This is a genomic window from Clostridium sp. 1001283B150225_161107_B6, from assembly GCF_015556325.1.
Classification (GTDB): domain Bacteria; phylum Bacillota; class Clostridia; order Lachnospirales; family Lachnospiraceae; genus Enterocloster.
In genome coordinates this window covers 1-339,979 of the sequence record NZ_JADNMD010000005.1, presented here as the reverse complement: position 1 = coordinate 339,979, position 339,979 = coordinate 1, and the positions used below count along the sequence as shown (strand labels likewise).

Below are 339,979 nucleotides of genomic sequence, written 5' to 3'. Positions count from 1 at the left end.
AGCAACTATGCTGACTGTAAATATATGATGTGTTGAATTGCCCCTAAAGAATTATGGTGTTAAAGCCCAAAGACGGGAGGATAGGGGATAAGGGCAGGAGACAGCTAAAAAAATTTAAAAAAGTGTCGAAATAGCTTGATATTTGTCGGTCCCTGTTTTATAATAGATACATACGAAAGATAAAAAAGAGATTGTACTATTCTGTACAATCTCTTTCAATTTATAGAGACATAAATATTTTTCGTTAAATTGGGTCAAGGTATATAATAAGGGCGGGTTTGGAAATGGTTTGTATCTGGTTAAACCTCCGGCGCCGGCAGCGGCGCAAGCAGGCGGTTTACGGACAGCTGGCAGCAGACAATCTGTTGCAGCCATCCGATACAGGGTATTTTCAAACCCGTTCTGGGATACAGTTTTACTATAATTGTTTTGGTGGGAAATCCGTAAAATAATGGAGGAACGAATCTCATGGACAGAGAGATGATTATCGTACTGGACTTTGGCGGCCAGTACAACCAGCTGATTGCACGCCGTGTCCGCGAATGCAGCGTATACTGTGAAGTGCATCCTTATGATATGAGCCTGGAGAAAATCAAGGAGATGAATCCCAAGGGAATCATTTTTACAGGCGGACCGGATGTTGTGTTTGAAGATGGAGCGCCGCGCTGCTCAAAAGAGATATTTGAACTGGGAATCCCGGTCCTGGGAATCTGCTACGGTGCACAGCTTATGAGCTACCTGCTGGATGGTGTTGTAAAGAAGGCTGTAGTAAGCGAATACGGACACACGGAAGTGGATGTGGATACTTCTTCCAAGCTGTTTGAGGGCGTTTCTCCCAAGACCGTATGCTGGATGAGCCATGGTGTGTACATTGCAGAGGTGCCGGAAGGCTTCCGCATCACTGCGCATACAGATTCCTGTCCCGTAGCCGGCATGGAGTGCGCTGAGAAGAACTTTTATGCGGTACAGTTCCATCCTGAGGTGGTTCACACAAAGGAAGGCACCAGGATGCTTTCCAACTTTGTATATAATGTATGCGGATGCTCCGGCGACTGGAAGATGGATTCCTTTGTAGATACCACTATCAAGGCTCTGAGGGAAAAGATTGGAAACGGCAAGGTGCTGTGTGCGCTTTCAGGCGGTGTGGATTCCTCTGTGGCAGCTGTTATGCTGTCCAAGGCCATTGGCAGGCAGCTTACCTGCGTGTTTGTGGACCACGGTCTGCTGCGCAAGAATGAGGGAGACGAGGTAGAAGCTGTATTTGGTCCGGAAGGCGCATATGACCTGAACTTTATCCGTGTCAATGCCCAGGAACGGTTCTACGCCAGGCTGAAGGGTGTGGAGGAACCGGAGGCAAAGCGCAAGATTATAGGTGAGGAATTCATCCGCGTATTTGAGGAAGAGGCAAAGAAGATTGGGGCAGTGGATTACCTGGTACAGGGAACCATTTACCCGGATGTGATTGAATCCGGCCTGGGCAAATCCGCTGTTATTAAGTCCCACCACAATGTTGGCGGACTGCCGGAACATGTGGATTTCAAGGAATTGGTAGAGCCTTTAAGGCTGCTTTTCAAGGACGAGGTGAGAAAGGCAGGACTGGAACTGGGAATTCCCGAATATCTGGTATTCAGACAGCCATTCCCGGGACCCGGACTGGGGGTCAGAATCATCGGTGAGGTGACGGCTGATAAAGTCCGTATTGTACAGGATGCGGATGCGATTTACAGGGAAGAGATTGCAAAGGCCGGAGTGGATAAGAATCTGGGACAGTATTTTGCGGCTCTGACCAATATGCGGTCTGTTGGCTGCATGGGCGATGAGAGAACCTATGATTATGCCATTGCCCTGCGGGCTGTGCTTACATCTGATTTCATGACCGCTGAGTCGGCTCAGATTCCCTGGGAAGTGCTGGGGAAGGTGACCAGCAGGATTGTGAATGAGGTGAAGGGCGTGAATAGGGTGTTGTATGATTGCACGGGGAAACCGCCGGCTACGATTGAGTTTGAGTAACGGACAGAACCCCGGAAATGCTGATAGAATGGGCATTTCCGGGGTCGCTTTTTGCCGTTTGGCTCTAAAATGGCTCTAATTATTTGATGAATACTGGATTTTTTTTGGGGGGGGGGGGGTATCATGATACCTGTCTCTAATATTTTTCAGTTAATTTCTTTTTTGTGAATTACCTTTCTCATGCCGCTACCGCAAAATTCATGGGGTATCTTTTTAAATCCTAAAGTCTCATAAAAGGCTTCTTTCCCTTTTTCGGCAATTAGAGAAACACTGGAGCGTCCGCCGGGCGGCGTATTCTTTTCTACATAATTCAGTAATTTATGGATAACGGCAGAACCAATACCTTGTCCTTGAAAAGCAGGATTTACAATTACATCTACAATAGTGTAATATAATCCGTCCCCGATTAGTCTGCCCATAGCGATAGTTTCCTGTTCGCTTTTCGCAATAATAGAATAAAGGGTATGGTTCAAAGCAAAAACAGTCTGTTGCTCTGAAAAGTTATTCCAGTTTACACTTTGTCGTAAGTGAAAATAATCATCATAGTGTAGTGCATTTTCAAGAAAAGTCATATAAACCCTTTCATTAGGTGTTCTCTGGATAGATACGAACAGAGATACCAGAGGTGCCTTTTTTCACAATTCTATTTGTATCAACTAAATGTTGTTTAATCTGTTCGCAAGTCTCGTTCATTTGCTCCAATTCTTTATTAAATGCTTCCTCACTTGGGAATGCGTCTTTGGAAGCAATCAGATTTTCCTGCAATTTCTTAGCCTTTGCAAATTTGGCAAGCCGGCCGTTGATTTCCGGGTGTTTAAAACGAATACATATCGTGTCGGGGATAAGATTTCCCTCACTGTCTTTTTCGCCGTCGATTTCCATATCTACCTGCTCGTCCATTTTGAAAAGCAGAGTGAGGACATCAGAAGCGGTTTCTATGTCGAAGTCCGTGAATACGTTGATACTCACGCCCAGAGCATTGGCAATCTTCAAAAGTTGGTCGGGCTTTGGCTTCCGGCTTCCTAATTCATATTTGCGAATGGTGGTACCATCTATGCCCGCCAGTTCCCCTAATACATTCTGTGAAATCCCCCGGATAGTTCGGAATGTCTTTATTTTCTCTCCTACTGTCATGTAGTCACTCCTTTAGTATTTAATAATATGAATAATAGGGACATTTGTATTCTAACATATTCATTGAAAATAATCAATTAATTTAAGAATAATATGTTGACAAGGGACAAAAGAGCCTGTATAATAAAAATGCAAATAAGGGACAAAAGTCCCTATATAAAATCAAGGAGGACAATGAATGGAGAAATCAAAAAAGATGTATGTAACGGCAGAGGAAGCGGCAGTAATGCTTGGCGTATCAACGGGCTATGCTTACAAGATTATTCGGGGACTGAATGAGGAATTGAAAGCAAAAGGCTACCGGACAATCAGCGGCAAGGTTCCGACAAAATACTTTGAAGAAAAATTCTACGGTCTGACCGTAGCCATGTGAGAAAGGAGTGCGTATCTATGGCGGCAACAAGAGACGGTAAGATGTGGCGCTGTCAATTCTACTACAAGGACTGGCAGGGAGTGAGCCATAAGAAGAATAAAAGAGGGTTCAAGACGAAAGGTGAAGCTGAACAGTGGGAGCGTGATTTTCTGCAACAACAGCAGAAAAATTTGGACATCAATTTTGAAAACTTTGTCCATATTTATTACGAGGATATGGAACACCGTCTGCGTGAGAATACCATGCGGACAAAGAAATTTATTATTGACTTAAAAATTATTCCTTATTTTAAGAAAAAGTGCATGAATGAAATCAAGGCTTCTGATATTCGAGCGTGGCAAAATGCGCTGATAAAAAAGGGATATTCGGAAACATATCTGAAAACAGTCAATAATCAGTTGTCGGCAATCTTCAATTATGCGGTACAGTATTATGACTTGAAGGATAATCCTTGCCGGAAAGCCGGGAGCATTGGAAAGAGCCACGCCGGGGAAAAGGAGTTCTGGACAAAGCAGGAATTTAAACAATTTCTTGTGACTGTGGAGGACAAGCCGGAAACAAAAATGGCGTTTCTGCTTCTTTACTGGACGGGCATGAGGATAGGAGAATTACTCGCTCTTACCTACAATGATATTGATTTAGAGAAGCGTACCATTTCTGTAAACAAGTCCTATCAGCGGATAGAGGGCAGGGATATTATTACACCGCCTAAAACACCAAAGAGCAAACGTATCATAACAATACCGCTGTTTCTGACGGAAGAATTAAAAGAGTACATTTCACACTTGTATGGAATTATGGCAGATAAAAGAATGTTCCGTTTTACAAAGTCCTATATGGAGCATGAAATTATCAGAGGTATCAAGGCTTCCGGGGTAAAAAGAATACGCTTGCACGATATTCGCCATTCCCACGCCTCTCTGCTTGTGGAAATGGGATTTACGCCATTGGCGATTGCGGAACGGTTAGGGCATGAGAAAATCGAAACAACATTAAACACTTACTCACATTTATATCCCAATAAGCAGGGAGAACTTGCGGATAAATTAGAGATTGAAAACAACAGGGAGGAAGAAGAATGAGCGGAGTACATAAATACCCGACAATTAGCTTTCGTATTTCTCCTAGAGAGAGGGAAGAAATCGAAGCAAAGATTTTAGTAAGCGGACTTTCTAAGAAAGATTATTTTGTCCGTTCCTGCATTTATAACCGGGTGTGCGTGGTTGGTAAAAAAGAGTTGGTTTATCAGTTGGTGGAGGAACTAAAGGTAATGCAGACCAATATCCGAGAAGTAACAGAACAGTTTGAAAAGACTGAAATCGCATTAACGCCGGAGGGGTTGGAAGATATGCGGCACGATTGTCTTGATATGCTGAAAGCAATCCTGTGGGTCTTAGACGGAGCAAAATATCTGTGGCAGGATAGTGATGCTGGAGCAGAAGAAAGCCCCTACAGCGGCAACTGTTAGGGCTGTGATAACTGGAAAACCTCTGTTATCAGTGTTTCACAAAATAAGTATAGCAGAGGTTTTTTCCAGTGACAATGATTTTTCAGAAATGGAGGGCATTATGGAAGAAACAAAAACAGAATTGCAGATGATTAAAATGTCGGAGATACAGTCGCAGGAGGTATCTTGGCTGTGGTTTCCGTTTATCCCATATGGGAAGCTGACAATCGTTCAAGGCGATCCGGGTGACGGAAAGACAACGCTTGTACTTAACATAGCGGCAAAGCTGTCAACGGGCGAGGGACTGGACAGTGAAATGAAGCTGGCAGAACCGCTGAATGTGATTTATCAGACTGCGGAGGACGGGCTTGCCGATACCGTAAAGCCCCGTCTGGAATTGGCGGGAGCAGACTGTGAAAACATTTCCGTCATTGATGAAAGCATAAAATCACTTTCTATGATAGATGAACGATTAGAAGAAGCAATTATAAGGACAAAGGCTAAAATGCTTATTTTAGACCCGATACAAGCCTACTTGGGCGGCGGTATGGATATGAACCGGGCAAATGAAGCAAGGGATATGACAAAGAAACTGGCGGCTCTGGCAGAAAAATATCAATGCGCCATTGTGCTTGTCGGTCACATGAACAAAGCGGCGGGAAATAAGGCGGCGTATCGTGGTATGGGTTCCATTGATTTCTTTGCAGTCGCAAGGAGCGTCCTGTTGGTCGGCAGAGTGGAGAGCGAAGCCAATATAAGAGCGGTTGTCCAGATAAAAAATAATCTGGCGGCGTTCGGACACCCGAAAGCCTTTGAGCTTTCAGAGGGCGGTTTTCAGTGGCTTGGAGATTATGACATTACGGCTGATGAAGTCTTGGGCGGTATCGCTCCAAAAGCAAATAAAATGGAGCAGGCGAAACGCTTACTCCGGGAACTGGCGGAAACGAATAACGCCATGCAAAGCAACGAAATTGTTAATCTGGCGGACGAACAGGGTATATCGAAACGGACATTGGAAAATGCAAAGAAAGAGTTAGGTGTCCGGGCGAAGCGGATAAATAATTCATGGTATTGGGAACTGAATAATATCAGACCGGAGTAGGGAACAGCGCAACAATGCAGAGTATATGAAATTTGTGGACTTTGGACTTGTAAGGTTGCAAAAGATATAGACTTTGTATTGTTGCGGAGTTGAATGAAGCCGGATAAATGGCGGAAGCAAAGCGGCGGAAACAGCCGCTTCCGTCCGAAGGACGATAAGCTGTCCTATGGACAGCTCGCCCCCGCAGGGCGCAAAACCTGCTTGCAGGTCTGCATTTTTGATAGGGAACCTGTCAAAAGTGCTTTTGCGTTACTTTCGACGAAAGTAACAAAGCTATGGCGGCTTAAACGCCGCCCCTGATTTGCTGAAAGGAGGATAAGACTATCGAGAGGACAATCAGCGGTATGGTGGGAAAAGGCTCCCTCACTCACAATAGCAGAGCGTTCAAGGCAAAGAATGTAAAGGAAGATTATACTCAATACAATATAGAATATTGCAACGAAAATATCAAGGCTGTTTATCACGAGTTATTTGATAAAGCCTTAGAACGCTACAATGAAAAGCAGACACGAAATGACAGGAAGATAAATGATTATTATGAAAAGATACGGACATCAAAACAGGAAAAATTATTTCATGAAGTCATTTTTCAGATAGGCAACAAAGACGATATGAATGCCCAAAGCGAAAACGGCGAATTGGCGAAGAAAATTCTGGACGAATTTATGAAAAATTTTCAGCAAAGAAATCCCAATCTTAAAGTATTCTCCGCTCATCTCCATATGGACGAAGAAACGCCCCACCTACATATAGATTTTGTCCCATTTGTATCTGGAAGTAAGAGGGGACTGGACACAAGAGTTTCCATGAAACAGGCGCTTGCTTCTATGGGCTTTAAGGGCGGCACTAAGCAGGAGACAGAATGGAACCAGTGGATAGCTTCTGAAAAACAGGAACTGGCAAAAGTTATGGAGCGTTATGGTGTCATCTGGAAGCAAAAGGGAACCCATAGAAAGCATTTAAGCGTATTGGATTTTGAAAAGCAGGAACGGGAAAAGGAGGTGCAGATACTTACCTCCCAAAAGGAAGAAATTAGCCAGAGCATACAAGAGATACAGAAAAGTGTTTCTAGTGAAACAAAAGACTTGAAACGGTTACAAGGGAAAAAACAGACGATACAGCAGGAAATCATAAAGCTGTCCACTGATAAAAAAGCAACAGAGAAGAATATTCACGTCATTCGTGAAAATCCCGCATGGCAGTTGCCGGAACCGGCGGCTCTGACAACGGCAAAAACTTATCGGGATAAGAAAGCAATGCCCTTGTTAGAGAAAGTCAAGGAATCACTGGTGGCGGTGCTTGTTCGGAATGTCCAGTTGATAGAAGCTGCTGATAAATTAAAACAGCAAGTGGAGCGGCTTCAAAGAAATATCAATTATTTGGATGGACGGGTAAAGCAGGAAGAAGAAAAAAATCTTTCGCTCTCAACAGATTTAAAAGATTTTGAGCGTCTGAAAGCCGGACTTGGAGAACAAGAGGTAAACACTATTATTGAAGGTCAAAAAGCGGCAGAAATGTGCTTGACGGTTCCTAAACAATACAAAAAAACGGAGGTATCGATATGACAGACATGGAGAAAAAAGTCATGCTCCGGCTATGTGCAAAGGTTATACAATATGCAGATTTTGAGACAGACCGGGAAGCGGAGCGGTTGGTAAATTGGGTTATACTGGACAATCAGCGGAAGCAGAACAACAATGAAATCCGTTCTCTGATGGCGGAATATAAAAAGGAGGAGCCGGACCGGAGGAAAAGTATTAGAGAAGCCTTAGAGCGAGGGAAAGAAATTTGTGGCAGGAGGGACGAGTTGTATGAAAAACAGCAGGAAGTAAAGCATAAGCTGTGGAAGTTGGAGCGTGAGATTTGATTTTTCCTTGATTACATATAGAAACATGGCGCTAGCGCCATGTTGGAGAGGGCGAACAACGAGATATTGGTTGTTCCGCCCTCTATGTTTTGACTGTCAAATGGAGGATTTACGAGCAGAAAAAATTATTCTTCATGGTCTGTGTAATTACCTTGATAAACTTCAATCATTATGCGCGCGCCCAGACGGAAGCCTTCAAGGAATGTCCCGGAAAGTTCAAGAGGAACTTCGTCAAGCTGCTCGTCCATGATATCAATGAATTTTTCGTGTAGCGGCGGGTCAAGAGATTTTAACTGTTCAATAAAATCTTCATAGTGTTGGTAGTGTGCTTGACGCATGGAACGATATTCCTCTGTTTTGAGATTGAACTGCTCGGCGGGATAAATCTCACCGTCATACAATCTTAGTAATATGCTTTTCATAAATAGCGTCTCCTTTGCTAAAAAGTATTTTAATGACACTTACTGAATGTCAACTTATTTCATAGTTTAGCATATAATGAAAAAAATGACAATTAGTAAATGTCAAAAATGGGAGAGGACTTTATGTATAAAAATAAGGCAGGGGACGGCGGCAATAATATTTGCGGGCAGAGGATAAAGGAAATCAGAGAGAAGCTACCAGAAAAAACGTCACAAAGAAAGCTGGCGGATATGCTTCAAAGGGCAGGTTTGGACATTGATAAAAATGCTGTGCAGAGGATAGAAAGCGGCAAACGGTTTGTGACGGATATTGAGTTGAAAGTTATTGCGGAAGTTCTGGGAGTGAGTTATCAGGATTTGCTAGATGATTAGAGTGGTGAGTGGAAGTTAAGGAAAAGACAAATATTGTTAATGTTTGTAAAGGTAATACAAAAAGTTCCTAAAATTTTTCGTATGCTGTGTTACGCCTTAGAAGCTCCGTTTTTTTAAGGCATTCAGATGTAGAAAGCGTGTAGATCATAGAAGAAAGGCATACTTTAGAACTTAAAATCAAGTTCTGTTGTGTTACAGAAGAGATTTTAACACTTGAACAGTACCATTGGCACAAATACAAGAACAAAATTTGAAGAATATAGATGATAAATTCAGAAAAATGCAGGGAAGAACAGCCAGTTCAATCTATCTGCCGAGGAGTTATTATGAAACCAGTATTAGATTATAAACCTTTGGAGAAAAAATATGGCATAAAGTTGAACTATCCTAATAAAGCACGTATGACTTATAGGGATAAAATAATGTCTAATATGTGTATATTGTATAGAAATATACGAGAAAAAACAATGTATAGAATTCCTTTAACGAAAAGGGAGGAAAGATATTGGTTATTTAAAGAAAACTATCGCTTAAGAGAAGAAGATAATTCTGCAAAAATAGCTAATGGGGAACCATTTATAAATGTAGATTTTATTCATATGTTTGATTGTTTGCCAAAAGAAAATATACCACAATATTTGAAGCAGTTGGCTGAATTTAGAAAAAAACATGTTAGTTTTGATATGGGTGTTGGAGATGAGGATAAACGAGTTTTAGAAATAAGTGGTTTTGGAACAAATGGGTTCAGAATGCCTGTATATAGTTTTGGAATAAAGGATACATCACCTTTGGCAGAATATATTAAAGCAATATATATAGGATTTCAAGATTTAACAACATCTTTAAATGTGGTACTTTATACAATAGTTTTAAAGCAAGATTTGGTTGATAAGTTAAGCAATATATATGTCGATAAAATTGAAGGATTTTCTTACTTAAATGGACAAAATCTTAAATGTTATGAATTTTATAAAATGGGATGGAATGATTATTCGGGGTATGTGTATAAAAAAGAATTTGTTAATGATTGTATTAACAATATAAAATGGAACATTCTTAGAATAATGAAAAACACAATGACAATATATCTGACTAATGATAATGAACTTTTACCTAGTATAAATGTTTATAGAACGAATATTGACGGAAATGCTAATAGTCATTTTTGGTCTAGCATAAATGTAAGAGCTCCCCAAATATGTGACTTTTTTAAGGATAACTCTGCTTGTATAAGTTGGTCAAATGAGAACGGGGATATAGATTGTATATATAATGGTATGGGTAGTAAAAGAGAGGGGAGTTTTCGAGAATATTCGTTTCCTATGGATATTCGTTATTATTATTCACGGTATTTGGTGGCAAATACTTTTATTAGTCAGACATATGTACGTGTTGGAAAGTATATGGAGTGTATCAACAGATTTAATATACAAAATTTTGGGTTGAGGATTTGGTTGAATTTTAAAAAAGTAATTGAAAAAGAAATTTTATATTACAAAAGATTTTTCAATGAATTTAATGAACATATAAATGCTAATAATGAAATCGTAAATTTTTTATATTCTGGTAAGATAGGAATAGAGCATAGCATTACAGAGCGATTGTTTGGAACCCAATATGTGAAAGTTAAAGAGGCAGCGGAAGTACTTAATCAAATAAATAATTATCTTGATACTAATATAGATTATAGAAATTCAAATGAAAATTTTAGAATACAAAAGAGTGTTCTAATGTTAACTGCTGTTTCGTCGATTATTGCGATTTTAGCATTAGCAGTAAGTTGTATAACTAATCAAGATATTGTTAATTATATATTAAAAAATAAATTATATATTGCATATGCTTTACTGGGATGTATTTTTCTGTTATGTATAGGTAAGCTGGTAAAAATACTAAAGTTCCTTTTTAAACATTAGAGTACCGTGGCGAGCACCATAGTAATAGAGCAAACAAGGGAAGATGCCAGCTTTGACTGGCTCTATTTTGGCTCTAAAAATTTTGACTGATGCAAATATGACAGTTTTTTTAGATAATAAGGATAATAAAATCATAAAAAATCAAAGAAAAACAGCCAGTTCAAGCTATCCGCCGAGGAGTTTGAATAAGCAAAAAGTGGATATGAGGGCCCACAAACCCGCATAAACACTGGGTTTTTGATTTTCAAAATCCCCATTTGATAGCAGATTGATAGCACTCGTCAAATCCCGATTTATTGAGTTTGAAAAGAAAAATCGGGTGGCTTGCGAGTAGCCTAAAAATCCTCATCTTTTTATTCATAAGTAAAAGGTCTAACTGATTTTTGCTGATCAGTTAGACCTTTTTTATTTTGCTCTCATTTATCTGATTTTTCTGATTTTGTGCAACAAACGGCCTCTGCCGTGGCCTACAAGTGAGAGGGGTTAGATCAGACCCTCCGGCGGCATCTTGACGCGGATTTGGCTGCTGTCGTACTCCGGGTAATGGTAACGCCAGCGGTCGTACTCCTCCTGAGAGATCTCTCCGGCCTCCAACTTGGCGGCCTGTTCCCGCCAGGCCCAAAGCATCTCATGCAGCCGGGCAGCATCCTGGTTTTTGCGGAAATCCACCTGTAAGGCAAGCTCACCGTCCTGCTCGGTGACTTTCAGCCCGTACTTGTCCTCCAGGGTGAACAGGGTGTGCATGAGCCCCACATAGGAGTCTATATCCGGAACGGAGAGTGCATGAGGCGAGACATCCAGCACTTCAGCCAGGGCAGCGGCCAGGTCTGCCTTTGGGGTTCTTGATCCTGTTTCGTACTGTGCAAGGCGCACATCAGCAGACTTCTCCGGGAAGCCCAGTGACATGCCAAGATATTTTTGTGTCATCCCCCGCAGGAGACGGAAAAAGTGAATTCGTTCACCAATCGCCATGTGACCAACTCCAATCTATGATTGTTCTTATTTGAAGCATAGCATATTTGTTTAGTTTTGTCAAGATAATCTAAGCAAATTTATTTAATAATATTTCTTTCAATTTCTTTCAAAACACTTGAACTAAGCTTATATGTATAGTATTATAAAAATACTAAGCTAATAAGTTTAGATAATATAGTAAATCAAATGGACCATCAGATTTTTGGTTGCGAAACCGAGAAAAAGTGGCAGTAGCAAGTGAGGAGGTCTTTATGAAAAGCAAAATTAGCAGGCAGAAACGATCAACAAAGAAAGGAAGGTATTTACTATGGCAAATCAGATTTTTATGCGTGTCAACGAAGTGGCGGAGGAGTTGGTGATCTCCATCCCCTTTGCCTATAGGATCATTCGACAGATGAATGAGGAACTGGCTAAAACCGGCTGCATCACCATTGCCGGGCGAATTGACCGAAAGTTTTTCCACGAAAAATTCTACGGTACAAGATCTGAGACAGAAAGGAAGGAGAAATAATTATGGCAGCGTTCAAAAATAAGGACAATGGCACCTGGTATGTTCAATTCCGCTACACCGATTGGAAGGGTGAACGCCAGCAGAAGCTCAAGCGTGGCTTTGCCACCAAGCGAGAAGCGCTGGAATGGGAACGGGAGTTCCTGATGGAAAAACAGGCTGATGTGAACATGACCTTTGAGAGCTTCGTTGCTCTCTATGAAAAGGACATTAAACCCAAGCTGAAACTCAATACCTGGCTCACCAAGGAGAGTATCATTAAGAAAAAGATCCTCCCCTATTTTGCGAATCGAAAACTCTCGGAGATCACGGCAAAGGACATTATCCGTTGGCAAAATGAAATCCGGGAGTTGAGGGACTGCCACGGCAAACCTCTCTCGAAAACTTACCTGAAGACAGTTCACAACCAGCTTAGCGCCATTTTCAACCATGCTGCTCGGTTTTACGGCCTGAACCTCAACCCAGCTCGACAGGCTGGTAACATGGGGGCGGAGGAACGAAAGGAGATGCTGTTCTGGACCCGGGAGGAGTACACTAGATTTTCCGAAGCCATGATGGACAAGCCGTTGTCCTTCTACGCCTTTGAGGTACTGTACTGGTGCGGTGTCCGTGAGGGAGAGCTACTGGCCCTGACCCCAGCAGATTTTGACTTTGAAAAGCGCACTGTCACCATCAATAAGTCTTACCAGCGGCTCAATAAGCAGGATGTGGTCACTACGCCTAAAACACCCAAGAGTAACCGCGTGATCCAGATGCCGCAGTTCCTCTGTGATGAACTCCAGGACTACCTCAAGCAGCTTTATGGAGTGGAGCCGGACAGCCGGATGTTTCCCATCAGCAAAAGCTATCTCCACCGAGAAATGGACCGTGGCTGTAAGCAAACTGGGGTGAAAAGGATTCGCATACACGATTTGAGGCATAGCCACATCAGTTTGTTGATCGACATGGGCTTTACCGCCCTGGCTATTGCAGAGCGTGTGGGGCATGAGAGTATCGACATCACTTACCGATATGCCCATCTGTTCCCCACTCGACAGGTGGAAATGGCTGACAAGTTGGATTCACTGAAAAATGAGAAGGGGGTGTAAGAAGATGTCCAAGAAGAACTATGACAACCACAACCGCTGGAGAAACAAGACGGTGGCTTTTCGAGTATCGGCGGAAGAGGATCTCCAACTGGAAACCCTGGTGAAACTCACCGGCCTGACCAAGCAGGATTACATTATCCGTCGGCTATTGGAACGAGATGTGGTGGTGCAGGGCAACCCAAAGGTTTACAAAGCCCTGCGGGATCAGTTGTCTGCCGTGCTGGACGAGCTGCGCCGAATCGAAGCCGGACAGGGCGTGAGCGACGAGCTGCTGGACACGATCCAAATGATTACAACCATTATGAACGGGATGCAGGAGGAATTCGCCTATGATCGATGAGAAAAAGAAAATGACCGCCCAGGGTTCATCTGTTGGCGCAGATGATGGGCAGTCAATCTCAAAAAACTCTGAAAATAGTATACCCACTTCCGGACAAAAAAGCAACGATGAAATTGTAAACTCCCAGGACAGTCTGGAAGAAATGTACCGCAAGATACAGCGTATGACAGACCCCCGATACCTGCATACACTCACCATGACAGAGCTGTTCCAAACCACCTATAAGAGTAGGCCTCCGGTGGTGGAAGGCCTGCTTTATGCAGGGGCATATATCCTTGCCGGCGCACCCAAAATCGGCAAGTCCTTCCTGGTGGCTCAGATTGCCTACCATGTCAGTACCGGGCAGGATTTGTGGGGATATAAAGTCCATCAGGGGACGGTACTTTACCTTGCGCTGGAAGATGATTTTCAGCGTATCCAGAGCCGGATGTTTATGATGTACGGCGTGAACGATACCCCCAACCTCCACTTCGCCACCGCCGCCGGAAAGATTGGGAATGGGTTGGATGAACAGCTGAAGAATTTCGTGCAGGAGCACCCGGACACCAATCTCATCATCATTGACACTATGCAGAAGATCCGTGAGGTAGGCGGCGAAGCGTACAGCTATGCCAGCGACTATGAGATCATCGGCAGAATCAAGCAGTTTGCCGATCAGCACGGTATCTGTGTTCTGACCGTTCATCACACCCGAAAGCAGCAGGCAGACGATTCCTTTGAGACGATTTCCGGCACCACTGGGCTGCTGGGCTGTGCAGATGGTTCGCTGCTGATGCAGAAGAAAAAACGCACGGAGCTGGACGCTACCATCAAAGTTGTGGGGCGGGATCAGCCGGATCAGATCCTTTACTTAAAAAAGGACCCGCAGACCCAGATCTGGAATCTGGAACGCATGGAAAACGAACTGTATAAAGAACCGCCGGACCCGGTGCTGGATGCGGTTGCAAAGTTGGTTTCCACCGAGTGCCGGGAGTGGATCGGCTCTCCATCCGAACTGGCTGAAGCCATCCAAACGGGAATAGCCTCCAATGCCCTCACTAAGTACCTGAATGTCAAGGCAGGCAGGCTGCTGGAGGAATACCATGTTGGCTATGAAAATAAGGCCAAACACTCCGGTCGGCAAGTGAAATTGACCTTGCTGATAGAGTCAACTGCCTGTGAAGTAACCGAAGAATAAGGGGCGCGACGATAGCGACGGTCGCGACGGTGAAAATGATACCGTCAAAAACACCGTCGCTATCGTCGCAACCGTCGCGGAAAGGAAATGAATATGAAAAGTGTACAAATTCCCTATGACCTTTTTGTAGCTTTGGTGGGGTATCATCTGGCCTATGACGATGATTATGCTGAGGAAATTCATCAGGGGTTGGAGCAAAAGTTGGATGCGATGGTGCGGCATGAACTGTATGCAAAATATAAGACTGCACCCACCGCAGAAGAACGGGAGCAGGCTCGGCAGGAGTATCTGGACAAGCGTGGAGTGTTCCCGGATTTTCGCTGGTAAGATAAGCTTCCGTTTAGACTAATTTCACCGATGAGATTAGCATAAAAGTTTTCTCTATGTTGGTAGGGACAGGAGCGTGACACGCTCCTGTTTTTTCTGCTGCCAGAAGGAATGGCTGACAGCAGTTTGGGCAAAGAAATTCTGCTAAAAAATATCTCGGATGAGGTGGCGTTTTGCCACCCCATTATTCAAGAGGGTACCCCATTTTAGGGTACTCCAAAAGCGCCATAGGATGTCGCGTTTCACGACACACTATGTCCCGAAACAGGATACCGGGTACAGGGCAAAAAGCGTTCGCAGAACGCGCAGCCACAGAATGAAATTCTGTGTTCAAGGGGGCTTGGGGGCGCTGCCCTCAACAAGCAGACGGCAGAAAATGTGAGTGTGTATTAACACTCGCATTGCTTGCCGGATTTGTGTGTGGATAGCCACACGCATTGCTTGCCAGATTCTAAAATTAACGAAACCGACCTTGTGCCTCTGCGGAAAATCAACCGAAATTTAAACATCAGGAGGTAACGACTATGAGAAAGATTTTGTCCTGTGAGTTCAACCTGGACACCGCCTGCGTGGAGCTGCGCCTGGATGATGGGTCACTGATTTCCATCGACTGCACCGCCGTAGAGAACGAAGTGGCGAATAGTATGTATCAGCGGTCAGAGCTAGACTGGCTGATCTACAACGATCCGCTGGCCTATGCTGAGCTGATTTTGAATGGTGAGCCAGAACTGTATCTAAAAACTGTAACAAAGATCGTTCCATTAGATTAAAAATAAAATCCGTTTAGAAGCAATATGCTAAAAGATACGCCTTTGGTGGATTTTTCTTCGAGAGGATAACTAATAGTTGAGTTTTCACGATAATGTGATAAAATAAACTTAAGCATTTATTGTCTTGGAGGAATTAAAATGGCGATTTGTTATGACCGCTTATTCCATTTGATGATCGACAAAAAGATAAGTAACGCACAGCTGAAAGAAAAGGCTGGTTTTAGTGCCAATATTATCACCCGCCTAAAGCGAAACGAGTATGTTTCCATCGAAAGTATAGAACGGATCTGCCATGTTATGGAGTGCGGCGTGGACGATATTCTGGAGTTTGTTCCCGAAGAAAAATAGACAAAGATAATTTGACAACAGGGTTTGATGTTTGACAGTTTCTTTCGATTTATAAGACTATTGCAGACTGAAAAGCCATAAAAGATCGGATAGGAGTGTGGCTGTGATGGCGGCAGCAAACAAAACGGTTTGGGGAATCCATACCATGGATGACCCACTTTTTTTGAATCAAAATTTAATTGCAATCGGATGGGAAGGAATGGGTAACTTGTCGTCCATAATCGCATCCCGTGATGCTTATAAAGAAAAGTATAACGCCGTCTATCCAGACGCTAAAAAGGGTTCAATTGCTACAAGTGCCGGAATGCTGTACCGATTCGTTCATGAGGTACAGGAAGGTGACTATGTTGTATTCCCCTCTAAGATTGACCGTAAGATCAACATTGGAATTGTTGAAAGCTCTTATTTCTATGAGGATACTGCAGCGCTATATCCCAATCGCCGGAAAGTAAAGTGGCTTAAACATTTGCCACGCACAGCCTTTTCCCAGGGGGCTCTGCACGAAGTCGGCTCGGCACTGAGCTTTTTCCAGGTGAAAAACTATGCGGATGAGTATTTGAAAGCTTTGGATAAAAACTTTAAAGGCGATATTGTGGAACCGGATACTGATGAGACGGTTGCACAAACGGCGGATGAAATCATCGAGGCCACTCGCGATTTTATCTTAAAAGAGCTAAGTAAAAATCTCAAAGGGTATGATTTGGAGCCGTTTGTAGCAAATCTTTTGCAAGCTATGGGCTACCGCACGATTCTGTCGCCGCATGGTGGTGACAGCGGTATCGACATTACCGCCTATAAAGACGAACTGCCGCCCCGCATTGTTGTCCAGGTCAAAAGCCAGGATGGAGATATCAAAGAGACTACCATACAGTCCTTAAAAGGTGCTATGCGTGAAGGAGATTATGGCCTGTTTGTGACACTGTCCAACTATACCAAAAATGCGCAGAGATACCTGGATAACACTCCTATTATTCGGGGTATTAACGGCACAGAGCTTGTGGATTTGGTCTTGAAATATTACGACCAGCTCAGTGTCAAATATCGAAAAATGATCCCCCTGAAAATGGTATATATCCCCGTTCCGTTGGAGGAATAAATGGGAACCTGACAGGAAATTAGAAAGGAACGGAGAGATACCGATGGCAATTAAAAAGAGCGAAATTTACAGCCAAATATGGGCTGCGTGCGATAAACTGCGAGGTGGTGTGGAACCCGCCCGTTATAAGGATTACATTCTGACACTGCTGTTTGTAAAGTATGTGTCCGACCGCTTCAAGAGCAGCGATAACTGGGACATTGAAGTGCCGGAAGGCGGTAGTTTTGACGATATTGCTGCGCTGAAATACAAGAAAAACATTGGTGAAGGCATCAATATCATCATTGGCAAGCTGGCAGAAGCCAACGACTTGAAAGGTATTATTGACATTGCCGACTTCAACAGCGAGGAACTGGGCACCGACAAAGAAGCGGTGGATAAGCTCTCTGGTCTCGTGGAAATTTTCCAGAAACCGGAGTTGGACTTCACCAACAACCGCGCTGGCGGTGATGACATTTTGGGCGATGCCTACGAATTTTTGATGCGGAAATTTGCCCAGGATTCCGGTAAGAGCAAGGGTCAGTTCTATACGCCGGGCGAAGTCTCCCGTATCATGGCAAAGGTAATCGGTATTGATAAAGCTACCGACCCCAGCATGACAGTCTACGATCCTGCTTGCGGTTCCGGTTCGCTGCTGATTCGTGCGGCGGATGAGGCCCCCTGCGAGATTTCCATCTATGGACAGGAAAAGGACAACTCCACCGCCGGTCTTGCCCGCATGAATCTGGTCCTACACAACAAGGGCGCTGGCGTCATTGTCGGCAATAAAAGCACCTTGTCTGCACCCCAGTATAAAGATGAGAACAACCCTGAACTGCTCAAAACCTTCAACTACATCGTAGTCAATCCGCCTTTCTCGGATAAATCTTGGATGGACGGTATTACGATCCCTGATTCTTACGGGCGATACAGCGAGGCTGTGTTGGGCGTGCCGCCGGAGAAAAACGGCGACTACGCTTGGCTGCTGCATGTCCTGAAATCCTTGAAATCTACCGGCAAGGCGGCAATCATTCTGCCTCATGGTGTGTTGTTCCGAGGCAATGCCGAGGCTGATATTCGCAAAAAGATCATTGACCGGGGATATATCAAAGGCATTATTGGTCTGCCTGCCAACTTGTTCTATGGCACAGGAATTCCTGCCTGTATTCTGGTGTTGGACAAAGAGGATGCTGCTGATCGTACCGGCATTTTCATGATTGACGCCAGCAAAGGCTATGTAAAGGATGGCAACAAGAACCGCCTGCGGGAACAGGATATTCACAAGATCGTGACCACCTTCCTTACAATGGATGAATCGGACCCCAAGTATGCCCGGTTTGTTCCGAACGAGGAGATCAAAGTCACCAACGAGTACAACCTGAATATCCCGCGCTATATTGATAGCAGCGAGCCGGAAGATTTACAGGACATCAATGCTCACCTAAACGGCGGCATTCCAGAAACCGATGTGGACAGCATGGCGGAATATTGGGCGGTATATCCATCTTTGAAGGAAATCCTGTTTCAGCCGCTGCGTCCGGGATATCTGTGTCCGGCGGTGGACAAGGACGAAGTGGTTTCCACGATTACCTCCCACCCGGAGTTTATCCGCCATGCCGACCAGGTGGACGATGCCTATGCCCAATGGAAGGAGACCGTTACCCACGATTTGATGGAACTCAGCCGGGACATTCAACCCAAAGAGCTGGTTGCCAAAATTTCCGAGCAGCTCCTTGATGATTTTGCCCAGGTACCTCTTCTCAACAAATACGATGTCTATGAAGTGCTGATGGAGTACTGGGCGGAGACCATGCAGGACGATGTGTATGCGGTCTGCTATGACGGCTATGAGGCCGGGCGAGAAATTGCCTATGAGTATGTGACCAAGAAGAAAAAAGAAAACGGCCAGACCATCGAGGTCAAGACCGATAAGATCAAGGGCTTTGAGGGTAAGCTGCTCCCCAAGGCTTTGATTGCCGCACACTTTTTTGAGGAGGATGTTAAGGCGCTTGATACCCTTCGGGGTCAACTGGATGAGGTGTCCGCTAAGTTGGAAGAACTGGCCGAAGAAAATGGCGGTGAGGACGGACTGTTTGCTCAGCTGGATGATCTGAAGAAGGCCACTATCAGCGGCCGGATCAAGGCAATAAAGAAAGATCCCGCCGCCAAGGAAGAATTGGCTGCATTAAAAGAGTATATGTCCTTGTTGGATGCCGAAAGTAATTACAAAAAGGCAATTAAGCAGGCCGAGGCAGACCTGGACACCAAACTGGAGAAAAAATACCCCCAGCTGACGCTGGAGGAGATTCTCCATCTGCTGGTGGAGGAAAAGTGGTTTGCCGCTATTTACAGCGGGATAGACGCCATTCACGAGGCAGTATCCCATCATCTTTCGGCCCGTGTGACCCAACTGGTAGAGCGGTATGAGTATACCCTGAAGGAATGCGAAGATGAAGTGGAACAGTATGAGGCCAAGGTCAAATCTCATCTGGAAAGGATGGGGTTTGTGTGGTGAAAAAGCATTGGATTCCAGGTCATTTAAATGATGTGATTGATTCACTTGTAGCGGGAGTTAGCGTTAATTCTGGCGAGGATGATACTTCAGGCAATTTTTTTATATTAAAAACTTCTGCAATTTCAAAGGGGAAATTAAATCTTTCTGAGAAAAAGCCTGTGCTTCCCCGAGAAGTTGCACGATTGAAGTGCAGCTTGCGGAAAGAAAACATTTTGATTAGCCGTATGAATACCCCTGAATTGGTTGGAGAATGTGCCTATGTGCCATGTGATGATCCTCAAATTTATTTACCAGATCGAATCTGGCAGACCAATTTTAAGAAAGATGTTGATGTCAGTGCCAAGTGGTTGAACTATCTTCTCAGCTCTAAAAAATATCGCTCGTTAATTCAGAACTGTGCTACTGGAACGAGTAATAGTATGAAAAACATCAGCAAAGAGCAACTACTTGGGTTAGAAATTTTGTATCCTTCTTTTCGTGAGCAAACCTCCATCGCTGAAGCCCTTTCCGATATAGATAGCCTGATTTCCTCCCTGCAAAAGCTGATTGAGAAAAAGAAAGCCATCAAGCAGGGGGCCATGCAGGAACTGCTCACCGGCAAAAAACGACTGCCGGGGTTTTCTGGGGAATGGAAAAAATATAAAGTTGGAGAAATCGGTGTTGTTGTAACAGGATCGACCCCACCCCGCAGTAATAGAAATTTATGGGGCGGAAATTTCCCATGGGTGAGTGCGCGCGACTTTATAGGAAAATACATTTCTTCCTCTTATGAACATGTGACAAGCGAAGGAAAGAATTACTGTAGAATCCTGCCTGCTGAATCGGTACTTGTAACTTGTATAGCATCAATAGGATTAAACGGAATTGCTGCTATTCCGTTGGCGACAAACCAACAGATAAATGCTATCGTTTGTAATAATGATTTTTATAATGAAATTGTATACTATAGTTTAGTTTATAACAAAGAGAAATTGAAATTGATGGCTGGACAGACAGCTGTTCCTATTATTAGTAAACAACAGTTTGAAGAGTTTGAGATACTTTTGCCAAGAAACGTTCTAGAACAGAAAGCCATCGCTAAAGTTCTTTCTGATATGGACTGTGAGATTGAACAGTTGGAAAAGAAACTGGCGAAGTACCAACAGATCAAGCAGGGCATGATGCAGGAACTACTTACCGGGCGGATTCGACTGGTAGATGCAGATGGCAAAGATCAGCCGCAGACACAAGCGGTTCAGAAAAAACAGCCTCAGCAGGCACACAATCAGCATTTTGATGATGCAGTTATGATTGCAGGAATTGTAAATGCTTTCTACTCTGAAAAGTATCCTCTTGGGCGTAAAAAAGTTCAGAAACTGCTCTATTTGGTTCGCCGCAAGGAACAAGCGGATATTTCCGCCTTCCATAAAAAAGCGGCTGGTCCCTACGCTGATGAAGTCCGCTATAAAGGCGGTGAGCCGATTGCTCAAAAGAATAAGTATATCTTGGTCAAAAGAAATGAAAAGGGTAGCTGTTTTGAAAAAGGTGCGCAAATGCAGCGGGCACTGGCCTATTTGCAGGACTGGGGGAAACAAACAGATATAGATTGGCTGGTATCCCAGTTCCAGTACACAAATGTTAATGATCTAGAGCTTTTTGCAACGGTAGATATGGCAATCTGTGACTTAAAGCAGGAAGGCAAGGAAATTTCCGTAGCCTCGATTAAGAATTTGATTTCCTCAAATAAAGAATGGATAGCTAAACTGAAAAAGGCCTATTTTTGCGATTCGGAGATTCAGCGAGCAATTAAAAAGTGCCAAGATTTATTTGAAAGCTAATACCTACGGGAGGTGACATATTGAATGCGTCTATTTCTAGATGAAGCGGGAAATACTGGTGACATAATTGATAAGAATGAAAAACTAAATTATGGAACACAGCGCCATTTTTGTTTGGCAGCTGTTGTTGCTCATGATTTGCAAAGTGAGCAGCTGCTTCGTCAGAAATATGCAGCATTTAAGAACCGATTTGCATCTGAGAAAGAACTGAAAGGAAACTCTCTGTTTGCAAAAGAAAATAACGATGCTTTAGAATATTTTCTGAATAATATTATAGACGACATTCATTTTTCTATATGTTTGTACGATAAAAAATTCTATCTGGCATCGCTTTTGTTATTTGCCATTTTGGGAGAACGAGCAAGAGAACAGTTCCCGGTAGAATATTACTCGCTGGTGAGTGACCTTTCTCAAGAAAAAGATGAGTTATTTGCAACATTTTGCAAACTAACAAAACGAGCTACAAAGGCAAGCGTGCATGATCTGTTTGAATACTTAAAAACCTATTCATATCAACATATTCCGCCGGCTGGAAATGGATTGGTTTTTGCTGTTTCAGAGATTCAGAACAAAGGATTCGAAGAAATATTTGCAAATGATTTTCTTAAATTTGGAAGTTATTCGAATCGGAAATTTGCTAATCTTATCAATCTTAATGCCCTATCAGAGTTGCTGGAAGTGATTGAAATTGAACACAACTGTGATACCAGAAAAATTGATATTGTTCATGATAATATTTCAGGCATCGATGAAATGCTAAAGCAAGAACTTAAACATTTCGATGTGGCTGTTAAGTTTGCAGATAGTCAAGCAGAGGAACTGATTCAACTGGCAGACAATGTCGCAAGCATCTTTTGTAAAATAATAAATACCATCGTACGATGCTGGGATACAAAAACGGAGTGGTCACCTGAAAATGAGTGGATATTAACGCAGTCCGCACGATTCTTACAAAAAATAGGAACGAAAAACATAAAGTTTACTGTTCCAATCCAAAGTTGGGCGTTAGCCTTTTGCGTGAAGGATATGTTTGCACCAAAATGCTCAAAGAAAATGCGTAATAATCTGTTTTTTAATTCTGAATACCAGCATTGGTGCCAAGTAATTATTCAAAATATTGCCGAGTCGGATTTTTCGCGGCATGCAGCTTGTTTCGATGAATTATATTCAAGTGGAGGAGGAGAGCCATGAGTATCGGCCAACGGGAAAAAGCCACGCAGAAGCGTGTCATAAATTTATTTGTCCAGGAACTTGGATATACATATCTGGGCGATTTTACCGAGAGGAAAAACTCCAATATTGAAACCGAACTGTTGACGAAATTCCTGACTGGCAAGGGTTATTCGCCGGTACTCATCAGTCGTGCTCTGAAGGAGCTGCAAGATGCTGCCGGAGATCAGTCGGTAAACCTCTACGATCTGAACGAGCAGACTTATAAAAAGCTGCGCTACGGCGTCAAGGTCAGCGAATTCGTCGGCCAGCATAAAATCACCGTCCAGTTTGTGGACTGGGAGCATCCGCTGGAAAATGATTTTTACATTGCCGAGGAAGTCACTATCAAGCACAAGCGTCCTGACTTGGTGCTATACATCAACGGTATCGCTTTTGCTGTCATCGAACTAAAACGCAGCACAGTTTCTATGTCTGAGGGTATCCGTCAAAACTTGACTAACCAGCGCCATGATATGATCATGCAGTTTTTTGCAACCATTGGGCTTGTCCTGGCTGGCAATGATTCGGAGGGGGCTCGTTACGGTACCACTGGCACACCGGAAAAGTATTATCTTTCCTGGAAAGAAGATCCTAATGCCAAAGATGATGTTTCCGTAAAAGTGCGTGATCAAATCGAAAAATATCCCCTGCGTCTGGACAAAAACCTGATTTCTCTGTGCCGAAAAGAACGGTTTATAGAGCTGCTGCACAATTTTATCGTATTTGACAGCGGAGTGAAAAAGACCTGTCGGCCTAATCAGTTCTTTGGCAATATGGCAGCGCGGGATTTTGTGCGGCGTCATGAGGGCGGTATCATCTGGCATACCCAAGGCTCTGGAAAATCCTTGACCATGGTGTGGCTCAGCAAGTGGATCAAAGAGAATATTTCTAATAGCCGTATCCTGATTATCACCGACCGGGACGAGCTGGATGTGCAGATCGAGCAGGTGTTTGCCGGAGTCAATGAGAGCATTGTCCGTATTCGCCGGGGAAGCGAATTGATCCAGAAAATCAATGATACCTCTCCTGTTATGATGTGTTCCCTTATCCATAAATTCGGCAAGAAAAGCAGAGGAAAAAGTGATGAGTCTGATTATGCCGAATTTATTGAGGAACTGAAACGCTCGCTGCCGGAAAACTTCTCTCCCAAAGGCGATTTCTATGTCTTTGTGGATGAATGTCACCGTACCCAATCCGGCAAGCTCCACAAAGCGATGGAAACCATTTTGCCGAATGCTACCTTTATCGGTTTCACCGGTACTCCATTGATGAAAAAGGATAAGGAGACCAGTCTGGAGGTATTTGGCCCTTATATTCATCGCTATAAGTTTGATGAAGCGGTGCGGGATAAGGTAGTTCTGGATTTGCGTTATGAGGCCCGAGAAGTAGAGCAGAATGTTGTCCAGCAGGATCGAATCGACGCCTGGTTTGAGGCAAAAACGCGCGGTCTGACCGGTGTGGCAAAAGCTAAGTTGAAACAGCGTTGGGGCAATCTGCAAAAGATGTTCAGCTCCAAGGCCCGATTAGGACAGATTGTAGCGGATATTGTTTTTGATATGGAGACAAAACCGCGCCTGCACGATGGTCGGGGTAATGCCATGCTGGTGGCTGGTAGTATCTATCAGGCATGCAAATTCTACGAATTGTTTCAGGAAACCGAGCTGAAGGGCAAGTGTGCCATCGTGACTTCATACGAACCGGCGGTGGGCGATATTCGCACTGAAACCGTAGGTGATGATGGCGAGACCGAGGCTGTGGAGCAATACGAGATCTACATGAAGATGCTGGGTGGAAAAGACCCGAAGGCATTTGAAAAAGAGGTCAAGGAAAAATTTATTAAGCAGCCGGAACAGATGAAACTGCTGATCGTAGTGGACAAGCTACTGACAGGATTTGATGCACCACCTGCCACTTATCTGTATATTGATAAGTCTATGCGAGATCATGGCTTGTTCCAAGCAATCTGCCGTGTCAATCGTCTGGATGGTGAAGATAAGGAATTTGGGTATATTATTGACTACAAAGACCTGTTTCGCTCCTTGGAAAATGCGGTTGCAGACTATACTTCCGAAGCATTTGACTGCTACGATAAGGAAGATGTCTCTGGCTTGCTGACAGATCGTTTGGACAAGGCTAAGGAACAGCTGGAGGACTCTCTGGAAGCTCTTCGCGCGTTGTGTGAGCCTGTGGCTCCACCCAAAGATATGGTGGACTACTACCATTATTTCTGTGGTGCCAACACCGAAGCCTTTGACTTGGATGAATTGGAAGAGAATATGCCCAAGCGGGAACAGCTTTACAATCTGTCAGCGACAGCTCTTCGCGCTTTTGGTGAAGTATCGGGCGAATTGCAGGAAAAGTACCACTATACTGTGGAACAGATCAAGGCGCTGGAGAGAGAAGTTACCTACTACATCAAGGTGCGTGACGATGTGCGTCTGGCTAGTGGCGACTATGTGGATTTGAAGAAATATGATCCGGACATGCGCCATTTAATCGATACCTATTTGTCGGCTGATCCCAGTCGTGTATTGACCTCCTTTGGAGGAGCAACACTGGTTGAGCTGTTGGTAGACAACGGGATTTCTGCGCTGAAGGATATGCCTGCCTCTACACCCAAAGAGAAGGAAGCAGTTGCAGAGACTATCGAGAACAATATTGGCAAGGAAATTGTTGAAAAAACCCAAAGTAACCCAAAATACTATGAAAAGATGTCTGCGCTCCTTCGTGAATTGATTGAAAAGCGCAAAAATGATGTGATCAACTACGAGGAGTATCTGCGTCAAGTTGTAGAACTGGCAAGGAAAGTACATAAGCCGGAAAGCGGAACGGAATATCCTCCGGAAATCCGGGAGAGTGCCGCTAAGCGAGCATTTTATGACCATCTTAACGGGAATGCGGTTGTGGCGAATCAGATTTATGATGCTGTCATGTCCAGCAAACAAGATAATTTTCGGGGAAGCAAAATCAAAGAGCGTAAAATCTGGCGTGCTATTCGGGCTATCGTGAAAGATGACCAGGAAGCTGACCGGTTGCTTGTATTGGTAAAGGAGCAGAGTGAGTTTTAGTGGATGAAATACAAATCGGCAACATGAGCATTGCTGTTACAAAAAAGAACATCAAAAATATGTACATTCGCGTTCTGCCTCCTGATGGGAAAGTCCAAATTACTGTGCCGTACTCCGCCGGAGATGATGCTATCCGAATGTTTGCAGTATCCCGAATTTCTTGGATAAAAAAGCAGCGTGCAAACTTTGAAGCACAAGCACGACAAACAAAGCGACAGTATGTGACCGGAGAAACCTATTACGTTTGGGGGCGGCGTTATCGTCTGGATGTACAATACTCAAATGTTAGGAACGGGGTGTCCCTTACAGATGGGCGTTTGATTTTGCAAGTGCGACCTGAAAGCACTACGGAGCAGCGCGAGCGTGTTTTGAATGATTGGTATCGAAATCAACTTAAAAATAAGCTGCCGGAAGTCATACAAAAATGTGAACAAGTTGTAGGTGTTCATGCATCTGAGTGGAAGGTCAAAAACATGCGTACCAAATGGGGAACTTGCAATATAGACCAAAAAAGAATTTGGATCAATCTCCAGCTTGCGAAAAAAACTCCTGAGTGTCTTGTCTATGTCGTAACTCATGAATTGGTACACCTGTTAGAGCGAAATCACAACGAGCAATTCCAGAAGTATATGGATATTTTCTTACCGGAGTGGCGAATAGTAAAGGAAAAATTGAATCAGCAAATGCTTGATTATATGAGTGAGTAATGTCAGATTAGGAAAAGTGAAGTTTCACTAGAAAACTCGACAAAACCATGCTATAATACTTCCAAGCCACCAATTCATCAGTCTCAAGCAAAACCCGTGATAGGATGGCCCAGATAGATTTTTGATAGCAAAAGTCCGAATAGACCTTAGGATAAGGATAATCTGTATCAAATAAAACCACGACGAATTAAATCCTCTATACAAAAAGGTTTAGAAATGGATTTAACTCGGCGAGTTTGAATAGTTATTATTTTTATCCCTCCGGTTCTGTATCTGTTATCCGGCCGAAAATAGAATAAAGTAATACACTCGCAGAGCCGACAGGATTTAAGATCCTGCCGGCTCTGTTTCTGTATCTGTCCCTATTCCATCCAATCGCTCTAAGTATGAAAAAGGGAAGAAAAAAGGACGAAACAAGCTAAAAACAACGTATTTGCAAGGTTTTTCAAGTGGTTCTATGGGATTCTGCATCCATTTCCAAGGATAAATCTGTTGATGAAAACTGGGACGGAACCAGAATCAGAACCAGAATCAGAACCAGAATCAGAACCAGAATCAGACACGTCTAAACATCTAAAAAGCTGAAATAATAAAGTCTATTTTAATCTGGACAAAAGGGCGGTTTTAAATCGCACTTGAACAAGTAGACAGGGAGCCGGGTAACCGCTTGAACAGCGGACTTTCCGGCTCTTTGTGCGTGGCGTAATACCTGTTTGATACCTATTTGCCGGAATTCTATGGAATTACGGACATGATTTAGTCTAACGCTGGATGCAGCACTCTTTAAATCCAGTATATTGTCAATATGTTTGGCAACTGGATGAGCATCAGCAGAAGATTATATTACGCCATTCAAATTTGCAGTTTCTACTTCTGCCTATCCATTTTGTGTAGATTTTTTGGCATTAATACTGCTATGTATAATGTCTGCATTTTGTAATTCTTGTTTAACTAAATCGGTTGAAATATTAAGTGCAGTATTAGAAAATAATCCATAAGTAACATATTTTGTTGAAAGATTAGCTAATCTGAATTTTTATATTATTTTTTCAGGATGAAACCATATTTTATTTAATGAATTTTCATCTGGGTTATATTACCAATTCTATCAAATTATTTTCAGAATCAATTACACAGCAACCATAATATCCGTTGCATGTATCATGTGGGGAGCTGATTAAGTCATATCCATCGGCCTGTAATTGGTCCGAAATATCCCATAACTTTTTTTGGGAGCCGACATTTATCACAAGACGGTTAAAGCCAGTTCTACGAAAAAATTTTTCCGTATCCTTCCTATGGGGATGGGTTATTATTTCAAGCATACAGCCTTCATCGAATGATAAAATATATGCTTTTGCATCAAATGCAGCATTTAAAGTTTTTTCAATACTGGCGCCAAAATATTTGATAAAAAATTCCTTAATGAATTCCAGATTGTTCACATACAGTGTCACATATTCGATTTTCATAGAATCCTCCCGGTTCTATATTGCCCGGTTCTATATTGCCCGGTTCCAAATCGCCCAGTTCCAAATAGCTCATTCCCATATAGCTCATTCCCAAATAGCCCAGTTATTTACGCTCACGCTTCATTAGGTAGAATACGCATATGAGCAGTACAATAGGAAAACAGACTCCGGCTAAAATGCCGGTTTTCAAATTATTACCAGCATTTTGTGAAATCATCCCGATAAAGCCTGGTCCTAATGAACCGCCTAAATCACCGGATAATGCAAGAAGGGCAAACAGGGCTGTGCCTCCAAGAGGCATTGTCTTTGATGAAATGCTGATGGAACCTGGCCACATGATTCCCACGGAAAAACCACAGATAGCACAGCCGGCCAGGCCAAGAGCAGGGGAATTTGATAATCCGGCTAATAAATAGCAGAATAGACACAGTGCTCCTGATATAACCATAAATTTCTTTAATTCTATTTTCTCTCCGTATTTTCCATAGAAAACCCTGCTGGTACCCATTAAAACTGCGAAGCACCCCGGGCCGGCTATGTCGCCCATGCTTTTTGAAACACCCAGTGCGCTTTCTGCGAAGGCTGATGCCCACTGGGCCATGGCAATCTCTGAAGCGCCGGCACAGACCATAAGAAGTGAGAGTATCCAGAAAAGCTTGTTTTGAAACAGTTCTTTCATTGTCATGCTTTTACCCTCTTCTACCAGTGTTTCGATTGGGCAGGTTGCAAAATTGTATATATTGTAAAGCGGTACTAAAGCCCAAATGCAGGCAAGAATTTTCCAGTTGTCCAGTCCAAATACGGCAAAGAAAATGGTTGATACTAAAATCACACATACGGCTCCTCAACAATAGAAGGAGTGCAGTAAACTCATAGTTCCTTCTTTGTTTTCAAAAGGACAAGCTTCAACAATGGGACTGACTAAAACTTCAATGAGACCGCTTCCTATCGCATAAACAATCGTACACAGAATGATGCCAATGAATGGATTTGACAGGACAGAAGGCAGGACCGCAAGGCCTGCGAGGCCCGCTGCAGAAGCTATCTCCGATAAAACGACGCTGGTCCTATATCCTATTTTGTCTACGAACTTGGCGCATGCCAAATCCACCACCAACTGTGTAAAATAAAAGAAAGTAGAGATAAGTGCAATTTTTCCCAGAGGGATATGATAGGTCTTATGAAAGGTAATAAAAAGAAGCGGAGCAAAATTAGCGGCAATGGCCTGAGTAATAAAACCCAGATAACATGCAATAAGTGTTTTTTGATAGCGTTTTTTCACGACAGTTCTCCTTGACAGTATAATATTAATTGCTGTACTATGATTATATAAGCATTTTTACAATCCTGTTAGTTTGTTATAGTCAAATAATATGACAAAATGGCCAATATAGTTAAAAGGTGGAGATTCTATGGCATTATCTGCCTGTAATACAGAGGCGGTATTAGACAAAAATGGAAAAGAAATTATGCAAACAGGCTCTTCTTTATTTCCAATAGCCTGCTTTTTGGATAATGTGAGCAGAATGCCGGTACCATTGCATTGGCATGATGAAATTGAGGCATTTGCTGTTGTTTCTGGCGATATAAAGGTCATGGTTGGTGTTGAGTCAGTAACGTTGTCAGAACATGAAAGTATTATAATCAATTCCGGAATCCTCCATGGCATATCGGCAAACTCAAATAAAGAATGCAGATTAAAATGTATTTGCTGGGAACCCTCTGTCACGGGAGGCAGGGAGAACAGTGTTTTTTGGCAGAACTACACAAGGCCATTTATATCCGATAAACAGAATTTGTGTTATGTAAAAATCGGTATGGAATCGGAAACAGATAGGGAAATGAATGCATTGATATTAAAAGCATGGCAGCAGTGCGCAGATGAACCAAAAGGATATGAGATAGATGTCCGATATGAACTGTCAAAGCTTATTAGTATCATCATCGCGAACAAACCAAAGCATGTAAATGCGCGTGAAAAGAACTCTATAAGGCAGGAAGAACGTTTGAAAATGATGCTGGCATATATACATCTTCATTATGCAGATAAAATCACAATCAGGCAGATAGCTGATTATGCCATGGTCAGCACAAGTGAAGTGCTGCGATGCTTTAGAATGACGCTTGGTATAAGTCCCATAAAGTACACAAAAAACTACAGACTGGAGAAAGCGGCATTAGCATTAGAACATAATTCTTCCGTATCCGAGGTGGCCTACAGCTGTGGATTCAACGATATGAGTTACTTTGCAAAGGAATTTAAAAAGAAATACGGCAAAGCTCCGAATCAGTTTAAGGTACAGTGATTTCCGGAAGTATTTTATTAAATCAGGCCGTCGAGATGCTGCTACATAATGGAACTATGAAACTTTTAATCATAAACGGAGGACGACCCAATGAACATACAAATCTTCGGAACCAGAAAATGTTTTGACACAAAGAAAGCCGAACGCTACTTCAAGGAGCGGAACATAAAATACCAACTAATAGATTTAAAGGAAAAAGGCATGAGCAAAGGAGAGTACACCAGTGTGAAACAGGCCGTGGGCGGCCTGGACGCCATGCTGAATGCTGACTGCAAAGATAAGGATGCGCTGGCACTCATCAGGTACATTGCTGCTGAGGACCGGGATGAAAAGGTTCTGGAAAACCAGAAGGTGCTCAAGACACCTATTGTCAGAAACGGCAAAAAGGCCACAATCGGATATCAGCCGGAGATATGGAGAACATGGGATTAAGACTGGCTGCATCAGCCGCAACCATTGTCCTGCCCCATGGACACAACAATAAGGGGGATTCATCCCATGGATAGACTGCAGGTGGCTGTCTGTGATGATGACCAGATGTATCTGGAGCAGATTGGAGAGGAAATAAAGACGTATACTCCCCAGATGGAAAAACAGGATGCTGTCCTTAAAAACAGGGCGGTAATCCATTACAGCTGCAGGGAAGAACCAGGACGGTTCATTCAGGAAATCGAATTGCGGAACATGGCTGGATAGCCTTCTATAACGGAAAGGCCATCGTTACAATGAATTCATCTGAATCATAGTCAATATTGAGATACCCATTGTAGCGCTTAATGACCCGTTCCATATTTTTAAGGCCCAGACCATGTGCGGAGGTATCTTCTTTGGTTGTCTGTATGGAGTTGTTTTTCACAATGATGTCATTGGATTTTGGATTTTTTATTTCCACCCAGATAAGGACTTTTTCCTTGAAAATCCTGAGGCGGATGCATCTGGAAGACGGTCCGCCCTCTATTCCGCTGCATGCAGTAATGGCATTGTCCAGGGGATTTTCAAAGAGGGTGTACAGGTCGGGAAAAGCGATAAAGGTAAAGTCGTTCGCCTGATTGCCAAGACCGGCGGCTTAAGTGAACAGGAGATACGGGAGTTCGATAAACAGGTTATGGAGCCGGACAGCCTGATTGTGAATCACCTGGGACAGCTGAAATCCTTTGCCGCCGGGATAAGAATAAGGGGAAGCGGGATGGAAAATGATAATATAAACCGGAGAACCGGATTATCATGGAACCAGAGCATGATACCAGAGCGTGAAACCAGAGCATGATACCAGGGCATAAAAGCCCTGTATGAGAGCAAATCATATGAACAGACACCGGGAGGCCCGGATGACGGGGCCGCTATTTCCCGGTGTTTGTTTATTATCTCCCGGTGTTTGCCTTTTGTCCGCCCTGTCAAAACCGCTGGCGCTGGCGCATCATCGGTCCGTATACCTTTTCCGCCCCACTTCAGGCTGAAATGATAAGTGGAGAGAACGTACGTCATTTTTTAATTATACCAAACAAACAGCCAAAATAACATTGATACCAATCAAATAAAGTTATCAAACGCCGAAAAATGTAAATAATGCATAAAAATATATCAATATATTCTAAAATATGTACATATTTACAAAGCCTAAAAAGTATGCTATATTGACATTATGATAGAAACAATAGTAACAATAGAAACAAACAGTCAAACATTATATATGTTGCCCAACAGGAAGAAAGGACAATTGGAATATCTATGATTCAATATGCCGAAGTGTGGAAAATCAACAAGGACTCTAAAATCCCATACACGGACCAGTTGGTGAGGAATATCAGATGGAGCATTTTTACCGGCGAGGTGCGGTGGACGGAAAAGCTTCCTCCCATCCGCGTACTGGCTGATGAGCTGGGAATCAGCATTAATACGGTGCGCAATGCTTATAAGCGTCTGGAGCAGCAGGAGCTGGTGGTTACCAGACCGCATATAGGAACCATTGTGCAGACCGAGTCCATGGATAAGAAAAAGCTGGAGGAGGAGCTGGTCACATCCATTAAGAATGCCATCTACTACCAGCTGTCTGTGGAAGAGGTCCGCAGCATTGTGGACAAGGTCCTGAAGGAGATTGAGGAGAGCAAGAAAAAAAGTGTGATTTTTGTTTATGAGGATAAGAATATCGGCCACCGTTTCGCCATGCAGATTGCCAGGGAGGCGGATGTGCAGGTTGAGGAGGTCCGCCTGGACCAGCTGCGGGATTACCTGGAGGAGCACCGGGACCAGATAGAGCACCTGGATGCAATCATTACCACCTACTTTCAGTATGCCCAGGTGAGAAGCATAGCCAGGAGCTACCAGCCTATTATTTACGGTATGACGGTGGAGGTTGCCCCGGATGTGATGGATGCGCTGCAATCCCTGGAAGCAGGTTCTGTGGCAGCGGTTATCTGTAAAAAGGAGGAGTCCGCGGACGGCTTTGTGAACCTGATTCACAGAATGTGCCCTGACCTGGATGTGGAAGTCTATTACGAGGATAAAAGGAGCGAGTGGAAGAAAATCGCCCAAAAGGCATCGGTTATCTGTGCAAGCCCCCATCTGACGGAGAAGGTCCGGCAGTGTGACTGGAAGATTCCGGTGTATGAGATGTGGGACAGAATCAATGAGCAGTCCATGAACATGTTAAAGGATTATCTTCACTAGTACAGCGTTGTGCTAGGGCTTTAATTAAGATAAAAACAGAATGGAGCTGGATTATGGAAGAAAAGCTGTTGGAAATTAAGGACCTGAGCGTGGAGTACACGACGGACGAGGACATTGTCAAAGCAGTCAATCACGTATCCCTTACCCTGAATAAGGGGGAGACGATTGGCCTGGTGGGGGAGACCGGTGCAGGTAAGACCACCCTGGCGCTGTCCCTTATGCGCCTTCTGCCAAAGGTGTCGGGGAGAATTACCGGCGGGGAAATCATGTTTAACGGGGAGGATTTGGTCAAAGCAGCCGAGGAGGACATGCGGAAGGTCCGGGGGGAAAAGATATCCATGATTTTCCAGGACCCCATGACCAGCCTGAATCCGGTGCTTACAGTGGGAAACCAGATTGGGGAGGCCCTGGAACTCCACATGGATTTGACGCCTGAGGAAAAGCAGGAACGGATTGAGGAAATGCTTAAGCTGGTGGGAATTGTGGAGAGCCGTAAAAAGGATTATCCCCATCAGTTTTCCGGGGGCATGAAGCAGCGCGTGGTCATAGCCATGGCCCTTGCCTGTAAGCCTGAGCTTTTGCTGGCCGATGAGCCTACCACGGCGCTGGATGTGACGATTCAGGCGCAGATACTGGACATGATGCAGGAATTGAAGGAGAAAATCAATACTTCCATCATCCTGATTACCCATGACCTGGGAATCGTGGCTGAGATATGCGACAAGGTGGCAATCATGTATGCCGGGGAAATCATTGAGTACGGCACAGCGGCAGATATATACGAAGGAAAGAACAGACATCCTTATACGGAGGGACTTTTTGGTTCCATACCGGATTTGGAGGTGGAGAGCAGGAGACTCAACCCCATTGAAGGGCTGATGCCTGACCCCACGGATTTGCCCCGGGGCTGCAAGTTTCATCCACGGTGCCCCAAATGCATGGATATATGTAAGAGTGCCCAGCCGCCTGAATGCGTGGAGGGAACCCATATGATTCGGTGCCACCTGTACCAGGATGGCCAGGAACGCGTTTGATAATTCATTCCCGCCGTCTGTCCGCCGTATTCCGGCATCAAATCAGGATGGCAGGACAAGGTATAAGGAGAAATTGGCATGTCTGATAATAAAATTTTACTTGAGACGAAATCTTTGAAAAAGTATTTCCATACGCCTGCCGGTGAACTCCACGCAGTGGATGATGTGAACATGCAGATTCTGCAGGGACAAACCCTGGGAGTGGTGGGGGAGTCAGGGTGCGGCAAGTCTACCCTGGGCAGGACCATTCTGAGGCTGTCGGAGCCGAATTCAGGGCAGATACTCTTTGACGGAAAGGATATATTAAAGTGCGGCAGAAAGGATATGCAGAACCTGCGCACGGATATGCAGATTATTTTCCAGGACCCGTATGCGTCCCTGAATCCGCGTATGACGGTCAGCGAGACCATAGGGCAGCCCATGATGGTAAATAAAATCTGCCGGAAGAAATCCGAAGTGGAAAAGCGGGTGGCGGAGCTGATGGACACGGTGGGACTGGCTTCCCGCCTGTACAATGCATATCCCCATGAGCTGGACGGGGGGAGGCGCCAGCGTATCGGGATTGCCAGGGCTTTGTCCCTGAATCCCAAGTTCATTGTCTGTGACGAGCCGGTATCGGCCCTGGACGTTTCCATCCAGGCGCAGATACTGAATCTGCTGATGGATTTACAGGAGCAGAGGGGGCTTACATATATGTTCATTACCCATAACCTGTCTGTGGTAAAGCATATTTCCAATGAAATCATGGTCATGTACCTGGGCCAGTGCATTGAGAAGGCTTCCAGCAGGGAATTGTTCAAGAACCCGCTTCACCCCTATACCCAGGCGCTTTTGGATTCCATACCGGTACCCAGGCTTCAGGGCAGGAACAGGAAAAGACAGAGCATAAAAGGAGAAATCGTGAGTCCCATTGACCCGGCTCCGGGCTGCCGTTTTGCGCCGAGATGTCCAAGGGCAACGGAAAAATGCATGGGTCATGATATTCCTTTGAAAAATGTTTCAGAGAACCACCAGGTTGCATGTGTATTATTTAATTAAAATAAGGGAGGTAAACAGATGAAGAAGAAACTAATCAGCATGCTTTTAGTGTGCGCAATGGCAGCCGGTACCATAGCCGGATGCGGAGGAGGTTCAGGGAGCAGTTCAGGGGGAGGTGCAGGCGCAGGAACCGAGAAAGCGGCGGATGCAGGTACCCAGGAAAGCGGAAAGGACACCATCAAGATTGCCGTCTATTCCGACTTTGCGGGATTTGACCCCTATAACAGCGGCATGGACCTGGACAAGGTGGTGTACAGCAACATCTTTGACTGCCTGCTGCGCTATTATGACGGCAATTATGAAAATGTATTGTGTAAGGATTACAGCATCAGCGAGGACGGCACAGAGTATACCTTCAATCTGAAGGAAGGCGTAAAATTCCACAATGGGGAAACCCTGACAGCAGGCGACGTGGTTTTCTCCATGATGCGGGCAAAGGATTCCAGCGAGATGTCCAATTTCACAAAGAACATCGTCAAGGCTGAAGCAGTGGATGACCTGACAGTGAAAATCGTTCTGGACCAGCCATATGTGCCGTTCCTGACAGCAGTGGCCTCCACGGTCTGTATCATGAATGAGAAGGCGGTAAATGAGGCCGGCGACAACATCAGGCAGATGCCGGTAGGCACAGGGCCTTATAAATTCAAACAGTGGGATTCAGGCTCCCAGGTTGTCCTGGAGCGTTTTGACGAGTACCACGATGCCCTGCCCCAGATTAAGGAAGCCAACTTTGTAGTGCTGACCAATCCGGAGACAGCCCTTACAGCACTTCAGACAGGCGAGATTGATATGACATACACCATTCCTCCAATCGCTGTGCAGGAACTGCAGAGCAGCCAGGACCTGGTCCTTGACTTGAATCCAACCATGGGAAGCGGGTATATTGTCATGAATCTGGAAGCTCCTTTCTTAAATGACCCCAACTTCCGTATGGCCCTGGCCTATGCCACCAACAGGGAACACATCGTGGAAGTGGGGATGGACGGCGTTGCCAAGGTGTCCAGCCTGTTATGGGATGAGAGGACAGCGGGTTACTCCGGCAAGTACACAACGCCTGAGTTCAATCTGGACAAGGCAAAAGAGTATCTGGCAAAGACAGATTACAATGGAGAGGAAATCCCCTTTGTGGTTGGCTATGAAAACTATAAGAAGATTGGCGTTGTCTACCAGGAAGAGTTGAAACAGATAGGCGTGAATATTTCCGTGGAGCAGCTGGAGGCCAATACATGGGTTTCCGACATGAAGTCCGGTAATTTCGCCATGTCCACCATCGTACAGACCATGGACCCGGATGTGGACTTCTGGAGCACTGTATTTATGTCCAGCGCCATTGGCGGATATAATTTTTCCAGGCTCAATGAGGCGGAGGTTGACAAGGCATTTGAGGACGGTTCCGTATGTCAGGACCCGGAGCAGAGAAAGGATATATACTCTGTTATAGAGAAGAAGCTGTACGAAGATACAATTATTATCCCGATTTATGACCGTGTGGTTACATGTGCATACAATAAGGGAGTCACGGTAGACAGGTCCTATGATTCCGGTTTCTCAACCCTTCGCGATATGCATTGGAATTAAGGCCGGTGGGTTTTAAGCCGGGTGACTGAACTACCGATATCTGAAAGGAAGCATATCTATGATTAAATATGTTTTGAAAAGGTTGCTGCTGATGATTCCGGTATTGCTGGGCGTGTCGTTCATCGTATATGGTATCATGTCCTTTACGCCAGGTGACCCTGCGTCTGCTATCCTGGGAACATCGGCAACAAAAGAACAGATTGATAAGTTAAATGAAGAATTGGGGATGAACGACCCGTTTGTGGTGAGGTATGTACACTATCTGGAGGATGCCCTTCACGGGGACTTTGGTACCTCCTACAGAACCCGTCAGCCTGTATTTGATGAAATCTTTTCCCGTTTTGGCGTGACATTCCGCATAGGTGTGCTTTCTATCTGCCTGGCAGTGATGATAGGTGTTCCCATCGGCGTCATATCGGCGGTGCGGCAATATTCGGGCCTGGATTTTATCAGTACCATATCCGCCATGTTTTTTGCCGCGGTGCCCCAGTTCTGGCTGGCAATGATGTTTGTCATGCTGTTTTCACTGAAGCTGGGCCTTCTGCCCTCTACCTTTACAGGCGTGGTCACCATGAAGCATTTCATCATGCCCGTGGTGACCCTGGCCATGGCCACGGCAGCCAGCATACTGAGGCTGACCCGTTCCAACATGCTGGAGACCATACGCCAGGACTATGTAAGGACTGGGCGGGCAAAGGGTGCATCGGAACACACTGTTATCTACAAGCACGCGCTCAGAAATGCGCTGCTGCCGGTTATCACGGTCATTGGTAATGAATTCGGCTACCTGCTGGGAGGCACCGTGCTGGTGGAATCCATATTCGGAATACCGGGACTGGGCTCCCTTACCATCACGTCCATCCGGTCCAAGGACATACCCCAGACAACGGCCTGCATCCTGTTCCTGGCAGCCCTCAATGTGGTAATCATCCTGATTGTGGATATTTTATATGCATACATTGACCCCAGAATCAAAGCCAAATATGTAGGAGGTGTTAGACGTGCCAAACGACAACCTGCAACCTGATACAGTTAAGAAAGACAGGAAGAAACAGAGCCGTGTGGCTGAAATATGGAAACGCTTCCGCAGAAGCAAGCTGGCCATGGTTGGCTTTGTCATCATCGTAACCGTGGTCCTGCTGGCAGCCTTTGCGTCGGTTATCTGCGACTATGAGGCGGATGCCATTACACAGAATTACGATGCCAGGTTCCTGGGACCTTCCCTGCACCATTTGTTTGGAACAGATGATTACGGCCGCGATATCTTTGCCCGCGTGCTCTTCGGAGCCAGGGTGTCCCTGACCGTGGGCATTGTATCCACAGCAGTGGCCTGCCTGATTGCCTGCCTTCTGGGCTCCATTGTGGCTTATTACGGCGGCAAGGTGGACACGGTGCTGATGCGTATACTGGACGTGTTCATGGGCATTCCCACACTGCTTCTGGCCATTGCCATAGCAGCGTCCCTGGGAGCCGGTATCCGCAACCTGATTCTGGCGCTGATTATTTCCCAGGTGCCGGGGTTTACAAGGGTGGTCCGTTCCGCGGTATTTAATATCGTGGACATGGAGTACATAGAGGCTGCCAAGGCATACGGCTGTTCCCCGGTATTCATTATAGTAAGGCACATATTACCCAACGCAGTGGGAACAATTATAGTACAGGCTACCATGGCTGTGGCGGCGCAGATTCTGAATACGGCGGCCCTCAGCTATCTGGGGCTGGGCCAGCAGCCTCCGGCTCCGGAACTGGGCTCCATGCTTTCGGATGCAAAGGAGTACATGCGCTATTCCGTGTGGGGCGTCCTGTTCCCGGGACTGACCATTGCAACCATTGCCCTGTCCCTGAATCTGGTGGGCGACGGCCTGAGGGACGCTCTGGACCCAAGACTGAAGAACTAGGTCGTGCATTGGCTGGAATGAATGTTCAGACAGGCTCCAGGCCATAATGAATATTCAGGCAGGCTCCAGAACAAAAGGGGGAGTATTCCTTCCCTGCGGCCGGCCGGCACGGGCGGTCCGGGAGGGGGCTCCCCCTGGCCATTTCAGCAGGTGTGAATTGTAAAAAAGGAGGATGAACCAATTGAAATATAATTTTGATGAACCCGTGGACCGCAGCCGTAATTTCTCTGCAAAATACGATGAGTGCGCCAGGAAATTCGGCAGGGACGGCCTGATTCCCATGTGGATTGCGGATATGGACCTGAAGACAGCGCAGCCCATCATGGACGCCATGGAGGAGAGGAACAGGCAGGGCATATTCGGTTATACCACCCGTCCTGCTTCCTATTATGAAGCGGTGTGCCAGTGGCAGGAGGAACGCAACGGCCATGTATTTGACAAGAGCCTGGCAGCCTTTGCGCTGGGCGTTATCCCGGCCATCTGTACCATTGTCCGTGAATTCACGGAGCCGGGCCAGGAGGTGCTGTATTTTACCCCGGTTTACTCTGAGTTCCATGATTCCGTTGTGAACAGCGGCAGAACGCCGCTGACGGTTTCCTTAAAGGAGCAGGACGGGTATTATGAAATTGATTACGAAGCCTTTGAGGAAGCTGCAAAGCGCAGGCCCGGCCTTTTAATCATGTGCAATCCCCACAACCCGGTGGGACGCTCCTGGACAAAGGAGGAGCTGGAGAAGGTGGGGGACATATGCCTCAGATACAAGATTCCGATTATCTCGGATGAGATTCATTCGGACCTGATGCTGTACGGCCACTGCCACACGGTTATGGCGGGGATTTCCAGGGAGATTGCCGGCATCACCATCACCTGCACCTCGGCCACCAAGACCTTTAACCTGGCGGGGCTTCAGGCAGCCACCCTGTTTTTCCCGAACCATGAGATGAAGGACAGGTATGAGAAATTCTGGTTTGGCATGGACGTGCACCGCAACAACTGCTTCAGCCTGGTGGCAGTGGAAACCGCATTCAGGAAAGGCGGGGAATGGCTGGAGCAGCTTCTGGATTACCTGGAGGGAAATATTGATTATACATGGAGCTACCTGAAGGAGAACATACCGGAGATTCATTTCCGGAAACCGGAGAGCACGTATCTGCTGTGGCTGGACTGCCGGGGACTGGGCCTTACAGGGGATGAGCTTCAGGCATTTATGGTGGAGGAAGCAGGACTTGCCTTAAACGACGGACGGGGATTCGGACCGGAGGGAGACGGCTATATGCGCATGAATATCGCGTGTCCGAGGGCGACCATCGAAAGGGCATTGGGACAGTTAAAGGCAGCTGTGGACAGGAAAATGGGCCGGTAGCTTAACCAGCATCCACCTGCAGTTAGGAGCGCAGAAGAATGAAATTTGAGAAGGTAGTCATAAAACCAAAGGAGCGCCGGATTAAGGCAATGCTCCGGGAAAGGGGCCTGGACGGCGCGATTGTGTCATCTCCGGAAAATTTCCACTATGTGACAGGGTTTGCAGGACACCAGCACACGGTTTCCCGGCAGTCCGGCTTTGCACTGGCAGTCATGTCTGCGGATGACGGGGCGGCAACCCAGCTCACTACCATGGATTATGAAGAACTTACATTTGAAAAGCGTGTAAGGGAACAGAAGGAAAGCCTGGGGAAGGACGCCCCGGAGTTTGTGGTGCGCCCCTATGATACCTGGGTGGGAGTAAAGACATGGGATGAAATCACAGGTGCCGGAAAGACTGTTGATAAACCGGTGATGGAATCCTCTTTTGATATGCTGAAGAAGATGGTAAAGGACATGGACCTGGCTGACAAAACGCTGGGCGTGGAGCTTGAGTATCTGAATGTGCCCTATTTCAGGCAGCTTAAAGAGGCATTTCCGGAAGTACGGTTTGTGGATATATCGTCTATGTTCGTGCTGGCCAGAAGCGTGAAGGCGGAGGATGAGATACAGATGTTCCGTACCCTGTGCGGGATTGCGGACCAGGGCTTTTACCAGGTGAGCCGCATGGTGCAGCCGGGGGTAAGGGAGAAGGAAATGTCGGACTGCTTCAGGCAGTCGGTCATCTCCTCCGGTATCTGCGTACCCAGCCCATGGTCCATGTTCTCCACCGGGCCCTCGGGAGCCAGGCTTACGCTTCCGGAGGATGGGGTCATAGAGAGCACCCATGTGGTCAAGTATGACGCCGGGGTCAATGCGGAGTTTGATTTTTATACCACAGATACATCCAGGGCCTGGGTCATGAAGGATGCTGCCCCGGAGCTGTTCCGGCTGAAGGACCGTCTGTATGAGGGGCAGAGAAGGATGATTGCGGCTGCAAAGCCCGGACTTCCCATCTGTGAATTGTTCCGGACTGCCTATGAGTATGTAAAAGAACAGTATCCCTGTTACAGAAGGGGCCACTGCGGCCACAGCATCAGCCTGGGGCCTGCCACGGCAGAGGAACCATATATCAATGCCTCCACAAAGCGGCTTCTGGAGCCGGGCATGGTCCTGGCCATGGAGGTTCCCTGTTATATACGGGGAGTCAACGGATTTAATATTGAGGACATGGTGCTGATAACAGAGGACGGCTGTGAGGTGCTGACGCCAAAGACGCCTCATTATCTGTAGGGAAACAAAAAAGTGGTTTTAGGTCCGGAAAATGGCGGACATCAGCATGGGAATCAAACATAGAATTAAAATTTTGTTAAGATTCAGAGTATAACATTGACAATCCATTGCCTATTTCGTATAATGCTGCATAATGCAGAGGCATCTGCATTCAGACTATTTTTTATACGGCTGTTTTATAAAGCTGTATCAGGGATTGGCAAAAGGAGCTTGGAATAGGGATGGACGACGCTGACAGCGACGGAAACCAGGATTGCAACCATAATAAAATAGGATTATGCACCGGCAGATTTAGGGCATAACCTGCATCTTATACAAGATTGCAGGCTATGTCTTTTTGCGTTGCAGCAATACCCCATCCGGCCCATGGTTTAAAAACAGCAATGACGCAAAGCGGAGGGACACACATGTATTACGGAAAAGATGGATACTGGAAGAAAGTGCAGGAATACCTGCCGGAGGAAAACCGCCTGACAGAGGCCTGTCTGCCGGATGAATATTTTGTGGGTATTGGCAGGTTTGGCATACATATAGACCATTACAGGGTAAAGGAACCAAAGGCGCGAATCATACTGTTTCACGGCGTGGGAGGGAACGGAAGGCTTCTGTCGTTCATAGCGGTGCCTCTCATGAAGCAGGGATACGAGGTAATATGCCCGGACCTTCCCCTCTATGGGATGACGGAGTACTATGGAACGGTGGTGTACCAGGACTGGGTGGACTGCGCGGCCGAGATAGTCATGTATTATCAGACCAGGGAGATAAGCCCCACCTTTTTGTTTGGTCTGAGCGCAGGGGGAATCCTGGCATATCAGACTGCATCCGGTCTGCCCGGGATTCAGGGCGTCATAGCCACCTGTCTTCTGGACCAGAGAAATCCGACGGTCCGTAAAAGCACGGCCGGTTCCAGATGGATGGCAGACCACGGCCTGAGAGCCATAACAAAAGCATCCGCAAGATTGGGCTTTGTAAAAGTGCCTATGAAGTGGGTGGGGAATATGAAGGCAATTGTAAATCATGAGGAACTGGCGGAGGTGCTGATGAAAGACAGGCGGGCTTCCGGAGCAAGAGTGCCGGTAGCATTTCTGCACACGCTTTTGAATCCCGACATCCACCCGGAGCCGGAGCGTTTCCGCAGGTGTCCGGTGCTTCTGGTGCACCCGGAAAATGACAGATGGACGGATGCCGGTCTCAGCAGGCTGTTTTTTGACCGGCTGAATTGCAGTAAGGAGATGAAGCTGTTAAAGGGAGCCGGCCATTTTCCCATAGAAAAGGAAGGGCTGAAGCATCTGGAGCAGTATTGTGTGGAATTTTTGGAGGAATGTCTGGCCCGGCACTGTGTAAGCGGCTTTCGGTAGCGGGCGCTGCAATGCAGGAACGGATAGGGGATGCAGGGGTGTTGTACCAATTGGATTGCCATGTGGTAAATCATATCAAAAGATGGTATGATAATAACCATTGGCATAGGCCACACGATTGTATAGGGGAGTGCGCACATGGAAGAACAGATATTGCAAATCATAAAAGATGAGGACAGTAAGAATCCCCTGACAGACGAGGAAATAGCGTCCCGCCTGCAGGTATTCAGGGAGGATGTGACCACAGTACGCCGGGAACACCATATCCCTGATTCCAGGAAGCGGAGGAAACCGGTCATATTTGAAGATATGAAGCGGATTCTCACGGAACATCCGGACCTGTCGGACCGGGGGCTTACCAGGATGCTGGAGGATGCTGGCTATAAGATAGGAAAATACGCCGCGGGTAAGCTGCGGGAAGAACTTTTGGGGATATGGACTCCTTCCGGTGTCTGCCGGGACAAGGAAAACACAGACCCGTCGCCGGAATATGGGGAACATGCGGAATCCGCATGGGAGGATGACCGGGCAACTGCATTCAGCGCCTTTGTGGGATTTGACGGAAGCATGAAGACACAGATTACCCGCGCCCAGGCAGCAGTGCTGTACCCTCCCAGAGGGCTCCACTGCCTGATATACGGTCCTTCCGGCGTGGGAAAGAGCTTTCTGGCCGAACTCATGCATGAGTATGCCTGCGGCACTGAGAATTTCGGAAAGGATGCCCCGTATTTTGAATTTAACTGTGCGGATTATGCGGATAATCCCCAGCTTCTTCTGGCCCAGCTCTTCGGATACAGCAAGGGAGCCTTCACAGGGGCTGCCGACAATAAAAAGGGAGTGGTGGAGCTGTGCAACGGGGGAATCCTGTTTCTGGACGAGGTGCACAGGCTTCCGCCGGAGGGCCAGGAAATCCTGTTTTACCTGATGGATAAAGGGAGGTTCAGACGTTTGGGGGAAGTGGATACCCAGCGGGAGAGCCATGTGATGGTCATTGCCGCGACCACGGAAAATCCCCAGAGCTCCCTGCTCCTGACCTTCAGGCGCAGGATTCCCATGGTCATAGAGATTCCGCCCCTGAAGGACCGTCCTGCGGGAGAGAAGCTGCAGTTTATCCTGCGTTTTTTCCAGTGGGAATCCAGACGTCTGGGGAAGCAGATAAAAATCAGGCAGCAGGCCCTTTGGTGTCTGCTGTCCGGTGACTGTCCCGGCAATGTGGGACAGCTGAAATCAGATATCCAGGTGTGCTGCGCCAAGGCGTTTCTGGAAGGCCGGGCCAGGAAGGACGGCCGGATTACGGTTTCGTTCGGAAGCCTGACCGAGAACCTGAGAAAAGGGTATGTGCCTGACCGGATTACCAAGGAGATAAGGGAGCTGTGTCCGGACGACTGCTATGTATTTCCCGATGATTCCGGGGAACATGCGGGGGAACCCAGGGCCGAAGCATTTCTGGAGGGCTTTAACATATATGAATCCCTGGAGGAAAAATATGACCAGCTGTTAAGGTCCGGTCTGAGGGACCAGGACATTGAAGTCCAGCTGACCGATGAGATAGAGTCCAGGTTCCAGCGCAATATCCATGAATTCCAGAAGTCAGGTATCCGGGAGGACGAGATAGCCTCCATTGTGGGGGATGACATCCTGCGTATGACAAGGGATATCTGCCAGCTGGCCAGGAAACGGCTTCCGGGGCTGGAGGAACAGGTGGTGTTTCCACTGGCCATTCATCTGAACATGGCCATGGAGCGGATGCGGGGCCATGGACGCATGGTGTATCCCGGCATGGAGAACATACGCCAGCAGTACCATGAGGATTATGAGGCAGCCTGCTATGCTGTGGATGAAATACAGAAAAAGTATTATCTGTCCCTGCCTGAGGAGGAGAAGGGCTTTCTGGCCATGTACTTCAGAAAATTCAGGAAAAAGGACACGGCCCAGGAGGGAAGAATTGCTGTGCTGGTGGTGTCCCATGGGCCGGTTGCCAGCGGAATGGCCCAGGTCGCCAACGCCATCATGGGTACGGAACATGCAGTTGGCGTGGACATGAACCTGTGGGATACGCCGGCCCAGATGGCGGAAAAGACAGTGGATATGGCCAGGCGCATTAACCAGGGAAAAGGCTGCATTGTCCTGGCGGATATGGGGTCCCTCCTGAATGTGGGACAAAAGATTCGGGAGGAGACAGGTATGCAGGTCCGTGTGCTGTCACGCACAGACACCATGATGGTGGTGGAGGCGGTGCGCAAGACCATGTGGACGGATGAATCCCTGAACGAGATAGCGGACGAGCTGGACAGGATTAAGCTCACCGGAAACAGGGAGCAGACAGAGGCCAGGAAAAAGGCGATTCTGTGCCTGTGCATAACGGGCCAGGGAGCTGCGGTGAAACTGAAGGAGCATCTGACGGAACGGCTGAAAAGCAATCTGGCCGGGACTGTTGTAGTGACCAGGGGCTATATTGAGGACTCCAGCATTGAGCGCATCATTGCAAATACGGAAAAGGAATATGAGATATTGGCCATAGTGGGCACCATCAATCCGGATTCAGAGGCATATCCCTTTATATCCGTAAGCCGGATTTACAGCCCCGAGGGCATCCGGCAGCTCCGCAGCATATTGAAGCGGAGCGCCATGTTTGAGGAAAACCAGCTGTCGGAGGTCATTTCCCTGGACCATATCTATATAAGGACAGAGGCGGAGTTTAAGGACCAGATTATAGACCAGGCAGTGGGACACATGGCGGAGGAAGGCTTTGTCAGGCAGGAATTCCTGCTCAGCGTCTACAAGCGGGAGGGAATGATGACCACCCGTCTCAGCCAGGGAATTGCCATCCCCCACGGCGACCCGGGTTTGGTTACAAAACCAGTCATTTCCGTTACAAAATTAGACAAACCCGTTTTGTGGGATGGGGTCAACACGGTGGATGTTATTTTTGTGCTGGCGATTCAGGAGGATTCCAAAAAATATTTTGAACAGCTGTATCAGATTATTTCTGATGAATCCATGGTTTCTGCCATACGCGCCAGCCGGACACGGGAAGAAATCCGGAATCTTTTATGTAAAAATACAAAATCAGTCAATTAGTTGGCATCATTCTTGCTTTATATAATGTCAGAAAGGAGCGAGAATGATGAATATAGAGAAATTTCCGAAAGTGACAGTAATCTTAAGAGGCTATACCTATTCACAGACCCGCACGGTTGTCAAGAACCTGGCCGGGACCTGCTTAGGCTCCGTTGAAATTACCATGAACACTCCGGGAGCCCTGGAATCCATACGGAAAATCAGCCAGGAATTCGGAGGACAAATCATGGTGGGAGCCGGCACGGTCCTTACCTATGAAGAAGCCGTGGAGGCTATTGATGCAGGTGCAGCCTTTTTATTGTCGCCTACGGTATTTGAAAAACGTATATTGGACCTGTGCCGGGAACGGGGCGTGGTGTCTGTGCCGGGTGCTTTTTCACCTTCGGAAATCAGGCAGAGTTTTCTGGATGGGGCTGATATCGTGAAAATATTTCCTGCCGGCAGGCTGGGAAGCAAATACGTGACAGATATCCAGGCGCCCCTGGGTAAAATGCCGCTGATGGTCGTAGGGGGCATCGGAACCGCAAATGTGGCTGAGTACTTTGCAGCAGGGGCGTCATTTGCGGGAATCGGTTCAGGCATCTTCCGGAAGGAGGACATTCTGAATGAGAATGAAGAGGGAATCCGCAGTTCCATAGCAGCCATGGAAGAGAAAATGAAGAGTATGGAGGAAAAAGAATCATGAGCTCTATTGCATTTAATGAATCATTGATTCTGGAATTTGATAAACCTATGACGGACCGGGAAGTTCTGTCCGCCATGACAGATTATCTTTGTGAAAAAGGCATTGTAAAGGATACATACAAACAGGCCATTCTGGAACGGGAGCAGTCCTTCCCCACGGGCCTTAAGACAGGGGGAATCAATGTGGCCATTCCCCATGCGGATATCTGCCATGTGAACGAGGCAGCCATCTGCGTGGCTGTGCTTAAGACACCGGCCCCTTTCCGGGCCATGGATGAACCGGACAATGACGTGCCGGTAAGCCTGGTTATTATGCTGGCCCTGACAGAGGCCCATGGACATATTGAGATGCTTCAGAGAATCGTGAAGCTGATACAGAACCAGGAGGATGTGAAGTTCATCGTGGAGGCAGGACAGCCTGACACCATCCATCAAATAATCAAGCAGTATCTGTTGGAAAATGAAAACTAAAAATCAGATTATCAAAGGAGAATTCAAAATGAAACGTATATTAGTGGCATGTGGAAATGGAATCGCAACATCAACCGTAGTGGCAACCAAAATCAGGGAAAAATGTGAAGATAACGGAATTCCGGTATCCGTAACCCAGTGCAAGCTTCTGGAAGTGGAATCCAAGGCAGAGGATTTTGATTTGCTGGTTACCACCGGAAAGTTTACAGGCGGCAATGTGGATATCCCGGTGGTAGGCGCCATTTCCCTGCTCACAGGAATCAACGAGGACGCAACGCTGGATGAGATTCTGTCCCATCTGAAATAAAAAAGGGTTCAGGAAGACCGTCACTGGCTATGAAAGACAAATGAAATCTTAGGGGAGATTAATCATATGCAGATACTTTATAATATATTCAATACGATTCTGGACGCAGGCGCAGTGGTCATGCTTCCAATCATCATTACCATCATAGGGCTTATTTTCCGTGTAAAATTGTCAAAGGCATTCAGAAGCGGCCTTACCATCGGCATTGGCTTTGCAGGTATCAACCTGGTCATCAACATGATGAAGAGCAATCTGGGACCTGCAGCCCAGGCCATGGTGCAGAATTTCGGTATTAAGCTGGATATTCTGGATGTGGGCTGGGGAGCCATTGCAGCAGTTACCTGGTCATCACCCATTATTGCCATCCTTATTTTCTGTATCCTGGCCACCAACATCGTCATGCTGGTACTGAAGGCCACCGATACCCTGGATGTGGATATCTGGAATTATCATCATATGGCAATTGTAGGAATCATGGTTTATTTTGTGACGAAGAATGTGGCAATGGGAATCGGTGCAACCGTTATCATGGCTATCATCACATTCAAGCTGTCAGACTGGACCGCGCCTCTGGTGGAGGATTACTTCGGCATTCCGGGCGTATCCCTTCCAACCATGTCGGCCCTGTCCTCCATTATCATTGCAGCTCCGCTTAACTGGCTGTTGGATAAGATACCCGGAATCAACAAGATTAATTTTGAAATCAAGGATGCGAAAAAATATCTGGGTTTCTTTGGGGAACCCACCATCATGGGACTGGTGCTTGGATGCGTCATCGGTATTCTGGCCAAGTATTCAGTGGCTGACATCATGGCCCTGGGTGTGAACATGGCGGCTGTCATGGTACTGATTCCCAAGATGACCTCCCTTTTCATGGAGGGACTTATGCCTATCTCAGAGGCGGCCAAGAAGTTCACCCAGGAGAAGTTCAAGGGCAGGAAATTCCTCATTGGCCTGGATGCAGCGGTTGTAGTGGGAAATCCGGATGTTATCACCACGTCCCTGATTGTTATTCCGCTGACCATTCTTATGGCAGCCGTGCTTCCGGGAAATTGCGTGCTTCCCTTTGCAGACCTGGCAGTTGTAACCTTCCGCGTGGCACTGGTGGTTGCAATCACCAGAGGAAATCTGTTTAAGAACATCATCATGGGTCTGGTATGTACAGGAGCTATCCTGCTGGCAGGTACGGCCACGGCACCGGTTCTGACCCAGCTGGCCACGTCCGTGGGACTGGACCTGGGAGAGGGCATGATTACATCCTTTGCAGCTACCAGCCTTACGGTAAGCTTTCTGGTATACGAGGCATTTATCAAGAGGCCGTTTATCTCCGTGCCGGTGCTGATTGCGGTTATGGCTGCCGTATGGGTGTTCATGAACCGGTATAACAAGAAGAAAGCAGTTTTAGCAGGAGGAAATGATGTTGCGAGCAATTGATAAATTGGAGCCGTTCCAGAAGGCTATATCCAAGGCCCATCTGGCATCGGCAGGTGTTTCCATTGATTCCCTGGACCACAAGCCCCTTATTGCCATTGCCAACAGCTGGAATGAGATATGTCCGGGACATGAACCTTTAAAACAGCTGGCGGAGGAAGTTAAAAAGGGAATCCTGGAAGCCGGCGGCGAACCCATTGAATTCAACACGGTGGCCATGTGCGACGGCATTGCCCAGGGGCACTCCGGTATGCGCTACTGTCTGCCCCACAGGGAAATCATCACGGATTCCATTGAGGCCATGGTGGTGGGCGAGGGAGTGTTTGACGGAGTGGTGTATATGGGCTCCTGCGATAAAATCGTACCGGGAATGCTGAATGCAGCGGCAAGGATTGACCTTCCGTCCGTTATCGTCACAGCCGGTCCCTGCTACGCCCAGATAAAACCCAATGAGTCCAAGGAGCTGCGCCAGCAGTTCCTGCGGGGCGAGATAACTGAACGGCAGCTGATTGAGGGAACGCTCAAGTATTATACCGGCCCCGGAATCTGTCCCTTCCTGGGAACCGCCAACACCATGGGCGCCCTCTGCGAATCCCTGGGAATGATGATACCGGGAGGAAGCCTGATTCCTTCCAGCACCAGTATGCGCCGTTTCAGCGCAAGGGAGTCAGGGCGGGCTGTAATGAATATGGTGGAGAAACAGATTCGTCCCAGCCAGATTATGACCCGGGAGGCGCTGGAGAATACCATTACCCTTCTATCCGCCATCGGAGGGTCCCTGAATGCCCTGATTCATCTTCCGGCGCTGGCGGCAGAGCTGGGGATTTCCCTGGACTGGGATGATTTCTCAAAGATTACCACCGCCACACCGGTACTCTGTTCCATTGTACCCAACGGAAACAGGACTGTGGTAGACCTGCACTGTGCGGGCGGAATACCGGCTGTGATGAAGGAGCTGGAGTCTGTGCTGCATAAGGATGTGCTGACCGTGACAGGGGAGACGCTGGGGCAGGTTCTTGCGCGCACGGTTCAGGGAGACAGGGAAGTCATAAAGTCCATGGATGAGCCTGTATCCAGGGCGGACGGAATTCAGGTGCTCTACGGCAATCTGGCGCCCCAGGGCGCGCTGGTAAAGACATCGGCGGTGCCTATGGAAGTGCGGCGCTTTAAGGGCACGGCCAGGGTATTTGAGGGCGAGGATGAGTGCTATGCTGCATTCCGGGCAAAGGAGATAAAGGAAGGCGATGCTGTCATTGTACGCTATGAAGGGCCTAAGGGCGGTCCGGGCATGAAGGAACTGCACCGGATTACGGAAATCATCAAGGGAATTCCCAACACAGCGGTCATCACTGACGGACGTTTCTCAGGGGCCAGCGGCGGTTTAAGCATCGGCTATCTGTGTCCTGAGGCGGCGGAGGGCGGTCCCATTGCCCTGGTAAAGGACGGGGACAGGATAACCGTGGATTTGTATAAGGATTATCTCCATCTGGAGGTCAGCGACGAGGAGCTGGAAGCCAGACGCAGGGAGTGGAAGGCCGTCACACGGCCAAAGGAAAAGGGCCTTCTGGGCCGGTACGCCCGCCTGGTGAATACGGCCCGGTCAGGGGCTACCCTGGGCAGGGAGTAGAAAACAGAGGGATGATAAGGGAAACCATTGTAGAATATATGAAACAATGAGGAAAAGAGTGTAAACCGGTTCCGGAAAGGATCGGTTTATGCTTTTTTGGGATTTAACAGGACCATGGTTTATGGTATACTGGGATGGAGTTATCTTATGGGTATATGACTTGTAAAATGGGTTTAAGATGGCCGGATTAAGAAATTGATTTGTTAATCGGAGGATGTGATAGTGGAAGAATGGGTAACGGAAGAACAGGCAATGGAAGAACAGGCAGCGGAAGAAGGGACAGCAAAAGAGCAGGCGGCGGGGTGTCTGGTATGCGGGGCGCCTTTGGAATATCTTAAAACTCAGATTGAGATGGAATGTACTTACTGCCGCAGGAAGTTTATGAGCAATGCCAGGTGCGTGAACGGACATTTTATCTGTGACAGCTGTCATGAACAGATTGGACTGCGGGTGATTGAAGATATATGCAGGCATACAGCCAGCAGGGACCCGGTGGCAATCATGAAGAAAATCATCCTGTCCCCCCATATCTATATGCACGGTCCGGAACATCATGTGCTGGTTGGCTCCGTGCTGTTGGCTGCCTATAAGAATTCAGGGGGAGAGCTGGATTTGGATGGGGCTTTGGAAGAGATGAGAAACAGGGGAGCACAGGTTCCGGGTGGCATCTGCGGACTGTGGGGGACCTGCGGGGCAGCAGTAAGTACAGGCATTTTCATCAGTCTGATTACCGGAGCATCTCCCTTAAGCGGGGAAGAGTGGGGACTTTGCAATGAAATGACATCCAGAAGTCTTGCAGCCATTGCCAAAACAGGTGGTCCCAGATGCTGTAAACGGGATTCCTACACAGCCATATTGCAGGCAATTGATTTTGTGGAGGAGAAATTCGGGATACGGATGGAGCGTCCCGGAAAGATAGTGTGCGGATTGTATGGACGGAACCAACAGTGCCTGAAGGAAAAATGTCCTTATAACCCGCTGGCGTAGAAAGATGGCTGTATGGAATGGGCTGCCGCATTGTGCATGGGCAGCCCTTTTTGCCGGTCTGTACGCCTTCAGATGGGTTACTGCATTCCTCTTTTAATGGCTGACAGCAGGCTTTTGTCAGAATTGTCCGTGTCCTGGGTCAGTTCCCATATCATGATTCCTCCCAGGTTTTCCCTGGCATACACGGCCTTTTTTTCCATGGTGGAAATGCCGTTGTAAAAAGCATCCGCCCCGTTGACCAGGGCGTGGTCTTTGCTCCAGGCATCCGGGTCTGCCGCCAGAATATCCTCATATCCGGCCCAGCCGGGGCGGCTGTAGAAGGGAACGCCCAGCACCACTTTATCGGCAGGCATCTTTCGTGCGCCGCACCAGTAGGCGGCACAGTTCACTGCAAATTCATAGGAAGAATGGCGCTCACCGTCACCGCCGTCATAGGCCATGACATGAATCCAGTCCACTGCCTCCAGCACGGCATCGCTGTGGGCAGCTGCATCGTAGCAGATATTGCCGTCCGCGCTGACGCCGCTGATGACAGCGCTGGTCAGAAGCTTGTCCTGGGCATGGAGTGTATCAGCCAGATAAAGAATCAGCTCCTGGTATTGGTCCTTGGAGCTGCCGTCCATCCTGGGATGTTCCCAGTCCATGTCCACTCCGTCAAATCCGTATTGGCTGCACATGGCCAGGATTTCATCGCCCAGCTGTCTTGTTTTTTCACTGGTGGATGTGGCGTTTACAAATACAGGCTCCAGTTCGGTCCCGTTATGGCTCCATCCTCCCACGGCCAATAGGACTTTCACCTGGTTTTTGTGGGCGTATTCTATCAGCCGGATTGCTGTTTCCGGGTTTTCCAGAGGAAGCAGTCTGCCGTCGGATGTGGGAATGGCAAATGCATAGGCGATGTGGGTCAGCACATCCATCTGCAGTTTTTTGGGCTGGTAGGATTTCCAGGAAGGGTAATAGCCCACTATTTTTGCGGGGGATGTTGAGGCTTTGCGCACGGCTTCCGGCTGGGCGGGCATTTCCGGTGTGTATTCCCATACATCGGCCTGTCCGGGAATCTCTCCCAGGGTCCACCACCTGGCTTTGTATATTTTACCGCTATAGACAGCCTTGTCCCCGCCTGTATAGGTTGTATGTTTGTCCCATTCGGGATAGGAGCAGCCGGAGGTCACCAGGGCCTGAGGGACAGGGGAACCGGAGACATTATGTGTTTCGGAGGCATTATGTGCTTCAGAGACATTATGTGTTTCGGAGACGTCATGTGCTTCAGAGGCGTCATGCGCTGCAGAAGTATCTGCAATGCCATGTCCTCTGACTGCGCTGGATAGTGTAAAGCCGGATATGAGCCCAAGCAGGAATATGAGAAGAAAAATGCCGGTTTTCCGTTTGTCCATGTCTGTTCCTTTCCAGTGCTTCATCTGAGCTGTTTTCCAGTGCGCTTTGATTTGTTTTATGGTTGATATGAACATATTATATAATAAGTTTGAGGTGAAGGGAACCTGTGCAGGCGGAAAATAAAAATTTGGAAATAGCATGGAGAAGGGCGGGGATATCATGTAAGTGACAGCGGGGAGAGGATGCCGTGTAAATGATAGACGGAACCGGCATGCAGGCCATAGACAGGCGGAAGAGGAGAATGGTATAATAATATGAATACCCGGAGTTTTCCGGGTAAGAATCCAGACAACAGAAATGACACGCAGCCGCCTGCATGGAGGATTATATGCAAAAGGATACTCTTAAACAATTCCTGCCTGCTACTGAAAGCTGGTTTCGGAAAACATTCGGAGAACCTACAAAAATACAGAAAGAAGCATGGCCTGCCATTGCCGATAAAAAGCATGTGCTGGTCAGCGCGCCTACCGGTACAGGCAAGACGCTCTCCGCGTTCCTGGTGTTCATTGACCAGTTGGGCAGACTGGCGGAGAAGGGGGAGCTCAGGGAAGAACTATACGTGATTTATGTCTCTCCCCTTAAGTCTCTGGCAGGTGATATCAGGGAAAACCTCCGTAAACCTTTGGAGGGGATTGAGGCGGAATCCGGTGTGGCAGATGATTCCGGCGCATTGGGAGGCAGTGCCGGCACGCAATCCATAAAGGAGATTCAGGCAGCCATCCGCACTGGGGATACGCCTCAGAAGGAGCGTCAGAGGATGGTAAAGCATCCGCCGCATATATTGATTATCACACCGGAATCCCTGTATCTCATGCTGACATCCAAATCCGGCCGTCAGGTATTAAAGACTGCAAAGGCAATCATATTGGACGAGCTTCACGCCCTTATTGATACCAAGAGGGGAGCGCATCTGATGCTGTCTGTGGCCAGGCTGGATAAGCTCTGCGGACACAGGCTCCAGCGGATTGGACTGTCGGCCACCATTGAACCGTTGGAGCTTGCAGCCTCCTACCTGTCACCGGAACCTGCAGTCATTTGTGCCCCGGCCATGGATAAGCAGGTGGAAATCCAGGTCATTGGCACGGCTCCTGCCGTGGGAAGAAGGAAGGACCCGGTATGGGAAGAACTGGGCATGGCGGTATACCGTCAGTGTCTGAGCTGTAAGAGCGTGATTGCATTTTCTGAGGGAAGGCGTTACGTGGAAAAACTGGCTTATTATGTGAATCTGCTGGGCGGGGAGGGATTTGCCAGGGTTCACCATGGCAGTCTGTCAAAGGAACAGCGGGATGAAGTGGAACGGGATTTAAGAGAGGGAAGACTGAGGCTGTTATGCGCCACGTCGTCCATGGAACTGGGCATTGACGTGGGGGATGTGGAACAGGTATTGCAGGTCGGATGTCCCCGTACCATATCCAGCACCATGCAGCGGCTGGGCCGGGCAGGACATAATCCGGGCAGGGTCAGCGTTATGTACATGTATCCCAGGACCGCGCCTGAGGCCGTATATTGCGGTATGACGGCAGAGGTGGCCCGCCATGGAGGTGTGGAACGGGCAAATCCTCCGCGCCTGTGCCTTGATGTACTGGCCCAGCATCTGGTATCCATGGCTTCCGGAGAAAGTTACAGCATTGATGATGTGATGGAAGTGCTGGAACGGGCTTATCCATTTTACCAGGTAACAAGAAAGGATGTGGAGGATGTCCTTGCCATGCTGGCAGGAGACTATGAGCACAACCGGGAAATACCGGTGCGTCCAAGGATTCTGTATGACCGGATTCATGGCCGGGTGTCAGGGGATGTTTACAGCCGTATGCTGGCCACGGCAGCAGGGGGGACCATACCGGATAAAGGGATGTATGCAGCTAAAACAGAGGATGGGGTGAAGCTGGGAGAGCTGGACGAAGAGTTTGTCTATGAGTCCAGAATCGGGGACCGGTTCATGCTGGGGTCCTTTGGCTGGCGTGTGGTCCGCCAGGATAAGGACTCAGTCATTGTGACCCAGGCTCCGGCAGAGGGAGCCAGACTTCCGTTTTGGAAAGGGGAGACAAAGGGCAGGGACCTCAGGACCAGCCTTGCCTTCGGCCGGATATTCGCAGAGCTGGAAATGGCCAGCCGCGCCGGGGAACTGGAAAAAGCCCTGGGAAAACTGGGACTGGACGAGCCGGCGTCGGCCAATGCGTCCGGCTTTATAAAACGGCAGATTCAGGCCACGGAGGGGCTTCCTGACCACAGGACCATAGTGGTGGAACATTTTAAAGACAGCGCGGGAAACCACCAGGTCATGGTCCATGCTTTGTTTGGCAGACGGGTAAATGGCCCGCTGTCCCTGGTCCTGCGTCATATGATACGCCACACCATGGGGATGGATGTGGGAAGTGTGGATGAGGAGGATGGATTTCTGCTGTATCCTTACGGCAGGGAGCAGCTGCCGGAGGGACTCCTGTATCAAGTTAACCCGGACCAGGTTCGTCCGGTGCTGGAAGCAATCCTGCCTGATACGCCTCTGTTCGGCATGACATTCCGCTACAATGCAGCCCGGGCGTTAATGATGGGCATGAAACGGGGCGGGCGTCAGCCCCTTTGGATGCAGCGCCTTAAGAGTACGGAACTGTTAAGCTCCCTGATGGACCAGCCGGACCATCCCCTGATTCGAGAGACAAAACGGGAATGTCTGGAACACCAGTGGGACATTGGGGGAGTGATGGAAATTCTGGCAAAGATTCGTTCCGGTCTTATTACAGTCAGGGAAATCTGGCTGGATGTGCCCTCTCCCATGTCTCTGCCCTTCCAGTGGCAGGCAGAGGCAGAAGAGATGTACGAGTACTCTCCGGTGACTCCTAAAATCCGCCAGGCCGTGCAGGATGACTTGAAGAAGGCGCTTCTTAAGCCCACGGCTGAGGAATTGTCCAAAGGATGGGCAAGGAGAAAGATGCCGGAAAATGAGGAGGAGCTTCATTCCCTTCTCATGATGGAAGGGGATTTGGAAGCAGGAGAGCTGGATATACCGGCTGATTGGCTGGATACCCTGGCCAGACAGGGCCTGGCCTGCTATGTGGAGCCGGGAATCTGGATAGCGGCAGAGCATGAAGACGAGTATATGAGGGCATTGCAGCAGCAGGACCAGGAGGCTGGAATGCATATCATCCGCCGGATGCTTTACTACCGGGGCGGTCAGACAGCGGAAGATATAAGGGAACGGTATTTTTTGTCTGAAGAAATGGCAGAGAGGCTTTTGGAAAAAATGTGCTGTTCCGGGAGCACAGTGGAAGACAAGGGCGTCTATTATCATGAGAAACTCTATGAACGTGCCAGAGAAGGGCATATCCGCAGCCTGCGCAGCCAGACAGTTACGCAGCCGGCTTCCCATTACGCCGCGCTGATGGCTTCCAGGGCAGTGATACATGCTCCGGCAGAAGAACAGCTAAGGGAAGCAATGGCAAAAGGATGCAGAAAACCATTCCCTGTCCGTTTCTGGGAAAATGTTTATTTTGCCAGGAGGGTGGAGCGCTACGGAGGCAGCCTTCTGGACCGCCTGCTGGCCCAGGGGGATTATTTCTGGAGAATGACACCGGAAGGAAACCTCTTTTTTTGCAGTTATGAGGACATAGATTGGGAGTCTGCCGGAACAGAGGAAGAAGAGGACAAAGGAGATGAGCGAACAGGGGCTGCGCTTAAAGGGGATGAGCTTAAAGGGGATGAGCTCCTCATGTACCAGGAGTTAAAACGCAGAGGAGCCAGTTTTCTTAAATTCCTTACAAAGATACCACAGGAAAGCAGCGCCCAGGAAGTACTGTTAAGCCTGGCTGAAAAGGGCCTGGTATGTGCGGACAGCTTTGTGCCTGTAAGACAATGGCAGAACCAGGATAAGGTGAAGAAAGCTGCTGTCAGGCAGCGGGTAAATACCAGGGTCATGGCTTTGTCGGCCGGGAGGTGGGACATTGTAAGGCCGGTAAGGAAATATGGGCCGGAGGAGTGGCTGCAGTTGTTTTTTGATGAAAACATGATTTTATGCCGTGAAACCTTCCGGAAATCGGTACAGGCAGTATGGGAGTCACCCTATACCTTAAAAACGGATGGAAATAAATGGGAGTGGAGCTGGGCGCAGGCATTGGAGGTTCTGCGTATCTGGGAATACACGGGTCGCATAAGAAGGGGCTATTTTGTGGCAGGGATGTCAGGAGCCCAATTTGTCCGCAGCGAGGATTATGATGCCGTGACAGGTGCATTGAGGGAGCCGGATAACCATACAGTGTGGCTAAACGGAACAGACCCTGACCTGGTGTGGGGAAAAGTCCTGGAGTTTCCGGATGAATGTGGATTTCTGGCAGTGGCCGGAACCGCAGTGGCCCTGAAGGCAGGAAAGCCGGCAGCCGTAATGGAACGCCAGGGCAGGGTGCTCCGCGTTTATAATACTAATGATATGGAGGAAGTGATAACAGAATTTGTCCGCGCATTTAAGCAGGGAGCCATATATCCGGAGCAAAAGAGGATTGTTTTGAAAGAGTATCCGGATGAGGCAGCTGATGTATTGCAGACTGCAGGATATATGCGTGAAATGAAGGATTATGTGCTGTATAAATAGTGTATAGCTTTACGGGATTAAAGTCCTTTTAGGCAGGTGCGAATGCCAGGCGGACATGAAATGTCCGGGAGATTCGCACCGGAAAGTCCGGGGAGATGGATGGATGTGTGGGCTGTGGCAGAAGGAGCGAAGGGCGGAATTAAGGAGGAAAAGTGAAAAATACACAAAATGATGGGGGGAATGCGGAGGGAATGTTAGGCAGATTTGCTGTCGAGGCCCGCGAGGGCCTTGTGGGTTGAAATTTCGCGTATGATGGAAAAGCGATGACTGAGTTGGGTCGAGGCCCGCGAGAGCCTTGTGGGTTGAAATCGCATCGCTATTACAGAGTGTGGCCGGGGACACGGCGTCGAGGCCCGCGAGAGCCTTGTGGGTTGAAATTTCTTCGGTCTGTACCTCCTCCAGCCGTTGGAGCGTCGAGGCCCGCAAGGGCCTCGCAAATCGAAATAAGAAGGGCAGTAGATTTATGATTTTTTGTAATAAGCCAATTCCCATCAGAACCTTACCACCACGCAAAGGAATACAGCTTCCCCAACATTACCCCCATCCCTGCCTGACGCCATCCTCCGCGGTTATTCCTCTGTCATTTATTTAGCCATAGCAGCTTTATCCGCACGCCCCATCCATTCATAATACTTACACCATTCATCTAATGAATGCAGGGGAATTGAGACATTATTTACCATGGCCGACGATGTAATTGTATCAGGGTCCAGAGAACAGTCGTGGTCAATTCCGTCATGAACGATAACAAATCCAGCCATTATGTCAATATCCACGCCATCTATCGTATATTCAAGGAAGTGCCTTGTTTTATACCGCGCATTTGGATTTTTTGGAGACAGGGCGCCGAATTGCTGCATAAGTTCTTTTACACGGGGGACGTCTTTTTCTGATATCAGAAGGTCGATATCATGAAAATCATCTGTTTTTCCATTGAGATACAGCAATAGAGAGGCGCCCACGGCCCAGGTGACCCCTGCGCTGTTAAATTCCTGTCCGATGTCAGATAATACAAGCAGTTTGTCATCTATCGTTTTCATATGAAAGCCCCCTCAAATCCATTCTGAAAAATGGTATTTTAATTTAATATCCTTAAATCAGGTATTCTATGTTACGCATAATATAAAAGTACTAACTTCATACTTAATAATCAGGGCATATTTGGAAGTTCATTGTCTGTCCTAAGGAATCCGCCAGAGGTACCCGCCTTAGGACCACTTTAGGATAAAGTACACCCCGCTTTGCGATATATTTGGCTTAAGTTCAGTCGGAACAGCCCATTACGCCTCCTTCACCGGGACCAAATATCCTGCAAAGTGAGCCTCGCATCTGACGTAAAAGCAATCTTCAAACACGACCTGGTCATTCACTATTTAGATATTATACAAAACTGAAAGTTGTCAATTGAGAAATTTCTTTAAATCTGTTATAAATTGCGTCTGCGCTTTTTTCAAATATGTTTGTTCAAATACGCTTTTACCAATGGGTCTCATTGAAAGTTTTTTCGCTGTTACACACGCTGTAAAGTCGATTTCTGTTTCATTGCCATTGGACGCACTGGTTTTGGACGCAAATACAACAGCCCAGTGACCTTTTGTATGGCTGTTTTCCACATCAAGCTCCCAACGTCTGAACGGTTCAACCACAGTAACCGTAAAGGTTGTTGGGTAGCCATTGGGGGAATATTCTATAAACTGCTTTCCATCTATCAATTCTGTTCTGCTCACATCACTTCTCCATGTGTGATAACGCTCAACTGCTAATACGGTTTCCCATACTTTATGGATATCGCATTGGATAATAACCTTTATATTAGATGTTGTCATATTCAATTCCTCCTTTCAAAACTAAATTCCAGCCTCTTTCTTATAGAATACACTATAAATTGCTGACTATCAATCTTAACCTGCTCTCTATAGGCCGCTCTGGTTTAAGGCCAAAGCTGCCTGCTTTGCCCAGTGGGAGTTTTTTAAAATGGCGCGTCCAATACCTATCATATCTGCTTTTCCTGTTTGCAGCAGCCTTTCCGCTGTCTCTGCTTCTGTAATGCCTCCTGTAAGGATAACAGGAATGCGGACGGCATTTTTTATGGGAGCAGAAAGTTCACTAAAATATCCCTGCTGTTTTACTGTTGGATTTATATATGAGCAGAAACCACCTGAAATATCTAATAAATCAACACCGGCTTTTTCAAATTCCTGGCAGGCAGATACACTGTCCCGGATGGTTATCCCTCCCTCTATATAGTCACAAGCTCCAAGACGTAAAGCGATGGGATAGGAACTGCCTACTTGCTTACGGACAGCCCTGATAATTTCTAAATGAAGTCTGATTCTGCCCTGAAGTGTATTTCCTGTATATTGATCCAGCCTTTTATTTGTTAACGGAGAAAAAAATTGATTCAACAGGTATCCATGCGCCGAGTGTATTTCCACACCGTCGAACCCGGCTTTTTTCACTCTTAATGCTGCCTTTGCAAAATCATTCACCACTTTATCAATATCGCGTTGCGTCATTTCACTGGGCAGCATATCATGTGTTTTAATCCCGGGTATTTGTATGGAACTTGCGCTTAAAAGCCTGCAACCGGTTATTGCTGTTTGGGTCGCTCCGCCGGCATGGCTGATTTGCGCAAAGACGGGTGTATCGTTATTGTGAATAACAGCTGCTATTTTTTTCAATCCCTCTATATCATCATCTTCAGAAACAGACAGCTGGCTGTTGCCGGCTTTTCCCTCCTGATTTACAAAACAATGTTCTGCGATAATCAAACCAATATATCCGCCTCTGGATTTTTCGTCATAATATTGGCAAAGCTTCTCTGTTGCCTGGCCTGTCTGGTCAGCTTTAGCGGTTGCCATGGGCGGCATCACCAGACGATTCTTTAGTTCAATCTTTTTTATTTTTATCGGTGTGTTCATTAAACTCATAAAAATTGCCTCCTGCAAATTTGATATTGTGTAATATTATTATACTGTGTTATAGTAAAAAAGAAAGAACACACATTTTTGATAGATACTATCTAAAAGGAGAGTTAAGGTGGCGGGAGATAAGGATTTTTGTAAAGAGGTAAATGTAAAACCATTTGCATATGCCATTTCATTAATTAACGGAAAATGGAAAATGCATATTCTGTTTTGGCTATGGAAAAAGGAGGTTCTCCGATACAGCGAATTAAAACGCGCATTGGGAAGCGTGACGCATAAAATGCTGAGCAGCCAATTAAAAGAACTGGAAACCAGCGGAATTATCATTCGTACCGAATATCCGCAGGTTCCGCCCAAGGTTGAATATTCACTTTCTGCAATAGGGCAGAGTATGATGCCGATTCTGCAGTCGCTTTGCAAGTGGGGAACGGAGAATATTCCGGATGATTGGGAAATGCAGTAAAATCAGAGTGAAACGTAATCGTATCCAATTTATTTATATTCATTACAATTACAGCACAACCCATTTCTGAAAGGAGGGGTAAAAGGTGATGGAACAGATGTCATTATTCGACGACAGAGAAGTATACAATCCCCTGGCCAGCAGACTGCGCCCGGATGACCTGGACGGATTTGTGGGGCAGGAACATCTTTTGGGAAGGGGGAAGCTGCTGCGCCAGCTCATAGAGCAGGACAAAATTCCGTCTATGATTTTCTGGGGACCTCCCGGTGTGGGCAAGACCACCCTGGCCGGAATCATAGCCAAACGGACCAATGCCCAGTTCATCAATTTCAGCGCTGTTACCAGCGGCATCAAAGAAATTAAGGAGGTCATGGCCCGGGCTGAAAACAGCCGGAGAATGGGAATCAAGACCCTTGTATTTGTGGACGAGATACACCGCTTCAACAAGGCACAGCAGGATGCGTTCCTGCCTTATGTGGAAAAAGGAAGCATTATACTGATAGGGGCCACCACGGAGAATCCCTCTTTTGAGATAAACAGCGCCCTTTTGTCACGGTGCAGGGTGTTTGTGCTCCAGGCATTGACGCAGGACGACCTGGCCCGCCTTATTAAGATGGCGCTGACGAGCACAAAAGGACTGGGCTATCTGAATGTGGAAATCACGGATGATATGGTTGATATGATTGCCGGGTTTGCAGACGGGGATGCCAGGACCGCCCTGAATACGCTGGAGATGGCAGTGACAAACGGGGTAATCAGCCCGGATAAGACCACGGTTACAGAGGATGTGCTGAAGCAGTGTATCGGTAAAAAGAGCCTTTTGTACGATAAGAAGGGGGAAGAACACTATAACCTTATATCCGCACTCCACAAGTCCATGCGCAATTCCGACCCGGATGCAGCTGTTTACTGGCTGGCGCGTATGCTGGAGGCAGGGGAGGACCCGCTGTATGTGGCCCGCAGGCTGGTCCGTTTTGCCAGCGAGGACATAGGTATGGCGGACAGCCAGGCGCTGACGCTGGCGGTGTCTGCTTACCAGGCATGTCATTTCCTGGGAATGCCTGAATGCAATGTACATCTCAGCCACACCGTGATTTACCTGTCCATGGCGCCCAAGTCCAACTCTGCCTATACGGCCTATGAATCCGCCAGGACAGATGCCCAGGACATGCTGTCTGAGCCGGTTCCCCTTACCATACGCAATGCCCCCACCGGGCTGATGAGGGACCTGCATTACGGTGACGGCTACGTATATGCCCACGATACAAAGGAAAAACTGGCGCGGATGCAGTGCCTGCCGGATTCACTGGCCGGAAGGGAATATTACCATCCCACGGACCAGGGGGCGGAGGAACCGATAAAGGAGCGTCTGGAGGAAATCAAGGCGTGGAAAAAAGGGGAATAGCATTCGCGTCACACAATCATCAGCTCCTTTGTCATGGTATTCAGGGATTCGCAGCCCTTATCAGTAATCACAATTAAATCCTCTATACGGATGCCAAAACGTCCCGGCAGATATATGCCCGGCTCGTTGGAAATCACATTTCCGGTTTCCAGTACACCTTCCCCGCCGGCCGAGGCAAAGGGCGGCTCATGGATATCCAGTCCAATGCCGTGTCCCAGACGGTGGGTGAAGAATGCACCGTAGCCGGCCTGGTCAATGACCCTGCGCCCGGCCAGGTCCATATCCCGGCAGGCCGTACCCGGGGCGGCTGTCCTCAGGACAGCCATGTGGGCTTTTAAGACAATGGAATACACTTCTTTAAATTCATCGGATGCATATCCAACTGCGCAGGTTCTGGTCATATCTGCGTGGTATCCCTTATAGGTCCCGCCAAAATCAAACATTACCGTGTCTCCTGCCTGTATCCTATTATCTGACAGCACAGGATGGGGGGAGGCGCTGCCCGGTCCGCTGGCAATCAGGCCGGGCCCCACTGCGTCAAAGCCCTCTTCCAAACGCAGCTTCATGAGCTGCTCTGACAGCTGACGTTCCGTCTTTCCTTCCAGGCCATGCTCCAGAAGCCTGGTAAACGCCCTTTCTGCCATATCCTGTGCTTTCCTAATCATATCAATCTCTTCCGGCGCCTTGACTTTTCTCAGGGGAATCAGGACACGGTCCGCATTGCTCCACAGAATGCCGGGATACAGTTCCATGAGCCGGAGAAGGGAGCTGCTGAGCATCCTGTTTCCAACGGCTGCTTTTATGTAGGATTTTTTGGAAATGCCAACAGCGGACAGGGCGGAAACCATTTTTACAAACGGGTCCCCACTGTCTTCCCAGAGAATGGGTTCAGCCTGGCAGTCCACCTCCTCCAGATAGTTTTTCTCCATGGCGGGACACAGGAAATAGGAGTCATGCTCAGTAAGGAGCAGGGCAGTCAGACGGTCCGTGGCTGGTTTTGAGTAGCCTGTCAGGTACATAAGGTCAGAGGAAGGCGTGATAACCAACAGGGAGAGGCCGGTGTCCTTCATTAAATTTCTTGCTTTTGCAATACGCTGGTTGTAGATATCCATAAAATTCCCTTTCTTACATTCGATAATAATCCCTTTGCTGATAATATTATAAAACATATTAAGTTTAGAATATATGTACAAAATTCATGAATTAATTTATTAATAATGTCCAAATAATACAAAATATACTTGACATATGCCTTAACTGATAATATTATTGATAATATCAACGGAGAGAATAATTGATACATACATGCATCAAAAAGGGAAAGGAAGTAACAAAATGGAAACCATGACAAAGAGGGAACGTATCAGAAATGTATTGGAAGGAAAACCAGTGGACAGGACACCTGTAGGATTCTGGCTTCATTTTCCGGAAGACATGCATCATGGTGAGAAAGCCATTGAGGCCCATCTGGACTTTATGAAGGCAACGGATACGGATATCCTGAAAATCATGAATGAAAATATCCTATATGATGGGAATACAAAAATTGAGCGTCTGGGAGACATCAGCAAGTTCAGGGGATTTTCCAGAAAGGACGCCATTTTCCAGGACCAGATGGAAATTATCAAGAGGATTGCCGACAAGGCGAAGGGAGAGTATCCCATTATGTCCACCATCCACGGCCTTATTGCCTCCACCTTCCATGAAACAGGGTTTGCAGGCAATTATACCAGCATGGGATATCAGCTTACCTTATTTTGCAGGGAACGTCCGGCTGAGATGAAACATGTGTTCAGGACAGTGGCGGAAACCCTTATGGAATTTTCAGACTGTTCCCTGGAAGCTGGCGCGGAGGGAATCTTTTATGCGGCCCTGGGAGGGGAGCGGAATTTCTTTACAGATGAGGAATTTGAGGAATTCGTGGCCCCATACGAGAAAATGGTGTACGACCACATCAAAAAGAGCACGGATTTCAATGTGTTACATATATGCAAGAGCAATATTGACTTTAACCGTTATAAGGATTTGCATCCGGCCATTGTAAACTGGGGGATTTACGGAAATGATTACAGCCTTACCAAGGGCGCCGGGCTTTTCAGTGACAGCATCATCCTGGGCGGGTTCCCGGACAGGCACGGAGTCCTGGTAACCGGAACAGAGGAGGAAATCCTTCAGCATACCAGGGAGGTCCTGGAGGAAATGAAGGGGAGGCCGTTCATCGTTGGCTCTGACTGCACCCTTCCGACAGAAATTGCCTATGACCGCATTAAGTGTGTGGTGGACTCGGTGGAGAAACTGGAGCAGAACTAAGGCCGGCAATTCAGCGGCATACATCCGGCATAAAGCCGGCGTACATCCGGCATCCGTCAGGTCGTGATGCCGGTACCCAGCAGTTCGTCTTCCATGAACAGGATATCCTTTTTCAGGTATTCATGGGCGGAGAACATGTCATGCCGTTCCAGACTGTCCACAAAAAAGTCGTGGTAACTGGCCTTGTTGGCGGCAATCACATCCTTCTTCAGGGTGTACAGCTGCGCATAGGCCCGGCGGTAGGTGGTCATGGCCTGTTCCATGGCATTGTTTACCTGCTCGTTGCCTGCCAGGCGCACCACTGTCATGTGAAACTGGTAATTGTTGCGCCAGGCTATCCACAAATCCTTTTTTTCCGGATTTACCAGGCGCACCTGGTTTTGGCGCTTCAGTTCCCCGATGTCGGCCAGGGTGATGTTCTTCATGACCTTGGGGAGGCTGGACAGTTCCAGGTAGAGACGCAGCTCCGTCACATCCCGGACATTCTTGCTGCTGATGGAAGTCACCTGATAGCCGCATCTGGGAATGCTTTTCAGCACATTTTCATGGCAGAGCTGGATTAAGGCTTCCCGGACAGGGGATTTGCTGACCTTGAAGTAGGATATCATCTGGTTTTCCGTGAACAGGGTATCCGGTTTTATTTGGCCCTGGCAGATTAGTTCAATCAACTGCTGGTATACGGTGTCCTTTAGTGATAATTTCGGTGGCTGGTTGTCCATGTATGGCTCCTTTTGCATTGGAATAAGCGGAGGGAGAGAATCGCTTTTAATATTATAATAGGCCAATATAAAAAATTTGGCAACGGATTTTTCAAAATGCAGCAGTTCAGAAAGGGCATTTTCCTGGACGCCTGCCTGAACTGCCGCATCAAAATTTGAAATGAGGAGGATATGCAGATGGAACGATACAGGTACATTGCGAAACGGCTGTTGACAGCAATCCCTACCTTCTTAGGCATCACCATCCTGGTGTATGTGGTGGCTTCCCTGGCGCCCAGCTCGCCCTTGGAAATCCTGTTTAACGACCCCTATGCCACGGCAGAGGAGATGGCAAGGAAGAGCAGGGAACTGGGGCTGGACCAGCCTGTCATCATCCAGTATATCAGATGGCTGGTGCAGCTGCTCCAGGGAAACATGGGAATGTCCATCCGGACCAACGGACAGGTGCTGGATATGATACTGGAGCGGATAGGCCCCACGCTGATTCTTACGGGAAGCGCCATGGCCCTGACCATCATCATTGCCCTGCCGCTGGGAATCATGTCGGCTTATAAGCCCTACTCAGGCTGGGATTATATTTCGTCGGGACTGTCATTCATCGGGTCCGCCATGCCCAACTTTTTTGCGGGACTGGTGCTGATTTACTTCTTCTGCATCAAGGTAAAGCTGTTTCCCACCTCCGGTATGTACGACACCTCCGGAGTCAGGACCTGGCCCATGTTCTTCCATCACCTGGTGCTTCCGGCCGTGGTTCTGGCCATCCAGCAGATTGGAAGCCTGATACGCCAGTGCAGAGGCTCCATGCTGGAAGTACTCCAGGATGATTATGTGCGCACGGCCAGGGCAAAGGGGCTTCATGAACCGTCGGTGCTGGTGCGCCATGCGCTGCGCAATGCATGGATTCCTCTGGTATCCTGGTTCGGCATGCAGATTCCCTTCCTCATAGGCGGGGCAGTGGTCACAGAGCAGATATTCGGCTGGCCCGGTCTGGGAAGCCTGATGGTCCAGTCCATCAATGCCAGGGACTATCCTGTTATTATGGGCATCACGGTGGTGATTGCCATTGTGGTACTTTTGGGCAACCTGCTGGTGGACCTGGTGTACGGACTGCTGGATCCCAGGATACGTTATGACTAAGAAGAAGGAAGGTGAGAACATGAAACAGGATGAAAGATTAAAGGATATTCCGGCAAATTCTTATTTTCATGACGTACTTCAGAGATTTTGCGCCCATAAACCGGCCATGATAAGCGCCTTTGTACTGACTTTGGAAATCATACTGGTTATTGCCCTGCCCTACATACTTCATCTGGACCCCTATACATCGGATTACGAGGTGATGTTTGGCTCTGCGCCCAGCGCCCTGCATCTGCTGGGGACAGACGACATCGGCAGGGACATCTTTGCCAGGTTTATTTACGGAGGACGGGTATCCCTGAGCGTGGGTATCATATCCGCGGTTATCAGCATGGCGGTGGGCGTGCCTCTGGGACTTTTGGCAGGTTATTACAGGGGAATTGCCGAGACGCTGATTATGCGCTGCGCGGATGTGTTCATGTCATTTCCGGCCATGGTGCTGATTCTGGTGCTGGTATCCGTGCTGGGGCCCTCTGTGGCAACGGTTACCATAGTTATCGGCGTCCTGGGCTGGCCCAAGTTTGCAAGGCTTATTTACGGAAATGTGCTTTCGGCCAGGGAACAGGATTATGTGGAGGCGGCCAGGGCCATCGGCACAAAGGACGGCACCATTCTGACAAAATACATACTGCCCAATACATTTGCACCGGTGCTTATTTCCTTTACATTCCGTGCAGCCCAGGCCATTATTACGGAATCAGCCCTGAGCTTTCTGGGAATGGGAGTCCAGGCGCCGCAGGCATCCTGGGGAAACATCCTCTATGATGCCCAGTCCATCAGCGTGCTTTCCCAGAGACCGTGGCTCTGGTTTCCGCCTGGCCTGGCCCTGCTGATTACCGTGCTCTGCATCAATTTCCTGGGAGACGGGGCCAGGGATGCCCTGGATACCAAGATGGTCATCAAATAAATTTGGAGTAATAAGTTGAAAATCAACGCCGCAAAGGCTTGAATTAAAAAGGAGGATATAGTAATGAGAAAACGTTCAACAAAAATGACAGCTCTTGCCCTGTGCCTTATGATGGCGCTGTCCGGCTGTTCAGCACCTTCAGCGCCCAGCGATACCAAGGCGCCTGCAGCAACCGCAGCAGGAACAGCCGCAGAGGGCGGGGATGCAAAGGCAGAGGGAAATGCCCAGGAGAATACGGCCGGCCAGGAGCAGAAAATTGTGACCATGGCCATGACGGCGCCATGGGATACCCTGATTCCCTTTAATACCACCAACGCCAACACGGACGCTGTGCTGGAACTGATTTTTGACAAGCTGATAGTGGTAAAGGCAGACGGCTCTTTTAAGCCGCGTCTGGCGGACTCCTGGTCCATGGATGATGAGACTCATACCAAGATTACATTTAACCTGAACAAGAACGCCAAGTGGCATGACGGCCAGCCTGTGACAGCAGACGATGTGGTATACACAGCAATGCTCATGTCCGACCCTGACATCAGCGTGGCCCGCCGTTCCAAGGTAGCTCCCTTTGCAGGTACAGAGGACGGAATCCGCGTGGAGGGAGAGGAGTTCGGCGTGAAGGCCATTGACGCCAACACCGTGGAATTTACGCTTAAGGACCCCACCAACCTGGATTATATGCTGGACATTATGTTCCGCGATTTTTACATCCTGCCGAAGCACTGCCTGGAGGATATTCCTGCAGGGGACATGCTGGCAGCTGATTTCTGGAAGGCTCCCATTGGTTCCGGCCCATGTATCTATGAGTCCGAGATATCCGGCGAGCGCGTGGAATTCACAGCCAATAAGGATTACTACATAAATGCCCCTGAATTTGACCGTTTTGTGGTTAAAATTGTACCTGCATCCAATCTGCTGTCCGGCCTGATGAACGGGGAGATTGATATTGTGGCAGGCGCTGGTATCGGAAATATTCCGCTGAATGACTGGGATATGGCGCAGCAGCAGGAGAACCTGACCACAGAGGCAGTGGAATCCCTGGGTTACCAGTATCTTTCCTGCAACACCAAGAATATTCCCCAGGAAGTACGCCAGGCAGTGAACATGGCCATTAACCGCGACGCCCTGGTCAATAACCTGATGAAGGGCGAAGGCGTACCGGCTCCCGGTCCCCTGGCTCCAAGCCACAGATATTTCAATGAAGCGCTTCTTCCCATCCCTTATGACGTGGACAAGGCAAAACAGATGGTGGAGGACGCCGGATTTGATACCAGCAAGACCTACCGTCTCAACGTGTCAAAGGGCAACGAGGTGCGTGAAAAATCAGCTCCCATGATTCAGCAGGACCTTGCCAAGATTGGCATTAACGTGGAAATCATCACCACAGACCACCCAACCCTGCTGTCCACAGCAAGGAAAGGCGAGTATGACTTTGCGCTGATTGGCTCCGGCGGTTCACCGGACCCGGGCGAGAGCGTGATGAACGTGACACCTGGCCATCTGAACAACTTTTCCCAGAATGAGGACCCGTCCCTGGGCGAGGTGGGAAGAAAGGGCCTGAACCAGTTCAGCTTTGAGGAGAGAAAGCCATTCTACGATGAATACCAGATGATGCTCAGGGAGCAGTGCCCCTTTGTATGGCTTTATTTCCAGAAAGACCTGGTTGCCTACAACAAGAAAATCTCCAATGTATGCTTTGAGGATTACAGCCTTTTGAACCGTTCCGTCTGGGAATGGCATGTAGAATAGTCATTACGCAGCACAGGCACCGGGATATTCCCGGTGCCGGCCCTGCAAAGGAGGTAGAATATGGCACAGCCATTATTAGAGGTTAAACATTTAAAGACACAGTTCAGGACCAAAAGGGGGACTGTGACTGCCGTGGACGATGTGAGCTTTTCCGTAAACGAGGGAGACACCCTGGGCATTGTCGGGGAATCCGGCTGCGGCAAGAGCGTCACTTCCCTGTCCATCCTGCAGCTGCTGCCCCATGCAGTGGGTTCTGTGGCAGGCGGTGAAATCCTTTATAAGGGCGAGGATATTGCCAAAAAAGGGAATAAGGAGATGTGCCGGATAAGAGGCAGGGAGATATCCATGATATTCCAGGACTCCATGACATCCCTGAATCCTGTGCTCACCATTGGAAGACAGCTGGAGGAAACCATCTCCGTACACAGTAGCCTTTCTAAGGATGAGATTAAAAGGCAGGCCCTGGATATCCTTACAAAGGTTGGTGTCTCTTCTCCGGAGCAGAGGCTGAAGGAATTCCCCCATCAGCTGTCAGGGGGAATGAGGCAGAGGGTCATGATTGCCATGGCGCTGTCATGCAATCCCTCCCTTCTGATTGCAGACGAGCCCACCACTGCGCTGGACGTTACCATCCAGGCCCAGATTATCGACCTGATGGTGGAGCTTAAGAAGAAAATCAATGCTTCCATCATTCTTATCACCCATGACATGGGCGTGGTGGCTGAGATGGCCGACTACATCATGGTCATGTACGCCGGCAAGGTTATGGAGTACGGCAGTGCCAGACAGATATTCAAGGAGGCCATGCATCCTTATACACAGGGCCTTTTAGCTTCCATACCCCGCCTTGACAAGGATTCGGACCGCCTGTTCTCCATTGACGGTACGGTGCCGTCCCTGGACAGGATGCCAAAGGGGTGCAGGTTCTGCGCCCGCTGTCTCTATTCCATGGACAAATGCAGGGAGCACCAGCCGCCGGTGTATATCACGGATGACGGACACAAGGTGAGCTGCTGGAAGTATGAGAATCTTAAGGAGGAAAAGGCATGAGCAGCAATGAGACAATCCTGGAAGTCAAAGATTTAAAGAAATACTTTTTCTCCGGCAAGAGACGAAGGGGAAAGGAGCCAAGGGCGGTAAAGGCCCTGGACGGCGTCAGCTTTTCCATGGAGTACGGGGAGACACTGGGAGTGGTGGGAGAGTCGGGCTGCGGCAAGTCCACCCTGGGCAGGACCATTCTGCGTCTTCACGAACCAACGGAGGGGCAGGTGGTTTACCGGGGAAACAATCTGGCAGGATACGGCAAGGAAGAGATGCGCCAGATGCGCAGGGAACTCCAAATCATTTTCCAGGACCCCTATTCCTCCCTGAATCCGCGTATGACGGTCAGGGAACTGATTTGTGCCCCATTGGATGTATTTGCCATGGGAACAAAGGAGGAAAAGGAGGCCAGGGTAATCCAAATCATGGATAAGGTGGGACTTCCGCTGGAATTCATGAACCGCTATCCCCATGAGTTTTCAGGCGGACAGCGCCAGAGAATCGTCATTGCCAGGGCGTTGGTGCTGAATCCCAGATTTGTGGTGTGCGACGAGCCGGTATCGGCCCTGGATGTGTCGGTCCGGGCCCAGGTGCTGAACCTGATGATGGACCTTCAGAAGGAGCTGGATTTGACCTATCTGTTCATTTCCCATGACCTGAGCGTGGTGCGGTATATCTGTGACCGCATCATGGTCATGTATCTGGGAAATGTAATGGAAATTGCGGACAAGAAGGCGCTGTATGAGGATGCAAGGCATCCCTACACCCAGGCCCTTCTTTCAGCCATCCCCATTCCTGATATGGATATCCAGTACAATAAAATCCACCTGGAGGGGGATGTACCCAGCCCCTTTAATCCGCCCCAGGGATGCCGGTTCCACACCAGATGCCGTTATGCCACGGAAAAATGCCGCACCCAGGTGCCGGAATTAAAGGATGTGGGGGACAGGCATTTTGTGGCCTGTCATCTGTATGACGAATAAACGCGCCGTCCGAACGGCCACAAATAGAGGGAAGTAAGAATATGGATGTAAAAGAATGGGTATTGGACCAGAGAGACAATATGCTGGATACTGCCATGGAGCTAATGAAAATCCGCAGTGTCAGCGAACCGGGAACAGGGGAACATCCCTACGGGGAGGGCTGCGCCTTGGTATTGGACAGGGCCCTGGAGATTGGACGGAGCATGGGATTTGAGACGGAAAACCATGGCTACCACTGCGGAAGCATCCTTATGCCGGGCAGGACGGGGAAGGAAATCGGCATGTTCGTCCATCTGGATGTGGTGCATGAGGGAAACGGATGGAGTACAGACCCCTACGTACCCGTGGTGAAGGACGGGTGGCTGTACGGCCGGGGAAGTGCGGACAACAAGGGGCCTGCCGCTGCCGCGCTCTACAGCATGAAATATCTGAAGGAGCAGGGAATACGGCTGGAGCACACCATACGGCTGTATCTGGGATGCAGTGAGGAACGGGGGATGGAGGATATTGAGTACTACACCTCCCATTATCCTACTCCGGAGTTCTCTTTTACGCCGGACGCTTCCTTTCCTGTCTGCTACGGGGAAAAGGGAATTCTGGAAGGGGAATTTTCATGCGGGATTCCGGAGGGCCATGGGGCCATGTTTTCCGCCGGGGTGGCATCCAATGCAGTTCCGGCAGAGGCCCGGGTATACCTGGACCAGGTTGCCTGTGAGACGGTCAGGGCCTATGTGGACAGCCTGGAGAACCGGCAGGATTTTACAGTGTCGGACAATGGCGGCATCCTGGTAAAGGCCTCAGGAAAGACTGCCCACGCTGCCTTTCCTGAGGGGTCTGACAGTGCGGCCGTGAAGCTGGCCCATATGCTGGCAGGAGCTCCCTTTCTGACAGAAGAGGAAAGGACCTGCTTCCGGTTTCTGGACCAGGGATTTGCGGATTATTATGGGGAAGGAATGAACCTCCGGTTTGAGGATTCCCTGTCCGGCAGGCTTACCCTGGTGGGAGGCATGGCCCGGACAGAAAGGGGAAGGTTCATCCAGAATTTCAATATCCGCTATCCGGTAACAGCGGATGCGGCATCCCTGGTGGAGCAGATGAGCGCAGCAGCCAGGCAATACGGCTGGATACTGGACTGGAGCCGGGATAACCCGCCCTGTGTCATTGACCCGGAAAGCCCGGTGGTAAAGGAGCTGACCGCCCTGTGCAGCCAGGTGCTGGGGACAGAGGACAAAGCCTACTCCATGGGCGGAGGCACCTATGCCAGGAAGCTGCCTAATGCAGTTGCCTTTGGACCGGGTATCAGGGGACAGAAAAAGCCCTGCCCTCCCGGACACGGCGGAGGCCACCAGCCCGATGAGTGTGTGAGGATTGAGAACCTTACCAATGCCATGGTGATATACATTGAAGCCCTTAAACGGCTGGATGCCTTGATATAGGTATGATGAAGCCCCTATTTTGACCGTAAATATTAAGAAAGCCGTTAGGTCTCTTTCAACTCTTACGTGCTATACTAAGACCATCACATCCTGCGCAGGGCGCGCAGGTTTGTAAGAACATGTCAAAGGAGGTTTGTGAGGGATTGGAAGAGAACAAGGAGAAAAAGGAAAGGGCAGGTTTCCCGGCCCAGGGCAGGTCCGTGCTTATCGCGCTTATTGCCACAATTGGAGCCATTATCTGCGTCAGCATCTTTACCGGCGGACTGGTGAATTATAAGAAGAGCGGCGGAGGAAGCGGAATCACTGCAACCGGTTCAGCCAGCTGTGATTTTGAATCGGACCTGATAGTGTGGAGAGGCAGCTTTTCGGTTCATGGGAACACGCCAAAGGATGCCTATGCCATTATCAAAAAGGATGCGGAACTGGTAAGGCGGTATCTGGAGGAAAACCAGGTGGCGGAGGATGAGATGATATTCAGCTCCGTGAATATTTCCCAGACCTATACGTCCCGATACGACGATGAGGGCAGGTACCTGGGAGATGAGCCGGAGGGATATGACCTGACTCAGAGCCTGACGGTATCATCCTACGATATTGACAAGGTGGAGAATATCTCCAGGGACATCACCAAGCTGATTGAATCAGGAGTGGAGTTTGAGTCCAATCTGCCGGAATATTATTACACCAAGCTGGATGAGGTAAAGCTGGACCTGATTGAAAAGGCCACTGCCAATGCAAAGGAGCGCATCGACATCATGTCCGCCGGCTCAGGAGCAAAGGCAGGCAAGCTGTTAAGCGCCACCTTGGGCGTGTTCCAGATTACGGCCAAGAATTCCGGGTCGGAATCCTACAGCTACGACGGGTACCTGGATACCAGCTCCAGGAACAAGACTGCCAATATTACGGTAAGACTGAATTATGCGGCAGAGTAGGGAATGAAATGTAAGTACAAGATTAAGAAACACAGCAGCATAGCAGAGAGACGGGCCGTCCGGGAACAGTTTACATTCCCGGACAGCCCGTTTTTGTCTGTGAGTTATCTGGATTTAAATCAGCATGCGGACTTAAATCAGCATCCGCAATCATATGGCTCATCCGGCCGCCGTCAGGCGGCAGGCTGTCCCAGGGGCTTTATCTTATCCAGATAAATCTTGCGGAACAGGACGGAACTGAGCACCACGGAGGTGATTTCAGCCAGAGGCAGGGAGAACCACACTGCGTGCAGCCCAAAGGATTGGGCGAAGAACCAGGCCAGGGGGAGGATACATACAAGCTGTCTGGCCACGGATATAATCAGGCTGTATACGCCGTTGCCCAGGGCCTGGAATACAGAGCCTACGATGATGCAGTAACCTGCAAACAGGAAGCTGAGGCTGATGATGCGGAGGGCGGGGACGCCGATGGACAGCATTTCCTCGTCTGCCTGGAAGAGCAGCAGCAGCTGGGGCGTCATGAGATGGAACACCAACAGTCCGGCGAGCATGATGCCGACTGCAATGCCGATGCTCAGGCGGACCGTCTCCATGATGCGCTTTTTGCTGCGCGCCCCGTAGTTATAGGCTACAATGGGTATCATACCGTTGTTCAGTCCGAATATCGGCATGAAGATAAAGCTCTGAAGCTTGAAATACACTCCGAATACAGCGACGGCTGTCTCAGAAAATCCAATCAGAATCTTGTTCATTCCAAAGGTCATGACAGAGCTGATGGACTGCATGATGATGGAGGGCACGCCCACCTGGTAGATAACAGAAATAGTCTTCCGGTTAGGAGTAAATCCCCTGAAACTGATGCGCACATCCTTGTTTTTGGTATGGTTCAGTACAAGGGCCAGGAACATGGCCACAATCTGGCCGAATACAGTGGCTGCTGCAGCACCCTGAATTCCCATCGCAGGCACTCCGAACAGGCCGAAGATAAGAATGGGGTCCAGTATGATATTGATGATGGCGCCGGTGCCCTGTGTAATCATACAGTAAAAGGTCTGGCCTGTGGACTGGAGAATCCTTTCAAACATCATTTCCCCAAAGAGCCCGAAACTGAAGAGGCAGACAATCTGAAGATACTGTACGCCGTATTCAATGATGACCGGATTGGTTGTCTGGCTTTCAAAGAACAGCCTGGCGCCGAACAGGCCGAAGACTGCAAAGGCCAGGAAGCTTAAGAAGGCCAGGAACAGCCCGTTGACAGCAGCCAGGTTGGCAGCCTTGGGATTTTTCTCCCCCAGGGAACGGGACAGCAGGGCGTTGACACCCACACAGGTACCGGCAGACACCGCAATCAGCAGGTTCTGGATGGGAAATGCCATGGATACTGCGGTCAGGGCAGCCTGGTTAATCATGGATACAAACACGCTGTCCACGATATTGTACAGGGCCTGTACCAGCATAGAGATAATCATGGGCAGGGACATGGATATCAGCAGTTTATTAATGGGCATGACGCCCATCTTGTTTTCTTGGGACATTGTATAGCGACTTCCTTTCTCGTTTGTGCATGAAAGATATTGTAACATTATTTATACAGGTAAGTCAATGATATATGAAGGTATAAAACACTGGACATTGCAGTGTGTTTGTGCTATATTTAAAATAGTAATAATTACTATTATTAAAGGTAAACCAAGAGAAGGGGGAAACAGAATGGCAGTATACCGTTGCAGATTTTGTGGTTCTATTTATGACGAGGAAAAGGAGGGGGTGCCGGTATCTGATTTAAAGGTCTGTCCCGTGTGCATGGTCACGGCTGACAAGCTGGTGAAGACTGAGGACGGAGGCAGGAACCCGGAGAATGGGAAGGGGATGGAGGCGCCGGCCAAAAAGGAAGAGGCTCAGGAAAAATGTGAAGGCTGCGGCGCCGGTACGGGCGAGGCAGAGGCCTATGACCCGGAGTATGCCAGGACCCAGACCGATGCCCGCTATATGGACGAGATTCACGAGATGGCGGTGAAGGGACAGTCCATCATTGCTGCCATGGGAACACAGATGCCCATGCCGGGCTGGGACGATATCCTGTTTCTGGGCGCCCAGCTGAATCCCATGCCATTGGATGAACATGCCCCGGTAAAGACCGAAACCATTATAGGAAAACATGCGGCCAAGCCCATGGTCCTGGACCATCCTGTTTATATTTCCCACATGTCCTTTGGAGCTCTTTCCAGGGAGGCAAAGACAGCGCTGTCCAGGGGAAGCGCCATGGTCCGCACCGCCATGTGCTCCGGCGAGGGAGGCATACTGCCGGAGGAAAAAGCAGCAGCCTATAAGTATATATTTGAATACGTGCCCAACCAGTATAGTGTCACTGACCAGAACCTGAGGGATGCGGACGCCATAGAGATAAAAATCGGACAGGGCACAAAGCCCGGTATGGGAGGCCATCTTCCGGGAGGCAAGGTGACTCCGGAGATTGCCGCCATAAGGAATAAACCTCTGGGCCAGGATGTTATCAGCCCGTCGCGTTTTCCAGGCATTGATACCAAAGAGGATTTGAAAGCCCTGGTGGACAGACTGCGTTTTGTGTCCGGGGGACGGCCCATTGGCATTAAGATAGCAGCGGGAAGGATTGAGAAGGATTTGGAATTCTGCGTCTATGGGGGACCGGATTTCATTACCATAGACGGAAGGGGAGGCGCAACCGGTGCCAGTCCCAGGATTATCAGGGACTCCACCAGCGTGCCCACGGTTTATGCCCTTTACAGGGCCAGGAAATATCTGGACCAGGCGGGGTGCGACGCCCAGCTGGTGATAACAGGCGGTCTGCGGGTATCCTCTGATTTTGCAAAGGCGCTGGCCATGGGAGCGGACGCGGTTGCGGTTGCATCCGCTGCATTGATGGCAGCAGCCTGCCAGCAGTACCGCATATGCGGCACAGGTATGTGCCCCGTAGGAGTGGCAACCCAGGACGCAAAGCTGCGCAGCCGCTTAAGGGAGGACGCAGCTGCGCAGAGAGTGGCTAATTTCCTCAGGGTATCCCTGGAAGAGATTAAGACATTTGCCAGGATTACAGGGCATGACGACATTCACCACATGGATGTGGACGACCTGTGCACCATCAGCAGGGAGATATCGGAGTATACGAATATACGCCATGCTTAAGGCCGTTCAGGAACAATACGCTCCGTAGACCTTTTCAAAAATCTCCACGTGCAGCCGTTCATCCAAAATAATGCGCCGTAAATTCTCTGTGATATTTTCATCCCGTATGTAGGAAATCTGGTGCTGATATTTGCTGATGGCTGCCTTTTCACCGTCAATGACATTGCGCATCAGTGCCCCCAGGTCTTCGGGATACTGGTTGTAGCTGGGGGACCAGTATATCTTCTTGCATCCGTGCTGTGTCCACAGCCGCGGTTCCTCCCCCAGCTGCTGCGCCAATGTTCCGAATATTTCCAGGTGATGCATTTCCACGATGCTGACCTTGTGAAATACGGTGCTGATATCGGGATTGTACCCGGTAATCAGCTGGTTGAAGATATAGAGAGATATGGCGGACATCTCTGAATTGCTTCCGCCTATGTTGTCCAACATCACCCTTGCATAGGCCGGATTTCCGGATTCAGCCTTGATGGGCGGATAGGGTACATCGGAGGAATAATGAAAATCATGGATGGATAACATCATGAGCTCCTTTATGTGTATAGTAATTTCCATATAGCATTTTATGAGGGACAGAGCAAAACTATGACACCCATTGACCTATCATGTCCTGTTTTCCGGCCCTGCCATAGGACGGCGGCTGACACTTTCAATTGTTACAATAAATATTCAGACATGTATGGATTTATTGTCAAATTATCTAAAATTCTTCCCGGAGAAATATTTGCCCTTGACTTTGAATCCGCCATGTACTATTTTAGTAAATAAATAATCAACAGCAATGAAAGAGACTCTGGCCTGAGAAATGTGACAGGAAGGGGGCGTCACCGACTGAGAGCGCCGCCAGGCAGGACTGGGCTAAGGGAACACTCTGGAGCTGGTATATCGAAGCGGTCAGGGACTGAACCGGAGGCTGCCGGGCAGGACGCGGCTGATAGTAGGTATATCCGTTGTACACGTTACGTACATAGAGAGGGGAGCTGGAAACGTATGGCAGTGTGATACGGGACCAGGTCTCAATGCGGGTGGTACCGCGGGAAATGTCTGAAGTAAATCCCGTCCCGGAATGCAGTTACTGTGTTCCGGGGCGTTTTTTTGTTTGTGGGCCAGACAGCCGGCTTGTGTCCATGGAGAAGAGAATGAACCGGAACCGAAACACAGATGTCAAGTGCTCATAGCGAATCACTGCACTAGGCAGTCAAAATACGCCTGCCAAGTGCCAGTGATATGCATCGCGCTAGACATCTTAAAACACAGATGTCAAGTGCTCATAGCGAGGAGAGAGTGCCATGGAATTTATCAGCGGAGTTAAGGAGAAGAAGGTCCTGGATATCAGGGAAGTGCTTGCAGGGGATTATGAGGGCAGGGATATACGGATGAACGGAGCGGTTCACACCATACGCCATATGGGGGAGGTGGCTTTCGTCATTCTGCGCAAGTCCCAGGGACTGGTGCAGTGCGTGTACGAGGCAGGGGTTACGGATTTTGATATCAGGGAATTGAAGGAAGAGAGCACCGTGGAGGTGAGGGGGACTATAAGGGCCGAGGAACGGGCGCCCCACGGATTTGAGATACGGCTGAAGGAAATACAGGTGCTGTCCCAGCCGGCAGAGCCCCTTCCCCTGGCTGTCAGCAAATGGAAGTTAAACACGTCCCTGGAGACAAAGCTCTCCCTGCGTCCCATTTCCCTGCGCAATGTGCGGGAACGGGCCAAATTCAAGATTCAGGAGGGAATTGTAAGAGGATTCAGGGATTATCTTGCCGGACAGGGCTTTACGGAGATACGCACCCCCAAAATCGTGGCAAGAGGGGCAGAGGGCGGCTCCAATGTTTTTAAGCTGGAGTATTTTAATAAGAAGGCGGAGCTGGGACAGAGTCCCCAGTTCTATAAGCAGGCCATGGTGGGAGTGTACGACAGGGTATTTGAGGCAGCCCCGGTGTTCCGCGCTGAAAAGCATAATACCACCCGCCATCTCAACGAATATACAAGCCTGGATTTTGAGATGGGATATATTGACAGTTTTCGGGATGTGATGGATATGGAGACAGGAATGCTCCAGCATGTTATGAGGCTGCTGGAGCAGGAGTATAAACAGGAGCTGGATATGCTGGGAGTGACCCTGCCGGAGGTGGGACGGATTCCCGCTGTCCGCTTTGACCAGGCCAAGGAGCTTGTGTCCCGCAGGTATGACAGGAGGATACGCAATCCCTATGATTTGGAGCCGGAGGAGGAACTGCTCATAGGGCGGTATTTCCGGGAAGAGTACGGCAGTGATTTTGTGTTTGTTACCCATTATCCGTCTAAAAAGCGGCCGTTCTACGCAATGGATGACCCGGCAGACCCCAAATTCACACTGAGTTTTGACCTTTTGTTCCGCGGGCTGGAGGTGACCACGGGCGGACAGAGGATTCACGATTATAAGGAAATAACAGCCAAGATGGAGAAGCGTGGCATGAATCCAGAGGATATTGCTTCCTATCTGATGATTTTCAAATACGGAATGCCGCCCCACGGCGGGCTGGGCATTGGCCTGGAACGCCTTACCATGAGGCTTCTGGATGAGCAGAATGTCAGGGAAGCCGCATTGTTCCCAAGGGATGTGAACAGGCTGGAGCCATAGGAACAGGAATATGACTGAGAGGAGCAGAAAATCATGGCAAACAAAATAAGCGACCAGACAATAGAATACGCGGGCATCCTGGCTAAGCTGGAACTTTCTCCGGAGGAAAAGGAGGAAGCAAAGAAGGATATGGGAAGGATGCTGGATTATATAGATAAGCTCAATGAACTGGACACACAGGGAGTGGAGCCCATGTCCCACGTATTTCCGTTAAATAACGTGTTCCGTGAGGATATAGTAACAAATGGGGATGAGAGGGAGCGCATCCTGTCCAACGCACCCCGGCACAAGGACGGAGCATTTAAAGTGCCCAAGACCGTAGAGTAGGAGGAATGGGAGCATGAGCATATTGGATATGACAGCCCTGGAGCTGGGAAGAAGGATTCAGTCAGGGGAAATCACTGCGGTCCAGGCCGCAGAAGCATCCCTGGCACGGATGAAAGCCGTGGAGCCATCCATTCACGCCTACGTGACTGTGGACGAAGAGAGGACCATGGAACGGGCCGGAAAGGTCCAGGCGGAAATTGAGGCAGGAAGGCTGACCGGCCCCCTGGCGGGTGTGCCTGTGGCCATCAAGGATAACATGTGCACGGAAGGAATGCGCACCACCTGCAGCTCCAGGATACTGGAACATTTTGTTCCAACCTATACGGCCCAGGCCGTGGCCAATCTGGAACAGGCAGGAGCCGTCATCCTGGGAAAGACCAACATGGATGAATTCGCCATGGGAAGCACCACGGAGACATCTGCCTTCGGGGTTACCAGGAATCCCTGGAACACGGAGCATGTGCCGGGGGGCTCCTCCGGCGGTTCCTGTGCAGCGGTGGCTGCCGGGGAATGCTTTTATGCCCTGGGGTCCGATACAGGCGGTTCCATACGCCAGCCCAGCGCCTTCTGCGGTGTCACGGGAATCAAGCCCACCTACGGTACCGTGTCCAGGTATGGGCTCATTGCCTATGGTTCTTCTCTGGACCAGATTGGGCCTGTGGCAAAGGACGTGTCGGACTGTGCTGCAATTCTGGAGGTCCTGGCCTCCCACGACCCAAAGGACAGCACGTCCATGGAGCGCGGGGACTGCGGTTTCACCCCGGCCCTGTCATCGGATGTAAAGGGAATGCGCATCGGCATACCGGAATCCTACTTTGGCCAGGGTCTGGACCAGGAGGTAAGGGACGCTGTGCTGGAAGCAGCCGGGGTACTGGGGGAAATGGGGGCTGTGGTGGAAACCTTTGACCTTAAGCTGGTGGAATATGCCATACCTGCTTACTATGTCATTGCCTCCGCAGAAGCCAGTTCCAACCTGTCGCGGTTTGACGGGGTAAAGTACGGGTACCGTGCGCCGGAGTACGAGGACCTTCACAGTATGTACAAGAAAAGCCGTTCCCAGGGATTTGGCCCGGAGGTGAAGCGCCGCATCATGCTGGGCTCCTTTGTGCTGAGCTCCGGCTACTATGACGCATATTATCTGAAGGCCCTCCGCACCAAGGCGCTGATTAAGAAGGAATTTGACCGGGCCTTTGCATCGTACGACGTAATACTGGCGCCTGCAGCGCCAGGGACTGCTCCGCGGCTGGGCCAGTCCCTGGGGGACCCGCTGAAGATGTATCTGGGGGATATCTATACCATTTCCGTGAACCTGGCCGGCCTTCCGGGAATCAGCCTTCCCTGCGGCCTGGATTCAAAAGGGCTTCCCATTGGCCTGCAGCTCATAGGGGACTGTTTTAAGGAAAAGAACATCATACGGGCCGCCTATGCTTACGAGCAGTCCCGGAAGTGGAAACTGCCTTCTGTGACGGCCGGGACAGCAGAGGTACTGTCCGGCGCCATGACCGGGACAGCAGAGAGGAGGATGAGCCATGAGTAAACAGTACGAGACTGTCATAGGCCTGGAAGTCCATGTGGAGCTGGCCACCAAAACCAAGATTTTCTGCGGCTGTTCCACCCGTTTCGGGGGAGAGCCCAACACCCATACCTGTCCTGTGTGCACCGGTATGCCCGGTTCCCTGCCCGTGCTGAATAAGCAGGTGGTGGAGTATGCGCTGGCAGTGGGGCTGGCTGTCAACTGCCGGATTAACCAGTACTGTAAATTTGACCGGAAGAATTATTTTTATCCGGACAACCCGCAGAACTACCAGATATCCCAGCTCTACCTGCCTATCTGCCATGACGGCTGGGTGGACATAGAGACAGAATCCGGCAGCAGGAAACGTGTGGGAATCCACGAAATCCATATGGAGGAGGATGCAGGCAAGCTGATTCACGATGAGTGGGAGGACTGTTCCCTGGTGGATTACAACCGCAGCGGTGTTCCTCTGATTGAGATTGTATCGGAGCCGGATATGCGCAGCTCCGGGGAAGTCATAGCGTATCTGGAGAAGCTGAGGCTGATTATCCAGTACCTGGGGGCCTCTGACTGCAAGCTCCAGGAAGGCTCCATGAGGGTGGATGTGAACCTGTCCGTAAGGGAGGCAGGTGCGCCTTCGTTTGGCACCAGGACAGAGATGAAAAACCTGAACTCCTTTAAGGCCATCGCCAGGGCCATCGAGGGGGAGCGCAGGCGCCAGATTGAGCTGCTGGAAGAGGGGAAGAAGGTAATCCAGGAGACGCGGCGCTGGGATGACAACAAGGAAAGTTCCAAGGCCATGCGCTCCAAGGAGGATGCCCAGGATTACAGGTATTTTCCTGACCCAGACCTGGCGCCGGTGGTCATAAGCGATGAATGGATTGCCCGGGTAAAGGCCCGCCAGCCGGAGCTGCGCACAGAGAAAATCATCCGCTACAGAGAGGAATACGGACTTCCTGAATATGACGCCAGGCTGCTCACCAGCTCTAAGCACATGGCGGATATCTTTGAGGAGACCACGCGGCTGAGCGGACAGCCCAAGGAGGTATCCAACTGGCTTATGGTGGAGGCCATGCGTCTGATGAAGGAGCAGGAAATGGACCCGGAGGACATGAGATTTTCGCCCGCCCATCTGGCTGCCCTTATCGGTATGGTGGAGAAAAACACCATTAACAGAACAGTTGCCAGGACTGTGTTTGAGGAGATATTCAGGCACGACATTGACCCTGGGAAGTATGTGGAGGAAAAAGGCCTTAAGGTGGTAACGGACGAAGGAACCCTGCGCAGCACCGCGGAGGCGGTAATGGCAGCGAATCCGCAGTCCGTGGAGGATTACAGGAACGGCAAGGAAAAGGCCATGGGATTTCTGGTGGGCCGGACTATGAAGGCCATGAAGGGAAAGGCGGACCCGGCCATGGTAAATAAGCTTGTGAAGGAGCTGCTTGCCGGTAAGGATGTTTAGGCAGGGATGTTTAGGCAGGGATGAACAAGCAGAGACGTATAAGCAGGGATAGAGGCAGAAGGAAAAAGACATAAGCATATCTTTTGACAATATAAGAAAATTTTGTATTGACGGAATGCTTCAATTGGTGTATGCTTTAGTACAATGTACAAAAATGTTGACCGGTGGCTGACAGATGTCTGCCTGACGGACACATTTTATAGAAAATATAGTGAGCCAGGAGGATATTATGAAGCCATATGCAGAGATGACAAAAGAAGAACTGCTTTCACTGCGCCAGGACCTGAAAGCACAGTACCGGGAGTTTCAGGCAAAGGACCTGAAGCTGGATATGTCCAGGGGTAAGCCATGTGTGGAACAGCTGGACCTTTCCATGGGTATGATGGACGTACTGAACAGCGCCAGTGACCTGACCTGCGAGGACGGAACGGACTGCCGCAATTACGGCGTGCTGACAGGTATAGACGAGGCCAAGGTACTGCTGGCAGATATGATGGAGGTGAACCCTTCCACCATTATCATTTACGGCAACTCCAGCCTGAACGTTATGTACGATACCGTGTCCAGGGCCATGACCCACGGAATCATGGGATGCACACCCTGGTGCAAGCTGGATAAGGTGAAATTTCTCTGCCCGGTTCCCGGATATGACCGCCATTTCGCTATCACCGAATACTTCGGCATTGAGATGATTAACGTGCCCATGTCTGAGGATGGACCAGATATGGATATGGTGGAGGAACTGGTGGCTTCCGATGATTCCATCAAGGGAATCTGGTGCGTGCCCAAGTACTCCAATCCCCAGGGCTATTCCTATTCAGACGAGACGGTCCGCCGTTTTGCAAGGCTGAAACCGGCTGCCTCGGACTTCCGTATATTCTGGGATAATGCTTACGGCGTACATCACCTGTATGACCACGACCAGGACCATCTGATTGAGATTCTGGCAGAGTGTAAGAGGGCTGGAAATCCGGACCTGGTTTATAAATTTGCTTCCACCTCCAAAATCAGCTTCCCTGGTTCCGGTATTGCGGCCATTGCCACCTCCCACAATAACCTGGAGGACATCAAGGCCCAGTTAAAGAACCAGACCATTGGCCACGACAAGGTAAATCAGCTGCGCCATGCCCGTTTCTTTAAGGATATCCACGGTATGGTAGAGCATATGAGAAAACATGCAGACATTATCCGCCCCAAATTCGAGGCAGTGGAGGAAATATTGGGACGGGAGCTGGAAGGGCTGGGAATCGGACAGTGGACAAAACCAAAGGGCGGATACTTTATCTCCTTTGATTCCATGGAAGGCTGCGCAAAGGATATTGTGGCCAGGTGCAAGAAGGCAGGCGTGGTCATGACATCGGCCGGAGCCACCTATCCATATGGAAAGGACCCGCATGACTGCAACATCCGTATCGCTCCCACCTATCCCACATTAGGGGATTTGATTATGGCTGCCGAACTGTTCACCCTTTGCGTGAAGCTTTCCTCAGTGGAAAAGCTTTTAAAAACAATGGCATAATTGGAGGGCAGATACCTTCCAAGGAAAATGATTCAAGTGTAAAAATCACCACTTTATCAGATAATGATAGGGAGCGGCGCATCGGAAAAAGATGCGTGCGCTCCCTTCCTCATTGTCCCGGATATCCATGTATAAGGAGGTCCGGGACAGATTTAAGGGCAGGGACCATCTGATAAAGGGGGCAGGACCATGTGGGGCCGGAACATACGGTTTAAAGGAAAATACGACCTCTTCACGATTTATCTGATTCCCGGCATAACCATATTCCTGGCATCCTTTGACAGCTGGACCGGTACCAACCTGTCTGTCCTGGGCAACCGGACCGGCAATAAGCTGCTGTTTGCAGTGTGGGGATTTGCCACCGGCATCTATTACTGTGTGTATGTCCGTTATCTTTTTCACATAGGAAGATACAGGAATCCGGGAGGAAGGACGCTCATGTATACCGCGGCAGCCTTTCTTCTTATGGCAGTTATGATTCCCTACATGCCGGAGGAATATCCCTTAAAGGCAGACCTCCATGTGCTGCTGGCATTTTTTTCGCCTGTGCTTCTGGCCTTCAGCATCATTGGTTTCCTCCGCTTTCTCAGCGCCCGTGACCGGATGCGCTTTCGCAGGGCGTGGGGAATTTTGTGGATGATGGCAGCCTGCTCCGTCCTCTTCCTCCTGGAAGCAGGCTTTATCACCAGCTTTCTGGAAATATTCATCATCACAGGACTGTGCGGATATCTGCGCTATATGGAACAGCTTCTGGCAGCGTAAAGGCGGCAAAATGAAAAGGGTGGGAAAGACGAATTCTTTCCCACCCTTTTCGGGCAGTAAAAACAAACCGTTTATATGGAGTGTATTAACACAAAAGGGGGCTTTTTAAAAGTTCACTTCCTCGTCATAGTAGCAGCATTTCAGCAGCTGTTCCATAACCTTGGGGGTGATGGCCCTTGGATTGGACCCGGTGCAGGCATCGCCTACAGCCAGTTCGGCAACCTGTGGAAGCTTATCCATGAATTCCTTCTCATCAATGATTCCGCCCTCGTAATCCTTTATGCAGGCGGGGATGTCCAGAGCCTTGTTCATCTCTAAGAGACGGGCAATAAGGGCATCGGTCAGTTCCTCGTCCGTGGTGCCGGGAAGGCTGATGAATTTGGCAATCTTAGCATATCTGGCGGCGGCCTCAGGTTCTTTGGAGTTATATTTAATAACCTTGGGGAGGTACATTGCATTAGCACAACCGTGAACAATGTGACCGCCGGAATATGCAGCACCTGTCTTATGGGCCATGGAGTGTACGATTCCAAGCAAAGCATTGGAGAACGCCATTCCGGCCAGACACTGTGCATCGTGCATCTTATCACGGGCTTCCATGTCCCCGTTATAAGAAGGTATCAGATACTCGTTAATCATCTCGATGGCATGGAGAGCTAACGGGTCCGTATACTCGCAGTGAAGGGTTGAGACATAAGCCTCAATTGCGTGGGTCATGGCATCCATTCCTGTATGGGCTGTCAGCTTCTTGGGCATGGTTTCAGCCAGGGCAGGGTCCACAATAGCCACATCCGGTGTGATGTTGAAGTCGGCCAGAGGATATTTGATGCCTTTCTTATAATCAGTAATAACGGAAAATGCGGTAACCTCGGTTGCTGTTCCTGATGTGGAGGAAATCGCACAGAATTTAGCTTTGGTACGCAGGGTTGGGAAGTTGAATGGCGTAATCAGGTCCTCAAAGGATGTATCCGGGTATTCGTAGAATGCCCACATTGCCTTTGCTGCATCAATGGGAGAACCGCCGCCTACTGCCACAATCCAGTCAGGCTCAAATTCCTGCATGGCAGCAGCGCCCTTCATGACTGTATCTACAGATGGGTCAGGCTCAACGCCTTCGAATAATTTAACTTCCATGCCGGCTTCCTTCAGGTAATCAACCACCTTGTCCAGAAAACCAAAACGTTTCATGGAGCCGCCGCCCACAACCACAATGGCTTTTCTGCCGGTCAGGGTCTTCAGGGCATCCAGTGCATCTTTTCCATGGTACAAATCTCTTGGCAGTGTAAATCTCATGATAATACCTCCCATTATATGTAAAATATTGTGTCAGTGTGTTATTTCTTTAACGATTATATCTTAACACCATTGACCGGGAATGGGTAGGTATGAAAAAGGAATACCGGTATTCCTTTTCCGGCATCTCCCTAAAGGAATTATAAAATTATTGGAAACTCAGGGTAAATGCTATCCGGTATGTGAAACTTATGGTATACTTCTCTAAAATGACTGAGAAAGGGGAATACCGGATGAATTTTTTCATGGGTAAGAAGTTCGTGGGACCTGGAGGAGGCAGCAATAAACAGGGACCGGAAGTAGTATTTGACAACGGGGAAGAAAGCAATAAGAGGATGAAGAAGATGCTCCGTCCCATAAAGATAGCCATTGTGGTGGCTGTCCTGGCAATAGCGGCCTTTGATTCGTTCTACACCCTGTCTGAAAATGAAATGGCAGTGCTGACCACCTTCGGCCGTCCCAGCAGCGTAACTACCTCAGGACCCAAGTTCAAGGTGCCCTTCATACAGAAGGTACATAAGATGTCCAAGGAAATAAAGGGTATGCCCATTGGATACGACCCGGACTACAATGCGCAGAATCATGCGGACAGCGAGAACAATCCTGTTTCGGTTACGTCCGAGTCAGAGATGATAACCAAGGATTTTAACTTTGTGAATGTGGATTTTTACATTGAATATCAGATTGTGGACCCAATTAAAGCATACATCCACAGCGACACGGCCATTCCTATTTTAAAGAACCTGGCCCAGTCCTATATAAGGGATACCGTCGGCTCCTACAGCGTGGACGAGGTAATAACCACCGGAAAATCCGAGATTCAGGCAAAGGTCAAGGCGCTGCTGTCTGAGCGCCTGGAGCAGGAGGACATTGGCCTGGGCATCAACAATGTGACCATCCAGGACGCGCAGCCTCCAACGGATGCAGTGAACAATGCATTTAAGGCAGTGGAGGATGCCAAGCAGGGTATGGATACCAAAATCAATGAGGCCAGGAAGTACCAGTCCCAGCAGCTTCCGGCAGCCAACGCAAAGGCCGATAAAGCTGCCAGGGATGCGGAAGCCTACCGCCAGCAGAGAATCAGCGAGGCAGAGGGCCAGGTATCCAGGTTCAACGATATGTACCAGGAATATGCAAAGTATCCGCTTATCACAAAGAAGAGAATGTTCTATGAAACCATGGAGGATATCCTGCCGGGTTTAAAGGTTATCATAAACGGCTCAGACGGGACCCAGACCATGCTTCCTCTGGATTCCTTTGTCACCGGACCCCAGACCGGCACCGGTTCACAGGGTTCCTACAGCAGCCAGGATAATCAGACAAACCAGGCAAACCAGGCCAGCCAGGAGGGTTCAGGCAGCCAAAGCAGCCAGTCCGGCGCCTATGACCAGGATGATACGGATGAAAACAATGACCAGAACGGAGGCGGACAGTAATGAAGACATTGACGAAATTTATGAGAAACATGGGAATACTGGTTATCGTGCTCCTGGCTGTCACCATCTTTAATCCGCTGGTGGTTACCAAATCCAATGAGTACTCCCTGATTATCCAGTTCGGAAAAGTAGTCAGGGTGGAGGATTCGGCAGGTCCCTCCCTCAGGGTCCCCTTCCTGCAGTCTGTGCAGAAAATACCCAAATATAAAATGATATCCGACCTGTACCCAAGCGATGTCACCACAAAGGATAAAAAGGTGATGACCGTTGATTCCTTTGTTATATGGGATATCAACGACCCGGTGAAATATCTGGCCTCCCTGAACGCCAGCAAGGAAAAAGCTGAGGTCAGGCTGGGAAATGTGGTATATAACTCTATTAAAAATGTGCTCTCATCCACCAACCAGGCGGATATCATATCCGGCCGGGACGGGAACCTGGCCAGGACCATTACAGAGAACATTGGCAACGCCATGGATTCCTACGGCATCCACATTTATGCGGTGGAGACAAAGAAGCTGGACCTTCCCGACTCCAATAAGGAGTCCGTATACCAGAGAATGATATCCGAGCGAAACAACATTGCTGCCCAGTACACGGCTGACGGCGATTACCAGTCCTCCCTGATTAAGAACGAGACAGACAAGACAGTAAAGGAAACCATTGCAAAGGCCAATGCGGAGGCGGAAAAAATCAAGGCAGAGGGCGAGGCCAGGTACATGCAGATATTAAGCGATGCCTACAATGACGAGGCAAAGGCTGACTTCTATAATTATGTACGCTCCCTGGATGCCCTGAAGGCTTCCCTGAAAGGGGATAATAAGACCGTTATACTGAACGAGGACAGTGAGCTGGCCAGGATTCTTTCCGGGTCATGGTAATATGGGAGACTGCCTTATATAATAGGAAATAAAGGGCGTTTTCCGGGAACAGAGTATTTCCTTAGATAATAAGCCGGATTACACCGGTTATCACATACTATAAGCCCGTCAGCCGCTGCAATGTGAGAGGCTGACGGGCTTATAGAATATATATATGGAAGGAATGAGGCAAATCACTGACAATCAGTCAGAGAGCCGGCTTATCATACGTGAGAGGCACCGGAGGAATTCCTCCTCTTCCTTGGAAAAACGGTAGCCGTTCCGGTAAATCAGCAGGTCCTTGTGGAGGTTGCCGGGATAACTGCAGGTCTTTTGAATCAGGCCCGAGGTGGTGAGGCAGCCGCAGGGGACCGGGGAGGTCCACATGTAGGAACCGGGCAGCTGGCGCAGCAGCTCAAACTGGCTGCCCCTGTCATAGATGGAAACGGTTTTCTTGGAGTTGCCGCCGGTGGCAGAGGCGTCCTGGGCCTCAAAGGTAAAGGACGGGTTCTGGATGTCCCCCTGGACGATTTCAATGTAATCCGTAAAATCCAGATAAGTCAGCCCGTTCCTGGAAGCCAGGGGGTGGCTGGGGGACATAAGAACATTACAGGAAAACTGCCACAGCTCCTTCCACTCCAGGTTCTCATCCTGGAGAAGCTTCATATAATAGGATTCATACAGGGACTGACAGCGTATGATGCCCACATCAAAGGTCTTGCCGGACACGCCCCGGATAGTATCCCTGGAGTTGGTTTCCATGTAATGCACATTGACGGAGGGACAGGTGTCCATATGCTTAAGGAATTCAGAGAAGGCGTAGGAAATATAGGTGGCTCTGGGAACACAGAGATTCACCTCCAGGGCCTTTTCGCCGTTCTTTACGCAGAGAGCCTCTATCTGTTCCTCCTGCACCAGGATTGCCCTTGCATAGCGCAGGAATTCCTCGCCCTTTTTGGTGGGAACCATGCCGCGGCTGGTTCTGTCGAAGATATCGCATCCCAGGTCCCGTTCCAGTTCACGGATGATTTTACTCAGATGGGGCTGATTCATATAAAAATTCTGAGCCGCCTTTGTGATGGACCCAGTTTTTTCCACTTCTACCGCATATTTCAAATAAGAGAGATTCATAGTACAACTCCTGGATGATTTGTGTTATAATGTCCACGCAGGCATTGAGAAGGCTCCTGCCGGAAAGCAAAGCCTGTGCCGCCGATGATTCGGGGACAATGCATTCTATCCACCTACCAGTATATACTACGAAACTATATTTGAAAAGCTAAAATAACAGGGGGACAAGATGGATAAACTTGACTATAAAATACTGAATATCCTAAAAGAGAACGGAAGGGAGACAGCCTCAGACATCAGCAAGGCCATTCACCTGTCCGTATCAGCCGTCCTGGACCGCATCAAGAAGATGGAAGAGTCCGGCATCATCAAGGGCTATACGGTAAGAGTGGATGCCAAGGCCCTGGGCAACGATGTCACGGCCCTGATGGAAATCAGCCTGGAGCATCCCAGGTTCCACGATTCCTTTACCGAGGTCATCATGGACCATCCCAATATCCTGGACTGTTACTATCTGACCGGGGATTATGACTTTGTGCTGAAGATATCATGCGCCTCCTCCGATGAGCTGGAGCGTATCCACCGCACCATCAAGAGCATACCCGGTGTATCAGCCACCAGGACCCATTTCGTGCTGAAGGAAATCAAAAACATGTATTCCGCCATACCGGAAGAAGAGAAAAAGCGGTTTTAGCTTCATGTTTCAATGAGAATTATTATTAAAAAGGAGATTACATATATGAAAACGCTTGGCTATTATAATGGAAAGTACGACGAACTGGAGAACATGAGTGTTCCCATGAATGACAGGGTGTGCTGGTTTGGGGACGGCGTATACGATGCAGGTCCCTGCCGCAATTACAAGATTTTCGCAATCGACGAGCACATTGACCGCTTCTTCAACAGCGCGGGCCTTATCAAGATTCAGGTGCCCTGTACAAAGGCAGAGCTGAAGGCCCTGCTTCAGGACCTGGTCAATAAGATGGATACAGGGGATTTGTTCATTTACTTCCAGGTAACCCGCGGCACTGCTGTCAGGACCCATGAATTCCCGGATAACGTACCGGCCAATCTCTGGGTTATGCTAAAGCCCATGGGAACACCGGACCTGTATAAGAAGATTCGCCTGCTCACCCAGGAGGATACCCGTTTCTTCCACTGCAACATCAAAACCCTGAACCTGCTGCCCAGCGTTATGGCTGCCCAGAAGGCAAAAGAGGCAGGATGCCAGGAAGCAGTATTCCACAGAGGCGACCGTGTAACAGAATGCGCCCACAGCAACTGCCATATCCTAAAGGACGGCATTCTCTACACAGCCCCTGCCGACAACCTGATACTTCCGGGTATTGCAAGGGCCCATCTGATTCGCATTTGCAAGAAACTGGAGATTCCGGTAAGTGAGACTCCCTATACCCTGAAGGAGATGATGGATGCGGACGAGGTTCTGGTGACATCATCCACCAAACTGTGTGTGGCTGCCAATGAGATTGACGGTACTCCGGTGGGAGGCAGGGCGCCTGAGACTATTAAGAAGATTCTGGACGCTGTAATGGATGAGTATATGGAAGAAACCAATGCCTAAAGCCTCCTGCCTTGACTTTTACAGGGACGGGTGCTAGAATGTAAGGCATGAAAAATACAGGATTAAAGACAATAATAACAGCAGGTTTGATTATCGTGTGCACGGCTTGGCTGGCAGGATGCAGCAAGAAAGTTGCGGATCCTGTCACCAGGTCGTCTTTTTTGTTGAACACATTTGTAACTGTAACCTTATATGATTCAGAAGACCAGACCATACTGGACGGCTGCATGGCTCTGTGCTCCGACTATGAGAAACTGCTCAGCAAGACTCTGGAGGGCAGTGAGATTTATAAAATGAACCACCGCAGACCGGGGGAGAGAACCATTACCGTATCGGAGAAAACAGCCCAGGTTCTGGCGGAGGGGCTGGAGTACTGCCGTGTGTCCCGGGGGGCCTTTGACATTACCATAGAGCCCTTAAGTTCCCTTTGGGATTTTACCGGTGAAACGCCCCATGTACCTCCCAGGGAGGAAATTGAGGCGGATTTAAAAAAAGTGGGATATAAGAATGTGATTCTGGATGGGAACCAGGTCACCTTCCTCAACGACGATACCACCATTGACCTGGGAGCCATAGCCAAGGGTTTCATAGCAGACCAGATGAAGGCGTACCTGGAGGAACAGGGAGTGAAAAGCGCGGTCATTAACCTGGGCGGTAATGTGCTCTGCGTGGGAAAACGCCCGGACGGCAGCCCCTTTAAGATAGGGCTTCAAAGACCCTATGCAACCCATACGGAGACAGTGGCAGCGCTGAAGGTAGACGGTATGTCTGTGGTTTCCTCCGGTGTATACGAGCGTCATTTTGTGGAGGATGGCGTCAACTATCATCACATACTGGACCCGGCCACCGGATATCCCTATGAAAACGGTCTGACCCAGGTATCCATCATTTCACCCAGGTCAGTGGACGGGGACGGGCTGAGCACCACCTGCTTTGCCCTGGGGCTGGAGGAGGGAACCAGGCTCATAGAGTCCATGGACCGCATCTACGGCATATTTCTCACGGATGACGGGGAACTCCATTATACCAGGGGGGCGGAGGATTTCCTGTACAGATAATGGTTTGTTCTTTACAATTCCATGATGCTACCATATAATAGAAGGGATTATTGCTCCAGGGCCGGTCTGCGTACACTCTGGAACAAAGCAGGAGCAGAAGATGTTACGTAAAATATGGGAAAAATGTGTTAACTATGAGACGGTAAGCTACATTATATGCGGGTTCCTTACCACGGCAGTGGACTTTGCCGTATATGCCCTGCTGAGGCAGATTGAGATTGGCGTGGGTCTGTCCCAGGCCATGTCATGGCTGGCGGCTGTGCTGTTTGCCTATGTGGTGAACAAGCTGATTGTGTTCCGCAATTACAATCTAAGACCTTCCTACCTTGTGAAGGAGGTGGGAGCATTTGTAGCTGCCAGGGCATTTTCAGGGGCAGTTACCTGGGTGCTTATGGTTGTCATGGTAAAATTAGGCGGTGACAGGGGAATGCTGTATGAGCTGTTCTGCAAGTTCACATCCTCTGTCATCAACATGGTACTGAACTATATTTTCAGCAAACTCTGGATATTCAAGAATAAGCCTGAATAGAGAAAGGTGACTGTGATGGAACGTGAAGAGATAGAACGGGTTGAACGGGAGCTTGACGCAATTCTGAAGCTTGTGCAGCCAGAACCGACCATGCAGGATAAAACCAGGGAGGAAGCGCTCTCAGAGGAGCCGGTTCCCGACGGGGATAAAAAGACATCAGAGGATAAGAAAACATATGGGGCGGATTCCGGCAGGACAGATTCCCGCAGGGAGGACAGGGGAAACCTCAGGTCCCGCGGCGCGGGGGGATGTTTGCCGGAAGAATGTACGCTGGAGGAATATCTATTCGGAGAGGCCGCATCTGAGGCGGCTGCCTCCCGGGGATGTGTTCCGGTGAATGACAGGCCGGCGGAATTTGCCTCAGCGAGATATGCTTCAGGAGAATATAGTCACGGAGAGCATAATCACGGAGAGTATAGTCCCGGAGGATACGCATCGGATAATTACGCATCAGATGATTATGCATCAGACGAATATACATCAGAGGAAGACGAATACGGAATGGAAGAAGAGAATGAGACTGCCGGACAGGACAGGCAGCAGTACGATGAGAGAAAGACAGGGATGTCACGGACAGGAAACAGGCGCGGACTTCGGTTATTAAAGCCTTCGGACGGTCTGGTGGCAGCATTTTTTGTCCCGGTGGTTGCCATGATTATTATATTTGCCCAGAGAGGTATCTTTCCCTTTGGGGAAGAATGTTTTCTCAGGACAGATATGTATCATCAGTATGCGCCGTTTTTTTCAGAGTTCCAGTATAAGCTGACCCACGGCGGAAGCCTGCTTTACAGCTGGGATATCGGCATGGGGGTGAATTTTTCGGCGCTTTATGCCTATTACCTGGCAAGCCCGGTGAACTGGCTCCTTATACTATGCCCCAAAAAGTTCATCATTGAGTTCATGACCATACTGATTGTCCTTAAAACAGGACTGTCCGGACTCAGCTTTTCATGGTATCTGAAAAAGCACTTTGGAGTCAAGAATTTCGGCGTGGGCTTTTTCGGTATTTTTTATGCCCTCAGCGGATATATGGCTGCCTATAGCTGGAACATCATGTGGCTGGACTGCATCATGCTGTTTCCGCTGATTCTTTTGGGACTGGAACAGCTGGTAAAGGAGAAAAGAGGGACACTCTACTGCATTACCCTGGGTCTTTCCATCCTTTCCAATTACTATATATCCATCATGATTTGCATTTTCATGGTCATCTATGTGATTGCGCAGATGATACTCAATCCACCGAAAAGCTTTGGGGAATTCATGGGAACCGGGCTGCGGTTTGCCTTTTATTCCCTGCTGGCAGGCGGTCTTGCCGCGGTGGTGCTTCTGCCGGAGATTTATGCGCTGCAGGTCACTGCATCAGGGGATTTTGACTTTCCCAAGACATTTTCCTCCTATTTTTCCATTTTTGACATGATTGCCCGCCACATAGGAAATGTGGGAACCGAAATAGGGCTGGACCACTGGCCTAATATATACTGCGGTGTGGCAGTGCTCATGTTCTTCCTGCTCTATCTGGGCAGTAAGAAGATTACGTTCAGGGAAAAAGCAGTGTACTGCACCATGCTGATTCTGTTTTACGCCAGCTTTTCCGTTAATGTGCTGAATTTTATCTGGCATGGGTTTCACTATCCCAACAGCCTTCCCTGCCGGCAGTCCTTCATTTATATAGCACTGATGCTGTTTATGTGTTACCATGCCTACATCCATCTGGAGAATACGCCATGGAAGCATATATGCCTGGCGTTCTGGGGAGCTGTTACCTTTGTGCTGCTGGCTGAAAAGCTGGTGAATAATCCGGAACAGTACCATTTTTCCGTATTCTATGTGGCAATTTTATTCATTGCCATGTATGGCGGACTGGTTTATCAGTACCACAAGGGAAAATGGAGTCTGGACGCCATTCTTCTCACGGCCCTGGCCCTGGTTGCCATTGAGGCGGCTGTGAATACTGCGGTGACCAGTATTCCCACCACCAGCAGGACATCCTATGTTAAGGATAACCAGGATGTGGAAGAACTGGTGTGGAATATAAAGGCGGAAAGCTTTTACCGTGTGGAAAAGACAGACAGAAAGACAAAGAATGACGGTGCCTGGATGAATTTCCCATCTGTATCCCTGTTCTCATCCACTGCCAATGCATCCCTGTCGGATTTCTTCCGCAGGATGGGGTGTGAGAGTTCTACCAATGCTTACAGCATCACGGGAAGCACTCCATTGGTGGACAGCCTGTTGTCCGTGCGCTACGGCATATACGGGGACCAGCAGCCTTCCGACGGACTGAGGGAGCTGTCCGCAAGAAAAGGAAGCATGTGGCTGTACGAGAATAAATTCACCCTTCCCGTGGCATTCATGCTGCCCCGGGATGTGGAAGGAAACTGGATTTTGGATTCAGGGAATCCGGCCCATGTCCAGAACGATTTATGCGATGTGCTGGATACAGAGCATGTGCTTCTGCCCAACGAAAGCGTTACAGAGGGAAAGAAACTTACATTTACAGCCGAGGAAACAGGCGATTACTATGTGTATGTGACCAATAAAAAGGTGAAGGAGGTCACGGCTGTAATCGGCGAGCAGACAGAAAGCTTTGACAATGTGGACCGGGGCTATTTCATGGAACTGGGCCGTATCAACAAGGATGCGCAGGTGCATCTGGAGGCAGGGGATGAGGGCAGCCCAACCCTGCAGGCAGAGGTGTGGCGCTTTAATCCACAGGCCCTGGAAGCTGTTTACGGGAAAATGAATCAGAATCCCCTGGTGCTTTCCAGGTGGACGGATACAGAACTGTCAGGCAGCATTACGGCGGACGCAGCAGGCGTTATGTATACCAGTATTCCCTATGATAAGGGATGGAGTATCCTGGTGGACGGAAAGCCGGCAGCGCCCAGGAAAATGTTTGACACATTCCTGGCAGTGGATATCAGCGAAGGAACCCACCGAATCAGTTTTTCCTATGAACCGGAGGGCCTTAAGTACGGGGCCTGGATTACCGGAATCAGCGCAGCTGTCCTGGGAGCCGCGGTGCTGGCCGGAATCAGCCGGAGGAAGAAAAAGAGCGGTGCGTTAAGCGGATACAGCATAAGTAAGAGCCATAAGGAAAATAGAAAGCGGCAGAAAAAAGAAAGCAGCAAACAGGAAAACAGGACAAAAGAAAATCAGAAATAAGGAGATAACAGCCATGAAATTATGGGGCGGACGTTTTACGAAAGAAACCAATCAGCTGGTACACAATTTTAATGAATCCCTTTCCTTTGACCAGAAGTTCTACCGTCAGGATATCAGGGGCAGCATTGCCCATGTAAAGATGCTGGCAAAGCAGGGAATACTGACGGAACAGGACAGAGATGATATTATCCGCGGATTGGAAAGCATTCTGGAAGACCTGGATAATGGGACGTTGACTATATCATCCGATTCCGGATATGAGGATATCCACTCCTTTGTGGAGGGAACCCTGACTGAACGGATTGGCGAAGCGGGAAAGCGCCTCCATACAGGGCGCAGCCGCAACGACCAGGTGGCTCTGGATATGAAGCTCTATACCAGGGATGAAATTGACGCCATTGAAGCGCTGGTAAAAGAACTGCTGGAAGAGCTGCTGACAGTCATGGAAAAGAATACAGATACTTTTATGCCTGGCTTTACCCATCTGCAGAAGGCCCAGCCCATTACCCTGGCCCACCATATGGGGGCATACTTTGAGATGTTCTCCAGGGACCGTTCACGCCTTAAGGATATACGCAGGCGCATGAATTACTGCCCTCTGGGCTCAGGCGCACTGGCAGGCACCACCTATCCTCTGGACCGGGAATACACGGCGCAGCTGCTGGGCTTTGACGGGCCAACCCTTAATTCCATGGATTCAGTGGCTGACAGGGATTACCTCATTGAGCTTCTCAGTGCCCTTTCCACCATTTCCATGCACCTGTCCCGGTTCTGCGAGGAAATCATAATATGGAATACCAATGAGTACCGGTTTGTGGAGATTGATGATTCCTACAGCACGGGAAGTTCCATTATGCCGCAGAAAAAGAATCCGGATATTGCGGAGCTGATTCGCGGCAAGAGCGGGCGTGTATACGGCGCCCTGGTGTCCATGCTGACCACGATGAAGGGGATTCCCCTGGCTTACAATAAGGACATGCAGGAGGATAAGGAACTTACCTTTGATGCTATTGATACGGTAAAGGGATGCCTGGCCCTGTTTACTGGCATGATTTCCTCCATGAGCTTCCGCCGGGAGGTAATGGAGGCCAGTGCTAAAAACGGCTTTACCAATGCCACGGATGCAGCGGATTATCTGGTGAACAAGGGAGTGCCTTTCAGGGATGCACACGGCATTGTGGGACAGCTGGTCCTTACATGCATTGACAAGGGAATTGCCCTGGATAATCTCAGCCTGGAAGAGTACAAGGCCATCAGTCCGGTGTTTGAGGAGGATGTATATGAGGCCATCAGCATGAAAACCTGCGTGGAGAAACGCCTTACCATAGGAGCTCCCGGACAGGAGGCCATGAAGAAAGTCATTGGGATATATAAAAAGCAGCTGGAAATGGATGACAGCCAGCGGTAATGAATGAGATTTAATCTCACATAAAATCCCTCTTGACGGAAAAATCTCTTGAATATATAATATTTACAGCAAATGAGTTGTAAATGCAACGGAAAGAAGGGTGAATATGGAGGAATGGCTGCCTCTTGTGAAAAAATCTCCGCTATTTTACGGTATCAATGATGATGAGCTCTATACCCTGTTAAAATGCTGTGCCTCGGAGCAGGTGCTCTATGAGGATGGAGAGTACATCTTCCGCATGGGGGAATCGGTCAATAAGGTGCTGGTACTGCTGAGGGGAAAGGCATGTGTTGTCCAGGAAAACTTCTGGGGACATCAGGAACACATATACCATATAAAAGAAGGGGAACTCTTTGGCCAGTCCTATTCCTGCGCCAGGACGCCGGTACTGCCGGTGAGCGTGGTGGCGGAAGGCGGATGCGAGGCATTGTTTCTCAATTACCAGCGGATGATTACATTCTGTCCCCTGGCCTGTGATTTTCATACCAGGTTCATTCACAACATGCTGCGTCTGGTGTCGGAGCATAATGTTAAGCTGGAAAACAAGCTGGAGCATGTGTGCCGCAGAACCACCAGGGAAAAGCTCCTGTCCTATCTGTCGGAGCAGGCCATGGCAAAAGGGGGAAGGGATTTCGACATACCCCATAACCGCCAGGAACTGGCTGAATATCTCTGCGTGGACCGGAGCGCCATGTCCAGTGAGCTGGGTAAGATGCGGGCGGAAGGCATACTGGATTTCCAGAAGAACCACTTTGTGCTCCATGACCAGGGGGCAGGGGAGCGCAAGGAAGGGGCATAGATGTATATATTTCAGAGCCGGAATTGAAATAAAATAGATATGATAGCGAAAAGGGAAACAGCAGGCTGAATTGCAGTGCTGTTTCCCTTTCGCAATTTAATGCAACTTTGTATTTGATTCACACTACTATGGATAGACAGCGTTCAGACAACGTTCTGCTTCATCCTTAGATATCAGGTTAACGGCATATGAATCGTCTTTTCTGGTATAATAGCCCTTTCCATCTTCATTGGGGCTTCCAATCATCAATGATACAGTTCCGTTTATGTCTCCGCTTTCATAGGTCCATGAAAGGGTCATCTGCGGCGCAGACAGGCCGAAGCTTCCTAATTCTTCATCACTGGCCTTGTACGATACACAGGATTGGAAGGACAGCCCGCTTATGGCATCCGCAAGATTATTAAGGGCGCCGTTGTCATCCAGACGGCTGGCCTCGTCTTCGCAGGAGTTCCTGTACCAGGCGGTATTGCCTGAATCGTCCGCTGTCTTCTTACAGAACCGGCTGGTCTGCCCATCCCTGGATATTGTTATTTCCCGGATATCCGCGCTTGACACATGGGGAAGGGTTTCTGTTTCCACAAAATCGTAAAGTCCCTTGCCTGCTGTGTCGGCCAGATAGCTGCCTATGATATAAATCCGGCTGTCCCCTTCCACAGCGGCATAGTACCGGGCAGGCGTCCGGGCATTGCCTGCGCTTTCACTGCCGGTCCCCGGGACCTGGCTGCCCAACAGGATGGAACGGGAAGAACCGTCGGAGGATACGGTGTCAAACCTCACGGAAGGATGATCCAGACCATATGACTCCGGGGAATCCGCGCCTTCCAGCTTCCGCTCTGCCTTTAAGTGGGACAGGGTATCTGCCAGGGTGGTCAGGGGATATTGGCGGATAGGGCAGTCATCATCCCCTTTATAGTACCAGGTGCCGTTTTCCTGGGTAAAGGACAGGCTTTTATCATCTGTTTTCCAGGACAGGGCCGAGAGCCCCGGAAGGTCGGTCATATATACCGCAGTGTCTTCCGGTCCGGGTTCTTTTGCCTTTGCACTCCTTCCCTGCTGCCAGGTGATGAAGCCATAGGCGGCGCAGAGAAGGACCAGGGCTCCCAGAGCGGGAACCATTGGCCTTACATGTTTCTTCATGATATAACCTCCTCAGCTTAAAGCTTCCGGCGCTTCATCCAGATTACAAATCCTGCAATCAGGAAAACGACCGGTATGACGATGATGAACAGCGCGCTCCACAGTCCGGCGGATGTTATCATATTATAGGTAATATCCAGGCTTTTGCCGGGAATGGACAGGGGTGTTACGCCGGGCAGTCCGTTGGCAGCTGCATTCATGAACAGGGGAAGGTTGGTGATGCTGGGGAAACGTGACAGGATGGAGTCATCAATCATGCCGGGCGCTGTGATAACGGTAAGCATGGAGGCGGTCCCCTCTTCCTGGTTTACGGTTTCCGTGGCAGTGGCTCCCAGCACATAGGCGCCCTGGGTCTTTTCCTGGGTGACGGGGTCCACCAAAAACGCGGAGTCCGAGGTGGTCAGGAAGGGCTGGACTGTAATGTCCTCCGGGGGATTTTCCTGTATGGTCATGCCCGAGGGCTGAACCAGAAGGGCTGCCGCGGAGGAATCGATTCCCGTAAGGAGGCTGCTGGCAAAATCATAATCCGGAATGACATTAAAGGGATTGTTGTTGTAAAAATGCTGGGGAGCCGGGTCTGCCACGAATCCGTTTTTAAGATCCATTCCGTACTGGGAGCAGAATTCAGTCAGGTTGACCAGGGTATCCTGGGTGCAGCCTGCCAGAAGCATCATGCGGCCTCCGTTTTTCAGGTAATCGGTCAGCATTTCCTTTTCATCCGCGGATATGTCCTTACCGGGGGCGTTCATGATGAGAAGGCTGCAGTCCTGGGGAATAAATCCCTGGGTGAGCAGGTTCAGCTCAGTCACGTTCATGCCGGATTTGTCCATGGCGTCTGTTACGGCTGAGGGGAGCGGGGCTTCTTCGTGCCCGGTCAGTGCATATACGGCGGCAGCCGTATCGCTTGTGACATAGCGGATGGCGCTGGTAATCTGCCCTTCGCCGTCAAAGGCTGTCTCCTTGATTTGCCCGTACTGGTAGTAAACCATGGGGTCAAACTGGATGATATCATCAAACGAAACAGAGGTCTTTTTGCCGGTGGATTCACAGGATACAACCAGGTTTCCCGGCTCCGTGTCCAGGGAGGCAAGCACATCCGGGTGAAGCACCGGGTCGTTGTTCTCCACTGAAATGCGGGGGGAGAGGTCCTTATACAGATTTACAAAGGATGTAATCCGCTCATCCACCGTGTTGGGATCAGCCACAATGTGGATGGTTACATCTCTGTCCAGCTGTGCGGCGATGTCACGGGTGGTATCCCCCAGGGTGAGAATCTTGCCGGAGCTTAAGTCCCGCTTCAGATATTTGGCAGGAAGCTTTCCCACAATCAGGTTCAATACAATGACAGCGGCAATGACCACAAGGGTGAACAATGCCATATAGCTGCCTTTTTTACATTTTCTGGTCATATGATTCAACTCCATCTTCTTTTCTCAATTGACTGAACAGTCAGGAACAGCAATATACCGGCTGCGCTGAGGTAATAGACAAGGCCGCTGACATCCAGCATATGGCTGCTTACAATGCCGTCAAATACGTCTGTCAGGACGATTTTTCCCAGTAGTCCGGTCAGGGCCCGTTCAAACAGGCTCTGCTTTACAAAATAGATTCCCGCAAGAACTGCTGCTCCGGCTGCCTCCAGGCCCAGTGAAAGCGGAATATGGCCGGTAAGCCGGTACAGGATGAAACATACCAGGGACCACAGGATGAGAAAGCCGGCCAGAGAACCGGCTGCACTTACTGGTATGAAGTTCAGGAGCCCTGGCCAGAGAATGCTGAGGAGCAGGATGCCGAAGGTTCCTGCCGCGGCTATGAGCTGGCTTTCCGTAAGGGAGGAGATGAAAAGCCCGATGGCAATATAGACACATCCCAAAAGGAAGAAGACCAGTATGGATGCATAGTCTTCGGTCAGGTAAGCGGTCCCGGCGCTCCGGATGATAAGGGGGCATAGACAGGCAATGGCCATTGGTATGGCAAAAATAGTGACCATGGAAAGGAATTTTCCCATGACAATACCCCACACAGATACCGGGGAGGTCAGCAGCAGCTGGTCTGTCCGGGTCCTGTGTTCGTCCGACATGCTCCGCATGGTCAGAATCGGCACCGCAATCGTCAGTATCATCAGTATGGAATTAAGCGTATAAGAAAAATAGGGGTAACCGTTAATCATATTGTAAACCATGAAATAAATGCCCATGAACGTGGTCATGAAAGCAATGAATACGTAGCCTGTCATGGAGCAAAAATAGGATTTCAGCTCCCGCTTATAGATGGCTCTCATTGGGAATCCTCCTTCTTTCATTGGTCTGGGCAGCTGTTGGTGGCAATGCTGTCCTGGTTTTCGGTATTTTCTGTTAAATCCTCTGTCAGTTCCAGGAATATTTCCTCAAGAGATGCTCTGGAGGGAACCATGGACAGAATAGGAAGCCGGCGGCGGGCCAGGGTATAAAAAATGGTTTCGCGGATATCCGTTTCCGCTGCCCTGTCACCGGTAAACTGCAGATTCACAACACAGGTGCCGTCCTCATTTCCCGTCTCAATTCTCTCTGCCGCCAGTCCCTGAATTTCCTCCAGCACAGGCTGCAGCGCCTCCCTGCTGCCTTTTACAACCAGCTCCAGCCCGGCCGCGCCTTTTAAACGCTGTTCCAGGTTTTCAGGGGTATCGCTGGCAAGCAGCTTTCCATTGGCAATAATCATGATATGGTCGCACACAGCGCTCACCTCGGACAGGATGTGGGAACTCAGGATAACGGTGTGTTTCTTGCCCAGGCTCTTAATCATGTCCCGTATCTCTATGATTTGTTTGGGGTCCAGACCAACGGTGGGCTCATCCAGGATAATGACAGAGGGCTTACCCAAAATAGCCTGGGCCATTCCCACCCGCTGGCGGTAACCCTTGGACAGGTTCCGAATCAGGCGTTTCCGGACGTCCGTGATTTTGACCAGTTCCATTACCTCCTGTATGGCCCCCTTCTGTTCTGCTTTGGGAAGCTTTTTCAGACAGGCCGCAAACTCCAGGTATTCATTCACTGTCATGTCCATATACAGGGGCGGAATCTCCGGCAGATACCCAATGCGTTTTTTTGCGGCTTCTGGTTCCTCCAGTATGTCGTGGCCGTCTATGAAGACCTGTCCCTCAGTGGCGCCCAGATAACCGGTCATGATATTCATGGTAGTGGACTTGCCGGCGCCGTTGGGGCCCAGGAAGCCGTATATCTGGCCGTCTTCCACCCGGAAACTTAAATGGTCCACTGCCAGATGGCCGCCGTAATCTTTCACAAGATTTTTTACTTCAATCACTGATTGTGTCCTCCTGTCAGTTTTTTATAAACATATTCATCAAACAGTTTTAAAATTAAAATGTGATGAAAATGTGTTTAAATTATAATCTTTTTATAACAATTGTTTTTAAATTTGCAAAATAACGCATAGAACCGCAAAATGTTGCACTGATTTTTGCGAGAAAAAGTATTGCCCTGTATGGATGGAATTGGTATAATAAAGGGCAGTTGGTAAAAAAATAACATCTATGATGCGTGGGCCCCCTTGGGGGCACCGGAATGGAGGGAACTATGAATCAGATTGATACAATGTCAGTCAATGCAATCCGCGTTCTGGCAGCAGATGCTGTACAGAAAGCCAAATCAGGCCACCCAGGTCTTCCTTTGGGAGCCGCAGCCATGTCCTTTGAGCTGTGGGCAAAACATATGAACCATAATCCTGAGAATCCAGGATGGGAGAACAGGGACCGTTTTATCCTTTCAGGAGGCCATGGCTCCACATTGCTGTATTCCCTGCTTCATCTTTTCGGCTACGGCCTTACAAAAGAGGATATGATGAATTTCCGTCAGATGGATTCCCTGACACCGGGACATCCGGAGTACGGCCATACAGCAGGCGTTGAGGCCACCACAGGCCCGCTGGGCGCAGGTATGGGCATGGCAGTGGGCATGGCTATGGCCGAGTCCCATCTGGCAGCTGTGTTTAATAAGGACGGATATCCTGTTGTTGACCACTATACCTATGTGCTGGGCGGCGACGGCTGCATGATGGAGGGAATTTCCTCCGAGGCATTCTCCCTGGCAGGCACCCTGGGACTGGGCAAGCTTATTGTATTTTATGATTCCAACCGTATTTCCATTGAGGGAAGCACGGATATCGCGTTTACAGAGAACGTACAGAAGCGCATGGAAGCCTTCGGATTCCAGCTGATTACAGTTGAGGACGGCAATGACCTGGATGCCATCGGCAAGGCCATTGAGGAGGCAAAGGCAGATACCTCCCGTCCGTCCTTTATCACGGTAAAGACCCAGATTGGTTACGGCTGTCCCGCCAAGCAGGGCAAGGCCAGCGCTCACGGCGAGCCCCTGGGTGAAGACAATGTAAAGGCCATGAAGGAATTCCTGAACTGGCCGTCCATGGAGCCGTTCTATGTACCGGATGAGGTATATGCCAATTATAAGGCATACGCTGAGAGAGGCGCCGGGGCAGAGGAAAAATGGAATGCATTATTTGCCGAATACTGCGGAAAATATCCGGAAATGAAGGAATTATGGGATAAATTCTATAATCCGAATCTGGCTGATGATGTTTATGACAGCGAAGACTATTGGGCATTTGAGGACAAGCCGGATGCAACCAGAAGTCTGTCGGGCAAGCAGCTTCAGAAGCTTAAGAACCTGATGCCCAACCTGATTGGAGGCGCAGCGGACCTGGCTCCGTCCACCAAGACCTACATGGCTGACATGGGAGATTTCTCCAAGGACAATTACGCCGGGCGCAACCTGCATTTCGGTGTGCGCGAGCTGGCCATGTCCGCCATCGGAAACGGCCTCATGCTTCACGGCGGCCTGAGGGCGTTCGTGTCAACCTTCTTTGTGTTCAGTGATTATACAAAGCCAATGGCAAGGCTGTCCGCGCTTATGGGCGTGCCCCTTACCTTTGTGTTTACCCATGACAGCATCGGCGTGGGAGAGGACGGACCTACCCATGAGCCTATCGAGCAGCTGGCCATGCTGCGCGCCATGCCTAATTTCCATGTATACCGTCCGGCCGACGCCACGGAGACAGCAGCCGCATGGTACAGCGCCGTGTCTTCCAGGAAGACGCCCACGGCCCTGGTGCTCACAAGGCAGAACCTGCCTCAGCTGGCCGGCTCCAGCAAGGAGGCGTTAAAGGGCGCCTACATCCTGGAGGATTCCGCGAAGGAAGTTCCGGATGCCATCATCATTGCCACTGGTTCCGAGGTGGAACTGGCAGTGGGTGCAAAGGCTGAACTGGCAAAAGAGGGCGTGGATGTACGCGTTGTCAGCATGCCGAGCATGGATGTATTCGAGGAGCAGCCTGAGGACTACAAGGAGAAGGTCCTTCCAAAGGCAGTGAGAAAGAGAGTTGCAGTAGAGGCACTGGGCGATTTCGGCTGGGGCAGATATGTGGGCCTTGACGGAACCACAGTGACCATGAAAGGCTTTGGCGCCAGCGCACCGGCCGGACAGCTCTTTAAGAAATTCGGATTTACGGTTGAGAATGTTGTGGCAGCCGTGAAGTCGCTGTAGAAATATAAGAGCAGCAAAAACAGACCCGTGGAGAACAGGCTTTTTCTTCACAGGTCTGTTTTCCGTTTTATGCAGTATGAAGCAGTATGCGGCCGGCGGGAGGCTCTGTTTTGTGAAATTGACAAATGGGCCGCTCAATAATATAATAATAGTTAAAGCTATTCAAAGTCATGTGGTTTCCGGAAAAGCGAGGTACGGCAGATGAAACAGATACGAAAAAAACATAAGTTTTCTCTGCCTGCGACCATAGCGGTCTGCATCGCTCTCGCGATTGTATTTTACCTGTCATTGTCTTATTTTCTGGAAGGATACCGCAGAGACATCTATGACCGTATCATTAATTCCAATATCTCTGCGCTGAAGGAGACAACCAATACCCTGATTTCCAAAACAACAGAAGGATTCAATCACTGCCAGCATGAGATACGCGTGCTGGGAATCGGCATGTCCGAAGATTTGAAGGAGAACGGCTTTGACTCCATGGACGGACTCAGTGAGGAGGACTGCAGTTATATCCGGGATTTTAACAGGGTGTCCGTATTCGATTACTGTGTGCTGCTGAATGAATCCGGCCGCGGCGTGTACAGCGAGGGAACGGCTGTGAAACCCATCAACCTGTATTCCAGCCAGGCATATGTGGACTGCCTGACCAGTCCGGACGGGGAGGCAATCAGCTTTATATCAGACCCGTTCAGCGCTTCCGGCAAGGATGTGGTTGCATTTTCCTGCCGTACGGGCTCAGTCATACTGATTGGCATCTACAGCCAGGATTCCTTCCGGTCCCTCTATGATTCCACCACCTTTGGGGACAATGCGTCCTATATGATTACCACTGATTCGGGTCTGATTCTCTCCCGCACCCATGTAAACCAGGAGCTGGGGGAATCCCTAAATCTGTTTACATATTTTGAGGAAAATCCTAAAAATGCAGGATTCTTTACTCCGGATGACCAGGGCAGGACGGACTGTGACAGGGTGCTGTGGGATTTCAGGAACGATAAAAGCGGCAGCGCCGAGATTTATTTCGGGGATTCCCGGTATGAGCTTGTGTATGCGCCGGTTCCGGGAACCGGATGGGATTTTATCTCCTGTGTTTCCTATGACCACATTACGGCAGATGCAGTGCAGATTAACCAGGAAACCATCCATCTGACCGTGTTCATCATTGCGCTGATGCTGGGTATGTTCCTGGTGATAGTAATCATGCTGGTATTTGTGGTGCGGGCCAACGCATCCAGGGAAGCTGTGCGCCGCGACCGGATTTTCACCCTTATGACCCATTATGTGCCCAATGTCATTGTCATTGCAGACAGTACAAGCGGGGCCATTGAGTATGCGTCCCGCAATACGGACCAGGTTCTGGGGATTGAGGATGCATTTGAAAATGTCATAGAAGAAAAGTTTTTATGCTGTATCAATGACAGCGACCGCCAGGCGGTTCTGGACCTTATCAGCCGAATCCGTAAGGGGGAGTGTGCCAGCGGCAGCCTGAAGCTGCGCTTTACCCGCCCCGACACCCGCAAGGATATCGTGCTGTCCCTTAATGCCTATCTGATTGCGGAACAGGACAGCAGCCAGCGCTTTATCACCCTGACGCTGGAGGATATCACGGAACGGGTACAGTCCCGCAGGCGTCTGGAGGAGGCGTTGGAGAGCGAGGCGCGGGCCAATGCCGCCAAGAGCACGTTCCTGGCAAGCATGAGCCATGATATCCGTACGCCCCTGAACGCTGTAATCGGCCTGACCAACCTGGCTCTGTATTCACCGGAGGACAGCAAGAAGGTAACGGAATGCCTTCAGAAAATCGCCAATTCCTCCAAGCTGCTGCTGGGGCTGATTAACGATGTGCTGGATATGTCTAAAATTGAATCCGGCAAAATGCAGCTGGCCGAGACTGAGTTTGAGCTGGGCGAATGGCTGTCCGGCGTGGTCACGGTGACCCAGTCCCAGACAAGTGTGCGCAGCCAGCATTTTGACGTCAATGTCTGGAATATCACCCATGAACTGCTGTGCGGCGACACGGTGCGCTTAGGCCAGGTGCTTACCAATGTGCTGGGCAATGCCGTAAAGTTTACGCCGAAGGACGGGGAAATCCGTCTGGATATCACGGAAGTGCAGTCGCCGGAGCCTGCATTTGCCCGCTACGTGTTTCAGGTAAGCGATACGGGCGTGGGTATGAGCCCGGAATATATGAGCCGGATTTTCGATATGTTCTCGCGGGACCAGAATTCCTACAGCCAGGGAATCCAGGGCACGGGCCTGGGCATGGCCATCACCAAGCGCATTGTGGACCTGATGGGAGGCACCATCCGCGTGGAAAGCGAGCCGGGTGAGGGCACCACCTTTACCATTGAGCTTTCCATCCGTCTGGGCAGCCGCCATGTGCCGCTGGCAGCCGGCTGCGCCATGCTGGTTATCGGCGAGCCGGGCAGCGAGGTAAAATGCCGGGATGCAGTGAGAAAGCTGGAGGAAATCGGTGTGGACGGAGCCTGGAAGACAGACTATCAGGCAGCAGTGTCCCTGGCAGCCGGGAAAAGGGCGGTAGGGCATCCGTTTTCCCTGGTATTTCTTCCCTATAAGATGCTGCGTTTTGACCAGGCATTAACCGGAGAAGGACTGAGGCGGGATTTGGGCGGCAGCACCCTTTTGCTGCTGGGACTGAAACCGGATGAGCAGGAACTGTCTGAGGAACTTAGACAGAAGGGATTTAACCATACAATCAGCCTGCCGCTGTTCAGGATGAACCTGTACCGGAAAATCACCGGAATGCTGGGGCAGAGCGAGAACACGTCCGGCGGGCTGGCCGGAGTATTAAAGGGCATGCATCTGCTGGTGGTGGAGGACAATGCAGTCAATCTGGAAATCGCAGTGGAAATGCTCTCAGGACTTATGGGAGCAGAGGTGGATACCGCCAGGGACGGGGAAGAGGGATGCAGCCGTTTTCTGGAAGCTCCTGAGCATACATACGATGTGATTCTCATGGATTTGCAGATGCCTGTTCTGGGAGGGCTGGATGCAGCCCGCAGGATACGGAGAAGCAGCCACCCGCAGGCAGCAGCCATACCCATTATCGCACTGACAGCCAATGCCTTTGAGGAGGACCGCAGGGAGACTCTTGAGGCAGGGATGAACGGCTTTGTTCCAAAGCCAATTGATTTCACAATCCTGGCAAAGGAGATTGCGCGGGTACGGCGCGAGGGACGCTGTCTGCGGCTGCTGCTGGCAGAGGACAATGAACTGAACCGGGAAATTGCAGTGGAGCTGATACGGGCGGACGGCCAGCAGGTGGACGCCGTGGAGAACGGACGCCAGGCCCTGGAGGCATATGTTGATGCTATGGACGGCACATATGACGCCATTCTGCTGGATTTGCATATGCCGGTCATGAACGGTTTTGAGGCAGCGGCAGCTATCCGGGGCAGCCGCAAGAATAGCGCGGGAACCATTCCAATCTTTGCATTTACATCCAGCAGCGAGGATGAGGTGCGGGCGGAGGCAGCCAGGGCAGGATTCGGAGCTGTTCTGACAAAGCCAATCAATATGGAGGAGCTGCGGGGCCTGCTGGGCTAAGGGGCGGCCTGGGGAGCCGGATGGGGGATGGGTCCCTGGGCTGCCATGGCGATGGACAAAATACCCGGGAAAGAGGGAGAAGGATTATGAAGAAACAGGTGGGAATCGGACTGCTTCTGGGACTGCTGCTGATATGGGCTGCAACCGGATGCGGGGCTCCGGGCGATACTGCGGCCACAGAGGATAAGCAGCAGAGCGGGTCTGCGCCGGCTGAGGAGCCGGTGGTGCTTCACGTGTACAATACCATGGGTGAGAACATCAATACGGAGCAGGCTGAGGCATATATCCACCGCACCATGCCGGATGTGAAAATAGAAAGCACCTATGAAATCGGACCTAAGATGGAAAATGCCCAGCTGTCAGCCGTGCGCAGCGGAGGGGGACCGGAAATCCTCTATACACAGGATTATTATACCTATGTCCAGAGCGGTTATCTGAAGGATTTGACATCGGAACCGTTTTTGAAGAATTACATGATTAGCGCCCTGAATGATGCAGAGGTAGGGGGGAAGGTGTATGCGCTGCCTGTGGGCAACGGATACATCTCAGGGCTGATGGTGAATCAGCAGCTGTTGACGGATTTGGGATACAGCATGCCCCGGACCCAGGAGGAGTTCATGGAACTCTGCCGCCAGATTCAGGCGCAGAGGGAGGAGACAGGGGTGCGGGCCTATGCGTTCGGGATGCTTTACAATGACGCTGCGGCAGTGGTGGCCATGCCCTTTCTGCTGGATGCTTACACGGACAGTGAATATGTGCAGTGGCTGAACCGGTACCGGAATAATCCGGCGGAGGTATCCTTTGAAAATCCGGCCTTTGCCCGTGTTCTCAGGGGGATTGAGGAGCTGGAAGGCCTTGGGCTGTACCAGAACGGCGACTTCCTGATGAGCAGCAAACAGAACCTGCGGGAAGTGGTTCGGGGAAACGCAGTCATGTGCTCAGTGAGCTACGTTGATTACGCAATGCATTTTGAGGAAAAAATAAAGGATGTGAACGGTGTCCCAAGCTATAAAATTGAAAAGAACGGCAGGCAGGTATGGGTGCCTGCCCGGGATTTTGTATTCATACCCTATATGGGCCGCACAAAGGAGGACCGCTGGCTGGCCACCAATGGAGACTGGTACCTGGGAATCAATGCGAACATCACAGACGAGGCTGTCCTAAAGGCCTGCCGCCTGTATCTGGAATATGTGGCCTCCACGGAGTTTGCGCCGGAATATTACAGTGCTACGGTTCCGGTGGGCGCAACCACCTATTACCGCCGGGATGACACATTAAAATACGATTATTTTCAGGATACCCATCCTGAGTTTTACCAGTGCCTTACGGAAAATTCCATTGTAAAGAACCCGTACCAGTTTTACGGTTCAGATTTGTTTACCTTTGCCCTGCGCCATTACCTGTGCGGCCAGAAGTATTATGCCGGTCTGGAGGGAGCCAGCTCCTACATGAAAGTCGGCGGCACCGAAGGGATGCTGGATGCACTGGAGGAGTACCGCACCACAGGAAAAAACCGTTACCAGGTGCCGGACCATGTCATAGGAAAAACAGATAAGGCGTACAATTATGTGCGCATATTTTCACGTTCCAATGAATCAGCCCTGGGGAACCTGCTGGCCGATGCCCTGCGCCAGTACACAGGCGCAGACCTGGCAGCCATCAATGCAGGCACCCTGACAGCGGAGCTGGAGGCAGGGGAGATAACAGAGTCTGATTTGGCCACATCCATGCTCTATGGTCTGAACAACCATGTGGTTACCGTGCGCTGCAAGGGCGCCAACCTGATATCCATTCTTTCCACCAACAACCTGACTGACGCAGTGCGGTCGGACCAGTCCGGCGTGTTCGGCGGCATGGTGATACCCTCCGGCTTTACCTATACCATTACCTATGAGCCTGTGGAGGAAAATGCATATGGGGGAAAGGCTGAAATCAGCGATGTGCGCCTGTCAAACGGAGAGCCGGTGGACCCGGAGGCCTGGTATACGGTCACGACCACTGATTATGAGCTGGGGGGCAGCGACAGCTGGGATGCATTCACCATACTTCCGCCGGATAAACCTGCCGCGCTTCCCCAGGGCATTGCCGTCTACCAGACATTTGACCCGGAGAATGAGGCGGCCTGCCGGCTTTTTGACCTGAACACGGACGCCTATGACCAGCAGTACCAGCAGATAACGGACTGGGCCAGGAACCAGCCCAATATTATTGATGCTGTGATTGCCTATATAGAAAGCCACAGTGTAAACGGGGTGCTTGAGCCGGTTACCACCGACGGAAGGATTCGGATTATCAATATGCCGGAAGGGCTGGATGTGGAGAAAAACAGGATACATCTGGATTAATGCGGTTAAATACCTTATAGAAGCAGGAAAGAAAAATGCCCCGGAGCTGGAAATATCCAACCTCTCCGGGGCATTTCTTTTCTGTTTACGCCGTATTTACTGGCCCTTTTTGGCGGATTCCACCTCAGCCATTTTCATGGCCCTGACCTTAAGGGGCAGTCCGAACAGGGTGATGAAGCCGTCTGCGTCATGATGGTCATACAGGTCGCCTGTGGTGAAGGAAGCCAGGGATTCGCTGTATAAGGAGTATGGGGATGTGGTTCCGGCCTTGATGATGTTGCCCTTATACAGTTTGAATTTCACTTCGCCTGTCACATATTCCTGGGTGGACTCCACAAATGCCTGAACAGCCTCGCGCAGAGGCGTGAACCACTTGCCCTCGTAAACAATCTGCGCCATCTTGTCGGCCATGGTTTTCTTAGTCTCCATGGTGGCGCGGTCTAATACAAGTTCTTCCAGCTGCTGGTGGGCTTCCATAAGAATGGTTCCGCCTGGCGTCTCATACACGCCGCGGGACTTCATGCCCACCACGCGGTTTTCCACGATATCCACAATGCCGATGCCGTGTTTTCCGCCCAACTCATTTAGCTTGCGGATGATATCGGAAACCTTCATTTTCTGTCCGTTCACGCTGGTGGGAACGCCTTTCTCAAAGGTCATGGTCACGTACTCGCCTTGGTCCGGCGCCTTTTCAGGCGTTACGCCAAGCACAAGCAGGTGCTCGTAATTGGGCTCCTGTGACGGGTCCTCCAGCTCCAGGCCTTCATGGCTGATATGCCATAAGTTCCTGTCGCGGCTGTAGCTGCTGTCTGCTGAGAAGGGCAGGTCAATGCCGTGCTGCTTGCAGTATTCAATCTCATCCTCCCTGGACTGCATGGTCCATACATCGGTCATACGCCATGGAGCAATGATTTTGATGTCCGGAGCCAGGGCCTTGATGCCCAGCTCAAAGCGGATTTGGTCATTGCCCTTGCCGGTGGCGCCGTGGCAGATGGCTGAGGCGCCTTCCTTGCGTGCAATCTCAACCAGTCTCTTGGCAATGGCAGGACGGGCCATGGAGGTGCCTAAGAGGTATTTGTTTTCATATACTGCATTTGCCTTTACACAGGGCATGATGTAGTTGTCACAGAAATCATCCACTAAATCTTCAATATATAATTTGGAAGCCCCGGATAATTTGGCTCTCTCATCCAGGCCGTCCAATTCACTGCCCTGGCCGCAGTCAATGCAGCAGCAGATGACTTCATAACCAAAATGCTCCTTTAACCACGGAATGATTGCGGTGGTATCCAGTCCGCCGGAATAAGCTAAAACTACTTTTTCTTTCATATTAATATCCTCCTGAGATTGCTGTACTGATTGAACTTTCATAAATATACAACATTATGTGATAAAATGCAAGCACTAAATAAAAATATTTAAAAGATGTTGCATATTATGCATTTATAATGTATAATTATGAAATCCATAAGGGGACCGGAAAATAAGGTTCATGGAAATGCTTCTTTTCATTTAAAGAAAAACTGACTATAATGAAGGCAGCAGCCAATATTTATAAATATAAGGAGATATGGATATGATTAAGGCAGGTATCATTGGTTCCACAGGATATGCGGGAGGAGAGCTGGCAAGGCTCCTGCTCCAGAGGGATGACATAGAGATTAAATGGTATGGTTCCAGAAGCTACATAGACCAGAAATATGCATCCATTTACCAGAACATGTTCCAAATCGTGGACAATGCTTGTATGGATGATAATATGAAGGCGCTGGCAGACCAGGTGGACGTGGTGTTTACCGCAACGCCCCAGGGCCTGTGCGCATCCCTGGTGGACGAAGACATATTATCTAAGGTAAAGGTCATTGATTTAAGTGCTGATTTCCGTATTAAGGATGTGTCGGTTTACGAAAAATGGTATAAGCTGACCCATGCATCCCCCGGGTTCATCGGTGAAGCCGTTTACGGACTGCCTGAAATCAACCGGGAAAAGGTGAAGAAGGCCAGGCTCATTGCCAATCCGGGATGTTTCCCCACCTGTTCCTTCCTGTCAGTATATCCATTGGTAAAGGAAGGGCTCATTGACCCTGATACCATCATCATCGACGCCAAGTCCGGTACATCCGGCGCGGGCAGGGGCAGCAAGGTGGACAGCCTGTACTGTGAGGTCAATGAAAACATTAAGGCTTACGGCGTGGCCTCCCACAGACATACGCCGGAGATTGAGGAACAGCTGTCCTATGCGGCGGGAAAGCCGGTAACTATCAGCTTTACCCCTCACCTGGTGCCCATGAACCGCGGCATCCTGGTGACAGCCTACGCCTCCCTTACAAGGGAAGTGTCCTACGAGGAGGTAAAGGCTGTGTACGACAAATATTATGCAGATGAATATTTTGTCCGTGTCCTGGATAAGGATGTGGTTCCCCAGACCCGCTGGGTGGAGGGAAGTAATTTTGCGGACGTGAATTTTAAGATAGACCCCAGGACCAGCCGGGTGGTGATGATGGGAGCCATTGACAACATGGTTAAGGGAGCAGCGGGCCAGGCCATCCAGAACATGAACCTGATGTTCGGCCTGCCGGAGAATACGGGACTGAAGCAGATTCCCATGTTCCCCTGATGGTCCGGGAGGCTGGTTTAAGGACACCCCTGAGAGAATAACAGAGGGAAAAAGAAAGGAAACATGAAAACATGGCAGGTACGATGGATATCCTTATCCGCGAAATGACCATAGCGGATTATGACCAGGTTTACGACCTGTGGACAGAAATCAAGGGCTTTGGAATCAGAAGCATTGACGATTCCCGGGAGGGGGTGGAGCGCTTCCTCAGAAGGAATCCCACTACCAGCGTGGTGGCTGTCCAGAACGGACATATCATAGGAAACATCCTCTGCGGCCATGACGGCAGGACCGGCTGTTTTTATCACGTGTGCGTGGCGCCGGGATACAGGAAGCACGGCGTTGGATACCGTATGGTGCGCACTGCCATGGAGGCCCTGCAGAAGGAAGGAGTCAGCAAAATCAGCCTGATTGCATTTAAGGATAACGAGGTGGGAAACGCCTTCTGGCAGGGAATCGGGTGGCGGGAACGGGAGGATGTGAATACATACGAATTCATACTGAATGAGGAAAACATCACCCGTTTTGTGCGGTAAGATAACACGGCGGCGCACCGGTACAAAGGCCGGCGCACCGCCATATGACATAAAGGTATGGAGATAAATGGAGGAACCAGAGAGATGGATGAGTCAAGTATGGGAATCAAAATTATAACCGGCGGCGTCACGGCTGCCAAGGGCTTCCAGGCTGCTTCTGCGGCAGCCGGAATCAAATACAGGGACCGTCAGGACATGGCAATGATTTACAGCCAGGAGCCCTGTAAGTCGGCAGGCACCTTCACCACCAATATTGTGAAGGCAGCTCCTGTTAAATGGGATAAAAACCAGGTTACAAGCGGGGCTCCTGCCCAGGCGGTGGTCATTAACGCGGGAATTGCCAATGCCTGCACCGGAGAGGAGGGCATGGGATACTGCGGGCAGACAGCCGATGCGGCGGCCCTTGCCCTGGGAATTCCCGCTGAAAGCGTCCTGGTGGCATCCACGGGAGTCATTGGCATGCAGCTGCCCATGGACAGGATTACGGCGGGAGTCATGGCCATGGCTCCGCTGCTGGACAAGAGCCTGGAGAGCGGAACCAAGGCATCCAGGGCCATCATGACAACGGATACAAAGAACAAGGAGGTGGCTGTCCGGTTTGAACTGGGGGGAGCCACCGTGACCATGGGCGGCATGTGCAAGGGCTCCGGCATGATTCACCCCAACATGTGCACCATGTTAAGCTTTGTGACAACGGATGCGGCCATCAGCAAGGAATTGCTCCAGGAGGCCCTTAGCCAGGACATCCAGGATACATACAACATGATTTCCGTGGACGGGGATACCTCCACCAATGACACGGTCCTTCTTCTGGCAAACGGGCTGGCAGGCAACAGGGAAATCACAACAAAGGATGAGGATTACCAGACTTTCTGCCGGGCATTAAGGATTGTGAACGAGACATTGGCCAAAAAAATGGCGGGCGACGGCGAGGGCTGCACCGCGCTGTTTGAGGTAAAGGTGGTGGGAGCTGAGACAAAGGAACAGGCTAAGGTCCTGGCTAAGTCTGTAATCTGTTCCAGCCTTACCAAGGCAGCTATCTTTGGCCATGACGCCAACTGGGGCAGGATACTCTGCGCCATGGGCTACTCAGGGGCACAGTTTGACCCGGAAAAAGTGGACCTGTATTTTGAGAGCGCGGCAGGGAAGATGCAGATTATAAAGGACGGCGTGGCCGTGGACTACAGCGAGGAACAGGCCACCCGGATTCTGTCAGAGCCGGAGGTGACCGCTGTGGCCGATATCGGGATGGGGGACGCCCATGCCACTGCATGGGGCTGCGACCTGACCTTTGATTATGTCAGGATTAATGCGGATTACCGTTCATAATATGGGCGCTGAGTGCCAGCGTCATGTATCGCATGTAAGCGCTTAAGGGACAGGCGCTAAGTGCTCATAACGGGCCGCTGCACTAAGCTCGTGGAAGACCTCGCTAAGTGCCAGCGTCATGTATCGCACGTAAGCGCCTAAAGGACAGGCGCTAAGTGCTCATAACGAGAGGAGTATGTGAATGAATTTGGAACCTATGCAGAAGGCGGCGGTGCTCATTGAGGCACTGCCCTATATCCAGCGTTTTAACAGGAAAATCGTGGTGGTGAAATACGGCGGAAGCGCCATGGTGGATGAGGAACTTAAGAAAAAGGTGATTCAGGATGTGGTACTGCTTAAGCTGGTTGGCTTTAAGCCCATTATTGTACACGGAGGCGGGAAGGAAATCAGCCGCTGGGTGGGCAAGGTGGGGATGGAGGCCCAGTTTAAAAACGGTCTCAGGGTCACGGATGAACCTACCATGGAGATTGCCGAGATGGTTCTCAATAAGGTGAATAAGAGCCTGGTGCAGCTGGTCAATGAGCTGGGCATCAAGGCGGTGGGAATCAGCGGCAAGGACGGAATGATGCTTAAATGCCATAAGAAATATGCCGGCGGCGAGGACATCGGGTTTGTGGGCGACGTGGAGGAAGTGAATCCCAAAATCATTTATGATTTGCTGGAAAAGGATTTCCTGCCCATTATCTGCCCCATTGGCTTTGATGAGGATTTCCTCAGCTACAACATCAATGCGGACGACGCGGCCTGCGCCATTGCCACGGCCGTGGAGGCGGAAAAGCTGGCCTTCCTCACGGATGTGGAGGGCGTATATAAGGACTACGAGGATAAGTCCTCCCTTATATCCGAGATGACGGTGGAGGAGGCCCAGAGCTTTGTGGACAGCGGAATGCTGGGCGGCGGAATGCTTCCCAAACTTCAAAACTGCATCAATGCCATAAAGAACGGCGTATCCAGGGTGCATATCCTGGACGGCCGTATCCCACACTGTCTGCTGCTGGAAATCTTTACCGACAAGGGTATTGGAACCGCTATCTATAATTCCCAAGAAGACGAGAGGTATTATCATGGCTGAGAAACAGTTGATTGAACGGGCGGAACAGGCCCTTTATAAGGTATATAACCGGTTCCCTGTGGTGTTTGACCACGGGGAGGGAGTGAAGCTCTACGATACAGAGGGCAGGGAGTACCTGGATTTTGGCGCGGGTATTGCTGTCATGGCGCTGGGATATGGGGATGAGGAGTATACAAAGGCAGTGGAGGACCAGCTGCACAGGCTGACCCATATCTCCAACCTGTTCTACAACCAGCCCTCTATTGATGCAGGTGAAAAGCTGCTTCAGGCATCGCAGATGGATAAGGTGTTCTTTACCAACAGCGGCACCGAAGCCATTGAGGGGGCTCTTAAGATTGCAAAGCGCTATCATTACAACAAACTCCATGAAACCATGGGAGACGGCTGCGACGGGTGCGGGGATGCAGAGCCGGACATGACAGGGGAAATCATTGCCATGAATCATTCCTTCCACGGAAGAAGCCTGGGAGCCCTGTCCGTTACAGGCAATGCCCATTACCAGGAGCCTTTTAAGCCCCTTGTTCCGGGAATCCGCTTTGCTGATTTCAATGATTTGGACAGCGTAAAAAAGCTGATTAACAGCAAGACCTGTGCGGTAATTATGGAAACCATCCAGGGAGAGGGAGGCATCTATCCGGCTACGGAGGAATTCATAAAAGGCGTCAGGGCCCTGTGCGATGAACACGACCTGCTGCTGATACTGGATGAAATCCAGTGCGGCATGGGCCGTTCCGGAGAAATGTTTGCCTGGCAGCATTACGGTGTGAAACCGGATGTGATGACAGTGGCCAAGGCCCTGGGAAACGGCCTGCCCATAGGCGCCTTCCTGGCATGGGGCCGGGCAGCCGGGGCCATGGTGCCGGGGGACCACGGCACCACCTATGGCGGCAATCCTCTGGTGACAGCGGGAGCCAGCGCGGTGCTGGATATTTTTGAGAAGCGCCGTATCACGGACCATGTAAAGGAGATTGGCGCCTATCTCTACGAGAAGCTGGAGGAGCTGGCAGAGGAGCTGGATTGCATCAGGGGACACCGGGGAAGGGGATTGATTCAGGGACTGGAGTTCTCGGTACCGGCAGGCCCCATTGTGTCCAAAGCATTGTTGGAGCAGAAGCTGGTATTAATCAGCGCCGGGGCCAACATCATCCGTTTTGTTCCGCCCCTGGTGATTGAAAGGGCGGATGTGGACGAGATGATGAAACGCCTCAGGGCAGCAATTGCAGGGTAAGAATGAGATTGCAGGGGAAGAATAGATTGCATGGCAGGAAACAGATTGCATTGTGAGGAATAGACTGGGGCGGAGGAATATGTCCCACCCGTCAAGGGCGGCAGGAAATACCTGGGATACAGGGTCCGGCCGCCTTTTTTCCATGGCCGGATTCCATCCTTAAGTAAATCTTTCGTTTTCATTTATGAAATGTTATGAAAATACTGGATGAAATATTTATGGGAAACCTCTATAATAGCCTTATTAAATGAACAACAGTGGTATTGGTGTTTATTTTTGTTGTATAAGTATGCCATGTGTGATATAACTGTATTAATATAAATAATACAGTTTGAGCAGGCATTAAGGAGGGAGTCATGGGAACAGAGAAAAAAGCTGGTGATTCTGAGGAAGTCCAGGTTTTGGAGGGCGTGCCGGAGGCAGAGGAGATTGACCGCCGTGTGGAGGAGCTGATGGCTCCGGAGCCGGAAGGAAACGGTAAGAAAAAGAAGAAAAAGCATAAGGCCGGAAACAGGGCATCGGAGGGAGGCTTTCATCCTGTCCGGCGCTTTAAGGGGTTCAGCCGGAAGCGGAAGATAATCACGGTCCTGATACTGGCGGCAGTGGTTTTATTCGGTTTCTCCCGTATGTCCGGGGGAAAGAAGGAGATGGGAATTCCGGTTGCCGTAATGTCCCTTTCAAAGCAGGATATTCAGGAAAAGCTTACGGTCAGCGGTCCTGTATCAGGCACAGACAGCGTGGACGTGGTGTCCAATATCCATGCGGAAATCACGGCCATGAATGTAAAGGAAGGGGATACCGTTACAAAGGGACAGGTACTGGCTGTTGTGGACAGCACGGACCTGGAACGGGAGGTGCAGATTGCCCAGAACGCCTACGACCTTGCGGTGGCTAATAAGCAGGAAAAGGATAAAGAGGCAGCCCTGGGATACGAAAAGGCAGTCCAGGATTTCCAGAAGGCCAGCCTGGACCACAGCAGGAACAGCCAGCTTTTTGCCACAGGCGACATCTCCCAGATGGAGCTGGAAGCCAGCGCCAATGCACTGAATGACGCCAGAAGGCAGATGGAGGGCTACACGGTGGAAAACGGGCGTGGTGTTGCTGACGCGTCCTACGGTATCCAGATACAGAACGCAGCCTTTGACCTGGAGAAGAAAAAAGAAGAACTGGATAATACCCAGATAAAGAGCACCATTGACGGCACCGTGGTCCGTGTCAATTCCAAGGTGGGTCAGTTTGCGGATAAGGTGGAGGATGATAAGCCCATTCTCAGCATCGAGAACCTGGAGCAGCTGGAACTGGAAATCAAGGTAAGCGAGTTTTCCATCGGCAAGGTAAAGGTAGGTCAGATGGCGACCATCACAGCAGATATCCTGGACGGAGAGACAGCGGAAGGCCAGGTTATAAAGATATCACCCACAGGCGAGGAAAAGGGCGGCGGCTCCACGGAGCGGGTTATCCCCACCACCATACGGGTGGACGGCGGAAGCTCGAAGCTCATCGCAGGAATCACGGCAAAGGCGGAACTTTTAATCAGGGAGGCAAAGGATGTGTTCACGGTTCCTTCATCGGCACTTTTCGACGACGGGGAAGTGACATACATAGCCATTGTGCAGGATATGAAGGTCAGACGCATACCTGTGACCACGGGCGTGGACGGCGACGTGGTGGTGGAGGTTATCCCCACGGACGATACGGTGCTGGAAGAAGGGATGCAGGTTATCTCCAATCCGGGCCCGCATCTGGTGGACGGCGCAGCCGTGCTGATTACCCAGTAGCAGGAGGCGCTGTATGAATAAGTGGATAAAGTTTTTGCACAGGGACAGGCAGACGCAGGAAATGGTCTGTGACGGACCTCTGATTAAGCTGGAGAACCTGGTGAAGATATATGATACCGGCGCCATCAAGGTACTGGGACTTAAAAAGATAAACCTTACCATTGAGCGGGGGGAGTTTGTGGCCATTATGGGACACTCCGGGTCCGGAAAGTCCACCCTGATGAATATACTTGGGTGTCTGGACCGTCCTACCCTGGGACACTATTACCTGGACGGCATTGATGTGGCGGACATGACGCCGGATCAGCTCTCCGATATCAGGAACCGGAAAATAGGGTTTGTATTCCAGTCCTTTAATCTGATATCCAGGACATCGGCCCTAAAGAATGTGGAGCTGCCCATGACCTATGCCAGGGTGCCCAAGGCCAAACGGGCGGCCAGGGCCCAGATGCTTTTGGAACGGGTGGGACTGGGGGCAAGGAAGGAACACATGCCCAACGAGCTGTCCGGAGGCCAGAGGCAGAGGGTCGCCATAGCCAGGGCCCTGGCCAATGAACCGCCTCTGATTCTGGCAGACGAGCCCACAGGAAACCTGGACACCGCATCCTCGGTGGAAATCATGGAGCTGTTTTCCAGGCTTCACCAGGAAGGGGCCACCGTGGTGCTGGTCACCCATGAGGAGGATATAGCTGCCTTTGCCCACCGTATCATACGGTTCAGCGACGGACAGATACAGAGCGACAGGCTGAATGCAGCCCGCGGCGCCTCAGAGAAGGGGAAGGGAGGGCAGCAGGATGCTGATTGAAAATATGAAAATGGCATTTTCAGCCATCCGTTCCAATAAGATGCGTTCCGCCCTGACCATGCTGGGAATCATTATCGGCATTGGTTCCGTCATAGCCATTGTATCCATTGGAGATACCATGCGGGGGCTTTTCTCGGATTTGTATAAGGACGTGGGTATTACCCAGGCCTATGTTTCCGTTGGTTACTGGCTGGATGATACGCGGCAGAGCGATTATTTTACCCTGGATGAGATGGAACGGGCCAGGGAGGCCTTTAAGGACCAGATTGCCTATATAGACAGCAACGCCTATACCAGCAGCGATGCGGAGTACAAGCGGACAAAGATTAAATTTGATTATCAGGGAATTGACTACAATTACCAGGACGTCCAGCCGGTGAACGTGGTGTACGGCCGTTACCTCAACCAGGGGGATATCCTGGGCAGAAGAAAGAATGTGGTCATGGACACCAAGAGCGCCCAGATGCTGTTCGGCACTGAGAATGCAGTGGGACGGTCCTTCCGCACCACCTTATATGGCTCCACCGATGACTTTACGGTGGTGGGCGTGTACCGCAAGGAACAAAACGCCCTTCAGGCCCTGATGATGGGCGGCAGCAGTGACAAGGGGTCGGCCTTCATACCCTATACCCTTCTGACCTGGCCCAATGACTATTTTTACCAGCTCCATGTGTATGCAAAGGACGATGTGAACCTGGACCAGTTCTTCAGCCAGTTTAAGGCGTATGCGGCCAAGATGCACGGCAGGGAGCCGGAGGATATGTACATGTACACGGCCATGCAGGAAATGACCTCGGTGGACAGCATGATGGGCAACCTGTCCATGGCAGTGGGCGGCATTGCAGCCATCTCACTGCTGGTAGGCGGCATCGGCATCATGAACATCATGCTGGTGTCCGTGACGGAGCGCACCAGGGAAATCGGTATCCGGAAAGCCCTGGGCGCAAGGACCGGGGATGTGCTGGTCCAGTTTTTGACGGAATCGGCCATCCTGTCAGCCTGCGGCGGCATCATCGGAGTCATACTGGGAGTGGGAACCGTATCCCTGGGCGGTCTGCTGCTGGGATTTGCAGTTGTCATAAAACCAGGTGTTATTGTGGTCGCGGTGTCATTCTCAGCCGTGGTCGGCATTTTCTTTGGGCTGTACCCTGCCTCCAAGGCGGCAAAGGCAGACCCTATAGATGCGCTGCGCTATGAATAGGCGGGAATTTCATCAGCGGAAACCTGGAGCCGAAGCAGGGGAAATCCAAATCCCGCCAGGGAAACCAAGAATCAGACAGGAGGAAAGCAAGTGAGACGGATAAACGGTACATGGAAAAAGGCAGGAGCCGTGGGCCTGGCCCTGATGCTGGCCCCGGTTCCGGGCATACTTGGGCCGGCAACGGCATGGGCCAGCCCGGAGTTTGCCTATTCTGCGGAAAAATGGGCTGCGCTGAGGGACGATGTGCTGGAATACGGGGAACTGGCTGACCTGATACATGAGTACAATGCCACGGTCATTAATAACCGCCTGGAATACGATGAATACAGGGGTAAGGACCATGATGAAATGAAGAATGCCTATCAGGACATTGCCGACAGGCTTTATGATTCCAGCGACAAGATGATGGATAGTGTCAATGAAGACCAGCCGGCATATGCGGGAACAGCGGTGGGAGCCATAAATGCCCGCCTTCAGGCGGAACAGAACCAGGAGCTGGCAGACTCCCAGAACGAGGACGGACGGGTGAAAAAGCTGGAATATGACAGGCAGGAGGCCGTCCTTGTAAAAGATGCCCAGACAAAGATGATATCCTACTGGCAGAAGGCCAAGGCGCGCCCTGCCCTGGAGGAGGATGTGAACCAGACCAGGTCAAAGTATGAAGCCATGGCAGTGAAGGCAGGACAGGGCATGGCCACAGAGGCTGAGCTGCTGGCGGCCCGGGAAAAGATGGAGGCGGCCCAGGCAGCCCTTAAGACCAATGACAGGGAACGGGACGGACTGCGCAGGGAGCTGTGCGTCATGACCGGATGGGACCACGACGCCCAGCCGGATATCAGGGAAGTGCCTGTGCCGGATGCAGATGAAATGGACCGGATAGACCTGGAGCTGGATAAGGAAAGGGCCCTGGAACAGAACTACACCCAGACTGCCAATGAGCGCCGTCTTACGTTTACAGGGAACGGAACCCAGTGGGATGTGATGAATCAGAAGGTGGAGACAGGACGCAGGCAGATTGAGGCGGATGTGGAGGCCAGGTATAAGCTGTTGGAGCAGGCCAGGGCTGACTATGAACAGGCTGCAGGCGAGCTGGAGCTGGCCCGCACCGGCGCTCTTACAGCGGAGCGCAAATACAGTCTGGGTATGATTTCCAAAAATGAATACACACAGCAGCAGGGAACCATGGCCGCCAGCCAGTCCGCATGCGACACAGCAGGGCTTAAGTACAGGCAGGCCCTGGAGGATTACAGGTGGGCGGTCAACGGCCTTGCACAGACAGAGGGGGCATAGGGTATGATGAAAAAATGTGTTCTGCTCTGCATCTGCATTCTCCTTGCAGGCATGTATCCCCTTGAGGTCCGTGCAGAGGAAATGCCGGACGTCATCCGCTATGAGGAACTGGAGACACTGGTAAAAGCCTACAGTCCCCAGATACAGATGGAACAGGCCCGGTATGACAGCCGGCTGGCGCGGTATGAGAACGCCAGGCAGGATATCATGGAAACCAGACGGCTTCTGAGAGAAGAAGCTGAGGATTTGGAGAAGGAGGGGGACATGGACGGCGCCAGCCAGTACCGGTCCCAGGCCAAGACACTGGAGGATGCTGCCAAGGATATGGATAAGCAGATTCGTTCGGCCCAGGGCAGTTCGGCATCCATGTCCCTGCGCAGGATGGAGGACACCGTGCTCTGGACGGCCCAGAACCTGATGGGCACCTACAATACCCTTAAGGCGGACCAGGAGGCTGCCTTGGCGCAGGCTGAGTGGAAACAGAGCCAGTATGAGAAGCTGCAGCGCCAGGTACAGGCAGGAAGCGCTTCTGGGGCCCAGGCGGACCAGGCGGGGAAGGAGGCTGAGGCAGCGGCTGCCAAGGCAAAGGCTGTACGGGATGAGATGGAACGGGTGAAGAAGGAATTGTTTATCCTGACCGGGTATCCGGAAGGCTCCCAGGCAGAAATTGGCCCCATGCCCGCGCCGCAGCCGGACCGGGTCCTGGAAATGGGCGGCAGCACCGACAAATGGCGCGCACTGGGAAACAATTATTCCCTGAGGGAACAGAGGAGCGGGGGAGCCAGCTCCAACAAGGAACTCCACGCCCGTCAGAGGGATATCCATCAGAGTGAGGAGGCAATGTACGGCCAGATGGATACCCTGTACCAGGAAGTCCTGGCCAGCCAGACACTCTGGACCAGCGCTTCTACATCTATGGCGTCCCAGGAAGCCGCATTTCAGGCGGCATCCAACAAGCTGGCCCTGGGAATGCTGTCACGCCAGGAATATCTGGAGGCAAAAGCGGCCTACATGGATGCCGCGGCTGCCAGGGAACGGGCAGACGTGGGCTTCCAGCAGGCCATGGACACATATGACTGGGCTTTAAAAGGCTTTATGACATAAATGATATTGCGGTTCTAAGAATCCCTTACTGCTTCAGCATCCGGTACCCCACTCCCACGTGGGTCTGGATGTACTGGGGCTGTGAGGGATTTTTTTCTATCTTCTTGCGCAGGGAGGCCATAAAGACGCGGAGGGAGGCAACGTCCCCTTCCCAGGCAGCGCCCCATATTTCCCTGGTTATGTAGGAATGGGTCAGGACCTTTCCCGCATTGTGGGCAAGGAGGCAGAGGAGCTTGTACTCATAGGGGGTCAGGTGCAGCTCCTCCCCGTCCAGGCAGGCGCATCCGGCCGCATAGTCAATGGTCAGCCCGCCGTTGGTAAACAGGGATGTCTGCACCTCCTCCAGGGACTGCATGTAGCTTAACCGTCTCTGGGTGGAACGGAGTCTGGCCAGAAGTTCATCCACGGAAAACGGCTTGGTCAGATAGTCGTCGGCTCCGGCATCCAGGGCAGCTATCTTGTCGCTGTCCTCGCTTCTGGCGCTGATGACAATGATGGGGGTATTGGTCCAGGAACGGATTTTGAGAATCACATCCACTCCGTCCATATCCGGAAGCCCCAAATCCAGCAGAATGATGTCCGGTCTCTGGGAGGCAGCGGTCAGTATGCCCTGTTCCCCCTTATCCGCCCATGTATAATGGTAATCGTGCATCTCCAGGGTAGTGGCGATGAGGTTTTTCACTGCTTTGTCATCCTCTATAATCAGGATGGATGGCTTATTCATGTAAGGATACCTCCTTGGCTGGTAAGATAAGCCGGAAAATGCTTCCGGCGGGTTTGTTGTCCAATACTTCTATGGTGCCCTTGTGGGCGCTCAGTATAGCCCTGCAAAGGGGCAGTCCCAGCCCCATGCCGCGCTTTCCGTCCGCGGATTTGTGGCCGGTGGTGTAGAACATCTCAAAAATCTTTTCCTTTGACTCATCGGGGATTCCGGGCCCGTTGTCACTGACATCAATGACAGCAGAGCCGCCCTCCTGGCGGCTGTTCACCGTGATGACGGAACCCTCCGGCGTGTACTTGACGGCATTGTCCACCAGGTTGGTTATGACCTGTATGATTAGCCTGGCGTCCATGTCGGCCAGAATATAGTCCCCTTCCTGCTTTACCTTGATGGTGTGGTGTTCGTGGCGCCGGTTGATATGGCGCATTGCTTCGTCTATGACTTCCTCCAGCAACTCGGTTTCCATGTGCAGGTGGACGCCCTGCCCCTCCATGCGGGTGATGGACAAAAGGTTTTCCACCAGATTGATAAGCCACATGGAATCATCGTATATGTCCCTGTATATCCGGTTCCGGTGTTCGGCTGCAAGGCTTTCGCCGTCGCTCATCAGGACCCCGGCATTGCCGGAAATGCTGGTGAGAGGGGTGCGCAGGTCGTGGGAAATGGAGCGCAGCAGATTGCTTCTGAGCTGTTCAGCCCGGGCCATGGCTGCCTCCTCCTCCCGCTTCCTGGAAATATATTCTTTTTCCAGCGCCATGGAGCACTGGCCTGTGATGGCCACGGCCATGCTGTTTTCAAATTCGCCGGGAGGCGTATCACCCGCCAGGATGCCTATGACGCCGTAAACAGCACCGGAGCTTTGGAGAGGCAGAAAATGGTAGGCTGCAGAGGGGAACAGACCGGTGGAAGCCCCTGTTTCCTTCCCTTCCTGAAAGCATCTCCGGGCAGCGGTCAGTTCCTCTAAGGTGTCCGGGGACGGACCGCGCCCTGTTACCGGGGATGAGTACTCACGGAAACACAGAGGGGACTTAAGTCCGGCGCCATCCTGTTCAAAGCAGGTGATATCCCTCTTAAGCAGCTTGTTCAGCTGCCGGGCGGTGCAGGACAGGATATCTGCCGGGGTGGCTGCTTTCTGGAGCAGCTGGCTGGTGTCCAGAATTACACTGGAGCGGTAGGCATCCTGTTGGGAAAGCCTGGCCTTTTCCTTAATCTGCACCGTGTAGGAGCTGGTGAATACGGCTGCCAGGAACGTAATCAGCAGGGTCAGCTGGGTGCCGGCGTCCTCTGCCTTCAGGACGAACATGGGCTCTGTAAATATGTAATTGAACAGCAGTACGCTGGCCAGGGATGCGCTGATGCTGTACCAGCGGCTGGCTGTGACTGCCGCCACCACCAGGACTCCCAGAATATATACGGTAATGATATTGGCCTGGGACAGGCCCAGGGATTCCAGCAGGAATCCGATGACAGTGGCTGCGGCCAGAACTGCTGCGGTCTTTAGGATGTCAAGAATGCGGGAACGGGTCATGGATTGAAAAACCTCCTTCATTGTCTACCTGGACAGTATACCATATCTTTGAAATAAATGACTGTATCTTTATAGAATCTTTACATAATCTTTATACCGGAGCTGGTTCCGTTATACCTGCTTTATGCCCTTAGTGGTAAGCTGAAGGCACTAGGAGGTGATTACATGAAGTATCTGGAAAGGCAGTCTCCGGCCAGAATCATTGCCATTGGTTTCCTGGCCGTTATCCTTACAGGTTCTTTTTTACTGATGCTGCCGGTGTGCGTAAAGCCGGGAGTAAAGCTTCATTATGTGGATGCCCTGTTTACATCCACCAGCGCTGTGTGCGTCACTGGCCTGATTGCCGTGGATACAGCCGATACCTACACGGCTCTGGGCCAGACCGTGGTAGCCCTGCTGATTCAGATTGGCGGGCTGGGGGTGACCTCTGTGGGCGTGGGTGTGATTCTGGCCCTTGGCAGGAGGGTGAATTTAAAGGAACGGCTTCTGGTAAAGGAAGCACTTAACCTGGATTCGGGCAGGGGAATCGTCTGCCTGGTGAGAAACGTACTGATGACCACTCTTTGCTTTGAGGGGGTGGGGGCAGTCCTCAGCTTCCTGGTATTTTCCAGGGATTATCCGCCTTTTAAGGCCCTGGGAATCAGTCTGTTCCACTCTGTGGCTGCATTTAACAATTCAGGCTTTGACATCCTGGGAGGGCTGAAGAATCTGACGGGATATCAGGACAATGTGCTGCTGAATCTGACCACAGCCGGACTGATTATATTCGGAGGCCTGGGATTTCTGGTAATCATGGACCTGGTGAAGAACCGGTCCTTTAAGAAGCTGTGTCTCCACTCCAAGGCAGTGATTGTGACCACCCTGATTCTTCTGGTATCCGGGACAATCCTGATTTGGCTGACAGAGGACATCACATGGCTGGGCGCATTCTTTACCAGTGTATCTGCCAGGACAGCCGGCTTTTCCACCTTTCCCCTGGGAGAATTTACCTCAGCCGGTCTGCTGACCGTGGCCCTGCTCATGTTCATCGGAGCTTCGCCGGGTTCCACGGGCGGCGGTATCAAGACCAGCACACTGTTTACCCTGTTTCACACTATAAAAGGCGCGGCCTGCAATGAGGAGCCGCATGCCTTCCATTACCGGATTCCCCAGGAGGCATTTTACAAGGCCGCCATTGTGACGGCCCTGTCGGCCCTGGTGGTGTGTCTTGGAACCTTTTTCATGTGTATCCTGGAACCGGCCATTCCCTTTGAGGATATCCTGTTTGAAATCACGTCCGCCTTCGGCACCGTGGGCCTGTCCACCGGCATAACGCCGGGACTCAGCTCCCTCAGCAAGCTTCTGGAGGTACTGGTGATGTATATCGGCAGACTGGGACCATTAACCATCGTAACAATCTGGGTATTCAAGCCCACGAAATCAGTTTCCTATGCAGAGGGAAGCATTTCCATCGGATAAAAGCGGAGCTTTGACAGGTATGGGATGGCATACCTGACAAAGCATTTTAAACATTTATGAAATTAAATAATAAGCACATTTTGAATGGATAGAGGAGGTTTTAGTATGGCACGAAAACAGACAGAGGCAATGTCCTATGGAATCATAGGTCTGGGACGGTTTGGAAGCGCCCTGGCGTCAACCCTGGCAGAGGCGGATAAGGAGCTTATGGTGCTGGACCGCAGCGAGGAAAAGATACGGCAGGCCAGGACTTATACGGAACACGCGTATGTGGTAAAGGATTTGCAGAAGGAGACGCTTCGGGAGACAGGAATACAAAACTGCGATGTGGTGGTGGTCTGCATTGGCGATAAGGTGGATGTGAGTATCCTCACCACTCTCAATGTAATCAATCTGGGCGTGCCTCAGGTGGTGGCCAAGGCCAACAGTCCGGAACAGGGCGAAATTCTGGAGAAAATCGGAGCCCAGGTGGTATATCCGGAAAAGGATATGGCGGTTCGTCTGGCAAGGAGGCTTATCTCTAAGCGCATATTCAATCTCTTTGAGCTGGACCAGAATGTGGATATATCTGAAATAAAGACCACCAGAAAGCTCACAGGCCAGTCTGTGCGGGACGCCCAGCTGAGGAACCGGTATGGCATTAACATCATCGCCATTACCAGAGGCGGATGGCTGACCACCGATGTCAGCCCGGACTATGTGTTCCAGGATGATGACACCGTGATTGTGATTGGGGAACGGGAGAAGATTAAGGGTCTGGCAGATGATTTGGTCCGGTAGAGGGAAATGGTGCGGTATTGTTTGCGTGAAAAAATGCCTTGGAATAGCTGCGGCTTTCAGCGGTTTCCAGGGCATTTTTTCAGCGCTGCCTCTTAGGGGCTGAATTTCCCGGAACAGAATATCCTATATTAGAATCCTGCATCAGACCGCGCCGTTATGTTTTTGAAAGAATATTGGTTTCGCACAAAGAAAAGGGAGGGATTTCATATATCTGCCAAAATATTTAGACAAAATGTAGAAAATGCACAAAAAGCACAAGATATATTGACATTAAGTTGTCTAATGTGATAGACTCAAGATGTCAGAAGATGACACAATTGAATAGACGTATAAGTATTCAAAACTTATATATGCTCAAGATAGGTTGAGCGTTTCTACCAACTACCGTAATAGTTGACTATAAGTTTTCACATCAGGTACTGCCCGGGGCGCCGGAGACAGGCTGATGTGGAGCCTTAGGAACAGCGGTGGTTTTTTTGTGTGCAAAAATGCATATGAAAGCCCGGGCCCGCCGCTGTACGGGTGAATACAAGGATGCGCCGGTTACCGGCGTATCACGGAAAAGGAGGAGCATATGGCAGAGAATTTTGTATTAAAAGGCAATATCTGCTACAGCCAGGATTCCCGCACACTGATATGTGTGGAGCAGGGATATCTGGTATGTACGGATGGCAAGTCAGCCGGCGTGTACAAAGAGCTTCCGCAGATGTATGCAGGATTTCCTCTGACGGATTATGGAGACAGGCTGATTGTGCCGGGTCTTACGGACCTTCATCTCCATGCCCCGCAGTATTCATTCAGGGGACTAGGTATGGACCTTGAACTGTTGGAATGGCTGAACACGCGGACATTTCCTGAAGAGGCCAAGTACAGCGATATGGAGTACGCCAGGAAGGCATATACCATATTTGCGGAAAACATGAAACACAGTGCAACCACAAGGGCTTGTATATTTGCAACCATGCACAGGGAGGCCACGGAGCTTCTCATGGATTTGATGGAGGACACCGGACTTAAGACCATGGTAGGCAAGGTCAACATGGACCGGAACAGCCCGGATATCCTGGTGGAGGAGACAGAGGAATCCCTGAGGGAAACCAGGCAGTGGCTGGAGGACATAAAGGGAAGGTACAGGAACACGGTTCCCATCCTTACGCCAAGGTTCATTCCCACCTGCTCCGACACATTGATGGAAGAGCTCAGGAAGATTCAGATTGAGTATGAACTTCCGGTCCAGTCCCATCTGTCGGAAAACAAGGGAGAGATTGACTGGGTGAAGGAACTGTGCCCGTGGTCTGAGTTTTACGGCGACGCATATGACCATTTCGGCATGTTCGGCAATGGCGTGAAGACCATTATGGCTCACTGCGTATGGCCGCCGGAACAGGAAGTCCGGAGGATGAGGGACAACGGCGTATACGTGGCCCATTGTCCGCAGTCCAACACCAACCTGTCCTCGGGCATTGCGCCTGTCAGGGCATATCTGGAGCAGGGAATCCCCACAGGACTGGGAACCGATGTGGCCGGAGGTGCGGGAGAGTCCGTATTCAGGGCCATGGCCGACGCCATCCAGGTGTCAAAGCTGCGCTGGAGGCTGGTGGATGAAACACTGAAGCCCCTTACGGCGGAGGAGGCATTTTACCTGGGAACAAAAGGCGGAGGCGGGTTCTTCGGAAAGGCCGGAAGTTTTGAGGAAGGCTATGAGATGGATGTACTGGTGCTGAACGACGAAAGCCTTAAGCATCCTCAGCCTCTGAGCCTGAAGGAACGGCTGGAGCGGTTTATCTATCTGTCGGATGAGCGCCACATTGACGCCAAGTATGTGGCCGGAAACAAAATATTTTAATGGAACATATAACGGTACATGTTTTAAATGAAAACTGAATAAGTACAAAAGGAACGGAAAGGGGTACCGTTCTTTTAAATAGAAACAGCGGAAAACTATAGGTAAGAATTCAAGGAGGTATGAAGTATGGAGAACAAATCAAATCAGGGATTCCTGGAAAAAGTATTTCACCTATCGGAAAATCACACAGATGTCAAGACAGAAATCATTGCCGGTATTACTACATTCATGACAATGGCCTATATCCTTGCAGTGAACCCGAACATCCTGAGCGCCACGGGAATGGACAGAGGTGCTGTCTTTACAGCCACCGCCCTTGCATCCCTGGTTGCCACCCTGCTGATGGCCGCATTTGCCAATTATCCCTTTGTGCTGGCGCCCGGCATGGGACTGAATGCTTACTTTGCTTACACCGTAGTACTCCAGATGGGTTATACCTGGCAGATGGCTCTGGCAGCCGTATTCGTGGAAGGTCTTATCTTCATTGCACTGTCCCTTACCAATGTGCGTGAAGCCATTTTCAACGCCATTCCCATGAATCTGAAACATGCAGTATCCGCAGGTATCGGACTTTTCATTGCATTCATCGGTTTGCAGAACGCTAAAATCGTGGTGGAGAGCGCCACTCTTGTATCTGTATTTTCATTCAAAGGCTCTCTGGAAGCAGGAACATTTAACTCGGTTGGAATCACTGTATTGCTGGCCCTGGTTGGTGTCCTTATCACCGGTATCCTGGTTGTTAAGAACGTAAAGGGAAACATCCTCTGGGGTATTCTCATCACATGGATTTTGGGTATTATCTGCGAAGTGACCGGGCTGTACCAGCCAAATGCAGAGCTGGGAATGTTCAGCGTACTGCCTGATTTCTCCAGCGGTTTCGGTATCCAGAGCATGGCTCCCACCTTCTTTAAGATGGATTTCAGCGGCATCCTGTCCTTAAACTTCGTAACCATCATGTTTGCATTCCTGTTTGTGGATATGTTCGATACCCTGGGAACACTGATTGGCGTTGCATCCAAGGCCAATATGCTGGATAAGGACGGAAAGCTTCCTAATATCAGAGGCGCTCTTCTGTCTGATGCCGTCGGTACCTCCCTGGGCGCTGTATTCGGTACCTCTACCACCACCACATTCGTTGAGAGCGCTTCCGGCGTTGCTGAAGGCGGAAGAACAGGCCTTACAGCCGTAGTGGCAGCTATTTTCTTCGGACTGTCCCTGTTCCTGTCACCGATTTTCTTAGCCATTCCGTCCTTTGCAACGGCTCCGGCTCTGATTATCGTAGGTTTCCTGATGATTAGCTCCATCCTGAAGATTGACTTCAACGACTTTACAGAGGCAATCCCAAGCTACATCGCTATCATCGCCATGCCTTTCATGTACAGCATTTCCGAAGGTATCGCAATGGGCGTTATCTCCTACGTGGTTATCAATGTGGCAACAGGCCATGCAAAGGAGAAGAAAATCAGCCTTCTGATGTACATTCTGGCAGTACTGTTTGTTCTTAAATATGTATTAATTTAAAACGTGTCACATATATAATGCAGACGCCTGGTATACAGGCGTTTGCGCATTCAAGATAAGGAGGTAGAGCACACCATGGGAATTGGTAAAAACATGACCCGCGTTGACGCATTTGATAAGGTCACAGGCAGTGCCAGGTATACAGCCGATTTAGAGCCCCAGGGACTTCTGGTGGCAAAGGTTATACGCAGCACCATCGCCAACGGCGTGGTAAAAAGCTTTGATTTGGAAGAAGCACAGAAGGTGCCGGGGGTAGTGAAGATAGTCACCTGCTTCGATGTACCGGATATCCAGTTCCCCACCCCCGGCCATCCATGGTCCGTGGAAACGGCCCATCAGGATATTGCGGACAGGAAACTGCTCAATACAAGGGTGCGGGTTTACGGCGATGATATTGCCGCTGTCATAGCAGAGGATGAAATCGCGGCAGCCAGGGCAGCCAGGCTGGTGAAGGTGGAGTATGAGGAATACGCCCCCCTGCTGACTGTGGAGGATGCCATGGCAGAGGGGGCTGCACAGCTTCACGATGAAAAGCCGGGAAATGTCATTGCCCATTCCTCCTTTGTGGTGGGCCAGGGGACCTATGAGGAAGCAGTGAAGGCGGAGGAGCTGGTGGAGATAGAGAAGGACTACCGGACCCAGAGCGTACAGCACTGCCATATAGAGACGCCCATTTCATTTGCCTATATGGAAAAGGGAAGAATTATTGTCACAACCTCCACCCAGATACCCCATATTGTGCGGCGTGTTATCAGCCAGGCGCTGGGACTTCCCATGGGCCGTATCCGCGTCATTAAGCCCTATATCGGCGGAGGCTTCGGCAACAAGCAGGATGTGCTCTACGAGCCCTTAAATGCATTCCTTACCACCCAGGTGGGAGGACGGGGCGTAAGGATGGAGATATCCAGGGAAGAAACCCTGGGCTGCACCAGAGTGCGCCACGCCATTGAATTCAAGGTAAAGGCAGCTGCCAGGAAGGACGGCACCCTGGTCGCCAGGAAACTGGAGGCATATTCCAACCAGGGCGGGTATGCATCCCATGCCCATGCCATTGTAGCCAACTCATCCAATGAATTCAAGCAGATTTACAAGGATGAAAGGGTGCTGGAATCCGATGCCTGGACCGTGTACACCAACCTGGCCACAGGAGGCGCCATGAGGGGATATGGAATCCCCCAGGCTGCGTTCGCGGCAGAATGCATGGCAGACGACCTGGCTCTGGCCCTCGGCATGGACCCTCTGGAATTCAGAAAGAAGAACTGTATGAGGCCGGGTTACGAAGACCCTCACACCCATGTGAAATGCAATACATACGGACTGGCAGAATGCATGGAAAAGGGACGGGAATTCATCCATTGGGATGAGAAACGGAAGGAATATGAGAACCAGACAGGAACTGTGCGCAAGGGAATCGGAATGGCAATTTTTTGTTATAAGACAGGCGTATATCCCATATCCCTGGAAACAGCGGCCTGCCGCATGATATTGAACCAGGACGGCTCCATGCAGCTGCAGATGGGCGCAACGGAAATCGGCCAGGGCGCTGATACCGTGTTCACCCAGATGGCAGCGGAGGTAACGGGCATTACGGAGGACAAGGTAAATATTCTGTCCACCCAGGATACGGACGTAAGTCCCTTTGACACCGGCGCTTATGCTTCCAGACAGACCTATGTCAGCGGCATGGCAGTGAAAAAAACAGGCGCTATATTTAAGGAAAAGATACTGGATTACGCTGCATATATGCTGAAGATGCCCCAGGATACTCTGGATGTGGAGGATAACCACATTGTGGATAAGGAGACCGGAAAGCAGCTGCTTCCCATGGAGGAGCTGGCCACCACGGCATTTTACAGCCTGGACCGCTCTGTACATATTACGGCAGAGGCCACCAGCCATTGCAAAATCAATACATTTGCCACCGGAGTCTGCTTCGCGGAGGTGGAAGTGGATATGCCTTTGGGCAAGGTGAAGGTGACCAACATAGTCAATGTACACGACAGCGGAAAACTGATTAACCCCAAGCTGGCAGCCGCCCAGGTACACGGCGGCATGAGCATGGGTCTGGGATACGGCCTTAGCGAGGAACTGCTCTTTGATGCAAAGGGAAGACCCTTAAACGATAACCTGCTGGACTATAAGCTTCCGACAGCCATGGATACGCCGGATTTAAACGCGCTTTTTGTAGAGTTAGACGACCCCACAGGTCCCTTTGGAAACAAGGCGCTTGGCGAGCCGCCGGCCATACCGGTTGCGCCGGCTGTGCGCAACGCTGTGCTGAACGCTACAGGCGTGGCAGTGGACAGTCTGCCCATGGACCCGCAGAAGATGGTGAAGCATTTCAAAGAAGCAGGATTAATATAGAAAGGGCGGTGAAACAGCATGTATGATATAGAAAAATTTTATCAGGCAGCAGATGTGGAAGATGCGGTGCGCGCCCTAGTGGAAGACCCTGAGGCAGTGGTCATCTCCGGAGGCAGCGATGTGCTGATAAAAATCAGGGAAGGAAAGCTGGCAGGCTGTTCCCTGGTAAGCATTCACGGAATTAAGGAACTGGAAGGCATAAGAATGGAGGAGGACGGAACCATTGTCATTGGCCCGGCCACCACATTTTCCCATATAACCAATAACAGCATCATACAGAAGCACATTCCCATGCTGGGAGATGCAGTGGATATGGCAGGCGGTCCCCAGCTGCGCAATATCGGGACCATTGGCGGCAATGTGTGCAATGGCGTGACCAGCGCCGACAGTGCCAGCAGCCTGTGCTGTCTGGACGCGGTTTTGGTCCTTAAGGGGCCGGACGGCGTCAGGGAGGTGCCCATCAGCCAGTGGTACACAGGACCGGGAAGGACTGTGAGGAACCATGACGAAGTTCTGACGGCCATCCGGATAAAGAAAGAGAACTACCAGGGCTACGGCGGACATTACATTAAATATGGCAAGAGGAACGCCATGGAGATTGCCACCCTGGGATGCGCTGTCAGCGTGAAGCTGTCAGAGGATAAGAAACACATCCAGGATATCCGTCTGGGATACGGCGTGGCTGCGCCCACCCCAATCCGCTGTCATAAGACAGAGGAGGCTGTAAAGGGAATGGAGACAGGGGAGGCCCTGGCCCAGGCTGTGGGAAAGGGTGCTCTGGAGGAAGTAAATCCTCGTTCCAGCTGGAGGGCTTCCAAGGAGTTCCGGCTTCAGCTGGTGGAAGAGCTGGGCAGACGTGCCGTAAGGCAGGCCGTAATCAATGCAGGAGGTGAGTGGGATGCTTAATATTGTGCATATGACTGTTAATGGAAAAGAAGTGGAGTTGGCAGTGGACCCAAGAGAATCCCTACTGGAAACCCTGCGGAACCGTCTGGGGCTGACCAGCGTGAAAAAGGGCTGTGAAGTAGGAGAGTGCGGCGCCTGCACGGTGCTGGTGGACGGAGAGGCCATAGACAGCTGCATCTACCTGACCATGTGGGCGGAAGGCCGCAGCATCATGACCGTGGAAGGGTTAAAGGGGCCAAACGGCGAACTGAGTCCCATCCAGAAGGCATTTATCGAGGAAGCAGCCGTACAGTGCGGCTTCTGTACGCCGGGATTAATCATGACAGCGGTGGAGATTGTAGGTACCGGAAAGCGGTATAACCGCGATGAACTGCGCAAGCTCATATCCGGACATCTGTGCAGGTGCACGGGATATGAAAACATCCTTAACGCCATGGAACGGATTGTGGAGGAGACGTATAAGGTAGTGGGGAAATAAGGGGGGATGTATCCGGAACGCAAAGAAGGCATTAAAACGCAGGTGTGGTGAAGGCGGCAGCCCTGAGGAAGCTGCGGTCAGCACCTGGATATATAAGGGTTTTAGGATAAGAAACCAAAGACCATAGTGAAAAGAGAGGCTCCGGGGATTGAACGGGGCCTTTCTTTTTACTATGGCGGGTTACAAACCTTGGAAGAACGGATTAAAAAAGTAAATAAAATAAACCAGTTGAAAATTTACGTATTTTAGGTAAAATAGGAGGGGCATTATTTGCATTTTAGTATGTATACAACTGGTCTTGCAATGACATTTATGTTAACATATAGGTAGGCCCTGATGGTTGCGGAGGAGACAAAGAGAAGGTGATTCTCTTTGAATATGGGATGATAGGTGAGCATGAGTCATGTTTGATATAACGTCGGATAAGGTATATGTAAAAACCTTTGGTGGGTTTGATTTGTATTATAAAGGTGAGCTGATATACTTTTCCAGCAGCAAAGCCAAAGAACTTCTCGCAGTACTTGTGGACTGGAGCGGTAAGGAAGTAACATTATCTCACCTGGCTGAAATTTTAAATGAAGGAGAACGGGATGAGACTGCAGCCAAGCAGGCGGTCCATTTAGCGTGGCATAGACTGAAGCAGACCCTGAAGAAATATGGGATTGAGAAAATCGTTGTAAAGGGCAGGGGAACCTATGCCATTAATAAGGAAGCAGTGGTCTGCGACAGCTACGATATGGTCCGGCAGGTCAAGGGGGCGTCTAACTTTTTTGTTGGGGAGTATATGCCGGAGTATAGCTGGGCAGAGGTTACGCTGTCGAATTTGATAAGGGATTATTTTGATGAAGGGGAATCGGGGGATAAATTTAAATAAGAGTGGTTGACCAGTATTCAGAAAGAGGTGTTCCGTAATGGATGCCTCTTTTTTGTTGTATTAAATGAAATCATATGACCAGTTTCATGATATGACGGTATAAATGCATTCTTCCGGGGTTTGTGTCCCCCCTCAGATTGGCAGGAATTGGTAATAATGATATGATGATTCAACACATGAAACTTAGATTTCAGTGTATGGGGTGACTGTGTAAATGGGGAGAGACTGATGTATGGAGATGGCATGGAGATTGATTCTGTCAAGAATGGAACAAATTAAGGAAAAGCATATTGAGGTTTAAACACATCTAAGATAAACCACATAATTTGGATTATGTGGTTTTTTGAATTTTATTCCTGGTTTCCTGTTCATGTTATATATCCTTTGTTATTAAATGATTCATATAATTCTGCTTGCATGTCTGGTAACGTCATGAGACTGGCGTTAGTTTTATGCAATTTATAGATTGCTAAAATATATGAAAATTATACATAAAATGACAAAAATCCCATTTTATTACATATTGAAACGGTTTTGTAACGAATTTGAAAGCAATTGAGTGGTATATCCTTACAAAGAACAGTGGTATGCGGCTTGAAATAACGGGAGAAATAACGCTGATGGCAGAAACGGAGAATGCAACTATATTTATAAAGACCTTTGACGGATTTGATGTTTATGTAAATGGTAAAATGGTTTATTTTCCCAGCAGCAAAGCAAAAGAGATGCTTGCAATCATGGTCGAAAAACGTGGAAGCAGTGTTTCCTTATCCCAGATGACGTATCTGCTGTATGAAAACATTAAAGAGAGCACGGCGAAAAACAATTTAAGGGTTGTATATTATCGTCTTCGAATGAGTCTGATGGAATATGGAATTGAGAAAATACTGATAAAAAAACGAGGCAGCTATGCGGTGGATACAGAGCAGTTTGCCTGTGATTTTTATGAATTCATCAAGGGAAATCCGGAGTATATCACACTGTTTTCCGGAAGCTATATGCCTGAATATATATGGGCTGAGGACATGATGCCCTATCTGAAAAACCTGTACCGGAAATATAATGGGGTGATGATATGACGGGAATCATTGATATGCATGCACATATCCTTCCGGGAATTGATGACGGGTCCAGGGATTGGGATGAGAGCAGGAGGATGCTGGAAGAATCCTACAGGCAGGGAATCCGGTACATATTAGCCACACCTCACTACTCCAGGCGCGGTTTACCTTCCAATCTGTATGAACTGTCGGAACGTATGAAGGAGGAAGCACAGAAAATCGCGCCGGATTTCATGACGGGCCTGGGACAGGAGACCTATTATCACGAAGGATTGGTGGACCATCTCAGGACAGGGAAGGCCCTTACTTTAGAGGAAAGCCAATATGTGCTGGTGGAATTTGACCCCCTGGTGCCCTATGAGAAGATGTACCAGGCAATAAGGAAACTGACCATGGCCAGATATATACCAATTATAGCCCATGTGGAACGTTATGAATGTCTGAGAGAAGGGGCCAACCTGTCGGAACTGGCACAATGCGACTGCAGGCTGCAGATGAATTTTAGCAGTCTGAATGGAAAGGGTATATGGGATAAAGAGGTCCGCTGGTGCAGGAGACAGGTTATGGAGGGCAGAATTTTTTGCCTGGGAACTGATATGCACCGTATGGACTATAGAAAGCCGGATATTGAGGAGAGCTTTCGATGGTTGGTCAGACATCTGGAGGGGCGCAGGCTCCACAGCCTGCTGCGGGGGAATGCGAAGAAAATAATACTGAAAAGATAGTACGAATACTGAAAAGATAGCACGGTAAGATAACATGATTAAGAAGACAGGAGAACAGGAAGACGCATGGAAAAGACGTATGATGACAACGAGATTGAGATAGACCTCTTGGAATTGCTGGGGGAGTTCCGACGCAAGATATGGTTTATATTGGGAACCATTATATTGTTTGGAGGAGTGGCAGGCGCATTCAGCGCATTTGTACTTACCCCGCAGTATAAGTCCACTGCAATGGTTTATATTCTCTCAAAAGAAACCACGCTGACATCACTGGCTGACCTTCAGATAGGAAGCCAGCTGACCAAGGATTATAAAATCATCGTGACAAGCAGAAGGGTTCTGGGCCAGGTCATTGAAGATATGGAACTGGACCTTACATATAAAGATTTAGTAGAAAAAGTCACCATTGACAATCCTCAGGACACACGAATCCTTTCCATCTCTGTGGAGGACCCGGACCCAGCCATGGCAAAGCTAATCGCAGACAAGATTGCAACCACATCCTCTGATTATATTGGGGATATTATGGAGATGGTGCCGCCTAAACTGATTGAAGAGGGTGAGGTTCCCATACTCAAATCAAGTCCCAGCAACGTAAAGAATGCTTTGATTGGCGGTCTGCTGGGAGCCGTACTTGTATGCGGCGTTATCACTGTGAATGTGGTTATGAATGATACAATCCGCACTGAGGAAGATGTTACAAAGTACCTTGGGTTATCTGTCCTGGCATCTGTACCGGAACGGGAGGGGGAAAAGCCTGAGGATAAGGAGGCCATGATTTCCTCTAAATCAAGGAATAAGCCGGCAGTAGGGAAATCCAGAAAGAAGAAAAGGGGAGGCCATGTGTCATGAGACAGTTTGTTGCATTAAACAGGGAGATGAAGGATGACTATCACTATAATGAAGCCATCAAGACATTGAGGACCAATATACAGTTCTGCGGAAACGGCATCAAGACAATTATGCTGACCAGCTCTCTTCCTGATGAAGGAAAAAGTGATATCACATTTGCCCTGGCATCCTCTCTGTCCCAGATTGGAAAGAGAGTAGTGATGATAGATGCTGACATCCGCAAATCCGTTCTGGTTTCCCGTTATCAGCTGGAACGGGAGGTGGCCGGTCTGTCACAGTACTTAAGCGGACAGCGGTCTCTGGAGCATGTTCTTTATGATACAAATATAGAAAATCTCAGCATTATATTTGCAGGACCCTATTCGCCCAATCCGGCGGAGCTTTTGGAAGAAAGCTTATTTGGAGATATGATATGCAAGCTGCGGGAGCTGTATGACTATGTCATCATTGACACGCCTCCTATGGCCAACCTGATAGATGGGGCAATCGTGGCCCGCCAATGTGACGGAGCGGTGATGGTAGTTGAGAGCGGGTCCATAAGCTACCGTCTGGAGCAGAGGGTTAAGGGGCAGCTGGAAAAAAGCGGATGCCGAATTCTTGGGGTTGTGCTTAACAAGGTGAGCATGGAACGCAACGGATATTACAGCAAATACTATGGGCGCTATGGCAAATACGGGAAATATTCCAAATACGGTCATTACGGTAAATATGACAGGTACGAGAAGGCAGAGGTATGAGTTGGTTTCGAAACCATAAGCGGGCACTGTGCAGGGCTGCTGTGGGGGCAGCAGCAATTTCACTGACTTGTTTCATATGGACGGGGATGAATCTGTACCGGAACAGGAAAATCCTTGAAGCGGAGATTGCAGCCAGGAATTATGCAGACCTGGGAAATGGTCAGGGAAGCAGTCAGGAAAATGGTCAGGATAACAGTCAGGACAACAGGCAGGTCAGCGGGCAATGGGACGAATGTCTCTTTGACAGGGACGTGGTTGAATATGACGGAAAACAGTACAGACGCAACAGCTATGTGAAGGCCATCCTGTGTATTGGCGTGGACCGGTCGGGAGAGATGACCGAGAAGACCACCACGGGATTTGGCGGACAGGCGGACGGGTTATTTCTTATAGCCCAGGATACGGCGAGGAATACCATAAAGATATTGATGATACCCCGGGATACAATGACTGATATTATGCTTACTGATTTGAGCGGAAATGAGCTGGGGAAAGATGTGCAGCACCTGACGCTGGCTTATGCTTATGGTGATGGGAGAGAGAAAAGCTGTCAATATATGGTGGACGCAGTATCAGAATTAATGGGAGGATTAGAGATAGAATGGTATATGGCAGCTGATACCAGTGTCATCCCTGTGCTGAATGATGAAATAGGGGGAGTCACCGTAACCATTGAGACAGGTGGAATGGAAACACGGGACCCAGCTCTGGCAAAGGGGGAAACTGTAACACTGAAAGGGAAGCAGGCGGAAGTGTTTGTCCGCTACCGGGATACGAATGTGGAACACTCAGCATTGTATCGTATGGACCAGCAGCAACAGTATATAAAAGGGTTTTTCCAGGCTGTCCAGAAGCATTCGGCTCAGGACAGCGGCCTGGTGGTAAGGCTGTTTGATAGGATTCAGGAATACATGGTCACTAATATGACTAAGGACCAGTATCTGAAAGTTGCCATGGACGCAGTGGCGGGGGGAAAACTGGGGGATGAGGATTTCTACACGGTTCCCGGGGAAGGTGTGGTAACCCTTCGGTTTGATGAATTTTATGCGGACCGGGAAGCACTGATACCCATACTGCTGGAATTATTTTACCGGGAGATTGGGTAAGCGGGGATGAAACGCCGCAGTATCCGGTGTTCGGAAGGAAAATGGGCGGCATCTGGCAGCCAGTGTGTGTAACCATGCAATATCCAGCATGAAACCATGCTGTTTATTGAATATAACTACTCTTAGGAGAGAAAGGAGAGGTGAAGGATATGAAAAAGAAATGCATAGCAGCTTTAGTGCTGGCAGTTGCTTTGGCTTCACAGCCTGTATGGGCGTTCGCGGCAGGCAGTGCGTCCAGCAATGGTTCCATAAGTTCATCCAGCGGAAGCGATGGCAGTGGTTCCATCGGCTCGTCCAGCAGCAACAAGAGCACTACAAGCTCAAAGTCCAACACCACAGTAACTGTGTCAGCTACTGGCGTCAAGACTACAGGTGCAACAACCAGTGCAAGCCCAACCGGCAGCACAATTGGCGTTACAGTAGACACAGTAACAACCACAGGACAGCAGGTAACAACCAATTCCAAGGGAGAGGCTGTTATCGGCGATACTGCTGTTGCATTTGCAGACAGTGAGGCAGCAACCGCAGGTCTTCCTTCAGATGTGGTATCAGCTATTAATGATATCAATGCAGGAAAGCCGTTAAATGAGGTTGTACAGGGCGTGGACCTGACGGGCTTTAATGCCTTGACAGGAACACACGCAATCATTACAAAGGATGCTGCTACAGGCGCTGTTAAGACAGGTCCTGTAGAGGTTTCCCTGTATGTGCCAAATCTGGTTGCAAATATCAGTAACGTACAGTTATTGTTCTATAACAATGCGACAGGGCAGTGGCAGTTGATTCCGGCTGTCAAGGTGGACCCGGTTACTAAGACGGTGGCTGTAAGTGTTCCGGGGTCTGGGACGTTATCGGTGGTGTATAAGTAGCAGCATTAACTAAATGCTGGCCGGGGGTAATAGATGGCGAAGGCCGCGCCCCCGGTCTGTATTGAAAAATGGTATGTGAATGATATTATTCTGGGTTTACACAGGGCTGTATAACGATAAAGAATGCTGTTCTGTGTAAACATAGAAAAACTTAATATAATTTGGAGGAAAAATTAATGGTACACGAAAGAATTAACGTAACACGTTCATCAATGCCGGAATTTGATGAGTATATGGAAAAGTTAAAACCGGTGTGGGATAGTCGATGGTTATCCAATAGGGGGAGCGCTTCTGTTGAATTTGAAGAGAGTTTGAAAAAGTATCTTGAGACAGACAATATATATCTATTTGCTAATGGTCATTTAGCTTTAGAAGTAACTTTAAATGCTTTGCATATGAAAGGAGAAGTGATAACTACCCCATTTACACACTGTTCTACAATCCATGCTATAGTACGTAATGGATTGAAACCTGTATTTGTGGATATTAAGGAATCCGATTGCACGATAAATCCTGAGTTTATAGAGGCTGCCGTTACAGAGAATACGGTGGCAATTGTTGCCACACATGTATATGGTTTTATATGTGATGTAGAAGCAATTGAAAAGATTGGGCATAAATATGGTCTGAAAGTGATATATGATGCAGCTCATGCATTTGGTGTTACATACAAAGGTGTCGGCTCTGCTAATTTTGGTGATGCATCTATGTTTAGTACACATGCAACAAAAGTGTTTCATACGATTGAAGGCGGTATTGTAGCTTATAGGAATCAGGAACTTTTTAAGGAATTAAGACATTTGGTAAATTTTGGATTTACCAGTCAGGATGATATTGAATATGTAGGAACAAATGCAAGAATGAATGAATTTGAGGCTGTAATGGGTATTTGTAATCTTGAACATATTGATGGAGAAATAGCAAAACGAAAGATGGTTTGGAATAGATATATGGAACGTTTGTCGGAAATTAAGGGGTTGAGATTCATAGTTCCAAATTCCAATCTAAAATGGAACTACTCGTATTTTCCTGTTTTTTTTGATGGGTATAAAGAAACACGGGATGAAATTAAAACAAAATTAGAGAAAGAAAATATATTTGCCAGAAAATACTTCTATCCTATTGTAAATAAAGCAGGATGTTATAAAGAAGATTATGGTATTGCGGATGTACCGGTGGCTAATCATGCTTCTGAGTGTGTGTTGACATTACCCATGTATGCAGAATTAACCATGCAGGATGTTGATTATATATGCGACATTATTATAAGATGATGGAGTGTATTAATAATGAAAAAAATTTTACTTTTGGGTGGCTCGGCACAACAGATAGTAGCTATTGAGACAGCAAAGAGATTGGGATATTATACAGTCCTGTGTGATTATTTAGCAGATAATCCCGGTAGAAATTTTGCTGATAAATTCTATTTGAAAAGTACAACAGATAAAGAAATAATATTGAATATTGCTAAAAAAGAAAATATAGATGGTGTAGTGGCCTATGCTTCAGAACCTGCAGCGCTTACGGCTGCATATGTGTCAGAAAATTTGGGTTTACCAGGAAATCCATATAAATCCGTAGAAATTCTTTGTAATAAGGACAAGTTTCGTGAATTCCTTACAATTCATGGTTTTTTTACACCGAAGGCCCAATGCTACGGGACAATAAAAGCTGCATTTGAGGATATTATGGGTAATATTTTCCGAAGGTCTGTTATTGTAAAACCGGTTGATTCATCAGGAAGCAAAGGGGTGAGTCATATTAAGAAGGGGGAAAGTAATAAGACAATTTTAGAAAAATTAGAAAATGCAATGAATAATTCTAGAAGAAAGTATATTATTGTTGAAGAATTTGTTGAAAAGTACGGTTATCAGATAGCAGGAGATGGTTTATCCGTAAATGGGCGTTTAGTATTTCGGTGTTTTGGCAACGACCATTTTGATTTAGATGCACCTAACCCCTTTGTGCCTATAGCAGCCAGCTTTCCTTACAATATGCCAGATAGAGTTCAGGAAAAGATTCACTCAGAGATACAAAGGTTGTTGACATTACTGGGGATGAAGACAGGCACTTATAATTTTGATTTACGCATTGACAAAGATTTCAATGTATATCTTATGGAAGTTGCTCCTAGAAATGGGGGGAACTATATACCACAGGTCATACGATATGCTACAGGAGTGGATTTGGTAGAATGTGCTATTAAGGCAGCAATGGGCGATGATTTGAGTCATATAACCTTAGGTATTCAAAATGGATTTTGGTCATATTATGCAGTCCACAGTAATTATGGAGGAATATTGGATAATATTGTTTTACGGGATAGTGTAAAACAAAATAATATTGTTGATAACTATATAAAAAAGAAAAAAGGAGATAAGATTAATGCGTTTTCAGGAGCAAATGATACATTGGGATGTCTGATTATGAAGTTTGATAGTATGAATCAGATGCTTGAAATGATGGATAACAGCCACAATTGGGTAGAAATAAGGGGAAAATAAAAGGTTAGATAGTGTAGGTGATATGTTTACGATTCCTTGTTTAATACGAGAGGGACAAAGGCATGGAAAAATCAAAGTTAACAAAACAGATGCGATGGGAAATAGCAAATCGACTAGCTAAAGAGAGATTAAACCAAGTCAATATGTTATGTAAAAAGGTAGAGCCACGAAACAGTATTTATACGCGATATGTGAAAAGATTACTGGATATTGTAATATCAATAATTGCATTATTTATTACACTGCCAATTAATTTGTTGATTGGCATAGGTACATATTTAGATGTTGGTTTACCAATTTTTTTTAGACAGGAACGAGTGGGAAAGAATGGAAGGATATTCAGCATAATAAAATTTAGAAACATGCGTGATACAGTAGACGAGCGAGGGGAGTTATTACCCCCCATGTACCGAGTGACGAGGTTTGGTCATCTCATCAGAAAGACATCGTTGGATGAGTTGTTGAATTTTTGGAATATTCTGAAGGGCGATATGAGTTTCATTGGTCCGAGACCTTTAGTTCCTGAATACACGGAACGATATAATGTACGGCATAAGCAACGCCTATCTGTACGGCCTGGTTTGGAGTGTCCGCCTAGAGAATTAACGGACCACGTATGGACGTGGCAAGAACAGTTTGAAAATGACATATGGTATGTAGAACATATAAGCTTTCTTACGGATTGCCGGCAGATAATCAGGTTATTGCAATTTGCATTCAATAAAAAATGTGCAGATGCTCGGGCAAGTGTTTCAATTCGGGGAACCTTTATGGGTTATAGCACGGATGGTAAAGCAATAAATATGGAAGATGTACCACAAGAATATGTAGATGTATATGATAACGTGAATAAAAAAGATAGATTGGTTCATCCGGAGTGGTGTGCTGACAGTGAGGATGCTGAACTGCAGAATGCCGTAATATGAGTTTATGAATCACATAATATCTTAATCGGAGCATTGGACAAATGAAAGAAATTGGCGGCTACATTGAATTCGAGCAATGTTATAAGACAATGTTACACGAAAGTGCAAAAAAATTAAATTGTGGAAGAAACTGCCTGGCATACCTGATTAAGGTGAGAGGTATTACTAGTATTGCACTTCCATTCTTTCTATGTGAATCAATAAAAAATATCTGTAAAAAATATAATGTTAATATACGCTATTATGATTTGAATGACAGTTTAATGCCGAAAGACCTGATTCTCAAGAATGATGAATGGTTATATGTCGTCAATTATTATGGACAGATTGATTCGATACAAGTCAAGAGCCTTTCGTTGCGCTATAAACATATTATTGTTGACTATGCTCATGCATACTTTGATATGCCAATAGAGGGAGTCGATTCCATATATACATGTCGCAAGTTTTTTGGAGTCCCTGACGGAGCTTTTTTGTATACAGATAGTGACTTATTAGAACCGATTGAATGCGATGAATCATTTGAACGCATGCATTTTCTGTTAGGCCGGTATGAGCGTTCTGCCTCTGAATTTTATAATGAATATATTGAGAATAACCGAATCTTTACTACTCAGCCAATCAAGTGTATGTCCAAATTGACACAGAATTTACTTCGGAACATTGATTATGAACGGGTGAAAATGGTTAGGACAGAAAATTATACATATCTTGCTTCACGCCTTCATGACTTCAATCTCTTGGATATTCATAAAGTTGAGGGTGCGTTTGCCTATCCTCTTATGCTGAAAGAAGCACAAAAAGTAAGGAACCATTTAATCCAGAATAAAATATATATCCCTGTATTATGGCCAAATGTAATAAATGATGTGGATGAAGAATCATATGAGTGTCAGCTGGCAAAAAATATATTACCGTTGCCATGTGACCAACGATATGGAATAGAAGAAATGGAGTATATGGTTGAGCTTATCTGCCAGGTAATATGAAATAGGGAGGAACGTTGTGATGGACAATGAGTTTCAAGGAATGAAGCTGCTTATTCTTGGGGGAATGAGAATTTCATGTGAGATTATACGCCAAGCCAAGGCAATGGGGATATACACGATTGTTGCTGATTATAATAAAGTTGAAGATTCGCCGGGTAAGAACATTGCGGATGAACATTTTATGATAAGTACCACAGATGTGGATGGAATAGTAAATCTTATAAAAGAGCAAGAAATTAATGGGGTGATAGTTGGTTTCAATGATTTTATGCTGCCTTATTATGCGGAAATCTGCGAGAAATCGGGATTACCATCCTATGGAACTAAAGAGCAGTTTGAAATTTTTACGAATAAAAACAGATATAAAAAATTATGCCGTAAATACAATGTCCCCACAGTCGAAGAATATGATGTAAATCAAATTCTGAGTGGAGAATTAGCTGATAAGATAAGGTTTCCGGTGTTGGTGAAGCCGACTGACAGCAGCGGGGCGAAAGGAATATCAATATGCCAATCTAAGGAAGCATTGAGTACCGCATTAAAAAAGGCTGAAGTATATTCACATTCAGGTCAAGTTTTGGTAGAGAGATATGTGGAGGGGAAAGAGGTTACGGTTTTTTGGCTATTTGTAGATGGAAAATACTATTTGACAGCAATTGGAAACAGGCATGTTAAACAAAATCAGGAAGGAGTGATTCCGCTTCCTGTAGGCTATACATTCCCTGCCGCTGTGACACCGAAATATTGTTCCGAGATTGAGAAGAATGTTAAGGATATGCTGTGCTCTGTTGGAATTCAAAACGGAATGATGTTTATGCAGTGTAAGGTGGAAAAAGGGGAGTGTGTAGTTTATGATATCGGTTATCGTTTGACGGGCTCTTTGGAGTATAAGCTATTAAAAGAGGTATGCGGATATAATCCTTTGGAGATGATGATTAGGTTTGCATTGACTGGTCATATGGGGGAGGATATTATCGCGGGCAAGATAAATCCGAAGTTCGATAAATACGCATTCAATGTATCTGTTTTAACTAACCCAGGGAGGATTGAGAAAATTTATGGGATTGAAGAGATTCTTAATTTACCACAGGTAATAGATGCAGTTTTGGCCCATTATCCGGGAGAAGAGATTACAGAGACTATGAGAGGGCTATTGGCGCAGATATCGCTCCGTGTACTGGGGGTTTCAGATAATGCGAAAACAATGCAGGAGACTATGTTGAAAATCCAGAGGTTGATACATATTGAATCAGATAAAGGCGAGAACATGATTTTACCTGGGATTGAAGAAACCGATTTTGTTGATGCAGTTATTTAGGTACATTTAAGAGGAAATAAGGTCATGGATGGTAAGAAAACAGTTATGATAACAGGCGCAGGTGGATATTTTGCATGGTCATTAATTCATGAATTAAAAGAAAATACAGATTATCGTGTTATAGCTATGACATCAGACCAGAAAACCACCTTAGATAGATATTCGGGAATTAATCTAATTTGCCTATCTAATAAAGAAGTGTTCAGTAATCCGGAATACTTAAAATCTACAGATATCCTGATTCATACAGCTTTTTGCAGAAAGTCAGATGGAAAGAAGCTGGTGGAGAGCCTGCGGTTTTCAAAAACCCTGTTTTCGGAGGCAATGAAGAATGGGGTAAAAAGAGTAATTAATTTGTCTTCTCAATCTGTCTATGGACAAGATTATGAAAATTTGCCTGATGAAACAATGTCTGTGAGCCCAAGATATCTTTATGCGTTAGCAAAAGCAGCTAACGAAATTTTAATAGGCGGAATTATGGAAGCAGCTAAAGGGATGGTTGATAATAGTTTATATACCAATATACGACTAGCTTCTCTGATTGGAGTTAACGACACAGTACCAGATGATATAATAAATAAATTTGTTGATGATGCTATATATAAAAAGACAATTCGGATAATTGGAGGGAATCAGAAATTTTCTTTCTTGGATATAAAAGATGCTGCAAATGCTGTATGCAGGCTGGTACAAAGCGAGAATACAATATGGAAAAGAGAATATAATCTCGGGAATAGTTATCAGGTAAATATTATGCAAATTGCACAGGAGGTAAACTTCTGTCTGGAGAGACTGGGTATGGAGAGAGCGAAAATTATTTTAAATCCATCAGATATTCAACTTAATTCAGGCATGAATTGCGAGAGAATTTATAGAGAACTAGACTGGTTACCTCAATATTCGTTTCACTCAAGTGTAATGGATTATGTAAGATATAAAATAAAAGTAAAAAGGAAAGATGAGGAAAAGAGCGATGCCGAAGATTAGCATTATTGTTCCCATATATAATGTTGAAAAATATATTGCACAATGTTTAGATAGCCTTATCACGCAGACATTTAGGGATATTGAGATTATTTTGGTTGACGATGGAACACCGGATAATAGTGCAGAAATATATAAAAAGTATGAGGATAAGGATAGCCGGATTAAAGTAATAAAAAAAAGAAATGCAGGAGTAGCTGAGGCTCGGAATACTGGTATTGAACATGCAATCGGTGAATGGTTGATGTTTATCGACTCTGATGACTGGATGGAGAAGGACGGGTGTGAGATATTGTATAAGGCATATGAAACAAGCCGGGCTGATTTAGTGGTTGCAGATGCTTATACAGTAATAAATGGGACCAAACACTTGAAGAGAATTTTTAAAGAAGAATTTGTCACAGAGGATATTGACTTTATAAAACAGTATCAGGCAGCCTGCATAGGATATGGATATAATCCGCTGCCGGCGGATAAAGAGAATGTCACAGGTCTGGGAAGCCCTTGGAATAAACTGTATTGCAGAAAGATTATTGTTGAGAATGGTTTACGATTCGACTCGTATGTGAGAGGTATATATGATGATAATCTTTTCACACTTTATTATTTGAATAAAGTTAGAAAGGTCGCGTATGTTTCTGTACCAGTATATAATTATAGAATTGTATATGGTTCGTTGACACAGTCTTATAAGGCAGATACGTTAGATATTAGTCGTAGGATTTTTGAACGCATTAAAAGTTTTATTGATACACAGGATGACAAAAAGGTCTTTGAAAAACCATTTTATATGTATATAGTCAGAAGATTTAGTGCAGAACTTGGTGTGTATTATTTTTCCAAGAACAATGGGAAAACGTTAAGAGAAAACTTGAGAGAATTGAAAAATATGATTCATCAAGAGCCATATTGCACTGCGATTAAAGAGGTTGAATCTGGTAAATTGATGAAACAACAAAAATTAACCTGCTGGACTGCCAGGTTAAATTCTCCTATTGGTATATGGCTTACTTTTAAGGTCAGGAGAAAGATAAAAGCATGGATGGGATTATAAATAAAAAGGGAGAGTCTATATCAAATGGGATTTACAAGATTAGTGTATATAACTAAAGCAAAAATCAGCCTTGTTGATATATTAGAGTACATTTTAATTACTTTGGTAATTACTACAACAGGGGCAATATGGTTCCGATATGGTTTTTTGTGGTCTGTTTTTACATACATCAAATTAAGCTTATTGGCAGTTGCGATATTAATTATATATCTGGAGTCTATTTTATATGCCCCTAAATTAGGTCGGAGGTTCATTCGTTATAGTGTATTTTATACAATATGCATGTCTGTTTATATGCTTGGTAATTGGAATACCTTTTTTTATGCTTTTACATGGGTTTATGTGCCACTCATGGTTTTTCTTGTTTTAAGTGGTGTTTTAACTTGGAATGCAATTATTGAATTCTGGAATAAATATATAAGGATTATGGTAGTGATTGCATGTTGTTCTTTGTTTTTTTGGCTGTTTGGCAGTGTACTTAAAATTATTTCTTCAGCAGGAAGTGTAACGTTTGAATGGGATTGGATAAGAACAGCCACTTCGTATCACAATTTATATTATGAACCTCAGACTATAAATTTTATCTTTTTTAAAGGTATACGAAATTGCGCCTTTTTTACGGAGGCACCGATGTATGCCTTTTTATTAAGCACAGCATATATTATTCAAAGATGTTATCTCGTTGAAAATAGGATTATTACAATAATTTTATTTATAACAATTATAACAACATTTTCAACAACTGCTATAATAGCTGTACTTTTATTTGAAGGGCTGGATTTCATCATGAAAAAGAACAGCAACAAGCTATTAAATTCAGTTAAGCCACTTTTACTTCCATTTGCTTTTGCAATAGTGGTGGGTACAATTGCATTTATGATTATGGATAAAACAACAACAGGTTCGTACAATGTCAGAACAGACCATCTTTTTGGTTGCTTAGTTTTGTTTATAAAAAGTTTTCCCTGGGGGATAGGATTTGGCAACAGGAATTTGATTATTGAACAATTACGTTATCAGCAGGGCTTATCAGTAGGAATCCCATATTTTATTGCAATGGGAGGCTTAAGTGCGCTGTTGATTTTTTTTATTCCCTGTTTATTCTATTTAATCAGCGCTGTCAAAAGAAAAAGGTGGAAAAATGTAGCATTTGTAATGACCTTTTTTTGGATTTTTATGTGTACAAATGTTGTATTGACTTCAGTTTTACAATGGATAATTATGAGTTTTGTTTTTGTCAAAGATTCAGGCTGTATCGATTTTTAAATAGAAGTACACATCTATACACAGCGCTTATTTGAAGTGGTTTGAAAGGAGTTCTGCATTTTATGTATAAATCAACATGTGTAAAGAATCATATAGTAAAAAACTATATCTATAATTCAGTATATCAGATATTTGCAGTCATTGCTCCTCTTCTAACAATGCCATATGTATCACGCGTTCTTGGAGCGACAGGTATTGGAATCTTTGGCTATACAGAATCAATAGCAAAATATTTTATTCTATTTGGAACACTGGGCAGTAATCTGTATGGGCAGCGAGAAATAGCTTATGTTCAAGACAATATCAAAAAACGTACAATTGTATTCAAAGAAATTATTTCGTTTAGATTCCTGACTGTATTTATTGCAGGAATCATATATCTGGCTATATTTTGCTCCACTGGTGAGTACAAACAAGTGTTTCTTATTTTAGCTTTAGAGGTTTTTGCATCTGCTTTTGATATATCTTGGTTTTTTCAAGGAATACAGGAATTTAAAAAAGTGGTCATGAGAAATATCATTATCAAGTCACTCAGTATTTTTTTTGTATTTTTATTTGTGCAATCAAATCAAGATGTGAGTATATACGCTTTATGTTATGTTCTTCCTGTTTTAATTAGTAATCTTTCTTTATGGGCATATCTTCCCAAATACTTGACACACGTTAAGTGTAATAAATGCGTTACTCTTAAACATATGATACCACTACTAACTTTATTTATACCACAAATCGCTACAGAAGTTTATACTGTACTGGATAAGACAATGTTGGGAATATTTGCATCTGATATTAATCAGGTTGGCTACTATGAACAATCATCTAAGATAATCAAAGTTCTCGTCTATTTCATAACTGCTCTTGGTATCGTGATGTTGCCACAGATGTCAAAACTTTTCGTTGAAGGAAAAACAGCTGAGATACAAAAAAATATTAAACAGTCCTTTCAATTTGTCTTTTTTCTTGGTTTCCCTCTAATGTTTGGAATTATTGGGGTAGCTGGTAACTTTGTCCCATGGTTCTATGGAGAAGGATATACACCAGTTATATTGCTGATGTCGTCTATATCTCCTATCATTGTTATTATTGGAATCAGTAATGTGATTGGAAAACAATACCTGCTGCCAACCAGACATCAGCAGACATACACCATATCTGTAATCTTAGGTGCCATAGTAAATTTTATATTGAATTTATTACTTATACCAACGTACAATGCCTTGGGTGCAAGTATTGCTACAGTAGCAGCGGAACTTAGTGTGACCATAATTCAGATATGGTTTGTTCGTAAAGAAATACCAATATTTCCATATTTAAAGAAGGCAACTTCATATTTGTGTGTTAGTATATTTATGTTCATCGCCATATTTGGCGTTGGAATTGTAACTTCATCAGGAATTATAGGAATAATAATACAGTCGTGTATTGGTATGCTGATTTACTTTAGTACTTTAGCACTTATGAAAGATGATATGATAAAAAAAGGTTTGAATATTATTAATGGCTGGTTGCTTATGCATCGTTAATAGTTTTAATAGCGATTCTAGGATACCTTACCCAATATCCCTTCATGCATCCTCCTAAATGCCGCCGGCGACACATTATACACCTTATGAAACGCCTTAAAAAAGCTGGAATAGTCATTAAATCCACATGTGAAACAAGAATGGAAATCCATGACGCCCGGGAATGAACCTGTAATCTGGCGCTTTACGCCATCGGTGTGGGCGTCATGCCTTTGGTGGTGGCCCTTCACGAAAAGGGAATGCGGCTGGGAACCGCCAAGATATCACTGGATGCAGTGTGTGTGGTTCTGGCGGTTCTCTTGGGAGGGGAGATTGGTATAGGCACCATTGTATGCACCTTTGGCCTGGGTCCGGTTACCGGTCTGTTCCATGGAGGAATCCGCAGGAAAATCCGGGTCTGGCAGGAAAGCGGAAAAGCAGTTTAAAATACAAAGTGAGAAATAAAAAACACGGCAGTATGTACCTTGGGTACAGCATGCCGTGTTTTGCAGTTCCAGATGGTTCCTATGCCGGGGTATCCCTATACGGAAGTGTTTCTATTCCACCCCGAACATGACAGAGGTGGCTTTGATTACAGCCACAGCTTCCTTGCCTGTTTCAAGGCCGAGTTCCCTGACAGCGGCCATGGCATGTCGCTGGCCGTAATGTTCCAGGGCATCACTGCTTCCTTCCTTATCAGGGTGCCGCTGTCCTACCTGTTCAGTCTGAAAGAGGGTGCCAGTCTCTTTTATATTGGTCTTGCTGTGCCGGCGGCATCGGTTTATGGAATCATATTCTTTACCGTGTGCTATGTGCGGCATTTGCGGAAGAATGGCAGATGCCGTGCATAGCAGGGGATTTGCGGCTTTCTTTTTTCCTATTTTCTGGACTCCCTGTATTTGCGGAGAAATTCCAGCTGTGCTTCATCGTCAGCCTCCCTGTCATAGGGTGCTGAGCCTGCCACAAAGCAGCAGACCAGTATGGACAGAACAGTCAGTATGAGGAATATGATAAGTATAATCATGTCAGGTCCTTTCTATCAATGTACATTGATAAAGATACAGCTGTTAACATGGAATAATGGGTCTTTTATCTTACTGTCTCACTTATAGTTTATCCGTTTTTTCGTTCTTATGTTCATGGAAAATAAAAGAAAAATCCCTGAAACACCGGAAATGACTCATATTTCATATCAAACCGGTATTCAGGGATTTTTCATATTATAACCTACTTCTCATCGCAAACCTGAAAAATATAGAATTTCAAATAATAGGACTCATCCGCTGCCCACAAAATGGGATGGTCTGCTGCCTGGGTCCTGTACTCCACCTGTCTGAGCCGCTTGTGTACATTGCCGGCTGCCTCCCGTATGGTTTTGGTAAACAGTTCCGGGTCCATGAAGTGGGAGCAGGAGCAGGTGGCCAGATAGCCGCCGTCCTTAACCAGCTTCATGCCTCTCAGGTTGATTTCGCGGTAGCCCTTGACTGCATTTTTAATGGAATTTCTGGACTTCGTAAATGCAGGCGGGTCCAGGATAACCACGTCGTATTTATTGCCTTCCTGCTCCAGCCTGGGAAGAAGGTCGAAGACATCGGCACACTCAAACTGAACCTGCTCCGTCAGACCGTTGAGGGCCGCATTTTCCCTGGCCTGGTTTACTGCCAGCTCCGAGGCGTCTACACCCAGCACATGAGCGGACCCCGCCAGACCGGCGTTGAGGGCAAAGGAACCTGTGTGGGTGAAACAGTCCAGCACCTGCTCCGGCTTGATGCGGCGGCAGAGATTCTGGACTGCCAGCCTGTTGTACTTCTGGTCCAGGAAGAAGCCGGTTTTCTGGCCATCCTCCACATCCACCATATACCGGACCCCATTTTCCTGGATTTCCACCTTGGTGTCAAATGCTTCTCCGATGAATCCTTTATGGCGCTCCATTCCCTCCTGCAGCCGGACCTTGGCGTCGCTGCGCTCGTATACGCCCCGGATGTTTACTCCGTCCTCTGCCATGACCTTTCTGAGCTTGTCCACAATGACCGGCTTCAAGCGGTCGATTCCCAGGGCCAGGGATTCCACCACCAGCACATCTGAAAATTTGTCTATGACAATACCGGGCAAAAAATCGGCCTCTCCGAATATGACGCGGCAGCTGGAGGTGTCGGTCACCGCCTTCCTGTAATCCCAGGCATTGCGTACCCGCATTTCCAGAAAATCGCTGTCAATGACCGTATCCTTCCTGCGGGACATCATGCGGACCGTCAGCTTGGACCGGGTGTTGATGAAGCCGGTGCCAAGGGGATATCCGTCAAAGTCCTCCACTGTCACCATGTCGCCGTTTTCAAATGCTCCACTGATACTCTCTATCTCATTGTCGTAAATCCATGCGCCTCCGGCCTTCAGGGAACGTCCCTGCCCTTTGCGGATACGGACAATTGCTTTTGGGCTGTATTCAATTCGTGCTTCCATTGTATTCTCCTGTTTTCTGTTGTGATGTATTTCCCATCATATCATAACATGGAGAAAAATTCATCCGGTTTATGGCCATACATGACACTATATATTAAGAAATTATCTATAGGAAATGGTAACTGTTCAGACGGCATTATACGTAGGGGTCGATTTCCAGGACACCAATTCCCTTGGTAATGATGTGTTCTGTCAGCTTTGCCATCTGTTCCGGCGTTTCTTTGAGGCCGGTCTGGAGCCAGTACTGTACCAGGCCGATGCACCCTGATACGATGAAGGAGAAGAAGGCGTCAAAAGCAGCAGCATTGCCGGAGCGGAATACTTCCATCCAGTCCTTCAGGCATTTTTCACGTATAAGCTGTTTCAGACGGTTTAGAAAATTCAAGTCTCCGTTCTCACCCAGAAGAATCTCAATCAGGTCCGCATTATCATATACTAAGGAATATATTTCATTGAATATGACGGATGGACGCTGTTTTAAATCCACAGCTCCGTGCTTACAGACCAATTGATTGAAATCTTCCTGGAGTTCTGCTTCTGTTTTTTCCAGAAGGTCAAACACATCCTTATAATGGAGATAAAAGGTCCCACGGTTTAAGTCGGCCATGTCAGTCAGCTCCCGGACCGTGATATCCTGGACCTTTTTCTCCTTGAGCAATGTTATTAGACATTCGCGAAGCTGTCTGCGGGTCTTGCGTACCCGGCGGTCCACAGGTTCCATGCCCATTATCTGTTCCTCCTTTTGTTTATATAGGTTTGCGCATATTTACAAATATTTAACAATTGTATTCTGGACAAAAATGGTAAATTTGTTGATTAACCGTCAAAATAATGGAAATTAATCATTGTATTTTTGCCATAATTTATTATAATCCATTATAGTCAATAAATAAACAAAAGTCAATTAACAAAATAGAAGTTGTTTAACGGTATAAAAGATGTATAATAGATATATATATAAGAAACGGGGGCAGGGGGCATGAAATATAGAACATATGCAGTGATTCTGGCTATGGCGGGAGTTCTGTGGGCCCTTGATGGGTCCGTGACCGTTACGGCCCTGGCGGAGGAACAGACACAGGAGCAGGCACAGGCAAGGGCTGCTTCGTTTGTTCCGGGCTGGAACCAGGCAGATGGAAAATGGTACTGGCTGGACCAGGACGGAAGTTTACATAAGGGGTGGCTCAGTGCGGACGGAAGGTCCTATTATATGGACGAGAGCGGGGCCATGGCTGCCGGCTGGCGGGAGGTGGACGGAGAGTGGTATTACTTCCATGAAGACGGAGGCATGAACCTGGGAGAGCTGATACTGGATAATGGAAAATATGAGTTTTCAGCACAGGGAGCCCTGGTTTCAGCCGGCTGGGTGGAGAATACAGGCGGAGGGGCCTACGATGCAGGATGCTACGGCCATATGGCCCAGGATTTATTTGACCAGCTCAATGAGGAAAAGAAGGATTTATATTTTGAGGAATACCCTGACCGCGAAGATGAATATGACGGTGACATGCACCGTGTTTATGACCGGTATGCAGGCTTTCAGATGGATATGGCCCTCAACAAGGCGGCGGACCACAGACTGGACGGAGCCATGGAAGGGGGATATGCAGATGACAGGATTCCCGGAGAGGGGACTATTAACGATTACCTTTCCCTTATTAATTACAGAAGGAATGCCTCCTGCCTGGAGCTGTATGTAAGGGACTGCGGGGATGCATCAGAGGCATTTGACAAAATAAAAGAAAAGCTGGATAAGCGCCGCCAGTCCAAGAACGACCGGAAGTATTCCATGGAATATTACCGCCGTCTGGGCATGGCTCACAGGGAGAAGGACGGGAAACAGTATTTTATGGTGATTCTGATGCGGTAGGCGGGGGAATGCGCAGAGCGGCGGGCGTATGGGGCAGGAACGCGGTCAGCGGGAATGCAGAGGGAAGTATAAGGCCGCGGGGCATGGCCGCCATGAGGCGGCGGCATAAGGAGCATGGAATATGGGACAGAAGCTGTTTGGCAGGATAAAGGACAGGATGCACAGGGTAAAAGGGCAGGAGATGCAGGCAGGGGATAAGTTTTCCTTCCGCATGGCCAGATTTATCATACATAAAAAAGGATGGATTGAGAGCGTATTTGTGGCAGGGTGTGTCTTTTCACTGATAGCGATGCTCTTTGTAAATGTAAATTATGACCTGACAGAGTACCTGCCAGCATCAGCCAGGTCCTGTATCGGGCTGGACCTGATGGAGGACGAATTCGGCTATCCGGGCACTGCCAGGCTTATGATTAAGGATGTGAGCCTGTATGAGGCAAAGCAGTATAAGGATAAGCTGGAAGCAGTGGATGGTGTGGACCAGATTCTCTGGTGCGACAGCACGGTGAATATCTATTCAGGCGAGGATTTTATACGCCAGGAGGACATTGAGGACTACTACAAGGACGGCTGCGCTGTCATGGATATCACCTTTGATGAGGGGGATACGGCAAAGAAGACATCCCAGGCCATTGACGAGATGAAGGCCATCACAGGAGATAAGGGATATTATGTGGGAATGGCGGTTCAGAATAAATCCCTGACGGAAAATGTGGAGAGCGAAATGAATCTCATTCTTACCGTTGCCGTCATCATGATATTTGTGGTTCTGTGCATCAGCACCACGGCATGGTCTGAGCCCTTCCTTTTCCTGCTGGTAATGGGAGTGGCCATTCTGTTAAACCGGGGCACGAATATTTTTATTGGGACAGTCTCGTTCCTGACCAACAATGTGGCTATGGTGCTGCAGCTGGCAACCTCCATGGACTACTCTATTTTCCTTCTGGATGCATTTTCAAGGGAAAAACAGAAGGGCTGTTCAGAAGAGCAGGCCATGGTCAATGCCATTGACGCTGCCATCAACTCCATATTTGCCAGCAGCCTGACCACCGTGGTGGGGTTCCTGGCACTGGTATCCATGAAGTTTACCATTGGGTTCGATATGGGTCTGGTGCTGGCAAAGGGAATCGTGTTCAGCCTGATAACCGTGCTGTTCTTTATGCCGGCCATGATTCTCAAGTTTTCCAAGTGGAATGATAAGACACGGCACCGCCCCTTCCTTCCACCTTTCCGGAAATTCAGCGAATGGGTTTACAGGGTGCGCTACGCATCCCTTATCATTATGCTGATTCTGGCGCCGCCTGCTTATGTGGCCCAGGGAATGAATGATTTTCTGTACGGCAACAGTGCTGTGGGGGCCAGCGAGGGAACCCAGGTCTATGCGGACGACCAGGTAATTGTCCGGGAATTTGGGCGAAGCAACATGATGCTGGCCATGTATCCCAATACTTCGGCAGTGACAGAGCGGGAAATGTCCGATGAGATAGAGGACCTTCCCTATGTAAAGACTGTGACCTCCCTGTCCAATACACTGCCGGAGGGCATACCGGAGGATTTCCTGCCCTATTCCATTACCAGTGAGCTTCACACAAAGGATTACTGCAGGATGCTCATTTACATACGGACAAAGACAGAGAGTGAACAGGCATTTAAGGGAGCGGATGAAATCCGGGATATCCTGGAACGGTATTATCCGGAGAATTCCTATCTGGTGGGGGAAACGCCTTCCACCCAGGATATTAAAACCACCATCACAGCGGATAACTCCAGGGTGAACTTGTTATCCATGCTGGGTGTGTTCCTGGTTGTCATGTTCAGCTTCCGGTCCTTTGCCATACCAATGATTGTCATGGTGCCTATTGAGGCGGCAATCTTCCTTAACATGGCCATGCCGTATCTGGCAGGGGATACCATGGTGTTCATGGGTTATATCATAGTGAGCAGCATCCAGCTGGGGGCCACAGTGGATTATTCCATACTGCTGACCAATAACTACGTGTCCTGCAGGAAAACCATGGAGAAGAAGGAAGCGTGTATCCAGGCCCTGATGCTGTCCTGTCCCTCTATTTTTACTTCGGGAACCATCATCATACTGGCGGGATATATTATACATTTCATATCAACCACAGCGGCCATAGGGGACCTGGGACACCTGATTGGACGAGGAGCGCTGTTCAGCGTAATTCTGGTGCTGACCGTGCTGCCGGCTCTCCTGGTGCTCTTTGACCGTATCATTACCAGCAATGAGTGGGACCGCCTGCAGAAACATCTGAAACGGCGCCATGAAAAGCGGAAGGCACTGATAAAGGCGGGATTAGGCGCCGTAGTCAATAAGGCGTCTGCGTTGAGACGGACAGATTTTGAACCAGCGGAGGTGGAAAGCGATGAGAATGAATTATAAGAGAATCATGGCAGCGGGAATGGTCTTTGTCATGCTTTGCACCGGCACCGGCGGCGTACCAGCATACGGAGCAGAAGCCACCGTTGACGTGGATGAAACCATGTATGTGAACCTGGATTATTACGGCAGGGTAGATAAGATTAACGTGGTAAAGGGAGTGGGCCTCAATGGACAGACCGAGTTTACGGATTACGGTACCTATGGGGCTGTGATTAACATGTCCAACAGCATTGAACCGGTGCTGGGGAACGGGACCGTCACATGGAAGCTTCCGGAGGCCCAGAGAGGAAGATTTTACTATAAATGTGCTGTGGATAAAGACAGGATTGTGCTGCCCTGGGATTTTGACGTATCCTACAAGCTTAACGGAGTACCCACAGACGGCGATAAGCTGGCAGGGGCTTCCGGGCTTATTGAAATCAATGTGAAGGCAGAGCCCAATGACAATGCCAGGGAGTATTACCGCAACAATATGATGCTCATGGTGGCTGTGCCTGTGGATATGAGTAAATGCTACAGTGTGGAGGCGGAAGGCTCCCAGACCCAGAACCTGGGGGATACCACGGCTGTGGTATTTACAGCCCTTCCGGGCGAGGATGGGGATTATACGGTGCGCATCGGTACGGACAGCTTTGAGACCATAGGTGTCATTATGGCCATGGTGCCGGGAACGGTTGAGGATTTGGAGCATATCAAGGACCTGAAGGAAGCCAAGGATACCTGGCAGGATGCGGGAGATGAGCTTTACGACAGCCTGGAGCAGATGGCTGAGTCTGTGGAGAACATGCGGCAGGGTGTGAACCAGGTTCGCCAGGGCATGGATTCAGCGGATAACGCCAGACAGAAGTGGAGCAATTCCAAGGACAGCATACTGGCCGGAAATGACCAGACACTGGCAGCGCTTACATCCGTGTCACAGCAGATGGATACCATGATTCCGCACCTGCAGACAGCCAAGGACTGTGCTGAAGTGGTTCACAGCAGCATGAATGATATTGTCAATACATTGGGAGACATGCAGGACCCCTTGAGAAAGCTGCAGACCAGACTTAAGAACATTGAAAACAGCGCAGGGGGTATCAGCAGCGACCTGCCGGAGCTTCAGAAGACCATGGAATCCATTATGGCACTGGACACACAGCTTCAGGCATCCCAGGACACGCTGCTTACGTATCTCAGCCTGTATAAGAGTTCCAGCGCCAAGGCCAGAAGACTTTATGATGAGGAACTGGATGCGGAAGAGCTGGAAGACATGGATGATGCAGATTATGGAACTTCCGGCGGTGGAAGCCATTCATCCTCCGGCGGAGGCGGCAGCCAGGGAAGTGACCAGAATAGCAGCCAGGACAATGGTCAGGGGAATGACCAGGGCAGCGGAAATTCCGGCAGCAGTGAGGATGGGAAGGATAATCCAGATGGAGGTGCCGGCGGAAACGGGACTGAAAGCGGGAGTACCGGCGGAAGCGGAAATATCGAAAACGGAAGTACCGGCGGAGGCGGAAACACCGAAAGCGGAAGTACCGGCGGAGGCGGGAGCACCGAAAGCGGGAGTACCGGCGGAGGCGGGAGCACCGAAAGCGGGAGTACCGGCGGAAGCGGAAATACCGGCGGAGGCGGAAACACCGAAAGCGGAAGTACCGGAGGAAGCGGAAACACCGAAAGCGGAAATACCGGCGGAAGCGGGAACGAAGGTGGGAGTACCGGCGGAGGCACAGCCGAAAGTGGAAATACCAGCGGAAGCGGGAGCACCGAAGGCGGGAGTACCGGCGGAAGCGGGAGCATCGAAGGCGGAAGTACCGGAGGAAGCGGGAGCACCGAAGGCGGAAGTACCGGCGGAAGCGGGAGCACCGAGAGCAGAAGCACCGGCGGAGGTACAGCCGAAGGCAGCAACACCAGCGGAGGTTCATCTGCAGATGGAAATACCGGCAGCAGTACCCCGGATGCAGGTACAGTCATTGGTTCCGCAAAGAATACAGGAAAGTCCGGCTTGTCCGGTTTGATGGCAGGCGCGTCCATAGAGAAAAAGAGCGCCCCGCTGTTAAGCAGTCCCAATCCGGCGGATGCAGCGGCAACCATTGAACAGTCCCTGTATGAAAAGGTAGAGGTCCTCAAGGATTTATCAGCCCAGAGCAAATCATTGACAGTGAAGATGTCAAATCTGATGGACGATACATCTGATTCAGCAAAATACAGTGCAGAGATAGTTGACAACATGGATTATCTGATTGAGGATTTGAAGGCTCTCAACGATTCTCTGGATGTATATTATCCGGACCTCCAGACAGCCCTGGATGATTCCCAGGAACTGGTGCGCCGCACCACCGACGCCCTGAACAGCGGAATCAGCACAATGACCATCATCCAGAACACACTAAAAGACAGCAGTGATGATTTTGACGCAGCTGCCAGAGACAGTCTGCGCGGCAGTATGGAACTTCTGGATAAGAGCCTGAACATCCTGGACAGCACCACAGTGATGCGCCAGGCAGGACGCACCATGAAGGATACCATTGACAATGAGCTGGATAAGTTTGATACAGATAACCGTTTCCTGTTTATGGACCCGTCTGCAGACAAGGTATCCTTTACTTCGGACCGGAATAAACCGCCTAAGACACTTCAGATTGTCATGCGCACCGATGAAATCAGTGTGGATGATGACACGGCCAAGACCGCGGACGCGGAAGTGGCCAAGACCAAGGAAAGCCCCTTAAGGCGGATGTGGAACGTGTTGGTACAGATGTGGAAGGCAATGGTAAGCATTTTCAAAAACAGGTAGAAGACGGACTGAAAATTTGATATACTGTCCATAGAAGCAGCGGGCAGTGCAGCAGGACTATGGCTGCACTGCCTGCTGGCGTGAAGAGATAGTTACAAAAGGACACAGGTACCAGGGCCTCACTATGCAGTACCTGCCTCAGGAGGAATATCATGGCCGTAACAGGAAAGCAGGAGAAAACAAAATACAAGCTGGCGGAATCCGTCAAGGAGTGCATGAAGACAGCGCCCGTGGATAAGATTACGGTCAAGAACATTGTGGAGGGCTGCGGTGTGACCCGGCAGACCTTTTACCGGAACTTTCTGGACAAATACGACCTGATAAACTGGTATTTTGATAAGCTGGTGCTCCAGTCTTTTGAGCAGATTGGCATGGGGCACACGGTGGGAGAGAGCCTGACACAGAAGTTTGAGTTCATTCTCAATGAAAAGGTGTTTTTTACAGAGGCTTTCCGCTCCGATGACAGGAACTCGCTGAAGGAACATGATTTTGAACTGATTCTGCAGTTCTATACGGACCTGATTGCCAGGAAGACCAGCCAGCCCCTGGGCCAGGAGCTTCAGTTCCTTCTGGAGATGTACTGCCAGGGTTCCGTATACATGACTGTGAAGTGGGTTTTGGGAGGAATGAAAGACTCGCCCGTGGAAATGTCCGATAAGCTGGTGGAAGCCATGCCGCCAAAGCTGGCGGAGGTTTTTGAGAAACTGAAGCTTCTTTAATCCATGGACATCTGCTGTTGAAACAGAGACGTAAAATAGTAATTGTGCATAATTCCAGATGGTGAAACTGCACAAACCTTTAAGGAAAGTGACAGACAGGGATGTTTGTCACTTTTATTTTAAATTCCGTGTTGTTATAATATTAACAAAAGCAACCAAGCAAATCCGCCGACACATGAAATGGGGCCGGCGGCGTACCGTCAAAGTAAAGGAGAAGAGAATCATGGCAAACAGAATCGTATTAAACGAGACATCCTATCATGGCGCAGGCGCAATCCAGGAGATTGCAAATGAGGCAAAGGCAAGAGGTTTTAAGAAAGCATTTGTATGTTCCGACCCTGACCTGATTAAGTTCAATGTAACCTGCAAGGTGACAAAGGTGCTGGAGGATGCAGGACTTGCCTACGAGATTTATTCCAATATCAAACCAAATCCAACCATTGAGAACGTGCAGACCGGCGTTGCCGCTTTCAAAGCATCCGGCGCAGACTATATTATCGCCATTGGCGGAGGTTCCTCCATGGATACATCCAAGGCAATCGGCGTCATCATCACCAACCCTGAATTTGAGGATGTAAGAAGCCTGGAAGGCGTTGCTCCCACCAAGAATCCATCCGTGCCGATTATTGCAGTTCCCACTACGGCAGGCACCGCGGCGGAAGTTACTATTAACTACGTAATCACGGATGTGGAGAAAAAGCGCAAATTCGTATGTGTGGATACCCATGACATCCCGGTTGTGGCAGTGGTTGACCCGGAAATGATGTCCTCCATGCCAAAGGGACTGACAGCCGCCACCGGTATGGATGCCCTTACCCATGCAATTGAGGGCTATACCACGAAGGGGGCCTGGGAGATGACTGACATGTTTAACTTAAAAGCCATTGAAGTCATTGCCCGCAGCCTGAGAGATGCGGTGGAGAATAAGCCTGAGGGCAGGGAAGGCATGGCTCTGGGCCAGTATCTGACCGGCATGGGATTCTCCAACTGCGGTCTGGGAATTGTGCACTCCATGGCTCACGGACTGGGCGCTTTATATGATACCCCTCACGGCGTTGCCAATGCCATCATCCTGCCAACGGTTATGGAATACAATGCACCCTGCACCGGCACCAAGTTTAAAGACATTGCCATTGCCATGGGCGTAGAAGGCGTTGAGAACATGACTGAGGATGAATACCGCAAGGCAGCAGTGGACGCAGTGAAGAAGCTGTCCTCTGATGTAGGTATCCCGGCTGACTTAAAGGAAATCGTAAAGCCTGAGGATGTGGATTTCCTGTCACAGTCCGCAATGGATGACGCCTGCCGTCCGGGCAATCCAAAGGACCCGTCCTTTGAAGACATTAAGAACCTGTATCTGTCATTGATGTAAATACATAAGCAGCCTATGGCATAAAAACCATGGCACAAGAAAAGCCGCAGGACACCCCCATATCGGGATATGTCCTGCGGCTTCGATATTGTCTGCCCATAGCTCAGCTACCGCCCGCGGCCCAGCTTTCGCCCGTGGCCCAGCTTTCGCCCGTGGCTCAACTTTCGCCCGCGTCCCAGCTACCGCCCCGCGGCCCGGCTCTGCCTTACAGCCAGGCCTGCCCCGGCGCCAGCTCCTTGCTGAAAATACGTCCCCGGTCTTTTTCGTATTTTGCCTGATGATATTTAAAAAGCATTTTTCCATCCTCCATAAGACCCAGGATTTCGATTTTGCCGGTGACATGGGACATGGCGTAGCGGATGCATTTGCCCTGTCCGTTCTGCATGTTCTTAGCCCCCTCCACAATACGGCAGCCTTCTGCCAGGGGAACCTGGAACTGGCCCTTTACACCGGATACGGGACGGCACTGGAAAATGTAATAGGGAATGACGCCGTATCTTGTCAGGTCCTTTAGAAGGTTTCCAAGTATCCGCACGTTGTCATTGATTCCTTTTAAAAGTACGGTCTGGTTTTTTACTATGACGCCTGCCTCATTCAGGCACCGGACGGCTTTTACTGCCTCGGGAGTCAGCTCATTTGAATGGTTAAACTGGGTCACCACATAGATTTGCTTGATTTTTGCATAGGAGGCCAGAATATCCAGAAGTTCCGGGTCATCGTAAATCCGCATGGGAAGCACCACAGGAGTGCGGGTGCCGAAACGGATTAAGTCCAGATGGCTGATGGAGCTGAACACCTCCAGATACCGGCGTATGGTTTGGTTGCTGTTCAGAAAGGAATCCCCGCCGGAAATGAGCACATTGGTGATTTCCGGGTGAGAACCGATGTAGGCACCCATCTCATCCACGTTTCCGGCTGTCTCGTCATCGGATATTCCCACCAGCCGTTTGCGGAAACAATGCCTGCAATACATGGCGCACCGGTGGGTGGACAGGATAAGCGCTGTCTGCATATATTTGTGCTGCAGGCCGGGAAGCACGGTGTTGTCCGCTTCCCCGCTGGTATCAAAGTCCCCGGACAGGTCGGTTTCACGAATGGAGGGAATGGACATCCTGAACACTGGGTCCTGTTCCGGATTGTTCCAGTCAATGAGGGACAGATAGTATCTTGGGACTGTCATGGGAAAGAGTTCCAGGATTCGGGTCATGTGTTCCTCCTCCTGGCTGCTAAGCCTCATATACGTTCTCAGTTCCTCGGCGCGGGTTACGTTGTTTCTCAGTGTTTCATTCCAATTCATCCAATCATCCCCTTCATTCATTATTTTTTCTATTATAACATCAGAAACAGCTGCCCGGATGAATAAAAAGTAAAAATTTTGTAAATAATAGAATATTCGGCAAAGCTTAAAATTCAGCTTAAAATTTTATATCATTTAAACTTTTTTGTATATGGTATTCCACGGCGCTCCATGGTAGAATGAAAGAATCTGAAAAATCGATATAAAAGGAGTGTGCGATATACATGGGAATGCAGATTACAGTAAAGGATAAAAACGGTGCGGTGAAGGCAGAGGCCGCAGGAAAAGAACAGGCTGTCCTGGCGTGGAAGGGCGAATACGGGGAGGGAGACAGGATTATATTCTCCCTGCCGGAAAAGAACTGTTTCTATATCATGCGTGTGGATGATACCATGGACGAGTCATTCATTTACGCGGCCGGAGATGAGCTGGTCTATGAGGTTCCCTTCGCAGAGGGCAAGACATCCTATAACCCTAAGTCATTTACAGGGGAGCGCCACTATCTGACAGTGCGCTATGCCTTGGACTATGAGATTAGCTCCTACCGCAACCTGGCAAAGAACGTCATGGACCAGCACAAGGGCCAGGGCTTTTATCCCCATGCCCACGCCAATGTTGAGACAAGGGGAGAGGCTGTGTTTGCGGCCCGCAACGCCATTGACGGGGTGACGGCGAACCTGTCCCACGGAAAATGGCCCTATGAGTCATGGGGAATCAATATGCAGGATGATGCCCAAATGACACTGGAGTTCGGCCGTCCCGTTGATTTTGACCGGATTGTCCTCTATACCAGGGCGGACTTCCCTCATGACAACTGGTGGGAAAGGGTGACATTTACCTTTTCAGACGGAACCTCTGAGACAGTGGAGCTTGAAAAGAGCGTGGAACCCCACATCATCAGTCTGGAGCGCAAAGGCATTACATGGCTTACCTTTGGGCAGCTCATCAAGGCGGACGACCCCTCTCCTTTCCCTGCCCTGACACAGATTGAGGTCTATGGCCGGGAACATGAGGCCGCCCGTTAAGGCGTTCCTGCCCGCTTTTGGAAAATCAGCATAAAAATGGAAAAACAATATACTCAATAATCGGATAATACTGCGGTTCCGTTCCGGAGATTAATTGTAAATATATGTATCTCCGGGAGAAATTTTACACATAATTTACATAGACTTTACATTACTGGCGGGAAACGATATTGACGACATATGAAATATCCCGTATAATGAGTATGTGTAAAGAAGTCGTAAAGATATGGTAAATAATCAGGAAAAGAGGCTATAGATATCATGGGAAAGGCCCTGTGTGACGGATGCCGCAAGCGTGTGATAAAGGAGGCATAACCTGCAATTTTTGGTTTGGGATAGCGGGCTATGCCCTATTTTTGCCCATTTTTACCGGAAATTGCCGGGAATACACCGGATTATCCATTAAATGATAATATAGTAAAAGCTTATTTCCTCGGACAAAAGGAGAAAACACATGGGAGTAGAATTGGTTTTAAGCCTGCTGGGCGGCCTGGCCCTGTTCATGTACGGCATGCAGATGATGAGTACCAATCTGGAGGCTGTGGCTGGAAACCGTATGAAGCAGATATTGGAACGCCTTACGGCAAACCGTTTTCTGGGAGTGCTGGTGGGCGCCGGAATCACGGCCCTGATTCAGTCGTCTTCAGCCACAACCGTCATGACCGTTGGATTCGTTAACTCAGGTCTTATGACACTTAAGCAGGCTGTATGGATTATCATGGGTGCCAATGTGGGCACCACTATTACGGGACAGCTCATTGCCCTGGACATAGGGGCGCTGGCTCCGTTAATTGCCTTTGTGGGCGTTATGTCCCTGATATTCGTAAAAAATAAAAAGGTACAGCATGTGGGAGGCATCATTGCCGGTATCGGTGTCCTGTTCATCGGCATGGGCATGATGAGCGATGCCATGGTTCCGCTGAGGGATTCTGAGACCTTTATCCATATGGTGACCAAGTTCTCCAATCCTCTTTTGGGAATCCTGGTAGGCGCGGTGTTCACGGCCATCATCCAGTCCTCCTCCGCGTCTGTGGGTATTCTTCAGGCCCTGGCCATGGGCGGTGTTATCAACCTTCACAGCGCCGTGTTTGTGCTGTTCGGACAGAATATCGGTACCTGCATCACGGCCCTTCTGGCCTCTGTGGGAACCAGCCGCAATGCAAAGCGCACCACGCTGATTCACCTGATGTTCAATGTGATTGGCACAGCCCTGTTCGTGACCCTGTGCATCCTGACTCCGTTTACGGACTTTGTGATTGGCCTTACCCCTGATAATCCGGTGGCCCAGATTGCAAATGTCCATACCATTTTTAATATCAGCACTACCTTGATTCTTCTGCCCTTTGGCGCGCTTCTGGAGAAGATTGCCATTGCAATCCTTCCGGATAAGGCTGTGCCTGTTAAGGATGCCGACCAGTGGTTTGAGGGTCTAATGGCTTCCAAGCACCACCTGGGTATTTCCACCATTGCCATTAACCAGATTCACGATGAGATTCAGGTGATGCTGGCGACAGCGGCAGAAAATGTATCCCAGAGCTTTAAGGCGGTGGAGGACGGGGCCTCAGAGGGAATCCAGGCCATAACGGACCGGGAAGAGGAGATTGATTTGAGCAATATGAGACTTTCCCAGAAAATCTCCAAGATACTCGTATTGGACCAGACGCCCAAGGATATTGACACCCTGAACCGGATGTATACCATTCTGGGAAATATTGAGCGAATCGGCGACCATGCCATGAACCTGGCGGAATATGCTGAAACCATAGAGGAAAAAGGACTTCAGTTTTCAGAATATGCTAGGAAGGAATTCGCCACCATGGAAGGAACCTGCCGGGAAGGCATGGAGCTATTGATGGCAGCCGCTGCCGGGGACGCGGAATCACCGCTGTCCAGGGTGGCTGAGATTGAACAGAGGATTGACGATATAACCCGCAAGTTCCGCCAGAACCAGATTGACCGTATGCGGGAGGGCAACTGCAATGTGGAGTCCTCCATCCTGTATTCGGAAATGCTTACTGATTATGAACGAATCGGTGACCATATGCTGAACATTGCCCAGGCCTATGACGCCATAGAGTGGTCCGGGGACAGGGGACAGACCGCTGCGGCGATTGCGTGAGCCGTGTGACAGGGCAAAAGCCCGGATAAATGGCGGGTCAGCCGGAGTGGACGGCCCGGCAGCAAGCAAAAACGGGAATTTGCCCGTATCAATTAAATCATTGTTTGACCAGGCCCTGGGGGCGCCGTGATTTTAACGGCCCTCCGGGGCCTTTTTATGCTGCCGCTGATTAGCCGCAGCCATATTTTTTTGCATTGTGCAATATGTACATGACAAATGTCATAATGAATATTACCTATGTAATAATTGTACACAAACCATTGGATTTATGTTTGAAAACTGCTATGATTGGGGGCGGAAGGGGGAAGTAAGATGGGAGAAAAAAATAAAAAAATAGCAGTGGCCGGGCATATTTCCCTGGACATTACACCGGTTTTCCAAAACAGCGGAAAACAGAAGCTGTCTGAGCTGTTCCAGCCGGGAAAGCTGCTTAAGGTGGGAAAAGCCATGATGTGCACGGGCGGCGCTGTTTCCAACACTGGCCTGGGGCTTAAGCGCCTGGGAGCGGACGTGGTTCTGATGGCTAAAATCGGGGATGATTATTTTGGAAACGCGCTGCAGGACATGATAAGGGCCCATGGCTGTGAAACCTGCATCACCCAGGTTCCGGGAGAGAACACATCCTATACCATAGTGCTGGCGCCCAGGGGACTGGACCGCTTTTTCCTACATGACCCGGGCTGCAATGATACCTTTGGCTATGAGGACGTGGACCTTCAGAAAGCAGGGGAGGCAGTCCACTTTCATTTTGGTTATCCGCCAATCATGCGCAGGTTTTACCAGGATGACGGGGAGGAACTGGTAAGGCTCTACAAAAAGATAAAATCCATGGGGCTTACCACGTCCCTGGACCTGGTTGCAGTGGACCCGGACTCAGAAGCAGCGGGCAAGGACTGGGAAACCATACTGGAACGGGTTCTGCCCTATGTGGATTTCTTTGTGCCCAGTATTGAGGAACTGGGATACATGCTGGACCGCCCCATGTACTGCAGATGGCAGGAGAGGGCAGGGGGAGAGGATGTCACAGGAATATTGTCGCTGAAGGAGGACGTGGAGCCGCTGGCATCCAGGGCTCTGTCCATGGGGGCCAGATGCGTCCTTCTGAAATGCGGGGCAGCGGGCATGTACCTTAAGACAGCTCCTGGACCGGTGTGGAAGGAGTGTCTGCCGGATTTTGCGGGCTGGGAAGATGTGAGCCATTTTGAGGACAGCTATGTGCCGGACTGCGTTCTGTCCGGCACAGGGGCAGGCGATACCAGCATCGCTGCCTTTATAAAGGCCATGCTGGACGGCTGCGCGCCGCTTGAATGCGTCCGGCTGGCAGCTGCCACAGGCGCATCCTGCGTCACGGCATACGATGCCCTCAGCGGCCTTCTGTCCTTTGATGAGCTGCGGCAGAAGATAAAGGCAGGATGGGAAAAGCAGAAGGCTATCCGGCCATAAGAAAGGAGATTATAAACATGTTAGTTTCAATGAAAGCAATTTTAAATTTGGCAGATGCAAAAAAAATAGCGGTGGGCGCCTTCAACATTACGTCCCTGGAGGGCATCCAGGCTGTATTGGGTGCGGCTGAGGAACTGGGGCAGCCGGTTATCCTGCAGTTTGCTCCGGTTCATGAGTCCATTATCCCCCTTAAGGTCATCGGCCCTGTAATGGTGATGATGGCGGAAAAATCTTCCGTGCCTGTATGTGTCCATCTGGACCACGGCGATAAGCTGGAAATCCTGGAGGAGGCGCTGGAAATGGGATTCACCTCAGTGATGTACGACGGTTCCGTCCTGCCCTTTGAGGAAAATGCGGCAAACACAAAGATTGCCGTGGAAATGGCCGGAAACCGGGGGGCCTCCGTGGAGGCTGAGATTGGCGCCATGGGAAGGCAGGAGTTCTCCAGTGTGGGGGAAGGAGAGCAGGCAGAGGCGGTGGAAGGCTGCTACACGGACCCGGAACAGGCCCGGGCTTTTACCGCCCTCACCGGGATAGATGCCCTGGCCTGCTCCTTCGGCACGGTGCACGGCCTATATCTGACCGCGCCCAGGCTGGATTTTGACAGGATACACAGGATTCGGGAAAGCATCGGCATTCCCATTGTGATGCACGGCGGCTCCGGGGTCAGCGACAGGGACTTTAAGAAATGTATTGCCAACGGCGTCAGGAAAATCAATTACTACACATACCTGGCCAAGGCAGGGGGCATGTATGTAAAGGAGAAATGCAGGACAGCCGGGGAACATGTATTTTTCCACGATGTGACGCGGTGGGGAATCCAGGCCATGAAGGAGGATGTGCTTCACACAATCAGGGTATTTTCCCATCTGGAATGAGACGGAAAAGGAGGAAAAACATGAAACGTTCGGAAATTAACAGGGCCCTTAAGGACATGGAGCAGATGGTTGGCAGATGTTCCTTTAAACTTCCCCCATTCTGCTGTTTTACGCCAGAAGAATGGAAGGAAAAAGGACATGAGTATGATGAAGTCAGGGATAACATGCTGGGATGGGATATCACGGATTTTGGAATGGGGGATTTTGACAAAGTGGGGTTCTCCCTTATCACGCTGAGAAACGGCAATGTGTCCATGGATAAGTATACAAAACCATATGCGGAAAAGCTGCTGTACATGAAGGAAGGACAGTCTGCCGCCATGCACTTTCACTGGAATAAGATGGAGGATATCATCAACCGGGGCGGCGGCAATGTACTCATAGGCGTATACAATGCCGATAAAGAAGAAGGTCTGGCAGATACGGATGTCCTGATACACAGCGACGGACGGGAATATACGGTACCGGCAGGCACGCAGATACGGCTGCGCCCCGGGGAGAGCATTACCATCCAGCCTTTTTTGTATCATGACTTCCGCCTGGAGCCGGGAACAGGACCCGTGCTGCTGGGGGAGGTATCCATGTGCAATGACGATAACCGGGACAACCGTTTCTATTTGCCGGCAGGCCGTTTTCCAGTCATAGAGGAAGATGAGCCGCCTTACCGCCTTCTGTGCAATGAGTACCCCGGGGCGGGCAGTTGTGCAAAACGATGAAAATTTGCGTCAATGGAATCTGAAAAAGTAAAAGTGATGGGAAAATATATGACAAATGTCATGTAAAAATGATTACATTGTGCACATGTGTTAAAAAGAAAAGCGTGATAAGATTTGATTACGGCAAAAACAACAAAACATTTTGCAGAAGGAGGCAACTTATGAAAAAAAGTACTAAGAAGCTGTTGGCAGTGATGATGTGCGCAGCAATGGCAGGTTCTGCACTGGCAGGATGCAGCAGCGGGGACTCCCAGACAACGGCAGCCGCCACAGAGGCGGCCGCACAGGCACAGACCACAGAGGAGGCCAGGGAGGCGGCCGCTGAGCCTGAAAAAGCAGGGGAGAGCAAGGAAGAGACAGAGGCAGCTGCGGCGCCGGCAGTGACGGATATGGCATCTGCCGATGTAAAGAAGAAGGACCCGGACAAGCATTATAAATTCGGCTATACCTGCATGGACGGAACCAACCCGTTCTTTGTCACCATTGAGAAGAGGATGAGGGAGATGGTTGAGGCCAACGGGGACGAGCTGATTGCAGTAGACCCGGCCAATGACGTTACCCTTCAGATTACCCAGGTAGAGGACCTGATTTCCCAGAACATTGACGCCATGTTCATGAATCCGGCAGAGGCAGAGGGAATCCTTCCGGCCCTTGACCAGCTTAAGGAAGCAGGAATCCCCATTGTGGGCTTTGACACAGAGGTAGCGGATATGTCCTACCTGATTTCCTACACCGGCTCCGATAACTATAATGCAGGCAAGGTCTGCGGCGAGGACCTTGTAAAGAAATGCCCGGAGGGCGGGGATATTATTGTACTGGATTCTCCTACCATGAATTCCGTTACGGACAGGACCAACGGATTTTTAGATGCAATTGAAGGAAAAGGCTTTAATATTGTTGCACAGCAGGATGCAAAAGGCAACCTGGAGGTTTCCATGGGCATTGCAGAAGACCTGCTGCAGGCGCACGGCGACGTGGTTGCCATCTTCGGCGGCAACGACCCAACTGCACTGGGAGCGCTGGCAGCAGCCAATGCAGCCGGTCTTACAGACTGCATGATTTACGGCGTGGACGGCTCTCCTGACATCAAGGCAGAGATGGCTTCCGGAGAATCCCTGATTGAGGGAAGCGGCGCCCAGTCTCCTGTTAAGATTGCACAGTCTGCAGTAAATATCATGTATACATACTTAAATGGCGACAAGGTAGAATCAAGATATCCGGTAGAAACCTTCCTTATTACATCAGAAAATGTAGATAAGTATGGCACAGATGGATGGCAGTAAGAGAGTAGTCTGAAAAGTGCTGGGCCCCTTCGGGGGCCAGGCACTTTTTAACTGACAGGCCAAAACAGCAGCGTACGGCAGGAAACTCTGTCACGAACCATATGAATAGAAGAACAGGCAGGTGAGATTATGAGTGAAACAGTTCTGCTTCAAATGAAGAACATCCACAAATCATTTCCGGGCGTCAAGGCGCTTCAGGGGGTGGACCTGGAACTGAGGGCCGGTGAGGTCCACGCATTGCTTGGTGAAAACGGGGCAGGTAAATCCACACTGATTAAGGTCCTGGGCGGTATTTACATTGCGGAACAGGGTGAAATTTTCATTGACGGAAAAAAAGCAGCCATTGATGGGGTAAATGCATCCCATAGCAACGGAATTTCCATTATCCACCAGGAATTGGTACTGGTGCCTCACATGACTGTGGCGGAAAATATTTTTCTTGGCAGGGAGCCGTCAAAAGGGCTTTGGGTCAGCCACGACACCATGGAGAAGGAAGCCCAGGAGCTTCTGGATGCATATCATATGGGCATTGAAGCGGGGACGCTGGTTAAGGACCTTACCATTGCCCAGCAGCAGATGGTGGAAATCGTAAAGGCCATCTCCTATCATTCCAGGATACTGGTAATGGATGAGCCCACCTCATCCATATCGGACAAGGAAGTGGAATTTCTGTTCAGCACCATGCGGGAGCTGACAAAGAAAGGCGTTGGAATCATCTATATATCCCATAAGATGGACGAACTGGAGCAGATATGCGACCGGGTGACCGTGCTGAGGGACGGAACTTACGTGGGCACTGAGGTGGTAAAGGATACCACAAGGGACCATCTTATCGCCATGATGGTGGGCAGGGAGCTGACCAAGTATTACACCAGGGATTACATGGAGCCAGGCAGGGTGGTACTGAAATGTGAGAATATTGCAGACGGAAAGATGGTCAAAGGGGCCAGCTTTGAACTGCATGAGGGGGAAATCATTGGTTTTGCGGGGCTGGTTGGCGCTGGAAGAAGCGAGACAATGAAGTGTATCTTCGGACTGACGCCCGGTTATACGGGGAGTATCAGCGTGGATGGGAGGCCGGCGTCCATCAAATCCCCTATTGACGCCATGAAATACGGTATTGCACTGGTGCCTGAGGACCGGAAGCAGGAGGGACTGTATAAGGTGCAGAGCGTCCGGTTTAACTCCACCATCGAGGTGCTGAAACGCTTTATAAAGGGCATCTGGGTGGATGCGGACAAGGAGGAGGAGATTACCCGGCAGTATATTGAGATGATGGATACCAAGACCCCGTCCCAGGAACAGCTTATCGGGAATCTGTCCGGCGGCAACCAGCAGAAGGTAATGATTGGAAGATGGCTGGCCACCTCCCCTAAGATACTGATTCTGGACGAGCCCACCAGGGGCGTGGACGTGGGCGCGAAATCTGAGATATACGGAATCATGAACGAGCTGGTGAAAAAGGGTATGTCCATCATCATGATATCATCCGAACTGCCTGAAATCCTCAACATGAGCGACCGGGTCTATGTCATGTGCGATGGCCGGATTACCGGATGCTTCAGCCATGAGGAGTGCGTCACCCAGGAACAAATCATGAAGCTGGCGGCAAAGTAAGAAAAGGGGGAAAGTCAAATGACAACCAGATTGCAGAAAAATGTAAAACAATATTTTAAGGATAATATCGGCATTATCGGGGCCCTGCTTATTTTGTGTATTTTCTTATCCGTGTTCCCAAAGACCAGCGGCTCCTTCCTGACCCAGAAAAATATATTCAACGTATTGCGTCAGATATCGTCCAACCTGTTCCTGGCCTGCGGCATGACCATGGTTATCATCCTGGGCGGCATTGATTTGTCCGTGGGTTCCATTATCGCCCTTTCGGGCTGCTTTGCAGCGGGCTGCGTGTCCCGTTACGGCCTTCCCATAGCAGCGGGCGTGCTGTGCGGCGTGCTGGTGGGCATGGCGGTGGGTATGTTTAACGGCGTTGTCATATCAAGGACAACCATACCGCCCTTTATCGTGACCCTGGCCACCATGAATGTGGCAAAGGGGCTGGCCTATGTGTATACGGGCGGCTCTCCGGTGCGGGTGGTCACAAAGGAGTGGCAGTTCTTAGGCGCCGGGTATGTGGGCGGCGTTCCCACGCCGGTCATACTTCTGGCAGCAGTGCTTATTATCACGGCTATCATCATGAATAAAACAAAGCTGGGACGCCATATCTACGCGGTGGGCGGAAACTCCCAGGCAGCCAGGTTCTCAGGCATCAGTACGGCCAGGGTAAAATTCCTGGTACATACCTATTCGGGAATCATGGCAGGACTTGCGGGCGTGGTCCTGGCATCCCGTATGTATTCCGGCCAGCCCACGGCTGGCGACGGAGCCGAGATGGACGCCATTGCAGCTGTTGTGGTGGGCGGAACCTCCATGGCAGGCGGCTCCGGTAAAATCGGAGGAACCATCATCGGCGGCCTGATTATCGGCGTTCTGAACAACGGCCTGAACCTGCTGAATGTGAATTCCTTCTGGCAGTACGTTGTAAAGGGAACCGTTATCCTCCTGGCTGTTTTTGTGGATTACCTGAGAAACAAAAAGGCGGAATAAAGCCTGGTTTGCGGCAAAAGCGTTTCACGGCAGTGGGGCGCTTTTTGTCGAAGTCAAAGTTTTTCAAAAAGTTACCATGAGATATTACAGATACGCATGTTTGCGGTATAATGGGAAAGGACCGGACCGGGAGCGTGACCGGGCAGCCGGGGATATGACCAGGCATCCGGGAAATGAAGTCAGAGACAGGGAGGCGGGAAGCAGATGAAGATAGGAACAGGTTTGTTAATCCTGACAGCGGGCATCATGCTCCTGGTGGAGGGCTGCGGCCGCCCGGACGGAAGCGGGCGCCAGCATGAGGCCAGGCTGTTCGGGGCAACCTATATGACCAGGAATAATCCATATTTTGATGTCCTCAACCAGGGGATAGAAGAAGTGGTGGAAGCCAACGGCGATATCCTTCTTACCAGGGACCCCCTTCAGGACCAGGAAAAGCAGAACCAGCAGATTCAGGAGATGATAGACGAGGGTATCCAGATGCTGTTTTTGAATCCTGTGGATTGGGAAAAGGTGCAGCCTGCCCTGGATGCCTGCAAGGAGGCGGGGGTGGGCATTATCAACGTGGATACGGTGGTGAAGGACAGGGATTCCGTGATTTCCATTATAGAGACGGATAACTACCAGGCAGGCCAGCTCTGCGCCCTGGATATGATGAAGCGCAAGGACAAGGCGAAAATCGTGATACTGGACAATCCCATACAGACCTCCATTACTAACCGGGAACAGGGCTTTTTGGACACCATAGAGGGCAATGACAACTACCAGGTGGTATACAGGGAGGCAGCGGCAGGAGAGATTGAGGTGTCATCCCATGTGATGGCTGACCTTCTGCGCCGGGACATTGATTTTGACGTAATATTGGGAGGCAATGACCCCACGGCCCTGGGAGCCCTGGCAGCCCTGCAGCAGGCCAGGAAGGAGGAGGGGGTCCTGATATATGGAATCGACGGCTCTCCGGATTTTAAGGCAATCCTGGATGTGGGGTATGTGACAGGAACCAGTGCCCAGAGTCCCAGGTCCATAGGCAGGAAGGCGGCTGAGACTGCTTACCGTTATCTGGACGGGGAGACGGTGGAGAAATACATAAGCCTGCCCAGCACCATGATTACCAGGGACAATCTCCATGAATTTGAAATAGACGGGTGGCAGTGAGGATATGGATACGAATATGGATAACAGGCGGGTACGCATCCTGCAGCTGGGAATCCTGGCGCTTAATGTGATATCCGTAATGGGACTCAGCATATTTATATATGCCACAATTGAAAACATACGGCGCAGCTATGTGGCCAGGGAGTTTTTAAGCGGCATCCAGGCCATTGTCTGGTATCCCTGCCGGAACATCTGGCTCTGCGCCCTTCTTCTGGCTCTGCTGGCAGGCAGTATGTTTGTGCGGGACCGGCTGTTCCCGGACAACAGTAAGGTGATTCTGTTCAGCCTTGTGGCTGATTTTGCCATTTGTTTTGCCATTATTATACTTTTGAATTTTAATTATAACGGTATCCTGCTGCTGGTATTTTCCAATGTCATTCTCTATGCCAAAAACGGGAAATCCAGGTATTTCCTGGCGGCGGTGGCTATCGGCAGCTTTATCCTGGCTGATTACGAACTGCTTTCCATTTCCTACCGCCTGTATTCCATACAGGATTACATTGCATTTTACAATGCCTCCGCCCAGCAGTACCTGCTCAGCAGCTACAATATCCTGATATCCCTGAATGTAATCATGTTTGTGGTATACTGTGTGAATATCATCAACCAGCAGCAGGGAAACCTGGACGAGATACATGCCCTTAACGAGCAGCTTCAGGAAGTGAATGAACAGCTTAAAGAGTACTCCGTGATGGCGGAAAAAATGGCGGAGACAAGGGAGAGAAACCGTCTGGCCAGGGAAATCCATGATACCCTGGGCCACACCCTGACCGGCATTGCCGCGGGCATAGACGCCTGCCTGGCCACCATAGGCACGTCGCCCCGGCAGACAAAGGAGCAGCTGGAGCTTATTTCCAAGGTCACAAGGGACGGCATCAAGGAAATACGGCGCTCTGTCAGCCAGCTGCGCCCCGATGCCCTGGAGCGGTTCAGCCTGGAATACGCCATCAGCAAGATGGTATCGGACATGAACGCTGTGTCCGGCGCCAGGGTGTACTTTGACTGCCAGGTGAAGAACCTGAAATTTGACGAGGACGAGGAAAACGCCATTTACCGGGTCATCCAGGAGGGAATCACCAATGCCCTGCGCCACGGCCATGCCAGCCAGATATGGATTACCATAAAGAAGGAGGATACGGACATCCTTCTGCAAATCAAGGACAACGGCATCGGGTGCAGGGAAATAAAGAGCGGATTCGGAACAAAGCACATGAAGGAGAGGATTAAGATGCTGAGCGGTGTTGTGACATTTGACGGCAGCGGCGGTTTTACTGTAAATGCAAGGATACCAATCCGATGGGGGGAGACTTATGATTAAAGTATTGATTGCGGACGACCAGGAGCTGATTCGCCAGAGCCTGCAGATTGTGCTCAACAGCAGGTCCGACATAATGGTTACAGATGTGGCGTCCAACGGCCAGGAGGTTATCCGCTGCGTAAGGAAGAACAAGCCGGATGTCATACTGATGGACATCCGGATGCCCAAGCTGGACGGGGTGCAGTGCACGAAAATCATAAAGGAAAATTATCCTCAGATTAAGATTATTATACTCACCACCTTTGACGATGACGAGTATGTCTACAATGCCCTGAAATACGGGGCCAGCGGGTATCTGTTAAAGGGCGTGTCCATGGATGAACTGGCCAATGCCATTACCACGGTATACAATGGATGGGCCATGATTAACCCGGACATTGCAGCCAAGGTGCTGAGGCTGTTTTCACAGATGGCCCAGGCGGACTATACCATACTTGTGGGTGATAAGAATGTGGACGAGCTTACAAAGACAGAGTGGAAAATCATAGCCCAGGTGGAAAAGGGGGCCAGCAACAGGGAGATAGCGGAAACCCTTAAGCTGTCTGAAGGGACGGTGCGCAATTATCTCAGCACCATACTGAACAAGCTGGATTTGCGGGACCGCACCCAGCTGGCAATCTGGGCTGTCCAGACAAATGTAAGGAAACGCCTGGGCACCTGAAGTCTGGCCGGGACAGCAGGCAGAAGCAGGACAGCAGGCAGAAGCAGGACAGCAGGCAGAAGCAGGACAGCAGGCAGAAGCGGAGCGGCAGGCAGAAGCAGAACAGAGGCAGGAGAGAGGCAGAAGGAAGGGTGAGATTGGGATGAAGGGATGGAAATGGACGCTGGGGCTGGGAACAGCCCTGGTCCTCCTTTTTGGTCTGGCGGGATGTATATACATGTATCATGATAAGGAGATAGTCCTGGAATTCGGCATGTTTACGGGAAGCAACTGGGACGTTGCCAGTGCCAGCAGCTTTGTCATCATGGACAAGGCGATTGCAAGGTTTGAGGAGGAGCATCCCGGGGTGAAGATTCACTATTACAGCGGAATCAGCAAGGAGGACTACTCGGAGTGGTGCGCCAGAAAGCTGTTGGAGGGAAAGATGCCGGATGTGTTTATGGTGCCGGATACGGATTTCAACCTGTATTCATCTTTGGGGGTCATGAAAAACCTGGACGAACTCATTGAGCATGATGACGGGTTTGACCGCAGTGACTTTTTCACCACAGCCCTTGACGCGGGAAAATACGATGGACACCAGTGCGCCCTTCCCTATGAAACGGTTCCGGTCCTTTTATTTGTCAACAAATCCCTTTTGGCCAGGGAACAGATTGAGGTGCCGGGGGAGGACTGGACATGGGATGATATGTATGAAATATGCAGGAAGATAACAAAGGATGTGAATGGGGATGGATTGCTGGACCAGTTCGGCACCTATAATTACAGCTGGAGGAACGCGGTTTACACCAGCGGGGGGAGATTTTACGGCGGGGACCAGCAGCAGTTGTCCTTTACGGACCCCCATGTCCTGGACGCCATCAAATACATGAAGCGCCTTAACGACCTTAACCAGGGACAGAGCGTGACCCAGGAGGACTTCAACAAAGGGAACGTGGCCTTTATGCCCCTGACCTTTGCAGAGTACAGGACCTATAAGACCTACCCCTACCGGATTAAGAAATACACAAAGTTCCAGTGGGACTGCATCACGTTTCCTGCCGGAAAAGAGGGAGAGAACCGTTCCAGGGTGGATTCCCTTCTCATGGGCATCAACAGCAGCACAAAGCATGAAAAGCTGGCGTGGGAATTCCTGAAACAGCTGACTGGAAATGAGGAGATGCAGATGGACATATTCCGGTACTCACAGGGCGTGTCTGTGCTGAAAAGCGTTACCGGCTCCGGCCAGGCAGCGGCCATCATACAGGAGGACATGGATGAGGGGGAGCAGGTCATTAACAGCAGTCTGCTGTACAATGTAATTGAGAACGGGGTCATAGAGCCCAAGTTCCAGCAGTATGAGCAGGTCATGAGCCTGGCGGACGGGGAGGTATCCAAGATACTTATGGAAAACAGGAATGTGGACAGCAGCATGAAGATATTCCAGAGAAGCATTACCAAGTATTTGCAGCAGCAGAGATAGAGAGAGGGGAGAAAAGGCCGGGCCCCGGTCATTTGTACACGGTTTGTACAATGATTGGGGCCCGGGCTTGTTTTTTATTTGTTTTTGGTGTGGTAGGCGGTGGGAAGATTCCAGTCGTACTTTGTGGCCAGAAGGCGGATGAGCACCACCAGGATTGCGCTCAATATCATGGAGGCGTCTCTGGAGAGCCAGCCGTTCAGGCAGACATAGCAGACAGCCCCGGCAATGGAGGCGGAAGCATATACATGCTTGCGCAGGATATACGGGGACTGGCCGGCCAGAATATCCCTGAGGGCGCCGCCTCCCACGCCTGTAAGGACGCCCAGGAACACGGAGAGAAAATGATATTCCCCGTAACCGGCCGTCACAGCTGTGTTGATGCCTGTTACCGTGAAGGCTCCCAGTCCAATGGCGTCAAACAGGTTCATTATCTTCTCATAAGCCGAGATATACCGGCTTTCCAGTATCCTCTGGTTCAGCCAGACCAGGACAAAGAGTACCATGGCCGCCAGAAAGGCCGTGTACACGTAAACCGGGTTCATGAACAGGCTGGGCGGTACGATTCCCAGTATAATGTCCCGGAGCATTCCGCCGCCGACAGCAGTGGTGACGCCCAGGACCACCACTCCCAGCAGGTCCAGGCGCTGTTTGATGGCCACCAGGGCACCGGACGAGGCAAAGGCCACGGTTCCGACTATTTCTATGATAAAAAAGATTGAGATATTGGATTCCATAATACGCTCCCGGCCAATGGCTACAGCAGATATATCTTGTTTTTTCCGCAGATATCGCGCATTTCCCTGGGCCAGATACTGGCCTGGACTTCACCTATATGGGCGCGGTCCAAAAGCAGCATGCACAGACGTGACTGTCCGATACCGCCGCCGATGGTGTAGGGAAGTTCTCCGTTTAAAAGCATTTTATGATAAGGAAGACTGCGGCGGTCTTCGCATCCGGCTTTCCTGAGCTGGTCCTCCAGGGCAGCCTCATCCACACGGATACCCATGCTGGAGATTTCCAGGGCGCACTGTAAATGCTCAAACCAGAACAGGATATCGCCGTTCAGCTTCCAGTCGTCATAGTCAGGCGCGCGTCCGTCATGGGGCTTGCCGCCGGCCAGTTTATCGCCAATCTGCATCAGGAATACGCAGCCATGTTCCCTGGTTATCAGGTTTTCCCGTTCCTTAGGCGTATTGTCCGGATACAGGTCCTCCAGCTCCTGGCTGGTGATGAAGAAGATATCCTTTGGAAGGTGCTTCACTGCCTCCGGGTATTTATACCACACCTCATGCTGCATGTGCTTGATAATTTTAAAAATCTCCCGCACCGTGTCCTTTAAGGTATCCAGATTGCGCTGTTCCCTGGTGATGACCCGTTCCCAGTCCCACTGGTCCACATAACAGGAGTGAAGGTTATCCAGCTCCTCGTCCCTGCGGATGGCGTTCATATTGGTGTAAAGCCCCTCGCCGGGCTGAAAGCCGTATTCCTTTAGGGCCATACGCTTCCATTTTGCCAGTGAGTGCACAACCTCCAGGGTTTCCCCGGGAAGTCCCAGCATGTCAAAGGACACGGGGCGCTCAGTACCGTTTAGGTTATCGTTAAGACCGCTGCTTCTTTCCACGAACAGGGGGGCGGAGATACGCTCTAGATGCATCTCCCTTCCCATTTCCTTCTGGAAGGTGTCGCGTATGTATTTGATTGCGTCCTGCGTCTCACGGATGGAAAGACGGGGGTCGTAATCCTTAGGTATGATTAATTCCATCTTAAAAACCTCCAAACTAGTTGAATTCATTGCATATGTTTCTTATGGTATCATCATTGGGAAAAACGCGCAAGTGCTTACATCATTTTTTTATGAGGGAAATGGCGTAAAAATGCGAAAATACCCTGGAAAGATGTTGAAATATAAGGTTACACACAGATGGAAACATGGTAAAATAGAGTTGAAAATGAAATCGGGAGGTATGAGATGAAACGAACGGTAAAGGTATGGCTGGCAGCGGTTATGAGCGGAGTGATTCTGGCAGGAGGGGCAGGAACAACAGGACAGGCTCCGTGGGAAATGGAGTCCCAGGCCCATTCGGGCCGGACAGATGCCAACGGAGGACACCGGGATAACAAAAATGCCAGCGGGTTGGGAAGCTACCACTACCACTGCGGAGGACATCCGGCCCACCTGCATCCCAACGGCGTGTGTCCCTATGCAGGAGGTGCCCAAACTAAGGCCCAGACCCAGACACAAGCCCAGATTCCAACAAAGGCTGCCAATATGGTTCAGGAAACCCAGGCCGGGGACCTGGATATTCCGGCTGTCCGGGCAGTTTCCCGGGAAAGGGCGGCAGATACAACGGGATGGAACCAAAATGGGACACAGTGGAATTATATCTGTGAGGACGGAACACAGCTGATTGGATGCTGGAAACAGATTGACGGTGTGTGGTACTGTTTTGACAGCGACGGAAACATGCGGACCGGATGGTACAGGGAAAATGGCTGTCTTTATTACCTGGGGACGGATGGGAAGATGGTTACCGGAACCTGTATGGTCGATGGAACAGAGTACCAGTTTGACCAGGACGGGAAGATGATAACAGAGAAGCAAACGGGCCTGCATTGATAATGTCTCAATGCAGGCCCCCGGCTGTCTGTGTGCTATCTGGATTTACCCGAATAAATCCATAAGCTTCTTTTTCATTTCTTTCCGTCTTTTATCTGTTTCTTCGGTATCCAGGGAAAACAAACCATCCTCTGCCTGTAATACGTCGCCTTCCTTAACATTCTCCGGAAGATGGCTGACGGGAACCGTTATGCGCTCTCTTGCTTCTGTTTCACATATGGCCAGACCCTCCTCCAGCCGGTCAATGATATATTTCATATAGAATATCCTTTCTGTGTGTTTTAAACATGCTCCAGCCCAGAGACCGTATTGACAGCATGTAACAGCTGGTGTTTGGGTTACGGTTTACACTGTTTACAGGGCTCGTATCCCTCCTGTATCAGTTCCTCCCTGGAAGAGGTTACATCCTTCCGGTTTTCCGTCTTCATCTGTGGGACCGAGGCACAGCCGGGGCTGTGGAACTTGCCGGTGTTAACATTTATGACATAGGAGGAAAGGGAGGAGGCACTGCCGGAGCTGTGTTCGGCGGTATTGCCAGCCTGATGGGTGGCGGTGCTCCATGTGATTGTACTGCCGTCACTGAAAGCGGCAATGGTCCCTTCCTCATCTGTGCGGAGTACCTGGCAGCCTGCTTTTTTTAGTTTTTCCATTGTCTCCTTATGGGGGTGTCCGTAGGAGTTGCCTTCCCCGCACTGGATTACCACCCAGGAGGGTGATACCTTTTTCAGAAATGCATCGCTGGTAGCGGTGCGGCTGCCGTGATGGCCTGCCTTCAGCACATCTGCCTTTAACACTGCGCCGCTGTTTACAATATCTTCCTCCGCCTGGCTTTCTGCATCGCCGCACATGACAAAGCTGTTATCGCCGTAAGTAAGGCGGATGCCCACGGACCAGTTGTTCAGGTCGGTGCCATAGTCTTTTACCGGAGAGAGTATGGTAAAGGAGGCGCTTCCCAAATCATAGGAGTCCCCCGGCACCGGTTTGGTGATTTTCAGTCCTTTGGAAGCAATGGAGTCCAGTACATCCTCAAAGGTCCTGGTGGTATGCTCCACCGGCGGCAGGAAGACTCTGTCCACGGGAAAGGTATCAATTACCTTGTCCAGGCCGCCGATATGGTCGGAATGGGGATGGGTGCCAATCACATAATCCAGTTTTTCCACTCCCTCTGCCTGCAGATAAGAGATTACGGTATTGGCCTGGTCATTTTCCCCTGCATCAATCAGCATGTAGTGTCCGCCTGATTCGGCCAGTATACTGTCTCCCTGGCCCACATCAATGAAATGTACAGCCAGTCCCGGCCCGGATGGGGCGGCTGCGGAGTAACCTTTGTCCTGGGAAAGGGCTGGGGCGGAATCAGCGCATCCTCCCAGCAAAAGCGAGATACTGCAAAAAATGGATATTATCAATATTCGGATACTATTTCTTCTAGTCATAAACGAGTCAGCCTTCCTGTCTTTTGTTGGTTTTAGTTTTATATCGGAACAATTATTTGGATAATTGCGGTACCCATGTACTGTTTCATTGCAGGGCCGCCTGGGCCAGGACAGCCCTGCTGAATGCGGTATCCCACTGCGGGTAGGAACGTTTCAGGGATACAGGTCTGCCGTCTGTACCCAGGAAACAGTGTTTGCTCTCACCTGTGGTTTTAAGTTCACCTGTGGCGGCATCGCGCATCTCATAAGCAAGCGTCATGCGGATGGCGTTATATTCCTTTACCCATACATGTATTTTTACATGGTCATCAAAATGTACCATGGACCTGTACTGGCAGTGTACCTCCAGAACCGGGCTCATGACGCCTGAGGCTTCCATGGCCTTATATCCGCAGCCCATCTGTTCCATCAGGCTGACCCTTGCCTCCTCCATCCAGCGGATGTAGTTGGAATGATGTACACAGCCCATCTGGTCTGTCTCATAATACTGTGCATGATGTTCGTAGTCTTTAAACATGATGTCCTCCTGGTTTTATTCTGAATCCATCTGGTCCTGATACCAGGCCGTGAATCCTTCATCACTCATATTACTGGTGTTTGTCTGGCAATACCCTTTCAGCTGCTCCTTGAATTGTTCCAGGTCCTCCCGGTAGCTGTTGGAAGGGAGTCAGCGGTTTCATACTCCTTTTGGGCATCGTAAATCCGCGCTATACGGATGTAGGACCAGGTCAGGTCGCTTCCGTTGTGTTCCTGGATTTTAAGGGCCTGCCGGTAATGTTCCATGGCTTTTTCATAATCCTCTGTTTTCTTGTACGTATCTCCTATATCGCATAAAAAGACTGCCGTATAGGCGGAGTCCTTTCCGCAGGCTTTTTGGATGGCTTTCAGACCTTTCTCATAATAGGCCAGGGCCTCATCCATATTGCCTGCATCCCTGTGCACATCGGCTATGGCGCTGTAATCCCCCGCCCTCATTTTGACATACATCCAGACCTTTATCTTTCTTATTCATCACTATTTTCCTTTCAGGCAGTCAGGCGGCATACAAAAATATTATACCATGAATTGTCCCAAAAAACGAGTGCATGGGAATGGATTGGTGTTCCGGCCGGAACCAGAGGCCGCCATAGCCGGCGGACCTAAAACAACAGAGGATTTTAAACAGCTTATGTATATTTTGAAATATGGTTACATATACTGGTAATAAATGGACCTGTCCTATGGGTATATACCCGGAAACAGATTCAGACCAGATATTATCAAGAAGAAAAGGAGCACATGATTATGGCACGGGGAGTAAGAAAGTCACCGGTTGAAAAACTGCAGGGAGAGCTGGCGGATGTACAGGCATCCATAGCACAGTATGAGAGCTGTCTGGAAACCATGAGGGAAAAGGAAAAGGCTCTTATGGAACATATCCAGCTGGAGGAATTTAAGGTCGTGAATGAGATGCTAAAGGAACGGGACATGACCATGGATGATTTAAAAGAAATGCTGGCAGGGGACATGACTCTCAGTGCATGAGCTATGTAATCCTGTATATACAGTAAGTCCATATGGGAATAAGGACGCCTGGATGGAAATCTGCGCGTTCTTATTTTTTTAACTTTATTTTTTGATTTATCTTTCAGCTTCTGTTTTTTGAAGGCTTTGTTTGATTCCTCATGTTGTAGTTGACCGCTGTTTTATGGTAGAATGATAAAAAACAACAGGCCTGAAGGAGGTACATAAGATGGTGGAAGTCACGCTAGGGAAAACAGGTATCACTGTGAATAAGAATGGGTTTGGGGCCCTTCCTATCCAGAGGATACCGGAGGAGGACGCGGTACGCCTTATAAAGAAGGCATATGATGGGGGAATCACGTTCTTTGACACAGCCAGGAATTATACGGACAGCGAGGAAAAGCTAGGAGCTGCACTTGAGGGAATACGTGATAAGGTGTTCATCGCAACCAAGACAGCGGCTAAGACAGCAGAGAAATTCTGGGAGGACCTGGAAACTTCCCTGAAAAACCTGAGAACAGACCATGTGGACCTTTATCAATTCCATAATCCGCCTTTCTGTCCAAAGCCGGGAGACGGAACCGGACTGTATGAGGCTGTTCTGGAGGCCAGGGCCCAGGGAAAGGTACACCATATAGGAATCACCAACCACAGGCTGGCAGTGGCGGCGGAGGCAATTGACTCCGGTCTTTATGAGACATTGCAGTTCCCATTCTGTTATCTGGCTACGGACAAGGACCTGGAACTGGTGGAGCGCTGCAGGAAGGCGGACATGGGTTTCATTGCCATGAAGGCATTATCCGGCGGCCTTATCAATAATTCACGGGCAGCCTACGCATATCTGGCCCAGTTTGACAATGTGCTTCCAATCTGGGGGGTCCAGAGAGAAGGGGAGCTGGATGAGTTCCTGTCCTATGTGGGAAATCCGCCTCAGATGACAGATGAGATACAGGCATTGATTGATAAGGACAGGGACGAGCTTTTAGGTGAATTCTGCAGGGGCTGCGGATACTGTATGCCATGTCCCGTTGGAATCCAAATCAATAATTGCGCCAGGATGTCCCTTATGATACGCAGGGCGCCTTCCGCTGCCTGGCTGACACCAGAGGCCCAGGAGAATATGAAGAAGATTGAACAGTGCCTCCACTGCAACCAGTGCAAGGGAAAATGTCCTTATAATCTGGATACGCCAGCATTGCTGGAGAAGAATCTGAAGGACTATCTGGAGATTCTTGACGGAAAGGAATATTAGGAGAGGGATACGCAGGAAACAGCGCCCGCTGTCATGGTGGCAGAGGAAGCGCTGTTTCTTTCGTATACCATAAATACGTATATTGGCAGGATTTAATCGCGGTAGCGGTTGATGCAGGCGTATATTTCCTGGATTCTCGGCATGGAAAGGCCGCAGGCCGCATAGGAGCTGTCTCCCATGGCGCACAGACCGCCCTTCTGTATCTCCTTAAGCAGCAGGGAGACAGTATCCTTCACCGTATAGCGCTCCAGGAGCTGGTGTTGCGCACAGTAGCGCAGCATCTGCGCCAGGGTATTGGTCTGCTCGGAATCAACGAGCTGTTCCACGAACCGGAGGTCCACAGGGGACCTGCCGATTTGCAGGGAATCCTTGCCGTATACCTTGACCTTGATGCGCTCGTCCCGGCCCCCGTCATGGGAACCCCGGCCCCTGTAACCGCCCCGGTTTGGAACAGCGGAATTCCTGGATGCGGTCTGGGAACCGCCCTTACTGCTCAATAGCCTGCGCCCCTCTGTGGGAAGAAGGAAGCCTGGGGCAGAAGTAATGGGTTCGACGCCGTAGCCGGAACAAAAGGCTTTGGTCTTATCCGTGATGTCAAAGGGCTCATAGCAGTCCATCTGCAGGATGGTATCTGCAATATAGAAGTAAGCGCCTGAACTTCCTGCCACCATGACAGTGGAAATACCGGATTTTTCATACAAATCCCTGGCTCTTTCAATGAAGGGGGTAATGGGCTCCTGGTCACGGCTGATGATTTTCTGCATCAGGTCGTCCCTGACCATGAAGTTGGTGGCAGAGGTATCCTCGTCAATCAGGAATACACTGCTTCCGGCTTCAATCCCCTCAATGACAGCAGCTGCCTGGGAGGTGCTGCCGCTGGCATCCTCAGTGGAGAAGCAATGGGTGTTCTTTTTGTTGGGCAGGTCGTTGATGAACAGGGAAATGTCCACGTTCCGGACACTTCTGCCGTCTTCTGCCCGCAGCTTCATGGCAGTGGAATCCGTGATGACATATTCCCGTCCATCTCCGGCCACATGGTTATAGACACCGGACTCCAGGGCTTTCAACAGGGTGGATTTGCCATGATATCCGCCGCCTACAATCAGGGTAATGCCCCGGCGCAGTCCCATTCCGGTGATTCTGCCATGGTGGGGAAGGTTTAATTCCAGCCGGAGGGAATCCGGTGACTGGAAGGGAACGCTGCCCTTCATGGGGCTGCTGGAAATGCCGCTTTCCCTGGGAAGGACGGCGCCGTCCGCAACAAAGGAAACCAGTCCCAGGCGTTCCAGCTCACAGCGGATGAAATACTGGTCTTCCGCCAGGTCGGCTACGTCCTTTACTTCCCGGGCCGGCCTGCTCTTATAATAAAATACAGTTTTAACGCACCGGGGCAGGAAATCGAACAGAATCTTAACCAGCTCGCCGGAATTGATGGTTCTGCCATTGGCCGGGAAACCGGCTTCAAAGCGGGCTGTGATGCCCCTGGTGCTGCATTCACAGGCTGTCCGGCTCAGAATCTCAGGCCCCGGATGGCTGGTGGCAATCAGGCCGCTTTTGCCGGAACCTTTTGCCTTGAAATTATATTTGGCGATTTCCTGGCAGAACTGTCTGACCAGATAGTCCTCCAGGGCAGTCTGCTTGTGGGGGGCGTCGAAATATTCGCAGGGATAGGATGCCCGCTGCTGCGGAATGAATACGCTTAATTTGGAAGGGGATGCAAAGGGGTCCCCCTGTACATGGTCGATGGAAAGTACATAATCCCCAAAGTCATAGGAACCCCGCGTATCTTTATAGGCCGGATATCCCTTCCGGTCAATGGATTCCAGTAATCTTCTCAGGTCTTGTGCTGATTTCATGCTGCTGCTTCACCTCTTCGCCTGCGCCGCCAGGCCGGAATCCAGGTCCGGTCTGCCTTTTGACAGGCTCCTTTTTCTGTATTTGCTTTCTATATTTTATAGCAGGTCCGGCGAAAATGCAACCAAGAACAGCGGGCGGTATGGGCTTATGGGGTGCATATATATCCGGCCGTCCCGGGGCGGCAGCGTTGAAGGGTCCTGCATTTTATGGTATGATAGCATGAGACGGGCGCCAGGGCCCGGAGTGGTAAAGCAGGCACACTCCGGTCCAGGGCGGCTCTGCCAATGACAGGAGTGAAGAATGAATATGGACCAGCAGAAAAAGGAAATGTTAGAAGCACTGTCCGGTGCAGAAAAGGTACTGATAGGCATCGGAGGGGAATGGAAATTAAAGGACGATGGAAGGGATGTGCGGCTGCGCTGTCTGGCGGACGAAGCTCAGAGGGAGCTGAAAGCTGCCTACGAAGCCTTATGGGACCTGGTCAGGGACAAGGATTATTATGTGGTGACCACTGTGACGGACGGGGCTGTCTATGACACGGATTTTGACAGCAAACGGGTGGTGGCTCCCTGCGGGAATATCCATTGGAGACAGTGCTCTAAAGCCTGTACCAAGGATATATGGGAGGAGGGGGAGGTGCCGGAGGATACCTGCCCCCATTGCAGGGCTCCCCTGACAGGCAATACGGTTGAGGCAGAGAACTATATCGAGGAAGGCTATCTGCCCAGGTGGGAGGCCTACAAGAAATGGCAGACAGGAACCCTGAACCGCAAACTGGTTATTCTGGAACTGGGGGAAGGCTTCAAGACGCCTACCGTCATGCGGTGGCCGTTTGAGAAGATTGCATTTTTTAACCGTAAATCCGCATTTTACCGTGTCAACAGACAATTTTACCAGATGCCCCGGGAGATGGGAGAGCGGGCCGGGGGAATCCAGGCAGATTCAGTTTCCTTTATCCGCGGCCTGGCAGAGAGAAACTAATAATTTCTGAAAATAGTAGTTCCTGAAAGGGATAATTCCTGAAACAATATAAAATGATTACAAAAACAGGTTGCCTTTATCACGTTACAATGCTAAAATATTAAATCATAGGAACGAGGTCGAATATATGATTGCTATCATTGATTATGACGCAGGAAACCTGCGCAGTGTGGAAAAAGCCCTGTTATCACTGGGGGAAACGCCTGTCATAACCAGGGACAGGAAGACAATACTGGAAGCGGACAAGGTTATCCTGCCCGGAGTAGGTTCGTTCGGCGATGCAATGGGAAAGCTGGAGCAGTATGGTCTGTCGGATGTGATTCGTGAGACAGTGGACCAGGGAACCCCGTTTTTAGGAATCTGCCTTGGACTGCAGCTTTTGTTTGCAGGCAGCGATGAGAGTCCCGGGGCCGCGGGGCTGGGGATTCTTCCGGGAACAATATATAAGATACCGGAGCATCCCGGGCTCAAGATTCCCCATATGGGCTGGAACTCACTGGACATAAGGCCGGGGGCAAAACTGTTTAAAGGGATTGATAACGGAGCCTATGTTTACTTTGTACATTCCTATTACCTGAAAGCAGGGGACGAATCCATTGTGGCGGCTTCCGCAGAGTACAGCACCCGGATACACGCTTCAGTGGAGCAGGGAAATGTGTTTGCCTGTCAGTTCCATCCGGAGAAAAGCGGGGAAGTGGGACTTGCCATTCTTAAGAATTTTATGGGACTGTGAAGGTCCTGCGGTGTCCGGGGAAGGAGTGCCGGGACAGCGCCAAGCCAAATAAAACAGGAGACAGGAGAGGCGATATGTTTACCAAAAGAATCATACCATGCCTGGACGTGAACAATGGCCGTGTGGTAAAGGGCGTGAATTTTGTGAACCTGCGGGATGCCGGGGACCCGGTGGAGATAGCTGCGGCTTATGATAAGGCAGGGGCAGACGAACTGGTATTTCTGGATATCACGGCATCCTCAGACAACCGCCGTACCGTGGTGGATATGGTGCGCAAGGTGGCAGAGACTGTTTTTATTCCGTTTACCGTGGGAGGCGGCATACGCACCGTGGAAGATTTCCGCATGCTTCTCAGAGAGGGAGCGGATAAGATATCCATCAATTCCTCAGCCATTGACAATCCCCGCCTTATCAGTGATGCAGCGGATAAATTCGGCCGTCAATGCGTGGTGGTAGCCATAGACGCCAGGCGCAGGGAGGACGGAAAGGGCTGGAATATCTACAAACACGGCGGACGTGTGGATGTGGGGACAGATGCCCTTAAGTGGGCCATGGAGGCAGAGCGCCTGGGAGCGGGAGAGATACTGCTCACCAGCATGGACTGCGACGGAACCAAGAACGGATATGACAATGAACTGACCTCCCTCATTGCTTCCCATGTATCCGTGCCGGTCATTGCTTCGGGAGGCGCCGGGAATAAGGAACATTTCTATGATGCATTGACTAAAGGCAGCGCAGACGCCGCACTGGCGGCATCCCTGTTTCATTATAAGGAACTGGAGATACGGGAACTTAAGGAGTACCTGGCGGGGAGAGGGATTGCAGTCAGGATGTAGCCGGTGCTTTTAATTGGTTTCTTCCCGGTACACGCGGATAAGAACAATGGAAGAAAAAATAGTCACTTCATCCTTAGTGGCTATTTTTTAATTGGTTTATTCATGTTAGCGCTTTTGCGCCCAATAACCCGAATCCTTTTACCCGGCCTTTTCGGTCTGCTGTCCCGGCCTCTTTCTTAAATTATTTTGTCGATATCCGTTGTTTCCTGCGGTTTCCTATGCTAAAATATGAAAATGTGAATTATATGGTGAAAGAAAAGGAGAAGCAGGATATGGCCGCGATTACCAATGACTGGCTGGGGCCTTTGAGCAGTGAATTTAAGAAGCCCTATTATAAAGAATTGTATAAGACAGTAAAGCATGAATATGAGACCAGAAGGGTGTTTCCCGAACCGGATGATATCTTTAATGCATTTGCATTTACACCGCTGGCAGACGTGAAGGTAGTGATACTGGGACAGGACCCTTACCACAATTACGGCCAGGCCCATGGCCTGTGTTTTTCGGTGAAGCCGGATGTGGATATTCCTCCCTCCCTGGTGAACATCTATCAGGAGCTTCACGACGATTTAGGGTGTTATATACCGAATAACGGTTATCTGAAGAAATGGGCTGACCAGGGCGTTATGCTGTTAAATACAGTGCTTACGGTGAGGGCGCACCAGGCCAATTCCCACCGGGATATCGGATGGGAGAAATTTACGGATGCAGCCATAGGCATTCTCAACCAGCAGGACAGGCCCATGGTGTTTATTTTATGGGGGCGTCCTGCCCAGACGAAGAAGGCAATGCTTAATAATCCCAGGCATCTGATTCTGGAGGCGCCCCATCCAAGTCCGCTGTCAGCGTCCAGGGGATTTTTCGGGAGCAGGCCCTTCAGCAAGACCAATGCATTTTTGACAGAGCATGGCCTTATGCCTGTTGACTGGCAGATTGAGAATATATAAAACAGGTATAGGGTTTAGTAAGAATACATAAAATGTACAGCAGGCAGGAGCTTGTGCGGCCGGAGGGCAGCAGGGCAGGGACCCTTAGGGTGCCGGGAAATGGAGCCTGTCTGCGGTAAGGAGAGCTTATGAGTTTAGTTGAAGTGTTAAAAATCATTGTACTGGGCATTGTGGAAGGATTTACGGAGTGGCTTCCCATCAGCAGCACGGGCCACATGATTCTGGTGGATGAAATCATCCGCCTGAACCAGCCGGACGCGTTTAAGGATGTGTTCCTGGTAGTGATTCAGCTGGGTGCCATCCTGGCTGTGGTAGTCATGTTTTTTCATAAGCTGAATCCCTTTAGCCCAAGTAAAAGCAGCCGTCAGAAGGACGCCACATGGGCCCTGTGGATTAAAATTATCATTGCCTGTATTCCGGCAGCCATCCTGGGGCTTTTGCTGGATGACTGGATGGAGGCCCACCTGTTCAATGCCTATGTGGTGGCAGCGGCCCTGATTGTATACGGCGTACTTTTTATCGTGCTTGAGAACAGCAGCGTGTGTTCAAATCCCAGATTCAACAAGGTGGGACAGATTTCAGCCAAGACAGCGTTCCTCATCGGCATGGTGCAGCTGCTGGCTCTGATTCCGGGAACCTCCCGTTCCGGCTCTACCATTCTGGGCGCCATGGTCCTGGGCTGTTCCAGGGCTGCCGCTGCAGAGTTTTCATTTTTCCTGGGAATCCCGGTTATGTTTGGGGCCAGCCTGTTAAAAATCGTGAAGTATTTCCTGGCAGGAAATGTTTTCACAGGCCCGCAGATATTCTACACCATACTGGGAATGCTGATTGCCTTTGTGGTTTCCATTTATTCCATCCAGTTCCTTATGAGCTATGTACGCAAGCATGATTTTAAGTTCTTTGGATACTACAGAATCATTCTGGGTGTGATTGTACTGGCGTATTTCGGTATTACGGCCCTGGCCAGCTAGGAACCAACGATATTCCTCAGCTGAAAGCAGCAGAATCAAATCAGAGTCAAATCAGAAGCAGAATAGGAATCAAATCAGAATAAGGATTTTCAGAATAAAAAGGGCCTGCCATGCAGAGGGAGATTTCTGCATGCAGAGCCCTGTTTATGTGTTTAGAATGTTACGCGGCCCATGACTTTCTTAGTCCAGGTTATCCGCAATTTCATACAACAGCCGTTGTGTATCATCCCATCCAAGACAGGGGTCGGTGATGGATTTGCCATAGCAGTGTTCACCGATTTTCTGGCTGCCGGGTTCGATGTAGCTTTCAATCATAAGGCCCTTTACCAGGTTCTTTATATCCCCGGAATGACGGCGGCTGTGGAGCACTTCCTTGGCAATACGAATCTGTTCCTGATACTGCTTGTTGGAGTTGGCATGGTTTGTGTCCACGATGCAGGCCGGATTCTGCAGCCCGCGCTTGTTATACAGGTCAAATAAAAGCTTTAAATCCTCATAGTGGTAGTTGGGGTTGCACTGGCCCCTCTTGTTCACAGCACCACGCAGGATGGTGTGGGTCAGAGGATTGCCTGGGCACTGTACTTCAAAGCCGCGGAAGATGAAGTCGTGGGGAAGCTGTGCAGCCACCACGGAATTCAGCATAACAGTCAGGTCGCCGCTGGTGGGGTTCTTCATGCCGACCGGCACGTCGCAGCCGCTGGCTACCAGACGGTGGAACTGGTTTTCCACGGAACGGGCGCCTACTGCCACATAGGACATCATGTCGGAGAGATAGTTCATGTTTTCCGGATAGAGCATTTCGTCGGCAGTGGAAAAACCTGTCTCCCGCAGCACCCTCATGTGCATATGGCGGATGGCCAGTATACCCTCGAACATATCGGGCCGCTTCTCCGGGTCCGGCTGATGAATCATTCCCATATATCCCTCGCCGGTGGTCCTGGGCTTGTTGGTGTAGACCCGTGGAATGATGATTAGCTTGTCCTTTGTCTTTTCCTGGATTTTCACAAGGCGTCCGGCGTAATCACATACAGATTCCTCGTTGTCAGCAGAACAGGGACCGATGATGACAACGAACTTGTCGCTCTCACCGGTAAATACCTTTTTTATTTCCTCGTCCCGCGCATGCTTGATTTCTGCCAGCTCAGGAGCCAGCGGGAACTGTTCCCGGATTTCTGCCGGTGTAGGCAGTTTATTGATGAATGTGAATCCCATTTCTTCGTCCTCCCATTATGTAAACACTGGGCTGCGGTGTAAGATGCATTTCAATGCTTCATTATAGTATAGAAAACCGGATTCGTAAATAGTGAATCCCACGAAAATATTGACAATAAGGCATTTTCCAAGTATAAATAGATACATGATTGGTGCAGGAGATTAATGTGTGAGATGAAGAATGACAAGAGACAGACCGCAGGAACCATAATGGCACTGGTGGGAGGAACCTGCTGGGGATTTTCAGGCTGCTGCGGGCAGTATTTATTTGAGCAAAAGGGAATCGAGGCCCCGTGGCTGGTGGCTGTCAGGCTGTTTTTTGCAGGCATCATACTGGTGCTGGCCGGGTTTAAGCTTCACGGCAGGGAAAACCTGAGGGTGTTCCAAAAGAGAAGGGATACCGTCCATTTGCTGGCTTTTGCCATTTTCGGCATTACCTTCTGCCAGTTTACATATTTTATGGCCATCCAGGCGTCCAATGCAGGAACGGCAACCGTGCTGCAGTACCTGTCGCCTATCCTGATTCTGGCCGTGGTGTGCATGCGGGAGCTGCGCCTTCCCAAGGGGCTGGAGCTGGCAGCCATCGCACTGTCCCTGCTGGGCACCTTTGTCATCGGCACCCACGGGGATATACACTCCTTTCACATCACAGGGGAAGCCCTGTTCTGGGGCCTGCTGGCAGCTGTCAGCTCCATGATTTACACCATTATACCGGGCGGACTTATCCTGAAGTATGATATATATCAGGTGCTGGGATTCGGCATGTTCTTTGGCGGGATTGCCATGGGAGCCGTGGTGCGTCCCTGGAATTACGCGGTTGCCTGGGATGCGGGCACCGCAGGAGCCCTGGCGGGCGTGGTGGTGGTCGGCACTGCCGTTGCATTCGGCCTGTATCTTCAGGGGGTCAGCATGATTGGACCTTTAAAGGGCAGCATTATGGGAAGCGTGGAGCCGGTGTCCGCTGTCATTATATCCGTATTCTGGCTGGGAACCCGCTTTACACTGCCTGATTTTCTGGGCTTTGCCCTGATTCTGGGAGCCGTATTCGTACTTACCTTTGCCCACCGTCCGGAGGGGAAAACAGCAGAGGACGGGATTGACTCTTGACAAAACAGGAGAGTCTGTCTATAATGGTCATAATTTCATGAATTGGCTACGACGGGAACAAGTAGTAGCCTGCAGGAACAGACAGAAAGCAGCCGGGGGATGAGAGGCGCATGTGATGCAGGCCATGAATACATCCCTGAGCTTCGCACCCAACGGCGCTGCTGCAGACAACAGGCCCAGTAGGCTGCGACGGGTCCTGCATCCGTTATCGTGCTAGAGTATATGAGAGTGTGGATTCAGCGGGATGCCGGCGCAGGGAAGAGGCAAGGCGGTTCCCATGTGTGATTCCGGCTTTCACCAGTACTCGAAGAGGCAGGCAGCGCGAGCTGTCTGTGAACATCAGGTGGTAACACGGGGCTTGCGGGCTTCGTCCTTTTGGAAAAGGGCGGGGCTTTTTTTAGTTCACAAAGGGAACTCCGGGCCCGCGGCGCCCTGGCGCCCCCCCTGCCTTTCCTGTATAAAAAACGTAAGAATCAAGCCCTTGCATGAAAGCAGAAGTATGGTAAAATAAATAAAGTAAGAAGAGGAGAGAAACACCATGCAGATTTACGAAGAACTGGTTGCCAGAGGCCTCATTGCCCAGGTGACCAACGAAGAAGAAATTAAGAAAATGGTCAACGAGGGAAAGGCCGTGTTCTATATCGGCTTCGACCCCACAGCCGACAGCCTCCATGTAGGACACTTCATGGCCCTTTGTCTGATGAAGCGCCTTCAGATGGCAGGCAACAAGCCCATTGCCCTGATTGGCGGAGGCACAGGCATGATTGGCGACCCGTCCGGACGTTCTGACATGCGTACCATGATGACTCCTGAAATCATCCAGCATAACTGTGACTGCTTTAAGAAGCAGATGAGCCGTTTCATCGATTTTTCAGAGGGAAAGGCCATGATGGTAAACAATGCAGAGTGGCTCATGGGCCTTAACTATATTGAGTTCCTCAGGGAAGTGGGACCGCATTTCTCCGTCAACAACATGCTGAGGGCTGAGTGCTACAAGCAGAGGATGGAGAAGGGCTTAAGTTTCCTTGAGTTCAACTACATGATTATGCAGAGCTATGACTTTTATGAGCTGTTTAAGCGGTACGGCTGCAACATGCAGTTTGGCGGTGATGACCAGTGGAGCAATATGCTGGGCGGAACCGAACTGATACGCCGTAAGCTGGGCAAGGACGCCCATGCCATGACCATCACCCTGCTTCTTAACTCCGAGGGCAAGAAGATGGGCAAGACACAGTCCGGCGCAGTATGGCTGGACCCTGAAAAGACATCACCCTTTGATTTTTACCAGTACTGGAGAAACGTGGGGGACGGGGATGTGCTTAAGTGCCTCCGCATGCTTACCTTCCTTCCTCTGGAGCAGATTGACGAGATGGATAAGTGGGAAGGCAGCCAGCTGAACCAGGCCAAGGAGATACTGGCATTTGAGCTAACAAAGCTGGTGCACGGCGAGGAAGAGGCTGCCAGGGCGCAGGAAGGCGCCAGGGCCTTATTTGCAGCAGGCGCAAGCACTGAGAACATGCCCACCTTCCAGCTTTCCGAAGAGGATTTTACAGAAGGAACCATTGATATCTTAAGCATCCTTAACAAGTCAGGACTGGCGGCATCCCGTTCAGAGGCCAGAAGGAATGTGGAACAGGGCGGTGTTTCCGTGGACGGAACCCCTGTGAAGGATATCAAGGCTTCCTATGCCAGGGACCAGTTTGCCGGTGATGGCGTGGTGGTAAAGCGCGGCAAGAAGAACTTCAAGAAGATTGTTTTAAAATAAGGGTTGACGGATGCACCGGGAATTCACCCTGGATGTCATCATGAGTAGTCCAAAGGTTTGAGAGGAGGGTACCGGATGAGACGGTATGGTTCTGTTAAGCGGTTAGGCGCGCTGGTCCTGGCGGCAGTGCTCAGTGTGTCGGCTGCATTTGTCTCAGAGGCAGCAGCTTCATTTAAGGCTGAGGTGCCTGTTACCCTGCATTTGGATGTTAACAGCAGAAGGACCACGATTTACGATGGATATTCTTCCTACCTGCTGGGGTACAGGGTATCGGAATACGATACGTTCACAGTTACAAAGGACAAAAGTGATGTGGACCTGAATGAAGTGACACTGAATTATTATCTTGTCACCTATAGGGGCGAGACCCAGAAGTATCTGGAGTGTACGGTGTACGGCTTGAAGGAAGGGACCCATTACCCTGTAATCCGGCCGGAGACGGTTGAAAAAGAGCAGTCCGTTGAAGGGGATTACAATTATCTGGACCAATGTTACATGGTAGAGTTCAGTTATCAGGACAAAAAGGAAAGCCGGTATTTCATGCTGCTGCCCGAGGAGGACATGGGCAACTACCGCAACATCCTGCTGGGCAAGTGGAGCAAGGACGTGCGCGGCTGGAGATACCTGTACCAGGATGAGTACCTTACATCCTGGGCCATGATTAACGACAAGTGGTATTTTTTCAGCACGGACGGCTACATGAAGACCGGCTGGCTGGAATACAAAGGCCAGTGGTATTATCTGGACCCTGAAAACGGAGTGATGCAGACAAACCGCACCATTGACGGTTACCAGCTGGACAGCAGCGGTGTCAGAATCTGAGGCGGCTGAAGCTTGGAGACCAGGGACGGATTGCAGGACAGGAAAAGATAAAATAAAAGACGGTGGGGCAGCGTATTCTGAGAGGACGCTGCCCCACCGCCTTTATGGGAAAATGGCGGCGCTGTGCGGGCCGGCAATACAGTATGAGGAGAACGCCCTGGAATGGACGGCCGGGTTCTTATGTACGGCTTACCGGAACAAAATCCCCAGGTGCTCCAACAGAATCTTGAATCCCATGAGGATGAGGATGGAGCCGCCTGCCAGCTCTGCCTTGGATTTATAGCGGCATCCAAAGGCGTTGCCTGCCTTTACGCCTGCCAGGGACAGAAGGAAGGTGACGCTGCCGATAAAGGACACGGCAGGGAGGATATCAACATTCAGGAAGGCAAAGGTTACGCCGACAGCCAGGGCATCAATGCTGGTGGCAATGGCCAGAAGCACCATGTTTTTCACATCCAGGTCCGCATTAGGACATTCCTCCTCCTTGCTGAAGGATTCCTTTACCATGTTGGCGCCGATTACAGCCAGCAGGATGAAGGCTACCCAGTGGTCGTAAGCACGTATGGCCAGGCTGAAGCTGGAGCCCAGGAAATACCCGAAAAGGGGCATGGCGGCCTGGAACCCGCCGAAGTACAGACCCACTAAAAGGGCGCCCTTCCAGTTCATTTTAGGCATGGCCAGGCCCTTACAGACAGATACGGCAAAGGCGTCCATGGACAGACCCACAGCGATAACGAACAGTTCAGTTAATGACATAATGATTCCTCCCTGGTGATGTTTTAATATATGGATTGCGGTATAAAAAAAGACCCACCTACAGCCTGAGAAGGCTGTAGATAAGTCTCATTGTTTCAAATAAAGCCAGATAGAAACTATCAGTATGTTGACCTTATTACATGCCCGGCAGGGCGGGGCATGCCAATTACTCCCTTATCACTTGCTCCATTTTAATGGACGGGCATGGAATTGTCAAGAAAATTCGAAGGTTTTCCCGGCCTTTTAACCCATTGTAAAAAACACGGCCCTGTGATATAACTGATAAGAACGTATGCCATGGATTGGCAGAAAGAATGAATGACACAGGGAGTTAGCAGAAGATGAAAAAGTCCTATGAGATTGATATGACAAGCGGCCCGCTTCTGGGCAAAATCCTTTTATTTTCCATTCCATTGATGCTGTCAGGCATACTGCAGCTGCTGTTCAATGCAGCGGATATCATTGTGGTGGGCCGCTTTGCCGGCAGCGGGGCGCTGGCGGCAGTGGGCTCCACCTCTTCGCTCATCAACCTATTAATTAATGTATTCGTGGGACTCTCAGTTGGTGTCAATGTGCTGGTGGCCCGTTATTACGGGGCGCAGAGTGACAAGGATGTCAGCGAGACTGTCCATACGGCGGTGACCACCAGCATTGTGAGCGGCCTTATCCTGGTGGTGCTGGGAATCCTTCTGGCAAATCCGCTGCTGCGCCTTATGGGGACGCCTGAGGATGTGCTGGCCCAGTCAGTCCTTTACATGAGAATATATTTCCTGGGAATGCCGGTACTTATGGTCTATAATTTCGGCGCAGCCATTCTGAGGGCCATCGGGGATACCAGAAGGCCCCTGTATTTTCTCTTTGCCTCCGGCGTGGTAAATGTGTGCCTGAACCTGTTCTTTGTGATTGTGCTGGGGATGGGCGTGGACGGAGTTGCCTGGGCCACGGTTATATCGGAACATATCTCCGCATTTCTGGTCCTGAAGAGCCTGATGGGCGCTCCGGGTGCCCTGAAGCTGGATTTAAAGCAGCTGCGGATTCATCCCAAAAAACTGAAGCGAATCGTGAAAATCGGACTTCCGGCAGGTATGCAGGGAGCTATATTTTCCATTTCCAATGTTCTGATTCAGTCCTCTGTCAACTCCTTTGGCTCCATTGCCATGGCGGGAAACACGGCCTCATCCAACATTGAGGGCTTTGTCTATACGGCCATGAATGCGGTATACCAGACCAATCTGAGCTTTACCAGCCAGAATCTGGGCGGCAGGAAATACAGCAGGATTAATAAAATCATGTACATATGCCTGGGGGTGGTGACGGCTGTAGGCGTAGTCCTGGGACTGGCCGCAGTGGCCGCCGGAAACGGTCTTCTGCATATTTATTCCTCAGATTCCGAGGTGCTGCACTACGGGATGCTGAGGCTGGAAATTATCTGCAGCACCTATTTCCTGTGCGGCATTATGGACTGTATGGTGGGAAGCCTGAGAGGGCTGGGATATTCCATTATCCCCATGTTTGTATCCCTTACAGGCGCGTGCGGTTTCAGGGTGCTGTGGGTCTTTACTGTGTTTGCCGCCTACCGTTCCCTGGATGTGCTGTACCTGTCCTATCCTGTTTCCTGGGCCATTACAGCCCTTGCCCATATGGTTACATTCCATAAGATACGGCGCAAGATTCCAAGGCAGGACGCTGTTCCTGTGCAGCCTGCGCCTTAGTTATAAATAATTGACAAACTTTGATAGAAAGGGAATTTTCCTCAATATGCTGTTCAGTTCACTTACGTTTGTTTGGTTTTTCCTTCCGGCCCTGGCCCTGATATACTACATCTCGCCGGGGAGAAAATTTAAGAATGGGGTTCTGCTCATAGCCAGCCTTATTTTTTACAGCTGGGGCGAACCACGGTATGTGGTCCTGGTGATTCTGTCCATTCTGCTCAACTATGGGTTGGGCCTTGCCCTGGATGGCTGCGGGGAAAAGAGGGGGCTTAAAAAGGCTGTATTTGTCCTGGGTATTCTGGTTAACCTGGGGCTTCTGGGGTACTTTAAATACTTCAACTTTTTCCTGGAACTGGCCATGACGGTCCTTGGGCGCGAGGGCTTTGCGCCAAGGGATATTGCGCTGCCCATCGGCATTTCCTTTTATACCTTCCAGTCCATTTCCTATCTGGCGGACACCTTCCGGGGGGAGAATCCCGCCCAGAGAAATGTGTTTCGCCTGGCCCTGTACATCTCCCTGTTCCCACAGATTCTGTCCGGTCCCATTGTAAAGTATCATGAGCTGGAGCCCCAGATAAGGGAGCGGCAGGAGAGCCTGTCCATGCATGCCTACGGCATCAAGCGCTTTGTGTACGGCTTGGTGAAGAAAATGGTGTTTGCCAACATGTTCGGCCAGGTGGTGGACCGGATGTTTGACCTGCCCTTGGAACAGCTGGGCACGGCCACGGTATGGCTGGCCGTGATACTGTACAGTTTCCAGATTTACTATGATTTTTCCGGGTATTCAGACATGGCCATCGGCCTGGGAAGGATGTTCGGCTTTACCTACAGGGAGAACTTTAATTATCCGTATCTGTCGGCCTCTGTCAGCGAGTTCTGGAGGCGTTGGCATATCTCCCTTTCCACCTGGTTCAGGCAGTATCTGTACATACCCCTGGGGGGAAACCGAAGAGGACTAAAACGTACCTGCGTGAATCTCTTCCTGGTATTCCTGGCAACGGGACTGTGGCACGGAGCCAGCATGAATTTCATATGCTGGGGCGTATATTACGGCATTCTCATTGTGGCGGAACGGCTGTGGATTGGCAGAATTTTAGAAAAAAATCCCCTGAAATTCCTGAATCATCTGTACACTCTGGGAGCTGTGGCAGTGGGCTGGATGCTGTTTCGGGTGGATACCCTGCACAATGGCAGGATACTGCTAAAAGCAATGCTGATTCCAAGCAAAGGCCTGTGGAATCCGCGGATTTTTGCGGATAACCGCATCCTGTTCCTGCTGGTGCTGGCAGTGGTATTCTGCGGGCCTGTCCAGCAGCTGGCGCCCCGTCTTAAGGAGCGGCTGTTTGACGAGGAGAACATAACAGCGGGGGATGCGGCCGTTATGGCGGTGCTGTTGCTGCTGGGAACCCTTCTCATGGTCAGCAGTACCTATCAGGCGTTTATTTACTTCAGATTTTAGTCCATACGGAAAGTGAGCAGTACCTATGATGAAAAAGATTATGATTGCAGGGTTCTGGGCCCTGCTTCTGATACCTAATCTGCTGTTTCCCTTTGCAAAGGAAAGCGGTCAGACCGGCACCGGGGAAAACAGGAACCTGGCGGAGTTTCCGGTGTTTTCACCTGATACATACGAGGCTTATCCGGCTGCGGTCAACAGCTATATCAATGACCATGCGGCATTTAGAAATCTCTTCCTGAGCATGAACTCCATGATTAACTTAAAGCTGTTCGGCTATGCGGATTCCCAGGATGTGATTGTGGGAAAGGAGGGCTGGTACTTTTTTGCCGGGGGCATGAGTCTTTACGACGCCCTGGGAACCCAGCCCTTTTACCCGGATGACGCTGCCTGGATTGGCGGCCAGGTCATAAAGGCGGCCGGCTATTATGAGAGCCGGGGCATCCCATTCCTCATGATGATTGCTCCCAACAAGGAAGGAATCTACGGGGAATATATGCCGGATGCGTATAAGCGGGTCAGGGAGGGGAACCGGCCTCAGCAGCTGGAGGATTATATCCGGGAACATTCGGATGTGACGGTTCTGGACCCCAGGGAATACTTTAACACAAACCGGGATTTTGTGTGGTATTATAAGACGGACACCCACTGGAACAGCGCCGGGGGTTATGCGGCCGGCCAGATGCTGATAGAGGCATTGGGAGGCACACCTGTGCCTATAGAGGACGTGCAGGTGGATTATATCAAAGGAGCTCCCGGGGACCTGGCCAATCTGTTCCACCTGCCTGAGAAATACTGTGATGACCGGATTGCCCTGGTAAGCGGGTACCATGAAGACCTGGAGGTCCAGGTCCGGGACGTGAACGGGGATAAGAACATCGTCCATACAAGTACACCCGGTGCGCCGGATAAACGCCGGATAGCGGTAATCCGGGATTCCTTCGGCACAGCCCTTATGGACGTTCTGCCCAGGTATTTTGCCAATGTGGACTTTTATCATTGGCAGGCATTTGACCGGTCCCTTCTGGAGGAGAATCCTCCGGATGCAGTGATATATATGATTGTGGAACGGGACCTGACCCGGATTCCCCAGGATGTGGGGAAGATGGTGCCGGAAGAATAAAAAACAGATGAATGGAAAGGAGAAGGAGAATCATGAAGATACTTAATTACGGTTCACTGAACATAGATTATACCTATAGTGTGGACCACTTTGTCAGGGGCGGGGAGACTATGTCCTCGGAGGAAATGCATGTGTTTTCAGGCGGTAAGGGACTGAACCAGTCCATTGCTTTGAGCAAAAGCGGGGCAATGGTATGGCACGCAGGCGCCGTCGGCACCGGGGACGGAGACTTTCTCATCCGCCAGCTAAAGGAAGCCGGGGTACATACGGAGTACATTTCCCAGCTGGAGGGGAAGACAGGCCACGCCATCATCCAGAAAGCAAAGGACGGAGGCAACTGTATCCTTCTCTACGGCGGCGCCAACCAGCGGATTACCAGAAACATGGTGGATGAAGTCATGTCCCACTTTGAGAGGGGGGATTACCTGGTACTGCAGAATGAAATCAGTGAGATTGGCTATATCATGGAGAAGGCCCATGAAAAGGGCATGATGCTGGTACTGAATCCCTCTCCTATGGATGATAAAATCAGCACCTATCCTCTGGAATATGTGGACTATTTCCTGCTCAATGAGATTGAGGCAGGCGATATATGCGGGGAGCAGGGCAGCGGTGAGGAGCTGCTTCAGAAGCTTTCATCCAGGTTCCCCGGGGCCAGAATCGTCCTGACACTGGGCGGGGACGGCTCCCTTTACTGGGACGGCGGACAAATCCTGACACAGGGTATCTACAAGGTTCCTGTGGCGGATACAACGGCAGCCGGGGATACCTTTACCGGTTTCCTCATTGGAGGCCTGGTGCAGGGCCTGGATGCCGGGGAAGCCCTTGACCTGGCGGCAAGGGCGGCTGCGATTGCGGTTTCACGTCCCGGGGCAGCCCCCTCCATTCCGTCCAGAGAAGAAGTGGAAGCGTTTCGTGGCTGATGAAAACAGCTAAAAGTAAGTAATAGGAAAAAAGATGCCTGTATCTGTGAGATATAGGTATCTTTTTTTGGAAAAAATCAGAATATTTAAATAATTACTACAAATAAAACATTAAAATGTGTATTAAAATAGGAACAATTGTAATTAAATGGATTAAAATATTAATAAACTAAAAAAATAATAAAAAGATTAAAAAAGTGTTGACAAATGCGGGGGCATTTACTATAATGAAAACAACAAAAGAACAGAGAACAAAAGATTTCAAGGAACTGTAGACAATCAGTTCACAAGTAATAAAATCTAAGCAAAGGAGGTACGGACCGCCAAAGACTTAAATTTTGTTTCATTTATAATATTAAGAAATTAAATTATAAATGAGACCAGGAAAAACCAATCTACCTAAGTGAAACGCTCAAACAGAAACGTAATTTTAAGAAATTGATTTAAAGAAACAATCATCCAATCGGTTGGTAAACAGTTCAAGAAGTAGCAAGTTTTCATGAGTTAATGAAGTTCATATGTGAATGGGTAAGTTCACAAATAGATGATTTAATAAACGAAATACAAGTTATATAGATTGAATGTTTTAAGAGCAATTGCAGTTATTTAAAGATATGAATTAAAGATACAAACTGTTGAGTGAAGCATTTATAAACAAATGAATGATTGAATTTGTAACACTATCTCAAGTGTATCAAAAAATGTAAAGTCGGTTTAGTGATATGACGAGAAAGTATTATTAGAACGAAAGATGATACCGGATAGTAAAGAAAAAGCAATAAAAGAAATGAATCAGACATAAGTGAAGAAATGCAGAAGTAGGAGCGAAGTAGCGGAACGTAGAATGGTGTAACAACTTAATATAGAAAAAGCCAGAAATAATTAAAAAGATTGTTTCGGAAAAGTGAGGTTTAGTCCAATGGACGAAATAGTTAGAAGACGGATATCGTAATCTGCGAACGTGGTTAGTCAAAGATTCGATATCCGTCTTCATGTGTTTTATGCTAAGTCATGAAGGGGCTTTGGCCGTGAGAGGCTTTGTTGGATGAGTTGGGACGGGATGGCGCAGCCGGATAGGCAGGCGCTTTTTTTGCGGTCAGGGCTGCGGTTTTTCCAGGTTTTTGGGTTAAAGCCCCTCTAAATCAAAGGGAGGCGTATACTCTTCCCTGGCGCTGCTTTTTTCCTGCATGAATCCCTGGGTGAGTCCCAGCCGGATGGCGGCATCCACCACCTTGTCATATTCGTAGGAGGTGATACGGCGGTTCAGCTCCGGGTATTCCTGGTTCCTGACATAGGGCGTGTACTGGCTCATAAGGCTAATCATATACCGGCCTCTGGGCAGATTGGTGCTCATCCATTCCAGCAGGGCAATGGAGTCGCTGCGGTGTCCCGGCAGGACCATGTGACGGATGATGACGCCCTTTGCCAGCAGTCCGGAATGGGAGGACTGGTAAACCGGGGCGCCGGTTTGGTCAATCATCTGCCGGACGGCAGCCGCCGCTGTCTCAAAATAGTCCTTTGCCCGGGAATATCTCTGGGCCAGACGGTTATCATAGTACTTGAAGTCAGGAAGCCATATGTCCACATAATCCTTCAGGGCCTTTACTGTCTCCACACGTTCATATCCGCCGCAGTTATAGACCACAGGGATGGTAAGCCGGGAGCGCACCTGGTCCAGGGCGGAGATGATATGGGGCAGGTACTGGGTGGGTGTCACCAGATTTATGTTATACGCCCCCTGGTCCTGGAGCCGGAGGAATACCTGGGCCAGTTCCTTAGAGGTCAGCTCACGGCCGAAATGTCCGCTGCTGATTCGGTGGTTCTGGCAGAAACAGCATCCCAGGGTACACCCGGAGAAGAATACGGCGCCGCTGCCTCCGGGGGACGGGATACCGCCGCCCGGTACAGGGGCACCTCCGTCCGCTGCCGGGATACCGCCGGAATCCCCACCGCCGCTGATACAGGGCTCTTCCCAGTGGTGGAGGGCGGCCCTTGCAGCTGTAAGGCAATGGCTGCAGCCGCAGAACCCGGTGGTGCGGCTGCGGTCGATTCTGCACATCCTGGGGCAGAGGCAGCAGTTTGTGTATGTGTCAAAGGAAAGGATATCGGGTGTATTCATGTCGGTTAAATCCCCTTATATGGTGTAATCCTGCTGTTCGGGCAGGCGGTGCTGCTCCCTGTACTCCTTGGGAGAAACGCCGTACTCTTTTTTGAATGCCCGGAAGAAGCTGGTGTAGTCCTTGAAGCCGTACTGGAGATACACATGGCTGATGGGCTGGTCGGACAAGATGGCGTTTTTGCTGGCATGCAGCCGCTTTTTCAGGATGTACTGGTGGAGCGGAATGCCCATGTTGTCCTTGAATATGTGGGAAATATGGTATTTGCTCACATAGAAGAAGGATGACAGGCTGTCCAGGCTTAAATCCTCTTCCAGGTGCCGGTTGATATAATCGCAGATATTCAGGTACAGAACATTTTCATAGACAGCTGATTTCTGGTGCAGACTGTCATAGAGAAGGCGGTTCACATATACCAGGAAGGAGACTGCCATAAGCTCTGAGACAAGCCGGTGGAAGGAGCGTCCGCCCACCCGTTCCTCCATCAGGTCGGTAAGCTTTCCCTGAATCTCCTGGGTGGTGATGGTATCTGTGTGGAACCGGTAGGTCTGATGGCTCTGGGCATAGTCAAAGCAGTAGGTCAGCTCTTCATCGGTCTGGCGGAGCCTGTTATGGTAATCCTGGTTCAGCCAGAATACGAATCTGCGGTACGGTTTATCATGGGAATGGAACTGGGGATAATGGGGCGTATCCGGCGGAATCAGCAGGCAGTCCCCGTATTCCAGATGATAGCTTTTATCACCAATGTGGTATTCCACATCGCCTTCCAGGAAAAAATAGAACTCGTAGTAGTCATGCTCATGGGCATCCACGGATTTCAGCGCGGTGTCATTGTAATAGAAGAGTTCAAAGTCTCCGGACTGCATATATTGCCGCGTGTTAAAGTCCATGGACAGCTGTTTTTTCACGGGAGTCCCTCCTCTCGGGAAACATGATTCATCATGATTTTATCCCCATCTTAGCATGAAACAACAACATTTGCAATATGGACGGCAAGTATCACTATGGACGGAAACAGGGTTTCTGTTATAATAAAACCATAGGTTAGGGAACGTAAAACAACACTTTTTAGGAGGAGTTTACACATGAAATTATCATTCAGATGGTACGGGGAAGACGACAAGGTAACACTGGAGAACATCCGCCAGATTCCGGGCATGCAGTCCATCGTTACGGCTGTATACGATGTTCCTGTAGGCGAAGTGTGGAGCAGGGAGAGCATTGCAAAGCTTAAGAAGCAGGTAGAGGATGCGGGCCTGGGCTTTGACGTGATTGAGAGTATTCCGGTCCATGAGGATATAAAGCTGGGTAAGGCATCCAGGGACAAGTACATCGAGAATTACTGTGAGAACATCCGCCGTGTTGCGGAGGCAGGCGTTAAATGTATCTGCTACAATTTCATGCCTGTATTTGACTGGACCAGAACCCAGTTAGACCATGAACTGGCTGACGGCTCCACATCCCTGGTGTACTATCAGGAGCAGGTGGATGCAGTAAATCCTCTTAACAGCGACAGCGACCTGACACTTCCCGGTTGGGATTCCAGCTATACTAAGGACGGCCTTAAGGCTGTGGTGGAGGAATACCACAACCTGACAGAGGAGAATCTGTGGGACAACCTGAAGTATTTCCTGGAGCGCATCATTCCGGTTGCAGCTGAGTGCGACGTGAACATGGCAATCCATGAGGATGACCCATGCTGGAGTATCTTTGGCCTTCCAAGAATCATTACCTGTGAGGAGAACCTGGATAAGTTCTTAAAGCTGGTGGATGACAGGCACAACGGAATCACACTGTGTACCGGCTCCCTGGGCTGCTCCGCCAAGAACGATGTGGTGAGACTGGCCGGTAAGTATGCTGCCATGGGAAGAATCCATTTTGCGCATCTGAGAAATGTGGCTGTGCTGGACAACGGCTTTGAGGAAAGGGCCCATCTGTCCTGCTGCGGTTCCCTGGATATGTTCGGCATTGTAAAGGCGCTGGTGGAGAATGGGTTTGACGGATATGTAAGACCTGACCACGGACGTATGATTTGGGGCGAGACAGGAAGAGCCGGATACGGCCTGTATGACAGAGCCTTGGGCGCCACCTATCTCAACGGCCTGTTCGAGGCTGTGGAGAAGATGGGCCGGTAATGTCCGGACAGCGCAAAATCAGACAGAAAATATAGTATGAGTCAGGAAAGGGCCGGGAAGAGATTTCTCAGGCCCTTTTTCTCCCTTATCCTGCAAGGATAAGCGGAAACAGAGAGAGGAGGAAGGAAAGGTGGTATTGGGGACGGATTTGACAGGAAAGATGGCGGTGGTGACCGGAGCAGGGGGAATCCTCTGCGGCATGTTCGCCAGGACCCTGGCCCGGGCCGGTGCTGCGGTGGCCCTGCTGGATATAAATCTGGAGGCGGCCGAGGAGACTGCCAGGGACATACGGGAGGCCGGCGGTACGGCTGCTGCCTACGGAGTGGATGTCATGGACAAAGAAATGCTGGAAAGCGTACACGCCAGGGTGCTTGCCCAGTTAGGACCCTGCGATATCCTGATTAACGGCGCGGGAGGCAACCAGGCCAGGGCCAATACAACCAAGGAATATTTTGAGATGGGGGATATTGAGGCCGATGTGGCCACCTTTTTTGACATGGAATGCAAGGGCGTACAGGGGGTTCTGGATTTGAACTTTTTAGGCGGATTTCTCACCTGCCAGGTTTTTGCCAAGGATATGGTGGGACGGGAGGGATGCAATATCATCAACATTTCCTCCGCCAGTGCGGCCAGGCCCCTTACCAGGATACCTGTATACAGCGGGGCAGTGGCTGCCCTCAGCAATTTTACCCAATGGCTGGCCGTGCACTTTGCAAAGGCCGGAATCCGGGTCAATGCCATTGCGCCGGGATTCTTTGTGACCAGGCAGAATGAAGGACTTCTCTATGAGGAGGACGGAAGGCCGGCGGCCAGGACCGCCAAGGTTCTGGCCGCCACTCCCATGGGGCGGTTCGGTAAGCCTGAGGAGCTGAACGGGGCCCTCCTGTTCCTGCTCAACAATGAGGCGGCCGGTTTTATCACGGGAATCATACTTCCGGTGGACGGCGGGTTTTCTGCGTACTCCGGGGTGTGACGAATGGACTTCGGAGAGTGCATTGGAGGGGCTAAGGACTGCATTGGAATAAGGAATGTATTTGTATGAACCCTGTGATTATTTCCGGTACAGATATTTTGGCAGTCCGTTCTCCATAATGTGGTCCGGCTGTCCCTGAATCAGGGGAAGGGCATAGTCCAGGAATTCCGGTCCGATGTCACAGCCGTTCTCCGTAATCCACTGCGCCGGAAAGGATTTTTCACGGTTGCACACATTGCCCACCGGGGTGAGTCCATATTCAAGTACATATCCAGGCCCTGACAGGCGGGAACAGGTAACCATTTTGCCGGTTTCTCCCTGCAGGGCCTTTTCTACAGCCTTCCTGCCGGAACACTCTGCTTCCATGACATCGGCGGCAGAGGCCAGAAGACTGCTGCACCGCTGGTTGACATTCAGCTCCACGGAGCGGACCTTGACATGGAAACGGTTGCGGATGTAGCTTTCCAGTATTTTGGCGCAGCCCGTGAGCATCTTGTGGCCAAAGGTGTCAATCTGGGCGTCGTTGGTGTACTCACAGATAAAACGGCCTTTTCCGTCGCGGATGCCTTCGGATACGCAGATTACCACATTGGGCTGCCGTGACAGGGCCTGCTCCACATCCCCAAAGAACTGCTCCATGGAAAAGGGTGTTTCCGGCATATAGATTAGAAGGGGATTGTCACCGGGGTATTTTCTGGCAAGAGCGCTGGCAGCTGTCACCCAGCCGGCATGGCGGCCCATAAGCTCCACAATGGTTACAGCCGGCTGCTGGTACACGGAGGCGTCCAGGGAAATTTCCCGGACCGTGGATGCCACATACTTGGCAGCGCTTCCGTAACCGGGCGTATGGTCTGTCACAGGCAGGTCATTGTCAATGGTCTTGGGCACTCCTATGAAGGAGATGGATTCATGGCGGATTTGGGCGCACCGGGAGAGCTTGTCAACCGTGTCCATGGAATCATTTCCGCCGATATAGAAACAGGCGCCTATGTTCATGGATGCAAATTTTTCAAATAAAAGACGGTAGATTGGTGCATCCAGGTTTTCTGGCAGCTTGAACCGGCATGAGCCAAGATAAGCGGCAGGGGTCTGCTTAAGCAGGACCAGCTCCTCAGTGGTAAGAGAGGACAGGTCTGCCACATGGCCTGAGAGGAAGCCTTCAATGCCGTTTACCATGCCGTATACACGGCCGGTCTCATCAGGCCGGGCCATCCCCTCTGCAATGACTCCATATAAGCTGGCGTTTATGACGGCTGTGGGGCCGCCGGACTGGCCCACCAGGATATTTTTCTTCATATTCATTCTCCTCGCTGTAATGTTTCATGGTCAAACACGGTCAAGTATATAATAAACAGTCACACAACGCAAGTCTTACTGTAGTGAACATGCATAGAAAATCCCTGCAATTTTGTAGAATATGCCCATTGCAAAAGATATACTACTATGATAATCTGTATACAGATTCAAAAAGTTGTATACAAATAAAAGGAAACAAATACAAATCAAAGGAAGTCAAGTTTAAAGGAGGAAACAAGATAATGGATATTCGCTATTCTGCAAATCAGAGGGATGTAAAGCGTTACACCACCCAGGAGCTGAGGGATGAGTTCCTGATTCAGAACCTGTATGTGGCCAATGAGGTAGTGGCAGTGTATTCACATGTGGACCGCATGGTGACATTGGGATGTATGCCTACCACAGAGACTGTTTCCATAGATAAGGGAATTGACTGCTGGAAAAACTTCGGCACCCGCTATTTCCTGGAGCGCCGTGAGATTGGCATTTTCAACATTGGAGGCAGCGGCGTGATTGTGGCTGACGGACAGGAATTTAAGATGGGATATAAGGACTGTCTTTATATCACAAAGGGAACAAAGGAAGTATATTTTTCCAGCGACGACGCCTCTGCACCGGCTAAGTTCTACATGGTAAGCGCACCGGCCCACACTTCTTACACCACCACCTTCATCCCCATTGCAAAGGCAGCCAAGAGGCCCTGCGGAGCATCTGAGACAGCCAATAAGCGTGTTATCAACCAGTTTATCCATCCGGACGTACTTAAGACCTGCCAGCTGTCCATGGGCATGACCGTACTGGAAGAGGGCAGTGTATGGAACACCATGCCGGCCCACACCCATGAGCGCCGCATGGAGGTATATATGTACTTCGAGGTTCCGGGAGATAATGTGGTATTCCACATGATGGGAGAGCCTACCGAGACAAGGCATATCGTGATGAAGAACGAGGAAGCTGTTATCAGTCCTTCCTGGAGCATCCACAGCGGGGCAGGTACATCCAACTATACATTTATCTGGGCCATGGGCGGAGAGAACATGGAGTTTGACGACATGGACACCATGATGCCAAACCAGATGAAATAATTAAAACGAGGAGGAAAAAGAAATGGCAGATTATTTAAATAACTTTTCACTGGAGGGCAAGGTAGCCCTGATTACAGGCGCTTCCTACGGAATCGGCTTTGCCATTGCAAAGGCCATGGCAGGCGCAGGAGCCACCATCGTGTTCAATGATATCAAGCAGGAACTGGTTGACAAGGGACTGGCGGCTTACAAGGAAGAGGGAATTGAAGCGCACGGCTACGTATGCGACGTTACCAGTGAGGATGCTGTCAATGAGATGGTTTCCAAAATTGAGAAGGAAGTGGGCGTGGTGGATATCCTGGTGAATAACGCAGGGATTATCAAGAGGATTCCCATGTGCGATATGACGGCTGCTGAGTTCAGACAGGTCATTGATGTGGATTTGAATGCCCCGTTCATCGTGTCCAAGGCAGTTATCCCCAGCATGATTAAGAAGGGCCACGGAAAAATCATCAACATCTGCTCCATGATGAGCGAGCTTGGCCGCGAGACCGTATCCGCATACGCGGCAGCAAAGGGCGGACTTAAGATGCTGACCAAGAACATTGCCTCCGAGTACGGTGAGTTCAACATCCAGTGCAACGGCATTGGGCCCGGCTATATTGCAACACCCCAGACCGCTCCGCTGCGCGAAATCCAGCCCGACGGCTCCAGGCATCCATTTGACCAGTTCATTGTAAGCAAGACTCCGGCAGGACGCTGGGGCGAGGCAGAGGACCTGGGCGGGCCTGCTGTATTCCTGGCTTCTGATGCATCCAATTTCGTCAACGGCCTGGTGCTGTATGTGGACGGAGGAATCCTGGCTTACATCGGCAAGCAGCCTAAATAATCCGGCTTGAATTTTGCAGGGGAATCATTTATAATATAGACCAGTTGACAGTCCGGCAGCTTTTGATGCGGCCGGACTGTTTGATAAGAAAAAACGTACTTTGTGCTTATGCTGTGTGCAGGTATTGATAAGGGGGTCCAGCCATGGGAGAGATGAACTTCAAGAACCGGGGAGAGCTTGTATACGAGACACTTAAGCAGGAAATCCTGGATTTAAGGCTTAAACCGGGCCAGATGATTAGTGAGAATGATATATGCGAGCGCTTCGGTGTGTCCAGGACGCCGGTGCGGGATGCCCTGCGTCTTTTGCAGGAGCAGGGGTTTGCGGAGACCATTCCCTACCGCGGCACCTATGTGACCCTTCTGAGCCTGGATAACATCAAACAGATGATATATATGCGGGTGGCTGTGGAAACCATGGTGCTGAGGGACTTCCTGGAGGTACAGACCCCCATGGTTATTGAGGATATCCGCCACAGCATTGCCCAGCAGCGGGCCATTATCAGGGAACCGGGGTTTGAGCCGGAGCAGTTTTACCGCATGGATGCACAGATGCACTCCATCTGGTTTGGGGCGGTCAGGCGCCAGAAGCTGTGGGAAATGCTCCAGGCCCAGCAGCTCCACTATACCAGGTTCAGGATGCTGGATTTTATCACGGAGACGGATTTCATGCGCATCATTGGCGAGCATGAGGATTTGTTCCGCCTGATTGCGGATAAAAATGAAAAGGCGCTGGAGGAAGCCCTGAAGGAACATCTCTATTACAGCATGAAACGTATGCGTCATTCCATTGAGGTGGACTATAAGGATTACTTTGAGGAAGAAAATGAAGAAGGGCGGTTTGTCATTTGACAGGCCGCTCTTTTGCGTGAGGAACAGGTTTGACGGACACCTACTTTTTCAGGTAGATTCTTTCATCCGGGTTTTCCTCCAGATATTCTTCCAGCTCCTCCGGTGACAGGCGGGAGCGCACCTCCTCGAAATAGGCCGCTCCATCCATGGCCATGAACTCCGTCAAACGGCGGACTACCTCTTCATCTTCCAGAAGCTTTTCCATGCCTTCCTTTGTGAAATAATCCATTTGTCTTGTCCTGCCTTTCAGATATGTAAATGAGAGTATTTACATTTATATAGTATATTCGTAATTGCGAAGATATTCAAGATGTGAAATCTAACTTATGCTTAATCTATCTAAGAAACCAGCCCTTCGGCGGCTTGAGCGTATACAGGAGATAGAGATGATAGATTATTCACCATTCTGGAAGACACTGGAGCAATCTGAGGAAAATTGGTACACACTTACAAAGAAGCACCGCGTGTCAGACAGTACCCTGCACAGGCTGAAGCACAACATGGATATATCCATGAAGACTGTGAATGACCTTTGCAGGATACTGGACTGCGATATTGAGGATATTGCAATGTATGTGCCTTCCGAAAAGGACCAGCTGCTGTGATGGTTCGCGGCTTATGGCTGGAAAGCCCAGAAATAAGCTGGGGAATGCAGAAAAGAGCAGGAAAAGCAGAAAACGCAGGAAAACGCCCATGCCGGTAAATAGAAGATTATATTACCGGCTGCAGGCGTTTTTTGCTGTGAAAAATTGCAAAGTTCCGTCATGTTTTTGGTTTGTCTCTTCCAAAATGGTAAAATCTATTATAGAATAAGCTATGAGCGATGGAGGTAGACTGCATGAAAGGAAGGCAAGGAAGAAAACTGCATGGTATTTGGTTGTCCTGCTCCCTGGAACGGAAGGTCCGATGGATTACCATTTCCACGGCCGCCGTGGTCATCCTGTCCATAACAGCGGTAATGCTGGTTGCGGGCTATGGAATGAAGGGATTCGGGGATTTGCTCATGGGAAATTCACGGAGTCTGGCTTTTTGGTCGGCCATGGATGCTGAAAGCAGCTCCTTCCGGTATTATGCAGGAGACAGGACGCCTGAGAACAGGGAGAAGTATGAGATGTCCTGTGCCAGGACCCGGACAGCCCTGAAGTCCCTGCCTTTTGACTATGAGGAGATTGGGGCGGAACGGTACGGCGCCACCTGGTCTATTTTAAATATGTATGAGAATTACGCCAAAACCAGGGATGCGTTTCTGGAGCTGGAGGAAGATGCCCCGGATTATCTGGACAGGCTCTACACCGTTTACCGGGTTCAGGGGTATCTGGAAACCCATGCAGGGCGCCTGGAGCAGATGACTGTGGAATCAGGCAATGAACGGTATGAGATGCAGCGTCCCCTGTTCATCATCGTGCCCGTGGTCAGCATCCTGTGGGGTGCGGCAGCCCTTTTGATGGTGAGATGGCTGAACCGCTCCGTACAGAGAAGCATTGTCCGCCCCATGGTGGAGCTGGCAGAGGATTCCAGACGGATTGGGGAAAATGATTTCACAGGCCCTGACACCCATGCGGAGGGGGAGGATGAGATTGCCAGTCTGGTCAGGGCCTTTTGCACCATGAAGGCCAGCACCAGGGGATACATCGAAGCCCTGACGGAAAAGCATAAGATGGAAAAGCAGCTGGACGAGGTAAGGCTTCAGATGCTGAAGAACCAGATTAATCCTCATTTTCTGTTCAACACACTGAATATGATTGCCAGCACGGCACAGATTGAGGATGCGGCCGCCACGGAGAAGATGATAAATGCCCTGAGCCGCCTGTTCCGCTATAATCTAAAATCCACGGATTCCGTGATGCCCCTGGGGCGGGAGCTTAAGGTGGTGCAGGACTACATGTATTTACAGCAGATGCGTTTTGGGCAGAGAATCCGCTATGACACGGACTGCAGCCCGGACACCCTGGAGGTGCTGGTGCCTTCCTTTGCCCTGCAGCCGCTGGTGGAAAATGCCATTATCCACGGCATTTCCCCCAAAGGCCAGGGGGGGAGGATACATGTGCGCTCATGGATGAGGGGAGCGAGGCTATGGATATCGGTGGCGGACACGGGCCGGGGAATGGCCCTGGAACGGCTGGAGGAAATACGCATGGCCCTGGAACAGGGGGATGAGAAGGCCACCGGCGTCGGGGTTGGGAATATATACCGCAGGGTCCATGGCATGTATCAGGACGGCGAGGTTTTCATATACAGCAGTGAGGGACGGGGAACGGTCGTGCAGATGGCCTTTACACCCTGATGTCAGGACGAAAGGATGGGATATATGTATCGTGTATTGCTGGCGGATGATGAACAGATTGAACGGATGGCGCTGGCCAAGCGTCTAAAGCGGCATTTTGGCGACAGCCTGGATATCAGCGAGGCAGTAAACGGGGCAGAGGCCCTGGAGACATATAAAAGGAAAAAAAGCCAGATTGTGGTTATGGATATATCCATGCCGGAGATGAACGGGGTGGAGGCAGCCGAGCACATCCGCAGCCTGGATGAGGACTGCATCATCATTTTCCTGACAGCGTATGACGAGTTTTCCTATGCAAAGAGAGCCATTGTCATCCGGGCACTGGACTATCTGCTGAAGCCCTGCGAGGAGGAGGAACTGGTAGCTGTCATGGAGGAGGCCATGCGGCTGACGGACAAACGGCTGACGGATAAGCGGCTGGCAGAAGCGGGGAAAGACAATGAGCCGCCGGATGGGGATGAGAGCCCGGAAAAAGCCTGGCCCGGCAGTGGACCGGCAGAAGGCCAGCCCAGGGACGACGGGGACGGGCGTCTGGCCCAGGTGGCGGAAACCATACGGGAATATATAAGAAATAATTATATGAAGGAGATATCCATGCAGGATGCGGCCAGGATGATGAATTATTCGGACGCCTATTTCTGCAAGCTGTTTAAACAATGTTTTGACCAGAATTTCACATCCTACCTTACAGGCTTCAGGGTCAATGAGGCCAAGAAGCTGCTGAGGGACAGGCGTATCAGCGTCAAGGACGTGAGCATGCAGGTAGGGTATTACGATTCCAATTATTTTGCAAAAGTGTTCAAGCGCATGACCGGAATGATACCATCCGAGTATAGGGATAGTGAGACTGCACAAAAATAGACGCAGGTTTTTGTGCATTTGTGCGAAGGTGGCTAGAAAAAAATGGGGGAGGACAAAATCTTCTTCCCGTATGACAAACTTTTACGGTACAAATTAAAAGCCCTTGGCTATATAATTAAGAAAGTGTTAAGAAGGCGCCAATAAATCTTAACGTTTTCTGGTTGATAGCCAAGGGGCTTTTGCTGTGGAGGAAATGGACCGGGACTCTTAGGGAGTCCGGCAGCAGGCAGTAAAAGGCCGCTGTTTTGCAGTATGGGAAACAGTATTTCAGACCAGAATAAACAGGAACGCAGGTTTCAAGGATGCATTGAAACAAAAGAATTCGCCGTATGAAGGGAAAGGAATGAAAAAAGTGAGAAAATTCATAAAGAGAGTGGCGGTTGCCGCGCTTGCGGCTGCTGTGGCAGCAGGTCTTACAGGCTGTGGCTCAGTGACTTCCGGAAAGCGGATAATCCGCGTATCCCATGCCCAGTCAGAGACACATCCGGAGCACATAGGACTTCTGGCTTTTAAGGAATATGTGGAGGAACGGCTGGGAGACAAGTACGAGGTTCAGATATTCCCCAATGAAATCCTGGGTTCTGCCCAGAAGGCCATTGAGCTGACACAGACAGGGGCCATTGACTTTGTTGTGGCCGGAACCGCCAATCTTGAGACGTTTGCAGGCGTATACGAAATTTTCAGTATGCCCTATCTTTTTGACTCGGAGGATGTGTACAAGTCTGTTATGCAGGATACGGATTACATGGAAAAGGTTTATGAGTCCACGGACGAAGCCGGATTCAGGGTAGTTACCTGGTACAACGCAGGCGTCAGGAATTTTTATGCCAAGACCCCCATCCATACCCCTGATGACTTAAAGGGAAAGAAGATAAGGGTTCAGCAGAGCCCGGCCAGCGTGGCCATGGTCAATGCCTTTGGAGCAGCAGCAGCCCCTATGGGATTTGGTGAGGTATATACGGCCATCCAGCAGGGCGTCATTGACGGCGCGGAGAACAATGAGCTGGCGCTTACCAACAACAAGCACGGCGAGGTTGCCAAGTATTATGCCTACAACAAGCACCAGATGGTGCCGGATATGCTGGTTGCCAACCTGAAGTTCTTAAATGGCTTAAGTCCTGAGGAGTACCAGGTATTCAAGGACGCGGCTGCCCTGTCCACGGAGGTGGAGCTTAAGGAGTGGGATAAGAGCATTGAGGAAGCCAAGGACATTGCCATGAATGACATGGGCGTGGAATTTATCGACGTGGACGTGGATGCGTTCAAACAGAAGGTCCTGCCTCTGCATGAGACCATGCTAAATGATAATCCTAAGATTGTGGATTTGTACAACCATATCCAGGAAATAAATGAAAAAGCGAAGGGAGGAAAGTAGAATGGAGACAATGCATAAAGTGAGAGCCAGAATCATGCAGGTTCTGGGAATTTTCATCATCTGCCTGTTTATGCTGATGACTGTAATCGGAACCTATCAGATTGTTACCCGCTACTTCTTCAACAAGCCAAGTACTGTTTCCGAGGAACTTCTGACCTACAGCTTCACATGGATGGCGCTGCTGGCCTCCGCCTATGTGTTCGGCAAAAGGGACCATATGAGGATGGGATTTCTGGCAGATAAGATTAGCGGTACCGCAAAGAAATACCTGGAAGTCATCATTGACCTCCTGACCTTTGCCTTTGCCGGTGTTGTCATGGTGTACGGCGGTATTGCCATCACAAAGCTGACCATGATTCAGACCACCGCATCCCTCAGGGTGCCCATGGGATATATCTATGTGATTGTACCTGTGACAGGCATCATCATCATGATGTTCAGCCTGATGAACGCAGCAGACATGCTGCACACGGATTTCAGCAAAAAGGAGGATGCAGGGGTATGAATATAGCAGTAGTCTGCGGACTGATTATTTTAGTGCTTTTGGTTGTGATGCTTTTGGCGGGAGTTCCCATCGCAGTGGCCCTGGCAGTGTCATCTATCTGTGCAATCCTTCCGGTGCTCAATACAGGGGCAGCCGTGCTTACGGGCGCGCAGAGAATTTTTTCAGGCATATCCGTATTCAGCCTTCTTGCCATTCCGTTTTTCATCCTGGCAGGAAATATCATGAATAAGGGCGGTATTGCCATCCGTCTCATTAACTTTGCAAAGCTGTTTACAGGAAGCATACCAGGCGCCCTGGCCCATACCAATGCTGTGGCAAACATGCTGTTCGGCGCCATCTCCGGCTCCGGCACCGCAGCCGCCTCAGCCATGGGCTCCATCATTGGACCGATTGAGGAAGAGGAAGGATATGACAGGGATTTCTCTGCGGCGGCCAACATTGCCACAGCTCCCACCGGCCTTCTGATTCCTCCAAGCAATGTTATGATTACCTACTCCCTGGTCAGCGGCGGCACATCCGTGGCAGCCCTGTTCATGGCAGGATACATTCCAGGCATCCTCTGGGGGCTTGCCTGTATGGCGGTTATCTTCTATTTTGCAAAGAAGAAGGGGTACCGCAGCACCAGGAAATATTCCAACAGTGAAAAGGTGAAGGTATTTTTCCAGGCCATTCCCTGTCTGCTGATGATAGTTATTGTTATCGGCGGTATTATCAGCGGTATTTTTACGGCTACAGAGGGAAGCGTGGTGGCAGTGGTGTACAGCCTGATTCTGTCCCTGTTCTTCTATAAGTCCATCAAGTTTTCTGAGCTGCCTAAGATTTTCCTGGACAGCGCTGAGATGACAGGCATCATCATTTTCCTTATCGGTGTGTCCAGCATCATGAGCTGGGTCATGGCCTTTACGGGAATCCCCACAGCCGTATCCGAGGCAATGCTGGGTATCAGCAACAACCGGTATGTGATTCTTTTCATCATCAACATCCTTCTGCTGATTATCGGTACATTTATGGACATGACGCCTGCCTGTCTTATCTTTACACCCATTTTCCTGCCAATCTGCCAGGCCCTGGGTATGAATACCGTACACTTTGGTATCATGATGATATTCAACCTGTGTATCGGAACCATCACGCCTCCGGTGGGAACCACGCTGTTTGTGGGTGTTAAGGTGGGTAAGACCAAGATTGAAAATGTAATTAAGCCGCTGTTATTGTATTTTGCAGCCATATTCGCTGTGCTGCTGCTTGTATCCTATGTTCCGATTCTGTCTATGTGGCTGCCGGGACTGCTGGGATATGTATAGGCGGTACAGGAGTTCTTAGCATGAAACAGCCTCTGCGGAGGGTCGCGGACCGGGACGCATGTAAGGCTGCGCGCATTATTTCATAAGGGTTTGGAAAGACCGGCGCCAGGTGGGGGCCGGTCTTTCCGGCTTTTAGGCGGGTTCTTGTTTTGTTATTGCAGTTTGCCGCTGTTTTTGATATTATTACTAGGGTGCGCAGATGGCAGAAATGAATTTTCGAACAGGCCCTAATACCTGCGCAGTTGAGTGATGCGGCAGAAGGGGAATGGAAATGGGTAATGCAAACGTGAAATGTAAATATAGAATGCTTATATTGGGGCGGATAGAGTAAACGGATGGGAGAATTGGCAAAATGGCAGAAGTGTTGATGAAGGCCGGGTCCTTTGTGGCCGTAATAATTATGGGAAATCTGCTGAGAAGGGCAGGTTTTTTTAAAGAGGAGGATTTTTATGTCTTATCAAAAATCGTACTTAGGATAACCCTTCCCGCAGCAATCATATCTAATTTTTCCGGAATTGACCTGAAGCCCTCCATGCTGGTGATGACGCTGTTGGGATTTGGCGGAGGAATTCTGTATATCAGTATGGCATTTATAATGAGTATTGGGAAGAAACGGGAAGAATGGGCATTCAATACCTTGAATCTGCCCGGATACAATATAGGCAATTTCACCATGCCCTTTGCCCAGGGTTTTCTGGGACCCATGGGTGTGGTGGCTACCAGTTTATTTGATACCGGAAATGCGTTCATCTGCCTGGGAGGGTCCTACAGCGCTGCAGTGATGATTAAGGAGAAAAATACCAGGTTCAGCATTCTGCCGGTTATGAAGACGCTGCTTAAATCCGTACCCTTTGACGCCTATCTGCTCATGACCGTGCTGTCGCTTCTTCATGTGGCACTGCCTGCGCCCATTACCACATTTACCGGAGTCATTGGAAATGCAAACGCATTTATGGCTATGCTCATGATCGGGGTTGGGTTTAAGCTGAATGGTGATAGCAGCCAGCTGGGGAAAATCGTGAAGATACTTGCGGCCCGGTATTCGGCGGCCATTGCGTTGGCCCTAATCTTTTACTTTCTTCTGCCATTTAGCATGGAATACAGGCAGGCATTGACCATACTTGCCCTTAGCCCCATGTCCTCTGCTGCGCCTGCATTTACAGGGAACCTGAATTCGGATGTGGGACTGGCAAGCGCGGCCAACTCCATATCCGTGGTAATCAGCACACTGCTGATTACCGGAACACTGCTGATGATATTGTAGGGATTCTGGGAGGGGTGACCGGGGAAGATACAGCGGGGAGTCCAGAATAAATTGGGGAGAAAAAATAATTAAAAAAAGTTTTGCAGGTGTGTATAATTCTTTGGAACGGGGCCATAATAGGAGTATACACGAAAGAGAAAATAATTAATACTTATCCTCCCCTTTTTAAATCAGCTCCGGCGCAATGGCGTGTCGGGGCTGATTTTTTGCGGGGTGAGTGCTATTTGTTCTCATGCAGCTACTGCGAGAGCGGAATGTCATGTACGCAATCCCGTGTTGGACCCAATTCCATATATGAATACATGTTTCAGACTGCCATGGTACATACTATCCCAGAGGTGATGATTATGAAGCAGGGAGAACAGAAATCCACAAAAGAACTGGAAGAGCAGGCAAAGAATGTCGAGACATTCAATCCACGTTGGCACGACGGAGCGTTTTTGGGGCCTAATACACTGAGACAAAAGGCAGATAGTGATGTTTATGGGAAAATGGAAGGGGAGCCGTAGGGCTTCTCTTTTTTTGCGGTGAAAGTCCTGTCAAATTCTGTTCTGATTAATATACTAATGGTAAGACAAGTAATAGGAGGGGAACATATATGCAGATAACAGATTATATCAAACCGGAATTGATTGTGGTGGCCCTTGTGCTGTACTTTGCCGGCATGTGGATTAAACAGAGTGAGACGGTAAAGGACAGATTTATCCCTTTAATCAACGGAGGGCTGGGGATTGCCATTTGCGGGATTTATGTCCTTGCCACAAGCACATGCCAGTCAGGGCAGGAAATTTTTATGGCAATATTTACTGCAATCACCCAGGGAATCCTGCTGGCAGGGCTCAGTACGTATGTCAATCAAATCATAAAGCAGATGGGCAGGGATGAGTAAAATGCAATAGATTTGCCCTGAATCTGTTAAGATATAACCTGGATACAAGATACAGCAGGCGCGGCGCTGCAAGGTGATAATTAAGGCATGTGGACCTGCAATGAATGAGGAATGTATGAATAAGATATCGTAAAAGGCTGCGGGTGTTAGTATGATTACAGAGCAGTATATAATCACATTTTTTGGGATTGATACAAAATATTACACAGACGACTTTGTAGGAAGATGCTGGGAGATAGCAGCAGATGAGGAATACGGTGCTACAGGCATCTATGTCACAGGAACAGTGACAACACACAGCCTGATATGCGGTGAGATACGCGGCTGTAAACTGGGAAAAGTAGGTCATTGTATCTCTGCTGTCAGGAACCCGGTGGAGGTAGCTGAAAGCGGGACCTTTAAGAAATCGCTCATAAATGTCATAAACAGGACAAGAAGTATGCTGGACAATCCGAATATGAGTATCATTATCAATGAAATGGAATATTTTTATTTTTGTCAGATATAAATCCGGGGAAGGTGTCAGATGCCGTTTGAGTCTGAAGCCCTCACCCCCCGGTTGGACAAGATGTGGGGCATGGGGCCATAAAGACCTGTAAATAAAGACCAGTAAAAAGGGAGGAGCCGGTCAGGATTTCTCCTGCCGGCTGTATTATGAAAAAAAGTCTGATTAGCAATATCAACTTACAATATATAGTATACGGGCCAAATATGAGCAGCCTGTAGCGAAAATATGAACGATTTGTAAGAAATTTGTGAATATAAAAAACAGAAAACCAAAAAGGAACCTACTCGGTTCCTGTCATGACCTCTTTCATTTGCTGGGTTACGGGACGGTATCCGTCATTGCTGAAAAGACCATTGAATATGCTGTCGCCTAATGCGAATAAAATGATGATAACCGCCAGGATGATGAGTGCTTTTATTAAGAATTTCATTTTGATACCTCCTGTGGCTTAAAAAAACCAGTCTACTGATAATATATCCTAATCATACTACATTATAAATCATGGGGCAATGGTTTGTGGTGGTAAATGAAATGGGGCCAAACAGAGCCTGGGGAGTGGAAGTGGCAACAGCGGTTTTGCTTTACCCGGTTAAAAGTTGATTTATTAGATATTAATTTCAGATATTTAATATCTAATTTGCATATTTGACTTTTACTTTAAGAAAAATTAGAATGATATCAGAATTAGAAAGGAGAAGTCAATATGCGAAGCTTTGAGGAACAGAAACGTATTAACATCGGGTGGGCAATTGATAGTCTTGTTACACTGGATTTTCATTCGCGGGGAACCATTCGGAATATTTATTCATGTATGGCGGAAAAATGCGGAATGCCCCTTACCATGAACGCAGCAGTGCAGCTTTATGACGCGGTTCAGCGGTCTGAACGGAAGATTGTATTTATCGGGACAGGATTTCTGATTAAACCAACCATGAATCCGGAGACAGACGGTCCTATTTCGGCTGCATTGATCGCAAGGGCAATAAGTCTTCTGGGAGGCGTACCGGTCATTATTTCCCAGCGGGAAAGCAGGAAGGCATTGATGGCAACCTGTGCTACAGCAGAACTGAATTATTGTGACAGCATTGATACAGCCCTGGAGACGCCATATCCGGTTACGATTGTGGACATGCCGCGGGTTGGTGAAAAAGAGCGCACCCGCAGGATAATGGATGATTTACTGAAATATGAACCAGCAGGAATGATAAGTATTGAGCATCCGGGAAAAGGTGCTGATGGCAAATATTACAGTGTCATGGGGTATGAATTAGAGGGATGGCCAGGCCCGGTGGATGACCTGCTTGAGATGGTGGAGAAACAAGGCGGTGTCACAATCGGTATCGGTGATGCCGGGAATGAAGCGGGAATGGGTTATGCAAAACCGGAAATTGATGATATGACCCCTTACGGGAAACTGACGTCCTCAAAGGTATCATGCACAGCCCCAATCATAGCATCCGTGTCGGAGTTGGGGGCGTATGGCCTGATTGCAGCCCTTCAGGTGGTAAGCGGTAAAAAGATACTGCAGAAGCCGGATTTACAGGAAAATGTCATCCGGGCAGCCGTGACGGCAGGATGTGTGGATGGCTGCTCGGGCAGACCGAATCCCGCATTGGATATTGTGGATGTGGAGTATGTACGTTCATTCATCCATCTCCTGGACGGGATTCTTGTCTGCACAGAGGACTTTTGTCCTACCAGACCATTTTTCCTCGATTACTGCAGAGGAGCAGATATAGGAAAACCAGGGCAGTATAAAGGCGGACATGGAAAATAGAAGGGGATTTCAGCCTTCCAGCTGGCCTTGGTACATTTCTAAAAAAGAGGACAGACAGGCTTCAAATATTTCAAGACCTTTTATACCGGCGGACCGGGGATGCTTTTGTCTCAGCAGATAACAGGTTTTATTGGGTGGAGGATTGGTCAGTGTAAAAATATCCAGGGGTCTGTTGGCCAGAAGCATTTTAGCGGCAGAGAGAGGGACAATGGCCCAATGCCGTTCATCTTCCAGAAAATATTCAATCATAGGGGTGGCATTCATCTTTACAACAGAGGATTTATTAGGATTCCACCAGTAATCATGCCATTGCTGGTATTCCGGGAACCATATGTGGTAAAGTTCCATATCCGGGTCTAAATCATTGGGATGGATGATGCCGGTTTTCGGCTCCCCGCCGGATTTTCGGATGACACAAAAACGCTCATGTATGATAGGTTCAGCAACAATGTTTGGGTAATCAGCAACATTGTTGACAAATCCAAGGTCCAGCTTTCGGGAGTTCATCATATCATATATCTCCCATGTATGATGGGTGTATAGTGATAATTCCACTGGGGGCTCATTGCTTACAAGGCTTTGATACAAAGGACCCAGAACATGAAAATTAAGACTGTGGACACCTGCAACAGACAGTTCGATTTTGGATTGCCGTTTGTACAGGGTAAGGGCCTCATCGTAGGTATCCAGCCACTTTTGGGCAATCTCAATAAAATCCTTTCCCCGGTCTGTTAATTCGATTCCGTTCTGCCCTTTACAGCGGTTGATAAGCTGTACACCGATTTCTTCCTCCAGAAGTTTCAGCCGGCGGCTGATATTGGACTGGGATAGAAAAAGAAAATCAGCCGCTTTGCTGATACTGTTATATTTAACAATTGCAAGATATATCTGCATGTCGGTCAAGTCCATGAGACTATGTCCCCCTTAAATCCAATGATAATTGAATTATAGCATGGCATGGGGGCAGGCGCAAGAAGGGGGAGGTATCCTGGACTGGACAGGCATGGGAACGTATTTAAATACAAATATTTAATAGAAAAGAGAGGGAACGTTATGCGTTTAGAAAATATTGAAACACCAGCACTGGTTCTGGACATGGATGCAGCAGAACATAATATGGAGTTAATGTCAGATTATATGAAGGATACAGGACTTTCGCTGAGACCCCATTACAAATCCAGTAAATGTACATATATTGCGCACATGCAGATTAAGGCAGGAGCAAAGGGAATCACCTGCGCAAAAGTCAGTGAGGCGGAGGACTTGATTCTTTCGGGAGTGGAGGATGTGCTGATTGCCAACGAGGTTATTGAACCGTCTAAGATTGCGCGGATAGCCTATCTGGCGGGCTGCTGTTATCTGACTGTCTGTGTGGACAGGGAAGAGAATATCCGGCAGCTGCAGGTTGCTGCGCAGGCCCAGGGAACAACGATTCATGTACTGGTTGAGTATGATGTGTTTCTTAGGAGATGCGGCGTAGACACACCGGAAGAGTTCTGCGCGTTGGCAAAAACAGTGGATTCCTGCCCAAATTTGGTTTTTGAGGGAATTCAGGCATATGCAGGACATCTGTCCCATGAAGAAAATTATGAGGTGCGCCGGGAACAGGCTGAGAGAGTGGAAAAGCGGGTTTCTGATTTAAAGGCATATGCAGAGGCACAGGGATTAAAGGTAAAAGAGGTAAGCGGCATCAGTACCGGGACCATTGCCTTTAAGAATAAAGATACGGTATATACGGAGGCCCAGACCGGAAGCTACATATATATGGACACTTCTTACGGTGCGCTTAATCTGGATTTTCGGAGTTCATTGTTTGTGTTGACACAGGTGATGAGCAAAAATGAATATATTATCACGGATTGCGGAATGAAGTCCATTTCAGTTGACCAGCATCCTCCTGTATTTTACGATTATCCGGAGCGCCCTGTAAAGATGAGCGAGGAACATGCCCGCATATCTGCGGAAGGCTTAGATGTGAATATTGGCGACAAACTTCTGGTGGTTCCCAGCCATTGCTGTACTACCATGAATATATATGATTATTTATATGTCATTCGGGATGGCAGGGTTATTGACCGGGTACAGATAACAGGGAGAGGAAAGAGCCTTTAGAAATGAAAGGGCCAGGAGGTAAGTGATGGGGAATAAAGTGGAAGATAAAGACAGTTTGAAAATGGGGTTTCTGGATTATTTGAGGGCGATTGGACCAGCCATTGTCATATCTGCCGTGGTGATTGGACCGGGCTCCGTGACCACAACGTCATCAATGGGAGCAAGTTATGGGTATAGATTGCTCTGGGTAGTGGTACTGGCGTCCATTGCAGCCTTTTTCTACCAGCTGCCTGCAATCCGGATTACATTTTCGACTGGAAACAGTATTTTGGAGTCTATCCGTATACAATATGGAAAAAAGGTGTCGGTTCCATTCTTTTATATGCTGTTATTTGGAACTTGTGTGTTCCAGGCAAGCAACTTTCTCGGCGCAGCCATGGCAATGAATTATTTTGTACCAAATATTTCACTTACAGTGTGGACTGTAATCATGGTTGTATTAGGACTTGTCCTGGTATGGATAGGAAGGTATAAAGTACTAGAGAATTTTACAAAGGTATTGGTATTGCTGATGGTGGTTTCCTTTGTGTTTACAGCCATTGGCTCCAGGCCGGATGTGGGGGAGATAGTTACCACTGGCTTCAGCTTTGTGGTACCGGAAAATAACTGGTTTATAATACTCGCTGTAGTTGCAACTACGATGACGCCTGATATACCCATATCACTGTCCGCTCTTTACAAAAATAAGTATGACATTCCCAAAATACCATCGGATGGCGGAGAAAAGGTGGGCGGATTTAAAAAGCTGGCACGCATGGATTTGATTGTTGGCTGCAGTGTGACAGCAGTTATTTCCTCTGCAATTGTTATCTGTTCCGGTGCCAATCTCCATCCTCTGGGGATTACAGTCAGCGGAGCAGCGGATATGGCGGGACAGCTGACTCCGATTCTCGGTAAGTACGCCGGAATACTTTTTTCACTGGGTTTATGGTCAGCAGCCTTTTCATCAGGAATGTTCAGAATGGAATTAATGCCAATGCTGTACAACCAGGCAAGTGACCAGGAACAGGATATGAGAGCACTGAGAAGCCGGTCATTGATGATTCTGACGGGTGCGGTTCCCATTGTTATTGTAGTTTTATTTGGCTCAGCCCCTACATCACTGATTATTACTGCCCAGGCTATTAATGGTGTTTTACTTCCCTTTATCTGCGGAATGATATGGAAAATATCCAGCGACAGAAAATATCTTGGCGAGAATGCAAATAAAACATGGTTCAATGTTGTGTTTGGCCTGATTTTCATTGTTACGTTGCTGCTCGCCATGAGGACATTCATAAGTCTGCTGGGATTCATTTAGCCGAAAGGAGCATTTAAATCATGAGAGATTCCATACAGAAGTATTTTCAGATAGGCACAATCCAGTGGATGAGCCATCCATCCTATGAGCTGCTTGAATCCATCCGCAGATTTGCCTGTGATGAATACTTTAATGTTTTAGAGATTACCCATATTGAGGACCAGGATACCAGGGACAAGGTGAGAGATATGCTGTCTCAGGCCCATATGGGCGTGTGCTACGGCGCCCAGCCCAGGCTGCTGGGACCAAAGCTGAATCCAAATGACCTGGATGAAGCCGGCAGGAAGACGGCGGAGGATGTACTGAAGGATTCCATTGACGAGGCTGCGTATATGGGAGCAAAAGCTATTGCATTTTTGGCAGGAAAATGGGAACCCGAGACAAGGAATCAGGCTTATGGACAGCTGCTTAAGACGACCAGGGCTGTATGCGGTTACGCATCTTCAAAAGGAATGATGGTGGAGCTGGAGGTGTTTGATTATGACATGGATAAGTCAGCCCTTATGGGACCTGCTCCCTATGCAGCCAGGTTTGCGGCTGACATGCGCACAACACATAATAATTTTGGATTGCTGGTTGATTTGTCACACTTTCCAACTACATATGAAACTTCAAAATTCGTGATTCAAACCCTGCGCCCGTACATTACCCACCTGCATATTGGAAATGCAGTTGTAAAAAAGGGATGTCAGGCATATGGTGACCAGCACCCCAGATTCGGATTTCCGGAGAGTGCAAACGATGTTAATCAATTAATTGAATTTTTCCGTGTGCTGAAAGAGGAAGGATTCTTTAGCAAGGATAATCCTTATGTACTGTCTTTGGAAGTAAAACCATGGATAGGTGAGGATGCTGAAATTATATTGGCTAATACGAAGCGGGTCATTAACCGTGCGTGGGCCATGGTGGAGGATTCAGTTTAGGGACAATATGAACCAGGAGGAGCAAGTTCAGGAGGAGCAAGTTATGGAGGAGATTGTTGTATTAGACGGATATACGGAAAATCCGGGGGATTTGAGCTGGGACGGTATTGCAGAGTTTGGAACGCTCCGGGTCTTTGACCGTACATCTGTGACGGACGAAGCGGAAATCATAGAACATATCGGGAATGCCGGGATTGTGCTCACCAATAAGACCCCAATAAGCAGAAATGTAATTGAAGCCTGCAAAAATATCAAGTTTATTGGTCTGCTGGCCACGGGGTATAATGTGGTGGATTACAAATTTGCTGCTGATAAGGGGATTCCGGTGGCCAATGTACCATCCTATGGAACGGCATCGGTCAGCCAGTATTCGATTGCGTTACTGTTGGAAATCTGTCACCACATAGGACACCATGATGCTTCTGTCCATGCCGGAAACTGGGAGAAGTGCATTGACTGGTGCTATTGGGACTATCCCCTGATTGAATTAGAGGGAAAGACAATGGGCATTATCGGGTTCGGAAGGATTGGACAGGCGGAGGGGAGGATTGCAAAAGCTTTGGGAATGCGTGTTCTGGCCTATGACTGTTATCCAAATGCCGCGGGAGAGGAAATTGCAGACTACGTTGATTTGGAAACTTTGTATAAACAGTCGGATGTCATAACGCTTCACTGTAATTTGACGCCTGAGAATACGGGAATGATTAATCAATCAGCAATAGCAAAGATGAAAGACGGCGTAATCCTTATTAACAATGCAAGGGGCCAGCTGATTGCTGAGCAGGATGTGGCAGATGCATTGAACCGCGGTAAGATAGCCGGAGCTGGATTGGATGTGGTTTACACGGAACCCATTCGTGGTGATAATCCTTTGCTTAAAGCAAAGAACTGCATAATAACGCCGCATATTTCATGGGCTCCAAGGGAGAGCCGACAGCGTATTATGGATTGTACAATTGAAAATATAAAATCATTTATTGCGGGAAAACCGGTTCATGTAGTTAATTAGTGACTTTTTTCAAAACAACATGGGATGCAGACAGGCATAAACCCCAACCTTGCTTACTTGGCGTTAGCGAGGGTGGGGTTTATGCCATTATTGTGTCCAGTTTTGGCGGTTATTGCTTGCTTGGTTCTGATAGAAGAGGGCGAGGGGGAAAATATAATGAAAGAGTACTTGTCATAAAGAAGAAAATGGACTAAATTATAGATATGAGTGCAGGCTGTTTTATTAGACAATGATTGAACATTGCGAAGATTGTTTTAATGATGTATGAAACATCCCTGCGCAGATATATAAAGGTAGAATTGATTTTAAGAATATGTTATGATGAAAAAATGTGAATCAAAAGAGTCTGTTATGTATTGCAGAATTGCGACGATAACGGATGAATCGGATTAATGTTCATAACTGAAAATAATGATGGAGAGGTTGAAAAATATGGGAAGGAAGGATAAAAGCCTCGAGGATAAGGCATACAATTACCTGCATGACTTGATAATTCAGCATAAACTGCAGGCAGGCAAGCGTATAATCGAAAGTGATATAGCAGATTGTCTCGGAATGAGCCGAACGCCGGTACGCGCTGCTTTGCGGCGTCTGGAGGATGAAAAGCTGGTTTATAGTTTGCAAAATCTGGGTACATTTGTGGAGCAGTTAACGGTTAAGGATGTTCTGGAAATGAATGAACTTAGGATTATACTCGAAGTTAAGGCGCTGGAATCATGTATCATGAAGGCCAGTGATGAAGAAATTGATGAATGTATTAAAGTGACGGAGTCTATTTCAATAGCGGATTCTGCTCAGGATATCAAGTCTAAAGATGAATATTTTAATAAGTTTATAATTCGTTACTGTGCAAATTCTCGAATACTTGATATTTTGAATTCTCTGAATGCTGAGCTATCCCACCCGCGCCATTTGGTTGCATTTACTGAAAAAAGGCTGAATCTTATGAAGCAGGATCATCTTAAAATACTAAAATATATCAAAGACAGAAATTATACGCGGGCAGCCAAGGCATTGGAAAAGCATCATAATAACAGATATTATGGTTTTATGGAAGAATATATGAAGATGATAATAAAATAAACGTTGATTTCCATATAAGAGGTACTGTGCAGATTAAAGCGCAGTACCTCTTTATTTTGGTATATTAGTGACAGAAAATAAGAATTGTTAAATATAGCCAAAAAAAATATTAAAAACATAATAAGTACAATATAAATACAATTGATATTGACTTTGTACTTTTTGAGTAGTATACTTTTTATAAAAGACGGGAGGAGATACCGCAAATGATTGTTGATGTACATGCTCATTATATCCCTGCTTGCTTAGCTGAAATTGATAGGTTTAGTGATTTTTTCAAAGTGGAAGAAGACAAAAATGAAAAAAAAATATTTATTAAAAAAAGAGAACTAGGACCATTGAACAGAGGATTGATTAATCTTGATGAACAGCTTATTGATATGGATAAAGCTGGTATAGATATGAGATTTATCTCACTTCCTCCGTTCGTATTGAACTATGAAGACAAGCGATGCACGGATTGGGCACATGAATCAAATAAAGCGTTGTCAAAAGATGTGGCCTTATATAAGGACAGGTTTAGATATCTGGCCACGCTTCCCATGAAGGATATGGATGGCGCCATACGTGAACTGGATAGTGCAATTAATGATTCCTTGTGTTCTGGCGTTGAAATAGCAACTAACATTGCCGGCATGGAGTTGGATGATGAGTATCTGGCACCTTTCTGGAAGATGGCAGACCAAAATGAGGTTTTTGTATTGCTGCATCCCCACTACACAATTAAATCAACCAGGTTAGAGAGATATCACTTGAGGAATTTGATGGGAAATCCTTTGGATACCACTATTGCTGCATTTGCTCTTATGACAGGGGATATAACAAATAAATATCCTGGCGTAAAAATATGCTTCTCTCATTCAGGGGGATATACGCCATATGCGATTGCCAGATTTGAGCATGCAAGAAAGGTTAGGAAGGAGTTCAGAGAGATACACAGAAGCTATGGTGAATGCTGCAAGAGCTTTTACTATGACACTATTTTACATGATGCTGAGACGCTGCAGTTTGTGGAATCGAAAGTAACCTCCTCCCATCTTCTCATGGGAACTGACTATCCTTTTGATATGGGAGATGATGAACCTGTAAATACTGTTTCTTCCATGAGTATAACTAAGGAGGAAATTGCGGACATTTTGGGGGGGAATATTAAACGGCTGATAAAAAAGAATATATAAATTTTTACCAGAAACATGATAAAACGTAACATAAAAAGTATGAGCGGAAACATTTGGAGGTGATTAACATGATAGGTGACGTTTATGAATATGTGAAGACACATCATTCCGGGATATTGGACACGTTTAATACACTTCATTCTATGCCTGAACCAGCATTCAGAGAGCTACATACAGCAGATTATTTAAAGACACAGTTAGCGAAAGCCGGATTTACTGTAAAAGGAGATTTTGCAAAAACAGCTGTGTTAGGTATATGGGATACCGGAAAAAGCGGAGCAGCTATTGGAATAAGGGCAGATATGGATGCGCTTGAACATGAGATTGATGGAAAAGCGGTTTATATTCATTCCTGCGGTCATGATGCTAACTGCACAGCTGTTCTTTGGGCGGCAAAGGCCCTTATGGAAACACAACAGCTAAAGACAGGAAGCCTGAAGGTTTTGTTTCAGCCAGCTGAGGAAACTTTGCAGGGAGCAGAAGCAGTCATTGAATCAGGAGTATTAGATGGTACGGAGTATCTTGTAAGTACACACCTAAGACCTCAGGAGGAGCTGCCGATGGGTAAGGTTTCACCAGCAGTTCTGCACGGGGCATCTGGACATATCAGGGTAAAAGTTTACGGTCATGAAGCCCACGGAGCAAGGCCGCAGCAAGGTGTGAACGCAATTCTGGCTGCTGCAAATATTATAGGGGCAGTTAATGCACTGCAGTTTAATCCCACTATACCGCATTCGATAAAACCAACAAAGATTAGCAGTGGAGCCAATCCGTTTAATGTAATCCCTAATTTTGTTGAAATAATGTTTGATATCAGGGCGCAGACAAACGAGCTGATGGAGATGCAAAAAGAAAATATAATGAGAGCTGCTGTAAAGAGTGCAGAGTCTGCAGGCGCAGAAGCAGAAGCAGAATGGCTTGGCGGTGTGCCGGCGGCAAGCAGATGTGATGAATTGATTACAATCGCGGAAGATGCTATTAAAAAATCATTGGGGGAAGATGCATTAGGCCCTACAATTGTAACACCCGGAGGTGAGGATTTCCATAATTATCCTGTTGCAATTCCAGGGCTAAGGACTACAGTATTAGGAATAGGAGCCGGGTTGACTCCGGGGCTGCATATGTCTGACATGACATTTGACACAAGTGCCATTTTTAATGCTGTTACTGCTATCAGTTCTACAGTTGTTCATATATCAAAGCAAACATTTTAAATCAGGGGGTTAGTCATGAAAGAATATTTAAAGCAGCTGGAAATCATAGAAGACAGCCTTGTGGATAGCGTAGATGGTGAAAAGTTGATGGGGTATACTTCTGACATTGCGAAATGGGTTCGTATTTCCGGAACACAGGAGGAAGTAGACAGTCTATTGTATTGTGAAAAGGTGATGCAGGAAATTGGTTACAATACTAAACTTACATATCATGATGCATTTATCAGCGTTCCTGTTGAGTCACATGTTGAAATGCTGTCACCTAAACAGATGAGTTTTAAATCACTGACGCATTGCTTTACAAAGTCAACGGCGGAAAACGGTATGGAAGGTTTTGCAGTTGAGGCGGATTGTCCTAATATACGTGGATTGATTGTGATGATAGATGGCCTGCCTAATGCTGACCAGGTAAGGGATATGCAGCAAATGGGGGCTGCTGCAGTGATTTATGTACAGGACAATCATTTGCATAATTCACCGGTATCATCTCTTTGGGGGGGCCCCACAGAGAAAACAGAGAAGCTGTTACCGCAAATACCAGTAGTGTCTGTCGTACGCCAGGATGGCGCAGCCATACGGGAGCAAATGAAAAAGGGGACTGTAAAGATATGGATACAGACTGTGGTAGATACAGGCTGGAGAAAAGTTCCTCTTCTTGAGGCAGAAATGAAAGCAGAAGATACGGATGATTTTCTGCTATTCGGAAGTCATATAGATTCTTGGGATTATGGTGCGATGGATAATGGGGCAGCTAATGCTACAATGATTGAATGTGCAAGATTACTTGCCTCAGAACAGAGGTCATGGAAACGGGGCCTCAGACTTGCATTTTGGGCTGGACATTCACAGGGAAAGTTTTTCAGTTCCGCATGGTATGCAGATAATCATTTCGAGGAATTAGAAAAGCACTGTGTGGGCTATGTGTATGTAGACTCGACCGGAGGTAAGGATGCAGTAATTATTGATGAGGCGCCTGTAATGCCACAGACGAAAAAACTTGCAGCATCTGTAATCGAAAAACAGACCGGAGTAACATTTATTGGAAAACGGATAGGACATTTCGCTGACCAATCATTTTACGGTGTGGGGCTTACCTCCATATTTGGGACATTTTCTGAGCAGGATATTGAAAAGACACGGGATATACTTTCATTCCGTACCGGCACACCTAAGCATGCCGGCGGACTTGGCTGGTGGTGGCATACCCGGCACGATACCATGGATATCATTGATAAGGACATTCTTGTAAGGGATACAAAAGTTTATGTTGGAGTAGTGTGGCGGCTCCTTTGTTTTCCTATACTGCCCTATGATTTTAGGGAAGCGGTAAAGGAAATGAAAGAAACGGTTAGGTCCCTTAGCAGTTCCTTGGGGGATAGATTCGATTTAATGCTTCTTGAAGAGCGGATTAACCAGTTGGCAAGCAGGTTGGATAATCTGTATAATCGAATAGAAAATAATGAAGTTTCTATTGAAGATGCAGAAAATATTAATACTATGCTGCTAAAACTTTCGCATAAAATCGTGCGCATAACCTTCCATGGTGAAAACCATTTTGATTTTGACCTTTCAGGAGCAATGTATCCAATTCCATCCCTTAGCGATGGTGTCCGTCTTGCGGATTGCGATAAGGCCTCATACAGGTATTTTGTTCTTCGTACCCAACTGATGAGAGGATACAATCGTGTGATGAGCTACGTGAGTGAAGCGGTAGATTTGCTGAAGGATTATATATAGTATAATAAAATACTCATATGGGGGCAGATGCTTTATACGGTTTTGGGCGGGGTGGCTCATACCGGAGTAAAAATATAAAGGAGGGGTAAAGAATGTCGAAGTACAGACAAAACGAAAGTTGGATAAGTAACAAGTTTGTAGGTCAGCTTGGCATAGAAGCTTTCATGCCTAATGCAAACATGGGGTTAGAAGAAAAGGGCTTCAAGCATGTTGACATACAAAGGGCAAACAGGCGCATGACCTGTTTGCGGGCTATGCCTAAAGCATGGTGCGCTGTGGCTGAGCAGCAAGAAAAGTTAGCTGACGAAGCTGCTGCAAGGGGAAGTGTGGTTACTGCCGGTGCATTTTATCATCGTGCAGCTCTTTATTATGGCAAGGCACAGCTTTATCACCACAAAGATGATGCAATGAAATTGAATCTTCATGCCTCATGCGTACGGTGCTATGAAAAGGCCATAGCTGGTTATGACTACACAATTGAACGTGTTGTGCTGCCTTTTAACGGTAAGAATATTTACGGTATTTTCCATGCGCCGAAAGAAGCTGTGAATCTGCCAACGGTTTTGTTTACTCCAGGAATGGATATGATTAAGGAGGATTATCCAAATCTGAACGATAATTTTTTTGTACGCAGAAACATGTGTGTGCTGGTAATGGACGGTCCTGGTTTTGGTGAAACCCGCGTTCACGGTCTGCCTGTGACGCTTACAAATTTTCCTGAAGCCGCTTCCCTGTTTTTAGATTGGCTTTGTAAACGTCCTGAGGTTAATCCGAATCAAATCGGAGTTTTTGGCGGCAGCATGGGGTCATACTATGGCCCTACAGTTGCGGCGCATGATTCCAGAATTAAGGCCATTGTTGGACTGCTGGGATGCTATCTGGAGAAAGACCTGCAGTTTAATTCCTGTCAGCCAGGTCTTCGCAATAACTTTAAGTATATGTGTGATATATATGATGACGAACAGTTTGATGAGTTTGTAGGAAAAATGACCCTTGAGCGGGTGGTGGATAAATTGAAAGTGCCTTTCCTTATGTCTACAGGCGAGTTTGATGAGATGTGCCCGCCCGAGCTTACGGAACGGTTCTTTAATATGCTGGATTGTCCAAAGGAAATGTGGATTATGGAGGGCGAGTTTCATTCCTGTGCAGGTATGTATCATGAGCTGTTTGCATGGGCGATAGACTGGTTACGTGAGGCGCTGACGAAAGGAAAGCCAGAGAATCTGGCAGTCAAGAAGGTTATTCATGAGCGGTGGTAAGGCAATTGATTTGATAAAAGAGGAGGTAATAGTATGAAGAAGGTCTTATGTATATTGTTGGTAGCAGCGATGATGTCTTCCGTATGCGCTTGTGCGGCTCCTGCTGTGAAGGAGACATCTGCAGAAGTAAAATCCCCCCAGGAGCCAGATGCTACAGAAGGACAGACGACCGAAGCTGTCACAGATTATGAATACCCTGAGATGACAATTATTTTGGCTCATTCAGGTGCAGCCACTGATGCGAGACAGGACGGTGCTCTTGCGATTGAAAAGTATATTGAAGAAACTTCCGGAGGAAAGATTCAAGTAGATGTATATCCGGCTGGTCAGCTGGGGGATTCAAATACTCTTATTGAGTCCGTACAGAATGGTGGAATCCAAATGTGTGTACAGCCTCCTGCAAACGTATGTGCATTTAATCCCCTGCTTTCTATTCTGGATGTTCCATATTTTTTCCCTCCGGACATAGAAAAGGCGCGCGCAGTATTTAAGACAGAAGCAGCAGACACTTTACTGGATACTATGCAGGATTATGATATGGTAGGCTTGGGGTATTGGGTGGATTTATTCAAAGCGTTTACTAGTAATGTACCGTTGCGCACTCCTGATGACTTTAATGGATTAAAATTCCGCGTAATGGCTTCTCCTGTTCTTATGAAGTTTATTGAATCTTTGGGGGGAACAGCGCTTACAATTGATTACCAGGAAACCTTTACAGCATTGCAGACCGGGGCCATTGATGGTCAGGAAGCGGGAATAGGAGCTGGAATTTACAATATGAAGTTTTATGAAGTACAGAAATATATGGAGATTACAAACCATATTCTTGCTTCTCAGCTGGTATTTGCTAACAAAGCCTGGTTTGACGGCCTGGATAATGAGTGTAAGCAATTGGTCATGGACGCTGTAAATGTTGCTGGAAATGATGCTTATCAGGCAGTTAGAAGTGACATAGAGCAGACTGCATTGGATGCCATTGGGGCGCAATGTGAAATTATCAACCTTACCGAGGAAGAATTACAGGCGATGTCTGACGCATGCCGTCAGCCTTGTCTTGATCTTTACATTGAGAGTAACGGCGAAGCAGGTCAAAAGATTCTTGATGCATTCAATGCTGATATTGCAAAGCTTAACTGATAATTTATTGGTAGGCTGTCGCTCAAACAATTTTTCAATTGCAAAAGCGGCAGCCCAATACCTTATATAAGCTTCTGTAAGCGAGGTATCGGCTTGCTAAGATGATGGACAGAAGGGATATGATTTTATGAACAAAACAATTGAAAAGTATAGGGCGTTTGACGTGGTTTTCAAAAAGTTTGAACTTACGTTTTGCGCGTTATCCATATTGTTCGTTACTTCCTTAGTTACTCTGGGAATAATATTAAAGAATTTTTTTGGCTACTCCTTTCCTTGGACAGAAGAACTCTGCCAATATATTATGGTATGGGTAGCATGTATTGGCGGTGTTATCAGTGTTGAAAAACATGAGCACGTTAGTGTTGATATTATATATAATATAATTCCTAAAAAGATACATCCATATTACCAGATGGTGCTTGCTGTGATTTCAACGGTATTTCTGGCTATATTTGCTTATTTTTCCTATCTGGAAGTTATTTCAATTAAGGCGACCGCCCGTACCAGTGTAACGATGCCGTGGTTTCAGATGTGGTGGATGTATCTTGGAACTTTGATTGGATGCGGTCTAATGGCTGTTGAGTATTTTAAGACGATATTTGTTCTCTTCAGGAAAGGGAAGATAAAAGAGAAAGATGACATAGAAATGGAAGACCTGGACAAGCTTGAAACCATGTAATGGGGAAGGGGGAACTAATGACTGCGGGAATGTTTATTATAGCTCTTTTGGGATGTCTATTCCTTGGTATACCAATTTTTATCGCTATGATGATACCCAGTACATATTATTTATTAAATGTGCTTAATATGCAGCCGATAATGGCGGTATCGTCATTTACAGCAGGTCTTAATAAGTTTTCTACACTATGTCTGCCATTCTTTATTTTGGCGGCAAGTGTAATGGGGAAAGGCCAGATAGGCAGCCGGTTATTGAAGTTCTGCCGGAGTATTGTAGGCCATATGTACGGCGGTATTGGTATGACGGCAATTGTGTGCTGTATAATAATAGGTGCGATATCAGGCGCATCTACAGCGGGCATATTGATTATTGGGGCCCTGATTTATCAGGAAATGATTGACAATGGTTATCCCCGGGGATTCAGCGCCGGACTTATTTGTACTGTTAGTTCGGTAGGGATGCTGATTCCGCCTGGTATAGCGTTTGTAGTATATGCAATGAATACCAATACATCTGTACTTAAGCTGTTCATGGGAGGTTTAAGTTCCGGCATAATTATGGCGACTGTGTTTGCAGTATACGTATATATCTATGCACGCAGGCATGGGGTGCCCAGGCTTCCCAGGATTAATTTTAAGGAATTCTGTGTTGCAGTAAAGGACTCTATTTGGGCACTTGGGCTTCCGATTATTATTATTGGTACAATGTATACCGGTATTTGTACGCCAACAGAGGCCGCGGCAATATCTGCTGTGTATGCAATTTTTGTGGAAATGGTTATATACAGGGATGTGGATTTTAAGATGCTGATTGATATCTGCGGTGATTGTGCAAAAACGGTATGTACAATTTATATATTGCTTGCGGCAGGTCAGCTTCTGGGGTATGTAATGACACTTGCACGAATACCTCAGCTTATGGAGGCGATGCTGGGCAGTACATCCAGATTGATGATATTGCTGGTCATAAATATAATGTTCCTTATTGCAGGTATGTTTATGGGAGCAGGATCCTCAATTGTGATAATTATGCCTATGGTGTATCAGCTGGCGTTAAAGGCTGGAATAGACCCTATTTTTCTGGGGAATGTTGTTGTTACTAATTTAGCGATAGGAATGAGTACGCCTCCCTTTGGATTAAATCTGTTTGTAAGCACTAAGGTGATGAAACTGTCTTTCGTAGAGATTGTAAGGTCTTCAATGCCTTTTATAATGTTGACAATAGTAGTACTTGTAATTATCACACTGTTTCCTGGTTTATCCATGTTCCTTCCGAATCTGTTGGTTGAGTAATAGAAATAAAGGAGTTAGCATATGGAAAGTTCAAAGGCTGCACTTATTGTTGTTGATGTGACCCGGGCACATTTTGATTATGATTTTAACTATCTTCCGGTGCCGGAGGATGATTGCGAACGGGTACTTGAGGGTCTTATAAAAGTCATACCAGAGTTCCGAATACGTAATCTTCCTGTGATATTTGTGAGAACAGGTCATAAGATAAACCCTCTGACAGGAGAGACTATGTCTATGGCAAGTCCTTTCTGGCGATATCAGATGGAAAAGAAAATAAGCATTGGAGGCCATATAAGAAGGCCTGTAAATACTGAGAATTCACCTGCCATGGAGATTATGCCGCAGCTTGGTGCAACGAATAATGATATTATAGTTCATAAACAGAGGTACAGTGCATTTATGGGTACCCCACTTGAAATGTATTTAAAAGTGATGGGGATTGATACATTATTTTTTGCTGGTGCAAATACTAATAATTGCGTGCTTTGTACCGCATTTGAGGCATATAATCGGGATTACAGCGTCATTGTCATTGAGGACTGCTGTGCAAGCATGAATGGAAAGGATTATCATGAACTGGCCATAAAACAAATCAAGGCGTCTTTAGGATGGGCAGTGGACAGCGGCTCTGTGGCAGATATACTTGACGGAAGGATTGAATTGTAGCATGACAGCAAAAACATTCTGCTTTGGTGGGGTGTTTTTGCTTGTTTTAATGTGTACGGCGGGCGGGCAGGATGATAAAAGTCTGCAGCCCGTCTGATATCGGGAATCAAAAGAAAGGAATGGCTTCATGGAAACAAAATATTTTCATCCGGACAACCTGGAAGAAGCTGTAACACTTTTGGAGGAGAATGAAGGTGCAGTGCTGGTGAATGGTGGTTCTGATATCATACCGAGTATTTCGGCTGGAAAAATACAGCCCACGGGAATCATTGATTTACGCAATATAAAAAGTATGAACACGATTGCGGATGATGGTCAGTATGTGCATATTGGCGGTAATGTGACTTATCGCCAAATTCAGATTTCAGCCGTGTGCAACAAAATTGGGGGACTGCTTAAATCAGTGAGCTGTATCGGAAGTCCGGCCATACGTTCAGTTGCAACAGCCGCTGGCAACATTGCAACGGCTGCCCCTTCAGCAGACTGCGCGTCCATGCTGTTGGCTCTCAACACAGAATTGGTACTGGTAAGTTCACGGGGGGAACGTATCGTCAAGCAAAAGGATATTTATATTGATACATATAAAACTAATATAAAGAGAAATGAAATAATAAAGGAGATGCGTTTTCCAAGTTTGGGCTGTAATACAGGCAGTGGATACGCCAGATTTTCACGCAGAAAGTCCCAGGATATTGCTAAGATTATAGCTGGTGCTGTCATTACAATAGATAAGAAAGGCCAATGTGAGGGTGCTTCTATATCATTAGGAGCGCTAAATGCAACAGCAGTTCTGGCGCCCAGCGTCGAAGACAGAATTGTGGGATTAAACCGAGATGATGCAGTTAGTCTTATTATGAAGTTTTTTCCGCGGGAAGCAGGACTGAGAGAAAGTTATTTTAAAAAGTACAAAGAAGAAACCACCTGTTATGCGATTGCTGAGGCTGTACATATGGCTTTTACAGAAACTCAAGGGAGGATATTGCATTATGCCCATAGTACATTTTAATTTAAATGGCAAGACTGTATGCATTGAGGTAGACGGGACAGAACGATTGATTGATACTATACGTAACCGATTTTTATTGACGGGAACAAAGAAGGCATGTAATACGGATGACTGCGGTGCATGCACGGTACTGATTGATAATATGGCAGTCCGTTCTTGTGCATATCTGACCTGCATGGCAGAAGGGAAGAATGTGGTAACAATTGAAGGGCTGGGTACGCCCTGGCATCTCCACCCGCTTCAGAAAGCTTTTATAGATGCAGGAGCGGTGCAGTGCGGTTACTGTACACCGGGTATGATAATGACAGCTTATGCGCTGTTGGAGGAGAAAGAGAATCCCGGTGATGAGGAGATAAGAATGGCAATATCAGGAAATCTATGCCGTTGCACAGGTTACCAAAAGATTGTCAACGCTGTTAAATTGGCAGCAGAGAGAAGGCTGCAGACTGCAAACCACAGTTGGGAGGAAGTTAAGTGATTTTAAATGAGTCATATATTGGACAGAGATATAACAGACCTGACAGTATAAGCAAGGTGACTGGGTATGCAAAGTATACTGCGGATTTGATTGCGGGGAGAACAGATGTGCTTGTGGCAAAAGTTTGCCGGATTGATTGTGCATGTGCAAGCATAAAAACGATAGATGTAGATGAAGCGAAGAAAGTACCTGGAGTTATTGCGGTTTTGACGGCTGATGATTTATTTGACAGTCCTAAATATGGATATATTCTTAAGGATAAGCCAATTTTGGCAAAAGGTGAGATAGTATGTGATTGTGATTCATTGGCTTTTGTAGCGGCAGAAACGGAAGAGGCCGCGAACAAAGCTGTCAGTCTTATAAGCATTGAGTATGATGTTCTGCCGTGGGAGACAAACCCCTGCAGGAATATTTGTCCAGAAGCAAAATTGGTGAGAAAGGAGTATGCCGCCGCAAAGTGTGGAAATGTATCAAATGATGTGCGGGTCGAAAGAGGCGACATGGAGAATTCCTTTTTAAAAACCGCATGTGAAATAAAAGCAGATTTTCGTACACCTATTGTAGAACACGCATCATTGGAACGGGATATCGCAATTGCGGAACCGGATTATATGAATGGTGGATTAACCTTATATTGCCCGGTGCAAAATGTGCATGGTATGCGGGAAGGTATATGCGAAGCGCTTAATTTGCCTGTCAGCAAGATAAGGGTAATCAGCCCTCTGATTGGCGGCGGTTTTGGCGGGAAAGAGTGTTCGTCCGTGGATTGCGGCGTGGTTGCCGGAGTTCTGGCGCTTTTTACAGGACGCCCGGTCGTGTATGAAATGACACGGGAAGAGGTATTTCGTTATACCAGTAAACGGCATCGTAGTTACATAAGATATTATATTGGTGTGGATGAGGAGGGATGTATTACTGAGATGCAGTCTGAAGCAATTTTCGATAAGGGTGCTTATAAATCAGTGGATGTAATTCCTCATAGGTCTGCGCTGCTGTCAGGGGGGCCTTATTCAATACCAGTTGTGAATGTCAGGAACCGGTCGGTATATACAAATCATGTTTACGGCGGCGCGTTCAGAGGATTAGGCGCGCCTCAACAGCAGTATGCCTTAGAGTGCATTATCGACGATATGGCGCGAACAATAGGGATGGATCCGATTGAATTCAGGCTAAAAAATTTGATTAAAGAAGGTTCTACTACTATATTTTCTCAGAAAATGAATAAAAATGATGTGTCGGGTATACGGCAATGTATTGAGAAAGTGAGGAATGCATTAGATTGGGACAAGCCTTTGGATAACTCGAATCCATATATCAAACGAGGAAGGGGCATAGCATGCTATATGTATGGCACTGGAAGTTCATTTCCAAAGGATGCCGGTCATGTATATCTGGAGTTAAATCTGGATGGTTCCTTAAGTGTAAATGTGGCTCAGAATGAGATGGGGCAGGGACTGATTGCTGCAATGAGTCAGATAGCTGCAGAAGCAATGGGAGTTTCCATAGAAGATGTAAATATAGGGATATCTGATTCCATGTGTGCGCCTGAGGCTGGTCCCACATCTGCATCGAGAGCAACTGTATTTCAGGGAAATGCAATTATCAGTGGTTGTCATTCATTGAAGAAGAGAATGCTGGATGTTGCATCAGGCATTTTAAAGGAATATGCCGATGAATTAGCTATAAAAGACGGTGTGATATTTTCTAAGAAGGATTCAGAAAAAAGAATACTATTAAAATCAGTTGTTTCAGCAGCAAGGGTTTCCCAGGTGCCGTTGGCAGAGGTGGGAAACTGGTATCCACCCATGACTGAAAAGGATATCAATAATCGGAATCAGACTACGCGGTGGGTAACATTTGCATATGGGGCTCATGGCGTCATGGTAGAAGTGGATACTAGAAATGGTATGATTACTGTGTGTAAATCCGTACAGGCAACAGATGTTGGCAAAGCAATTAACCCGGATACCGTCGAAGGACAGATGGATGGCGGAGCTGCACAGGCTTTTGGGTGGGCACTTATGGAGGAGTGTTTTTTAAGGAAAGGAATGGTTAAAGAAGCTTCACTTCATGAATATCTGATTCCCACTTCCATGGATATACCTCATTTAGAATCCATAATTGTGGAATCTGAAAGTGATTTAGGGCCATTTGGCGCCAAAGGGATAGGGGAGCCAACGATTCTAGGCGGAGCTCCGGCAATAAGGAATGCAGTATTGGATGCAACAGGCCTTGCGATGTATGAAATTCCAATGACGCCGGTCAGGGTTATGGAGGCAATTGTACAGGCAGAGTCGGCGACGGATACAGAGAAGAAACCATTTTTCAGGGTACCACTGCAGCCTCTGATATGGTGAAAAGGGATGCTGGAAACGCTATTTGCTGCCGATATCAAATGAGGCTGCTGTCACGCCTGCGTCTGTGTCAAATCTGATAATATGGGCAGCAGAAGGCAGCAATGCTGCAAAAGTAAAGTGAGATGGTAATGATATTTGGCTGTGAGCCATGGAAAGAATACCCGCCATAAGATTATTAATGATTCGCCATGCAAGTGGATTTTTAACAGGCAATATGCTATACTGAGTACCTAATAACGGATGGGAGGGACAGAGGATGAATTTAAAAGAATGTGAACAGCAGCTGAAAGATGTCACAGAGCAGATAAACATGCTTGTGCGTAAACGTGAAGAGGTCCTGCTGAAATGGCAGCAGGCTTTTGATGCAGAAAGCAGCCAGGAGGTTACCTGCATATGTGAAAAAACAGATTCGGGATATGCGATTGTACTGATAAATGGGGAGTCTAAACAGATTGTATCAGAGGTATGGGATATGGATTTCCAGGGCGATTCTGAATCCTATTATAAGCAGGTAGAGCACGGAATCTGGAAACATAAGGCCCTGAATAAGCGTCAGGATGATTTGCCGGATTGGCAGAGAAACCTTATTTTTGCAAAGGCAGCAGAACTCAGAAAAAACATGGTTGGATAGGATGAATGAAAACCTTAGGGCTTATGATTTTGCACAGCATTGGCAAATTGGTTTGAAATTCCAACCCATTAAGACGGGTTTCCAACATGGGAATTCGGTTCCTTCTTTTACAATCAGCAGAATCAATCAGGTTCAAGCTTTCCGTACACCTTCTCAAATTCAGCAATCTGCTTTTTCATAAGAACTTCCAGTTCACGATTGGCAGAACGAACATTATAATCAGCAGCAATCCGGAATTTTTTCATTAATCTGGAGTCAGTGCGCAATGTGAATTTTTCTATTTCATTAGCTATGATTGACCTCCATATAACTGTCGGGGATATCGAGCCGCCTAATGCTTAGGACGATTGGGTACAGAAGGGGAGGTTAGGAGGATTAAAGGGAATAGAACCATGCTTTCTGAATGTATTTTCTGTAATGAATATGGGGAGAGAAAAACAAAACTTCATTTTCTCAACAGACCCAGGTGTATTCAAAAGTCCAAACAGTAAACAATCAAAAAAGTGCTGGAGTCCCTTTGAAATAAAGGATTCCGGCACTTTCGGCACATGGAGACAACAGGACTCGAACCTGCGACCCTCTACACGTCAAGCAGATGCTCTCCCAGCTGAGCTATGTCTCCAACGAAACTAATTATATCATATAGTCGGGCAGGATGGCAAGCAGTTCTTGCAATGAATCATAACCCTGAATCGGAATCATATCCATGGTAATCAATTCCGCCCAAAGAGCCGGGCAATCCATTGCCGGCCGCCGTCCTCCCGCCCTGACATTATACCTGCATGGCCTGCTCATAACCGTGAAGATATTTTAAACTGATTTTTCAATATCTCCACAATATCTTCAATGGCTTTTTCCTGTCCCGGGTCAAGACCATCCAATACAATGACCTTGCGGTGGTCCAGTCCAAGAATATAATCCGTAGTGGTACGGTATAAAACGGAAAGTCTGGACAGAACATCGGTAGATGGATAGGCTATATTGTTTTCATAGTTACTGATAGAAGACCGCGTTATATTTAAATGGGCAGCTACCTGTGATTGAGACAGATTCCGTCTCTCACGAAGCTCCCGCAGCCTGTAACCAAAATCATAAACCACTACGGTTCCCCCTTTCATATTGTGTATTGTTCTATTGTAATAGTTCTAATGACATTACAAGTGTCGGAAATGTGGTAAAAAATACAACCATACTGACTGTACAAAGGGAATAATTATGCATTTCTCCGTTCTATATAGTAGTGGAGGGGGAGAAATGAAAAAGTTATTAAAATATTTGGCCGCCGCAGGCCTGATAATAGTATTGGTTATGGCGGTTTGTTATATCCGTCTGCCTGATTACAGAATTTATAAAGTATTCTCCCATAGCGGGTCGGATTTCAGGGAAGCGGACCTGTATGTTATCGTATATAAACCATGGCATATCGAACAAAAGGTTCAGGGCATTGTTTCACGGCACAATGAGATGAATGGAACGCCTGATAAATTGACCATATGGCTCTATTACAGTAAATATGGTCTGGACCGGGGAAAGAATTTTTATAAGGTGATATTTGAGTATCATAAAAGCCAGGTGACGGAGCCGCCCGGGGCATGGTAGGGAACGGGGATTGGTTGAATGTAAGGAAATGATATTGGCCAGAGCATGAAAATTGTTTGGAAAATATATGTGACAATAATCGAATAAAGTCAATTATTGTAAAAAAATTAGCTGTTTATTGTTAAAAAAATAGTAAATATGTTAAAAGACAAACTATTGTTCTAAGTTATCGCGATTAGTGCTATGATGATAAAATAAAATAGTGAAGGAGGTTTAGCAGATGAAAATAACAGCAGCAGTTGTGAGAGAGAAAGGTAAGCCCTTCCAGTTTGAGGAATTGGACCTACAGAATCCCCGCGAGGGAGAGGTGATGGTTAAAATAGCAGCCAGCGGAGTATGCCACACGGATGAGGTGGCCCAGCATCAGATGATTCCAGTACCCCTTCCGGCTGTCCTGGGCCATGAGGGATGCGGTATTGTTGAAAAGGTGGGAGAGGGGGTAACGGAATTCGAGAAGGGGGACCATGTGGTATTTTCCTTCGGATACTGCGGGCACTGCAGGAACTGCCTGGCGGGAAGACCCTATGCCTGTGAGAATTTCAATGCCATTAATTTTGGGGGTGTTATGAGTGACGGCACTAAACGGCTGTCAAAGGATGGCCAGGAGATTTCTTCCTTTTTCGGACAGTCCTCCTTTGCAACCTATTCTGTTGTTCATAAAAACAGCATTATCAAAGTGGATAAGGACTTGGAACTGGATATCCTGGGGCCATTGGGGTGCGGAATACAGACAGGCGCAGGCGCTGTCCTGAACCGGCTTAAACCGGCTGCCGGGTCAAGCCTTGTGGTGTTTGGCTGCGGTACTGTGGGTATGAGCGCAATTATGGCGGCTCATTTATGCCCTTGTAAAAATATTATTGCTGTGGGCGGAAATGAAGAGAGCCTTGCTCTGGCGAAGGAACTGGGAGCCACCCATACCATTAACCGGAAGAAATGTGACTGCATTGTTAGTGAAATCAAGAAAATTACAGAAGGCGGCGCTGATTATGCCATTGATACCAGCGGTGTGCCCGATTTTGTGAAAAAGGCATTGGCCTGTGTTAAATTCCTGGGAACAGCTGTGGTATTAGGCGTTACAGGAGAACTGACCATACAGGTTCAGGAGGAGCTTATGGGTGAGGGAAAGTCCCTCATAGGCATTGTGGAGGGGGATTCCAATCCGAAGCTCTTTATTCCGCAGTTGATTTCATACTATAAACAGGGAAGGTTCCCCTTTGACAGATTGATTCGCGTGTTTGAGTTTGATGAGATTAATGAGGCATTTGAGGCATCCCACAGCGGGAAAGCCATCAAAGCCCTGCTGAAGATGAGATAGAGGAGGCGTTGAGAATGGAGTATCAATTATACATAGACGGGGAATGGAAGGATACTGTGACAGGTTATGTGGCTGAGGACAAGAATCCTGCGGATGATTCTGTGTTCGCCCGGGTACATTTTGCCGGAGAGGCAGAGGTGGAGGCAGCCATTGCGGCGGCCCAAAGGGCATGGAGGCCATGGGCCGGCACACCTGCCGCTGAAAAGGAGCAGATTCTCCTGAAAGCAGCTGACTGGATGCAGGAGCATATGGATGAGGTGGCGGATGTGCTGATGGGAGAAAGCGGTTCTGCCTTTGGAAAAGCATACTTTGAAGCAGGATTTGCAGTGGATTTATTCAGGGCAGCAGCAGGAGAATGCAGGCGGGTATTTGGCCAGGTCCAGCAGCAGGCGCCGGGTGAGATATCCATGATTCGAAGACTCCCCCTTGGGGTAGTGGCCGGGATTGCCCCCTTTAATTTCCCGTTGCTTTTGGCTCTGAAAAAGGTGGTATTTGCCCTGGCAGCAGGCAATACATTTGTTCTCAAGCCAGCCAGCGCCACGCCGGTTTCCGGTGTTATGATAGCCAGGGCGCTGGATGCAGCAGGGCTTCCCAAGGGAGTATTTAATCTGGTTCCCGGTTCCGGTGAAACAGTCGGAAACAAGCTGATTGAGGATGAACGCGTCCGTATGGTGGCATTTACCGGTTCCACTGCCGTTGGAAAGGGGATTGCCGCCAAGGCATCTGTCCTTTTCAAGAAATACTCCCTGGAGATGGGCGGCAAGAATCCGCTTATCCTTTTAAAGGATTTTGACGTGGAGCAGGCTGTGAGGATTGCAGGATTCGGGGCATTTTTCCATCAGGGACAGATATGTATGTGTACCTCCAGGCTGATTGTGGAGGAGCCTGTATATGACCGGTTCTGTGAAATGTTTGCCGCTTATGCCGGCACTATGAAGGTAGGGGACCCGCACCAGCAGGATACCATCATTGGTCCCCTCATTAAGCAGGAGCAGTGCCGGATGATTGACAGCCAGATTCAGGACGCTGTTTCAAAGGGGGCAGTGCTGATGACAGGCGGGTCCCATGAGGGCAACTATTATCAGCCCACTGTTCTTAAGGATGTGACGCCGGACATGAGGATTTTCTATGAAGAGAGCTTTGGGCCGGTAACTTCCATTATTAAGGCAAAGGATGCAGAGGATGCTGTCCGCCTGTGCAATGACAATGAATATGGACTTTCCTCATCCCTGCTGACCAATGATTTGTCAAAGGCAATGTCCCTGTCCCTTGATATGGAGGCTGGCATGGTTCATATTAATAATGCAACGGTATCAGATAATTCCACGGTGGCATTTGGCGGAGTGAAGAACAGCGGCGTGGGAAGGGAAGGCGGTTCCTATTCCATTGATGAGTTTACAGAGCTGAAATGGATTACGGTCCAGTATACACCGGCGCAGCTGCCATTCTGACAACAGGCAGAGGAAGGAATACGTTTGATGGAGTAATGCCTCAGCCCTTTGTGTGCCTGGAAAAATAGGCTGTCAATACCCTGAGGCTTTCGTCTCTCAGGACGCCTGCTGTAACCTGGGGTTTCCAGGGGGAGTGCTCAAAGACGATTTTACAGCATTCAGCGCCGTCCTCATGAAGTATGCCGCATAAATCAATATCGCTGGCGCCGTAGACCAGCCGGCCCAGCTTAGTCCATACCATTGCGCCGCAGCACATAAAGCAGGGTTCGCAGCTGGAATAGAGGGTGTATTCCCGCAAATCCGTGACATGCGTCTCAGCGCAAAAACGGCGGAGTAAGCCGGCCTCTGCGTGGAAGGTTGGGTCAAAACCAGTGTAAATCTGGTTCTCGTTGCTGTACACAATTTCACCGTCTTTCACCAGCACGGCTCCGAAGGGTTCGTTCCCATGGCTGACAGCCAGTTGAGACAGGCGGATAGCCTCTTTCATAAATATTGTATGGTCCATCATTTGGTTCCTCCTGGTTTAATTGATTTAACTGATAATATGTTTATATGTATTCCGGGTTTTCCCGGCATGTAACGCGGTAGCGTATCCGGCTTATTCCGGCACAGGCAGGTTAATGGAGATAGTCCGCAAGCACAAGAAAAAGGTAAACAGCCAGGCCGGCCAGCCCAGACAGTCCAATGAACATCAGGTATCCGTATCTGGCATTTATGTCCTCGCCGGGGCAATAGAAAATTCTTCCGTCATTTGGATTGTAATAAATCTCCGCCTCTGCACCGGGTTTTCCCGCAGGAAAAAAGGCCAGCGGAAGCCGCGAGTCCACCCCTGTGTAGTGCCGGCCCTTGGCGTCATAGTTAGTTTTATCTGTGTTAATTTATTAAAAGCCATGAGCTATATCTTATAAATCATTTCCGTAAAGCCGCTTATTGCCTGTGAGGCCGAAGTTCAAGCCTCTGCGCCTCCTGCTTAAGAATTCCATGGCTGGCTGTGCTTTAGGAGATGCGCTGTTTTCGTGCGATATTTCGTATGATATCGTGGGATATATTTGTATATTCCATAATCATATAAGGATATTACAACAATTTCAGACAATCAAAAACCCACGCAATTACGTAGTTTCTCGCAATTATGTGGGTTTAAAAATAGTGGAGACAACGGGATTCGAACCCGCGGTCTCTGCGTTGCGAACGCAGCGCTCTCCCAGCTGAGCTATGTCCCCATTGATTCGATTATAGCACGGTTGGGAAAAAATACAAGTTAAGTTTCGGACTTTTTACATATTTTTCTTCTTTTCAGGGCATACTGTTGCCAGAGATGATTGAGCCGCGCGGACAGGCGGCGGAAGGGAGACGGATATGGACAGGTATGAAGAAGAAAAGCAGGCCAGGAAAAAGTCAAATGAAATGTTTAACAGTATTACAGAAAAGGTGAAGCCGGAAAACCAGAACCAGACCCATAACTCCAGACGGGAAGGAATGGGACCAAATACAAAGAGGAAACCATATTAAGCATCCATGCGGGTGCTTTTCTTTTTGACTTTTTTGACGGACATGCGGACGAATCTTTGAACGCCTGAGGTTATCCACAATGTTGTGGAAAAAGTTGTGGATAATATGTTATTATCTGATAAATTGATTAAAAAAGAGACTGTGACAGACAGAGGTATATCCTGCCTGTACACAGTCCCTGAGGATGGAATTACTGAGCCTTATTTACAAAAGACTCGCAGTCTGTACATTCCTTCTTGGTTGGGTTCATTTCGTGAGTTCCGACCTTGATGGCGTCCAGGGTACAGTAATCCTCAGACTGTGCATTGTAAGCACAGTTCTTGATGGTACATTTGATGCTCTCATTTTTTCCATTTACTTTCATGGTAAAGCCTCCTTTTAAATTGAATTGGATTCAGGTTTATTATTTGCAGAAAAACAGAAAAAATACCCCCAATCTGCAGGCGAAATAAAAACTGCGGCTTAGAATTTAAGGGAAATGCCTTATATTTTAGGAGGATAAGGCTGTATAAAATAAAATATGTTTGAAAAATCTTATGTTTTGTTATATACTAAGGTCTATGGGCGGCCATGGACAGGCAGCGGAGCGGTCCGGCAGACAGGATGAGGCATGGCGCCCGGGACAGGAAGCCCCTGGAACATAAATAATACAAAAAGGATGGTTTTACTATGGCACTGTTAGAGACATGGAGAAATCTGGCTTACGGCGACGGCCTGGATGATAAAAAGAAAGAAGAATTGTGGGCTGGATATTTTCAGATTGAGAAGGGAATCTATGAGCAGATTCTCTCTAACCCAACAGAGGTTATCACAGGCACTGTAAAGGACCTGGCAGAGAAGTACAATACGGAAATCCTTATCATGACCGGTTTCCTGGATGGAATCAATGAGAGCCTGAAGGGTTATGAGAACCCCATTGAAACCATGGAAGAGGACACAGAGGTTAAGATTGAGATTGACCCGGAGAAGCTGTACTACAATATGGTAGAGGCAAAGGCTAACTGGCTGTATGAGCTTCCCCAGTGGGATGAGCTCCTCACACCGGATAAGCGCAAGGAACTGTATAAGGCCCAGAAGGCTTCCGGTACAGTGCGCAAGGGCAAAAAGATTTTCCCAAATGACCCCTGTCCATGCGGAAGCGGCAAGAAATATAAGAAGTGCTGCGGAAAGAACGCATAATGCCCAGGATTTTACCCGCCTGCCCGGAACTGTTCCGGACAGGCGCTTTTGTAGTTGAATGATTCAGTGATGGCGCGGGAATGAGACGCAGCGCTGCCGGGAAGGATGAAGACATGGAAGCTTACAGCAGTTTTGCAGAGGTCTACGACATTTTTCAGGACAATGTACCCTATGAGGCGTGGTGTTCCTATGTCACCGGGCTGTTGCGGGAGCAGGGGGTGGAGAACGGCCTGGTGCTGGACCTGGGCTGCGGTACGGGCAGCCTTACCGGGCTTCTGGCAAAGGCCGGGTACGATATGATAGGAATTGATAATTCCGGGGAAATGCTTCAGATGGCCATGGATAAGCGGGCGGCCTCGGGACAGGATATTCTCTATCTCCTGCAGGACATGCGGGAATTTGAGCTTTACGGTACGGTGCGGGCAGTTGTCAGCATATGTGATTCCATGAATTATATCATGGAGCACCAGGATTTGGTGCAGGTATTCCGGCTGGTGAATAATTATCTGGACCCAGGGGGAGTATTTGTTTTTGACCTGAATACAGAGTATAAGTACCGGGAATTGCTGGCGGATAATACCTTTGCAGAGGCCAGGGAGGAGAGCAGTTTTATCTGGGACAATTTCTACGACGAAGAAACCAGGATAAATGAGTATGACCTGACACTGTTTATACGCGAGGGTGAGCTGTACCGCAAGTATGAGGAAACCCATTTCCAGAAAGCCTACAGCCTGGAGGAGGTAAGGCAGGCAGCGGAGGAGGCAGGCATGGAGTTTGTTGCTGCTTACGATGCCTGCACCCGCAATCCGGTACGGGAGGACAGTGAACGCATCTATATCATCATGAGGGAACAGGGCAAGACAATCAGAGACGAGGAGTGAATTGTATGGCAGATTATGTAATCAGAGCAACTGCGGCAGAAGGGCAAATCAGGGCCTTTGCCGCTACAACCAGGGACCTGGTGGAACAGGCCAGGATATCCCATAACACCAGCCCGGTGGCAACGGCCGCCCTGGGCAGGCTGCTGACCGCCGGGGTGATGATGGGCTGTGACATGAAGGGGGAAAATGACCTGCTCACCCTTAAGATACAGGGGGACGGTCCCATTGGCGGGCTGACCGTGACAGCGGATTCCAGGGGCAATGTAAAGGGATATGCATTTAATCCCATGGTAATGCTTCCTCCAAATGAAAAGGGAAAGCTGGATGTGGGCGGAGCGCTGGGCGTAGGTGTATTAAGCGTCATCAAGGACATCGGGCTTAAGGAGCCGTATGTGGGGCAGACTATTCTGGTGACAGGAGAGATTGCGGAGGACCTGACATATTATTACGCCACCTCGGAACAGACACCGTCCTCCGTGGCGCTGGGTGTGCTGATGAATAAGGATAACACGGTGCGCCAGTCCGGCGGATTCATCATCCAGCTGATGCCGGGGGCTTCCGAGGATATCATAGGCAGATTGGAGAACAAGCTGAAGGAGATATCCTCCATCACCACATTGCTGGATGTGGGGAACACACCGGAGATGATACTGGAATATGTGCTGGGCGAATTCGGCCTGGAAATCAGCGGAAGGCTGCCGGCTGTATTTTACTGCAACTGTACGAAGGACCGGGTGGAAAAGGCGTTAATCAGCGTGGGCAGAAAAGATATCGGGGAAATGATAGAGGATGGCAAGCCCATTGAAGTGAACTGTCATTTTTGTAATAAGAATTATACGTTTTCCGTGGAAGAACTTAAGGACATGCTGGAAAAGGCCAGATAGGGCAGGATATATCACAGAGCCGCTGCAAAGCAGCATAAAGGTACAAATTATTAAAATATAAGGACATAACAATAAAAGCCAGTCGCAGGACTGGCTTTTACTTGTAATCATTTGAAATCAGATATAACTTACTTCAACCTCTATCAGTGATGATATATGTTTGAAAAAGGTACACTGTTGTTCATTGATTATAATTTGGTTACGTTTGTAGCCTGAGGACCCTTAGCTCCGTTTACTACATCGAACTCAACTTCTGCGCCCTCATCTAAGGACTTGAAGCCATCCATGTTCAGACCTGAGTAGTGAACGAATACATCGTTTCCCTGCTCGTCGGAAATAAATCCGTAACCCTTCTGGTTGTTGAACCACTTAACTGTACCTTTCATTACGATACCTCCAAAAAATATAAAAAATAGAAAAATGTGATATGTTGCAAGCAATTTCGCAACTGTCCTAAGGATATCATAAATGTTGAAAAGTGTCAAACGTTTTTGGTCATTAAGTATAAACAATTTATATAAACCTCAGATTCTGTTGTTCAAAGGTTAAAATATAAAGAAATACAGGCAGAAAGGTGAATTTTATGATATACTATAGCATATTTCAATGCAGTACAGCATGCATATTATTGTGTAAAGAAGGGATTTGAATGAAAATCTGTAATATATGGAACCATTTTTGTACCATCACCAGGCACAGGAACCTGGTCAGGAAGCATTGCTTTCAGATTGGCCTGTACTGGCAGGGGCTGACCCATGACCTCTCCAAGTACAGCCCGGAAGAATTCTGGACCGGGGTTAGGTACTACCAGGGAAACCGAAGCCCCAATGCGGCTGAGCGGGAGACGGTAGGTTATTCCAGGGCCTGGCTCCACCACAAGGGCAGGAATAAACACCATTATGAGTATTGGATAGACATATCCAACCACAAGGAAGAGGGATTGGTGGGCAATAAGATGCCGCTGCGCTATGTGGCTGAGATGGTCTGCGACCGGATTGCTGCCTGCGAGGTGTATAAGGGCAAGGCTTATACCAGCGCCGCCCCGCTGGAGTATTACGAGTATACAAAGAATTACATCACCGTCCATCCCCGGACCAGGGCGCTGTTGGAGAAGCTTCTCCATATGCTGAAGGACCAGGGGGAGGAAGCCACCTTTGCGTATCTGCGGAAACTTTTGAAAAAGGGGACGTATTAGGGATATTTGGGATAAGGATAGAAAAGGAAACAGGACATTGCAGAGGCCGCCTTCTGTCTGGCTGTATACCGGAGGAAGGCGGCTTTTTGTTCATGCTGATTGTCTGTTTGAAATTGGACGTCTGTCTGAAATGAGGCGGGATATCCTCAGCCCGGCTGCGCCGGAAATAGGTCAGCCCGGCCGCCTGGAAAACAGCCGTCCCAGGAACAGGTGGCATATAAAGCCGCCCAGGACCATGGCTGCCAGGTACAGAAGATTTCCGGCGGCCGTACCGATGGTGAGGGCTATCTGGTGGAAGACAATCTGCCCGTTTGGATAATAGGGACTGATATAAAACATATCTGCGTTGCCGTAAGGATGGGAAGCAACATTGATGAGCGTGGCCATGCACACGCAGGCCAGGAACAGGGGAAGCATGGATGCAAAATCGCCGGGAGTCCTGCCTCCCAGGCCGGTCATGGCGCAGTACAGTCCGATGAAAATGAGCATGAAATGCCACAGAAACCCATGGAGGGTCAAAAGCAGATAGGGGTGCATGAGACCGCTGGGTTCCGCCAGGGCCATGACGCCGCCCAAAAGGGCAAAATCCTGCATGAAGGTGCATATGCATTTTTCCGCACGGCGATGGCGGGGATGTCTGAACAGGGGAAGAACCAGGCACAGATACATGGGCACGCTGCAGAGCTGGAAGGGAAAAAACCACCAGTTGTATTGGCCCTGGCTGACGATAAAATATAGGAAGCCCTGCTTATACAGTTCACTGGCAGCTAAAAACAGGCCGCAGATGAACAGCACACGATGAGGGTGCAGGTGTCTGAATGACAGCCGCCGGGCCAGATAAACGGCAAACGGTATGCCTGCAGCGCAGAGCAGAATGTGAAAGGCAGAATATGGTTCAGGCGCCTGGATAGGCCATGCGGCAGCCTGTAGTAATGTTTTTATGAATGATAGCATAGCTGTGCCTCCTGACGGAACGATTATACATCATATGCGGGAAGAATACCAGAATAAAATAGAAACCTGCGGGAATGCTAAGATAACGGTAAAATTAGTGGAAAGGCAGGAAAATAATACATGGGATTTATCATAGCATTGCTGTCAGGCGCCTTAATGAGCATACAGGGCGTATTTAACACGGAAGTGACAAAGCAGACCAGCGTCTGGGTGGCCGCTGGCTGGGTACAGCTTACGGCCTTCATCACCTGTGTGGTTATATGGATGTTTACAGGCAGGGAGCCAGTGGCCGGCATTATACAGGTGACGCCCAAATATGTGCTTGTGGGCGGTATCATGGGAGCCCTTATCACTTACACAGTCATCCGGAGCATGGGAAGCCTGGGACCGGCCAAGGCAGCCCTTCTGATTGTGGTGTCGCAGATTATTATTGCGTACGCCATCGAACTGTTTGGACTGTTCGGCGTGGAGAAGGCGCCCTTTGCATGGAATAAGATGATTGGGGCAGCCATTGCCATAGGCGGAATTGTGATTTTTGAAAGATAAAATTTGGAAATTTATGCTTGTATTTGCAGGGGGTTTCCGATAGAATAGGAGTATCAGGCTGGGACGGTGCTCTCTGGAAGGAGGGATACCGCCCAAGATGAAACTTACATCTTTCAAAGCAATGAAACTGGCAGTGATTGTCATATGTATGTTGGCTGCAGGCATATGCTATAGCTGCAGTGTGAAGAACCGGGACAGTGGGCCGGATAACATGGTCATGGCATTGGAGCCTGACAGTGGTCCTGCTGCCGGGGAATACGCGGGCATTGAAAGCCCGCAGTACATGGATGGGCCCGAAGGCGGGGATGACGCTTTATCCGCCGGTGCGGATGGAGAACATTTGCCGGGGCAGGAAGATATACCTCTGGTGTATATCCACGTATGCGGCCTGGTGTGTACGCCGGGCGTGTACGGTCTGCCCGCAGGCAGCCGGGTATATGAGGCCATTGAGGCAGCGGGAGGATTCTCAGAAGCAGCGGCGCCGGATTATCTGAATCTGGCCCAGGAGTTGGAGGACGGCATGAAGATACAGGTGCCGGACCGTGAACAGGCAGAGGAATGGAAGGCCCAGGGGCTGAACCAGCCCGGCGTGTCCGCAGGCGGTATGCCGGCCGGCGTTTTGGTGTCCGGCAGCGCAGGGAATGGCAATGGCGGCTCTAAAGCCAGGATAAATCTTAACACGGCTTCCAGGGAGGAACTGATGACCCTGAGAGGAATCGGGGAATCCAGGGCAGAGGACATCATACATTACCGCGAAGAATTCGGCGGATTTAAGTCCATTGAGGATATCATGAATGTATCCGGTATCAAGGATGCTGCATTTGAGAAGATTAAGGACAGTATTACAGTGTAAATGACGGCAGGCGGCCTTGGTTATCAGGCCGCCGTTTAATAATAGATAAGGGGAATGGAACATGGCAAGAGTATTAGTGGTTGACGATGAAAAATTAATTGTGAAGGGAATCCGCTTCAGCCTGGAACAGGACGGGATGGAAGTGGACTGTGCATATGACGGCGAGGAGGCCATAGAACTGGCAAAAAAGACAGAGTACGATATCGTGCTTCTGGACGTGATGCTGCCCAAGTACGACGGCTATGAGGTGTGCCAGGCCATACGTGAATTTTCAGATATGCCTATTATTATGCTGACGGCCAAGGGCGGCGACATGGATAAGATTCTGGGACTGGAATACGGCGCTGATGATTATATCAGCAAGCCCTTCAACATATTGGAGGTCAAGGCCAGAATCAAGGCCATTATACGGAGAAGCTCCAAGAGCAAACGTCAGAAGCGGGAGGAGCCTGAGTCCGGCGTCATTGGCGCAGGGGACCTTAAGATGGACACAGAGAGCCGCAGGGTGTTTATCGGCGAACGGGAAATCAATCTCACGGCCAAGGAATTCGACCTGCTGGAGCTGCTGGTGCGCAACCCCAATAAGGTATACAGCAGGGAGGCCCTTCTGACCTATGTGTGGGGAAATAAGGCCATGGACAGCGGAGATGTGCGTACCGTGGATGTCCATGTGAGAAGACTGCGTGAGAAAATCGAACCCAGTCCCAGCGACCCAAGGTATGTACATACGAAGTGGGGCGTTGGATACTATTTCAGGGTAAAGGCATAAGGACTGCGAAGGACACGAAAAGAGGACAGAAGATGGATGGTATTACCATAAGGACAGCGGTACCGGCTGATTTGGATGCAGTGGTACAGGTGGAGGCAGCCTGCTTTCCGGCAGCAGAGGCAGCAGACAGGAAAAGTCTGAAGGAGCGGCTGGATGCATTTCCCCAGAGTTTTTTTGTGGCGGAGGACGGAAACAGAATCATTGGGTTCATCAATGGCGCTGTCACAAATGAGAGAACCATTGGGGACGAGATGTTTGAGGATATCTCGCTCCATGAGCCGGAGGGGGCCTATCAGAGCATATTCGGCCTGGATGTGGTTGAGGAATACCGGCACCGGGGCGTTGCTTCCCGTCTGATGAAGGCCATGATTGAACAGGCCAGGAACCAGGGCCGCAGGGGGCTGATACTTACCTGTAAGGACAGACTGATTGGCTACTATGAAACGTTCGGCTATGTGAATACGGGTCTTTCCAAATCCGTTCACGGCGGAGCTGTGTGGTACGATATGATACTGGAGTTTTAACAGATGAAGATTACCCTTGTTACGGTTGGAAAGATTAAGGAACGGTATTTTGAGGATGCTATCAGGGAGTATGCCAAGCGCCTGAGCCGCTACTGCAGGCTGGACATCATCCAGGTGGCGGATGAGAAGACGCCGGACGGGGCCGGTGAGGCCATTGAGAGGCAAATTAAGGAAAAGGAAGGACAGCGCATCCTTTCTAACATAAAAGACGGGGCTTACGTCATTGCCCTGGCCATTGAAGGGAAGATGCTGGCCAGCGAGGAACTGGCCGGCCGGATTCAAAGGCTGGGAGTGGATGGCATAGGCCATATTGTGTTTGTCATAGGAGGTTCTCTGGGCCTGTCGGAGGACGTTATGAAGCGGGCGGACTATGCCCTGAGTTTTTCTAAGATGACATTTCCTCATCAGCTGATGCGTGTGGTGCTTTTGGAGCAGATTTACAGGAGTTACAGGATTATTTCCGGAGAGCCGTATCACAAGTAGCGGGGAGAAGGATGATTATTTGAAAAAATAGGTTGTATTTATCCTAGTTTTAGCATCAACTAAAGTTGAGGTGATGAATATGATGGTAAACACAGAAGCGTTAGTAGCAATGACAGAAGCAAATCAGAATTTTTCTAAAGTAACGCATATTGTAGACGAAAATGGTCTTGCTGTAATTCTCAAAAATAATAAGCCCAGATACATTGTGGTAGATTTTGAGGAATACGAAGCGATAAAAGGAATCAGAGAGGCAAGAGAAAAAAAGTTAGAAATGACAGCAGAAACTTTGATTGAAGAAAATATGGAAGCATTTCTGGAGTTGGCTAAATGATAATTTTAACAGTAGATGAAGTAATAAAAATTCATGGAAGCTTATAGAAAAAACAGGCGGACTGGATGGATTAAGAGACAGGGGGCTGTTGGAATCGGCTATTTTCAGTATATCCAGTGGATTTGGGGAGATAGAGGTTTATCCTGCGGTGGAAGAAAAAGCCGCCAGGATTGCTTTAGGATTAGGCGTGGCAGATGGCAGTATTGGTTATGATGAAATATTAGATTGGATTATAAGTCATAAAATAATGGAATAGAATTAAGAATAAGCAGATATTATAAACATAGTAAGGGAATCCTGGGTTGACGATTATAGTTGGCCTGGGATTTTTGGTATGGGATTTTTTTGTGATAAGGACATCCTGTATGATTGGCAGAATGAGATAATGGAATTCATGGAAAAAATTCATGGAAAAATTTCCCAATAGTTACCAATGCGTTACAATTAAGTGGACGATTTTGCAGATAAGTGTTAAAATGAAACAAAAAAGGGGGAATGTACATATGAGGAAACCGTTGCTGGTAATTTTATCAGTCGTATTGATTTTAGGGGGCTGCGGAGGTTCAGGAACAACCGCTGCAACGGGTGCGGAGAAGGAACAGGCGACTGTGGCTGAGGCAGCAGACGCAGCGCCCAAGGAAACCACACAAAAGGAGACCACAGAGGCTGAAACCACAGTGCCTCCAAAGGAGGTAAAGGAACTGTCTGTGAGTGAATTTGATGAGCTGCTGGCCGGTCTGCCGGTTTCTGTTGTAAAGACGGAATACATTGTGCAGGATGAACAGTATAAGTCGCTGTATCCGGATATGCTGGGCACGGTCATTCAGAATAATACGGATTCAGACATTAAAGATGCGGTTCTCGCCATTGTTGCCTGGGACAGCAACCAGCTTCCTGTTAAGCTGGAGGGCAACATGGACTTTTCAGGAGGAGATTATTTTAAGAAGGTAAACTACAACGACATCAATCTGGTGGGCGGGAGTACATTTGGTGAGAACTCGGGCTTTTCCATCAATGAGTCCTGCAAGGTAGAATCTTTTAAAACAATGATACTGTCGTTTGAAACGTTTGACGGTGATAAATGGAGGAATCCATATGAGGACAGCTTCCGGGCGGCCTATGAGGGGAAGAAGTATTCCGATGATATAAAAATTGAGGTCGAGATGCAGGACGCTGCTTTTACGAAGTCCGGGACCGCGCCGGGAACAAAGGTGGAAAGCGCTGACTCTGAAGAACTGGAGGCATCCCTGGCCGGGCAGCCCGTGTTTGTGAGCAGCACAAAGTACGTGGTCCAGGATGAGCGGTATAAGTCGCTGTATCCGGATATGCTCCAGGCCGTGATTCAGAATAATTCAGAGGATGATATCCGCGATGCGGTGGTGGCCTTTGCTGCCTGGGACGCCAATGGCCTTCCTGTAAAAATCAAGGGTCAGATGAGCTTTAACGACCCGGCCTATGTGACGGAAGTTTCATTTGAAAATATTAATCTGGTTCCCGGCAGCTCCTACGGTGATTCCCAGGGGTATGCCATTGATGAAACCTGCGGCGTTGAATCGTTCAAAGCAATCGTGGTGTCATACACTGACTTTGAGGAAAAAACATGGGAAAATCCGGATTATAAAGCATTCTGCGATTTATATGCCGGTAAACGGCTGGCGCAGTGATGAAGTCCGGGCCGGAAGTCCCGGTAAAACCAAAACTATAAAATATTGCCCTTTTGCACTATCAATATCTTGCGGCCGTGTCTTATTTCTTATAGGACATGGCCCATTTTTTGTAGTTCAATTTAAAGCGGAAACGCTTATAATCATCCTGTAAAGAAAACGTTAAGATTCCCGGAGGGAAGAACAGGAGAACATGATTATGATGAAAAAGGCATTAACACTGATATTGGCCGGGGCAGCCGCATTGTCACTGACCGCATGCTCAGGAGGCGCGTCCCCATCCGCCGCCACAGCCCCGGCGCCGGCAGCAGGCGGGGAGTCCAAGGCCGACGTGGCTGAGGCAGCCAAAAAGGACGTAAAGACAACCACACTAAAGCTGGCTTTTAACCAGTCGGAGAAGCATCCCCAGTACCTGGCCCTGTCCGAGATGAGCGATGCCTTCTACGAGAAAACCGGCGGCGCATATAGAATTGAAATCAGCCCCAATGAGCTTCTGGGTTCACAGAAGGATGCATTTGAGCTGGTACAGAGCGGTACCATCCAGATGGCAATGGTGGCAAACTCCATTGTGGAGAATGTGAATCCTGATTTTGCCGTATTAGGCCTTCCTTACGCCTATGACAGCGTGGAGCATCAGAAAAAGGTATTTACCAGCGGAGCTCTGGACCATATCTTTGCAAGCACAGAGGCCAATAATTTCAGCGTTATGGCTGCATTTACAGCAGGAGCGCGCTGTATCTATACAGACAAGCCGGTTCAGACCCCGGCAGATTTAAAGGGCTACAAAATCCGCGTCATGGAATCACAGACCTGTATTGCCATGCTGGATGCAATGGGCGGTGTGGGAACGCCTATGGCCCAGGGCGAGGTTTACACTGCAATTCAGCAGGGCGTAATCAACGGCGGCGAGAACAATGAGATTACATATGCAGATTTAAAGCACTATGAAGTGGCTCCTTACTTTTCCTACACACGTCATCTGATGATTCCCGACCTTTTGGTTATGAACACAGCTGCCTTAAAGGGAATGAGCGAAGAGGACCAGCAGACCTTAAAGGACCTTTGCAAGGAATATACAGAGCGTGAATTCCAGCTTTGGGATGAAAACCTGGAAGGCGCAAAGAAGACAGCAGAGGAAGCAGGCGCCCAGTTTATTGATGTGGACATCACTCCGTTCCAGGAAGCGTGCCAGTCCGTTATCGACAATGTGACAAGCAAGAGCGAGGGAGCAAAGACATTATACGAAGAAATTCGCAGCCTTGCCAACTAACAGGGATTTGCAGAAAGCGGGGTCATGACTCATGGAATCAGCAAAGAGAATCCTGGACAGGATAATTGAGTGGGTATGCGTGGTGCTGCTGGCTGTCATGACAATCCTGGTCACCTTCCAGGTTGTTGTGAGATACTTCTTTAACAGCCCCAACGCATATACGGAATCACTTTCCAAATATATGTTTGTCTGGATGGTTATGTATGGTTCAGCCTATGTGTTTGGGCTGAGGGAGCATATGAATATCGGCTTTGTCCGCGACCATATGCCTCCAAAGACAAGAGTGGCGGTTGAAATGCTGGGTGAACTGATGGTTGCGTTATTTGTGGCAGGCGTCATGATATTCGGGGGCTATAAGCAGGTTTCAAGCCAAATGATTCAGATGGACGCGGCACTCCAGATTCCCATGGGAATCATCTATTCAGCAGTGCCTGTAAGCGCGTGTTTCATCCTCTTCTACTTTGTCTACAATGAAATAAAGCTGGCGGAAAAACTGAAAGAAATCCAAGAACAAAGGAGATAGAATTATGGAACAGGCAATGATTGTAGCACTGGTTATGCTGGTCTGCGTGCTGGCCATGCTGGTTTTGGGAATTCCCATCAGCATCAGCATTGGTCTGGCCTCCACCATCGCCATGCTGTTCGTGCTTCCCTTTGAGAATGCCATGGGGACAGCGGCACAGAAGGTATTTACAGGCGTGAATTCCTTCTCCCTGCTGGCAATACCCTTTTTCATACTGGCGGGAAATATTATGAATAACGGCGGTATCGCCATACGGCTGGTGAACTGCGCAAAAATTTTAAGCGGCAGGATGCCGGGGGCCCTGGCGGAGACCAATGTGGTTGCCAACATGCTGTTCGGCGCCATCAGCGGCTCAGGTGTGGCCGCAGCCGCAGCCATCGGCGGAACCATCGGACCTCTGGAGGAAAAAGAGGGTTATGCAAAGGATTACATGGCAGCTGTTAATATTGCATCTGCTCCCACAGGAATGCTGATTCCTCCCAGCAATACCCTGATTGTGTACTCCACGGTGGCAGGCAGCGTGTCAATCTCTGCGCTGTTCATGGCAGGGTACCTTCCGGGCCTTTTGTGGGGAATCGGCGTAATGGTGATTGCGGGAATCATGGCCTCCGGACGCGGCTACAGAAACAGGGATGAAATCAACCTCACCATTGTGTTAAAAACCGTATGGGAAGCCATACCCAGCCTGCTTCTGATTGTGATTGTCATTGGCGGTATTCTCATAGGGGCTTTTACGGCCACGGAAGGCTCTGCCATTGCTGTGGTATATTCCCTGCTGTTAAGCTTTATCTACCGCAGCATTAAGATAAGGGATTTAAGGAAGATTCTGCTGGACAGCGTTAAGATGACTGCCATTGTAATCTTCATGATAGGCGTATCCTCCATCATGAGCTGGATTATGAGCTTTACCAATATCCCGGCCATTATTGCGGATGTGCTCATGGGACTGACCAACAGCAAGATTGTGATTCTTCTGATTATGAACCTGCTGCTTCTGGTGGTGGGAACCTTCATGGACCCAACTCCGGCAATCCTTATATTTACGCCTATTTTTCTGCCCATTTGCACCAGCTTTGGAATGCATCCAATCCATTTCGGAATCATGATTGTATTTAACCTTTGCATTGGTACAATCACACCGCCGGTAGGACCCATTCTGTTTACCGGCTGCAAGGTGGCGAATGTGAAAATCGAGGAAGTATTTAAGACCCTTCTTCCATATTTTGCGGTGACAGCGGTCATACTGTTACTGGTGACCTATGTGCCGGCCATTTCCATGACCATCCCCAATGCACTGGGACTGGTAAAATAAAATCCAATCATATCCCAAATCCCTCAGCTTAGGTTGAGGGTATTTGGTGTTGTGGAAAGGAGGGAGTTATGATACAATGTCCGCAAAATTCATTTTCCCAGAAAGGAAAGCCTCACGTGACTCTGAACGTTCATGCGCCTGTTGCGGCGAATTTGAGAACCGTCCTGATAACAGCCCTGTCAGCAGCGCTCATGGCAGTGTCCGTCCTTGCTGCCGGCTGCGCACCTGCTGCAGGACAGGATAATCCGGCAGGTCCCCGGAGCCAGGCCGTAATCCTCAGGATGGCGGAAACCATGCCTGAGAATCATCCCTCCGCCCGGGCCATGGCTCATTTTGCAGAAATGGTGAGCCGGGAAACCCAGGGCCGGGTAACGGTTAAAATTTATTATAACAGCAGCCTGGGAACCCCCACGGAAATCATTGAACAGGTTAAATTCGGCGGTATTGCCATGGCCCGCGTCAATGTCCTGGAGCTGTCGGAGGAAGTGGAATCCATCCGTAAATTCTTTGTTCCCTCCAACTTCGCGGACGGGGATGCCCAGACAGAGTGGATACACAACAATGAGGAGACGCTGAGGGATGAGTGCCAGATGGACCGCATCACGCCTCTGGTATGGTATTATCCTGATTTCAGGTGCTTTTATGGTACGGACAGCAGCTTTGCGGACAAAAAAGATTTGCAGGGAAAGAAAATTGAGAGCAGCGATTCCGCTCTTATGGCGGAAATATTCCGGGACATGGGAATCGAGCTGGCAGGCTCGGTCAATACCAACACCTACAAATCGCTGATATCAGGCAATATCGACGGTGCGGAGTCCTCGTTTTCTGAGTTTATATGCAATAACTATGACCAGTATATCCATTTTGTCACCAAAAACGACGCATGGTGCCTTCCGGATGTAATGATTATTAATACGGAAAACCTTACCTCCCTGTCCAAGGAAGACCGGGAGGCCGTGGAAACCTGTGCTAAAAGCACGTACCAGTACCAGAAACAGGCCATGGAACAATTCCAGCAGAAATGGGTGGAAACGCTTACGGAGGAGCCGGAGGTCAGCTTCAGCGAAGGAGCGTTTAAATGAAAAAACTAAAATTCTGGTGGAAACAGTTCTGCTTTTCAGTGGGAGCTCAAATCAATGGAGTGCTGCTGCTTATGCTGATACTGTTCCTTTCATTTTCCATCTACAACCATTCCCTGTTCAGCCAGTTTAGCGCCAGATATCAGAAGGAAATCAACCAGTATTACTCCATACTGGAGCTGAAAAGCCATTTCCTCCAGAGCGGCGTTCTGTTTGGGGAATACATGAAGACAGGAAACCGGACCACTCTGGCGGAGTTTAATGATACCTATGAAAAAGCCAGGGCGGTCATAGACATTTTGTATACAGAAAGTACCAATGAGGAATCCTGGTATCTTCTGCGGGGCATTGACCAGTCCTTTGAGTCTTATTACAGTGAGTGCTGCAATGCCTCCTTTCTGTTTAACGGCAATGATTACCGGTACTACGACAGCTACTACTACAGCCAGACCATCGGCGGATATCTGGAGAAATATACAAATGAACTGCTCCAGTACGCTCTGGAATCCAGCGTGGACAGCAACCGGGAGCTGACCCACAGGCGGAATGTAATGACTGTGTTCAACATGGGAGCCGTGGCAGCGGCCGGCATACTCATAGCTGCATCGGCCAGCTACATTTTCGTGAGGGTGACCCGGCCCTTAAACGAGCTGAAAAAACAGGTGGAGGAGATAGCCAGGGGTAATCTGGACGTGCATGTCAGGGAGAGCTCCGGGGAAAATACCGTGAGCATGCTGTCGCGGGCATTTAACCATATGGCCTTCAGCCTGAAGGAAAAAATAGAGAGCGAAAAGCAGCTTCTGGTGGAACAGAGGAAAAATGAGGAATATGAAAAACTGCTGAGCCAGGCCCGCTTCCTTGCGCTGCAAAGCCAGATTAACCCTCATTTTCTATTCAATACCCTGAACAGCATCAACAGGACCGTTATGCTGGGACGCCAGGAACAGGCGCTGACCATGCTGGATTCACTGGCAGTGCTGCTGCGCTATAACCTGGCGGATGCGCAGGCACCGGCTCTCCTGGGCGAGGAGCTGGGGATTACGGAGGAATATCTGAAGATTCAGAAAATGCGTTTTTCATCCAGACTGAATGTGGACATCAGGCATGACCGGGGGCTGGAGCAGGCAGTGATGCTTCCGCGGTTTACCCTGCAGCCCCTTGTGGAAAATGCGGTTATCCACGGGCTGGAACCAAAGGAAGAAGGGGGAACCCTGATTCTGGATGTCAGGAAGGCAGGGGCCTATATACGGATACGAATCTGTGACAATGGAATGGGAATGGAAAGGGAACGTCTGGAGAAAATCAGAAGACGTCTTTCGGAACATCAGTCGGAGCGGATTGGAATCTGGAATATATGGCAGAGGCTTTCCCTGTATACGGGCAGGGATGACAGCCTTAAAATCATGAGCAAAAAAGGTGCAGGTACCATTGTCAGTATTTATCTGCACAGGGGAGAAGAGAATGTATAAAATATTAATTGCAGATGATGAGGAACTGGAGAGGGAGGCCCTGCGCTTTTTCATAGATGAGTCCTCCCTGGATATAGACCAGGTCATAGAGTGCGCCTCGGGAACCGAGGTCATTAAACGGGTTATGCTTGACCGGCCGGATATTATGGTGCTTGACATCAATATGCCCGGCCTGAACGGGCTCCAGGCCCTGGAGAAAATCAAATGCCTGGATTACAGGTTCCGGGCTGTATTCTCCACGGCCTATGATTATTTTGAATATGCAGTGGAGGCCCTGCGCCTGGGAGCAGTGGATTTTATGGTAAAGCCTGTGAAAAAGGAGGCGTTTATCAATGTAATCATGCGGGCTGTTGACGAGTTGGATGCGGAGGCGGAGAAGGAGTACCGTGAGACAAAGCTTCTGAAGACCCTGGACATGATGGAGGGCAAGGTGGTGGGCGACCTGGTGCTGGGCAATATGCCGGAGGAGGTGCTTTACTATCTGGATTTAAAACATATCTCAACTGAGTGCAGCGGAAATTGTTTCTGCATCCGTCTCCAGGGTTCACCGGATAAATGCGCAAGGCAGAACCTGTTTAAGGCTGTCAGGAAAGAGTTTGGTTATCTGGACCTGACAGTCATGTTCAGCGAGGCAAACCACATGGTTACAGCCATTGTTTTTTGCCGTGAACCGGAGGCGTTTCCGGGAATTTTCGGGAAGATGGAGGAATTACTGGCCTCTGTTTTAAGGCAGCAGCAGACAGTCTTCATAATGGGAAGCGGGACTCCCTTTACGGATGTCAGCCAGATAGAGGAGAGCTATGGGATGGCCCGCGAAAGGGTGGGGGACATGGCTGCCCGGACTGAGAGCAGGGAGGAGGGACCGGAATCAGACAGCGGCACGCCCAGGGAGGTGGAGGGAATCTGTTCCTTTATACAGGAAAATTACCGGAAGCGCCTGACCCTGGACATCATTGCGTCGGAGGCAGGGTTCAGCAAATACTATGTGAACCGTCTTTTCAAGCAATATATGGGTACCACGGTGGTGGATTACCTGATTCGAATCAGGATGCAGAAGGCAAAGGAACTGCTGAAAAACGAAACCTGCAGCATCAAGCAGATAAGCGGATTGGTGGGATATTCGGAGCCAAACTACTTTACATGGACATTCAAGAAAATGGAAGGTATGTCTCCGCTGAAGTTCCGGTATGAACAGGCGGAGGGGCTCAGGGAGGAGAAGGACGGGGAATGAGAAAAAAGTACAGGGCATGGGTTCTGGCGGCGCTGCTGGCGGGTCTGGTGTTTGGAGGATGCGGCGTGCTGGGGGAACCGGATAAGGGGAAGACGTCGGCAGGGACAGACCGGCAGGCAGGCACAGAGCAGGCGCCGGTCCCGGGACATCCGGTAAGCGGAGCAGATATTTCAGGGAAGGATGTTCCGGCAAACAAGCCCGAAAAGATATATTCCATGCAAATAGGCCATTCCCAGCCGGTGGACAACCCGCGCCACCAGTCCTTTCTGCTGTTTAAGAAGCAGCTGGAGGAGAAAACAGGCGGCGGAATCCAGGTGGATATCTATCCGGCCGGCCAGCTGGGCAGCGAGGCTTCCATGCTGGAACAGGTCTGCGGCGGAACCATCCAGGGGTTTCGCGGGGGGCAGCTGGAGATAGTGCCAAAGATGCTTGTGTTCTCCCTTCCGTTTCTCTGTGAAAACAGAACCGAGGCAGAACGGCTGGTAAACTCTGAGTTTGCAAGGGAAATCAGTTTGGATTCAAAAAAAAGCGGCGCCACCATTTTGGGAATCGGCGATGCAGGGGGATTCCGGCAGTTTTCCAACAGCATACGGATGATTCGCCGGCCGGAGGATTTAAAGGGGCTTAGGATGCGCTCCAACGGCATGGATACCATCAATAAAACCCTGGAGGCCCTGGGGGCCGAAGTCATGACCGTGCCTTACAACGACCTGTATATGGCTTTGAAGGCAGGCGCTGTAGACGGTCAGGAAAATCCCTGGGTCAATTCCTCGGGCATGCGGTTTTATGAGGTCCAGAAGTATTTCACGGAAGTGAATTACCAGTTCCACCCGGAGCCTTTTTATGTGAATACCAGCTGGTATGAGTCGCTGCCTCAGGAGTACCAGGAAATTCTGGCGGAATGTACGGCAGAAATGATGAAGGAAAACAGCCGCCTTATTGATGAAAACCAAGTGCAGGCAATGGAAAATATCCGGGCCAACGCTGAAATCCACACCCTTTCCAGGGAAGAACGGCAGGCTTTTGTGGAGGCCACGCAGACCGTGTATCAGGAATACATGGACAGCGGGCTTCTGACCATGGATGAGCTGGCCCGGATGAAGCGCATTATCAGAGGAGAGGAGAAGTAGCGATACCTGTCAAGACCATGGCCTTTATGGGTTATTGGACAGGAATATAGATGTCAATCTGGCTGCCGGGATGGTGAAACCCAAGAAAGCGCTGGTCATACAGCTCAAAGTCATCCCTGGCGTCCAGCTTTTCCTGGGTGGTAAGGGACCAGGTGCCCCAGATATACTGGTAGGTCAGAGGCAGGCTTTTTAAGGAGCCTGTGTGGGTGAATACGGCATACTTTCCGCCGGGAATGGTCCGGTACACAAGGGGCGGAGGCAGGACGGACCTGGAGCTGACCTCCACGGACACCACCTCGGAAAACAGCAGCTCATGATTCATGGTGTACAGGTTATTCCCCTCATCGCAGGACTGGCATATGCCAAAGCCCCGGCCGCCGGGAACCTGGCCGGGAATCTGGGGGATGAGCTCCAGAAAACGGGACCAGAGCTGTGGAATCTGGTTGTCCTTAAGCGTGGTGGTGCCTCTCAGACCAGCGGTGAGAACAGGGGGAATCTCCACAATCTGAGGGCGGACCGTCAAGGATTCCGTCAGGTGGGCCAGCAAATGCTGGTCTGCTTTGGGTTTCTGGCTGATGATGACATCCAGACGGTTTTTCCGGTAGCCGGCCGGGCTTGTATGGTAGACTGCTTTGAATGCCCTGCTGAAGGCTTCGCTGGATTCAAAGCCATGGTCCAGCGCAATGTCAATGATGCGTCTCTCCGTGTACACCAGTTCCCTGGCGGCATCGGACAGCCGGCGCTTTTTCACATAGCTGCCAACGCTCTCCCCAAGGACGGCGGAGAACTGGCGGTTTAAGTGATAATAGGAATATCCGGCCGCCCTGGCGGCATCCTCCACGGTGAAGGATGCGGTCAGATGGTCTTCTATGAATAGAATGGCTTTTTCGATTGCCGTATTGTAGTTCATATGAGGCTCCTGTAAGCAAAGATGGATGGGTCTGCTGTCCGGTCCTGTATTTGGATGTCAGCGGTTCCCTGGGGAAATGGACTGTCGAAGTTGAAATCCTGCCAGCCGTTTTCCTGGCGTCCTCCCCAGCACAGGGAAAGACTGCCCCTGACAGGGTCCATGACCATGCTCTTTGTGGTACCGAAAAATTGGCTGTAGTAGCTGCATGACAGGCCTTTTGGATAAGGGGTCAGAAGGAAATCCTTCAGCTGTCCGTCCGTGATGTCCTGCCCATGTTGTTTGAGGAAAGCGGTAATATTGTCATACCGGCGGATGGAGTGGACGAATGCCCTGGGTTCATGGGGAATCAGCTCATCCAGGACCGGATGGTTGGTGGCATAGAGGGCCTGTTCCCCGGAATTCCGGTCAATGGACTTCACTGCCATGCGTCCGTCCAGGGTTTCCACCAGGGCGCAGCAGCCTTCCCTGTCCAGCAGAATCAGGTTCAGGTTATATGCCACCGGCATGTCCCTGAGCATGGACAGGGCATCTTGGACATCGCGGCAGTTTTCAAGCAGGGTACGGACCACGGCCCAGAACTGCAGGCCGGCGGCTGCGGGCCTGCGCATCTCAGGCAGCGCTCCCACAGGAAAACCGCAGGAGCTCATGGTAACGGTCAGGCCCATCTCATTGATTCCGTCATCCCGGCCGATTCCCAGAACGCTGGTGCCTATATGCGTGTATTTTCCTGTGATGCAGGTTTTTATGACAGTAAAGTCCTCGGCCTCGTCATTGAATTCATAATTCCGGGCCGCCATGGGATGTCCGGAGGCTGTCAGGGAAGGCAGAAGGGCCAGGTGGCTGCAGCGCGGCGTAAGCCAGGTCATGCCGTAATAGAGAACCTGTTCCGGGGCGCAGCCCAGGGCATGGGCAAAACCAGCCAGCTCCCCGGTAAGTCCCGGGCACCAGCGCCGGAAACACTGGTCGGCCTCTTCAAGCTGTGCAGGGCCGAAGCCTGGGAAGCCGCCTGAAAGCTGTTTTTTCAGGCCGGGGATGGATGCCAGACAGCTGCCTAAGCGGCGGCCTGCCTCGTAGCTGCTTCCTGAGAGCTCTATGGCCTGTGTACGGATAAGTTTCATAGGGATACCTCCTCATGTTGTTATACCCCTATTTTAAGTGAAATAAAGGATTCATCATGATATTTCCTGCGGAATTTACGGGATGCCCGGCCCGGCTGGTGTTTATGTGTCCAATATAGCATACATGCGGCAGAAACAAAAGGCATGGGAAGGGCGTTTACAGGTGAAAACTGCTGCAGGGGAAACAAAAATTAAGTATAATATAGTTGTGATTGCAGGATGATAGAGATATAATGGCAGAAACTACAGTTTGCGCCGGACCGGCAGGAAATCTGCGGGAAGGGCCGGCAGAAAGGGGCGCTATGAAGAAAAATCCCCAGGGAAAACGCTGGCACAGGCTGGATAATACAGGGAAGATATTTCCTATGATTGCCAATGAAAACCTGAGCAACGTATTCCGAATTTCCGTAACACTGAAAGAAGAGATAGACCCCGGACTATTGGGTCAGGCGCTGGAAGAGGTCCTGCCCTGGTTTGGCGGGTTTAAGGTAAAGCTTAAGAGAGGGTTTTTCTGGTATTACTTTGAGGAGAACAAACGCCAGCCCTTTGTTGAGCAGGAGAACAGCTGGCCCTGCCGTTATATTGACCCCAAGAGCAACCAGCTCTATTTGTTCCGCGTAAGCTATTATGGCGCCAGAATCAATCTGGAGGTATTCCATGCTGTGACCGACGGCATGGGGGCCGTGAATTTCCTGAGGGAGCTGACCGCAGGCTACCTGGAGCTCAAACGGGGAGGGCGGAGAACCGGGGAACGGCCGGGGGAAGGCGTGTCCACCCAGACAGAGGACAGCTATCTTAAGCATTACCGGAAAATGCGGACCAGGCGTTACAGCTCCCGCCCTGCGCTGCGCCTGACCGGGAGGTATATTCCCTTTGGAGGAGAGAGCGTGGTCCACGGTTCTGTGGATACAGGGGCACTGAAGGCCGTCAGCCGCAAAATGGGGGTCAGCATTACAAAGTACCTGACAGCCTGCCTGATTTGGTCTGTTTCCAGGGAATACCGGGAGGAAGGCCGGGAGGGACGCCGCATCGGGGTAAACCTGCCTATCAACCTAAGGGCCTTTTTCGGCTCCAATACAGCTTCCAACTTTTTTGCGGTGACTGCCATTGACCACGAACCCGGCCGCGGCAGGGATGAATTTGAGGAAATCCTTGCATCTGTGTGCAGTCAGATGGACGAGAAGATAGTAAAGGAAAAGCTGGAGGAAACCATTTCCTACAATGTTTCAAACGAGAAGAAGTGGTATGTCCGCATCCTTCCCCTGTTTGTCAAGTGGCTGGCCCTTGGATTTATTTTCCGCCGCAATGACAGAGCCCACACCATTACCTTATCCAATATCGGCCTCATATCCATGGACCGGGAATATGAGGATGATATTGAAGGGTTCAGGATGCTGATTGGCGTGTCAAAACGCCAGCCAGCCAAATGCGGTGTATGCTCCTTTGGAACCAGGACAGTCATCACCTTTACCAAGGTATTTCAGGATGCCAGGCTGGAGGAATGTTTTTTCGGACGCCTGAGGTCAGACGGCATTCCGGTGGAGCTGGAGAGCAACGGCGTCATCATGCCGGAGGCTGATAAGGGAAATTATCCGGTGATTCAACACGATGAGAGTATATGGAAAAAATTGGTATTGGCCTGCTATGGGGTGCTGGCCGCAGTGGCGCTGTTTCTCGGGCTGGTGAATATCGCCACCTATGACGGGCTGTGGTGGTCCGGGATTGCCATACCGGGCATTGCCTATGTGGGTCTGACCCTTCGGTATTCCATTCTGCGCCACGCTAATTTAGGTAAATCACTGCTGATAGAAACCATAGGAATGCAGATTCTGCTTGTGATGATAGACCGGGTTCTGGGATTTGAGGGGTGGTCCGTGAACTACGCGGTGCCGGGAACCATTCTGTTTGCCGATGTGGCTGTGGTGCTGCTCATTCTTGTGAACCGCCTGAACTGGCAGAGCTACTTTATGTACCAGATTGCCATTACGGTTTTCAGCTTTATTCCGCTGATTTTATGGGCCGCAGGGCTGGTCACCCACCCTTCCATGGCAATCATAACCGTGATTCTGACCGTGGGAATCCTGGCCATGACTATTTTTCTGGGTGACAGGAGATTTAAAAATGAACTCATCAGACGGTTCCACCTGTGACAATGGAGGGACCCTGCATTTACAGAGAGGATACAGATAAGGATGCGCAATAAAAAAGTGAGTATACGGGGGGCGCTGGTGCGGGATATGATTCACGACATCATGGAAACGTCCCTGGGAAAACCCATCCAGACAGGGGAATTCAGGAAAAATCCCGTGGAACCGGCCTGGGTATGCCCATCTGGCTACGAGTATGAAATCATTGACAGGGAACCCTTTAAAATGGAATATCTGAAGCCGGAGGGAGTGGTTACCGGCAGGGTGGTGCTTCAGCTTCACGGAGGCGGATATATAGGACCCATGAAGAATATTTACCGTAAATTTTCCGTGCGGTACAGCCGTCTCAGCTATGGAGGCGACGTGCTGACCGTGGACTACAGGGTGGCGCCTGAACACGCCTATCCCGCGGCCCTGGAGGATGTGATTCATGCCTACCAGTGGCTGATAAAGGAAAAGCATTACAGGCCGGGCCAGGTGGTGGTGGCCGGCGATTCGGCCGGAGGCGGCCTGGCCCTGGCCCTGTGCCTTTACCTCAGGGACCACGGACTGCCCCAGCCTGCCGGGCTGGTGCTCATGTCCCCATGGGCTGATTTGACCTGCGGCGGGGACAGCTATGAGTTTAATTTTGAAAATGACCCTCTTTTTGGCAATTCACGGGAAAGTATGCTTTATAATTCAGCCTATATTGGCCAGGCCGACCCAAGGGAGCCCTATATGTCGCCGGTGTTCGGCGATTTCCGGGGACTGCCCCCCATGCTTCTTCAGGCAGGCAGTCATGAGATGCTCTTAAGCGATGCGCTGGAGGTAGCCCAAAATGCCCGCTTGGCCGGGGTGAAGCGCCGGATTTCTGTGTATGAGGGTATGTTCCATGTGTTCCAGATGAGTATGGACCTGGTGCCTGAGAGCCGGGAGGCCTGGGACGAGGTGGCACGGTTCATGCAGATTGTATACAAAATTGACAGGAGGCCTACGGGGCAGATTGTAAAGAAGGTAAAGAGAAGAAAACGGCAGGGAACGAATTAGAGTGAGATAAACCGGCCATTATCCGTTCAAACAGATACAGATATATCCAGTTTGGCAGCACAGCCCTTGCGGGCGGGTGCTGCCTTTTTTCCGGCTCCAGTCATATTTTTGGACACGTCTCATATATTGAGGTAAAAGGGGTGAAGAATATGGCTGGCAGGGAAGAAGTTCTTAAAATATTCCCAAAGGACCTGCGGACAATACTTGGACAGGTTACTGTGGATTTCGACAGGGTGCAGGAGATACGGATGAGGACCCAGAAACCGCTGCTGCTTATCTGCGGCGGCCGGGAATATGCAGTTAAAACAGATGGCAGTCTGGCGGTTGGGGTTCCCGACCCGCCGGTAAGGGATATACGGGGAAGCGGCCGCTGCCAGGAACAGGAGCGGTACTGGGTCAGGGCCGGAATCGTCACGGTCAGCCAGGCTCAGATGAAGGAAACCGTGGAATATATGTGCAGTTTTTCCCTCTATGCAGCGGAAGAGGAGCTGCGGCAGGGATTCATCACCATACAGGGCGGGCACCGGATTGGCGTGGCCGGAAGGACCATGGCTCTCGGGCAGGATATACGGCTCATGAAATCCATATCTTTTATCAATATACGGGTGGCCCATCAGATTCAGGGCTGTGCCAACCCGGTGATGGAATATCTGTATTCGGATGACGGCCGGTTTCTGAATACATTGGTGATATCGCCGCCCAGGTGCGGCAAGACGACCCTGCTGCGGGACATCATCCGCCAGGTTTCGGACGGGCCCAGGACCCCGCGCACCGGCAGGAGAATACCGGGAGTGTCTGTGGGGGTGGTGGATGAACGCTCAGAATTAGGGGCCTGCTATCAGGGGGTGCCTCAGAATGATTTGGGTATGAGAACCGATGTGCTGGACTGCTGTCCCAAGAGCCAGGGCATGATGATGCTGGTAAGGTCCATGGCGCCCCAGGTTATAGCTGTTGATGAGATTGGAAGCAGGGAGGATGTGCAGGCCATCGAATATGTGAGGAACTGCGGCTGCGCCCTGGCTGCCACTATCCATGGAAGCTCCCTGGAAGATATCAGGCAGAAACCGGCTGTGAGGGAGCTGATTGGACAGGGAGCCTTTGAACGGATGATTCTGCTGGACTGTCAGGGAACAGCGGGCCATGTGGCGGCTATATGGGATGGAAGAGGAAACGTCCTGTATGGGGATGGAAGGGGAAAGGAGTCGCAGAGTGGCAGTATTTAAATGGACAGGGGCAATTCTGGTGCTGTTTTCCGCCGGCGGACTGGGAATCTGGTCCGCCATGCAGTGGAAAGGGCGGCTGAGGATGCTGGAAACCCTCAGACAGATGATATATTTCTTAAAAGGTGAGATTACATACAGCCGGGCGCCGCTGGCAGAAGCCCTGGAACGGGTGGGAAAACGGGAGCCGGGACCTATGGGAAGCCTGTTTGAGGCTGCGGCAGAGGGAATCTGCATGCAGGAGGGAGAGTCCCTTCAGGAGATATGGAGGCGGGAGGTCATGGCCTTAAAGTCAGACACGGGCCGGATTCCTCTGGAACAGGGGGATTTGGAACAGCTGGCGCACCTGGGGGAACATCTGGGTTATCTGGATGTGGACATGCAGGAACGTACCCTTAAGCTGTATCTGGAACAGCTGGATTTGACCATTGATTATCTCAGGCAGAACCAGAGGGAGAAATGCAGGCTTTACACAAGCCTGGGAATCATGGGAGGAATGTTTCTTGTGATTGTGATGTTCTGAGATTTGCCGGGAACACATGCTGTATGATTGTGGTGTGCCGGGGATTAACAGGACAGATTTGTAAATATGGATTAAAAAGATTGAGGAGACAGCAATGGGTGTAAATCTGATATTTCGCATAGCGGCAGTAGGAATCCTGGTATCTGTCATCTGCCAGGTATTAAAGCACAGCGGCCGGGATGAGCAGGCTTTCCTAACGAGCCTGGCCGGACTGGTGCTGGTATTATTCTGGATGATACCGTACATATACGACCTGTTTGAGACAATGAAGAATCTGTTTGCGCTGTAAGATGCGCCTTTTCAGGGAGGGAACCATATGACAATCATTACCATTGCGGCTGCCGGAATTGCCACGGTCCTGCTGGCAGTGCAGCTGAAGGGGCTAAAGGCGGAATACGCCGCATATATGGTCATGGCGGCAGGCGCCTTTATCTTCTTTTACGGCACGGGAAAGCTAAAGGACATACTGGAGGCCCTGGAACGGATTCAGGGCTATATCAAGGTCAACAGCGTATATCTGGTAACGCTGCTTAAGATGGTGGGCATTACCTATGTGGCTGAGTTTGCATCCGGAATCTGCAAGGACGCTGGCTACGGTTCTCTGGGAAACCAGATTGAAATATTCGGGAAGCTGTCCATCCTGGGTATCAGTATGCCCATCCTGCTGGCGCTTTTTGGGACATTGGAGACATTTTTGGGATGAAGAGATGGAAAAAACGGGGGGTCAGAAGCGCTGCCCTATGTGTGCTGACGGTGCTGCTTGCCGGAGGATTCGGACTGGCGGGCAGCACTGCTTACGGCGCCCCGGCAGACGGGCAGCTAAGGGGGCAGGGCCAGGTCATAGAGCAGGCCGCGGGGCAGGGTCAGGTCATAGAGCAGGCCGCGGGGCAGGGCCAGGCCATAGAGCAGGCCGCGGGGCAGGGTCAGGAAACGGAGTCAGGGGCGGACCGGGCTCTGCAGGATATGGGGCTGCAGGATGAGATGGAGGGGCTGCAGCAGTTTCTGGATGATGTTATGGGACAGCAGGACGGGGGCATGGAAGGACTCTCCTTCTGGGGACTGATGAAGGAGCTGATGAAAGGAAACCTGAAGGGGATTCTGGGGCAGACCGGAATGGGCCTTAAGAATGCACTGTTCTCACAGGTGGACAAGGGCGGCCAGATGCTGTTTCAGGTGGCGGCCATCGGCCTGATTGGGGCTGTGTTCACCAATGTTTCCTCTGTATTTAAGGGAGGACAGATTTCAGACACCGGCTTTTTTGTTACATACCTGCTTCTGTTTACATGTCTGGCCGCCAGTTTCTCCGCCAGCTTACAGGTGGCGGCCCAGGTGATGGAGCAGATACTGGAATTCATGAAGCTGCTGATGCCGGCCTATTATATGGCCGTGGCATTTTCCGGGGGCAGCATGAGCGCACTGGCTTTGTATGAATGTATGCTGGGTGCGGTGACAGGGGTGCAATGGCTGTGCAGCACGGTCCTGCTCTCCATGGTCAGAATTTATGTGCTCATGGTGCTGGGCAGCCATGTGGCGAAGGAGGCGCTTCTGTCAAAGCTGACAGAGCTTTTGGAGCAGGCCGTGGTGTGGAGTCTCAGGACCCTGACCGGGCTGGTGGTGGGCTTCCATCTCATACAGGCCATGATACTTCCCTATGCCGATGCAGCAGGCCAGGCGGGAATGAAACGTCTTATGGAAATGATTCCGGGGCTGGGCCAGGGGGCTGGCGCCATGGCCCAGATGGTCCTGGGGTCAGGGGTGCTGATTAAGAATACCATGGGGGCGGCAGCCGTGGTTGTATTGGCTGTAATATCCGTTGTCCCGGTGATGAAACTGACGGTCCTCATGATTATGTACCAGTGCGTGGCCGCCGTGATGCAGCCCGTGTGTGACAAACGGGTGGTGTCCTGCGTGTCAGGCGTGTCCAGAGGCCATAAGCTGCTGCTGCAGATTGTGCTGTACTCCATGTTTCTGTTCATGATAGCCATAGCCATTACATGTGCGTCCACCAATGTGAATTATTTTGCCTCATAGGAGAACGGACGAAGCCTGGTAGGGGAGCGGGACGGGGCTTAACCGGGGAGCGGACGGAGCCTGGAGGCGGATGATAAAATACCGGAATAGCGTTCTATAAAAGGAGATGCCGATGGAAGCTGTCTATGGATGGGTAAAAAATATCATATACTACATGATTTTCCTTTCAGTGGTCAATAACCTTCTGGCGGACTCTAAATACGGCAAATACATCCGCTTTTTTTCGGGAATGGTCCTGATTCTTCTTGTGGTAAGTCCGTTTACAGGAGGACTGCACCTGGATGAGCAGATATCAGCCATGTTCCGTTCCATTACCTTTCAGAACGACACGGACGACCTGAAACAGGACCTGTGGGGAATGGAAGAACGGCGTCTGGACCAGGTTATCAGCAGGTATGAGGAGGCGGTGGCAGCTGATGTGGAGGCCATGGCCAGGGAGGAGGGTCTGGAATGTACCGGGGCCAGCGTGCAGATTGACGGTGACCGCAACAGCAGCCGTTACGGCCGGATTGAAGGAATCAGGCTGGTTATCAGCGGCGGGAAGGAGGAACCGGAACAGGGCAGCTGGGATTATATGGGCAGCCGGCCGGTGATTGTGGATGCGGGGAAGGTGGACAGCGTGAAGGTTGAGAATGTGGAACTGGGGAAAACGCCGGGAACCGGAGAAACAGAGGAATCCGAAACGGCGGCAGATAAAAAAATAAACCATTTAACAGGAAAGGTGGCGCAGTACTATGGGCTGGAAGAATCAGATATCAAAGTTCAGTGGAAAAATGACTAAGGAAAAATGGCTGTTATTGCTTCTCATAGGTGTTCTTCTCATGATTCTATCCTTTCCCCTGCCCGGAGGAAGTAAAAAGGACAGGAATGCCGGTGAACAGACCGTGGGTACCGGGACAGAGGGGGCCGGGGCTGTTCCGCTGTGGACAAAGGACAATGCCAATGGCGGCAGCGGGGCCGGCGGCTCTGGCCAGGGCGCCGCCGGAACCGGCATGGCCCAGGGGCCGGAGGGAAGCGGGGCAGGCGCATCGGACGGGAAGGAGGATTCCTATCCTGCAGCGGCCCGCGCATCCGATGAAGGGTCCTATGAAGCGCAGATGGAAAACAGAATCAGGAATATCTTAAAGTCCGTGGACGGCGTGGGTAAGGTGGATGTGATGGTGGTGCTTAAATCCTCCAGTGAAAAGGTACTCCGCGTGGACCGTTCCACCAATACCAGCACCACCCGGGAAAAGGATTCCGGGGGAGGAACCAGAGACGTGACGAACAATCAGATGCAGGAGAGCACCATACTGTCGGGAAGCGGTTCCGGCAGCAGCGGAAACGCGCCCATTGTTGAAAAAGAACTGAGTCCGGAACTGTCTGGAATCATCATCAGCGCGGAGGGCGGAGGCAGTCCAACAGTAAAAGCTGAAATTTCTGAGGCCATGGAAGCATTATTTGGCCTGCCGGCACATAAAATAAAAGTATTAAAGAGGGTGGAATAAATAAAGGAGTGCAGGATATGAAAATCAAGAATATGAAACAGGTAAAAGAGCACATGAAAGACATGAACATGAAACGTCTCTTCCGCAGGAACCAAATTATCATCACGACACTGGCTGTTATGATTGCGGCAGCCGGATATCTGAACTATGCGGGAAAGAAGGATTTGGCAAGCGGCAACCGGGTGTATGAGGCAGGGGCCATGGACATTTCGGATGAAGATATCCTGGCGGAGAACCAGGCGGCTTCCTTAAACGGCCAGGCCGGACTGCAGGAGATTCCCAGTCTGGACCAGGACCCTTCTGACCTGGATGCGGTGAGCGACGCAGACGGCGCCCAGGCAGCGGCGGACACAGGAGCCGGCCAGGGACAGCTGGCCCAGGCCGGAGACGGCACAGGCGTGGAGGAGGCTACCCAGGCAGCTGACCCGGGGCAGATGGCAGCGGCGGATACGGATAGCTCTGCCCAGGCCGGATTGGAAAATCCAGGGGAAGCCGTACTTACCAGCGGTATGAACGTGGCTGATTACATAGCAAACGTACAGCTCAGCAGAGAGCAGGTGCGCGCCAAGAACAAAGAGACACTGATGAGCCTGATTAACAGTGACAGCATTGACGAAGCAGCCAAACAGCAGGCTATCCAGGACATGATTGACCTGACCGAGGTATCTGAGAAGGAAAATGCCGCAGAAACCCTCCTGATGGCAAAAGGTTTCTCGGACCCGGTTGTCAGCATTACCAAGGATAAGGTGGACGTGGTCATTAATGCGCCTTCCATCACAGACCCACAGCGTGCCCAGATTGAAGATATCGTGAAACGCAAGGCAGAGGTGGCAGCAGACCAGATTATTATTACATTGCTGAATATGGCAGAATAGGCAGGAATACAGGGAAAGCCGGGCTGCCGCTTTAACGGTCGGAAAACCGTAAAGGCGGCAGCCTTTTTGGCGCCTTTCCTTTCAAACTTCCCATTGCAACCCCTTACGAATTTCCGTATAATGGAATAAATGACCAATCATACAATTGTACCGCAGTTCCGGTACAGGATGGAGGATATTATGAGGGAAATCCCGGAACAGCAGATTGCCGCCATGGCTCCCAATGCCAATGCGGTCAGCAATGCAAGGAAAATCGTTAAAAGCGGAGGTTTTACAGAACATGCCAGGTCTGGGGATGACACCTTTTACATGGGTACCTGCAAGGGCAGCGGCAGTTCAGCCTACAGGGTGTCCCTGGATTTTGCGGACGGGGACGTGCCGGTGTGCCGCTGCAGCTGTCCCAGCAGGCAGTTTCCGTGTAAACATGGCCTGGCGCTTATGATGGAGCTGTCGCAGGGCCGCCATTGGGATATCTGCAGCATTCCCCAGGACATATTGGATAAGAGGGCGAAGAAGGACGCCAGGGCAGGAAAAAAGGAAGAACAGGGAGATAAGCCCAAGGCCCCTAAGAAGACGAACCAGGCGGCCAGGACAAAGAAGCTTAAGAAACAGCTGGAGGGCCTGGACCTGGCAGAGAAGGTGGTGAGGGAGTTAATGGAGGCCGGTCTGGGGACCCTGAACGGAACGTCGGTGAAGGTCTACCGGGACCTGGCAAAGCAGCTGGGGGATTATTATCTTCCCGGTCCCCAAAGGCTGGTGCAGTCCCTGGTGCTGGAGGTGGAACGGCTTAAGGAGGATGGAACCGGGGATTACGGTGAGGCCGTAAGAATTCTTGTATTCCTCCGGGCCCTGATAAAGAAGTCAAGGGTCTATCTGACGGAGAAACTGGAGCAGGGACAGGTGGAGGACGACAACAGCATCCTCTATGAGGAGCTGGGCGGAATCTGGAACCTGGAACGGCTGATGGAGCTGGGGCTTAAAAAGGAAAACGGACGGCTGCTCCAGCTGTCCTTCGGCGTCAGCTATGACGGGGCCAGAAGAGAATGGGTGGACAAGGGCTGGTGGCTGGATTTGGACAGCGGTGAGATTGATATTACCTATAATTACCGTCCTGTGAAGGCGCTTAAGTATGTAAAAGAAGAGGACTCCGTGATGGAGGCAGTGAGGGTGCCCATGCTGGTCTATTATCCCGGTGAGAACGGACGCAGGATACGTTTTGAGGGCCGGGAATTCCTGCCGGTGACCGGTGAACTGCTGGCAGAAGCCCGGGATAAGGCCTCTGCTTCCCTTACGGAACTGGTGAAGGCGGCAAAGAATGACCTTAAGAACACGTTGTCGGACGGCCGGTTTGGATGCCTGGTATTCTACGACGGACTGGGAACAGCCGTGGCAGAAGGCGAGGAGGGCCAGCAGCGGGAATACATACTGCACTGCGGCGGCACCACCATAGAACTGAGGGACCGGCCAGGGGACATGCCGTCTGTCAGACGTCTGGATATCCTGCCGGACAGGCGGATGGCAGAGCATCAGGTGATGTTCGGAGTCCTGTGGTATGACAGGAAAAGACATAAGATTTGTCTGCATCCCTACTCAATCATCACGGAAAAAGAGGTGGTCCGCCTGCTCTATTGATGGACAGACGGAGGAAAGGAAGGAATTACCATGGAATTGCAGGGATTATATGAACTCCATCAGCGCCTGGAAGCAGCGGCAGTGGCCGGAGTGAACCTGATTGGAGATGATTTCCGGCTTAAAAGGGCGGTGGAGCAGATTCGTCCCCTGGCCCAGGCAGTGCCGGTTATAAATAAATTGTATACAATGGCGGAAAAGGCCATGGCCCCGGACTGTGAGGACCGTCCGGGTTGTCTGCTGGATGCGCTGGCCCTGTCAGAAGCCCTTTTGTGTACCCAGGCCGGATATGAGACAGGATATAAAACAGAACAGAACAGCGGCGGGCCGGAGTCTGGGCCGGGGTACCGGCCGCTGGAGCTGATATCCCGCTGCTACGGTCCCTGCCTGCCCTACAGCCAGGTCCATCCCCTGGAGCAGGCCCTGACTGAGTCAGGAGGCGGGCGTCTGGTCCCTATCACCGAGGCCATGGAGGAGCATCCCCAGGTCTTTGAGGATTACCGCCTGCAGGCAGCCGTCATAACAGCTCTCTCAGACCGGTATGCTGATATTGCAGATGAAGCTGAAGCATTTCTGTCTAAGATGGACAGACAGATTGTGCCCCTTTTAAAGCGGGGGTACTGGGAAACCACGGATAATGGGAGGCTGCACCGGCTCAGGGTCATAGAGGCCATATGCCGTGAAGAAGAAAATGAATTTTATAAAGGGCTTCTCCAACGGGCCAAAAAGGAACTGCGGGCAGAGGCCATCCATGCCCTCAGATTTGACACGGAAAATACCGGCATTTTGCTGGACCTGGCCCGGACCGAAAAGGGAATGTGCCTGGAAATGACGGAGCAGGTGCTGGGCATGATGGACCCGGAACAGACAGACCCATACTGGGAGGAACAGTTTAAGACAAGAAAAAAGGGAATCGCAGGCTATCTCTGTTTTTCCAAATCAGACCTGGTTTCAGACAGGCTGGCCGGAATAATGGAAGAAACCTTAAGGCAGAAGGATACTCTGGCCAAAAAGGAATTTGCCGGGCTTATGAACGAGCTTCTCATGGCCCTGCCGGGCAAGGGCTCACCGGCCATACAGGAATTATACCGCAGGGCAGCCGGAAAGAACCCGTCCAACCAGGAGTTTTGGTCCGGATTTCCCGCCATGCTGGCGGATTCGATTATCTACAGCCAGGATGAACGGCTGATTTCCCTGGCAGGGGAACTGGCCAATGAACAGGCGGGAACATGGCTGGGACCGGCCCTTGCAGCTGATTTCCTGACAAAGCCCGCGGCCCTTGTGTATGAATCCTGCTGCCGGAAGATTCCCAGGAATTCCCTTCTGGGAAAAGAGGAGAAACGCAAGGCCAGGAGGGCCGTACTGTCTGTGCTGGGCCGGATTCACTGCATAGAGGAAAACGGGGCCTGTGAAATCATCTGCCGCATAGAAGAAAAGGCGGGGGCAGGGACAGCCCACCGGATTGGGCGCAGGCTTTACGAAAAACCGGATTCCCGCTGGACAGACCTGCTGATGGATGCCAGGATATTCGGGAATGAGACAGCCATGGGACTGGATGCAGCCGGCAGGCAATGTGAAACGGACCGGGATAAGATTCTGTTTTCTATGCTGCCGGCCAGGGAACGGGCTGAGAAGGGCTCCTATTTTTATAAGAGGGCGCTTACGGTGACGGATAACCGGGGGCTTTACCACATTCTGGTACAGTGCGGCTGGAAGGATTTTAAAGGTCTTATAAGCGCCTATGTAAAAAAGAATCCAAATGCAGGCATAACGCTGTGGGCCATACAGCGCCGGATGAGTGAGCTGCCCATGACAGAGGAGGAACGGCAGATGGAAATCCGTGAGATTGACCGTATTATGTGCAGCTTTCCAAAGGGCAGCTCTGAGAGAAGAAGCTGGGACGCCAATGATTACTGCAGGAACGCCATCAACCAGGCTGCCGGACTTACCGGGCAGGGCTGACGGCCATGTGTTTTTGGGAAAATAAAGTGAGACTTGGAGGATATCATGGGAAAAACAACAGGAAAAGAAGAGAATGTGCAGCGTCTGCCTGCGGAACAGCTTTACCAGGAGGAGATTGACGCGCTGATTGCAGCGGAGCAGAACCCGGTTCCTGCGGGCTGGAGAATGAGTCCGCGTTCCGTACTCACCTATATAACGGGAGGAAACGCGGGCGGAAAAGAAATTACTCCCAAATATATTGGAAACCGCAGGCTGGTGGAAATCGCCATTGCCACCCTGGTGACAGACAGGGCCCTGCTCCTGATTGGAGAGCCGGGAACTGCAAAGTCCTGGCTCTCCGAGCACCTGACGGCCGCCATCAACGGGGATTCCACCAAGGTGGTGCAGGGAACGGCAGGCACCACGGAGGAACATATACGCTATTCCTGGAATTATGCAATGCTCATAGCCCAGGGCCCTTCCAGGGAGGCCATGATTAAAAGCCCGGTATACCGGGCCATGGAGACAGGCAGCATTGCCCGCTTTGAGGAGATATCCAGGTGTGCCAGCGAGGTCCAGGACGCCCTGATTTCCATTTTATCGGAGAAACGCATCTCCATACCTGAGCTGGCCTTTGAACTGCCTGCCCGGAAAGGCTTTTCCGTCATTGCCACAGCCAATACAAGGGACAAGGGAGTCAACGAGATGTCCGCTGCCCTGAAGCGGAGGTTCAACATTGTCATCCTGCCGCCGCCGCCGGATATTTCCACTGAGATGGAAATTGTGCAGTCAAGGGTGGAGCAGCTGGCCGGAAGCCTGGAGCTGGGGGCCAGGATTCCCCATGCCGAGGTGGTGGAAAAGGTGTGCACCATTTTCAGGGAGCTGCGGGGCGGTATGACACTGGACGGCAGGCAGAAGGTAAAGCCGTCCTCAGGCGTGCTGTCCACCGCCGAGGCTATTTCACTTCTGGCAGGCAGCATGGCCCTGGCAGGCAGCTTTGGAAACGGGGAAATAACGGATTACGACCTGGCGGCGGCTTTGCAGGGCGCTGTGGTCAAGGATGAGGATAAGGACGGACTGGCGTGGAAGGAATACCTGGAAAATGTCATGAAGAAACGCGGGAGCCGGTGGCTTGGACTTTATAAAGAGTGTAAGGAGTTGAACCAATAGATGGGACATCCATATTGTTTTGGTATCCGCCACCTGTCGCCGGCCGGCGCATATCATCTGAGAAGCTTTCTGGATGAAAAGCAGCCGGACCTGATTCTGGTGGAAGGTCCTTCCGATTTTAACGGTCTGATGGATGACATGGTGAGGGAAGAGACAAAGCCGCCCTTTGCGGTTATGGCCTTTACAAAAGACCCGCCGGTGCGCACAATACTGTATCCCTTTGCAGAGTACTCCCCGGAATATCAGGCCATTGTCTGGGCCAGGGAGCACGGGGCGGAGTGCCGGTTCATGGACCTGCCCTCGGATGTATTTCTGGGAATCCAGCGGACCAGGGAGGAAGAATTTAATAAGAAATTTGAGCCGGACCAAAATGAGCAGCCGGCCCAGGATGAACAGCCGTGCCAAAATGAGCAGCCGGTCCAGGATGCGCAGCGCACCCCGCCGGGTTCTGCTTCCGAGCATGTGTACCGGCTTTTGGACCGGTTCAGCGGGGAGGACAGTCATGAGACTTTCTGGGAACGGGTTATGGAGCACTCCGAAAATCATGATGCATACCGGGACGGAGCGGAAACCTTTGGGCGGCAGCTGCGGGAGCTGACAGCGGGCAGCGACAGCGACTGGCCTGAGACACTGGTCCGGGAAGCATATATGAGAAGGAAGATGGAGGATGCTGTAAAGGAAGGATTCCGGGCAGAACGAATCGTGGCAGTGACAGGCGCTTATCATGTGGCAGGTCTGACCGGAGAGGAACCATCCATGACAGATAAGGAGATGGGCCTGCTGCCATCGGTGCCCTGCAATGTCACGCTGATGCCCTATTCCTATTACCGCCTGTCCTCCCGTTCCGGCTATGGGGCGGGCAATGAGGCGCCTGCCTACTACGGAATGCTCTGGCAGGCACTGCAGGAAGGCGGCAGGGATATGGGGACTTACCCTTATCTCACAGCCATATCCGCTTACCAGAGGCAGCATGGTTTTCCTGTGTCCTCCGCTGAGGTGATTGAGGCTGTGGAGCTGGCGCGCTCCCTGGCGAATCTGCACGGGTACAGGGTGCCCTCCCTGCGGGATTTGCGGGACGCCGCAGTAACTGCCATGGGGCACGGCAGTTTGTCGGAACTGGCGCTGGCCGTGGCGGATACGGAGATTGGCGCGGCTGTGGGGGAGCTTCCGCAGGGCGTCAGCCGGACCTGCCTGCAGGATGATTTTTACAGGCAGCTCAGGGAACTGAAACTGGAAAAATATAAGTCGGAGACAGCGTTCACACTGTCCCTGGATTTACGGGAAAAACTGAGTGTGAAATCAGAGGCAGCTGCCTACAGAGAGCTGCACCAGTCATTTTTCCTGCACCGCCTGCGGGTGCTGGGAGTCCATTTTGCAGTCCTGAGAAAGGAACGGCAGGAAACCGCCACCTGGGCTGAGAGCTGGGATATCCGGTGGACTCCGGAAGTGGAAATAGAGCTGGTGGAGGCTGCCCTGAAAGGTGATACAGTGGCTGCCGCAGCATCCTTTGTCATGAAGGAGCAGGCCATGCAGGCGGAGCAGATTGGAGAGGCGGCTGGTATCATTGAGGCCGCATGCTGCTGCGGGATACCGGAGATGGTCACCTATGCCACGGATATCCTGCAGGGACTGTCGGTGGAGGCAGCTGGCTTTCTGGAGCTGGCAAAGACAGCGGAGAGTATTTCCACGGTTGTGCGGTTCGGGAATATACGGCATCTGGACAGCGCTCCCCTTCTGCCTGTCCTGAATCAGATGTTCCTACGGGCCTGCCTGGTGTTCCTCAATTCCTGCGGCTGCGACAGCCAGGCGGAAAAGGGTGTTATGGAAGCCATTGAACGGGTCAACAGTCTGTGTCTTCACCATGATTTCCTGGATGAGGAGCGGTTTATCCGTCTGCTGGCGGAGGCTGCATCCAGGGATGACCTGAACACAGGCATATCCGGTTTTGCTGCCGCTGTGTTACTGGAACGGGGACGGATGGAGGAAGAGGAATTAAGCCGTGAGGTCCACCGCCGCCTCTCGAAAGGAATTCCGGCGGAACTGGGAGCCGGATGGTTTGCAGGACTGTCAAAGAAGAACCGGTATGCGCTCATTGCCAGGCTGGATTTGTGGCGGGAGCTGAGCGCCTATATGGATACGCTGGATGACGGGGAGTTTAAACGGGCCTTGGTGTTCCTGCGGCGGGCTTTTGCTGATTTCAGTTCCAGGGAAAAGCTGGATGTGGCTGAGAACCTGGGCGAGATATGGCAGGTGAACACGGCCCAGGCGGGAGAGGTGCTGAACGGACCGTTAAAGGACGGGGAAATGGAGCTGCTGGACAGTCTGGAGGGGTTTGATTTTGACGATATATAGGATGGGTGAAAAATATGGAGCTTGAAACCAGAATGAAACGATGGCGCCTGATACTGGGTGAGGAAAGCAGTCCCCAGTTTGAAAAAATGGGCGGTGGGGAGCTGACAGGTGAGCAGCTTTTAATGGACCAGGCCCTTGCGTCCATCTATAATCAGACGGACTCCGGTGGATTTGGAAACGGGACAGGAAAAAACGCGCCGGGAGGCAGGGGAGCCGGAAAGGGTCCGTCCGCCCCGGTGCTGTCCAGGTGGCTGGGGGATGTCAGGTCCCTGTTTGACAAGGAACTGGTAACCATCATCCAGTCCGATGCAATGGAACGGTGCGGTCTAAAACAGCTGCTGTTTGAACCTGAGCTGCTGGAGAATCTGGAGCCGGATATGAACCTGGCTTCCATGATGCTGGCTTTAAAAGACCAGATACCGGTGCGGTCCAAGGACCAGGTGAGGCTGTTCATTGCCAGAATCGTGGAGGAAATCAATAAGCTGCTGGCTGACGATATCCGCAGGGCAGTGACGGCCGCCGTGGACAGGAGGCGGCATTCTCCCATACCATCGGCAGCTGCCCTGGATTATAAGGCTACTATACGCAGAAATCTAAAGAACTATAATCCCGAGCTAAAGAGGCTGGTGCCGGAGCATTTTTATTTTTATGACAGGACCACGTCCAATGCGGCCAATAAATATACGGTTATTCTGGATGTGGACCAGAGCGGCTCCATGGGGGAATCGGTTATCTATTCCTCTGTCATCAGCTGTATCCTGGCCAGCATTGCATCGGTGAAGACCAGAATCGTGGCCTTTGATACAAAGGTTACGGACCTGACGGAGAAATGTGAGGACCCCGTGGACCTGCTGTTCGGGTTCCAGCTGGGCGGCGGTACGGACATTGAGAAATCCGTGGCCTATTGCCAGCAGTTCATGGAAAATCCGGGAAAGACACTGTTTTTTCTCGTCAGCGACCTGATGGAAGGCGGAAACCGGGCCGGACTTCTCAGGCGTATCCTGGAAATGAAGGAATCCGGGGTAACCGTGGTCTGTCTTCTGGCCATTGCGGACGGCGGAAAGCCTTACTACGACGAGCAGATTGCGGGCAGGATTGCATCTATGGATGTGCCCTGCTTTGCCTGCAATCCCCAGAAAATGCCGGAGCTTTTGGAACGGGCCCTTAAGGGACAGGACCTGAACGCATTCCAGAAGGAACTGTCACGGACAGCCAATGCATTCTGACCGGGCTTTCAGCCGGTTAAAGGCTCTGTCAGAGCTGGTATCATTGAGAAAGGGCGTTAAAATTAATCCTATACATATCCTCCCGGATTTGTTATAATACTAATAATTAAGTCTTGACAGGAGGTAAGTTGTGATGTCTGAGGAAAATCGCAGTACCCATAAATTATACGAAAAAGAAAAGATAGGCGAAGTACAGATTGCAGACGAGGTAGTGGCCATTATTGCAGGTCTGGCTGCCACAGAGGTGGAGGGCGTGGATTCCATGGCCGGAAACATCACCAATGAGCTGGTGGGCAAGCTGGGCATGAAGAACCTGAGCAAGGGAGTCAAGGTGGATGTGACCGAGGAGCATGTGTCGGTAGACCTGTCCCTTAATATCCGCTACGGATACAACATCCCGGCCGTAAGCGAGCAGGTTCAGGAAAAGGTAAGCACGGCCATTGAGAACATGACAGGGCTGACCGTGCTGGACGTGAATGTAAAGATTGCCGGAGTCAATATGGATGAAGGCAGATAAAACCATGGTTTAATATAATATCTGTAAACACTCCCCGGAGCGTTGCCTGGGGAGTGTTTTATACATTTTTTATTGTTTTTATGCACTGGGTTTGCTATAATATCTAGAGCAGCTTCATCCCCGGGTTATTTAGGACACGCCCTGACAAGGGAGGAAGCGGACATCACGAAGAAAGGAAAATGTACGGAAAGCCGTTGCTTTTTGGTACAAGCAGAGAAAATGACCAGAAGAGAATTGCGGGAGCATTGTTTTAAGATGCTGTTCTCGGCTGACTTCTACCCGACACAGGAAGAGGCCATAGCCCAGCTGGGCCAGTATTTCCAGTCCCCGGAAGAAGACGATGTAGATGAGTCGGGTATTCTTCAGGTATTGCATAAAGTAGAATTAAAAGAGGCGGACAGTGAATATCTTCAGGCAAGAACAGCAAACATAATGGAGAAGATTCCTGAGATAGATGAGAAGCTGAACCAGGCGGCTGCCGGTTGGAAGACCAAGCGTATGGGAAAGGTGGAACTGACCATCCTGCGCCTGGCCCTGTATGAGATGATTTACGATGACGCCATTCCTGAGAAGGTATCCATCAACGAGGCAGTGGAGCTGGCTAAAAAGTTCGGCGGAAATGATTCACCGTCCTTTGTAAACGGAATATTGGCTAAGTTTGTAAGCAAGGGAACCAAGGCGGCCGGGGAGAACAGGGCGGCGGAGGAAACCCAGGACCTCCAGGCGTCCCAGGATGTCCAGGCATCCCAGGACACCAAAGCGTCCCAGACATCCCAGGACACCAAGGCGCCCCAGACATCCCAGGACACCAAGGCGCCCCAGGACTCCAAAGCGTCCCAGGGCCCCGCGGATAATAAGGAAAGCGAAGCGTAGGCAGGACGTATGGCAAGTGTTTACACCGTATCTCAGGTAACTGCATATATCAGGAACATGTTTACACAGGACTTTGCCCTGAACCGGATTTCCATCCGGGGAGAGGTGTCCAACTGTAAGTACCACACATCCGGCCATATCTATTTTACATTGAAGGACGGCGGCGCACAGATTGCCGCCGTCATGTTTGCAGGACAGAGGAAAGGGCTGGACTTTGAGCTTCAGGAAGGCCAGGAGGTCACGGTGTCAGGCACCGTGGATGTGTACGAGAGGGACGGAAGATACCAGCTTTATGCAAAGGAAATTACCAGGGAAGGAAAGGGCGACCTGTTCCGCCGGTTTGAAAAGCTGCGGAATGAACTGGAGGAGATGGGAATGTTCGACAGCTGCTACAAGCAGCCCATTCCCAGGTATGCCAGAAAGGTGGGAATCGTCACGGCCGGCACAGGAGCTGCCATCCGCGATATCATGAATATTTCCGCCAGAAGGAACCCTTATGTCCAGCTCATACTATACCCGGCCCTGGTCCAGGGGGAGCAGGCAAAGTACAGTATTGCAAAGGGCATTGAAACGCTGGACCGGATGGGGCTGGATGTCCTGATAGTGGGGAGAGGCGGAGGCTCCATTGAGGACCTCTGGGCATTTAATGAAGAAATGGTGGCCAGGGCCATCTTCAACTGCACCACCCCGATTATCTCAGCCGTAGGGCATGAGACAGACGTGACCATAGCGGATTATGTGGCGGATTTAAGGGCGCCTACGCCGTCAGCGGCAGCAGAGCTGGCCGTGTTTGATTACAGCCAGTTTACGGAGCAGGTGAATCTGTACAGGCAGGTGCTGGAACGCTCCATGGAGCGCAGGCTTGAAAAGGTGCATTTCCGGCTGGACCAGTGCGGTATGCGTTTGAAACTTCTAAGCCCGCAGCGCCAGCTCAATGACAGGCGCCAGCGTCTGGCGGATATGGAGAGCCGTCTGGGGCGGATGATGGAGGAACAGCTGGGAGATGCCCGGCTCACGCTGGAGGACAGGAAACGGCGTCTTGAGGCGCGGATGGCTGCCGGACTTACAGAGGGAAAGCACAGGCTGGCACTGCTGTCCGGAAGGCTGGACGGATTGTCGCCTCTTAAAAAGTTAGGGGGCGGGTATGGCTTTGTGACAGATGCAAAAGGCAGGGCATTCACCTCCATTGCACAGGCAGCGACAGGCGATACCATACGCATAAGCGTGAAGGACGGACGTGTGGACGCCCTGGTCACGAACACAGAATCCATGAAATTACCGGGAAGTGAGGGATAGAGGATGCCGCGTAAGAAGACGGATACACAGGAAAAGGAAGAGAATAAAGCCAGCATTGAGGAGAATTTCGCCCAGCTGGAAGATATTATAAAGAAACTGGAAGCCGGGGACAGTACGCTGGAGGAATCATTCACCTGCTATGAAGCGGGGATGAAGCTGGTGAAATCCCTGAGCGGTCAGATAGACAACGTAGAAAAACAGATTCTAATATTGAGTGAGGGTGACGAAAATGAGCGATAAGGAAACATTTAAACAGGAACTTGATGCGCGTACAGCAGAAATTGAGCAGTTAATTGGAACTTATCTTCCGGAGGAAACAGGCCATCAGAAGACAATTTTCGAGGCCATGAACTACAGCATGAAGGCAGGCGGAAAACGCCTCCGCCCCATGCTCATGCAGGAGATGTGCCGGCTTTTTACAGGCACCCTTTTGGAATCCGTGATACCCTTTATGGCGGCAGTGGAGATGATACACACATCCTCCCTGGTGCACGACGACCTTCCCTGTATGGATGATGACATGATGCGCCGGGGCAAGGCCAGCACATGGGCTGAGTTCGGCGAGGACATCGGTGTGCTTACCGGGGATGCGCTTATGATGTATTCCTTTGAGACAGCTGCCAATGCCTTTGAGACAAGCATTGACCCGGACGAACTGTCCAGGATTGGACGGGCCGTGGGCATTCTTGCCCGCAAGACCGGGGTTTACGGCATGATAGGAGGCCAGACCGTGGATGTGGAGCTGGCCGGAGGTCCTATACCCGAGAACAAGCTGGATTTCATCTACCGTCTGAAGACAGGAGCGCTTATTGAGGCTTCTATGCTGATTGGCGCTGTTCTGGGCGGAGCTGCCGAGGAGGACTGCAAGATAGTGGAATCCCTTGCAGCCAAAATCGGAATGGCATTCCAGATTCAGGACGATATCCTGGATGTGACGGGAAGCCAGGATGTGACCGGCAAACCTTCAGGAAGCGATGAAAAGAATAAGAAGACCACCTATGTAACCCTGGCAGGCCTGGAGAAGGCCAAGAAGGATGTGGAGCAGATTTCTGCGGAAGCCATCGAGGAGCTGAACAAGCTGCCGGGAAACAATGACTTCCTGGAGCAGTTAATCCGCTCATTGGTGGGCCGTCAGAAGTAAGACTGGAGATACCGTTATTATGATACTGGAACAAATTAGTGGGCCGGAGGAGCTGAAAGCCCTCCCGCCCGAGGATTTAAAGATACTGGCCCAGGAGATACGGACCTTCCTGATTGAAAAAATCAGCCATACCGGAGGACATCTGGCCTCCAATCTGGGCGTGGTGGAACTGACCATCGCCCTTTTTAAGACCTTAAACCTTCCTGAGGACAAGGTTATCTGGGATGTGGGGCACCAGTCCTATACCCATAAGATATTAAGCGGGCGCATGGCTGAATTTGATGAGCTCCGTCAGTACGGCGGTCTCAGCGGATTTCCCAAGCGCAAGGAGAGTCCTTATGATTCCTTTGATACAGGCCACAGCTCCACCTCCATATCCGCAGGACTGGGCATTGCCCTTGGACGGGATATCAGGGGTGAGAACTACCGCGTGGTGTCTGTGATTGGAGACGGGGCCCTTACCGGAGGCATGGCCTATGAGGCCCTGAACAATGCCGCCCGGATGAAGAAGAACTTTATCATTGTGCTGAATGACAATAAGATGTCCATTTCGGAAAATGTAGGGGGCATGTCCCGCTACTTAAACGGCCTGCGTACAGGCAGCGGCTACAACGACCTGAAAAAGAGCGTGGCAGATGCCCTGGACCGGATTCCGGTGGTGGGCACTGCCATGATAGACAAAATCAAACGCACCAAAAACAGTATAAAGCAGCTGTTTATACCAGGCATGCTGTTTGAAAATATGGGAATCACCTATCTGGGACCAGTGGACGGCCATAATATCCAGGCCCTCTGCAAGGTGCTGAGGGAGGCCCAGAAGCTGGACCACGCAGTCCTGGTTCATGTGATGACAAAAAAGGGAAAGGGATACCGCCCGGCAGAGAAGAATCCGTCCTATTTTCATGGGGTGGGACCCTTTGACGTGGAAACGGGCAAATCCCTGTCAGCCCAGAAGAATCCATCCTATACGGATGTGTTCTCCAGAAAGCTATGCCAGCTGGGGGAGGAGCATCCGGATTTGGTGGCGGTCACGGCCGCCATGCCTGACGGTACGGGGCTGGCTGCCTTTGGAAAGAAATACCCGGACCGCTTTTTTGATGTGGGAATCGCGGAAGCCCATGCAGTCACATCCGCAGCCGGTATGGCAGCAGCCGGACTCAGGCCGGTGGTGGCGGTCTATTCCTCCTTCCTTCAGAGGGCCTATGACCAGGTCCTCCACGATGTCTGTATCCAGAACCTGCCGGTGCTCTTTGCAGTGGACCGGGCAGGGCTTGTGGGAAGCGACGGGGAGACCCATCAGGGAATCTTTGATTATTCCTTCCTGACCTCCATACCCAATATGAGCGTCATGGCCCCCAAGAACCTGTGGGAGCTGCGGGCCATGCTGGACTTTGCCATGGATTACAACAGTCCACTGGCTATCCGTTATCCGAGAGGCGAGGCATACCGCGGACTGAAGGAGTTTAGGCAGCCTGTTTCGTATGGTGCGGGTGAAATGCTTTACGAGGAAGGGGACATTGCTCTCCTTGCAGTGGGAAGCATGGTCAGCACGGGGGAGCATGTACGGGAGAAGCTGAAAGCAGAAGGATACAGATGCAGCCTTGCCAACGGCAGGTTTGTGAAGCCCTTTGACAGGAAAATGGTTTCACGTCTGGCTGAGAGGCACCGTCTGATTGTCACCATGGAGGAAAATGTGCTCCAGGGCGGATACGGCCTGGCTGTCACTGCGTTTATACATGAAAACTATCCGGATGTAAAGGTACTTAATATTGCCATTCCTGACGCATATGTGGAGCACGGCAATGTATCCATATTAAGAGAAGGCCTGGGAATCGACAGCGATTCCATTATACGGACCATGAAGGCCAGCGGCTATATAGGGCCGGCCGCACAGGAATCCCCGGAAGTCTGCCCGGTTCCGGACAAAAACCAAGCTTGAACATATGTATCCGGGCGGATAGCTGCCGGACAATGTACGGCGGAAAAGCCTTGACAGGTATCAGATAACACAGGCGGCATTGCCCCCTTAAGCCGGAAGGCAGCAGGGAGATGCCGTTCCGGCATAAGGAGAACAGTAATGAAGAAAGAACGGTTGGACGTGCTTATGGTCCAGAGAAACCTGGCGGAGTCCAGAGAAAAGGCAAAGGCCCTGATTATGTCAGGGATAGTCTATGTCAATGGGCAGAAGGAAGATAAGGCAGGCACGTCCTTTGAGGAGACAGTACAGATTGAGGTTAGGGGAAGCACCCTTAAATATGTCAGCCGCGGAGGGCTTAAGCTGGAAAAGGCCATGAGCCATTTCGGCGTAGAGCTGGCCGGCAAGGTATGTATGGACGTAGGCGCTTCCACCGGCGGATTTACGGACTGTATGCTCCAGAACGGCGCGGTGAAGGTGTATGCCGTGGACGTGGGCCATGGACAGCTTGCCTGGAAGCTGCGCAATGACGACCGGGTTATCTGCATGGAGAAGACCAATATACGGTACGTGACCCCGGAGGATATTGGGGACCGCATTGAGTTTGCCAGTATTGATGTTTCTTTTATATCCCTGACCAAAGTGCTGGGACCGGTAAAACAGCTTCTGACCCAGAACGGCCAGGTGGTGTGCCTGATAAAGCCCCAGTTTGAGGCAGGACGGGAAAAAGTGGGAAAAAAGGGCGTTGTCAGGGAAAAGAGCGTTCATCTTGAAGTCATAGAGATGGTTATGGGGTATGCCAGAACCATTGGCTTTGGCATACTGGGCCTGGAATTCTCACCCATAAAGGGGCCTGAGGGAAACATCGAATATCTTCTGTACCTCCAGAATTGTCCGCAGGAAGAGGCGGGGCAGGAGGAAAACAGGCAGGAAGTAACCAGGCAGGAAGCAGCCAGGCAGGAAGTATCGGCCCGGGCCATAGTGGAGCAGGCCCATGGCTGTCTGGATTAAACAGCCCACGGCCTGCACAAATGGATAAATAACGTATAAAAACGTCAGGAGCCCCATAACCATGAAACATTTTTATATTATTGCCAATCTTGACAAAGAATATGTACAGGAAGCCCAGGTATTCATCAAAGGGTACCTGGAGGCAAAGGGAGCAGAGTGCCTTCTGCACCACACACCTGAGAGAACCAGGGGGGGAGCCCATATTGACGGGGCCCAGGTGCCGGAGGATACGGAGTGTGTCATAACAATCGGGGGAGACGGCACCCTTATACAGGCGGCCAGGGATTTGGCAGGCCGTAATATCCCCATGCTGGGGGTGAACCGGGGCCATCTGGGTTATCTGAATCAGGTGAGCCGGCAGGAGGACATTGCACCGGTGCTGGAGTCCCTGCTGAATGAGCGCTACCAGCTGGAACGGCGGATGATGATACAGGGAACTGCATGGCGGGAGGAAGAGGCCATTTTAAAGGATATTGCCCTCAATGAGATAGCGGTTACCAGAAAGGACCCTCTGAAGGTGCTCCGCTACAGTGTCTATGTAAATGACGAGTATCTCAATGAATACGCAGCAGACGGTGTCCTGGTGGCCACGCCTACAGGGTCCACGGCCTACAATCTTTCAGCAGGAGGACCGGTGATAGCGCCGGGGGCCAGGATGATGGTGCTGACGCCCATCTGTTCCCATTCCCTCAATGCCAGGAGTATTGTGCTGGCTCCGGAGGACCGGGTCCGGATTAAGGTCCTTAACAGCGGCCAGGTCGTATCCTTTGACGGGGATACGTCCATGGAGTTAAAGGCAGGAGACTGCATTGATATCCAATGTTCCGGGCTGCAGACAGTGATGCTCAAGCTAAAGCAGATATCATTCATGCAGAACCTCAGCAACCATCTGGGAGGATTATAGCCAACCCATGGTCCGCAGGCCATTATAAATCAACAAGGAGGGGAGCGTCTCACATGAAAGTAGAGCGCCACAGCAAGATTGTCGAACTAATTGGAAAATATGAGATAGAGACACAGGAGGAGCTGGCAGAGAGATTGAATGAGGCTGGGTTTAATGTGACCCAGGCAACCGTCTCCCGGGACATCCGTGAGCTGAAGCTGACCAAGATGCAGTCGGAGAGCGGCAGACAGCGCTACATGGTTCTGGAAAGCCCCAGAGGGACATCTGCCATTAAATATATCCGTATCCTTAAGGACGGATACATGTCCATGGACATGGCCCAGAATATCCTGGTAATCAAGACCGTATCCGGCATGGCCATGGCTGTGGCTGCTGCCCTGGACGCCATCCAGTTTCACGAAATCGTGGGCTGCATTGCTGGCGATGATACCATCATGTGTGCCATACGCAGTGTGGACGACACCATCATTGTCATGGAAAAAATCAAGAAAATGGTGGAAGACTAACGGAAAAGGGGTGTAATATGTTACTGGAGCTGCATGTAAAGAACCTGGCCCTTATTGAGAAAGCGGATGTGGAATTCGGCGAGGGCCTCAATATCCTTACCGGTGAAACCGGAGCCGGAAAATCCATCATCATCGGTTCCGTAACCATGGCCCTGGGCGGCAAAGCGTCCAAAGGCAGCATACGCCCCGGGGCAGACTACGCCTATATTGAGCTGGTATTTTCCGTCACAGGGGAAGAGAAGCGGAAGGCTCTCAGGGAGCTGGAGGTGGAACCCACAGAGGACGGACTGGTAATCATATCCAGGAAGCTGACCCCTGCCAGGAGCATCAGCCGTATTAACGATGAGACAGTGACCATGGCCAGACTGAGCCAGATTACAGGACTGCTGCTGGATATACACGGGCAGCATGAGCACCAGTCCCTGCTGTACAAATCCAAGCATCTTGAAATTCTGGACGCCTATGTCAAGGCCGCGACCCAGCCTGTAAAACAGACAATTGCAGACAGGTACCGTATATACCGTTCCCTTGAAGAAAAGCTGGGAGGGTTTAATTTGGATGCTGAGAGCCGTATCCGCGAAGCTGACTTCCTGCGGTTCGAGATAGAGGAGATAGAGGCATCAGCCCTGAAGGAAGGGGAGGAGGAGGAACTCACCTCCCTCTACCGCCGTTATTCCCATTCCAGGCGTATTGCAGAATGTCTGGGGGCTGCCTACGGGGCAGTGGAGGGAGAATGGCTTTCAAGGGCCTTAAAAGAGGTGGAGCAGGCCGCTGAGTACGATGACACCCTGGGCGGCATCCGGGACCAGCTCTATGACGCGGATTCCATACTGAGGGATGCAGGAAGGGAAATGTCTGCCTACCTGGATTCCATGGAAATGGACGAGGAAACATTCAGAAAGACCGAGGAACGCCTGGACCTGATACATAACCTTCAGGCAAAATACGGGGCAACAGTGGAGATTATCCGCCAAAAGCTGGAACAAAAAAAGAAAAAGCTGGAAGAACTGGAAGATTATGACGCCCACAGAAAGCGCATGGAGCAGGAATTAGAGGCATGCAGGAATGGATTGGAGAAACTCTGCGCACAATTAACAGGGATACGTAAAAAGGCATCCAGGGAGCTTGTAAAGAAAATCAAGCAGGGTCTGGAGGACCTGAATTTCCTGGATGTGGAATTTGACATGGAATTTGAAAAACTGGGTCACTTTACCTCGTCCGGATGGGACGAAGTCCAATTCCTTATTTCCACCAATCCCGGGCAGCCCATGCGTCCTCTGAAGGATGTAGCGTCCGGAGGCGAGCTTTCCAGAATCATGCTGGCCATTAAGACCGTGCTGGCGGATTCCGACGACATCCCGACCCTGATTTTCGATGAGATAGACACCGGCATCAGCGGGCGTACCGCCCAGAAGGTATCGGAGAAACTAATGCTCATAGCAAAGAACCACCAGGTTATCTGCATCACCCACCTGCCGCAGATAGCGGCTATGGCGGATTCACATTTTGAAATTGCAAAATCTGCCAGCCAGGGCAGGACCATAACCACCATCCGCCTGCTGGACAGAAGGGCTTCCATAGAAGAGCTGGCCAGGCTCTTGGGCGGCGCCAGGATTACAGAGGCCGTACTTAAAAACGCAGGTGAAATGAAGGAATTGGCAGACAGAACAAAATAAAACAGATTGAAATCCTAAGGATGGATAATACTAAGAAAGAGGCAGCGAACATTGCTTCTTTCTTTTTTTGTTATGGTCCATCCGCAGCAGATGCACCATGGCTTTGTATTGACCCATTTTAAATGAATGACTATATAAGGAGGCAGGGCGATGAAGGGGAAATCAATCTTTTACCGGTGGCTGGGACGCATCTTCTGGCTGTCCGTTGTGGCTGTTACGGGATATACGTGGTATTACATGGACCAGGCAGTGCCGGACCGGGTGAGCATTATAGAAAATGAAGAGGAGGAATTTTCCTTCGGCCTGCCTTTGAAGGCAACCATATCCAGCGGCAGCCAGGAAGTGGCCCTGGCAAATGAAAGCAACATACCGGCGGACCAGATTACTATAAGCGGCAGGGACCGTTTTTCCATGTTTGGGGGAGAAAAGGGAAGTTATCAGGTAGGTCTTAAGCTGTTTGGGGTGATAAAATTAAAGGACATACAGGTGGACGTGGTGGACACCAGATATGCCATTCCCTGCGGCTCCCCCATAGGAATCTATCTGAAATCAGACGGCGTCATGGTCATCGGTACAGGACGTATAACGGGAAGCGACGGTATGGAGGTGGAACCTGCCTACGGTATACTGAAATCAGGAGACTATATAGAGGCATTTAACGGAAAGCCCATGAACACAAAGGAGGACCTGATACGCGCTGTCAGCGAGTCAGGCGGACAGGACTGTGTGCTCCAGGTGCGCAGGGAAGGCGAGGACGTGGATGTGAGCCTGAAGCCGGTCCAGGGCGCTGACGGACAGTACAAGCTGGGAGCATGGGTCAGGGACGATACCCAGGGTATCGGTACCATTACTTATGTGGATATGAACGGCAGATTCGGCGCCCTGGGCCATGGAATCAGCGACAGCGATACAGGAGACTTGGTGGAATCCTCTGACGGCGCCCTTTATTCCACTGAAATCATGGGAATTGAAAAAGGCTCCATGGGCAAGCCGGGACTGCTGTCCGGCGTGATTTACTACGGCCCCCAGTCCCATATGGGGGATATTGAAAAGAACACAAATGAAGGCATATTCGGCACCGTCAACCAGCAATTCAAAAAGCAGATAGTGGGAGAGCCTCTGGAAATCGCCTGCCGCCAGGATGTGAAGCAGGGACCGGCCTATATCCGAAGCAATATTTCCGGCGAATTAAAGGATTATGCCATTGAAATTCAAAAGGTGGATTATAATTCCAGCCATAAGAACAAAAGCATGGTCATCAAGGTGACTGACCCGGAGCTGCTGGAGCTGACAGGCGGGATTGTGCAGGGGATGAGCGGCAGTCCGATTATACAGGATGGGAAGCTGGCCGGGGCGGTGACCCATGTGTTTGTGCAGGATGCAAGCCGGGGGTATGGGATATTGATTGAGAATATGTTGGAGCAATGAGGGTGAGGAGCAGACGGAAGACGAGGGCGCAGCTGGGAGTCAGCTCACAGTTGCGCCCTCGTCTGTAGTATGCTATGCTGCGAAGGCCACACAACCGCTGGTGTGCGGAGCGTGTCAACGGTTGTGGCCTGGACGGAGTAGCGGGGCGCGATAGGAGCTTACTAATAGATACTGCTTGTTGTAAGAATGTGGATATGTTATTATAGAGATGTTAGAGTGCGGGAGGTAAGATGAACGAGCAGATTAATTTTTCGCCATTAGTTGAGGACGAAAAAGAAGCCTTTAAACAGAAATTATTTACTACAGAATTGTGGGATACAGCATTGGCTCGCCGGAATCAGCTTTTAAAAGTACATTCGACTAATGTCTCAAAACTGGCTCGCAAATTTGCAGGAAAATTCGGCATGGAAGCTCTCTTGGATGTGGCAGGATATTTACACGATTATGGTAAAGCCACACTGGAATGGCAGGAATATTTGAAGAAGCTGTTGCACGAGAATGTAGCAATCGTTCCTCACAGTATTCATGGTGCAAAATATGGTTTTGCTAAAGCTAATTCATACCATTATATCGCTGAATTACTCGGAAACGTTATTATATACCTACTGCTCTCGATGGGCTAAAGATAGAAGAACTTGATGGTCAATAGACATATGGTTCAGGACTAAAACGTATTTTGATTGATGGAGAATATATGAATATTAACTCGATTTTAAATAAAAGCTTTCATGAATTAACACCGGATGACTGCGTTGCGATAAATAATTATCTGTTGGACAGGATGTTAATCGAATTACAGAAAAAGGATCGAAGCGGTATCTATGGAATTACCCAGAGAGAATTTGCCTATAATTCAAATCGCATCGAAGGCAGCCGGCTGTCAAGAGAACAGACGGCGTCATTATTTAATACCGGAACAATTATGTCCGATGGAGAGATTTACCGGGCCAAGGATATTGAAGAAACCAATGGACATTTTCTTATGTTTAATCTGGCCTTAAAAACAATCAACGAGGTATTATCGGAACCCCTTATTAAACAATTCCATGCGGCGCTTAAGCAGGGAGTATTTGAGGACCGGGCCAATGGTTATCCGATTGGGGAGTATAAAAACAGACAGAATGTGGTGTGGGATATTGAAACAGTTAAGCCGAATCAGGTTCATGAGAAGATGTGTGAACTGTTGGGAATCTATCTTAACAGCGAAAAATCTCTAATCGATATTACTAAACTTCATGCCGAATATGAAAAAATACACCCTTTTCAGGATGGAAATGGACGCACAGGCAGAATGATTCTATTCCGGGAGTGTTTGAAAAATGGGATTATTCCATTTGTGATTTGTGATGAGAATAAAAATCAATATACACATCTTCTAAATGCTGCGCAGAAAACAGAAGATTTTGCGGCATTGGCAGGTTATTTTGAGGAGGAGGCGTGTAAGTATTACGAAATACTTCAAGAATTTTTGAGAGTATATGAAAATAAAGATTAAAATTGTTATCCCTTACTTGACTCACTCGTGAGCGGTAGTCCAATTATACAAGATGGGAAGCTGGCCGGGGTGGTGACACATGTGTTTGTACAGGATGCAAGCCGGGGGGATGGGATTTTGATTGAGAATATGTTGGAGTATTGAGGGTGAAGGAATAAGCACAAAATGGCTGTGATTCAACCAAAATCAAAACTAGAGTAGATGAGGAAAGGCTTTCGGAAGATTACGAATTATCCTTCATCATATAAGTGCGAATGCCAAGTGAACAGGAAAACTTGGGGGGATTCGTACCCCTTTTAAGGGACTTTGAGTAAAAAAAATCAAAGGAGATGCAAGCAAATGTAGAATTATGAGATAAAATTGTACAATATGTATACAATGTGACTGATGTGAAATGGAAAGATTGGATATGTTTGCTGTCAGCTTCTGCGAAGAAGCTGTGGATTGAAATTATTGGGTCCATGACCGAAAATAAATCCCCGCACACGTCAGCTTCTGCGAAGAAGCTGTGGATTGAAATCCCTGGCGGACAACGTAAGAAGTACAACCGGTACGTCAGCTTCTGCGAAGAAGCTGTGGATTGAAATAAAAGCGCTTTGGGATAACACGGACCAGCTGGCAGTCAGCTTCTGCGAAGAAGCTGTGGATTGAAATAGACGAGGACAAGACCACGCTGGCGGCCTGGATTGTCAGCTTCTGCGAAGAAGCTGTGGATTGAAATGTAAGAATCCGTCCTACGGCTACGGCAGTCCAATGTCAGCTTCTGCGAAGAAGCTGTGAACTGAAATGGTTGTTGCCATAGGTTTCCACAATCTGGTGCATGTCAGCTTCTTCGAAAAAGCAGCAAATTAAACACCAGAACCGCAACCATGACACGCCCATGCATGCCACCTCCTTCAAAGAATCCATAGAACAAAGCAATCATTTCCCATATCATCCGATAATGATTGGCTCGTACGAGGCATCTGCTGATGCCTCCCATACCAATCAAATGACCATGAGCATGTCGTCATACATCGCTCCGCACTCTTTCCCATGTCATTCTTCCGCCCTCAATCACTCCCCCTCGTCAAAATTCGACAAATCCCGTCGCTCCCCCTCCCGAAAATCTGCCAAAGTTTTAAATATCAGGAGGAAAAACAGTGATGTTTGCGTTCTATAATCGTGCCTGTGAGAATATAATGAAATGAAACATCAACGTGCTGAAATTACAAAAATGGTGTCGAATTAAAGTAAAATAAAGTAAAAAAACCAATTATTTGTTACAGAAATGTTAATCGTCACAATTAATAATTGCAAAATGACACCAAAAATGATACAATTTAATCTCGACGCGTGTCTAAAATTGCGACCACGAACCGTTGATATATGGTAAGGGGACCATATATAATAAATTTCGCCAGGAGTTATATTGACGAAGGAGATGGATTTGATGTAGAGGTGGTCGAATAGCAGCTACCGATTTTTTGACAGGTAGTTCAGCACAGGCAAACAATTTTAGGAGGTAAAAGGAAGTGGAAAAGCTGAATGTTGCGATTGTCGATGACAATCCGCTAATTCTGAATACGCTGGATGAACTGATTAACGCAGAGGACGGATTATCTGTAATTGGAAAGGCAGACAATGGTGCTGATGCCATTAACATGATTGTTGACACTACGCCGGACATTGTTCTGCTGGATTTGGTAATGCCGAAAATTGACGGTATATCCGTGGTGGAAAAAGTGAAAAGCGAGCATACTTTCCTGAAAAATCCTGCATTTATTATACTTAGTGCAGTAGGTGGTGAACAGATGACAGAAGATGCCTTTAAGGCGGGAGCTAATTACTATCTGATGAAACCCTTCGACAAGGAAATCCTGGTAAACAAGATTCGTCATATCGGTAAACTGCCTGATAAACAACCGGCAGGAAAAGTATTAACGGCTCCGTTTGAGCCAGGGGAAGAATCCCATATCACCAGGGAGGAGTACATGAAGGAGCATCTGGAAACGGACATCACAAAGATGCTTCACGAGCTGGGCATACCTGCCCACATCAAAGGATATCAGTATCTCAGAGACGCCATCGCCATGTCGGTGGAAGACCAGGAAATGATGAGCAGCGTGACGAAAATCCTCTATCCGGCCATTGCCAAACGCAATCAGACCACGGCCAGCCGGGTGGAACGAGCCATACGTCATGCCATCGAGGTGGCCTGGGGCAGAGGCAAGATGGAAACCATCGATGAAGTTTTCGGTTATACAATCAGTACCGGAAAGGGTAAGCCTACCAATTCTGAATTCATTGCGCTGATATCGGATAAAATACTCTTGGAATACAAAAAAATTTAAGACAAATTCATCAGAAAGAACTTCCTAATTTCGGAAAAGTAAGGTATACTATTAGGAAAGGCATATGGAACCTGTTCGTCAGGAGAGGGAGGTTTTGATGAAGAAAATACTATTTGCAGCTTCAGAAGCAGTGCCGTTTATTAAAACAGGAGGACTGGCAGACGTAGTGGGCTCCCTGCCGAAATGCTTTAATAAAGAGTATTTTGATGTCAGGGTCATCATCCCAAAGTACCTTTGCATCAAGCAGGAGTGGCGTGACAGGATGGAATATGTGAACCACTTCTATATGGATTACCTGGGACAGAGCCGCTATGTGGGCATTCTACAGTACGTACATGAAGGTATAACCTTTTACTTTATTGATAATGAGAGCTATTTTAGCGGAGCAAAGCCATATGGCGACTGGTATTGGGATTTGGAGAAGTTCTGCTTCTTCTGCCGGGCAGCCTTATCAGCACTGCCGGTGATTGGATTCCAGCCGGATGTGGTACACTGCCATGACTGGCAGACCGGACTGATACCTGTCCTTCTCAAGGATAAGTTCCACGAAGGCGAATTTTTCTGCAACATGAAGTCTGTAATTACCATCCACAACCTGAAGTTCCAGGGTGTGTGGGATGTGAAGACCATTAAGCGCTTCACGGAACTGCCGGATTACTATTTCGCACCGGATAAGCTGGAAGCCTACAAGGACGGAAACCTGTTAAAGGGCGGTATTGTATTTGCAGATGCCATCACCACGGTCAGCAACACATATGCAGAGGAAATCAAGCTGCCGTTCTACGGCGAGGGACTGGACGGCCTTATGCGTTCCAGGGCCGGAAGCCTAAGGGGCATTGTCAACGGCATTGACTACGATGAGTTTAATCCGGAGACAGATACGTACATCGCCCAGACCTATAATGCTAAAAATTTCCGCAAGGAAAAGGTAAAGAACAAGAAGACGCTCCAGCAGGAGTTAGGCCTTCCTGTGGATGAGAAGAAGTTTATGGTGGGAATTGTCTCCCGTCTTACGGACCAGAAGGGCTTTGACCTGATTCAGTGTGTCATGGATGAGCTGTGCAACGATGATTTGCAGCTGGTGGTCCTGGGAACCGGTGAGGAACGTTATGAGAATATGTTCCGCCACTATGACTGGAAGTACCATGACAGGGTATCTGCCCAGATTTATTACTCAGAGGCCATGTCCCATAAGATTTACGCTGCCAGCGACGCATTTCTCATGCCATCCCTGTTTGAGCCCTGCGGTTTGAGCCAGCTGATGGCCCTGCGCTACGGCACAGTGCCTATTGTCAGGGAGACAGGCGGCCTTAAGGACACGGTGGAGCCCTATAATGAATACGAGAGCTCAGGCACAGGATTCTCCTTTGCCAATTACAATGCTCATGAGATGCTGGGAAGCGTACGTTATGCCAAGTATGTCTACAGCAGCAAGCGCCGTGAGTGGAATAAAATTATCGACAGGGCCATGGCCAAGGATTATTCCTGGTGGACCTCTGCCTCTAAGTACCAGGAACTTTATGACTGGCTGATTGGATATTGACAACAGACCTGTAATGTCGGATAATATGCTGATGAACTAAGAAAGGTGTGATGCCCATATGGAGCCGTCAGTGGTTTCAGAGATAACAGAAGACGAGGAGTATATGGAGTGCGTAAAGGACATACTGTGCCACCCTGTATTCCAGTCCATGGACCAGTATATACAGCACGGGAGTACTACATGCAAGACCCACTGTATACAGGTTTCATACCTTGGATATAAGCTGTGCAAACAGCTGGGAGGAAATTGGAGAAGCGCTGCTCGGGCAGGGCTTCTCCATGATTTGTTTTTATACGATTGGCATACCCATGCTAAGGAGACGGGCCAGTACTTCCATGGATTCACCCATCCAAAAGCAGCCCTGGTGAATGCAGACCGGCATTTCCGGCTGACAGAGGAGGAACGGATGATTATCCTGAGGCACATGTGGCCCCTGACCCTTGTCCCTCCCACATCCAGGGCAGGATATGCAGTTACTTGTGCAGATAAATATTGCAGTACAGTGGAGACCACGGCCCGGTTTAAGCACTGGATACGGATGTGCCTGTTTGCGCAGCCCGCCAGGAGGTAAGCATGTGTTTTGCTGAAACCGTTCCAAAGCCCGTTTGAAAGGGGAAAGAATAATCCGATTATGAATGTATGGACACAGATGCTCGGCAATCAGCTTCTTATGAGTGCTGTTACAGGATGGGTGGTTGCCCAGTTCTTAAAGACTCTGATTGATTTTGCTTTAAATAAGAACTTTAACGCGGAGCGCCTGGTGGGGTCAGGCGGCATGCCCAGTTCCCATTCAGCCACGGTCTGCGGCCTGACCACAGCGGCCCTGCTGAAATACGGGGCCGGGTCCTTTGAATTTGCCGTGTCCTTCGTGCTCTCCATGATTGTCATGTATGATGCCATCGGAGTGAGGCGGGAAACCGGAAAACAGGCCAAGCTGCTGAATTCCATTCTTTCGGAGAATCCGCTTAAGCTGAATGCGGAAGTGCTTCAGGAGAAGCTTAAGGAGTATGTGGGACACACGCCCCTGCAGGTTCTGGCAGGGGCAATACTGGGAATTGGGCTGGCTCTGGCCCTGAATCCCTATTATTAACACGGCGGGGGGTATCATGTTAGACAGGAAGGACAGAAGATACCATGAATATTTATGATTTCATCAACTGGTTTTTTATGTATAGTTTTCTTGGTTACCTGCTGGAATGTATGGTGCTGAGTGCAGAATATAAGCGGCCTGTGGTGGACCGTGGCTTTGGCCATGGCCCCTTTTGCATCATATACGGCTTCGGCGCCCTGGGAGCCTGTATGCTGCTGAGACCTGTCGCAGGCAGGCCCATGGAGCTCTACACAGCATCCATGGCCATGGCTACTACCATGGAACTGGTCACGGCCAATATTATGGTCCGCCTCTTTGGTTCCTTCTGGTGGGATTACAGCCATAAACCCTTTAATTACAGAGGAATGGTTTGTCTGGAAAGCAGTCTTGCCTGGGGACTTTTGGGCCTGTTTTTCTTTTATTTTCTGGATATCAGGGTGCGCGCTGCCGTGATTAGCCTGCCCGGCCATGTAGGGACTGTCCTGGCAGTAGGACTTACCATGTTCTATCTGGTGGATTTCATCCACTGCCTTCGTCTGCGCCTGGGCGGTATGGAAGAGGAAGATGAGCCGGCAGTGGGCCGGCTGAAAATATATTGATTGGATGAAAGGCTGCTGCAGGTGGCTGTTACCATTGGCCTACATGCAGCAGTCTTTTCGCCATTCTGTCCCGCCCTGTTTTTCCGGCGGATTGGATAAAGGAGAATGACATGGATATGAGACATACTTGGGGAGGATTTAATGTGGTGCTGGCCTCGGCATCCCCCAGACGGAAGGAACTGCTGGCACAAATCGGCCTGGAGCCTGAAATCAGGCCCAGCCGGATGGAGGAGGAAACCAGTGAGAAGAAACCGGACATGGTGGTCATGGAACTGTCCAGACAAAAAGCAGAGGATGTTGCGTCTGGTTGTCCTGAGGGCACTATGGTAATTGGGGCTGATACAGTGGTTTCCGTTGGAAATGAGATACTGGGCAAGCCGGGAACTCCCATGCGGGCCTATGAGATGCTGGAGAAGATTCAGGGCAGGACCCATCAGGTATATACCGGGGTTACGGTGCTGCTGTGCCAGGGGGAGGAAAGGTGCCATGGCATCACATTTGCGGAGCGCACCGATGTCCATGTGTACCCTATGACCTGCGGGGAAATGAAGGAGTATGCCCAGTGCGGGGAACCTCTGGATAAGGCCGGGGCCTATGGGATTCAGGGCAGGTTTGCCGCTTATATCAGAGGAATTGACGGGGACTACGCCAATGTGGTGGGTCTGCCCGTGGGACGTCTCTATCAGGAGATAAAAACACTTTTGGAGGACAGGGAAGATGATTAAGCTGATAGTATCGGATGTGGATGGAACCCTTGTGCCGGACGGTTCCCCGGATTTGGACCCGGAAGTATTCGACATCATTCTGGGGCTTCGGGAAAAGGGAATGCAGTTTGTGGTTGCCAGCGGGCGTCCGTGGGCCAGCGTGGAAAGCGCATTTGAGCCGGTAAAAAAGAAGATTTTCTATGTTGCCAACAACGGGGCGTATGTGGGATGCCACGGCAGATGCCTGTATGCCTATACCATGGACCGTCAGCTGGCTCACCGCATCATCCGGAAGGTGCGTATGCATCCGGAACTGGAGATGGTCTATGCCGGTGTAAACGGAGATTATCTGGATTCCAAGAACGATGCCCTGTGCGACTGGCTCACCAATGGCTATAAGTTCAATGTTATCCGGGTTAAGGATGTGCTGGAGCTGGAGGAGCCGTGTGTGAAGATTTCCATTTATAAGAAGGAGGGAATCGAGGCAGCAACCAGGGACATATACGATGCGTTTAAGGACGAGGCAAAGATGGCCTGCGCCGGTGACATGTGGATGGACTGCATGGCCAGGGATGTGAACAAGGGCCGTGCCGTGCGCACCATCCAGGAAAGCCTGGGCATTAAGATGGAGGAGACCATGGCCTTTGGGGACCAGCTCAACGATATAGAAATGCTGAACCAGGCCTATTACAGCTTTGCGGTTGCCAATGCCAGGGAAGAAGTACGCAGGGCGGCCAGATTCCAGGCGGACAGCAATGTGCGGGGCGGAGTCCTCAAGATACTGAAAGGGCTGCTGTGAGAGGAGCGTGACAGTGGACAGAAGCAGGATATACAAGGGACGGGGGAAGAGATGGAAAAGGACCTTGACATTGTGCCTGGCAGCAGTCCTGGCACTGGCTGTTTTTAGCGGGTGTTCCAGCAAGACAGCCGCAACGACCGGCTCCAGGACCGTGGACAAGGAGTATACCAGGGGACAGATGATGGTTATTGCCATTACAGAGCGCAACCGGTACCAGAATATATATACCAGCGAGCTGTGGTCCGTGAAGGCAGACGAGAACGGTGATACATTTGAGGACAAGCTGATGGACCAGGTGGAGCAGTTCCTGATAGAGCTGGCCACCACCAACCTGATGGCGGATGAACAGGGAATCGAACTTACGAGCCAGGAAAAGGATGCCCTTAAGTCTCTTGCCCAGGAATATTACAGGAATTTATCGGAGCAGGACCGCAGGTTCATGGATGTATCCGAGGACGAGGTGTATGACCTGTACTGTGAATACTACCGGGCGGATAAGCTGGTAGCGGAGCTGACCAAAAACGAGAACCTGGAGGTTAGTGACGCAGAAGCAAAAGTAATAGGCATCCAGCAGATTGAGCTGGATTCCAGGGAGGAAGCAGAGAATGTGCTGGCTCTGGCCCAGGCGGAAAAAGCGGATTTTGGAGCCATTGCTGTAAAATATTCAAAAAACAGCCGGACAGACAGAACACTGGAGTGGCAGAAGGAAATGGACGGCCTTGACAGGGCTGCGTTTGAGCTGGAGCAGGACCAAATCAGCGGAATTCTGGAGCAGGGCGGAAGATATTATATTCTGAAGTGTGTCAATGCCTATGACGAGGAGGCCACGGCTGCCAGAAAGAGCAGACTGGCCCAGGAAAAGAAGACAAAGGCATTCCTGGGAATCTATGAGCCCTATGTAAAGGAGCATACTGTGAAGCTTAAAAAGCTGCCCGGTGACGTGGTGGAGTTCTCAGGCGGCGAAGGCTGCACAGCGGATAATTTTTTCCAGCTGTATCACGGATACTTCAGCAAATAGTGTTTACGGTGCTGCAACAGCAATTGATGGATTTCGATGGCTTTGCAGCACTTTTTACGGTATTTACATTATTGCATATACATTAAGGAAAGCACAGGTCACTGGTTAAAGGGATAAATTGACGGAATATGTAATTTGATGTAATATATTAAAGAGATGTTAAGAAAGACAGCAAATAATGATTAGCAGGAGGGTTTGCAATGTTCGAATTAGGTAAATGTATTCTGGTTACAAATAATGACCGGGCAGCAGAAAAATGGGGGGACAAGGTAGAGCAGGTGGTTCTGGTGGAAACCTATGAGGAGGTACTGTTAAAGGCAAGGGACCTGATTCATACCAACCACAAACTTCTGACCCATCCCCAGGCGTCCAGTTTAAAGCCCAACCAGACGCCCTACAGGACCATTCTTTTGTACAATGAAACAGGAAAAAGCGATGCAGGGGACATACGCTTGATTGAGGAGGCCATAGATGCATTTAATAAGTGGACTGCCATTAAGAAGGTACCCAAGTATGACGAGAAGATTGCCTACGATTACAAGACCATTGATTTGTCAATGATAGAAAATGTAATCCCTAAATTATAGGGATAATAAGGAACTGAATGTGAGGAAGTCATGAAAAAGAATGTGGGAACATCCTACTTTAAAGATTTGAGCAGGAAAGATTATGTGGTTCAGGCCAGCAGAATCATAAAGAAGGAGGGAGTGGAGGCCATCAGCATCCGGCGCATTGCGGCAGAACTGGGATGTTCATCCGCCAGCATGTACCGGTATTTCCAGAACCTGGACGAGCTTTTATTTTATGCCCAGCTGGATGCGCTCAATGAGTATATCCTGGATTTGTCAAAATGCGAGAAGGATTGGAATGATATCTGGGATGTGCATTTCGGCATATGGCGTTCCTATGCAAAGGAAGCTTTTAAAAAGCCCCAGGCATTTGAGGCTGTTTTTTACCGGAACATCAACCGGGACCTGGGTGAGGCCCTTAAGGAATACTATGAGATGTTTCCGGATGCCATCATACAGGTAAGCCCCTTCATCAAGGAAATGCTTGAGATTCCCAGCTATTACCAGAGGGACTATTACATATGTAAGCTTCTGGTGGCTGAGGGTAAGATTTCAGAGGAGAATGCAAAAAAGCTGAACCATATTATATGTACCCTGTTTCTGGGATATTTTAAGTTTGTCCAGGAGCACGGTATCAGCCAGGAAGAGATTCCGGAGCTGGTGAACCAGTTCATTCAGGAGAGTAAGGAAATCACACAGTGCTATGCCTATGATTTTCACCCAAATAGTGAATATACACAAAAAACATGACAAATTTATAACAAATTGACGAAAAAGACAATTCCTACAGAAAATAACAATAGACGTCAAGAGTTCCATTGATTATCGCGATAACTTATGTTATATTATAGACATAAGTTATCGCGATTACTATTTTTAATTATCATTTTTGCACAAAACCCAAATTTTGTAACTGAAAGAGTACTGTCATGGTTGCCAGGTACGATATATGGGAATATCATGGACAATCAGGCAGTAAAATATAAAGAAGTGGAGGTATTTCATATGAAGCTTGAATTGGGAAAAATCTTTATCAAAGATATCCGATTCGATGACAAGACTCACGTGAAAGACGGAGTGCTCTATGTCAACAAAGAGGAAGTTGAAAAGCTTGTGCTGGAAGACGATAAGCTGACCGGCTGCCACGTTGACATTGCAAGACCAGGTGAGTCCGTCAGGATTACACCGGTTAAGGACGTGATTGAGCCAAGGGTTAAGGTCAGCGGCGGAGAGATTTTCCCAGGCGTGATTGGGAAGGTAAGCCCTCAGGTGGGTACCGGAAGAACACACGCCCTGGAAGGCTGCTGTGTAGTGACTGTCGGTAAAATCGTAGGATTCCAGGAGGGCGTTATCGACATGAGCGGCCCTGCTGCAGATTACTGCCCATTCTCACAGACTTATAACCTCTGCGTGGTAGTGGAGCCGGCTGACGGCCTGGAAACCCATGTATATGAGAAGGCTGCCCGTATGGCAGGCTTAAAGGTAGCTGCTTATGTAGGCGAGGCAGCAAGGGAACTGGAGCCGGATGAAATCGTTACTTATGAGACAAAGCCAATTTTCGAGCAGGCTGCCATGTATCCGGACCTTCCAAAGGTAGGCTACATCCATATGCTGCAGTCACAGGGACTTCTGCATGATACATATTATTACGGCGTGGATGCCAAGCAGTTCATCCCCACCTTTATGTATCCAACGGAAATCATGGACGGCGCTATTGTTTCCGGCAACTGCGTTGCTCCATGCGACAAGGTTACCACTTACCATCATTTCCACAATCCGGTTATTGAGGACTGCTACAAGCACCATGGCAAGGATATCAACTTTATGGGCGTTATCCTGACCAACGAGAACGTATTCCTGGCTGACAAAGAGCGTCATTCCGATATGGTTGCCAAGCTGTGCAACTGGATGGGATTAGACGGCGTTCTGATTACCGAGGAGGGATACGGCAATCCTGATACCGACCTGATGATGAACTGCCGCAAGGTAGAGCGTGCAGGAACCAAGGTTGTTCTGATTACCGACGAGTTCCCGGGCAAGGACGGAAAGTCCCAGTCCCTGGCAGACGTGTGCGAGGAAGCTGATGCACTGGCATCCTGCGGACAGGGCAATGCCACACTCCAGTTCCCGGCCATGGATAAGGTCATCGGAACACAGGACTTCATCGAGATGCAGATTGGCGGCTGGGACGGCTGTAAGAACCCGGACGGCAGCTTTGAGGCAGAGCTTCAGATTATCATCGCCTCCACCATTGCCAATGGTTTCAACAAGCTGGCAGCTAGAGGCTATTAATCGAAAATAAAGGAGATGGAAAGATGGCTAAATATAAAATAGTACATTATATTAACCAGTTCTTTGCCGGAATCGGCGGTGAAGAAAAAGCCGACTATACCCCTGAGCTTCGGGAAGGGGTCGTAGGACCAGGTATGGGACTTAAGGCTGCACTGGGAGAGGATTATGAAATCGTATCAACCGTTATCTGCGGTGACAACTATTTCGGAGAGAATCTGGATGCTGCAACCGATACCATCATTGAGATGGTAAAGAAATGCGAGCCTGATGTATTCGTGGCAGGCCCTGCGTTCAATGCAGGACGTTACGGCGTTGCCTGCGGCACCATCTGCAAGGCAGTGGAAGAGCGTCTGGGCATCCCGGTTATCACCGGTATGTATATTGAGAATCCGGGCGTGGATATGTTCCGCAAGGACCTTATCATCGTGGAAACCCCTAACTCCGCAGCAGGTATGCCAAAGGTACTTCCTGTTATGTCCAGCCTGATTAAGAAGATGGCAGAGGGCGCAGAAATCCTTGGACCGAAGGAAGAGGGATACATTGAGAGAGGAATCCGTGTGAACTACTTCGCTGAGAAGAGAGGTTCCGAGCGCGCTCTTGAGATGCTGGTTAAGAAGTTAAAAGGCGAGGAATATGATACAGACCTTCCTATGCCTAAGTTTGACAGGGTAGCACCGGCTGAGCCTGTTAAGGATATCAAGCATGCAAAGATTGCTGTGGTTACCTCCGGCGGTATTGTGCCAACAGGCAACCCTGACCATATCGAGTCCTCCAACGCCACCAAGTGGGGCAAGTATGACATTACCGGTATGGACCGTCTGTCACCCGATGAGTTTACAACCATCCACGGCGGATATGACCGCCAGTTTGCTATGGCCAACCCTAACGTGGTTGTTCCATTAGACGCATTGAGAGAGCTGGAAAAAGCAGGCGAGTTCGGCGAGCTTGTGAACTATTTCTGCGCTACTACCGGTACCGGAACAGCAACTGCATCTGCAGCTAAGTTCGGCAGCGAGATTGGACAGATGTTCATTGATGAGCATGTGGATGCGGTAATACTGGTCTCCACCTGAGGTACCTGTACTCGTTGCGGTGCAACGATGGTTAAGGGTATCGAGAAATATGGCATTCCGGTAGTTCACATGGCTACTGTAGTTCCGATTTCACTGACAATAGGCGCTAACCGTATCATTCCTGGTATAGGCATTCCTTATCCTCTGGGCGATCCGCCACAGGGCGAGAAGGACAGCTATAAACTCCGCTTATCCATGGTCAGAAGAGCTCTCAAAGCACTTCAGACACCGGTTGATGGCCAGACTGTGTTTGAGAAATAATCACAGATATGACAAATCCGGCGCAGCAGGCAGCTTGCCCGCTGCGCCGGCATAAATTAAGACAGCGTTTCAGCGCTGTATCAGACCATGGATAGGAGAAGGCGTATGGATAGTGATAAGAAAGTCAACTGGGGACGGGTAGTTATACTTGCCGGAGCAATCATCGCGTTTACCATTGGTTCCGGGTTTGCAACAGGACAGGAGATTGTCCAGTACTATACTGCATACGGCGTGCAGGGAATTCTGACGGTATTACTGTTTGCGGTCTGCTTCATTTACTATAATTATAACTTTGCCAAAGCCGGAGCAGAAGAACGTTTTGAAAAAGGAAATGACGTATACAAATTTTACTGCGGTAAATACGTTGGGACCTTCATGGATTATTATTCTACTATATTCTGTTACATGTCATTTTTCGTTATGGTTGGAGGTGCTGCCTCTACACTGCACCAGCAGTACGGTCTTCCTCATTGGGTAGGCGGCGTGGTTCTGACAGCACTGGCAATCCTTACCGTGGTAGGGGGACTCAACTCGCTGGTCGACAAGATTGGTGTGGTTGGCCCGGCTATCGTTATACTCTGTATCGGTATCGGCGTGGTTACCCTGTTCAATGATGCAGGAAATGTGGGCGCCGGGCTGGAGGTTATCCGTACAGGTGCCTTTGCCGAGGCAGGCAGTGAGACTATCAAGAACGCAGGTCCTAACTGGGTGATATCAGCCCTGTCCTATGCGGGCTTTGTGCTGTTGTGGTTCGCCAGCTTTACAGCGGCATTGGGAGCGAATAATAAAAAGAAAGACGTGGAGTATGGCATCTACGGAGGCACTGTTGCCGTATGTGTTGCCATTATCCTTATCATGCTGGCACAGGTTGCCAATATCAATACACCTGGATTAAGCAATTCCGGTATCTTTGTATGGAATGCCGATATCCCCAATCTGATTCTGGCAGAGCGTATCTGGAAACCATTTGCATCCTTCTTTGCAGTGGTTGTATTTGCTGGTATTTATACAACCGCAGTTCCGCTGCTGTATAATCCATGCGCAAGGTTCGCAAAAGAGGGAACCAGCCAGTTTAAGCTTCTGACCGTTGCTCTTGGAGTCATTGGACTGATTGTAGGACTCTTCCTTCCTTTCAGGGTCCTGGTCAATATTATCTACGTGCTCAACGGATATGTTGGCGCTGTACTGATACTGTTCATGTTGTGGAAAAATATTAAGGATGTATTTTTAAAGAAGAAATAGAATGAGAATCTATATTGTGGACTGCGACAGGAATTCGCGGACAGAACTGAAAACCATGATTGAAGACAACGGTATGGGAACTGTTGCCGGCATTGCATCCAGATGGGAGGAAGCCTATCTGGAAGTCCAGGAGATGTGCCCGGATATGATTCTGGCAGACCTTACTCTTTCTGCACCCAAAACCATTGCATACATACAGAAAATCAGAGAGGTACTGCCCCAGACATCGGTTGTCATCCTTTCGCATGTCAATGATATGGATATTGTCAGTATGGCTTATGAAAAAGGCGCGGAGCTTTTGATTCATAAACCGTTCAATGCGACAGAAGTAAAGAACGTACTGCACAATATAGAAATGGCCAGGGCCATGCAGTGGCTGATTGTCAAGGCCAGGAATGACTTTGCCGCAGGCGCATTTTCCTGGGAGGCAAAGGTGCAGGGACGGAACATGCAGCCTGAAGAACAGGAGCCGGATTATAACCAGCCTATACGGCGGTTAAAGGGAATCCTGCAGGAAATCGGTATACTCAGCGAGGCGGGGAGCAAGGATATCATCCGTATTATCCGCTATCTGGTTGAAGAGGACCTGGACTTAAGGGACATTACGGTCCGTGAGCTGTGCAGCAGGACGGGACAGAATTCCAAGAGTGTGGAACAGCGGATACGGCGCGCAGCCTCTGCCGGTATGGCGAATCTGGCATACAGAGGAATGGATGATTATGCAGACCCTGTGTTTAATGAATACAGCGCCAGGCTTTACAGTCTGGAACAGGTTAAACGGGAAATGAGCTATATCAGGGGCAAGAGCGACGGACACGGAAACGTAAGAGTCAGAAAATTCCTCAGCGGCCTGCTTGTCTGCTGCAAGGATATTTAGAAATGTTTAGAATGTAACAGAGTGGAAGGGGGCAGGCTGTCCGCTCCCGGTTTGCAAAGCTGCAAAGCTGGGAAGACAGGACTGCCTCCTTTTTGTGAAAATTTTATCAAATCACCATCACCGGATGGGAAGACGGACCGTCCACATGGCCTATGACAGCCGGGGACTGGCAGGCCTTCTGAAGGGCTTCCATAATGCGCCCTGCTTCCTGGGGCGCCACACTGTACAGGAGGCCGCCGGAAGTCTGAGGGTCGAAGAGAAGGTCGTGTACATGGGAAGGAAGGTCCTTTGGCAGTGCCACCTTTGCCTTAAGGTGATTCATGTTCTGGTATGCAACCGCAGGCACAAGCCCCATGGATGCATAGGTGTCCGCACCGGGGAGAAGGGGGACGCTGCCGCTGTCTATGATTACGGTAAGTCCGGATTCCCCGCACATCTCATAGCTGTGGCCCAGCAGTGAGAATCCGGTCACATCGGTGCAGGCGTGGACGCCGTCCAGGCTGCGCACTGCATCGGCTGCATATTTATTCAACGTAGCCATACAGTCAACCATGGACTTGTGTTCTGATGCAGATAAAAGGCCGCCCCGGTCGGCATTGGTCAGAACGCCGGTGCCCAGGGGTTTGGTGAGAATCAGCACGTCGCCCTGCCGGATAGAGTTGTTGCGCAGGATGCGGTCCGGATGGACCAGGCCGGAGACGCACAGACCATATTTGGGTACCTCGTCCTTGATGGTGTGGCCGCCCACTACAATGGCCTCTGCCTCAGCCACCTTGTCATAGCCGCCCCGGAGGATGGCCTGGACCGTGTCAAAGGGAAGGTGTTCCGGAAACATGAGGATGTTCATACACAATCTGGCTTCCCCGCCCATGGCCCATACGTCGGACAGGGAGTTGGCGGCAGCAATCTGGCCGTACTCATATGCATCATCCACGGCCGGCGGGAAGATGTCCACGGTCTGTATCAGGGCAAGATCAGGTGTAAGCTGGTAAACGGCCGCATCGTCGGAGGTATCATATCCCACCAGAAGCCGGTCATCATGAAATGTTGGCAAACCGCGCAGAACCTGCGCGAGGGTATCAGGCCCTATCTTGGACGCTCAGCCGCCGCAGGAACCTGTTAGTTCAGTCAGTTTAATATCGCTCATCAGTGATACTCCTTATCATTGGATGAAAATTGATAGCTACTAACTTATTATATTATCTGTTTTCCAGGTTTTGTCAAGGACAAACGCGGGGAACCCCCCTGTTTTTGGAGATGGATATAAAGAAACTATTTAACCAAAAGTTATCGCGATTACATTAAGGAGGTTAAAAATGATTGATTTGACCAAGGAAAACTTTGAGGAAGAAGTATTGAAGGCCCAGGGCTATGTGCTGGTAGACTTCTATGGGGACGGATGCGTTCCCTGTGCAGCCCTTATGCCTCATATCCACAAGTTTGAGGAAGTGTACGGAACATCCATTAAATTCTGTTCCCTGAACACCACAAAGGCCAGACGGCTTGCCATTGCCCAGAAGGTGCTGGGACTGCCTGTGATTGCTATTTACAAAGACGGGGAAATGATTGATTCCAGGGTAAAGGATGACGCGACCCCGGAGGGCTGCGAGGAAATGATTAAGAAATACGCCTGATGACAGGCACGGCCCGGACAGCCGGATACAAATGATGCATGACCGCTGATGCGGCTGATGTATAAAAGCAGCGCTTGAAAGCGCAATAAAGAAAAGGAGGAACAATGTATGGCTATACTGAAAGACAAGTATGCAATCATCATCGGTGACCGCGACGGCGTACCCGGACCAGCCATCGAAGAGTGTGCCAAGACAGCAGGCGCAAAGATAGCTTACTCTTCCACAGAGTGCTTTGTCTGAACGTCCGCAGGTGCCATGGACCTGGAAAACCAGAAGAGGGTTTTAAACATAAGTGAGGAGCACGGCCCGGAGAACGTAGTAGTTCTTCTGGGAGCTGCTGAAGCAGAGGCCGCAGGCCTTGCAGCAGAGACCGTTACAGCCGGCGACCCAACTTATGCAGGTCCATTGGCAGGAGTCCAGTTGGGACTAAGTGTATATCATATCTGCGAGGATGAAGTAAAAGCTGAGACAGACCCAGCTGTTTATGAGGAGCAGGTGGGAATGATGGAGATGGTTATGGATGTTCCTGCCATCCATGAAGAGATGGAAGGAATCCGTAAGGAGTACTGCAAGTATTAGACAAGCAGAAAACCCGTAGAAAAGAGCTGACAGTCCATAGGGGCTGCCGGCTCTTTTTTCGGAATTCTTTTATGGATGGATTTACTCTGCATATGGTAAATCCACAACTGTGTAGGGATGGCCAAGGGCCGGAAGAATCTTTTCCAGCAGGTCCGAGGTTTTGAACTTCAGGCTGGATGTGTTGATGCATGGATGACATGCAAAATATTCTTCTTCCAGGATTTCTTTGTCAATCAGCAGTCTGACACGTTTTTCGCTGTCGTTCATCAGGCCCATGACTGAAACAGAACCGGGAGTGATATCCAGGAAGGATTCCATGAATTCCGCTTCCCCGAAGGACAGGCGGGCGCTTCCAATCTGTTTGGACAGAACGGCTGTCTTGAACTTTTTATTGCCTGGCATGAGCAGCAGGTAGAAATCGGTTTTCTGGGCATTGCGCAGGAACAGATTCTTGCAGATTTCCGTACCCAGAAGCTGGTCCACCTCGCGGCAGGCTTCAATGGTGGGAAGGGCGTCGTGGTCCACGCGCACAAAGGGAACGCGGAGGGAATCCAGTAAATCGTAGGTGCGGATTTCCTTGTCCTCACGGCCGGATGCGTCGGCGGGACGGCCCTCATAAAGGGTATGGTCAATATGGTATGTGGGGATGGACTCCCCGTTATCGTTAGGATTTGTCATTTCTTTACCTCTGTTTTATTGTTGGTGTGTTGGATGTGAATGCGATTAAAACATCTCAATTATAGCAAATAGGGCGGGGAATGTCCATAGATGGAACTGCTGATTACGGGGGTTATGGGCTTTTGCATGGCGCTTTTATCAGGCTGCTGGGATTTTAGGAGGATATTGCTGCATCTGTATTGCATCGCCAGGTAATATCTGGTATAATGAAAAACAGTTGAATGTGAACGCGATAACATTAAAGGGGACATTTGTCCCACATATAAGTATGAAGGAGGTATTTCAGATGAATATTCTTAGCACTGACAAGGCGCCGGGCGCCATTGGACCTTATTCCCAGGGATACGAGGTAAATGGGGTGATTTATACGTCAGGACAGATTCCTGTGAATCCGGTGGACGGAACCGTTGCAGAGGGAATCGCTGCTCAGGCCGAGCAGAGCTGCAAGAACGTGGGGGCAATCCTGGAAGCAGCCGGCAGCGGTTTTGACAAGGTGTTCAAAACCACTTGTTTCCTGGCTGATATGAATGATTTTGGAACGTTTAATGAGGTGTATGCAAAGTATTTTGTGTCCAAGCCAGCCAGAAGCTGCGTGGCAGTCAAGACACTTCCAAAGGGTGTGCTCTGCGAGATTGAGGCAATTGCTGTAAAATAAGTGATGAGGAAAGCCGGGATGTTCCGGGTTTCTGTAATATCTTAAATGAATTGTGTAAGGCCGCCGGATGTTTTCCGGCGGCCTTAATGCTGTCAGTTATCTGATTTTTTATCTGTTATGCAATGGCACGGAAGTTGGTACTGTCACCCAGACGGACGACGGTAAGGGATGCATCCTCAAAGGAGAATCCTGCGTCGCTGGCCACAACCTCCAGGGTTCCTGCGCCGGTTACCGGGAACGGTGCATTGAAGGAAAGGGTTACCTCCTCATTGGAAGCAGTGAAGGTGTGGCGTGCAATTGCTCCGGTTATGGGAGTTCCGTTCAGCGTAAGCTGGACTGTAAGCGTGGAGGGTATGGTGGTTCCTGCATCAATCAGGGCTGTGCCGGTAAAGAACGCCTGATAGATACCGGGCTGGGTAATCTGCACGTCGGGAGAACCGGCCGTATGGGTAATGGAAGTGCCGGATACCAGTGGGGTTTCAGTGAAAATCAGGGCGCCGTTAGCCGAAGTGGGCTGTGTGGTGGTGTCCACGGTAGCCAGAACTTCCGGTGCTCCGCCTCCTCCTCCGGGTTCCCCGCGGGGAATGACGAAATTAAAGACTGCGTCTTCTGCGGTACCGGAATTGGTTACGGATGCTTCTGTGCCAGGGTCGCCTGTGGTAACGGTTCCTATTGTGATGGTTGCAGCGGCGCCGGTAGGCCCTGTTTCACCGGTTGGTCCGGTAGGCCCTTCTGTTCCGGTGGCCCCGGTTGCGCCTGTTTCACCGTCAGCGCCTGTGGCGCCGGCAGGTCCCTCCGGCCCCGTGGCTCCCGTGGCCCCAGCAGCCCCGTCCGCGCCTGTCGGTCCGGCAGGGCCTTCTATTCCCGTGGCTCCGGTAGGTCCGGTGGCGCCGGTAGGTCCGGTGGCGCCGGTCGGGCCAGTGGCCCCTGTGGCGCCGGTAGTGCCTTGGGAGCCTGCGGGGCCGGTTGCCCCACGGGGTATGGTAAAATCAAGCACATGATTGGGTCCGCCGGTTACATCTGTGACGCTGGCAGCAGTACCGGGTTCACCTGTGGTGGTATTGCGGATGGTTATGGTTGGGGATTCTCCGGTGGCTCCGGTTGCGCCAGTGGCCCCGGTAGCTCCTGTGGCGCCAGTAGCTCCAGTTGCGCCAGTGGCTCCTGCGGCTCCGGCTGGTCCAGTTGCGCCGGTGGCCCCAGCGGCCCCAGACGGTCCGGTCGCTCCAGTGGCGCCAGTGGCCCCTGCCGGTCCAATGGATCCGGTTGCTCCGGTAGTTCCCTGTGGTCCGGTTGGCCCTGTTGCCCCGGCAGTGCCGGTGGGTCCCTGTGGTCCGGCAGCGCCCGTAGCGCCGGTTGCCCCGTTCGTCCCTGCAGTTCCTGTGGCCCCAGTGGCGCCGACAGGTCCTTGCGGCCCGGTTGGTCCGGTGGGCCCGGTGGAGCCGAGGATAATAAGAAAACCAACTATCAATTAAAATGCGGTCATTTCAAACCGCTTCTGAATGGGTGTTGACTTCAATAAAATCCTGCACCCGGCGGAGTTCATCAGCAAACCGAAGGATAATGCTAATGTTACCGCCCTCATGAACAATGATATTGTCAATCAGTTCAATCAAAATTTCCCTGGTTAGAGTGGTGATATTCTCATACTTGCGGAACGCTACCAGAAACGGATTTTCAATGTCTACGCCGTTTTCCTGTTCGGCCCTCTCGTCTTGTAATTTTTTAATTACAGCATTTATTTCTTTTTCCTGTTCCTCATAATCTTCCCGCATACGGCGATAATCGGATTGACTAATCTCATTATCTTTCCAGTCTTGATAAATAGCCTGTTTGTATCGAACTACTTTGGCAAGTTCCCGTTCCTTTTGGGAGATGGCCTCTGATAACTTCTTATCCTGACTTTTCATAATCGGGGCTCTGTTAATTTGCTCTATGGTCTTTGTGTAGTCGATTGCCAGATATACATATTGCTGAATGGCAAACAGGACAGCCGCTTCTAAACGTTCATGCTTAATGGAATGTTTCGTACAGGCCTTTTTAGAACGTCTTTTATAGGTAGAGCAATAATAATATACGTTCCCTTTTACCTCACTTCTTATCATAGCTTTTTGACAATCTGCACATCGTAAGAAACCGCTGAACAGATATAAGGTGTCATTTTGGGGAGAAGTACGAGTGTCTTTCTGCAATAACCGTTGAATTTTATCAAAAGTTTCCCAGTCAATAATTGGTTGATGTTTTTCCTTTACAATCGTCCATTCTTCCTCTGGAACCTGCTCTTGTATATGAACTTTGTAGCTCTTAATACGAGAACGCCCTTGTACCATATCCCCGCAATACATTTGATTTTTAAGTATCGCTCCTACTGTCTTTTCACTCCAAAGGGGATTTTTTGCTGGATCACTATGGGGATTTTGGTATTTCAGCCCCAACCGTTTTTGCTTGTATATAGTTGGGCAGGGAATACCATGGTCGTTTAAGTATCGTACAATGGAAAGTTTACTCATACCGTCCAGATATTTTTCAAATATCTCCTTCACAACTTCCGAGGCTTCTTCGTCAATAATAAATGCACTTTTGTTTTCAGGATTTTTCAAATATCCGTATGGAGCAAATGCGCCGATAAACTCCCCCTTGTTGCGTTTTGTCCGAAAGGTTCTTCGCACATCTTCGGATGTTCTTGCCGCATAACGGTCATTCATCAGGCCGTTTATAGGAATTTCCATGTTCTGCATACAGTCTGGATTGGCGAAAGTATCAACATAAGGGTTGCCAAATGCGATAAAGCGGCAACCGTATGTAGGAAGATACTGCTCCAAAAACTTCCCTTGGTCGGCATAGTTGCGAAAGGCCCGGGCAAGAGTTTTACAAACAACACAGTTTACATTACCCTCACGAATATCTTTTGATAATCTTTGAAAATCGGGACGGGTATCTTCTGTTGTTCCAGAACGACCATCATCAATATAAATATCATAAATGATATACTTTTCGTTGCAGAACTTTTCCTCTACAAATTCCAGATTTATTTTTCTCTGGTTGGTTACACTTTCGGATTCGTCGTTATTTCTTAAATCTTCTTTGGAAAGTCTGATATAAATACCGATTTTCCATTCAAATGCTTTTGTGCTTTCCTGCTTTTGAGTTTCAGTGATAACACGGCTCTTTCGCGCCATGTGAACCTCCTTCCCTTATCACTTTACACCTATATTATACCATTTATAGGTGGCGTGAACAATGTTGTCGAGCCTTTGCAAACCTTGTCCGTAGGCCGACACAAGCGGCCTGAACATTTGTTACAGGCCGCTTTTTTTACGTTGAAGGAAGTCAGAAAAACAATCTTGGAGGGGCGGGGCGTTATCCAGAAATTCCAGTTTTACGCCCATATCGCCCACCCGAAAGCAGTACGGATTTTTTACCTTGCGGAGCACCTGCGCCGCCCGCTGTTCTCTCGGAACCGTGTTATCGAAGGCCAGCCCGGACACGTCAACTAAGTCCTCTTTGTTGACTGTCGTTATATCAACCTCCGCGAGTTCCGATAAATGAATTTGATTTTGCATGGATATTCGCCCCCTTTCTTCCATGTGTATGTCATTCCCTGATTGTCCTATGAGGAAATGACAAAGGGCGGCCCGCTTATACGCGCCGCCCTTTGCCATCTGCTCATAAGACCTCGGGCCAACTTGGCCCGAGGTCAGAGCAAAAGAAAGGTTTAGTAGGGACTTTGGCAATAGTGCTCGTCGGCTTCTTCAATGGATTTCATATCGAAAACCCAATGAAGCTCCCGAACCACCCGTTTAATGTCCTCGGGCTTGAAGTCACAGTTTTCCATCGCCCAAATGACGTAACCGCGGCAGGCGTTGTTGCTCCACCGCTCGGTCAACATCATATCCAAAGTTAAATCTTTTTCCATTTCGATTCTCCCTATTTCAAAATAGGTGGAGCGCCGCGCCGGGAAGTTTTGGGCTGTTATCAGACAGATTATCCAGCCCGGCGCTCCTGATCGTTTGCTTCAACAGATAACCCGGACGGGCGGCGGCTTGTCCACCCCATAGGAATTTCACCTCTCCTCATTCTTATGACAAGGCGTTCTCAATGCCTGCGACGGCTCACGGCCTGATGGCCGCTTCAACGCTCGGACTATGACTAAACGCAAGTATCAAGGCTTGTGTGCTTTATCCGGCGAGGCCAGCCTCGGCCCGCCTGCGGCAAGGGCCTTGTCGCTCTCTCTATTCTCTGGCAATAGAGGTCATGGCGGGCCTGTCACTTAGCACACGCACCCTTCGTATCCGGGTATCTTTTTATGAAATTGTCAAGCTACACAAGGGAAATATCCCTTTCATAAGCCATGAGATGAAACGGGCAAATTCGGGCCGGGTCAGATACGATTTTTTGAGAAATTTTCCATATTGCGAAGCCCGCGCTCAATCGAAGTGCGAACCGTTTTCTCATGGACTCCCTCGACCCGCGCAATCTCGGTTTTGCTCATGCCGAGTATGTAGTGGGCGTAAACCCTGCGGCTCTGCATTTCCGGGAGAGCGGCAAGGGCGGCGCGGAGTTCCTGGGCTGTCACCTTCCGCTCGTACAGCTCACAGGGAGATAACGCCACAAAAAGCGCCTCATGCTCAATACCGTCTCCGGCGTCCAGTGAAAAGTATGCTTTGTTCCAGTACACGCGGCGGATATAGTTCCGTTCCAGCCGTTCAGCTTCGGCCAGCGCCTCCGCCACCTCGGCAGGAACCTCCACAAACAGATCGTTATGATAGAACGGGTAAAATTCCCGCAAATTGATTTTCGACATAGTAATACCTACATTTCGGTTGTGGGTAACAGGGAAACCGAAATGGAGAGGGGCGGGGAACGGCACCGGGGTCGTTCCTGTCTGGTTAGAACCTCGGGCCAACTTGGCCCGAAGCTGAACCGTGGGAAAAGAAAAGCGCCCGAATGGCACAAGGCCAGACGAGCGCAGAAATGACAAAAATCGACTACATGATAAGCATAACTATCCCACCGGAGATAATAACTTTTTTTCGCAAGTAGATATTTGTGGAATTATGTCGTAGATAAAAAAACACGGCGGCAACCTCCTTGTACCGCCGTGTCCATAAAGAAGCGCGACTTTACCACGCCCCCGCTATTCTATTTTTTCAAAAGACAGCGGCGGTCTTGAATGTTATTTCAAAACCGCCGCTCCGTTCAAAGAGACAGCACGAAACACTCCCGCAGCAACGGTTTTTTTCTTTCGCCGTTGGAGCGGCGGGAGCTTCGTGGACTTCGGGCCAACTTGGCCCGAAGCATTTTGTAATGCTAGACGCAACAAGAGTAGTAAGACAAAACAACATATGTTTTTTTCATAAGACCACCTTTATTGTTTCAAATAATTGATTGCAAAGTGTTTCCTTGAGTAAAAATATTTTCCCCGCAAGGTATTTCTTCAAGAGAGTAGAATATATATCATCAAAAATAACAACTTATAAAATCATCTTCTTTACTGCGAGTTACCAAAAGAAGATGATTTTAGGATTGGAATTGGTAAAAATGAAAAGATTTCCCTATGATTTTGTTGTCTCCATTCCTTTTGTTGTCGGATTTATCTTCCAGCGTTTTAAGGTCGGTAGGAACTCCATAAGTTGCATTTTGGCCTCCTGCTTTGTCAAATGTAGGCCAACAGATTTATTCCATTCAGCCAAATCTTGCAAATTGAGTTCGACCATTTCTTCCATAGAAATGTCTTGAACGAATTTTCCATGCTGATAACAAAAAGCGCAATATTCTTCTGATTTACTACCATCACTTTCTGTTCCTTTATCGCTATCTTTTTCCAAAGTCATTCCACAACTTTGACATTGTCCCGCAGAATTTCCCAACAAATAATCTACCGATACATTAAAGGTTTTAGCAATCAATTTTAATGTATCCGTATTGGGGGTTGTGTCTCCATTCTCCCAGCGGGAAACAGCCTGTCTGGTAATCAATAATTTTTCGGCAAATTCATCTTGGGATAAATTAAGGCTTTTCCGCAATTCTAAAATCGCATTTTTTGTTTCCATAAATATATTCCTCCTTTTTATAATTTTAGCATAAGACACATGGAAGAACAAGCAACACGCTGTTGCTTCTCCGAGGCTATGAGTAAATGCAAATTTTAGGGCTTGCGCTAAACGGCAAGCGATGCAAGTGTCTATACACTTGCGAATTTTTCAAGTTCCGGCCTCCGCCGAAACCTGAAAAATCACGCTTGTTGGGGCCAGCCCCAAACCCTGCGGAACCTCGGGCCAACTTGGCCCGAAGTCCCGGCGCTTCGCTTGGTCGGTTGCGTCTCATTCGCTATCGCTCCTGTTCCTTGTTTTTCTCCTGCCCGGTCAGGCCGAGCAGATAATCAATGTTTGCCTTTGCCGTCGTGACTTCCCGCATTTCCCGCCGGGCCTCCCGGTACTCGGCGTAGAGCTCCTTTTTCTCCGCCGCCAGCTTGCGGCCTTCCTCTTTGAGCCTATCCATTTTGGGGAGCTTTGCGCCGTCCAGAATGGCACTCATGGTTGCCCGAGCCGCCCGGTAAATCTCAATTTCCGCCTCATGTTCCGCAAGGTATTTCCGGCTGTACCGGGCCGCTTTGTACGCCTCGAACACAGGGCGGGTCTTGGCATAATTGACCGTAGCCCCTTTGAGCTCCGAGTTGGTGGCAAGCGCGGCCTCTACTGTCTTGATTTTTCCGGCCAGCGTGTGAAAGTGCTCCATGGCCTGTTCTGCTTTCTTCTCCAACTGTTCATACTCCGTCAGTCCATTGTCCTGCAAGTAAGCAAGAGCCGCCGCCATCTGCTTTAGATTAAATACTTTGGCCCACCGTTCATAGGCCGGGCCCCTGCCTTGAAGCCGGGCCTGAATGTCAATAATCAGGTTGAGCTTGCGCCCCTGTTTCACAGGCCCCACCGCCCGAGTGGACGGCAAGGGGGCGCGGCCCTCAATTATGGTCCGTATATCCTCCGGCCCATAGCCCTCCCCGAGCGTGGAGGCCCGGCAACGGGTAAACCGTTCCTGTCCGGGAGCCCGGAAGGAGAGGGAGCCGCCGCGCCCATATTTCACCTTGTAGCCCGCCGCCTCTATCAGCGAGAGGAAGGCGGCAAAATCAGAGGGCTTCTGCAAGAGGGCCGCGTCGATCTGCGCCCGCATCCGTTCCTGAAAAGTGGGCGGTTTGTTGTCTCCGAGCCATTCCCCATAGTTCTTAAACTTTCCCTTGCTCCGGGGCTTCGGATTTTTCACAATGGAAAGTCCGTGTTCCAGACAAATCCGGTCACTCACACGCCGGATAGCAAACGAGCTGTTCCAGAAGTTCCGAAACTTCCGGGTGCAGTCCAGCGACGTTGAATTATAGTAAATGTGATTGTGAATATGAGCCTTGTCAATGTGGGTCGTTACCAGAAAAGCGTGCTTGCCTTTTGTCCAGCTCATGCCGAGCTCATAGCCGATACGGTTTGCTTCCTCCGGGGTCACTTCTCCGGGGAGGAAGGACTGCCGGATTTGATAACATAGAATGTTCTCGTCCCGCTTTTGCTCCCGGCCCGTGATAGCCTTGTACTTGCTTTTGGAAAGAAGAAATTCCGCGTCCACCGTGGCCGGGTCGCACTCGTAGGAAGATATGAGGTCGCCGCCCCGGGTCTTGTCTGGATTTTTGCCGTAGTCAGTACAATCCTTTATGGCCTCTGCTATGGTTTCCCCCGCATTGACGTGCCGGGTAAAATGGCGAGTGGTTGCCATGTGTCACCTCCTTCCATGAAGAACGGCGGCCCCGCAGAGCCGCCGCTTTGCCGTTCTGGACTTCGGGCCAACTTGGCCCGAAGCTCCGGCCCGTCAGCTTGTGATGAACCGCCGCAGGGAATAGTTCAGCTCGTCTAAAAGCCCAGTCAAAAACTCCGCGATAGCCGGGAGACCGTAGGGAGAAAGCAGGAAAGCCAGGACGAGGAACGCCACACCGCCGACGGGCTGGTGTTGCAGGACAAACAGGCCCACGGCAATTACGGCCAGTATGCCCGAGGACAGGGAGAGAAACCACCCGGCCACATCAAACAGGAACATCAGCACCGCCGCTAAAAGCGACAGAACCAGCAGGAACGGCAAAGCAAAAATCTTGAATATCAGTCTCATATAAACAGCCCCTTTCTTTGTTTTATCCTACTATAATTGTACCATTTCATGGGCAGGGCAACAATGTTGTCGAGGCTTTGCGAACCTTGTCCCGGCGGACTTCGGGCCAAGTTGGCTCGAGGTGTTCTAATAAGTTCTTTATCCTAAATAAATTCACTTTTATGTTTTTATGTGCTATAATCATAACCTAAGAGCAAATAGGAGGCATTAAAATGAGTAGTTTTAGAGACTATAAACAAGATGGCCATAATTGGATTACACTATCAACTGGAGAATATTATCCAGATATTTTACCGGATGCCTGTGAATTATATAAACCAGTATTAGTGTTGTTTTCTCAGTTGCTTAGAAGTTCGGAAAGTTCTATCTCATTGTTCATGAAAATTTCCGAGGTTAAAGAAGGGTGGATGAGAATACAATTAGCTAGAGTTTTCAGGAAATATGTAAGTCCGGAAACTCCTGTAGAAATGTTAAAAAAGAAGCGCAAAGCAGCCGAAATCTGTGAACAGTTCGGGGCGGGATTTCGGGCTATACATATAGTACAAGCTAAATTTGAATCGCGGCCTATTCCTGATGAAGCGTTATGTGCCCTTCTTTGGGAATATAAGGATCGGGGTAAAAAAGGGTATGATTTGACCGGTAAATTTTTTAATCTTATGCGCAATAATTTTAAAGATGTATTAACTTGGGGGCCGGAAGGTGCCGGCAAAGATATTCTCTTGGGTAAAATTTTTAAAGACTACCCTAATTATGACAGACCCGTTGATTTTATTATTAGTGATAAATCTAAGAAAAATGTGTATGTTGTAGGTTTGGCACGTTATGATGGTGATCGTGGGGGTGCACAGGAGGATGATAGAACTGGTGGATATACCAGCTGTGCTGATGAAATATTAAATTATGCTAAAGCCAAAGGCATAAATATTAAAGTTATGTTTCTAAATGATGGCCCTGGTTTATTGTTGGGCACAATGTGGGATGACTATGCAAAACTTGAAGAACGTTGGGGCAATAAAATTAAAGTAGTCACTTTAAGGATGATTCCTGAAAGAATTACTATGGATTGGATAATTGGTGATTAATATATGGCAACAGGAATACCTAATATAACTAACTCTCCTGATTTTTCTGAAGATATAAAAAAAATTGGAATTAGGCTTGAATATGAAGGAAAAGATAGTGTTGAAAAGATATTAACAGCCTCATTTAAGAAACATTGTAAAGGTTTTAGCATAAATTCAACAAATGGTGTAGCGAGTGAAAATTTTCTTTATTGGGGCGACAATTTTGATGTATTACATCAACTATTAGCTGAAAAAAATTTTCTTGGCAAAATTAAATTAATATATATTGATCCTCCATTTGCTACACGTAGTACTTTTAATTCTAAAAACCAAACTCATGCATATAGCGATATTTTATGTGGTGGACAATATATAGAATTTTTAAGAAAACGTCTTATTCTATTAAAGGAATTGCTATCTGATGATGGTTCTATTTATGTTCATTTAGATGGTAATATGGCTTTCCAAATAAAACTTATAATGGATGAAATTTTTGGAGAACAAAATTTTAGGGCGTTTATTACCAGGAAAAAATGCAGTAACAAAAATTACACAAAAAATACTTATGGAAATATATCGGATTACATACTATTTTATTCAAAGTCAGAAAAATATGTATGGAATCGTCCATATGCTTCATGGAGTGCGGAAAACATTATAAAGCAGTATCCATGCGTTGATGAAGCGACTGGAAAAAGATACAAAAAAGTACCTATTCATGCTCCAGGGACACGTAATGGAGCCACCGGCTTACCGTGGAGAGGCAAAATGCCTCCCGAGGGAAAACACTGGCAATTTACTCCCGAAAAATTAGATGAACTTGACGCTAATGGCGAAATTTATTGGTCGCCAACTGGAAATCCTAGACGGAAAGTATATTTTGATGATAGTGCAGGAATTCCTGTTCAAGATATTTGGTTGGATTTTAGGGATTCCGTAAACCAAAATGTTAAAACGACAGGTTATCCGACTGAAAAAAATATAGATTTAATGAAACGTATAGTAGCAGCTTCATCAAACAAAGGTGATTATGTGCTCGATTGTTTTTGTGGTTCAGGTACTACATTAGATGCGGCATATCAACTAGAACGTAAGTGGATAGGTGTAGATGAATCCGTTGAAGCTATTAAAGCTGTTTTGAAAAGATTTGTTACAGGATTAGAGTTTTATGGTGATTATGTGGAGAAACCAAAAGATTCATTCAAACAGCTCGAACTTGCTTTAAACGAAGAATTTTGTTCTTTCCAAGTTATCACCGATTCATCAAATTATGATGAATTAGCTAAACTAGTTAAGGATAGTGTATTGAAAGGAGCTTAGGACATTTCCCTAAGCTCCTTTTGTATGGTATTATATCTTACATTTCAGTGATAACGGAAAGCTGTTTGAGTATATCGTTCATGCGCCCCCACAGCTCGGCATAGTCCTGTTGAAGCCCGGCTATCTCGTCCGGGTACACGCCGTAGGTGTTGGCGTGGATTGCCACCTGATTGATATTGTTGGAGCACCGCCGTTGCAGAGAAACTTATCAATCATAGCGCCGGAAATATCAATGACATTTCCGGGGCGGCTCTTGTCAGCCGGGCCCGGGGTGTCAGTCTTTTCTACGGCAGGGGTGTCCGCCTTCTCGGTTTCCTGCACTGGGGCCGAAGTTTTAACCTCCTGCGCCGGGGGCTCCTCCTTCCGTGGAGCCGGAGCTTCGGAAACGGCGGGGCCGCTCTGTCCCTGTTCCTCCGGCTTCAAATCTTTTTTATCCTCTGCCATTCGTTTACCTCCTTCATTTTGGCATGAAAAAAAGGGCCTAACTTTTACAGTCAGCCCCACAACGGCTTCGGGTCAACTTGGCCCGAAGCATGGATATAAGAAATATCCTCCTTTCCGCCTCACAACGGAAAACGCCGCCCGTAGTCTCTACTTGGGCGGCGCTTGTCCGGTAAAGTGATAAGCTCTTATTTTATTGATATAACGTGTATTTAGCCGTTTTCTTATTATGATTGGCCCGGTGGGTCCAGTGATTCCCTGGGAGCCGGAGGCGCCTGCAGGTCCGGTAGCTCCAGTTGCGCCGGTAGCGCCGGTAGCTCCGCGCGGAAGATAGAAATCCAGAATATGGTCGGGGGAACCGGTTATGTCTACAACTACGGCCGGAGAACCGGGTTCGCTTGTAGTGGTGTTGCGGATGGTGATGGTTTCAGAGGCGCCGGTGGGGCCGGTGGGTCCCTGCGGTCCGGTGGGCCCGGGTATGCCCTGGGCTCCCTGTGGTCCGGTAGGTCCGGCAGTGCCGGTTGCCCCGGTTATGCCCGGAATTCCTTGCGGTCCAGTGGGTCCTATGGGCCCGGTGGGGCCTACATAACCCTGAGGTCCCATGGCTCCGGTGGGCCCGGTAGGGCCAGGTACTCCGGGGCAGCCTCTGGGCCCCATTGGTCCCTGAGGTCCCTGAGGCCCCATAGGTCCTGTGGGCCCGGTCTGCGGGCAGCAGCTGGGGGGCTGGCATGGGCTGCATGGGCCGCACCAGCATCTGTCCCTGCGTCCGCCGCAGTTATCCGGGCGGAAGCCTGTTTGGGGTGGTGCACAGCTGGATTGCTGCGGATTTATATTATCTGGATAATCATAATACATAATGGTCTCTCCTTATGATTTTGATGGATATACAGGTCCGGCATTATGCCAGCCGGATGACGACAAGTGAGGCTCCTGTGCCGGCCTGAAGGACAGCAGTGCCCAGCAGACCAAAGAGCTGAAGCTCCAGTGTATCTCCTGCGGTAAGGGTGTTGATTCGTGTTGCTGAGAATTGGCCGGTAGCAACTGCCGGAGCATCGATGGTACCTGCCATGGGTGTATTATTCAAAAGAACACGCGAGGACATGAGCAGGGCGGCTGTTGTCTTAATGGTATAGGTGATAAGGTAAGTGCCGGTTACCGGTACCGTAAATATGGTATTGGCAGCATTTACAGTGAAACGGTTGAGTATCTGGTCATTTGGGAGCGGGACCGCTGTTCCGCCTACAATAACAGCGATGGCGGCTGCAGCTGTATTCTGGGCGTTCATGTTGTCAGCAGTGACAGCGAGCCCTGTGGCCCCTGTGGCACCAGTGACGCCGGTAGTTCCGGTAGCGCCTGTGGCTCCGGTAGCCCCAGTTGCCCCTGTAGGGCCGGTGGCTCCGGTAGGACCCTGAATTCCGGCAGTTCCGGCAGCCCCCGTGGCTCCGGTAGCTCCGGTAGCCCCAGTTGCTCCGGTAGCCCCGGTGGCTCCTGTTGTTCCGGCAGGCCCCTGAATGCCGGCAGCACCCGTGGCTCCGGCAGGTCCCATTGGTCCGGTAGGCCCGGCTACGCCGGCGGGTCCCTGAACGCCTGCAGCGCCTGCAGCTCCGGTAGGTCCGGCAGGTCCCATGGGCCCGGTCATGCCGGTAGGCCCGGTTACGCCGGCCAGTCCCTGAGGTCCTGTGGCTCCAGTGCTGCCCTGAGGTCCCTGGGGCCCCTGGCTGCCCTGAATGCCCTGCGGTCCGGCAGGTCCTGTGGCTCCCTGTGGCCCTTGAGGTCCCTGGCTTCCGGCAGCACCTGTATTTCCAGCTGTTCCCTGAGGTCCCGGCATTCCCTGAGGCCCCCGGGGGCCTTGGGCGCCTGTATCACCGGTAAAACCTCTGGGTCCCATTGGCCCTGTGGGCCCTGTGGGGCCTACATAGCCCTGAGGTCCCATTGCTCCGGTCGGTCCGGCAGGTCCCTGTGCTCCTGGGCAGCCTCTGGGTCCCATTGGCCCCTGTGCTCCGGTTGGTCCGGCAGGTCCCTGGGGACCTCTGGGTCCGGGACAGCCGCCTGGGAAGCAACTGCCCGGGAAGCCCCCGCCGGGATTGCCGCAGCCAGGATTACAGCTGCCGGGATTGCCGCCCGGAAAGCCCCCTCCTGAATTGCCGCAGCCAGAAGTATTTACGCCGGAAAAGCCGTTGTTTCCCGGACAGCCATTGTCGTCTGCTGCTATGTTACTGTCCGGGCAGCCGTCGTCAACCGGAAACACATCGTCTTCCGGGCATCTTCCCTGACCCGGGAATCCATTGCCCCCGGGGCAGCCTCCATTACCCGGAAAACCGTTGTTTCTGGGGCATCCACATGGTCTGCGTTGTTCCATATTATCATTTCGATTCATTCCGTTTGGAAAATTAAAATACATAATAACCTCTCCTTATTTTATTGTGCGGAAGGCTGCCCCTCCGCCGGCTGTTTCAGTATGTGCTCAAAGTAGGTCTGGTTCTGCCTGACAGAAGGGTGCTCAGGCTTAAGCTTTTGTGATTTCAGGTGATAATGCCATGCCCTGCGGTGGTCTCCCAGACGATCGTAGCACACGCACAGCTGGATGGCGGGCAGGAAACCATAACAGTCTTTTTGGACAAAGGCGCCTGTCTGTTCCGGCGGCTGCGACGACAATGCCTGCGTATACCAATAAGCAGCCTCCTTGTATTTTCCTTCCGTCATTTTCATCCGTCCCAGTTCACAGCAGGCTTCACCCCGGGGCCTGTCATACAGGAAGCTTTTAAAAAGTGCTTCCATGGCTTCTTCCGCATTTCCAAGCTGCTCCTCACACAGTGCCAGATGGAGGCAGGCATCTATTTTGTTTTCCGTCCAGCCCTCCGGTTCCCGGAGAAATGCCCTGAAAGCCCGTACCGCATCTTCATAGCGCCTATGATAATACAGCTCCCTGGCATAATAGAACTGGTGCCTGGGTTCCAGAAGTTCCCCTTCCTTCAGCATGGTTTCGTATATCCGCAGGTTGCGGTCCTTATCTCCGGCTCTTTCCTTCCGGTGCTGAATCTCGATATCAGTGTAAAGGATGCTGCCGGAAGGGGATACTGCTTCATGGACCCGGCCCTGCCACTGGAAACCCTTGCGGTTCTTTAAGAGGCGTTCCCTGTAATAGGAAAAGGAGGTCCTTCCGTTTGCGTCAAAACCAGTGAGATATTTCATCATCACCACATCCACAGAGGGGTCCAGGGTTTCCTTCAGTTTCTTTAAACGGGCAGCGTGCTCCGGTTCCATCACATCGTCAGCATCCATCCACATCCAGTAGTCCATCACCGCTTTACGGCAGGCAGCGTTTCTGGCAGCGGCAAAGTCATCCTTCCATGGGAAATCGTAGACTTCATCCGTGTAACGGGCGGCTATTTCTTTTGTCCGGTCCGTGGAGCCGGTATCCATGATTACTATCTGGTCGGCCACCTCGGACATGGTCTTAAGGAGCCGTTCCAGCACGGCCTCCTCATTCTTTACTATCATACAAAGACTAATGGTTATCAAAAGCAATCCCCCTGTATCTGTTTCTTTATAGGCCGGATGTCCATTCACATCCCCGGCATACTATACTATATGAAAATGGAACAAGTTTGGTGTGCAGGAGGATGGCAGAAGACTGTGATATGTGCTATAATAGGGAAACAGACAAAAGCGGGAAGGAGGAGGTTCAAATGAGAAAAAGAGGGGCATGTGCCGTGCTGGCAGGGGCAGCTCTGATTATGACCTGCGCGCTGTCCTTTACAGCCTTTGCAAAGGAGGAAAGGACCCCGGTGGGGAAAATCAAGCTGAATTTCACATCAGATATCCAGGCAGGAGAAATCGGAGGCAGCGTGGACGTGACACTGGAGGACGGGGAGTGTTCCATTGAGAGCGTGGATATTATTAACGAGGGCGATAACTGGGTAGGCGGGGATAAGCCTAAGGTTGAGATATGGCTTTCCGCTGACAGTGATTACTACTTTAAGAAATCAGGAAAGAGCGCATTTTCATTTTCCGGCGATACGGTCAAGTATGTATCCAGCTCCACCAAGAGCGACAAGGAAGAAATGGTTCTGGTGGTAAGGCTGGATAAGCTGGATGAGGATGATGAGGACCTGGATGTAAGCGGCCTGTTGTGGGATGAAGACAACGGGGTGGCCCACTGGGACCATATGAGTCTGGCGAAGAATTACAAGGTCCGTCTGTGCCGCAGAGGCGGCAATTCCTATGAGGACGGCATTGGCGCCACCTATACGGTAAAGGAAAACAGCTATGATTTTTCCGGCAAGTTTCCAAAGGCAGGCACTTACTATTTTAAGGTAAGGGCCATGGATTCCAGGAATAATGCCGGAGACTGGCAGGAATCGCCTTATATCGAGATAACAGAAGAAGATTTGGCCAGGGTGAACGGCCAGTGGCTCAGGGATGACCGGGGCTGGTGGTACCAGAAAGGTGACGGCACCTACACGGCAAACGGATGGCAGTACATTAATTATAAGTGGTATTTTTTTGACCAGGACGGATATATGAAGACCGGCTGGATATCCTGGGGTGATAAGCTCTATTACTGTGACCCGTCGGGGGCCATGCTGGTATCCGCTGTTACGCCTGATGGATTTACCGTGGGTGCGGACGGGGCCAGGACGAATTAGGAGTGCAAAGACTTTCCATACATAAAATGTTAAAAGATGGCTATCCTTATATCAATGATAAGATTGATATGAGGAGGTCATTTTTTTATGGTAAACGAATTGGAGATAGAGGCTGTAACCGGCAGGGAGATACTGGATTCCAGGGGGAATCCCACGGTGGAAGTGGAAGTGTGCCTGACAGGAGGAGCTGCAGGCAGGGCTGCTGTTCCCTCCGGGGCTTCCACTGGTAAATTTGAGGCAGTGGAGCTTCGGGACGGCGGGGACCGGTACAACGGACTGGGAGTACGGAAAGCCGTGGAACATGTGAATACAGTGCTCAGCGAGGCAGTGCTCTTTGAAAGCGCTCTGGACCAGCGGCGCATAGACCGTCTGCTTCTGGATGCGGACGGTACGGAGAACAAGGGAAAGATGGGAGCCAATGCCATACTGGGTGTGTCCATGGCAGTGGCCAGGGCCGCAGCCAATGAGCTTAGGATGCCTCTCTACAGGTATCTGGGCGGAATCCATGCATCCACTCTTCCCATTCCCATGATGAATATTCTCAACGGAGGAAAACACGCTGACAATACAGTGGATTTGCAGGAATTCATGATTATGCCCTACGGGGCCTGCTGCTTTGCGGAGCGTCTGAGGATGTGCGCAGAGGTCTATCACACATTAAAGAAGCTTCTGAAGGAAGAAGGGTACAGCACCGGAGTAGGAGATGAAGGAGGCTTTGCGCCGGACCTTAAGGACTCCGAGGCGGTCCTTGAATTTCTGGTAAGGGCCATGGAAAAGAGCGGGCTGAAGCCGGGAACGGACATGAAAATTGCCATTGACGCTGCGTCCAGCGAGCTCTACGACGAAGCCAGCGGCATGTACCTGTTTCCGGGGGAAAGCCGTATGGCGGGAAAGGAAATCCGCCGCAGCGCACAGGAGATGGTGGATTACTACAGACGCCTTGTGGAAGCGTTTCCCATTTGCTCCATTGAGGACGGACTCCAGGAGGAGGACTGGGTGGGCTGGAAAATGCTTACCAGGGAGCTGGGCGACCGCATCCAGCTGGTAGGGGATGACCTGTTTGTCACCAATACAAAGCGGCTGTCAAAGGGCATTGAGCTGGGAGCAGGAAATGCCATCCTGGTGAAGGTAAATCAGATAGGTACGCTGACAGAGAGCTTTGAGGCCATTGAGATGGCTAAGAGGGCTGGTTTCGGCACCATCATATCCCACCGCTCCGGCGAGACAGAGGATTCCATCATTGCGGATATTGCAGTTGCAGTCAATGCAGGGCAGATTAAGACCGGCGCTCCCTGCCGTTCTGACCGCGTGGCCAAATACAACCAGCTGCTGCGCATTGAGGAAAACCTGGAAGGCTGATTGCCCCTGAGGAAAAGCGGGGAGGCTGGTACGGACAAAAATTCCCGCTGGTGAAAGGCAGAGGGGAGGGAATGTATCCGGGCGCTGTTTTGCCCGGAAAATCCCCTCCCTGTCCCATTTAATTCTTGACAACCGGAAAAAGCAGGGTATGATGTAAGAAGATGCATTGATTGCATCAAAAAGGGGAAAAATAAGGAGAGAGACATGAGAGAATTACTGTTTATGGAACCTGTTTTTAAGGAAGCCATCTGGGGTGGCACCCGTCTTAAGGACGTGTTCGGTTATGATATCCCCAGCAGCAGCACAGGCGAGTGCTGGGCCATAAGCGCCCATAAGAACGGGGATTGCCGTATTGCCGGCGGGACATGGAAAGGACAGAGCTTAAGCTCCCTGTGGGAGAGCCACCCTGAGTGGTTTGGGGCTGCGGCAGGCTGTCATAAGGAATTTCCGCTGCTGGTTAAAATCATTGACGCCAAAAGCGACTTAAGCATACAGGTCCATCCGGACAATGCTTATGCTGCGGAGCATGAAAACGGCTCCCTGGGTAAGACTGAATGCTGGTATATCCTGGACTGCGACCCGGATGCAACCATTGTGATTGGACACCATGCAGGAAACAGGAATGAAGTTAAGCAGATGATTGAGGAGAAGCGCTGGAAGGATTTTATACGGGAAATACCTGTCAGGAAGGGCGACTTTTTCCAGATTAATCCCGGATGCGTCCACGCCATAAAGGGCGGCACCCTGGTGCTGGAGACGCAGCAGAGCAGCGATATTACATACCGCGTCTATGACTACGACAGGCTGTCCGGCGGAAAACCCAGGCAGCTCCATGTAAAGGAAAGCATTGATGTGATAGAAGCGCCTTTTAAGGAGGACCCGGACGCCAAACCGGCAGTTGTGAAGGAAACGGACAGCGGTAAAAAAGTACATCTTGTAACCTGTGCTTACTATACTGCAGATAAGATAGACATAACAGGCCGCTGGACGGAGAATTACGGGGACAGCTTTGCAAATGTGAGTATCCTGGACGGAGAGGGAAGCGTCAACGGTATCCCGGTTTCAAAGGGGCAGCATTTTATTGTCCCCGCGGGATTTGGGGATGTGATTTTCGAGGGAACCCTTTCCCTCATTTGTTCCCAGGCAGTCTGAACCCGGTTGGCGCAATGGGCTGCGCGGCGTCTTACCTATAAAAATATGGGAAAACAGGTTGTGTTTTAGGACAAAGTATGATAAAATACCTTTGTTTGACTATAAGAAAATGGAGAGGTGCAGGCGGATGTCAGTAATACACGTTATTTTGTCAATCATATATGTAATTCTTGGTGTTGCAATATCAGTGGTTATCCTGATGCAGGAAGGTAAGTCCAACGGACTGGGGAGCGCAATTGGCGGTATCTCCACAGACAGTTACTGGAGTAAGAACAGAGGCCGTTCCATGGAAGGTGCGCTGGAGCACTTTACCAGGTATGGAGCCATTGCATTCATGCTCATTACCATTGCCCTGAACGTGCTTCTTAAGGTCCTGGGGTAATTAAGATAACAGAAGGATAAGTGACAAAAACACCCTTGTATTCATATAAGGGTGTTTTATTTCATTCAGGCGGATTTCGGCCTGTTTCAGGACAGGCCGGATATTTTTAAGAAAGAGGTCATATGGAAAAAGAAATATTGGAACAGCGGGGAAAGATGCTGGAGGAAGTGATGAATGACAAGTCCTATGTGCCAATGAAGGCAAAGGAGCTGGCCATGCTTCTGGGGATTCCCAAATCACAGAGAGATGAACTGACCCAGGTACTGGATTATCTGGTGTCAGAGGGAAGAATCGGAATTTCCAAGAAGGGAAAATATGGAAAACCGGAGGTGTTTTCCATTAACGGCATATTTTCCGGACATCCCAAGGGCTTTGGCTTTGTGGCTGTGGAAGGCATGGAGCAGGATGTGTTCATCCCTGAGGACAGGACAGGCGCGGCCCTTCACGGGGACAAAGTCCAGATTGTGGTGGAATCCCAGGGACCGGGAAACGGACGCAGGGCTGAAGGCTCTGTGCTTAAAGTGCTGGAGCATGCCAACAAAGAGGTGGTTGGGTATTACCAGAAGAGCAAGGGCTTTGGATTTGTGATTCCGGATAACCAGAAGATTTCCAAGGATATTTTTATTCCCCAGGGCTGCGATATGGGAGCTGTCACCGGACATAAGGTGGTGGCCCGGATTAAAGATTTCGGGGATGCATCTCATAAGCCTGAGGGCGTTGTGACCGAGATTCTGGGCCATGTCAATGACCCGGGAACAGACATCCTTTCCATTGTCAGGGCCTATGGACTGCCGGAGGAGTTTCCGCCGGAGGTCATGGACGAGGTGGAGGGCTGCCCGGATGAAGTGGCGGTGCCTGGCCCTGCCGGGGACGAGAAGACCTGGGACGGACCATACGGCATTGGGGATTTGACTTCACCCCAAGACTGGACCGGCGATTTGGCGGGCCGTCTGGATTTAAGGGGACTGCGCACAGTCACCATAGACGGAGAGGACGCCAAAGACCTGGACGATGCAGTGACCCTGTGCAGAGGCAGACAGGGCGGGTATATCCTGGGAGTCCACATTGCGGATGTAAGCCATTATGTAAAGGAAGGCCGCCCGCTGGACAAGGAGGCGTTAAAAAGGGGTACCAGCGTCTATCTGGTGGACCGGGTGATTCCCATGCTTCCCCATAAGCTGTCCAATGGAATCTGTTCCCTCAATGCAGGCACGGACCGCCTGGCTTTAAGCTGCATCATGGAACTGGATGAACAGGGGAATGTGCTGGACCACAAAATTGCGGAATCCGTGATTCACGTGGACCGGCGGATGACTTATACGGCAGTGAATGCCGTTGTCACGGATGAGGACGAGGCGGTCATGGCTGAATATGAGGGATTTGTGCCCATGTTCAGGCTGATGAAGGAGGTATCCGATATACTCAGGGAAAAGAGGAGGAAAAGGGGGGCCATTGATTTTGATTTCCCGGAGAGCAAAATTCTTCTGGATGCCCAGGGAAAGCCGCTGGAAATCAAGCCCTATGAGCGCAACGCCGCCACAAAAATCATCGAGGATTTCATGCTGGCAGCCAATGAGACAGTGGCAGAGGATTATTTCTGGCAGTCTCTTCCATTCCTCTACCGGACCCATGATAATCCGGACCCGGAGAAAATGAAGCAGCTGGGGACCTTTATCCATAATTTTGGATATTTCATCCGGCTTCAGCAGGGGGAGATTCATCCCAAGGAACTGCAGAAGCTTCTGGACAAGATAGAGGGCACGCCTGAGGAGGTGCTTCTCTCCAGGCTGACCCTGCGTTCCATGAAACAGGCAAAGTATACCACCCTGTGCTCCGGCCATTTTGGCCTGGCTGCCAGGTACTATACACATTTTACTTCGCCTATCCGAAGATATCCGGACCTACAGATTCACCGCATTATTAAGGAAAGCCTGAAGGGCGGGCTGGGGGATAAGCGGGTCAGCCATTATGAGGCCATTCTGCCGGGCGTTGCCATGCAGACGTCAGCTCTGGAGCGCTGGGCGGAGGAAGCGGAGCGGGAGACGGACAAGCTTAAGAAATGCGAGTATATGTCCGGGTTTATCGGTCAGGAGTTTGACGGCGTTATATCAGGCGTCACCAACTGGGGCCTGTATGTGGAGCTGCCCAACACGGTGGAAGGGCTGGTGCGCATAAGCGAGCTGCGGGATGATTATTATATATTTGATGAACAGCATTACGAACTGGTGGGAGAGATGACCAGGAAAACATTTAAGCTGGGCCAGCCCATACGGGTCCAGGTGGCGTCCACGGACCGTCTGCTCCGGACAGTGGACTTTATCCTGTCCAGGGACTGGGATATAAGCCCGGGCAAGGGTGCTTCCGTGTAAGGCTGTAAGTCATACAGGCAATCATGACTAGAAAGAAAGGGAAATACCATGGGGAAGGAAAGTATTAAACTGGTTGCGAACAATAAGAAGGCATACCATGATTATTTCATTGACGAGAAATACGAGGCTGGAATCGAGCTCTTTGGCACAGAGGTAAAATCCATCCGGATGGGGAAATGCAGCGTAAAGGAAGCCTTTGTGAAGATTGACAGAGGCGAGGTGTATGTGTGCGGTATGCACATCAGCCCTTATGAGAAGGGAAACATATTCAATAAGGACCCGCTGCGCGTCAGAAGGCTGCTGCTGCATAAATACGAAATCATGAAGCTGAACGGTAAGATTGCGGAAAAGGGCTATACCCTGGTTCCTCTCCAGGTGTACTTTAAGGGCAGCCTGGTAAAGGTGGAGGTGGGCCTGGCCCGCGGTAAGAAGCTCTATGACAAACGGGCAGACATTGCCAAGAAGGACCAGAGAAGGGAACTGGAGAAGGAATTCAAGGTGAAAAACCTATATTAAGGATTGGAATGAGAAGGTGCTATGAGAAGCTGCGGCGAGGGATGTTTCGAGGGAAAGGCATATACGGATTTCATAAAGGAGGCTGAGGGACTTAAGTCCACTTTGCGCACAGCCTGGACAGCAGAGGGGCGGCAGGAGAGCACAGCAGAGCATTCCTGGCGTCTGGCTCTGTTTGCCGGGGTGCTGTGCAGGGAATTCCCGGAACTGGACCGGGAAAAGGTGCTGATGATGTGCCTTGTCCATGACCTGGGGGAACGGTACAGCGGAGATATATCAGCTGTACTGAGGCCGGATGCAGAAGATAAGCTGAACCAGGAACGGGCCGATGTACAGCGCATATGCAGGTTCCTGCCGGAAGGAGGAGCCGGGGACGAGGTGGCCGGGCTGTGGGAGGAATACAGCCGGGGCATTACCCCGGAAGCCAGGTTTGTAAAGGCCCTTGATAAAGCGGAAACCATCATCCAGCACAGCCAGGGAAGAAATCCGGCCGGATTTGATTATGGATTCAATCTGAACTACGGAACGGAATACTTTGACCGGGACCAGCGTCTGGAAACCCTGCGCGGACTGGTTGATGCGGAAACACGGAAACGGATGGAAACAGAGGGAAAACAAAACAACGGTTGTGCGAAGGACAGATAGCAAAACACAACAAAAAAACAAGCAGTTCATTCTGCTTGTTTTTTCATGACCTGACCGGGAATCGAACCCGGGTTTACGCCGTGAGAGGGCGTCGTCTTAGCCGCTTGACCATCAGGCC

At 49.3% G+C, this 339,979-nt stretch carries 316 protein-coding genes, 3 tRNA genes, 2 pseudogenes, 1 CRISPR repeat array and 1 riboswitch; of the genes and pseudogenes, 251 read left to right on the top strand and 70 right to left on the bottom strand.

The genetic code is table 11. The annotated features are described in order from the left end of the window. The first annotated feature begins 468 nt into the window (after positions 1-468). A complete protein-coding gene (gene guaA / locus I2H39_RS14925) occupies positions 469-2,010 on the top strand; it encodes a glutamine-hydrolyzing GMP synthase (protein ID WP_138309267.1) in 1,542 nt (513 codons plus the stop codon). A gap of 146 nt (positions 2,011-2,156) precedes the next feature. On the opposite strand, the gene I2H39_RS14920 is transcribed toward guaA, so the two are convergent. Beyond that, positions 2,157-2,582: a GNAT family N-acetyltransferase gene (locus I2H39_RS14920; RefSeq protein WP_195626829.1), complete on the bottom strand. Its 426-nt coding sequence runs from the start codon at positions 2,580-2,582 to the stop codon at positions 2,157-2,159. A 13-nt stretch (positions 2,583-2,595) separates the two neighbouring features. Further along, positions 2,596-3,144, bottom strand: a complete 549-nt coding sequence (locus I2H39_RS14915) for a helix-turn-helix transcriptional regulator (RefSeq protein WP_195626828.1) — start codon at positions 3,142-3,144, stop codon at positions 2,596-2,598. Between the two features lie 178 nt (positions 3,145-3,322). On the opposite strand from I2H39_RS14915, the gene I2H39_RS14910 reads away from it, so the two are divergent. The 6 genes from I2H39_RS14910 (at position 3,323) to I2H39_RS14885 (ending at position 7,933) form a co-directional block, all read left to right on the top strand. Beyond that, on the top strand, positions 3,323-3,517 hold the full coding sequence (locus tag I2H39_RS14910) for an ICEBs1 excisionase (protein WP_195626827.1): 195 nt from the start codon (positions 3,323-3,325) through the stop codon (positions 3,515-3,517). Between the two features lie 17 nt (positions 3,518-3,534). Beyond that, a complete protein-coding gene (locus I2H39_RS14905) occupies positions 3,535-4,599 on the top strand; it encodes a site-specific integrase (protein WP_195626826.1) in 1,065 nt (354 codons plus the stop codon). After that, entirely contained in the window at positions 4,596-4,985 is a 390-nt protein-coding gene (locus I2H39_RS14900) for a hypothetical protein (RefSeq protein ID WP_195626825.1), read from the top strand. Before I2H39_RS14905 ends, I2H39_RS14900 begins: the two co-directional genes overlap by 4 nt. Before the next feature lie 100 nt (positions 4,986-5,085). Next, on the top strand, positions 5,086-6,066 hold the full coding sequence (locus I2H39_RS14895) for an AAA family ATPase (RefSeq protein ID WP_195626843.1): 981 nt from the start codon (positions 5,086-5,088) through the stop codon (positions 6,064-6,066). Positions 6,067-6,410: 344 nt separating this feature from the next. Beyond that, entirely contained in the window at positions 6,411-7,631 is a 1,221-nt protein-coding gene (locus tag I2H39_RS14890; protein WP_195626824.1) for a plasmid recombination protein, read from the top strand. Then, positions 7,628-7,933 (top strand): hypothetical protein, encoded by a 306-nt coding sequence (locus tag I2H39_RS14885; RefSeq protein WP_195626823.1) that lies wholly within the window; start codon positions 7,628-7,630, stop codon positions 7,931-7,933. The genes I2H39_RS14890 and I2H39_RS14885 overlap by 4 nt, the downstream gene beginning before the upstream one ends. A gap of 125 nt (positions 7,934-8,058) precedes the next feature. On the opposite strand, the gene I2H39_RS14880 is transcribed toward I2H39_RS14885, so the two are convergent. Beyond that, positions 8,059-8,355 (bottom strand): DUF6809 family protein, encoded by a 297-nt coding sequence (locus I2H39_RS14880; RefSeq protein ID WP_195626822.1) that lies wholly within the window; start codon positions 8,353-8,355, stop codon positions 8,059-8,061. A 123-nt stretch (positions 8,356-8,478) separates the two neighbouring features. Here I2H39_RS14880 and I2H39_RS14875 point away from each other — a divergent pair, with 123 nt between their 5' ends. Together I2H39_RS14875 and I2H39_RS14870 are read left to right on the top strand one after the other, a co-directional pair. Next, a complete protein-coding gene (locus I2H39_RS14875; RefSeq protein WP_195626821.1) occupies positions 8,479-8,727 on the top strand; it encodes a helix-turn-helix transcriptional regulator in 249 nt (82 codons plus the stop codon). Positions 8,728-9,053: 326 nt separating this feature from the next. Further along, positions 9,054-10,643 carry a hypothetical protein gene (locus I2H39_RS14870; RefSeq protein ID WP_195626820.1) on the top strand — a complete coding sequence of 530 codons (1,590 nt, stop codon included), beginning with the start codon at positions 9,054-9,056 and terminating at the stop codon, positions 10,641-10,643. 483 nt (positions 10,644-11,126) lie between these two features. Here I2H39_RS14870 and I2H39_RS14865 read toward each other — a convergent pair whose 3' ends face one another. After that, a complete protein-coding gene (locus I2H39_RS14865) occupies positions 11,127-11,615 on the bottom strand; it encodes a helix-turn-helix transcriptional regulator (RefSeq protein WP_072684425.1) in 489 nt (162 codons plus the stop codon). A 310-nt stretch (positions 11,616-11,925) separates the two neighbouring features. Here I2H39_RS14865 and I2H39_RS14860 point away from each other — a divergent pair, with 310 nt between their 5' ends. From I2H39_RS14860 to I2H39_RS14800, 13 genes are all read left to right on the top strand, one after another. Beyond that, a complete protein-coding gene (locus tag I2H39_RS14860) occupies positions 11,926-12,129 on the top strand; it encodes a DNA-binding protein (RefSeq protein ID WP_195626819.1) in 204 nt (67 codons plus the stop codon). Between the two features lie 2 nt (positions 12,130-12,131). Next, positions 12,132-13,214, top strand: a complete 1,083-nt coding sequence (locus tag I2H39_RS14855; RefSeq protein WP_072684426.1) for a site-specific integrase — start codon at positions 12,132-12,134, stop codon at positions 13,212-13,214. Positions 13,215-13,218: 4 nt separating this feature from the next. Then, entirely contained in the window at positions 13,219-13,554 is a 336-nt protein-coding gene (locus tag I2H39_RS14850) for a hypothetical protein (RefSeq protein ID WP_002566187.1), read from the top strand. Then, entirely contained in the window at positions 13,544-14,731 is a 1,188-nt protein-coding gene (locus I2H39_RS14845) for an AAA family ATPase (RefSeq protein ID WP_072684427.1), read from the top strand. The genes I2H39_RS14850 and I2H39_RS14845 overlap by 11 nt, the downstream gene beginning before the upstream one ends. A gap of 93 nt (positions 14,732-14,824) precedes the next feature. Next, the gene (locus I2H39_RS14840) at positions 14,825-15,058 is read left to right on the top strand and encodes a complexin-2 (protein WP_072684428.1); all 234 of its coding nucleotides are present in this window, start codon (positions 14,825-14,827) and stop codon (positions 15,056-15,058) included. Positions 15,059-15,582: 524 nt separating this feature from the next. Next, on the top strand, positions 15,583-15,828 hold the full coding sequence (locus I2H39_RS14835; protein WP_072684430.1) for a DUF6061 family protein: 246 nt from the start codon (positions 15,583-15,585) through the stop codon (positions 15,826-15,828). A 138-nt stretch (positions 15,829-15,966) separates the two neighbouring features. Then, positions 15,967-16,176 carry a helix-turn-helix transcriptional regulator gene (locus I2H39_RS14830; RefSeq protein ID WP_072684431.1) on the top strand — a complete coding sequence of 70 codons (210 nt, stop codon included), beginning with the start codon at positions 15,967-15,969 and terminating at the stop codon, positions 16,174-16,176. 106 nt (positions 16,177-16,282) lie between these two features. Next, positions 16,283-17,272 (top strand): restriction endonuclease, encoded by a 990-nt coding sequence (locus I2H39_RS14825; RefSeq protein ID WP_195626818.1) that lies wholly within the window; start codon positions 16,283-16,285, stop codon positions 17,270-17,272. Positions 17,273-17,315: 43 nt separating this feature from the next. Further along, a complete protein-coding gene (locus I2H39_RS14820; RefSeq protein ID WP_195626817.1) occupies positions 17,316-19,766 on the top strand; it encodes a type I restriction-modification system subunit M in 2,451 nt (816 codons plus the stop codon). Then, the gene (locus I2H39_RS14815) at positions 19,760-21,583 is read left to right on the top strand and encodes a restriction endonuclease subunit S (protein WP_227146107.1); all 1,824 of its coding nucleotides are present in this window, start codon (positions 19,760-19,762) and stop codon (positions 21,581-21,583) included. The genes I2H39_RS14820 and I2H39_RS14815 overlap by 7 nt, the downstream gene beginning before the upstream one ends. 24 nt (positions 21,584-21,607) lie before the next feature. Then, complete coding sequence (locus tag I2H39_RS14810) at positions 21,608-22,774, top strand: DUF3800 domain-containing protein (RefSeq protein ID WP_195626816.1); 1,167 nt, start codon at positions 21,608-21,610, stop codon at positions 22,772-22,774. Continuing rightward, positions 22,771-25,863: an HsdR family type I site-specific deoxyribonuclease gene (locus I2H39_RS14805; protein ID WP_195626815.1), complete on the top strand. Its 3,093-nt coding sequence runs from the start codon at positions 22,771-22,773 to the stop codon at positions 25,861-25,863. The genes I2H39_RS14810 and I2H39_RS14805 overlap by 4 nt, the downstream gene beginning before the upstream one ends. Continuing rightward, a complete protein-coding gene (locus I2H39_RS14800; protein WP_002566177.1) occupies positions 25,863-26,570 on the top strand; it encodes a SprT family zinc-dependent metalloprotease in 708 nt (235 codons plus the stop codon). The genes I2H39_RS14805 and I2H39_RS14800 overlap by 1 nt, the downstream gene beginning before the upstream one ends. A 1,091-nt stretch (positions 26,571-27,661) precedes the next feature. Here the strand turns inward: I2H39_RS14800 and I2H39_RS14795 are convergent. Further along, the gene (locus I2H39_RS14795) at positions 27,662-28,042 is read right to left on the bottom strand and encodes a VOC family protein (protein ID WP_195626814.1); all 381 of its coding nucleotides are present in this window, start codon (positions 28,040-28,042) and stop codon (positions 27,662-27,664) included. 103 nt (positions 28,043-28,145) lie between these two features. After that, positions 28,146-29,324: pseudogene (locus tag I2H39_RS14790) on the bottom strand (MFS transporter). A 130-nt stretch (positions 29,325-29,454) separates the two neighbouring features. On the opposite strand from I2H39_RS14790, the gene I2H39_RS14785 reads away from it, so the two are divergent. The 3 genes from I2H39_RS14785 to I2H39_RS14775 all read left to right on the top strand — a co-directional run bounded on the left by I2H39_RS14785 (position 29,455) and on the right by I2H39_RS14775 (position 31,044). Beyond that, positions 29,455-30,348: an AraC family transcriptional regulator gene (locus I2H39_RS14785; protein WP_138310547.1), complete on the top strand. Its 894-nt coding sequence runs from the start codon at positions 29,455-29,457 to the stop codon at positions 30,346-30,348. A 90-nt stretch (positions 30,349-30,438) separates the two neighbouring features. Further along, the gene (locus I2H39_RS14780; protein ID WP_195626813.1) at positions 30,439-30,780 is read left to right on the top strand and encodes an ArsC/Spx/MgsR family protein; all 342 of its coding nucleotides are present in this window, start codon (positions 30,439-30,441) and stop codon (positions 30,778-30,780) included. Positions 30,781-30,846: 66 nt separating this feature from the next. Next, a complete protein-coding gene (locus I2H39_RS14775; protein ID WP_195626812.1) occupies positions 30,847-31,044 on the top strand; it encodes a hypothetical protein in 198 nt (65 codons plus the stop codon). 4 nt (positions 31,045-31,048) lie between these two features. On the opposite strand, the gene I2H39_RS14770 is transcribed toward I2H39_RS14775, so the two are convergent. After that, positions 31,049-31,306: a GHKL domain-containing protein gene (locus I2H39_RS14770; RefSeq protein WP_240305814.1), complete on the bottom strand. Its 258-nt coding sequence runs from the start codon at positions 31,304-31,306 to the stop codon at positions 31,049-31,051. 770 nt (positions 31,307-32,076) lie between these two features. Here I2H39_RS14770 and I2H39_RS14765 point away from each other — a divergent pair. From I2H39_RS14765 to I2H39_RS14690, 16 genes are all read left to right on the top strand, one after another. Next, positions 32,077-33,015, top strand: coding sequence for a GntR family transcriptional regulator (locus tag I2H39_RS14765; protein WP_195626811.1), 939 nt, complete (start codon positions 32,077-32,079; stop codon positions 33,013-33,015). 53 nt (positions 33,016-33,068) lie between these two features. Beyond that, the gene (locus I2H39_RS14760; protein WP_138310543.1) at positions 33,069-34,049 is read left to right on the top strand and encodes an ABC transporter ATP-binding protein; all 981 of its coding nucleotides are present in this window, start codon (positions 33,069-33,071) and stop codon (positions 34,047-34,049) included. A 78-nt stretch (positions 34,050-34,127) separates the two neighbouring features. Continuing rightward, on the top strand, positions 34,128-35,087 hold the full coding sequence (locus I2H39_RS14755; protein ID WP_138310542.1) for an oligopeptide/dipeptide ABC transporter ATP-binding protein: 960 nt from the start codon (positions 34,128-34,130) through the stop codon (positions 35,085-35,087). An 18-nt stretch (positions 35,088-35,105) separates the two neighbouring features. Beyond that, positions 35,106-36,665, top strand: coding sequence for an ABC transporter substrate-binding protein (locus I2H39_RS14750; RefSeq protein WP_138310541.1), 1,560 nt, complete (start codon positions 35,106-35,108; stop codon positions 36,663-36,665). Between the two features lie 58 nt (positions 36,666-36,723). Continuing rightward, positions 36,724-37,692, top strand: coding sequence for an ABC transporter permease (locus I2H39_RS14745; RefSeq protein WP_195626810.1), 969 nt, complete (start codon positions 36,724-36,726; stop codon positions 37,690-37,692). After that, positions 37,667-38,563: an ABC transporter permease gene (locus I2H39_RS14740; RefSeq protein WP_195626809.1), complete on the top strand. Its 897-nt coding sequence runs from the start codon at positions 37,667-37,669 to the stop codon at positions 38,561-38,563. The genes I2H39_RS14745 and I2H39_RS14740 overlap by 26 nt, the downstream gene beginning before the upstream one ends. 181 nt (positions 38,564-38,744) lie before the next feature. After that, complete coding sequence (locus I2H39_RS14735; RefSeq protein ID WP_138310538.1) at positions 38,745-39,926, top strand: MalY/PatB family protein; 1,182 nt, start codon at positions 38,745-38,747, stop codon at positions 39,924-39,926. A 38-nt stretch (positions 39,927-39,964) separates the two neighbouring features. Then, complete coding sequence (locus I2H39_RS14730; protein ID WP_195626808.1) at positions 39,965-41,197, top strand: Xaa-Pro peptidase family protein; 1,233 nt, start codon at positions 39,965-39,967, stop codon at positions 41,195-41,197. A gap of 407 nt (positions 41,198-41,604) precedes the next feature. Further along, positions 41,605-42,555 carry an alpha/beta hydrolase gene (locus I2H39_RS14725; RefSeq protein WP_138310536.1) on the top strand — a complete coding sequence of 317 codons (951 nt, stop codon included), beginning with the start codon at positions 41,605-41,607 and terminating at the stop codon, positions 42,553-42,555. Positions 42,556-42,693: 138 nt separating this feature from the next. Continuing rightward, the gene (locus I2H39_RS14720; RefSeq protein ID WP_195626807.1) at positions 42,694-45,636 is read left to right on the top strand and encodes a sigma 54-interacting transcriptional regulator; all 2,943 of its coding nucleotides are present in this window, start codon (positions 42,694-42,696) and stop codon (positions 45,634-45,636) included. Between the two features lie 43 nt (positions 45,637-45,679). Then, complete coding sequence (locus tag I2H39_RS14715) at positions 45,680-46,321, top strand: bifunctional 4-hydroxy-2-oxoglutarate aldolase/2-dehydro-3-deoxy-phosphogluconate aldolase (RefSeq protein WP_330641015.1); 642 nt, start codon at positions 45,680-45,682, stop codon at positions 46,319-46,321. Further along, complete coding sequence (locus tag I2H39_RS14710) at positions 46,318-46,791, top strand: PTS sugar transporter subunit IIA (protein ID WP_195626806.1); 474 nt, start codon at positions 46,318-46,320, stop codon at positions 46,789-46,791. The genes I2H39_RS14715 and I2H39_RS14710 overlap by 4 nt, the downstream gene beginning before the upstream one ends. Positions 46,792-46,819: 28 nt before the next feature. After that, on the top strand, positions 46,820-47,098 hold the full coding sequence (locus tag I2H39_RS14705; RefSeq protein WP_138310533.1) for a PTS sugar transporter subunit IIB: 279 nt from the start codon (positions 46,820-46,822) through the stop codon (positions 47,096-47,098). 66 nt (positions 47,099-47,164) lie between these two features. Beyond that, a complete protein-coding gene (locus I2H39_RS14700) occupies positions 47,165-48,532 on the top strand; it encodes a PTS transporter subunit IIC (protein WP_195626805.1) in 1,368 nt (455 codons plus the stop codon). Then, positions 48,513-50,156 (top strand): dihydroxy-acid dehydratase, encoded by a 1,644-nt coding sequence (gene ilvD / locus I2H39_RS14695; RefSeq protein WP_227146104.1) that lies wholly within the window; start codon positions 48,513-48,515, stop codon positions 50,154-50,156. Before I2H39_RS14700 ends, ilvD begins: the two co-directional genes overlap by 20 nt. A gap of 222 nt (positions 50,157-50,378) precedes the next feature. Continuing rightward, positions 50,379-51,143, top strand: coding sequence for a DUF5714 domain-containing protein (locus tag I2H39_RS14690; RefSeq protein WP_330641014.1), 765 nt, complete (start codon positions 50,379-50,381; stop codon positions 51,141-51,143). A gap of 77 nt (positions 51,144-51,220) precedes the next feature. Here I2H39_RS14690 and I2H39_RS14685 read toward each other — a convergent pair whose 3' ends face one another. Continuing rightward, the gene (locus I2H39_RS14685) at positions 51,221-52,537 is read right to left on the bottom strand and encodes a glycosyl hydrolase family 18 protein (protein ID WP_195626804.1); all 1,317 of its coding nucleotides are present in this window, start codon (positions 52,535-52,537) and stop codon (positions 51,221-51,223) included. A 329-nt stretch (positions 52,538-52,866) separates the two neighbouring features. On the opposite strand from I2H39_RS14685, the gene I2H39_RS14680 reads away from it, so the two are divergent. After that, positions 52,867-57,120, top strand: coding sequence for a DEAD/DEAH box helicase (locus I2H39_RS14680; protein ID WP_195626803.1), 4,254 nt, complete (start codon positions 52,867-52,869; stop codon positions 57,118-57,120). A 584-nt stretch (positions 57,121-57,704) separates the two neighbouring features. Here I2H39_RS14680 and I2H39_RS14675 read toward each other — a convergent pair. The 3 genes from I2H39_RS14675 to I2H39_RS14665 all read right to left on the bottom strand — a co-directional run bounded on the left by I2H39_RS14675 (position 57,705) and on the right by I2H39_RS14665 (position 60,050). Continuing rightward, positions 57,705-58,160, bottom strand: a complete 456-nt coding sequence (locus I2H39_RS14675; protein WP_195626802.1) for a hypothetical protein — start codon at positions 58,158-58,160, stop codon at positions 57,705-57,707. Positions 58,161-58,520: 360 nt separating this feature from the next. After that, a complete protein-coding gene (locus I2H39_RS14670) occupies positions 58,521-58,946 on the bottom strand; it encodes an SRPBCC family protein (protein WP_138310529.1) in 426 nt (141 codons plus the stop codon). An 87-nt stretch (positions 58,947-59,033) separates the two neighbouring features. Beyond that, a complete protein-coding gene (locus I2H39_RS14665; RefSeq protein WP_138310528.1) occupies positions 59,034-60,050 on the bottom strand; it encodes an NADH:flavin oxidoreductase in 1,017 nt (338 codons plus the stop codon). A 109-nt stretch (positions 60,051-60,159) separates the two neighbouring features. Between I2H39_RS14665 and I2H39_RS14660 the strand changes: the two genes are divergently transcribed. Next, a complete protein-coding gene (locus tag I2H39_RS14660) occupies positions 60,160-60,510 on the top strand; it encodes a helix-turn-helix domain-containing protein (protein WP_227146101.1) in 351 nt (116 codons plus the stop codon). 88 nt (positions 60,511-60,598) lie between these two features. After that, the gene (locus I2H39_RS14655; RefSeq protein ID WP_138310555.1) at positions 60,599-61,915 is read left to right on the top strand and encodes a replication-associated recombination protein A; all 1,317 of its coding nucleotides are present in this window, start codon (positions 60,599-60,601) and stop codon (positions 61,913-61,915) included. An 8-nt stretch (positions 61,916-61,923) separates the two neighbouring features. On the opposite strand, the gene I2H39_RS14650 is transcribed toward I2H39_RS14655, so the two are convergent. Next, positions 61,924-63,027, bottom strand: coding sequence for a Xaa-Pro peptidase family protein (locus tag I2H39_RS14650; RefSeq protein ID WP_195626801.1), 1,104 nt, complete (start codon positions 63,025-63,027; stop codon positions 61,924-61,926). A 223-nt stretch (positions 63,028-63,250) separates the two neighbouring features. On the opposite strand from I2H39_RS14650, the gene I2H39_RS14645 reads away from it, so the two are divergent. Then, positions 63,251-64,225 carry a uroporphyrinogen decarboxylase family protein gene (locus I2H39_RS14645; protein WP_138310526.1) on the top strand — a complete coding sequence of 325 codons (975 nt, stop codon included), beginning with the start codon at positions 63,251-63,253 and terminating at the stop codon, positions 64,223-64,225. Between the two features lie 56 nt (positions 64,226-64,281). Here the strand turns inward: I2H39_RS14645 and I2H39_RS14640 are convergent, their stop codons facing one another. Then, positions 64,282-64,944, bottom strand: coding sequence for a GntR family transcriptional regulator (locus I2H39_RS14640; protein ID WP_138310525.1), 663 nt, complete (start codon positions 64,942-64,944; stop codon positions 64,282-64,284). 177 nt (positions 64,945-65,121) lie between these two features. Between I2H39_RS14640 and I2H39_RS14635 the strand changes: the two genes are divergently transcribed. From I2H39_RS14635 to I2H39_RS14605, 7 genes are all read left to right on the top strand, one after another. Then, on the top strand, positions 65,122-66,081 hold the full coding sequence (locus I2H39_RS14635) for an ABC transporter permease (RefSeq protein WP_138310524.1): 960 nt from the start codon (positions 65,122-65,124) through the stop codon (positions 66,079-66,081). Further along, on the top strand, positions 66,074-66,988 hold the full coding sequence (locus tag I2H39_RS14630; RefSeq protein ID WP_138310523.1) for an ABC transporter permease: 915 nt from the start codon (positions 66,074-66,076) through the stop codon (positions 66,986-66,988). Before I2H39_RS14635 ends, I2H39_RS14630 begins: the two co-directional genes overlap by 8 nt. A 63-nt stretch (positions 66,989-67,051) precedes the next feature. Then, positions 67,052-68,737 (top strand): peptide ABC transporter substrate-binding protein, encoded by a 1,686-nt coding sequence (locus I2H39_RS14625; RefSeq protein ID WP_138310522.1) that lies wholly within the window; start codon positions 67,052-67,054, stop codon positions 68,735-68,737. A gap of 60 nt (positions 68,738-68,797) precedes the next feature. Then, complete coding sequence (locus I2H39_RS14620; protein ID WP_138310521.1) at positions 68,798-69,787, top strand: ABC transporter ATP-binding protein; 990 nt, start codon at positions 68,798-68,800, stop codon at positions 69,785-69,787. Next, positions 69,784-70,761 carry a dipeptide ABC transporter ATP-binding protein gene (locus tag I2H39_RS14615; protein ID WP_138310520.1) on the top strand — a complete coding sequence of 326 codons (978 nt, stop codon included), beginning with the start codon at positions 69,784-69,786 and terminating at the stop codon, positions 70,759-70,761. The genes I2H39_RS14620 and I2H39_RS14615 overlap by 4 nt, the downstream gene beginning before the upstream one ends. 41 nt (positions 70,762-70,802) lie before the next feature. Continuing rightward, positions 70,803-72,197 (top strand): Sapep family Mn(2+)-dependent dipeptidase, encoded by a 1,395-nt coding sequence (locus tag I2H39_RS14610; RefSeq protein WP_138310519.1) that lies wholly within the window; start codon positions 70,803-70,805, stop codon positions 72,195-72,197. A gap of 143 nt (positions 72,198-72,340) precedes the next feature. Beyond that, positions 72,341-73,129 (top strand): SIMPL domain-containing protein, encoded by a 789-nt coding sequence (locus I2H39_RS14605; protein ID WP_195626800.1) that lies wholly within the window; start codon positions 72,341-72,343, stop codon positions 73,127-73,129. 173 nt (positions 73,130-73,302) lie between these two features. Here I2H39_RS14605 and I2H39_RS14600 read toward each other — a convergent pair whose 3' ends face one another. Beyond that, on the bottom strand, positions 73,303-74,664 hold the full coding sequence (locus I2H39_RS14600) for an MATE family efflux transporter (protein ID WP_195626799.1): 1,362 nt from the start codon (positions 74,662-74,664) through the stop codon (positions 73,303-73,305). A gap of 175 nt (positions 74,665-74,839) precedes the next feature. On the opposite strand from I2H39_RS14600, the gene I2H39_RS14595 reads away from it, so the two are divergent. Beyond that, positions 74,840-76,291, top strand: coding sequence for a glutamate synthase-related protein (locus I2H39_RS14595; protein ID WP_195626798.1), 1,452 nt, complete (start codon positions 74,840-74,842; stop codon positions 76,289-76,291). Between the two features lie 6 nt (positions 76,292-76,297). Here the strand turns inward: I2H39_RS14595 and I2H39_RS14590 are convergent, their stop codons facing one another. Then, positions 76,298-76,846, bottom strand: coding sequence for a ferritin family protein (locus I2H39_RS14590; protein ID WP_330641013.1), 549 nt, complete (start codon positions 76,844-76,846; stop codon positions 76,298-76,300). A 734-nt stretch (positions 76,847-77,580) separates the two neighbouring features. Between I2H39_RS14590 and aspS the strand changes: the two genes are divergently transcribed. The 6 genes from aspS (at position 77,581) to I2H39_RS14560 (ending at position 84,498) form a co-directional block, all read left to right on the top strand. Continuing rightward, a complete protein-coding gene (gene aspS, locus I2H39_RS14585; RefSeq protein ID WP_195626797.1) occupies positions 77,581-78,912 on the top strand; it encodes an aspartate--tRNA(Asn) ligase in 1,332 nt (443 codons plus the stop codon). Positions 78,913-78,945: 33 nt separating this feature from the next. Next, complete coding sequence (gene gatC, locus I2H39_RS14580; RefSeq protein ID WP_138310513.1) at positions 78,946-79,239, top strand: Asp-tRNA(Asn)/Glu-tRNA(Gln) amidotransferase subunit GatC; 294 nt, start codon at positions 78,946-78,948, stop codon at positions 79,237-79,239. Positions 79,240-79,252: 13 nt separating this feature from the next. Then, on the top strand, positions 79,253-80,776 hold the full coding sequence (gene gatA / locus I2H39_RS14575; protein ID WP_195626796.1) for an Asp-tRNA(Asn)/Glu-tRNA(Gln) amidotransferase subunit GatA: 1,524 nt from the start codon (positions 79,253-79,255) through the stop codon (positions 80,774-80,776). Further along, the gene (gatB, locus tag I2H39_RS14570; RefSeq protein WP_195626795.1) at positions 80,769-82,217 is read left to right on the top strand and encodes an Asp-tRNA(Asn)/Glu-tRNA(Gln) amidotransferase subunit GatB; all 1,449 of its coding nucleotides are present in this window, start codon (positions 80,769-80,771) and stop codon (positions 82,215-82,217) included. Before gatA ends, gatB begins: the two co-directional genes overlap by 8 nt. Positions 82,218-82,446: 229 nt before the next feature. Then, positions 82,447-83,736, top strand: coding sequence for an aminotransferase (locus I2H39_RS14565; protein ID WP_138310510.1), 1,290 nt, complete (start codon positions 82,447-82,449; stop codon positions 83,734-83,736). A 189-nt stretch (positions 83,737-83,925) separates the two neighbouring features. Next, positions 83,926-84,498, top strand: a complete 573-nt coding sequence (locus tag I2H39_RS14560; protein WP_195626794.1) for a hypothetical protein — start codon at positions 83,926-83,928, stop codon at positions 84,496-84,498. Positions 84,499-84,603: 105 nt separating this feature from the next. On the opposite strand, the gene I2H39_RS14555 is transcribed toward I2H39_RS14560, so the two are convergent. Further along, positions 84,604-85,794: an iron-containing alcohol dehydrogenase gene (locus tag I2H39_RS14555; RefSeq protein WP_195626837.1), complete on the bottom strand. Its 1,191-nt coding sequence runs from the start codon at positions 85,792-85,794 to the stop codon at positions 84,604-84,606. Positions 85,795-86,024: 230 nt separating this feature from the next. On the opposite strand from I2H39_RS14555, the gene hflK reads away from it, so the two are divergent. Both hflK and I2H39_RS14545 read left to right on the top strand, forming a co-directional pair. Then, complete coding sequence (gene hflK / locus I2H39_RS14550; protein ID WP_138310507.1) at positions 86,025-87,227, top strand: FtsH protease activity modulator HflK; 1,203 nt, start codon at positions 86,025-86,027, stop codon at positions 87,225-87,227. Continuing rightward, positions 87,227-88,108: a protease modulator HflC gene (locus tag I2H39_RS14545; protein ID WP_138310506.1), complete on the top strand. Its 882-nt coding sequence runs from the start codon at positions 87,227-87,229 to the stop codon at positions 88,106-88,108. Before hflK ends, I2H39_RS14545 begins: the two co-directional genes overlap by 1 nt. A gap of 183 nt (positions 88,109-88,291) precedes the next feature. Here the strand turns inward: I2H39_RS14545 and I2H39_RS14540 are convergent, their stop codons facing one another. After that, entirely contained in the window at positions 88,292-89,218 is a 927-nt protein-coding gene (locus I2H39_RS14540) for a LysR family transcriptional regulator (protein ID WP_138310505.1), read from the bottom strand. 169 nt (positions 89,219-89,387) lie between these two features. Between I2H39_RS14540 and I2H39_RS14535 the strand changes: the two genes are divergently transcribed. From I2H39_RS14535 to I2H39_RS14505, 7 genes are all read left to right on the top strand, one after another. Beyond that, a complete protein-coding gene (locus I2H39_RS14535; protein ID WP_002568474.1) occupies positions 89,388-89,852 on the top strand; it encodes an Lrp/AsnC family transcriptional regulator in 465 nt (154 codons plus the stop codon). Positions 89,853-89,897: 45 nt separating this feature from the next. Then, positions 89,898-90,740 carry an aminotransferase class IV gene (locus I2H39_RS14530; RefSeq protein ID WP_138310504.1) on the top strand — a complete coding sequence of 281 codons (843 nt, stop codon included), beginning with the start codon at positions 89,898-89,900 and terminating at the stop codon, positions 90,738-90,740. A 161-nt stretch (positions 90,741-90,901) separates the two neighbouring features. Next, on the top strand, positions 90,902-91,798 hold the full coding sequence (locus I2H39_RS14525; RefSeq protein ID WP_347708587.1) for an FAD:protein FMN transferase: 897 nt from the start codon (positions 90,902-90,904) through the stop codon (positions 91,796-91,798). Between the two features lie 100 nt (positions 91,799-91,898). Further along, positions 91,899-92,327 (top strand): GtrA family protein, encoded by a 429-nt coding sequence (locus I2H39_RS14520; RefSeq protein ID WP_138310503.1) that lies wholly within the window; start codon positions 91,899-91,901, stop codon positions 92,325-92,327. Between the two features lie 15 nt (positions 92,328-92,342). Continuing rightward, on the top strand, positions 92,343-95,492 hold the full coding sequence (locus I2H39_RS14515; RefSeq protein WP_195626793.1) for a YfhO family protein: 3,150 nt from the start codon (positions 92,343-92,345) through the stop codon (positions 95,490-95,492). A 13-nt stretch (positions 95,493-95,505) separates the two neighbouring features. Next, positions 95,506-96,900, top strand: coding sequence for an argininosuccinate lyase (gene argH / locus I2H39_RS14510; RefSeq protein ID WP_195626792.1), 1,395 nt, complete (start codon positions 95,506-95,508; stop codon positions 96,898-96,900). 106 nt (positions 96,901-97,006) lie between these two features. Beyond that, positions 97,007-97,699: a Crp/Fnr family transcriptional regulator gene (locus I2H39_RS14505; RefSeq protein WP_138310500.1), complete on the top strand. Its 693-nt coding sequence runs from the start codon at positions 97,007-97,009 to the stop codon at positions 97,697-97,699. Positions 97,700-97,825: 126 nt separating this feature from the next. Here I2H39_RS14505 and I2H39_RS14500 read toward each other — a convergent pair whose 3' ends face one another. From I2H39_RS14500 to I2H39_RS14485, 4 genes are read right to left on the bottom strand one after another with little or no spacing between them, the layout of a single operon-like run. Further along, complete coding sequence (locus tag I2H39_RS14500) at positions 97,826-98,836, bottom strand: DUF4340 domain-containing protein (RefSeq protein WP_195626791.1); 1,011 nt, start codon at positions 98,834-98,836, stop codon at positions 97,826-97,828. Between the two features lie 17 nt (positions 98,837-98,853). Next, positions 98,854-100,245 (bottom strand): Gldg family protein, encoded by a 1,392-nt coding sequence (locus I2H39_RS14495; protein WP_195626790.1) that lies wholly within the window; start codon positions 100,243-100,245, stop codon positions 98,854-98,856. Between the two features lie 5 nt (positions 100,246-100,250). After that, positions 100,251-101,117: an ABC transporter permease subunit gene (locus I2H39_RS14490; RefSeq protein ID WP_195626789.1), complete on the bottom strand. Its 867-nt coding sequence runs from the start codon at positions 101,115-101,117 to the stop codon at positions 100,251-100,253. A 17-nt stretch (positions 101,118-101,134) separates the two neighbouring features. Then, positions 101,135-102,136, bottom strand: coding sequence for an ABC transporter ATP-binding protein (locus I2H39_RS14485; RefSeq protein ID WP_138310496.1), 1,002 nt, complete (start codon positions 102,134-102,136; stop codon positions 101,135-101,137). A gap of 272 nt (positions 102,137-102,408) precedes the next feature. Between I2H39_RS14485 and tkt the strand changes: the two genes are divergently transcribed. From tkt to I2H39_RS14470, 3 genes are all read left to right on the top strand, one after another. Beyond that, positions 102,409-104,391, top strand: a complete 1,983-nt coding sequence (gene tkt, locus I2H39_RS14480; RefSeq protein ID WP_195626788.1) for a transketolase — start codon at positions 102,409-102,411, stop codon at positions 104,389-104,391. 201 nt (positions 104,392-104,592) lie between these two features. After that, positions 104,593-107,961: a response regulator gene (locus I2H39_RS14475; protein ID WP_195626787.1), complete on the top strand. Its 3,369-nt coding sequence runs from the start codon at positions 104,593-104,595 to the stop codon at positions 107,959-107,961. An 86-nt stretch (positions 107,962-108,047) separates the two neighbouring features. After that, complete coding sequence (locus I2H39_RS14470; protein WP_195626786.1) at positions 108,048-110,306, top strand: extracellular solute-binding protein; 2,259 nt, start codon at positions 108,048-108,050, stop codon at positions 110,304-110,306. A gap of 96 nt (positions 110,307-110,402) precedes the next feature. Here the strand turns inward: I2H39_RS14470 and I2H39_RS14465 are convergent, their stop codons facing one another. After that, complete coding sequence (locus I2H39_RS14465; RefSeq protein ID WP_138310492.1) at positions 110,403-111,635, bottom strand: argininosuccinate synthase; 1,233 nt, start codon at positions 111,633-111,635, stop codon at positions 110,403-110,405. A 247-nt stretch (positions 111,636-111,882) separates the two neighbouring features. Here I2H39_RS14465 and argC point away from each other — a divergent pair, with 247 nt between their 5' ends. From argC to I2H39_RS14415, 10 genes are all read left to right on the top strand, one after another. After that, a complete protein-coding gene (argC, locus tag I2H39_RS14460; protein WP_138310491.1) occupies positions 111,883-112,923 on the top strand; it encodes an N-acetyl-gamma-glutamyl-phosphate reductase in 1,041 nt (346 codons plus the stop codon). A gap of 71 nt (positions 112,924-112,994) precedes the next feature. Beyond that, the gene (locus I2H39_RS14455; protein ID WP_138310490.1) at positions 112,995-113,459 is read left to right on the top strand and encodes a GNAT family N-acetyltransferase; all 465 of its coding nucleotides are present in this window, start codon (positions 112,995-112,997) and stop codon (positions 113,457-113,459) included. Between the two features lie 105 nt (positions 113,460-113,564). Further along, positions 113,565-114,788, top strand: coding sequence for a bifunctional glutamate N-acetyltransferase/amino-acid acetyltransferase ArgJ (gene argJ / locus I2H39_RS14450; RefSeq protein WP_347563872.1), 1,224 nt, complete (start codon positions 113,565-113,567; stop codon positions 114,786-114,788). Positions 114,789-114,969: 181 nt separating this feature from the next. Then, entirely contained in the window at positions 114,970-115,860 is an 891-nt protein-coding gene (argB, locus tag I2H39_RS14445; RefSeq protein ID WP_138310488.1) for an acetylglutamate kinase, read from the top strand. Beyond that, complete coding sequence (locus I2H39_RS14440; RefSeq protein ID WP_138310487.1) at positions 115,853-117,088, top strand: aspartate aminotransferase family protein; 1,236 nt, start codon at positions 115,853-115,855, stop codon at positions 117,086-117,088. Before argB ends, I2H39_RS14440 begins: the two co-directional genes overlap by 8 nt. Positions 117,089-117,444: 356 nt before the next feature. After that, positions 117,445-118,866 (top strand): efflux RND transporter periplasmic adaptor subunit, encoded by a 1,422-nt coding sequence (locus I2H39_RS14435; protein ID WP_195626785.1) that lies wholly within the window; start codon positions 117,445-117,447, stop codon positions 118,864-118,866. A gap of 61 nt (positions 118,867-118,927) precedes the next feature. Next, a complete protein-coding gene (locus I2H39_RS14430; protein ID WP_347708588.1) occupies positions 118,928-119,671 on the top strand; it encodes an ABC transporter ATP-binding protein in 744 nt (247 codons plus the stop codon). Then, positions 119,661-120,872, top strand: coding sequence for an ABC transporter permease (locus I2H39_RS14425; RefSeq protein ID WP_138310484.1), 1,212 nt, complete (start codon positions 119,661-119,663; stop codon positions 120,870-120,872). Before I2H39_RS14430 ends, I2H39_RS14425 begins: the two co-directional genes overlap by 11 nt. Before the next feature lie 90 nt (positions 120,873-120,962). Beyond that, positions 120,963-122,162: a TolC family protein gene (locus tag I2H39_RS14420; protein WP_138310483.1), complete on the top strand. Its 1,200-nt coding sequence runs from the start codon at positions 120,963-120,965 to the stop codon at positions 122,160-122,162. A 3-nt stretch (positions 122,163-122,165) separates the two neighbouring features. Continuing rightward, positions 122,166-123,266: a hypothetical protein gene (locus I2H39_RS14415; RefSeq protein WP_195626783.1), complete on the top strand. Its 1,101-nt coding sequence runs from the start codon at positions 122,166-122,168 to the stop codon at positions 123,264-123,266. A 25-nt stretch (positions 123,267-123,291) separates the two neighbouring features. Here the strand turns inward: I2H39_RS14415 and I2H39_RS14410 are convergent, their stop codons facing one another. Then, positions 123,292-123,990 carry a response regulator transcription factor gene (locus I2H39_RS14410; RefSeq protein ID WP_178331995.1) on the bottom strand — a complete coding sequence of 233 codons (699 nt, stop codon included), beginning with the start codon at positions 123,988-123,990 and terminating at the stop codon, positions 123,292-123,294. Further along, entirely contained in the window at positions 123,983-125,515 is a 1,533-nt protein-coding gene (locus I2H39_RS14405) for an ATP-binding protein (RefSeq protein ID WP_195626782.1), read from the bottom strand. The genes I2H39_RS14410 and I2H39_RS14405 overlap by 8 nt, the downstream gene beginning before the upstream one ends. Positions 125,516-125,680: 165 nt before the next feature. Here I2H39_RS14405 and I2H39_RS14400 point away from each other — a divergent pair, with 165 nt between their 5' ends. From I2H39_RS14400 to I2H39_RS14285, 24 genes are all read left to right on the top strand, one after another. Next, positions 125,681-126,973 (top strand): potassium transporter TrkG, encoded by a 1,293-nt coding sequence (locus I2H39_RS14400; RefSeq protein WP_138310479.1) that lies wholly within the window; start codon positions 125,681-125,683, stop codon positions 126,971-126,973. A gap of 105 nt (positions 126,974-127,078) precedes the next feature. Next, positions 127,079-127,753, top strand: coding sequence for a TrkA family potassium uptake protein (locus tag I2H39_RS14395; RefSeq protein WP_138310478.1), 675 nt, complete (start codon positions 127,079-127,081; stop codon positions 127,751-127,753). Positions 127,754-128,077: 324 nt separating this feature from the next. Continuing rightward, a riboswitch (purine riboswitch) is annotated at positions 128,078-128,173 on the top strand. Positions 128,174-128,327: 154 nt separating this feature from the next. Beyond that, positions 128,328-129,599 (top strand): amidohydrolase family protein, encoded by a 1,272-nt coding sequence (locus tag I2H39_RS14390; RefSeq protein WP_195626781.1) that lies wholly within the window; start codon positions 128,328-128,330, stop codon positions 129,597-129,599. 126 nt (positions 129,600-129,725) lie between these two features. Then, the gene (locus I2H39_RS14385) at positions 129,726-131,120 is read left to right on the top strand and encodes an NCS2 family permease (RefSeq protein ID WP_138310476.1); all 1,395 of its coding nucleotides are present in this window, start codon (positions 129,726-129,728) and stop codon (positions 131,118-131,120) included. Positions 131,121-131,195: 75 nt separating this feature from the next. Beyond that, on the top strand, positions 131,196-133,484 hold the full coding sequence (xdhA, locus tag I2H39_RS14380) for a xanthine dehydrogenase subunit XdhA (protein ID WP_195626780.1): 2,289 nt from the start codon (positions 131,196-131,198) through the stop codon (positions 133,482-133,484). 18 nt (positions 133,485-133,502) lie between these two features. After that, a complete protein-coding gene (gene xdhB / locus I2H39_RS14375) occupies positions 133,503-134,390 on the top strand; it encodes a xanthine dehydrogenase subunit XdhB (protein ID WP_138310474.1) in 888 nt (295 codons plus the stop codon). Then, positions 134,383-134,868: a xanthine dehydrogenase subunit XdhC gene (gene xdhC / locus I2H39_RS14370; RefSeq protein WP_022203183.1), complete on the top strand. Its 486-nt coding sequence runs from the start codon at positions 134,383-134,385 to the stop codon at positions 134,866-134,868. Before xdhB ends, xdhC begins: the two co-directional genes overlap by 8 nt. Before the next feature lie 403 nt (positions 134,869-135,271). Then, the gene (locus I2H39_RS14365; protein ID WP_195626779.1) at positions 135,272-135,742 is read left to right on the top strand and encodes a hypothetical protein; all 471 of its coding nucleotides are present in this window, start codon (positions 135,272-135,274) and stop codon (positions 135,740-135,742) included. A 620-nt stretch (positions 135,743-136,362) separates the two neighbouring features. After that, complete coding sequence (locus I2H39_RS14360; RefSeq protein WP_138310472.1) at positions 136,363-136,821, top strand: hypothetical protein; 459 nt, start codon at positions 136,363-136,365, stop codon at positions 136,819-136,821. After that, positions 136,818-137,528 (top strand): CpsB/CapC family capsule biosynthesis tyrosine phosphatase, encoded by a 711-nt coding sequence (locus I2H39_RS14355; RefSeq protein ID WP_195626778.1) that lies wholly within the window; start codon positions 136,818-136,820, stop codon positions 137,526-137,528. Before I2H39_RS14360 ends, I2H39_RS14355 begins: the two co-directional genes overlap by 4 nt. Before the next feature lie 66 nt (positions 137,529-137,594). Continuing rightward, positions 137,595-138,380: a Wzz/FepE/Etk N-terminal domain-containing protein gene (locus I2H39_RS14350; protein WP_195626777.1), complete on the top strand. Its 786-nt coding sequence runs from the start codon at positions 137,595-137,597 to the stop codon at positions 138,378-138,380. After that, positions 138,377-139,117 carry a CpsD/CapB family tyrosine-protein kinase gene (locus tag I2H39_RS14345; protein ID WP_138310469.1) on the top strand — a complete coding sequence of 247 codons (741 nt, stop codon included), beginning with the start codon at positions 138,377-138,379 and terminating at the stop codon, positions 139,115-139,117. The genes I2H39_RS14350 and I2H39_RS14345 overlap by 4 nt, the downstream gene beginning before the upstream one ends. After that, on the top strand, positions 139,114-140,223 hold the full coding sequence (locus I2H39_RS14340; RefSeq protein WP_195626776.1) for an LCP family protein: 1,110 nt from the start codon (positions 139,114-139,116) through the stop codon (positions 140,221-140,223). Before I2H39_RS14345 ends, I2H39_RS14340 begins: the two co-directional genes overlap by 4 nt. A gap of 149 nt (positions 140,224-140,372) precedes the next feature. Continuing rightward, a complete protein-coding gene (locus I2H39_RS14335; RefSeq protein WP_195626775.1) occupies positions 140,373-141,092 on the top strand; it encodes a hypothetical protein in 720 nt (239 codons plus the stop codon). A 176-nt stretch (positions 141,093-141,268) separates the two neighbouring features. After that, positions 141,269-142,366, top strand: a complete 1,098-nt coding sequence (locus I2H39_RS14330) for a DegT/DnrJ/EryC1/StrS family aminotransferase (protein ID WP_195626774.1) — start codon at positions 141,269-141,271, stop codon at positions 142,364-142,366. 15 nt (positions 142,367-142,381) lie between these two features. Then, the gene (locus I2H39_RS14325) at positions 142,382-143,596 is read left to right on the top strand and encodes an ATP-grasp domain-containing protein (RefSeq protein WP_195626773.1); all 1,215 of its coding nucleotides are present in this window, start codon (positions 142,382-142,384) and stop codon (positions 143,594-143,596) included. Positions 143,597-143,658: 62 nt separating this feature from the next. Further along, positions 143,659-144,522 carry a sugar transferase gene (locus I2H39_RS14320; RefSeq protein WP_195626772.1) on the top strand — a complete coding sequence of 288 codons (864 nt, stop codon included), beginning with the start codon at positions 143,659-143,661 and terminating at the stop codon, positions 144,520-144,522. A 41-nt stretch (positions 144,523-144,563) separates the two neighbouring features. Beyond that, positions 144,564-145,511, top strand: coding sequence for a hypothetical protein (locus I2H39_RS14315; protein WP_195626771.1), 948 nt, complete (start codon positions 144,564-144,566; stop codon positions 145,509-145,511). Positions 145,512-145,530: 19 nt separating this feature from the next. Further along, positions 145,531-146,829 carry an ATP-grasp domain-containing protein gene (locus I2H39_RS14310; protein WP_195626835.1) on the top strand — a complete coding sequence of 433 codons (1,299 nt, stop codon included), beginning with the start codon at positions 145,531-145,533 and terminating at the stop codon, positions 146,827-146,829. 24 nt (positions 146,830-146,853) lie between these two features. After that, positions 146,854-147,816: an NAD(P)-dependent oxidoreductase gene (locus I2H39_RS14305; protein WP_195626770.1), complete on the top strand. Its 963-nt coding sequence runs from the start codon at positions 146,854-146,856 to the stop codon at positions 147,814-147,816. Beyond that, positions 147,803-148,867, top strand: a complete 1,065-nt coding sequence (locus tag I2H39_RS14300) for a glycosyltransferase family 2 protein (protein ID WP_195626769.1) — start codon at positions 147,803-147,805, stop codon at positions 148,865-148,867. Before I2H39_RS14305 ends, I2H39_RS14300 begins: the two co-directional genes overlap by 14 nt. A gap of 24 nt (positions 148,868-148,891) precedes the next feature. Continuing rightward, positions 148,892-150,133 (top strand): hypothetical protein, encoded by a 1,242-nt coding sequence (locus I2H39_RS14295; protein WP_195626768.1) that lies wholly within the window; start codon positions 148,892-148,894, stop codon positions 150,131-150,133. Positions 150,134-150,195: 62 nt separating this feature from the next. After that, entirely contained in the window at positions 150,196-151,656 is a 1,461-nt protein-coding gene (locus I2H39_RS14290; protein ID WP_195626767.1) for a flippase, read from the top strand. A 206-nt stretch (positions 151,657-151,862) separates the two neighbouring features. Then, a complete protein-coding gene (locus tag I2H39_RS14285; protein WP_227146100.1) occupies positions 151,863-152,081 on the top strand; it encodes a hypothetical protein in 219 nt (72 codons plus the stop codon). A gap of 111 nt (positions 152,082-152,192) precedes the next feature. Here I2H39_RS14285 and I2H39_RS28865 read toward each other — a convergent pair whose 3' ends face one another. From I2H39_RS28865 to I2H39_RS14265, 4 genes are all read right to left on the bottom strand, one after another. Beyond that, positions 152,193-152,456 carry a hypothetical protein gene (locus I2H39_RS28865; protein WP_207746826.1) on the bottom strand — a complete coding sequence of 88 codons (264 nt, stop codon included), beginning with the start codon at positions 152,454-152,456 and terminating at the stop codon, positions 152,193-152,195. A gap of 56 nt (positions 152,457-152,512) precedes the next feature. Beyond that, a complete protein-coding gene (locus I2H39_RS14275) occupies positions 152,513-152,659 on the bottom strand; it encodes a hypothetical protein (protein WP_171042694.1) in 147 nt (48 codons plus the stop codon). Between the two features lie 203 nt (positions 152,660-152,862). Beyond that, positions 152,863-154,095, bottom strand: a complete 1,233-nt coding sequence (locus I2H39_RS14270) for a class I SAM-dependent rRNA methyltransferase (protein WP_195626766.1) — start codon at positions 154,093-154,095, stop codon at positions 152,863-152,865. Between the two features lie 136 nt (positions 154,096-154,231). Then, positions 154,232-154,822 carry a TetR/AcrR family transcriptional regulator gene (locus tag I2H39_RS14265; protein WP_138310454.1) on the bottom strand — a complete coding sequence of 197 codons (591 nt, stop codon included), beginning with the start codon at positions 154,820-154,822 and terminating at the stop codon, positions 154,232-154,234. A 252-nt stretch (positions 154,823-155,074) separates the two neighbouring features. Here I2H39_RS14265 and I2H39_RS14260 point away from each other — a divergent pair, with 252 nt between their 5' ends. From I2H39_RS14260 to fucO, 5 genes are all read left to right on the top strand, one after another. Then, on the top strand, positions 155,075-155,965 hold the full coding sequence (locus I2H39_RS14260) for a hypothetical protein (RefSeq protein ID WP_195626765.1): 891 nt from the start codon (positions 155,075-155,077) through the stop codon (positions 155,963-155,965). Positions 155,966-156,086: 121 nt separating this feature from the next. Further along, positions 156,087-158,363: an efflux RND transporter permease subunit gene (locus I2H39_RS14255; protein WP_227146096.1), complete on the top strand. Its 2,277-nt coding sequence runs from the start codon at positions 156,087-156,089 to the stop codon at positions 158,361-158,363. Continuing rightward, complete coding sequence (locus I2H39_RS14250; protein WP_195626764.1) at positions 158,347-161,142, top strand: methyl-accepting chemotaxis protein; 2,796 nt, start codon at positions 158,347-158,349, stop codon at positions 161,140-161,142. Before I2H39_RS14255 ends, I2H39_RS14250 begins: the two co-directional genes overlap by 17 nt. A gap of 152 nt (positions 161,143-161,294) precedes the next feature. After that, positions 161,295-161,861, top strand: coding sequence for a TetR/AcrR family transcriptional regulator C-terminal domain-containing protein (locus I2H39_RS14245; protein ID WP_138310451.1), 567 nt, complete (start codon positions 161,295-161,297; stop codon positions 161,859-161,861). Between the two features lie 223 nt (positions 161,862-162,084). Continuing rightward, a complete protein-coding gene (fucO, locus tag I2H39_RS14240; RefSeq protein WP_138310450.1) occupies positions 162,085-163,233 on the top strand; it encodes a lactaldehyde reductase in 1,149 nt (382 codons plus the stop codon). 205 nt (positions 163,234-163,438) lie between these two features. Here fucO and I2H39_RS14235 read toward each other — a convergent pair whose 3' ends face one another. Beyond that, positions 163,439-164,530 (bottom strand): KamA family radical SAM protein, encoded by a 1,092-nt coding sequence (locus tag I2H39_RS14235; protein ID WP_195626763.1) that lies wholly within the window; start codon positions 164,528-164,530, stop codon positions 163,439-163,441. A 224-nt stretch (positions 164,531-164,754) separates the two neighbouring features. Here I2H39_RS14235 and I2H39_RS14230 point away from each other — a divergent pair, with 224 nt between their 5' ends. From I2H39_RS14230 to I2H39_RS14175, 13 genes are all read left to right on the top strand, one after another. Next, positions 164,755-165,555 carry a carbohydrate-binding protein gene (locus I2H39_RS14230; RefSeq protein WP_138310447.1) on the top strand — a complete coding sequence of 267 codons (801 nt, stop codon included), beginning with the start codon at positions 164,755-164,757 and terminating at the stop codon, positions 165,553-165,555. Positions 165,556-166,009: 454 nt separating this feature from the next. Then, complete coding sequence (locus tag I2H39_RS14225; protein WP_195626762.1) at positions 166,010-167,674, top strand: Na/Pi cotransporter family protein; 1,665 nt, start codon at positions 166,010-166,012, stop codon at positions 167,672-167,674. Positions 167,675-167,986: 312 nt separating this feature from the next. Beyond that, positions 167,987-169,117 carry a carbohydrate kinase family protein gene (locus I2H39_RS14220; protein WP_138311735.1) on the top strand — a complete coding sequence of 377 codons (1,131 nt, stop codon included), beginning with the start codon at positions 167,987-167,989 and terminating at the stop codon, positions 169,115-169,117. 17 nt (positions 169,118-169,134) lie between these two features. After that, a complete protein-coding gene (locus tag I2H39_RS14215) occupies positions 169,135-169,995 on the top strand; it encodes a class II fructose-bisphosphate aldolase (RefSeq protein ID WP_195626761.1) in 861 nt (286 codons plus the stop codon). Between the two features lie 20 nt (positions 169,996-170,015). Continuing rightward, positions 170,016-170,711 (top strand): D-lyxose/D-mannose family sugar isomerase, encoded by a 696-nt coding sequence (locus I2H39_RS14210; RefSeq protein WP_195626760.1) that lies wholly within the window; start codon positions 170,016-170,018, stop codon positions 170,709-170,711. Positions 170,712-170,872: 161 nt separating this feature from the next. Then, on the top strand, positions 170,873-171,994 hold the full coding sequence (locus tag I2H39_RS14205) for a sugar ABC transporter substrate-binding protein (protein ID WP_138311738.1): 1,122 nt from the start codon (positions 170,873-170,875) through the stop codon (positions 171,992-171,994). Between the two features lie 129 nt (positions 171,995-172,123). Further along, positions 172,124-173,611, top strand: coding sequence for a sugar ABC transporter ATP-binding protein (locus I2H39_RS14200; protein ID WP_138311739.1), 1,488 nt, complete (start codon positions 172,124-172,126; stop codon positions 173,609-173,611). An 18-nt stretch (positions 173,612-173,629) separates the two neighbouring features. After that, positions 173,630-174,598: an ABC transporter permease gene (locus I2H39_RS14195; protein WP_138311740.1), complete on the top strand. Its 969-nt coding sequence runs from the start codon at positions 173,630-173,632 to the stop codon at positions 174,596-174,598. Between the two features lie 76 nt (positions 174,599-174,674). Further along, the gene (locus tag I2H39_RS29500) at positions 174,675-174,806 is read left to right on the top strand and encodes a hypothetical protein (protein ID WP_275892412.1); all 132 of its coding nucleotides are present in this window, start codon (positions 174,675-174,677) and stop codon (positions 174,804-174,806) included. Further along, a complete protein-coding gene (locus I2H39_RS14190) occupies positions 174,803-175,750 on the top strand; it encodes a sugar ABC transporter substrate-binding protein (protein ID WP_195626759.1) in 948 nt (315 codons plus the stop codon). The genes I2H39_RS29500 and I2H39_RS14190 overlap by 4 nt, the downstream gene beginning before the upstream one ends. Positions 175,751-175,754: 4 nt before the next feature. Then, positions 175,755-177,068, top strand: a complete 1,314-nt coding sequence (locus tag I2H39_RS14185) for a sensor histidine kinase (RefSeq protein ID WP_138311742.1) — start codon at positions 175,755-175,757, stop codon at positions 177,066-177,068. After that, positions 177,061-177,729 carry a response regulator transcription factor gene (locus I2H39_RS14180; RefSeq protein ID WP_195626758.1) on the top strand — a complete coding sequence of 223 codons (669 nt, stop codon included), beginning with the start codon at positions 177,061-177,063 and terminating at the stop codon, positions 177,727-177,729. The genes I2H39_RS14185 and I2H39_RS14180 overlap by 8 nt, the downstream gene beginning before the upstream one ends. A gap of 142 nt (positions 177,730-177,871) precedes the next feature. Next, on the top strand, positions 177,872-179,191 hold the full coding sequence (locus I2H39_RS14175) for an extracellular solute-binding protein (RefSeq protein WP_138311744.1): 1,320 nt from the start codon (positions 177,872-177,874) through the stop codon (positions 179,189-179,191). A gap of 74 nt (positions 179,192-179,265) precedes the next feature. Here I2H39_RS14175 and I2H39_RS14170 read toward each other — a convergent pair whose 3' ends face one another. Together I2H39_RS14170 and asnA are read right to left on the bottom strand one after the other, a co-directional pair. After that, entirely contained in the window at positions 179,266-179,925 is a 660-nt protein-coding gene (locus I2H39_RS14170) for a trimeric intracellular cation channel family protein (RefSeq protein ID WP_138311745.1), read from the bottom strand. Between the two features lie 20 nt (positions 179,926-179,945). Then, positions 179,946-180,953 carry an aspartate--ammonia ligase gene (gene asnA / locus I2H39_RS14165; RefSeq protein WP_138311746.1) on the bottom strand — a complete coding sequence of 336 codons (1,008 nt, stop codon included), beginning with the start codon at positions 180,951-180,953 and terminating at the stop codon, positions 179,946-179,948. On the opposite strand from asnA, the gene I2H39_RS28860 reads away from it, so the two are divergent. Beyond that, positions 180,940-181,164: a hypothetical protein gene (locus I2H39_RS28860; RefSeq protein WP_178332217.1), complete on the top strand. Its 225-nt coding sequence runs from the start codon at positions 180,940-180,942 to the stop codon at positions 181,162-181,164. The genes asnA and I2H39_RS28860 overlap by 14 nt on opposite strands. After that, the gene (locus tag I2H39_RS14160) at positions 181,161-181,808 is read left to right on the top strand and encodes a YHYH domain-containing protein (protein ID WP_195626757.1); all 648 of its coding nucleotides are present in this window, start codon (positions 181,161-181,163) and stop codon (positions 181,806-181,808) included. The genes I2H39_RS28860 and I2H39_RS14160 overlap by 4 nt, the downstream gene beginning before the upstream one ends. A 45-nt stretch (positions 181,809-181,853) precedes the next feature. Here I2H39_RS14160 and I2H39_RS14155 read toward each other — a convergent pair whose 3' ends face one another. The 4 genes from I2H39_RS14155 to I2H39_RS14140 all read right to left on the bottom strand — a co-directional run bounded on the left by I2H39_RS14155 (position 181,854) and on the right by I2H39_RS14140 (position 184,228). Further along, positions 181,854-182,066 (bottom strand): DUF3006 domain-containing protein, encoded by a 213-nt coding sequence (locus I2H39_RS14155; RefSeq protein ID WP_138311748.1) that lies wholly within the window; start codon positions 182,064-182,066, stop codon positions 181,854-181,856. Positions 182,067-182,146: 80 nt separating this feature from the next. Then, positions 182,147-183,241, bottom strand: coding sequence for a ComEC/Rec2 family competence protein (locus I2H39_RS14150; protein ID WP_195626756.1), 1,095 nt, complete (start codon positions 183,239-183,241; stop codon positions 182,147-182,149). Between the two features lie 85 nt (positions 183,242-183,326). Further along, complete coding sequence (locus tag I2H39_RS14145) at positions 183,327-183,758, bottom strand: thioesterase family protein (RefSeq protein ID WP_138311750.1); 432 nt, start codon at positions 183,756-183,758, stop codon at positions 183,327-183,329. Positions 183,759-183,856: 98 nt separating this feature from the next. After that, positions 183,857-184,228 carry a tetratricopeptide repeat protein gene (locus I2H39_RS14140; protein WP_227146092.1) on the bottom strand — a complete coding sequence of 124 codons (372 nt, stop codon included), beginning with the start codon at positions 184,226-184,228 and terminating at the stop codon, positions 183,857-183,859. Between the two features lie 297 nt (positions 184,229-184,525). On the opposite strand from I2H39_RS14140, the gene I2H39_RS14135 reads away from it, so the two are divergent. Both I2H39_RS14135 and I2H39_RS14130 read left to right on the top strand, forming a co-directional pair. After that, positions 184,526-184,765 carry a hypothetical protein gene (locus I2H39_RS14135; RefSeq protein ID WP_138311752.1) on the top strand — a complete coding sequence of 80 codons (240 nt, stop codon included), beginning with the start codon at positions 184,526-184,528 and terminating at the stop codon, positions 184,763-184,765. A gap of 208 nt (positions 184,766-184,973) precedes the next feature. After that, positions 184,974-185,996 (top strand): aldo/keto reductase, encoded by a 1,023-nt coding sequence (locus I2H39_RS14130; protein WP_195626755.1) that lies wholly within the window; start codon positions 184,974-184,976, stop codon positions 185,994-185,996. Between the two features lie 92 nt (positions 185,997-186,088). On the opposite strand, the gene I2H39_RS14125 is transcribed toward I2H39_RS14130, so the two are convergent. After that, positions 186,089-187,852, bottom strand: a complete 1,764-nt coding sequence (locus I2H39_RS14125; protein ID WP_195626754.1) for an ABC-ATPase domain-containing protein — start codon at positions 187,850-187,852, stop codon at positions 186,089-186,091. 301 nt (positions 187,853-188,153) lie between these two features. Here I2H39_RS14125 and I2H39_RS14120 point away from each other — a divergent pair, with 301 nt between their 5' ends. The 5 genes from I2H39_RS14120 to I2H39_RS14100 all read left to right on the top strand — a co-directional run bounded on the left by I2H39_RS14120 (position 188,154) and on the right by I2H39_RS14100 (position 192,321). Next, the gene (locus tag I2H39_RS14120) at positions 188,154-188,834 is read left to right on the top strand and encodes a hypothetical protein (protein ID WP_330641008.1); all 681 of its coding nucleotides are present in this window, start codon (positions 188,154-188,156) and stop codon (positions 188,832-188,834) included. A gap of 127 nt (positions 188,835-188,961) precedes the next feature. Then, entirely contained in the window at positions 188,962-189,567 is a 606-nt protein-coding gene (hisH, locus tag I2H39_RS14115) for an imidazole glycerol phosphate synthase subunit HisH (RefSeq protein WP_195626753.1), read from the top strand. A gap of 74 nt (positions 189,568-189,641) precedes the next feature. Beyond that, on the top strand, positions 189,642-190,403 hold the full coding sequence (gene hisF, locus I2H39_RS14110) for an imidazole glycerol phosphate synthase subunit HisF (protein ID WP_195626752.1): 762 nt from the start codon (positions 189,642-189,644) through the stop codon (positions 190,401-190,403). A gap of 272 nt (positions 190,404-190,675) precedes the next feature. Beyond that, the gene (locus I2H39_RS14105; RefSeq protein ID WP_138311760.1) at positions 190,676-191,350 is read left to right on the top strand and encodes a uracil-DNA glycosylase; all 675 of its coding nucleotides are present in this window, start codon (positions 190,676-190,678) and stop codon (positions 191,348-191,350) included. A 128-nt stretch (positions 191,351-191,478) separates the two neighbouring features. Further along, the gene (locus I2H39_RS14100) at positions 191,479-192,321 is read left to right on the top strand and encodes an undecaprenyl-diphosphate phosphatase (protein ID WP_138311757.1); all 843 of its coding nucleotides are present in this window, start codon (positions 191,479-191,481) and stop codon (positions 192,319-192,321) included. A 180-nt stretch (positions 192,322-192,501) separates the two neighbouring features. Here the strand turns inward: I2H39_RS14100 and I2H39_RS14095 are convergent, their stop codons facing one another. Beyond that, positions 192,502-193,533: a 3-deoxy-7-phosphoheptulonate synthase gene (locus tag I2H39_RS14095; protein WP_138311758.1), complete on the bottom strand. Its 1,032-nt coding sequence runs from the start codon at positions 193,531-193,533 to the stop codon at positions 192,502-192,504. Positions 193,534-193,707: 174 nt separating this feature from the next. On the opposite strand from I2H39_RS14095, the gene I2H39_RS14090 reads away from it, so the two are divergent. From I2H39_RS14090 to I2H39_RS14080, 3 genes are all read left to right on the top strand, one after another. Then, positions 193,708-194,640 carry a DMT family transporter gene (locus I2H39_RS14090; RefSeq protein ID WP_195626751.1) on the top strand — a complete coding sequence of 311 codons (933 nt, stop codon included), beginning with the start codon at positions 193,708-193,710 and terminating at the stop codon, positions 194,638-194,640. A gap of 538 nt (positions 194,641-195,178) precedes the next feature. Next, positions 195,179-196,405, top strand: a complete 1,227-nt coding sequence (gene tyrS / locus I2H39_RS14085; protein WP_138311009.1) for a tyrosine--tRNA ligase — start codon at positions 195,179-195,181, stop codon at positions 196,403-196,405. A 75-nt stretch (positions 196,406-196,480) separates the two neighbouring features. Further along, positions 196,481-197,227, top strand: a complete 747-nt coding sequence (locus tag I2H39_RS14080) for a hypothetical protein (protein WP_138311008.1) — start codon at positions 196,481-196,483, stop codon at positions 197,225-197,227. Positions 197,228-197,416: 189 nt separating this feature from the next. On the opposite strand, the gene I2H39_RS14075 is transcribed toward I2H39_RS14080, so the two are convergent. Then, entirely contained in the window at positions 197,417-197,983 is a 567-nt protein-coding gene (locus I2H39_RS14075; RefSeq protein WP_138311007.1) for a manganese efflux pump MntP family protein, read from the bottom strand. 341 nt (positions 197,984-198,324) lie between these two features. Here I2H39_RS14075 and I2H39_RS14070 point away from each other — a divergent pair, with 341 nt between their 5' ends. Genes I2H39_RS14070 through I2H39_RS14055 form a run of 4 tightly spaced genes read left to right on the top strand, consistent with a single transcriptional unit; the run spans position 198,325 to position 203,197 of the window. Then, positions 198,325-199,695 carry an MATE family efflux transporter gene (locus tag I2H39_RS14070; protein ID WP_138311006.1) on the top strand — a complete coding sequence of 457 codons (1,371 nt, stop codon included), beginning with the start codon at positions 198,325-198,327 and terminating at the stop codon, positions 199,693-199,695. A gap of 46 nt (positions 199,696-199,741) precedes the next feature. Further along, a complete protein-coding gene (locus tag I2H39_RS14065; RefSeq protein ID WP_138311005.1) occupies positions 199,742-201,154 on the top strand; it encodes an MBOAT family O-acyltransferase in 1,413 nt (470 codons plus the stop codon). Positions 201,155-201,179: 25 nt separating this feature from the next. After that, entirely contained in the window at positions 201,180-202,274 is a 1,095-nt protein-coding gene (locus I2H39_RS14060; RefSeq protein ID WP_138311004.1) for an alginate O-acetyltransferase, read from the top strand. Positions 202,275-202,306: 32 nt separating this feature from the next. Continuing rightward, entirely contained in the window at positions 202,307-203,197 is an 891-nt protein-coding gene (locus I2H39_RS14055) for a ribokinase (protein ID WP_138311003.1), read from the top strand. Positions 203,198-204,323: 1,126 nt separating this feature from the next. Here I2H39_RS14055 and I2H39_RS14050 read toward each other — a convergent pair. After that, positions 204,324-205,316: a radical SAM protein gene (locus I2H39_RS14050; RefSeq protein WP_195626750.1), complete on the bottom strand. Its 993-nt coding sequence runs from the start codon at positions 205,314-205,316 to the stop codon at positions 204,324-204,326. A gap of 15 nt (positions 205,317-205,331) precedes the next feature. After that, positions 205,332-206,222, bottom strand: coding sequence for a helix-turn-helix domain-containing protein (locus tag I2H39_RS14045; protein ID WP_138311001.1), 891 nt, complete (start codon positions 206,220-206,222; stop codon positions 205,332-205,334). 177 nt (positions 206,223-206,399) lie between these two features. Here I2H39_RS14045 and uxuA point away from each other — a divergent pair, with 177 nt between their 5' ends. Both uxuA and I2H39_RS14035 read left to right on the top strand, forming a co-directional pair. Further along, entirely contained in the window at positions 206,400-207,449 is a 1,050-nt protein-coding gene (gene uxuA / locus I2H39_RS14040; protein ID WP_138311000.1) for a mannonate dehydratase, read from the top strand. 130 nt (positions 207,450-207,579) lie between these two features. After that, a complete protein-coding gene (locus tag I2H39_RS14035) occupies positions 207,580-208,422 on the top strand; it encodes an SDR family oxidoreductase (RefSeq protein WP_138310999.1) in 843 nt (280 codons plus the stop codon). A gap of 78 nt (positions 208,423-208,500) precedes the next feature. Here the strand turns inward: I2H39_RS14035 and I2H39_RS14030 are convergent, their stop codons facing one another. Beyond that, positions 208,501-209,718 (bottom strand): 6-phosphofructokinase, encoded by a 1,218-nt coding sequence (locus tag I2H39_RS14030; RefSeq protein WP_195626749.1) that lies wholly within the window; start codon positions 209,716-209,718, stop codon positions 208,501-208,503. Between the two features lie 242 nt (positions 209,719-209,960). Here I2H39_RS14030 and kduI point away from each other — a divergent pair, with 242 nt between their 5' ends. From kduI to I2H39_RS14015, 3 genes are all read left to right on the top strand, one after another. Then, complete coding sequence (gene kduI / locus I2H39_RS14025) at positions 209,961-210,803, top strand: 5-dehydro-4-deoxy-D-glucuronate isomerase (protein ID WP_138310997.1); 843 nt, start codon at positions 209,961-209,963, stop codon at positions 210,801-210,803. Positions 210,804-210,825: 22 nt separating this feature from the next. Then, positions 210,826-211,632 (top strand): gluconate 5-dehydrogenase, encoded by an 807-nt coding sequence (locus I2H39_RS14020; RefSeq protein ID WP_138310996.1) that lies wholly within the window; start codon positions 210,826-210,828, stop codon positions 211,630-211,632. A gap of 143 nt (positions 211,633-211,775) precedes the next feature. Then, positions 211,776-212,483, top strand: a complete 708-nt coding sequence (locus I2H39_RS14015) for a GntR family transcriptional regulator (RefSeq protein WP_138310995.1) — start codon at positions 211,776-211,778, stop codon at positions 212,481-212,483. Positions 212,484-212,523: 40 nt separating this feature from the next. Here the strand turns inward: I2H39_RS14015 and I2H39_RS14010 are convergent, their stop codons facing one another. Further along, complete coding sequence (locus I2H39_RS14010) at positions 212,524-212,712, bottom strand: hypothetical protein (RefSeq protein WP_138310994.1); 189 nt, start codon at positions 212,710-212,712, stop codon at positions 212,524-212,526. 157 nt (positions 212,713-212,869) lie between these two features. Here I2H39_RS14010 and I2H39_RS14005 point away from each other — a divergent pair, with 157 nt between their 5' ends. The 10 genes from I2H39_RS14005 (at position 212,870) to I2H39_RS13960 (ending at position 221,473) form a co-directional block, all read left to right on the top strand. Then, a complete protein-coding gene (locus tag I2H39_RS14005; RefSeq protein ID WP_138310993.1) occupies positions 212,870-213,088 on the top strand; it encodes a helix-turn-helix domain-containing protein in 219 nt (72 codons plus the stop codon). A 233-nt stretch (positions 213,089-213,321) separates the two neighbouring features. Next, positions 213,322-214,767 carry a histidine kinase gene (locus I2H39_RS14000; protein WP_138310992.1) on the top strand — a complete coding sequence of 482 codons (1,446 nt, stop codon included), beginning with the start codon at positions 213,322-213,324 and terminating at the stop codon, positions 214,765-214,767. Positions 214,768-214,791: 24 nt separating this feature from the next. Beyond that, positions 214,792-215,628, top strand: coding sequence for a response regulator (locus I2H39_RS13995; RefSeq protein ID WP_195626748.1), 837 nt, complete (start codon positions 214,792-214,794; stop codon positions 215,626-215,628). Between the two features lie 343 nt (positions 215,629-215,971). Continuing rightward, complete coding sequence (locus I2H39_RS13990) at positions 215,972-217,003, top strand: TRAP transporter substrate-binding protein (protein WP_138310990.1); 1,032 nt, start codon at positions 215,972-215,974, stop codon at positions 217,001-217,003. Position 217,004: 1 nt separating this feature from the next. Beyond that, a complete protein-coding gene (locus tag I2H39_RS13985; RefSeq protein WP_195626747.1) occupies positions 217,005-217,508 on the top strand; it encodes a TRAP transporter small permease in 504 nt (167 codons plus the stop codon). After that, the gene (locus I2H39_RS13980) at positions 217,505-218,812 is read left to right on the top strand and encodes a TRAP transporter large permease (protein WP_138310988.1); all 1,308 of its coding nucleotides are present in this window, start codon (positions 217,505-217,507) and stop codon (positions 218,810-218,812) included. Before I2H39_RS13985 ends, I2H39_RS13980 begins: the two co-directional genes overlap by 4 nt. Before the next feature lie 352 nt (positions 218,813-219,164). Next, positions 219,165-220,076: an AEC family transporter gene (locus tag I2H39_RS13975; RefSeq protein WP_195626746.1), complete on the top strand. Its 912-nt coding sequence runs from the start codon at positions 219,165-219,167 to the stop codon at positions 220,074-220,076. 347 nt (positions 220,077-220,423) lie between these two features. Then, entirely contained in the window at positions 220,424-220,585 is a 162-nt protein-coding gene (locus I2H39_RS13970) for a hypothetical protein (RefSeq protein ID WP_171042713.1), read from the top strand. 89 nt (positions 220,586-220,674) lie between these two features. Then, the gene (locus tag I2H39_RS13965) at positions 220,675-220,965 is read left to right on the top strand and encodes a phage holin family protein (RefSeq protein ID WP_138310964.1); all 291 of its coding nucleotides are present in this window, start codon (positions 220,675-220,677) and stop codon (positions 220,963-220,965) included. Between the two features lie 151 nt (positions 220,966-221,116). Then, positions 221,117-221,473, top strand: coding sequence for a hypothetical protein (locus tag I2H39_RS13960; RefSeq protein ID WP_195626745.1), 357 nt, complete (start codon positions 221,117-221,119; stop codon positions 221,471-221,473). 280 nt (positions 221,474-221,753) lie between these two features. Here the strand turns inward: I2H39_RS13960 and I2H39_RS13955 are convergent, their stop codons facing one another. Beyond that, positions 221,754-221,903: a hypothetical protein gene (locus I2H39_RS13955; protein WP_195626744.1), complete on the bottom strand. Its 150-nt coding sequence runs from the start codon at positions 221,901-221,903 to the stop codon at positions 221,754-221,756. A gap of 273 nt (positions 221,904-222,176) precedes the next feature. On the opposite strand from I2H39_RS13955, the gene I2H39_RS13950 reads away from it, so the two are divergent. Continuing rightward, positions 222,177-223,250 (top strand): glutamate cyclase domain-containing protein, encoded by a 1,074-nt coding sequence (locus I2H39_RS13950; protein ID WP_195626743.1) that lies wholly within the window; start codon positions 222,177-222,179, stop codon positions 223,248-223,250. Positions 223,251-223,259: 9 nt separating this feature from the next. On the opposite strand, the gene I2H39_RS13945 is transcribed toward I2H39_RS13950, so the two are convergent. Next, positions 223,260-224,159, bottom strand: a complete 900-nt coding sequence (locus I2H39_RS13945) for a LysR family transcriptional regulator (protein ID WP_195626742.1) — start codon at positions 224,157-224,159, stop codon at positions 223,260-223,262. A gap of 144 nt (positions 224,160-224,303) precedes the next feature. Here I2H39_RS13945 and I2H39_RS13940 point away from each other — a divergent pair, with 144 nt between their 5' ends. From I2H39_RS13940 to I2H39_RS13860, 17 genes are all read left to right on the top strand, one after another. After that, on the top strand, positions 224,304-225,362 hold the full coding sequence (locus I2H39_RS13940) for a DSD1 family PLP-dependent enzyme (RefSeq protein ID WP_195626741.1): 1,059 nt from the start codon (positions 224,304-224,306) through the stop codon (positions 225,360-225,362). 25 nt (positions 225,363-225,387) lie between these two features. Further along, complete coding sequence (locus tag I2H39_RS13935; protein WP_195626740.1) at positions 225,388-226,662, top strand: Nramp family divalent metal transporter; 1,275 nt, start codon at positions 225,388-225,390, stop codon at positions 226,660-226,662. A 20-nt stretch (positions 226,663-226,682) separates the two neighbouring features. Continuing rightward, a complete protein-coding gene (locus I2H39_RS13930) occupies positions 226,683-227,585 on the top strand; it encodes a TIM barrel protein (RefSeq protein WP_195626739.1) in 903 nt (300 codons plus the stop codon). Positions 227,586-227,628: 43 nt separating this feature from the next. Further along, positions 227,629-228,594 carry a D-2-hydroxyacid dehydrogenase gene (locus I2H39_RS13925; protein WP_195626738.1) on the top strand — a complete coding sequence of 322 codons (966 nt, stop codon included), beginning with the start codon at positions 227,629-227,631 and terminating at the stop codon, positions 228,592-228,594. Positions 228,595-229,005: 411 nt separating this feature from the next. Beyond that, positions 229,006-229,677 carry a GntR family transcriptional regulator gene (locus tag I2H39_RS13920; RefSeq protein WP_243281808.1) on the top strand — a complete coding sequence of 224 codons (672 nt, stop codon included), beginning with the start codon at positions 229,006-229,008 and terminating at the stop codon, positions 229,675-229,677. Positions 229,678-229,883: 206 nt separating this feature from the next. Continuing rightward, positions 229,884-230,855 (top strand): amidohydrolase family protein, encoded by a 972-nt coding sequence (locus I2H39_RS13915; RefSeq protein WP_195626737.1) that lies wholly within the window; start codon positions 229,884-229,886, stop codon positions 230,853-230,855. A 68-nt stretch (positions 230,856-230,923) separates the two neighbouring features. Beyond that, positions 230,924-232,069, top strand: coding sequence for an amidohydrolase (locus I2H39_RS13910; protein ID WP_138310961.1), 1,146 nt, complete (start codon positions 230,924-230,926; stop codon positions 232,067-232,069). 15 nt (positions 232,070-232,084) lie between these two features. Continuing rightward, positions 232,085-233,806 carry a M28 family metallopeptidase gene (locus tag I2H39_RS13905; protein WP_138310960.1) on the top strand — a complete coding sequence of 574 codons (1,722 nt, stop codon included), beginning with the start codon at positions 232,085-232,087 and terminating at the stop codon, positions 233,804-233,806. Positions 233,807-233,898: 92 nt separating this feature from the next. Further along, positions 233,899-235,065, top strand: coding sequence for an alpha/beta hydrolase (locus tag I2H39_RS13900; protein WP_138310959.1), 1,167 nt, complete (start codon positions 233,899-233,901; stop codon positions 235,063-235,065). A gap of 33 nt (positions 235,066-235,098) precedes the next feature. Then, positions 235,099-236,202, top strand: a complete 1,104-nt coding sequence (locus I2H39_RS13895; RefSeq protein WP_138310958.1) for a TRAP transporter substrate-binding protein — start codon at positions 235,099-235,101, stop codon at positions 236,200-236,202. A gap of 127 nt (positions 236,203-236,329) precedes the next feature. Further along, on the top strand, positions 236,330-236,881 hold the full coding sequence (locus tag I2H39_RS13890) for a TRAP transporter small permease (protein ID WP_138310957.1): 552 nt from the start codon (positions 236,330-236,332) through the stop codon (positions 236,879-236,881). 17 nt (positions 236,882-236,898) lie between these two features. After that, positions 236,899-238,173, top strand: coding sequence for a TRAP transporter large permease (locus tag I2H39_RS13885; RefSeq protein ID WP_195626736.1), 1,275 nt, complete (start codon positions 236,899-236,901; stop codon positions 238,171-238,173). Positions 238,174-238,194: 21 nt separating this feature from the next. Next, positions 238,195-238,839, top strand: coding sequence for an isochorismatase family cysteine hydrolase (locus I2H39_RS13880; protein ID WP_138310955.1), 645 nt, complete (start codon positions 238,195-238,197; stop codon positions 238,837-238,839). A gap of 127 nt (positions 238,840-238,966) precedes the next feature. After that, on the top strand, positions 238,967-239,845 hold the full coding sequence (locus I2H39_RS13875) for an FAD binding domain-containing protein (RefSeq protein WP_195626735.1): 879 nt from the start codon (positions 238,967-238,969) through the stop codon (positions 239,843-239,845). After that, positions 239,826-240,323, top strand: coding sequence for a (2Fe-2S)-binding protein (locus I2H39_RS13870; RefSeq protein ID WP_138310953.1), 498 nt, complete (start codon positions 239,826-239,828; stop codon positions 240,321-240,323). Before I2H39_RS13875 ends, I2H39_RS13870 begins: the two co-directional genes overlap by 20 nt. Then, positions 240,320-242,680 carry a xanthine dehydrogenase family protein molybdopterin-binding subunit gene (locus I2H39_RS13865; protein ID WP_195626734.1) on the top strand — a complete coding sequence of 787 codons (2,361 nt, stop codon included), beginning with the start codon at positions 240,320-240,322 and terminating at the stop codon, positions 242,678-242,680. Before I2H39_RS13870 ends, I2H39_RS13865 begins: the two co-directional genes overlap by 4 nt. A 256-nt stretch (positions 242,681-242,936) precedes the next feature. Continuing rightward, positions 242,937-243,311 (top strand): hypothetical protein, encoded by a 375-nt coding sequence (locus I2H39_RS13860; RefSeq protein WP_138310951.1) that lies wholly within the window; start codon positions 242,937-242,939, stop codon positions 243,309-243,311. A gap of 122 nt (positions 243,312-243,433) precedes the next feature. On the opposite strand, the gene I2H39_RS29490 is transcribed toward I2H39_RS13860, so the two are convergent. Beyond that, positions 243,434-243,556: a hypothetical protein gene (locus tag I2H39_RS29490; protein ID WP_275892411.1), complete on the bottom strand. Its 123-nt coding sequence runs from the start codon at positions 243,554-243,556 to the stop codon at positions 243,434-243,436. Positions 243,557-243,703: 147 nt separating this feature from the next. Here I2H39_RS29490 and I2H39_RS29485 point away from each other — a divergent pair, with 147 nt between their 5' ends. Further along, positions 243,704-243,802, top strand: a complete 99-nt coding sequence (locus I2H39_RS29485) for a hypothetical protein (RefSeq protein WP_138311010.1) — start codon at positions 243,704-243,706, stop codon at positions 243,800-243,802. A gap of 58 nt (positions 243,803-243,860) precedes the next feature. Here I2H39_RS29485 and I2H39_RS13850 read toward each other — a convergent pair. The 3 genes from I2H39_RS13850 to I2H39_RS13845 form a co-directional block, all read right to left on the bottom strand. Beyond that, a tRNA-Val gene (locus I2H39_RS13850) sits at positions 243,861-243,933 on the bottom strand. An 11-nt stretch (positions 243,934-243,944) separates the two neighbouring features. After that, a complete protein-coding gene (locus tag I2H39_RS28855; protein WP_207746817.1) occupies positions 243,945-244,106 on the bottom strand; it encodes a hypothetical protein in 162 nt (53 codons plus the stop codon). Next, positions 244,103-244,429 (bottom strand): helix-turn-helix transcriptional regulator, encoded by a 327-nt coding sequence (locus tag I2H39_RS13845; protein ID WP_138311198.1) that lies wholly within the window; start codon positions 244,427-244,429, stop codon positions 244,103-244,105. The genes I2H39_RS28855 and I2H39_RS13845 overlap by 4 nt, the downstream gene beginning before the upstream one ends. A gap of 136 nt (positions 244,430-244,565) precedes the next feature. On the opposite strand from I2H39_RS13845, the gene I2H39_RS13840 reads away from it, so the two are divergent. The 3 genes from I2H39_RS13840 (at position 244,566) to I2H39_RS13830 (ending at position 247,676) form a co-directional block, all read left to right on the top strand. Beyond that, on the top strand, positions 244,566-244,910 hold the full coding sequence (locus I2H39_RS13840; RefSeq protein ID WP_138311199.1) for a hypothetical protein: 345 nt from the start codon (positions 244,566-244,568) through the stop codon (positions 244,908-244,910). 220 nt (positions 244,911-245,130) lie between these two features. Further along, the gene (locus I2H39_RS13835) at positions 245,131-246,225 is read left to right on the top strand and encodes an NAD(P)-dependent alcohol dehydrogenase (RefSeq protein ID WP_138311200.1); all 1,095 of its coding nucleotides are present in this window, start codon (positions 245,131-245,133) and stop codon (positions 246,223-246,225) included. Between the two features lie 14 nt (positions 246,226-246,239). Beyond that, positions 246,240-247,676, top strand: a complete 1,437-nt coding sequence (locus I2H39_RS13830) for an aldehyde dehydrogenase family protein (RefSeq protein WP_195626733.1) — start codon at positions 246,240-246,242, stop codon at positions 247,674-247,676. A 40-nt stretch (positions 247,677-247,716) separates the two neighbouring features. Here the strand turns inward: I2H39_RS13830 and I2H39_RS13825 are convergent, their stop codons facing one another. Further along, entirely contained in the window at positions 247,717-248,184 is a 468-nt protein-coding gene (locus tag I2H39_RS13825; protein WP_207746816.1) for a nucleoside deaminase, read from the bottom strand. Positions 248,185-248,826: 642 nt separating this feature from the next. After that, positions 248,827-248,899, bottom strand: a tRNA-Ala gene (locus tag I2H39_RS13820). A gap of 136 nt (positions 248,900-249,035) precedes the next feature. On the opposite strand from I2H39_RS13820, the gene I2H39_RS13815 reads away from it, so the two are divergent. Then, positions 249,036-249,188, top strand: coding sequence for a hypothetical protein (locus tag I2H39_RS13815; RefSeq protein ID WP_195626732.1), 153 nt, complete (start codon positions 249,036-249,038; stop codon positions 249,186-249,188). Positions 249,189-249,378: 190 nt separating this feature from the next. On the opposite strand, the gene I2H39_RS13810 is transcribed toward I2H39_RS13815, so the two are convergent. Then, a complete protein-coding gene (locus I2H39_RS13810) occupies positions 249,379-249,552 on the bottom strand; it encodes a DUF1540 domain-containing protein (RefSeq protein ID WP_002575716.1) in 174 nt (57 codons plus the stop codon). A gap of 305 nt (positions 249,553-249,857) precedes the next feature. On the opposite strand from I2H39_RS13810, the gene I2H39_RS13805 reads away from it, so the two are divergent. The 3 genes from I2H39_RS13805 (at position 249,858) to hslO (ending at position 252,132) form a co-directional block, all read left to right on the top strand. Then, on the top strand, positions 249,858-250,367 hold the full coding sequence (locus tag I2H39_RS13805; protein WP_138311203.1) for an SEC-C metal-binding domain-containing protein: 510 nt from the start codon (positions 249,858-249,860) through the stop codon (positions 250,365-250,367). A 113-nt stretch (positions 250,368-250,480) separates the two neighbouring features. After that, positions 250,481-251,248: a class I SAM-dependent methyltransferase gene (locus tag I2H39_RS13800; protein ID WP_138311204.1), complete on the top strand. Its 768-nt coding sequence runs from the start codon at positions 250,481-250,483 to the stop codon at positions 251,246-251,248. A gap of 5 nt (positions 251,249-251,253) precedes the next feature. After that, on the top strand, positions 251,254-252,132 hold the full coding sequence (gene hslO / locus I2H39_RS13795) for an Hsp33 family molecular chaperone HslO (protein WP_195626731.1): 879 nt from the start codon (positions 251,254-251,256) through the stop codon (positions 252,130-252,132). Positions 252,133-252,320: 188 nt separating this feature from the next. Here the strand turns inward: hslO and I2H39_RS13790 are convergent, their stop codons facing one another. After that, positions 252,321-252,518, bottom strand: a complete 198-nt coding sequence (locus I2H39_RS13790; RefSeq protein ID WP_002569705.1) for a cold shock domain-containing protein — start codon at positions 252,516-252,518, stop codon at positions 252,321-252,323. 263 nt (positions 252,519-252,781) lie between these two features. On the opposite strand from I2H39_RS13790, the gene I2H39_RS13785 reads away from it, so the two are divergent. Next, positions 252,782-253,327 carry a DUF5662 family protein gene (locus I2H39_RS13785; RefSeq protein ID WP_195626730.1) on the top strand — a complete coding sequence of 182 codons (546 nt, stop codon included), beginning with the start codon at positions 252,782-252,784 and terminating at the stop codon, positions 253,325-253,327. Positions 253,328-253,498: 171 nt separating this feature from the next. Here the strand turns inward: I2H39_RS13785 and I2H39_RS13780 are convergent, their stop codons facing one another. After that, positions 253,499-254,281, bottom strand: a complete 783-nt coding sequence (locus tag I2H39_RS13780; RefSeq protein WP_138311207.1) for a YwaF family protein — start codon at positions 254,279-254,281, stop codon at positions 253,499-253,501. A gap of 120 nt (positions 254,282-254,401) precedes the next feature. On the opposite strand from I2H39_RS13780, the gene I2H39_RS13775 reads away from it, so the two are divergent. The 15 genes from I2H39_RS13775 to I2H39_RS13705 all read left to right on the top strand — a co-directional run bounded on the left by I2H39_RS13775 (position 254,402) and on the right by I2H39_RS13705 (position 267,465). Then, positions 254,402-254,827, top strand: coding sequence for a DMT family transporter (locus I2H39_RS13775; RefSeq protein WP_138311208.1), 426 nt, complete (start codon positions 254,402-254,404; stop codon positions 254,825-254,827). A 97-nt stretch (positions 254,828-254,924) separates the two neighbouring features. Continuing rightward, positions 254,925-255,680: a helix-hairpin-helix domain-containing protein gene (locus I2H39_RS13770; protein ID WP_138311209.1), complete on the top strand. Its 756-nt coding sequence runs from the start codon at positions 254,925-254,927 to the stop codon at positions 255,678-255,680. Positions 255,681-255,741: 61 nt separating this feature from the next. Then, the gene (locus I2H39_RS13765) at positions 255,742-256,449 is read left to right on the top strand and encodes a response regulator transcription factor (protein ID WP_138311210.1); all 708 of its coding nucleotides are present in this window, start codon (positions 255,742-255,744) and stop codon (positions 256,447-256,449) included. A gap of 32 nt (positions 256,450-256,481) precedes the next feature. Beyond that, the gene (locus I2H39_RS13760; protein ID WP_138311211.1) at positions 256,482-256,973 is read left to right on the top strand and encodes a GNAT family N-acetyltransferase; all 492 of its coding nucleotides are present in this window, start codon (positions 256,482-256,484) and stop codon (positions 256,971-256,973) included. 3 nt (positions 256,974-256,976) lie between these two features. Further along, positions 256,977-257,456 carry a 23S rRNA (pseudouridine(1915)-N(3))-methyltransferase RlmH gene (gene rlmH / locus I2H39_RS13755; RefSeq protein WP_138311212.1) on the top strand — a complete coding sequence of 160 codons (480 nt, stop codon included), beginning with the start codon at positions 256,977-256,979 and terminating at the stop codon, positions 257,454-257,456. 79 nt (positions 257,457-257,535) lie between these two features. After that, on the top strand, positions 257,536-257,787 hold the full coding sequence (locus I2H39_RS13750; protein ID WP_055659691.1) for a type II toxin-antitoxin system Phd/YefM family antitoxin: 252 nt from the start codon (positions 257,536-257,538) through the stop codon (positions 257,785-257,787). Between the two features lie 88 nt (positions 257,788-257,875). Beyond that, a complete protein-coding gene (locus I2H39_RS29220; RefSeq protein ID WP_227146085.1) occupies positions 257,876-258,043 on the top strand; it encodes a hypothetical protein in 168 nt (55 codons plus the stop codon). A gap of 247 nt (positions 258,044-258,290) precedes the next feature. Then, positions 258,291-259,451 carry a DUF5780 domain-containing protein gene (locus I2H39_RS13740; RefSeq protein WP_195626729.1) on the top strand — a complete coding sequence of 387 codons (1,161 nt, stop codon included), beginning with the start codon at positions 258,291-258,293 and terminating at the stop codon, positions 259,449-259,451. Between the two features lie 199 nt (positions 259,452-259,650). Further along, a complete protein-coding gene (locus I2H39_RS13735) occupies positions 259,651-260,721 on the top strand; it encodes a TRAP transporter substrate-binding protein (protein ID WP_195626728.1) in 1,071 nt (356 codons plus the stop codon). A 31-nt stretch (positions 260,722-260,752) separates the two neighbouring features. After that, a complete protein-coding gene (locus I2H39_RS13730) occupies positions 260,753-261,244 on the top strand; it encodes a TRAP transporter small permease (RefSeq protein ID WP_195626727.1) in 492 nt (163 codons plus the stop codon). A gap of 4 nt (positions 261,245-261,248) precedes the next feature. Continuing rightward, a complete protein-coding gene (locus I2H39_RS13725) occupies positions 261,249-262,556 on the top strand; it encodes a TRAP transporter large permease (RefSeq protein WP_138311217.1) in 1,308 nt (435 codons plus the stop codon). 68 nt (positions 262,557-262,624) lie between these two features. Beyond that, on the top strand, positions 262,625-263,638 hold the full coding sequence (gene dctP, locus I2H39_RS13720) for a TRAP transporter substrate-binding protein DctP (RefSeq protein ID WP_227146082.1): 1,014 nt from the start codon (positions 262,625-262,627) through the stop codon (positions 263,636-263,638). Beyond that, a complete protein-coding gene (locus I2H39_RS13715; RefSeq protein WP_195626726.1) occupies positions 263,635-265,104 on the top strand; it encodes a sensor histidine kinase in 1,470 nt (489 codons plus the stop codon). Before dctP ends, I2H39_RS13715 begins: the two co-directional genes overlap by 4 nt. After that, positions 265,097-266,335 (top strand): response regulator, encoded by a 1,239-nt coding sequence (locus I2H39_RS13710; RefSeq protein ID WP_138311219.1) that lies wholly within the window; start codon positions 265,097-265,099, stop codon positions 266,333-266,335. The genes I2H39_RS13715 and I2H39_RS13710 overlap by 8 nt, the downstream gene beginning before the upstream one ends. Continuing rightward, positions 266,332-267,465 carry a TRAP transporter substrate-binding protein gene (locus I2H39_RS13705; protein ID WP_138311220.1) on the top strand — a complete coding sequence of 378 codons (1,134 nt, stop codon included), beginning with the start codon at positions 266,332-266,334 and terminating at the stop codon, positions 267,463-267,465. The genes I2H39_RS13710 and I2H39_RS13705 overlap by 4 nt, the downstream gene beginning before the upstream one ends. A gap of 31 nt (positions 267,466-267,496) precedes the next feature. Here the strand turns inward: I2H39_RS13705 and I2H39_RS13700 are convergent, their stop codons facing one another. Together I2H39_RS13700 and I2H39_RS13695 are read right to left on the bottom strand one after the other, a co-directional pair. Then, positions 267,497-268,375: an AraC family transcriptional regulator gene (locus tag I2H39_RS13700; RefSeq protein ID WP_195626725.1), complete on the bottom strand. Its 879-nt coding sequence runs from the start codon at positions 268,373-268,375 to the stop codon at positions 267,497-267,499. Next, positions 268,372-269,493: a C45 family peptidase gene (locus I2H39_RS13695; protein WP_195626724.1), complete on the bottom strand. Its 1,122-nt coding sequence runs from the start codon at positions 269,491-269,493 to the stop codon at positions 268,372-268,374. The genes I2H39_RS13700 and I2H39_RS13695 overlap by 4 nt, the downstream gene beginning before the upstream one ends. A gap of 233 nt (positions 269,494-269,726) precedes the next feature. Here I2H39_RS13695 and I2H39_RS13690 point away from each other — a divergent pair, with 233 nt between their 5' ends. The 43 genes from I2H39_RS13690 to I2H39_RS13480 all read left to right on the top strand — a co-directional run bounded on the left by I2H39_RS13690 (position 269,727) and on the right by I2H39_RS13480 (position 314,282). Further along, positions 269,727-271,643, top strand: coding sequence for a DUF6320 domain-containing protein (locus I2H39_RS13690; protein ID WP_330641005.1), 1,917 nt, complete (start codon positions 269,727-269,729; stop codon positions 271,641-271,643). Between the two features lie 42 nt (positions 271,644-271,685). Next, positions 271,686-272,666 (top strand): alpha/beta hydrolase, encoded by a 981-nt coding sequence (locus I2H39_RS13685; RefSeq protein WP_138311223.1) that lies wholly within the window; start codon positions 271,686-271,688, stop codon positions 272,664-272,666. A gap of 149 nt (positions 272,667-272,815) precedes the next feature. Next, positions 272,816-273,889: a stage III sporulation protein AA gene (gene spoIIIAA, locus I2H39_RS13680; RefSeq protein ID WP_195626723.1), complete on the top strand. Its 1,074-nt coding sequence runs from the start codon at positions 272,816-272,818 to the stop codon at positions 273,887-273,889. Then, a complete protein-coding gene (locus I2H39_RS13675) occupies positions 273,876-274,409 on the top strand; it encodes a stage III sporulation protein AB (RefSeq protein ID WP_195626722.1) in 534 nt (177 codons plus the stop codon). The genes spoIIIAA and I2H39_RS13675 overlap by 14 nt, the downstream gene beginning before the upstream one ends. Positions 274,410-274,503: 94 nt before the next feature. After that, positions 274,504-274,698, top strand: coding sequence for a stage III sporulation protein AC (gene spoIIIAC / locus I2H39_RS13670; protein ID WP_002569682.1), 195 nt, complete (start codon positions 274,504-274,506; stop codon positions 274,696-274,698). Positions 274,699-274,725: 27 nt separating this feature from the next. Next, positions 274,726-275,112 carry a SpoIIIAC/SpoIIIAD family protein gene (locus I2H39_RS13665; protein ID WP_138311226.1) on the top strand — a complete coding sequence of 129 codons (387 nt, stop codon included), beginning with the start codon at positions 274,726-274,728 and terminating at the stop codon, positions 275,110-275,112. After that, positions 275,109-276,440 (top strand): stage III sporulation protein AE, encoded by a 1,332-nt coding sequence (locus I2H39_RS13660; protein ID WP_195626721.1) that lies wholly within the window; start codon positions 275,109-275,111, stop codon positions 276,438-276,440. Before I2H39_RS13665 ends, I2H39_RS13660 begins: the two co-directional genes overlap by 4 nt. Positions 276,441-276,552: 112 nt before the next feature. Beyond that, positions 276,553-277,221, top strand: coding sequence for a stage III sporulation protein AF (locus tag I2H39_RS13655; RefSeq protein WP_195626720.1), 669 nt, complete (start codon positions 276,553-276,555; stop codon positions 277,219-277,221). Then, positions 277,214-277,927 carry a hypothetical protein gene (locus I2H39_RS13650; protein ID WP_330641004.1) on the top strand — a complete coding sequence of 238 codons (714 nt, stop codon included), beginning with the start codon at positions 277,214-277,216 and terminating at the stop codon, positions 277,925-277,927. The genes I2H39_RS13655 and I2H39_RS13650 overlap by 8 nt, the downstream gene beginning before the upstream one ends. Positions 277,928-277,944: 17 nt before the next feature. After that, complete coding sequence (locus tag I2H39_RS13645) at positions 277,945-278,802, top strand: SpoIIIAH-like family protein (RefSeq protein ID WP_138311230.1); 858 nt, start codon at positions 277,945-277,947, stop codon at positions 278,800-278,802. 129 nt (positions 278,803-278,931) lie between these two features. Beyond that, entirely contained in the window at positions 278,932-280,434 is a 1,503-nt protein-coding gene (locus I2H39_RS13640) for an SWIM zinc finger family protein (protein WP_243281807.1), read from the top strand. Positions 280,435-280,464: 30 nt separating this feature from the next. After that, complete coding sequence (locus tag I2H39_RS13635; RefSeq protein WP_195626717.1) at positions 280,465-282,393, top strand: hypothetical protein; 1,929 nt, start codon at positions 280,465-280,467, stop codon at positions 282,391-282,393. Between the two features lie 45 nt (positions 282,394-282,438). After that, the gene (locus I2H39_RS13630) at positions 282,439-283,542 is read left to right on the top strand and encodes an AAA family ATPase (protein WP_138311233.1); all 1,104 of its coding nucleotides are present in this window, start codon (positions 282,439-282,441) and stop codon (positions 283,540-283,542) included. Then, positions 283,543-285,894 carry a DUF5682 family protein gene (locus I2H39_RS13625; RefSeq protein WP_195626716.1) on the top strand — a complete coding sequence of 784 codons (2,352 nt, stop codon included), beginning with the start codon at positions 283,543-283,545 and terminating at the stop codon, positions 285,892-285,894. Between the two features lie 14 nt (positions 285,895-285,908). Beyond that, positions 285,909-287,120: a VWA domain-containing protein gene (locus I2H39_RS13620; RefSeq protein ID WP_138311235.1), complete on the top strand. Its 1,212-nt coding sequence runs from the start codon at positions 285,909-285,911 to the stop codon at positions 287,118-287,120. A gap of 133 nt (positions 287,121-287,253) precedes the next feature. Beyond that, complete coding sequence (locus I2H39_RS13615; protein WP_138311236.1) at positions 287,254-287,637, top strand: Asp23/Gls24 family envelope stress response protein; 384 nt, start codon at positions 287,254-287,256, stop codon at positions 287,635-287,637. Positions 287,638-287,856: 219 nt separating this feature from the next. Continuing rightward, positions 287,857-288,510: a transcription antitermination factor NusB gene (gene nusB, locus I2H39_RS13610; protein ID WP_195626715.1), complete on the top strand. Its 654-nt coding sequence runs from the start codon at positions 287,857-287,859 to the stop codon at positions 288,508-288,510. Between the two features lie 9 nt (positions 288,511-288,519). Continuing rightward, a complete protein-coding gene (gene xseA, locus I2H39_RS13605; protein ID WP_195626714.1) occupies positions 288,520-289,806 on the top strand; it encodes an exodeoxyribonuclease VII large subunit in 1,287 nt (428 codons plus the stop codon). 3 nt (positions 289,807-289,809) lie between these two features. Next, on the top strand, positions 289,810-290,046 hold the full coding sequence (xseB, locus tag I2H39_RS13600) for an exodeoxyribonuclease VII small subunit (protein ID WP_138311239.1): 237 nt from the start codon (positions 289,810-289,812) through the stop codon (positions 290,044-290,046). Further along, positions 290,036-290,947: a polyprenyl synthetase family protein gene (locus I2H39_RS13595; protein WP_195626713.1), complete on the top strand. Its 912-nt coding sequence runs from the start codon at positions 290,036-290,038 to the stop codon at positions 290,945-290,947. The genes xseB and I2H39_RS13595 overlap by 11 nt, the downstream gene beginning before the upstream one ends. A gap of 19 nt (positions 290,948-290,966) precedes the next feature. Beyond that, positions 290,967-292,886, top strand: coding sequence for a 1-deoxy-D-xylulose-5-phosphate synthase (gene dxs / locus I2H39_RS13590; protein ID WP_138311241.1), 1,920 nt, complete (start codon positions 290,967-290,969; stop codon positions 292,884-292,886). A 138-nt stretch (positions 292,887-293,024) separates the two neighbouring features. Next, positions 293,025-293,873 carry a TlyA family RNA methyltransferase gene (locus I2H39_RS13585; protein WP_195626712.1) on the top strand — a complete coding sequence of 283 codons (849 nt, stop codon included), beginning with the start codon at positions 293,025-293,027 and terminating at the stop codon, positions 293,871-293,873. Between the two features lie 61 nt (positions 293,874-293,934). Next, positions 293,935-294,777 (top strand): NAD(+)/NADH kinase, encoded by an 843-nt coding sequence (locus I2H39_RS13580; RefSeq protein ID WP_138311243.1) that lies wholly within the window; start codon positions 293,935-293,937, stop codon positions 294,775-294,777. Positions 294,778-294,830: 53 nt separating this feature from the next. Further along, positions 294,831-295,283, top strand: a complete 453-nt coding sequence (gene argR, locus I2H39_RS13575; protein WP_002569663.1) for an arginine repressor — start codon at positions 294,831-294,833, stop codon at positions 295,281-295,283. Positions 295,284-295,300: 17 nt separating this feature from the next. Continuing rightward, on the top strand, positions 295,301-296,959 hold the full coding sequence (gene recN / locus I2H39_RS13570; protein ID WP_138311244.1) for a DNA repair protein RecN: 1,659 nt from the start codon (positions 295,301-295,303) through the stop codon (positions 296,957-296,959). A 150-nt stretch (positions 296,960-297,109) separates the two neighbouring features. Further along, on the top strand, positions 297,110-298,387 hold the full coding sequence (gene spoIVB / locus I2H39_RS13565) for a SpoIVB peptidase (RefSeq protein ID WP_195626711.1): 1,278 nt from the start codon (positions 297,110-297,112) through the stop codon (positions 298,385-298,387). 230 nt (positions 298,388-298,617) lie between these two features. After that, the gene (locus I2H39_RS13560) at positions 298,618-299,010 is read left to right on the top strand and encodes a CRISPR-associated endonuclease Cas3'' (protein ID WP_195626710.1); all 393 of its coding nucleotides are present in this window, start codon (positions 298,618-298,620) and stop codon (positions 299,008-299,010) included. Positions 299,011-299,081: 71 nt separating this feature from the next. Beyond that, the gene (locus tag I2H39_RS13555; protein ID WP_195626709.1) at positions 299,082-299,882 is read left to right on the top strand and encodes a Fic family protein; all 801 of its coding nucleotides are present in this window, start codon (positions 299,082-299,084) and stop codon (positions 299,880-299,882) included. A 27-nt stretch (positions 299,883-299,909) separates the two neighbouring features. Further along, a complete protein-coding gene (locus tag I2H39_RS13550; protein WP_195626708.1) occupies positions 299,910-300,026 on the top strand; it encodes a SpoIVB peptidase S55 domain-containing protein in 117 nt (38 codons plus the stop codon). Between the two features lie 274 nt (positions 300,027-300,300). Then, positions 300,301-300,737: direct repeats of the CRISPR family, unit length 33 nt; unit sequence GTCAGCTTCTGCGAAGAAGCTGTGGATTGAAAT. 659 nt (positions 300,738-301,396) lie between these two features. Continuing rightward, on the top strand, positions 301,397-302,215 hold the full coding sequence (spo0A, locus tag I2H39_RS13545; RefSeq protein ID WP_002584719.1) for a sporulation transcription factor Spo0A: 819 nt from the start codon (positions 301,397-301,399) through the stop codon (positions 302,213-302,215). Positions 302,216-302,312: 97 nt separating this feature from the next. After that, positions 302,313-303,758 carry a glycogen synthase GlgA gene (gene glgA, locus I2H39_RS13540; protein WP_195626707.1) on the top strand — a complete coding sequence of 482 codons (1,446 nt, stop codon included), beginning with the start codon at positions 302,313-302,315 and terminating at the stop codon, positions 303,756-303,758. A gap of 58 nt (positions 303,759-303,816) precedes the next feature. Next, the gene (locus I2H39_RS13535) at positions 303,817-304,329 is read left to right on the top strand and encodes an HD family phosphohydrolase (RefSeq protein ID WP_207740014.1); all 513 of its coding nucleotides are present in this window, start codon (positions 303,817-303,819) and stop codon (positions 304,327-304,329) included. Positions 304,330-304,389: 60 nt separating this feature from the next. Then, entirely contained in the window at positions 304,390-304,848 is a 459-nt protein-coding gene (locus I2H39_RS13530; protein WP_330641002.1) for a divergent PAP2 family protein, read from the top strand. A 44-nt stretch (positions 304,849-304,892) separates the two neighbouring features. Then, positions 304,893-305,447: a putative ABC transporter permease gene (locus tag I2H39_RS13525; protein WP_138311249.1), complete on the top strand. Its 555-nt coding sequence runs from the start codon at positions 304,893-304,895 to the stop codon at positions 305,445-305,447. A 116-nt stretch (positions 305,448-305,563) separates the two neighbouring features. Then, positions 305,564-306,172 carry a Maf family protein gene (locus tag I2H39_RS13520; RefSeq protein ID WP_330641001.1) on the top strand — a complete coding sequence of 203 codons (609 nt, stop codon included), beginning with the start codon at positions 305,564-305,566 and terminating at the stop codon, positions 306,170-306,172. Further along, entirely contained in the window at positions 306,165-306,950 is a 786-nt protein-coding gene (locus tag I2H39_RS13515; protein WP_138311251.1) for an HAD family hydrolase, read from the top strand. The genes I2H39_RS13520 and I2H39_RS13515 overlap by 8 nt, the downstream gene beginning before the upstream one ends. 13 nt (positions 306,951-306,963) lie before the next feature. Further along, positions 306,964-307,968 (top strand): peptidylprolyl isomerase, encoded by a 1,005-nt coding sequence (locus I2H39_RS13510; protein ID WP_195626706.1) that lies wholly within the window; start codon positions 306,964-306,966, stop codon positions 307,966-307,968. Between the two features lie 200 nt (positions 307,969-308,168). Next, positions 308,169-308,555, top strand: a complete 387-nt coding sequence (locus I2H39_RS13505; protein WP_195626705.1) for a GrdX family protein — start codon at positions 308,169-308,171, stop codon at positions 308,553-308,555. Positions 308,556-308,585: 30 nt separating this feature from the next. Continuing rightward, entirely contained in the window at positions 308,586-309,287 is a 702-nt protein-coding gene (locus tag I2H39_RS13500; protein WP_138311254.1) for a TetR/AcrR family transcriptional regulator, read from the top strand. A 255-nt stretch (positions 309,288-309,542) separates the two neighbouring features. Then, a complete protein-coding gene (gene grdG, locus I2H39_RS13495) occupies positions 309,543-310,829 on the top strand; it encodes a sarcosine reductase complex component B subunit alpha (protein ID WP_138311255.1) in 1,287 nt (428 codons plus the stop codon). A 23-nt stretch (positions 310,830-310,852) separates the two neighbouring features. Next, positions 310,853-312,163, top strand: a complete 1,311-nt coding sequence (gene grdF, locus I2H39_RS13490; protein ID WP_195626704.1) for a sarcosine reductase complex component B subunit beta — start codon at positions 310,853-310,855, stop codon at positions 312,161-312,163. 105 nt (positions 312,164-312,268) lie between these two features. Then, positions 312,269-313,405: a hypothetical protein gene (locus tag I2H39_RS13485; protein WP_138311257.1), complete on the top strand. Its 1,137-nt coding sequence runs from the start codon at positions 312,269-312,271 to the stop codon at positions 313,403-313,405. 1 nt (position 313,406) lies between these two features. Then, positions 313,407-314,282, top strand: a complete 876-nt coding sequence (locus tag I2H39_RS13480) for a DNA-binding domain-containing protein (protein WP_138311258.1) — start codon at positions 313,407-313,409, stop codon at positions 314,280-314,282. A gap of 106 nt (positions 314,283-314,388) precedes the next feature. Here the strand turns inward: I2H39_RS13480 and selD are convergent, their stop codons facing one another. Further along, positions 314,389-315,429, bottom strand: a complete 1,041-nt coding sequence (gene selD, locus I2H39_RS13475) for a selenide, water dikinase SelD (RefSeq protein ID WP_195626703.1) — start codon at positions 315,427-315,429, stop codon at positions 314,389-314,391. A 169-nt stretch (positions 315,430-315,598) separates the two neighbouring features. On the opposite strand from selD, the gene I2H39_RS13470 reads away from it, so the two are divergent. Together I2H39_RS13470 and grdA are read left to right on the top strand one after the other, a co-directional pair. Then, positions 315,599-315,916 carry a thioredoxin domain-containing protein gene (locus I2H39_RS13470; protein WP_138311260.1) on the top strand — a complete coding sequence of 106 codons (318 nt, stop codon included), beginning with the start codon at positions 315,599-315,601 and terminating at the stop codon, positions 315,914-315,916. A gap of 108 nt (positions 315,917-316,024) precedes the next feature. After that, positions 316,025-316,495 (top strand): glycine/sarcosine/betaine reductase complex selenoprotein A, encoded by a 471-nt coding sequence (gene grdA / locus I2H39_RS13465; protein WP_080548701.1) that lies wholly within the window; start codon positions 316,025-316,027, stop codon positions 316,493-316,495. A gap of 81 nt (positions 316,496-316,576) precedes the next feature. On the opposite strand, the gene I2H39_RS13460 is transcribed toward grdA, so the two are convergent. Beyond that, entirely contained in the window at positions 316,577-317,173 is a 597-nt protein-coding gene (locus I2H39_RS13460) for a prolyl-tRNA synthetase associated domain-containing protein (RefSeq protein ID WP_195626702.1), read from the bottom strand. A gap of 286 nt (positions 317,174-317,459) precedes the next feature. Between I2H39_RS13460 and I2H39_RS13455 the strand changes: the two genes are divergently transcribed. Next, positions 317,460-317,828 carry a RidA family protein gene (locus I2H39_RS13455; protein ID WP_195626701.1) on the top strand — a complete coding sequence of 123 codons (369 nt, stop codon included), beginning with the start codon at positions 317,460-317,462 and terminating at the stop codon, positions 317,826-317,828. 115 nt (positions 317,829-317,943) lie between these two features. Here I2H39_RS13455 and I2H39_RS13450 read toward each other — a convergent pair whose 3' ends face one another. The 8 genes from I2H39_RS13450 to I2H39_RS13415 all read right to left on the bottom strand — a co-directional run bounded on the left by I2H39_RS13450 (position 317,944) and on the right by I2H39_RS13415 (position 325,967). Next, a complete protein-coding gene (locus tag I2H39_RS13450) occupies positions 317,944-319,296 on the bottom strand; it encodes a collagen-like protein (protein ID WP_195626700.1) in 1,353 nt (450 codons plus the stop codon). Positions 319,297-319,312: 16 nt separating this feature from the next. Next, on the bottom strand, positions 319,313-321,004 hold the full coding sequence (locus tag I2H39_RS13445; protein WP_195626699.1) for a recombinase family protein: 1,692 nt from the start codon (positions 321,002-321,004) through the stop codon (positions 319,313-319,315). 120 nt (positions 321,005-321,124) lie between these two features. Further along, positions 321,125-321,388: a DUF6870 family protein gene (locus tag I2H39_RS13440; protein WP_195626698.1), complete on the bottom strand. Its 264-nt coding sequence runs from the start codon at positions 321,386-321,388 to the stop codon at positions 321,125-321,127. Between the two features lie 152 nt (positions 321,389-321,540). Further along, positions 321,541-321,741, bottom strand: a complete 201-nt coding sequence (locus I2H39_RS13435; protein ID WP_054348079.1) for a hypothetical protein — start codon at positions 321,739-321,741, stop codon at positions 321,541-321,543. A gap of 465 nt (positions 321,742-322,206) precedes the next feature. Further along, positions 322,207-322,629 carry a sigma-70 region 4 domain-containing protein gene (locus I2H39_RS13430; RefSeq protein WP_195626697.1) on the bottom strand — a complete coding sequence of 141 codons (423 nt, stop codon included), beginning with the start codon at positions 322,627-322,629 and terminating at the stop codon, positions 322,207-322,209. A gap of 751 nt (positions 322,630-323,380) precedes the next feature. Further along, positions 323,381-323,878 carry a zinc ribbon domain-containing protein gene (locus I2H39_RS13425; RefSeq protein ID WP_195626696.1) on the bottom strand — a complete coding sequence of 166 codons (498 nt, stop codon included), beginning with the start codon at positions 323,876-323,878 and terminating at the stop codon, positions 323,381-323,383. A 277-nt stretch (positions 323,879-324,155) separates the two neighbouring features. After that, a complete protein-coding gene (locus I2H39_RS13420; RefSeq protein ID WP_195626695.1) occupies positions 324,156-325,580 on the bottom strand; it encodes a relaxase/mobilization nuclease domain-containing protein in 1,425 nt (474 codons plus the stop codon). A 93-nt stretch (positions 325,581-325,673) separates the two neighbouring features. Next, the gene (locus I2H39_RS13415) at positions 325,674-325,967 is read right to left on the bottom strand and encodes a CD1845 family protein (RefSeq protein WP_195626694.1); all 294 of its coding nucleotides are present in this window, start codon (positions 325,965-325,967) and stop codon (positions 325,674-325,676) included. Between the two features lie 212 nt (positions 325,968-326,179). Here I2H39_RS13415 and I2H39_RS13410 point away from each other — a divergent pair, with 212 nt between their 5' ends. Continuing rightward, entirely contained in the window at positions 326,180-327,049 is an 870-nt protein-coding gene (locus I2H39_RS13410; protein ID WP_173870788.1) for a bstEII, read from the top strand. A gap of 3 nt (positions 327,050-327,052) precedes the next feature. Then, on the top strand, positions 327,053-328,351 hold the full coding sequence (locus I2H39_RS13405) for a site-specific DNA-methyltransferase (RefSeq protein ID WP_195626693.1): 1,299 nt from the start codon (positions 327,053-327,055) through the stop codon (positions 328,349-328,351). 37 nt (positions 328,352-328,388) lie between these two features. On the opposite strand, the pseudogene mobC reads toward I2H39_RS13405, so the two are convergent. The 4 genes and pseudogenes from mobC to I2H39_RS13380 all read right to left on the bottom strand — a co-directional run. Further along, positions 328,389-328,556 (bottom strand): annotated as a pseudogene (gene mobC / locus I2H39_RS13400) (plasmid mobilization relaxosome protein MobC); the annotation flags it as partial. Between the two features lie 386 nt (positions 328,557-328,942). Next, a complete protein-coding gene (locus I2H39_RS13390) occupies positions 328,943-329,647 on the bottom strand; it encodes a collagen-like protein (protein WP_227146076.1) in 705 nt (234 codons plus the stop codon). 43 nt (positions 329,648-329,690) lie between these two features. Then, positions 329,691-331,151 carry a collagen-like protein gene (locus I2H39_RS13385; protein WP_347708586.1) on the bottom strand — a complete coding sequence of 487 codons (1,461 nt, stop codon included), beginning with the start codon at positions 331,149-331,151 and terminating at the stop codon, positions 329,691-329,693. A gap of 59 nt (positions 331,152-331,210) precedes the next feature. Then, the gene (locus I2H39_RS13380) at positions 331,211-332,293 is read right to left on the bottom strand and encodes a glycosyltransferase (protein ID WP_330640999.1); all 1,083 of its coding nucleotides are present in this window, start codon (positions 332,291-332,293) and stop codon (positions 331,211-331,213) included. 188 nt (positions 332,294-332,481) lie between these two features. On the opposite strand from I2H39_RS13380, the gene I2H39_RS13375 reads away from it, so the two are divergent. The 7 genes from I2H39_RS13375 to I2H39_RS13345 all read left to right on the top strand — a co-directional run bounded on the left by I2H39_RS13375 (position 332,482) and on the right by I2H39_RS13345 (position 339,861). Beyond that, entirely contained in the window at positions 332,482-333,441 is a 960-nt protein-coding gene (locus I2H39_RS13375; RefSeq protein ID WP_138311016.1) for a hypothetical protein, read from the top strand. Between the two features lie 87 nt (positions 333,442-333,528). Then, on the top strand, positions 333,529-334,800 hold the full coding sequence (eno, locus tag I2H39_RS13370) for a phosphopyruvate hydratase (RefSeq protein WP_195626690.1): 1,272 nt from the start codon (positions 333,529-333,531) through the stop codon (positions 334,798-334,800). Positions 334,801-335,004: 204 nt separating this feature from the next. Then, the gene (locus tag I2H39_RS13365; RefSeq protein WP_138311018.1) at positions 335,005-335,952 is read left to right on the top strand and encodes a type I phosphomannose isomerase catalytic subunit; all 948 of its coding nucleotides are present in this window, start codon (positions 335,005-335,007) and stop codon (positions 335,950-335,952) included. Between the two features lie 148 nt (positions 335,953-336,100). Then, positions 336,101-336,334, top strand: a complete 234-nt coding sequence (gene secG / locus I2H39_RS13360; protein ID WP_347563887.1) for a preprotein translocase subunit SecG — start codon at positions 336,101-336,103, stop codon at positions 336,332-336,334. Between the two features lie 122 nt (positions 336,335-336,456). Further along, on the top strand, positions 336,457-338,703 hold the full coding sequence (gene rnr, locus I2H39_RS13355) for a ribonuclease R (RefSeq protein ID WP_330640997.1): 2,247 nt from the start codon (positions 336,457-336,459) through the stop codon (positions 338,701-338,703). A 48-nt stretch (positions 338,704-338,751) separates the two neighbouring features. Beyond that, positions 338,752-339,219, top strand: a complete 468-nt coding sequence (gene smpB, locus I2H39_RS13350; RefSeq protein ID WP_002569629.1) for an SsrA-binding protein SmpB — start codon at positions 338,752-338,754, stop codon at positions 339,217-339,219. A 21-nt stretch (positions 339,220-339,240) separates the two neighbouring features. Next, positions 339,241-339,861, top strand: a complete 621-nt coding sequence (locus tag I2H39_RS13345; RefSeq protein ID WP_138311020.1) for an HD domain-containing protein — start codon at positions 339,241-339,243, stop codon at positions 339,859-339,861. 46 nt (positions 339,862-339,907) lie between these two features. On the opposite strand, the gene I2H39_RS13340 is transcribed toward I2H39_RS13345, so the two are convergent. Further along, positions 339,908-339,979: transfer RNA gene (locus I2H39_RS13340), tRNA-Glu, on the bottom strand.

Excerpts from the sequence above, each read along its gene's own strand:
- I2H39_RS14290 (WP_195626767.1), top strand. The coding sequence starts at position 150,196 with ATGTATAAATCAACATGTGTAAAGAATCATATAGTAAAAAACTATATC.
- hisH (WP_195626753.1), top strand. The coding sequence starts at position 188,962 with ATGATTGCTATCATTGATTATGACGCAGGAAACCTGCGCAGTGTGGAA.
- I2H39_RS13620 (WP_138311235.1), top strand. The coding sequence starts at position 285,909 with ATGGAGCTTGAAACCAGAATGAAACGATGGCGCCTGATACTGGGTGAG.
- I2H39_RS13725 (WP_138311217.1), top strand. The coding sequence starts at position 261,249 with ATGGAACAGGCAATGATTGTAGCACTGGTTATGCTGGTCTGCGTGCTG.
- I2H39_RS14880 (WP_195626822.1), bottom strand. The coding sequence starts at position 8,355 with ATGAAAAGCATATTACTAAGATTGTATGACGGTGAGATTTATCCCGCC.
- I2H39_RS13460 (WP_195626702.1), bottom strand. The coding sequence starts at position 317,173 with ATGACAAATCCTAACGATAACGGGGAGTCCATCCCCACATACCATATT.
- I2H39_RS13430 (WP_195626697.1), bottom strand. The coding sequence starts at position 322,629 with ATGTCGAAAATCAATTTGCGGGAATTTTACCCGTTCTATCATAACGAT.
- I2H39_RS14210 (WP_195626760.1), top strand. The coding sequence starts at position 170,016 with ATGAAACGTTCGGAAATTAACAGGGCCCTTAAGGACATGGAGCAGATG.
- I2H39_RS14145 (WP_138311750.1), bottom strand. The coding sequence starts at position 183,758 with ATGTTTAAAGACTACGAACATCATGCACAGTATTATGAGACAGACCAG.
- I2H39_RS13845 (WP_138311198.1), bottom strand. The coding sequence starts at position 244,429 with ATGAAAGGGGGAACCGTAGTGGTTTATGATTTTGGTTACAGGCTGCGG.
- I2H39_RS14315 (WP_195626771.1), top strand. The coding sequence starts at position 144,564 with ATGAAAGAAATTGGCGGCTACATTGAATTCGAGCAATGTTATAAGACA.
- I2H39_RS14535 (WP_002568474.1), top strand. The coding sequence starts at position 89,388 with ATGGATAAACTTGACTATAAAATACTGAATATCCTAAAAGAGAACGGA.
- I2H39_RS14850 (WP_002566187.1), top strand. The coding sequence starts at position 13,219 with ATGTCCAAGAAGAACTATGACAACCACAACCGCTGGAGAAACAAGACG.
- I2H39_RS14230 (WP_138310447.1), top strand. The coding sequence starts at position 164,755 with ATGGGAATGCAGATTACAGTAAAGGATAAAAACGGTGCGGTGAAGGCA.
- I2H39_RS13890 (WP_138310957.1), top strand. The coding sequence starts at position 236,330 with ATGAACAAAACAATTGAAAAGTATAGGGCGTTTGACGTGGTTTTCAAA.
- I2H39_RS14340 (WP_195626776.1), top strand. The coding sequence starts at position 139,114 with ATGAGTTGGTTTCGAAACCATAAGCGGGCACTGTGCAGGGCTGCTGTG.
- tkt (WP_195626788.1), top strand. The coding sequence starts at position 102,409 with ATGAATCAGATTGATACAATGTCAGTCAATGCAATCCGCGTTCTGGCA.
- I2H39_RS14785 (WP_138310547.1), top strand. The coding sequence starts at position 29,455 with ATGGCATTATCTGCCTGTAATACAGAGGCGGTATTAGACAAAAATGGA.
- I2H39_RS13880 (WP_138310955.1), top strand. The coding sequence starts at position 238,195 with ATGGAAAGTTCAAAGGCTGCACTTATTGTTGTTGATGTGACCCGGGCA.
- I2H39_RS14425 (WP_138310484.1), top strand. The coding sequence starts at position 119,661 with ATGCTGATTGAAAATATGAAAATGGCATTTTCAGCCATCCGTTCCAAT.
- I2H39_RS13750 (WP_055659691.1), top strand. The coding sequence starts at position 257,536 with ATGATGGTAAACACAGAAGCGTTAGTAGCAATGACAGAAGCAAATCAG.
- xdhC (WP_022203183.1), top strand. The coding sequence starts at position 134,383 with ATGCTTAATATTGTGCATATGACTGTTAATGGAAAAGAAGTGGAGTTG.
- I2H39_RS14455 (WP_138310490.1), top strand. The coding sequence starts at position 112,995 with ATGGCAGGTACGATGGATATCCTTATCCGCGAAATGACCATAGCGGAT.
- I2H39_RS13935 (WP_195626740.1), top strand. The coding sequence starts at position 225,388 with ATGGGGAATAAAGTGGAAGATAAAGACAGTTTGAAAATGGGGTTTCTG.
- I2H39_RS14615 (WP_138310520.1), top strand. The coding sequence starts at position 69,784 with ATGAGCAGCAATGAGACAATCCTGGAAGTCAAAGATTTAAAGAAATAC.
- I2H39_RS13780 (WP_138311207.1), bottom strand. The coding sequence starts at position 254,281 with ATGCTATCATTCATAAAAACATTACTACAGGCTGCCGCATGGCCTATC.
- I2H39_RS13930 (WP_195626739.1), top strand. The coding sequence starts at position 226,683 with ATGAGAGATTCCATACAGAAGTATTTTCAGATAGGCACAATCCAGTGG.
- I2H39_RS14715 (WP_330641015.1), top strand. The coding sequence starts at position 45,680 with ATGATGAATATAGAGAAATTTCCGAAAGTGACAGTAATCTTAAGAGGC.
- I2H39_RS14795 (WP_195626814.1), bottom strand. The coding sequence starts at position 28,042 with ATGAAAATCGAATATGTGACACTGTATGTGAACAATCTGGAATTCATT.
- I2H39_RS28860 (WP_178332217.1), top strand. The coding sequence starts at position 180,940 with ATGATTAATTCCATCTTAAAAACCTCCAAACTAGTTGAATTCATTGCA.
- rlmH (WP_138311212.1), top strand. The coding sequence starts at position 256,977 with ATGAAGATTACCCTTGTTACGGTTGGAAAGATTAAGGAACGGTATTTT.
- I2H39_RS14020 (WP_138310996.1), top strand. The coding sequence starts at position 210,826 with ATGGCAGATTATTTAAATAACTTTTCACTGGAGGGCAAGGTAGCCCTG.
- argB (WP_138310488.1), top strand. The coding sequence starts at position 114,970 with ATGAATTTGGAACCTATGCAGAAGGCGGCGGTGCTCATTGAGGCACTG.
- I2H39_RS14750 (WP_138310541.1), top strand. The coding sequence starts at position 35,106 with ATGAAGAAGAAACTAATCAGCATGCTTTTAGTGTGCGCAATGGCAGCC.
- asnA (WP_138311746.1), bottom strand. The coding sequence starts at position 180,953 with ATGGAATTAATCATACCTAAGGATTACGACCCCCGTCTTTCCATCCGT.
- I2H39_RS14390 (WP_195626781.1), top strand. The coding sequence starts at position 128,328 with ATGGCAGAGAATTTTGTATTAAAAGGCAATATCTGCTACAGCCAGGAT.
- I2H39_RS13710 (WP_138311219.1), top strand. The coding sequence starts at position 265,097 with ATGTATAAAATATTAATTGCAGATGATGAGGAACTGGAGAGGGAGGCC.
- I2H39_RS13525 (WP_138311249.1), top strand. The coding sequence starts at position 304,893 with ATGAATATTTATGATTTCATCAACTGGTTTTTTATGTATAGTTTTCTT.
- I2H39_RS13900 (WP_138310959.1), top strand. The coding sequence starts at position 233,899 with ATGTCGAAGTACAGACAAAACGAAAGTTGGATAAGTAACAAGTTTGTA.
- I2H39_RS14775 (WP_195626812.1), top strand. The coding sequence starts at position 30,847 with ATGGATAGACTGCAGGTGGCTGTCTGTGATGATGACCAGATGTATCTG.
- I2H39_RS14835 (WP_072684430.1), top strand. The coding sequence starts at position 15,583 with ATGAGAAAGATTTTGTCCTGTGAGTTCAACCTGGACACCGCCTGCGTG.
- I2H39_RS14530 (WP_138310504.1), top strand. The coding sequence starts at position 89,898 with ATGAAAACGCTTGGCTATTATAATGGAAAGTACGACGAACTGGAGAAC.
- I2H39_RS14325 (WP_195626773.1), top strand. The coding sequence starts at position 142,382 with ATGAAAAAAATTTTACTTTTGGGTGGCTCGGCACAACAGATAGTAGCT.
- I2H39_RS13390 (WP_227146076.1), bottom strand. The coding sequence starts at position 329,647 with ATGTATTATGATTATCCAGATAATATAAATCCGCAGCAATCCAGCTGT.
- I2H39_RS13950 (WP_195626743.1), top strand. The coding sequence starts at position 222,177 with ATGCGAAGCTTTGAGGAACAGAAACGTATTAACATCGGGTGGGCAATT.
- I2H39_RS29490 (WP_275892411.1), bottom strand. The coding sequence starts at position 243,556 with ATGAAAAAATTCCGGATTGCTGCTGATTATAATGTTCGTTCTGCCAAT.
- I2H39_RS14215 (WP_195626761.1), top strand. The coding sequence starts at position 169,135 with ATGTTAGTTTCAATGAAAGCAATTTTAAATTTGGCAGATGCAAAAAAA.
- aspS (WP_195626797.1), top strand. The coding sequence starts at position 77,581 with ATGGAATTTATCAGCGGAGTTAAGGAGAAGAAGGTCCTGGATATCAGG.
- I2H39_RS14310 (WP_195626835.1), top strand. The coding sequence starts at position 145,531 with ATGGACAATGAGTTTCAAGGAATGAAGCTGCTTATTCTTGGGGGAATG.
- I2H39_RS14500 (WP_195626791.1), bottom strand. The coding sequence starts at position 98,836 with ATGAAGAAACATGTAAGGCCAATGGTTCCCGCTCTGGGAGCCCTGGTC.
- hisF (WP_195626752.1), top strand. The coding sequence starts at position 189,642 with ATGTTTACCAAAAGAATCATACCATGCCTGGACGTGAACAATGGCCGT.
- I2H39_RS14080 (WP_138311008.1), top strand. The coding sequence starts at position 196,481 with ATGAGACGGTATGGTTCTGTTAAGCGGTTAGGCGCGCTGGTCCTGGCG.
- I2H39_RS13770 (WP_138311209.1), top strand. The coding sequence starts at position 254,925 with ATGAAACTTACATCTTTCAAAGCAATGAAACTGGCAGTGATTGTCATA.
- I2H39_RS13685 (WP_138311223.1), top strand. The coding sequence starts at position 271,686 with ATGCGCAATAAAAAAGTGAGTATACGGGGGGCGCTGGTGCGGGATATG.
- I2H39_RS14505 (WP_138310500.1), top strand. The coding sequence starts at position 97,007 with ATGGAGGAATGGCTGCCTCTTGTGAAAAAATCTCCGCTATTTTACGGT.
- I2H39_RS13500 (WP_138311254.1), top strand. The coding sequence starts at position 308,586 with ATGAAAAAGAATGTGGGAACATCCTACTTTAAAGATTTGAGCAGGAAA.
- I2H39_RS13990 (WP_138310990.1), top strand. The coding sequence starts at position 215,972 with ATGAAAAAAGTGAGAAAATTCATAAAGAGAGTGGCGGTTGCCGCGCTT.
- I2H39_RS14360 (WP_138310472.1), top strand. The coding sequence starts at position 136,363 with ATGGCAGAAACGGAGAATGCAACTATATTTATAAAGACCTTTGACGGA.
- spoIVB (WP_195626711.1), top strand. The coding sequence starts at position 297,110 with ATGAAGGGGAAATCAATCTTTTACCGGTGGCTGGGACGCATCTTCTGG.
- I2H39_RS13955 (WP_195626744.1), bottom strand. The coding sequence starts at position 221,903 with ATGAAATTCTTAATAAAAGCACTCATCATCCTGGCGGTTATCATCATT.
- I2H39_RS14010 (WP_138310994.1), bottom strand. The coding sequence starts at position 212,712 with ATGGATTATTTCACAAAGGAAGGCATGGAAAAGCTTCTGGAAGATGAA.
- glgA (WP_195626707.1), top strand. The coding sequence starts at position 302,313 with ATGAAGAAAATACTATTTGCAGCTTCAGAAGCAGTGCCGTTTATTAAA.
- kduI (WP_138310997.1), top strand. The coding sequence starts at position 209,961 with ATGGATATTCGCTATTCTGCAAATCAGAGGGATGTAAAGCGTTACACC.
- spoIIIAA (WP_195626723.1), top strand. The coding sequence starts at position 272,816 with ATGGCTGGCAGGGAAGAAGTTCTTAAAATATTCCCAAAGGACCTGCGG.
- I2H39_RS14910 (WP_195626827.1), top strand. The coding sequence starts at position 3,323 with ATGGAGAAATCAAAAAAGATGTATGTAACGGCAGAGGAAGCGGCAGTA.
- I2H39_RS13910 (WP_138310961.1), top strand. The coding sequence starts at position 230,924 with ATGATAGGTGACGTTTATGAATATGTGAAGACACATCATTCCGGGATA.
- I2H39_RS14755 (WP_138310542.1), top strand. The coding sequence starts at position 34,128 with ATGTCTGATAATAAAATTTTACTTGAGACGAAATCTTTGAAAAAGTAT.
- gatB (WP_195626795.1), top strand. The coding sequence starts at position 80,769 with ATGAGTAAACAGTACGAGACTGTCATAGGCCTGGAAGTCCATGTGGAG.
- I2H39_RS13830 (WP_195626733.1), top strand. The coding sequence starts at position 246,240 with ATGGAGTATCAATTATACATAGACGGGGAATGGAAGGATACTGTGACA.
- eno (WP_195626690.1), top strand. The coding sequence starts at position 333,529 with ATGGTAAACGAATTGGAGATAGAGGCTGTAACCGGCAGGGAGATACTG.
- I2H39_RS14410 (WP_178331995.1), bottom strand. The coding sequence starts at position 123,990 with ATGAATAAGCCATCCATCCTGATTATAGAGGATGACAAAGCAGTGAAA.
- I2H39_RS14440 (WP_138310487.1), top strand. The coding sequence starts at position 115,853 with ATGGCTGAGAAACAGTTGATTGAACGGGCGGAACAGGCCCTTTATAAG.
- hflK (WP_138310507.1), top strand. The coding sequence starts at position 86,025 with ATGAATTTTTTCATGGGTAAGAAGTTCGTGGGACCTGGAGGAGGCAGC.
- I2H39_RS14680 (WP_195626803.1), top strand. The coding sequence starts at position 52,867 with ATGCAAAAGGATACTCTTAAACAATTCCTGCCTGCTACTGAAAGCTGG.
- I2H39_RS14265 (WP_138310454.1), bottom strand. The coding sequence starts at position 154,822 with ATGGGCATGGAACCTGTGGACCGCCGGGTACGCAAGACCCGCAGACAG.
- fucO (WP_138310450.1), top strand. The coding sequence starts at position 162,085 with ATGGCAAACAGAATCGTATTAAACGAGACATCCTATCATGGCGCAGGC.
- I2H39_RS13555 (WP_195626709.1), top strand. The coding sequence starts at position 299,082 with ATGAATATTAACTCGATTTTAAATAAAAGCTTTCATGAATTAACACCG.
- ilvD (WP_227146104.1), top strand. The coding sequence starts at position 48,513 with ATGATGTTGCGAGCAATTGATAAATTGGAGCCGTTCCAGAAGGCTATA.
- I2H39_RS14190 (WP_195626759.1), top strand. The coding sequence starts at position 174,803 with ATGAAGATAGGAACAGGTTTGTTAATCCTGACAGCGGGCATCATGCTC.
- I2H39_RS14475 (WP_195626787.1), top strand. The coding sequence starts at position 104,593 with ATGAAACAGATACGAAAAAAACATAAGTTTTCTCTGCCTGCGACCATA.
- guaA (WP_138309267.1), top strand. The coding sequence starts at position 469 with ATGGACAGAGAGATGATTATCGTACTGGACTTTGGCGGCCAGTACAAC.
- I2H39_RS13835 (WP_138311200.1), top strand. The coding sequence starts at position 245,131 with ATGAAAATAACAGCAGCAGTTGTGAGAGAGAAAGGTAAGCCCTTCCAG.
- I2H39_RS13775 (WP_138311208.1), top strand. The coding sequence starts at position 254,402 with ATGGGATTTATCATAGCATTGCTGTCAGGCGCCTTAATGAGCATACAG.
- I2H39_RS14830 (WP_072684431.1), top strand. The coding sequence starts at position 15,967 with ATGGCGATTTGTTATGACCGCTTATTCCATTTGATGATCGACAAAAAG.
- I2H39_RS13860 (WP_138310951.1), top strand. The coding sequence starts at position 242,937 with ATGAATTTAAAAGAATGTGAACAGCAGCTGAAAGATGTCACAGAGCAG.
- I2H39_RS13520 (WP_330641001.1), top strand. The coding sequence starts at position 305,564 with ATGAGACATACTTGGGGAGGATTTAATGTGGTGCTGGCCTCGGCATCC.
- I2H39_RS14520 (WP_138310503.1), top strand. The coding sequence starts at position 91,899 with ATGTTACGTAAAATATGGGAAAAATGTGTTAACTATGAGACGGTAAGC.
- I2H39_RS14600 (WP_195626799.1), bottom strand. The coding sequence starts at position 74,664 with ATGTCCCAAGAAAACAAGATGGGCGTCATGCCCATTAATAAACTGCTG.
- gatA (WP_195626796.1), top strand. The coding sequence starts at position 79,253 with ATGAGCATATTGGATATGACAGCCCTGGAGCTGGGAAGAAGGATTCAG.
- I2H39_RS14675 (WP_195626802.1), bottom strand. The coding sequence starts at position 58,160 with ATGAAAACGATAGATGACAAACTGCTTGTATTATCTGACATCGGACAG.
- I2H39_RS13660 (WP_195626721.1), top strand. The coding sequence starts at position 275,109 with ATGAAGAGATGGAAAAAACGGGGGGTCAGAAGCGCTGCCCTATGTGTG.
- I2H39_RS13645 (WP_138311230.1), top strand. The coding sequence starts at position 277,945 with ATGAAAATCAAGAATATGAAACAGGTAAAAGAGCACATGAAAGACATG.
- I2H39_RS14140 (WP_227146092.1), bottom strand. The coding sequence starts at position 184,228 with ATGTATGTCAAAATGAGGGCGGGGGATTACAGCGCCATAGCCGATGTG.
- smpB (WP_002569629.1), top strand. The coding sequence starts at position 338,752 with ATGGGGAAGGAAAGTATTAAACTGGTTGCGAACAATAAGAAGGCATAC.
- I2H39_RS14220 (WP_138311735.1), top strand. The coding sequence starts at position 167,987 with ATGGGAGAAAAAAATAAAAAAATAGCAGTGGCCGGGCATATTTCCCTG.
- I2H39_RS13480 (WP_138311258.1), top strand. The coding sequence starts at position 313,407 with ATGAGAATCTATATTGTGGACTGCGACAGGAATTCGCGGACAGAACTG.
- I2H39_RS13405 (WP_195626693.1), top strand. The coding sequence starts at position 327,053 with ATGGCAACAGGAATACCTAATATAACTAACTCTCCTGATTTTTCTGAA.
- I2H39_RS13535 (WP_207740014.1), top strand. The coding sequence starts at position 303,817 with ATGGAGCCGTCAGTGGTTTCAGAGATAACAGAAGACGAGGAGTATATG.
- I2H39_RS14065 (WP_138311005.1), top strand. The coding sequence starts at position 199,742 with ATGCTGTTCAGTTCACTTACGTTTGTTTGGTTTTTCCTTCCGGCCCTG.
- I2H39_RS14075 (WP_138311007.1), bottom strand. The coding sequence starts at position 197,983 with ATGTCATTAACTGAACTGTTCGTTATCGCTGTGGGTCTGTCCATGGAC.
- I2H39_RS14225 (WP_195626762.1), top strand. The coding sequence starts at position 166,010 with ATGGGAGTAGAATTGGTTTTAAGCCTGCTGGGCGGCCTGGCCCTGTTC.
- I2H39_RS13420 (WP_195626695.1), bottom strand. The coding sequence starts at position 325,580 with ATGGCAACCACTCGCCATTTTACCCGGCACGTCAATGCGGGGGAAACC.
- I2H39_RS14515 (WP_195626793.1), top strand. The coding sequence starts at position 92,343 with ATGGAACGTGAAGAGATAGAACGGGTTGAACGGGAGCTTGACGCAATT.
- I2H39_RS13730 (WP_195626727.1), top strand. The coding sequence starts at position 260,753 with ATGGAATCAGCAAAGAGAATCCTGGACAGGATAATTGAGTGGGTATGC.
- I2H39_RS13345 (WP_138311020.1), top strand. The coding sequence starts at position 339,241 with ATGAGAAGCTGCGGCGAGGGATGTTTCGAGGGAAAGGCATATACGGAT.
- I2H39_RS14920 (WP_195626829.1), bottom strand. The coding sequence starts at position 2,582 with ATGACTTTTCTTGAAAATGCACTACACTATGATGATTATTTTCACTTA.
- I2H39_RS13940 (WP_195626741.1), top strand. The coding sequence starts at position 224,304 with ATGCGTTTAGAAAATATTGAAACACCAGCACTGGTTCTGGACATGGAT.
- I2H39_RS14090 (WP_195626751.1), top strand. The coding sequence starts at position 193,708 with ATGAAGAATGACAAGAGACAGACCGCAGGAACCATAATGGCACTGGTG.
- I2H39_RS14150 (WP_195626756.1), bottom strand. The coding sequence starts at position 183,241 with ATGACTAGAAGAAATAGTATCCGAATATTGATAATATCCATTTTTTGC.
- I2H39_RS14105 (WP_138311760.1), top strand. The coding sequence starts at position 190,676 with ATGGCCGCGATTACCAATGACTGGCTGGGGCCTTTGAGCAGTGAATTT.
- I2H39_RS13455 (WP_195626701.1), top strand. The coding sequence starts at position 317,460 with ATGAATATTCTTAGCACTGACAAGGCGCCGGGCGCCATTGGACCTTAT.
- I2H39_RS14825 (WP_195626818.1), top strand. The coding sequence starts at position 16,283 with ATGGCGGCAGCAAACAAAACGGTTTGGGGAATCCATACCATGGATGAC.
- I2H39_RS14305 (WP_195626770.1), top strand. The coding sequence starts at position 146,854 with ATGGATGGTAAGAAAACAGTTATGATAACAGGCGCAGGTGGATATTTT.
- I2H39_RS14495 (WP_195626790.1), bottom strand. The coding sequence starts at position 100,245 with ATGACCAGAAAATGTAAAAAAGGCAGCTATATGGCATTGTTCACCCTT.
- I2H39_RS13415 (WP_195626694.1), bottom strand. The coding sequence starts at position 325,967 with ATGAGACTGATATTCAAGATTTTTGCTTTGCCGTTCCTGCTGGTTCTG.
- I2H39_RS14345 (WP_138310469.1), top strand. The coding sequence starts at position 138,377 with ATGAGACAGTTTGTTGCATTAAACAGGGAGATGAAGGATGACTATCAC.
- I2H39_RS13975 (WP_195626746.1), top strand. The coding sequence starts at position 219,165 with ATGGCAGAAGTGTTGATGAAGGCCGGGTCCTTTGTGGCCGTAATAATT.
- I2H39_RS14730 (WP_195626808.1), top strand. The coding sequence starts at position 39,965 with ATGAAATTTGAGAAGGTAGTCATAAAACCAAAGGAGCGCCGGATTAAG.
- argH (WP_195626792.1), top strand. The coding sequence starts at position 95,506 with ATGAAATTATGGGGCGGACGTTTTACGAAAGAAACCAATCAGCTGGTA.
- I2H39_RS14465 (WP_138310492.1), bottom strand. The coding sequence starts at position 111,635 with ATGAAAGAAAAAGTAGTTTTAGCTTATTCCGGCGGACTGGATACCACC.
- I2H39_RS13985 (WP_195626747.1), top strand. The coding sequence starts at position 217,005 with ATGGAGACAATGCATAAAGTGAGAGCCAGAATCATGCAGGTTCTGGGA.
- I2H39_RS13915 (WP_195626737.1), top strand. The coding sequence starts at position 229,884 with ATGATTGTTGATGTACATGCTCATTATATCCCTGCTTGCTTAGCTGAA.
- I2H39_RS13595 (WP_195626713.1), top strand. The coding sequence starts at position 290,036 with ATGAGCGATAAGGAAACATTTAAACAGGAACTTGATGCGCGTACAGCA.
- I2H39_RS13445 (WP_195626699.1), bottom strand. The coding sequence starts at position 321,004 with ATGGCGCGAAAGAGCCGTGTTATCACTGAAACTCAAAAGCAGGAAAGC.
- I2H39_RS28855 (WP_207746817.1), bottom strand. The coding sequence starts at position 244,106 with ATGAGCAGGCCATGCAGGTATAATGTCAGGGCGGGAGGACGGCGGCCG.
- I2H39_RS13885 (WP_195626736.1), top strand. The coding sequence starts at position 236,899 with ATGACTGCGGGAATGTTTATTATAGCTCTTTTGGGATGTCTATTCCTT.
- I2H39_RS13965 (WP_138310964.1), top strand. The coding sequence starts at position 220,675 with ATGCAGATAACAGATTATATCAAACCGGAATTGATTGTGGTGGCCCTT.
- hslO (WP_195626731.1), top strand. The coding sequence starts at position 251,254 with ATGGCAGATTATGTAATCAGAGCAACTGCGGCAGAAGGGCAAATCAGG.
- I2H39_RS13875 (WP_195626735.1), top strand. The coding sequence starts at position 238,967 with ATGGAAACAAAATATTTTCATCCGGACAACCTGGAAGAAGCTGTAACA.
- I2H39_RS14845 (WP_072684427.1), top strand. The coding sequence starts at position 13,544 with ATGATCGATGAGAAAAAGAAAATGACCGCCCAGGGTTCATCTGTTGGC.
- I2H39_RS14005 (WP_138310993.1), top strand. The coding sequence starts at position 212,870 with ATGATAGATTATTCACCATTCTGGAAGACACTGGAGCAATCTGAGGAA.
- I2H39_RS14060 (WP_138311004.1), top strand. The coding sequence starts at position 201,180 with ATGATGAAAAAGATTATGATTGCAGGGTTCTGGGCCCTGCTTCTGATA.
- I2H39_RS13760 (WP_138311211.1), top strand. The coding sequence starts at position 256,482 with ATGGATGGTATTACCATAAGGACAGCGGTACCGGCTGATTTGGATGCA.
- I2H39_RS14050 (WP_195626750.1), bottom strand. The coding sequence starts at position 205,316 with ATGAATACACCCGATATCCTTTCCTTTGACACATACACAAACTGCTGC.
- I2H39_RS14610 (WP_138310519.1), top strand. The coding sequence starts at position 70,803 with ATGGATGTAAAAGAATGGGTATTGGACCAGAGAGACAATATGCTGGAT.
- I2H39_RS14385 (WP_138310476.1), top strand. The coding sequence starts at position 129,726 with ATGGAGAACAAATCAAATCAGGGATTCCTGGAAAAAGTATTTCACCTA.
- I2H39_RS14760 (WP_138310543.1), top strand. The coding sequence starts at position 33,069 with ATGGAAGAAAAGCTGTTGGAAATTAAGGACCTGAGCGTGGAGTACACG.
- I2H39_RS14285 (WP_227146100.1), top strand. The coding sequence starts at position 151,863 with ATGCCTTTGGTGGTGGCCCTTCACGAAAAGGGAATGCGGCTGGGAACC.
- I2H39_RS14355 (WP_195626778.1), top strand. The coding sequence starts at position 136,818 with ATGACGGGAATCATTGATATGCATGCACATATCCTTCCGGGAATTGAT.
- I2H39_RS13920 (WP_243281808.1), top strand. The coding sequence starts at position 229,006 with ATGATGGAGAGGTTGAAAAATATGGGAAGGAAGGATAAAAGCCTCGAG.
- I2H39_RS14745 (WP_195626810.1), top strand. The coding sequence starts at position 36,724 with ATGATTAAATATGTTTTGAAAAGGTTGCTGCTGATGATTCCGGTATTG.
- I2H39_RS14405 (WP_195626782.1), bottom strand. The coding sequence starts at position 125,515 with ATGACCCGTTCCCGCATTCTTGACATCCTAAAGACCGCAGCAGTTCTG.
- I2H39_RS13995 (WP_195626748.1), top strand. The coding sequence starts at position 214,792 with ATGTATCGTGTATTGCTGGCGGATGATGAACAGATTGAACGGATGGCG.
- I2H39_RS14560 (WP_195626794.1), top strand. The coding sequence starts at position 83,926 with ATGTGGGGCCGGAACATACGGTTTAAAGGAAAATACGACCTCTTCACG.
- I2H39_RS14820 (WP_195626817.1), top strand. The coding sequence starts at position 17,316 with ATGGCAATTAAAAAGAGCGAAATTTACAGCCAAATATGGGCTGCGTGC.
- I2H39_RS14635 (WP_138310524.1), top strand. The coding sequence starts at position 65,122 with ATGGAACGATACAGGTACATTGCGAAACGGCTGTTGACAGCAATCCCT.
- I2H39_RS14890 (WP_195626824.1), top strand. The coding sequence starts at position 6,411 with ATGGTGGGAAAAGGCTCCCTCACTCACAATAGCAGAGCGTTCAAGGCA.
- I2H39_RS14155 (WP_138311748.1), bottom strand. The coding sequence starts at position 182,066 with ATGAAATATATCATTGACCGGCTGGAGGAGGGTCTGGCCATATGTGAA.
- I2H39_RS14400 (WP_138310479.1), top strand. The coding sequence starts at position 125,681 with ATGAAGTATCTGGAAAGGCAGTCTCCGGCCAGAATCATTGCCATTGGT.
- I2H39_RS13870 (WP_138310953.1), top strand. The coding sequence starts at position 239,826 with ATGCCCATAGTACATTTTAATTTAAATGGCAAGACTGTATGCATTGAG.
- I2H39_RS14590 (WP_330641013.1), bottom strand. The coding sequence starts at position 76,846 with ATGGAAATTACTATACACATAAAGGAGCTCATGATGTTATCCATCCAT.
- I2H39_RS14330 (WP_195626774.1), top strand. The coding sequence starts at position 141,269 with ATGGTACACGAAAGAATTAACGTAACACGTTCATCAATGCCGGAATTT.
- dctP (WP_227146082.1), top strand. The coding sequence starts at position 262,625 with ATGATACAATGTCCGCAAAATTCATTTTCCCAGAAAGGAAAGCCTCAC.
- I2H39_RS14650 (WP_195626801.1), bottom strand. The coding sequence starts at position 63,027 with ATGGATATCTACAACCAGCGTATTGCAAAAGCAAGAAATTTAATGAAG.
- I2H39_RS14415 (WP_195626783.1), top strand. The coding sequence starts at position 122,166 with ATGATGAAAAAATGTGTTCTGCTCTGCATCTGCATTCTCCTTGCAGGC.
- I2H39_RS14160 (WP_195626757.1), top strand. The coding sequence starts at position 181,161 with ATGAAACGAACGGTAAAGGTATGGCTGGCAGCGGTTATGAGCGGAGTG.
- dxs (WP_138311241.1), top strand. The coding sequence starts at position 290,967 with ATGATACTGGAACAAATTAGTGGGCCGGAGGAGCTGAAAGCCCTCCCG.
- I2H39_RS14295 (WP_195626768.1), top strand. The coding sequence starts at position 148,892 with ATGGGATTTACAAGATTAGTGTATATAACTAAAGCAAAAATCAGCCTT.
- I2H39_RS13435 (WP_054348079.1), bottom strand. The coding sequence starts at position 321,741 with ATGGAAAAAGATTTAACTTTGGATATGATGTTGACCGAGCGGTGGAGC.
- I2H39_RS14915 (WP_195626828.1), bottom strand. The coding sequence starts at position 3,144 with ATGACAGTAGGAGAGAAAATAAAGACATTCCGAACTATCCGGGGGATT.
- I2H39_RS13615 (WP_138311236.1), top strand. The coding sequence starts at position 287,254 with ATGTCTGAGGAAAATCGCAGTACCCATAAATTATACGAAAAAGAAAAG.
- I2H39_RS13945 (WP_195626742.1), bottom strand. The coding sequence starts at position 224,159 with ATGGACTTGACCGACATGCAGATATATCTTGCAATTGTTAAATATAAC.
- xdhA (WP_195626780.1), top strand. The coding sequence starts at position 131,196 with ATGGGAATTGGTAAAAACATGACCCGCGTTGACGCATTTGATAAGGTC.
- I2H39_RS14100 (WP_138311757.1), top strand. The coding sequence starts at position 191,479 with ATGAGTTTAGTTGAAGTGTTAAAAATCATTGTACTGGGCATTGTGGAA.
- I2H39_RS14620 (WP_138310521.1), top strand. The coding sequence starts at position 68,798 with ATGGCACAGCCATTATTAGAGGTTAAACATTTAAAGACACAGTTCAGG.
- I2H39_RS14625 (WP_138310522.1), top strand. The coding sequence starts at position 67,052 with ATGAGAAAACGTTCAACAAAAATGACAGCTCTTGCCCTGTGCCTTATG.
- I2H39_RS14670 (WP_138310529.1), bottom strand. The coding sequence starts at position 58,946 with ATGACAACATCTAATATAAAGGTTATTATCCAATGCGATATCCATAAA.
- I2H39_RS13585 (WP_195626712.1), top strand. The coding sequence starts at position 293,025 with ATGAAGAAAGAACGGTTGGACGTGCTTATGGTCCAGAGAAACCTGGCG.
- I2H39_RS13765 (WP_138311210.1), top strand. The coding sequence starts at position 255,742 with ATGGCAAGAGTATTAGTGGTTGACGATGAAAAATTAATTGTGAAGGGA.
- I2H39_RS13960 (WP_195626745.1), top strand. The coding sequence starts at position 221,117 with ATGATTACAGAGCAGTATATAATCACATTTTTTGGGATTGATACAAAA.
- I2H39_RS14300 (WP_195626769.1), top strand. The coding sequence starts at position 147,803 with ATGCCGAAGATTAGCATTATTGTTCCCATATATAATGTTGAAAAATAT.
- I2H39_RS13740 (WP_195626729.1), top strand. The coding sequence starts at position 258,291 with ATGAGGAAACCGTTGCTGGTAATTTTATCAGTCGTATTGATTTTAGGG.
- I2H39_RS14250 (WP_195626764.1), top strand. The coding sequence starts at position 158,347 with ATGAGAATGAATTATAAGAGAATCATGGCAGCGGGAATGGTCTTTGTC.
- I2H39_RS28865 (WP_207746826.1), bottom strand. The coding sequence starts at position 152,456 with ATGCCGCACATAGCACACGGTAAAGAATATGATTCCATAAACCGATGC.
- I2H39_RS13640 (WP_243281807.1), top strand. The coding sequence starts at position 278,932 with ATGACCAATCATACAATTGTACCGCAGTTCCGGTACAGGATGGAGGAT.
- I2H39_RS14195 (WP_138311740.1), top strand. The coding sequence starts at position 173,630 with ATGACAACCAGATTGCAGAAAAATGTAAAACAATATTTTAAGGATAAT.
- I2H39_RS14000 (WP_138310992.1), top strand. The coding sequence starts at position 213,322 with ATGAAAGGAAGGCAAGGAAGAAAACTGCATGGTATTTGGTTGTCCTGC.
- I2H39_RS13825 (WP_207746816.1), bottom strand. The coding sequence starts at position 248,184 with ATGATGGACCATACAATATTTATGAAAGAGGCTATCCGCCTGTCTCAA.
- I2H39_RS13815 (WP_195626732.1), top strand. The coding sequence starts at position 249,036 with ATGGACAGGTATGAAGAAGAAAAGCAGGCCAGGAAAAAGTCAAATGAA.
- I2H39_RS14350 (WP_195626777.1), top strand. The coding sequence starts at position 137,595 with ATGGAAAAGACGTATGATGACAACGAGATTGAGATAGACCTCTTGGAA.
- I2H39_RS14030 (WP_195626749.1), bottom strand. The coding sequence starts at position 209,718 with ATGAAGAAAAATATCCTGGTGGGCCAGTCCGGCGGCCCCACAGCCGTC.
- I2H39_RS14135 (WP_138311752.1), top strand. The coding sequence starts at position 184,526 with ATGGCACGGGGAGTAAGAAAGTCACCGGTTGAAAAACTGCAGGGAGAG.
- I2H39_RS14865 (WP_072684425.1), bottom strand. The coding sequence starts at position 11,615 with ATGGCGATTGGTGAACGAATTCACTTTTTCCGTCTCCTGCGGGGGATG.
- I2H39_RS14665 (WP_138310528.1), bottom strand. The coding sequence starts at position 60,050 with ATGAGTTTAATGAACACACCGATAAAAATAAAAAAGATTGAACTAAAG.
- I2H39_RS14120 (WP_330641008.1), top strand. The coding sequence starts at position 188,154 with ATGAATATGGACCAGCAGAAAAAGGAAATGTTAGAAGCACTGTCCGGT.
- xseA (WP_195626714.1), top strand. The coding sequence starts at position 288,520 with ATGGCAAGTGTTTACACCGTATCTCAGGTAACTGCATATATCAGGAAC.
- I2H39_RS14870 (WP_195626820.1), top strand. The coding sequence starts at position 9,054 with ATGAAACCAGTATTAGATTATAAACCTTTGGAGAAAAAATATGGCATA.
- I2H39_RS14170 (WP_138311745.1), bottom strand. The coding sequence starts at position 179,925 with ATGGAATCCAATATCTCAATCTTTTTTATCATAGAAATAGTCGGAACC.
- I2H39_RS14125 (WP_195626754.1), bottom strand. The coding sequence starts at position 187,852 with ATGAAATCAGCACAAGACCTGAGAAGATTACTGGAATCCATTGACCGG.
- I2H39_RS13425 (WP_195626696.1), bottom strand. The coding sequence starts at position 323,878 with ATGGAAACAAAAAATGCGATTTTAGAATTGCGGAAAAGCCTTAATTTA.
- I2H39_RS14185 (WP_138311742.1), top strand. The coding sequence starts at position 175,755 with ATGGATACGAATATGGATAACAGGCGGGTACGCATCCTGCAGCTGGGA.
- argC (WP_138310491.1), top strand. The coding sequence starts at position 111,883 with ATGATTAAGGCAGGTATCATTGGTTCCACAGGATATGCGGGAGGAGAG.
- xdhB (WP_138310474.1), top strand. The coding sequence starts at position 133,503 with ATGTATGATATAGAAAAATTTTATCAGGCAGCAGATGTGGAAGATGCG.
- I2H39_RS14875 (WP_195626821.1), top strand. The coding sequence starts at position 8,479 with ATGTATAAAAATAAGGCAGGGGACGGCGGCAATAATATTTGCGGGCAG.
- spoIIIAC (WP_002569682.1), top strand. The coding sequence starts at position 274,504 with ATGGGTGTAAATCTGATATTTCGCATAGCGGCAGTAGGAATCCTGGTA.
- I2H39_RS13655 (WP_195626720.1), top strand. The coding sequence starts at position 276,553 with ATGGAAGCTGTCTATGGATGGGTAAAAAATATCATATACTACATGATT.
- I2H39_RS13365 (WP_138311018.1), top strand. The coding sequence starts at position 335,005 with ATGAGAGAATTACTGTTTATGGAACCTGTTTTTAAGGAAGCCATCTGG.
- I2H39_RS13635 (WP_195626717.1), top strand. The coding sequence starts at position 280,465 with ATGGAATTGCAGGGATTATATGAACTCCATCAGCGCCTGGAAGCAGCG.
- I2H39_RS14645 (WP_138310526.1), top strand. The coding sequence starts at position 63,251 with ATGGAAACCATGACAAAGAGGGAACGTATCAGAAATGTATTGGAAGGA.
- I2H39_RS14700 (WP_195626805.1), top strand. The coding sequence starts at position 47,165 with ATGCAGATACTTTATAATATATTCAATACGATTCTGGACGCAGGCGCA.
- I2H39_RS14685 (WP_195626804.1), bottom strand. The coding sequence starts at position 52,537 with ATGGACAAACGGAAAACCGGCATTTTTCTTCTCATATTCCTGCTTGGG.
- I2H39_RS13970 (WP_171042713.1), top strand. The coding sequence starts at position 220,424 with ATGAAGCAGGGAGAACAGAAATCCACAAAAGAACTGGAAGAGCAGGCA.
- I2H39_RS14365 (WP_195626779.1), top strand. The coding sequence starts at position 135,272 with ATGTTTGATATAACGTCGGATAAGGTATATGTAAAAACCTTTGGTGGG.
- I2H39_RS13630 (WP_138311233.1), top strand. The coding sequence starts at position 282,439 with ATGGGAAAAACAACAGGAAAAGAAGAGAATGTGCAGCGTCTGCCTGCG.
- I2H39_RS14805 (WP_195626815.1), top strand. The coding sequence starts at position 22,771 with ATGAGTATCGGCCAACGGGAAAAAGCCACGCAGAAGCGTGTCATAAAT.
- I2H39_RS13530 (WP_330641002.1), top strand. The coding sequence starts at position 304,390 with ATGAATGTATGGACACAGATGCTCGGCAATCAGCTTCTTATGAGTGCT.
- I2H39_RS14490 (WP_195626789.1), bottom strand. The coding sequence starts at position 101,117 with ATGAGAGCCATCTATAAGCGGGAGCTGAAATCCTATTTTTGCTCCATG.
- I2H39_RS14705 (WP_138310533.1), top strand. The coding sequence starts at position 46,820 with ATGAAACGTATATTAGTGGCATGTGGAAATGGAATCGCAACATCAACC.
- I2H39_RS13410 (WP_173870788.1), top strand. The coding sequence starts at position 326,180 with ATGAGTAGTTTTAGAGACTATAAACAAGATGGCCATAATTGGATTACA.
- I2H39_RS14395 (WP_138310478.1), top strand. The coding sequence starts at position 127,079 with ATGGCACGAAAACAGACAGAGGCAATGTCCTATGGAATCATAGGTCTG.
- I2H39_RS14275 (WP_171042694.1), bottom strand. The coding sequence starts at position 152,659 with ATGATTATACTTATCATATTCCTCATACTGACTGTTCTGTCCATACTG.
- I2H39_RS14725 (WP_138310536.1), top strand. The coding sequence starts at position 41,605 with ATGTATTACGGAAAAGATGGATACTGGAAGAAAGTGCAGGAATACCTG.
- I2H39_RS14780 (WP_195626813.1), top strand. The coding sequence starts at position 30,439 with ATGAACATACAAATCTTCGGAACCAGAAAATGTTTTGACACAAAGAAA.
- I2H39_RS14320 (WP_195626772.1), top strand. The coding sequence starts at position 143,659 with ATGGAAAAATCAAAGTTAACAAAACAGATGCGATGGGAAATAGCAAAT.
- I2H39_RS14720 (WP_195626807.1), top strand. The coding sequence starts at position 42,694 with ATGGAAGAACAGATATTGCAAATCATAAAAGATGAGGACAGTAAGAAT.
- I2H39_RS13440 (WP_195626698.1), bottom strand. The coding sequence starts at position 321,388 with ATGCAAAATCAAATTCATTTATCGGAACTCGCGGAGGTTGATATAACG.
- I2H39_RS14070 (WP_138311006.1), top strand. The coding sequence starts at position 198,325 with ATGAAAAAGTCCTATGAGATTGATATGACAAGCGGCCCGCTTCTGGGC.
- I2H39_RS13785 (WP_195626730.1), top strand. The coding sequence starts at position 252,782 with ATGAAAATCTGTAATATATGGAACCATTTTTGTACCATCACCAGGCAC.
- I2H39_RS13625 (WP_195626716.1), top strand. The coding sequence starts at position 283,543 with ATGGGACATCCATATTGTTTTGGTATCCGCCACCTGTCGCCGGCCGGC.
- rnr (WP_330640997.1), top strand. The coding sequence starts at position 336,457 with ATGGAAAAAGAAATATTGGAACAGCGGGGAAAGATGCTGGAGGAAGTG.
- I2H39_RS14885 (WP_195626823.1), top strand. The coding sequence starts at position 7,628 with ATGACAGACATGGAGAAAAAAGTCATGCTCCGGCTATGTGCAAAGGTT.
- I2H39_RS29485 (WP_138311010.1), top strand. The coding sequence starts at position 243,704 with ATGCTTTCTGAATGTATTTTCTGTAATGAATATGGGGAGAGAAAAACA.
- I2H39_RS29500 (WP_275892412.1), top strand. The coding sequence starts at position 174,675 with ATGAGATATTACAGATACGCATGTTTGCGGTATAATGGGAAAGGACCG.
- I2H39_RS13705 (WP_138311220.1), top strand. The coding sequence starts at position 266,332 with ATGAGAAAAAAGTACAGGGCATGGGTTCTGGCGGCGCTGCTGGCGGGT.
- I2H39_RS14810 (WP_195626816.1), top strand. The coding sequence starts at position 21,608 with ATGCGTCTATTTCTAGATGAAGCGGGAAATACTGGTGACATAATTGAT.
- I2H39_RS13790 (WP_002569705.1), bottom strand. The coding sequence starts at position 252,518 with ATGAAAGGTACAGTTAAGTGGTTCAACAACCAGAAGGGTTACGGATTT.
- I2H39_RS14015 (WP_138310995.1), top strand. The coding sequence starts at position 211,776 with ATGGGAGAGATGAACTTCAAGAACCGGGGAGAGCTTGTATACGAGACA.
- I2H39_RS14630 (WP_138310523.1), top strand. The coding sequence starts at position 66,074 with ATGACTAAGAAGAAGGAAGGTGAGAACATGAAACAGGATGAAAGATTA.
- I2H39_RS13800 (WP_138311204.1), top strand. The coding sequence starts at position 250,481 with ATGGAAGCTTACAGCAGTTTTGCAGAGGTCTACGACATTTTTCAGGAC.
- I2H39_RS13980 (WP_138310988.1), top strand. The coding sequence starts at position 217,505 with ATGAATATAGCAGTAGTCTGCGGACTGATTATTTTAGTGCTTTTGGTT.
- I2H39_RS14200 (WP_138311739.1), top strand. The coding sequence starts at position 172,124 with ATGAGTGAAACAGTTCTGCTTCAAATGAAGAACATCCACAAATCATTT.
- I2H39_RS14245 (WP_138310451.1), top strand. The coding sequence starts at position 161,295 with ATGGCCGTAACAGGAAAGCAGGAGAAAACAAAATACAAGCTGGCGGAA.
- I2H39_RS14335 (WP_195626775.1), top strand. The coding sequence starts at position 140,373 with ATGAAAAAGAAATGCATAGCAGCTTTAGTGCTGGCAGTTGCTTTGGCT.
- I2H39_RS13805 (WP_138311203.1), top strand. The coding sequence starts at position 249,858 with ATGGCACTGTTAGAGACATGGAGAAATCTGGCTTACGGCGACGGCCTG.
- I2H39_RS13560 (WP_195626710.1), top strand. The coding sequence starts at position 298,618 with ATGAACGAGCAGATTAATTTTTCGCCATTAGTTGAGGACGAAAAAGAA.
- I2H39_RS14565 (WP_138310510.1), top strand. The coding sequence starts at position 82,447 with ATGAAGCCATATGCAGAGATGACAAAAGAAGAACTGCTTTCACTGCGC.
- I2H39_RS13580 (WP_138311243.1), top strand. The coding sequence starts at position 293,935 with ATGAAACATTTTTATATTATTGCCAATCTTGACAAAGAATATGTACAG.
- I2H39_RS13505 (WP_195626705.1), top strand. The coding sequence starts at position 308,169 with ATGTTCGAATTAGGTAAATGTATTCTGGTTACAAATAATGACCGGGCA.
- I2H39_RS14260 (WP_195626765.1), top strand. The coding sequence starts at position 155,075 with ATGAAATATAGAACATATGCAGTGATTCTGGCTATGGCGGGAGTTCTG.
- I2H39_RS14655 (WP_138310555.1), top strand. The coding sequence starts at position 60,599 with ATGGAACAGATGTCATTATTCGACGACAGAGAAGTATACAATCCCCTG.
- I2H39_RS14710 (WP_195626806.1), top strand. The coding sequence starts at position 46,318 with ATGAGCTCTATTGCATTTAATGAATCATTGATTCTGGAATTTGATAAA.
- grdG (WP_138311255.1), top strand. The coding sequence starts at position 309,543 with ATGAAGCTTGAATTGGGAAAAATCTTTATCAAAGATATCCGATTCGAT.
- I2H39_RS14180 (WP_195626758.1), top strand. The coding sequence starts at position 177,061 with ATGATTAAAGTATTGATTGCGGACGACCAGGAGCTGATTCGCCAGAGC.
- I2H39_RS13380 (WP_330640999.1), bottom strand. The coding sequence starts at position 332,293 with ATGATAGTAAAGAATGAGGAGGCCGTGCTGGAACGGCTCCTTAAGACC.
- I2H39_RS14255 (WP_227146096.1), top strand. The coding sequence starts at position 156,087 with ATGGGACAGAAGCTGTTTGGCAGGATAAAGGACAGGATGCACAGGGTA.
- I2H39_RS13470 (WP_138311260.1), top strand. The coding sequence starts at position 315,599 with ATGATTGATTTGACCAAGGAAAACTTTGAGGAAGAAGTATTGAAGGCC.
- I2H39_RS13690 (WP_330641005.1), top strand. The coding sequence starts at position 269,727 with ATGGCAGAAACTACAGTTTGCGCCGGACCGGCAGGAAATCTGCGGGAA.
- I2H39_RS13695 (WP_195626724.1), bottom strand. The coding sequence starts at position 269,493 with ATGAAACTTATCCGTACACAGGCCATAGAGCTCTCAGGAAGCAGCTAC.
- I2H39_RS14640 (WP_138310525.1), bottom strand. The coding sequence starts at position 64,944 with ATGGACAACCAGCCACCGAAATTATCACTAAAGGACACCGTATACCAG.
- I2H39_RS13665 (WP_138311226.1), top strand. The coding sequence starts at position 274,726 with ATGACAATCATTACCATTGCGGCTGCCGGAATTGCCACGGTCCTGCTG.
- I2H39_RS14860 (WP_195626819.1), top strand. The coding sequence starts at position 11,926 with ATGGCAAATCAGATTTTTATGCGTGTCAACGAAGTGGCGGAGGAGTTG.
- I2H39_RS14205 (WP_138311738.1), top strand. The coding sequence starts at position 170,873 with ATGAAAAAAAGTACTAAGAAGCTGTTGGCAGTGATGATGTGCGCAGCA.
- I2H39_RS13715 (WP_195626726.1), top strand. The coding sequence starts at position 263,635 with ATGAAAAAACTAAAATTCTGGTGGAAACAGTTCTGCTTTTCAGTGGGA.
- I2H39_RS13385 (WP_347708586.1), bottom strand. The coding sequence starts at position 331,151 with ATGGAACAACGCAGACCATGTGGATGCCCCAGAAACAACGGTTTTCCG.
- I2H39_RS13895 (WP_138310958.1), top strand. The coding sequence starts at position 235,099 with ATGAAGAAGGTCTTATGTATATTGTTGGTAGCAGCGATGATGTCTTCC.
- I2H39_RS14540 (WP_138310505.1), bottom strand. The coding sequence starts at position 89,218 with ATGAATCTCTCTTATTTGAAATATGCGGTAGAAGTGGAAAAAACTGGG.
- I2H39_RS14905 (WP_195626826.1), top strand. The coding sequence starts at position 3,535 with ATGGCGGCAACAAGAGACGGTAAGATGTGGCGCTGTCAATTCTACTAC.
- I2H39_RS13810 (WP_002575716.1), bottom strand. The coding sequence starts at position 249,552 with ATGAAAGTAAATGGAAAAAATGAGAGCATCAAATGTACCATCAAGAAC.
- I2H39_RS14130 (WP_195626755.1), top strand. The coding sequence starts at position 184,974 with ATGGTGGAAGTCACGCTAGGGAAAACAGGTATCACTGTGAATAAGAAT.
- tyrS (WP_138311009.1), top strand. The coding sequence starts at position 195,179 with ATGCAGATTTACGAAGAACTGGTTGCCAGAGGCCTCATTGCCCAGGTG.
- I2H39_RS14900 (WP_195626825.1), top strand. The coding sequence starts at position 4,596 with ATGAGCGGAGTACATAAATACCCGACAATTAGCTTTCGTATTTCTCCT.
- I2H39_RS14435 (WP_195626785.1), top strand. The coding sequence starts at position 117,445 with ATGGGAACAGAGAAAAAAGCTGGTGATTCTGAGGAAGTCCAGGTTTTG.
- I2H39_RS14430 (WP_347708588.1), top strand. The coding sequence starts at position 118,928 with ATGGTCTGTGACGGACCTCTGATTAAGCTGGAGAACCTGGTGAAGATA.
- argR (WP_002569663.1), top strand. The coding sequence starts at position 294,831 with ATGAAAGTAGAGCGCCACAGCAAGATTGTCGAACTAATTGGAAAATAT.
- I2H39_RS13905 (WP_138310960.1), top strand. The coding sequence starts at position 232,085 with ATGAAAGAATATTTAAAGCAGCTGGAAATCATAGAAGACAGCCTTGTG.
- recN (WP_138311244.1), top strand. The coding sequence starts at position 295,301 with ATGTTACTGGAGCTGCATGTAAAGAACCTGGCCCTTATTGAGAAAGCG.
- xseB (WP_138311239.1), top strand. The coding sequence starts at position 289,810 with ATGCCGCGTAAGAAGACGGATACACAGGAAAAGGAAGAGAATAAAGCC.
- I2H39_RS14765 (WP_195626811.1), top strand. The coding sequence starts at position 32,077 with ATGATTCAATATGCCGAAGTGTGGAAAATCAACAAGGACTCTAAAATC.
- I2H39_RS14235 (WP_195626763.1), bottom strand. The coding sequence starts at position 164,530 with ATGAATTGGAATGAAACACTGAGAAACAACGTAACCCGCGCCGAGGAA.
- I2H39_RS14895 (WP_195626843.1), top strand. The coding sequence starts at position 5,086 with ATGGAAGAAACAAAAACAGAATTGCAGATGATTAAAATGTCGGAGATA.
- I2H39_RS14840 (WP_072684428.1), top strand. The coding sequence starts at position 14,825 with ATGAAAAGTGTACAAATTCCCTATGACCTTTTTGTAGCTTTGGTGGGG.
- I2H39_RS14470 (WP_195626786.1), top strand. The coding sequence starts at position 108,048 with ATGAAGAAACAGGTGGGAATCGGACTGCTTCTGGGACTGCTGCTGATA.
- I2H39_RS14855 (WP_072684426.1), top strand. The coding sequence starts at position 12,132 with ATGGCAGCGTTCAAAAATAAGGACAATGGCACCTGGTATGTTCAATTC.
- I2H39_RS14055 (WP_138311003.1), top strand. The coding sequence starts at position 202,307 with ATGAAGATACTTAATTACGGTTCACTGAACATAGATTATACCTATAGT.
- I2H39_RS13375 (WP_138311016.1), top strand. The coding sequence starts at position 332,482 with ATGAGAAAAAGAGGGGCATGTGCCGTGCTGGCAGGGGCAGCTCTGATT.
- I2H39_RS13515 (WP_138311251.1), top strand. The coding sequence starts at position 306,165 with ATGATTAAGCTGATAGTATCGGATGTGGATGGAACCCTTGTGCCGGAC.
- I2H39_RS13925 (WP_195626738.1), top strand. The coding sequence starts at position 227,629 with ATGGAGGAGATTGTTGTATTAGACGGATATACGGAAAATCCGGGGGAT.
- nusB (WP_195626715.1), top strand. The coding sequence starts at position 287,857 with ATGACCAGAAGAGAATTGCGGGAGCATTGTTTTAAGATGCTGTTCTCG.
- I2H39_RS14175 (WP_138311744.1), top strand. The coding sequence starts at position 177,872 with ATGAAGGGATGGAAATGGACGCTGGGGCTGGGAACAGCCCTGGTCCTC.
- I2H39_RS13650 (WP_330641004.1), top strand. The coding sequence starts at position 277,214 with ATGACTAAGGAAAAATGGCTGTTATTGCTTCTCATAGGTGTTCTTCTC.
- I2H39_RS14545 (WP_138310506.1), top strand. The coding sequence starts at position 87,227 with ATGAAGACATTGACGAAATTTATGAGAAACATGGGAATACTGGTTATC.
- I2H39_RS14595 (WP_195626798.1), top strand. The coding sequence starts at position 74,840 with ATGGCAGTATACCGTTGCAGATTTTGTGGTTCTATTTATGACGAGGAA.
- uxuA (WP_138311000.1), top strand. The coding sequence starts at position 206,400 with ATGAAATTATCATTCAGATGGTACGGGGAAGACGACAAGGTAACACTG.
- I2H39_RS13700 (WP_195626725.1), bottom strand. The coding sequence starts at position 268,375 with ATGAACTACAATACGGCAATCGAAAAAGCCATTCTATTCATAGAAGAC.
- gatC (WP_138310513.1), top strand. The coding sequence starts at position 78,946 with ATGGCAAACAAAATAAGCGACCAGACAATAGAATACGCGGGCATCCTG.
- I2H39_RS13485 (WP_138311257.1), top strand. The coding sequence starts at position 312,269 with ATGGATAGTGATAAGAAAGTCAACTGGGGACGGGTAGTTATACTTGCC.
- I2H39_RS14270 (WP_195626766.1), bottom strand. The coding sequence starts at position 154,095 with ATGGAAGCACGAATTGAATACAGCCCAAAAGCAATTGTCCGTATCCGC.
- I2H39_RS13735 (WP_195626728.1), top strand. The coding sequence starts at position 259,651 with ATGATGAAAAAGGCATTAACACTGATATTGGCCGGGGCAGCCGCATTG.
- I2H39_RS14095 (WP_138311758.1), bottom strand. The coding sequence starts at position 193,533 with ATGGGATTCACATTCATCAATAAACTGCCTACACCGGCAGAAATCCGG.
- I2H39_RS13840 (WP_138311199.1), top strand. The coding sequence starts at position 244,566 with ATGAAAAAGTTATTAAAATATTTGGCCGCCGCAGGCCTGATAATAGTA.